Genomic DNA, 457,473 nt, shown 5'->3' on the forward strand with positions numbered 1-457,473 from the left:
GTCCTGGATGGTGCGTTCGCCGCGGGAATAGACCTTGACCAAGGCTTGCTCGATGAAGGCGTCAGAATACACTTTGCTCATGTTGTCTCCTAAAAATGTGAGGTGACAACTAGCGTGACACAGGGGGCATCCGGACAAAAGGCTGGGGTCAGGTCTGACATTCGGACATTTTTCGGCGTTGGCCCTACCGCTGTGGAAATGTTCATGCCCACACAACATTCAAATTATTCACGCAATAGTGATTGTCGCGCCTCTTCTCATGAAAATGTCCGAATGTCAGACCTGACCCCGGCAAAATGTCCGAATGTCAGACCTGACCCTAGCAAAATGTCCGAATGTCAGACCTGACCCCAGCAATTTGGTGTCAACATATGTTGACGCTCGATTGCTTGTCAACTATCATTGACGCATGTCCGACCTTGAATCGCTCCCGTCACCTGATGGCCCCGCCGAAGCGCTCGCTTCAGTGGTGGCGCTACGCCTGCTCGCAGACCGGCTGGAACGGCGCGCGGTATCGAACGCAATCCAACAGGGCTGGTCCTGGGCCCAGGTTGCCGAGGCACTTGGCGTTTCCAGGCAAGCAGCGCACAAGCGCCTGGCGAACGCTCTTCACGCACCCGATTTGCCCGACTAGCAGGTCCTTTGCTTCGTCGTTTCATGCAGCGTTTCAGTGATATGCGTACCATCAAGGCCATGTGCCTGGGTGCTGAAAGGCACGCAAACGCCGAGGGCCAGAAAGAACCGGGACTGGAGCACTTCGTGCTGGCGGCCCTGGAGATGCCCGACGGCACCGCGCGCAAGGCATTCGAACGCATCGGCGCAGATCCCGACCGCTTCCAGCAGGCGATTGCGCAGCAATATGCCGATGCCCTGGAGAATATCGGCGTGCAATCCCCGTCTCTCGATTCAATGCGTCTCGATGCCGCTCGCATTGCCCCAAACGATGGTCCTTACAAAGCGAAGCCGGCAGTGCAGGCGCTCATGCAGCAGTTGGCGAGCCGGCACAAGGCATACCCGGGCGAGCCGTTGCTCGGGGCCCACTGGCTGGCGGTGATCGCGACGGTCCGGCATGGCGTGGCGGCCCGGGCAATGAAAAAGCTGGGGGTTGACCTTGAGCGGCTGGTCACCGCCACACGCGCGGAAATCAATGCTGCGCCTCGCGGCTGACACCACATGCGCTAGCGGCGCACCTGCATCTTGCGCCCGGCAGCCACGACCGCGATCACCGCGAATGCAAACACGAAGTTCGACAGCTCCAGCGGCTCGTCGAGAAAAATTGCGGCGCCGACCAGGGTCAGGAACGGCTGCACCAGCTGCACCTGGCCGACCCGCGCAATGCCGCCGACCGCCATGCCGCGATACCAGAAGAAGAAGCCGATGAACATCGAGAACACTGACACGTAGGCAAAGCCGAGCCAGGCGCCGGCGCCGGCGCTGGCGCTGGCGAAGGAGCCGAAGTGCGGCCATGACAACCACAGGACCAGCGGCAACACCAGCGGCGCCGACAGCAACAGCGCCCAGCAGATCACCTGCTCGCCGCCCATCGTGCGCGCCAGGCGTCCGCCCTCGGCGTAGCCAAGCGCAGCGAGCGCGACTGCGGCGAACATCAGCAGGTCGGCCAGGTGAAAGCTGCCGCCGCTCTGGCGCAAGGCGAAGGCGATCACCAGGCCGGTGCCCAGCAGCGCCATCGCCCAGAAGCCAGGCGATGGTTTTTCGTTGCCGCGCAGCGCAGAGAACACGGCGGTGGCGAGCGGCAGGATGCCGACCAGCACCGCGCCGTGCGAGGCGGGCAGGGTGCGCAGCGCGATCGACGTCAGCCACGGGAAGCCGATCACGCAGCCGAGCGACACCATCGCCAGCGGCAACAGCGCCGAGCGTGGCGGCGGCGGCGCGCGCTTCCAGCGCAGCCAGATGGCGGCGAGCGCGGCGGCAACCAGCGCGCGCCCAAGCGCCACAAAGGCGGGGTCGAGCCCGGTCACGGCCATGCGCGTAAAGGGTAGCGTCAGGCTGAATATCGCCACGCCGGCCAGGCCAAGCAGCATGCCGCGCGTTTCGTCCGATGTCGCCGGTAGGCCGGCGTGTATTCCAATAATTTTTGTCATGAGGTATGCTAGTCGACAAAGCCAGTACAGTACCAATACACTTCTTTAGTTAATTTTTCATACTGTGACGGTAAAATGACCAATACACCGGTGACGGCCTTGCTGTCGCGCGACAGCGGAGAGACGCTGATCGACCAGATTGCCCGCTCGGTCGCCGCCCGCATCGACGACAAGCTGCTGCGCGGCGGCGCCCGCATGCCGTCGATCCGCCAGTTCGCCGCCGCCCACTCGGTGTCGGCGTTCACGGTGGTGGCCAGCTACGACAAGCTGGTCGCGCGCGGCTACCTCGAGTCGCGCCGCGGCGCCGGCTTTTTCGTGCGCGAGCGTTCGCCATTAAACACCGGCGAGCGTTCGGCGGCGCCGGCCGCCGGCGCTAGCACCAGCGAAGAGGCTGCCGATGGTCCGGGCCGGCCGCTCGACGTGGTCTGGCTGATCCGTCACATGTTCAACGCTTCGCCGACGCAGAAGGCGCCCGGCTCCGGCGTGCTGCCGGCCGACTGGCTCGATGGTCCCGGCATCGCCAGCGCGCTGCGCGCAATCGGTCGCCAGCACGCCAGCCTGCTGCTCAACTACGGCACGCCGCAAGGCTTCCTGCCGCTGCGCCAGCAGCTGCAGCGAAAACTGGCCGAACTCGAAATCGAGGCCGCGCCCGGCCAGATCGTCACCACCGTCGGTGTGACGCAGGCGCTGGACCTGGTGGCGCGCGAATTCACCCGCCCCGGCGACACGATCTTCGTCGACGACCCGGCCTGGTACTTGATGTTCGGCTCCTTCGCCGCGCTCGGCGCGCGCGTGATCGGCATTCCGCGTCGGGCCGACGGCCCGGACATGGTCCAGCTGGCGCAGCTGGCGGCGCTGCACAAGCCGAAGCTCTACATCATCAACTCGGTGCTGCACAATCCGACGTCGACGTCGCTGTCGGCGGCAAAGGCGTTCCAGGTGCTGCGCTTGGCCGAGGAACACGGCTTCACGATCGTCGAGGACGACGTCTACTGCGACCTGCATCCGGGACCGGCGGTGCAGCCGGCCACCCGCATTGCCGCGCTCGACCAGCTGCAGCGGGTGATCTACCTGGGCGGCTTTTCGAAGTCGATGGCGGCCAACCTGCGCGTCGGCTTCATCGCCACCTCGCCCGAATGGGCGCAGCGGCTGGCCGACCGCAAGATGCTGGCCACGCTGACGAGCAGCGACATCGCCGAGCGGGTGGTCTACAAGATCCTGTCCGAAGGCCTGTACCGCAAGCAGGTGGACCGCATCCGCGCGCGGCTCGACACGGTACGCGCCAGGACCGTGCGGCAGATGGAGAAGGTGGGGCTGAAGGTCGGCGTGGCGCCGACGGCCGGCATGTTCGTCTGGGCCGACGCCGGGGTCGATACCAGCGTGTTGACCGAGCGGGCGATGGCCGCCGGACTGCTGCTGGCGCCGGGCAGCCTGTTTTCGCCGAACCAGCTGCCGTCGACGAGGATGCGGCTAAATGTCGCTGCCATGCAGGAACCGACCGTCTGGGAGTTCTTGGGACGCGAAATCGGCAAGGGTTAGCCCTTGAAATTGCTTTTTCAACCCCAATCTTGCCACAATCCGTTCGTTTAAACCGTTTCACAAGAGGAAAAATAATGGCCATCGCCGAAAAAGAAACCCTTGGCTTTCAAGCTGAAGTAAAGCAGCTGCTGCAGTTGATGATTCACTCGCTGTACTCGAACAAGGAGATTTTCCTGCGCGAGCTGATCTCGAACGCGTCCGACGCCGCCGACAAGCTGCGCTTCGAGGCGATCAATAACGATGCGCTGTATGGCAACGACCATGAGCTCAAGATCATCGTCTCGTTCGACAAGGACGCCAAGACCATCACCATCTCCGACAACGGCATCGGCATGAGCCGTGACGAAGTCATCTCGCACCTCGGCACGATCGCCAAGTCGGGCACCAAGGAGTTCTTCGGCAAGCTGTCCGGCGACCAGCAGGCCGACGCGGCCCTGATCGGCCAGTTCGGCGTCGGCTTCTATTCGGGCTTCATCGTCGCCGAGCGCATCATCGTCAACACGCGCCGCGCCGGCGCCTTCGCCTCCGAAGGCGTGCGCTGGGAATCGTGCGGCGAGGGCGACTACTCGGTCGAGCCGATCGAGAAGACCAACCGCGGCACCGACGTCATCCTGCACTTGCGCGACGGCGAAGAGGAGCTGCTGTCGAGCTGGAAGCTCAAGTCGGTCATCCGCAAGTACTCCGACCACATCTCGCTGCCGATCCAGATGCGCAAGGAGGAGTGGGACGCCGAAAAGAACGAGCAGGTGATCAAGGACGAATTCGAGACCATCAACCAGGCCAGCGCGCTGTGGGCGCGCAACAAGTCGGACGTCACCCAGGAGCAGTACGATGAATTCTACAAGCATGTCTCGCACGACTTCCAGGCGCCGCTGACCTTGACGCACAACCGCGTCGAGGGCCGCAGCGAATACACTCAGCTGCTGTACGTGCCGAGCCACGCGCCGTTCGACCTGTGGGACCGCAACAAGCGCGGCGGCATCAAGCTGTACGTCAAGCGCGTGTTCATCATGGACGACGCCGAGCAGCTGATGCCGGCCTACCTGCGCTTCATCAAGGGCGTGATCGATTCGAACGACCTGCCGCTGAACGTCTCGCGCGAGATTTTGCAGGAGTCGCGCGACGTCAAGGTGATCCGCGAAGGCTCGACCAAGCGCGTGCTGGGCATGCTGGAAGAACTGGCCAACGCCGACGAGCAGGAAAAGAAGGACAAGTACACCACCTTCTGGAAGGAATTCGGCCAGGTACTGAAGGAAGGCATCGGCGAAGACGCCACCAACAAGGACCGCATTGCCAAGCTGCTGCGTTTTGCTTCGACGGCCAACGACAGCGGCGAGCAGACCACGTCGCTGGCCGAGTATGTATCGCGCATGAAGGAAGGCCAGACGAAGATCTACTACGTCGCCGGCGACAATTTCATCGCGGCCAAGAACAGCCCGCACCTCGAGATCTTCCGCAAGAAGGGCGTCGAAGTGCTGCTGCTGACGGACCGCGTCGACGAGTGGATGCTGTCGTTCCTGACCGAGTTCGAAGGCAAGGAGCTGGTGTCGGTGGCCAAGGGCGACCTTGACCTGGGCGCGCTCGAGGACGAAGCCGAGAAGAAGGAGCACGAGGAAACCGAGACGTCCTACAAGGACCTGGTCGAGAAGATGAAGACGGCGCTGGGCGAAAAGGCCAAAGACGTGCGCATCACGTTCCGCCTGACCGATTCGCCGGCCTGCCTGGTCGCCGACGAGAACGAACTGTCCGGCAACCTGCTGCGCATGCTGAAGGCGGCCGGCCAGAACGCACCAGAGTCGAAGCCTATCCTGGAGATCAATCCGAACCACCCGCTGGTGGCGCGCTTGAAGAACGAGGAAGGCGACAGCGAGAAGTTCTCGTCGTGGGCGCATATCCTGTTCGACCAGGCATTGCTGGCCGAAGGCGGTTCGCTGTCCGATCCTGCCACCTTCGTCAAGCGCCTTAACGAGATGCTGCTGTCGAAGTAAGCGTTTAGCACCGCTAACCTGAAAACCGTCGTTCCAGCAATGGCTGGAATGACGGTTTTTCGTATTGGGCGCTAGATGCCCGCCTGCGCGGTTTTTCGGGCCGGGGTGGTTTGCTACTTCGATAGTTCGGCGCAGAAGTCGGCGAGCAGCTTTTCGCCTTCAGGCCACTCGCCATGACCGGTATCGCCATTGATATGGCCGGCGGCGCCGATCTCGACGAAGCGGCTGCCCCACGCCTGCGCGAACTGGCGCGCACGCTCGATCGACACGTACGGGTCGTCCGAGCTGGCCACCACAATGCTTGGAAACGGCAGCTTCGCAAGCGGCATCGGCTTGAAGCTGTCGGCGTCGGCCGGATACGACGGCGCCTCGACGTCGCTCGGCGCAACCAGGAAGGCGCCGATTACCTTCAGCGGCGAGCCGGACGCGGCCCAGTGCGCCACCGTCACGCAGCCCAGGCTGTGCGCCACCAGAATCGGCGGGCCTTCGGCCGCGGCGATCGCGCCATCGAGCTCGCTGACCCACTCATGGCAATCGGGATTGAACCAGTCGCGGTGCGTCACCCGCCGCCAGTCGGGATGCTTGTGCTCCCACAGCGTCTGCCAGTGCTGCGGTCCTGAATTCCACAGTCCGGCCAGTACCAATACGTTGCATTCCATTGCAGCTCCTTTCGTTACAGCGCGGTTCGCAGCGAGAACAGCTCCGGGAACAGTACCACGTCGAGCATCTTGCGCAGGTAGCTCACGCCAGCGGTGCCGCCGGTGCCGGTCTTGAAGCCGATGATGCGCTCCACCGTCGTGACGTGGCGGAAGCGCCAGAAGCGGAACGCCGTCTCGAGGTCGACCAGTTTTTCGGCCAGCTCGTACAGCGCCCAGTGCTTGTCCGGATCCTGGTAGACGCCCAGCCACGCCGCCTTGACCGAGTCGTCGTGCGCGGTCGGCAGCGTCCAGTCGGCGGCCAGGCGCTGCGGCGCAATGGCAAAGCCGGCGCACGAGAGCAGCATCACCGCTTCGTCGTACACCGACGGCGCGTGCAGCTCGCGTTCGAGGATTTCCTGCGCGGCCGGCGCGGTGCTGTGGACCGACAGCAGCGCGGCGTTCTTGTTCCCTAATATGAACTCGAGTTCGCGGTACTGGTGCGACTGGAAGCCGGACGAGGCGCCCAGGAAGGGGCGGATCGCGGTGTACTCCGGCGGCGTCATCGTCGCCAGCACGTCCCACGCGTGCACCAGCTGGTCCATGATGCGCGCCACCCGCGCCAGCATCTTGAAGGCCGGCGCCAGTTCGCCGGCGCGCAGGTTGACGCGCACCGCCTGCAACTCGTGCAGCATCAGCTTGAGCCACAGTTCGCTGGTCTGGTGCTGGACGATGAACAGCATCTCGTTGTGATTCGGCGAGCGCGGATGCTGGGCGTTGAGGATCTGCTCGAGGCCCAGGTAGTCGCCGTAGCTCATCGCGCTGCTGAAGTCCATCTTGGCGCCGTGCCATTCGGCCGGGCATTTGGTGTCGTCGCTCATAGGTTCTCTGTCAGGTGACCGCGCCGCGGCTGGCGGCGATGTCGTAGGCTTGTTCGTCGAGGACGGCGCGCAGGATCTCGACCGCATCCCAGACGTCGGCAAAGCTGGTGTACAGCGGCGTGAAGCCGAAGCGCATGATGGCCGGCTCGCGATAGTCGCCGATGACGCCGCGCTCGATCAGCGCGGCCATCACCGCGTAGCCGTGCGGATGGGTGAAGCTGACCTGGCTGCCGCGGCGCTCATGCTCGCGCGGGGTGACCAGACCGAGCGGATGCTCGCCGCAGCGCGCTTCCACCAGGTCGATGAACAGGTCGGTGAGCGCGAGCGACTTGGCGCGGATCGCCGCCATGTCGGTCTCCTCGAACACTTCGAGGCCGCATTCGACCAGCGCGAGCGAGACCACCGGCTGGGTGCCGCACAGCGCGCGGCCGATGCCGTCGGCGGGCGCGAAGGCCGGCGCCATTGCAAACGGCGCCGCGTGGCTCCACCAGCCCGACAGCGGCTGGTGAAACGACGCCTGGTGCCGCTCGGGCACCCAGATGAAGGCCGGCGCGCCCGGTCCGCCGTTGAGGTACTTGTACGTACAGCCAACGGCGAGGTCCGCATCGGCCGCGTTCAGGTCGACCGGCACCGCGCCGGCGGAATGGGCCAGGTCCCACAGCATCAGCGCGCCCTGGGCGTGAACATGGCTGCCGACGGCCGCCATGTCGTGCTGGTAGCCGGTGCGGTAGTTGACGTGGGTGAGCATGACGACGGCGCAGTCGGCGTCGATCGCCCCCGGCAGTTCCTCCACCGAGTCGACCAGCCGCACGGTGTAGCCGCGCGCCAGCCAGCTGGCCAGACCCTGCGCCATGTAAATATCGGTCGGGAAGTTGGCGCGCTCGGTGACGATCACGCGGCGCGGCGCGCCCGGATGGTCCGCCTGCATCTCGAGCGCGGCGGCCAGCGCCTTGAACAGGTTCAGCGAGGTGCTGTCGGTGATGACCACTTCGCCGGCGCGCGCGCCGATCAATGGCGCCAGGCGGTCGCCGAGGCGCTTGGGCAGGTCGAACCAGCCGGCCGTGTTCCAGCTGCGGATCAGCCCTTCGCCCCATTCGCGCGCGATCACTTCGGTGGCGCGCGCCAGCGCCGTCTTCGGCCGCGCGCCGAGCGAATTGCCGTCGAGGTAAATCACGCCGGGCGGCAGGTCGAAGCGCGCGCGCAGCGGCGCCAGCGGGTCCTGTGCGTCGAGCGCCAGGCAGACGGTTCGTGTCGTCATGCGAAAGCTTTACTACTAGAGAGGGGAGACTGCATGTGGAACCCTTCAGCAATACGTGAAAGCCGTCTATACAGGCCAAAAGTGACAGTCTAACAAAGAACGGCCGCACCGCATCCGTTCAAAAATAATTCGCAACAGCCCTAAAGTTCCAGAAACCAGGGTCGTAATAGACTCCATGGAAGCAATTTAAAAGTATTTTGGATTTATTTCAAAAAAACCCTAAAGTTCCTGAAAAGTTTGACGTAACCGAAATAAGACGACAGAAGAAGCGCGTCGAAGTTTCCAGGTTTTGCAGTTTCCGCAAGTCAATTCGCCCTGTTCTCATAGGGCGCGACCACGATCACGTTGTGTTTGTCAGACAAACACTGACGGGTCGATCTCGTCATTCGCCGACGAAAAATACATCCTCCGTCCTATTTCGTAAAAGTTTCCACACAGTCAGAATGTATCCCATCGGCAATACAACTTCTTGCCGAATTTCAACGGATTCAAGGAGACGGAAATGACTGCGAACGACATGATGGCGGAAATTCGTGATGCTAATCTGAGCTACCTGATGCTCGCTCAGCAAATGATCCGTGCAGACAAGGTAACCGCGATCTTCCGTCTCGGCATCGCCGCCGACATTGCTGAACTGATCGAAGGCATGAGCAACGCCCAGATCCTCAAACTGGCAGGCGGCAACATGATGTTGGCCCGATTTCGATTTGACGACAGCGCCATCCTCTCCATGCTGACCAACTACAACAAGGACCGCAGCTTGGCCCAGTCGCACGCCGCCATCCTGATGGCCGGCCAGGCCGTCGAAGAAATCGCTTAAGTTCACACCGATTCTATCAAGCAGAGCAGTTTTGGCGTAGCAGACACGGAGTTTTACAATGAGCAAGAAAAGCGTCGTCACGGAAGCCCAGGAAATTCAGCTGGCAATTGAACTGATCCAGCTTGGCGCCCGCCTGCAATTGCTCGAAACCGAAGTCACGCTGTCGCGCGAACGCCTGCTCAAGCTGTACAAGGAACTGCGCGGAATGTCGCCGCCGAAGGGCATGCTGCCGTTTTCGACCGACTGGTTCCTGACCTGGCAGCCGAACATCCACTCGTCGCTGTTCATCAACATCCACAAATTCCTCGTCGAGCACGCCGGCGCCACCGGCATCGAAGCGGTAATGAAGGCTTACAAGCTGTACCTCGAACAAATGCCGCCTGAGCCGGGCGAAGAGCCGCTGCTGTCGCTGACGCGCGCCTGGACCCTGGTTCGTTTCTTCCAGAGCAAGATGCTGTCGATGGCCGCGTGCAAATGCTGCCAGGGCAAGTTTGTCGTCAATCAGCTCGACCTGAACGACGGTTACCAGTGCGGCCTGTGCCACATGCCTTCGCGCGCCGGCAAGACCAAGAAATCGAAGGACGCCGCGGCGGCGCTGCTAGCCGCGTGACCTCCCGCATTACCGCATTCCCATCGAGGGGCAGGGCGTGAGCCTTGCCCTTCGTCGCATCTGGCGCGCGCCGGCGGTGCAGGCGCTGCTGCTGCAGCTGGCCGCCGCGCCGCTGACGGTGGTGGCGGCGTTTCTGCTGCTGCGCGCGGGGGCGCCGGTCAGCCTGGCCGGCGCCGCCTTGCTGCAGGGCATCTTCGCCGCCGCCCTGAGCGGCTGGCGCCGGCTGGCGCCGTGGTGGCTGGCGATCCAGCTGCTGTTCCCGCTGGCGCTGCTGGCCGGGGTCGCGCTGCAGTTGCCGCCCATGCTGTTCCTCGGCGGCTTCCTGATCCTGCTATTAATATACTGGTCGACCTTCCGCACCCAGGTGCCGTATTACCCGTCGGGGCGGCGCGCCTGGGACGCGGTGGCCGCCGTGCTGCCGCCGGACCGGCCGCTGTTTTTCATCGACATCGGCAGCGGCCTCGGCGGCCTGGTTCTCGACCTGGCGCGGCGCCGGCCCGAATCGACTTTCGTCGGCATCGAGCTGGCGCCGCTGCCGTGGCTGGCGAGCGCGCTGCGCGCCCGGCTGGCCGGCGGCAGCGCGCGTTTCGTGCGCGGCGACTACGAACATCTCGACCTCGGCGCCTACGACGCCGTGTTTGCCTACCTGTCGCCGGCGGCCATGGATGGCCTGTGGCGCAAGGCGAGCACGGAGATGCGGCCGGGTTCGCTGTTACTCAGTTATGAGTTCAATATCGGTGCAAAGCCGCCGGACATTAACATAATGCCTACAGGTGCCGGCCCGGCGCTTTATGGTTGGCACTTTTAGGCGACACAGCGTCATAAACGGGGCGGTTTTACTTGCCCGGTGGCCATTCTCACGCTATTGTAGTTCCCTAGGACAATTTTTTGCTCGATCGCCACGTGATTCGGTCGACACCCATTGTCACTATTTCCACTCAGTTGTTTGAACATTCATGCCGGGCCCGGGCCCGATCATTTTCCACCTTGGGAGTCAGCGCTCTTGTTAGTCATCATTGGATATATCGTCGTCTGCGCCTCGGTGTTCGGCGGCTTCGCCCTCAGCGGCGGCCACCTGGCTTCGCTGTTCCAGCCGCTCGAGCTGCTGATGATCGGCGGCGCCGCGGTGGGTGCTTTCCTTGTTGGCAACAATGGCAAGTCGATCAAGGCGACCATCCAGGCGCTGCCGTCGGTGCTGAAGGGTTCGCGCCACACCAAGGAACTGTACATGGAGATGATGTCGCTGCTGTTCGACATCCTGTCCAAGGTGCGCAAGGAAGGCCTGATGTCGATCGAAGGCGATATCGACAAGCCGGAAGACAGCCCGCTGTTTTCCAAGTACCCGGGCGTGCTGGCCGACCACCACATCGTCGAATTCATGACCGATTACCTGCGTTTGATGGTGTCGGGCAACATGGATGCGTTCCAGATCGAAAACCTGATGGACAACGAAATCGAGACCCATCACCACGAAGGCGCGGTGCCGGCCCATTGCATCGCCAAGCTCGGCGACGGCCTGCCGGCGTTCGGCATCGTCGCCGCGGTGATGGGCGTGGTGCATACGATGGAGTCGGTCGGCATTCCGCCGGCCGAGCTGGGCATCCTGATCGCCAAGGCGCTGGTCGGCACCTTCCTCGGCATCTTGCTGGCGTACGCCTTCGTCACGCCGCTGTCGAGCCTGCTCGAACAGAAGCTGGAAGAGTCGACCAAGATGTTCCAGTGCGTCAAAGTCACCTTGCTGGCCAGCCTGAACGGCTACGCGCCGGCGCTGGCGGTGGAATTTGGCCGCAAGGTACTGTTTTCGACAGAACGGCCGACGTTCGGCGAACTCGAAGACCACATCAAGAAATCGAAGACCAAGTAAGCCGCTCGATGTCAATTATCTATTCACACGCAGAGTTCCTGTCCCGGAGCGCATATGGCCGATGAGGGCTTACGACCGATCATCGTCAAGCGCATCAAGAAGACGGCGGCCGGCCATCACGGCGGCGCCTGGAAAATTGCGTACGCCGACTTCGTGACGGCGATGATGGCGTTCTTCTTGCTGATGTGGCTGCTCGGCTCGACCACCAAGGGCGACCTGAACGGCATCTCGGAGTTCTTCAAGACGCCGCTGAAGGTTGCCATGTCGGGCGGCTCGGGCAGCGGCGACAGCTCGTCGGTGATCCAGGGCGGCGGGCGCGACCTGACCCGGCGCGACGGCCAGGTCAAGAAAGGCGACGTCGAGTCGGTGAAAAAATCGTACGACCTGAAGGCGGCCAAGGCCGCGCTCGAGCGCGAGGAGGGCGTCCGCCTGCAGCAGCTGAAGGCGAAGATCGAAGCGACCATCGAAGCCAATCCGCTGCTGAAGAAATACAAGAATCAGCTGCTGCTCGACATCACCAGCGAAGGCTTGCGCATCCAGATCGTCGACGAGCAGAACCGGCCGATGTTTGCGCTGGCAAAAGCGACCGTGCAGCCGTACACCGCCGATATCTTGCGCGTGATCGGCATTGTCCTCAACGAAGTGCCGAACCGCATCGGCCTGTCCGGCCACACCGATTCGACGCCGTACTTTTCCGATGTCGGCTACAGCAACTGGGAACTGTCGAGCGATCGGGCGAACGCGTCGCGGCGCGAACTGATCATCGGCGGCATGAACGAGAACAAGATCTTGCGCGTCGTCGGACTCGGTTCGGCAGCGAACCTGGACCGCGAGGACCCGTTCAATCCGATCAACCGGCGTATCAGCATCATCGTGATGAACAAGAAAACGGAAGAAACGGTCATGCGCGACAACGCGTCGCTGCAGGTGCCGGAGATCAACGGGACAAGCCCGGCGGCTGCCCCGGCGGCGCTGGCGCAGCCGCCCGCCGCCGCGGCAGCGGCGAAGGCGGCACCATGATGGCGCGCGCGCGAATTGGAGGCGTCGTATGACGAGAAAAAAAATACTGGGTTCGCACGTGAAGCGGCTGCTGTCGGGCGTGTCCGACCACGGCAAGAAACACCTGTCGGAAGTTGAAACCGACCTGCGCCAGACCGAATTGCTGCTCGAAGAGGCGGTCGACAAGCTCACCAGCAGCTTCATGGCGATCCACCACGTGGTCGGCGCGCGCCAGGACGGCATCAACCTGCTGCTCGCCGGCGGCACCCCGAGCGCCGACGAAATCGACCGCATGAAAGGCATGTCCGGCGAAATCGGCCAGCACGTCAATTCGGCCATCACCAGCATGCAGTTCCAGGACATGACGAGCCAGTTGATCGACCGCACGCTCAAGCGCGTCACCGGCCTGCGCGCCTTTCTCGGCACGCTCGGCACGCACGGTGCAGGTGTTGCCGCCGAAGCGGACAGCGAGGAAATCGTCGAGCTGCTGGGCAAGGTCAGCATGGCGCTGGCGATCCAGTCGCTCGAATTGCGCAGTGTATTAAGAAAAGCAGTGAACCAGCAGCACCTTGAAAGCGGCGACATCGAACTGTTCTAAGCGTCGCTTTCACCATGGATTTAATCAGACTAACCACGAAAACAAAAGCAGGAGCAGGAAATGGCTAAAACAATTCTCGCAGTCGACGATTCAAGCTCATTGCGCCAGATGGTGGCGTTCAGCCTGAAGGCGGCTGGCTACCTGGTGGTCGAGGCGGTCGACGGACAGGACGGCCTCGAGAAAGCCAAGCTGCAGACCGTCGACCTGGTGCTGACGGACCAGAACATGCCGCGCATGGACGGCCTGGCGCTGATCAAGCTGCTGCGCGGCCTGCCGGCCTACCAGAAGGTGCCGATCCTGATGCTGACGACCGAGTCGTCCGACGAGATGAAGTCGAAGGGCCGCGCCGCCGGCGCCAATGGCTGGCTGGTCAAGCCGTTCGACCCGCAGCGGCTGATCGAAGTCGTGAAAAAAGTCATCGGCTGATGCGTCGTAGCAAGTGGAAGAAAGTACCAGTATGATGCATCGCGAAATTGACGGAGTGCCCTCATGACCATCGACATAAGCCAGTTTTTCCAGGTCTTTTTCGATGAGGCGGAGGAACTGCTGGCGGAAAAAGAACGGCTGCTGCTGGCGGTCGACATCGCCGCGCCGGACGCCGAGGACCTGAACGCCATTTTCCGCACCGCCCACTCGATCAAGGGCGGCGCCTCGACGTTCGGGCTGAACGACATGTCGGATGTCACCCACATCCTCGAGTCGCTGCTCGACCGCATCCGCAAGGGTGAAATGGCGCTCACGGCCGAACACGTCGACGCCTTTTTGGCCGCCAAGGACATCCTCAAGATGCAGCTCGACGGCCACCGTAACGGCGCCCATGTCGACCAGGACGCCGTCGCCGACGTGCGCATGATGCTGCAGGAACTGTCGCAGGATGCGCCGGCGCCGGCGCGCCCGGTGGCGCCGGCCTTTGTGCAAACTGAAGTCAAGCCGAACCTGGGCGTCGGCGGGCGCCGCTACAAGGTCGAGCTGCCGCATTGCGAGCAGCGCGACGTCAACGCGCTGGCCGCCGAACTGGGCCTGCTTGGCCGCATCACCGTCGCGCCGCTCGACGGCGGCCGCCACGCGCTGACCCTGACCACCCACGAAAGCCTGGACGACATCATCGCCATCTGCTCGTTCGTGCTCGATCCGGACGACTTGAAGATTTTCGAGGCGCCGGCCCTGACGCCGGCCCAGCGCGCGATCGAGGACGCCGAACGCGCCCGCGTCGAAAAGTCGCTCGGCTACGGCTTTTTCGATCCGATCGAGGCCGACGACGCCGGCGCCGACGTGCAGCAGCCGGAGCAGTCAGACGAGGAACGCGGCTACGGCTTTTTCCAGCCCATCGAACAGATCCGCGCGGCCGCCGCCAGCGCCGCCGCCGCGGTGGCGCCGGCCAAGGCGCTGCCGTCAAGCACCCGGATCGAGGCGCTGGAAATTTCCGAAGTGGCGGCCGAGAAAAAAGCGGCCGCCCGCAAGGACGACAAGAGCGGCGGCCCCGGCGCCGAATCGTCGTCGATCCGCGTGTCGATCGAAAAGGTCGACCAGCTGATCAACCTGATCGGCGAACTGGTCATCACCCAGGCGATGATCGAGCAGCGCAGCGACGGGCTCGACCCGATGCTGCACGAGCGCCTGCTCAACAGCGTCAGCCAGCTGACGCGCAACACGCGCGACTTGCAGGAAGCGGTGATGTCGATCCGCATGATGCCGATGGACTTCGTGTTCTCGCGCTTTCCGCGCATGGTGCGCGATCTCGCCGCCAAGCTCGGCAAGAAGGTCGACTTCATCACCAACGGCGCCGCTACCGAACTGGACAAGGGCCTGATCGAGCGCATCGTCGATCCGCTGACGCACCTGGTGCGCAACAGCATCGACCATGGCATCGAGATGCCGGCCGCGCGGGTTGCCGCCGGCAAGACCGAAACCGGGCGATTGTTCCTGTCGGCCGGCCACCAGGGCGGCAACATCGTCATCGAAGTGTCCGACGACGGCGGCGGCCTGAACCGCGAGCGGATCCTTGAAAAGGCGGCCCAGAACGGTTTGCCCGTCAGCGACAACATGCCCGACGCCGACGTGTGGCAACTCATTTTCGCGCCCGGCTTTTCGACCGCCGAAATCGTCACCGACGTGTCCGGCCGCGGCGTCGGCATGGATGTGGTCAAGCGCAACATCGCGGCGATGGGCGGCTCGATCGACATCCGCTCGGCGAAAGGCTTCGGCACCACCATTTCGATCTCGCTGCCGCTGACGTTGGCCATTCTCGACGGCATGTCGATCCGCGTCGGCGAGGAAGTCTATATCCTGCCGCTCGGCTTCGTCGTCGAGTCGCTGCAGCCGGCGCCGGAAGACATCAAGGAAATCGCCAACCGCGGCCGGGTCATCAAGGTGCGCGGCGAATACTTGCCGTTGATTCCGCTGTACCAGATGTTCGAGATCGAACCGCGCTTTACCAACCCGTGCGAAGGCATCGTCGTGATCCTCGAGGCCGACGGCCGCAAGGCCGGGCTGTTCGTCGACGATCTTGTCGGCCAGCAGCAGGTGGTGGTCAAGAACCTCGAGTCGAACTACCGCAAGGTGACCGGCATTTCGGGCGCCACCATCCTCGGCGACGGCGGCGTGTCGCTCATTCTCGATGTCGCAGCACTGATGCGCTCGTCGCGCCAGCTGGCCGACGACACCGTGTTTTCATAATCGTTCCAGCCATTCCATTTACTTCAACTTTTTTTGCACTAAACCAGGATAGGAAACCACCATGTCGATGACATCCACCACCACCAAGGCCGGCGACGCGCACGACGGCGCAGGCAGCGAATTTCTCGCCTTCACGCTCGGCTCCGAGGAGTACGGCATCGATATCCTGAAGGTGCAGGAGATCCGCGGCTACGAAGCGGTCACCCGCATCGCCAACGCGCCCGAGTTCATCAAGGGCGTGATCAATCTGCGCGGCATCATCATTCCCGTAGTCGACATGCGCATCAAGTTCAACCTCGGCACGCCGGTGTACGACCAGTTCACCGTCGTCATCATCCTCAACATCGGCGGGCGCATCATGGGCATGGTCGTCGACAGCGTCTCCGACGTCACCACGCTCACACCCGACCAGGTCAAGCCGGCGCCGGAAATGGGCACCGCCTTCAATTCCGACTACCTCATTGGCCTTGGCACCATCGACGAGCGCATGCTGATCCTGGTCGACATCGACAAGCTGATGTCGTCGGGCGAAATGGGCCTGATCGAAAAGATCGCCGCGTAAAAGTTGCAGGCTGTAAGCGGCCACGCGCCTGGCGCGGCCGCATGTGCTCCGAGCCATATTCAAGCAGGTCCTTAGAGCAGAAGGTGAAGCATCGTGTCGCAAATTAAAGTGGAATCCGGCAAGGAATTCAATTTCACCAAGAGTGATTTTGAAAGAGTCCGTGCGCTGATCTACAAACGGGCAGGTATTTCACTGGCCGACAGCAAGCAGGAAATGGTCTATAGCCGCATCGCGCGGCGCCTGCGGGCGACCGGCATCGTCTCGTTTTCCACCTACCTCGACGACCTCGAGGCGGGCAAACTCAGCGGCGACGAGTGGGAGTCGTTTACCAACGCCTTGACCACCAACCTGACGTCGTTCTTTCGCGAGTCGCATCACTTCCCGCTGTTGGCCGAACACCTCAAGCGCCTGCCGCCCGGGCCGATCACGATCTGGTGTTCGGCCAGTTCGACCGGCGAAGAGCCGTATTCGATCGCGATGACCGCGTGCGAGGCGTTCAATACCTTGAGCCCGCCGGTGCAGATCATCGCCACCGACATCGACACCAACGTGCTGGCCGCCGGCGCCCACGGCGTCTACGGCATCGAACGGCTCGACAAGATGTCGGCCGAGCGCTCGAAGCGGTTTTTCCTGCGCGGCAAGGGCGACCAGGAAGGCATGGTGCGCGTGCGCCCGGAACTGCGCCAGCTGGTCACCTTCAAGCCGCTCAACCTGCTCGGCGACAGCTGGCCGCTGACGGGCCAGTTCGACGTCATCTTCTGCCGCAACGTCATGATCTATTTTGACAAGGCCACCCAGCGCAAGATCCTGGCGCGCTTTGTACCGCTGATGAAGCCGCACGCACTGCTGTTTGCCGGCCACTCCGAAAACTTTCTGTACGTCTCTGATTCGCTGAAACTGCGCGGCAAGACGGTGTATGAACTCGAACAAGGTCGCTCCGGCAACCACTAGCCGCTGCGAAAGAAGCAATCATGGACTCAAAAGAACAATTTGCCACCAACGTCTATTTCGATCGGACGTTCGATTGCGAAGCGGCCAAGATCCTGCCTGGCGAGTATTACCACACCAACAAGGACATGCTGATCGTGACTGTGCTCGGCTCGTGCGTGTCGGCGTGCATCCGCGACCGCGTTAGTGGCCTGGGCGGCATGAACCACTTCATGTTGCCCGACGGCGGCAGCGACGCCAACAGTCCCGTGTCGGCGTCGATGCGCTACGGCACCTATGCGATGGAGGTATTGATCAATGAACTGCTCAAGTCGGGCGCGCGCCGCGACAACCTCGAAGCGAAGGTGTTCGGCGGCGGTGCCGTGCTGAAGGGTTTTACCGCCATCAACGTCGGCGAACGCAATGCCGCATTCGTCATCAGCTACCTGAAGATGGAAAAGATCCGCGTGCTGGCCGAAGACCTCAACGACATCTATCCGCGCAAGGTGTATTTCTTCCCGCGCACCGGCAAGGTGCTGGTCAAGAAACTGATGCAAACCCACAACGACACGCTGGCGCAACGCGAGCGCGACTACGCCAGCCGCCTGAAGGTCGCGCCTGTTGGCGGCGAGATCGACCTGTTCTGACGAGAAAGCGATGACTATGAAGATCAAGGTATTGATCGTGGACGACTCGGCGCTGATCCGCAGCGTCATGCGCGAAATCATTTCCAGTCAGCCCGACATGGAAGTGGTCGGCGTGGCGCCCGATCCGCTCGTCGCGCGCGAGCTGATCAAGCAGACCAATCCCGACGTGCTCACCCTCGACGTCGAGATGCCGAAAATGGACGGCCTCGACTTCCTCGAAAAGCTGATGCGCCTGCGACCGATGCCGGTGCTGATGGTGTCGTCGCTGACCGAGCGCGGCTCGGAAATCACCATGCGCGCGCTGGAACTGGGCGCGGTCGACTTCGTCACCAAGCCGAAAATTTCGATCCAGGCCGGCATGCGCGAATACACCGAGCTGATTGCCGACAAGATCCGCGCCGCCGCCAAGGCGCGCGTCAAGGCGCGCACCTTGGCGCCGGCCAGGGCCGAAGGCGCGCTGCCGCCGATGCGCAACCCGCTGCTGTCGTCCGAAAAACTGATCATCATCGGCGCCTCCACCGGCGGCACCGAGGCGATCCGCGAATTTCTGATGCGCATGCCGTCCGACTGCCCCGGCATCCTGATCGCCCAGCACATGCCGGAAGGCTTCACCACCTCGTTCGCGCGCCGCCTCGATTCGCTGTGCAAGATCAGCGTGCGCGAAGCGGCCGGCGACGAGCGGGTGCTGCCTGGCCACGCCTACATCGCGCCGGGCCACTCGCACCTGATGCTGGCGCGCTCGGGTGCGAACTACGTCACCCGCATCGACCAGGCCGATCCGGTCAACCGCCACCGGCCGTCGGTCGACGTGCTGTTCCGCTCGGCGGCCGTGGCGGCCGGCAAGAACGCGGTCGGCGTAATCCTCACCGGCATGGGCAAGGACGGCGCCCTCGGCATGCTGGAAATGAAAAATGCCGGCGCCCACAATTTCGCCCAGGACGAGGCCTCTTGTGTCGTGTTCGGCATGCCGCGCGAAGCGATCGCCATCGGCGCCACCCACGAAGTGGGGCCGCTGACCGAGCTGCCCGGCATGGTTCTTACCCATCTTGCAACACAAGGTGGACGATCGTTGCGCGTGTGACCCTTTATAACGTCTTTACTTGTGAGTTTTATCGCCGTGCGGCAACAAAACTGCTATCCTTCAGGCTGCTTCTCCGTGTGAAGAAGTGTGTCGATAACCGAATCAAAAGAATCAACGGAGTAATTCATGGCTGACCCAAAAATGCGCTTTTTAGTTGTTGACGACTTCTCGACGATGCGCCGCATTGTCCGGAATTTGTTGAAGGAACTGGGATACGCGAACGTCGACGAAGCCGAAGATGGCGTCATGGCGCTGGCCAAGCTGCGCAGCGAGACGTTCGATTTCGTGGTGTCGGACTGGAACATGCCGAACATGGACGGCCTGACCATGTTGCAAAACATCCGCGCCGACCCCGCGCTGGCCAAGCTGCCGGTGCTGATGGTGACGGCCGAAGCGAAGAAGGAAAACATCATCGCCGCGGCCCAGGCCGGCGCCAACGGCTACGTGGTCAAGCCGTTTACCGCTGCCACGCTGGACGAAAAATTGAACAAGATTTTCGAGAAGCTCGAAAAAGCCGGAGCCTGAAATGGGTGAGATTATCGTCGGTGGCGCCACCGCCACCGGAAGTCCGGTGGACCATGCCGACGAGTTCCTGAGCCGGATCGGCCACATGACGCGGGCGCTGCACGACAGCCTGCGCGGCCTCGGCCTCGACAAACTGATCGAAAAAGCGGCCAGCGACATTCCCGATGCGCGCGACCGCCTCGACTACGTCGCCCGCCTGTCCGAGCAGGCAGCGCAGAAGGTGCTCAATGCCACCGACGCCGCCAGCCCGCTGCAGGACAAGATCGACAGCGACGCCCAGCAATTGTCGGCGGCGTGGAACGGCTTGCTCGAAGCGCCCGGCACCACCGACGCCCAATGGCGCGCACTGGCCGAGTCGACCATCCTGCGGCTCGACGCCACGCGCGGCGCCACCGTCGACACCAAGGCCTACCTGATGGACATCATGATGGCCCAGGATTTCCAGGACCTGACCGGCCAGGTGATCACCAAGGTGACGGCGATCGCCCAGAACCTCGAGCAGCAGCTGGTGCAGATGCTGGTCGATTTCGCGCCGCCGGAGGTCAAGCGGGAATTCGACAACGGCTTGCTCAACGGGCCGCAGATCAACCCGACCGGCAACAGCGACGTCGTGTCGAACCAGGGCCAGGTCGACGACCTGCTCGACAGCCTCGGTTTCTGAGTTCCCTTTGTTCTAGCAACACCGAAGCGATTTCACATGCACCAAACAAATTTCATCGTTCGTGAACCGTTGCTCGATCCAAAGCAGCGCGTGATCGGCTACGAGCTGTCCTGGAAACACGATGAAGACCAGCCCGTCACCGACGCCGATCTCGAGTCGCTGATCGGCTTCGTCGCCGAAAATGTCAACGACGAAGAGACCGGCTGGCTGCTGCGCGACAAGATTCTGTTTCTCGACGCGGTGCCCGACATGCTGTCGACCGACGCACTGTATTCGATGCCGCCGGAACGCACGGTGCTGACCCTGAAGGCGGCCGACATGGCCGACCCGGACACGCTGGCCGCGGTGCAGGGCTTGCGCGCCGGCGGCGTCGGCATCTCGGTGCGCGACGGCGACCTCGCGCACCTCGGCAAGAACCTCGGCATCAGTGCCTCCTACATCGAAGTGCGCTTTTCCGGCGCCGACGTCGCCGCCCAGGCACGCACTTACGCCGCGGTCAAGCAGTCGACCGTGCGGATGGTCGGCCGGCCAGTGACGACCTGGGCCGATTTCGATGCCTGCGCCGCGCTCGGCCTGGACGCCTTCGTCGGCAAGCTGCACCTGACGCCGCGCCCTGGCACCCCGGTCAAGGGCATGAACCCGGCCCAGACCATCATCTTGCAACTGATGCAGATGGTCACGGCCAACGAAGACATTCCGAAGATCGAAAGCGTACTCAAGCGCGATCCGGCGCTGTCGTACAAGCTGCTGCGCTTCATCAACTCGGCCGGCTTCGGCAGCGGCCGCGAAATCCAGTCGCTGCGCCAGGCCATCACCTTGCTCGGTTACGCGCCGCTGTACCGCTGGCTGACCTTGCTGCTGGCCACCGCCAGCACCAGCGGCTATTCGCCCGTGCTGATGGAAACGGCGGTGGTGCGCGGCCGCCTCGCCGAGCTGCTCGGCGCCAAGGCGCTTGACCGCGGCGAGGGCGAGAACCTGTTCGTTGCCGGCATGTTCTCGCTGCTCGACCGCCTGCTCGGCTTGCCGATGCGCGACGTGCTCGACACCATCCAGTTGCCCGACGAAGTGGTGCGCGCGCTGCTCACGCGCGGCGGCATGTACGGGCCGTACCTGGCGCTGGCCGAAGCGTGCGAGCTGAACTCGAACCTGGTGGCGGGGCTGGCCAAGTCGCTCGGCATCAGCCCGCTCGAAGTCAACAAGGCGCACCTGTCGGCACTGGCATGGGCGCAGAACGTCACGACCTGATCGGATAAAATCGTCAACGCAAAAAAAACCGGGCTTGCCCGGTTTTTTTGTTGTCCGTAGCAGGAATTTCCGATCTTGCGAACATGTGCTTTCTGTGCAATTGTCTTAGGGCGCCGCCGGCCGCCAGAAGCGAGAAAAGAAATGATCGACGCCTACAAAAACCTGTTCCCCCACACTAGCGCCAACCTCATCAGAAATTTTCTCTGGAAGGTAGGCTTTCCGCTGGTTGTGATCGCCGAAACCGGCTACGGACTGGCCGCATCCTTTCACGTTCATCCGGGCCTCGCGTTGTTCGTCGTGGTGCTGGTGGCCGCGCTGTGTTTTTTTTCGAAGCGCTTGCGCACGGCGATGGCCGATTTCTTCACCAGCGCACCGAGGGTGCTGCTCATGATCGGGAAAAAATGGTCGCGCTTTTTTACCGGCGTTGCCGCCGGCCTGATCGAGCGCCGCAATCCCGTAGCCCAGGTGAAACGATCGGTCGCGGCGATGTTCGGGTTCACGGCCGTTTGCGCCGTGCCTGCCCTGTATGCAATATGGTGGCTGATACAGTATTCGCAGAATTACATGAAGAGCCAGGCGTACCTGGCGATCGTGACGGTGACCGCGCTGGCGTTCGCGATCGTGGTTTCCATTGTTGCATGCGCGGTCGATTTCTTCACCGAGGAGGTGGGGCTCGGGGTGCCAGGCCACTTCAGGCTCAAGACTATCGATTTCAAGGAGTCTCCGGCTGTGCCAAAGAATCGATACCTCGGTACGTTGGTGCACTTTTCCGATCTACACGTGCCGGGCGAGTCGGGCAGGCTGACGGAGGAAGGGGTGTGGGATGTTTTATTCCTGACTACGCTGGCGAAGCGCATGAATAAAAATCAAGAATACGCATCTCGATGCACTGTTCGTCGTTTCCGGCGACATCACGGATACCGGCGAGCCCACTGCGTGGCAAGCAGTGTGCGATGCGATGCATGAATTCCATGATCACATCGTGATCGCCCCCGGCAATCACGACCTCAATATCGTCGGTTACGGCGCCTGGAGCCTTGCCTTCGTAGGCGACAAACCTGACTGGAGCGGGCGCTGGAACCGTATGGCCGAATATATGAACGCTGCGTGCTGCCTGATGGGCGCACGGTCGACGGTGTGGTGCAAAGGCGGCATGGTCGACCTGGCGACGGCATGGGGCGCCATCGCGAGCGCGGATGGCAGCAATAATGCGAAGTTCAGGGAGACCGAATCGCTGTTTCCTTTGATTGTTTCGGCGCCCGACATGGAAGGGGCGCAGTTTGTCGTTTGGAATACAGTGCGCTCCTCATCGCTCGCCTTCAACAACTCGTTCGGAGAAGTTGGGGATCGGCAGTTGAACAACTTCATGGCAATCCGGAAATCGCAACAGCATGCCTCCACTCGATTCATCCATATCATGCATCACAAGCTGGCACTCCCGGAACATCGTTTGATCATGAATAGCGACGGGAGCGGGTGGCCGCGGATCCGCGATGCTGTGAAGTCCGCCGTGCAGCGGGTCGGAATGGTTATGCATGACGCCAATAAGGTCGTCGCCGCCCTCCGTGGCGAAATCGATTCCCTCGTACTGCATGGCCACCACCATGCCGCTTTTTGGGGCGAGATCGACAGTGCCAGCGGTGCCGGCGGCGTCATGCAGGTGGTGTCGGCGCCATCGACCAGCCTCGGGGTGGAATTTTTTACGGCAAGTCCAGCGATGAGCAACGTAACGCAAGCGGGCCCGCGCACGTGCTCGTATGAAATCTTGACGATTGAGGCCACTGCGCTTGGGCTGCGACTGGCGGCGCCACCGGCGCGCTTCCCCCTGCCGTGAGCGAAAGGCGCGGCCTCGCGCACGGTCGCCAACAAAATGAGCGAAGGCAGGAAGCGCCAGATCTACCTGGAGGCTGGCCCGGGCAATATTGTCGAGGGAAAGCTCCGGGAGTCCGCCAAATGGGGCATCATTGAAAATATCGACCTCACGCAGCTATCATGAATCCAGTAACCCAACAGGATGTCCTCGCACACCAGGCAGTGGTGCCGTGGCCGTCCGTCATACAGGTTGAGCAGGATTTGCTGCTGTGCCTGGCGATGGTCGCGATTTTTTCGCATTCGCCGATTGCGAAGCAGGTCGCGATGCGCGGCGGAACCGTGCTTCACAAAATACACCTGGAGCCGGCATCGCGCTACTCAGAGGATATCGATCTTGTCGTGATCGACCGGCAAGTTTCCGAAGAGGAGATCAAGACGGGCATCGAAGACGCCCTGCTGGTAGTGTTTGGCAAGGCGCAGCAGCATTTCTGGGAAAACCTGAAACTGTCTGTTCGCAATGTTGCGCGTCCGTCGAGGGTGCTGCGGTTCATTTACGATATTCCATCTGTTATGCAGCCGCCGCGCACGCTGCGCGTGGAGGTGGAAGTCAATGTGACTGAACGTGTACCTTTTCTTCCCGTGGTGTACCTGCCGTTTTCGGTCTCCTTTCAAGAGGACGAGCAGCGTGCGGACATTGCGTCGTTCGATATCCATGAAATGCTTGGTACGAAGATGCGCGCGCTATTTCAGCGAAGTAAAGGTCGCGACCTGTTCGACCTTTTCTGGGCGTTCAATGAAAGTAAGCGCGAGATCAGCGTTTCTGAAGTAATCCGCTGTTTTCAGCACTACATGCTGCAAGAACAGACCAAAGTCGGCCGCCATGAATTCACGGCGCACCTGGCTGACGTCGTCAAAGCCGGCCACTTCGTCGAGGCCGTACTACTGGTCGAGCTTGAAGCGTAGCGGCACTGCCACTTAGATCTCGAGGTTATCGATCAGCCGCGTCGTCCCCAGCTTGGCCGCGGCCAGCACCACCAGCGGCGCCCCTTGCGCCAGGTCGCCCGCCGACGGCACCTGCAGATCCGACTGCCTGCGCACCGAAATGTAATCCGGATTCCAGCCGCGCTTGGCCAGGCTGTCCATCGCCTGGTGCTCGAGCTGGAAAATGTCGAGGTGGCCGTTGCGCATTTCCGCCGCCACTGCATTGAGCGCCTTGAACAAGGCCGGCGCTTCCTGGCGCTCCGATTCGCTCAAATACATATTGCGCGACGACAGCGCCAGGCCATCGTCGGCGCGCCACGTCTCGGCGGCGATGATTTCGGTCGGCAGCGCAAACTGGCGGCTCATGTTCCGGATGATCATCAGCTGCTGGTAATCCTTCTTGCCGAACACCGCCACCCGCGGGCGCACGCATGAAAACAGCTTCAGCACCACCGTCGTCACGCCGCTGAAAAAGCCCGGACGAAACTCGCCTTCCAGCGTATTGCCCAGGTCGTCGGGCGGGCGCACGCGAAACTCCTGCGGCTCCGGGTACAGATCCTTTTCGGTCGGCGCGAACAGGATGTACACGCCTTCCTTTTCGAGCTTTTCGACGTCGCTCTGGAACGTGCGCGGATATTTCTCGAAGTCTTCGTTCGGCCCGAACTGCAGGCGGTTGACGAAGATGGAGGCGACCACCGGGTCGCCATGCTTGCGGGCCAGGCGCATCAGCGACAGGTGGCCTTCGTGCAAATTGCCCATGGTCGGCACGAACGCAGTGCGCAATTGCCCGCTGAGGTGGTCGCGCAGTTCTTCGATGGAAGAGATAATTTTCATGGGTCGGTCAGTCTAGGGAAGAGGGGGCCGGCATCACGCCGGCGAATAGGCCAGCCGCACGTAGATCGGCGCAAATGGCTCGGCCTGGGTAATCTCGATCAGGGTTTCTTTGGCCAGCTCCAGCATGGCGACGAAGTGCACCACAACGATCGGCACGCCGTTCTGGCCGTGAAACAAGTCGGCGAATTCGACGAAGCGCGCCGACTGCAGTTGCCGCAGAATCGCCGACATGTGTTCGCGCACCGAAAGTTCCTGGCGGCTGATCCGGTGGTGCTGGGTCAGGGTGGCGCGCTTGAGTACGTCGAGCCAGGCGCGCTGCAGGTCGCTGGCGTCCACTTCCGGCCAGTTCGGCACGTTGCTTTGCTCGACGAACAGCTGCGGCCGGGTAAAGTCGCGGTCCAGTTGCGGCATTGCGTTCAGGTCGTACGCTGCCAGCTTGATCTGCTCGTATTCGAGCAGGCGGCGCACCAGCTCGGCGCGCGGGTCGCCAGCCTCGTCGTCGTTGTCGCACTTTCGCTGCGGCAGCAGCATGCGCGACTTGATCTCGATGAGCATCGCCGCCATCAGCAGGTACTCGGCGGCCAGCTCCAGGTTGTGCAGGCGGATCTGGTCAACGTACTTCAGGTACTGCAACGTGACCTGCGCCATCGGGATGTCGAGGATGTTGAAGTTTTGCTTGCGGATCAGGTACAGCAGCAGGTCGAGCGGACCTTCGAAGGCGTCGAGAAAGATTTCCAGCGCGTCCGGCGGGATGTACAGGTCGGTCGGCATGCGCAGCAGCGGCTCGCCGTACAGGCGCACTGTCGCCGCAATGTCGGGCACGGCGCTCGCCGCGGCTGCATCGGCGGGCGCAACCACAGTGCCCACCGCCTCATCTGGCAACATGGTCTCGACCTGGAATGCTTACAGTTTGTTCTGGTACACGTACGCTTGTTGCTTGACGCGCGATTCGGACGTACGGTCCTGCTCGGTCAAGGTGATCGGCGCCTTGTCCCACAGCAGCGCACGGCCTTCGCGCTGGCCTTCCTCGATCGCCGGATTGGCCGCCTTCAGCGCCTTGATGAACAAGGTGTGGTCGGATTCGTACAGCTGGTGTTGTTTGGTCAGTTTCATGTTGGTCGATGGTGTTGCGGACAGGGTATTTTACCCGAGCGGGGAGGGGCCGGGGAAAACCCCCGGCGCATCGCCCCGCGGCGTGGTCTCGATCAGCTGTGCAGGGCGTTCAGTTCGCGCGCGATAATGTCGTGGTTGAGCCACAGCACGGGACCAATCTTCTCGGCGGCGCCATGGAACATCAGCGGGCCGGCGCCTTCGAGCACCAGCGCGCTGAGGTGGTCGGTGATCAGCGCCTTGCGGTCCTTGTGCAGCTTGGTGATCTCGTCGGACGTGCCGATCATCACTTCAGCCAGCTCGGGCGTATTGTCCATCGGCCAGGCGCCAAAGTTGCGGAACGTGGTGCTGGTCGGATCCTGGTTGTAGGCCTCGATCTTGGCCAGCAGCGAGTCGAGCGAGACGCCGTCTTCCAGCAGAGCCTGGCAGATCGCCCACTGCTCGTCGACCCAGGCGCCGCCGCCTTCCCTCTTCAGTGCCTGCAGCAGCGGAAACAGCGACAGCTCGACGCCGACGAAAATGTCGGATGAATTGGTACGGATTTCCGGGCAGTTGAACACGGTAGCGCTGATGCCTTGCGCCCACGCCGCCTCGGCCACGCTTTCCAGGCGCATCTTGGCGTAGCCCTGGGTGTAATTGGTGTAGGTCTGCCAGCGGTATTCGCCGCCGATCAAGATTTCGGTGCCGTGGTAGCCGTAGGCGCTGTAGCGCACCTGGCCGCCGGTCCTGGCCACGCGCTCGCGGATGGCGCTGCTGGCGTGAATCAGGTGCTGCAGCGTGTTGGCGGTCACTTCGTCGAAGTTCATCAGGATCAGCTTGCCCAGGTCGCTCTCGAGCAGTGCGCGCGAGGACATGAAGCGCTCGCCGCGGCCCTTGTAGATGCGGTTGGCAATGGCCAGGAACGCTTTCACTTTCGGGATGCCGCCGGCCATCGTGTGGGCGAAGAACACGTTGGCGCCATCGGGCACCAGCTTGTCGATCTCGGCCATGACGATGGCGGCCGACGCGGTGAAGCGCTGCACGCCGGTCTGGCGGCAACGCTCGACCTTGTCCCAGTCGAGCTTGTCGTCCTGCCAGCTCTTGAGCGTCAGGCCGGCCAGCATTTCGGTCGGATTCTGTTCGCCCTCAGGCGCGTCGAGGTCGAAACCGGCCATCATCGGCACATTGATGATGCGTCCGCCCAGCTTCGTTTCGGCTTCGGCCAGTTCGTCGGCGTCGAGCGCGCGCAGGGCGTTGTTCTCGTCGCGTCGGCCGACCGTGATGCCGACGATCGTCATGCCGGCATTGCGCGCCTCATCGATCAGGCCATTGACGTAGCCGCGGCCGAACAGTTCGCCGAACAGCACGAACACGTCGCCTTTGCGAAACAGGTTGGCCTGGGGGATGTGCCTCAAGGAAGTGGGTGCGGTCATAGAAAGTGGTGTCGCTTTTTAAAAATGTGGGCGCGTCATGGCGCGGATTTCTCATCAAGACTGCGCATTATAAACCGGTGCAAGGTCAACAAACCAGTTCACGCAGGCCCAGTTCACTTAGAATTGACCCGCAAAATATTGTATAAAAAGACAACATGTTACGGTCGCCCAGCTTACGCTACATTGCATTTCTCTTCCTGGTGTCCGGTTTTTCGGCACTGATCTACCAGGTCGTCTGGCAGCGCACCCTGTTTGCCACCTTCGGCATCGACAGTGAGTCGGTCACTGTGATCGTGTCGCTCTTCATGTTCGGGCTCGGCATCGGCGCGCTGGCCGGCGGCTACCTGCAGCAGCGTTTCCCGCGCCATCTGCTGCGCTTGTTCCTCTTGCTCGAAGTGGGCATCGGGGCGTTCGGCCTGGTCAGCCTTGAGCTGATCTGGCTGGTCAGCGCTGCGGCCGGCGACACAACGACGCGCGAACTTGTGCTGTGGGTCTACCTGATACTGGCGATTCCGACCCTGATGATGGGCGCCACCTTGCCGATCCTGGTGGCCTGGCTGCAGGGCTACCTGCGCAACATCGGCCAATCGGTCGGCCTGCTGTATGCCGTCAACACGATCGGTTCGGCGATCGCCGCCTGGTGCACGGTCGAGCTGCTGTTCGTCTATCTGGGCCAGCAGGCAACGGTGCTGGTCGCCGCCGCCTGCAACTTTGCCACCGCCGCGCTGATTGTGCACGCCAGCCGCCGGCTGGTGCGTGAGGATCTGGCGGCAGTCGAAGTGGCGCCGCTCGCTGTCCGGACCGCGCCGCTGCTGCCGTATCCGCTGGTGGCCGCCACCTTGCTGGCGATCGGTTACATCTCGCTGAGCCAGGAAATCCTGTGGTTCCGCATGCTCGGCTTCATGACCGCCAACCGGCCCGACGTGTTCGGCCTGATGCTGGCCGCCTTCCTGGTCGGCATCGCCGGCGGCGCCTTGCATTCGCGCAGGGCGTGCGCGCCCGACGGCAAGCCGGTGGACTACCTGGTGCGCGCGCTGTTTCTCGCCATCGCCGTGTTCTACCTGGCGCTGCCTGTCGTGGCGGCGACCTCGGCCCACCTCGACAAGGATGTAAGCACGGTGGTGGCCTACATCGCCATTGCCGCGCTGGCGTTCTTCACCGGCGGCATCCTGCCGATGCTGATGCACCTCGGCATTGCCGAACACGGCAAGGATGCAGCGCGGGCGATGTCGTGGCTGTATTTCGCCAACATCGCCGGCGCCACGCTGGGGCCGCTGGTGACCGGTTTCATCCTGCTCGACCTGTTTTCCCTTGAAGCCAACATCGCCATCCTCAGCGCGCTCACCGCGCTGTTGCTGCTGGCCCTGCTGGCGGCGTTGCCGAAGGAGCGCGCCTACAAGTTGCGCGCGGTCGCGCTGATGGCGCTAATGGCGGCTGGCGCCTGGGCACTGCATGGCGGCCTGTACGCCGGCCACCTCGAACGGCTGCAGTTTGGCAAGCCGGACCACCCCCGATTTGCCTACACCCACCAAAATCGCAGCGGCATCATTACCGTCGAGACCGATCCGCGCGGCGACATCATGTATGGCAACGGCATCTACGACGGCCGCTACAACCTCGATCTGCTGCGCAATTCGAACCGCATCGATCGCACCTACATGATCGCCAGCCTGCACCGCAAACCGGCGCGGGTGCTCGAAATTGGCCTTAGCACCGGATCCTGGGCCAAGGTCATCGCCGATCACCGGGCAGTCGAGTCCTTGACCATCGTCGAGATCAACAGGGGATATGTGGACGCGATGCAGCGCTACCCCGAGATTGCCGGCGTGCTCAAGGATCCGAAGGTCAGGCTGCACATTGACGACGGCCGCCGCTGGCTGCGCGACCATCCTGCCGAAAAGTTCGACTTGATCGTCATGAACACGACGTATTACTGGCGCAGCAACGCAACCAATTTGCTATCGGTGGAATTTTTGGAGTTGGCCAGGCAGCGCCTGAAGCCGGGCGGGGTGATCTATTACAATGCGACTGGTTCGCGCGACGTCGTCCACACCGCGGCCCACGTGTTCAAACACGTCACCTTGTTCTCCAATTTCGTTGCGGCCGGCGATGCGCCGTTTGACCTCAGCTACGAGGAGCGGCGAACTAACTTGATGCAGTTTGGGCTAGTCCAGGATGCGCGGCATCGCGCCGAGCTCGAGCGGCTGGCGTCAGTACCGCTGCTGGAGGTGCACGATTCGATATCAAGACGGCGGGAGTTGTGGAAGATCACCGACGACAACATGGCCGTCGAGTTCAAGGTGCGCTAAGCGCACGGGGGCGGTCGACGGCTACTCGGTAGGGGGACCCGCGCAGGCGGGTACCCCTGCCATTTATGACTTGAGTTAGCCGATGCGCATGCCCGGCTTCGCGCCTGGCCATGGCTCCAGCACGTAGAGACCCGGATCGGCCTTCTCGTCAGCGGCCGATGCGCACAGCACCATGCCCTCGGAGACGCCGAACTTCATCTTGCGCGGCGCCAGGTTGGCCACCAGCACGGTCAGCTTGCCGATCAGCTGCTCCGGCCGATACGCCGACTTGATGCCCGAGAACACGTTGCGCAGCCGGCCTTCGCCGACGTCGAGCGTCAGCCGCAGCAGCTTGGAGGACCCCTCGACCTGTTCGCAATTGACAATCCTGGCAATGCGCAGGTCGATCTTGGTGAAGTCGTCGATCGTGATTTCTGGCGCCAGCTCCTCGATGCCTTCCGAGGCGGCAGCCTCGGCCACAGGCGCGGCAACGGCAGCGACGGGAGCAGAAACAGCGGCCGCAGCCGGCCGATCGAACAACGCTTCGACCATCTTGGCATCGACGCGCTGCATCAGGTGGCTGTAGGTGAAAATGGTGCGGCCGAGCATTGACTCGTACACCGTCGCGCCACTGGTATCGCGCCACGAATACTCGGCGTCGCCCAGGAACTCGGCCACGCGGGCGGCAATCTGCGGCAACACCGGCGACAGCAAGATGGTCAGCTGGCGGAACAGGATCAGCGCCGTCGTGCAGACGTCGTGCAGTTCGGCATTCTTCTCCGGATCCTTGGCCAGGATCCACGGCTTGTTCTCGTCGACATACTGATTGGTGATGTCGGCGATCTCCATGATCTCGCGCAGCGCCTTGCCGTACTCGCGGCTCTCGAAATTGGCGCCGATGTTGGCCTGGCGCTCGGCGCCGTTGACCGTCAGCGCGCGGCCGATCCATTGCTGCGCCTTTGGCGTCAGCGTCTCGGCCAGCTTGCCGTCGAACTTCTTGGCGATGAAACCGGCGCAGCGGCTGGCGATGTTGATGTACTTGCCGATCAGGTCGCTGTTGACGCGCGCCACGAAGTCCTCGCCATTGAAGTCGAGGTCTTCGACCTTCGAGTTCAGCTTGAAGGCGATGTAATAGCGCAGCCATTCGGGATTCATCTTCAAATCGAGGTAGCGCAGCGGCGAAATGCCGGTGCCGCGCGACTTCGACATCTTTTCGTTATTCACCGTCAGGTGGCCGTGCACGTTGACCTTCAGCTTGTCGATGATCGGGTGCTGGGCGAAATTGAGCATCGCCGGCCAGAACAGCAGGTGGAACGAGACGATGTCCTTGCCGATGAAGTGCACCTGCTCGGCATCCGGATCTTGCAGGAAGGCGTCGTAATCCATGCCTTGCTTGCCGAAGTAGTTCTTCAGGCTGGCCAGGTAGCCGACCGGCGCGTCCAGCCACACGTAGAAAAACTTGCCCGGCGCATCAGGGATCGGGATGCCGAAGTAGGGCGCATCGCGCGAAATGTCCCAGTCGGCCAGCTTTTCGCCGGCGTCGCCGAGCCACTCGGACACCTTGTTGACCATCTCCGGCTGCAGGCGGCCTGGCGTATTCAGCCATTCCTTCAGGAAGGTATAGCAGCGCGGGTCCGACAGCGCGAAGAAATATTGCTCGGATGGCTTCAGGATCGGCGTCGAACCGGTAAATACCGAGAACGGATTGACCAGGTCGGTCGGCTGGTAGGCCGAGCCGCACACTTCGCAGTTGTCGCCGTACTGGTCCTTGGCGCCGCAATTCGGGCACTCGCCCTTGATGTTGCGGTCGGCCAGGAACATGCCCTTGACCGGGTCGAAGAAGCGGTCGACCGTCTTGGTGACGATCAGGCCGGCGTCGCGCAGCTTGCGGTAGATGCCCTGCGACAGCTCGACGTTCTCCGGCGAATCGGTCGAATACCAGTTGTCAAAGCCGATGTGGAAGCCGTCCAGGTACTGCTGGCGTCCGGCGGCGATCTTCGCCACGAACTCCTGCGGCGTGATGCCTTCCTTCTCGGCGGCGATCATGATCGGCGTGCCGTGGGTATCGTCGGCGCAGACGAAATGGACCTCGCGTTTGCCCGCCGCGTCCTGTTGCATTCGCTGGAAACGCACCCAGATATCAGCCTGGATGTACTCCATCATGTGGCCGATGTGAAAGGCTGCGTTAGCGTAGGGCAGGGCGGTAGTGACGAACAGCTTGCGGGTCATGGTCGAAATGCGCTTATCGTTAGATGAAAATAAGCATTTTACCAGCGCTTGCCGCCAATCGGCGCGGAGCAGGGGCCCACTTTGCCATTCCGGCAAGGTCGGCGTTGTCATTTTGCGCTAAACTTCGCCATCCCAACCGAAAGGCTTCCAATGAGCATCACCGCAGAAGACGTCAAGGCCGCATTGGCGGCGGTCATCGATCCGAATACCCAAAAAGACTACGTTTCGTCCAAATCGGTCAAGAACATCAAGGTCGGCGACGCCGGCATCAGCCTCGACATCGAGCTCGGCTACCCGGCCCGCAGCCAGCTGGCCGCGATCCGCGCCGACATCACGCGCGCGCTGTCGGCGCTGCCGGGCGCCGGCACGGTCGACGTCAACGTCACCTCGAAGATCATCTCGCACACGGTGCAGCGCGGTCTCAAGCTGATGCCGAACGTGAAAAACATCATCGCCGTCGCCTCCGGCAAGGGCGGCGTCGGCAAGTCGACCACCGCGGTCAACCTGGCGCTGGCGCTGGCGGCCGAAGGCGCCGCGGTCGGCATCCTCGACGCCGACATCTACGGCCCGTCGCTGCCGATGATGCTGGGCATTAGCGGTCGCCCGGAAACGACCGACGGCAAGACCATGGAGCCGCTCGAAAACCACGGCCTGCAAGTGTCGTCGATCGGCTTCATGATCGATCCGGACGAGCCGATGGTGTGGCGCGGCCCGATGGTCACGCAGGCGCTGCAGCAGTTGCTCGACCAGACCAACTGGCGCGACCTCGACTACCTGATCGTCGACATGCCGCCTGGCACCGGCGACATCCAGCTGACCTTGTCGCAGAAAGTGCCCGTCACCGGCGCCGTCATCGTCACCACGCCGCAGGACATCGCGCTGCTCGACGCGCGCAAGGGCTTGAAAATGTTCGAGAAAGTCGGCATTCCGATTCTCGGCGTGGTCGAGAACATGAGCACCCACACCTGTTCGAACTGCGGCCACACCGAAGCCATTTTCGGCCACGGCGGCGGCGAGAAGATGTGCGCCGACTTCGGCGTCGAATTCCTCGGCGCCTTGCCGCTGACGATGGCGATCCGCGAACAGACCGACTCCGGGCGCCCGACCGTGGTGGCCGAGCCGGACGGACCGGTCGCGCGTGTCTACAAGGACATCGCCCGCAAGGTCGCCATCAAGATTGCCGAGAAGGCGAAGGATATGACGAGCAAGTTTCCAAGCATCGTCATCAAGAACGACTAAGTGCAGCTGGACGTCATCCGCCAGCGCCTGCGTGCGCTGGGCGCCATGCCGCTGCATGAGCAGCGCGTGTTGCGCGACTGGGTGCAATGCCAGCCGCACGACCAGGGCCGGCGCCGCCCCAGCGATTTCTTGCCGAAACCGGTGCGCGAAGCGTTGCCGGCGCTCGACGCTGAACTGCACGGCATGGCGCGCCTGATCAGCACGCATCCGGCTGACGACGGTTCGGCGCGCTTGCTGGTGGGCCTGATTGACGGCCAGGCCGTGGAAACGGTGCTGTTGCCGCGCGACGGCGTGTGCGTGTCGAGCCAGGTCGGCTGCGCCGTCGGCTGCCAGTTCTGCATGACCGGGCGCGACGGCCTGATCCGGCAAGTGACGAGCGGCGAGATCGTCGCCCAGGTGGTGTTGGCGCGCGCCCAGCGGCCGGTCAAGAAAGTCGTCTTCATGGGCATGGGCGAGCCGGCCCACAACCTCGACAACGTCATCGACGCCATCGCGCTGCTCGGCACCGAAGGTAACATCGGCCACAAGAATCTGGTGTTCTCGACCGTTGGCGACGTGCGCGCGTTCGAGCGCCTGGCCGCCGGCGTCGTCAAGCCGGCGTTGGCCTTGTCGCTGCACACCACCAAGCCTGCGCTGCGCGAACGGCTGCTGCCGCGTGCGCCAAAGCTGACTCCGCGTGAACTGGTCGAGCATGGCGAACGCTACGCCCGCCTGACCGGCTACCCGGTGCAATTCCAGTGGACATTGCTGGAAGGCGTCAACGACGGCGCCGACGAAATGGACGGCATCGTCGAACTGCTCAAAGGTAAGCACGCCGTGCTGAACATGATCCCCTACAACACCATCCCTGACCTGGCGTTCAAGCGCCCGAGCTGGGAAAAGGCGAGGGCGATTGCCGCGGTGCTGCACCAGCGAGGCGTGCTGACCAAGCTGCGCGACTCGGCCGGACAGGATGTCGACGGCGGCTGCGGCCAGCTGCGCGCCCGCGCCGCCAATCCGCGCACGATCCCGATCCGAACAATAGCGGCCGATCAATAGGGGTCTGACCCTGATTTTCAGTTGAGGGTCAGACCCCGGTTTCGTTGGCAGCTGCAAGCTTGATCAACAAGCAGCGATGCGACCTGAAACGAACAAACTGTTCAGCCTCTATTTAAAAGTATATCGACCGGTGAGCGCATCTTGGCCGCGTCTCGAATGGCCTTTATACCGCCGAACAAAAGAAATACCGATATCAGGGAAAATAAGTAATCCATCATGTCCAATTCGTCGATGTACACAGTGGCCGTTTCTGGATTGGTTGGGTGGTAGCGAATCTTCAGCAGTGCTCCCGGCCGATAGCGCTCCATGCGGGCAGTGATAACTTCTTTATCGCGGTCACAGGCGGGCGGACCGGCCATTCTGGTAGTAGAAACTCGAGTGGAAAAGAACGTTTTTCCATCAATAACATATCGGTAACGCAGCTTAACGCACCAAAGACTGGATCGGCCGCTGGTGTGGTACATGGCGCTGGAAAATATTTTGCCATACGTTGTGGGCCACGACCTCGATGCCACCTTGTCATACACCCTCGTCGACGTGAAAACCGCGATCAGGATGGCACTTAGAATAAAAAGCCAGCCAAGTATCTTGTTGCCTTGCGGGTCGGGTGGAGGCACGTAATTACTCATCTTTCCCACGGGGATCGGTCCTCTCGGAGTAGTCGTTTTCCCGGGGACAATAACAGATCGCGCCGTCGCGTCTGCCTCCATGCGCCCAGGCTGCCTATCGCACGGCTGACAAATCGGTTCATATATTGGACAATACTGGCTCTTCCCGCTGTTTTCGAGACTCGCCGATGTAGTCGCCTCCCAGCAATTCGCTGCCCTGCACTCTGAGCCCTGCGCTCGCCTTACCATGACCCGCAATGTCCTATGCCACCGACTGATGGCAGTTCGTCTGCGCTCCCGGAGATTTCCTTGTCTAAAATTAGCAATCCACTCGCCCTCAAGACCGACATCTTAAGTGGCATTACCGTCGCCCTGGCCTTGGTCCCCGAGGCAATAGCATTCGCGTTGATCGCCCACGTGAGCCCACTGACCGGCTTGTACGCCGCCTTCTTCATCTGCCTGATCACCGCCCTGTTCGGCGGCCGGCCCGGCATGATTTCCGGCGCCACCGGCGCCCTCGCCGTGGTCATGGTCAGCCTGGTGGTCCAGCACGGCGTGGAATACCTGTTCGCCAGTGTCGTGCTGATGGGCTTGTTTCAGTTGCTGTTCGGCGCCTTCAAGCTTGGCAAGTTCATCCGCATGGTGCCGTTCCCCGTCATGCTCGGTTTCGTCAACGGGTTGGCCATCGTGATTTTCCTGGCGCAGTTCGGCCATTTCAAGACCGGCGGCGCCTGGATGAGTGTGGACCAGTGGCTCGTCATGGGCGGCCTGATCGCGCTCACCGTGGCGATCATCTACCTGCTTCCCAAGCTGACCACCGCGGTGCCGTCGGCGCTGGTGGCCATTCTTGCCGTCGCCGGCATCGTCGCCGCAACCGGCATCGACACCAAGACTGTCGGCGACATGGGCTCGATCGCCGGCGGCCTGCCGGCGTTCCATGTTCCCCAGGTGCCGTTCACGCTCGAAACGTTCTACATCATCGCGCCGTATTCGCTGATCCTGGCGGCTATTGGCCTGATCGAATCGCTGCTGACGCTCAACCTGGTCGACGAAATCACCGGCACCCGCGGCCAGCCGAACAAGGAATCGCTGGCCCAGGGCGCGGCCAACGTGGTGGCTGGCATGTTCGCCACCATGGGCGGCTGCGCCATGATCGGCCAGAGCATGATCAACATCGGCAACGGCGCGCGCCACCGCCTGTCGGGCGTCGTCGCCGCCGTCTTCCTGCTCGGCTTCATCCTGTTCCTGTCGCGCTGGATCGAAATGATTCCGCTGGCCGCGCTGATCGGCCTGATGTTCGTGGTGGCCGCCAAGACGTTCGAGTGGAGCAGCCTGCAGGCCTTGCGCAGGATTCCGCGCCAGGACGCTATCATCGTCGTCGGCGTCACTGTCATTACGGTGCTGACCGACCTGGCGGTTGCCGTTCTCAGCGGAGTCGTCTTCGCCGCGCTGGTGTTCGCCTGGCAGCATGCCAGGCAGATCACGGTGCGCACGCGCATCGACGACGCCGGCTGGAAAGTGTACGAATTGGACGGCAGCCTGTTTTTCGCCTCGGCGGCCAACTTCGCCGACCTGTTCACGCCAAAGGACGACCCGCAGCATGTCGTCATCGAATTCGGCAAGGCCAGGGTCGTCGACCATTCCGCCATCGAGGCCATCGACGCGCTGGCAACCCGCTACCAGCATGCCGGCAAAGTGCTGCACCTGCGGCATCTGAGCCCGGATTGCCTCGAATTGCTCGACAACGCCAAGGCGATCGTGGAGGTCAATGCGTTCGAAGATCCCCACTACCATATCGCCGATAACAAACTCGGTTGAGCGCGCCTGGCGACGATTGACGCACCGCCGCAAACTCAGCCGATCGTTTCCCCCCGCGCACAATCACCCGCGCACGATTGAATCTGCCAATCGGATTTCGCTCGACACTTCTGAAAGTCGGAGTAGACTATTTAGCACGACACCATGAGGAAACTCACATGCAGCTGGGCTCGAAAGGCAGCATCGAACCATCCTGTGCGCGTTCTGCTGGCTTGCCACTGCCGCAGGAGGAGCAGGCGCGGGCGGACCTGTACGGGCTGCTGGCGCGCCTGTTGCTCGCTCCGCCCGATGACGCCCTGTTAGACAGCCTGGCCGGCGCCGATGCGATTCTAGCCTCCGACGCCGAGCAGCCGCTCGAGCGCGCATGGCACGAGCTGTCGCTGGTGGCGCGCCTGCTTCCCTTCGAACTGGTGCGCGACGAATTCAACGAGCTGTTCGTCAGCACCAGCATTCCCCGCGTCAGTCCCTACGGCTCGCTCTACCTGGCCGGCTTCCTGCACGAAAAACCCCTAGCTGCGCTGCGCACCGACTTGGCCAGTCTTGGGCTTGGCCGGCGCACCGGCGCCGGCGAAACCGAAGACCACCTCGGCGCGCTGTGCGAAACCATGCGCCGCCTGATCGTCGGCGGCCATGATGTCAAGCGCCAGCAGCAATTTTTCGACACGCACATCGCGCCATGGACGGCGGCCTGCCTCGAGCACCTGCGCCACGCCGAAGGCGCCCAGTTCTACCAGCGCGTGGCCAACCTGGCCGGCGCGCTCTTCGACATCGAACGCGAAGCCTTCCAGGTAGCCGAAGACTACGCCGACGACTGATCAACCCAACCCTGAGAGCGTGTTCATGGACAAGGAAAAAATCAAGGCGATCAATCCCACCCGGCGCAGCTTCCTGCGCGCGGCCGGCGGCGCCGGCGCGCTCGGGGCGCTCGCCGCGGTAGCGGCCGAAACCGGCGCGGCGCCGGATGTGGTGGCGCCGGTGGCCGCCGCGCCGGCCAAACCGTCGGGCTACCACGAAACTGAGCACATCCGTCAATACTATCGGACCGCAAGATACTGGTAAGGCCAGGCCCACGAACAGGAGCAAATCGCATGCCCGTCGTTAAAAAATCAGCCGATGGCGCCGCGGTGGCGGGCGCCACCTCCGCCTTGCAGCAGGGCCTGGCGCGCGCGGCGGCGGCCACCGTCAAGCGCCGTACCTTCCTGGTGCGCGCGGGGCTCACCGCCGGCGCCGCCGGCCTGGCGCGCTCGCTGCCGTTCAACGTCATCGAACCGGCCCACGCGGCCGACCCGAAGGCGGCGCCGGCGGGCACCGCCGAAATCAAGCACACCGTCTGCACCCATTGTTCGGTTGGCTGCTCGGTCGAGGCGGTCGTCAGCAACGGCGTCTGGATCCGCCAGGAACCGGCCTTCGATTCGCCCTTGAACATGGGCGCCCACTGCGCCAAGGGCGCGTCGGTGCGCGAACACGGCCACGGCGAACACCGCCTGCGCTATCCGATGAAACTCGTCGCCGGCAAATACCAGCGCATCTCGTGGGACCAGGCCATCACCGAGATTGGCGACCGCATGCTGGCGCTGCGCAAGGAGGCCGGTCCCGATGCGATCATGACCATCGGCGGCAGCAAGCACAGCAACGAACAGGCCTACCTGATGCGCAAGTTCGTATCGATGTGGGGCACCAACAACTGCGACCACCAGGCCCGCATCTGCCACTCCACCACGGTGGCCGGCGTGGCCCAGACCTTCGGCTATGGCGCGATGACGAACTCGTTCAACGACCTGCACTTCAGCAAGGCCGTCATGTTCATCGGCTCCAACCCGGCCGAGGCGCACCCGATTTCGATGCTGCACTTCCTGCACGCCAAGGAACTTGGCGCGAAGATGATCGTCATCGACCCGCGCTTTACCCGTACCGCGCGCTTCGCCCACCATTACGTGCGCATCCGCCCGGGCACCGACATCGCCCTGGTGTGGGGCATCTTGTGGCACGTCTTCGGCAACGGCTGGGAAGACAAGGCCTTCATCGAGCAGCGCACCTACGGCATGGACGATGTGCGCAAGGAGGTGGCGAAGTGGACCCCCGACAAGGTCTCCGACGTCACCGGCGTGCCGGAAGCGAGCGTGCGGCTGGCGGCCGAAATGCTGGCCAAGAACAAGCCATCGTCGGTGGTGTGGTGCATGGGCATCACCCAGCACCACGTCGGCACCGCCAACGTGCGCGCCTTGTCGATCCTGCAGCTCGCGCTCGGCAACATCGGCGTGGCCGGCGGCGGCGCCAACATCTACCGCGGCCACGACAACGTGCAAGGCGCCACCGATGTCGGCCCGAACCCCGATTCCTTGCCCGGCTACTACGGCGTGGCCGAAGGCGCCTGGAAGTATTTCGCCACCGCCTGGGGCGTCGACTACGACTGGCTCAGGAGCCGCTTCGCGTCCAAGGAGCTGATGGAAAAGCCCGGCATGGCGGTGTCGCGCTGGTTCGACGGCGTGCTCGAAAAGAACCAGTTCGTCGACCAGCCGGCCAACCTGCGCGCGGTGCTGTTCTGGGGCCACGCGCCAAACAGCCAGACCCGCTTGCCGGACATGAAGGCGGCCATGCAAAAGCTCGACATGCTGGTCGTGATCGACCCGTACCCGACCATGACGGCGGCCATGCACGGCCGCACCGACGGCGTCTACCTGCTGCCGGCGACCACCCAGTTCGAAACGTCCGGTTCGGTGACGGCGTCGAACCGCAGCATTCAGTGGCGCGAAAAAGTCATTCAGCCGCTGTTCGAATGCAAGACCGACCAGGAAATCATGTACCTGTTCGCCCGCAAGTTCGGCTTTGCCGAGCAGCTGTTCAAGAACATCAAGGTGGTCAACAACGAGCCGGTGATCGAGGACATCCTGCGCGAGATTAACCGCACCTGCTGGACCATCGGCTACACCGGCTGCTCGCCCGAGCGGCTCAAGCTGCACATGCAGAACAAGCACACCTTCAATCCGACCACGCTTAAAGCGGATTCGGGCCCGTGCAAGGGCGACTACTACGGCTTGCCGTGGCCGTGCTGGGGCACGCCGGAAATGAAGCACCCGGGCACGCCGATCCTGTACGACCTGTCCAAGCCCGTCGCAGAGGGCGGCCTGCCGTTCCGCGCCAACTGGGGCGTCGAGCACAACGGTGTTACCTTGCTGGCGGCCGACGGCTCGACCACCAATGCGAGCGAGCTCGATACCGGCTACCCGGAGTTCGACCACGTCTTCCTCAAAAAGCTCGGCTGGTGGTCCGAGCTGACGCCGGCCGAAGTGGCCCAGGCCGAGGGCAAGAACTGGAAGACCGACCTGTCCGGCGGCATCATCCGCGTCGCCATCCAGCACGGCTGCGCGCCGTTTGGCAATGCGCGCGCGCGCTGCAACGTCTGGAACTTCCCCGACCCGGTGCCGGTCCACCGCGAGCCGCTGCTGTCGCCGCGGCGCGACCTGGTGGCGCGTTACCCGACCTACGAGGACAAGGCCAGCTTCTGGCGCGTGCCGACCTTGTACAAGTCAGTGCAGCAAGTCGATTTCTCGAAGGAGTATCCGCTGATCATGACGTCCGGCCGGCTGGTCGAGTACGAGGGTGGCGGCGACGAAACGCGTTCCAACCCGTGGCTGGCCGAGCTGCAGCAGAACATGTTCTGCGAAATCAATCCGGCCGACGCGGCGCAGGTGGGGGCTGTGACGGGCCGTTACATCAACGTCGAAACGCCGACCGGTGCGCGCATGAAGATGATGGCCATGGTGACGCCGCGCGTGCCGCCCGGGCTGGTGTGGATGCCGTTCCACTTCGGCGGCTGGTGGAACGGCGAAGACATGGTCGACAAGTATCCGGAAGGCGCCGCGCCGCTGGTGCGCGGTGAGGCCGTCAACAGCGGCTGGACCTACGGCTACGATGCGGTGACGATGATGCAGGAAACCAAGGTGTCGCTGTGCCGCCTGGCGCGCGCCTGACGGCCTGAGGCGAGTGGAACAAAGCGGACACAACAATTATCAGCAAGGAGACGAGTGCCATGCCAGCCCGGATGAAATTCATTTGCGACACCGAACGCTGCATCGACTGCAACGGCTGCGTGACGGCGTGCAAGAGCGAGAACGAGACGCCGTGGGGCGTCAACCGTCGCCGCGTCGTCACCATCGACGACGGCGTGCCGGGCGAACATTCCATCTCGGTCGCCTGCATGCACTGCACCGACGCGCCGTGCCTGGCGGTGTGCCCGACCAACTGCATCTACCATACCGACGACGGCATCGTGTTGCACAACAAGGACCAGTGCATCGGCTGCGGCTACTGCGCTCTGGCCTGTCCGTTCGGTGCGCCGCAGTTCCCCGCCACAGGCATGTTCAACCACCGCGGCAAGATGGACAAGTGCACCTTCTGCGCCGGCGGCCCCGAGCCTGATCTGTCCGAGGCCGAGTTCAAGAAATACGGCCGCAACCGCATCGCCGAGGGCAAGCTGCCGGCCTGCGCCGAACAGTGCGGCACCAAGGCGCTGCTCGGCGGCGACGCCGACATCATCGCCGACATCTACAAGCAGCGCGTCGAAACGCGCGGCTATGGTCCCGAGCTGTGGGGCTGGAACATTGCCTACAACCGGCCCAAGGGCGGCGGCGAGATTCAGGCCAAGGGCAGCGGCCCGCGCGAGAACCAGCTCGACGACGCCCAGAACAAGCCGAAGAGGCAATCGATATGAGCGCGCGGCATGGCGTCGCCGGCGCCGCCATGGCGGTGCTGCTGTCGGGCTGCCTGGAAGTGAAGCAGCATCCCGCCTATATAGACGGCGAGTACGCCGGCAAGGTCGACAATCGCTCGGAGCAGGTAAGGTTTCACGGCGACAAAATGGCCTGGACCGCGGCGGTCAGCAACCGCACGCTGCGGCAGAACGAGTACAACCGGGCCAATCCCTGAAAGGACTGTGTGATGCGCTCATTGACATCCCTGTGGCGTAGCCTGACGCTGTTGCTGGCGCTGATGCTCGCCGGCCACGCACTGGCCGAGGTGCCGCACCGTTCCGCCAAGCCGGCCTACGCCGAAGAACAGACCATCTTGCAGACCGAAAAGGACACTCCCGAATCGGGCTTTTTGTCGACCGCGTCCGGCAAGGTCCACGTCGACCGCCATTACCTCGGCCAGTACGGCAGCACCGAGGGCACCGTCATCTTGCAGCGCGGCGGCAACACCTGGCGCCTGCTGCGCAACGGTCCGATCGCCATGGCCGCCGGCTTCCTGCTGCTGGTCACGCCATTGCTGCTGCTCGGCTTCTACCTCGGCGTCGGCCCGGTGCGCACGACCGAGCAGCCTGCCGGGCGCCGCCTCGAACGCTTCAATCGCTGGCAACGCTGGGTGCACTGGGCCACCGCCTACAGTTTCCTGGCGCTGGCGTTGACCGGCCTGATCATCCTGTTCGGCAAGAACGTCCTGCTGCCCTGGATGGGCCACGGCATCTTCTACTGGGTGGCGATGATCTCGAAGGTGATCCACAACTTCGTCGGGCCGCTGTTCATCCTGTGCTCGATCATCATGTTCGTCACCTTCGTGCGCAATAACATTTTCCGCCGCTGGGACTGGCAATGGATCAAGCAGGGCGGCGGGCTGGTGTCGCACAAGCACATTCCGGCCGGCTATTTCAACGCTGGCGAAAAGCTGTGGTTCTGGGGCGGCGTGGTCTTGCTCGGCCTGATCATGTCGGTCACCGGCCTGGTGCTCGACTTCGTCAATTTCGGCCAGACCCGCTACGTGCAGCAGATCGCCAACTACCTGCACCTGATTGGCGCCACGCTGTACATGGTGGCGGCGATGGGTCATATCTATATCGGCACGGTCGGCACGCCCGGTGCCTACCAGGCGATGAAGGACGGCACGGTCGACGCCAACTGGGCCAAGGCCCATCACGAGTTGTGGTACGACGAGATCACCCACACGACCCCGCCGACCTCGCCGGTTCCGCAACGCAGGAGGCACGAATGATCAGGCACACATGGTTATTGATGGCCGCCGCCGCCGCGCTGCTGGCCGGCGGCTGCACCCGCGGCGAGAAGGCGCCCGATGACGGCATCCGCAAGACCAACTTCCCCGGCGGCGTCACCGCCGGCGGCGGCACCAGCGGCGAAGTGATCGCGCGCTCGCAAAAGCCGGTGACCGACGGCAGCTATGCGGGCGGCACGCCGGGCATTGCCGGCGGCGCCGGCGGCACGACGGGCGGCACCGCCACCGCCGGCGCGGTACGGGAATCCGGCCACGGGCCGTCCGGCACCACGGCGCCGCCGGCTGCCAAGCAGACCCCGAGCGGGCAATAGGAGAGGGCATGCACACCAAACTGTTGATCGCACTGGCGCTGGCGGCCGCGAGCTGCGCGGCGCTGGCCGCACTGCCGCCGCCGACCCCGGCCCAGGTAGAGCAGCAAAAGGCCAAGAAGGCCATCGCCGACGCCCGGGCCGAAAAGGACAAGCAGGTGCTGCTGGCGAAAATGGACGAACTGAGCGCCGGCTGGCGCGGCAAGGCCGGCGCCAAGGGCTGGACGGTGCATCCGCCGACCCCGGTGCAGGCGCCCGTGCAGGCGGTCACCGCGCCGGCCCTGCAGTCGGCGCCGTCGGGGCAGCCGAGCGGCCAGCTGACGGTGACCGGCGCACAGGCGCCGATCACCAGCGAAAAGTCCGGCACCGCCGCGCCGAGCGCCGACACCAAGACGGCGCCGTCACCGCCAGCCTCCACCGTGAAGACAAAGTAATGCAACTTGCCAGCCTGCCGATTGCCGTCATCATGCAGCGCCGCGTAGTCCAACACCGCTGGGCCGACGAGGTCTGGTCGGCGATCGCGGTGCTGACCGACCCGGGCGGGCTGCCGCCAATGCAGCCGCTGCCCTCGGGCGGCGGGCGCGAGGCCTATCTGGTATCCGGCCTCGAGCTGCAACTGTATCCCGACGAGAACGACGGCTACTTCGAGAACTGGATTGCGCCGGAATCGAAAGTGTTCGTCATGTGGCGCATGCAGGAGGGTCGCGCGATGCCGCTGAAGGCCTCGGTCAGCTACGCCGAGGGCACCCGCATGTTCGATTCCGGCGAAGCGGCCGACGGCGTGGCGATGCCGCCGGACATCCACAACTGGCTGGCCGGCTATCTGCGCGAACATTACCAGCCACGCGATCCTGGCGAACGCCACGGCAGGCGCGCGCGCCGCCAGGAGCGATGATGCCGAGCGAAGGATTCCTGCAGCGCTGGTCCAGGCTCAAGGCCGAGCCGGTCGCGCCGGCGCCGGTTGAAGTCGTGCCGGCCCCGCCTGCTGCGCCGGTTGCCGAGCCGCAAGCCGACGTGGCGCTGCCGACCCTGGCCGATGCTGCCGCGCTCGACGCCGCTTCCGACTACTCGGCCTTTGTCGGCCGCGGCGTCGACGCTTCGGTGCGCCGGCTGGCCATGAAAAAGCTGTTTGCCGATCCCCACTTCAACGTCAAGGACGGGCTCGACATCTACATGGGCGACTACAACATTGCCTCGCCGGTCAGTGAAGCGATGCTCGCGTCAATGTCGCACGCGCGCAATATTTTCGCCCGCATCGACGACGCGCTGACGCCTGACGCCGCCGACGCCGCTTCGCCACTCGCCGGGCCACCCGCCGCTGGCGAAATGCCGCCGCTTCCCCCACCCGACGATGACCTGTCGGCCGCATCGCCGGCGCTGCAAGCAGACGATCAAGCTGAAAAATTATCCCTATGAGGCACCCTCACCACGTCGTTCGCGCGCCGGCGGCAAGACGGTTTTAGATCAGCGATGTTCTCACCCGACCAGGAAGCTGCATGAATTCACCAGATCGACTGAGCAGGGAACGGCCGAAAATGACGGCACTGGAAGCGGCCGCCGCGCTGCCCGGCCCCGATCCCGTTCCCACCGTCACCTACCATTCGGCGGGCAAGACCTTGATTATCGGCAGCGCCGCCGACTGCGCGCCGTGGGCCGAAGGCCTGTGCGCCCAGCTCGAACTGACCGTGCTGCTGACCGACGCGCCGCCGGCCGGGACCGCCGAGCCGGCGCGGCTTTACCGGGCGCATCGCGCCCACACCATCGGCCTCGACGGCTGGCTCGGCGCCTTCGAGGCCTCGTGGCAAGAGGACGCCGCGCCGCGCACTGGCCGCTTCGACCTGGTGCTCGATCTGTCGCCGGCGCCGCTGCTCGCCCGGCACCAAAAGCCGGCCGGCTATTTCGCCCCCGGCGCCGATCTGGGCGAACGGGCACGGGCGGTCGAGCAGCTGGCCGACATGATCGGCGAATTCGAAAAGCCGAAATACTTCAGCTACAAGGAACGCATCTGCGCCCACAGCCGCAACCGCCTGATCGGCTGCCACGCCTGCATCGAGATCTGTTCGGCCCAGGCCATCGCCGGCGCGGGCGACCGCATCCGCGTCAATCCAAACCTGTGCGCCGGCTGCGGCGCCTGCACCACGGTGTGCCCGACCGGCGCGCTGACCTACGCCTACCCGAGCCCGGCCTACACCGGCGAACGGCTGCGCACGCTGGTGTTCACCTATCGCGAAGCGGGCGCCGGCGCGCCGGTGCTGCTGTTCCACAGCGGCGAGCACGGCAAGGCGCTGATCGGCGAACTGGAAACGAGCGGGCAGGGCGTGCCGCCCAACGTCATCCCGGTTGAATTGCAGCACACCGCCTCGGTCGGCATCGACGTCTGGCTGGCGGCGATCGCCTACGGCGCCGGCGCCGTCATGCTGTTGATGACGGACGAGGAAGCGCCGCAATACCGCACCGCCGTGGCCGCGCAGATGGACATCGCCAACATCATTCTCAACGGCCTTGGCTACGAAGGAGCGCACTGCACCTTGTTGCAAGCGAACCAGGCGCAGCCGCTCGGCGTGGTGCTGGCGCGCCCGGTCCGGACGACCGGCGTGACCGAGCCTGCCGGCTTCCACGTCATGATGGACAAGCGCAACACGCTCGACCTGGCCTTGTCGCACCTGGCGCGGGTGGCGCCGCTCAAGCCCGCACTGGTGCCGCTGCCGGCCGGCGCGCCGTTCGGCGCCATCAAGGTCGACACGGCCAAATGCAGCCTGTGCATGGCGTGCGTCGGCGCCTGCCCGGCGTCGGCGCTGATGGACAGTCCGACCTTGCCCGAGCTGCGCTTCGTCGAAAAAAATTGCGTCCAGTGCGGCTTGTGCGCGACCACCTGTCCCGAGGACGCGATCGTGCTCGACCCGCGCATGTCGTTCGCCGACACCTGGAACAAGCCGGTGGTGCTGAACGAATCGACGCCGTTCTGCTGCATCCGCTGCACCAAGCCATTCGGCACGCTGCAGATGGTCGAGAACATGCTTGGCAAGCTGGGCGCGCACCCGGCGTTCGCGGGCAGCCTCGACCGGCTGAAGATGTGCGGCGACTGCCGCGTGATCGACATCATGAAAAGTGGCGACAGCGCCCGCATCAGCGGCGGCCACGGCCTGTAGACCGAGCAGGAATCCGCGGGGTCAGAGCCCTGCTGTTCCGACTTCGCGCGCAGGGCGGGGACCCGGCAACGCTGTAAAATAGATTCTTTACCTACGCACATTTATCGCCATGACCGTCGTCCGCACCCGTTTCGCTCCCAGCCCTACCGGCTACCTCCACCTCGGCGGCGCCCGCACCGCGCTGTACTCGTGGGCGTTCGCCCGCCACTTTGGCGGCACCTTCATCTTGCGCATTGAAGACACCGACCTCGAGCGCTCGACGCCGGAAGCGGTGCAGGCGATCATCGACGGCATGCAGTGGCTCGGCCTCGACCACGACGAGGGCCCGTTCTACCAGATGCAGCGGATGGACCGCTACCGCGAAGTGGTCGGCCAGATGCTCGAAGCGGGCACCGCCTACCAGTGCTACTCGTCGCCGGAAGAGGTCGAGGCGATGCGCGAGCGCATGCGCGCGGCCGGCGACAAGCCGCGCTACGACGGCACCTGGCGCCCAGAACCTGGCAAGACGCTGCCGCCAGTGCCGGCCGAGCGCAAGCCGGTGGTGCGCTTCAAAAATCCGCTGGACGGCGAAGTGACCTGGGACGATGTCGTCAAGGGCACCATCACGATCGGCAACAAGGAGCTCGACGACCTGGTCATCGCGCGCCCGGACGGCACGCCGACATACAACTTCTGCGTCGCCGTCGACGACTGGGACATGCAGATCACCCACGTGCTGCGTGGCGACGACCACGTCAACAACACGCCGCGCCAGATCAATATCCTGCGCGCGATCGGCGCGCCGCTGCCGCTGTACGGCCACTTGCCGATGATCCTCGGCGCCGATGGCGAGAAGCTGTCGAAGCGCCACGGCGCCGTCAGCGTGATGGACTACCCGGCCCAGGGCTATCTGCCGGAAGCGATGCTGAACTACCTGGCGCGCCTTGGCTGGAGCCACGGCGATGACGAAGTGTTCTCGATGCAGCAGTTCACCGCGTGGTTCGACCTCAACAACCTGATCCGCTCGCCGGCGCAGTTCAACCCGGAAAAACTGAACTGGATCAACAACCAGTACATCAAGCAGGCCGACAACGAACGGCTCGCCTCGCTGGCGCGCCCGCGCATGCTGGCCGTCGGCGCCGAGTTCAACGGCAACCCGGCGCTGGCGCCGGTGCTGGCGCTGATGAAGGAGCGCGCCAACACCGTCAACGAACTGGCCGATGCCGCGATGCTGTTCTACCGCGATCCCACGCCGGAGCCGGCCTTGCTGGCGCAGCACCTGACCGACGCCGTCAAGCCGGCGCTGGTGCAGTTCGCCGAGCGCTGCGAGACGGTCGAGTGGCACCGGCCGGCGCTGGCGGCGATGGTCAAGGAAGTGCTGGCCGCAAACGGCATCAAGATGCCGCAGCTGGCGATGCCGTTGCGCCTGATTCTGACCGGCCAGCTGCAGACGCCGGCCATCGATGCGGTGCTCGAACTGTTCGACCGCGACGTCATCCTGGCGCGCGTTCGCAAATATCTTCATTAAACTCGCGTCTGGCATTTGCGGAATGCAAGAGAGTAGTCTATAATTTTGCTTCTTCACCGGACGGGGGTATAGCTCAGCTGGGAGAGCGCTTGCATGGCATGCAAGAGGTCAGCGGTTCGATCCCGCTTACCTCCACCACGTTGAAGAGTAGTTGCAGTAAAAATTAGTTCAAGGTCCCCATCGTCTAGAGGCCTAGGACATCACCCTTTCACGGTGAGTACAGGGGTTCGAATCCCCTTGGGGACGCCAGGATTCGATAGTGCGGAAAATGTAGTTGTACAGCTACACAACCCTGACTAGTCAGGGTTTTTTTTGCACTGCCAGTATTGGGGGGTATAGCTCAGCTGGGAGAGCGCTTGCATGGCATGCAAGAGGTCATCGGTTCGATCCCGTTTACCTCCACCAAGTTGTATAGCAGTAGAGTTTGCAGTCCCCATCGTCTAGAGGCCTAGGACATCACCCTTTCACGGTGAGTACAGGGGTTCGAATCCCCTTGGGGACGCCAGGATTGTAGTAGCGTGCACTTACAGGTCAGGGTGGTAAAATACCGCCCAGGACAGATTTCTGTCCCCATCGTCTAGAGGCCTAGGACATCACCCTTTCACGGTGAGTACAGGGGTTCGAATCCCCTTGGGGACGCCAGTTAAAAGCCGGAGCAGACCAACGCGCATGCGTATAGGTGCTTCGGCTTTTTTATGTCCGCGCGGTTCGGCGGAAGCTGAAGCAACTTCCGCTACAATAACGCCGATTCCTCTTCACGGTCGCCCATGCCAATCGCAACCAGCCCAACAACGCTCGCCATTTTCTGCAAGGTCGTCGATAACTATGGCGATATCGGCATCTGCTGGCGCCTGGCGCGCCAGCTGCAGCACGAGCATGGCGTCGCCGTGACGATGTGGGTGGATAATCTGCACAGCTTTCAGCGCATCTGCCCGGCGGTCGAGCCCGATGCCGACGCGCAGCGGGTCGCCGGCGTCGATGTGCGGCACTGGCGCGACCAGGACGGCGCTTTTGCGGCCGCCGACATCGCCGACATCGTCATCGAATTCTTTGGCTGCGACATCCCGCCCGGATACATCGCCGCCATGGCGCAGTGCGAGCCGCGCCCGGTGTGGCTCAACCTGGAAGGGCTCAGCGCGGAGGAGTGGGTCGAAGGCTGTCATACGCTGCCGTCGCCGCATCCGCGCCTGCCGTTGCTGAAGCACTTTTTCTTCCCTGGCTTTACCGCCAAGACCGGCGGGCTGCTGCGCGAAGCGGCGCTCGACGAACAACGCCAGCAGTTTCAGCAGGATCCGGCGGCGATGGCTGCGTTCCTGGCGCCGTTCGGCGTCACCGCCGCCGAGATGGCGTCGATGCGCATCTCCCTGTTTTGCTATCCGCACGCGCCGGTCGCAGAAATGTTCGCCATCTGGCAGGGCGGTGCCAGCGCCATCACCTGCCTGGTGCCGGAAGGCGTCGCTGCCGACGCGGTGCAAGATTTCATCGGCGGCGCGGCCGCTGCCGGCGCCGCCCGCACCCGCGGGTCGCTGACGGTGCGCGTGTTGCCGTTCGTTGCGCAGCCCGACTACGACAAGCTGCTGTGGGCATGCGACCTCAATTTCGTGCGCGGCGAGGATTCCATCGTGCGCGCCCAGTGGGCGGGGCGGCCGTTTGTCTGGCACATTTATCCGCAGGATGAAGACCTGCACCACAAGAAGCTGCGTGCCTTTCTCGGCCGCTACTCCGGCGGCATCGACAGCCTCGACACGTTTTCGCTGCGCTGGAACGGCGCCGGCGTCGACGCGGGCACCGACTGGCCGGCGCTGTGGCATGCTTTTGAGGCCGACTTGCCGGCGATTGCACGCCGCACCGACGCCTGGCATGGCGAAATGCTGGTCCACGGCGACCTGGCCGCCAACCTGCTCGACTTTGCCCGGTCGATGAGGCAGCTGGCGGACTAAACTAGGGTATAATGCCCGGTTAATCCAGACCCTATTTTTATTCGATCAAACGTGAGCTTGCGGCGCTTGGCCGAGAGGCGACAGATGATTTTTATGCAACCCACCTTTTACGTACACTCTCTATGAAACCTGCAAAAGAAATTCGTGTTGGCAACATCATTATGGTCGACGCGAAGCCAATGATCGTGTTGCGTTCCGACGTCAACGGTTCGAGCCGCACGGGCTTCACCTACAAGTGGAAGATGAAAAATCTTCTGACCGACACCCCGATGGAAAACGTCTTCCGCGGTGACGACAAGTTCGACGTCGTCGTGCTCGACAAGAAGCCGGTAACGTATTCGTACTTTGCCGATCCATTGTTCGTCTTCATGGACGCCGACTACAACCAGTACGAAATCGAAGAAGAGAACCTGGGTGAAGCGCTGCACTACCTGAAAGACGGCATGGAATGCGAAGCCGTGTTCTACAACGAAAAAGCGATCTCGGTCGAACTGCCGACCACCATCGCGCGCAAGGTTGCCTACTCGGAGCCGGCGGTCAAGGGCAACACGTCGGGCAACGTCCTGAAAGAAGCCAAGATCGAGAACGCCATCGAAGCGCACCAGCACAGCGTGCAGGTTCCGCTGTTCGTCAGCACCGACGACGTCATCGAAATCGACACCCGCACCAACGAGTACAAGCGCGTCGTTCGCAACTAAGTCGCCACGCTGTCTCGCAAAAAACGCTGCCGCAGTCGGGCGGCGTTTTTTTTCGTCCGGCGTGGTTAGCCAGAGTAGCCAAAGGGGTCTGACCCTGGTTTCTGGGAAATAGTCGAAACGTAGCCAAAGGGGTCTGACCCTGGTTTCTGGGAAATAGTCGAAACGGGGTCTGATCCTGGTTTCCGGGAAACAGTCAAAACGGGGTCTGACCCTGGTTTCTGGGAAAGACCGAAACGGGATTGACCCGTAGTCAAAACGGAGTCTGACCCTAGTTTCTGGGAAAGATCAAAAGGGGACTGACCCGGATTTTGGGCTAAAAAACGGGTCAGACCGCTTTTGTTGCTGGTATGCTATTCAGACCTCATTTCACACATTGGAGATTGCATGGATCGCAGGGATTTTGTTCGACTCGGCATGGCCGCTACCGCCGTCGCCACCGCATCGACCGCCAGCGCAGCGGGCAAGGCTGCCCCGGCCAGCGCGGCCGGCGGCATCCTCGAGGCCGGCGTCCTCGAACAGCAGGCGCTGATGCAGTCCGGTAAGCTCAGCTCGCAGTCGCTGGTCGCCCAGTACCTGGCCCGCATCAATGCCGTCGACAAGCGCGGCCCGCGCCTCAATTCGGTCATCGAACTCAATCCCGACGCCCTCAAGATCGCCGCCGACATGGACCGCGAGCGCGCGGCCAACAAGGTGCGCGGCCCGCTGCACGGCATTCCGGTTCTACTGAAGGACAACATCGCCACCGCCGACAAGATGAGCACCAGCGCCGGCTCGCTGGCGCTGGCCGGCGTGCGCGCCACGCGCGATGCGCACGTCGTCGCCCAGCTGCGCGCCGCCGGCGCCGTCATCATCGGCAAGACCAACCTGTCGGAATGGGCCAACATGCGCTCGACCCGTTCGACCAGCGGCTGGAGCGGCCGCGGCGGCCTGACGCGCAATCCGTATGCGCTCGACCGCAACACCAGCGGCTCGAGCTCCGGCTCCGGCGCGGCGATTGCCGCCAGTCTAGCTACGCTGGCAGTGGGCACCGAGACCGACGGCTCGATCGTCTCGCCGGCGTCGACCTGCGGCCTGGTCGGCATCAAGCCGACTCTGGGCCTGCTCAGCCGCAGCGGCATCGTCCCGATCGCGCATTCGCAGGACACCGCCGGCCCGATGACCCGCACCGTCGCCGATGCCGCCCTGATGCTCGCCGCGATGGCCGGCATCGATGCGACCGACCCGATCACCAGGGACAGCGCCGGCAAGCCGACCGACTACGCCGCCGCGCTGATCAAGGGCGGCCTGAAAGGCATGCGGCTCGGCGTGGCGCGCAATTTCTTCGGCAGCAGCGACGCCGTCGACGCCATCATCGAGCGCGAACTGGCGGTGCTGAAGGCGCGCGGCGCGATCCTGGTCGACGTCAAGGTGCCCAACACCGACAAGTACGGCGAGACCGAAGTCGAGGTGCTGCTGTACGAATTCAAGCCCGGCCTGGAAGCCTACCTGGCCGGCTACGCGCCGCACGCGCCGATCAAGAACATGGCCGACCTGGTCGCCTACAACATCAAGCACAACACGAAGGAAATGCCGTTCTTCGCGCAGGAGCACTTGGTCAAGTCGCAAGCCAAGGCAGGCCTGAAGGAGAAGGCGTACACCGAGGCGCTGGCCAACAACCACCGCTATTCGCGCGCCGAAGGCATCGACCAGGTCATGAAGGAGCACAAGCTCGACGCATTGGTGGCGCCGACCGGCGGGCCGGCGTGGCTGACGGACTTCATCAACGGCGACCATTACGGCGGCAGCTTCTCGTCGCCGGCGGCGGTGGCCGGCTATCCACACATCACCGTGCCGGCGGGGCACACCAACGGCCTGCCGATCGGGATCTCGTTTGTCGGCGCAGCGTTCAGCGAAGCGGCGCTGATTCGCATGGCCTACGATTACGAGCAGGCCACGCTGCACCGGCGCGCGCCGCGCTACCTGGCGTCGGTCAACCTGCCGGCCTGATTCTGGGGAGGGGCTTGACGTCGATGTGACAGATGTCGCATAATTGCTTCGTTTGTCACATCGCGGAGTAGCATCATGTCGGTACCTTCAATGTCTGAACTGAGCCTGCTGAAGGCTCTCTGGAAAGAGCATCCGCTCAGCGCGCGTGAAATTCACGAGCGGGTTGCGCCCGAGCTGAACTGGTCGTTTTCGTCGACCCGCAAAACGCTCGAGCGCATGCTGGAAAAATCGATGGTGGCCCAGCACGCGCGCCACGGCGTGCAGGTCTATGAAGCCCGGCTCGAGAAGGTCGGCACGCTGGCCGCGTTCGCGCACGACTTCGGGACGCGGGTAATGGAGATGGACGGTCCGCTGCCGGTCAACATGTTCACCGGAAGTCAACTGGTCAACCAGCAGGAACTCGAACAGCTGGAGCAGTTGCTGCAGGACTGGCCGAGCGAGAAGGAAGGCAAATGATGGCGCCTGCCGAAATGATGGCGCTGCAGTTCATGCAGGCCAGCGTGGGCTGCCTCGCCGCCGGTGGCAGCGCGTGGGCACTGTTGACGCTGGCCTGTCGGCGCTGGCCGGCGCTGGCAGTATCGCGCTGGGCGTGGGTGCTTGCGCAGGCGCTGACCGTGGCTGCCTTTTTGTTCGTTCTGGTCCCCGAGCGCGCACAATTGAGCGTGATGCCGCCGATCGAATTGGCCGCCGGGCCTCAAGCTGCCGTGGCGCAGGCCGGCGTATTCGAGGCCGCGGTCGACGCGGCGCCGAACGCGGTGGCTGGCACGGCAGGCCGATGGCTGCTGTTCGCCGCGCAGGCATGGCTGGCGCTGTACATCGCCGGCATGTTCGCTGCCGCCATCAGGCTGGCGCGGGCGCAGCGCGCGTTGCGCCGCCTGGTCCGCGGCGCCACTCGTCTGGATGCGCCGCACGATCACGCCGGCTTCGGCGACGTGCCGCCCGGCCTGGCGGTTTTCGAAACGACGCTGGCGGTATCGCCAATGCTGATCGGCGCCTGGCGCCCGGTCCTGCTGCTGCCGTGCCACCTGCGCGACTTCGACGTGCAGCAGCAGCAGATGGTCATCGCGCACGAACTGACCCATCTGCGCCGCGGCGATCCTTTGCTGATGGCCGCCAGCATCGCCGCCCAGACGCTGCTGTGGTTTAATCCGGCGATGCGCAAACTCGGCGAACGCCTGACCTGGGCGCAGGAACTTGGCTGCGACCAGCAGGTGCTGGCCGGCCGCCCGCAGCCGCAGCGCCAGGCGTACGCCGCCGCGCTGGTCGGCCAGCTCAAGCTTCAGCGCGCCGGCTTCGGCGCGGCGCTGGCCTTCGGCGGCATCAGCGCCACTTCCCTCACTGCCCGCATGCTGCTGATCCGGCAGGGCGGTGCGCGGGCGCTAAGTGCGGTGGAACGCTGCGCGGTGCTGGCGGCATGCGCCGCCGCGTTTATCGGGAGCGCGATTCTGCAGCCGGCGTTCGCCTGGCGGATCGACTCCGTGCGTACGCCGGTGCCAGCGGCGCCGATCAAATGGCAAGCGCCGCTCCAGCAGCCGCGGGTGTCGAGCTTTTACGGCGAGGTGTCGCCGCTGCGTTCGCGCGAACACGACGGCATCGACTTCGCCGCCAGGTCCGGCACCCCCGTCCTGGCCAGCGCCGACGGCACAGTCGCCAGCTCGACCGACCTCGATCCGGGCGGAGCAAAATACGGCAAGACCATCCTCGTGACCCATGCCAACGGCCTCAGTTCGTTTTATGCGCACCTCGACCGCCGTCTGGTGGCAGCCGGCGATGCGGTCACGGCGGGCCAGACTATCGGCATGTCCGGCGCCACCGGCAAGGTCACCGGCCCGCACCTGCATTTCGAAGTGCGGCAGGACGGCCGCGCGGTCAATCCCGAAGCCATGCTCGCCGGCCTCGAAGCGAACGCCACGCGACGCGCCTTGCGTGCCCGCGCCGCCTCGCCAAGCGCCAACTGATTCCACCTCGTTTGCCCTGACACCGCGCGCCTGCCGCGCGGTGCGGGGCCCCCTTTTGCCTGTTTAACTGGATCTCCATGCCCACGAATTTCTGCTGGTTTGCCATATTCTCAGTCTCCGCCGGCGCCGCCGCGCAGACGGTCGAAATCACCGCCACGCGCGACCGCGCGCGCCAGCTCGACACCGCCGCCGCCACGATTGTCGGCCGCGACGAACTGCTGCGCTATGGCGACCAGAGCGTGGCGGAGGCGTTGAAGCGGCTGCCCGGAATTACCGTCAGCGGCGCGCCGGGCCGCGGCGGTGACATCCGCATGCGCGGCCTCGGCAACGGCTACACCCAGGTGCTGCTGAACGGACAGCCGGTACCGTCCGGGTTTTCGATCGACTCCGTCGCGCCGGAGCTGATCGAACGGGTCGAGATCATGCGGGTGGCGAGCGCCGAACTGGGCACCCAGGCGATCGCCGGCACCATCAACATCGTGCTGCGCAAAAGCGCGTTGTCCGCGCAGCGCGAGGTCAAGCTGGCCCTTTCGGCGAGCAACGGCGAATACACGCCCGATGTCACCGCGCAGATAAGCGGCAAGGGCGCCGGCTGGACATACACGGTGCCCGTGGTCGCCACCGGCGCGCGCACGCGCACCGACACCGCCGCCGACGAATCGGGCTTCGGCAGTGACGGCGCGCCGACCCTGTTGCGCCGCACCGACGTCGGGCAAATGGACGTCCGCCCCAGCATCAACCTGACCCCGCGCATCAGCTGGACGCTGCCCAACGGCGGCTCGCTCAGCTCCCAGAACTTCATCCGATTGATGACGCTGGACCTCAGGACCGTGTCGAACGACCGCACGACGCTCGGCGCGCCGACGCGTTTCCCCGCTAACGATACGGTTTTTCGCGCCCACGCCGAAACGCTACGCAGCGACCTGCAATGGCTTCATCAGTCGGAAAGCGGCGCACGCTGGGACGTCAAGCTGGGGAGGAACCTGTTCCAGCGCGAAGCCGACAATACCTTCACGGGCGTGCGGGCAGATGGCGGCGGCACCCTGATGCGCGTGGTCGACTCGTCGGCCAGGGAGAATAGCAGCACGTTCGGCGGGAAGGTCACGCGCGCGCTGGACGGCGGCCACACGCTCGTCGCCGGATGGGACGCGGCGCGCGGCCGGCGTACCGAAACGCGCCGCGAGCACCTTCAGCCGGGCGACAGCGTGCCGTCGCTTGGCAACGAGGTCTACTCGTCCCGGCTCGACCGCATTGCGCTGTTCGCCCAGGACGACTGGAGCATCAACGCGGCGTTTTCGTTGTCGGCTGGCCTGCGCTGGGAGGCGCTGCGCACCCGCACCGAAGGCAACGTGCTCGATCAGGTGGAGCGGCGCACGCAGGTCGCAAGCCCGCTGCTGCAGGCGCTGTACAAGCTGTCCGACAAAGGGCAGCTGCGGGCCGGAGTGACCCGTACTTTCAAGATGCCGACGCTGATCAATCTGGCGCAGCGCCGTTACACGATCGATAATAACAACAGCCCGCTGAGCGCGGACATGCAAGGCAATCCATATCTGCTGCCCGAACGTGCGTGGGGTCTGGACCTGGCCTGTGAACGCTACTTCGGCAAGAACGCCATGGCCAGCGCCAGCGGCTACGCGCGGCGCATCGACGACGTCACCATCGACCAGGTTGCGCAGGTCGGCAGCACCTGGATCAGCACCCCTGTCAACGCCGGGCGCGCCCACACCTGGGGTATCGAACTCGAAGCGAAGTTTCCTTTGCAGTCAATCGTGCCGGCCGCACCTGCGCTGGACCTGCGCGCCAATGTGGCACGCAACTGGTCGCGCGTCGACGGCGTGCCACGGCCCGATAACCGCCTCGCCAGCCAGGTGCAGCTCAGCGCCGGCGTGGGCATCGACCTGCGCGTGGCGGCGGCGCCGGTGACCGTCGGCGCCAGCTTCAACTTCCAGGGAGGCGGGCCGGCGCGCCTGTCCGCGCGCAGGTCCAGCTGGAATGGCGTTCAGCGCGAACTGGGGATATATGCGTTGTGGCGCGTGGACGGCAGGAGCCAGTGGCGGATGTCGGCCGCCAACATGCTCGGGCAGGATAACCGGTCGCAGGAAGAGTTCGTGGATCTATCCGGGACTTTGCGAACCAAGGCGACGACGCCGTCCGCGGCCAGCGTGCGGCTGGCGTTCGAGCACAGATTCGACTGAGCAGGAGTGCTACTTGCTCTTTTTGGCTTTGACGAACACCGGTCCCCACAGCGGGTGCCCGTGTTCGCCCGGATCGAGGTCGAACGAAGGATCGAGCTTGAGCGCTTTTTCGAACTGTTGGCGGCACAGCGTCTGGCGCGACGTCACGCAGTAGCTGAAGGCGGTGTATTTCAGCGCTTGCAGTTGCGTCGCCTTCGATCCGCCTGATACATCGGCCGCGCCGAGGCGCTTGATGGCGTCGTTGTAGTCGCCGTTGTTATACATCGCCACGCCTTCCTTCAGGCCTGACTGCACCGGCGCCGCGGCCGCTGCCGGCGGCGCCGCCTCTGGGCGAGCGCCGGCTGCCGGCGTCGCGGGTTTGCCGCCAACGGCGGCCGGCAAGTTGGCGCAACCGGTGACGACGACGGCACCGAACAGGCAGGCGAGGGAAGCGAGGGTGCGAATACTGGTCATGTTGAAGTCCTGTGTTGTCTGTTATTTTTTTGCCGACGCGAAGTCATGCTCGATCGTGCCGGTTTTGCTCTTGCCTGGGTCGAGGTCAATCGAATGATCCGGAAAACTCGGGTTGACGATGCGGACCCTGTGTTTGCCGGCCGGTAGTACCAGTCGCTTCATCGGCGGGCTGACGCCTTTTTCGCGGCCGTTCACGTACACGGTTCCCCACGGCTTGATCGCCAGTTTGTAGGTCACCATCTCGACGACCGGCGCCACCGGCTTCGCTTCCGGCGCTGCCCGCGCAGGTTCGGCCGCCGGCGTCACTTTCGGTTCCTCCGACGCCGCAGCCACAGCCACCAGTGGCGTGGCGGCAGGCGCGGATGCTGCCGGCACCTGATCCTGCGCCAGCGGCGTGACCGGCGCCTCGATGGCGGGCGCGGAGGCAACCGGTGCCGCCGTATGCGGCAGCGCGATCATGATCGTATCGTCGGCGGTGCTTTGCACCAGCGCATACAGGCCGCTGCCGGCCACCAGCACCAGTGCGGCGGCGGCGGCGATCAGTTGCCAGCGCTTTTTGCCGACCAGCGGCACGGTGGCCGTGGCCGGAATCGGCGCGGCGTTCGCCGGCGCCGCTGCCGGCGGGGCCACCGGCATGGCGATCACAGTTTCGTCCGCATCTTGCGCGTCCGGGCGCGCGGCGGGCGCGCCGCGCTGGGTGGCGCCGAGCGCGCGCACCGGCGGCGGCGGCCCGAGCGACACGATGCCGAGCAGGTCGCGAAATTCGTCGATCGTCTGCGGCCGGTCGTGCGACAGCACCGCCAGGCCCTTGTCGATGGCGGCCAGGAATTCGGCACTGTAGCCTTCCGGCGCCAGCACTGCCAGCGGCGTCACCGGATCCTTGATCATGCGCGCGATCGAACTTGGCGGCGCCTGCTTGACGACGGCGAAGTACATCACCGCGGCGAGCGCATAGATGTCAGTGAACTGCCCCTGTTCGAGCGAGGCGTCGCCGGCGTACTGTTCCACCGGCGCGTAGCCGGGCTTGAGGATCACCGTCAGGCCCTTGGTCATGTCGCCGATGATCTGGCGCGCCGAGCCGAAGTCGAGCAGTACGGCGTCGCCATTTTCCTGCACGATGATGTTGTCCGGCGAGACGTCGCGGTGCACGATCTGCATCGTATACAGCATCTCGAGCGCCTGCAGAATCTGGCGCAGGATCTTGCGGCACCAGGCTTCGTCGACGATCTCCGGGCTGGCGGCGACGATGTCCTTGATGGTGCGGCCCTGGTAGTACTGCATCGCCGTGTAGGCGGTACGGTTCTGCTCCCAGAAGCGGTACACCTTGACCAGCGACGGATGGTCGAACTGGGCCAGGAAGCGTGCCTCGTTGATGAAGCTTTTCAGGCCGAGCTTGAACGTGTCCTGGTGCCGTTCGGCGCGCAGCGACACGCCGCGGTCGCCCCCGCGCATCGCCAGCGCGCCCGGCATGTATTCCTTGATCGCCAAGGTGCGCTGCAGCGAATGGTCGTAGGCGATGTAGACGATGCCGAAACCGCCTTCGCCAAGTACCCCGGTAATTTCGAAATCGGACAGGCGAGTGCCGACCGGCAGGCAGTTCTCCGAACCGCTGCCCGCCGTCACGCCGTCCTCGCCGCCTGGCCCTGATGTCGTCATGTCGCTGCTTCCTGCTGGTGCACGCGGATCGCGTACACCGAATAATTATCGCGTACCTTGCCGGCCGCCTTGACGGCGCCGTCGGCGATGGCGCACATCGCCGCCAGCCAGTCTTGGCTGCGCGAGCTCGCTGCCAGGGCTTGTTCCATCTCGTTCTCCTGCACCCATTCCCACAGGCCGTCACTGCAAACGAGCAGCGCGTCGCCGGCTTCGAGCGCGATGGCGTCGTCGCTGACGGCCACCGGAACTTCGCTCTCGGCGCCCACCGCGGCGACCAGGATGTGGCGTTGCGGGTGTAGGCGCAACTGGTCGGCGCTGACGTAGCCGGCCTCGATCAGCTGCTGCGTGAGGCTATGGTCCTTCGTCACCGCCAGCACGCGGCCGGCGCGAAACAGGTAGATGCGGGTGTCGCCGAGGTGGGCCCACACCGCGCTGGCGGCGTGTTCGTCGACCAGCAGAACGGCCACCGTCGAACTCATGTCGGCCAGCTCGGCATCGGCGCCGCGGGCTTCGGCGACGCTGTCGATCGACTTGCCGACATACGCCTGCAGCGCGGCCGCGCCGAACGACGGCGCCGCGCCGAATGCGCCGAGCACGGCGTCGGCGACCAGGCGCGACGCTACTTCGCCGCCATGGTGGCCGCCGGTGCCGTCGGCCACCACGAAGCAGGTCAGCGCGCCGTTGCGCGCCACGCCCATCGCGTCCTGGTTGGTCGCGCGCATGCCGATTTCACCGGCCTGCGCCCACGACAGCTTCACTGCGGCGCCGCTAGTCATGCTGGGCTTGATCGTCGGTGCGCTCGACTTCCTGTTCGTAGGCGGCCAAAAAGGCCGCGCCGAACAGGGTCTTGAACTGGTCTTGCGCTTCGCCGGCGATGGCGCCGTACTCGCGTTCGTACTGCCGCCACAGCGCGGCGGTGCGGCGCGACGGCGCCAGCTTGTCGATCAGGCCAGGCGCCGGCAGCGCCGCCGCCAGCCTGGCCGGGTCGAGCCGGTCCATCACTGCCTGCATGCTGGCGCGGGTGCCGGCGACAACGCCCATCTGGTGGCCGCGCAGGTCGTGCCAGGCGTCGTCGAGCGACTCGAGCGGTTCCATGAAGCCGGGCATTTTCTTGCGCAGCATCTGGGTCAGCACGGTCGGGCTGTCGGGGAAAAACTTCAGGGGATTGTTGTTGCGCACCAACACCATCGTGACGTCGGCCTTCGCTTCCTGCTTCACCAGCGAGCGCAGCGCCAGCAGGTCGATCGCGCCTTGCAGCGACTTGGCCATCAATTTGCCCAGCAGCTCCATCAGTTCCGGCGTCAGTTCGGCCGAGATCGCGTCGGCCGAAATGCCGGCGCCGCGCAGGAAAGCCTGCTTCAGCGCCCGCGCTTCCGACGACTCGAGCCCGGAAACTGGGGCGGCCGGGTCTGGTGCGGCAGGGGTAGGCATTGTCATTATTTTCAGGCGCGAGGACGCCTTATGTTTATCTACAGCAATAATGCCAGATTCGGCCGGATAGTGCACGTGCAAACGTGCACTGCCGGCCGCCTTCGCCGCGCTCTGTTGCGCCCGGTCAGGCCTCGATGAAGCGCATCTTGAAACTGCGGCCCTTGATGTTGCCGAAATCGCGGCCGAGCTTGTTGCCGGCGTTCAGGCGCGCAAATGCCTGTTCGGCGATGTGGCGATCGAGCGCGACATAGGTCTGGAACTCGGTGACATTGATCTTGCCGACCTGTTCCTTGAGCAGGCCGGCGTCGCCGGTCAGGGCGCCGAGCAGGTCGCCCGGGCGCAGCTTGTCCTTCTTGCCGCCCATGATGCACAGCGTGACCATCGGCGCCGGCGCCGCTTCCAGTTCGGCCCCTTCGAGTTCCTTCAGGTCGTGCCAGCTCGCTTTCGCGCCCTGGTAGTCCTCGATCAGGCGCACCCATTTTTTCTCGTTCGGCGCGCACAGCGACAGCGCCAGGCCCGATTCGCCGGCGCGGCCGGTGCGCCCGACGCGGTGGATGTGCACCTCGGTGTCTTTCGAGACGTCGACGTTGATCACCGCGCCAAGGTTGGCGATATCGAGGCCGCGCGCGGCGACGTCGGTGGCGACCAGCACCGAGCAGCTGCGGTTGGCGAACAGCACCAGGATCTCGTCGCGTTCGCGCTGTTCCAGTTCGCCGTACAAGGCCAGCGCCGAGAAACCCTGGCTGCGCAGTTCGGCCGCCAGTTCGCGACAGTGCACCTTGGTGTTACAGAACGCCAGCGTCGACACCGGCTTGAAATGCTTGAGCAGCATGCCGACAGCGGCGTCGCGCTCGTCGAAGCCGACTTCATAGAAGCGCTGCTCGATCTGGCTGGCGTCGTGCTGCGCCTCGACCTTGATCTCGACCGGGTCGCGCAAGAACAATTCGGTGGCGCGGCGGATGTCGTCCGGGTAGGTCGCGGAGAACAGCAAGGTCTGGCGCCGCGCCGGGCAGGCGCTGACGATGCCGGCGATCTCGTCGTAGAAACCCATGTCGGTCATGCGGTCCGCTTCGTCGAGTACCAGCGTCTGCACGTTCGACAGGTTCAAGGTGCCGCGCCCGAGGTGGTCGCGGATGCGGCCCGGCGTGCCGACGACGATGTGGGCGCCGTGTTCGAGCGACGCCATTTGCGGGCGCATCGGCGCGCCGCCGGTCAGCGTCAGGATCTTGATATTGCCTTCGCCGCGGGCGAGCCGGCGCAGTTCATTTGCCACCTGGTCGGCCAGCTCGCGCGTCGGGCACATCACCAGCCCCTGGATGGCGAACCAGGCGGGATTGAGCTTGTGCAGGATGCCGATGCCGAACGCCGCGGTCTTGCCACTGCCGGTCTTGGCCTGCGCGATCAGGTCGCGCCCGTGCAGCACCGGCGGCAGGCTCTGGGCCTGGATCGTCGTCATCTCGGTATAGCCGAGCGTGTCGAGATTGGCCAGCAGGGCGGGCGCGAGCGGCAGCGTGGAAAAGGCGTTGGGATTCATGGACGGGCCGATCGAAAGTTACGGGGAAAAGCGGTGCTGCGACAGCCAGTCTAGCAGGCGGCGGCCCACACCGGCAGCCCGGTCAGGTCGAGCCCTTCGTCGCGGCGCCATACCGGCAGGCCGCTGGCATCGGTATCGTCGAGCAGTTCGAGCTGGTGCTGGCGGATGCCGGTGATGCGGCTGCGTGGGGCGCGTTTGACTGGTGCACTGGCCATGTCCGGGGAGGCCGGCGGCAAATCGGCGTCGAAGCCTACCAGGTCCAACGTCGCGTTGTCTTTTTTGTCTCTCATGGCGCTCGCGTTGCAGCTGCGTTTTCCGCCGCGCGTGTCGTAAAACGCGCCGCAGAAAACAAAAGCCCGGCTGCAAGAGTCGGGCTCGATGTTTAAAACAAGTGTTTGGTTGCGGGGACAGGATTTGAACCTGTGACCTTCGGGTTATGAGCCCGACGAGCTGCCAGACTGCTCCACCCCGCAGGACAGATTATACGGACAATCGGCAGCTTGTGCAATGGGCAGTATTTTCTATCGTGCTGACAGCCGCCACAGCGACGTTACTTCGGCCGCGCGGGCCGTATGCAGCGGATCTGTTGCGTCGCTGGCGCGCGGATGAGTAGGGCGCACGTCATGGCGCTCGCTGACGGCCAGGCCGGCCGCGTCGATCATCGCCATCAACTGGTCGCGTGGGCGCAGGCCCAGGTGCTCGGCCAGGTCCGACAGGATCAGCCAGCCTTCGCCGGCGGGGGCGAGGTGATCTGCCAGGCCGTTGAGGAAGCCCTTCAGCATGCGGCTGTCCGGGTCGTAGATCGCCGCTTCGATCGATGAGCTGGGGCGGCCCGGCAGCCAGGGCGGATTGCAGACGATCAGCGGCGCGCGTCCGTCCGGGAACAGGTCGGCCTGGATCACCTCGACCTGGTCGTCGTAGCCGAGCCGGTGGATGTTTTCGCGCGCGCAGGACAGCGCCCGCTGGTCCATGTCGGTGGCGACGACTTTGGCCACGCCGCGCTTGGCCAGCAGCGCGGCCAGCACGCCGGTGCCGGCGCCGATGTCGAAGGCGAGACTGGCGTCGGCCGGCAGAGGGGCATTGGCGACCAGGTCGACGTACTCGCCGCGGATGGGCGAGAACACGCCGTAGTGCGGGTGGATGCGCGCGTCGAGCGCCGCGATCTCGACGCCGTTCTTGCGCCACTCATGGGCGCCGATCAGGCCAAGCAGCTCGCGCAGCGACGCCACGAACGGCTGGTCCGCCCGTCCGTACGCTTCGTTGCAGGCCTGCTGGACATCCGGGGCGCGGCGCAGCGGGATGGTGTAGTCGGCGTCGAACGGGATCAGCAGCATGGCCAGCGTGCGGGCGCGCTGCGACTGCGCCTGGCGGTGCAGGTGAAACGCTTCGGCCGCGCTGGCCGGCACTTTAGGAGTTTTGGCGCGCCTGCCCTTGTCGCCCTTGTGGTCGGCGCGCCGCGCCAGCGCCTGCAGCAGCTGGCGCGCGTTCTGGAAGTCGCCGCGCCACAGCAGCGCGGTGCCTTCGCAGGCCAGGCGGTAGGCCAGGTCGGCCGGCGTCTGGTCGTTGGCGATCACGACTTTTTTCGGCGCCGGCATGCCGCTTTCGGAGCGCCACAGCGCCGAGCGTTCGACATCGCCCTCGGTCCAGTGGATGCGGGCGGGCGTGCCGGTGGCGGGAAGGTCGGACATGGCGGGGCAATCGAAATGACAATGCCGCCATTATAGGCGCTGCGCCCCGGGCGTGGCCCGGGGTCAGGCTCAGGCGCTGGTGACGGTGGTGCTGGCGGCCGGCTCGCTGTACGAAGCCAGCGCGCGATTGCGCTCGACGGTGGAGGCGAGCGGATTGTCCTGCGGCGCGCGCGGCGCCAGCAGCGCGGCGGTGTTTACCAGGCGGATCAGGCGCAGCGACAGGTTGCCCTTGTTGCCGTCGTTTTTGCCGGAATCGGCCGACACTTCCAGCTCGCGGCCGAGCAGCTTGAACAGGTCTGACAGGCTGCCCGGGAATTTCACCTCGGGCAGCTGCTTGCCGGTCAGCGCGGCCATCGGCTGCGACTCGGCCGGCGCCTGCTCGGCGCTGCGCGTTTGCTGACTGGACGCCGTGATCGATGCCTCGTACCTGACTTCGATGTCGAAATCGAAAACCTGGCCATCGTTGGTGGTGATCTGGCCGCGGCCGATGAACGACGAGCTCTCGTGGAACTGCAGCGAGGCCGTGTTGATGCTGCCGCTGGCGTTCTCGAAGTGTTCGACGGAGGTGCTCAGGCTGGTGTCGGCCGTCATGCTGATGGCGCTGAAATTGAAGGTCGCCCCCTTGGCGGCATCGCCAAACAGGCTCTCCGCGAACTTGCTGAGGAAGTTTTGCGCTACATCAACCGTCCGGTCGCCCAGCTTGGCCACGCGGGCGTCCAGCGCCTCCTGCGACAGGCTCACGTTGTTCGATGACAGCGCCACCGGCTCGACCACTGGCAGGCGGGCGGGCACTTTGCCGCTCGCCAACGCTTGCGGCACCACCGTGCTTTCCTGCTGGGCAGGCTTGAACAGGGGCGATTGGATCGGGCGCGAGCCCAGTGCGGACAGAGTGGACATGATGGTCAGCCTTCATCTCGTTGATGAGCGTATACAGGGTAACGACCGTGGCCCGGTTTACTTTAGCTGCTTATTTGATATTTTTAATGATGATGCATCCATCCATCGTCATTTGCTTGCAGGTAGGACTCGACGGCGGCTTTGTTGCCGGTCGCATGGCGTTTGACTTCGCCGCAGGCGCAGATGCCCTGGTACGGCTGGATATGGGAGCAGGCGGACACCTTCTGCAGGAAGACTTTGACTGCCTTCGAGCAGTTGGCGCACTTGAAAGTGAGGATACGGGCTGGTTTCAACATAAGAGAAAGGGTAAGTAAGGTAGGGCGCCATTTTATCAAACTGGGGTCAGGTCTGACATTCGGACATTTTGCTGGGGTCAGGTCTGACATTCGGACATTTTGCTGGGGTCAGGTCTGACATTCGGACATTTTTGGCGAGCTCGTCCACCAGAATGATCGCGGTTTGCAACGATCCGAGCCCGCAGAGTTCGCTTGCCACCATCCCAAATGTCCGAATGTCAGACCTGACCCCAGCTTTTTGTCCGAATGTCAGACCTGACCCCAGCTTTTTTTTGGGGAGCGGGCGCTATTGCACCGTCACGCTGCTGCTGCCGGCGCCGCCCGGCTGCACCATGATCTTGGTGGCGATGCGTTCCGTCATCTCCTGCACGTGCGAGATGACGCCGACCTTGCGTCCCATCGATTGCAGCCCGTCCAGTGCGTCCATCGCGATGCGCAGCGTATCGCTGTCAAGGCTGCCGAAGCCCTCGTCGATGAACAGCGACTCGACCCGCACCCGGTTCGACGACAGCGACGCCAGGCCAAGCGCCAGCGCCAGCGACACCAGGAACGACTCGCCGCCGGACAGCGAATTGACGCCGCGTACCTCGCCGCCCATGTCCTGGTCGCGCACCATCAGGCCGAGCGATGGGCCGCCATTGCTGACGATCCGCTCCAGCCGGTAGCGCTTGGCCAGCTCCGCCAGGTGGCTGTTGGCGTACCCCAGCAGAACGTCGAGCGTGAACTGCTGCGCGTAGTTGCGGAATTTTTTGCCGTCCTGCGATCCGATCAGCTCGGACAGCTTGCCCCAGCGCCGCTCGGCCACCTGCTGCGTGTCGATTTCGGCCAGCACCGCCGCGCCGATCGCGCGGCGCGCATCGTCCTGCGCCGCCGCCAGCCGCAGGCCGGCCGACAGGTCGTGCGCCGCCTTGCGCTCCGCCAGCGCCGCCGCCAGCGCCGCGGCCACCGGATCGGCGCCCGCTTCGGCGTCGGCCGGCGCCACCAATTGATGCTGCTCGCGCTGGGCGCGGCGCTCGGCCAGCACCGTCGCCGCGCGCGCCACGGCGGCATCGAATGCGTCGATGGCGGCCCGTTCGAGGGCGATGGCGTCCGGCGTCACCGCCAACAGCGCGGCCAGGCTGTCGATCGGGCCGAGCCCCGGATGGCGCGCCGGGAACGCTTCGAGCCATGCGCTCACGCGTGCCGCTGCGGCATCGGCCGAGGCAGCGATCGATTCGCGCCGCTGCGTGTTGTGCGCCAGGGCTTCGCGTACGCGCACCACTTCCTGGCCGGCCCGCACGCCGGCATCCTGCTGCTGCGCCAGCGCGGCGCGCGCCGTGTCGATGGCGCCGGCCAGCGCCAGTTCGATGCCGCGCGCCGGCGCGCCGTCCCACAACTGGCCGCGCTCGCGCCGCATGGCGCCGGTCTCCAGATCGATTTGGGCGAATCCTGCCTGTGCGGCAGCTTCGATGCGGCGCGCCTGCTCCAGCCGCAGGCACGCGGCGTCGTGCTCCGCTGCCAGCGTGCCAATGGCCAGCGCGCGTTTTGCCTGCTGTGCCGATTGTTCGTTCCATTGCTGCGCCTCGGCTTCGCGCGCGGTGCGAAAGCGCGCAGGCGCTGCCTGCCATCGTGCTTGCCAGTCGCCTTCGAACGCGCCGTCGAGTTCCTCCAGCAAAGCTGCCAGCGCAAGCCCTTCTTGATCGCGCCGGTCGGTAAGCGCGTTCATCTCATTGGCCGCGACGACCAGCTGGCTGCGCGCCGCTACCGCCGCCGCCTGCAACCGTGCCTGGCCGGCGGCAGCCTTGTCGCAGCTGGCCTGCGCGCTGTCCTTGGCGCGTGCGGCCTCGCGCGCCGCCTGTTCGCTCACGTCCAACAGCGTCGATTGATCTTTCAGCGCCGCGAGCTGGCCGGCAAACCACTCTACGCGCTCGTCGTCGGGCGGCGCTTCGGCGGCGGCGGGGTGCGCCTCCCAGCGACCGGCCAGCTGCGCCGCGCGCACTGCCAGAGCCGCCGCGTCAAGCGCCTGGGCCGACAGCTGGGTGGCTGCCGAATCGGCGCCGGCGCGCTGCGTGGCCTGCTGCGCCAAATTCTCGCGCAGCAGCTTGTGGCAGCGCTGCACTTCAGCGCGCAGCGTAGCCAGAAGGGCGTGCAGGCGCGCATCCTGGTGCTGGTACGGGTGTTCGGCACTGCCGCACACCGGGCACGGTTCGTCATCGACGAGTTGAGAGCGCAAGTCTTCGACACTGTCGGCACAGGCCAGTTCGGCCGCGCTCAGCGAGCGTTCCGCCTGTTCGGCGGCGGCCGCGCACGGCGCCGCTAGTGCAAGCGCCGCCGCCAGCGCTGTCTCGGCCGCGTCCTTCAGCGCTACGAGCCGCGTGCCTTGTTCGGTGACCTGCTGCAGGCGCTCGCGCGTGGCCGACAGTTCGCTCCAGATCCTTTCGCCGCCGCCGAGCGATTCGCGGCGCGCATCGACCAGGCCACGCTCGGCGCGCATCTGCTCGGCGTCGAAAGTGGCCAGCGTGCCGATGGCTTGCTGGCGCGCGTTTTCCGCCTCGGCCAGCGACGTCGTTGCGCTCTCGGCTTTGGCGCGCGCTTCGGCGTCGGCTGCGCGCGCGCGCTCCGCTGTTTGCTGCGCCGTGGCCAGAGCAGTGGCCAGCGTTGCCTGGTTCGCCGCACCCTGGCCGGCTTGCGCCAGCAGTTTGTCCCAGCGCGGCCACTGGGCGGCAAGCATCTCGAACTGCCGATGCGCCGCCAGCCACGTGTCGCCGGCTTCGCGCGCGACGTGGGACTCGTCAAGCTGCGCTGTCTTCGCTGCCAGCGCCTCCTGTGCCAGCACCGCGTCGCGCTGCGCCGCCTCACGCACGGACATGGCTTGCGCATGCGCCGGCGCCTGCGTGGCGATGGCGGCATCGAGGGCCTTTGCGCGGTCCAACTGCGGCGCGGCAGCGCGTTGCGCCTGCTCGGCGTCGGCGAGCGCGCCGGCAGCGGCGGTGGACGCCAGCGCCGCTTGCTCTTGCACCGCGACGGCGCCCTGCAGGGCGGCTTCGCCCGCCGTCAGCGCCGCTTGCAGCGCTCGCTGTTCGGCCGCCAGCCGCTCGCTGTCGGCCACCAGCGCGCGCGCCGGCTGCACCGCATCGAGCGTGGCCAGCGCGGTTCGCCGCCCGGCTGCCGCAGCCGCGTTGGCGGTCGCTGCACTCAAGTCCACGTCGGCCTGCGCTTCGTGCTGGCGCAGCCGGGCAGCATCCTGGTGCCAGCGCAGGTTGCGCTCGAGTAGCTCCTTGCGCTCGTCGATGGCGGCCAGCGCCAGGTCGGCCGCCGCGCGCTGTTCGTCGAGCGCGCTGCGCTCGTCGGCCGCCAGCGGCGTCTGGTCCTTCAGCCGCGCCGCCAGCTGCGCGCTGAGGCCTTGCTCGATCCGGTAGCGCTCATGCGCGCGCTTCGAGATGTCGCTGTAGATCGCGCTGCCGGTCAAGGTCTCGAGCAGCGCGCCGCGTTCGTTTTCCTCGGTTTTGAGGAAGGCCGAAAATTCGTTCTGCGCCAGCAGCACCGCGCGCGTGAACTGCTCGAACGACAGCCCGATGCGCTGCACGATTTCGGCCTGCACTTCGGTCTTGGTGCCGCCCAGCGCGGCCAGTTCGGGCAGGCGGTGCAGCGTCATGGCCGAGCTTTGCAGCGCGCCGCTGGCCCGCCGGTGCGCGCGTCGCACGCTCCAGTTGGCGCGGTAGCGGCCACCGTCGTTGCCGACGAAGTCGACTTCGGCCTCCGCTTCGGCCGCGCCGCGCCGCAGCAGCGAGCGCGGATCCTGCGCCGTCACCGTCTCGGCGCCGACGTCAGGCAGCTGGCTGCCGACGCCGCGCCTGAGCAAACGCGGCGTGGCGTCGTACAGCGCCAGGCACAGCGCGTCGAGCAGGGTGCTCTTGCCGGCGCCGGTCGGTCCGCTGATGGCGAACAGACCAGATGATGCCAGCGGCTCCTGCTCGAAGTCGACCGCGAACTCGCCGGCCAGCGACGCCAGGTTCTTGCCGCTGATTTTCAGGATCCTCATGACGCGGTCTCGGCGCCGGCTGCCAGCACCAGTTCGGCAAAAGCGCTTTGCTGATCCGACGGCGCATCCTCGCCATACCGTTGCAGGTACAGGCGCCGGAAAATGTCGTCCGGCTCCATCTGCGCCAGCTGGTCGAGCGTCATCGCCGCCGTCTCCGGCGCCACGGTCTGCAGGCGGCGGGTCGGTTCGATCTTGGCGAGGCGCACCGGCTTGCCGGCCAGCGCCGCCTCGATGCGCCCGCGCAGGCCCGGCTCCGGCGCGTCGAGCAGCACCCGCACTTCGATGAACGGCTGCGCCGCCGGCGGCAGGTCGGCATCGAACTGCAGCGCCGCCAGCGCGGCCAGCGCTTCGTCCAGCGGCGCCGGCTGCGGCGGCACGCGCAGCAGCTGCACCGCGCGCGGCACCATCAGCGGCGTCACTTCGCGCGCAACGCCATCGGCGAGGTCGATGCGCAGCACCTGGTGCTGGTAGCCGACTTCGGCGAACGACAGCGGCAGCGGGCTGCCGCAATAGCGGATGTGCTCCTTCTGTCCGACCCGCTGCGCCAGGTGCAGGTGGCCCAGCGCGACGTAGGCGATCGACGCATCGAACATGGTCGCCGGCAGCGCCTCGGTGCCGCCGATGACGATGCGGCGCTCGGACTCGAGCGAGGCCTGGCCGTCCACCATGTGACAGTGGCCCATCGCCAGGATCGCCTGGCCGGGCAGGCGGCGCGCCTGCGCCAGCGCACAGGCCTGCTGATACAGCGTGGCGATGCCATGCGAGTACGGGTCGAGCGGCGCCTCGCCGTCGGCGGCGGCGAAGCGCGGCAGGTCGCCCGGGCGCAGGAAAGGAATCGCCACGCACCACGCGGCCACGGCGCCGTCCTTGTCGTGCAGCGGCACCAGCATGCGCTCGATGTCGATCTCGCCGGCGGCGTGGCGCGTGACGTGGCCGACCACCACCGTGCCGTGCGCTTCCAGTAGCGGCCCTGGCGCCTCCAGCCGTCCGGGCGAATCGTGATTGCCGGCGATGACGACGATGTCGAGCCGCGGCGCGCGGGCGCGTGCCTGCTGCAGGAAGCGGTACAGCTGCTTTTGCGCGCCGGCCGACGGATTGGCGGTGTCGAACACATCGCCGGAGATCAGCAGCGCGTCGGCCTGTTCGGCGACGATGGTGTCGAGCAGCCAGTCGAGGAAGCACTGGTGCTCGTAGCTGCGGTCAAAATTATGGAGGGTCTGGCCGAGGTGCCAGTCGGAGGTGTGCAACAGCCGCATGAGGTCGCTTAAATTCTGAAAACAATCGCTTACTATAACGCAGAGTTCATCGGCCGCGCCGCGGCCGGATCTTCATTAGAATGCATGCATGACCGAACTGACCATGACTCCCGCCGCCGCCCGCGCGCTGCACCTGGCCGCGCAGGGCATGCTGCAGCCGCGCCGCGCGAAGGCGGTAAAAGAAGACGTGATGGCGGCGATCCGCGCGATGGGCGTGCTGCAGATCGACACCATCAGCGTGGTCGCGCGCAGTCCCTACCTGGTGCTGTGGAGCCGGCTTGGTGACTACGACCCGGCCTGGCTCGACCAGCACCTGGCCGAAGGGCGCCTGTTCGAATACTGGGCGCACGAAGCTTGCTTCGTGCCGATCGAGCACTACGGCCTGTATCGCCACCGCATGCTCGATCCTTCGGCGATGGGCTGGAAGTATTCGGCCAGCTGGATGAGCGAGCGCGCCGCCGACGTGGCGGCCGTGCTGGCGCACATCCGCGCCAACGGCCCGACCCGCTCGTCGGACTTCGAGCGCAGCGACGGCAAGTCCGGCGCCTGGTGGGGCTGGAAGAGCGAGAAGCGCTCGCTCGAAGCGCTGTTTACCGCCGGCCAGCTGATGATCGCGCGGCGCCACAACTTCCAGCGCGTGTACGACCTGGCGGAGCGCGTGCACCCGGCATGGCACGACAGCCGCCTGGCGCCGCTGCCCGACACGCGCCGCGAGCTGGTGCTGCAAGCGGTGAAGGCGCTCGGCGTGTGCAAGGCGGCGTGGATTCCCGACTACCACCGCACGCGCCGGCCGCATCCCGACCCGGAGCAGCTGGTCGCCGAAGGCGCGCTGCTGCGCGCCAGCGTGACCGGCTGGGAGGCGCCTGTCTATATACATCCGAATCACGGCGAGCTGGCGCAGCGCGCGGCGGCAGGGGACTTGAGCGCCAGCGTGACGACGCTGTTGTCGCCGTTCGATCCGATCGTCTGGGACCGTCGGCGCGCGCTCGAACTGTTCGGCTTCGATTACCGGCTCGAGTGCTACACGCCGGCGCCCAAGCGCCAGTATGGCTACTTCACGCTGCCGATCCTGCGCCGCGGCGCGCTGGTCGGCCGCGTCGACGCCAAGGCACACCGGCGCGCCGGCGCCTTTGAAATTAAGTCGCTGGTGCTGGAGCCGGGCGTGCGCACCAGCGCCCTGTTCTGCCGCGACATCGCCGCCGCGCTGTTGCGCTGCGCACGCTGGCACGGCTGTCCGCAGGTCACGCTGACGCAGGCGAGCCCGGCCGTTTTCGGCGCACAATTGCAAGCGGTGCTGGCTGAACTCGGTACTTGTTGAAGACATACTTTTCATTGGCATGGCGCAACGGGCTTAACCCTTGTCAAGCCTCCAAGTTTGCGCTAGATCAAACACAGACCTGTCGACCATCTTTACACTCATTCATTCGGGCTGATGACAAAAGCAACTCACTCCAAGCCGGTTCCAACCACGACATTCCTCGCCGAAGCATTGGCTCCCACCTGGCGGGCCGGCGTCGCGCTGGGCAAAAGGAGAACGAATGCTAACTGCAACATACACGCTGGTTGCCCTGTCGGTCGAGCAAGCAAGCGTCCGAGTAAGTCTGCAGTCCCTACAAAAAGTGCTCTATAACAATTTCGTCCAACAGCGCGCGCTGACCCCAGGCCAGGTTGACTACGCGTGCGACGCGCTGCGCCGCCTGTATGACACTTGCCACTGGCGCAAGATCGAAAAATTCCTCATTCCGGCCATCCACCGCGCCACCCACGAAGCGGACCAGTTGCTTGCCGAGCTCGACCATCTCAACAGCACGGCCGCCGAGGCGATGGGCGAAATCGCCGAACGGTTCGCCGGCTTGTCGGTCGACTCCGCCGACCGCGTCGCCGACTTTTGCGCGGCGGTCGACACGTTCTGCAATTCATTGCTGCAGCGCCTGGCGCGCGAAGAACAGGAATTGTTTCCCGTTGCCCGCACCGTCATCTCCGGCGAAGCGTGGTTCTCGATCGCCAACAAGATGCTGGCCCACGAAGCCTACATGCAGGAAACCAAGCCGCGTCCGGGCCCTGTCGCACCGATCGCGCGTGGCCGCCTGGCCAGCCAGCGCGCCAGCCGCGTTACGTTGACGCACTGATTTCTCCGCATCTGTTCTGCGCTGCGCGCCCGGACGGGCGCGTGCCGGCCACGCCTGCCGCCAGATTCCCTGAACGCATCATCTGCCTGCACGGCGGCCGAATCGCCGCTTATCCTGCCTTCTTGCTATCATGGCGGTTTTGAGCGATTGAGCCGACGTCATGTTCGAATTCCTTTTCAAGCGCCCAGGCGAGAAGCCCGGCGAGACGCCTGCTGCGACGGCGCCGCAACCCGATCCTGCTGCCACGCCAGCCGGTTCGTCACGCGCGCTGCAAGCCGAAAAGGTGAAGCAGCTGGCCGGCGACGAGGCCGCCGCGGTCGAGTTCATCCTGCAATCCGAGTTTTCCGAATTGCGGCTGGCGGCGGCAGAGTTTGTCCACACGCCGGCGCAGCTCGAGCGTGTCCACACCGCCATCCGCAATACCGACCGGCGCGTGGCCAAGCTGATGCAGTCGCGGCTGGACGCCATCCGCCACCACCAGGCCGAACTGCAGCGTGGCCAGGCGTGCATCGACCAGGCCGCGCAACTGCTCAAAGACGAAAAGCTCACGCCCAATCACGTCGCCGAACTTGACCGGCGCTGGTCGGTCATCGCCGCGCCCGAGCTGGTGGGCGAATTCGACGCCATCCGCGCCGCGCTGGCGCAGCGCCTCGAAGCCCAGGTCGGGCTGCAGCGTGGCGTCATCGACAGTGTCGCCGCGCTGCGCAAGCTGGCCGCCAGCCCCTTGCCGGCAGCCGACGTCGCCGCCCAGCTCGAACAACTCGCCGCCGCCCACGCCGCCGCGCTGGCAGCGCCGGAGCACGCCTCGCTGCCGCGCAACCTGGTCAACGAATTCGCCGCCGAACATGCCCGCGTCAGCGCCAGCCTTGGCGCCATTGCGCAAGGCGAAGGCGCGCTCGCTGCGCGCGAGGCGCTGCTGGCCGAGTGGCAGGGTGCTACCACGCCGCTCAACGCCGATTCGTTGCGGCGCGAATGGAGCAAGCTGCCGGCGGCGCCGGCCGGCGACGCCGCGGCCGGCCTGCAGCAGCGCTACGACGCGCTGCTGGCAGCGATCCCGCCGGAGCAGCGCAAGCCGAAGGAAGCACGGCCGGCAGGGCAGCCGAAGTCGCCGCCCGCCGGCGCCGACCAGCAATTCCTCGACCACCTGAGTGCGATGGAAGCGGCGCTCGAACACGGCTCGCTCGGCACCGCCGCTGAACACGACAAGGCGCTCAAGGACAGCAAGGGCGTGCGCCTGACGCCGGCGCAGTCGGACCGCCTGGCGCATGCGCGCGGCGAACTCAAACGCCTGTCGGACTGGGCGCGCTGGGGCGGCAACGTCTCGCGCGAAGAGCTGATCAAGTCGGTCGAACAGCTGACCACCCAGTCGCTGGCGATGAGCGAGCTGGCCAAGAAGGTCGGCAGCATGCGCGAACGCTGGAAGGCGCTCGATACCTTGTCCGGCGCCGCGCCGAAAAGCCTGTGGGAGCGCTTCGACGCCGCCTGCAGCGCCGCCTATGCGCCGGCCGCCGCCCACTTCAAGCACCTGGCCGAAGAGCGCCACACCAACGCGGCCAAGGCGCAGGCGATCATCGCCGAAGCGACCGCCGAAGCGGCCAGGCTGGAAATTGCCGACAGCGTCGACTGGAAGCACATGGCAGTCACGGTGCAGCGCCTGCGCCTGGGTTGGAGCCACCTGGGCGCGATCGACCGCAAGGAGAAAAAGCACCTCGACCAGCAGTTCACCGATGCGCTCAACGTGCTGCAAGGCCCGCTCGAGCAGCAGCGCAAGTCGGAAGTGGCGCACCGCGAGGAACTTATCGAGCAGGTCGCCGCCCTCGATCCCGCCGACCGCCACGCGCTCGACGCATTGCGCGCGGCGCAGGAGCGCTGGCAGGAACTGGCGCGCGCGCTGCCGCTCGAACGCAAGGCCGAACAGGCCATGTGGCACCGCTTCCGCGCCGCCTGCGACGCCGTCTTCGCCAAGCGCAAAGAGAGCGCGCACGCCGCCGACGCCGAGCGCCGCTCGCACCAGGCGGCCAAGGACGCCATCTCCGCGCGCCTCGAGGCAGCCGCCGAGACCGGCCTCGATGTGGCAAGCGCGGCGCGCTTGCTGCGCCAAGCTGCCACCGAATGGCATGCGGCCGGACCGGTGCCGCGCGCGGCCGAGACCAAGGTCGACAAGCGCTATCACGCGGCGATCACCGCCGTCCAGCACCAGGCCGACAGCGCGCGCCGCGCCGCCGGCATCGCCCAGGCCAGCGCCTTGCGCGACAAGCTGCGCCTGTGCCAGCTGATCGAAACATCGCTCGCCAACGACAGCGCCGTTGAGCAGGACTGGGCCGCGCGCTGGGCCGCGCTGCCGCCGCTGCAGCCCGACTACGAACGCGCGCTCGGCTTCCGCTTCGAGGCCGCGCTTGCGGCGCTGACGGGCGACCGTGCCGCCTACGTCGCAAAGCTCGAGCAGAACCGCCCCAAGCTGCTGCACGAAGTGCTGCGCCTGGAGATTGCGGCAGGCATCGACAGCGGCAGCGAGTTCGCCCGCGAGCGCCTCAAACTGCAGGTCGAAGTGCTGCAGTCGTCGCTCAAGTCGGGCCAGAAGCCGATGACCCAGGCCGCCCAGTTCCTGCAGCTGTGCGAGATGCCGGCGCTGGCCGACGACCGCACCGTCTCGCGCATCGAGCAGTTGTTCGCCCGCGTCGGCAAGGAAGCGCGGTGAAACAGGTCAGGGTGCAGCAGGGCGACTTCGATCTGTCGACCGAGGTGGCGCGCCTGCGCGCGGACGATCCGCGGGTCGGCGCCGTGGTCAGTTTTGTCGGCGCCGTGCGCGACATGAACGACGGCGCCAGCGTGGCCGAGATGGAGCTCGAACACTATCCCGGCATGACGGAGCAGTCGCTTGTGCGCATCGTCGACCAGGCCTGCGCGCGCTGGCCGCTGTCCGGCGCGCTGGTCATCCACCGCGTCGGGCCGCTCTTGCCGATGGAGCAGATCGTGCTGGTCGCCTGCAGCGCGGCGCACCGCGGCGAAGCGTTTGCCGCCTGCGAATTCATCATCGACTATCTCAAGACCGACGCCCCGTTCTGGAAAAAAGAACAGACGCCGGACGGCGCGCGCTGGGTTGACGCGCGCGTCACCGACGATGCCGCGATGGCCAAGTGGGCCAGCCCTTGAGCTGGCTCGCGGTGGGGCTGGGCGCCGCGCTCGGCGCCTGGCTGCGCTGGGGACTGGCGCTGTGGCTCGGCGGCGTGCACGGCAAGCTCCATCTGGGCACGCTGCTGGCCAACCTGGGCGGTGGCTACCTGGTCGGCATCGCGCTTGGTTTTTTTGCCGCGTCCCCGCACGTGGCGCCGGAGTGGCGCCTGTTCGCCATCACCGGCATCCTCGGCGGGCTGACGACGTTTTCCACCTTCTCCGGAGAATCGGTGCTGATGCTGCAGCGCGGCGACTACGGCTGGGCGCTGGCCCACTCTGCGCTGCACCTGTTCGGCTCGATCGCCTTTTGCATCGCCGGCTTCGCCACGTGGCGCGCGTTGTCTTCTTGACTTGAAAAGCGGGTCGACACCCCAATCTGTTCGGTATCAAGGACAAAATTGGGGAGTTTTACCATGCGGCAAGATAAACTGACGACCAAACTGCAGGAAGCGCTGTCCGACGCGCAGAGCCTGGCGGTCGGCAATGACAACCAATATATCGAACCGGTACACCTGCTGGTGGCCCTGCTGGGACAGGACGACGGCAGCGCGCGCTCGCTGCTGCAGCGCGCCGGAGTCAACGTCGCCAGCTTGCAAACGTCGCTGCGCGGCGCGCTCGAACGCCTGCCGAAAGTGTCAGGCACCGGAGGCGAGACCCAGGTCGGCCGCGAGCTGATGAACGCGCTCAACCTCGCCGACAAGGATGCCCAGAAGCGCGGCGACCAATTCGTCTCGAGCGAGATGGTGCTGCTCGCGCTCAGCGACGACAAGTCCGACGCCGGCAAGCTGGCGCGCGAGGCGGGCCTGACGCGCAAGGCCCTCGAAGCGGCGGTCGATACGGTGCGCGGCGGCGAGTCGGTCAATTCGTCCGATGCCGAAGGCCAGCGCGAGGCGCTCAAGAAATACACGCTCGACGTGACCGAACGCGCGCGCCAGGGCAAGCTCGATCCGGTGATCGGGCGCGACGACGAAATCCGCCGCACCATGCAGATCCTGCAGCGGCGCACCAAGAACAACCCGGTGCTGATCGGCGAGCCGGGCGTGGGCAAGACGGCGATCGCCGAAGGCCTGGCGCAGCGCATCGTCAATGGCGAGGTGCCCGATTCGCTCAAGGGCAAGCGGCTGCTCTCGCTCGACATGGCGGCGCTGGTCGCCGGCGCCAAGTTCCGCGGCGAATTCGAGGAGCGCCTCAAGGCGGTGCTCAAAGAGCTGGCGCAGGACGAAGGCCAGACGATCGTCTTCATCGACGAAATTCACACCATCGTCGGCGCCGGCAAGGCCGAGGGCGCGATGGACGCCGGGAATATGCTCAAGCCTGCGCTGGCGCGCGGTGAACTGCATTGCATCGGCGCCACCACGCTCGACGAGTATCGCAAGTACATCGAGAAGGACGCCGCGCTGGAGCGTCGCTTCCAGAAGGTGCTGGTCGAGGAACCGAGCGTGGAGGCGACCATCGCCATCCTGCGCGGCCTGCAGGACAAGTACGAACTGCACCACAAGGTGGAGATCACCGACGCGGCCATCATCGCCGCGGCCGAACTGTCGCACCGCTATATCACCGACCGCTTCCTGCCCGACAAGGCGATCGACCTGATCGACGAGGCGGCGTCGAAGATCAAGATCGAAATCGACTCCAAGCCGGAGGTGATGGACAAACTCGAACGGCGCATCATCCAGCTCAAGATCGAGCGCGAGGCGGTCAAGAAGGAAAAGGATGAAGCGTCGCAGCGCCGGCTCGGCCTGATCGAAGAAGAGATCGCGCGCCTCGAACGCGAATACAACGACTACGAAGAGATCCTCAAGGCCGAGAAGTCGATGGTGCAGGGGACCACCCACATCAAGGAAGAGATCGAGCGCATCAAGCACCAGATGGAAGAGGCCAAGCGCAGCAGCGACTACGCGCGCATGTCCGAACTCCAGTACGGCAAGCTGCCCGATCTCGAGGCGCAGCTCAAGCATGCCGAGGCTGCGACCGTTACCGCCGACGCGGCGGCGGGCGGCAAGCCGAAGCTGTTGCGCACCCAGGTCGGGTCGGAAGAAATCGCCGAAGTGGTGTCGCGTTCGACCGGCATTCCGGTCTCGCGCATGTTGCAGGGCGAGCGCGAAAAGCTGCTGCACATCGAGGAAAAGCTGCATGAGCGGGTGGTCGGCCAGGACGAAGCGATCCAGGCGGTGTCGGATGCCATTCGCCGTTCGCGCGCCGGCCTGGCGGACCCGAACCGGCCGTATGGCTCGTTCATGTTCCTCGGCCCCACCGGCGTCGGCAAGACGGAACTGTGCAAGGCGCTCGCTTCCTTCCTGTTCGATACCGAGGAATCGATGATCCGCATCGACATGAGCGAATTCATGGAGAAGCATTCGGTGGCGCGGCTGATCGGCGCGCCGCCCGGTTACGTCGGCTACGACGAAGGCGGCTACCTGACCGAGGCGGTGCGGCGCCGGCCGTATTCCGTGATCCTGCTCGATGAAGTCGAGAAGGCGCACCAGGACGTCTTCAACGTGCTGCTGCAGGTGTTAGACGACGGCCGCATGACGGACGGGCAGGGGCGCACGGTCGACTTCAAGAACACGGTGATCGTCATGACGTCCAATCTTGGCTCGCACAAGATCCAGGCGATGGAGAGCGACGATCCGGGCGTGGTGAAGCTGGCCGTGATGGCCGAAGTGCGTAATCATTTCCGGCCCGAGTTCGTCAACCGGATCGACGAGATCGTGGTGTTCCATGCGCTCGACGAGAAGAACATCGGCGCGATCGCCAAGATCCAGCTCAAGCACCTGGAGACGCGTTTGGCGGCGATGGAGATGAAGCTCGAGATGTCGGACGAGGCGCTGCAGAAGATCGCGGAAGCCGGCTACGATCCGGTGTATGGTGCGCGGCCGCTCAAGCGCGCGATCCAGCAGCAGATCGAAAATCCGCTGTCGCGGCTGATCCTGGAAGGGCGCTACGGTCCGAAGGACACGATCCCGATCCGGGTCGACCACGGCCAGCTGGTGTTCGGCGATGGCGCCAAAGCGGTCGAGCTGGAGAAGGCGCCGGCGTGACGATGCGCGATCAATCGCACGCCTGACACGATACAGGGCGGGCGCTGGAGAATCCAGCGCCCGCCTCATCGACGCATCCCCAACGCGCACAAACATTCACGTCGCCATTCGCCCCGATGCGTACCTACGCAGCCAGCATAAACAGAGTCCGCCCAACTCGACCAAAGAATCTGGCTACAATATCTGCTTGACCACAGCAGGATGACCTCATGCAATCGGCTTCACTGCGACAGGACGCGCGCGTCATCGGGCTCGTTGGCCTGGCCCACGGCGTCTCCCACTTTTATCATTTGCTGCTGGCCGCAGTGTTCCCGTGGCTGAAGCCCGCCTTCGACCTGACCTACTCGCAGCTCGGCCTGTTGATGACGGTATTCTTCATCGTCTCCGGTGTTGGCCAGGCACTGGCCGGCTTCGTGGTCGACCGCGTCGGCGCCAGCCGCGTGCTGATGGGCGGGCTGGCGCTGCTCGGCGTCGCCGCGCTGCTGTTGGCCGGCGCCCAGGACTACCCGATGCTGCTGTGCGGCTCGCTCATCGCCGGCATGGGCAACGCGGTGTTCCATCCGGCCGACTACACTATCCTCAACCAGCGCGTGTCGAAAGCGCGCCTGGCGCACGGCTTCTCGGTGCATGGCGTCAGCGGTAGCCTCGGCTGGGCGGCGGCGCCCGTGTTCCTCGGCGGCGTGGCCGCCATGTCCGACTGGCGCACCGCAGTGCTGGCCGCCGCCGCCATCCCGTCCACCATGCTGCTGTTGGTGTTCCTCAACCGCGCCGCCTTGCGCGCCGACCCGCCCGCGCGCGTCAAACCCGGCCAGAAGGAGGAGAGCGCGTTCGCTTTCCTGCGCCTGCCAACCGTGTGGATGTGCTTCAGCTTCTTCTTCCTGTCGTCGATCGCGCTGGCCGGCATCCAGAGTTTTGCTTCCTCCAGCCTGGTGGCGATGTACCACGTGTCGCTGGCCTCGGCCACCACTGCCTACACGGCCTTCATGCTGGCCTCGGCCGGCGGCATGCTGGCCGGCGGTTTCATCGCCGCGCGTGCGCTCAACCACGACCGCATCATCACCATCGCCTTCGCCTTCGCCGCCGCGCTGGCCGTGCTGCTGGCGATGGCGCTCACGCCCGGCTGGATGGTGGTGCCGCTGATGGCGGCCATTGGCTTCGCCTCCGGCGTGGCCGGGCCGTCGCGCGACTTGCTGATCCGCTCCGCCGCGCCGAGCAACGCCACCGGGCGCGTGTTCGGCGTCGTCTACTCGGGCCTCGACACCGGCCTGGCGGTCGGACCGCTGATGTTCGGCGCCATGATGGACGCGGACCGGCCGTCGTGGGTCTTCCTTTGTGTCGGACTCTTTTATGCGCTGTCGATCGCCACCGCGGTTAGCGTTGGCGTCAGCAAGCGCCCGCAAGGGCTTCAAAAAGCCTAGAATCGTCATCAACCATTCTCACTGGACCACTGCCATGGACTTCGCCACCACCGATCTTTGCGACGCACACACCGACCTGCTTGACGACGGCCGGCTGGCCGCGCTGCCGCCGGGGTTTCGCCTGTTCGGGCAGCGCGTCAAGTTCGCCGGGCCGGCGGCCACGCTGGAAGTCTTCGAAGACAATGCGCTGGTGCGCAGCGCGCTCGAGGGCCCCGGCGGCGGGCGCGTGCTGGTGGTCGACGGCGGCGCCAGCATGCGGCGCGCGCTGGTCGGCGGCCAGCTGGCGCTGCTGGCGCAAGACAACGGCTGGAGCGGCATCGTCGTCAACGGCTGCGTGCGCGATTCGGACGAGATCAATAGCTGCGAGATCGGCGTGCGCGCGCTCGCCACCCACCCGCAACGAGCAGCCAGGGCCGGCGTCGGCGCGGTCGATGTCGCCATCCTGATCGGCGGCGTCAAGATTCGTCCAGGTGACTGGATCTACGCCGATGCCGACGGCATCCTGGTGGCGCAACAACAGCTCGCCTGATCACTTCGGCTCGGCTAACCTCCGGTATTTAGTTGCCCGTCGTCAAGTCTGACGAGCGGGCCAACTATTACCATGGGCCTTGCCCGTACGCCTGGGTCACCATCCTTTTTCATGTGGCGGTCGCGTCTTTCCGCATCGTGAAACTACCGGCGGAAGACGGCGGCCCAACTCTCCCATTTTGAGAAATTTTGTATCGCATCGCGAAATGGACACGCCAAGGCTATGAATATGCAGGATATTTTCTAGCTTATATGTCTTATATAAGAGTATGTTTCGTGGCCAGATCAGGTCTACCATGTCTATAACGGATTTCGCGTATTAACTCAGCATCGCATCGAGAAGAACATCATGGCAACGCGTGAACAGCAAGTAGCAGCCCTGCAAAAAGAGTGGGACACCAACCCGCGCTGGAAGGGCGTCACCCGCAAATACACCGCGGATGACGTCGTGCGCCTGCGCGGTTCGCTGCAGGTAGAGCATACGATCGCCGCGCGCGGCGCCGGCAAGATGTGGGAGCTGCTGCATTCGGAACCGTTCGTCGCCACGCTGGGCGCCATGACCGGCAACCAGGCGATGCAGCAAGTCAAGGCCGGGCTGAAGGCGATCTACCTGTCGGGCTGGCAAGTGGCGGGCGACGCCAACGTGGCCGGCGAGATGTATCCCGACCAGTCGCTGTACCCGGCCAATTCGGTGCCGATGGTCGTCAGGCGCATCAACAACACGTTCCAGCGCGCCGACCAGATTCAGTGGTCCGAGGGCAAGGACGACATCGATTACTTCGCGCCCATCATCGCCGATGCGGAGGCCGGCTTCGGCGGCGTGCTGAACGCGTACGAACTGATGAAGTCGATGATCGACGCGGGCGCTGCCGGCGTCCACTTCGAGGATCAGCTGGCGTCGGTCAAGAAATGCGGCCACATGGGCGGCAAGGTGCTCGTGCCGACCCGCGAATTCATCGAAAAACTGACCGCGGCGCGCCTGGCGGCCGACGTGTCGGGCACGCCGACCCTGGTGATTGCCCGCACCGACGCCGAGGCGGCCGACCTGCTGACCTCCGACATCGACCCGAACGACCAGCCGTTCTGCACCGGCGAGCGCACCGTCGAGGGCTTTTTCAAGGTCCGCAACGGCCTCGACCAGTCGATCGCCCGCGCCCTGGCGTATGCGCCGTACGCCGACCTGGTCTGGTGCGAGACCGGCAAGCCCGACCTGGCGTTTGCCAAGAAGTTCGCCGATGCGGTCCATGCCAAATTCCCCGGCAAGCTGCTCGCCTACAATTGCTCGCCATCGTTCAACTGGAAGAAGAACCTGGACGACGCCACCATTGCCAAGTTCCAGGCTGAACTCGGCGCGATGGGCTACAAGTTCCAGTTCATCACGCTGGCCGGTTTCCACGCGCTCAATTACGGCATGTTCAACCTGGCGCACGGATATGCGCGCCGCAACATGACGGCCTTCGTCGAACTGCAGGAGGCCGAATTTGCCGCCGCCGACAAGGGTTTCACGGCGGTCAAGCACCAGCGTGAAGTCGGCACCGGCTACTTCGACGCGGTAACGCAGACGATCCAGCAGAACGAGAGCTCGACGACCGCGCTGCACGGCTCGACCGAAGACGAACAATTTTTCGATGAAAAGAAAGTCGCTTAGGTCGCCAACATGTCGCCGGCACCTGTAGCCATCACTTCCGGGGTCTGACCGGGACGCGCAGTCCTTGAGTCAGACCCCTTTTACCTCCTCGCAAACTGCCGAAATTCTCCACAAAGGCCATTGTGGTGGATAATGGCGACATATTCCGCCGCATGTTTCGTCTGCCGCGCGCCGTTTCATCTAAATTTTTTGGAATTCCCATGCTTAGCTACCGCCACGCCTTTCACGCGGGTAATCACGCCGATGTCCTGAAGCATTTCGTGCAGATCCAGTTGCATGAGTACATGAATCAGAAGGACACCGCCTACACCTACATCGACACCCACTCGGGCGCCGGCGTGTATGCGCTGGACGGCGGTTACGCCGCCAAGAACGCCGAGTACGAGACCGGCATCGGACCGCTGTGGGAGCGGTCCGACATGCCCAAGCAACTGGCCGATTACGTCAGCCTGGTCAAGGGGCTCAATCCAAGCGGCAAGATGCGCTACTACCCCGGGTCGCCATATTGCGCCGACAAGGCGATGCGCGAGCAGGACCGCCTGCGCCTGTTCGAGCTGCATCCGGCGGACGCCAAGATCCTTGCCGACAATTTTCGCAAGGTGGCCGAGCACGCGGCCGCCCAGGGCGAACGCCCGACCGCGCGCGGCAAGCGCGTGCTGGTCGAGCGCGGCGATGGCTTCCACGCGCTCAAAACGCTGCTGCCGCCGCCGTCGCGCCGTGCGCTGGTGCTGATCGACCCGCCGTACGAAGACAAGCAGGATTACCGCAAGGTGCGCGAGGCGCTGGAAGATGCGCTCGGTCGCTTCCCGACCGGCATCTTCGCGATCTGGTATCCGGTGCTGCAGCGCATGGAATCGCGCCAGTTCGCCGACAAGCTCAAGCGCCTGGCTGCCAAGGAATGGCTGAACGTGACGCTGACCGTGTCGACCCCCGGCCCGGACGGTTTCGGCTTGCACAGCAGCGGCATGTTCATTCTCAATCCGCCGTACACGCTGGAGCCGACGCTGCGCCAGGTGATGCCGTACCTGGTGCAAGTGCTGGGCAAGGATGCCGGCGCCACCTTCGTCATTGAATCGGGCACCCAGTTGACCGGCTCGTCGACCTCGCGAGTCGGTGCCAACGGCAGCGCCCGCGTCCCGGTCGGCAATGCACGCCGCGCCAGTCCGACGTCCGGCACCGGCTCGTTGCGCTTGCCTGGCCAGGCGCCGGCCGGCACGCCCGGCGCCGCCGGCGCCATCGGTCCGCGCGCACCGGCCAGCACGTCGTCGCCACGGCGCACCAGCGGCCGTCCGACCGGCCCGAGCAAGCCAGGATCGCGCCGTCCGTGATGGTGTGCAGGTTTCGATGTCGAAATGTAAATTAAATTTGATTTTGTAGTATAGTCAAGGAGAGGGCGCCCCGGCCGCTTAACTGGCTGGGCGATTGTGCGCCCATTTGTTCCTTTGGGGGTACCTGTGCCTATCGATGCAACGGCCCAGTTGTCTTTGCCGTTCGACCAATTCTTCCTCGCGCGTCAGCCCATCCTGGGGCGTGACCAGCGTCTGGTCGCCTTCGAACTGCTGTTCCGCACAGCAGGCTCGACCGAAGCGAACGTCACCGATGACGCCGCCGCCACCGCGGCAGTGATTTCCCACGCGTCGCAACTGGGCATGGAGCACGTGGTCGGCGCGCAACTGGCGTTCGTCAACGTCAGCGCCGAATCACTGATGGGCGACTATGTTCGCTTCCTGCCGGCCGAGAAGGTCATCCTGGAAATCCTCGAAACCGTCAGGGCGACGCCGGAGCTGGTGGCCCGCGTGGCCGAGCTGAAGGCGCTCGGTTTCAAGTTCGCGCTCGACGATGTCGTCGCTGAATCGGACGATGTGCGCGCCTTGTTCAAGCTGGTCGACATCATCAAGATTGACGTCAAAGGTGTCGATCCGGCGCGGCTGCCGGCGCTGGCCGACGCGCTGCGGCGCGACAACAAGAAGCTGCTCGCCGAAAAGGTGGAGACGCAGGAGGAATTCAGCGCCTGCCTGGAACTGGGCTTCGAGTATTTCCAGGGCTTTTATTTTGCCCGCCCGGTCATCCTCAGCGGCAAGAAGATCGCCCCGTCGGAATTGGCGATCCTGCACCTGCTCGAGCTGGTCGACTCGGACGCGGATGATCACACCATCGAGCTGGCGGTCAAGCGCGATGCCCTGATCAGCCTGAACTTGCTGCGTCTGGTCAACACGCCGGCCGCCGGTGTGCGCGGCAAGATCGACACGCTCGGCCAGGCCATCGAAGTGCTCGGCCGCCAGCAGTTGCAGCGCTGGCTGCAGATCTTGCTGTATGCAACGCCCGGCGCCAAGGTCGAGATGAATCTGCCGCTGCTGCAGATGGCGACCTTGCGCGGCAAGATGCTCGAACTGATGACGCTGAGGATCCATCCTGGCCAGCACGCGGCGGCCGATATGGCGTTCACGGTTGGCATCATGTCGCTGACCGAGGCGCTGTTTTCGATGTCGATGCGCGACATCCTCGCCACCGTCGACGTCGCCGACGAAGTCAGTTCGGCGCTACTCGACCGGGAAGGCGAGTATGGCGACATGCTCAACGTCGTCGAAATCCTGGAAAAGGCCAAGTCGGGCAAGGCGCTGACGGCGGCCCTGCGCCTGCTCGACCTGACCATCAAGGACATGCGCGAGATCGAGATGGCCGCGTTCGAGTGGGTCAACGAGCTGGCGCAAGAAGTGCACTAGCTTCTATTCTTGCGCGCCCGCGGTCTGGCCGCATGGGCTCAGACCTGTCACCTTGGCTAGGCCAGCAGCAAAAACACCGTCGGCTTCTTGTGAAAATCGGGCATCTTGCCGCTCGCCAGCAGTCCTTTCCACTTTGCCCCGCTGAGCGTGCGGATCGACTCGGTCGGCAAGCTCAGGTCGGTTGCGACGCAGATCAGCGTCGCCGGCGCGCAGGTGCCCACCAGCGCCTCGAGCATCGCGCCGTTGCGGTAGGGCGTCTCGATCAGCAACTGGGTCTGTTTCTCGCGGCTGGACCGTTGCTCGAGTTCCTTGATGCGCTTGGCGCGCAGTGCCGCATCGGTGGGCAGATAGCCGTTGAAAGCGAAACTCTGTCCGTTCAGTCCGCTGGCCATCACTGCCAGCAGCAGCGACGACGGCCCGACCAGCGGCTTGACGGTGATGCCGTGCTGATGCGCGAGACGCACCAGGTCCGCGCCCGGGTCGGCCACTGCCGGCACGCCTGCCTCCGACACCAGGCCGGCATCGCGTCCGGCCAACAGCGGCGCCAGCAGGCCGGCGAGGGCGGCCGGTGGCGTATTCACGTTCAACTCCGCGATCTCGATTTCCTGCAGCGGTTTCGCCAGCGGATGGTCGATCGCGATCAGTTTTAAAAAGCCGCGCGCGGTCTTGGCGTTTTCGGCGACGAAGTAATCGAGCCGCGCCGTCAGCGCCTGGACGTTGGTCGGAATGATATGGTTCAGCGCGCCGGGCGCCGGCTCGGTGGTGCCGAGCGTGTTAGGAATCAGGTAGAGAGTGCCAAGCATGTTGTTCTATAAAGTAACGTTAAAAAATTGGGGTCAGACCCGTTTCTTAAGCGGGCATTGGCGCCTATCGCCGTCATTTAAACGGGTCTGACCCCAATTTATGTTTGGGGCGAAATCACCGACATAGCAGGTGATCTGACGGGAAAAAAATCGGGGTCAGACCCGTTTGTTGAACGGCGCCGCTGTCGTTTAGCCATCGATTAAACGGGTCTGACCCCAATTGTTTTTGGCTGGCTAAAGGCCGAAAAAGCGGACGCCGGCCTTGCGCAGCATTGCGGTGAGGGCGATCATCGGCAAGCCCGTCAGCGCGGTCGGGTCGCTGCTGTCGATGCGCTCGAGGATGGTGATGCCGAGCCCTTCGTTCTTGGCGCTGCCGGCGCAATCGTAAGGCTGGTCGATGCGCAGGTAGGCATCGAGCTCGGCATCGGGCAGGTCGCGGAACGTGACCACCGTCTGGATGTTTTCGAGCTGCGCCGGCCCGGTCAGCGCGCTGGCGCGGCCGTCCCACACGCACAGCGCAGTGTGGAAGACGACTTTGCGGCCGCGCATTTTCTGCAGCTGGGCAAGCGCACGCGCGTGGTCGCCCGGTTTGCCGATCTGCTCGCCGTCGAGCGTGGCGACCTGGTCCGAACCGATGACGATGCTGCCAGGCGCCCGCTGCGCCACCGCCGCCGCTTTCTCGCGCGCCAGCCGCAGCGCCGTCGCTTCCGGCGCTTCGCCAGGCAACGCTGTTTCGATGATGTCTGGCACCATCACGTCGAACGGCAGGCGCAGGCGCTCGAGCAATTCGCGCCGATACGGCGAACTGGATGCAAGAATCAGGCGGGAAGGGGCAGAACTTGGTATCATGATGGACTCGATGGGGGCGGTTTATGGCTTTCGTGGTGCAAACAACAGGTCTGCAACACGTGTCGCCCGCTGGTGCAAAAAAATGCGCCAAGTCTTTGACTGCATGGCGTTAAGCCTGTTATTATCGCAGGTTTTCTCGGGGTAGTTTCTCAAATGAGCGCTTTTGTCATCGACGCTTTTGAATTTAGTCGAACCAACAGCCACCGCGACGGCGTCACGCCTGTCGCCGAGATGAGCCGGTTAAGTAAGGATTGTGCCGACCAGTCTGGCGAGATCGCCTGGACGGTCGAAGGCGGCGTCACCAGCCACGGCTATCCGTCGATCACCTTGGCGGTGTCCGGCACGGTGCAACTGGTGTGCCAGCGTTGCCTCGCCCCGTTTGCTTACGAGATGGATTCTTCCACCATGCTCGTGCTCGGCAAAGATGACGAGGAAGCCGACCAGATTGAGGAAATCGTCGACGACGAGAGTATCGACGTGATCGTCGGCAGCCGCACCACCGACCTGCGCGATCTGATCGAAGACGAGGCGCTGCTGGCCCTGCCGCAGGTGCCGAAGCACGAGGTGTGCCCCGACAGCAAGCTGATCGACGCGCTGAAGACCGACAAGCCGTCGCCGTTCTCGGTCTTGAAAGACCTGAAACCAGAATAAGCAGTACCGAATAAGCAGTACGTAGAGAACGTGTCAAACGCGTGTAGTAATCGAGTATGGCAGTGTTAGTAGGAAATGCAGCAAAAGCGTTAAACATGTCGGTGAGAATCATTTGCCGCTGGGATACTCGATTCGCATGTATTTGCTAATCGAATGTGTTAGAATTTTAGAACTTATGTATTAGGAGTTATCATGGCAGTTCAGCAAAATAAGAAGTCCCCTTCGAAGCGCGGCATGCACCGTTCGCACGATTTCCTGGTTGCTCCGCAGCTCGGTATCGAGCCTACGACTGGTGAAACGCACCTGCGTCACCATATCAGCCCGAACGGCTTCTACCGTGGCCGTAAAGTTCTCAAGACCAAGAACGACGAGTAATCGACGTTTTAGTTTCGAGTAAGATGAGGGCGGTGCGACGCATTTTTTCTGCGTGGCGCCGCTTTTTCTTTGCCCTCGGCTGCAATCAACACTTGCACACCGTCATTTTGATTTACGCTGACTCTGCCTGGCGCTCGCCCACAGATCGCATCCTGCCGCCTGCCATGTTCGAGCCGCGGTACGCACCTTACAAATGACAATTACACTTTCGATAGACTGCATGGGGGGCGATCATGGCAGCGCCATCACCATTCCCGCAGCCATTTCCTTCCTCGCGCACGAGCCGGAAGCCGCTCTGATTCTGGTCGGCCTCGAAGCCGAACTGCGCGCCGAATTGAAGCGCCTGAAGGCCTACAGCCACCCCCGCATCACCGTGCAGCACGCCGCCGAAGTGGTGGCGATGGACGATCCGCTCGAAGTGGCGCTGCGCCGCAAGAAGGATTCGTCGATGCGGGTGGCGGTCGAGATGGTCAAAGATGGCAAGGCCCAGGCCTGCGTATCCGCCGGCAATACGGCCGCCCTGATGGCGATCTCGCGCTACGTGCTCAAGACCATGCAGGGCGTCGACCGTCCGGCCATCTGCGGCATCATGCCGAACCAGAAGAACGGCCCGACCTACATGCTCGACCTGGGCGCCAACGTCGACTGCGAACCGCATCACCTGCACCAGTTCGCGGTGATGGGCTCGGTCCTGTTCTCGGCGATGGAACGCACCGCGCGCCCGACCATCGGCCTGCTCAACGTCGGTACCGAAGACATCAAGGGCAATGAGGTCGTGAAAGCGACCGGCAAGCTGCTGCAGGAAGACCATGCACGCGGCAAGCTCAACTTCTACGGCAACGTCGAAGGCAACGATATCTTCAAGGGCACGACCGACGTCATCGTCTGCGACGGCTTCGTCGGCAACGTCACGCTGAAAGCGGCAGAAGGCCTCGGCCGCTTCATGAAGGACGTCATGAACACCGAGTTCCGGCGCAACCCGCTGACGATGATCGGCGCGCTGATCGCCGGCGGCGCCCTCAAGCAGATCCGCAATCGCTTCAATCCGTCGCGCTACAACGGTGCCAGCCTGCTCGGCTTGCGTGGCCTGGTGTTCAAGAGCCACGGCAGTGCCGATGCCTACTCGTTCGAGTGGGCACTCAAGCGCGCCTTCGATGCTGCAAAATACAACGTGCAGGAACAGCTATCGGCAATGATTGCCGAGCTGATACCATGCACACCTGACCGCAGCGCGGTGATCGAACCGGCAGTGCCAGGCTCAACAATTTAAGCAGGACGGCTAGCAATGACTCTGTATAGCAAAATTATCGGTACCGGCAGCTACCTGCCGCGGCAACGGGTGACCAACGCCGACCTGACCGCGCAATTGGCGGCCAAGGGCGTCGAAACATCCGACGAATGGATTTTTTCCCGCAGCGGCATCTCGGCGCGCCACTTCGCCGCGCCGGACCAGTTGTCGTCCGACCTGGCAGTGGCGGCGGCAAAACAGGCGCTGGCGATGGCCGACAAGCAGCCGCACGACATCGATCTCGTCATCGTCGCCAGTTCGACGCCGGATTTCTACGGAAGTTTCCCAAGCACGGCGTGCATCGTCCAGCGCAAGCTCGGCATGACCAACCACAGCGCCGCCTTCGACGTCCAGGCTGTCTGTAGCGGCTTCGTCTACGCGGTCTCGGTAGCGGACGCATTCATCAAGGCCGGCGCCCACAAGAACGTGCTGGTGATTGGCGCCGAAGTGTTTTCGCGCATCCTCAATTTCGACGACCGCACCACCTGCGTGCTGTTCGGCGACGGCGCCGGCGCCATCGTGCTGACCGCCTCCGAAGAGCCGGGCATCCTGGCGACCAAGCTGCACGCCGACGGCAGCTACGCCGACATCCTCAGCGTGCCGGGCAACCTGGCCAACGGCGCCATCGCCGGCAGCGGCTTCCTGTACATGGACGGCCCGGCAGTATTCAAGCTGGCCGTTTCGGTGCTCGAGCAGGTCGCCCACGAAGCGCTCGAACACGCCGGCATGACGGCCGAGCAGCTCGACTGGCTGGTGCCGCACCAGGCCAACATCCGCATCATGAAAAGCACCGCCAAAAAGCTGAACTTGCCGATCGAAAAAATGGTCGTCACCGTCGACCAGCACGGCAACACGTCGGCCGCATCGATCCCGCTCGCGCTCGACGCAGCGGTGCGCGATGGCCGCATCAAGCCGGGCCATAATGTTATGATGGAAGGGGTCGGCGGCGGCTTCACGTGGGGCGCGGTTCTGGCGCGGATGTAAGTACGCTTGTTAGAAACCTTATATTTGGAGCACGACGATTCGATGAGTAAATTCGCATTCCTGTTTCCCGGCCAAGGCTCGCAAGCTGTCGGCATGCTCGCCGGGTTCGCCGGCAACGCCGCCGTCGCCGAGACCGTCGCCGAAGCGTCCGACGCGCTCAGTTTCGACATCGGCCGCCTGATCGCCGACGGTCCCAAGGAAGAACTCGATCTGACCACCAACACCCAGCCGGTGATGCTGACCGCGGCGGTGGCGGTGTACCGCGCCTGGCTCGCCGCCGGCGGACCGGCCCCAAGCATGGTGGCCGGCCACAGCCTCGGCGAATACTCGGCCCTGGTCGCTGCCGGCGTGATCAAATTCAAGGATGCGGTGCCGCTGGTGCGTTTCCGCGCCGAAGCGATGCAGGCGGCGGTGCCGGTCGGGCAGGGCGGCATGGCCGTCATCCTCGGCCTTGGCGCCACCGACGTGCGCGCAGTGTGCGTGGAAGCGGCCGCCGCCGCGCCAGGCTCGGTGGTCGAGCCGGTCAACTTCAACGAGCCGACCCAGATCGTCATCGCCGGCCACACGGCCGCCGTCGAGCGCGCCTGCGAACTGGCCAAGGCCAAGGGCGCCAAGCGCGCCATGAAGCTGGCGGTCTCGGCGCCGTTCCACTCGTCGCTGCTACAGCCGGCGTCGGACCGCCTGAACGCCTACATGGCTGGCATCGAGTTCGCCACGCCGTCCATCGCGCTGGTCAACAACGTCGACGTCGCCATTCAGAACAATCCGCAAGCCATCAAGGATGCATTGGTGCGCCAGGCCGCCAGTCCGGTGCGCTGGGTCGAGACGATGGAATACATGGCGGCGCAAGATATTGCCAGCGTGATCGAATGCGCCCCGAGCAAGGTGCTGATCGGCATGGCTAAGCGCATCGATGCGCGCCTGGTCGGCGAAGCGCTGGTGGACCAGGCCGCGCTCGACCGGGTGCTGGCCACGCTGGCCTGATGGCCAAAGCGGCGCCCGCCGTACGCGGGCGCCGCAGCTACTAACTAATAAGGATAACCATGAATCTGGAAAATCAAGTCGCGCTGGTCACCGGCGCATCGCGCGGCATTGGCAAGGCGATCGCCCTCGAACTGGCGCGCCAGGGCGCCAAGGTGGTCGGCACCGCCACCACCGACAGCGGTGCGGCCGCCATTTCGGATTACCTGAAGGAATTCGGCGGCAAGGGCGTGATGCTGAACGTGACCGATGCGCCCGCCTGCGCGGCCACGGTGGCCGATGTCCAGGCCAGCTACGGCAGCCTGTCGATCCTGGTCAACAATGCCGGCATTACGCAGGACCAGTTGGCCATGCGCATGAAGGATGAAGAGTGGGACAACGTCATCTCGACCAACCTGAACGCGGTGGGCCGGCTGGCGCGCGCTGTTCTGCGTGGCATGATGAAAGCCAAACATGGGCGTATTATTAACATCACGTCGGTGGTAGCATCGTCGGGCAATCCGGGGCAGATGAATTACGCCGCGGCGAAAGCCGGCGTGGAAGGCATGAGCCGCGCACTGGCGCGCGAAATCGGCAGCCGCAACATCACGGTCAACTGCGTCGCGCCCGGTTTCATCGATACCGACATGACCAAAGGGCTCGGTGCCGACCAGCACGCAGCCTTGCTGACCCAGATTCCGCTGGCCCGCCTCGGCGCGCCGGCAGACATTGCTCACGCGGTCGCTTTCCTGGCCGGGCCGCAGGCAGCCTACATCACGGGCACCACCTTGCACGTGAATGGCGGCATGTACATGAATTGATGCAGGTTTGTCTGAAGTCGGGCAGAATTGGCGCAGGGCGCCAGGTGTGCGATTCCCGTAAAATCTCATCTTTTAGCAGGGCTTTCGGTCGAGTTAGTGTCAGACACCGAAATTAGTTTCACAACGCGCAAACCTGATAAAATGCGCGCACTTTCCGTTACACACACATTGGAGCCTATAACATGTCGGATATCGAACAACGCGTTAAAAAAATCGTCGCTGAGCAACTCGGTGTTGCAGAAGTAGACATCAAAATCGAGTCCTCGTTCGTTGACGACCTCGGCGCAGATTCCCTCGACACGGTCGAACTGGTGATGGCACTGGAAGACGAATTCGAAATGGAAATCCCGGACGAGCAGGCTGAAAAGATCACGACCGTGAAGCAGGCAATCGACTACGCTACCGCGCACGTCAAGGCCTAAGCTTCATTTAGCATTCCAGGAGAAATCGCTTGAGCCGTTCACGAAACCGTCGTGTGGTCGTTACCGGCCTGGGCTGCGTCTCCCCTATCGGCAACACGATTGCCGAAAGTTGGAGCGCGGCGCTGGCCGGCAAGTCCGGCATTGCCAATATCACCAAGTTCGACGCAGAGCCGTTTTCGACCCGCTTCGCGGGCGAAGTCAAAGGCTTCAATATCGAGGATTACATCTCCGGTAAAGAAGCGCGCCACATGGATACGTTCATCCATTTCGGCATGGCAGCAGGGATCCAGGCGTTGCAGGATTCCGGCCTCGTCGTGACCGAAGAAAATGCCGACCGTATTGGCGTCATCGTCGGTTCCGGCATCGGCGGCCTGCCGATGATCGAAGAGACCAAGGAAGACTACGACAAGCGCGGCCCGCGCCGCATTTCGCCGTTTTTTGTGCCCGCGTCGATCATCAACATGATCTCCGGCGACCTGTCCATCAAGTACGGCCTGCGCGGCCCGAACCTGGCCATTGTCACCGCCTGCACCACCGGTTTGCATTGCATCGGCGCGGCCGGCCGCCTGATCGAATACGGCGACGCCGACGTCATGATTGCCGGCGGCGCCGAGTCGACCATCTCGCCGCTGGGCCTGGGCGGTTTCGCCTCGGCCAAGGCGCTGTCGTCGCGCAACGATGATCCTGCCACCGCATCGCGTCCATGGGACCGCGACCGCGACGGCTTCGTCCTCGGCGAAGGCGCCGGCGTCATGGTGCTCGAAGAGTACGAGCATGCCAAGGCGCGTGGCGCGACCATCTACGCCGAGCTGATCGGCTTCGGCATGAGCGCCGACGCCTATCACATGACGTCGCCGGTCGAAGACGGCGCCGGCGCCAGCCGTTGCATGGTGTCCGCGCTGAACAACGCCGGCATCAACTTCGACCAGGTGCATTACGTCAACGCGCACGGCACCTCGACGCCGCAGGGCGACCTGGCCGAAGTGCAGGGCTTGAAAAAGACCTTTGGCGACCACGCCAAGAAGCTGGTGGTCAACTCGACCAAGTCGATGACCGGCCACCTGCTTGGCGGCGCCGGCGGCATCGAGGCCGTGTTTACCGTGCTGGCGATGCACCACCAGGTGTCACCACCGACGATCAACATTTTCAACCAGGATCCGTCGTGCGATCTGGACTTCTGCGCCAACATCGCGCGGGACATGAAGATCGAGTATGCGGTGAAGAACTCGTTCGGCTTCGGCGGTACCAACGGCTCGCTGGTGTTTGCCAAGGCGCCGTAAGCGCACACCACGGCGGCCGTAAAAAGACGGCCGTTAGCGTGAACCTCAAACGCCCATCCTTGTCGAAAGGATGGGCGTTTGACTTTTCAGCCTTCAGCTTTGCGTGGCCGGCGCTCCGTCGCCGCCCGTTCAACTTCCTTCCTCATGTCGATTGCGGTGTCTGCCGTCATTGTTTCGTCGCGCGTGCTGCGCTGGGCGATGCTGTGCTATGGCCTTGCCAGCGTCGGCGCCGGCATCGCGCTCGCGCTTGCTGGGTCGCGCCTGGCCGGCCTGCAGTGGGCCGCGGCGCTGGCCTGCATGCTCGCCGGCGCAGCTGTGCTGTGCTCGCCAGCACCCGGCCGAAATGTGCGCCGGATTGATATTTCTGGAGTCGGCCAGCTACGGCTGACGGTACAACAAGGGGTGGGCCAGACGGGCGCCCGTGCCAATGGCATGCGACTTTTGCCCGGCTCGACCGTCTGGCCGGGCCTGTTGCTGCTGAGACTGCGCGGCGACGACGGCAGGTATTGCGCACTGGTGCTGTTGCCCGACAGCGTGGCGGCGGGCCAGTTTCGCCGGTTGGCGGTGGCGATTCGCGATGTTGCAGCACGAAAAGAATAAATAATCGGAAACCAACAAAAAACTTTGAACTTATTGCAGCGGGCCAACTCTTATACACAAGGAGTCTACGCCGCTGCAACTCACGGGACATGGTGCAGTGACGACAGAACGAGAGTGTGATCAGTTGCTGGTGGAGCGCGTGCAAGGCGGCGACCGGCAGGCGTTCGACCTGCTGGTAGCGAAGTATCAGCGCAGGCTGATGCGTCTTGTATCGCGCCTGGTGCACGACCCTGCAGAGGCGGAGGATGTTGTTCAGGAAACGTTCATCAAGGCGTATCGGGCCCTGCGGCATTTCCGCGGTGATTCGGCATTTTATACATGGTTGTACAGGATAGGAATAAACACGGCAAAGAATTTTCTCGTGACACAGGGCCGGCGGGCGCCGACGTCAACCGAGGCCGATGCCGAGCGCGCCGAGGCGTTTGACGACGCCGACAGCCTGCGGGACATCAACACCCCGGAGTCGATGTTGGCTAGCAAGCAAATTGCCTATACCGTCAATGCCGCGATGGAAGCATTGCCGCTCGAACTGCGCACCGCCATCGTGCTGCGCGAGATCGAAGGATTGAGCTACGAAGAGATATCGGAAGTGATGGCGTGTCCGATTGGCACGGTGCGCAGTCGGATTTTCCGGGCCCGCGAAGTCATTGCCGAGAAATTGAGGCCTTTACTCGATTTCCCGGTTGACAAGCGGCGTTAGCTGTAGCGATGATGGCAACAGGTCGTGATAATTTGATCACACGGACGGTGATGGAAACCCTGATGGACACACAGAAGAAAATTCGCGAGCATATTTCGGCCTTGAGCGACGGCGAACTGGCAGCGACCGACCTGGAGCTGGCGTTTGCCGCCTTGCGTGCGGCCGACGGCGAGCAGGCCTGGAGCAGCTACCACCGCATCGGCGACGTGCTGCGCGCACAAGCGTCGCCCGAGCTGTCCGACGACTTCAATGTGCGCCTGTCGGCCAAGCTCGCGCTCGAGCCTGCGCTCCCGGTGCGGCGCGCGCCGGCGGCGGCGCAGTCCGAACCGGAGAAGGCGAGCGCCAAGAAGGTGGCGACGACGTCGTGACGGCGCCTGTCCGTGCTCTTGGCGCCGGCATGGCGGCGCGGAGCGGGCCGCGCTGTCGCTGCCGTGGATATGCCCGCCACGCGCCGCGGCGGTAGCAAGACAAGGCGCCCATTTTCGCTTACCATTGCGTCAATAGCCGACTTGACCACAACTCCGATCCCATGCGCAAACAACTTACTGCCTTCCGCCTCGTCCTGCCTGTCCTGATGCTGGCCGGCGCCACCCTGCTGCCTGCCGGCGCCGTCCTCGCCGCCGCGCCGGTCGGCGTGCCGATCGTCACGGGCCTGCCTGACTTCACCGACCTGATCGACAAAGCCGGCCCGGCGGTGGTCAACATCCGCACCACCGAGAAGGTCAAGCTGGGGCAGGGCGCGCCTGGCGACGAGGAAATGCAGGAATTCCTGCGCCGCTTCTTCGGCCAGCCGACGCCGCGTTCGCCATCGCCGCGTGGGCGCCGCGGCGGGCAGCCGCAGGAAGAAGAAGTGCAGCGCGGGGTCGGTTCCGGCTTCATCATCTCCAACGATGGCTACGTGCTGACCAACGCCCACGTCGTCGAAGGCGCCGACGAAGTGCTCGTCACGCTGACCGACCGGCGCGAATTCAAGGCCAAGGTACTGGGCGCCGACAAGCGCTCCGACGTCGCCGTGCTCAAGGTCGAGGCATCGAACCTGCCGTTCCTGCGCACCGGCGACTCGAGCAAGATCCGCGTCGGCGAATGGGTCATCGCGATCGGCTCGCCGTTCAACCTCGAAAACTCGGTTTCGGCCGGCATCATTTCGGCCAAGGCGCGCGACACCGGCGACTACCTGCCGCTGATCCAGACTGACGTCGCCGTCAATCCCGGCAACTCCGGCGGCCCCTTGATCAACATGCGCGGCGAAGTGGTCGGCATCAATTCGCAGATCGCTACCTTGTCCGGCGGCTATAACGGCATTTCGTTCGCCGTGCCGATCGACGAGGCAATCCGTGTTGCCGACCAGCTGCGCAAGACCGGCAAGGTCTCGCGCGGCCGGCTTGGCGTGCAGATCGGCGAAGTGAGCAAGGACGTGGCCGAGTCGCTTGGGCTGGGCAAGGCGCGCGGCGCCGAAGTGTCGCTGGTCGAGCCGGGCGGTCCTGCCGACAAGGCCGGCATCAGGGTCGGCGACATCATCCTGAAGTTTAACGGCAACGCCATCGAGCGCAGCGCCGACCTGCCGCGCCAGGTGGGCGGCACGCCGATCGGCAGCCGCGCCACCGTCACCGTGTGGCGCAAGGGCGTGCAGCAGGATCTGCCCGTCACGATAGCCGCGCTGGAAGAAGAGAAGGCCGCGCCGAAGCCAACGCCGAAAAAGCCGAAAGCCGATGCGGCGCCGAACGCGCTGGGCTTGCACGTGTCCGACCTGACCGAGGCGCAGCGCAAGGAACTGAAGACCGACGCGGTGCTGGTCGACGCCAGTGAAGGCGCGGCGGCGCGTGGCGGCGTGCTGCCGGGCGACCTGGTGCTGCAGATCAATAACACCGACGTCAAGGATTCAAAGCAATTTAACGCCATCGTCGCCAAGCTCGATCCGAGAAAATCGGTGGCGCTGCTGGTGCGCCGCAGCAGCCCGCAGGGCGCCGCGACGACGTTCTACCTCGTCATCCGGCCGCGCCAGTGACGCCGGCGCCGGCCCGCTTCACGCTGTACTCGCGCAGTTACTGCCACCTGTGCGACGACATGCTGACGGCCTTGAACGCGCTGCAGAGCACGGCGCAGCCGTTCACGGTCGACGTCATCGACGTCGACGCCGATCCGGCGCTGGTGGCGCGTTTCGACGAGCTGGTGCCGGTGCTGTACGGCGACCTGGCGGCGCCGGAGCTTTGCCACTACTTCCTCGACGCCGCCGCGGTGCGCGCCTATTTGGCAAGCGACCATCTTTCGCCAGGATGACGTTAATTGCTTCATCGTCACTGTCGTGCGTCGCGATTTCTGTTGTATTTATGAAAATCTTCACCGACATTTTGGCGAGCTTTACCGCGCCAGCCAGCGGCGCGCCCGCATAACACGGGCTTTCTACCCTGAAATCCGGTAAAATGCGACGGTCGGAAAAGCTTCTGTCCTAGCAAACAGCTTCTCTCGCTTGATAAGGCGCTCGTCTGGGGATTGCTACACCCCCACGGAGCGCTTTTTTCATGGCGCCGGCATCGCCCGCGCCGCGAGCCCCGACGTCATCAATCGCCTTTATCATCTTGGTCTTGAATTTGTTAATGAACAACATACGTAACTTCTCCATCATCGCCCACATCGACCACGGCAAATCGACCCTGGCCGACCGTATCATCCAGATCTGCGGCGGCCTGTCCGACCGCGACATGGAAGCCCAGGTACTCGATTCGATGGACCTGGAGCGCGAACGCGGCATTACCATCAAGGCCCAGACCGCCGCGCTGCACTACAAGGCGCGCGACGGCCAGGTCTACAACCTGAACCTGATCGATACGCCGGGCCACGTCGACTTCAGCTATGAAGTGTCGCGTTCGCTGTCGGCCTGCGAAGGCGCGCTGCTGGTGGTCGACGCCTCCCAGGGCGTCGAAGCGCAGACCGTGGCGAACTGCTACACCGCGCTCGACCTCGGCGTCGAAGTGGTGCCTGTGCTCAACAAGATCGACCTGCCGCACGCCGATCCGGCCAATGCGATCAAGGAAATCGAAGACGTCATCGGCATCGACGCCACCGACGCCGTGCAATGCTCGGCCAAGAGCGGCCTCGGCGTCGAGGACGTGCTCGAGTCGCTGATCGCCAAGGTGCCGGCGCCAAAAGGCGACAAGGACGCGCCGCTGCAGGCGCTGATCGTCGACTCCTGGTTCGACAACTATGTCGGCGTCGTCATGCTGGTGCGCGTGATGAACGGCACCTTGAAGCCGAAGGAAAAGATCCTGCTGATGGCGTCTGAATCGACCCAGCTGGTTGAGAGCGTCGGCGTGTTCAGCCCGCGCTCGCAGTCGCTGCCCGAGCTGTCGGCCGGCCAGGTCGGCTTCGTCATCGCCGGCATCAAGGAACTGAAGGCGGCCAAAGTGGGCGACACCGTCACCCACGCCGCCAAGCCGGCCAGGGCGCCGCTGCCAGGCTTCAAGGAAGTGCAGCCGCAAGTGTTCGCCGGCCTGTTCCCGGTCGAGGCGAACCAGTACGACGCGCTGCGCGACTCGCTCGAAAAGCTCAAACTGAACGACGCCGCCTTGATGTATGAGCCGGAAGTATCGCAGGCGCTCGGCTTCGGCTTCCGCTGCGGCTTCCTTGGCCTGTTGCACATGGAAATCGTGCAGGAACGTCTCGAGCGCGAGTTCGACATGGACCTGATCACCACCGCGCCGACCGTCGTCTACGAAGTCGAAATGCGCGACGGCAGCATCGTCAAGGTCGACAACCCGTCGAAGATGCCGGAAACGACCAAGATCCTTGAAGTGCGCGAGCCGATCGTCACGGTCAACCTGTACATGCCGCAAGAATACGTCGGCTCGGTCATCACGCTGTGCGTCGGCAAGCGCGGCGTGCAGCTCGACATGAGCTACCACGGCCGCCAGGTCAAGCTGGTGTACGAAATGCCGATGGCCGAAATCGTCCTCGATTTCTTCGACAAGCTCAAGTCGACTTCGCGCGGCTACGCCTCGATGGACTACGAGTTCAAGGAATACCGCTCGGCCGACGTGGTCAAGGTCGACATGCTGATCAACAGCGAAAAAGTCGACGCGCTGGCCATCATCGTGCACCGCGCCAACGCCACTTACCGCGGCCGCCAGGTCGCCGCCAAGATGCGCGAGCTGATTCCGCGCCAGATGTTCGACGTCGCCATCCAGGCGGCGATCGGCGTGAACGTGATTTCGCGCGAAAACGTCAAGGCGCTGCGCAAGAACGTGCTGGCCAAGTGCTACGGCGGCGACATCAGCCGCAAGAAGAAGCTGCTCGAAAAGCAGAAGGCCGGTAAGAAACGCATGAAGCAGGTGGGCTCGGTGGAAATCCCGCAAGAGGCATTCCTGGCAATTTTACAAGTGGACGGTTAAATGAATCTGCAAGTCATCTTAGGAAATTTCGCATTGATCCTGTTCGTGGCGATGTGCGTCACGGGGGTAATCTGGTTCCTCGATATCTTCTACTTTGCCAAGCAGCGCCGCGCCGCCGCCGATGTCGCGCTGGCCGCCTTCGACGGCCGCAACGCCAAGCTGGCCTCCGAAGGCATCAAGACCGACAACACCAGCCGCCACGCGATCGAAGCGGCGCTGCTGCGCCAGCCGACCTGGATCGAGTACTCGGGCAGCTTTTTCCCGGTCATCGCGCTGGTGTTTTTCCTGCGCTCCTTCCTGTACGAGCCGTTCAAGATTCCATCGTCGTCGATGGTGCCGACCCTCGTCATCGGCGACCTGATCCTGGTGAACAAATTCACCTACGGTATCCGGCTACCGGTGTTGAACAAGAAAATCATCGACGTCGGCGACCCGCAGCGCGGCGACGTCATGGTGTTCAAGTATCCGAAGGACATGTCGCAGGATTACATCAAACGCGTCATCGGCGTGCCAGGTGATAAAATCACCTATGAAAACAAGCGCTTAACGGTCAACGACAAGCCGGTGACTTACACCGCCAAGGGCGACTACCTGGAAGACGAGGGCCTGGAATACCACCAGCTGTTTGATGAAAATTTGGCAAACGTGCAACATCAAATTCTCAATAACAAGAACAAGCGCACTATCGAGCTGGGCCAGGTGGACAATTTCCCGAACCGTGAAGCGTGTGTCTATTCCTACGAGAAATTTACTTGTATCGTACCCGAAGGCAATTACTTTATGATGGGCGATAACCGCGACAACAGCCTCGACAGTCGTTACTGGGGCTTTGTGCCCAACAAGAATATCGTCGGCAAGGCGTTTTTCGTGTGGATGAACCTGGGCAACTGGAAGCGCATCGGTGGCATACACTAAGTCTTGAAGGAATCGGCAATGCAAGAATCGAAACAGTTTTTCCCGCACGCGCAGCGCGGCGTGTCGCTCACCGGACTGATCTTCGTGATGGCGGTCATCGGCGTCGTCGCCGTGTTCGCCATGAAAGTGTTCCCGACCTATCTCGAGTACAAGGCGTCGAAGGATGGCATTATTGCCGCCAAGGCGGCCGGCGGCACCGTCGTCGAGATGCAGCAAAGTTTCGACAAGAACGCCGACATCAACCGCATCGAAGCGATCACCGGCAAGGATCTGGTGATCACCAAGGACACCGGCGAGACGGAAATCAGCTTCGCCTACGAAAAACGCATTCCGATCGCCGGCAACGTCACCTTGCTGATCGACTACGCCGCCACCACCGCCAAGAACGGCGTGGTCGCGCTCAAGCCAGACACGGCAGCCCGTTAATTGATGGAAGACCAACCGACATTTCGCCCATGAATCTTCAGTTATTGCAGTCTCGCTTAGGCTACACGTTCCGGGATGCTGGCCTGTTGCAGCAAGCCTTGACGCACCGTAGCCACAGCAGCCTGCATAACGAGCGCCTCGAGTTCCTTGGCGATTCGATCCTGAACTGCGTCGTTGCCTCGGTGCTCTATGAGCGCTTTGCCAGCATCGACGAGGGCGACCTGTCGCGCCTGCGCGCCAATCTCGTCAAGCAGCAGTCGCTCTACGAAATCGCCCAGAGGCTCGAACTGTCGCAGTTCCTGCGCCTTGGCGAAGGCGAGCTGAAGTCGGGCGGCTTTCGCCGGCCGTCGATCCTGGCCGACACGCTCGAAGCGCTGCTTGGCGCCATTTTCCTCGACGCCGGCTTCAATGCCGCGCGCGACGTCATCCGCGCCTTCTACATTCCGATCCTCGATTCGGTCGACCCGCGCACGCTCGGCAAGGACGCCAAGACCTTGCTGCAGGAGTTTTTGCAGAGTAAGAAGATTTCTCTGCCAACCTACAACGTGGTGGCGACCCATGGGGCAGCGCACAGCCAGGAATTCGAAATTGAATGCCTGGTGCCCAAGCTCGGCATCCAGGTCTACGGCCGCGGCGGCAGCCGCCGTGCCGGCGAGCAGGCCGCCGCCAAGCTGGCGCTCGAGGTGGCCGAACAGGCATTGCTGAAAACGCCGGCCGCCGCGCGCAAGGCCAAGCCGCGCGCCGCCCAGCTCAAGCTGGCCGGCATCGCCACCATCCAGAGCGAGCACGGCGCCGAACCGGCCGAGGTCATTATCGAAGCCAAGGCCGAACCAAAAGTGGACGCCAAGGCCCCCAAACAAACGCAATCAGAAACGAAGTCAGCATGAATACCTCCAGCAGCACCCCAGAAAACTTCCGCTGTGGCTACATCGCCATCGTCGGCCGCCCGAACGTCGGCAAGTCGACGTTGATGAACGTGCTGATCGGCGCCAAAGTATCGATCACGTCGCGCAAGGCGCAGACCACGCGCCACCGCATCACCGGCATCCAGACCGTCGACGACGCCCAGTTCATCTACGTCGACACGCCGGGCTTCCAGACGCGCCACAGCAACGCGCTCAACAAGACGCTCAACAAGACGGTGACCAACACGCTCATTTCGGCCGACGTCATCCTCTACCTGGTCGAGGCAGGCACCTTCGGGCCGGCCGACCAGCAAGTGGTCGACCTGTTGCCGAAAGAAGTGCCGGTGATCCTGGTGATCAACAAGTCGGACCGCGTCAAGGACAAGGCCGCGCTGATGCCGTTCGCCCAGGAAATCGCCGCCAAGCACAACTTCACCGCCATCGTGCCGGTCTCGGCCAAGCTGCGTTTCCAGGTCGACGCGCTCCAAGCGGAGATCAAAAAATACCTGCCGGAAAACGCGCCTATCTTCGGGCCGGACGACATCACCGACCGCAGCGAGAAATTCCTCGCCGCCGAAATCGTCCGCGAGAAAGTGTTCCGCCTGGTCGGCGACGAGTTGCCCTACACCAGTACCGTGCTGATCGAGCAGTTCGAGCAGGAGGGCGACCTGCGCCGCATTTTTGCCGCCGTGCTGGTCGAACGCGACACCCACAAGTCCATGCTGATCGGTAACAAGGGCGCGCGCCTGAAGGAAATCTCGACCCAGTCGCGGCTCGACATGGAGAAGCTGTTCGGCGGCCCCGTGTACCTGGAAATCTGGATCAAGGTCAAGTCCGGCTGGGCCGACAACGAAGCCGGGCTGCGCGCCTACGGCTACGAATAGGGCGCCGTCGCGCCTGCCTGTGCGCATGAATACCCTCGACGCCGACCTCGATGTGCCACAGTCGGCGCCTGCAGCGGCGCCCAGGCGCAGCCGCGCCTTGCCGCGCGACCGCATCAACGGCCAGCCCGGCTTCGTGCTGCACAGCTACCCGTACAAAGAAACCAGCCTGATCGTCGACATGTTCACGCGCGACTTCGGCCGCATTGGCCTGGTGGCCAAGGGCGCCAAGCGGCCGCTGTCGAAGCTGCGCGGCGTGCTGCAGACCTTCCAGCCGCTGTCGACGTCGTGGAGCGGACGCTCCGAACTGCGCACCTTGATCGACGCCGAATGGGTCGGCGGCATGCTGCCGCTCGAACGCACTGCGCTGCTGTGCGGCTTCTACCTCAACGAACTGCTGGTCAAGCTGATCGCACGCGACGACCCGCATCCGGCGTTGTTCGATCAGTACGTGGCAACGCTGAATCAGCTGGCCCACAATGAACCGGCACAAATCGTCTTGAGAAAATTCGAACGGGCCTTACTTAAGGAGACAGGCGTGGCCGCTGATCTGAGCCGCTGCGCCGGTTCGGGCGATCCGGTCGAGCCGGGAGTCGGGTACGTTGTCGATCCCGAACGCGGTCCGCGTCCGGCGCGCGTGTCCGACAGCTGGCCGGCGGTCGACGGCCAGACCTTGCTCGACATGGAGCGGGACGACTATGCCGACCCGCTGACCCAGCTGCAAAGCAAGCAGCTGATGCGTTTCCTGCTGGCCCACCAGCTGGGCGGCGCGCCGCTCAACACGCGCCAGATCCTGATCGATCTGCTGCAGTTGTAATATTCTCAGACCTAACCCTCACAACGGCGACACCATGAGCTTCCTGCACCCATCCGGCCCGGTCATCGACCTGGGCGTCAACATCGACCACGTGGCGACGCTGCGCAATGCGCGCGGCACGACGTATCCCGATCCGTTGCGCGCGGCGCTCATCGCCGAGCAGGCCGGCGCCGACGTCATCACGCTGCACCTGCGCGAAGACCGCCGCCACATCAAGGACGCCGACGTGGTCAACCTACGCCCGCAGCTGATGACGCGCATGAACCTGGAAGCGGCCGTGACGCAGGAGATGATCGACTTCGCCTGCAAGATCGGTCCGCAGGATGTGTGCCTGGTGCCGGAGCGGCGCGAGGAAGTGACCACCGAAGGCGGCCTTGATGTGGTGCGCTACTACAAGCAGGTCGAAGCGGCCATCAGGCAGCTGCAAGGGGAGGGCATCCGCGTGAGCCTCTTCATCGACGCCGATGAGCAGCAGATCGCCGCCGCCGCCGAACTTGGCGCGCCGGTCATCGAGCTGCACACCGGCCGCTACGCCGAAGCCGAAGGCGCCGACCTGGCGCACGAACTCGAACGCATCCGCGCCGGCGCCCGCTTTGGCGTGTCGCGCGGGCTGAAGGTCAACGCCGGCCACGGCCTGCACTACACCAACGTGCAGGCGATCGCCGCGCTGGAAGACATCGGTGAACTCAACATCGGTCACGCCATCGTCGCCCACGCGGTGTTCGCCGGTTTTGAAAACGCGGTGCGCGAGATGAAGGCGATCATGGTCGCCGCCCGCCTCGGCGTTACCCTGGGCCGGCGCGCATGATCTACGGGATCGGTACCGACATCGTGCAGATTTCGCGCATCGAAGGCGCGCTCGGTCGCAACGAGCGCTTCGCCGAAAAGATCCTCGGCCCGGAGGAGCTGGTCAAGTTCCACGCGCGCCGCGCCAAGAACGACGTGCGCGGCCTGCGTTTTCTGGCCACCCGCTTTTCGGCCAAGGAAGCGTTTGCAAAGGCGATTGGCCTGGGCATGCGCATGCCGATGACGTGGCGCTCGGCGCAGATGCTTAACGCGCCCTCCGGCAAGCCGGTAATCGTGTGCAGTGGCGAGCTCGAAGAGTTCATGCGCGATAATAAGCTCAGCGCGCAGGTGACCATCAGCGACGAAGCCGACTACGGTGTCGCTTTTGTAATCGTCACCCAGGACGCGTAAGTTTTACAAGGTAGAGCAATGTCCGAAGTCATTCCAACCGTACCCGCCGAAGCTAAACCGGATCCGCGCGCGCTGGTGCTGGCCACCGTCGCCAAGCTGCCCAACCTGCCGGGCGTGTACCGCTATTTCGACGCTAACGACGCCGTGCTCTACGTCGGCAAGGCGCGCGACCTCAAAAAACGCGTCTCGAGCTACTTCCAGAAGAATCTGGCTAGCCCGCGCATCTCGATCATGGTCGAGCGCATCGCGCGGCTCGAGACCACCGTCACCAACAGCGAAGCCGAAGCGCTGATCCTGGAAAACAACCTGATCAAGGCGCTCAAGCCGCGCTTTAACATCCTGTTTCGCGACGATAAGTCGTACCCGTACCTGAAGATCAGCGGCCAGGACGTGCCGCGCATGGCGTACTACCGCGGTGCGCTCGACAAGAAAAGCCAATATTTCGGCCCGTTCCCGAGCGCGTGGGCGGTGAAGGAATCGATGCAGATCCTGCAGAAGGTGTTCATGCTGCGCACCTGCGAGGACAGCGTGTATTCGAACCGCACGCGTCCCTGCCTGCTGCACCAGATCGGCCGCTGCAGCGCGCCGTGCGTGGCCAACATCACCACGGAAGACTATCGCATCGACGTCGAAAACGCCGGAAAATTTTTGCGCGGGCGCCAGACCGAAGTGATGGCCGACCTCGAGAAGAAGATGCATGGCTATGCCGAGCAGCTCAAGTTCGAGCAGGCCGCCGCGGTGCGCAACCAGATCCAGTCGCTGTCGAAAGTGCTGCACCAGCAAAGCATGGAGACGGCCGGCGACGCCGACGTCGACATCATCGCCGTGGTGGTGCAGGGCGGTAAAGCCTGCGTCAACCTGGCGATGGTGCGCGGCGGGCGCCACCTGGGCGACCGCGCCTATTTTCCGAGCCAAGTGATGGAAGCGATCGCCGAGGCGCCGATCGAGGTGGAGGTGCTGGCCGCATTCCTGGCGCAGCACTACAGCGAAAAATTCATCCCCGGCACGCTGATCCTGAACATCGACTTCGACCAGCCGGCCCTGATGATGGCGCTCGCCGAGCAGTGCGGCCACCGCATCAACCTGATTTTCCAGCCGCAGGAGCCGCGCCGCCAGTGGCTCGAGATGGCGGTCAAGGGCGCCGAACTGTCGCTGGCGCGCCTGCTGTCCGAGCAGGGCTCGCAGCAGTCGCGCACCCGCGCGCTGGCCGAGGCGCTGACGCTCGACCTGGACGACCTCGACGCCTTGCGCGTGGAGTGTTTCGACATCAGCCACACGATGGGCGAAGCGACCCAGGCCTCGTGCGTGGTGTTCCACCACCACGCGATGCAAAACAGCGAGTACCGGCGCTACAACATCAACGGCATCACGCCGGGCGACGATTACGCGGCGATGCGCCAGGTACTGATGCGCCGCTACGAAAAAGTCGTCAATAACGAGGGCGTCATGCCCGATGTGGTGCTGATCGACGGCGGCAAGGGCCAGATCGAGATGGCGCGCCAGGTGTTTGCCGAACTGGGGCTCGACATCAGCCTGATCGTCGGCGTGGCGAAGGGGGAAGCTCGGCGCGTGGGCCTCGAGACGCTGCTGTTTGTCGACGGCCGCGCGGCCCAGGAGCTGGGCAAGGACTCGGCGGCGCTGATGCTGGTGGCCTTGATCCGCGACGAGGCGCACCGCTTCGCCATCACCGGCATGCGCGCCAAGCGCGCCAAGGCGCGCCAGACGTCGCAGCTGGAGGAGATCGAGGGCATCGGCGCCAAGCGGCGCCAGCGCCTGCTGGCGCGCTTTGGCGGCCTGCGCGGCGTCGCCAGCGCCAGCGTCGAAGACCTGAAGTCGGTCGAGGGCATCTCCACCTCGCTGGCCGAAGAAATCTACAAGCAGCTGCATTGAGGCGCGCCGCAGAAATCGCGACGGTAAATACGCGCATAAGCCAATCAACGTCGTTCCCGGGCTCGGCGCCCCCCCTTGGCGGGAATCCACGCTGAGTGCGCTTTTGCTTCAACCTAACTGGTCTATTAAGCAATAGCACGGTAGACTAGCGGCGCACCCATTTCTAACAGTAACCAGCTCACGCGCCCTATGCCTTTTAACATCCCGATTCTTCTGACCTGGTTACGCGTCGCACTGATCCCGCTCGTGGTCGGCGTTTACTACTTGCCGCTGCACTGGCTGCCGCGCTCCGACCAGGACCTGGCCGCCACGATTGTGTTCATCGTCGCCGCCATCACCGACTGGTTCGACGGCTTCCTGGCGCGGCGCTGGAACCAGACCTCGGCGTTCGGCGCCTTCCTCGATCCGGTGGCCGACAAGCTGATGGTGACCGGCGCGCTGCTGGTGCTGGTGCACCTGGACCGGGTCGACCATTTCATCGCCTTCATCATCATCGGCCGCGAGATCGCCATCTCGGCGCTGCGCGAGTGGATGGCGCAGATCGGCGCCTCGCGTTCGGTGGCGGTCAGCTCGCTCGGCAAGATCAAGACGGCGGCGCAGATGACGGCGATCCCGATGCTGCTGTTTCACGACGTGCTGTTCGGCGTCGTCGACACTCAGCTGATGGGCGAAGCGTTCCTCTACATCGCCGCCATCCTGACGGTCTGGTCGATGTTTTACTACATGCGGCTGGCCTGGCCGCTGATCAAGGAAAAGGCCGGCGCGCTCGATTGATAAATCGACAGCGCGTCGCCTTGACAACCGGTCAGGATGATCTATAATGCCTGCCTGTTGTGACACGATGCGGGAGTAGCTCAGTTGGTAGAGCGCAACCTTGCCAAGGTTGAGGTCGAGAGTTCGAGACTCTTCTCCCGCTCCAGAAATGGAAAAATCGTCGTCAGGTTATCCTTGAAAATGAGCACCTTTTCTGCGATAATCGTTGTCTTGCAAATGCGGGAGTAGCTCAGTTGGTAGAGCGCAACCTTGCCAAGGTTGAGGTCGAGAGTTCGAGACTCTTCTCCCGCTCCAGTGCTTCACTGGGGATTGCAGTAGTAGTAAAATGTATGGCTCCAATGCGGGAGTAGCTCAGTTGGTAGAGCGCAACCTTGCCAAGGTTGAGGTCGAGAGTTCGAGACTCTTCTCCCGCTCCAGAATTCTAAAAGGGAAGCCTGGCTTCCCTTTTTTGATGCAGCTCCCAGCAGGGTAGCGGCGCAATCAGTACCCTCTGGCGAGGTAGCAAAGAGGTTATGCAGCGGCCTGCAAAGCCGTTTAGACGGGTTCGATTCCCGTCCTCGCCTCCAGAATTTCATGCTCAAATAATCTATTTTGAGCGGTGACAAGAAAGCCAACTTCTGTTCCGGAAGTTGGCTTTTTTTTGCTCCGATTCGGCAGGGAAGTTGGATCCGGCCGCGCACTAACCGGTTGTCAGCAGCAGGGAACGGCGGCTGCGTCCGGTTTGTCGAAGGGCAGCTCGCCGCCGCAGCCCGGGAACAGGCCGTAATGCCTGCTGAAGTCGCCGATGAAATCGAAATGCGCGCGGAAGCGTGAATCGTGCAGCATGCGAAATGTGTTCCCGCACACCGGGAACACGCGTCCCGTCTCTATGTTGTGATGCTTGTCGAGCACAAAACGGTTGGCGGTTCCGGCAATGCTGCCGCGGTACACGACCGCCTGGCCGTAATCCTCGCACGCACTTTCCAATCCATCCACCTTGAACAACCGGTAGGTCGCCGAGTGAAAACCGATCCCTTTGGCGCGGGCAGCTAGTTCCGGGTTGGTGATGTCGAGCGGGCGGTCCGCGGTCAGGCGCGGGTCGTCAAAGCCATGTTTATTGGCCAGGCGCAGGAAATCATTCCAGTACAGCGCGCCACCCAGGCACTCGCCGTACAGCACCGGGTCGTTTCTGACGTCGTCGGGCACCCGGCGGTCGGCATACACATCGGAAAAATAAAACTCGCCGCCGGTCTTGAGCAGCCGGTTGACGTCGCGCAGTACTGCATCCTTATCGGGCGACAGGTTAACCACGCAGTTGGAAACGATGACGTCGAAGCTGCCTGGCTCCAGGTTAAGTTCGGCAAGCCGCTCGATGTAACCGTGCAAAAACTTCACGTTGTCGTAGCCTACGGTATCACGGTGATACTGCTGGTGGCGGCGCGCGACGGCCAGCTGCTCGTCGGTCATGTCGACTCCGATCACCTCGCCGGTCGGCCCCACCAGTTGCGCGAGCGCATACACGTCGCGCCCGGAACCGCAGCCGAGGTCGAGCACGCGGCATCCTTCGAGCAGGGGCGGGCAGACCAGGCCGCAGCCGTAGTAGCGCTCCAGCACTTCGGGGTGTATCCGCGACAGCAACGGCTTGAGCCATGCCGGCACCTGGCTGATGTCGCAGCATGCGCTGGTTTGCAGGTCCCCGGTACGTTGCAGCGTCTTGCCGTAGTATTCCTGAACGATGTCATGCATATTGCTCTCCTGAGGGTCTTCACGCGCTGTGCTCCGGCGCGCGGTTGTAACGGTTGATGAATGTGCGGTCGAGCGCTTGCTTCCAGCGCCAGACCCATTTTCCCTGGCATGAGAAAGGCCCCCAGGCTGCGACGGCGTGCGCGTCGCCGGTGCCCAGCAATACCAGGTGGCGCCGCTGCGGGGTGAACGTCTGCAGCGCGCCGGCGCGCAGGGCGGCGCGCAGATTATGCGAAAGCACAGGCCCCATGCGCACGGCAAATACGCCCGCTTTCGGCAGCGGCTTCTCGAAGCTGGCGCAGTCGCCCGCGGCAAAAATGTTCGGATGCGACACCGATCGCAGCGTGCCGTCGACCCTGACGAACCCGTCGTCATGCGCCAGCCCGGATGCGGCGGGCCAGCCGTGTGCCCGCGGCCCCGCGGCCCAGAGCACGACGTCGGCGTCCAGCATGCGGCCGTCGCGGCTCCAGACGCCGGCATCGTCGATGCGCTCCGCTGCGAAGTCATGAAGGACGCGCACGCCATGCTGCTGCAGTTGGGCTGCGATCCTGCGGCCGGCGCCGGCCGCCAGCTGCGCCAGCAAGGCGCTTCCCTGGGTCGCCAGGACGTAATCGAATGCGACCCGGGGCGCCCATTTCGCCAGCTGGTGCCGAACCGCGAGCACGCTTTCGGTGCCGGCCGCGCCGCCGCCGATCATCACGACACGGAAGGTCACATCGGCCGGCAGACTGCTGACAGTGGCGCGCAGAACCTCCCAGCGTTCCCTGAGCGCTGCCAGCGGGCGCGTCGGCAGCAGGCGCGCACTGGCGGCGCCGGGCGGCGTCGAGGTTGAGCCGATGTCGAGCGAGAGCACGTCATACGGCAGTGATGCGCCGCTGGCGAGCTGCAAGCGCGACGCTGCGAGGTCGATGCCGGTAGCGCGGTCGATGCGCAGCGTGGCGCCTGCCCGGCGGCACAAGCGAGCGAAGTCGACGCAGCACTGCTCCCATCGGTAATGCCCGGCCATCCATCCCGGCACCATGCCGGAGTAGGGCGCGAGCGGCTCGGGCGACACCAGCGTCACCGCGATGTCGCCCGCCTTGTCGCCGGCCAGCTCGAACAATACCTTTGCGTGGGAGTGGCCAGCGCCGACAAGTAGCAGTCGCTTCATTTGGGGGGGCGCTCGCCGTCTGCGAGGAACTCGATGTCGCCATACCAGGCAAGAGCGCGGCTTGCCGTATTGTCGGTATCGGTGGCGATCGCCAGCGCAACGACGTGCGGCGCCTCTTCGCCGAACGCGGCGCGGAAATCGGCGCGCAGGTCGCGCATTTCCGTCACCCATTGGTTGGCCTGGCCGGCGCCGCTGCGTACCACGACCATGCGCGCCCGGTCCGTATAGGTGTTGGGCTGGATGGTGCCCACCGGATGCCTGTTGTCCCAGACGTAGTTGAGGGCAGCTGCCGGAATCGGCTGGCCATGGAGCGATTCGGCCAGCTTCATTTTGATGCGGGTCGATAGCGGCAAGCGCGAGGCTGGATAGTCGAACATCACGTAGATGCGGGCCGCATAATCGTCGCCGCTCTTTTGCGTCATGTCGGCGCCGGCGACCGGCGCGGCCACTTTCCATCGCCAGCGCAGCAACGGATAGCGCCGGGTATCGACACGGATCGTATGGATCAGTCCTGACATGGACTTGTCGGCGTCGGCCCTGAGCACGGTGTGGTCCGCGTCCCGCACCAGCGTGTACTGCGTAGTGGCGGCTTTCGGCGATGGCTTGAGCACCTTCCAGCCTTCGATCGAGGTGCCTTGCGGCATGCCCGAAAAAGCCGGGACGACAGGCGCCGCGAAGGCCATGCACGGCGCCAGGGCGACGACTGCGGTCGCGCGCCACGTCTTCATGCGAGCCACCCTGCGGGAACGTGGACCAGGTCTTGCGGTTCATCGACATCGTGCAGGGTCGCCAGTTCGCACAGCGTCAGACCAAGCGCACTGGCACGGCAACGCGTCTGCGCCATCACCCTCGAGGTGCTCCAGTCGATATCATCGAATAGCCCAGGCGCCAGGCGCGCCAAGCCGACCAGCGCATAGCCGCCGTCCGCGGCCGGGGCGAAAACGGCGTCATGGCCATTCAGCGCCACGGCTGCCCGCCGCAGGACGGCGGCATCGAGCGCCGGCGCATCGGTGCCGATCAGGATCACGCTGCGGTGGCGCGCAAGCCCGCGGCCAAAGGCGTGCTGCATCCGCCGGCCCAGATCGCCGTCGCCTTGGCGGGTGAGGGAGACGGCAGCGTGACTGGCTGCACGCTGGAATTGGTTATGGGTCGCGTCTGGCGAACAGCACAGCTCGACCTGTCCCAATGCCGATTCCAGCGCGCTTGCGACCGTGTGCTCGAGCATGCGTGACGCCAGCCGCGCAGTGGCGGCATCGCCGAGCGCAGGCGCGAGACGCGTCTTGGCATAACCGGCAACGGGGGCTTTGGCAAATATGATGAGCAGGCATGTGTCGTTCAACGGAGGTACTCCTTTGCAAGGATTTCTGCGCCTGTGCCGCGCCAGTAGCGCCACATCAGGAAAATGGTCGGCCATACGCCGCCGGTGTCCCAACGGCGGCCAGAAGTGACGACACGCTGTTTCAGGCACGAAGGCGCCGATTGGCGCTTGAGGCGCCGCGACAATTCGATGTCTTCCATGAGCGGCTGCGCGGGAAAGCCGCCGGCGGCGAAAAAAGCGTCGCGCCGCACGAAGATGGCCTGGTCCCCCGTGGCAATTCCCGTCAGCCGCGATCGCCAGTTCATCATGAACGCGATCACGGCGAGCATCGGCGAGCGGCCAGCGATCGCCACATCGAACCGGCCCCATGCGTGTTTGCCGCCGTTCAGCGCGTGCAGGACCAGAACATCGGCGTCGGCCGGCAATACCGTATCCGCGTGCAGAAACAACAGGTTTTCGCCATGGGCGGCGGCCGCGCCGGCATTCATTTGCAAGGCGCGCCCGCGTGGGGCGCACACCAACTGGTCGGCCAGCGCGGTTGCCAGCGTCACGCTGGCGTCAGTGCTGCCGCCATCTGCGACGATTATTTCTGCGCCGCGTGCGCACATCGCCTTCAGGGCAGCCAGTGTCGACTCGATGCTGGCCGCTTCGTTCAGCACCGGCACGATGATCGACAACGCGATGGGAGCGTGATCGTCCACGTCAGGCGGTCCTGCGCCAGCGGTGGAAGTGTGCAGCGAACGCCAGCAGCCGCTGCGTGGCATGTGCGCGTTTCCACTCGCCGGCGGCGTACTTGTTCGCTTCGGCCATGGTGGGATAAATGTGGATGGTGCCGAGGATCTTGTTCAGCCCGATGCCGTGTTTCATCGCAAGCACATACTCGGCCAGCATCTCGCCGGCGTGTGCGCTCACGATCACCGCGCCAAGAATTTTGTCGCTGCCTTTTTTGGTGATCACCTTGACGAATCCCTCTGCAAGCTCGTCGGTGATGGCGCGGTCCAGCTCGTCGATGCCATACCTGGTCACTTCGAAGTCGAGTCCCTGCTCGCGCGCCTGGGCTTCGGAGACGCCGACCCGGGCCACCTCTGGCGCGGTAAAAGTGCACCATGGGATGACGCTGTAATCGGCCTGGAACCGCTTCAGGCTGCCGAACAGGCTGTTCACCGCGGCGTACCAGGCCTGGTGGGCGGCAGTATGCGTGAACTGGTACGGGCCGGCGACGTCGCCGCAGGCGTAGATGTTCGGATACAGCGTCTGCAGGTAGGCGTCGGTCTCGATGGTTTTCTGCGGCGCGATCGGGATCCCGAGTTCCTCCAGCCCGAAGCCGGTGGTTCTTGCGACGCGGCCAACCGCGCATAGCAGCGCGTCGAACGGCAGCTCGCTCTCGGCGCCGTCATGGCGTACGATCAGGCGCTTGCCACGCCCGTCGGCTTCGCAGCGCACCGCTTCATGCCCGGTCAGGATGCGGACGCCATCACCTGCCAGCGAGCGCGCCACCAGCTCGGCCACGTCGTCGTCTTCGCGCGGCATCACGCGTGCGCCTTTTTCGACTTGCACCACGTTTGAGCCGAGCCGAGCGAAAGCCTGGGCCAGCTCGCAGCCGATCGGGCCGCCGCCCAGGATCACCAGCCTGTTCGGTAGTGCGCGGATTTCCCACAGCGTGTCGGAGGTGTAATAACCTGCCGCTTCCAGGCCCGGGATGGGCGGCACGAACGCCCGCGCGCCGGTGGCAATCACGATCGCGCGTGTTGTCATGCGCTTGCCGTCGACTTCGACTTCCCAGGGCGATACGATCTTCGCGTTACCAGTGACGACATCGACGCCCAGGCCGGTATAGCGCTCGACCGAATCGTGCGGCGCGATGTTGGCGATCACCCGGTGCACGCGCGCCATGACATCGGCGAAATCAAATTCCGGGTCGGCCTTGCCGATGCCGAGCGATTTCGACTGACGCGCTTGCTTGACGAAGGCAGCGGTGCGGATCAGCGCCTTCGACGGTACGCAGCCGAAATTGAGGCAATCACCACCCATCTTGTTGCCTTCTATCAGCGCGACCTTGGCCTTGGTTGCCGCCGCAATGTACGAGGTTACAAGCCCCGCCGCCCCGGCCCCGATCACTACCAGGTTGTACTCGAAGCGGGGCGGTTTCTGCCACCGCTGGTAGACCTTGCGTGCCTTGACCAAGCCAAGTATTTTTGTCGCTGCCAGCGGCAGCATGCCCAGCACCGCGAACGACGCCAACACCGACGGCGACAGGATGCCGGACAGGCTGTCGATCGCGGCCAGCTGCGTTCCGGCATTGACGAAGGCGATGGTCCCGGCCAGCATGCCGAGCTGGCTGACCCAGTAAAAGGTGCGTACGGGAAGCGCCGTCAGCCCCATCACCAAGTTGACGAGGAAGAACGGAAACAGCGGGACCAGGCGCAGCGTGAACAGGTAGAAGGCGCCATCTTTCCTCACGCCCGCATCGATCGCGTCGGCCTTTGCCTTGAAATGCGAACGCACCCAGTCGCGCAGCAGGTAGCGCGACGTCAGGAAGGCGACGGTGGCGCCGATCGTCGACGCGAATGAAATCAACAGCGTGCCGCCGACCAGGCCGAACAGGGCGCCGCCGGCCAGTGTCAGGATCGCCGCACCAGGCAGCGACAGCGCTGTCACCGTGACGTAGATGGCGAAGAAAATGCCGATCGAGCGGACCGGCCTGGCGTCGTAATACGCCTGGAACGATTGCTGCTGCGCCTTCAGGAAGTCGAGCGTGAAGTATTGGCCAAGGTCGAGCACGAAATAGGCAACGGCCGCCGCCGCAATCAGTGCGAGTCCGGCGAGCCGCGATCTGTTCATGCGAACGCGCCGCCGCAGCTGCTGCCCTGGCCGGCCGTACAGCCGTAGCAGTGATCGGCAATCGCAATCGCAGTACCTTCGATATCTTGCTGCAGCAGGTCGTCGAGGTGAGGGCGCGGACGCTCGCCGATAGGCGCCGTCATGCCCAGCATCTGGTTGAAATCGCAGTCGTACAGGTAGCCTTGCCAGTCGACGCTGACTAGCGTGCGGCACATCACGCTGTCCAGGTTTTTTTCCAGGTGGTTCGCCTTTAGCAGCGCCATGTACCCGGCGAACTGCCCTTTCGAGACGAGCGTCGAGCCGAAGCGCTGTATCGGCATGTTGACGATCACGAACAACTGATTGAAGACGATGCGGAAATGCGCGGCCAGTTCGCGCTTGTAGTCGGCCTCCAGCTGCTGCTGGCCGGGCGGCAGCGCCGCGCCTTGCGGGTTGAACACCAGGTTCAGGACCAGGCCGGTGTCCGGCTTGCCGTATCCGAGCGCATTCAGCGCCTGCAAGGCGGCGATGCTGCGATCGAACACGCCATCGCCGCGCTGCTTGTCGACATTGTCCTGTGAGTAGCATGGCATGGATGCCGTTACCTCGACACCCTCGGCAGCCAGGAACTCGGCCAGGCCTTCGTAGCCCGGTTCGGACAGGATGGTCAGGTTGCAGCGGTCGATGACCCGCACGCCCAGCGCGCGCGCGCTTTGTACGAGGTAGCGGAAGCGCGGGTTCATCTCGGGGGCGCCGCCGGTCAAGTCGAGCGTGGTCAGGCCCTTGTCGGCGAGCACCCGGATCACCGTGTCGATCGTCCGTTCGTCCATCATCTCCTTGCGGTTCGGGCCCGCGTTGACGTGGCAATGGACGCAGGTCTGGTTGCATTTGTAGCCGAGATTAACCTGCAGCGTATCGAGCGCCTTGCGGCGAAGGCTCGGAAAATCGGTTTTGCGCAGCAGGGGGAGGGTGGCGTGCATCTGGAATCCTGGGTTAAGTCGTTGATCGGCGCAGCTTAGCGCAGCAGCACCGCGAACCAGTCGCGTTGTTGATCGGTCAGCGCGGACTGGGGTGTCAGCATTGCGTATTGCAAGGCGGTACGCGTCGCCGTTTCCTCAGCCGGCCGGTCTTCGGCGAGCACGCGCTGCAGCAGCTGCAGTACCTTGTCGAGGCTGCTTTTGTACAAGCCGAAAATTTCGGTTGCCTGCACGTGTCTGTCCGGGTCGTCCATCCAGCAGTCGTAGTCGGTCGCGATGCCGATCGTGGCGTAGCACATCTGCGCTTCGCGCGCGAGGAACGCCTCAGGCACATTGGTCATGCCGACCAGGTGGCAACCGAACTGGCGCAGCAAATGGCTTTCGGCGCGGGTACCCAGGCGCGGCCCTTCGACACAGGCGTAAGTGACACCGGAATGGAGCTTGATGCCGAGTGCCGACGCGTGTCCGGCAACCCAGGACACCAGCGCGCCGCTGACCGGATTGGCCGTCGAGACATGCACTGCAACGCCGTCGCCGAAAAACGTCTGGGCCCGGCGCCCGCGCGTCCAGTCGACATACTGGTCCGGCATGGCCAGGTCGCCAGGGGCGATCGATTCATCGAGACTGCCGACCGCCGAAATGCCCAAGATTTGCGTGGCGCCCAGCGATTTGAGCGCAAAGATGTTGGCACGGTAATTGACTTCGTGCGGCAGGTACTGGTGACGCTGTCCATGTCTGGCCAGGAACAGGATGTCGTGGTTTCCCATTTTGCCGCGGACGATGCCGGCGGAAGGCGCGCCAAACGGCGTGGCCACTTCCACCGTATCGGTCATTTCAAGCCCGTCTAATTGGTAGATCCCGGTACCGCCGATAATTGCAAGCATATTTTTTTCCCTTTTTTGCGGTACGATTGGCCGCGGTGCCTAAGCGCTGACGATGCGTTTTGCCAACAAGTTCGCGAGTGCAGGAAGCTGGTCTGCATCCGTCGTGACAATGCCGAAACCGACACCGCCAATCTCGACCATGCGTGCAACCAGGCCCTCGCCGCGCGCTTCGCCAGGCGACGTGCGTTTTCCGACTGGCGGGAGAATCAGTGTAACCCGGCCGAACTCATGGGTTTCAATCACAATATGGCTGCCACGCCCGCCCGGGACCGGGCAGGGGGAGACGACGCGTATCACGCCGACATCGCCTGTCAAGGTCAGGCCATGAGCTGCCAGTGCCGCGGCCAAGGCCGATGGCGGCAGGGTATCGGTGCTGTGTACCGCTGAGGGTTCCCCGATGACGTGGGCCAGGGCCACTTCGCCCCAGTTGAGGCTTTCCTCTTGCGCTGGCTGCGCCACCCAGATGCCGATCGCAACGAGCAGCGACAGGGCTACGGCAAGCGCGCCGGGCGCGCCTTGCACCAGCCCGGCAAGCCGTTGCCACAGGCGGTACAGACTGAGCGAGCTGCCGCGCGCCAGTTCCGTCTGCAGCAGGATGCGTTCGGTCAGCTGTTCGGGAACCGACACATGCAATGCGCTGCGCAACAGCGCGTCCTCGCGTGCGACAGCAGCAGCGGCTGTACGGCAGGCCGGACAATCAGACAGGTGCTGCAATAGCGCGGCATCCTGCGCATGCGGGTCGGCCAGCAGCGCTGCGCGCGCAGCAAGGCAGTTCATCATTTAATCCTTCCTAGTGTCGTGCCGGCGCTGGCGTCGCCGCCTGTCAGGCGTTGCCGCAGCCATTGCCGCGCGCGGCTCAGTCGTACGGCCATGGCGCCCGGAGTCGATTGGTGGATGACAGCCAGTTCCTCTGCTGTAAATCCCCCCAGCACCTGCATCAGCAGCGGCTCGCGTAAATTGTCCGGGGCGCTGGCCAAGGCCTGACGCAGGGCGTATATCTCGTCCATGCCCAAGGCGTCGGCCGCGAGTTCCAGGCCATCGATATCGATTGTGTGAAGCTGCTTACGCTCGAGACGGCGAAGAAACTCGCGTCGCAAGATGGTGAATAACCATTTTTTCAAAGTGATCGGGTCATTCAGGCTTTCCCAATTTGCCCAGGCGCGCTGAAAGCACTCTTGCACCAGGTCCTCGGCAGCATGCCGATCGCGCGCCAGCCAGAAGGCGAACCGGTACAGCTCTCCCGAGAAGGTCTTCACTGCAAGTTCGAATTCGCGGCTACGTGAACTCATGCAACCACCACGCGTAGGCGAGAACGCAGCCTTGGCAACTCCGGGTTCTGCTGATTTAATAGTGTAGTCATAGAGTGCTAGGCGCCTCCAGCGGGCAGCGGTCGGTGCTTCATTGAGGCGAAATTTGAGTCTGACTTCCATAAGACCGGCAACAGGTCGAAAAACTAACATGTACACTGAAAAATAGTTTGAACCGTGCAAATTCAATCGTATTGCTCCGACCCACGTTGGCTCTGCACCGCAACACCGACAATCTGCCCGCGCCACTGCGGCGCGGCGCGTTTTTACCGGCGTCCAGCCGAACTCTGTCCGGTGCGGCGGAAATTCCGAGCGTCAAGCGCGCATGTTCCGTCCATGTCTTTTCGCGCCCTCGACGCATGTTGGTTAACCAATCTTGCCAATGCTGGGTACCGAACAGACGTTGAAATTGTCTTTGCTAGAATGAACGCCTGTCGCTTGCCTCGTCGTATTCGAAAAATCAGGAGCCAATGTGAAAAGACTATTACTTGCTGCACTTATAGCAACCGCTTGCTGTGGCGCCATCGCCCAAATAAGCATTCCATTGGGCCAGACCGGTTACTACGGGCGCATCGACCTTGGCAATCTCGGCGCACCACCGGTGATCTACCAAGAGCCGATGTTGGTCGAGCGTCCTCGCGACTACCGTCCTGTTGCGCCGATCTATTTGCGGGTGCCGCGCGGGCACGCTACGCAGTGGAGTCGGCATTGCTCTGCTTACAACGCTTGCAACCGCCCGGTCTATTTTGTCCAGGATCGCTGGTATAACAATACCTATGTCAGGCAACATGGCGGAGGCGACGCGGACCGCGAAAACAAGGACTATGACAAAGAGCGCGCCAAGGATCGCCGCGAAAATTTGAAAGAGCGCGAAAAGGATCGCCGCGAATCCGAGAAGGAGCGGGAAAAGGATCGCCGCGAGGCTAGCAAGGAATACGATAAGGACCGGCGTGAGGCGCAGAAGGAGTACGACAAGGACCGTTTGGAGTTCGACAAAGAGCGCCGCAAGGCCGAAAAGGAATACAGCAAGAACCAGGACCGCAAGTAACCGTACAAGGATATTGATTTCGGCGCCTGGCACTACGATAGGATCATGGCGTCCATCAAAAAGCTCCCCTCCGGTTCGTTCCAGCTCAGCGTCAAGAATCGGCATTTGCCGAAGGCGTTGTGGGCGACGTTCGATTCTTTTGAGCAGGCAGATGCCTACGGAAAGCAGCTCGAAGGTTTGCTTGCGCAAGGCATTGTCCCCGCAAGCTTACTGGAGCGTACGACCCCTACCCGTGAGATCTGGACTGTAGCGCGCTGCTTTTGAGGGTGGGCTTGCGGGGCCTCATGATGGCGTGTTCGACTCCAGCAAAAACAAGGCAGGGTACTCTAGGGTTTGTAGTATTTCAACGCTTGGTGTCAATGGTTGAGCTAACCAATCGATTCCCTTCCCCATACGCATCTGCGATATTGCCCCGTACCATGCGCGGTACCACGACAAAGCAAATCCGATAACGACCTTATCTCAAAACAAGGAACCCTAACTGGAGACGCAGCCGCGACATACGCCAGCTGTCGTGGCGTGCGGTGCGGCATGGGCGCTCGAGGTGTCGGCTGTTGGTGCGCCGCTCAGGGCTTTCATTCTTCGACAGCCGGGCCTAGATCGTCGACGCCCATCTTGGCGCCGTGTCCAACGCGTCGCTCGCTGATGGAGAAAGCGGGGTTTCCAGCACCACCTTCGCGGTTTGGCGTGCTGTCGATTTAAATGTCACTATCACCTTGGGAGACGTTCGATAATCGCTCCAGCCGATTTGGACGACCGTCACGTAGAATTGTCGTCGAGCCAAAACTTACTGGAGATTCAACATGAAAGCAGTAGCCTATACCCAGCACGGCCTGCCCATCAGCGACCCCCTATCCTTGCAGGATATCGAGCTGCCGATGCCGCTGGCCGGCCCGCACGACCTGCTGGTCGAAGTGCGCGCGGTGTCGGTCAACCCGGTGGACACCAAGATCCGCCTCGGCGCCCCGGTCACGGAGCCGCGCGTGCTGGGCTGGGACGCGAGCGGCATCGTACGCGCGGTCGGCAGCAGCGTGACCCTGTTCAAGGAAGGCGACGAAGTGTTCTACGCCGGCTCGATCCTGCGCCCGGGCTCGAATGCCCAGTTTCAACTGGTGGACGAGCGCATCGTCGGACGCAAGCCGGCTACGCTCGACTACGTCCAGTCGGCCGCTATGCCGCTGACCTCGATCACGGCCTGGGAATTGCTGTTCGATCGCCTCAAGGTGGCCGAAGGCGGCGGCGCCGGCCGGTCGCTACTGGTGATCGGCGCGGCCGGCGGGGTTGGCTCGATCCTGCTGCAGCTGGCGCGCAGGCTCACCGGTTTGACCGTCATCGGCACCGCTTCGCGCGACGAAACCCGCAACTGGGTGCGCGAACTCGGCGCCCACCACGTCATCGACCATACGCAATCGATGCGCCAGCAGCTCGAGGCGCTTGGCATCGCGGCAGTCGACATCGTCATCAGCCTGACGCACACCGCCAAGCACTACGACGCCATCGTCGACGTGCTGGCACCGCAGGGGCAGTTCGCATTGATCGACGACCCGGACCAGCTTGACGCCGTGCCGCTCAAGCGCAAGTCGATCTCGCTGCACTGGGAGCTGATGTTCACACGCTCGATGTTCGAGACGCCGGATATGGTCAAGCAGCACGAGCTGTTGAATCGCGTTTCGGCCATGATCGACGACGGCACCTTGCGCACCACGCTGGGCGAACACTTCGGCCTGATTTCGGCCGAGAACCTGCGCAAGGCCCATGCCCTTATCCAGAGCGGCCGCGCGGTCGGCAAGATCGTGCTCGAAAATTTTTAAGCTAACCAAAGGAACAGGACAAGATCGATATCCGGTAGCAGCGAAGCGGACGTAAGGGTCGACGAAGGGGCGTTGATTGTGCGTGCGCCCGCAAAGTCCGTGCGCAGCGGTTGGGCCGAGGCGAGTGCAGAACTTGCCCGACACGGCGACGACGCACTCCTCATTGACGACATCGTTCACGACGGCGATCAGGACCTCGTGTGGCAGTGCGCGGGGAGATCTGACTGGTCAATCTCGACCCGACAGTCCGAAGTGAAATCATGAAATCGAAGCCTTGCATCGTGGTGTCGCCGCCCGAGATGCACGATTTCCTGCGCACAGTGATCGTCGCTCCAATAACGACAGGAAGCCGCGCGCGGCTGGCGCGGCACATCCTCACTCTATGTGGCGGACAGTTCGCCCGTACGTTGATCACGAGAAAAATAGCAATCGTCTGGAAAGGATGACTGCCTACGGTATTGTGCTAAGATCGACTCGTCTGCTGCTGAACGCAGCCGCCCCTTGATTTCCCCGCCTTCTATCGTCGCTGTCGCTCTTCCCCGCGACGGCCAGCACAATTCACGACTTGAACCCAGCCAGTGGCGCGACCAGTGTCGCGCGCTAGTAGATGCCCTGCAACAGACAACGAAAGTTTCAGTGAGAAATCTAGGGAATCGGCCGAGGCCAGTGACAGCTCCCGCTCCATGTGCCGAGGCACTCGCATGAGCACCGAAACCACCCTGGACGCCCCCGTCCTGAGCCTGGCGAACTGTGCGGACGAACCGATCCACGTGCCGGGCACGGTGCAGCGCCACGGCGCCATGCTGGTGTTTGACGCCTTCGCGATGCTCGAAGCATGGAGCGCCAATGCGGCGGAGTTGCTGCTGCTGGATGTGAGCAACGGCATGCCGCTGCAATCGGTGGAGCTTCCGCCACCGGTTCGCCAGATGGTCGAAGAATGCATCGCGCTGTCGGCCGGCGACGCGATACCGCTGGTGCTGGCAGTAGAACTGGGTGGACAGGAGTTCGATTGCGTCGCGCACACCCATTGCGGGCGCGTCATCGTCGAGTTCGAGCTGCGTGACGTGTCGCTGCAAACCGTCGGCATCTTCGCGTTGAAAGCGCACAGCGCGCTCGACCGGCTCAAACGCCAGACGACCGTGCGGTCGCTGTTGCAGATGGCAACCGATCAGGTCAGGGACATCACCGGTTTCGACCGCGTGATGGGTTACCGCTTCGGCCCGGACGGCAGTGGCGACGTGATTGCCGAATCGCGCTGCGACAGCCTGGCGCCGTTGCTCGGCATGCGCTATCCGGCCAGCGACATTCCCGAGCAGGCGCGGCGCCTGTACGTATTGAACACCTTGCGGCTGATCCCAGACGTGCGCGCAATGCCGGTGCCCCTGCTGGGGCGCAGTGGCCGCGCGCCCGTCGACATGAGCCATAGCGTGCTGCGCAGCGTGTCGCCGGTACACATCGAATACTTGCGCAACATGGGCGTCGGCGCCTCGATGAGCGTGTCGGTCATCGTCGATGGCCGGCTGTGGGGATTGCTTGCCTGCCACCACATGAACCCGCGCCGCGTGCCGTACGCTATCCGCATGACGGCCGATGTCATCGCCCAGGTGCTGGCCGCGACGGTGCAAACGCTGGAGGCCCAGCGCCGTGCCGAAACGATTGCGCGCGCGGCCGACATGCGCACCGACCTGATGCAAGCGTTGTTGATTGGCGAGGACGGACTGCGTGAAATCGCCTCGCGCGCGGCAGCCATTTGCGCCGCCCTCGATTGCCCGGCATTGATCGTCACCCAGTCCGGCCGTCACGTCGTGCATGGCGAACTCGATGCGGAAACCGCGGCGGTGATCGTGCGCGCCCATCCCGGCGCCGGCGACGTGCTGCTGCAGCGCTTGCGGGCAGACGACTGGCCGGCGGCGGCGCGCGGCCACGTCCTGGCGTGGCCAGGCATGCTGGCGATGTGTTTCGATCCGCCGACCGATGGGTGGATGATTGCGATGCGACCCGAACAGGTCGCCTCGATCCGCTGGGCCGGCAAGCCTGAGAAAAGTGTCAAGGTGGGCCCGATGGGAGCGCGCCTGACACCGCGCGGCTCGTTTGACGAGTGGCTCGAAACGGTGCGCGGACGGGCCGAGAGCTGGTCGCCGACCCACCTGCTGATTGCCCGCCAAATGCAGGAAGAGCTGCACCGGGCCAGCATTGCGCGCCAGAGCGAAACCGACCTGGCGCGCTCGCAACTGATGGCCATGCTCGGACACGACCTGCGCGAGCCGCTGCATGCGATTCAGATGGCCGCCACCCTGTTGCAGAACGGCGGCGCGGCGGCGCCGATGGGACTGCGCATCCAGAATTCAAGCAATCGCATGAGCCGGCTCATCAGCCAGGTCCTCGACGTCAGCAAGATCCAGACCGGTATCGGGCTCGGCTCGCAGATGCAGCGGCTTGACCTGGCAATCGTCGTCGGCGATGTGGTTGGCGAAGCGAGCATCGGCTATCCCGAGGTGGTCTACCGGGTGACCGGGGACAGCTGCGCGATGGTCGACGGCGACGCCGACCGCCTGGCGCAGGTTGCAACCAACCTGTTGAGCAATGCACGCAGCCACGGATTGCGTACCGGATCGATCGACATCTCCCTGAAGGTCGGTGAGCGCAACGTGATTTTTTCAGTCAGCAACCTCGCCGACGCGTTGAACCCGGCCACGGTGAGCAGTCTCTACAAGCCCTTCAAGGCCGCCTCGCTGCACAACGTGCGCAATCGCGGTGGCATGGGCCTGGGCTTGTACATTACTGAACGCATCGTGTCCGAACATGGCGGCAGGCTGACGTATTCCTACGCGCAGGGCAGGGTGATATTCAGCGTGTCACTGCCGCTGTCGGCGGCCTGATACGGCGAGCCCTGGCATGGCTGCCGTCGCCTCACATCAGGCGGCGTATTCGGCGAGCACCCTGTGCAGCGCTGGCATGTCGAGCGGCTTGACCAGGTAGTGGTCGAATCCGGCGGCGCGGGCAAGATCGCGCTGCGGGCCGTCGCTGTAGCCGGTGGTGGCGACGGCGAACGGCGCATCATCAGGGCGGGCCGCCTTCAGTGCGGCGACGACTTCCAGTCCGGTCAGTCCGGGCAGGCCAAGATCGCACAGGACGATGTCGAACTGGCCGGCCAGCGCCACACGCAGGCCGTCGACGCCATCGAAGCTGCTGGTGACCTCGTGCCCTGCCATTTCAAGCAGCATTGCCATCAGTTCGTTGGCGTCGACATTGTCTTCGATGATGAGGATTTTTCGGCGCGCCGCCCCGCCTTTCGTCTGGGCCGGCACCGCTGCCGGCGGCATGGGAGCGATTGGCAGCGTGATCCGGAAGCTGCTGCCGGCGCCGTCGCCGGCGCTGGTCACCGCCGAGGTCCCGCCATGCAGGCGCACAATGGTGCGAACGAGCGACAGCCCGATGCCGAGCCCGCCCGGCGCACGTTCGAGCGTCCGGTGTCCCTGCGTGAACATATCGAAAATATACGGTTGCAGCTCGGCGGGTATGCCGGCGCCGTCATCGCTGACCGTGATTTCCACCAGGTCCCCGTGACAAGCGGCGGCGATGGCAATGCGACCGCCCGTATCGGAGAACTGGCTTGCATTGATCACCAGATTCGAAAACACTTGCCCCAGCCTGATCAAGTCGCCCGATACCGTGACGTCTTCCGGCAAGTCGACCCGCAGCTGTTGTTGGCGCGAATGGACGTAGGGATGGCTGGTCTCGAGCGCCGAATTGATGACATCGCGCAGGCGAACCGGGGCGATCTTCAGGACGATCTTGCCGCTGGCGGCGCGCGAGGCGTCGAGCAGGTCGTCCAGCATGCGCGACATGTGGCCGATCTGCCGGTCCAGCACGGCGTGGGCCTGGACCGCGGCGGCGCTCACTTGCGCCGTGCCTGACAATAGTTGGTTGGCCATCGCCATCGATTGCAGTGGATTGCGCAACTCATGCGCCAGCATGGACAGGAACTCGGCCTGCGGCAAGGTCGCCACGTCCGCAGGATCCGGGAGCCGCTGCGCCGGCGCCGGTCCCGATCCGACGCCGATTTCCTCGAGCAAGCGGACGACGGTGGCGCGCAAGGATACCAGTTCGAGCTCATCGCGAGCGTGCCGCTGGTCGGAAGGCGAAAGCAGCTGAGCGTTGCCTTCAGATAGGGAATCGAGGTCGGTCGGCATGGCGTAGCCCTTCGGGAATTCTTTACGCCCTGCCATCCCGAACGGGGAATAGACACGTACGCCAGCTAGTTTGCTGCACACAGGAAGCTAACACCATACTACCTATTCGCAGCCTGTGGGCGAAACGTGCCGATTTAACGCCGATGCAAACGACGAACGCGCGGCCGGGATCGCCGGCGTGTGATCCTGCGAGGGGTCAATTACGCGGCGGCGGCGGCGGACGAATGCCGGTGTACTGGGCCGATACCATCTTCCATTCGCCGGCGCTCCTGTGCGCCACCAACGTCGCGCGCAGCGACATCTTGCGCGTTTCCCCGCTAGCGGTCATCGTATAGGTCAGCTTGACCGTCTGGATCCCCACATCGCCATACACGCGCGTCAGCTCGTTATCGATAGTCAACGGCGGCGCCTGCGTCTTTTTCTCCGGCGCGTAGAAGCCCAGCATCTTGGCGCGGTCGTCGAGCTCGCCGACCGGCGAGATTTCGACGTAGTTCTCCGCAGTTAACGCGCGTAGGGCTGGCAGGTCGAAACTGCGCTGCGCTTCAAGAAATTTGCCTGTGAGGTCGGTCACCGCGGCGGCATCGTCCCGCGCGAACGCGCTCCCGCCGGCGATCGACAGCGACACGGCAACGACGGCTACACGCACATGCGCAGCAAGCAGTTTCATGGGGGACTCCGGTGAATGGCAGGAATCGAATATACGGCACGAAAAGAATGCCAGTCAACTTTGTGCATACACGCTGACAAGGGGCTGATTCTGCTGGCCGACGTTCGCTTGCGTGGCAAGGAAGGCGGCCGATAGGGCAGCCGGTGACGATCTCAACGGGTTTGAGCAAAATCTGGCAACATCATGCCGAAGTGGAAGCCGTCAGGCAGGCGTCCCGAGCGCGGTTGCACCATTCATCGTTTCATCCAAGGAGAAAAAATGTCCCAGACCTATCAAGTCGCTGTCCTCGTTGGCAGCCTGCGCAAGAAGTCATTCAACCGCATGCTGGCAAAGTCGATCGCCCAGATGGCGCAGCCGGCGCTGTCGCTGAACATCGTTGAAATCGGCGATATGCCGTTCTATAACGAAGAGCTTGAAGAAGACGTGCCGGCTGCCTGGCAGCGCGTGCGCGAGGCCGTCGGCGCCGCCGACGCGGTGCTGTTCGTCAGCCCGGAATACAACCGCTCCGTTCCAGCCGTCCTTAAAAACGCTGTCGACGTTCTGTCGCGGCCGTATGGCAAAGGCGCGCTGGGCGGCAAGCCGGCGGCGGTAGTCACGTCCAGCCCGGGTGCAATCGGCGGCTTCGGCGCCAATCATCACCTGCGTCAGTCGATCGTCGGCCTGGGGGTAATGGTCATGGGCGCGCCCGAGACGTATATCGGCAACATTGGCACCGCGTTCGATGAACAAGGCAATCTGATCAATCCGTCGACCAGGGAATTTCTGGAAAAATTCACGGTGGCCTTTCAAGAATGGATCGCGCTGACGGCTGCGCGCTAAGCAGCATTCCCCGCCATCAGGCGATGATAAGCCAGTTCGTCCGGCGTGCCGTTCGGTAAGGTTTCCTTCAGTGTGCCGGTCGCCAGGTCATGGCTCACCAGCGGCAGTGGCAGAGATGCGAATTTTTGCCAGTTTTTCCGCCAGCGAGGCTTCCGACAGCGGCCCAAGATGCGCATCGACCAGCTGGCCGCGTCCATCGAAGAACAGCGTTGTCGGCATGCCGGCCGAACCGACCGCGCGCGACGTGGCCGATAGCCGGTCGGTCAAGACGTTTTCCATCTGCAAACCTCGAGCCCGCAGGAAAGCTTGCACCTTGTCGGCCGATTCGCCCTGATTGGCGAAGACGTAGTGGACGCCGACATCGCGGCGCTGTGCGGCAGCAAGCACCGGCATTTCGCGGATGCATGGCGGACACCAGCTGGCCCACAGGTTGACGACGGCCGGCTTTCCGCGCACCAGTTCCGGCAGCCGCACAGCGCGGCCGTCGAGTGCGGCGAGGGTCACATCCGGCACCGACTTGCCTGACTGCACCTGGGTCATCGCGGGTCCGCCCGACATGAACCACGCCAGCGCACCCGCCAGCACGCTGCCGATCAGCGGCTGGAGCAGGGCCCGCTGCCGCACCGCGCGCCATGTACCGAAAGCGAGCGCGGCGCCGACGGCTGCGGGCACGTGGAAGCCGCCGTCGCGGATGTCGAGCATCGTCAGCGGCGCCTTGCTGTACTGCTCGAACCAGATGACGACGAAGACCAGGCGGCCCGCGGCGAAGCCTGCGAGCAGCATGTCCGCCAAAACGGGGACGACCTTGACGTTGGCGCGCCGTCCGGCAACCATCCCCACCGCGGCGGCCGGCACCAGGCTGAGCAAAAGCATCAGGTGCGCGCCTAGAATGCTGACTGGTCCGATGTTAAAAGTATTCATGGTTGCATCTTAACGCGCGGCTGGGAAACCTGAACCAGACGCCGCATTTTCAGAGCGCAATGTTCGTCGGCCGAACTACGCCGCTGCCTTGGTCGTTTACAACATTTGTGCCAGGACTGAATGCCTGGCCGTTGGCAACACGGTACGCGTAGCGCGGCCTGCAGGGACGCATCTCGAACAGGCGATGCACTGACCGGGCAGCACCGGCGCGCGGCGTCGCGTTGAATGAACTTAAGCCCGCTCGCCGATGTCGTAACACCATCTTCTTCGCCGCGCCTTCCGCCGTGCGGCGTCAACGTGACAGGATGGTGTATGGCGCATTCGCTTACCTGGTCGGCGCTCAGCAAGTTCGAAATGGCTGAGATGTTCCGGTTGATGGCCGACGAAATCCGGGAAACCGCAATTTTCCTGATGGATACGAACGGGATCATCACGGCGTGGAACGACGGCGCCGCCGAAATGAAGGGCTATACCGCCGAGGAAGCGGTCGGGCAGTTCTTCGGCATCCTCTACACGCAAGAGGACCGGGACGCCGAAGCGCCGCAGCACAACCTGGCTATGGCGGCCCAGCAGGGCTACTTCCGCGAAGAAAGTTGGAGGGAACGAAAGGATGGCACGCTGTTCTGGGCGCGCATCGCCCTGACCGCCTTGCGTGACGAGGACGGCACGATGATCGGCTTTTCCAAGGTCACGCTCGACCTGACGCACCACAAGCGGCTGGAAGAATGCGTCAAGGAAAAGGAGGAAACCCAGCGCATCATGGAAGCGGCCAGCGCCGGCACCTGGTCGTGGACGCCGGCCACGGCGCGCCTCAAAGTGTCCGAGCACCTGGCCGCACTGCTCGGCTACCCCAGCGAAACGTACACGCTGAGCCGCTCGCAGTCGCTGTCGCTGATCCATCCGGACGACGAAGACAAGGTCGCCGCCCAGCTGCGCTACGACGTCGGCGCGGTGCGCCCGGCGCCGGTGATGGCCGAGTTGCGTGTGCGCGGCGTCGACGGCGACTATCAGTGGGTCTACATGCGCGCGCAGTGGCGGCGCGACGAGGCGGACGAATCGCTGGTGCTGCACGGCGTCTGCGTGGCGATCCAGGAACTGAAGAACGCCCAGCGCGAGCGCGAAAACCTGTTTGCGCGGCTGCAGGAAGAGGAGCAGCGCGCCCAGATCACGCTGCGTTCGATCGCCGATGGCGTCATCACCGTCGATGCGGCCGGCGCCGTGGCCCAGCTCAATCCGGCCGCCGAGCGCCTGACCGGCTGGAGCGCCGAGCAGGCGCGCGGCAGGCAGGCCAGCGAGGTGTTCCACGTGAGGGCGCACGAAAAGGGCGATGCCGAACCGCAGGAGGCCGTGCTCAATCCGATCGAACTGGCGCTGCGCGAGAACCGGGTCGTCTCGGCGCCGCGCAACGCCACGCTGATCAGCCGGCACGGCCACCGCCATTCGGTCGCCTACGCCTGCGCGCCGCTGCGCATCATGGACGAGCAGCGTCCGGAAGGCGCGGTGTTGACCATCCACGACGTGACGGAGTCGAAGGGCCTGCTCGACGACCTGACCTACCAGGCCAGCCACGACGCGCTCACTGGCCTGCTCAACCGGCGCGAATTTGCCATCAAGCTGCAGCGCACCCTCGACCGCGTCAAGGCCGAGCACTCGCACGGCGCCGCGCTGCTGTACATGGACCTGGACCAGTTCAAGATCGTCAACGACACCTGCGGCCATTCGGCCGGCGACGACCTGTTGCAGCAGCTTGCCACCGAATACCGCACGCACGTGCGCGAGCGCGACACGCTGGCGCGCCTTGGTGGCGACGAGTTCGCGCTCATCGTCGAGCATTGCTCGATCGAGGAAGCGCTGGTGGTGGCCAACAAGGTGCTGGCGACGACGCACCGCTTCCGCTACACCTGCGCCGGCCAGTCGTTCCAGATCGGCGTCAGCATCGGCCTCATTCCCATCCATCACGGCACCACCAATGTGGAAGAAGCGCTGCGCCTGGCCGACCACGCCTGCTACATCGCCAAGGAGGCGGGGCGCAACCGCGTGTTCGTGCAGCGCTCCGGCGACGTCGACGTGCAGCGCCGGCGCAATGACATGCACTGGGCCGCCAAGCTGGGCGACGCCTTCAGCAACGGCCAGCTGCAGTTGTTCGTCCAGCCGATCCGCGCGGTCGGTAAGGCCCAGCGCGGGCTGCACTACGAAGTGCTGCTGCGCATCCAGGAGGACGACAGTGCGCCGATCGAGCCGGCCATGTTCCTGCCGGCGGCCAACCGCTACGACCTGATGCCCAGCGTCGACCGCTGGGTGCTGAGCCAGACGGTCGCCTGGCTCGAAGGGCACGCCGAGCACGTCGAGGCGCTGGAAATGTGCTCGATGAACGTGTCGCAACGCGCGCTGGCCGACGATGCGTTCCGCGATTTCGCCGTCGAGCTGCTGGGGTCCATGTCGGTGCCGGCGCACAAGCTGTGCTTCGAGATCGCCGAAACGGGCGCCTGCGCCAACTTGCACAAGACGCTCGAGTTCATCGACCGGCTCAAGCAGCTGGGCTGCCGCTTCGCGCTCGACGATTTTGGCACCGGCATGGCGTCGTTTTCGTACCTGAAGCAGATTCCGGTCGACTTCGTCAAGATCGACGGCTCGTTCATCTCCATGATGACGAGCAGCAGGATCGACTATGAAATGGTGCGCTTTACCAATGAAATCAGCCACGTGATGGGACGCCAGACCATCGCCGAGTACGTCGCCGACAGCGCCACCTTGGAGGCGCTGGAGAACATCGGCGTCGACTTCGCCCAGGGCTTCTTGCTGGGCGAACCGCGCCCGATGGCGTTGTCGTTTGCGTGACGCCGCGCCACCTGTCGCCGGATGTAAAGTGAGCGCCGCCCATGCAGCTTCAGGGACTCAAGGATAAGGTGGCGATCGTCACCGGCGCTGCCGGCGGGATCGGCCTGGCCTGCGCGCGGCGCCTGCTCGGCGAGGGTGCGCGCGTGGTGCTGGCCGACCGCGACGAGGCCCGCTTGCAGCAGGCGTGCGAGGCGCTGCGCAAGAGTGCCGCGGCCAGGGTGCTGGCCAGCCGGTGCGATGTCGGCGTCGAGGCCGACGTCGTCGCCACGGTCGAGCTGGCGATCGGCACCTGGGAGCGGCTCGATATCGTCGTCAACAATGCCGGCCTGATGCTGTTCAAGCCGATCGAGCAGCTCACCGAGGACGACTGGCGGCGCGTGCTGCAGGTCGATTTGCTCGGCGCCTTCTTCTTCATTCGCCAGGCGTTCCTGAAGATGGACCGCGGCGGGGCGATCGTCAACGTCTCGAGCGTGCACGCGCTGGAGACGTCGGCCCTGGTGTCGGCGTATGCGGCGGCCAAGGCCGCGCTGCTGTCGCTGACCCGATCGGCGGCCATCGAAGCCAAGCCAAAGGGCATCCGGGTCAACGCCATCCTGCCGGGCGCGGTCGACACGCCGATGTTGTGGTCAAATCCGAACGTCAAGTCGGGCGTCGAAAGAGTGCGGCCGGACGATGTCGGCACGGTCGACGAGATCGCCGCGGCGATCGTCTTCCTCGCCTCCGACGACGCGCTGTTCGTGCATGGCGCGGCGCTGCGGGTCGATGGCGGCCGGCTCGGCGCGCTATGAATGCCGGCGGGCGCCGGCCGGCGTCAGCCGCAGCCGAGCACCTTGATGTCGCCCGGACAGCGCAGGTAGCGCGCGCGGATCTTGCGGTACTCGCCGTCGGCAATCATCGCCTGCAGCGCCTGGTTGAAGGCGGCCACGGTCTGCGGCGAGACGCTGCGCTTGCTGAAGGCGACCATCGCCATGTTGGTCGAGACGATCACGCCGCTCGCCGTCAGCGTGTCGGCCAGCCCGAGCTGCTGCAGTTCCAGCGCGGCGCTCGCCTCGTCGGCGATCATGCCGTCGATGCGGCCCAGTTCCATCATCTTCCACGCGTTGCGCCGCTGCGTGATCGACACCTGGTTTTCCCTGAAGCGCGGATTGGCCTTGAGCTTGTCGAACAGGTCGCCATACGACACGCCGATCTGCACGCCGAGCTGGAAGCGGGTGCCGATGATGTCGTCGAGCTTGTTCAGCTTGTAGGTCGAGCGTGCTTTCGGTCCCAGGTACAGCAGGTTGGGCGACTGCAGCGACGGCTTGGAAAAGTACGCAAACGCGTCGCGTTCGGCACTGCGAAAGCTGCTGGGCAGCACATCGAGCCGTCCTGCTTCGAGTTCGGCCAGCGCGCGCGCCCATGGCATTTCGACGAAAACGGCTTCGCAGCCCATGCGCTTGAGGATCGCGCGCGTCAGGTCTGCATCGAATCCCCGGATCTGGCCGTCCGGCCCGCGGAACGAGTAGGGTGCATCGTCATAACACCGCACAGTTTTGCTGCAAGCGTGGGCGTCGAGCGCCGGCAGCAACGACATCGCCATGACACCCAACATGTTCAGGACCTTCGTCACAACCTTACCTCGCGTCGATCACATTGCATATTTGAACATCGTACGCGCAAAACCGCCGCCTGTGTAGGGCACCGCGTTGGCGGCAGCGGCCAGGCCGGCGTTCATGCCGCGTGGGCTGCGCGCTTGCCAGGGCCGGCAGTGCGAAAGCGGGCGCGAAACTCGTGCGGACCGATGTCGAGGTGGCGCCTGAAAGCGAGCCGCATCGCCTCGGCCGACGCAAAGCCGCAGCGCGCCGCGATGCGCGCGACCGAGTCGGTGCCATCGGTCAGGCCGCGCCGGGCGGCATCGATGCGCATCTTCTCGAGGTACTTTGCCGGCGCGATGTTCATCGCCTCGACGAACCTGCGGGCGAAGTTGCGCGGACTCATGGGGACGGGTTCGGCCAGCCGGTCAATCGACAGGTCGCTTGACCGGCTGTGCTGGATCCATTCGGTCAGCGCGGCGAAGCGATGCGGATCGTCCGCTGCCGCTTCGGCGGCGAGCGGTGCGCTGAACTGGGCCTGGCCGCCGGGACGCTTCAGAAACACCACCAGGTTGCGCGCCACTTCCAGCGCCAGCTGCCGGCCCATGTCCGTTTCCAGGATCGACAGCGAATAGTCGATGCCGGCGCTGATGCCGGCGGAACTGTGCCAAGGGCCATCGTTGATGAACAGGGCATGCGGGTCGAGCCGGACGTCGGGAAACAGGGCGGCGAACTCGTCGAAGTGGCTCCAGTGCGTGGTTGCCCGCAATTGCTTCAGCAAGCCCGTTGCCGCCAGCGGAAACAGGCCGGTGCAGATTGACGCGACGCGGGGAACCCGTCGGCACAGTGCCGTCAAGGCGCCGATCAACGCGCTGTCGCGCACCGCCGCGCGCGCGCCGACGCCGCCAGCGATGAGCACGGTGTCGGCCTGCAGGGCGGGGTCGACAATCGATTCCGACGCCAGCAGCGCAATGCCAGATGTCGTCATGACCGGGCCTGCTTGCGGGGCGGCGACGACAAGCTCGTAAGGCGCCGGCCTGCCGGCACTCCGGCAGCAGGTATTGGCCATGGCGAACACCTCGAGCGGACCGGTGATGTCGAGCATCTGGGCGGGGCCGAAAGCGGCGATGACGATCCGGTGGCGTGGCTGCATGGCTGGCTTCATGGCGTGGCAAATGATGGCAGGAGCTTGCATAGTGAGGCCAAGGCCCGTCCCGGCCAAGCAGAATCGGCGCCGCCGCCGGCGCGGGCGCGGCGCCAGTTGGCAGAAAAGCGGGACCGCTTTGTCCGCAGCGGCGGCAGCGAGCGCGACATCCTCGCAATCTCCCTTTTCCTGAAAGACACCATGAAGCTATCTTTTCGCCTTGCGCTTGCGCTCGTCGCTTGCATTGGCCTGCTGTCCGCCTGTTCGATGTTCAGTGCGACGGCCGACCTCGACCTGCGCCTGACGCGCCCGTCCATCAACGCCCGCTACGTCGTGTCGATGCGTCCGCTGGGCGAGCCGGCGGCCATCAATCAGATCCATGCATGGCAAATCATCGTCACCAGCAGCGCCGGCGCCGGTGGTTGACGCGAAGATCGCCTTTTCGGGCGGAATGCCCCAGCATGGCCATGGCTATCCGACCAGGCCGGCCGTCACCGCCAATCTCGGCGAGGGCCGTTATCGCTTGAGCGGGATGAAGTTCAGCATGAGCGGATGGTGGGAAATGAAGCTCAACATCGGCTCGACGCTCGGCGCCGATCAGGTGGTCTTCAACACGGTCGTCGTTGCCGATGCGCCGCCACAGCTGGCCGCCGCCCGATGAGCCAGGGCCCACGCGGCGGCGTGGCGAACCGGACGCGCGCCCTGGCCGCTTACCTGTGCTGCCTGCTGGCGCAGGCAGCAACCGGCGCCGACGACGTCTGGAGCGCGAGCGAACGTGCCACGCTGGCGTCGCTGCAGCTGTCGCGCATGCCCGCCGCGCGCACCGATCCGTCGAATGCCTGCGAAGGCTCGCCGGCGGCGGCGGCGCTGGGCAAGCGGTTGTTTTTCGACGAGCGCCTGAGCGCCAATCAAAAGGTCGCCTGCGCCACTTGCCACATCCCGGACAAGCAGTTCCAGGACGGCAAGCGCACCGGTGTCGGCGTCGGTGTCGGCATCCGCCGCACCATGCCGGTGGGCGACCTCGGCGGCCAGGCCTGGCTGTTCTGGGACGGCCGCAAGGACAGCCTGTGGGCGCAGGCGCTCGGGCCGCTGGAAGACCCGAACGAGCATGGCGGCAACCGGCTCGCCTTTGCCAAACTGATGCGTCAGCACTATCGAAGCGACTACGAGGCGCTGTTTTCCGCCATGCCGAACCTGGACGGCCTGCCCCAACACGCCGGCCCGAACGGCACGGCGGCCGAACGCGCCGCCTGGAACAAGCTAAGCGAAGCGCAGCGGCGCGACGTGTCGCGCGTGTTTGCCAACATCGGCAAGGCCATCGCCGCATACGAAGCGACCTTGCATCACGGCCCGGCGCCGTTCGACAACTACATCGGCGCGACCTTGCGCGGCGCGCCTGCGGCGCCGGCCATGTTGTCGTCGTCGGAAAAGCGCGGCCTGCGGCTGTTCATCGGCAAGGCCGAATGCATCTCCTGCCATGGCGGGCCACTGCTGACGGACCAGCATTTTCATAACACCGGCGTACCGGCGCGCGATTCGCCAGCCGAACTTGGCCGCGCAAGCGCCGTGGCCGCCATGCTGCGCGACCAGTTCAACTGCCTTGGCGCGTATAGCGACGCGCGGCCCGACGACTGCCAGGAATTGCAGTTTGTCGCGCGTGACGATCCGCACATGGTCGGCGCGTTCAAGACGCCAGGCCTGCGCAATGTCGCGCTGCGAGCGCCGTATATGCATGCCGGACAGATCGCCACGCTGACCGGTGTCGTGCGCCACTACGCCGCGGCGCCGGCGGCCGCAGCGAACGCAAGCCGCTGCGATTGTCCGAACAGGAAATTGCCGACCTGGCCGGCTTTCTGGCGACGTTGTCGGGCCCGATCGTGGAGCGCAAATGACGACGCCTCAACTTTCAAAGAACACCCGATGAGCGCGTTGGCAGGCGTCGGCCTCGCGCTCGTCGTGTTCGCCGGGGCGGCGTCGGCCGGATTCTCGCGCGATCGCAGTTTCTATCCGGCGGTGCTGATCGTTACCGCGTCGTACGGCGTGCTGTTCGCCGTGCAGGAGCAGGCGCATGCAGCACTGCTGCTGGAGACGGCGGCGATGGCGCTGTTCATGGCGCTGGCGGTGGTCGGCTTTCGGACATCGGCCTGGATCGTCGTCGCCGCGCTGGTTCTGCACGGCGCGTTCGACATGGTGCATGCCGCGCTCATCGACAACCCCGGCATGCCCGCCTGGTGGCCGCTGTTTTGCTGGACGTTCGATTTGGCCCTGGGCGCCTGTGTCGCTGTTGCGCTGTTGGTGAAACAGCGCCGCCGCCGCGCGCATGGCGCGGTTGGGCGCCGGCATCCGGGCGGGCACTGCACGTGAGTCGGCCGGTAGGATGACAGCGTTCTTCACCTGTGTTGATGCCGATCAGAGGTTGCTGTTCAAGATACGTAAAACAATCGGGGTCAGACCCGTTTAAACGATCGAAAAATGCGCGGAACGCCATCTATAAAACGGGTCTGACCCCAATTCTTTAGCCCGACCGCGAAGTTACAACCCGCCTCCCACAGGCGGTTCAAATGGACGGTAAAAAAATTGGGGTCAGACCCGTTTTATTGATGCCGAAATCGCCCGAACGCCGTTTATCAAACGGGTCTGACCCCATTTTTTTGAAGATCAGGCCGCGCGGGGCGGCAAGCTCGTCCAGGCCGGCGAAGTCGACCTCCTTTTGCGCCACCCGCAGCAGCACGACCAGCGAGCAGGCGCCGTGCATCTGGTAGAGCGTCATCGGTATTCCATTGACAAGTCGGTAAGCGGGGTAGACTATGCCATCCGGGCACCGCGCCGATTGGTGTCATGCCGGCACCATGGTGCGGCCCGCTGCGCGCTTTGCCGCCGGCCTGAAGCGCGCCTGGACTGGTCGCGCACGCAGGTGCCTCTCAGCACGACATTTACCAGGAACGTACCCGACTCGACATGACGACCTCCATCTTCTCCAAGGCGCCGGCCACAGGCGGCACCGGCGCGCTGTCGGACCTGTACACCTCCGTGACCAAATCGCTGCTGGTGAAAAATCCGGGCATGAAGAACCTCGAAGCGCAACTCACGCGCGACAGTGCGCGCCTGTCGACCATCGGCAAGCTGGCGTTGGCGCTCGACCAGTTCCGCACCGGCGCCGACCGGCTGTCCGGCGCCAAGCTGACGTGGCGGCGCTGAACGCGGCGATCGCGGCGACGCCGGACAAGGTCGCGCAGCTGTTTGGCGCGCCCGGCACGCGCTTGGCGCAGCAGCTGTCGGCGCGCGTGTCGGAGCACATGTCGAACAGCGGCATGCTGGCCACTCAGGCCGTTGCCGCGCAGGGATCGGTCGACCAGCTGGACGCCAAATAAGCCCAGATGACCGAGGCCATCCAGCGCCAGGCAGCACGCTGGTGCAGCAATACGCGCAGGCGGCGAGCGGTGGCAACTCGCCGTTCGGCACCGATGGCGCGAACCAGGCGATGTCGCTGTTCGACATCCTGAGCTGAGTGGCCGCACTAAGTATTCGCTAAGTGTCGCCCTTTATTATTGCTCAGCGGGCAAGCCAGATTGCCGCGCCGTCATGGTCATCAGCAAAAAGGGCTGCACATTGTTTCAAACATTTATCCCCAGAAAAACGGCAATAGCGATCAGCGTGCTGTCCGCGCTCGTGTTGGCGCTCGCTGCGCCGGCCAGCGCGGCGCGGCCGCGAGCGCTGCCGGCCGCCGCTGACCTGGCGGTGGACTTCAAGGCGCTGGCCCGGCAGCGGCCGTGGACCTGCGCCGTCCAGCCGGCCATCGGCGTGCCGCCAGCCGGCTGGGCCGCGGTAGCCGATCAGTGCGCCTGGCAAAACCGCTTGCGCATGCGGCGCTGGAGCGGGCCGGTCGCCGCCAAACCGGGCGCCTGTGTCAGCGCGCAGGCGCAGTGGTGGGCATGGGCGCGCGGCGCCGCGCCGGCCGCCGGAACGCCGGCCGCCGGAACGCCGGCCGCCTGGCGCACGACGTGGGCAACCCAAAGCATCATCGACGAACGCGGCGCGGAAAAGCGTATCGTGATTGCGCGCCGCCTGAAAAATGGCGAGTGGAGCGCCACCGAGTGGCGCTGGAATCCGTCGCCGCGCGCCGCCACCCGGGCCTGGCAGGAGGGCCGCTGGAAATTGCTGGCCGAGCGTGCCGCCCAGCTGCGTGCGCCGGCCGAGGCCGCCCAGGGAGCGCCGCAGGCGCGCATGTTGCGCGCCGTGCTCGAAGCGAACCTGGGCACGCGCGCCGGCGAAATCGGCGAGCGCGGCTGGAGGTGGCAGGGCGACGGCCTGTGCCTGGCCGTCGACGAGGCAGGGCTTGGCCAGCAAATCATGCAACTGCCGTATTCGAGCGACGACAGCCGCCTCGAACAGCGCGCCGCGATGCAGCTGCAACTGGCGCGGCGCTATCCGAGGGCGACCTGGCTGACCAATTTCAGTTTGGTGCCGACGTCGCCGAACGAGCGCGGCGGCGCCAAGTTCTACGCGATCTGGACCGAGCAGGCCACGCTCAAGGGACAGCTGTGGATTCCGACCAGGGGCAACGGTCCGCTGGTGCGGCTGCGCCTGACTGCCGCGCTGCCCGGCGTCGCCGCCGAGGCGCCGGCCGTCGCCCGCGCCGAACAGGCGATGCAGCGCGAACTGATGGCACTGGCATCGCGCTGGGCAGCTCAGCATGAATGACGATTTCGGCGCCATGCCGTTGTGGATGCTGTCGCCGCTGGCGGTGGTCGGCGCCGGCCTGCTGCTGTCGCAGGTGATCGGCGTGCTGATGCAAGCGCGCGGCTGGCCCAGGCTGTATGGCGCGGTCATCGCCGGCCTGATCTTGGGCGTGAGCGGCCTTGGCATGGTCGACGCGGCGCTGCTGACGCAGTTCCAGGAACTGTTCAACGCCGCCTCCGCGCTGGTGCTGTTTGAAGTGGGCCGCAAGATGGACCTGGCCTGGCTGTGGCGCAGCGGGCGCCAGGGCGGGGTGCTGGTGCTCGGCTGCGTGCTGCGCGGCATGGGCGCGTGGGCGCTGCTGGTCGCCTTCGGCCTCGGCTGGGGCGAGGCGGCCTTCATCGCCGCCATCCTGATCGCGGTCAACCCGGTCATCTTCACGTCGATGGTGTCGGACTCGAACGCCAGCGGCGTGGCCACCTACGCCGCCGCCAACACCGTTGGCATCAGCAACCTGATTGCGCTGCTGGCCCTGTCCGGATCGCTGGCATGGATGCGCAGCCACAACATCAACGCCGAACTCGGTTTCTCCGGCGAACTGTTGCGCCAGGCCAGCAAGCTCGCGCTCGGCGCAGGCATCGCCGTCTTCTGCTATGGTTTGTATACGCTGGCCACCCGTATTTCAAAAGCGCAAGCAGGCCTGCGCCCCGGCATCTTGCTCGCCGCGCTGATGATGGACCTGGGCCTGTGCTCGGTGACGGCGTCAAGCGCATTGTTGTCGCTGCTGTTGATGGGATTGCTGCTGCGCAATGTAGAGACGCGAGAAAACGTCTTCCAGGCCCAGGTCAAGACGGCGCAGGACATCGGCTACGCGCTGCTGTTCATGATGTCGGCGGCGCTGGTGCAGGTCCAGCAGCTGTTCGAATGGGTGCCGCTGCTGGCGGCCACTTTGGTGTTCGCCGCGCGCATCGGCCTGACGCGCCTGGCCTTGCTGCCCAGCGGCGCCTGGGGCGGCGACAAGAAGCACGCGATCGCGCTGTCGCTCTGTTCGCTGGTCGGCTTCGGCTCGCTGGTGGTGGACAATTCATTGACCGGCGCGTCGTACATGAGCGACAGCGCGGCGAGCATCATGGCCGCGCTGCTGGCGTTAAATGTGTTGGTAGGGCCCGGTCTCACCTGGTGGGGGCTAAAGCTTGCCGGCGAGACACACGAAGGAGATAAACATGGCTGAAGCGACCCTCGAACAGCAACGTTTCGACGCCGCCCAGGCGCTGGCGGTGACCGGCCAGGGACCGGCGTACCTGCCGCCATTCATGGCCTCGCAACTGGGCACGATGGGCATCGAACTGGAATTGATGGTGCTTGACCGGCTGACGTACGACCTGATGCCGGCCGCGCCGGACATCCTGCGCCTGCTCGACCAGCAAACCAAGAAATGGGTGGCGACCCCCGAGATCACCACGTCGATGCTGGAAGTGGCGACGTCGATCCTGAACGGCTACGACGGCGCCGCCGCCGAGATCGAGGAAATCCGCGCCAGCGTGCAGCGCGCCGCCTTCCAGGTCGGCGCGGCCATCTCCGGCGGCGGCGCCCACCCGTTCCAGAAGTGGAATGAACAGCGCATCTATCCGAAGGAACGCTACCGCGAATCGGCCAAGAAATACGGCTACCTGGCCAAGATGTTCACCGTGTTCGGCATGCACGTGCACATCGGCATCCCCAACGCCGACGAAGCGATCCGCACCTGCGCCTGGCTGACGCAGCGCGCGCCGCTGTTCATCGCGCTGTCGGCCAATTCGCCGTGCTGGCAAGGCGAGGATTCCGGCTTTTGCAGCGCGCGCAGCAATGTGGTCGGGGCTTTCCCGATGAGCGGCACCATGCCGTCGCACATCCGCAGCTGGCACGATTTCCACCAGCACTTCGAGCGCCTGGCGGCGCACGGCATCGTCAACAGCATCAAGGATTTTTATTGGGACGTGCGGCCCAAGCCCGAATACGGCACGGTCGAACTGCGCGTGCTCGACACGCCGCTGCAGCCGGCCCACGCCGCTGCGCTGGCCTGCTACGCGCGTGAACTGTGCGTGGAAGTGGCCGACCAGGAAGGGCGCTGGCCGCACGACGATTCGCGCGAGCTGTATGCGTGGAACCGCTTCAACGCGGCCAAGGAAGGCGTCGCGGCGAACTGGATCAATCCCTGCACCGGCGTGGCGCTACCGGTCAGGCAGGTCGTCATGGACGACCTGGAGCGGCTCGCCGGGCGCACCACCGATCCGGGCTTTTTCGAGGCGTGCCGGATGATTGAAGACCTGATGCGCGGCGGCGGCCAGGCGCGCTGGCTGCGCTCGCACATGGATGCAGGGTCCGGCATGAACGATCTGTCGCGCGTGGCCAGCGAACTGTTCGAGCGGCCGTTCGCCAGCACCGGGCGCGGGCGCGAGCCACTGACCGCGGGAGTGGCGCCATGAGAGTACTGGTGGTGGAAGACGATCCGATGATCGGCAACGTGCTGCAGCAGGAATTGCGCGACGCCAGCTATGCCGCCGACTGGGTCTGCGACGGCCAGGCTGCCCTGAACAGCATTGCCGCGTTGACCTACTCGCTGATTCTGCTCGACCTGGGACTGCCGAAGATGGACGGCATGGATGTGCTGCGCGCCATCCGCCAGGCTGAGAACGATGTGCCGATCCTGGTGCTGACGGCGCGCGACGCGACCGAGGACCGCGTCGCCGGCCTCGACGGCGGCGCCGACGACTACCTGGTCAAGCCGTTTGCGATGAGCGAGTTGCTGGCGCGCATGCGCGCGCTGACGCGCCGCAAGGAGAGCGCGGTCGGGCCGAGGCTGTCGAACGGGGTGGTCAGCCTCGATCCTGCCACCCACGTCGCCAGCGTCGATGGCGCCGAAGTGCGGCTGACCGCGCGCGAATTTTCCCTGTTGCAGTCGCTGCTGCTGCGCCCGGGCGCCATCCTGTCGCGCGCCGAACTGGAAAATCGCCTGTACGGCTGGAACGAAGAAGTCGAGAGCAACGCCGTCGAGTTCCTGATCCATGCATTGCGCAAGAAGCTGGGCGCCGAGATCATCAAGAATATCAGGGGCGTGGGATGGATGGTTTCGAAAGGACAGTAGCTGCCTCGCTCAAGTTCAAGCTGTCGTTTTGGCTGACGCTGGCGATCGTCATCATCGCCGCCGCCGCCGGCGTGGTCTCGTTCGTGTCGGCCACCGCCGAAGCGAACCGGATGCAGGATAATCAGTTGCTGCAAACGGGCTACCTGATCAGCCGGCTCGACGCGGTACCGTCGTCGCCATTGGCGCGCGAGCGCGCCGGCGACGTCGATTTCGATGCCCGCGTCGTCGTCCGCTTCCTGCAGACCGGGCCCGGACTGGCTGCCGCGCCGGCTCCGCGCCCGCCGATGTTTTCCAACCAGCTCGGCGACGGCCTGCAGACGGTCTTCGTCGGCAAGGAGCGCTGGCGGGTGTTCGTCAAGACCAACGCCAAGGGCGTGCGCGTGGCGGTGGGCCAGCAGACGTCGGTGCGCGATGCCGCCGCCAGCGCCAGCGCGCTGCGTACCCTGATGCCGATCCTGATGCTGGTGCCCGTGCTGGTGCTGCTGGTCGGGGTGCTGCTGCGCCAGATGTTCAAGCCGTTCAAGGCGCTGGCCGATGAACTCGGGCGCCGCACCGAGGCCGACCTGGGGCCGCTCGATCACGCCGGCCTGCCGTCGGAAGTGTGGCCGTTCGTCGTGGCGATCAATGCGCTGCTGGTGAGGATGGGGCGCTCGCTCTCCTCGCAGCGCAGGTTCATCGCCGATGCGGCCCATGAACTGCGTTCGCCGCTGACGGCGATGTCGTTGCAGGCCGAACGCCTGGGCGCGGCCAACATGCCGGGCGAGGCGCGCACGCGGCTGCAGGCGCTCATCGCCGGGCTGCAGCGCACCCGCATCCTGCTCGACCAGATGCTGGCGCTGGCCAGGGCGCAGGAGTCGCGCGCGGATGTGACGACCACCATATCGCTGCAGCACGTCATCCGCGACGTGCTCGAGGACCTGGTGCCGATCGCGGAAGCGAAAAACATCGACGTCGGCGTCATCGGCGACGCCGACGGCGAAGTCAATGCCCGCGGCGTCGACCTGAAGGTGCTGGTCAAGAATCTGCTCGATAACGCGATCCGCTACACGCCGAACGGCGGCCGCGTCGATATCACGGTGCACGGCAAGCCGGGCGTGGTGACGCTGCAGGTGGAGGACACCGGTCCCGGCATCGCGCCGGAGGAACGCGAGCGCGTGTTCGACTCGTTTTACCGGGTGCTGGGAAACGGTGAGATCGGCTCCGGCCTGGGGCTGGCGATTACCCGCACCGTCGCCGACAGCATGGCCGCGACCATCGAGCTGTCGGACGCGCGTGCGCCGCACGGCGGACTGCGGGTGGTGGTGACGTTCAGGGCGGCGGCCTGACGGCGCGCCCAAACGGTGGCATCAATCCGGACCGGCTGGACGCAGCGGCGCGAGCAAGTCGACCAGCGGCGACGAATCGATCGGCTTGACCAGGTGGTGATCGAAGCCGGCAGCCAGCGTATTTTCCCGGTCCTGCACGCCGCCGTAGCCGGTCGCGGCGATCAGCAGGGCGCCGGCGGTTTCCGGGTGCTGGCGCAATCGCCTGGCCAGCTCGTTGCCGTCCATGTCCGGCAAACCGATGTCGAGGATGCAGGCGTCCGGCTTGTCGCGCAGCGCCCGTTCCAGGCCCTGCACGCCATTGTGCTCGGGGTGGCTGGGACTACATCGCAGAAAGCATTCGGATGTTCCGCTCCGCTCTCAAGTGTCACCGCGAGCGGAACCACGACTGACCCACCTTTATTCAGCGCTCGCAACCGGGGGCTTTTTTTCGCCTGCTGAGATAATCGCGCCAAAATGCTGTTGGCAGAATGCCATCACATTCCAAGGACCCCGCATGAAGGCCACATTTCCGCAAACCCGATACCGGCTGGCTTTGGTCGCGCTCCCGGTAATCGTCGCCTGGCTTGCAACAGCCTCGGTTAAAACCGAGAACCAGCGGTACGCGCTGAGCGTGGGCCAGTGCGTCGACAAGACGATGTAGATGGCAGATTTACCCTGCCTGGCGAAGGTGGCAACCCGGACAGCCTGTGGTACTGGCACATTTACTACGGGCTGACGAACTGACATGAGCAATCTCGGCTTAACGCCCAAAATACTGGTGGCCAAGGAGCTGCTGGAGCGCGCGCTGCGTCTGTACTATGAGGGCGACTCCTACTTTGCGAGCCTGCACCTAGCGGGCGGAGCCGAGCAAATTCTCGGCACGTACGTGACCCGCGCGGGCGCGGAGAATGCGTTCAAGAGCCTGCAAATGGCTGCGGTGTGCTTCTCGGCACTCGACGATGGAGGGCCTTGCAAATCGGGGGAAATTAAAGCCCTTATGGTCCATGCAAGGAACCGCATCAAGCATCTGGACGAGGAAGACGACGACGAGATTAATTTTGACCCGAGGGAGGAGGCCAAAAATTTGCTTCGCCGGGCGGTTTCGAACTACCACCACTTGATGAACTACTACCCTTTGGGAGAAACCCCGTTGCTCCGGCGCTTTAACGAAGACCGAAGCTAAGCAGCGCCAGCATCCGGGGTATCGTAGAGCCTCAGTTAGCAATAGCGGGAGGCTTCACAAACGTGATAGCTGAGCAATTTGCGACCATAACTGACTGCTTGTACTGTATCAAGCCATCGCCGCCCCGGCTGGTTAGGATCCGAGCTGGTCCTGCCCGGTGTTATCGCGCCAGAACGTATGAATCTCAAGGGTGCTGCCGGGGTAAAGGAGAATAAAAAGCCATCTCCTTCTCGCCAGAGCGCAGCAACTTGACGACGGCGCCTTCTCCTTTAACGGAGTCCGCCTGCTTGGTGGCATCGACGTACAAGATGTCATAGTCTGTGTCGCCGACCTTCCGTAGGGTGAATAATCCTGGCGATATTTTGTCCTTTTCCCACCCTGCAGCCTTGGCGGTCATGAGCCCGCGAAGGGGGAAGTAGGCGTGACGACCGGCTCCCTGCAGGTTGCTAGCTCTTGTGAGAAAGCTGCGCTGCTCATGGCTAGCAGTGCGAATGTCGCGGCAAGATTTTTCATGGCTGGGCTCTCGAATTGTCTGTTTAGCATCGTATCGTAAGTGACCCAGTGCAACTAAACACCCGCACGAGGCGGGCTTCGTACTACAGCAGCTCGAGCTTCGGAGGTTGCCCGGGTCCTTGCGATACCAGCAGCGCCAGCTGCTGCCGGCACGGCGATTATATTTCGAGGGTAAAGTCCGACAGGAAGCTAGCGGTATTTGTCGTAGATGGCGTCGATCTCTCTGCGCTCGCGCAGGTTCTTGATGGCGCGGTTGATCTGCTCGACCGGATACGGGCTGGCCCGCGACACCGCGCAAGAGGCGACGTAGCGGCGCACCACCAGCGGATTTCTGACTTTGACCGCGAGCCCATGGCGGCGCTGCTGGTAGCGCAGGAAGACTTCGCCGGCCAATGCGTGATCGATGCGCCCGGCATCGAGTTTCAACAGGTTGTGGGTGAGGTCGGCGGCATCCTCGCGCATGAAACCGACGCCGAGAATGCGCGTCATGTCCGGGTATTCGAAGCCATGCACCGTCCCGATCCGCACGCCGCGCAATGCGAGCAGCGTGGGCGGGCGCGCAACGCGCGCGCTTGAAAGCAGCAGCAGCGAATTCGGCATGAACGGTTCGGTCCAGTCGAGCTGTCCCGGCATCCACTCCGGCAGGTAATGGCATGACAGATGACCGGCGCCTCGTTCCAGCACGCCGGGAATGCGCTTGCGCGGCATCAGGACAAACGCCGCCTCGGTGTTCAATTCCCTGGCGATCGCGCTGCCAAGGTCGCGGTGGATGCCGCCGACGACCTGTGAATCGGCGATCAGCGCCATCGGCATCGCGGTACTCGCGTCGACCACGATCTTCAGCTGAGGCAAGGCATGCGCCGGCAGCCACCATAACAAGGTAGCCGCACATGCCAACGCTTTCATCGCTACGCGCATTTCGCCTTTGCCTTTTCGCTACGCCGACCGTTACCGTGCTGCCGCGAGCGTCTCGCGCCATGGTCCCGCTCTCGATGCCAGCGCGATGACGCAAAACTGGCTCTTGCCTTTGCGCTTGGAGGCGTACAGCGCGGCATCGGCTTCGTGCGCCAACGAGTCGGCCGTTGCATCGGCGCCGCCGAGCGCCACGCCAATGCTGACCGATACCTGGATCGCTTTGCCGTTAGCCGAAAAAGGCGCTTTCAGCACGTCGAGGATTTTTCGCGCAACCGCTTCGCAGTCTTCGACCGTGCCGACGCCTTCAAGCACGACGGTAAATTCATCGCCGGCCAGGCGCGCGAGGATATCCGATTCGCGCAACGCCGACTTGACGCGCTTGCCGAACTCGATCAGCACCGCATCGCCGGCGCCGTGGCCATGGGTATCGTTAATTTTCTTGAAATTGTCGAGGTCAAGGTACATCAGGCCGAGCCGGGTGCCCTGGCGGCGCGACAGCGCCATCGCTTTTTGCAGGTGGAATTCGTACACGCGGCGGTTCGGCAGGCCGGTCAGCGGATCGGCGTTCGCCAGTGCCAGCAGCTGGCGCTCATGTTCGCGCGACGCGGTCGAATCGGTTGCCAGTACGTAGATGCCGACCACCTCGCCGTCGCGGTGGTGCGGAATGTACGTGGTATTCAAGATGCGCTCGTGTCCTTTGCGCTGTACCTTCGCTTCGAAGTTGGTCATGTGGCCGGCCAGCGCCTGCATCAGGCTGGGCTTTCGATCCTCGTAAAAGGCGGCGCCGAATACAGCTTCCATCGTATTGCCGATCATGTCGGCGTTGCGCTGTCCCAGCCACTCCTTGTAGACCGCATTGGCGAACTGAAAGCGAAATTCGACATCGAGGTAGGAAATCAGGACCGGCACATTATCGGTAATGGTGCGCAGCATCTGCTCGCTGCTGTGAAGCTTGTGCTCGACTTGAGCGCGCTGGCGGATTTCGCGGTTCAGCGCGTCGTTCTTTTCCTGCAGCGCCATGGCACGTTCCTGCACGCGCTTGTCGAGCGACGCGTTGAGCGCGTGCAGGGCGCTTTCGGCGGCGCTTCGCGCGACGATGACGGCGTCGTGATTGAGTTCATGCTCGACCAGTTTGGCCAATGACCGCAACATCGACAATTGCTCATCGGTCAAGTTGCGCGGCTTTGTATCGATGATGCACAGGGTGCCGACAGCGAACCCGTCATGCGATCGGATCGGCTGGCCGGCGTAGAAGCGGATGTGCGGTGTGCCGCGCACCAGTGCGTTGGCGAAAAATCGCGCATCTTGTAGCGCATCCGCGACAACCAGGGTCGCGTCGGCATCGACGGCAAAACTGCAGAACGAGAGCGAGCGGTGCGTTTCGCTGGCTGCCAGGCCGACGCGCGACTTGAACCACTGGCGGTCGCTGTCCACCAGCGAGACCAGTGCGATGGGCACGCCGAATGCCGCTGCGGCGAGCAGGGTGAACTGATCGAAGCGGTGTTCCTCGGGCGTGTCGAGAATGGCCAGGCTGCGCAGCGAGCGCAATCGGTAATGTTCTTTAGATAATGTATTTTCCATCAAGCACCGTAGAGTTGAGGTGCCTCTGGACGAGGCACGCAAAAAAGCATCCGGTGTTTGGCCCGATGGGCAGGATGTATTTTCCGCAGCGGGAAGTTGGCTGGATGCCTATGGTAGCGCGGCACTTGCCATAGGTACAGTTTTATCTGATTTTTGGCAATGAAAGCGCAGTGGCAACGTTGGCAACACGCCACTGCTGTGCTTGTTTTTTGATCTGGCACTAAACCGGTTTGCGCGGTAAGTCTAGTATTGGTTCTGGCGAGGTAGCAAAGAGGTCATGCAGCGGCCTGCAAAGCCGTCCAGACAGGTTCGATTCCTGTCCTCGCCTCCAGGATTCCGGATAGCCCACTTTCGAGTGGGCTATTTTTTTTGGGCGTCAACTACGTGTGAGGCGTCACTTTTTAAACGTATCGCCAAAAAAATCGCCCTTGTTCCACGTCGGCTTCGCGCCGGCGTTGGCAATCTCCAGCGCGATGTTGTAGTTCAGCTGCGCGAAGCGGGCGGCGGCGTCAAAATTGAACGGCAGGTTCAGGTCGTCGCTCGGCTGATGATAGTGTTTGGCGAGAAACTCTCCCCACAGCTTGGCGGCGTCCTCGTTCTTGTTGAACGAATTTTGCCCCGGCACCAGGAAAATCGACGGTACGCCCTGCCTGACAAACATGTAGTGATCGGACCGCGTGAACAGGCCTTGCGCCGGCCACGGATCGGGAATCAGCCCGACGCCCATCTTCTCGGCCGCCCGCGCGACCGAACCCTTCAGGCTGGAATGCTCGGCGCCGAACGCCACCACGTTCTTGAAATCGAAGGTCAACAGCGGCATGTCGAGGTTGACGTTGGCCACCATCGCGCCGGCCGGCACGGTCGAATTGGTGGCGAAATAGTCCGAGCCCAGCAAACCCTTTTCCTCGCCCGTCAGGGCGACGAACAGCACCGAGCGCTTCGGCCGGGTCGCCGACTGGCTGAACAGGCGCGCCGTCTCGATCAGCGTTGCCACGCCGGAGGCGTTGTCCATCGCGCCGTTGTAGATATTGTCGCCGGTCTTTTCCTTGACCTGGCCGATATGGTCGAGGTGGGCGCTGAAGACGACGTACTCGTTTTTCAGGCGCGGATCGCTGCCCTCGATCAGGCCGACCACGTTGCTGCTGCGAACTTCGCTCAGCACGCGCTTGTGCGACATCAGCATCGACATCTTCAGATCCATCTGCGGCACCGGCTTGTTGGTCGCCGCCAGCGCGTAGATGTCGTCGAGCCTGGCGTCGACCTGGGTAAACAGCTTTTTCGACGCGGCCAGGCTGAGCGCGACATCGTCCTGCAGCGCCGGCAGGCTGTGGGCCGGCTTGCCGGCCGCGTCGAGCCAGCTCATGCTGGGAAAGACGTTGCGTTCAAGTACTTTGGCGAACGGCATCGCCTTTTCCGTGTCGGGCGTCCACAGCGTGACCATGCCGACGGCGCCAAGTTGCGCGGCCAGCTTGCGTTTCTCGCGGCCGCTGCCGAAGTGGGCGCCTTCTTCGGTCGGGAAGCGGCTCGGCTTGCCTTGCAGGACGACGACGATCTTGCCCTTGACGTCGATGCCGGCGTAATCGTTGTGGCCGAAGCGGTCGGCGCGGATGCCGTAGCCGACGAACACCAGCGGCGCCGCCGCGGCCGCGCGCGGCTCGAGCACATCGGCGCCGATGACAAAGTCGGTATCGGCCGACAGCGGCTCGACGCCGGCGGCCGAGCGCAGTTCGACCAAGCTCGACCCGGGCACCGCGCGCGAGGCGCGCAGCGGCACGCTTTGCAGGTAGCTGCCCTTGCTGCCCTTCGGCGCCAGGCCGTACTGGGCAAACTGGGCGGCGACATAGTTGGCGGCGATATCGTAGCCGCGGGTGCCGGTGTCGCGCCCTTCAAGCAGGTCGTCGGCCAGAAACGCCAGGTGGGCGCGGATCGCCGCCTTGTCGGCCTTCGGCGCGTGGTCGGCGGCGTGCGCCGCGCTGCCGGCGGCCAGCAGCAGCATCGCAGCGGCCAGAGTGGAACGGTATCGCATTAGTGTGCTTTCTCAGTCGTGGTGCGGAATGGCCGCATGATGTCCTTGGCGATGCTCCAGCGGTGCACCTCGGACGGGCCGTCGTAAATGCGGAAGGCGCGCGCGTCGGCAAAGATGCGCGCGACGATCGTCTCATGGGTGACGCCCTGGCCGCCCAGCACCTGCACGCTGCGGTCGACCACGCGCCAGATCGCTTCCGACGAAATCACCTTCGCCACGCTCGATTCGTGCTTGCCGAGGTGGCCCTGGTCGAGCACCCACGCGCAGTGCCAGATCGACAGGCGCGTCACGTGCAGGTCCATCTCGTTGTCGGCCAGTTGGAAGCCGACCCCTTCGTGCTGGCCGAGCGACTTGCCGAACGCCTGGCGTTGCGCCGCATACCGCACCGCGACATCGTGCGCGCGGCGCGCCTGGCCGAGCCAGCGCATGCAGTGCGTCAGGCGCGCCGGCGACAATCGCACCTGGGCGTAGCGGAAGCCTTCGCCGGCCGCGCCGAGGATGTCGGCCGCAGGCACGCGCAGGTTCTCGAAGCGCACCACGCCGTGGCCGCCGGCAAAGCACGAGTCGAGCGAATCCATCAGGCGCTCGAGCACGATGCCCGGCTGGTCCATGTCGGCCAGGAACATCGTCGCGCTGCCGTCTTCCAGCTTGGCCATGATGATCGCGAACGCGGCGCCCTCGGCGCCGGTGATGAACCACTTGACACCGTTGATGACGTAGTCGTCGCCGTCGCGCACCGCGGTGGTGGCAAGCATGCTCGGGTCGGCGCCGGCGCCGGGCGACGGCTCCGTCATGCAAAAGCACGAGCGGATGTGGCCGGCGGCTAACGGGCGCAGCCAGCGTTCCTGCTGCGCCGGCGTGGCCACTTCTTCGAGCAGGTGCATGTTGCCTTCGTCGGGCGCATGGATGTTCAGCGCGACCGGGCCGAGCGGCGAATAGCCGGCTTCCTCGAACACGATCGCCTTGGCGCGGTGGTCCAGGCCGAGGCCGCCCATCGCCACCGACACGTGGCTCGACAGCAGGCCGGCCGCGCGGCCAAGTTCGACCAGCTCGCGCCGCAAGTCTTCGGTCGGGCCGTGCGGCGTGCAGCGCGGATCGGTTTCGAACGGAATGATCTTGTCGGCGATGAAGCTGCGGGTGCGCTGCTGTAGTTCGAGCAGCGCCGGAGAAAGCGCGAAGTCCATGGTAGTCCCGGTCAGGAGGTTGGGCGGGCCGGCGGATCGCCGCCCCGAAGTTGCTGCAATATTACTTCACTTGGCGGCGGGCCGTGGCTCGGCCAGCTGCGCCAGCACTTGCAGCTCGATGGCCGGCGGCCCCGTTCACAGTCCCAGCATGCCGCGCGCCGATGTACGCTTTAACAAGTTTCACCCGGCTGAGCTGATGCGCTGGCGAGCTCCTCTTTATCGGCGATTGCACGCGCTTTTACAAATGGTTGCGAATGAGTTTTTTTACCCCTTTCGCGTGCGCCCTCGGAGGAAGTAGTCTATTGCCATGCCTTACGTATGCACATTTAACTGAGCGCGCGCACCCTTCGCGCGCGTGGCGGCGCCCCGCTGGCGGCCGAAAGGCCAGCCCCCGGGCGACGCAATCCCAACCCAACAGGAGCCCTCCTTGTCCGACCTCAAAAATCCAAAGCCTGAAACTGTCATCAAAGTCATCGGCGTCGGTGGCGCCGGCGGCAACGCCGTCAATCACATGGCGTCTTCCGGCCTGTCCGACATCGAATTCATTTGTGCCAACACCGATGCGCAGGCGCTGTCGCACACCGGCGACGCCACCCGCATCCAGTTGGGCGAAAGCGGCCTTGGCGCCGGCAGCGACCCAGTCGTCGGGCGCGAGAGCGCCATCCGCGAGCGCACCATCATCGCCGACGCGCTCAAGGGCGCCAACATGGTGTTCATCACCGCCGGCATGGGCGGCGGCACCGGCACCGGCGCCGCGCCGATCGTGGCCGAAGTGGCGCGCGAGATGGGCATCCTGACCGTCGGCGTGGTCTCCAAGCCGTTCGAATTCGAAGGCGCGCGCCGCATGCGCGTGGCCGAAGAAGGCATCGCGCTGCTGTCGAAGTGCGTCGATTCGCTCGTCATCGTTCTCAATAGCCGGCTCGAAGAAGTGCTCGGCGATGACATCACCCAAAAGCAGGCGTTCCGCGCCGCCGACGAGGTGCTCAGCAAGGCCGTTACCGGCATCGCCGAAATCATCAACGTGCCCGGCATGATCAACGTCGATTTCGAGGACGTGCGCACCGTGATGCGCCAGACCGGCACGGCCATGATGGGTTCGGCCGAATACGCCGGCGAGGACCGCGCGGTCAAGGCGGCGGAGGAGGCGATCTCCTGTCCGCTGCTCGACGGCTCGAACCTGCATGCCGCGCGCGGCCTGCTGGTCAACATCGCCGCGTCGGAAGAAACGCTGAAGCTGCGCGAGACCAAGCTGGTGATGAACGTCATCTGCGCGCAGACGAGCGACGACGCGATCATCAAGTTCGGCGCCGTGTTCGACGATTCGCTCGGCGACGCGATGCGCGTGACAGTGGTCGCCACCGGCCTGTCGCGGCCGATGGAGGTGGCGCCGCCGGTGCAGCCGCCGATGTCGCGGCCGATGCCGGGCCAGCCCGGCTTGGGGCCGAACGTGGGCAACGCGGTGCGTGCCGGCGGCATGCGCACGGCCGCGCCGGCGTATGCGGCGAACCGCCAAAGCACGCTGCCTGCCGCTTCGCCGGGTTCGCGCCTGGGCACGGCGCCGCGCCATGCTGCTTCCAACAGCGGCGAGGAGACCGAGCCGACGGCGGCGTCGCAAACCGCGCAGCCGGGCAACCACTAAGGCTGGCACGCCGTCGCCGCGCTGGCCATTGCGCTCACCAGTACACCTGGTGCGACGCCGGCTTGGTCGCGCACAGCCACACCGCGGCGATGCGGTCGACCGTGCGATAGGCCGGGTTATCGAGCTCCTCGCCGAAAATGTCCGGATCGATTTCGTCGTACGTCCAGCGCATGTCGGCCCGCTCCAGGCGCCGCGCCACGTCGGCTCTGAGCGCGTCGACGCCGTCGACGATCGCCGCGGCCGTGTACAGCAGCAGCGAGCCGCCCGGCGCCAGCCTGCCGATCGCCGCGTTGACGATCGCCAGCGACAGCCCCGCGCCAAGGTCGCCGCCGCCGTTGCGGTAGGCACGCGCACCTTCGTCGACCAGGTAAGGCGGGTTGGCGACGATCAGGTCGAAGGTGCCGTCGACGTTGGCCAGCAGGTCGCTGTATTCGGGCAGCACGGCGCGCGTATCGGCCAGCAGGGCGTTGACGCGCGTGAGCGTCAGCGCGGCCGGGTTGATGTCGACCGCGTGCACCGACGCCGCTGGGCACATGCGCGCCAGTTCGATGGCGCCTGCGCCGGCGCCGCAGCCGATGTCGACGCAGCGGGTCACGCGCCGCGCCAGCGCCGGCACGCACGCGCGCAGCTGGCGCGCGAAGCGGTAGGTATCGGGTCCGAAGAACACCGAGTCGGCCGCCTCGGTGGGGAAGGCTGAATGGAAGTACAGCTGCTCGCCGAGCGACGACACGCGCAGCGTACTGCGCAAGCCGCTCGCACACTCTTCGATGACGCCGGCGTCGCGCATGGCGCCGAGGATCGCCTCGGGGATCAGCACCGGATTGAACGGGCGGTTCCAGCCGAACACGTCGGTCAGGCTGCGGGCGCGTGCGTTGCCGCGCCGGGCGTTGACGCGCGCGATGGTGGCCGGCGTCGGCGTGACGAAGTGATAATTGGCGCGGCGCAGCTGCTTGCCGAGTTCGACCAGGGCCATCGTCGCGGAGGGCAAGGCGGCGCTGCGCAAGGATGTCGTTTCTATTACGGGGAAATCAACCATCGGAGACTCCAGCAAAGATCGGGCCGCTACGGTTGGTAGCGAGGAGGATATATCGTAGCGAATTTACCAATCGCTCACCGTGGGTCTACCAGCCACATTCGTGTAGGAGCACTCCGGCACGGCGCGTTGCAATTGCCATGGCGAATTCGGCCTTTCCTACTCGAAACGCGCCTAAATTCCAGCAGTCAATTCAATTGAAATATTATCTCTAAACCATCTTGAGTTATCGAATCGTGCGCATTAACATTCGCCAAATATTGCACTGATGGCAGTGATAAAGCGTGTCGACGTTTTGAAGAAGGACGATGCAATTGGATTCGAAATTGAATAGTGCGGAAATGCATGCCCTGCAGTCTCTGGACACTTACCGCGACGGCGACCTGCCGCAGCGCCTGTTTGCCTACAACCTGGTGATGCGCCAGCCGTCGGGCGCCACCGTGCTGACCAGGCACGGCGAGCGCACCTTGTTTCGCCAGGCTTGCCTGGCAGCATTGCAGGCGCTTGACACCGGTGAGGCCACCGACATGGCGACCGGCGTCACAAAGTGGCTGCTGGCGAGCGGCTTCATCAAGGAAGCCGCCGGCGTCGCGCAGGCGCCATCGATCACGCCGCGCGGCAAACTGTGGCTGGCCTCGTTTGAGGCCGACGACGCCACCGCACAGGAGGAAGCGGTGCTGACGGCATCCGATTTCGCCCGGCGCCGCGCCTGACCGGTGCGCCGCTGGCGTCCGGCGGCAACGCCAATGACTCCCGGTTTTGATCCATATCAAGGAATTTTACAGTTGCCTTGCATAAACTTCGGCAAAGCAAAATTACTTGCTTCGTGGAAATTATGGAGTCATTGTGCGCACCAATCTGCCCGTTAGCGGCATCGAATACGAACTGAAGGACGGCCAGTCGATCGTCTCGACCACCGACATCAAGGGCAGGATCACCTACGTCAATCCGTGCTTCGTCGAGGTCAGCGGCTTTGAGCGCGACGAGCTGATCGGCAAGGCGCACAACCTGGTGCGCCACCCGGACATGCCGCCCGAAGCGTTCGCCGACATGTGGCACTCGCTCAAAGCCGGGGCGCCGTGGACCGGAATGGTCAAGAACCGCCGCAAGAACGGCGACTTTTACTGGGTCGTCGCCAACGTCACCCCGGTGATGGAACAGGGCCGCACGGTCGGCTTCATGTCGGTGCGTACCCGTCCCGACCGCGCCGACGTCCAGGCCGCGGCCGCGCTGTACCTGCGCATGCGGCAGGGCCAGGACCCCGGCATTCGGATTCGCGCCGGCGAGGCGGTGCGCAGGGGCCCGCGCGGCCTGCCTGCGCGCCTGCGCGCGCTGCCGGTCAGCGTGCGCCTGGCCGTGGTGATGGCGCCGCTGGCGCTGCTGATGGCGGCGCTGGCGCTCGCTGCCGCGCATCCGGTCGCGCGTATCGCCGCCATCGCCGGTGTGCTGCTGGCGCTGGCCGGCTGGCGCGATCTGCACCGCACGGTGGTGGCGCCGCTGCGCGCGGCGACCGACGCGATGCGTGCGCTGGCCGGCGGCGACCTGTCGCGCGACGTCGATGCCGGCGGCGCCGGCGACGGCGCCCAGCTGATGCGCGCGCTGCGCCAGCTGACGGTCAATCTGCGCGCCATCATCGGCGACGTGCGCACCAATGTCAGTTCGATCGAGACGGTCACGCGCGAGCTGGCCGACGCCAATGGCGACCTGTCGGAGCGTACCGAATCGCAGGCGGCCAATCTCGAACAGACGGCGGCCAGCATGGAGCAATTCGCGGCGACCGCGCAGCAAAACAGCGCCGGCGCGTTGCAGGCCAACGCGCTGGTCGAAGCGGCGGCCACCCTGGCCGGCCAGGGCGGCACCGCGGTCGCCAGCGTCGGCGCCACGATGGAGCAGATCAGCGCATCGGCGTCGCGCATCGTCGACATCATCAGCCTGATCGACGGCATCGCCTTCCAGACCAACATCCTCGCGCTCAATGCGGCGGTGGAGGCGGCGCGCGCCGGCGAGCAGGGCAGGGGCTTCGCCGTCGTCGCTGGCGAGGTGCGCAGCCTGGCGCAGCGCTCGGCACTGGCGGCCAAGGAAATCAAGACGCTGATCGACGAATCGGCCCGCCAGGTCGGGCACGGCGGCGCGCTGGTCGACGCCGCCGGCGCCACCATGACGCAGGCGGTCGGATCGGTGCGCGACGCCACCGCGCTGATGCACGACATCGCGCGCGCCGGCGTCGAGCAGGCTGGCGCCATCGCCCAGGTCAACGCCGCGATTAGCGAACTCGATGGCATGACGCGCCAGAACGCGGCGCTGGTGCGGCAATCGGCGGCGGCGACTGCCAGCGTCGCCGACGACGCGGCCGGCCTGGCCGAAGCGCTGTCGGTGTTCAAGCTGGAACGGCGCACGCTGTCCCTCGGCGGACGTGCCGTCCACATTCCAACCTCCACCGGGGTCAGTGCCGGCAATCGTACACAGCCTCGGCACTAAGGGGCGCTAATCCACCGGGGTCAGTGCCGGCAATTGAACACAGCCCCAGCACTAAGGGTCGCCTAACGATGGGGTCGTGTGCGATTGCCGGCACTGACCCCGGCGGGCAGACCCCGGCGGGCAAACCAGCTGCAGCGGCGCACGCTGGCTCTGGGCCGGCGTGCCGCTTGAACTTCTTGCCACTATTGCCAAAACCCTTGACGGGCGGTGCCTGCCGTTTTTGATGCATGTCAAGGATTTTGTAGCTCCGGATCAATACACTTGGCGACAATGAGGACATGGCCACGTTTGGGCATGGCCGGCCGCCGGAGTCAATTGATGTCACATGCAACAACCGCTTCCACCGTTCCGACGGTGCAGTTCGATGCCCAGCTGGTGCGCAAACTGAGTAAGCCTGGACCGCGTTACACGTCGTATCCCACCGCCGACCGCTTCAGCGCCGATTTCGGCTACCGCGACTACCTGCAGGCGGTGGCCGGCGTGCGCACGCGCGGCGCCGCCAAGCCGCTCTCGCTCTACCTGCACATCCCGTTCTGCGACACCATCTGCTACTACTGCGCCTGCAACAAGATCGTCACCAAACACCGCGACAAGGCATCGGTCTACCTGAGCTACCTGAAACGCGAAATCGACATGCAGGCGTCGCTGTTTGCCGGCATCAACCAGGTCAGCCAGCTGCACCTGGGCGGCGGCACGCCGACCTACCTGTCCGACGCGCAGATGGACGACCTGATGGCGCACCTGCACCGCCGCTTCCAGTTCGCCCCCGACGCACAGGGCGAATACTCGATCGAGGTCGACCCGCGCACCGTCGACCGCGAGCGCGTGCACAGCCTGCGCCGCCAGGGCTTCAACCGCATCAGCCTGGGCGTGCAGGACTACGACGACCAGGTGCAGCGCGCCGTCAACCGCGTTCAGCCCGAACACCAGACCCAGGCCATCATCGACGCCGCGCGTGACGCCGGTTTTCGCTCGGTCAGCATCGACCTCATTTACGGCCTGCCGAAACAGACCGCGATGAGCATGGCGCAGACCCTGGCGAAAGTGATCAAGGCCGGTCCCGACCGCATCGCCGTCTACAACTACGCCCACCTGCCGCGCCTGTTCAAGCCGCAGCGCCGCATCGCCGAGGCCGACCTGCCGAACGCCGAAAGCCGGCTCGACATGCTCGGCCTGTGCATCCGCCGCCTCTGCGAAGCCGGTTACGTCTACATCGGCATGGACCATTTCGCCAGGCCCGACGACGACCTGGCGGTGGCGCAGCAGCAGGGCCGCCTGCACCGCAACTTCCAGGGCTATTCGACCCATGCCGATGCCGACCTGGTGGCGTGCGGCGTGTCGGCCATCGGCGCGGTCGGCAGCACGTACAGCCAGAACGTCAAGACGCTCGAAGCGTACTACGCGCGCATCGACAGCAACGAGCTGCCGATCGAGCGCGGCATCGCGCTGACGATGGACGACCTGCTGCGGCGCTGCCTGATCCAGATGCTGATGTGTCATTTCGAACTGTCCGTTAGCGCGCTCGAACAGGCCTTTCCGATCGTGTTCGCCGATTACTTTGCGCCCGAAATCGAGCGGCTGCGGGTGCTGGCCGGCGATGGCCTGCTCACCGTCGGCCCGGAGTGGATCAGCGTGACGCTGAAGGGGCGCCTGTTGATCCGCAATATCTGCATGGTGTTCGACCGCTACCTGGCCGGCGAGCCGGCCGCGCCGCGCTTTTCGAGCACGATATAAAGGCGCCGCGATGAGTACCATCAGCCTGGCCCCGGTGTTCCTGGTCGGCCTTCTTGGCAGCGTCCACTGCGCCGGCATGTGCGGCGGCATCGTCAGCGCCTTCTCGATCGCGCCGGCGCGCCGCTTCCCGGTGGCGGTGGTGAGCCTGCGCAGCGCGGCGCCTGGACCGGCACTGGCGCGCGTGCTGGCCTATAACAGCGGCCGCATCGCCAGCTACATGGCGGCCGGCGCGCTGGCCGGCGGCCTGGCCGGCGCCGCGCGCACGCTGTCCGGTCTTGCCGTGATCGAAACGGCCGCCTACTGGCTGGCGAACCTGATGCTGGTGGTGCTCGGCCTGTACCTGATGGACGCCTGGCGCGGCCTCGCGCGCGTCGAGCAGCTTGGTCGCACGCTGTGGCGCCGCATCGAGCCGGCCACCGCGCTGCTGCTGCCGCTCGATTCGCCGGCCAAACTGGTGGCGATGGGCGCGGTGTGGGGCTGGCTGCCGTGCGGGATGGTCTACAGCGTGCTGCTGACGGCCATGCTGAGCGGCTCGGCGCTGTCCGGCGCCGCCGTGATGCTCGCCTTTGGCCTGGGCACCTTGCCGATGCTGCTGTCGATGGGGATGCTCGGCGCGCCGCTGCGCAACGCCATCGCCCGCCCGCTGGTGCGGCGCGCCTGCGGCCTGATGGTGCTCGCCTTCGGCGCCGTCGGCATGCTGCGCGCCGCGCGCGGCGTCGACCACGGCTGGATCGACGCGCTGTGCATCGCCGTGCCGGCTCTGCTGCCATGAGCGCCGTGCTGGCGCCGTGCGCCTGCTTTCACTGCGGCCTGCCGGTGCCGGCCGGCAGCCGCTGGTCGGTCGATGTCGATGGCGCCGCGCGCACGATGTGCTGCCCCGGCTGCGAAGCGGTCGCCGCCAGCATCGTCGCCAGCGGCTGCGCCGACTACTACCTCAATCGCACTGAATTTGCCGCGCCGGCCGACCTGGCCGCGCTGGCGCCGCCCGAACTGGTGCTCTACGACGCCGGCGCCGCGACCGATGACGCCGTCAGCGACGCCGTCTACTCGGTCGACGGCATCCGCTGCGCCGCCTGCGTGTGGCTGATCGAACGGCGCCTGCGTGGCGTGGCCGGCGTGCGCGCGGCCGACATGAACGTCACCACCGGGCGCCTGTCGGTCAGCTGGAACGACGCCGAATGCCGCCCCAGCACGATTCTCGGCACGCTGCGCCAGATCGGCTACGCGGCCTATCCGTTCGACCCGCAGCGCCACGGCGAGCAGCTCGAACGCGAGCGCAAGAAGCTGTTTCGCCAGCTGTTCATCGCCGGCCTGTCGATGATGCAGGTGATGATGTACGCGCTGCCGGTCTACCTGGCCAACGACGGCACCATGGACGCCGACATGACGGCGCTGATGCATTGGGCATCGCTGCTGCTGACGTTGCCGGCGCTGCTGTATTCGGCGCAGCCGTTCTGGCGCGGCGCCTGGATTGGCATCAAGACGCGCATGCCCGGCATGGACGTGCCGGTCGCGCTCGGGATCGCCGCCGCCGCCGGCGGCAGCATCGTCGCGCTGCTGCGCGGCGAGGGCGACGTGTATTTCGATTCGGTGACGATGTTCATCTTCCTGCTGCTTGGCAGCCGCTACCTCGAGCTGTCGGCGCGCCGCGCCGCCGCCGGCGCGCTGGAAAACCTGCGCCACGCGCTGCCCGCGGCGGCCGCGCGCATGGCGCTGTTCCCGGCCTCGCGCCGCACCGAACTGGTGGCCAGCAGCGCGCTGCAGGCCGGCGACGTGATCCTTGTGCGTCCCGGCGAAGCGGTGGCGGCCGACGGCATCATCGTCGAAGGCGACACCGACGTCGACCTGGCGCTGCTGACGGGCGAAAGCCGCGCCCAGCGGCGCGCCGTCGGCGACGAGCTGCCGGGCGGCGCCGTCAACACCGGCCAGCCGGTGCTGCTGCGCGTTACGCGCGCGGCGCGCCAGAGCACGATGGCGCTGCTGGTCGAACTGGTCGAGCGCGCCGGCATGGGCAAGCCGCGCATCGCGCAGTGGGCCGACCGCGTGGCGGCATGGTTCGTCGCAGCGCTGCTGCTGTTCGCCGTAGCGGTGTGGGTCGCCTGGCACCTGATCGATCCGGCGCGCGCCTGGCAGGTGGCGGTGGCGGTGCTGGTGGTGTCGTGCCCGTGCGCGCTGTCGCTGGCCACGCCCACCGCGCTGGCGGCAGCCACCAGCCGCCTGCTGCGCAGCGGCGTGCTGGTGGTGCAGCCGCACGTGCTCGAAACGCTGCACCGCGCCACCCACATCATCTTCGACAAGACCGGCACCCTGACGCGCGGCCAGCCGGCGCTGCGCGCCGTGCGCCTGTTCGGCGCGGCCGCGCGCGCCGACTGCCTGGCGCTCGCCGCCGCGCTGGAAGAATCGAGCACCCATCCGCTCGGCGCGGCGTTGCGCGCCGCCGCCAGCGGTCCGCGCCGCGAAGCGCGCGAACTGCGCCAAACCGCCGGGCAAGGCATCGAGGGCGTCGTCGACGGTGTGCACTACCGGCTTGGCAGCGCCACTTTCGCCGGCGCCGAACACCCAGAAGCCGGCGCGCCTTCCGACGACGCCTCGCTGGTGTTCCTGGCAGGCCCTGCAGGCGTGCTGGCCCGCTTCGAGCTGGCCGACGCGCTGCGCGAAGACGCCGCCGACGTCGTGCGCCAGTTCCAGCGCCGCGGCATGGAAGTGATCCTCCTCAGTGGCGACGCACCGGCGCTGGCCGCGCGCGTGGCCGGCCAGCTTGGCATCGCGCGCGCGCTGGGCGGCCAGATGCCCGAGCAGAAGCTCGCCTTCGTGCAGGCGCTGCAGGCGCAGGGCGCGGTGGTGGCGATGGTCGGCGACGGCGTCAACGACGCCGCGGTGCTGCGCGCGGCCGACGTATCGTTCGCGATGGGCGGCGGCAGCGACCTGGCGCGCATGCACGCCGACTGCGTGCTGATGTCGAACCGGCTGTCCGACCTGGGCGACTGCGCACAAACGGCATCGCGCACGCTGGCGGTGGTGCGCCAGAACCTGGCCTGGGCCACGCTGTACAACACCTGCGCCATTCCGGCCGCGGCGCTGGGCATGCTGAACCCGTGGATGTCGAGCATCGGCATGTCGGTCAGTTCGGCGGTGGTGGTGATCAATGCGCTGCGCCTGCGCGCGAAGGACTGACGATGGAAGCGCTATACCTGCTCATTCCCCTCAGCGTGTGCCTGGTCGCCCTGGCCATCTGGGTGTTCTTCGGCGCCTCCGACAGCGGCCAGTTCGACGACCTCGAGGGACCCGGCATCCGCGTCCTCCACGACGACGACAGCGTCGAATGATTCGCGGTCTGACCTATGGTCAGACCCCAAACCGACGAAGAAGTTTGGCCCTATCTGGGCCGATCTCGGCCAATTTGATTCACATCAAGGATTTTTGAACTGCAGAAATTTACTCTGCGTAGTGTCAACGATGTATTTTCAGGAGAGTAGCAGTGGACACAGGTTTGAACTACAACTACAAGATCGTCAAGCAGTTCACGATCGCCACCGTGGTATGGGGGGTGATCGGCATGCTGGTGGGCGTCGTCATCGCCGCGCAGCTGGCCTGGCCGGCGCTCAATTTCGACGTGCCATGGCTGACGTACGGGCGCCTGCGCCCTTTGCACACCAACGCCGTCATCTTCGCCTTCGGCATCTGCGGTCTGTTCGCCACCTCGTATTACGTGGTGCAGCGCACCTGCCAGGTGCGGCTGTTTTCCGACACGCTGGCCGCCTTCACCTTCTGGGGCTGGCAGGCGGTGCTGGTGCTGGCGACGATCACCTTGCCGATGGGTTTCACGCGCGGCAAGGAGTACGCCGAGCTGGAATGGCCGATCACGATCCTGATCACGGTGGTATGGGTGGTCTACGCGGTCGTCTTCTTCGGCACCATCGTCAAGCGCAAGGTCAAGCACATCTACGTGGCCAACTGGTTTTTCGGCGCCTATATCATCGCCGTGGCGGTGCTGCACGTGGTCAATGGCGCTTCCATGCCGGCATCGGCGATGAAGTCGTACTCGGCCTACTCGGGCGTGCAGGACGCGATGATACAGTGGTGGTACGGCCACAATGCGGTCGGCTTCATTCTCACCGCCGGCTACCTCGGCATGGTGTACTACTTCATCCCGAAACAGGCCGAGCGCCCGGTGTATTCGTACCGGCTGTCGATCGTCCACTTCTGGGCGCTGATCTTCACCTACATGTGGGCAGGACCGCACCACCTGCACTACACCGCGCTGCCTGACTGGACGCAATCGATCGGCATGGTGTTCTCGCTGATCCTGCTGGCGCCGTCTTGGGGCGGGATGATCAACGGGATCATGACCTTGTCGGGCGCCTGGCACAAGCTGCGCACCGATCCGATCCTGAAATTCCTGATCGTGTCGCTGTCGTTCTACGGCATGGCCACCTTCGAAGGCCCGATGATGTCGATCAAGACCATCAACTCGCTGTCGCACTACACCGACTGGGGCATCGCCCACGTCCATGCCGGCGCGCTGGGCTGGGTCGGGTTCATCACGATGGGATCGATCTATTACCTGATCCCGCGCCTGTCGGGCAAGAAGGAAATGTGGAGCGTGCGCCTGATCGACCTGCACTTCTGGGTCGCCACCATCGGCATCGTGCTGTACATCGCCTCGATGTGGATCGCCGGCGTGATGCAGGGCCTGATGTGGCGCGCGGTCAATCCGGACGGCACCTTGACGTACACCTTCGTCGAAGGCGTCAAGGCGACCTATCCGTACTACGTGATTCGCTTCGGCGGCGGCCTGCTGTACTTGTCGGGCATGCTGATGATGGCCTACAACACGCTCATGACGATGCGCGGCACGGTGGCGGTCGACCCGACCATCCCGTCGATCACGCCTAACAAACCGCACAAGACAGGAGCAGGTAATGAAGTTTTCGCATGAATGGATCGAGAAAAACCCGTGGCTGCTGATTGGCCTGGTGCTGCTGGTGATCTCGGTGGGCGGGCTGGTTGAAATCGTGCCGCTGTTCTTCCAGAAGTCGACCACCGAGCCGGTGGCGGGACTGAAACCGTATTCGGCGCTGCGCCTGGTGGGCCGCGACATCTACGTGCGCGAAGGCTGCTACAACTGCCACTCGCAGATGATCCGGCCGTTCCGCGCCGAGACCGAGCGCTATGGCCACTACTCGGTGGCCGGGGAATTCGTCTACGACCGGCCGTTCCAGTGGGGCTCGAAGCGCACCGGTCCGGACCTGGCGCGCGTTGGCGGGCGCTATAGCGACGAGTGGCATCGCACCCACCTCGACAGCCCGCGCGACCTGGTGCCGGAATCGAACATGCCGAACTACCCGTGGCTGGCGAAGGCGCGGCTGGTGCCGGCCGACGTGGTGCCGAAGATGCGCGCGCTGCAGCGATTGTCGGTGCCGTACAGCGAGCAGGAAATCAAGGACGCGCCGGCAACGCTGGAGGGCAAGACCGAGCAGGACGCGCTGGTGGCCTACCTGCAGGGCCTCGGTACGCAGATCAAGACAAGGAACTGACATGGCAATCGAACATATTTTTGACAGCGCGAGCAGCGTGATGACGGTGATCAGCTTCACCACTTTCGTCGGCATCCTGCTGTGGACCTTCGTGCTCAAGCGCGGACAGGATTTTGCGACGGCGGCGGCGCTGCCGTTCGCCGACGACGAGGAGGACAGCGGTCATGGCTGATTTCACCAACGGCTTCTGGGATTACTACATCGCCATCATCACGCTGCTGTCGATCGCCGGCTGCGGCCTGCTGCTGTGGTCCCAATCGAAGCACCGCGTCAAGGAGATCCCGGAAGGTTCGCCCGCAGGTCCCGGCACCACCGGCCACGTATGGGATGAAGACCTGACGGAACTGAACACGCCGATGCCGCGCTGGTGGATGTGGCTGTTCTACCTGACGATCGTGTTCGCGCTGGTGTACCTGGTGCTGTATCCGGGTCTGGGCAGCTACGCCGGCACCTTCGGCTGGAAGTCGTCGGGCGAATACCAGAGCGAACTGAAAAAGGCGGACGCCGAGTACGGCCCGCTGTTCGACCGCTACGCCAAGCTCGATCTGAAGACGGTGGCGGCCGACCCGCAGGCGCAGGCGATCGGCGAGCGGCTGTTCCTGACCTACTGCGCGCAGTGCCACGGCTCCGACGCGCGCGGCAACAAGGGCTTTCCGAACTTGACCGACGGCGATTGGCTGTACGGCGGCGACGCGGCGATGATCAAGACGACCATCATGCACGGGCGCAGCGGCATGATGCCGGCGATGGGCGCGGCGGTGGGCTCCGACAAGGACGTCGAGAACGTCGCCCATTACGTGCGCAGCCTGTCGAACCTGACCACCGATCCGATCAAGGTCGCCTTCGGCAAGCAGAAATTTGCCGCCTGCATCGCCTGCCACGGCGCCGACGGCGGCGGCAACCAGGCGATGGGCGCGCCGAATCTGACCGACAAGGTGTGGCTGTACGGCGGTAACGCCGACACCATCGTCGAGACGATCAACAAGGGCCGCAGCAACATGATGCCCGCGTTCGACGGCTTCCTCGGCGAGCCGAAGGTGCATCTGCTGGCAGCGTACGTGTGGGGCCTGTCGAATCAACCTGCGGCGGTACCGAAAAAATGAACGAGGCAGCGCCGCGCGAGGCAGTCATCAAGATGTACGCCAAGCGCGAGGAAATCTATCCGCGCGAGGCGAAGGGGCCGTATGCGACCCTGCGCTGGGCCTGCGTGTGGCTGACCCAGCTCGTGTTCTACGGCCTGCCGTGGCTGAACTGGAACGGCCGCCAGGCAGTGCTGTTCGACCTCGGCGAGCGCAAGTTCTATATTTTCGGCGTGGTGCTGTGGCCGCAGGACTTCATCTACCTGGCCGCGCTCTTGATCATCTGCGCCTTTGCGCTGTTCTTGGTGACGGCGGTGGCCGGGCGGGTGTGGTGCGGGTTCGCCTGCCCGCAGACGGTGTACACCGAGATTTTCATGTGGATCGAGCGCCAGATCGAAGGTGCGCGCAGCGCGCGCATCCGGCTCGACCGCCAGCCCTGGAGCATCAACAAGGCCGCGCGCAAGGTCGCCAAGCATTCGGCCTGGCTGGCAGTGGCGCTGTTGACGGGCCTGAGCTTTGTCGGCTACTTCGTGCCGGTGGAGCGGCTGGCCAGCGAGTTGTGGAACCTGCAGCTGTCGTCGTGGGAGACGTTCTGGGTGCTGTTCTATGCGCTGGCAACCTACGGCAACGCCGGCTGGCTGCGCGAGCAGGTATGCAAGTACATGTGCCCGTATGCGCGCTTCCAGAGCGCGATGTTCGATCAGGACACCTTGATCGTCACGTATGACGTGGGGCGCGGCGAACCGCGCGGCGCGCAGGCAAAGGCGGCGCCGGAAAAAAGCTTCGCCACGCTCGATCTGCCGAAAGCGGGCGACTGCATCGACTGCAGCCTGTGCGTGCAGGTGTGCCCGACCGGCATCGACATCCGCGACGGCCTGCAGTACGAGTGCATCGGCTGCGCGGCCTGCATCGACGCGTGCAATACGGTGATGGCCAAAGTGGACAAGCCGCCAGGGCTGATCCGCTATTCGACCGGCAATGCGATGGCGGGCGGCTGGAGCATGGCGCGGGTGCGGCGCCAGCTGGTGCGCCCGCGCATCCTGGTGTATTGCGCGCTGCTGGGGGCGATCGTGTTCGCCGTCGGCGCCGCGCTGGCGCTGCGCACGCCGCTCAAGCTCGACGTCATCCGCGACCGCGGCGCCATGGGGCGCGAAGTCGAAGACGGCGTCATCGAAAACGTCTACCGGCTGCAGGTGATGAACACGGCCGAAAAGGCGCACACGTTCCGCGTATCGGTGTCGGGACTCGACTCGATCAGCCTGGCCTCGGAGGAACTGGCGCGGCTCGAAGGGGCCAGCGCGCGCGCCGTGCCGGTGCGGGTGCGGGTGCCGCGCAGCGCCGCCGCGACCGGATCGAACCAGATCGAGTTTGTCCTCACGGCGCTCGACGACCCGGCGCTGAAGGTGACCGAAAAAGCGGTCTTCATCGTTCCGAAACCATGATCAAGGAAAGCTCCATGCCAATCGCATCGACTGTCGCATCCCCGGCCGCCGTGCCGGTCCGTCCGTGGTACAGCCACCGCTGGCCGTGGTTCCTGATGATCGGCCCCGTCTTCGTGCTGGTCGGCGGCGGCGTGGCCGGCTCGCTGGCGCTGTCGCGGCCCGATGCGATGGTGGTCGACGACTACTACAAGCAGGGCAAGGCGATCAACCAGGATTTGCGGCGCGACCGCGCGGCGACGGCGCTGGCGATCGCGTTCGAGGCAAGCTACGACCCGGGCGCCGGGGTGCTCAGCGGCGTGGTCACCAGTGGCGGCGCGCCGCTGCCGGCGCCGCTGCACATCTACCTGGCGCACCCGACCCAGCCGGGCAAGGACCTGCAGCTGCTGGCGCGGCCCGGCAGCGACGGCCGCTTCGCCGTGCCGGTGGCCAAGTTAGAGGCGACCCACTGGCAGGTGGTGGTGGAGGGCGCGCGGCGCGAATGGCGGGTGGCGCGCAGCTGGAGCTGGCCGCGCGAGAGCGCGCTGGCGATCCACGCCGACGCACCGACGGCGTCGGCGCCGTGAGGGGCACCATGCGGCGCCTGGCGATGACGGTGTTGTGGCCATCGTTCGTGGCGGCGGCGCTGGCGGAAGGCTGCGTGTTCTCGGTGTTCGATCCGGCCGACCTGGCTTACCTGGCGGAGTCCGGCATCACGCCGACGGCGGTCTACAGCGTCGGTTTTTTTGCGTTGTGGAGCTTGTGTGCTCTGTCGAGTTTGCTGACGATGTACCTGGTGGTCACGCCGGCCGACCAGAAGGCGCCGTTTTAATGGCGGGCTTTACGCCATTGGACTGCAGCGCTCGGTGCCGGCGGCCATTGCCTTGAGCAGCGCCGGCTGCAGCAGCGTCACTTCGCGCTTGTCGACCTTGAGCAGGCCCTGCTTCTTGAAGCGCGACAGCAGCCGGCTGATGCTCTCGATGGTCAGGCCGAGGTAGTTGCCGATGTCTTCGCGCGACATGCGCAGCTGGAAGGCGCTGGCCGAATAGCCGCGCGCGGCGTAGCGGGCCGACAGGTTGGTGAGGAAAACGGCGAAGCGCTGCTCGGCCTGCATATTACCGAGCAGAAGCATGACGTTTTGCTCGCGCGTAATTTCGGTGCTCATGATGCGGTGGAAATGGCGCAGCAAGGTCGGCACGTGGGCGAACAGGTGCTCGAGGCCTTCGAACGGGATTTCGCAGACCTCGCTGTCTTCGAGGGCGACGGCGTCGCAGTGGTGGCGTTCGCCGCTGATGGCGTCCATGCCGAGCAGTTCGCCGGCCATCTGGAAGCCGGTGATCTGCTCGTCGCCGGCGGCATTGACCTGGTACGTTTTAAAGTGGCCGAAGCGGATCGCGTACAGGCTGCGGAACGGCTGGTCCATCTGGTACAGGCGCTCGTCGCGGGCGATGCGCCGGCGCAGGCCGATCACTTCGTCGAGGCGAACGATTTCTGCAGCATCGAGGCCCATCGGCAGGCACAACTGGTGCATGCTGCAATTGGCACAACTCGCCTTGAGGGCAGTGATGTTCAACTGCGGCAGGGCGGTTAATGGGGAGGAAACTGACATTGGCGGCTCGAGTTGCGGCATGGCCGCGGCGCGGGTGCCTGCCATATTATACGCCCGCGGCAGAGCGTACGAATCGCAGTGGCGCCAATGCGCCGGCGATGTCGTCAATCGGTTGCGATAAACCGCGCACTCGTCGTGCATTCGTTGTGCACTCGTTGTGCACTCGTCAATACATCGGTGAGCTCAGCGCTCCTGCCAGCGTCCCATTGCCGCAAACGACAGCGTGACATGCCGGTTTGCCTGCGACAGAAAGCGGACTTCGGCGCTACTGTCTTGCAAATGCAACAACTGACCGGCCATCACGTCGTACATCGGCAAACTGCCGGTGGGCCGCGCGCACAGGTGGTAGCGGACGATGCCGTGTTCGCCGAGGACGTCGATGTTGACGGCCGAGTCGAGCCGGATGCGGTAGCGGTCGCCCGTGCTGCCCCCGATCACGTGGAAGTAGCCGTGGGCCTGGAATTCGCGGCGCTGCTCGGGGTTGAGCAGGCCGAGCAGGAGCGCCAGCGCCCGTTGCTCGGCATGCGCCCGTTGCAAAGCCTCCTGTCGCAGCTTTTCGCGCGTGCGCCGCGCTGCCTGCCACCATGCGGTGCAGCGCGCGAAAAGCCAGCTTGCCCGATCCAGGACTTGCAACTTAGCCTCCGACGATACGCGGCACCATGACCACTTCTTCCATGGTGGGATCGAACGCCGTGATCGCCCGCTTGGCGTCGGTGCCGCTGCTGGCGCCGAACGCCGCGTATCCCTGCTTGACCAGGCGGTCGAAAGTCTTTTGCGCGGCGGCTACTTCCCTGGAATTGGCCATGTTCCAGTTCATTTGCCGGTGCCCAGATTCGTCCATGATATTCATTGCGCCGATTGGCGATGCGTGTGCGTTATCCATCATTCCTCCTCAAGAGCTGAGACGTTACCGAACCACTACCTGCTGTAGACACCGGCGCAGTGGCCAAAGTCGCCCGTGATCAATCCGGAATTTGATGTAGATCAAAGAAATTTTTGAACAGTCAGCAGAATTGCTCGACAGCATTGGCAATCCTGCGGCCGTAGAGCAAGTACTTTCGGCGCTGCCATTGCTGACCCGAGCTACGGCGGTCGGCGCGGTGCGGGTCCGGCAGATGACCGATGATGGTATTTATTGCAACGTTAATTTTGTGGAATTCTATCCACAGATTCTGTGGGTAAGATGAACACAGAAAAGGCGCACATACCAGTACGGGTGGCCTAATTATCGGCCTGCCTAAAATTTGAGCAGGCGTAAGCACTCAGCATAGAAAAGGGGCGACGGCATCACTGCCGTCGCCCCTTGACCTATGGCGCTGCGATCAGCGCACGACCACGACCTGCACCGTCGAGCTGGCGCGGTTGCCGGCCGCGTCTTTCGCCACGACCTTGATGGCGTGCGGGCCGGTCATCCAGCGGCGTGTCTGCCAGGTGTAGGCGAGCGAGCCGCCCCTGCCATTGCTGACGAGGGCATTGTCGATGTAGATCGACTGCATCAGTGATGCCGTGCCGCGGTTGTCGGTGGCGCTGACGCTGATGGTGACGGCGCCGCTGACGGTGCCCGATACCGGGTTGTCGATTTTTACGGTCGGCGGCGTGGTGTCGGCCGTCGGCGGCGGCACCGCGTTGGCGACGCTGACCGACACCGGGCTCGACGCGGTGGCATTGCCGGCCTTGTCGTAGGCGGTGGCGACCAGCGTGTTCATGCCGTTCGGCACGCCCGCCGAATTCCACGCGAAGCTGAACGGACCGGCGATGTCGGCACCGACGACAGTGCCGTTGGCCTTCAGTTCGACCCGGTCGACGCCGACATTGTCGGTGGCATTGACGGCGACCGTGACGGTGCCGCTGACGCTGGAACTGGCCGCCGGCGAGGTAATCGCGGCGGTCGGCGCCTGGGTGTCGGCGACGACGACCCTGGCCAGCACGGCGCGCACGCCGGCGGCGGCGTCGACGCGGCCGTGGCCGAACAGTGGATCGCGCCCGGCCGCGCCGAGCGGCACGGCGGAGGCAAACAGCGCCTGCTCGATCGCCGCGCCGTCCAGCGACGGGGCGGCGGCCATCATCAGCGCGGCGACGCCGGCGGCAACCGGGCTGGCGAACGAGGTGCCGTTCCAGCCGTCGTAGGCGCCACCTTGCGACGTGGTCCAGATGCCGGCGCCGGGCGCGGCCAGCGACACGAAGCTGCCGTAGCTCGACCAGCCGGCCCTGGCGTCGGCCGAATCCGTCGCCGAGACGGCGATCAGCGTGTTCGAAGGCACGATGTTTTCATCGACGCCATTGTTGCCGGCAGAAACGAACACCAGGCCGCCCTTGTTCTTCATGTACTGCGCGGCGCTCTGGATGGTGGCGCTGCCGGCCAGCGGACCGTAGCTGACGTTGGCGATGCGGGCGCCGTGGTCGGCGGCCCAGGTAATGCCGGCGGCGATCGTGCTGGTGTAGGCGTAGCAACCGCCGCCGGCGTCCTTGTAGGCAACGCGGATCGGCATGATCTTGGCCAGCCCGGCAACCCCGGCCACGCCGGCGCCGTTGTTGGTGCGCGCCGCGGCCGAGCCGGCGACGGCGGTGCCGTGGCCGCAGACGTCGGCGGTGTCGGTGTTGTTGCCGTGCGTGTTGTAGCCCGGCACCAGGTTAGGCAGCAGGTCCGGGTGGCTGCCGTCGACGCCCGAATCGAGGATCGCGATGGTGACGCCGGCGCCCTGGGTGCTGTCCCAGGCGGTGGTGGCGCCGATCTTGCCGAGGTGCCATTCGCTGCCGGCATACGGATCGTTGACCGCCAGCGTGCTTTTGACGCGGCGATCGAGTTCGACGTACTTGAAGGCGGGGTGGCGGCGCAGGCGCTCGACGAGGGCTGCTTCCGAGGCGCCGGCGGGCAGCTCGACGATGTTCAGGTTGCTCTGACCCATCTTGCGGCGCTTGCCGCCACCGTGGGTCTTGAGGATTTTTTCCAGCTCGTCACCGGACAGGCCGGCACGCGCCTCGACCAGGATGCGGCCGCGGGCGTACTGGTGGACGCCATCGCTGAAGTCGGCGGCGGCAGCCGGCGTGACGGCGACCAGGATAGCGGCGGCGGCGCCGATGGCCGCGGCCAGCGGAGGCATCGACGGCGTGACGGAACGTTGGGTGAGACGGGTTTTCAGCATGCGTGGCTTTCCAGTGAGGAGGGCAAGGAGGATGCGGCGGATTGAAACTTGCGGCGATGGTAATGGCCGAGACTGGCAGCCGCAAGCCGCCAAAACGCCCGTGATGAGATCGACAATATCGGCTTGATAAGGCGCACTGACGAATATCGGCACCGGCCAATACTGTTCGGTAACTGTTTGATTACACGCGGCTTATTGAACAGCCGCACGTCTGGATGTTGTTCGCTAGGAAGGCTTAGATGGCGCGGCGAGAAGTGGTATTGCCGGCTTGTCGTTCAGGCAGCACGCGGCGGCGACGCGACCGGGGCGCGGACCGTACAATTGGTAACAAAAATGTTTGGCAACGTCCGAATGGGACAACGCGCGATGGCGCGCATGCGGCTGCGTGCCCCCTGCCGCTCAGGCCGCCAAAACGCAGTTGCGGCCGTTCGCCTTGGCGCGGTACATTGCTTCGTCGGCGCGGTGGATCGCCTGATCGAACCGTTCCAGCGGCAGCGAAGCGGCCACGCCGGCCGAGAACGTGATCCGCACTGACGGATCGATGTCGGCGACTGGCATTGCGGCGATGCGCGCAGCCATCCGCTCGATCACGGCAGTCGCCTCGTCGAGCCGCGTATCGGGCATCAAGAGCAGAAATTCCTCGCCGCCCCAGCGCGCCAGCGTATCGCCTGAGCGCAGCGTGGCGCCGGCTTCGCGGGCGAACGACTTGAGCACGGCGTCGCCGGCGGCGTGGCCGAACTTGTCGTTGATCGCCTTGAAAAAATCGATGTCGATCAGGGCGACGCAGACATGCTGCCGGGAGGCGGCGCGGCGGCTCTGTTCCAGCGCCAGCAAGTCGTTCATGTGGCGCCGGTTGGCCAGCAATGTCAGTTCGTCGGTCGTGGCCAGGGTGCGGATGGTGTCGACCGCCTCGACCAGCTGGCCGCGCAAGCGGTGCAGTTCGCCGGTGATGGCGGTGACCGACACCATGCCGAACGTGGTCAGCGCGAAGTACACGCATTCGTTGTACAGCGGGTAGTGCGCCGGGTTCGACAGCACCAGCGCCGTCATGGTCGCCGCCAAGCCTGCGACGGCGCAAGCGCTCAGCACGACGGTCTGGCGCGGGCGCAGCGAAAATGCGCAGAAGACGATGACCACCGGCAGCCCGATCAGCATGGCGCCACGCAAGGTGTCGAGCACCGCATACAGCACCAGGTCGAAGATGATGGCGAACTGCGCCTGACGCAGGGCCAGCTTCCAGTTCGCTATGTTGAGGCGAGGGGCACAGCGCAGCAGGATGTAAAACACCAGCAGGCTCGCCACGCCGAGCGCGGTGACCAGGTTGGCCTGGCTGGCCGGCACCGCGCCGGCCGCCTGCTCGTGCGCGACGATGGTCAGGCAGAAGCCGTACACCAGCGCCGTCGAGGCCCAGTACGCCATGACGCGGCGCATCTTTGGCGTCGCCCCGAACACGAGCCTGGTGAGGGTTTGGAGCAGTCGCATTGCGTTGCTATTGTTGCTGGTGAGAATTCGTTAGTCTACAAGAGTGCCCATAAGTAGCAAGTAGAAATTGCACGAAATACTGCACGGCGGGTCGGCCACGCCGCCAGGCGATCGCCAGGTGACGGTTACGGCGAGAGCGGCAACGTCGCGCGGCAAACTGGGCGATAATGAAACGACATGCCTCCCTTGTCATATTGCCTACAAACTTGATCGAAAGGTTCGCGATGAGCGATCTGTCCGTATTCCCGATTTCCAGAAAGTGGCCGGCTGCCCACTCCGAACGGCTGCAGCTGTACTCGCTGCCGACGCCGAACGGCGTGAAGGTGTCGATCATGCTGGAAGAAACCGGCTTGCCGTACGAGCCGCACACCGTCAGTTTCGAGACGAACGACCAGATGACGCCCGAGTTCATGTCGCTCAATCCGAACAACAAGATCCCGGCGATCATCGACCCTGACGGGCCGGGCGGCGCGCCGCTGGCGCTGTTCGAGTCCGGTGCGATCCTGATCTACCTGGCCGAGAAGACTGGCCGCTTCATGCCGCAGGACGCGGCCGAACGCTATCAGGCGATCCAGTGGGTCATGTTCCAGGTCGGCGGCATCGGGCCGATGTTCGGCCAACTCGGCTTCTTCCACAAGTTTGCCGGCAAGGATTACGACGACAAGCGGCCGCGCGACCGCTACGCGGCCGAAACGAAGCGGCTGCTTGGCGTGCTCGAAGGCCACCTCGCGGGACGCGACTGGATGGTGGGCAAGGACTACTCCATCGCCGACATTGCCATTTTTCCTTGGGTGCGCAACCTGGTCGGCTTTTATGCCGCCGGCGAGCTGGTCGGCTTCAGCGAATTTCCCAACGTCCAGCGCGTGCTCGACGCGTTCGTCGCGCGGCCGGCGGTGGCACGCGGGCTGGAGATTCCGAGCCGCACGCCGGCGGCCTGACGCCAGTTTGCATCAGGTAATCAACGCGGCCCCTGGCACTCGGGTCCGTTGTTTGCCGCCAGCAGGTAGGCGACCAGGGCGCTGCGTTCGGCACGCCTGGGAACGGCGCCTTCGGTCATGGTGGTGCCGGGAACGGCCTTGCGCGGATCGGTGAGCAGCCGGTCGAGCGTGCGGGCGCTCCAGACAATGTCGGCGCGCTGCATCGCCGCCGAATAGTCGAATCCCGGCATGCTGCCGGCACGCCTGCCGATCAGGCCGCACAGGCGCGGCCCGTTGATGTCGTAGTTCATCGAGTGGCAGCCGGCGCAGCGCGCGAAGGCGGCTTTGCCGAGCTTGAGGTCGGGTGGCGCAGCCAGTGCGTTCGTGGCGCCGGCCAGTGCCAGCGCGATGATCAGCTTAGAAGTGTGCATGCTTCTTGGACGCCGCCGGTGCGCCACCGTTCCCGCGGTATTCAGACGCGGTGTCGCAAGCGCTTGCGAAACGGTCGACTATACTTTCTTGACGAACTCGGTCTTCAGGCTCATCGCGCCGAAGCCGTCGATCTTGCAGTCGATGTCGTGGTCGCTGTCGACCAGCCGGATGTTCTTGACCTTGGTGCCCATCTTGACGGTGCCGCCCGAACCCTTCAACTTCAAGTCCTTGATGACGCTCACGGTATCGCCGTCCTGCAGCACGGTGCCGGACGAATCGCGGTACACGCGCGCGCCTTCCTCGACGCTTTCGACGGCCGCCGTCGCGCTCCACTCGTGGCCGCATTCAGGACACACCAGCTGGGCGCCATCGTTGTAGGTAAATTCGGATTTGCAGTTGGGGCAGGGAGGCAGCGCGCTCATCGAGGTCCTTGTAGAGACAGGCGAAATGCCTGAAAACACACGCAGTATACAGCGCCTGCGCTGACCCGGTCAGTATCGACCGGGCGCCAACGCGCATCTGCAAAGCGTGATAAATTAGTCGAGATGTTCCGCATCTGCGGAATCCCTTCGGAGCAGTCTGATGCTTGGTTTTACAGCGCTGGAACTGGCGCGCATCCAGTTCGCTTTCACGATGTCGTTTCACATCCTTTTCCCCGCCATCACGATCGGACTGGCCAGCTATCTGGCAGTGCTCGAACTGTGCTGGCTGCGCACCGGCCGCCAGGTCTACGTCGACCTGTACCAATACTGGCTCAAGATTTTTTCGGTCAACTTCGGCATGGGCGTCGTCTCCGGTCTCGTCATGGCCTACCAGTTCGGCACCAACTGGAGCGGCTTTTCCGAATTTGCCGGCAGCGTCACCGGACCGCTGCTGGCATATGAAGTGCTCACCGCCTTCTTCCTCGAGGCCGGCTTTCTCGGCGTGATGCTGTTCGGCTGGACGCGCGTCGGCCCCGGCCTGCATTTCCTTTCCACTTGCATGGTCGCGCTCGGCACGCTGATCTCGGCCACCTGGATCCTCGCCTCCAACAGTTGGATGCAAACGCCGCAAGGCCACGCCATCATCAACGGCGCCGTCGTGCCGCAGGACTGGCTGGCGATCATCTTCAACCCGTCGTTTCCGTACCGGCTCGTGCACATGAGCGTGGCCGCTTTCCTGTGCACGGCGCTGTTCGTCGCCGCCGCCGCCGCCTGGCACCTGCTGCGCCGCAACGATACGCCGGCGGTGCGCAAGATGCTGTCGATGGCGATGTGGATGATCGTCATCGTCGCGCCGATCCAGGCAGTCATCGGCGACTTCCATGGCATCAATACGCTCAAGCACCAGCCGGCCAAGATCGCCGCGATGGAAGGCCATTGGGAAAACAAGCCGGGCGAGGGCCTGCCGCTGATCCTGTTCGGCGTCCCCGACATGGAAGCAGAAACGACCAGGTACGCGGTCGAGATACCGCGCCTTGGCAGCCTGATCCTCACGCACAGCCTGGACGGCCAGATCAAGGGCCTGAAGGAGTTTGCCAAGGAAGACAGGCCGCCGGCGCAGATCGTGTTCTGGTCGTTTCGCATCATGGTCGGCCTCGGCTTTGCGATGATCGCCCTTGGCCTGTGGAGCCTGATCGGGCGGCGCGGCAACAAGCTGTACGCGTCGCGCCCGTTCCTGTGGGCCGCGCTGCTGATGGGGCCAAGCGGCCTGGTCGCCATCCTGGCCGGCTGGGTCACCACCGAAGTGGGGCGCCAGCCGTGGGTGGTGTACGGCTTGCTGCGCACCAAGGACGCGGTGTCGGCGCATGCGCCCGAATCGCTGGCGCTGACGCTGGGCCTGTTCATCATCGTCTACCTGTTCGTGTTCGGCACCGGCATCGCCTATGTGCTGCGCCTGGTGCGCGGCGGGCCGACTCACTTTGACGCTTCTGTCCATCCGCCCGAAGGCGGACCGGGCCACGAGCGCACGCCGGCGCGGCCGATGTCGGCGGCGCTGAACGACTCGGAATCGAAAGCGGGGAACTAACTGATGGGCATCGATCTTCCGGTCATCTGGGCCATCATCATTTTCTTCGGCGTCTTCATGTACGTGGTGATGGACGGCTTCGACCTTGGCATCGGCATGCTGTTTCCGTTCGTGCCGGACCGCCACGACCGCGACGTCATGATGAATACCGTCGCGCCTGTGTGGGACGGCAACGAAACCTGGCTGGTGCTGGGCGGCGCGGGCCTGCTGGCGGCATTCCCGCTGGCGTATTCGATCATCCTGTCGGGCCTGTACCTGCCGCTGATCTTCATGCTGCTCGGCCTGATCTTTCGCGGCGTCGCTTTCGAATTTCGCTTCAAGGCGCTCGAGCACGAACGCCACGTGTGGGACAAGGCGTTCATCGGCGGCTCGGTGACGGCGGCATTTTTCCAGGGTGTCGCGCTCGGCGCCTTCTTGCAGGGCATTCCGGTCAACGGGCGCGTCTACGCCGGCGGCCCGCTCGACTGGCTGGCGCCGTTCCCCTTGCTGTCGGGCGTGGGCGTCATGATCGCCTACACGCTGCTCGGCAGCACCTGGCTGATCATGAAGACCGAGGGCGACCTGCAGCAGCGCATGATCCATGTGGCGCGCCCGTTCAGCCTGATGCTGCTTGGCGCCATCGCCGTGGTCAGCGTGTGGACCCCGCTGACCCATCCCGAAGTGGCCGCGCGCTGGTTCAGCTTTCCCAACCTGGTGTATTTCGCGCCGGTGCCGCTGCTGGTCGGCGTCGGCATCTTCTGGCTGCTGCGCTCGCTCAAGGGCGCGCCGCACCGCAGCCCGTTCGTCGCCGCGCTCGGCCTGATCTTCCTCGGCTACACCGGCATGGCGATCAGCATCTGGCCGAACATCGTGCCGCCGTACATCACCATCTGGACTGCGTCGTCGCCGCCGCAAAGCCAGGGCTTCGCGCTGGTCGGCACGCTGTTCATCCTGCCGTTCATCCTCGGCTACACGGTGTGGTCGTACTACGTTTTCCGCGGCAAGGTGCGCGTGGGGGAGGGCTACCATTGAAGCGCAAACGCTGGCTCTCGCGGATCGGCTGGCTGCTCGTCATCTGGGCGGCCAGCGTGGCGGCGCTGGCGCTGGCGGCGGCGCTGATGCGCCTGTTGATGCGCGCGGCCGGCATGTACTGACGGCGCACGCGCGGTCGCGCTGGAACGCGCCCGTCCGTGGCACAATGGACATTCCTTCCCCACGCCCGCACTGGAGACTGCTCGATGAACCCGTACCAACGCTTTGTCGACGCCCGCGACTTCCTGCAACGCCACCGCAACGACTATGACGCCGCCTACAGCGGCTACGTGGCGCCGGCGCTGACGACGTTTAACTGGGCGCTCGATTTTTTCGACGTCCAGGCGCAGGGCAACGACAAGCCGGCGCTGTGGGTGGTCGGCGAGGACGGCAGCGAAGGAAAAGTGTCGTACGCCGAAATGTCGGCGCGCTCGAACCTGGTGGCCAATTACCTGCGCGAGCGCGGCGTCAAGCGCGGCGACCGCGTGCTGCTGATGCTGCCGAACCGGGTGGAGCTATGGGAAATCATGCTGGCCGGGATCAAGCTCGGCGCCGTCCTGGTACCCACCAGCATGCTGGCCGCGCCGGCCGACCTGGCCGACCGCCTGCACCGCGGCGCCGTGCGCCATGTGATCGCGCAGGCGTCCGAGTGCGCCAAGTTCGCCGGCCTGGCGGGCGACTTCACCCGCATCTCGGTGGGCGGCAAGTGCGACGGCTGGTTCGCGCTCGGTCGCAGCGCCGGCCCCGATGCTGCTTTCGAGCCCGATGGGCCGACCATGGCGACCGATCCGCTGCTGCTGTATTTCACTTCCGGCACCACCGCCCAGCCGAAACTGGTGATGCACAGCCACCAGAGCTATCCGGTTGGCCACTTGTCGACGATGTACTGGATCGGCCTGCAGGAGGGCGACGTCCATTGGAACATCAGCTCGCCCGGCTGGTCGAAGCACGCCTGGAGCTGCTTTTTCGCGCCGTGGAACGCCGGCGCCACGGTGTTTGTCTATAACTACGAGCGTTTCAGCGCCAAGGCCGCGTTCGACGTGATCCAGCGCTGCGGCGTGACGTCGCTGTGCGCGCCGCCGACGGTGTGGCGCATGATGATCCAGGAAGACCTGGCGGCGTGGCAGCTGCCGCTGCGCGAACTGGTTGGCGCCGGCGAGCCGCTCAACCCTGAAGTCATCGAGCAGGTCAAGCGCGCCTGGGGCATTCGCATCCGCGACGGCTTCGGCCAGTCGGAGACGACCGCGCAGATCGGCAACTCGCCAGGCCAGCTGCTCAAACCCGGCTCGATGGGGCGGCCGCTGCCCGGCTACAGAATCACCTTGCTCGACGCCGACGAACAGCCGGCCGACGAGGGTGAAATCGCCGTCGACATGACGGCCGACCTGGTTGGCCTGATGCTCGGCTACGAGGGCGAGCTTGACAAGAACGCCGAGGTCATGCGCGACGGCTACTACCATACCGGCGACGTCGCCACGCGCGACGCCGACGGCTATTATTTTTACATTGGCCGCAATGACGATGTTTTCAAGTCGTCCGACTACCGCATCAGCCCGTTCGAACTCGAGAGCGTGCTGATCGAGCACGACGCGGTGCTGGAGGCGGCCATCGTGCCCAGCCCCGACGCCTTGCGCCTGGCGGTGCCGAAGGCGTTCATCACCCTGCGCGCGGGCGTGGAGCCGGGCAACGAGGTGGCGCAATCGATCTTCGCGTTTGCGCGCGCGCGCCTGTCGCCGTACAAGCGGATCCGCCGCATCGAGTTTCGCGAGCTGCCGAAGACAATCTCTGGCAAGATTCGTCGCGTCGAACTGCGCAAGCAGGAAACCGCCGGCGCAGAAGACGCGCGGCCGGCCGCCGAGTACCGCGAAGACAATCCATCGTAACCCCTGCTATTTTCACCATTTACCCATTGTTCCATGACCACTACCAAGAGTTCGAAGTCAACAACCAGCACGCCGCCGTGCAAGGTCCAGCTGTCGCCGGTGCACGGCAACGGCGTGTTTGCCACCCGTAAGATCGAGGCGGGCGAGCGCATCATCGAATACACCGGCGAGCGCATCGACTGGCCGGAGGCGCTGCGGCGCACCGAGGCGAGCGACGGCCCGCTGAACCACACCTTCTATTTCAGCCTCGACGACGGCAACGTCATCGACGGCGGCAGCCGCGGCAACGACGCGCGCTGGATCAACCACGCCTGCGAGCCGAACTGCGAAGCCTACGAGGAAGACGGCCGGGTCTTCATCCACGCCCTGATGGACATCGACGCCGGCCAGGAGCTGAACTACAACTATGCGCTGGTGTACGAACCGCGCCACACCAAGGCCGTCAAGGCGGCGTTCGCATGCCGCTGCGGCGCGCCCGGCTGCCGGGGCACGATGCTGGCGCCGAAAAAGCGCAAGTCGCGCGCCAGGGCTGCCGCGTAGGCTTGGTCCGGTGTTCAGGATTGCGCCTGAATTGTTCGGCCGATATTGGAGGGTGCGGCAGACTGTGTAATACTGGCACGTCGTTACCCAACTGCAACTCTATCCATGGCCGATGTGCGCCCGCTGCCTTCCACGCTGAAGCTTCGGCTGACCGCGGTCGTCGCCGTGCTGGTGCTGGCGGCGACGGGGCTGGTGACGATTCTGGTGCGCGGGATGGCCGAGCGCGACATGAAGGGCGTCATCGGCGCCCAGCAGTTTGCCGTCGTCTCGAGCGCGGCGGCGTTCATCGATGATCGCCTCGAAGCGAAAAAGCAGCTGATGGTGGCGCTGGCAAAGGGCATGCCGCCGGCTGCACGCAGCGACCCGGTGCCAGGTGCAGGCCTTTCTCGACGCGCGCGTCGGCCTGCTTGACGAGTTCCTCAACGTGACCGCACTGGGCCCGGATGGGCGCCTGCTGGCGACGCTGCGTCCGAGCGCGACCGGGAAGCCGTTCAGCGCGCTCGGCAAGCAGTATTTCGACGAAACGTTGGCAAAGAAGCGCGCCATTGTCTCGGCGCCGCTGCGCAACGTTCTGTCGGGCGCCCCGATCGTGCTGGTGACGGCGCCGCTGTACGACGAGCAGGGCAAGCTGTGCTGATGCTTGCCGGCGGCATCGAACTGCAGCGCACCGCCTTCCTGCGCCAGATCGACCTGCTCAAGCCTGGCAAGACCGGCTTCGTGTTCATCATGACCGGCGCCGGCATCCTGGTTGACCATCCCGACCGCACGCGCCTGATGCAGCACATTCACCAGCGCCCCGGCATCAACAACGCCACCAAGATGGCGGGGCGCTCGCTGGCGGAGGTGTTCGGCGCCGAGGCGTGCGTGCTGGCCAAGCCGCACCTGGAGGCGGCGTTCGACGGCCAGGCCGTGACGTACGAAAGCAGGACGGCGCTGGCGGGCCGGGCCAGGATCCTCGAGACGACCTACGTCCCCGACATGCAGGCCGACGGCAACGTGGCCGGCGTGTACGCGCTGGCGCACGACACCACGCGCATGAAGGAGGTCGAGGAAAAGCTGATCCAGCTGACGCGCGTCGACAGCCTGACCGGCATCGCCAACCGGCACATGTTCGTCGAGGCGCTGCACCTGGCGATCGAGCGCGCGCGCCGCAGCGGCGCGCCGATGGCGCTGGCTTACCTCGACATCGATCACTTCAAGGCGATCAACGACACCCACGGCCATGCGCTGGGCGATGACGCGCTCAAGGAGTTCGCGCCGCGCCTGAGCGTCGACGTGCGCGCCACCGATACCGTGGCGCGATTGTCGGGCGACGAATTCGTCATCATCTTCGAAGACCTCAACAGCGAGCAGGAGGTGACGGCGGCGGCGGCCAAGATCATCGACGCGGTGCGGGCGCCGTTCGCGGCGGGCGACGTGCGGCTGGCCGTCACCGCCAGCGTCGGCATCGCGCTGTTTCGCGGCCAGGGCCAGAGCCATGAGGAGCTGCTGGCCAACGCCGACAGCGCGCTGTACACGGCCAAGCGCAACGGCCGCGACGGCGTCAGCGTGCACGGCTGGTAGCCGTGCGCCTTTGCAGAAGTCGCCGCACATCGCGCGTTTCACGGCGAGCCAGCTCTCACAGCCCGACTGGGTAGGTCTCTGGCGCTTCGCCCTTGTCCCAGTGGCTGGTCGGTTCTAGCGGGTGCACCGCGTCGGTCGTGTCGATGTGGATCATCGCGTCGAACTGATGCGGCAGCCGCGCGCTGAAGTAGTGGCTCTGGCGCTCGGTGCGCGGCAGGTACAGCACGCCGATGGCGCGCTGCAGGCGTGCCTCGAGCAGCGCATCGCGCGCCGCGCTGCGTGGACGCAGCGGCAGCATGAAGTTGCCAAGGCCGGTCTGGTGGAACAGGTCTTCATAGCTGCCCGCCAGCGCCGGACGCACCTGCTTGCGCTCGGCCGGGCCGTCCCAGTCGGAGGCGGCGGTGACCCAGCCGTCATAGGTGGAGAAGCCGACCAGGAAGGCGTCGTCGCCGTAGCGCTTGCGCGCCAGTTCGCCCACCGTCCATTCGCCGAGCCGGCCGACTTCGGTGGCGCGGGCATCGCCGACGTGCGAGTTGTGTTCCCACACCACCACCTTGGCCGGCACGCCGCGCGTCTGCGCCAGGTGCTCGGCCAGCGCATCGAGCGTTTCGGCCATGTGGCGGTCGCGCAGGTTCCACGACGACACGCGGCCGCGGAACATCGTGCGGTAGTACTCCTCGGCGTTTTTCACCAGCCGCGCATTTTGCTGCGCGTAAAAGAAAGCGTCGCTGGCGCCGATGCCGTCGCGCTGCATGTCGGCAGCGGCGCGCTGCTGGATCTGTTCGAGTGTGGCGACGACTTCGCGCTGGCACGATTCGGAGCTGCCGAGTCCGGCGGCGTAAGCGTACTGCTGGCTGTCGTCGCCGTAGTGGTCAAAGCAGGCGTAGCGCTTGCGCGCTTCTTCGGCGCCGGCCGGGTCGACCTGCTGCAGGTAGCGCAGCACTTCCTCCATCGACGTAAACAGGCTGTACAGGTCGAGGCCGTAGAAGCCGGTGCGCGCGGCCCCCGGGCGCGCGTCGTTATACGCGCGCAGCCAGTCGATGAAATGCACGACGTCGTCGTTGCGCCACATCCAGCTGGGGAAGCGGCGAAAGCCGCCCAGCGCGCCGACCGCATCGACATCGCCGCCCTCGGCGCGCACGTAGCGGTTGACGCGGTAGGCGTCGGGCCAGTCGGCTTCGACGGCGACGGCGATAAAGCCCTTTTCGCCGATCAGGCGCTCGGTGATGCGCGCGCGCTGTTCGTAAAACTCGTGGGTGCCGTGGGTGGCTTCGCCGAGCAGCACGAAGCGGGCGTCGCCGATCAGGTCGAGCAGGGCGTCGTAGTCGCCGGCGCCGCCGTCGAGCACGTGGGCGCTGTCGGCGATGGCGCGCGTCAGCGCGGCAGTGTCGGTGGCAGAAAATGTGCTTGTCGGCATGGCGATCTCGCTGCTCAGTCAGTTGCGCCGGCACGGAGCGCCTGCCGGCGCCAGGCGAGCGCCAGCAGGTCCTGCACTTCCTCGTCGCCGGTCTGGTCGAAGTGGCGGTACCACTGACTGACGGCGTGAAAGTGCTCCGGCGTGGCAAGGCAAACCATCTCGTCGACTTCGGCGGCCAGCGCTTCGACGCTTTCGGGCGGGCCGACGGGCGCCGCCACCACCAGGCGCGCTACGCCGGCGCGGCGCACTATTTCGATGGCGGCGCGCAAGGTCAAGCCGGTGGCGATGCCGTCATCGACGAGGATGACACAGCGCCCGGCCAGCGCGGGAGCGGGGCGGCCGGCGCGGTAGAGACGGTCGCGGCGGGAAATTTCGGCCAGCGCGCGCTCGCTCGCCTGCTCGACATCGTCGGCGCTGACGATGCCCGATTCGACCAGGCCGGCCTGGAGCACGCGCACGCCGCCGGCGCCGACCGCGCCAATGGCATATTCTTCGTGGCCCGGCATGCCGAGCTTGCGCACCAGCATGACGTCAAGGTCGACGCCAAGCGCTTCGGCAATGGCGAAGCCGACCGGCACGCCGCCGCGCGGCAATGCCAGTACCAGCACGTCGGGCCGGTTGGCGTATGTCGACAGCCGCTGCGCCAGTTGTTTGCCGGCATGGCTGCGGTCCTTGAAACGGTCTGCGCTGGACATCGGGCGCCTCTCGTGGAGCAAATGCATTCGACAACGATGGCGAGGGACAGTTGCAGGAATTTGATGGAAGGGCGCCGCGGCGGCGTGGCCGCGGCGCCCGGATTGGGCGCTTACTGGATCGTCAGCTGCCTGGCTGCGCTGGCCTGCTTCTTCGGCAAGGTCAGCCTCAGCAGGCCGTCTTCGAGCCTGGCTTCGGCGCCGGCGTCGTCGACCTCGGTGGGCAGAACGAAGCTGCGCACGAACCTGCGGGTGATGCGCTCGCGGTGGACAACGCTTTCGCCTTCACGCTGTTCGCCTCTCTGTCCGGCCGCGGCCTCGATGGTCACGCGCGGGCCGTCGACCGAGACCTTGACGTCTTCTTTCTTGACGCCGGGCAGTTCAGCCTCGACGCGGAATGCGTTATCGTCTTCGGCGACGTTGACGCGCGGGCTGGTCTGGCCTTGCTCCGGAAAGCGCCCGGCCGCGGCAGCCTGCGCCACCGGCGCGATGAAGTCCTCGAACATGCTTTCGACCATCCGGCCGAGCTGGTCCTCGATGGAGCTGGGACGATAGCGGGCCAGCGGCGAACCTGTCCTTCTGGTGAGATTCATGGCAACCCCCTCGATATCAAGTGTTGATGGGCGTGACACGACGCGCCGCGCCCGCACTGTCGTTATATGACAGGCGAGCGGGGTTTTCAAGAGGCGCGGGGAGTGCTGCGGCGGCGTCAGCCGAGGTTTTCACGGTGGAAGCGCAGGTGGTCCTCCATGAAGGTGGAGATGAAATAATAGCCGTGGTCGTAGCCGGCGTGGCGGCGCAATTCGAGCCGCTGGCCGGCCAGGGCGCAGGCGCTTTCAAACACCTCGGGTCGCAGCTGGGTGGCGAGGAACTTGTCGCCGAGGCCCTGGTCGATCAGGATGCCTTGCGGGAAGGGCGCCTGCATCATGCGCATCAGCTCGCTTGCGTCGTAGCGGCTCCATGCTTCCGGATCGACGCCGAGATATCCAGCGAACGCTTTTTCGCCCCACGGGCACAGCGTGGGGGCGGCGATCGGCGCGAAGGCCGAGACCGAGCGGAACAGGTCCGGGTTGCGCAGCGCCAGCACCAGCGCGCCGTGGCCGCCCATCGAGTGGCCGAAAATGCCGATGCGCTCGGCGTCGACCGGCAGGGTGCGCAGCACCAGCGCGTGCAGCTCGAGGATGTAACTGTACATGCGGTAATGCTGGCGCCACGGTTCGGTGGTGGCGTCGACGTAGAAGCCGGCGCCCGCGCCGAAGTCCCAGGCGTCCGTTTCCCCGGCCACGCCGGCGTCGCGCGGGCTGGTGTCGGGCGCGATCAGGATCATGCCTTCGCGCGCGGCGTAGCGCTGGGCGCCGCCCTTGGTCGGGAAGGTTTCTTCGTTGCAGGTCAGGCCGGCGAGGTAGAACATGGCCGGCAGCAGGGCGCCTGGCGCCACCCGCGGCAAGAATACCGAGAAGCGCATCGGCAGGCCGATGGCGGTCGAATCGTGGCGATAAAAGCGTTGCACCCCGCCAAAGCAGGCGTGTTCGCTGATGAGTTCTGGCATACGGCATTTCCGGATCGTGGTCGAGTGCGAAGTATGCCTTGCCGGCGCGATCTTTGCCAACCCGCCGCTAAGCGCGCCCGGGCACAGCGAGCTGGCGGGCAACGGCGGCGCGGATGGCGTCGAAGTCGTCGGCGGTGTCTTGCAGTTCGGCCGCCAGCACGGTGTAGCGGGCGCGCATTGCCAGTTCGGCCGGCGTCTGCTGGCCCGGCAGGCGCGGCGCCATCGACGCGAACGTGAAGATGTTGATGGCGTAGTCGCGCGTGGCCAGGCCCCAGGTGCCGATCCGTACGCCCGCGTACAGCAACTTGCTGTCCATCAGCGCGCAGCCGCCGGCGGCACAGGCGAAATAAAACATCGTGTCGGCGTCGTCGCGCAGCACGCCGGGCATCTGGACGGCGAAGTCATGGACGATGGCGGCGCGCCGGTATTTGCCGGTGTACGGGCTGCCGACGGAGCTCCAGAGGGTGCGCGGAATGCTGGCGCCGTTGGTAATGCCGCCCTTCGGCGCATCCCAGCGCCGCCCTTGCGGGTCGGTGTACCAGAACGCTTCGAGCATGCGCATGTTGCTGTCGTCGACCTCGTTAGATAACCATTCGGTCTTGGGATTTCCGGAAAAGCTGCCATACAGCATGGTGAGTCACCTCCCTGGCGCCAGTACAGCACGGCTGGGAGGAAGGCACGATGGGCTGGCGCAAAGGCCGGTGTGTCAGACCAGTTGCAGTGCGCCAAGCACGGCGCCGACGCCGAGCAGCCACAGCAGGTGGATCTTCGTGCGCCAGATGACCAGGCCGCTGGCCACCGCCAGCAGCCACAGCGGCCAGTCGTGGCCGGCATCGCGGCCGGCGGCGCCAAGGATGAAGCTGGTCGACAGCAGCAGCGCGATGACGATCGGCGCCATGCCCTGCTTGAACGCACGCACCGCGCGCAACTCGCGGTTGCGGTGGCCCCACTGCGCCGCGACATAGGTCAGCACCGTCGACGGAATCATGATGCCGAGCATGGTCACGGCCACGCCGAGCAGGGCGGCGGTCATGCTGCCGGCATTCAGGCCGACGTGCCAGCCCATCAGCGCGACGAACAGCACGTTGGGGCCGGGCGCGGCCTGCGCCAGCGCGATCGACTCGTTGAACTGGGCCTGGGTCAGCCACTGGTGCTGCTCGACGAGGAAGCGGTGCATTTCCGGCGTGGTGGAGATGGCGCCGCCGACCGACATCAGCGACAGCATCAGGTAGTGGCCGAACAGATTCGCCCAGTCGGCCCAGCTGAGCACCAGGTGCAGCGGCGCGTTCATGGCTTGAGCCTGCGATAGGTCAGCACACAGCTGACGCCGCCCAGGCCGAACAGCACGTAGATGAGGGGCACTTGCAGCAGCGCCACCAGCACGAAGCCGGTGGCGGCGATGGCCGCGCCCCATGCCAGCGGCATGGGATTGCGCGCCAGAGCGCCGGTGAGCTTGAGGCCGGCGGCGCCGATCAGCCCGGCCGAGACGGCCGCCATGCCGCGCAGTGCGCCGGCGACGTGCGGATCGGACGCGACCTGGGCATGCAGCAAGGCCAGCAGCAGGATCAGCACCAGCGGCACCGCCAGCATGCCGGCCAGCGCCGCCATGGCGCCGGCCAGGCCGAAGTAGCGTCCGCCGATCATCATCGACAGGTTGACCACGTTGGGCCCCGGCATGACCTGTGCTACGGCCCAGTCCTCGATGAATTCGTCCGGCGTCAGCCAGCCCTTGCGCTCGACCAGTTCGCGCTGGACGACGGCGAGCACGCCGCCGAAGCCCTGCAGCGCAAGCCATGTGAAGGAAACGAACAGGTCGGTCAGCGACAGCGGCGCGGGCCGCGGAGGAGAAGGCGCGGGGATCATACGTTCATTATCGCGTGCGTGCGCAGTGCTGTCCATGCCGGTCAGAATCCACTTTGCCGTGGTGGACGTCGCGTACGGCGCCTGCTTTCGGATGGTGTTAGTGTGCACCTCAGGGGCTGATGAGGTCGCTAAAATAAAATGCAAACTCGATGGGAATGTGACATTGACTTTACAATTTATTGTTGGATACTCGGTAGGCAATCCGCGCCCCCGTTTTTACAACTGAAGGAACCGCGATGACTCAAGTCCCCAATCCGATGGCAGGCAATCTTGCCTTGGATGAAACAACTTATGAGCGGCGCGACGTACGTAGTCGCGATATCGTTGACCATGCCATTTCCGTGCAGGAAACGCACAACACCATGTCAGCGCTGGAATACATGAAGTCCCATGATGTTGCCGCAGAGGTCATCGAGCGCGTGCTGCTCGGTCCGGACCGCCGCCGCGCCATCGAAGCGTATTAAGCGCGTTTTTTACGGCGCCGCGCGCGCCCGGCATCATGTGAAAATGATATCGAATTCGGTCCTGTTCAGAACGTCAGGCAGGCGCGGTTATACACAAAAAAGTCCCGCAAGAATTGTCGAGATATTTTTTCGCGTTTTCTCCATTGACTTTGTAAGTCATTGATTTTAATCAGACTATTAAGTGCCTTCCGAACGGGCATTTTGTTGAAACCCGCATCGTTACAGGCTTGCGCGATGTCAAGGGCGGCTTATCCACAAAGTTATGCACAACTGCTGTGGATATCTGAAAAAGTGCTTTAGAAACGGCCACTTACGTGAATCGGCATGGATTGACGGGCGATTGCGGCGGGAACCGGCTGGCGTTTGTGGCGGCGATTTTCTAAAAATACCCGGAATATGCTTGCGCCAGACAACTGGACGGATGTACAGTGGTATTCCTTTCCAGTTTGAATGCTTGCCATGTCCGTCGTCGCTGTGCCTGTCGCTCCCGATGACCCGTACGCCAGCCTGAACCGCGAGCAGCGGGCGGCCGTCGAGCACGATATCGGCGCCCAGGAAGGCGTGTCGCGGCCGTTGCTGGTCATCGCCGGCGCCGGTTCCGGCAAGACCAGCACGCTGGCGCACCGGGTTGCCCGGCTGATCCAGAGCGGCGCCGATCCGCAGCGCATCTTGCTGCTGACGTTTTCCCGGCGCGCCGCCAGCGAAATGACGCATCGCGCCGGCAGCGTGCTGCACCGCGTGCTCGGTTTGCGCGGCAGCCAGGCGCCGACCAGCCTGCCGTGGGCCGGCACCTTCCACAGCATCGGCGCGCGCCTGCTGCGCCAGTATGCCGGCCGCATCGGGCTGGAAGAATCGTTCACCATCCATGACCGCGGCGATTCGGAAGACCTGATGGGAATGGTGCGCCATGACATCGGCCTGACGCAGACGCAGAAACGTTTCCCGCTGAAGGGCACTTGCCTGTCGATCTATTCGCGCGTGGTCAACAGCCGCGACCCGCTGCCGCTGGTGTTGCAGAGCACTTTCCCTTGGTGTAACGAATGGGAAGAGGAATTGAAGACGCTGTTCGGCGCCTACGTCGACGCCAAGCAGGAACAGAACGTGCTCGACTACGACGACCTGCTGCTGTTCTGGTCGGAGATGGCGGCCGATCCGGAGCTTGGCGTCGAACTGGGTGAGCTGTTCGACCACGTGCTGGTCGACGAGTACCAGGATACCAACCGGCTGCAGGCGGCGATCATCACCGGCATGAAGCCCGACGGGCGCGGCGTGATGGTGGTCGGCGACGATGCCCAGTCGATCTATTCGTTTCGCGGCGCCACCGTGCGCAACATCCTCGACTTTCCGAAACAGTTTTCGCAGCCGGCGCAGATGATCACGCTGGACCGCAACTACCGGTCGACGCAGCCTATCCTGGATGCATCGAACGCCGTCATCGATGCGGCGCTGGAGCGGCACGCCAAGAACCTGTGGACCGACAAGGTGTCGACCGCGCTGCCGCAACTGGTGCTGATTCCCGATGAGGCCGAGCAGGCGCGCTGGGTGTGCAACCGTATCCTCGAGCATCGCGAGGCCGGTATCGCGCTGACGGCGCAGGCGGTGTTGTTTCGGGCCGCCAGCCACAGTGCCGCGCTCGAGCTCGAACTCATCCGACGCAATATTCCATTCGTTAAATTTGGCGGCCTGAAGTTTCTGGAGGCGTCGCACATCAAGGACGTGCTGGCGGTGCTGCGCTTTGCGCAAAATCCGAGCGGGCGCCTGGCCGGCTTCCGCGTGGCGCAACTGATTCCCGGCATCGGCCCGGCGAACGCCGCCAAGTTGCTCGACGCGGTCGGCGAAGCGGCCGAGCCGGTGCTGGCGGTGGAGCAGTTTGTCGCGCCGACCAAAAGCAGCGGCGACTGGCAGGAATTTGTCGACCTGTTCCGCGCGCTGCGCACGCCAGGGCTGCGCTGGCCGGCCGACATCGAGCTGGTCAAGAACTGGTACATGCCGCATCTTGAGCGCATGCACGACGACGCGCAGGTGCGTGCGGCCGATGTCGAGCAACTCGCCGCACTTGCCGGCGGCTACGGCACGCGCGAAAACTTCCTCGCCGAAATCACGCTCGATCCGCCGGAAGCGACCAGCGACCGCGCCGGACCGCCGTTGCTCGACGAGGATTACGTGATCCTGTCGACCATTCATTCGTCGAAGGGGCAGGAGTGGAAATCGGTGCACGTACTCAACGTGGTCGATGGTTGCATCCCGTCCGACATGAGCACTGGCAACGCCGATGACATCGAGGAGGAACGACGCCTGTTGTATGTGGCTATGACGCGTGCCAAGGAGCATTTGCACCTGGTGGTGCCGAACCGCTTCTTCATCAAGCAGCAGGCGCAGATGGGCGATCGTCATGTGTACGCCGCGCGCAGCCGCTTCATCAGTCCAGCGATGCTGAAGCATTTCGAGGAGTGCGTGTGGATCACCGCGGATACGCAAAAAAGCCGCAAGCCGATGCCCGACAGCGTGCGCATGCTGGTGCGCGATCGCGCCCGCAAGGCGTGGAAGTAGGGCGGATCAGGCTGGCGGCAGGGGAGTGGCGACGGCAATGTAGTGCTGCGGGGCGCCTTGCGAATTGTTGATGGCCAGCACCGAGCAGTGCAGGCGGCTGGGGCCGGCGGGCAGCGTGGTATCGACGCCGCCGGTCCAGGAACCGTCGCGCGCCAGGGTTTCGCGGATATCGTTGACGATCGTTTCCGGAAATGGCTGGCGATGGACCGCATGCAAGTCGCGGCCGCGCAGTTGCTCAGGGGCGAGGCCGGTGAGCTGGCAGAACAGCGGGTTAGCGTCGAGTATGCGGCCGCTGAGATCGAGCGTGAGCACCATCGCGTGGTGGTCGACCGCGGCCTGGACTTGGCGGGCCCGGTCGAGTTCGGCCAGCGCGTCATCGCGGGCCTGAGCGGCCGCCGCAAGGGTTGCGTAGGCGCGCAGCGAAGCGATAACGGTGGTGAACAATTTGCGCGTCGTGAGATCGGTTTTGCTCCAGAAATCGCTGACGTCGTAATCGACGATGATGCTGTGCTCGAGTGCCTGGCCAGGCTGGCCGGTGCGCAAGACGATACGGACGAGGTCGTTGTGCAAGGTTTCGCGTACCTGGCGCGCGAAGCGCAGGCCAGCGTCGGGCGTTTCCATCATGACGTCGAGCAGGATCAGGGCGACGTCGGGGGTATCACGAAGCTTGGCCAGCGCTTCCTTTGCCGAGTAGGCGTGGAAAAAGCTGAGGCGGCGACCAAGAAAGTTGGTGGTGCTGAGTGCGAATTTGGTGACGACGTGCACATCGACATCATCGTCGACGATCAGGATGCGCCAAGGCGCCGGCTCTGCCGCGTTGACGCCGGCCGACGACGCTTCCTCATCATTGAGGAACATGTCCGGCTCATCTTCATCGACATGATCGGTTGCTCGCATCTGCCAACACTAAGTCAGTGCGGGCGCTTTGTCAAAGCAATTCCCGGTGCATGAAACAGGCTGCTGAGCTGCAATTTTCGGCGACTTATCCCCTGTTGTAGGAATTTGTAGGAATATGCCGCATAAGATGTGGATTGGGAAAACGTTGACGAACGCAAGTCGTTGATTTTGTTGGTTATTAATTTTGCCTTCAGAACGGGCATTTTGTTGAAAACCATGTGAATACGGGGCTTCCGGGACGTCGGAAGTGCCTTATCCACAACGTTATCCACAGTTCGTGTGGATATCCAGAAAAGCTGAATAAAATCCGTGGGTTAGCGGTCGCCGGACTACGCGCGTCCAACTGGCATAGAGGATCGCATTGTGCCTTTATGGCACTTTTCGTTTCCACTGCGTAAATTCCGTGTCAAAATAGCTTGCATCAATTTTCATCACATTTGTCACGATATGAGTAAGTTTGATTGATCGCGACACGTCGCCCGGCAAATTCTACGTCGTTTCGTAGCGGTGCGACTGCTTTGTATTGCCATCTCGAATTGCCTCTCGCATCCACTTGCATCCTGCAAGTCCATAGTAGAAGGTACCTATAGATTCCCATGTTCCCGTGCCTTTTTTCCGCGATATAATTGATCGTCCATCAGGGCTACGGCTGACGATAATAATTTCATTTTTGCCGTCCCCTGTCACATCAAGAAGGAAAGCGTCGCAACGCTCTCCAACATAGACGAGGCAAAGGGGAGCGTCGCCTTTCTCCCAATGTCGAGATGGAATCTGAAGAAAGGACTCGGGCAATTTTGTCGACTTTGGCCATACGGTGAGATTTGCCGCAATGTCTGCGGGCGGCGTCGGCATGAAAGTGAGAACTCCGCGCGCTTTGCTCGTCAGCGCTTCCGCGACTTTGTCATGTAATGGCTTTTCCGTTTGTTCGCTTGACCGGGCTTGCAACTCTTCGAGTACTTCTATGTCGTATCTGGCGGATTCATTTTTTAGATAGTCGACATCGACGTGCTCGATAGTGACCTGGCGTGCGTTGAACCGCGCAAGCTGATGCCGCGCAGCGAGCCTGGCGGGATCCAGTGCCGGTGATAGGGCGAGTATGCTAAGGGCTAGAATGACCAACGCGGTGACGATGTTCACTCGGGGGATGGAGGGTAGCCAGCTGCCACGCTGGAGAGCTGCGCGAGCGTAGCCCAGCGAGTAGCAGGCTGCAATGAACAGGCAGTACGCGACGACTAATCTTCGTACCGTCCAGCCGTGTTGTTCGACACGCATGTAAAGTGCGCAGACGGCCAGAGCTGTTACAGGAACGAGCAGAAGCGAGGCAATGCGCGCGCTGACCTTGATGATCTTTGCGGTGCGCTCGGCGGCGGCCCCGTCCTGGAAGGCGGAGTTAATCAAAACTATCAGCACGGCTGAGGCGAGCAGGAGCATTCGGGCCGCGTTCTGCGTTGACCATAACGCATCCATCCCTATCAATGGCAGGCCGAGAAGGAAGGCGCAAACCATCAACGTCGCCAGAGGGAGGAGCCAGGAGAACAGCATTAGAAACACGGTGCGAGCGCCTTTCACCAACGAAGGGCGCTGGTCGGTGACATGCATTCCGATCGCAAAAGCGAGGGAGAAGATGGTAATGTGCTCTGGCAGCTCCGTCACGAACTCGGCGAACCAGTCGACCGAAACGACTTCAAGAAGCTTGGCTCCAAAATATACGACGAGCCATGCGGCAAAGACGAAAAGAAAGCTGAGAACCAGCTGACAAATCAGTTTCCACGATTGTTCGAAATAGCGTGGGTACGACGCGATCCCACGTCTATCAGTTGCCGCAGCCATACGCAGCGATTGGGCTATAAACAGGCCGGCGGCCATGACCCAGACCATCGCCGTTGACGGCGATGGGGCCAACACTTCGCGTTTCTTTAACATGGCGGTGGCCGCCAGGCTGGGGTAATCGCGCCAAACATCATGTACGGCCAACCCCGCGATGACGGCTGCGCACAGCAGTGCCCATACCGCTGTTGCGGGTGGCTTCATCTGGCCAAGGCTCGAAGCCACGATGGGCGGTACGAAAAACAAGACCAAGGTAAGCGGGCCGGCGACGAATGGCGTGGTCACCGGCCACGCATTACTTGACCATGCGCGGTACATGAGTAGCAAGCACAGCGCTTGCAGCAAAGCGATAGCCATGCGCACGGACCCGAGACGGAAGCGGGCGGCTCCGGGTTCCCGTGGCGCCCCCACAATGCTGGAAGAAACGAAGATGTTCACGCGGTTTCTTTCGTGTAGAGAGCTATGTTTGCGTTGGATCCCATTGCCAAATAGTTTTGCCGTATTCCGAATCAAAATTTGGGGCCCGTTCACCCTGCGTGAGGTGTCTGCGCGGGTTTGCGTGTGCAGGGGTGAAGTAGAATCCAGAGGTTCGACAGATTTCGCCACCTAGCACTTTTTCTAGCATCATGGGTTCGGCATTCATTTCATCCGGCGTAGCGTCGTCAAATTCACCTTCCATCATTTCAACGAAATACCAGTTACATGGGCGGTCCACGAATGCTTCGTCTGCGATAGCCAGGGCCGCAAAATCGCGATGTTCCTCGCCTAACATGTAGACGGTCGGTTCGAATAATTTGGCCCACTTGCTTTTGGTGGCAAATTCGAACATTTTCTCTTCATCGATCCAGAGATCTTTTCGTCCTATTTTTCTAAGCGCATCGAGTCCAATTTCGCTAAACGTTTTGGACGGACGTAGCTTGCCGCCACCATTTCCTACCCATGCGAATTGCAGTGATGCATTTGAGTCGTCTTGTGAGACATAAACGCCTGTCCGACCGGGCGTTTTTCCGCTTTCGCCAGTCACGTCCGTTCTTATACGAAAGCGTGGAAGTCTCGGGTGCTCCAACACGAATTTGGTATAGGCGTGGTGAAACCCGAAATCAGACCAACGACTGTCATAGTAGTCATCAAGCGTTTGGTCGAGCATGATTGCATAGTCGCTGATTTCCCTCACGATTCTCTCAAAAGCGGCTTCTTCTTCAACGGTGGCCCACTGTGTTGAATATTCCGCAATGGCGCGAAAGCAGTCATTTGTGCCAGACTTTTCGTAGCGCTCCAGCGCTCGACCAGACATATCCTTAACGAGCGATGCTTGGAAGTCTTTCAAAAATGGCCAGGCGTTATTTGACCAATTTGCCACAGTGTTGCGAGTTCCCCAACGCGGATCTACTAAGACTGAATCGCGGCCCTGCTGTTTAGCAGCAGACAGCAAGGGGTCGATAAAGCCGTTCACCAAGTTTGACACCATCCCGTGGAGGCCCTTGAGATAATCTAGTGACGCGAAGTGGTACAGCATGGCTGCTTGTTTTTGCTGCCACGTAGTTAGCTTGGGCTGGTGCAGATTCGATACTGAAATGTTCATCTCGCCGCTCCGTTGGTAAGTTGGCCTGGCAAAGCCGGAAGTCCAATTTTCCCCGAAAATCCGGCGCCTTCAAAATCGGTGTATCCCCACCCGGTTTCAAATGGTCCCGATATGCTTGGGTGGTTTATTTTTTCGCGGATCGCCAAGTGTTTTTCAAAGAATAACGTTTTCTGTTGGCTGTTCATGCTAGCTGTGAGAACATCGACCTCTGCTTGTGTTATAGACTTGCCCAACGATTCTTTTTTGGCATTTTTGTTAAAGTAAGCAACTGTGTCGGCGCGAGCATCTCCTTTGGGAAGATTAAATACAATTTGCTCCCAGCCTCCTTCAAGATCGTGTTCAGGCAGTCCCTGTTTTGTTTGGCTAGCAGCCATCCCTGCCCAAGTATTCAGCGTCTCGCCTGCTTTGACATCATAGGTAACAAACTGTCCATTGGCATTCCAGTCTGGCCAGACCCCGAGGTGCCGCCGCCACGCCTCCTTCGGGTCAGGAGCGCTCTGTAGCTTCCGAAAGATTTCTTCCGAGATCCAACAATCGCTCATGCCTCGACTGCTTGGTGAGATGATCCGGTAGAGTCGGGCAGGTCCGTGAATCGCGTTCGCCCTCAAGGTGTGAAATGACGCGATACTCTGATTGTTCAAAGTTGGAAATTGATCGGCCGGTTTTCTAGTGTTTCCTTTCGCGTCTCGAAGGGATGACATTCGATCAACTAACTGTCTGGCATTTGCCGCCTCAACGGGACGATGAAAGCGGTCACCCGCTGAGGATAAGTAGCCAGGTTTTCGCTTGCGCATGAGGGCAATTGCATGGGATTCCGGAATTACACCGCGATAGTGAATGTTGGCCGTATCTACAATTGCATGTTGCTTCGTCAATATTTGAAGCTCTAGTTTTGCTATTACAGCATCGACACGCCGTTGGGTTGGTTGGAGCGCAGCGCCAATGTGTTTGTCTGCCACCTGTCGTACGCTTTTGACTTGCTCTATCGCCGCCTTGGCCTTCGCGCTTATGAAGGGAATAGCATTGACGCGGCTCGAGAGGGTATCGAGCACCTTGATTGCTCGATCGAATGCCGCCATCACGGTTGCTGTATCGATCTTCCCACGCAGCGACTTCAGCTCATCTGCCAGCCATTGGAAAACTTCGTCGACTTGTTTAGACTTCAGGAAAACTTGTACATCTCTCCTCCTAAGGAAAGTGATCACCCAAGTCATCGCGGCATTCAATGCATTCTCAACCGCTAGGCCGCCCTCGCGGCGCATGAAGGCGAAGAAGATTTTTAAGACGCCTTTCGCAAGTGATCCCAGGCTCGGAAACAGACCGATTAAAGTTAGGAGCAACGAGACCCAAGCCCATGAGTCCGCAGGTGCTTTGCCGATCTTTTTGCAGTCAGCAATAAGATCCCTTATGTCGCAAACCTGATCGATGAGCGGAATCATCGATATGCCTGCGTCCACCATAATTTGTCCTGTGGTGCGGTTCTCATTGAAGTCGCCTTCAACAGCCTCCCAGAACCATATAAAGGGATTCGAGCTCGCCTCATGTTTAGGCTCAGGCTCGTTCGTTGCCCACGCGAGGGCATCCCGCAATTGTGTTGTTTGGACGACTTCAGCCATTCGGATCAGCCTCGAGAAGGGTCTTAACGCAGTACAAAATGGGTTAGGTGTTTGCTATTTTTTCAAGCGCTGAGGCGGGATCTTCTTTGACCGGCTTTCTTGGCTTGTAGAGAATTTTTTTGACAGGTTTGTTGAGAACGTTGTCATGGCGCGCCTTGCCGCTGGAGTCGAGAGTGCCGGTGAGCACGCCGCCTTTTTCCATATGAATCTCGTAGTCCGCTCCCCCGACTCCCTCGCCAGTTTCTGGATCGAGGTAGTGCAGTGCGATCCAATGAGATTCGGTTTGCTTTTCGCTCGGAAGATTTGCGAGGTTTGCTCCTTTGCGACCGCCGCGATCAAACAAATGCTCACCGCCCTTGACCGTGAAGTTCCCCGGGCATGCGAAGGTGATGCTGCCGCCCTCGAGAGTGATGGCCGACTGGCCAGCCTGGATTACGATCTTTTCCTTGGCGCGGATCTCGATAGAATCGTTGACCGAGATGACCGTGATGGCCTTGTCGGCGAGGATCTCGAGTTGGTCGGTGTGCGATTGCAGCGACAGCGCGCCATTGCCGGCGAAGGCCTGGATGCCGCCGGAGTGCGTGAAGAAGGATGTTGCGCCTCCTGCGACGGACGCGACCGTATGGCCGGCGGTGTATTGCGTGTCCGACTGGGTTGTCCAGTGGACGTGCTGGCCGGCGTACAACACGGTCGATGCCGGCGTTGCCCAATTGATGGTGCTGGCCGAATCCATGAGGATCAGCGGGGCGCCGAACTTTTCCACCGGCTTGGACGAATCGAGGTCCCTGCTGCCCGGCTTCGCTTTGAAGGCGCCGTCGTGCTTCCCTTTTTGCTGCGGATCGAGCAAGTCGATGAACTTTTTCTGAGCCTCCAGGCCATCTTTGCTGGTCAGCGCATTTTGCTGAACCGCGGCATCCGCCAGCGCCTTGCTCAGCTCGGATGCGCCTTTCATCGCCGAGACGGCTTCGGCCGCATCAAGCTGGGTCGAGCCGGCGCCACCGCCGTTTCCGCTGCGCGCCGCCGTCGAGATCAGCACGCCTTCGCCGCCGCGCAACACACCCCATGCATCGGTGCGGAGTTCGAAGCCGCTGCCGCGGTAGTTGCCGCGCTGGGCGGAGCCGGCCGGCTGCTGGACCAGGTAGCCCAAATTCAGCTGGGTCGCCGCCGTGCTGGACGCCAGGCGCGTGCGCAGTTGCGACTGGGTATCGTCGATCTGCCACTGGTTGTAGCCGCCGCCATCGAAGTTGCTGGTGTGGATGCCAGACAGCACGCCGGCATGATTTGCGCTCGCATCGACACCGGCAGAGTAGGGCGGCTCGTCGTTGCCGGTGTACAGCTGCGACACGATGAGCGGCCGGTCGACATCGCCCTCGACGAAGTCGACCAGCACCTCGATGCCGATGCGGGGCGTGAACTGGGTGCCCCAGTTGGGCCCGGCCAGCGCTTCGGCCACGCGCACCCAGGCGCCGGAGGCATCGTTGCCGGGAGCATTGCCGCTTGGATCGGTGTTGTGCGCGGCGCCGCCAGCATTCGGGCTCGTCCCGCGCTGCCAGGCGAACTGTATCTTCACCTGATGGTCGCGACCGGTTGTCGCTACCGCACCCGGCAGTCCAACCACGAGCGCGGTCTGCGAACCCATCGCGATGCTGCGGCGCGCCCTGATTGCGGCGGGCACGATAGCGGCGGCCTCGCGCACGCAGCCGAAACTGTTGCGATAGATGCCATTTTCAAGCTGATGTTGCGTGGCGCGCGCCAGCGCCGGGTCGAAATTGTTGCGCGCTTCGTGAACTACCCAGAGCACGGTATAACGTTCATCGCCGTAGCGCTCATGCTGGGTCAGCTGGAACGCGTGTCCGGCGGCCATCTGGCGCACGGCGCCGGCGCCTTCGAATTGCTTGTTGTCGAGCTCGTGCGATCGCAGCACCAGTTCGCTATGTGCCTGCGCGGCCATGCCATCGGCGTGGCGCCGCTCGCCGCTGCCGTCGTGCATCGCCAGCACCGGCAATTCGTCCGCATCGAGGCTGGAGGCACGCTCAGCGGCGTGGGCGATCAGCTCGTCGGGATGCCAACTGCTGCTCGTCACCGAATTGGACGCGATCCGGCGCACTGCGGCGAACTGGTCGATCGCATCTTGCGTGTCGGTCGCGCGCACGCCGTGGAAGCGCAAGTCGGGGTCGCCGGGCACGTCCGGAACAACTGCCTTGCTGTCGAAGATGACGAACTTGTGTTTGGCCTGCGAGGTCGAAGAGGTGTCCGACTGCTCATGCTCGAAACGCCAGCTGAGACCCTCGGACGCCAGCACGCGCCGCAGGAAATCGAAGTCGGTCTCGCGGTACTGCGTGCAAATCGGGCGCGGCGCGAGTTGTTGGCCGATGTCGCATTCCAGCCGAACCTGCGGGTAATCGGCCAGCAGCTCGATGGCGATTTCCTGCACGTTCTTGTCCTGGAAGATGTAGTTGTCGCTGCGTTCGCGCAACAGGTGCAGCGCCGGTTCAAGCCGCAGCCGGTAACGCGCCACGCCGCCGTCGGCGCCGACCCAGCCGGCGTCGGTGCAGATGCCGTGCCAGGCGCGGCGGCTGCCATCGGCCTGCAGCAGCTTGATGGTGATCTCTTCGCCGAGGAACTGCTCGAGCTCGAGGTCGGTCGATACGCTGAGCGCGTCGAGGTCGAAGCAAAACAGCTCGTTGACGGCTTCGCGGCCGGTAAAACGTTCGGCCATCAGCGATTCCGGCAGTGTCGAGTCTTGCGCGGTGGCCAGCGTGATCAGCCGGGCGTTCTGGCTCAGGCCGGTGCCAAAAAAGCCGAGTGCGGAGATGAGGGGCGCCGACATCAGGAAGCAACCGCCACCAGTTCGAGCTTCAGGTCGCGCATGCCGGATGGCACATAGACCGCGATCGACTGCGCCTGCAACATGCGTTCGTACATCGGCCCTTTGCTGTCGAGCGTGAAATAGCAGGTGTCGGGGCGCACCGGCACCGCGGCCGGTACTTGCGGGGCATGCTGCAGTCGCACGCCCGGCATGGCGGAGAGCACGAATTTATCCACATCGTCGGGCGCGCCTACCTTGAAGCGCAGCGGCACCACGTCGACCAGTTCGAGCGCCGGCATGTCGGCCGCGACCGCCAGGTAGAAGGCGGTGCGCTCGTCAATCTTGCCGGAGTCGAGCACGCCGTGGTGATACGACGGCCGCGTCTCGGTCAAGGTGATGGCGAAGTATTTCGACGAGATGACGGTATCGAGCAGCTCGCGGATGATCAGGTGCAGCTTGGCAAAAGAGGGTCCGGGATCGGCATGCTGGTAGGCCGGCAAGTCCGACAGTACATAGTTTTTGGAAAACGTCATCAGCGATCCGGCCAGGCCGAGCAGCTGCTGGTACAGCCGTTCAGGGTGAAAGGTCGGATGCTGGAAGTAGTGCGTCAGCGACGCGAACGCCGAGCTTGCCGTGTGCAGCAGCCAAAAGGTCGACATGTCGCCCGAGCGGTATTCGATGACGTTCTTGCTCGGCTCGCGATGGTGGCCATGCAAGGCGCTGACCTTTGCCTGCAGCGCGTCCATCAGGCGGCGCAGTTGCAAAAATAGCAGCGGCGCGCTGCGGATCGACAGGCTCGGCGGGATGAAGGTCGGATCGACCTCGAAGCCGCCGGTGGACACGCGGCGCAGCCGCACCAGCGGAAAGTTGACATAGGAGTCACGCGGTTCGTTTTCCGACACTAGCCGCAAGGTTTTCTTCAGGTACGTCAGCTCGGCCAGCGCCGCCTGGGTGTACAGGTCGGGCGTATCGCTGGTTCCCTGGGCGTAGCGGGCGCTGTTGTTGGTCTGGCCGGCCGGCGTGAAGTTGCCGCCGAAGTGCTTCATCGCCGGCAGGGCGGCGTGGAAGGTGACGGTCTGGCCAGGGCCGAGTTCGCTCAGGTCGACCGCTTCGGGCAGGCCGTCGTTTCCCGGCGCGTTGTAGATTTCGCCATCCGGGAACACCAGCGACAGCTCGAGCACGCGCAAGGTGTTGCTGGCGAGCGCTTCGCGGTCGAACTGGGCGTGGGCGACGCCCCAGGCGTAGGGGTGCAGCGCCTTGATGCTCTCGTGCAGCCGGTGCTCGTGGTACTGGTCTTGTTGCTGGAAATGTTGCGGCCGCAGGAACAGCCCTTCGCCCCACAAGACTTTGCTCGCAGTACTCATCATGATCCTTGGTTCGGGAGGGAGGAGGCGCGTCGGCGCCGCGTTGTGTGTTGATCTAAGAAACCATTTCACCGGGAAATTGCTTGCCTGCTTTTGTTCTCTATCAAACCAAACGAGTTCGGGAGGCAATAAATTCGACATCTGGCGCCGCTGCTGTGGGCGAAAAATGGAGCGGAAACCGTGGAAGAATTGCTGCCCTACTACGAACGTGAACTGGGCTTTTTGCGCCGCTACTCGCGCGAGTTTTCCGAGCGCTATCCGAAAATTGCCGGGCGCCTGCTGATCGCCGGCGAGGTGTGCGAGGATCCGCACATCGAGCGCATGATCGAGTCGTTTGCGCTGCTCAACGCGCGCGTGTCGAAGCGGCTCGACGATGACTACCCGCAATTTACCGAGGCGCTGTTCCAGGTGCTGTACCCGCACTACCTGCGGCCGTTCCCGTCGTGCTCGATCGCGCATTTCGACTGCAGCGGCGGCGCCGTGCAGCTGACCGCGGCCAGCGAAATCCCGCGCGGCACGGAAATGACGACGCGCCCGGTGCAGGGCACGGTCTGCATTTTTCGCACGGCGTCTCCCGTCACGGTCGCCCCGATCGAGCTCAACCGCGCAACGTTTTCGGCGATCCTGGAGGCGCCGGAGGCCGCGCAGGCGCCCGCCGGCGCCAGTTCCAGTCTCAGCCTGACGTTGCAGACCACCACCGACCAGGTGTCGCTGGCCCAGCTCGGCGTGGCGTCGTTGCGCGTGTTCATCGACGGCGAACCGTCGTTTTGCGCGGCAATGCGCGACGCGCTGTTCATGCGTGCTGTGAAAGCCTACGCCGAGGCCGATGGCAGCGGACGCTGGATCGCGCTGCCGGCGATTCCCGTCAAGCCCGCCGGCTTCGCCGAGGAAGACGCGCTGATCAGCTTTTCGGCCCGCTCGCACCCGGCCTACCGGCTGCTGACGGAATACTTCTGCTTTCCCGAAAAGTTCAACTTTTTCGATGTCGATCTGGCCGCCATCTGTGCCGCTCTCCCGGCTGGCACGCGCAAGGTGACCTTGCACCTGGCGCTGGCGGGGCTGCGGACCGACTCGAACACGGCGCGCATGCTCGGTACGCTGTCGGCCAACAACGTGCTGCTCGGCTGCACGCCGGTGATCAACCTGTTCAGCCAGCGCGGCGAGCCGATCCGGCTGACGCACACCTCGGAAAGTTACCCGGTACTGGCCGACGGGCGCCGCGCATTCGCCTACGAAATCCACTCGATCGACTCGGTGCGGCTGGTGCGGCAGACGCCGCAGGGCGAGTCGGTAGTCGAGTTCGGCCCGTTCTATTCCTTGCGGCACGGGCAGACGCCGGAGAAGAATGGTCACTACTGGGTCATGCGGCGCGACGACGTGCTGTCGGAAAAGAGTCCCGGCTTCGAAACCGCGATTTCCATCGTCGACATCGATTTCGACCCGGCCGAAGTGGAAACCGACACGCTCAGCATTGACCTGACGTGCACCAACCGCGACCTGCCGGCGTCGCTGACGTACGGCGTGCGCGGCGGCGACCTGTTCCTGCCGGGCGGCTCGCACATCCGCTCGGTCAGCTTCCTGCGCAAGCCGACCCCGACGTACCGCTTCCCGCGCGGACGCGGCGCCCACTGGCGGCTGATCTCGCACCTGTCGCTGAACCACCTGTCGCTGTCCGGTGGCGGGCTGGAGGCGTTTCGCGAAATGCTGACCTTGTACGATTTGCCGCACTCGCCCATCTCGCAGCGCCAGATCAGCGGCATCGACGCGATTGCCCACAAGTCGGCCAACGCCTGGCTGCCCGGCAATCCCTTCCCGTGCCTGGTGCGCGGCGTCGAGGTGCGGCTGACGATCGACGAGGAGGCCTTTGTCGGCAGCGGCATCCATGCATTCGCCCACATCGTCGAGCGGTTCCTCGGGCTGTACGTGCATGCCAACAGCTTCACCCAGCTGGTGGTCGTATCGAAGAAGAACGGGGAGGAACTGTTGCGATGCTCACCACGAAGCGGCGATTTGAACCTGGTGTAATCGAGCGGCTGTTTGCCGAGCCGCATCGCTTCGAATATTTCCAGGCGGTGCGGATGCTGGAGTTGTGGCTCAAGCGCCATGGCGTGCCGCACGAAGGCGCGGTGGCCAATTTCCTGCGCTTTCAGAATTCGGTCTCGCTCAATTTTCCGCCGAGCCAGATCGAAGCGGTGCAGCCCGAGCCGCGCGAGCTGCCGCGCGACGCCAAGTCCCTCGGCGAGGCGCTGCAGCGCGCCGAACTGAAATACATCCGCGTCACGCCGGCCTTCATGGGCATGCTCGGCATGTCCGGCACCTTGCCTGCGCACTACACCGAACGCATTGCCGCCCACCAGCTGTTCGACAAGGATGAAGGGCCACGTGCCTTTGTCGACACGTTTTCGAACCGGGCCCTGGCGCTGTTTTACGAAGCGTGGAAAAAATATCGGCTTGAACTGAAGTACCAGCTCGACGGCAAGGACCAGTTCCTGCCGCTGCTGCTGGCGCTCGCCGGCGTCGGCCACACGTCCTTGCAGCGGCGCATGGACGACGCCGATGGCGAAGGACTGCGCGACGAGTCGCTCGGCTACTTTTGCGGCTCTCTGCTGCACCGGCCGACGTCGGCCGGCTCGATCGCGCGCGTGATGGCCGAGTATTTCGGCGTGCCGGTCGTCATGGAGCAGTTCGTCGGCAACTGGTACGCGATGCCGCTGTCGCAGCAGAGCACGCTTGGCGGCGCCAACGCCGTGCTGGGCGCCGGCGCGGTGGTCGGCGCACGCGCGTGGCAGCGCGACCTGCGCCTGAGGCTGACGGTCGGGCCGCTCGCGCGCGCCGACTTCGTTGCCTTCCTGCCGGGCGGCAAGGCGGCGCGCGTGCTGGCCAAGATGCTGACGATGTTCACCGGCCTCACCCTGGAGTACGAAGTGGAACTGGTGCTGCGCGCCGCCGACGTGCACGGCGTGGAATTGCATTCTGAGCGCGAAGGCGGCCTGCTCGGCTGGGACACTTTCCTGGGCGACAGCGCCGGCGGCGCCGACCGCCGCGACGTGCGCTACGAGATCAACGCCATCTAGCTGAAAAAGCTGGGGTCAGGTCTGACATTCGGACATTTTCAAAAAGAAATGTCCGAATGTCAGACCTGACCCCAGCTTTTTTGAAGCGTCGATCAGGCGCGCCGGACCAGCAGGGCGCAGCGGTAGTGGCTGTCCGAATTGCTCAGGCACAGGACCTCGCCGCCATTGGCAAGCGCGTCGTGGCCGGCCAGCGCCAGTGCCGCCACCGGGCCGACCGCGCCGACGGTGCCGCAGCAGGCGCCCACGCTCATCATCTGCGTTGCCAGCTCCAGATGGGGCAGCAGGGCGCTGGCCACGCCCATCAGCTCGCCGACGCGGGTCGGACGCAGGTCGGCGTCGGCGCAAATGGCGGTGATCGCGGCGGGCTCGGTCATGCTGTCGTGCAGCGCATGACGGCTCAGGCCGCTGAGCATCTCGGTATTGATGTTTCCGGGAGCATCGGCCGACACGGGACGCTGGCCGTCACAGGCGCCTTGCAACGCGGCCATGCCATCAAGCTCGAGCAGCGGCGCCTGGACGGCGTCGGCCAGCAGCAAGCCGGCCGCGCCTTCGCCCGGCACCTGGCCGCGCGGCGTGCGCCCGGAGAACAGGATGCGCCGCTCGCTCCAGTCGCGCACGCTGTCCTCGCCGACATAGGAGTCGCACGCGACCAGCAACGTCAATCCGGTGGCGCGCACCAGGACGTTCACCAGCGAGAAGGCGGCCTCGTCGCTGGCAGCGAGCTGCAGGCGCTGCGCCGGCCAGCCTTGCTGCTCGACCAGGTGCAGGAACCAGTCGGCGGCGGCCTGGCGCTGGCGCAGTGGCCAGCCGGCCGGCAACACCGCGCGCAGTTGCAGCAGCGGCAAGCCGACGGCGGCGCGCTCGGACGGGCCGGCCGCCAGGTAGTCGGGCAGCAACGGATGCATCAGCGCGTGCTCGGTCAGTTCGGCCACCACCGCGCCGCCCAGCGACAAGGCGCGCCATTGCTCATCGCTAAAGCTCAGTTCGGCCATGCCGCGCAACGCCAGCCACGGCGTCATCACCTCGCGCGCGGAGGGATCGTCGGCCGACTCGATGCGCCCGCTCAGCACCGGATAGCCGGCGTCATCGGTGAGCTCGATGTCCAGCTCGCACGGCGCCGCGTTCGACAACAGCGACTCGGCCAGTTCCTCGAGCGACTCGCCGCCGCGCAGCCGGACCGCGCCGGCGGCGATCGCGGGCAGGGCGGCGCGTGGGGCGCCGGTGTCGGCGACCGCGGGCTGCGCAATGGGTGCCGCGGCCTTGCGGGACCGCATCGCGTTGTTGCCCAGCCACAGCGCCAGCAGGATAGCCACCGGCAATCCCAGCAGCAATTGGCCGATCGCCATGCCCGACGGCGTAGCGCCGGACGAGCGCCAGTAGAGCACCGATGCCGTCCAGCAGCTGGCGAAGACGGCAACGGCAAGCAGGCTGTTGCCTACCCACGACGGCGCGGAGCGCAAGGTTTTTTCCATGGCTAGATGAGGTCCTTGGTGGCTTGCTGGCTGGCGATCAACGTGGCGCCGCACGCGGTCAGGTCGCCGTGGCGGGCCACCGGCTTGCCGTCGACGATCAGGGTGGCGTCGCCGGCGGCGATCGGGTTGGTGCCGTGGCCCGGCAGCGGGCAGACGGTCTTGTCGCCCATGCGCGCGACGGCAATATCGCCCGAGGTCGTGGTCGGCGATGCTTCGATGACGGTACCGCCGTGGGACGTCTTGTCGCCTAAGCGAATGAATGCACCTGGCATGGCCGGCTCCGATGAAGTTTCCGACCTGGAATGGTCGAACATCGTCTATCGTAGCCGTCTCATCGTGCGCGGACTTGAAGATGAGCAATAACTTGATGCGGCGTCGCCGCTGTTAAATACGCGCTTTCAGGCGGTTCAGTTGTTCCAGGAAGCGGTCGCGCGCGAGCCCGGGCGGCCATGGCTCCCACGCCTGGCCGCCGTACACTTCGGTCAGCGGATCATGGTTCAGCGGCGGTACCGTGATCTTTAGTGTGTGCAACACCTCATGCGCGGACCATCCGACCACATGCACCGCTTCGCTCGCCGCGGCGAGCCGGTCGGCGCGCTTGTGGATGGCGTGCTCCTCGGGCGTCCAGGCCGGCAGGCCATAGCGCAAAAACACTGCCCGGTCGAGCCGGGTCGTCAGGTCGCGAAAGCCGTCGCCAAGGAAAGGCTTGAGCACCGAGATGCAGTCGAACCCGAGCAGGCCTTCCTCGGCGTCGTGCAGCAGCTCGCGCAGGTCGGCCAGCGGGCCCAGCGGCGTGGCCGAGGCGGCCCGGCGCAGCAGCATCACCGTGATCGAGTGTTGCGCCACCGACAGCGGCAGCGGCCACGCCGAGTGCCCGCCCCAGCGGTAGGTGCGCGCCAGCCCGAGCGCCAGATCCTCGTCTTCCCAGTCATCCGGGGTTGGATTGAGCAGGTCGAGCCGCTTGCCCGAAGGCATGCGCACCCAGGCACGGGTCTGGGCGGGGGAGCCGGGGGCGTTTGGCAGGCTGGTCATGGCGTAATTTTACACATTGCCGGGCCCGGCGCGATTGGCGGCGCGAATTGAGGCCGACCTTTGCGAAAGCTCGGCGTTGGCCCGGAAGAATGTCATCACGCGCGCCGCTTTTTGGACCACAATGACAGGCGTCGCGGCAAACTGGAGTGGCTGATGGGGGAAACGATGGAACGGATCGATTGCGATGTGCTGGTCGTTGGCGGCGGCATCAACGGCGCCGGCATCGCGCGCGACGCCGCCGGGCGCGGCCTGCGCGTGGTGCTGTGCGAAAAAGACGACCTGGCCGGGCACACCTCGTCGGCCTCCAGCAAGCTCATTCACGGCGGCCTGCGCTACCTCGAACACCGCGAGTTCGGCCTGGTGCGCAAGGCGCTGATCGAGCGCGAACTGCTGCTGCGCAGCGCGCCGCACATCATGTGGCCGCTGCGCTTCGTCATGCCGCACGACGCCCACCAGCGCCCGGCGCTGCTGATCCGCGCCGGCCTGTTCCTCTACGACCGGCTGGCGCGGCGCGAATTTTTGCCCGCCTCGCGCGGCGTTGCGCTGGCGCGCCATGCGGCCGGCCAGGTCCTAAAGGCCGACTTCACGCGCGGCTTCGAATACTCCGACGGCTGGGTCGACGATGCCCGCCTGGTCGTGCTGGCCGCGCTCGACGCGCGCGAGCGCGGCGCCACGGTGCTGACCCAGACCTTGTGCAGCGGCCTGCAGCGCCACCCGCTGCACTGGAGCGCGACCCTGACCGCTATCGACGGCCGCAAGACGAAGGTCAGCGCGCGCTGCCTGGTCAACGCGACCGGGCCGTGGGCCGACCGCTTCATGCAGGACGCCGCCGGCGCCGCGCCTGGCCAGCATCTGCGCCTGGTCAAGGGCAGCCATATCGTGGTGCGCCGCCTGTTCCACCACGCGTACGCCTACATCTTCCAGCATCCGGACGGGCGCATCGTGTTCGCCATTCCGTACGAGCGCGAGTTCACCCTGATCGGCACCACCGACCTAGAATTTACCGGCAGCCTCGATGACGTGGCCATCAGCGCGGGCGAGGTCAAGTACCTGTGCCAGCTGGCCAATCACTACTTCCGCCAGCAGATCAGCGCCGCCGACGTGGTGTGGTCGTACTCGGGCGTGCGGCCGCTGGTGGAAGATGCCGGCGCCAGCGCGCAGTCGGCCAGCCGCGACTTCCGCCTGGCGCACGACAGCAACGGCGCGCCGATGCTGACCGTCCAGGGCGGCAAGATCACCACTTTCCGCAAGCTGGCCGAGGAAGCGGTCGACTGGATCGGGCCTTTGCTGGGCAACCGCAGCGCCGGCTGGACCGCGCGCGCCTGTCTGCCGGGCGGCGATTTGTTCGGCGAGCGGCCGTCCAACCGCGGCGTGCTCGAATTCGACCAGTGGTCAGCGGCCATGCAGCAGCGCTACGGCTGGCTGTCGCCGGCGCTGGTGCGGCGCTACGCGCGCGCCTACGGCACCCGCATCAAGACAATGCTCGACGGCTGCCGCAGCCTGGCCGACCTCGGCCCGGAAATCGTGCCAGGCCTGTACGCGGTCGAAGCCGATTACCTCATCACGCACGAGTGGGCGTGCAGCGCGGCAGACATCCTGTGGCGCCGTTCGAAGCTGGGACTGCACCTGCCGTCGGGCAGTGCGGAAAAGCTCGACGCCTGGATCGCCGGGCGCAAGGCTGACGCGCCGGCAGGACAGCCGGGCGCGCAGGCTAACTAGCGCGCCACGATGCGGTAGCGCAGTTCCAGCGCGTCGTGCACAGTCAGCGCGCCGCCCATCACCGACATCGGCACGATGCCGAAATCGCTCTGGCGCAGCTGCAGCGTGCCGCTGGCGGTGACGGCGCCATTGCCTTCTTCTACAAGCGCTGCCGCATCGACCGTGCGCGTCACACCATGCAGCGTGATCGCCAGCCGCACAGGCTTCCCCACGACAGCGTCGGCGCGCAGCGCCACCAGCGGAAAGCGTTCGGCGTCGAGGACCTTGGCCAGCATGTTGGCGCGGGTGCCTTCGATCGCCGCCGGCGACGGGGTGGTATCGAGGCCGGCTTCCTTGCGCAGCGCCGGCTCGTCCACGCTCATCTGGTCGAGCCGGAAGCTGAAGTCGGCCCGCCCCGCCGCCGGCGCGACGAAGCCCGTCACGTTGCGGCTGGCCACCACGTGATCGTGACCGAGGCGCGCCAGCGGGCCGCCGCGCCGCACCGTGACGGCAATCAGCGACTGCGCCGCATCGATCGCCAGCACCTTCGTGCCTGCCGCTGCGGCGACGCGGTACCAGGATGCGGCGTTGTCGGTGGCCGCCGGCGGCGGGGCCACCGGTGCCCGCGCGCACCCGGCAAGCAGGACGGCCACCAGCAGCGCGCGCGTCGGCTTCATGCTATTTTGCGTTGGCCGTTACCCAAGCGTCGATCGCGGGCAAGCGTTCGGCGCGTACCTTGACGCGGTCACGGATGCCGGCAATCGCGGTGTCGGCGTCGCGCCGTGAACCGGCAGCGAGGTTGGCGCCCGCATAGGCCTCGAGCTTGGCGATGGTTGCCGGGTTCGACGAACCGGCCGCCAGACGCGGGAAAAAGCGGCTGCGCGAGGTGGCGTCGACCCGCTCGTTCACCTTGGCCGCGTTCGCCAGAGCGAAGTCGAATGCCAGCTCAGGATGGCGCTGCGATACCTGCGCCAGCATCGCCGCGCTGTTGGTCACGCCAGGTTCGTCCGTCATCGCCAGGTCCAGCGCGCGCCGCGCCAGCGCCGGGTCGGCGGGCGAAGCGAGCAGCTCGTACAAGCCGTCCTTGATCATCGGCGACTTCTCGGCCTTGGCGGCGCGGTGCAGGTCGTCCCACGCGGCGCTGTCGGCGCGCGTTGCCACCACCGCCAGCACGGTCTTGCGCAGTGCGGCCGGCAGCGCCTGCGGGTCGGACGCTTGCGCCGCATAGCGCCGGCGTGCTTCGGCGATCGTGGCGGCGTCGCCAAGTTCGCTGAGCGTCTGGATCAGGCCCGTGCGCAAGGTGGCGACGGTGGCGTTTTCGCCGGCGCGGGCGTCCCAGCCGACCTGCTTCATGACCGGCGCCAGGCGCTTGACCGCATACGCGTCGAAGCGCTGCTGGCGCTGGCGGTCGCCCGCGTAGTGATCGTGGATGGTCCCGAACACGTCGGCGATCTTGCCCCACACCTGGGGATCGGCGCCCGGCGTGGCGGCGTTGGCCAGCGCGAGGAAGTCGGACGCCGGCTGCAGCCCGGCCACGCCAAGCGACCAGCTGTCGGCCAGCAGGCCCATTTGATCGATGGGGGCCAGGGCGCCAAAGCCGGCGGCGAGCTCGCCGAAATGTTTCGGCGCGTACAGCGTGCGATAGTAGCCGCTCTGGCCGGCGTTCACGATGACCGCGCCGCAGCCAGGCACGCTGACGCTCGCCTTGCCGTTCGATACCAGCGTGCGCACCTGGCGGCTGGTGCCGGCCGCCTGCAATGTCACCGGCACGCGCCAGCGCAGCGGCTTCTTGTCGGGCTGGTCGCGGCTGAATTCCGACTGCGTCAGTTCGACGCGCGTGCTGCTGCCGACGCAGTCGGCGCTCGCCACGCGGATCAGCGGCACGCCCGGCTGCAGCGTGAAGTCGTGGGCGATCGCGGTGACCGGCTTGCCGGCGGCGCGTTCGATCTGGCGCCACAGGTCGCCCGAGACCGTGTTCTTGTAGGCGTGTTCTCGCATGTATGCGCGCACGCCGTTGCGCCAGGCCTGCTCGCCGACGTAGTTCTCCATCATGCGGATCACTGCTTCGCCTTTCAGGTAGGTGATATCGTCGAACGCCTGGCTGGCCTGTTCGACCGTCTCCACGTGCTGCACCACCGGGTGGGTGGTGGCGACCGAATCGCGCTCCATCGCGGCCTCGCGCACGCCGACCGCATTGAGCCTGGTATTCCATTCCGGATGCAGGCGCTCGGACATGCGGCTTTCCATCCATGAGGCGAAGCCCTCGTTAAGCCACAGGTCGTCCCACCACTGCATCGTCACCAGGTTGCCGAACCACTGGTGCGCCATTTCGTGCGCGGCGGTGACGAACACCGCCTGCTTGTCGCCCTGCGTTGAAATCGCCGGGTCGAGCAGGATCGCGTATTCGAACGTAAAGATCGCCCCCCAGTTCTCCATCGCGCTGAAGAACTGGCTGCGGCCCGGCGCGGCGATGTTGTCCAGCTTGGGCAGCGGGTAGTGCACGCCGAAGTAGCGGTTGAATTCGACCAGCAGCGATTTGGACGCGTCGAGCGCGAACGCGGCCTGCGCGGCGCGGCCCTTCGGCGTGACCACGCCCAGTTCTGTACCGTTCACTTTTGCCGTCACGCGGTCGAATTCGCCCAGTCCGAAGAACAGCAGATAGGTCGACATCTTCGGCGTTTGGGCGAACCTGACCAGGCTGCGGCCGTCGGCCAGCGCGGTCGTTTTCGCCACCGGCATATTACTGACCGCCATCTGGCCGGCGGGGATCGCCGCTTCCAGCGTGAAGCTGGCCTTGTAGGCCGGCTCGTCCCAGGAAGGAATCATGCGGCGCGCGTCCGAGTTCTCGAACTGCGTGTAGAGCGCGCGCTTCTTGCCGTCGGCGCCGTCGTAATCGAGCGAGAACAACCCAACGGCTTGCTGCCCGATCAGGCCCGTGTAGTCGAGCGCCAGGCGGTAGCGGCCCGGCGCGATCGGCCTGGCGAAGCGGAACGTCGCGGTCTGCGCGTCGGCATCGACGCTGGTGGTTGCCGTCATCGGCGCGCCGCCTGCGCCGGCGGCCAGCGTAACGCGGCTGAACGCCAGGTCGGCGGCGTTGAGCGTGATCGAGTCGGTCGGCGTCAGCACGTCGAGCGTGATGGTGACCTTGGCGGCGAAAGTGGAGCGGGCGGCGTCGGGCGTGATCGACACGTCGTAGTGGGCAGGGCGCGCGGTGCGCGGCAGCTGGGTGGTGGCGAGCGCGGTCGGCGCCGGCGCGGGCGCCGCCATGAGCGGCTGAGCCGACAGGCCGGCCAGTGCAAGTACTGCTGCTGAAATCAGGCTGCGATGCATGAAGATCCTTTTGCGTATATTGGCCCGGCGCGCCGGGACTCTTATGGAACACTAAGGTGAAACGGCAGGCCTGTCAACGCACGCATGTCGGGCGGGCGGCGCCGGATCGGCTATCATCATGCTCAGCGAAACCGGCCAGTCCCGCGGCGCCTGAACCCCATCCTGGAGAACGCATGAAACTGTACATCAGCACCTTCGCGCCGAACCCGCGCCGCGTCACCATGTTCATCGCCGAGAAGGGCATCGGCGACATCGAGACCGTCATGATCGACCTCAACGCCGGCGAGCACCGCAGCGCTGCGTTTGTCGCCAAGAACCCGCTGGCGCGGGTGCCGGCGCTGGAACTGGACGACGGCCGCGTGCTGTGCGAAACGCGCGCGATCTGTACCTACATCGAGGGGATGCATCCTGAACCGAACCTGATGGGCGAGGGCTTCGAGGAACGCGCCTTCATCGAGATGGCCGACCGCCGCGCCGAGCTGCACCTGTTTGCCGTTATCGCCAACTGCGTGCGGCATTCGCATCCCGGCCTGGCGGTGCTCGAGCAGCCGCAGTTTCCCGAGTTCGGCGCATCGCAAGGCGAGAAGATGCGCGAGGCCGCGCGCTGGCTCGACAGCGAACTGGGCAAGCAACCGTATGTGGCAGGGCAGCGATTCACGGTGGCCGACATTACCGCGTTTTGCGCGCTTGAATTCGCGCGCGGACTGATGAAGTTCAGGCCGGGCGCGGAGGGAATGAACAACTTGCAGGAGTGGCGCGACCGCATCGCGGCGCGGCCGTCGGCGGCCACCAGGGTCTGACCCGTTTCCTCGGACTCGGCGTCCCCGCCAGACCCCAGACGGGGTTTACCCGATGCGCTTGTACCAGTGCTGGTGCGGGAAAACAGGCTGGTAGCTGGCGGCGAGTTCGTCGCCGTCGGCGATCTCGCGGTCCAGTCCCAGCACGCCGAACAGCGACAGGCTGTCGTGGAACAGCCGCATCACGCGCTGGCGCAGCATCGGCCCGAAATCGGGAAGGGCGCGCTGGCAGATGATTAGCTGGAATTCGTTGAACGACGCATCGGTCACCAGGTTGTACTGCGCCCACGTGATGCGGTTGCGCAGCGATGCACGCAAGGTCGCGCGGCCATCCTGGACGTCGAAATAATCGGCCAGCTGCGCCGTGCCGCCGCTTCTGAAATAACTCTCCTGATACTGTTCCATGCGTTCGGCCGGAAAACTGGCCAGGCTGGCGGCCGCCAGCATCTCCTCGTTGGCGACGGTGGCGTAGATTTCGGTGCGAAGGTGCAGCTGCTCTTCGGCCAGCAGAATCGCCAGCGACCACGCCTGCTCCGGCCCTGCGCATTCGGCCAGCCACACCTTCGGTACCGCCGACGCGCGCAGGCTCGCTGCCAGCACGATGCGCAGCTGGCGCGCCTGCTCCGGATCGTCGAACAACGCGGCCGGCTGTACCGACAAGGCGCGCAGCAGCGCGGCGCCGGCGCCGGGGTCGTGCAGCACCCGGTCCTGCAGCGACGAGACGGTGTTCAGTGCCCGCGCCTGCATCACCTGGTGCAGCTTGCGCCGCAGCGTCGGCCGGTCGTAGGACCTGAAATCGTGACCGAAGCGTTGAAACAGCGCTTCGAGCAGCAACTCGATTTCAAGTTCTTCCGTCGCCAGTCCACCTTCCATTGTCAGGTAGCCGGTCAATGCAGCCACACGCGCATCAGCGACAGCAGCTGCGCCACGTCGACCGGCTTGGTGATGTAGTCGGAAGCGCCGGCGGCGATGCACTTGTCGCGGTCGCCCTTCATCGCCTTGGCGGTGAGGGTGATGATCGGCAGCGACTTGAACTTCGGAATACGCCGGATCGCGCGCATCGTGTCGTAGCCGTCCATCTCCGGCATCATGATGTCCATCAGGACGATCTCGATGGTCGGATCCTTCTCCAGCACCTCGATGCCGTCGCGACCGTTTTCGGCGAACGACACCTGCATCTGCTGGCGCTCGAGCAGCGACGAGAGGGCGAAGATGTTGCGCAGGTCATCGTCGACGATCAGCACCTTGCGTCCGGCCAGGCCGCCGTCGGCGGCGTGGATCTCTTCGAGCATGCGGCGCTGCAGTTCCGGCAGCGACGCGTGCGAACGGTGCAGGAACAGCGCCGTTTCGTCGAGCAGGCGTTCGGGCGAGCGCGCATCCTTGATGACGATGGTCTTGGCGTAGCGTTTCAGCTTCGTCACTTCCTTGCGCGACAATTCCTTGGCGGTGTAGATCACGATCGGCAGGTCGCGCAGGTTCGGCTCCTTGCCGATCACGTCGAGCAGGTCGAAGCCGCTGATGTCGGGCAAGGTCAGGTCCAGCACCATGCAGTCGAAGTGCGACGTGCGCAGCGCCTCGAGCGCGTCGGCGCCGTTTTCCACCGCGACGATGCGCAAGTCGGAGTCGCCGATCAGCGAGACGATCGAATCGCGCTGCATTTTCTCGTCGTCGACCACCAGCAGGCTGCGTTTGCCGCCCATCAGGAACTTCTGGATGCGGGTGAATTCCTCCTGCAGCGCTTCACGGTCGACCGGCTTGTTGATGTACGAGATGGCGCCCTGGCGCAGCGCGCGCTCGCGTTCGCGCATGCTTGACATCACGTGCACCGGGATGTGGCGCGTGCTCGGGTCGCGCTTGAGGCGGTCGAGCACCGTGAAGCCGTCGATGTCCGGCAGGTCGAGGTCGAGCAGGATCGCCGACGGCAGGTAGTCGCGCGCCATCGACAGCACCGAGTCGCCCAGGTGGGTGACGATGCCCTTGAAGTTTTTCTCGCGCGCGAATTCGAGCACGATGCCGGCGAAGGCGGCGTCGTCTTCGACGATCAGCACCGATGGATCTCCCGGGGCGATCAGGCCGCGGTCATCGAGCGTGCCGTATTCGACCACCTGCACCATGCCGCCGCCGGACACCTGCAGCGGCGTCACTTCGTTCTCGAGCTGCAGCGTGTTGGCGTACACCACCTGGGCCGGCGGCGGCGCCATGCGCGCGGGCTGCGGCTGGCGCGCCTGGTCGTAGTTGATGAAGCCGGCGCGGTTGTATGGCAGGAACAGGGTGAACGTGGAACCGGAGTTGACCACCGATTCGACCCGGATCTCGCCACCCAGCAGGCGCGCCAGTTCGCGCGAAATCGACAGACCAAGGCCGGTGCCGCCGTACTTGCGGGCAGTGGAGCCGTCGGCCTGCTGGAACGCTTCGAAGATCAGCTGCAGCTTGTCGGAGGCGATGCCGACGCCGGTATCCTTGACCGAGAATGACAGCACCGCATCGGCGTGCACCAGGTTCGGGTGGTCCGACGTCCAGCCGCTGGTAACGAGCGAAATCTGCAGCGCGACCTGGCCGTGGCTGGTGAACTTGAACGCGTTCGACAGCAGGTTTTTCAGCACCTGTTGCAGTCGCGTGGTATCGGTCATCACCGCGGTCGGCAGGGCGTCGGCCAGTTCGACCGTGAAGCCGAGATGCTTGGCTTCGGCCATGTGGCGGAAGGTGCGGTCGACGTAGTTGCGCAGGTTCGAGAAGCGGTACTCGGAGACGTCCAGCGTGACGGTGCCGGACTCGATCTTCGACAGGTCGAGAATGTCGTTAATCAGGGTCAGCAAGTCGGAGCCGGAGCCGTGGATGGTCTTGGCGAATTCGACCTGCTTGCCCGACAGGTTACCCTCCGGGTTATCCGACAGCTGCTGCGCCAGGATCAGCAGCGAATTGAGCGGGGTGCGCAGTTCGTGCGACATATTTGCCAGGAACTCTGACTTGTACTTCGACGACAGCGCCAGCTGGGTCGCCTTTTCTTCCAGCGCCAGCTTGGCCTGCTCCACCTCGCGGTTCTTGCGTTCCACCTCGATGTTCTGCTCGGACAGCAGGCGCGCCTTTTCGGCCAGCTCCTGGTTGGTCTGCTGCAGCTCTTGCGCGAGCGACTGCGACTGCGTCAGCAGCGACTCGGTACGGCTGTTCGCCTCGATCGTGTTGAGCACCACGCCGATCGACTCCATCAGCTGGTCGAGGAAGGAAAGGTGCGTTTCGGTAAAGCGGTCGAGCGATGCGATCTCGATCACCGCCTTGACCTGCTGCTCGAACAGGATCGGCAGCACGACGATGTTGGTCGGCGGCGCCGCGCCCAGGCCCGACGACACCACGATGTAATCGCGCGGCACGTCGGTGAGCCAGATGCGGGTCTTCTCGACCGCGCACTGGCCGACCAGGCCTTCGCCCGGCAGGAACGAGGTGGCCAGCTTGCGGCTGGAGCGGTAGCCGTAACTGGCGATCATGCGCAGGCGCGCGTCGATCTCCTGCGAGTCCATCATGTAGAACACGCCGTGGTGGGCCGACACCAGCGGCGCCAGCTCGGACAGGATCAGCTTCGTCACCGCCTGCAAGTCGCGCTGCCCCTGCAGCAGGCGCGTGAAGCGCGCCAGGTTGGTCTTGAGCCAATCCTGCTGCGCGTTCTTCTGTGTTGTTTCTTTCAGGTTGCGGATCATCTCGTTGATGTTGTCCTTCAGGTAGGACACCTCGCCGCGCGCCTCCACCTGGATCGAGCGACTGAGGTCACCACGGGTGACAGCAGTCGCGACTTCTCCGATGGCGCGCATCTGGTTGGTCAGGTTTGCCGCCAGCTGGTTGACGTTCTCGGTCAAGTCCTTCCAGGTGCCGGCCACGCCGGACACGTTTGCCTGTCCGCCCAGCTTGCCCTCGGTACCGACCTCGCGCGCCACCCGCGTCACTTCCGAGGCGAACGAGGACAACTGGTCGACCATCACGTTGATGGTGTCCTTCAGCTCCAGGATCTCGCCCTTGACGTCCACCGTGATCTTCTTCGACAAGTCGCCGCGCGCCACCGCGGTCGTCACCGCCGCGATGTTTCGCACCTGGCCGGTCAGGTTCGACGCCATGAAGTTGACGTTATCGGTCAAGTCCTTCCAGGTGCCGCCGACGCCCGGCACGTAGGCCTGGCCGCCGAGCTTGCCTTCGGTGCCGACCTCGCGCGCCACCCGCGTTACCTCGGAGGCGAACGAGGACAACTGGTCCACCATCACGTTAATCGTGTTCTTCAGCTCGAGAATCTCGCCCTTGACGTCCACCGTGATCTTCTTCGACAGGTCGCCGTTGGCCACCGCGGTCGTCACGTCGGCGATGTTACGCACCTGGCCGGTCAGGTTACCGGCCATCGAGTTCACGCCGTCGGTCAGGTCTTTCCAGGTGCCGGCCACGCCCGGCACGTTGGCCTGGCCGCCCAGCTTGCCCTCGGTGCCGACCTCGCGCGCAACCCGGGTCACTTCGGAGGCGAACGAGTTCAATTGGTCGACCATCACGTTGATGGTGTTTTTCAGTTCCAGGATCTCGCCCTTGACGTCGACCGTGATCTTCTTCGACAAGTCGCCGTTCGCCACCGCGGTCGTCACGTCGGCGATGTTTCGCACCTGGCCGGTCAGGTTACCGGCCATCGAGTTGACCGAGTCGGTCAAGTCCTTCCACGTACCGGCCACGCCCTTCACCTGCGCCTGGCCACCGAGCTTGCCTTCGGTGCCGACCTCGCGCGCCACGCGCGTTACCTCGGACGCAAACGAGGACAACTGGTCCACCATCACGTTGATCGTGTTTTTCAGTTCGAGAATCTCGCCCTTGACGTCCACCGTGATCTTTTTCGACAGGTCGCCATTCGCCACCGCTGTCGTCACCGCGGCGATGTTACGCACCTGGCCGGTCAGGTTCGACGCCATGAAGTTGACGTTATCGGTCAAGTCCTTCCAGGTGCCGCCAACGCCCGGCACGTAGGCCTGGCCGCCGAGCTTTCCTTCGGTGCCGACCTCGCGCGCCACCCGCGTCACTTCCGACGCGAAGGAGCGCAGCTGGTCCACCATCACGTTGATGGTGTCTTTCAGCTGCAGGATCTCGCCGCGCACGTCGACGGTAATTTTCTTCGACAAGTCGCCGTTCGCCACCGCGGTGGTCACTTCGGCGATGTTACGCACCTGCGACGTCAGGTTACCGGCCATCGAGTTGACCGAGTCGGTCAAGTCCTTCCAGGTGCCGGCCACGCCTTTTACCTGCGCCTGGCCGCCGAGCTTACCTTCGGTACCGACCTCGCGCGCCACGCGCGTCACTTCCGACGAGAACGAGGAGAGCTGTTCGACCATCGTGTTGGCGGTGGTCGCCGCGCGCAGGTACTGGCCCTTGAGCGGATGGCCGTCCACTTCCAGCGCCATCGTCTGCGACAGGTCGCCTTTTGCCACCGCGCCGATCACGCGCGCCATTTCAGTGGTCGGGCGTACCAGGTCGTCGATCAGGGTGTTGACCGAACTGATGATGGTGCCCCAGCCGCCGGCCACGTTCGGCACTGCCGCGCGCTGCGTCAGGCGGCCTTCGCGGCCGACCACGCGCGACACTTCCGTGACCGCCTTGACCATCTTCTCTTTCGTTTCGATGATCTCGTTAAGGGTGTCGGCGATCTTGCCGGCGACGCCGGTCCAGTCGGACGGCATGCGCGCGGTGAAGTCGCCCTTCTTTAACGCCATCAGCGTCGACAGCAGCAGCTTCGCGTCCAGCTCTTCAATGAAGTCGCTCATGTTATTCATCGACATTATCCTCGTTTTTTGGGAGTGGAAAAGGTGGCCGGATGGTGCTTCCGGCTCGTGCGATAGGGGTGTTCTGTAGTGATGCGAACAGCAATGCGGACATCGCCTGCGCCGGCTCCGGCTCGCCCAGCAGCGCGCCCTGGAACTGATCGCAGCCGGCCGCGGCGAGCACCTCGAGCTGCGCTTCGGTGTCGACGCCGAGCGCGCGCACCGACAGGCCGAGCGCGCGCGCCAGGTGGATGATCGCCGCGACCATGTCGGCGCCGCCATCGGCGCCGATGTCGCGCACGAAAGCGCCATCGATCTTGAGGGCGTCGAAAGGCAGGTCGCGCAAGATGGTCAGGGACGCGCCGGCGCTGCCGAAATCGTCGACCGCCAGGCGCACGCCGGCCGCGCGCACCGCGTCGAGCGCCGGCTTGACGTCGCCGGCGCCGACCAGCAGGCGTTCGGCAATCTCAAGTTCGAGCAGTCCAGCATCGATGCGGCATGTGGCCAGGTGCGCGGCGACCCGTTCGGGCAAGTTCGAGTGAATATGCATGGACCCCAGGTTGACCGACATGACCAGCGCCGGCAGCCCCGCCTTGTGCCATAGCGCGGCCTGGGCGCAGGCCGCGCCGATGGTCCAGTCGCCGACCTCGTCGAGCAGCTTGCGGTCGGTCACCCGGTGCAGGAACTGCGGCGCGGCCAGCAGGCCCTCGCGCGGATGGCGCCAGTACAGCAGCGCCTCGACGCCGGACAGCGCGCGGGTGCGCACGTCGGCGTGCGACTGGTACTGCAGCGCCAGTTCACCGTTGTCGAGCGCCTGCCGCAGCTCGGCCGCCCAGCGCGCGTGTTCGACTTCGCGCGCGTTGAGCTCCTCGCGGAAGTATTCGATGCTGCCGCGGCGGTGCTGCTTGGCGTGGTACATGGCCGTGTTTGCATTGCGCAGCACGATGGCGGCGCTGGCGCCGTCCTGCGGATACAGGCCGATGCCGATCGACGACGAGGTGAAGATATGCTGGCCGGCGATCTCGAACGGCTGCGCGTTGGCCTGCTCGATCTTGCGCGCCACCAGGGCCGCGTTGGCGGAGGCGCCGGCGCCCTCGAGCAGCACGACGAATTCGTCGCCGCCGGGCCGCGCCGCCACGTCAGACACCCGCACTGCGGCCTGCAGGCGCCCGGCGAACAGGCGCAGCAGCGCGTCGCCGGCTTCGTGGCCGAGCAGGTCGTTGATGCGCTTGAAGCGGTCGAGGTCGAGGAACAGCACGGCGAACTCGCTGTGATGGCGCTCGGCGTAGGCGACGGCGTGTTCGAGCTGCTGGATCAGCGCGCGGCGGTTGAGCAGGCCGGTGAGGGCGTCGCGGATCGACAGCTCGTGGGCGCGCGTTTCGGCCAGCTTGCGCTCGGCCACCTCGAGCTCGAGTTCGGCGTTGATGCGTTCGAGGTCCTGCAGGCGCTGCACCCGCAGGTCCTGGTACAGCGCCGACAGTTCTTCGGTCTTTGCGACCAGCTCGAGGTTGTTGCGGGTCAGGGCGACGAACACGGCGACCTTGGTTTGCAGGATCTGCGGGATCACCGGGGTAAACAAGTAGTCGACTGCGCCTTTCTGGTAAGCCTGCAGGCGGTGCATTTCGTCGGCGTAGTGGGCGGTGATGAAGATGATCGGCACGGCCGCCGAGCGCGGATGCGAGTGGATCGCGTCGGCGGTTTCAAAACCGTCCATGCCCGGCATGTTCACGTCGAGCAGAATGACGGCGAATTCGTGCATCAGCACCTGGCGCAGCGCCTCGTGGCCTGAAGTGGCGGTGATGAGCTCGTACTGGCCGTCGGGCGCCGGTTGATTCAGCAGGCTCTCTAGCGCGAACAGGCTGGCCGGATCATCGTTGACTAGTAGGACTTTAGGGATCTGCACGTCGGGACAGGTCGGTTGGGGAAATCGTGTGGCGTTAATCGTTATATCGCGGACGACAGAAAAATAATCTTGCTGCCCGTTAGGGTAAGCATTATATTGTCGTTCGGAAACTAAGTGCAATTCTTATGCTAACAAAATAGCAACCCGGGAGCAAAGTTGGGGAAGGTTATCCGAAAAAAACTTTCCCCGGCGCACGGCAGAAACGCGCCCGCCGTCAATTTTTGTGGCATTTAGCGCACAGTCAGACGACCTACCAATTGTCTCATTTTCGAGGCAACCCATGGTAGTTACCGGCGCGATTCCTGCTACTTGGAAAATGGCAAAAAAATAATTTTTCGTTGAAGCATTTGTCGATTGAGTTTTGGTAATTAGTCAACTACGATCACGTATTGATTCAAATTTGCGATGTCGCAGTGAGCGGGCGGGAGCAGCGAAATGATTGAGTTAAGTCAGTTGATGAGGTTGGTCGATGCAACTTCCGAAGTGGCCTGGAGCGGTGCGCTTTTCGATATCGCGCATCAAATGGGCTTTGGCGGTGTCATGTACGCCGCATTGTTGTCAAAGCACGCGAACCTCGAGCATCCATTTCTGTATAGCAATTATCCGAAAGCTTGGCGCGATCACTATGATGCGGCCAAGCTGCACAGCGTCGACCCGACCATTCGCCATTGCATGAACAGCGTGCTGCCGCTGATCTGGGAGCCCGACACCTTCCGCCACGCTGACAATCATAATTTGTACGATGAGTCGCGCCAGTTCGTCAAACGGTCGGGCATCACGTTCCCGATGCACGGTTGCAATGGCGAGATCGGCATGATCAGCTTTGCCACCGAGGAAATGGATGCGGAAGAGTTCAGCGCCCACCTGACCCACTACATGGCCGATTTGTCGCTGGTGCGCGATTACGCGTTCGACTCGTCCCTCAAGTTCATCAAGGCGCGCAGCCACGCTGAACCGGTGCCGCACCTGACCAAGCGCGAACTGGAAGTGATTAAATGGGTGATGGCCGGCAAATCCTCGTGGGAAATCTCACGCATTACCGACTGTGCCGAAGCGACCATCAATTTTCACATTTCGAATATCCGCCAGAAGTTCAACGTCAATACCCGTCAGCAGGCGCTCGTCAAGGCGATCGCCCTCGGCATCATCACTCCAGAAGATCCACATCGCTGACCTTGCCGTTGACGTACAGCTTGACCAGCAGCGCGACCGGAGGGGGAACCCCGAGGCCGGTCTCGAAGCGGCTGCCGCTCGACTGGGTCACGCCGAAGCGGGCCCAGAATGTGGCCTGGCTCTCGCGCTTGCTGATGCGAAATTGCCGCAATCCCATCTGACCCGGCCCGCGCAGCGGTTGGTTGGCCGCATCGTTGGCGGCGAACGACACCGCGTCGCTGACAGCCGGCGCCTGCAGATTAAAGTCCTGGTCCATGTCATCCCCTCCGCAAATCGATGGGTCCAGTATTCCACCTCGCGCCTTGCTTTTGAGCTATCACATCTACTAGTTATGCAGATCACATAAGTAAAGCTCCTGCGGTCATCGGCCGTCTTTTTCGCGCTGTTGATCTTGATTGTCGGACGCTACGGGGTTTTCCGTCGGAAAAAATTGCCGCACGAGATGTGTTTGCCGTCGTCATTAATAGTATATTGACAGCACGGCGGCGCTGCAGTGCCAGTCCGCTTCGGGACAAGGTTTTCGACGATGACGCAAGCGATTTCGGGCAGCATGGGCAGCACGGTGACCGGCGGCGGACCGGCGTGGCTGCGGTTGCGAGCGGCCGGCCTGATTTTCTCGGCGCTGGTCGGTGCCGGGCTGTATACAGTCGCTGCCAACACCGTCGAGGGCGATGCGCGCCAGCGTTTCAACGGCATCGCGCGCATCGCCCAGTCGGCCCTGGCGGCGCGCCTGGCCACCTTCAATGACCTGGTGCGCGGCACCACCGCCTTGTTCGAGGCGTCCGACGATCCGGTCACGCGGCTGCAGTTTCACCGCTACGTCGCCGCGCTCGACGTGCCGCGCAATTTCCCCGAGGTCGACCTGCTGTCGTACGCCGCCAGCGTCGACGACGCCGGGCGCGACGCCTTCGTCGCCCGGGTGCGGGCCGACCGCAGCCTGGCGCCGGGCGGCTATCCGGCGTTCGACATCCTGCCTGCCGGCCGGCGCGAGCGCTACGAAGTGCTCACCTTCGTCGAGCCGGCGCGCCACTTCAGCCGCTACTTCGGCGCCGACATCGCGCAAAACCCGGCGATCGCCGAGGCGCTGGCGCAGTCGCGCGACACCGGGCAGCTCAGTTCCGGCGTGCCGATCATGTTCGACGCGCCGTCGCCGCACATCGGCCTTGGCATCGGCCGGCCGGTGTACCGCAAAGGCGTGCCGCTGACCGATGCCGCGGCCAGGCGCGCCGCCTTCCTCGGCATGGTCGGCGTCGAGTTCAGCGTGCCAGGCCTGGCGCAGGGCGTACTGGGGCAGGTCGGCATGCCCGGCCTGCGCGTGGCGCTGTACGCCGCCGGCAGCGCCGCGGCGGACCAGCGCGCGCTGGCAATTGGCCGCGGCGACCGGCTGCTGTTCGGCGCAGGTCCGCTGCGCGACGCCAGTTTCGAGGCGGTGCTGCCGGTCGACTTCAACGGCAGTCTGTGGAAGGCGCGCTTCACGCTGCCGCGCTCCGACCTGTACAGCCAGTTCGACCGCGCCTTTCCCTTTCTCGCGCTGGCCATCGGGGTGGTGGTGGGCCTGCTGGTGTATGCATTCTTCTTCACCCTGTTCTGGTCGCGTCGGGTGGCGATCGCCCAGCGGCTGCTGCTCGACACGGTGCTCGACAGCGTCGAGGCGCATGTCTACATGAAGGATCGCGAGCGGCGCTTCACCTACATCAACGCGCGCACCGCCGAAGCGATGGGGAAAGCGCCGCAGGAGGTGATCGGCAAGTTCGATCGCGACGTGCTGCCGGCGGCGCTGGCCGACGCCTACTGGGAGCAGGACCGCAGCGTGTTCGACAACGGCGTATCCAGCGCCGGGCAGCACCAGTTCACCCGGCTCGATGGCCAGGTGCGCCAGTTCTGGACTGTGAAAGTGCCGGTGATGGAAGCGGGCGAAGTGGCCGCGGTGATCGGCCTGTCGACCGACGTCACCGAGCTGCATGAACTGAAGGCGCAGGCCGATGCCGCCAGCCTGGCCAAGAGTAACTTCCTGTCGAACATGAGCCATGAGATCCGCACGCCGATGAACAGCATCATCGGCATGACGCACCTGGCGCTCAAGTCGGCCGCCACGCCGAAGCAGCGCGACTACCTCGAAAAGATCTACCACTCCAGCCAGCACCTGCTCGGCATCATCAACGACATCCTCGATTTTTCCAAGATCGAAGCCGGCAAGCTGGATCTGGAAGTGATCGACTTCAGCGTCGCCACGCTGATGGAAAACATTGCGCACCAGCTGGGCGAAGCGGCCAGCTGCCGCCGCCTGGCGCTTGAATTCGAGCTGGCGCCCGGCCTGCCGCGCCAACTGCGCGGCGACCCGCTGCGGCTCGAGCAGGTGCTGCTCAACTTTACCGGCAACGCCATCAAGTTCTCGGAGGATGGCGTGGTGCGCATCCACGCCGTCGCGCTCGAGGACACCGAGCACGATGCGCTGGTGCGCTTCGAGGTGCGCGACAACGGCATCGGCATGACCGGCGCCGAAGTGGGCGAGTTGTTCAAGTCGTTCCACCAGGCCGACCCGTCGACCACCCGCAAGTACGGCGGCACCGGGCTGGGACTGGTGATCAGCAAGCAGCTGGTCGAACTGATGGGCGGCAGCGTCGGCGTCGACAGCGCGCCCGGCGTCGGCAGCACCTTCTGGTTCACCGCGCGCCTTGGCAAGGGCGTCAGGTTCATGCGCGCCGGGCCGGCGCCGGCGCCGCGCGAAGTGCTCGACCAGATCGCCGGCGCGGCCATCCTGCTGGTCGAGGACAACGTCTTCAGCCAGCAGGTCGGCCAGGAGCTGCTGGAAGAAGCCAGCGCCACCGTCGTCGTCGCCTGCAACGGCAAGGAAGCGGTCGACCTGATGCTGCGGCGCTGCTTCGACTGCGTGCTGATGGACCTGCAGATGCCGGTGATGGACGGCTTCGAGACGACCCGCATGATCCGCTCCGATCCGCGCCTGCGCGAGGCGGTGGTGATCGCCCTGACGGCCAACGCCGGCCGCGACGACCGGGCGCGGGCGCTGGCGGCCGGCATGGACGAATTTGTCAGCAAGCCGACTTCGCCGAACCAGCTGTTCGAGGTGATCGCCCGCTGCCTGCGCGCGCACGCTGCGCCGGCCGCCGCGCCCCTTGCGTGCGAGGCGGCGCCGCCGCTGTTCGACATGGCGGCGCTGGCGCTGACCTTCGGCGCCAACCCGCAGAAGATGCGCAAGTACGCCTTCATGTTCCTCGATTCTGCCGGCGACGGCCTGGCCGTCGTCGGCGAGGCGCTGGCGCGCGCCGACATCGAGCGCGCCGCCGATACCGGGCACCGGATGAAATCGGCCGCGCGCGCGGTCGGCGCGATGGAGTTTGCCCAGCTGTGCCAGCAGCTCGAACAGCTGCGCATCGGCGGCTCGGTGGCCGAAGCGAGTCTGTTGCTGGGGCGCATGGTGGCACTGCGCGCGCTGCTCGCCGAGCACATGGCCAGCGAACTGGCCGAACCGGCGTCCGGATGAGCGCGGCCCTACCGCCGGCGCCGTAAAAATAGTATGCTGTGGCGCTGCCGACTCGGCCATTTAACGGAACACCATGGCATCTCCCGTCTCGCCCGGACTCCTGATCCTGCACGGTAACCAGCTCGAACAATTGCGCGCCGCGCTGTTCGGCTGGCTGCGCAATCATCCGCTCGCGCCGCTCGAGTCGGAGATCATCCTGGTGCAGTCGAACGGCGTGGCCGAATGGCTGAAGATCGCGCTGGCCGAGGAAACGGGCGTGTGCGCCGCCACCCGCGTGGCGCTGCCGGCGCGCTTTCTGTGGGAAGCCTACCGCGGCATGCTCGGCGCCGAGCGGGTGCCGAAACGCTCGCCGTTCGACAAGGCGCCCCTGACGTGGCGCCTGATGCGCCTGTTGCCGGCGCTGCTGTCAAACGACGGCTTCGCGCCGCTGCGCCACTTTCTCGGCGACGGCGACCCGGAACGCCGGCTGCAGCTGGCCGAACGCCTGTCCGACCTGTTCGACCAGTACCAGGTGTACCGCGCCGACTGGCTCGACGACTGGGCGGCGGGGCGCGACGTGCTGCGCAACGCGCGCGGTGAGGCGGCGCCGCTGCCGGTCGAACAATTGTGGCAGGCGCAGCTCTGGCGCGCCGTCAACGACAGCCTGCCGGCGCAGCTGCGCCAGTCCGGGCGCGCCACCATCCACAGCGAATTCGTACACGCCAGCGAGAACGGCGCGCTGCCTGCGGCCAGGCTGCCGCGCCGCGTCGTCGTGTTCGGCATCTCGGCGCTGCCGTACCAGACCTTGCAGGCGGTGGCGGCGCTATCGCGCCACTGCCAGGTGCTGCTGGCGGTGCCCAATCCGTGCCAGTTCTACTGGGGCGACATCATCGAAGGGCACGAGCTGCTCAAGGCGCGCCACCGGCGCCAGCAGCCGCGTGGCGGCATCGACCTGTCGCACGTGCCGATCGAAGACATGCACTCGCACAGCCATCCGCTGCTGGCGAGCTGGGGCCGGCAAGGGCGCGACTTTGTCCGCATGCTCGACGAATTCGACAGCGCCGCCGAGGGCCGCTTCGAGAACATGCGGGTCGACCTGTTCAGCGAAGGTGAGGGCGACACCTTGCTCGGCCAGGTGCAGGCCGCGGTGCGCGACCTGCTGCCGCTGGCGGAGCATGCGCGCCTGGCGCCCGATCCAAGCGATCGCTCGATCGAATTTCATGTCACCCACAGCGTGCAGCGCGAAGTCGAGGTGCTGCACGACCAGCTGCTGTCGTGGTTTGCCGCCGGCGACGCGGACGGCGCGCCGGCATTGCGCCCGCGCGACGTGGTCGTGATGGTGCCCGACATCGATACGTTTTCGGCGGCGATCCATGCCGTCTTCGAGCAGCACAAGCGCAGCGACGCGCGCTTCATCCCGTTCGAGATCGGCGACGTCAAGGATCGCAGCGTCAACCCGCTGCTGGTGGCGCTCGAGTGGCTGCTGCGCCTGCCGCAGCAGCGTTGCCGCCAGAGCGAGGTGCGCGACCTGCTCGACGTGCCGGCGCTGGCGGCCCGCTTCGGCCTCGAGGACGAAGACCTGGCCACCCTCGGCCAGTGGATCGAGGGCGCCAGCGTGCGCTGGGGACTGGACCAGCAGCACCGCGATGGCCTGGGCCTCGGTTCGGCCGGCGAGCAGAATGCCTGGATCTTCGGGGTGCGGCGCATGCTGCTCGGTTACGCCAGCGGCGCCGGCGCCAGCTTCGCCGGCATCGAGCCGTACGCCGAAGTGGGCGGGCTCGATGCCGCGCTGGCCGGCTCGCTGGCGCAGCTGATCGAGACGCTGCTGGCGTGGCGCGCCAGCCTGGCGCAGTCGCGCACCCCGACCGAATGGGGCGAGCAGGCGCGCGCTCTGCTGGCGGCGTTTTTCGACGGTTCGGCAGAGGGCGACCGCCTCACGCTGGCGCAACTGCGCGAAGCGCTGCAGAACTGGCTCGAGACGTGCGACAACGCCGAATTTGCCGAACCGGTGCCGCTGGCGGTGCTGCGCGAAGCGTGGCTTGGCGCGCTCGACGAGCCGACCTTGAATCACCAGTTCGTCTCCGGCGGCGTGACCTTCTGCAGCCTGATGCCGATGCGCGCGGTGCCGTTTCGCGTGGTGTGCCTGCTTGGCATGAACGACGGCGACTTTCCGCGCCGCGCGCGCCAGGCCGATTTCGACCTGCTCGCGCTGCCCGGCATGGCGCGACCGGGCGACCGCTCGCGCCGCGACGACGACCGCTACCTGATGCTCGAAGCGCTGCTGGCCGCGCGCGACAAGCTGTACGTCAGCTGGGTCGGGCGCAACGTGCGCGACAACAGCGAGCAGCCGGCCTCGGTGCTGGTGTCGCAGCTGCGCGACTACCTGAAGGCCGGCTGGCAGCTCGACCTCGATGCAATGACCACCGAGCACGCGCTGCAGCCGTTCAGCCGCCGCTATTTTGAACAGGGCGGCTTGCCGACCTACGCCGGCGAATGGCGCGCCGCCCACGCCGCCGCCGCCGCCGGCGACGACGCGCCGTTGCCGCCGTTCGAACTCGATGGCGAATACCGCCTGAAGCTTGCTGAACTGGCCAAGTTCCTCAAGCAGCCGGCGCGCTACTTTTTCCAGCGCCGGCTTGGCGTCTGGTTCGCCGACGCCGATGCGCTGGGACAGGACGAGGAGCCGTTCTCGTTCAATGCGCTGGAGCGCTACCTGCTCGAAGACAGCCTGCTCGACGACGGCGGCGCGCCGGAAGCACTAAGCGAAGTGCGCGCCAGCCTGGCTGCCCGCGCCGAACGGCTCGGACGCGAAGGCGTGCTGCCGATCGGCCTGATCGGCCGCAAGTGGGAAGAGCAGCTGATCGAAGGCCTGGTGCCGGTGCGCACCGCCTGGCTGACCCTGGGCGCGCGTTTTCCGGAGCAGGCGCCCAAGCTCCCCATCAGCCTGCGCTTCGGCGGCATCGAGCTCGATGACTGGATCGACAAGCTGCGCACCAGCGAAGTCGGCGCCGCGTGGCTGATGCAGATCTCCTCGAAGGTGCTCGACAAGAAGGGCGCGGCGCGCGGCGACAAACTGATCGGCGCCTGGCTGCGCCAGCTGGCCGCCGCCGCCGCCGGCCATCCGGTGACCGGCTACCTGGTCGCGCGCGACGCGATCGTCACGATGGCGCCGCTCGATACGGACCACTCGCGCGCGGTGCTGGCCGGCCTGGTTGCGCTGTGGCGCCAGAACCTCGACCAGCCCTTGCCGGTCGCCTGCAAGACGGCGCTGGCCTTGCTGCGCAATGGCGACGCGCGCGCCACCTACGACGGCAGCTTCGAGATCGGCGGCGAAGTGCAGGACCTGTGCCTGGCGCGCCTGTGGCCCGACTTTGCCGCCCTCACTGCTGGCGGCGCGTGGCTGCATACGGCGCAGTCGCTGTATGGCCCGCTGGCCGACTGGCTCGATGCGCACGTCGTCATCGCCCCGCTCGACAAGGAGCAGGCATGAGCGAACTGCTGAAACCCATCGATTTTCCGCTGCACGGCTCGCGCCTGATCGAGGCCAGTGCCGGCACCGGCAAGACCTGGACCATCGCCGCGCTGTACGTGCGCCTGGTGCTGGGGCACGGCGGCGAGAACGGCTTCGGCCGCGCGTTGATGCCGAACGAAATCCTGGTCATGACTTTCACCCGCGCCGCCACGCGCGAACTGTCGAACCGGGTGCGCGAGCGCCTGGTGGAGGCGGCCGCCTTCTTCCGCGCGGAGGAGCCGGGCAAGGATCCCTACCTGGCCGCGCTGGCGGCATCGTATCCCGGCCACGCCGAACGGCAGCAGGCGGCGCACCGCCTGATCATGGCCGCCGAGACGATGGACGAAGCGGCCATCTTCACCATCGACGCCTGGTGCCAGCGCATGCTGCGCGAGCACGCGTTCGACAGCGGCAGCCTGTTCGACGAGGAACTGGTCAGCGACGAACACGCGCTGTTCGAAGACGCGGCGCACGACTACTGGCGCCAGAACGTCTATCCGCTGAACAGCCGCGCGCTGGCCGCGCTGATGGCCTGCTGGCAGGATGTCGGGGTGCTGAAGCAATCGGTGCGCGAACTGGTGCGCCGCGTGCATCTGCTCGGCGCGGTGCAGGACGAGACGCTGGCTGGCCTGATCGCCCGCGTCGAACGGGCGCAGCTGGCCGAACTGGCGCGGCTGAAGGCCGGCTGGGCCGATCGCGCCAACCAGATGGAGCAGTGGATCGCCGGCCAGCGCGCGGTGGTGCCGAAGTGCTTCAACGGCAGCAAGCTGCGCGCCGATTCGCTCGTCAAGTGGTTCGACGCGCTGCGCGCGTGGGCCGACGATCCGGCGCTGGTGTTGCCGGCGATGACCGACACCGCGTGGCACCGGCTAACTCCGGACGGCATCACGGATGCATGCAGCAAGGACTTCAGCGTCGCCGCGCCCGAGTGCTTCGAGCACACTACCGAACTGTGGGAAGCGCTGAAGGCGATCGCGCCGCTGTCGCATGCGCTGTACAGCCACGCCGCGACCAGCATCGCGCAGCGCATGGCGGAGCTGAAAAAGCGCAGCCGCCAGTTCGGCTTTGCCGACATGCTGGACCGGCTGAAGGCCGCACTGGAGGGCGACAACGGCGAGCAGCTGCAAAAGCGCATCGCCGCGCAGTATCCGGTGGCGATGGTCGACGAATTTCAGGACACGTCACCCGACCAGTATGCGATTTTCAACCTGCTGTACCGGGTGGGCGACAATGACCCGTCGCACGGCCTGTTCCTGATCGGCGACCCGAAGCAGTCGATCTACGGCTTTCGCGGCGCCGACATCAACAGCTACCTCGCCGCGCGCGCTTCGACTGCGGGGCGCCATTACAGGCTGGGCACCAACTTCCGTTCCACCAAGGCGGTGGTGGAGGCGGTCAACCAGCTGTTCCTGCACGCTGAGAACGGTTTCGCGGCGGGCGCGTTCAAGTTCAAGAAAGGCGAGGTCAATCCGCTGCCGTTCGACGAAGTTGATGCGAACGGTCGCGACGAGCACCTGGTCGGCGTCGAAGGCCCGTTCCAGGCGCTGGCGGTGTGCAGTTCGGACCGCGAGGACATGCGCGCCGACGACTACCTCGACTTCTTCGCCCATCACTGCGCCGAGCATATCGTCTCGCTGCTGAACGATCCGAAGGCAGGGTTTTGCCATGGCGAGAAGTTCACCCGGCTGGTCCCGGCCGACATCGCCATCCTGGTGCGCAACCGGCGCGAGGCGGCGGCGGTGCGGCACGCGCTGGCGCAGCGCAAGGTGCTCAGCGTCTACCTGTCGGACAAGGATTCGGTGGTCGACAGCGACGAGGCGGCCGACGTGCTGCGCTGGCTGTACGCGGTCGCCAATCCTCTCGACGGCGGCCTGGCGCGGGCGGCGTTCGCCACGCGCACGGCCGGGCTCTCGCTGGCCGCCCTCGCGCGCATGTCGTCGGACGAACTGGCGTGGGAAGAACGGGTCGAACAGTTGAAAGCGCTGCACGTCGTCTGGCAGCGCCAGGGCGTGCTGGCGATGCTGCGCCGCTTCGTGCACGAACTGAACCTGCCGTCGACCTTGCTGCGCGAGGCCGGCGGCGAACGCCGGCTGACCAACCTGCTGCACCTGGCTGAACTGCTGCAGACGGCCAGCAGCGGGCTCGATGGCGAGCAGGCGCTGATCCGCTGGTTTGCCGAGCAGGTGGCCGGCATCGGCGACGGCGGCGACGAGCGTGTGCTGCGCCTCGAGAGCGACGCCGAACTGGTCAAGGTAATCACGGTCCACAAGGCGAAGGGCCTGGAGTACCCGCTGGTGTACCTGCCGTTCGCCGTCACCGCGCGCAAGACCGACCGGCGCAACCGCAGCTTCTTCGAGTTTGTCGGTGAAGACGACAAGCGCACGCTCGACCTCGGGCTGTCCGAGGCCGCGCTCGAGGCGGTCGACCGCGCGCGCATCGAGGAAGACCTGCGACTGCTGTACGTGGCGCTGACGCGCGCGCGCCATTTCCTGTGGCTCGGCGTGGCGGCGGTGGCGGCCAAGAAGGCGGGCGAGAACAAGCTGCACGAGTCGGCGCTCGGCTACCTGCTCGGTGGCGGGGCGGCGATCGCGGCGGCCGACATGAGCGGCCACTGGCAAACCTTAAAAGGCGATTCCACCGCGATCGACCTCAAACCGCTGGCCGCGCCGGAGGGCGTGACGCTGCTGGCGCGCGAGGAAGTGCGCCCGCCGCTGATGGATGCCGCGGTGTTTGCCGGCAGCTTCGAGCGCAACTGGTCGGTCGGTTCCTTCACGTCGCTGACGCGCCAGACCGGCAAGGCGCCGATGCACGCGCAGGAGGAAACGCTGCTGGAAGAAGAACCGAAGCAGGCGCCCGCACGGGCCGACGACGCCCCCTGGCACCGCTTCCCGCGCGGATCGGTGCCGGGTAACTTCCTGCACGAGCAGCTCGAGTGGATGGGGCAGGAGGGTTTTGCCAGCGTGCTCGATCCGAATTTCGATGCGCGCCTCGGCGCCCGCTGCGACCGCGCCGGCTGGGCCAACCGCAAGGAAGATGCGATTGCCTGGCTGCGCGAAGTGGCGACGACGAAGCTGCCGCATCTCGATGCGCCACTGGCGCAACTGGACGGCGTGCTGCCGGAGATGGAATTCTGGTTCCCCAGCCAGCACCTGAAAAGCGCGCAACTCGACCAGCTGTGCGCCGAGCGCATGCTCGGCGGCGTGGCGCGCCCGGTGCTGCCGGAGCGCCAGCTGCACGGCATGCTGAAGGGCTTTGCCGACCTGGTGTTCGAGCATGAAGGGCGCTACTGGGTGCTGGACTACAAATCGAATTCGCTCGGCGCCGGCGACGCCGCCTACAGCCGCACCGCGATGGCGGCCGGGATGGCGGCGCACCGCTACGACATCCAGGGCGCGATCTACATGCTGGCGCTGCACCGCCTGCTGCGCAGCCGGCTGGGCGACGGCTACGACCCGACGCTGCAGCTTGGCGGCGCGCTGTTCATGTTCCTGCGCGGGATCGCCAATCCGACAACCCGTGGCTGCTACCTGCTGGAGCCCGACCTTGAACTGCTCGAAGGCCTCGAACGGCTGCTGGATGACGCAAGATGAAGCCTGACACCGACGTGAATGCATTGTGGGCAGCGGTCGACGCGCTGACCGAAGCGGGTGAATTGCGCCGGCTGTCCGGCGCCTTTGCGCGCTTCATCGGGTCGGTCGGCCACGCCACGCCGGCGCTGATGCTGGCCTGCGTGCTGCTGTCCGAACTTGAAGGACGCGGCCACAGCTGCCTGATGCTCGACGAACTGGTCGACGATCCGTGCACGCTGACCGGCTGGAGCGAAGAGCAGTGGCAGGCGCTGGCCGCGGCCGCCGCGCCACTGCCGAAAAACGTCAAGGCCTGGAGCGCGCTGCTGTCCGGCGCCGAGCAGGTATGGCAGGCGGGCGACCTCAGTTTCGACCAGCCGCTGGTGCTCGATGGCGCGCGCCTTTACCTGCGCCGCTACTGGCGCGACGAGACGCTGGTGGCCGGCAGCATCGGCGCGCGGGCGCGTGAAGTGCGCGCCGTCGATACCGACAAGGTGCGCGAAAAGCTCGACATCCTGTTCGCCTCGCACCGCAAGGCCGAAACGCCGGACTGGCAGAAGATCGCCTGCGCCATCGCGCTGCACGGCTCGGTGGCGATCATCACCGGCGGCCCGGGCACCGGCAAGACCTACACGGTGGCGCGCCTGCTGGCGCTGCTGTTCGCGGTGGCGCCCGACGCCGGCGGCCTGCGCATCGCGCTGGCGGCGCCGACCGGCAAGGCCGCGGCGCGCCTGAAGCAGTCGATCGACAAGGCCTTGAGCGAACTGGCCGACAAGGTGGGCGGCGAGCTGCCGCTGCGCGAACTGGCGGCGCGCATGGGCGCCGCCCGCACCCTTCACAGCCTGCTCGGCGCGCGGCCGGACACGCGCGCTTTCGCCCACCACCAGGGCAACCCGCTCGACGTCGATGTGCTGATCGTCGACGAGGCGTCGATGGTCCACCTCGAGATGATGGCGTCGCTGCTCGATGCGCTGCCGGCCGGCGCCATGCTGGTGCTGTTGGGCGACAAGGACCAGCTGGCATCGGTGGAGGCGGGCGCGGTGCTGGGCGACCTGTGCCAGAACGCGCAGGCCGGCGGCTACGACGCCGCCACGATGGCGTACGCGCTGGAGGCCAGCGGCGAGGCCATTCCCGCCGACTTTGCCGGCGCCGCCGGATCGCTGGCGCAGCAAACGGTGATGCTGCGCCACAGCCGCCGCTTCGGCGGCCCGATCGGCCAGTTGGCACTGGCCGTCAACGCCGGCGAAGTGGCGCGCGCCGAAGCGGTGCTGCGCGGCGGCGACGATGCGGTGCGCTGGATCGAACACGCGCAGCAGCATCACGTGCTGCAACTGGCGGAGGAGGGCTACCGGCCTTACCTGGCGCTGTTGCACGGGTCGGGCGACGCCGGCGACGACGGCTGGGCGAAGGCGGTGCTGCAAAGCTTCGAGGCGTTCCGGCTGCTGTGCGCGGTGCGCGACGGCGAGTGGGGCGTGACGGGACTGAACGCGGCGATCGAACAGAAGCTCGAAGCGGCGCGCCTGATCCGGCGCCGCGGCGAGTGGTACGTCGGACGGCCGGTGATGGTGACGCGAAACGACTACGGCACGCGCGTGTTCAATGGCGACATCGGGCTGACGATGGCCGACCCGGCGCGGCCCGATTCGCTGCGGGTCTATTTCCTCGAAGGCGAAGAGGTGCGCAGCGTGCTGGCCACGCGCCTGCGCCACGTCGAGACGGCATATGCGATGACGGTGCACAAATCGCAGGGCTCCGAGTTCGCGCACACCGCTCTGGTGCTGCCCAAGTCGGGCGGCTCGATGCTGGCGCGGGAGCTCGTGTACACCGGGATCACGCGCGCCAGCAAAGTGTTCACGCTGGTGACGCCGGCCAGCGCGGTGCTGGCAGAGGCAATCGGCCGGCGCACGCGCCGGGCCAGCGGGCTGCGGGACATGCTCGGCGCGTAAGTTCCGTCGTCCCCGCGTTCGCGAGGAGTCGGTCCTGCCAATGGCAGGGACGACGTACGATAGCGGTAATGAAAAAGCCACCGGTGTCGGTGGCTTTCTTGCGACGCGCCGTGTAATTACGCGCGGCGGTGGCGCGCCTTGACGTTCTTGGCGACGCGCGCGCGCATCGAGGCCTTCATGATGCGCGCTTCGGCGCGCGGATGGGCACGCGGCTGGGCGCGCGCCAGCACCGGCGCCGCGTCGCCGGTCATGAAGCGGCGGATCGACAGCGCGTCGACCACCCGCACCGACGATGCCTTGGCGTTGAGCAGCACCAGCGTGGCGTTCTTGCCGGCTGCCTTGATGCGCATGATCAGGCAGCGGCCCGCTTCCTCGGTGTAGCCGGTCTTCGACAGGCCGATGTCCCAGCCCTTGGCGCCGACCAGGCGGTTGGTGTTGCGGTACTCGACGCCGCGGCCGTTGATGTTGATGATGTCCTTCGAGTCGGTGGTGATGCGCGCGATCTCCGGATAGGCCGACGCGGCGACCGCCATCTTGATCATGTCCGCCGCGGTCGATTTGTTGTTCGGCGACAGGCCGGTCGGCTCTTCGATTTTTGTCTGCGTCATGCCGAGCGCGGCGATCTTGGCGTTGACGGCGGCCTTGAACGCAGCCGTGCCGCCCGGGTAGGTGCGCCCCAGCGAGTGGGCGGCGCGGTTATCCGACGACATCAGTGCCAGCTGCAGCACGTCCTGGCGCGAGATGGCGGCGCCGACCGGCACGCGCGAGGTGCTGTGCTTGAGCATGTCGACGTCGCCTTGCTCGATGTAGATCGGCGCGCTCATGTCCTGCTTGGCGTCGATCACGACCATCGCGGTCATCAGCTTGGTCAGGGACGCGATCGGCACGATCGTGTTGGCGTTCTTTTCGATCAGGACCTTGCCGGTGTCGTCTTCGACGACCAGCACCGATTGGGATCCATAAGGACCGGCGACGGCGGCGGCGGCTGAAAAAGTTAACAGGACGGCGGCGAACAGTGTTTTCATGTGGGTGTGTTTTCGTGAATGCGGCAGTTCAAGATCGGGCGCCAGGGGCGAGGGCGCTGCGCGAGATGAAAACAATCTGGCTGTGAAGCAACATTACTCAGTCTCGAAGATATCACCAACCCTGGGGTATGTCTATGGCGCACAAGCATAAAGCAGTCTCATCTTATAACAATGATGAAAAAAGGCCCTGCGTTGCCGCAGAGCCTTTTTAAATTGACAACCCGAACACGCTGGAGTTATTTCGGTTGGTAAATTTTATCGAATTCGCCGCCGTCGTCGAAGTGCTTCTTCTGCGCCTGTTTCCAGCCGCCGAACAGCTCGTCGACGGTAAACAGCGTGATCGGCTTGTAGTTGGCTGCAAACTTCTTGGCCACCGCCGGCGAGCGGACCCGCAGGAAGTGTTTGGCGCCAATTTCCTGTCCTGCTTCCGAATACAGGAAGTTTAGGTAAGCGGTGGCCTGCTTGCGCACCCCGCGCTTGTCGACGACCTTGTCGATGACGGCGACGGGCGACTCGGCCAGGATCGAGTTAGGCGGATACACCACCTCGAAATTGTCGCCAAATTCGCTGCGCACCATCTGCACTTCGTTCTCGAACGTCACTAGCGCATCGCCGATTTCACGCTGGGTGAAGGTGGTGGTGGCGGCGCGCCCGCCGGCGTCGAGCACCGGCACGTTCTTGAAGATGCGCGTGACGAGCTCGCGCGCCTGCGCTTCGTTGCCGCCTTTTTTCAGCACCGAGCCCCACGCGGCGAGGTAGGTGTAGCGGCCGTTGCCGGCCGTTTTAGGATTTGGAATGACGACCTTGACGCCCGGCTTGGCCAGGTCGTCCCAGTTCTTGATTTGCTTCGGGTTACCTTTACGGACCAGAAACACCATGGTCGAGTAATATGGCGCCGCATTGTTGGGGAATTTCTTGGCCCAGTCCTGCGTCACCAGGCCGCGGTCGGCCAGCATGTCGATATCGTTGGCCTGGTTCATCGTCACGACGGACGCCTCGAGGCCGTCGGCCACCGAGCGCGCCTGCTTGCTCGAGCCGCCGTGCGACTGCTTGATGATGATGGTTTCGCCGGTCTTTTTCTTCCAGTCGGCGGCGAACACCGGATTGATGTCCTTGTACAGTTCGCGCGCAACGTCGTACGACACGTTGAGCAGCTCGGCGTCGGCGGCGCGCGCGGCCAGCGGCAGGGTCAGCGCGCCCATCAGCAGGGCGACAATGAGGCGGCGTGACGGCAGCAGCGGTGGTTTGGTCATCTTGTTCTCGCAGTGTGTGGACAGTACCGCATAGTCCGACAATTGATGGTGGTAATGGAAGTACAGTTTCGTCATATGCTTAGACGGCAACGTTGTAGCGATGCAGCAATGGCGCGACGGCATGCGGACCCAACAGGCGAGCGGCGGCGCTTCGGTGTATAGTCTTTTATATGTATCTTGAAGGGTAGCAATACCTTATTCTTTTAATCATTGCTTTAATGTTCACCACCATGGGTATTCAGATTCGCTCGGCAGCACCAGAAGACGCCGTTGCCGCTTGCAGCGTGCTGCGCCGTTCTATCGAGGAATGTTGCGTAGAGGATCACCAGAACAACCGCGAGAAGCTCGCTGCATGGCTGGGCAACAAGACGCCGCAGAATGTGGCCGGCTGGCTGAGCTCGCCGATGAACTACACGCTGGTGGCCGAACGCGACGGCGAAGTTGTCGGTGTCGCGCTACTGACCCAGGCCGGCAAGCTGTCGCTGTGCTATGTGTTGCCGGAAGCGCAGCATGGCGGCGTCGGCAAGGCGCTGCTGGACGGCGTCGAAGCGAAGGCACGCGACTGGGGCATTGGCGTCGTCAAGCTGCACAGCACCAGCGCCGGGCGCGACTTCTACGCCCGCAACGGCTACACCTTCGCCGGCAAGGAAAAAACCTGCTTCGGCATCGACTCCGATTTCTTCTGGAAGCAGCTCGACGCCAGGCCGGATGCCGGCGGCGGCGCCGCCAAACGCTTCTGCAATTGCGGCGTCAAGTAAAACCTCCCGCATTCCCACCCGAATCCGTTGTCGTGCGCGCAGCGCGTGCGTTATAGTGTGCGCCTCCAATTGATGGGTACCATATGGCTTCGCGCAGAGAATTCCTCCAACACGGTTTATGCCTGTCCACGCTCGGCGCGCTGACGGTGCCGCTGATCGGCTGCGCCGCGGCGGCCGGCCCGCCGCCGCCTGCTTCCACGGCCAGGCCCGCTCCCGCCGTGCGCACCGCCAGTCGCACGGCGCCGGCGCCGGCGCCGGCGCGAGCGCTGGTGCAGTCGGCCGGCAATGCCGAGATGGCGCCGCCGCCGGATATCTTCGACGCCCAGGCGCTGGACATGGACTTCTGGCTCAAGCCGCGCACGCTGTCGGTATTTCGCCCGCAGTCCGGCGAAAAGGCGCGGGTGCTGTACTGGCGCGACGGCGAAGTCATCGATTCGGCCTACCAGGAACTGTGCCACATCATGCGCGACGTCGTCGGCAAGGAAACCGCGCCGATCGACCCGAAGCTGTTCGAAACGCTGTGGGGCACCCAGGCGTTCCTGGCGCGTTACGGCATGGAGCAGCCGCTCGAAATCCTGTCGGGCTACCGCACCGCCAAGTCGAACGGCAAGCTGATCGAGCAGGGCGTGCCGGCGGCGCGCCAGTCGCTGCACATCGAAGGCAAGGCGGCCGACATCCGCATCGCCAACCTGAACGCCGAGGTGCTGGGCGGGCTGGTGCGCAGTTTCCGGCAGGGCGGGGTGGGCTACTACTACCGCAACGGCCTGCGTGGCGGCTGGATTCATGCCGATACGGGCCTCAAACGCACCTGGAAAGGCTAGTTACCAAACTTTGCCCGCTATCGCGTTGTCCAAGTCAGTGCCCTTCTCAAATCGGGCGTCAAACTGATACTAGGAGGATAGTAATGGCAACTATGAATATTCCGAACGACCGCCGCCACATCCCTGAGCGCCGCACGTCAGACGGCACGCATCACGGAGCCAAGATGTCGGCGCTCGACTACGTTGCAATGGCACTGCTGATCATCGGCGGTCTGAACTGGGCGATGGTGGGCCTGTTCAGCATCGACGTTGTGGCAACGCTGTTCGGCGTCCAGACGCCGGTGACGCGATTTATCTACGTGGTAGTTGGCCTGGCCGCTCTGTATGCGATCTACCTTATCAGCAAGATGGCGGCGGCGTCGCGACACTGAACGTCGGTAATCGACTGGTGCGGAGGTGCGCCGCACCAGCAATCCGCTTCTCCGGCTTCGCGCAGGTCTGGCTGGGCAAGTCATTCCTGCGCCTTGGCGCCCCGCAGCTACGTTCGCTCAGGCCCGCGGGCCGCCGCTGTCGGACGCCAGCATCGACTTGCGCATGATGTCGAGGAAGGCGTGCAGGATCGGTGACTGGTCGTTTTGCCGGTACAGCACGCACAGTTCGACATCGCGCAGCCATTGCGAGTCGAGCGGCCGGTAAACCACGCCCGGCAGGCGCAGGCTGGTGGCCGATTCGGTGGTAATGCACAGGCCAAAGCGCGCCGATACCAGCGCGATGCCAGTCAGCACGTCCTCAACTTCCTGGCCGACCACCAGTCGCAGGCCGTCGTTGCGAAAGGCGCTCATCACCTCCAGCGCCAGGCCACGCAGCGGCGTGGTAGGGTACAGAATCATCGGTTCGTCTTCCAGGTCGCGCAATGTGATCGCGGCCTTGCCGCACAGCGGATGGCCTTCGTACAGCGCGACGTGGAGCAGCTCGCGGCCGATGACCTCGACAGCAATGTCTGGCTCGTTGGGCACCAGGCGGTTAAAGCCGAGCATGATGCGGCGGTCCCGCAGCGCCTGGATCTGCTCCGTTTTGGTCAGGTTGTACAGGGCAAGCTTGACCAGCGGCCGCTCGCGGTGGAACTGCTCCAGCAATTGTGGAATCAATCGCAAAATGCCCGATCCAAAGATACCGACGTCGAGGCGCCCGAGATAGCCTTTGCCGGCGTACTGGGTTTTCTCCTTGGCCGCCTTCACCATCGCCAGGATATTCGGTACCTCCTGCAACATCACCTCGCCGGCGCCGGTCAGCTCGACCCCGCGCGGCGTGCGTACGAACAGCGTCGTCCCCAGTTCCTCTTCCAGGCCATGTATCTGCCGCGTCAGCGGAGGCTGCGCCATGTGCAGCTGCTCGGACGCCCGGCTGAAACTGCCTTCTTGCGCGAGCGCGAGAAAGTACCGCAATTGCTTTAGATCCATTTGCCGATTATGCCATACCGAATCGGTATAGCGTTGACCCGAAAAGGGTATTGGACGCTCGCGCTGGGTTCGGCAATGATGTGCCCACCAAGATTGCGTTGCAGGAATCAGATGAGTATCTCGACGCCCCAGCTTGGCAGCGACACTAACAAATCGATAAAAACAGCGGTACCCAGGGGACAACAATGAAAAAAATCTTAAGTCGCACGGCGGCAATCTCGCTCGCATGTTTTGCCAACTCCGCCATGGCGCAAATGCCGCCTGACCGCTGGCCGGCGGCTCCGGCCGCCAGCAATGTCACCATCTATGGCCTGGCCGACAGCGGCATCGAGTATTTGACCAATACAAACGCCGCCGGCAAGTCACTGGTGCGGATGCCGACCCTGGCCGGTTCGTTTCCATCGAACATAGGCTTTCGCGGATCGGAAGCCCTCGGCAACGGTTTGCGTGCCGTCTACAACCTCGAAATGGGTTACTCGGTCGACGGCGGCCAGCTGCAAAACGGCGGGCGCCTGTTCGGCCGGTCCGCATGGGTGGGCCTGCAGGGCGATTTCGGCACCCTGATGCTGGGCCGCATGATCAACATGACCTATATTGCCAACCTGCGCTCGAACGTCCTCGGCCCGAGCATCCACAGCTATCCCAACCTCGACGGTTACCTGCCGAATGCGCGCAGCGACAATACGGTCGGTTACCTCGGCAAGTTTGCCAACGTGACCGTCGGCGCCACCTACAGCACCGGCCGCGACGCCACCACCGTTGTGGCCGGCCCGGGTTCGACCGCCTGCGGCGGCGAACTTGCCGCCGACAAGCAAGCCTGCCGCCAGGTGACGGCGATGCTCGGTTACGACACGCCGAAATACGGCATGGCCGTGTCCTACGATGTGCTCAACGGCGGGCCCAATGCCGGATTCGGCCTGAACCGCAGCGATTACGACGATCGCCGCATCGGCGTGAATGGCTACGTGATGGTCGACAAGCTGCGGATCGGCGGCGGCGTCATCGAGCGCGACACCGACGCACTGCTCGATACCGCAACGCGCCTGATGCAGATCGGCGCCAGCTATCCCGTGGCTGCAAACGTCGTGGTGGACGCGCAGGTTGCCAAGCTCGACGTCAAGAACTCGGGCAACGACTCATCGATTGCAGTGGTGCGCGCCACGTACAGTTTTTCGCGCCGCACGGCGACCTATGTGTCGCTCGGCCGGATGAAAAATGAAGGCACGGCGGCCATCTCGGTGTCGGCCGGCGGCACCGTCGGACCGGGCCTGAGCCAGACCGCCATGATGGTCGGCTTGCGCCATTCGTTCTGACCGCCCGCTTGATCAATTGATGCAACCGGCGCCGTCGCCACCTGGCGGCGCCCTAATCTGGAGACACGCAATGAACAAGAAATCATCGATGCAACAGGATCGCCGACGGGTTCTGCTGACCGTTTCCGCGCTCGCCCTCGGCGCGGCCACGCTGGCAGGCGCCGTCCAGGCCCAGACCGTGAACGGTCCGATTCGCATCATCGTGCCGTTTACCCCTGGCACCACGCTCGACAGCGTGTCGCGCGTGATCGGCCCGGTGATCGCCAGGCGCATGGGCCAGAGCGTGATCACCGAAAACAAGCCTGGTGCGTCGGGCATCATCGGCATGGACGCGACGGCCAAGGCGGCGCCAAACGGCCAGACCATCATGGTGTCGACCAATACGTCGCTGACCTTGCCGCTGTTCTACAAGACCGTGCCGTTCGACGTCCTGAAAAGTTTCCAGCCGCTGGGCATGGTCGGCACCAACAATTTCGCCCTGGTCGTGCATCCGTCGGTGCCGGCATCGAATCCGAAGGAACTGATCGCCTACCTGAAGGCCAATCCGACCGTCGGCACCTACGCCTCGCCAGGCAACGGTACGCTGCATCACCTGGCAATGGAAAAATTCATCCATACCACCGGCGTGACCATCAAGCACATCCCCTACAAGGGATCGGCCGGCGCCATTTCGGACGTTCTCGGCGGCCACGTGCAGATGATGGTCATGCCCTTGCACCTGGCCGTTCCGCTGCGTGCCGATGGCAAGCTGAAGATCATCGGCTCGACCCGTGCGCAGCGCGAGCCGCTGTACAAGGATGTTGTTCCGCTGCAGGAAGGCGGCGTGGCCGGCTATGACGAAGACGCATGGGTCGGCGTGTGGGGCCCGAAAGCCATGTCGCCGGCGCTGGTTGCCTCCTACAACGCGGCCATTCGCGAGGCGCTCGCCAGTGCTGAAGTAAAAGAGGCGCTCGCCAAGCAAGGCCTGAGCTTGATGCCGGGCACCCCGGACGACCTGATGCGGGTGGCGAACGCCGAGTACCTGAAGTGGGTCACAGTGGTCAAGAACGCGCAGATCGTGGCCGAGTAAGCTTACAGAAATACGGACGCCGCCGCCTCTTGCCACCGCAGGCGGTTTCGTCCCGCATTATCACTACAAAGGAATCCATCATGACCCCAAACTACGCCCACATCGCCACGGAAGAGGCGTTCGCGCCGACCGACATGCTGCGCATTTACCGCGAGATTCTTGCCGGCCCCAATCCCGATCCGGGCTTCGCCAGCCTGATGGGCTTCTACATCAGCAGCCAGAGCGAGCGTGCCCGCTTCATCATGGAGGGGCTGCAGGACCTGGACCAGCGCCGCCTGCAACACATGGACGAGTCCGGAATCGACCGCGCCGTCATCGCCCTGACCGCGCCCGGCGTGCAGATCATGGACGCCGCCACCGCAGTCTCGTTCGCCCGCACCGCCAACGACGAGTTGTCGGCGGCGGTACGCAAGCACCCGACACGTTTTTCCGGCATGGTCGCGGTGGCGCCGCAAAATCCGGCCGAGGCGGCCAAGGAGATCGAGCGCGGCATCACGCAGCTGGGCCTGACCGGTGTGATCATTAATTCCCACACGCACGGCGAATACTTGTCCGACCCGAAGTTCTGGGAAATTTTCGAGGCGGCCGAGGCGCACGACACGCCGATCTACCTGCACCCGAACACCCCGCCGGCCAACATGATCCAGCCGTTCTTCGAGTGCGGCCTCGATGGCGCCATCTTCGGCTTCGGCGTCGAGACCGGCATGCACGCATTGCGCATCATCACCGCCGGCGTGTTCGACCGCTTCCCGAAACTGCAGATGGTGCTCGGCCACATGGGCGAAGCCTTGCCCTTCTGGGCATACCGGCTTGACTACATGCATGCGGCGACCGTCCGCTCCCAACGTTATGAATCGATGAAGCCGCTCAAGAAAAAGCCAAGCGACTACCTGCGCGAGAACTTTTACATCACCACCAGCGGCATGGCGCATGAGCCCGCGATCAAGTTCACGCAGGAAATGATGGGCGTCGACCGCGTCATGTACGCGGCCGACTATCCATATCAGCATACCGTCGACGAAATTTCCCGCCTCGACGGCATGAGCATCAGCATGGATGACAAGAAGCGCTTCTTCCAGACCAATGCCGAGACAGCGTTCCGCCTGAAATGACAGTGGCGCGGGTCGCTGCCATGACAGTGAATCGCACCAGTACGCTCGCCGGCGTTGCGGCGGGCGCATTCCTGGGGCCATTTACGCAGACGGTCTACACGCCCGCGCTCGGTCAGCTGGAGCAGTACTTCCACGTCAACACCTTGCTGATCAACCTGACCATCTCGCTGTTCACGGCGATCCTGGCGGTCAGCAATTTTGTCATTGGCCCGATTGCCGACCGTTGGGGCCGGCGCGCGATCTTGCTGCCCGGGCTGATCATCTATATCGGCGGCTGCCTGCTCTGCATGGCGGCCGATAGCTACGGCCTGTTCCTGGCCGGGCGGGCGCTGCAGGCCGCCGGCATCAGCGCCGCGGTGCTGATCGCGCCAACCGTGATTGGCGACATTTTTGCGCCGGAAGAGCGCGCCAAAGCGATGAGCACGTACCAGACCGTCAGCTTCATGGGTCCCGTGGTCGGCCCGGTGCTGGGCGGCGCGATCGCCTATTTCTTCCCGTGGCAATGGATCTTTGCCGTGCTCGCCGTCGCCGCGACGGGCGTGCTGCTATATAACTGGGCGCGCCTGAAGGAGACTTTGCCCGCCGATACGGTGCCGGCGCCGATCAGCCTGAAGATGTTCGGCAGCGTGCTGCGCAACCGCTCGGCGGTTTCCATCCTGGTGATCGGCTTCAGCCAGTTTTACGGCTACTACGTGTTTCTCGTGTTCTTGCCGGTGCTGCTACACAAGATGCTGGCACTGCCGGAGAAGGTGTATGGCTTCTTCTTCGTTCCGCTGACCTTGGGCCTGCTGCTTGGCGTGCGCCTGGGTGCGCGCTGGCAGAAACATTGGCCGCGCGCCCGCATCCTCAACGCCGCTTCATTCGGCATGGGCGTCACCGTGGCGCTGTTCTGGATGGCGCTGCACTGGCAGCTGATGAATATTGCGCTGCTGGTGCTGCTGCTTGCCTGCTACGGATTGCTGCTTGGCTGCAGCACGCCGATGCAATCGACCATTCTGGTCAACCTGTTCCAGCAGCAGAAGGGTAGCGCCGTCGGCCTCTACAATTTCTTCCGCTTCTCCGGCGCCGCCATCGGACCGGTCGTGGGCGGCATCTTGGTGATGCGCTATTCCGTCAACGCAGTGTTTCTGCTGCTGGCCGTTCTGTTGATTGCCGCCGCGTTCGTGATCCGGCGTTACTTGTCCGATCCGTATGAGCCCTGATGGCCCAATTGAAAGTGCCCGCGCAAGGCGGGCACTGTTATCTGGTGCGGGGTCCAGGGATCGAACCTGGTTATCAGTCTTTAGGCATAAAACCGAACTCGGACTGGGCTTTACCAATAAGCGAACCTCGCAAATGAATACTACCGCAAAATTCCAAAATGGCAATTAAAATTCGCGTCAATCAATATTAATTCTTTCATGGAATTTAGTCATAGTGATAGGGTTTTACCGGAACGTCATTGTCGTGGCGGGTTTCAAGGTCATTCAAGTCAACCATGTGGTCCCACCAGATGTACCAGCCCTCCGCCTGGCTTTGCTCGACTTCCGGGTGCTGCGCCATGTAATCGTGAATGAATTGATCAAATTCTGATACGTAGCCGCCGGGGCCGCTACGGGACTGCTCAGGTTTCGCGCTCATAGTTCCCTCCAGTGACCCGTGTTTGACCTCTCTCAGCTTGGTGAGTTCTCCATAGGCAGTTCGGCGCCGCCAGTTTGGATATACTGCACGCAGGAAATGCCGTACGATACGCGCCGTCAGCTGCCTATTTTGAAGACGCAATGAATCAAGAGTTACTCAAGGAATCGACTGCCACCGAGGCGGCGCCGCGCTTTCGCCCGGTGCCGTGGACGGCGCTGGAAACGCCGCAGGATGTCGAGTTGTGGATTGACGAGCACAACCGCAGCTTGCAGGAAAATATTGGCCCGCAAGAGACCGGCTACGGCGTCTGCTTCGCGCTCGCCGTCGGCGGCAACATCTTCATGCAGACCAGCGGCGACGCCATCATGCTCGACGTCGAGCCCGACGCTGCGTGGGTGGCGCCGCTGATCATCGCCGCGACCGGCGCCGCCGAGCCGGCCGGGCAGCTGTGGGTGCTGCCCGAAGACAAGCTGGTGCAGCTGATCATCGGCCTTTCGAGCCTGGTTGCCAGCACCACGCTGGTGAGCGGCCACAAGTTTGGCTCGCGCAATCGCAAGATGGCATAGCCGCCTCATTTACCCATTTCGACCGATCGGACCACGTCATGCGCCTGCACGCCACCAACCATTTCCGCCGCCACGCCCTGAAACTGGCGGCGCTGGCGCTTGTCGCCGGCCTCGCGTTGCCGGCCGCCGCTGCCGACCTGCTGACCACCGCCAAGGCGCGCGGCACCTTGCGCATCGCCATGGAAGGCACTTATCCGCCGTTCAACTTCAAGGATCCGAAGACGGGCGAGCTGGCCGGCTACGACGTCGACGTCGCGCGCCTGGTGGCCGCCAAGCTGGGCCTGAAGCCCGAGTTCGTCAGCACCGAGTGGGCGGCGATCCTGGCGGGCCTCGGCGCCGGCAAGTACGACGCCATCGTCAGCCAGGTCGGCATCACGCCCAAGCGCCTCGAGGCCTTCGACTTTTCCGAGCCGTACACCTACTCCAGCCCGCAGCTGATCGTGCGCAAGGACGAGCGCGCCATCTACGCGACGCTGGCGGCGCTGAAAGGCAAGAAGCTGGGCGTGGGGCAGGGCAGCGTGTTCGAGCAGCAGGCCAAGGCGGTGCCCGGCATCGAGGTCAGGAGCTACCCGGCGGCGCCGGAAAATCTGCAGGACCTGGCGGTGGGCCGGATCGATGCCGCGCTCAACGACAGCCTGATGGTGGCCTACCTGCTGAGCAACTCGAAGCTGCCGATCAAGGCCGGCGCGCGCGTCGGCAATGTCGAGCGCATGGGCATTCCGTTTCAAAAAGGTAATCCGCAGTTCAAGGCGGCGGTCAACAAGGCCCTGGCGGACGCGGCGGCCGACGGCAGCCTGAAGAAAATCTCGGTGAAGTGGTTCGGCACCGATGTCAGCCGTCCGGCGCCGTAAGACGTCGCGCCGCTGACTTGATGGACCTGTTCAACCTGCTGCGCGACGCCGCGCCCGTGATGCTGACCGGCGCCGGCTACACGCTCGTGTTCGCCATCGCGTCGATGGTCGGCGGGCTGGCGCTCGGCTTCCCGGCCGCGGTGATGCGCATGTCGCCATACGCACTGCTGCGCTGGCCTGCCACGCTGTACGTCAGCGTGATGCGCGGCACGCCGCTGCTGGTGCAAATATTCGTCATCTATTATGGATTGCCGAGCATCGGCATCGAATTTACGCCCGTCACGGCCGGCGTACTGGCGCTGTCGCTCAACGCCGGCGCCTACCTGTCGGAAAGCTTGCGCGGCGCCATCGACAGCATCGGCGTCGGCCAGTGGCGCGCCAGCTTCAGCCTTGGCCTCGGCTACTGGCAGACGCTGGGTCACATCGTGTTGCCGCAGGCGCTGAGGGTGGCGGTGCCGTCGATGAGCAACACCCTGATCAGCCTGATCAAGGACACGTCGCTGGTGTCGGTGATCACCATGACCGAACTGATGCTCACGACCAAGGAAGTGATCGCCACAACGTTCCGTCCCTTGCCGCTCTACATCGCCGCCGCCGCCATCTACTGGTGCATGAGCCTGGCTTTCGAAGCGGTGCAGCGGCGCGCCGAGCGCCGCCTGAACCGCGCCCATCAGTCAACGTGACAACGGGGTCTGACCCCGTTGTCATTGCGGCGGGCCGCGTCACGCCATCCTGTTACGCCTTCGGCATCTTGCAGGCGGCGACGTAGGCGTCAGGATGCGCCTCGAAGATCTTGCCGGTGGTCTTGTTGACCACGCGGCCCTTGGCGTCCTTCACCACCAGCTGCGAGTAGTAGGTCTGGATCGGGAAGTGGTTGACGTTGAACTTGAAGTCGCCGCGCACCGACTTGAAGTTGGCCGCTTCCAGCGCCTTGCGCAGCGCGACCTTGTCGCCCAGTTTGCCCTTGGTGTCGCGCACCGCCGCGTCAATCAGCAGCGCCGTGTCGTAGCCTTGCGACGCATACACCGACGGCAGGTGCTTGTATTCCTTCTCGAAGGCGGCGACGAACTCCTTGTTCGGCGCGTTATCGAGGTCGGTATTCCAGTGCGCCGCGTGCTGGTTGCCGACGGTGGTCTCGCCCAGCACCGTCAAGGTGTCCTGGTCGAAGTTCCAGCCGGTGGCGTACAGTGGGATCTGGCCCTTCAGGCCGGACTGGTTCCACTGCTTGATGAAGTTGATGCCCGAGCCGCCCGGCAGGAACATGAAGACCGCTTCCGGCTTGGACGCGCGGATCTGCGCCAGTTCGGTGGCGAAATCGAGCTCGCCCATCTTCACGTACGCTTCGTCGGCGACCTTGCCCTTGTAGTAGCGCTTGAAGCCGGCCACCACGTCTTTGCCGCCCGGGTAGTTCGGCGCGATCAGGTAGGCGCTCTTGTGGCCTTTTTCGGTGACCAGCTGGCCGGCCGCTTCGGCGTAGCTGTCGCTGATCCACGAGACGGCGAAGAAGTACGGGTTGCAGCGCTCGCCGGCCAGGTAGGAAGGGCCCGAGTTAGGGCTGATCAGGAAGGTCTGCGAGGCGAACGTCGCCTGGTCGACCGCGGCCATGATGTTCTGGAAGATCACGCCGGTGACGAAATCGACCTTGTCCTTCTTGATGAATTTTTCGCCGATCTGGCGCGCCACGTCCGGCTTGCCCTGGTCGTCCTGCACCAGCACTTCGACCGGCACGCCACCGAGCTTGCCGCCGTTTTTCTTGAGGACCAGGTTAAAGCCGTCCAACACCGCGGTGCCGAGCGCTGCGGCCGGACCGGACAGGGTGCTGACGAAGCCGATCTTGACTTTGTCGTCGGCGTGGGCCGACATCATGGCTCCCGCCACCAGTGCTGCGACTACCGTTTTCTTGAACATGTTCTCTTATTCCTCAAATCAAAGTGTGTGGACGAAGGTACTGCGTTGCTGACAGTTGCGATGCTCTTTGTTGCGGTGCTGCGAAAAAATTCAGGCCTGGCGCTTCTTCATGGCGCGCGTGTCGATGCAGCGCGCGGTCCCCGGTAACTGCTGCGCCCACTCCTTGATCACGCCGCGCTGGATCTTTTGCGACGTCGTCAGTGGCAGCTGGTCGACAAAGGCGACGTAGCCTGGCGCCTTGTAGTAGGCAAGCTGCGTGAGGCAATATGCGGTAATCGACGTGGCGGTGGCGGCCGGGTCGGCCTGTTGGTCGTGCAGCACCACCAGCGCCATCACTTCGTCGCCGCGCACCGGGTCGGGCGTTGCGGCCACCGCCACCGACTGCACCGCCGGATGCTGGCGCAGTACCGACTCCACTTCCACGGCGGCGATGTTTTCACCGCTGCGGCGAATCACGTTCTTCTTGCGGTCGATGAAGTGCAGGTAGCCGTCAAGGTCACGCATGACGATGTCGCCGGTGCGAAACCAGCCGCCTTCCCACGCTTCGGCGCTGGCCTGCGGGTCTTTCAGGTATTCCTTGAAAAAGCCGCGGCGCGGGTCGGCGCCGCTGGCGCGTACCCACAGTTCGCCCGGCTGCGCGCTTGCCGCTTCTTCGCCGGCGTCGTCGACCAGGCGGATCTCGAGGGCCGGCTCGGGCTTGCCGAAGCACGCCGTGCCGATGTGGCGCGGCTCGCGGTTGGCGATGATGACGGCGCCGGCGCCGGTTTCGCTCATCGCCCACGCTTCGATCAGCGGCACGCCGAAGCGCTGCTCGAACGATGCGTGGTGCAGCTTGTCGACGCCGGCGCCAAAACCAAAGCGCACGCTGTGCTGGCGGTCGCGCGCATCGGCCGCCGCGCCCATCAGCATTGCCGGCATCACGCCCAGGTAGTGCATTACCGTCGCGCCGGAGGAGCGCACGCTGTCCCACCAGCTGCGCGGGTGGAAGCGGTCGAGCGGGATGATGCAACCGCCGGCGTAGATCATCGCCATCGTCGAATACGCCATCGCGTTCATGTGCACCATCGGCAGCGGCGTGATCAGCCGCTCTTCGCCCGCCTTGAGCGTGCACAGGCCGCCGATGCCGTTGTACCATGCGCCGGCCAGCAGGAAGTAGTCGTTGGTCAGCACGCATCCTTTCGGTCGGCCGGTGGTGCCCGAGGTGTACAGCAGCGCGCATTCGGTGCCGGTGTCCGGCACGCCTGCAAGCGGCGCGGCGAACGGCGCCGGCTCGATCAGGTCGGGCGCTTCGGCGCCGATGATCACCAGTGCGCGCCCGGCTGCCGCTGCCGCCGCCTGCAGCTCGGCGGCGCGCTCGCGCAGCGTCACCGCCAGGCAGATCTCGCTATGGCCGATCAGGTAATTGAGTTCGGCCGCGCGCATGTCGGTATTGATCGGCACCACCGACACGCCCAGCGCGTTCAGCGCCAGCCAGTGCAGGAAAAAGGCCGGGCGGTTTTCCAGCATCAGGCCGGCCCGGTGGCCGTGCCCGTAGCCGGCGGCGGCATATATCTGTGCCAGCCGTTTGACTTTGCCGAACGCCTCTTCGTACGAGATGGTCTGCGCCTCGATGCCGTAGCAGGCTGCCGTCTCCGGCAGGATGTGCAGGAAAGGACGCGCGCCGTGGCGCGCCGCGGCGTCGGCAAAGCTGGCAAAGACGGTTGTTGAAGTCAAGTCAGTGCTCCTCGATTACATGAACAGCTGGATGGCGGGCAGGCAAGCGTCGCAATTGAGCAGGTCGACGCGTTTCAGCGCGATCTTCAACTGTCGGTCTATCCGCGCCAGCGTATGGAACACCGTGCCGGCGTACATCTGCTGCACATTGCCCTGCGTTTCGGTGTAGATGAACTGCGTGCGGGTGACGTAAATACCGGCCGCTTCGTCGGCCTGTTCCACATCCGGCGCCTGCAGCAGATGATGGCTGCGCGAGGCCGGCTGCTGCGAATATGATCGCACGTTCTTGAGCCGCTCGATGCGCAGCTTGAGCAGCAGCTTGTCCTCGTACATCAGCGACACGTGATTGAGTCCGTCCGGCTGGCCCGGCGTCAGCGGCACCCAGTACATCGCGTCCTCGGTGAACAGCTCGTACCACTCGTCGAAGCGCTTCTCGCCCAGCATGCGCGCTTCGGCGTAGACGAATGCGCGCAGTTCTTGCGCCAGTGTCTCGTTGATCATGTGGCCTCCTGCGGCATCATGTATTTGCGCCAGGCGCGGAACTGGTTGCGCATCGAGATCTCGCTGGTGCCCTTGGTGGTCAGGTCGTCCTGCGTCAGTTCGGACGGCGAATAGTCGCGGTGCAGGCTGACCCACTCGTTGCCGGCGGCGCGCAAACCCTCCTGCATGGCGCGGTAGACGTGCAGGTCGTCGTGGCCGACGACCGACATCGGCGAATTGATCAGGCGACTGTACATCAGGGTGCGCTGCAGCAGCTTGTCGGGCGCGCCCTTCAGGCGGAAGGTCCACGATTCGACCACGGTCTGGTTCGGGCCGAGCGGGCGTACCACGCGGATCGACTGGATCGCGCCCTTGATCGTCAGGCTCGGGTAGTACACCGTATTGTGGCGCGAGGTGCCCAGGATCGAGCGCGCGCGTTCTTCGCCGTAGGTGTCCGCCATCGCCTGTTCGTACTCGGGAATGGCGGCGTAATTCGAATGAATCGAGAAGTTCACGCCCGAGTAGCTGTGGCCATTGGCGAACACGCGCACGCCCATGTCGTCGAAAAATTTGTAGTCCGACATGAAGGGCACGAACTGCTCGATCGGCATCGGCTTCGGCTCGTCGGCCGGTTTGCCTTCCCAGAGCTTTTTGGCGGTGCCGGCCGACGATTCGTGCGCCACCATCGGATGCATGGTGTCGTTCAGATTCTCGATGAACATCTTCCAGTTGCAGTCGTGGACGAAGCGCAGGCAGCCGCCGGCGATTTCCAGTTCGCCTTCCGGCGAGCGGTCGGCCATGTTGTCGATCGAGGAGAGCGACTCGCCGAAGAACTCGAGAAAGCATGGCCCCTCGTTCGACAGGCGCACGAAGACGAAGCCGCGGTAGATCTCCACGTTCGGCACCGTCACCAGGCCCTTGCTGGCATCGCATTCCTTCAGGCGCGTGCCTTCATAGGCGTTCTTGAGCGGGATCGCCAGCAGCGAGCCGTCGGTCTTGTAGGTCCAGGCGTGGTAAGGGCAGCGGAAAAATTTGCCGGTGTTGCCGCACACGTCGGACACCAGCTTGGCGCCCTTGTGCGCGCAGCGGTTCATCATCACGCGCACCGAGCCGTCCGTATGGCGCACCATCATCAGCGGCTGCATTGCCACGTCGGTGGCGTAGTAGTCGCCTTTTTCCGGCACCTGGCTGGCGTGGCCGACGTAGACCCACGTGTTGGACCAGAGCTGGGCCATCTCGAGGTCGAAGATATCCTGGTCGAGATAGACGTCGCGGTGCACCTGGTCGTCCTGCACCAGTGCTGCCACCGCCGCCGGGTCATCCCTGTAATTGTTTGCGGTCCTGTTTTTCATGTCTGTCTCCGAAATACAACTTGGGTCAGGCGTCGAGCACCAGGCAGCTGCCCTTGGCGCGCGAGATGCAGATCTGGATCACGTTGCCGGCCGCGCGTTCCGACGCGGTCAGGCAGTTGTCGCGGTGTTCGATGTCACCCGACAGCACCGGCACCGCGCACACGCCGCATTCGCCGCGCTTGCAGTCGAACATCGGGTCGAGGCCGGCGTCGATCATGGCGTCGAGGATGGTCTGGTCGGCGCCCACCTGCAGCCGCGTGCCGGACTGGGTGAGCTCGACTTCGAAGGCGACGTCGCCCGCTTCGGGCGCGGCGGAGGCGAACAGTTCGTAATGAATATGGTCGATCTGCCAGCCAAGTTCCAGCGCGATGTCGCGCACGGCGTCGATCATGCCTTTCGGGCCGCAGGTGTACAGCGCCTGCGACGGCTTGCTGGCGGCCAGAAGCGCGCGCAGGTCGAGCCGGCATGTGCTGTCGTCGTCGGCATACACGCTCAAGGCGTCGGCGCCGTCGGCGCGCAGTTCCGGTACCAGCGCAAGCTGGTCCATGCTGCGGCCGGTGTAGTGCAGCGCGTAGCGCTTGCCGGCCTGGCGCAGGGCAGTGGCCATCGAAATGAGCGGCGTGATGCCGATGCCGCCGGCGATCAGCAGCACGTCGTCGTGCGCCGGGTCGAGACGGAAGGCGTCGACCGGCATGCCAACCTGGATGCTGTCGCCGGCCTTGAGCTGGTGCATGAACAACGAACCGCCGCGGCCACCTTCCTCGCGCCGTACAGCGATCAGGTACTCGGCCGGATGCTCGTCGGCGCCGGTGCGGATCAGCGAATAGTGGCGCCAGTCGGCCTTGCCGCCGATCTCGACGCCGACCTTGATGTGGGCGCCGGCCTGCCAGGCCGGCAGCGGCGCGCCGTCCGGGTGACGCAGCCGGAACGCGGTGATGTGCGACGTCAGCTGGCGTACTTCGGCCACCGTCAGCTTGAGCAGGTCGTCGTTCATGCGGCCACCCCGCTCATCATCGCTGCCAGCTGCTTGCCGCTGTCGTCGGCCAGTGCGGCTTCGCGCAGTCGGCGCAGCCGGCTGGCGGCGTCGGGACCCTTGCGCAGCGCCGGCAGCGCCGCCATCAGCGTGTCGAAGTTGAGGGTGCCGCGGATGTGGGTGTCGCCGTAACCCTTTACCAGCCGCTGCGATTCGGCCACTTCGAGCGCCAGCGCGTAATCGGCGCCGGCCTGCGTTTGGATATGTCCGAGCCATTCGGCGATTTTTGCGTGCTCCGCCTGGAAGCGCAGCGATTTGCGGCGCATGCCTTTCAGGCTGGCGACGCAATACAGCAGCAGGTAGCCGCGCAGCGACGTGGTCTGGATCACGCGCCCCTTGTGCGCGAAACGATGTACGAGCGAGCGCGCCCAGCCGGTCGCCAGCAGCCAGCGGCCGAGGGCGGCCGGCATCGTGTCGGCGATTTCCTCGACGCGCGGATGCATGAACTCGTTGATCTGCACCACCTGCGCCTTGGCCGCGCCGATTTCCTGCGTGACGCGCTCGAACCGGCTGCGCCGCGTCTTCAGGTCCGCCACCCGGATGGTGTCTTCGTAGCTCATCCACAGCGCCAGGTAGCGCGCCGTTTCGTTCAGCAGGCGGTAGGTGCCGTCGCCATGGCGGCGGTCCAGTTCGCAGATGGCGGCCAGCCGGTCGAGGTAGTCGGTGGCGTATTTCTCGTCCTGGTAGTCGGCCATGCGCAGCACGCCGGCCGTCAGCGTCGGTTCGACCGCGGCCGGAAAATCGCGGCCGATGCGGGTAGCCTGTGGCTGCAGGCGCGCGCCTGGGGCCGCGGCTGCCGGCTCGGCGTGAATGGCGGCACGCGACGGCGCCACTGCCTGCGGGCTGGCGCCGACCGCGAAGCCGGCATTGAATGCGGCCAGGCTGGTGTCGATGCCGACGCCGCCGCGACGGATCGCTTGCTCGAACTGGTCGCGGACGAACGGCAGCTTGCCGCTGCCGGCCAGCGCGCCGAACAGGGCGGCGCTGATCACGCTGCCGTTTTGCTCGGCCAGCCGGGCGAAGTCGGCGTGCACGAAGCGCTGGGCGGCGGCGTAGCCTGCCTCGATCAGGCGCTGGGCGTCGACGCGGCCGTCCGCCATCGCGGTTTTTTCCGTCATCGAATAGACGCGGTGGGTCGACGCGATCAGCAAGGTCTTGTCGACCGTGACCAGGCCGCGTTGCACCGCACGGCCGGCTTCCATCAGTTCGGATGCCAGCACGATGTCGAGCTCGCCCGGCGTGGGCATCATGCCCAGCACCGGCGCCACGCCGGCGCCGACGCCAGCCACCGGCGCGAACATCTCGAGGTAGTAGATGGTGGCGCCGGTGCGCTGGGCCACGCCGGGCACCGACGTGGTCTGTGCGTAGTAGCCGGCTTCCTCGGCCATGTCGACCATCCAGTCGGCCAGCACGCCGCCGCCTTCGCCGCCCATGGCCAGGATGGCGATCTTGATCGCTCTCGGGGCAGGGCGGCTGCGGTCAAAAGATACTTCGGTAGTGTTCATGGCGTGCTTGCCGCTTTCAGTGAATGGATTCGATGCCGGCCAGACGCCGTTCGATGCGATCCTGCAGGAAGCCGATGACGGTCCGCCGCACGCGGTCGCGCAGGCGGTCGAAACGGGTCGGATTGCTGATCGTGGCGGCGCGGTAGAACGATGGGCACAGCACAGCGGCATGCGCCACCTCGCCGCACAGACCGCAGCCGACGCAGCTGTTTTGCACCGTCACCACCGGGTCCTTGCGCAGCGGGTCGGGGTTCGGCTTGATCGTCAGCGACGGGCAGCCCGACAGACGGATGCAGGAGTGGTCGCCCGTGCAGGTGTCGGAATCGACGCCGAAGCGCTCGCGCACCACGCGCTCGCCCGATTTGAGGGCCTTGCGCACCAGCGGCTTTTCGCGCCGCTGCTTGTTGAGCATGCATTCGCTCTGCGCGATGATGACCTTTGGACCGGATTCGGTCGTCGTCAGCGCCTCGCGCATGCTGTCGCGCAGGTCCTCGAGCTTGTAGGTATTGGTGATCTTGCGCACCCACTTGACGCCGACGCCGCGCACCGCGTTTTCGATCGGCACCTGGGTCACGCGCAGCGGGTTGGCTCCCCTGGAGGACAGCAGGTCCTGGCCGCCGGTGGCGGCGCTGTAGTTGTTGTCGACGATGACGAGCAGGTTGTCGCTCTTGTTGAACACCGCGTTGCCGACGCCGCTGGTCAGGCCGTTGTGCCAGAAGCCGCCGTCGCCCATGAAGCTGATGGCGCGCTTCGATGTTTCGCGCGTGTTGAACGCGGCGGCGCCGGCGGCGCCGAGGCCATAGCCCATGGTGGTGGCGCCCAGGTTAAACGGCGGCAGGATTGAAAACAGGTGGCAGCCGATATCGGAACTGACATGGTGCGTGCCCAGTTCGCGCTCGACCAGCTTGAGTGCGGTGAAGATCGGCCGCTCCGGGCAGCCGGTACAGAATGACGGCGGGCGGGCGTGCACTTCCTGGTCGATCACCGGCACCGGGAATGGCTTGGAGCCGGCCGTGACGGGCCTGGCGGCGATCGGCAGCGCTGTCTGGTCGATCAGCTGCGGCGCATATTGCTGCACGAAGCGCAGGATCCCTTTCAGCATCGCCGCGGCGGTGTATTCGCCGGCCATCGGCAGCATGTCCTTGCCGTGCAAGGTGGTTGGTATGCCGGCGCGGCGCAGCAGCGCGTGCAGGTTCTGCTCGATGTAATCGGGCTGGCCTTCTTCGATCATCAGGATCGCGCGCTTGCCGCTGCAGAAGCGGTCGATTTCGCTGTCGACGACCGGGTAGGTGACGTTCATGACGTACAGCGGGATCTTGCTGTTGCCGAAGGCGTCCGACAATCCCAGCAGGACCAGCGCGTTGATGACGGTGTTGTACAGGCCACCTTGCAGCACCAGGCCGAAGTCCTGGGCGCCATCGGCGAAGAACTCGTTGAGCTGGCGCTCTTCGATGAACTTGACCGCGGCCGGCCAGCGCTTGGTAATCTTTTCCTGCTCGTGCACGAAGCTGGCAGGCGGCAGCACGATGCGGCTGACATCACGCACCGGGTTCTCGAGCGCGTCCTTCAGGGTGAAGGCCGGGCGTACATTATCCTTGGCGATGAAGCGGCCGTGCACGTGGCAGGCGCGGATGCGAAGTTCCAGCATCACCGGGGTGTTGCTCGCCTCCGACAGCTCGAAGCCCTGTTCCACCGCATTGACGATCGACGTCAGGTTGGGGCGCGGGTCGAGCAGCCAGATCTGCGATTTCATGGCGAAAGCGTGCGAGCGCTCCTGCATGATGCTCGATCCCTCGCCGTAGTCTTCGCCGACGATGATCAGGGCGCCGCCGGTGACGCCGCCCGAGGACAGGTTGGCCAGCGCGTCGGACGCGACGTTGGTGCCGACGGTGGACTTGAAGGTGATGGCACCGCGCAGCGGATAGTTGACCGAGGCCGCCAGCGTGGCCGCGGCGGTCGCTTCCGAGGCGCTGTGCTCGAAGTGGGCGCCGAGTTCCTCGAGAATGTCGTTGGCGTCCGTCAGGACGTCCATCAGGTGCGAGATTGGCGCGCCCTGGTAACCGGCGACGTACGAAACGCCCGACTGCAGCAGCGCTTTCGTCACCGCGAGAATGCCCTCGCCGTGGAATTCTTCGCCGGCGCCGAGGCGTAGTTTCTCGACTTCGTTCTTGAAGGACCGCTCCGCCACTTTATCTCTCCAGTCGCCGTTTTTGCCGTGCCAGGTTCATGCAAAATGCATGAAAATTCATGCAATCTATTTGACGCCTAAACTAAATCTGAGTCAAGTGTATTTTGTCGATACTGAGGGCGGACGCCGATTTGGCTGGCGTCCGCCCTCGAAGGTTAGACAGCGTTCATCAGAAGAAGTGGCGCACGCCGATCGCCACAGCGCGCGGATCTGCGCCGGCCAGTGCCACCATCGGCGCGCCGCCCGCGCCGGTCACGCCGTAGCGCGCCTTCGCTTCGTTGCGCACCGTCGAAATACCGCCGTACACGGTGGTGCGCTTCGACAGGAAGTAGTCGTAGCGGATGCTGGCGGTGCGCGCATCGGCGTCGTTGGTGACCTTGTTCTGCAGGCCGCCGATGTCGAGCAGCAGGGCGCCGCCGCCCATCGGGATGGTTGCGCTCAGGTCGAAGTAGTCGTTGCGCGTGATGTTGGCGTCGTCGCGCCGCACCTGGTACACCAGGGCTGTCTTGACCACGGTGAAGTCGTAGGAGGCGCCCAGCGCGGTCCATTTGTCGGCATTCGTGTCGGTGGTGGTGCGGTTCATGTGGGACATGTTGACCGACAGTTTGCCGCTGTCGTACTGGCCCGACACGACGCGCACGTTGCCGACCTTGCCGGCGCCTGGCGCCGAATTCTCACCCAGCGCGTACATGGCCTTGAACACGAAGCCTTTGATGTTCGGCGTTGCGTACTGCAGCGCGTTGTTGGCCCGTGCCGACGGCGGCTCGAGGAAGTAATTGGCGGCGTTACCCCAGCCCATGCCGCCACCGAGCGTGTACAGCAGGTTGGTCATGAAGAAGGGCGTGTACTGGCGGCCGACGGTGACGGTGCCGAAGTTACCGGTCAGGCCGACGAATGCCTGGCGGCCGAACAGCAGGCCGCCTTGCGCGGCGGTGCCGTCGTCGACGTTGATGCCGGTTTCAAGCGAAAAGATCGCCTTCACGCCCCCGCCGAGGTCCTCCACGCCGCGAAAGCCGATGCGCGACGGAGTTGCGCCGCCATTTTGCACGCGCGTCACCGTGGCCTGGCCATTGCGGCCCGACTCAAGGTAGGCGTCGAGCGCGCCGTAGATCGTAACGCTGCTTTGGGCCTGCGCCGCACCTGCAGCTGCGCCAAGCACTGCGAGGGTGATGACTATCTTCTTCATGTGTCTTCCAGTTCATGGTGGATTGAAAAAACGGGGAAGTCCCCTTAGCAACCGGTGCGTCGCTATCGTTGTCTCCCGCCGGCATGGGGCCGGCGAGATCTTATTCTTTGGGGCGAAGCGCCGCGCCGGGCGCGCGCAGCAGGTCCAGGTGCCGCAGCATGCCGAGCGAGCGTCCCAGCACGTCGCGCCGGTAAGCGTCGGGATCAACACCGGTGTAGTCGTAGAATCCCTTGCCGGTCTTCAGGCCGATGCGGCCTTCCTCCATGTACTGCTCGACGATGGCCGGCGGCGCGAAACGGGTCGGGTCGATCGCCTGCGCCAGGTAGCGGCTGGCGTAATACAGGATGTCGTTGCCGCCGAAATCGATGAACTCGACCACGCCGATCGAGGCGAAGCGAAAACCGAAGCCGTAGCGCGTCGCCTTGTCGATTTCCTCGGCGGTGGCGATGCCCTGTTCGATCATGCGGGCAGCTTCGTTCATGATCAGCGCCTGCAGCCGCGGCACGATGAAGCCGGGTGCCGCGGCGCAGACCACCGGCACTTTGCCGGCACGCTCGAGCATCGCCTTCATGGCGTCGACCACTTCGGCGCTGGTGCCGGGGTGGGGGCTGAGTTCAACCAGCGGCACGATGTAGGCGGGATTGAGCCAGTGCGCGTTGAGCAGCCGCTCCGGATGCGTGACGAATGCAGCCAGGTCGGTGACGAGAAAGGTGGAGGTGGTCGAAGCGACGATGGCGTCGGCGCGCACGTGCTCGCAAATAAAGGCGAACGCGTCACGCTTGCCATCGAGGACTTCCGGTACGCCTTCGAACACGACATCGGCGCCCTCGAGGGCCGCTGGTGCATCGGCCAGGCCGACGAAACGTACCCGCGCCATGATTGCAGGCAGTTCGCCGGCGTCGAACATGCCCAGATCGGCCAGCATGCGCAGGCTGGAGCCGATTTCGGCCAGGCTCTCGGTTTCAAGTTTGGCGGTCGCCTCAAGCGCGCGCGGCTTGATGTCGATCAGCGCTACCTCGTGTCCCGCGTAGGCAAAGGCGATGGCGATGCCGCGTCCCATGCGGCCGGCGCCGACCGCGGCGATATGCTGCAACGCTGGCGTGCTCATTGAAAGCCGTTCTGCAGCAGGTCGTTCATGGCTGCCTTGCCCAACTGCCCGAGGCCGAGCGCGTCCAGCGTGCGCTCGCCGCGCGCCAGGTCTTCGCCGACGATGGCGCCGGCCATCGCCAGCAGGCCGCTTGCCACCGGCACGTCGATGCCAACCCAGCGCGCCACCGACACGAGGAAAGCCAGTCCCATTGCCGTGTCTTCGCGCATGTAACGGTGCGTGTGCAGGTCGATATGCTCGCGCCAGTCGCCGCTGTCGACCAGCTTCTTGTGGGCGTCGCCGTACATCCACTGGTCGTTGTTATAGTGGTCGGCCAGCGGGAAGTGCGGAGCGCCGTAATCGAGCGCCTCGCGCACGGCCATGCGTTCGCCGTCGAGGCGGTCGGTGACGCTGCGTACCGCCGGCTGCGTGCCTTCGTTGTGGATGTCCCACTCGGGGAAGTGCTGCAGCGGGGCCGCGTTCATCATGATCAAAGGCGGGTGGATCACCGGGCCGGCATTCATCAGCGCGCCGGAAAGGATGTCGCCACAGCGTTCCACCGAAGGATATGCGCGGGCGATCACGGCATGGGCGTGATCGGCGCGGCTGGCCGGGAATACGCCGGTTGGCAGGCGCGTGGCGCGGATGGTGATGGCCACTTCGGCCGGCCCGTGCTTGCGCGCCAGGTAGGGAAGGGTGCCGGTTTCGGCGAACGTGACGGCGGCGTGGTTGCCGCTGTCCCAGACGATCTTCGCCATCAGGTAGCCGCCGAAGGTGCCGGGCGGGAGGAACACGACCTGGCCGTTGGCCAGGTGCGGCGCCATGCTGCGCGCGATGTCGGCCTGCGCCAGCGCCGGTGTCGGCAGCACGATCAGCTCGGCGCCGTCGAGGGCGGCGGCGATATCGCCGGTGGCCAGCGCGATTTTCACATCGCGTTCGCCGTCGGCATCCTTGATGCGGATGCCTCCTTGATCGAGCACCGCCTGAAGCGCCGCGGCGTCGCGCCGCCACAGCCGCACTTCATGTCCCTGTTCGGACAAATCGGCCGCCGCCGCATAGCATCCGTGCCCGCCACCCAGAATCGCAATCTTCAAAGCAGTCTCCCAGTTACATGAAATGTCATACATTTGTCACTAATTTAAGTCTAAACAATTTAACTGTCAATAAATATATTGTGGTTGCGGAAGTGCTGGGCGACGCCGCATGGAAGGGCGCAAAAAGGCTTGATCTTTATATACTTTAGGCTTAAAGTAATAATGCCAAGGGGCTGAAGATGAGGCCTGACTGGGGCGCCTGGCGCCACGCAAAAACCGACTCACCGGAGACCGCATGACCCCGACCGCCCATCTCGATACCTTCGCCAACGACAATCTGCCGCCACGTTCGCTGTGGCCCGAACTGCGGTTCGATCTGGCCGAGCTGTCCTATCCGGACCGCCTCAACTGCGCCGTCGAACTGCTCGACAAGATGGTCGCCGGCGGCCACGCGCAGTCGCCCGCCATTCACGGCGCCGACGCCAGCTGGACCTACCAGCAGCTGCTCGAAAAAGTGGACCGCATCGCCCATGTGCTCAAGGACGATCTCAAGCTCGTGCCGGGCAACCGCGTGCTGCTGCGCGGCGCGAACAACCCGATGATGGCAGCGTGCGTGCTGGCGGTGTGGAAGGCCGGCTGCATCGCGGTGCCGACCATGCCGCTGCTGCGCGCCAAGGAGCTGGCCACCATCATCGACTTGGCGAAGGTCGACGCGGTGCTGTGCGCCGACGACCTGAAAGAAGAAATCGCAGGCGCGATGGCAAAGTCGCCGGTACCGGCCGGCGCGCTGTATTTCAATGCGGCCGGCGCCGATGCGCTGGAGGCGCTGATGGCCGCCAAGCCGGCCAGTTTCGACGCCGTCGACACGTCGGCCGAAGACGTGTGCATCATCGGTTTCACCTCGGGCACCACCGGGCGGCCGAAGGGCACGATGCATTTTCACCGCGATATCATGGTCATCTGCGACTGCTTCCCGCGCTCGATGCTGAAGGTACAGGCCAGCGACATCTTCATCGGCACGCCGCCGCTGGCGTTCACGTTCGGCCTGGGCGGCCTGCTGCTGTTCCCGCTGCGTTACGGCGCTTGCGCGGTGCTGCTCGAGAAGATGACGCCGGCCCTGCTGCTGGCGGCGATTGCCAGGTATCGCGCCACCATCTGCTTCACGGCGCCGACCTTCTACCGCCAGATGGCGCCGCTGGCGCACGAGCATGACCTGTCAAGCCTGACGCGCACCGTGTCGGCCGGCGAAGCGCTGCCGCTGGCCACGCGCATCAGCTGGCAGCAGGCCACGGGCCTGGCCATGATCGACGGAATCGGCGCCACCGAGATGCTGCACATCTTTATTTCCGCGGCCGGCGACGATATTCGCCCGGGCGCCACCGGCAAGCCGATTCCCGGCTACCAGGCCTGCATCATCGACGAAAACGGCGAACAGGCCGGGCCCGGCGTGACGGGGCGGCTGGCGGTGAAGGGGCCAACCGGCTGCCGCTACCTGGCCGACCCGCGCCAGGCCGACTACGTGCACAATGGCTGGAACCTCACCGGCGACGCCTATCAGGTCGACGCCGACGGTTATTACTGGTATCAGGCGCGCACTGACGATATGATCATCTCGGCCGGCTACAACATCGCCGGCCCCGAAGTGGAGGACGCGCTGCTGCTGCATCCGCTGGTGACCGAGTGCGGCGTGGTAGGGTGTCCGGATGAGGAACGTGGCCAAGTCGTGCTGGCGTATGTCGTGCTCAAGGCCGGAACCGAGGGCACGCCCGAACTGGCGAAGGAACTGCAGGACTTCGTCAAGCGCACCGTGGCGCCATACAAGTATCCGCGTAAGATCGAGTTTCGTAGCAGCCTGCCGCGCACGGGCACCGGCAAGCTTCAGCGTTTCGTGCTGCGGCAGGAAGCGACCGGACAGAATTAAGTGAAACAAGAAGGGCAGCGAAAAAGAAGGCCGCAATTGCGGCTCACATGATTGTTCAACCAGGAGTCGACATTGAAATTATTACGCCTTTCCGCAGCAGTTCTCGCGATGACCGCAGCTTGCGCGGCGCATGGCGCCGACAAAGTTAAAGTCGGCATGCTCACCACCTTGTCCGGTGCGGGCGCCGGCCTTGGCGTCGACATCCGCGACGGCTTCTCGCTCGCGCTGACGCACCTGGACAACAAGTTCGGCACCTTGCCGGTCGAAGTGTTCACCAGCGACGACCAGCAAAGCCCGGACGTGGCCAAGCAGATGACCGAGCGGCTGCTAAAAAAGGAAAAGGTCGATTTCATGACCGGTATCGTGTTCTCGAACGTGATGCTGGCAGTGGGCCCTAGCGTGTTCGCCGCCAAGACGCACTTCATCAGCGCCAACGCGGGTCCGTCGCAATACGCCGGCGAACAGTGCAATCCGTATTTCTTCAACGTGGCCTGGCAGAACGATAACCTCGACGAGGCAGTCGGCAAGCAGGTCACCGCGCAAGGCTACAAGAACGTCGTGCTGATCGCGCCTAACTACCCGGGCGGCAAGGATGCACTGACCGGCTTCAAGCGCTACTACAAGGGCAAGGTCGCCGACGAGATCTACACCAAGCTCGGTCAGCTCGATTACGGCGTTGAACTGTCGCAGATCCGCGCTGCCAAGCCGGACGCGGTATTCATCTTCCTGCCGGGCGGTATGGGGATCAACTTCATCAAGCAGTTCGTCGACTCCGGCCTGTCCAAGAGTTCGCAGCTGTTCGGCCCTGGCTTCTCGGCCGACGAGGACATCATCAAGGCGGTTGGCGCGCCGATGCTGGGCATGTTCAATGCGTCGCAGTGGGGCCACGACATGGACAATGCGCAGAACAAGCGCTTTGTCGCCGACTTCCAGAAGAAGTATGGCCGCCTGCCGTCGCTGTATGCGTCGCAGGGCTATGACGCGGCGATGCTGATGGATTCGGCTGTGCGCGGCGTCAAGGGCAAGATTGAGGACAAGGAAGCGCTCGGCAAGGCGCTGAAAGCGGCCAACTTCAAATCGGTGCGGGGCGCCTTCAAGTTCGGCCACAACAACTATCCGGTGCAGGATTACTATGCGCGCGTGATCGGCACCGACAAGCAGGGCCGCGTCACCAACCGCACGCTCGGTCCGATCCTGACCAACCATGGCGACGCCTATTCGGCGTCGTGCAAGATGTAAGAGCGGTAGTCGTATGATGAAAAAAGCCAGGAAATCCTGGCTTTTTTTATGCGCTGCAATGCTGGGGTCAGGTCTGACATTCGGACAAAAAGCTGGGGTCAGGTCTGACATTCGGACAATTTGCGCCATTTTTCTTTGCTCAGCTCGCCATAAAAAAATGCCCATAAACACGATTGGCCGATGAGTCCGCCTGAAAGCGGCCATAAGTGTCCGAATGTCAGACCTGACCCCAGCTTTTTGTCCGAATGTCAGACCTGACCCCAGCTTTTTGTCCGAATGTCAGACCTGAACCCAGCGTTGCCGCTTTACTCCGGATCGTGTTGCTCGAACCAGGTCCTCGGCGATATGCCGCGGTCCGGTCCCAGCACCGAAAAACCGCCATCGACAGGGATGTCGACGCCGGTGATCCACGATGCGGCGCCCGACACCAGGAACGCCACCGCGTTGCCGACTTCGCTGCCCTGGCCGACCCTCCCGAGCGGGTGGAACGGCGCGGCGACGGCATCGGCGCGCTCGCGCGAACCGTGGCTAAGCTGCTCGATCGACGGCGACCAGGTCCACGCTGGCGACACTGCCACCACGCGGATGCCGCGCGGCGCCAGCGTGACCGCAAGGTTCTTCGTCAGCTGCAGCAGCGCCGCCTTGGAGGCGGGGTAGAGCGCACGCCCGGCCGCACCGAATTTGCCGCCGGTGCTGCCAAGGTTGATGATGACGGCGCCTCGCTCCATGTGCGCCACCGCCTTTTGCGCGAAGATCGCAGCCGACACAAGGTTCACGCCGAGCGTACGGTGCCAGGCTTCGCGCGTCGAGTCGAGGCCCGCGTCGGTGTAGATGCAGGCATTGTTGACCAAAATGTCGAGCCGGCCGAAGCGCGCCAAAGTGGCCGCGATGCAGCGGTCGATGTCGTCGTCGTTCTCGATGTCGGCTTCGCAGTACATCGCCTGCGCGCCTGGCCGCTCCAATAGCTCGGCAACGACGGCCGCGCCCGAACTGCGCCCGAGAATGACCACGTGCGCGCCGCACGCCGACAGCACCCGTGCGATGTCGAGCCCCAGGCCCTGGGTGCTGCCGGTGACGATCGCCACCTTGCCGGCGATCGACGTGTCGGGAGTGTATGCGGTGCTCATGCCGGCCACACTGATTCGACGTCGCACACCCGCGCGATCAGGCGCATGCTCTCGAGCGCGGCGGCGTGGGCTGCCGGCACGCCGGCGGTGCAGGCGTCCGCGGCAACCGTCACTTCGTACCCCATGTCGACCGCGTGCCGCACCGTGCTCTCGACAACCGAGTGGGTGGCGACGCCGGCGACGACCAGGCGCCGCGCACCCACCGCGCGCAGCACCGTCTCCAACGACGATTCGTAAAAACCGTTGATGCGCTTGTGGGTGACGACGAATTCGCGTGCATCGCCGTCCAGCGGCGCCAGGCTGTCGTAGAAACCGGCGCCCCAGCTGCCTTCGGCCACCGCGCCGATGGCGGCGACGTTGCGGAAGATCGGCGCATTAGCCAGCAGGTCCGCGTAGTCGGGTCGGAACGCAACGCGCACGTGCACGATTGGCAGCCCATGCTCGCGCGCCTGTTTGAGCAACTGCTCCGCCGCCGCGATCACGCCGGCGCGAAGCGGGCTGTCGGCGGCGATGCCGACCCGGATCTTGCCGTCCGGGTGCAGCACGTCGTTCTGGTAATGCAGCGCGATGACGGCGTCCATCAGATGAACACCTGCAGGCTGTCGTGCACCGCGTCGCAGTTGACCAGGTCGACCCGCTTCAGGTGGATCTTCCAGCTGTCGCCGTGCGGCGCCAGCTTGTGGGTGATACTGCCGGCCATCTGGCGCGGCGTGCCCTGGCGCCATTCGGTCATCTGAAACACCGAGTGCACCACCAGCTTGTCGCTGCCATCGAAGCCGGCCGCGATCACATTGCCGACCAGCCGCGAGGTGCGAGTGACCGGCTGCTGCGACCAGTTGCGCGCGTTCGACAGGCGCTTCATGCGCACCTCGCGCAGCATCTTGTCCTCCCACGCCAGCGAGATATGGTCGTACGGGCTTTGCTGGTCGTGCGCCTGCGGGATCCAGTACATGCCGTCGTCGGTCCACATGGCCAGCCAGTCGGCCACGCGCCGTTCGTCGAGCGCGCGCGCTTCCATGTACAGGAACTGCTGCAGGCGGTGCTGGAGGTCGAGCGATATTTCGGCCGGCCGCAGGCCGTCGGTCGATACGTCGAAATCGAGGTCAAGCAGCATGAACGGCCTCCGTTTTCGTGGCGAGCATGTACTGCTTCCATGCGCGGAACTGGTTACGCATCGGCAGTTCGCTGGTGCCGTTGGTGGAGATCATCCCGCCTGGCACGACGCGGTCGGTGCCGAGGTAGCGGTGAAGGCTGATCCAGTCGCCGCCGTGCGTCAGGTTGCCGTCCTGGCAGCGCTTGTAGACTTCGACGTCGTCGGCCATGACGTTCGACGACGGCGAATTGATCACGTTGGCGTACATGAGGCTGCGTTTGAACACCGCCTCCGGCGCGCCCTTCAGGCGAAACGTCTGGATCTCGATCATGGTGCGGTCCACCGCCACGGGGCGGATCACGCGGAACTGCTGGAACACGGTATGCGGCGAGCCGCTGCCGTAGATGATCGTGTTGTGGCGGTTCATGCCGAGGATCTCGAGCGCGCGCTCCCGGCCCCATGCCTGTTCGAGCACCTCGAAGTGAGCGCGCGTGACCGGGTCGCGTTCGGCCGCGCCCGGGTTGAAGATCCCTTCCATGTAGCCGTGGCCGTTGTCGTAGGCGCACAGGTCGAGCTTTTCCCAGAACGAGTATGGCTCGCCGTTGCCGTCCATGATGTGCAGCTCGAGCGGCATCTCGCCCATTTCCTTCGCCTGGTCGCGCGCGGCGACCACCGACGACTCGTGGGTTACCTGCGCATGCATCGTGTCGTGCAGGTTCTCGTAGAAGACCTTCCAGTTCGAGTTCTGCCACACCTTGAAAACGCCGCCGGCCACTTCCACTTCGCCCACCGGCGAGCGGTCGCACAGGTTGTCGATCGACGTGATGACGCCGCCGAGGAAGGACTTCAGGTCATCGCCCTGGGCGGCCTGGCTGGCGAACACGAAGCCGCGGTAGCTCTCGACCCGCGCCAGCTGGCGCATCGAAAAGTCGGGGTGCTTGGGATCGAAGCAGGTGCCCTCGAAACCTGACTTCATCGGCGCGGCAAGGTGGGCGCCATCGAGCTTGAAGGTCCAGGCGTGATACGGACAGCGGAAGAATTTTCCAGTATTGCCGCAGCCGTCGGGCACTAGCTTCGCGCCCCGGTGCGGGCAGCGGTTGTACAGCACGTAGACCTTTTTGTCGTTGGCGCGCACCATGATGACGTCCTGGTCGCCGATGCGGGTGGCGTAGAAATCGCCCGCGTTCGGCACCTGGCTGTCGTGGCCGACGTAGATCCACGCGTGGCCGTAGATCCGTTCCATCTCCAGCTGGTAGAGATCGGGGTCGGTGTACACCGATTTGTGCACACTGTCGTCGCGCACCAGCGCGTCGATCTGTTCGTTGGTATAGGCCATGGCTTACTTTCGCATCAGCGTGTTGGAGGGCAGCGTCTCGTCGAGAAGCTTCCTGGCCGAGTCGATGCCGGCGACCGGCAGGCCGGCCGCATCGAGCGCGCCGATCTGCACCAGCACCGAGGCCTGGTCCCAGTAGATATGCTCGTGATACAGCTTGTCGCCCCTGAATTTCACGATAGCCACCAGCGGAATCTCCACGTAGCGGCCGGTCGGCGCGACGCCAGGCAGCATCCAGTCCACTTCGCAGGTATGGGTGAAGCAGAACAGCATTTCGTCGACGATCTGGGTGGCGCCGACGGTGCGCGAGATCGGCACCAGGCGGGTGTCGGGCGGATTGCTGTTGACGAAGTGATTGGTGTAGAAGTCGTGCAGCTTGTCGTAGCCGACGCCCCCGGTCATCGTCGGAATGTGATTGACGTAGGGCTGCGGTACCATCGTCGACATCGTGTCGTCGACGTTGCGGGTGCCGAATTCGTATTCGCAGTGCTTGTCCCACAACGCCGACAGATCGAACTGCGGCCCGATCGCCTTGCGGAAGGCGGCCACCGACCGCTCGTGCGCCACCAGCGCCGACGGCTTGTCGTAGTGCTCCGACGGCGGACGCGCAAAGGCGTGATCGACGTTGGGGTAAAGGTACAGCTCCACGTTCGGCCGGCCCTGCAGCGCCGCGAAAATCGCCTCACGCGCCGGTGGCGGGCAAAACTTGTCTTGTTCGGCGAAGTGCAGCACCAGGCGGCCGCGGATATTGTCCGCTTCTTCCAGCTGGTCCTGGATGCCGACACCGTAGTAGCCGACCGCCACGTCGACGTCGCAGCGGCAGGCGGCCAGGTAGGCCAGTTTGCCGCCGAGGCAGAATCCGAGCACGCCTGTCTTGCCTTCGAATTCGGGACGCGCGCGCAGCACCGCCAGCGTGGCGTCGATGTCGGCGATGCCCTTGTCCGGATCGAAGCCCTGGAACAGTCCGAACGCCGCCTGCCAGTCCTCCGGCGTGTAGCCCAGGTCGACGTTCGGCTGCTGGCGCCAGAACAGGTCGGGCGCCAGCACCACGTAGCCCTCTTCGGCATAGTAATCAGCGGTGGCGCGCACGAACTCGTTGATGCCGAAGATCTCCTGCGCCAGCACGATGCCCGGGCCTTTACCCGACTTCGGCACTGCCAGGTAAGCGCGGAATTCGCCGCTGCCGTCGTTCGCTGCGATGGTGACGTAACTGCCCATATTCTCTTCCCCTCAAGGATGCGTGGATGTTCTGCCGATTGTGATCCGCACAAGCGAGTGGCACTATCCGATTTCGGCATCCGCAAGCCGAATCGGGCGTTTAACTGATGTAGAATCGTCGGCAAGGAGGAGTGCATCAGTGGAGACCTGGCTCAAAGGCGAAGTGCAGAACCTGTACGACAAGGCGCCGTTGTTCGCGTCCTCCGATCCGCACGAGACGCGCGCGCAGACTGGCCACGCATTCAAGGAGCACGAGTTGCGCTGGAATGGCGGCAAGGTCGACGCCGCGCTGCACAGAACCGACCTTGGCGCGCTGTCGTTCTTCATCCTGCGCTACGGCGCCGCGGTCCATATCGAGGCAGGGCGGCTGAACGGCTTCATGCTGTTCCAGGTGCCGCTGTCGGGCAGCGCTCAGATCCGCGTCGGCGGGCACTCGGTGGCGGCCTCGCCGCAGACCGGCGCGCTGGTGTCGCCGACCCTGCCGCTGCAGCTGGACTGGAGCGAAGGATGCGAACAGCTGCTGCTGAAGATCCCGCGCGAGCGCGTTGAAGAAACCTGCCGCGACCTGCTTGGCGGCGAACTGAAAAACGGCTCGATCGAATTCGCGCCTGAGATGCCGATGGATTGCGCGATGGGGCGCGCCTGGCAGCACCACCTCGGCGGCCTGCTGGCCAACCGCGGTTTTGCTACCGAGCCGCACGCGCGGCCGATGATCCGCGCCCAGGAACAAACGCTGATTCATCACCTGCTGCTGCGCCAGCCAAGCAATTACAGCGAGCGCCTGTGGCGCCAGAGTCCCGCGGCGCCGCAGCGCAAGCTGCGCGTGGCCGAGGAGTTTATCCGTGCGCACCTGTTCGAGCCGCTCTCGCTCGAGCAGATCGCCGCCGCCAGCGGCGCCAGCCTGCGCAGCCTGTGCGAGGCGTTTCGCGTGCATTACGATTGTTCCCCGATGGGGTATGTGCGTGAGAAGCGGCTTGATGCCGCGCGTGGCGCCCTGCAGACCGCGGCGCCTGGCGCGCAAGTCACCGACATCGCGCTGGCCTGCGGTTTAAGCCACCTCGGGCGCTTCGCGGCGAGCTACCGCGCCCGCTATGGCGAGACGCCGCTGCAAACTTTGAAACGGTGAGCCGCTCGTGTCGGAATATACTCGGCAGTTGCCAATGTCCAGCCACCGACCAAAAGCGGTCGTTCGTGCACGGAGTTTGATATGGAATATTCATGAGTGAAGACGACGTCGTGCGGGCGAATTTCTGGAACGAGTCGACGGGGTACTGCGATTGCTGCGGTAAGCAATCCAAAACTGTCTGGGGAGATTTAGGGGATTCCTCCGGCACCAAGGCGGTCTACTTCGTGCAGTGGACAGTCAACGAACCAAGCCATATGCCAAATTTCGACATTGTGCTGGGACCATGGGGAGATGGAACCGCTCCAAGTGACCGCGTGTTAGTTTCATTGTTGTATCAGCCTCGTTCGGGGGGCGGGGCGTTCATGGTGATTAGCGGTAAAGGCAGGCGCGCGGATGACCGCAGTCTTTGCGGTCGGGCACTTGAGCGATCGGACGTTATTGGAACCCCACTAGCGAATGAAGCGTTCTCGCTAGTCGATTCACTCTGGCTAACAGAACCACGGATTGAAGAAATTCGCGCTTTGGACAACCTTGCCGACTCAAGCAGCTGAATGTCGGCTCCGGGTCGATACCGAACGGTCCGTGATGACTGCTTTCGGCCAGAAGCAGACATAACGGTCATCTAATCAAACCTTCAGGGGAGCCCATGGGCGGAACTATCTTAGTGTCGAAGGGGAATGGCTTTGCTACGAGCACGGTCGATTATGACTACTTTGCCGAGCGAATACGTGCAGAACTAATGTCGAAACACCCAACGGTTCTTACGGCAGCTTATGAGCCGCTCGATGACGGCGGCATGATGTTTATATCTCTCGAAGCGCTTGATGGTGAGTCCTACCGCATCTTTGTGGAAGCAACAAAGCAGGCCGCATTGAAAGCAGCAACCGATGCCTCGTTCTCCACGCGATCCGCGCTGTGGCGTCAGCTCCACGACATGCTCCAGAGAGACGCAAGGCTGAGGGGCTCACGCTGAGCCCTAAGGCGCTTGCTACGTCCGGTTTGGGTCGATTCCGGCCCCTCGCTGCCAGGCCGCAGTGGGTTGGAACCTGCCACCCAGTAAACGGCGTTCTGCATAGATCAACCAATTTATGGTCGCCGGTCAGTCGACTTATCGCTAGTGGGCGTGATGAAATGCGCGCCGCCTAGGCTCAATGCAGGATGATGCCCGCTCATTGGCGCTGGATGCAGATCAATGCGGTCGAGGTCGAACCGTTTTCATTGCAGGTCGCTACAGCTAGGGCGCGTGCAGCGCGATCAGTTTCTTCAGCACCTCGACCAGCACCTTGGCGTTCTTGTCGCCGAGCGGTGCGAGCACGTCGCGCTCATGCTGCTTGGCCACCTGCACCAGCGGCTTGACCACCTGGATGCCTTCTTCGGTGATGCTGACGAGGGTACTGCGGCGATCGGAGATACCCGGTTGGCGCTGCACCAGGCCGAGTTTCTCCATGCGGTCGATGATCTTGCTCATGGTCGGCTGCTTTTCCAGCACGATCTGCGCCAGGTCGGTCACGTGCATGGCGCCGTCGAGCAGCGTGACGAGCACGCGCCAGTGCATCACCGGCACCTGGCGCGTGGCCAGTTCGGCGTTGAATTCTGACGATATGAGGCTGCTGCTGCGGGCCAGAAGGTAGGCCAGGTAGCCGTCCACGAAGCGTTCCGGTTCGCCGGTGTCGGCGGGAACTGCTGCTTTTTTGTCGGCCATGAATCCTTCTGAGTCGTGGTGCTGCTACACCCCTACATATCGGTGCCAGATGTCTGGCTCTGCGCGCAGCTGTTCGCTGCTACCGGACCATACCACGCGACCGCGTTCGATCACCGTGTGCCGGTCCGCCAAGGATAGCAGGCGATCGACGTACTTGTCGATGACCAGGATGGTCTGGCCATGCTCGCGCAAGTGGCGCAGGCAGGTCCAGATTTCTTCGCGCACCAGCGGCGACAGACCTTCAGTGGCCTCGTCGAGGATCAGCAGGTGCGGATTGGTCATCAGCGCGCGGCCGATCGCCAGCATCTGCTGCTCGCCGCCGGACAGCTGGTTGCCCAGGTTGTCGGCGCGCTCTTTCAGGCGCGGAAACAGGCCGTACACGCGCTCAAGGGTCCACGGATCGGTCGTCTTGCTGCGGTTGCCCGCGAACGCCACTAGATTTTCGCGCACCGACAGGTTAGGGAAGATCTGCCGGCCTTCAGGCACGATGGCGATGCCGAGGCGGGCGATTTTGTCGGTCGCCATCGGGTCGATGCGCTGGTCGCGGAAATATACTTCGCCGCGCTTTACCGGCGTCAGGCCCAGGATGGAGCGCAGGGTGGTGGTCTTGCCGACGCCGTTGCGGCCAAGGAGGGTGGCCGTTTCGCCCTGCTTGATGTCCAGGCTGATGCCGAACAAGACCTGGCTGCTGCCGTAGGCGGTTTCGATATTTTCTACACGGAGGATGCTGTTCATGCGATTGCCTCGTCGCCCAAATAGGCCTTCTTGACTTCAGGGTCGTTGCGGATCTGGTCGGGCGTGCCGGTGGCGATGACGCGGCCGGCCACCAGCACCGTGATGCGGTCGGCCAGCTGGAACACCGCATCCATGTCGTGCTCGATGAGCACCACGCCGATCTCGTTGCGCAGGTTGCGGATCAATGGAATTAGCCGCGCCGATTCGTCCGGGCCCATGCCGGCCATCGGCTCGTCGAGCAGCAGCAGTTTCGGCAGCGTCGCCAGCGCCAGGCCCACTTCGAGCTGGCGTTGTTCGCCGTGCGCCAGGTTGCCGGCGATAACGTCGATCCGTGCTTCCAGGCCGACCTGGCCGCCGATGGCGCGCGCTTCGTCGAACAGCGCTTTGTCCGACACAGCCTGCTGCCAGAAGCGCATGCTGCTGCCGCGGCGCGCCTGCACCGCCAGTGCGATGTTGTCGAGTACCGAGTACTCCTTGAAGATGTTGGTGATCTGGTAGGAGCGCGCCAGGCCAAGCTTGACCCGTTCGTGCATCGATACGCCGGTGATGTCGCGGCCGTTGAACAGGATGCTGCCCGAAGTGGGCGCGATGGCGCCCGAAATCTGGTGGATCAGCGTGGTCTTGCCGGCGCCGTTCGGCCCGATGATGGCGTGGATCTCGCCGCGCGTGACGGTCAGGTCGAGATTGTCGGTGGCGAGCAGGCCGCCGTAGCGCTTGACCAGGTGGCGCAGTTCGAGCAGGGTTTCAGTTGATTTGGCGTTCATGCTTTGTCTCCGCGCTTGCGTTGGAACAGGCTGGCCAGGCCGTGCGGCAGCAGCAGCACCACGCCGAGCAGCACGGCGCCGACGATGATCTGCCAGTGGATCGTGTAGGCCGACAGGATCTCTTCGAGCATCAGCATCACCACCGCGCCGATCGCGCCGCCGAAGAAGAAGCCGGTGCCGCCCAGGATCACCATCACCATCAGGCTGCCGGACTGGGTCCAGTGCACCAGGCTCGGGCTGACCATCATGTTCTGGTTCGCCAGCAGCGCGCCGGCCAGGCTGGCCAGCGCGCCGGTAATGACGAAGCACACCAGCTTGTAGCGCACCACCGAGTAGCCGATCGCCTCCATCCGCACTTCGTTCTGCTTGATCGCCTGCAGCACGCGGCCGAAGTGTGAATTGACCAGCCGGTAGACCAGGTACATCGAGATGGCGGTCAGGGCCAGCACCACATAATAGAAGTTGATGTCGGTGGCCAGGTCGAGCACCCCGGTGGCCGAGCGCTGCGGCATCGACAGGCCGTCTTCGCCGCCGTATTCCTTCAGGCCGACAAAGATAAAGTAGATCATCTGCGCAAAGGCGAGGGTGATCATGATGAAGTAGACGCCCTTGGTGCGCAGTGACACCAGGCCGATGAGGAACGCCAGCACGGCGCCCACCAGCACAGCGACCGGCCAGCTGACCCAGGCCGACAGAACGCCATGGTGCATCAGGATGCCGACCGTGTAGGCGCCGGCGCCGAGGTAGGCGGCGTGTCCCATGCTGACCATGCCGCCGAAGCCGAGCAGCAGGTTAAGGCTGGTGGCGGCGAGCGCGAAGATCATCAGACGGCTGACCATGCCGACATAGAACTCCTGGTCGAAGTGGTTTGCCAGCAGCGGGAAAGCGACCAGCGCCACCAGCAGGACGACGCCGGCAGTGCGCGACAATGGATGGTGCATTTGACTGATCATGGATGGTACTCCTTAGCCGCGCGCGGGGAACAGGCCCTGCGGTTTGAAAAACAGGACAGCGGCCATCAGCACATAAATGAGGATGGAGGCCAGGGCAGGGCCGACGCTGGAGGCGAAATCGGCCGGCATGATGGCGCGCAGGACCGCCGGCAGCAGGCTGCGGCTGAGGGTGTCGACGACACCGACCAGCAGGGCGCCGACCAGCGCGCCGCGGATCGAGCCGATGCCGCCGATGACGATGACGACGAACGCGAGGATCAGGATGCTCTCGCCCATGCCCACCTGGACTGCCAGGATCGAGCCAAGCAAGGTGCCGGCCACCGCGCACAATCCGGCGCCGACGGCGAACAGCAGCGTAAACACGCGCTTGATGTCGACCCCCATCGTGACCGCCATCTCGCGGTTCGAGGCGCCGGCGCGCACCAGCATGCCGAGCCGCGTCTTGACGACGATGAAGTACATCAGGACCGCGACGGCCAGGCCGGCGACGATGATAAACAGGCGGAACGACGAATAGAAGAAGCCTTCGAACAGTTCAACCGGCTGCGAGAAGATCGGCGGCGTGTTCAGCGTCAGTGGCTGCACGCCCCAGATCATGCGTACGCCTTCGTTGAAGATCAGGATCAGGGCGAATGTGGCGAGCACCTGCGACATGTGATCGCGCTTGTAAAGTCGTCGCAATATCGTCATCTCGAGCAGCGCGCCGAGGATGGCGGTGGCGCCGACCGACAGCACCAGGCCAAGCCAGAACGAGCCTGTCAGGGCGATGAACGTGGCGGCGAAATACGCGCCCACCATGTACAGTGAACCATGCGCCAGGTTGATGAAGTCCATGATGCCGAACACCAGCGTCAAGCCGGCTGCCAGCAAGAAGAGCATCAGGCCAAACTGCAGCCCGTTGAGCACATTTTCGATTACAAAGGTAAGGTCCAAGCCCATCTCCCAAAAATACTTGACATCTAAAATGTTTAGGTATGTAATAGTACATCAAGTTTAAACCGATGCAAGCCTTGAAAGTGAAATAATTTTGCGATTCAAGGCAGCGGCAAACAGGTTTGACGCAGCACGGATGTACATCACAGATCGGGAGTGGGAATGAAAATTGTCTGCGTAGGAGGCGGCCCGTCCGGCCTGTATTTCGGCCTGCTGATGAAGAAGCAGGATCCATTGCACGAGATCACGGTGATCGAGCGTAACCGGCCTTATGATACCTTCGGCTGGGGCGTGGTGTTCTCCGACCAGACGCTGGGCAATCTGGTCAACGCCGACGAACAGACCGCGCGCACCATCCTGCAGTCGTTCAATCACTGGGATGACATCGACGTGCAGTTCAAGGGCCGCACCGTCACTTCAGGCGGCCACGGGTTTTGCGGCATCGGCCGCAAACGCCTGCTCAACATCCTGCAAGAGCGCTGCGAAGAACTGGGCGTCAAACTGCTGTTCGAAACCGACGTCACCGACGACCAGGTAGTCGCCGCCCAGTACGACGCCGACCTGGTGATCGCTTGCGACGGTTTGAACAGCCGTATCCGCACCCGTTACGCCGACACCTACCAGCCCGACATCGATAACCGCCACTGCCGCTTTGTCTGGCTCGGCACCAAGAAAAAATTCGACGCCTTCACCTTCGCCTTCGAGCAGACCGAACATGGCTGGTTCCAGGCGCACGCCTATCAATACGACGGCGACACCTCGACCTTCATCATCGAGACGCCCGAAGAAGTGTGGCGCAAGGCCGGCCTGGAAGACATGAGCCAGCCGGAGGCAGTGGCCTTCTGCGAGAAGCTGTTCGCCAAATACCTCGACGGCAATCCGCTGCTGAGCAATTCGTCGCACCTGCGCGGCTCGGCCATGTGGATCAAGTTCCCGCGCATCGTCTGCCAGCAGTGGGTCCACTGGAACCAGATCGGCGCCAAGCGCGTGCCGGTCGTGCTGATGGGCGACGCCGTCCACACCGCCCACTTCTCGATCGGCTCGGGCACCAAGCTGGCACTGGAGGACGCGATCGAACTGGCGCGCTGCTTCGAGCTGCACGCCGGCGAAGGCATCGACGCGGTGATGGCGGCCTACCAGGAAGTACGCGCTATCGAAGTGATCAAGATCCAGAGCGCCGCGCGCAACTCGATGGAGTGGTTCGAAAACGTCGAGCGCTACACCGGCATGGAAGCCGAGCAGTTCGCCTATTCGATGCTCACGCGCAGCCAGCGCCTGTCGCACGAGAACCTGCGCGTGCGCGACGCCGGCTATGTCGAACGCTACGAGAACTGGATCGCCGGCCGCGCATTCGAGCAGGCCGGCATGGCGCCGCCGCAAACAAAGCGCAGCATCCCGCCGATGCTCACGCCCTTCAAGCTGCGCGGCACCGTGCTGAAAAACCGCATCGTCGTCTCGCCGATGGCGCAGTATTCGGCCGTCGACGGCATCGCCGGCGACTATCACCTGGTGCACCTCGGCAGCCGCGCGCTGGGCGGCGCCGGACTGGTATTTGCCGAAATGACGTGCACCTCGGCCGATGCGCGCATCACGCCGGGCTGCCCGGGCCTGTACACGCCTGAACACACCGCCGCCTGGAAGCGCATCGTCGACTTTTTCCATCAAAGCACCGACGCCAAGATCGCCATCCAGATCGGCCACGCCGGCGCCAAGGGCTCGACCCGCCGTGCCTGGGACGGCACCGACCTGCCGCTGGAAGAGGGCAACTGGCCGCTGGTGTCGGCCTCGCAGCAGCAGTACCTGAAGGGCGTGTCGCAAATGGCGCGCGCCGCCACCACCGAGGACCTGGCCCGCATCAAGGCCGATTTCGTGCGCGCCACCGAGGCGGCCACCGAAGCTGGTTTCGACTGGCTCGAGCTGCACTGCGCCCACGGCTACTTCCTGTCGAGCTTCATTTCGCCGCTGACCAACCAGCGCACCGACGAATACGGCGGCTCGCTGGAAAACCGCTGCCGCTATCCGCTCGAGGTATTTGCCGCCATCCGCGCCGTCTGGCCGCAGGATAAGCCGATCAGCGTGCGCCTGTCGGCCCACGACTGGGTCGAAGGCGGCATCACGCCTGACGACGCGGTCGCCATCTCGCGCCTGTTCAAGGCGGCCGGCGCCGACATGATCGACTGCTCGTCCGGCCAGGTCAGCAAGCAGGAAAAGCCGGTGTACGGCCGCATGTACCAGACGCCGTTCTCGGACCGCATCCGCAACGAGGTCGGCATCCCGACCATCGCGGTGGGCGCCATTTTCGAAGCCGATCATGCCAACAGCATCATCGCTTCCGGACGCGCCGACCTGTGCGCCGTGGCGCGGCCGCACCTGGCCAACCCGGCGTGGACGCTGAATGAGACAGCCAAAATCGGCTACACCGACATGCCGTGGCCGAAGCAGTACTACGCCGGCAAGAGTCAGCTTGAGCGCAACCTCGAACGCGACCGCCAGATCGCCGCCGCCAGCAGCGGCCTGACGCCGCAGCAGGTCGCGGCCAAACTGCTCGAGGGCTGATATGGATAACGCTCGCCCATTGGCCGGCAAGCACGCGCTGGTTACCGGCGGCGCGCGCGGCATCGGCGCCGCCATCGCCCGTCAACTGCTGGAGGCCGGCGCGCGCGTCAGCCTGGTCGGGCGCAGCGAGAGCGCGCTGGCCGCCGCGGTGGCCGAGTTGCGCGGCTGCGGTGACGTCGACGGTTTTGCCGCCGACGTCGCGCAGGGCGATTCGGTCAAGCGCGCGTTCGACCTGGCGCGCGCGCGCTTCGGCAGCATCGACATCCTGGTCAATAACGCCGGCCAGGCCGCGTCCGCGCCGTTCCTCAAGACCGACGAGGCGATCTGGCAGCAGATGCTGGCGGTGAACCTGACCGGTACATTCCTGTGCACGCGCGAGGCGCTGCCCGACATGCTGGCCGCAAAATGGGGCCGCGTCGTCAACGTCGCCAGCACCGCCGGGCTGACCGGCTACGGCTATGTGGCCGCTTACTGCGCGGCCAAGCATGGCGTCATCGGCCTGACCCGCTCACTGGCGCTGGAAGTGGCGACCAAGGGCATTACCGTCAATGCGGTCTGCCCGGGATACACTGAAACCGACATCGTCAAGGATGCGGTCGCAAATATCGTCGCCAAGACCGGCCGCACCGAGGAACAGGCGCACGCTGAACTGGCGGCCGGCAATCCGCAAAAGCGCCTGGTGCAGCCGATCGAGGTGGCCGGCACCGTCGCCTGGCTATGCATGCCGGCTTCCGGCGCGATGAACGGACAATCGCTGGCGGTGGCCGGCGGCGAAGTAATGTAAGAACCATCAGCACAAAGCAGCATCCAATAACTAGAAGGAGACAAGCATGGCCCGCAAAAACGCAGTCCTTGAAGACAGCGAGAGCGATGCCGGCAGCGAGCAGCTGGCGGTGGCGCCATTCGACATGGAAAGCCGCCTCACCGAGGAGCATCACCAGTCGCTCAAGCTATGGCTGCGGATGCTGTCCTGTACCACCCTGATCGAGGCGGAGATCCGCACGCGCCTGCGCAGCGAATTCGACATCACGCTGCCGCGCTTCGACCTGATGGCGCAGCTCGACCGGCACCCCGATGGCCTGCGCATGGGCGAATTGTCCAAGCGCCTGATGGTCACCGGCGGTAACGTCACCGGCATCACCGACCAGCTCGAGCAGGAAGGCCTGGTGCTGCGCGCGCCGGTGGCCGACGACCGCCGCGCCTACAGCGTCAAGCTGACCGTCGCCGGCCGGCGCGCCTTTACCCGCATGGCGTCAGTGCACGAAGGCTGGATCTCGGAGCTGCTCGGTGGCCTGTCGACCATCGAGAAAAGCACCCTCATCGAGCTGATGTCGAAAATGAAGAGCCACCTCACGACTCAGTCGGAACCCGAACGGAAATAGGAAACCATATGCGCTATCTGCCAGGCGAACCACACCAGCTGCCCCGGGGACGTAACTCCCTGGGCAATTACCAACCCGAGCACTTCCTGTTCACCGTGGAGCAGGGCGTCGCCACGCTGACCCTGAACCGCCCGGAGCGCAAGAATCCGCTGACGTTCGACTCCTACGCCGAGCTGCGCGACCTGTTCCGCGCGCTGGCCTACGCCGACGACGTCAAGACGCTCGTCATCACCGGCGCCGGCGAAAATTTCTGCTCCGGCGGCGACGTGCACGACATCATCGGCCCGCTGACGAAGCTCGACATGCCCGGCCTGCTGGCATTTACCCGCATGACGGGCGACCTGGTAAAATCGATGCGCGCCTGTCCGCAGCCGATCGTCTCCGCCATCGACGGCATCTGCGCCGGCGCCGGCGCCATTGTGGCGATGGCCTCGGACATCCGCTACGGAACCGCGCGCAGCAAGACCGCCTTCCTGTTCACCCGCGTCGGCCTGGCCGGCTGCGACATGGGCGCCTGCGCCTTGCTGCCGCGCCTGATCGGCCAGGGGCGCGCCTCCGAACTGCTGTTCAGCGGCCGCAGCCTCGGTGGCGAAGAAGCCGAGCGCTGGGGATTCCTCAACCGCCTGTGCGCGCCGGAAGCGGTGCTGGCCGATGCGCAGGCGTTCGCCCTGCAGCTGGCGCAGGGCCCGACCTTCGCGCATGGCATCACCAAAAAGATGCTGCAGCAGGAATGGAACATGGGCGTCGACGAAGCGATCGAGGCGGAAGCCCAGGCGCAGGCGATCTGCATGGCCACCAACGACTTCCACCGGGCCTACAACGCCTTCGTGGCCAAGGAAAAACCGGCATTCGAAGGCAACTGAGAGACATCATGGCAGATCAAAACTACCTGAACTGGCCGTTCCTCGAGCCACGCCACCGCGAGCTGGCGTTGTCGCTCGACGCTTGGTCGGCGCAGAACATCGACCAGCAGCATGGCCACGACGTCGACGCGGCCTGCCGCGCGCTGGTGCGCCAGCTGGGCAACGCCGGCTGGCTCAAATACGCCATCGGCGGCACCGCCCACGGCGCCTCGAGCGACGCGATCGACACGCGCGCGGTCTGCCTGATCCGCGAAACGCTGGCGCGCCATTCGGGCCTTGCCGATTTCGCGTTTGCCATGCAGGGCCTCGGGAGCGGCGCCATCACGCTGTTCGGCAGCGAAGCGAACAAAGAGAAGTACCTGACCCGCGTAGGCCGCGGCGACGCCATCTCGGCGTTCGCGCTGTCCGAGCCCGATGCCGGTTCCGACGTGGCGGCAATGCAGTGCGCAGCAGTGCAGGACGGCGACCATTACGTGCTCAATGGCGAAAAGACCTGGATTTCGAACGGCGGCATCGCCGACCTGTACGTGGTGTTCGCCCGCACCGGCGAAGCGCCCGGCGCCCGCGGCATCTCCGCCTTCATTGTCGACGCCGACCTGCCGGGCTTTGAGATCGCCGAACGGATCGACGTCATCGCGCCGCATCCGCTGGCGCGCCTGAAGTTCACCAATTGCCGCGTCCCGGTCGAGAACCGGCTTGGCGAAGCGGGCAAGGGTTTCAAGGTCGCGATGGCCACGCTCGATATCTTCCGCACTTCGGTGGCGGCGGCGGCGCTCGGTTTTGCACGCCGCGCACTCGACGAGGCGCTGGCGCGCGCCACCACGCGCAAGATGTTCGGCAAGACGCTTGCCGACTTCCAGCTGACGCAGGCCAAGCTGGCCCAGATGGCGACCGGCATCGACGCCGCCGCCTTGCTCACCTACCGCGCCGCCTGGCAGCGCGACCAGGGGCAGCGCGTCACCAAAGAGGCCGCGATGGCCAAGCTGACCGCCACCGAAACGGCGCAGCAGGTGGTCGACGCGGCGGTGCAGATGTTCGGCGGCCTTGGCGTCGTCAGCGAGCAGCCGGTCGAACGCCTGTACCGCGAAATCCGTTCGCTGCGCATCTACGAAGGCGCCACCGAAGTGCAGCAGCTGATCATCGCACGCGAAATGCTCAGCGAGATGGCGGTGCCGAATGCCTGACCAACAGCCCATAGCGGCCGGCGCCTTCAGCATGCCGGTGACGGTGCGCTTCGGCGACTGCGACCCCGCCGGCATCGTGTTCTATCCGCGTTACTTCGAGATGTTCAACAATCTGGTCGAGGAGTGGTGTGCGGCTGGTCTCGGCTCGAGCTTTCGCAACTTGGTGATCGAGCGCGGGCTCGGCCTGCCGGCGGTGAGCATCCAGACCGACTTCATCGCCACCAGCACGCTGGGCGACAAGCTGACCGCCCAACTGAGCGTGCTGAAGATCGGCAGCTCCTCGCTGACGCTGGCGGTGCTGTTGATGGGCGAGGGTGGCGACGTGCGCGTGCGCGCCACCATGGTGGTGGTGCTGATCGATATCAAGAAGGCCAGCGCGGTGCGCATTCCCGACCCGATGCGTGAACGGATCGCGCCTTTTTGCGCGCCTCAAGAACAAACTAACGAAGTACGAAACTAACAAAGACGAAAGGCACGACATGGATTTCCTTCAACCTCCTGGCTGGCCGCGCGCGCGCGGTTACTCGAACGGCATCTCTGCACGCGGGCGCACGGTGTGCGTCAGCGGCATGGTTGGCTGGGACGCCCAGTGCGTGTTCCATAGCGACGACTTTGCCGGCCAGGTGCGCCAGGCGCTGCAAAATATCGTCGAGGTGCTGGCCGAAGCGAACGCCGGCCCGCAGCACATCGTCCGCATGACTTGGTATGTGCTCGACAAAAAAGAATACGTCGACGCCTATCCGGCAATCGGCGACGCCTACCGCGACGTCATCGGCCGCCACTACCCGACCATGAGCGCGGTGCAGGTGGCCGGCCTGATCGAGGATCGCGCGCGGGTCGAGATCGAAGTCACCGCCATCGTCGATGACTGATCGCATGCAGACCTCACTTCAAGCGCAGCTGGTGCTGGGCGTCGTTGGCGCCGGCGCCATGGGCCGCGGCATCGCCCAGATCGCGGCGCAGGCCGGCGTGCGGGTGCTGCTGTTCGACGTCGCTCCCGACGCTGCAGCCCAGGCGCGCACCGCCGTCCTGGCGCAGCTCAAACGGATGCAGGACAAGGGCAAGCTGACCGAGGCGGCTGTCGCCGCGGCTGGCGCCGCGCTCGAGCCGGCGCAGGAGCTGGCGCAGTTTGCCGCCTGCGACATCGTCATCGAGGCGATCGTCGAAAAGCTCGACGTCAAGCGCGCGCTGCTGGCGTCGCTCGAGGCCATCGTGCGCGATGACTGCGTGCTGGCCACCAATACGTCGTCCTTGTCGGTGACCGCGATCGCAGCCCAGTGCGCGCATCCGCACCGCGTGGCCGGCTTCCACTTCTTCAATCCGGTGCCGCTGATGAAGGTGGTCGAAGTGATCGCCGGCGCGCTCACCGATGACGCCAGCCTGGCGAGCCTCACCGGGTTCGCCGAGCGGATCGGCCACCGGCCGGTGCGCGCCAGCGATACGCCCGGCTTCATCGTCAACCATGCCGGCCGCGGCTACCTGACCGAGGCGCTGCGCATCGCGCAAGAGAACGTCGCCGCTTTCCCGCAGATCGACGAAGTGCTGCGCGACGCCGCCGGCTTCAAGCTCGGACCGTTTGAGCTGCTCGACCTGACCGGCCTTGACGTCTCGCACCCGGTGATGGAATCGATCTACGAACAGTACTACCAGGAGCCGCGCTACCGGCCAAGCATCATCACGGCGCGCCGCCAAAGCGCCGGCCTGTTGGGCCGCAAGAGCGGGCGTGGCTTCTACCGCTACGACGCCGATGCCACGCCAGCGGTACCAGCGGCGCCTGGCGCCGCCTGGTCGGGTCCCGTCTGGATCGGCGCCGGCAGCGCGCAGACGCGCTCCCAGCTGGTCGAACTGATCGCCCGCTGCGGCGCCGTCGTCGAGGCAGGTGCATTCCCGTCGGCCCAGGCCTTGTGCATCGTCGCGCCGCTTGGCGAAGACGTCTCGACTTGCGTCGAGCGCGAGGCGCTTGATCCGGTCCGCACGCTCGGCATCGACACGCTGCAAGGCTGCGTCGGACGCCTGACCCTGATGCGCAATCCCGCTACCAGCTCCGCTATTGCGGCGCAGGCGCAGGCCTTGCTGGCGCACGGCGGCCAGCCAGTCACGCTGATCGACGACAGCGCCGGCTTCATCGTCCAGCGCGTGCTGGCGACCATCGTCAATATCGGCTGCGACATCGTCCAGCAGGGCATTTGCAGCCCGGCCGACCTGGATGGCGCCGTCGTGCTGGGCCTGGGTTATCCGCGCGGGCCGCTGGCCTGGGGCGACCTGCTGGGCGCCGGCCGCGTGCTGGCCATCCTGCGCAACCTGCAGCGCACCAGCGGCGACCCGCGCTACCGTCCGAGCCCATGGCTTGTGCGGCGCGCGCAGCTTGGCCTGTCGCTGCTGCACGTGTCAAACTAGTCAAACTAATCAAGCAGTCACGCATCTAACCTATATACACCGAGGAGCTACACCATGGCATCACCTAAAGCCGCTTTCCACTGGGACGATCCGCTGCTGCTGTCGGAGCAGTTGACCGACGACGAACGCATGGTGCGCGACGCCGCCCACGCGTACAGCCAGGACAAGCTGCAGCCGCGCGTGCTCGAGGCGTTTCGCCACGAGCGGATGGACACCTCGATCTTCCGCGAGATGGGCGAACTGGGCCTGCTTGGGCCGACGATCCCGACCGAATACGGCGGCTCCGGCCTCAATTACGTCAGCTACGGCCTGATCGCGCGTGAAGTCGAGCGCGTCGATTCCGGCTACCGCTCGATGATGAGCGTGCAGTCCTCGCTGGTGATGGTGCCGATCTTCGAATTCGGCACCGAAGCGCAGCGCCAGAAATACCTGTCCAAGCTGGCCTCCGGCGAATGGATCGGCTGCTTCGGCCTGACCGAGCCGAATCACGGCTCCGACCCCGGCTCGATGATCACCCGCGCCAAGAAAGTCGACGGCGGCTACGCGCTGACGGGCGCCAAGATGTGGATCACCAATTCGCCGGTGGCCGACGTGTTTGTCGTGTGGGCCAAGGACGACGAAGGCGCGATCCGCGGCTTCGTGCTCGAAAAAGGCATGGCCGGCCTGTCGGCGCCGGCAATCCACGGCAAGTTCGGCCTGCGCGCCTCCGTCACCGGCGAGATCGTGATGGACAACGTGTTCTGCCCGGAGGAGAACGCATTCCCCGACGTGCGCGGCCTGAAGGGGCCATTCACGTGCCTCAATTCGGCCCGCTACGGCATCGCCTGGGGCGCGCTCGGCGCCGCCGAGGCGTGCTGGCACATCGCGCGCCAGTACACGATGGACCGTCACCAGTTCGGCCGGCCGCTCGCGGCCAACCAGCTGGTGCAAAAGAAGCTGGCCGACATGCAGACCGAAATCACGCTCGGCCTGCAAGGCTGCCTGCAGCTGGGCCGCATGAAGGACGCCGGCACCGCCGCTGTTGAAATCACGTCGATGATGAAGCGTAACTCGTGCGGCAAGTCGCTCGATATCGCCCGCGTGGCGCGTGACATGCTGGGCGGCAACGGCATCTCCGACGAATTTGGCGTGATCCGCCACATGGTCAACCTCGAGGTGGTCAACACCTACGAAGGCACGCACGACGTTCATGCGCTGATACTGGGGCGCGCCCAGACCGGCATCGCCGCATTCGGCAACTGAGACGTGGCGATATGAGCCGCCGACAGTCATACGAGGGCGTAGCGGTCACGGTGCCTGTCACCGTGCCGTATGAGCGCTACTCGACCCGCGGCGCACACTGGTTCCTGGGGCAGGCGATGCAGGCACTGGTGCGCGAATCGGGCATTCCGAAAGACCAGATCGACGGCCTGACGGTGAGCAGCTTTTCGCTGGTGCCCGATACCGCCGTCGGCGTCACCCAGCATCTCGGGCTGTCGCCGCGCTGGCTCGATCATATTCCGACCGGCGGCGCCTCCGGCGTGATGGCGCTGCGCCGCGCCGCCCGCGCCGTGCAGGCGGGCGACGCCGACGTGGTGGCCTGCATCGCCGGCGACACCAACCATGTCGACTCGTTTCGCGCGACGCTCGGCAGCTTCAGCGATTTCGCCCGTGACGCCAGCTATCCGTACGGCGCCGGCGGGCCGAATTCGATCTTCGCCTTCATCACCTCCAACTACATGCGCACCTACGGCGCCACGCGCGAGGACTTCGGCCGCATCGCGGTAGACCAGCGCAGCAACGCGCTGCTGAACCCGAACGCGCTGTTCAAGAAGCCGCTGACGCTGGAAGAATATATGGCCGCGCGTTCGATCGCCGATCCGATTCACCTGTTCGACTGCGTGATGCCGTGCGCCGGCGCCGAAGGGTTCCTCGTCATGAGCGAAGAGCGCGCGCGCGACCTCGGGCTGCCGCATGTGGTGGTGCGCGGCGCCATCGAGCGCCACAACGCCTTTGCCGCCGATCCGATCATGACGCGCGGCGGCTGGCAGGTCGACCGCGCCGACCTGTACGCGCAGGCCGGCGTGGGACCGCAAGACATCGACCTGATCCAGACCTACGACGATTACCCGGTGATCGTCATGATGCAGTTCGAGGACCTGGGCTTTTGCGAAAAAGGCGAGGGCGCCGATTTCGTGCGGCGCCACGGCATGACGCATGCTGGCAGCTTCCCCAACAACACCAGCGGCGGCCAGCTGTCGGCCGGCCAGGCCGGCGCCGCCGGCGGCTTTATCGGCATGACCGAAACCATCCGCCAGCTGACCGGCCAGGCCGGCGCGCGCGGCGTGGCCGACGCGCAGCTTGGCATGGTGTGCGGGTTCGGCATGGTCACTTACGACCGCTGCCTGTGCACTGGCGCCGTCATCCTCGGGAGATCGCAATGACAGCGCCACTGCCCCGGCCCAAGCGCAAGAATCCGATCATGCGCACGCGCCAGCCGACCTTGCCGCCATACAGCCGCGGGCGCGTTGCCCTCGGCCTGACGGCGGCGGCGACGATCGGCCGCTTCGAGCTGCAGAAATGCGCCGACTGCGGCGCGGTGCAGTATCCGCCGCGCGAAGCATGCCACGTGTGCCTGTCGGCGGCGCTTGAGTGGAAACCGGAAGCCGGGACGGCCACGCTGCTTAGCGAGACCGTACTCCATCACAGTAACGATTTGTTTTTCCGCGAGCGGCTGCCGTGGCGGCTGGGACTGGTGCAACTCGATAGCGGGCCGACCGTCATGGTGCACCTGCTCGATGATGTACCGGCGCCGCCGACGCGCATGCGGGTTGGCGTGCGCCTGGATCGCGCCGGCCAGGCCGTGCTGCTTGGCTTGCCTGAAACGGAGACTGAAAACATGAACGAGGACCGCGTGATGCGTGAAATGAGCTGTGACCCGAAATTTCGCAAGGTGCTGGTCACCGACGGCAAGTCGGAGGTAGGCCAGGCGATGGTGCGCGCGCTGGCCAAGGCCGGCGCCGATTTGATCTGGGTCGGCCATGCCGAGCCGTGGAAAAACCCGCCCGGCTTCGACAGCATTACCGACCTGCCGCAAGTGTCGCTGGTGCCGCTGGACGTGACGAACGCGAAGTCGGTTACCGAGGCGGCCGGCTCGATCGGCGGCAAGGTCGACATCGTGATCAACACCGCTGAAGTGCACCGCACCTTCGGCATCGGCGCGCGGCGCGGCACCGATGTGGCGCGCGCCGAAATGGACGTCAATTATTTCGGCCTGCTGCGCCTGGCCCAGGAGTTCGGGCCGGCGCTGCGCGGGCGCGGCGCCGACGGCCAGTCCAGTGCTGTCGCCTGGGTCAACCTGCTGTCGATCTATGCGCTGTCGAATTTCCCGGCGCACGGCACCTTCTCTGCCTCGAAGGCGGCGGCGCTGTCATTGGCGCAGTGCCTGCGCGCGGAGATGCGTCCGGCCGGCATCCGCGTGGTCAACGTATTCCCCGGTCCGATCGACGACGACTGGAACCAGCTCACGCCGCCGCCGAAAGTGTCGCCGGCGGCGCTGGCGAGCGCCATCGTCAAGGCGCTGCGCGACGGCGTCGAGGACGTGTACCCCGGCGACGTGGCGCAGGAGTGGCTGGAGCGCTGGATGGACAACCCCAAAATACTCGAGCGCGAACTGGCGGCGGGAGGATCATGAGCATGAAACCGAACGACATTTTGCAGGCGCTGGCCGGCGCCCTTGGCAGCGGCCAGATCCGCGTGATCGACCTGACGCAGACGCTGACGCCCGAGTTCCCGCAGATTACCGTGCCGCCCGAATTCGGCCAGTGCTGGCCGTTCCGGGTCGAGGAGGTATCGCGCTACGACGAGCGCGGGCCGGCCTGGTACTGGAATAACTTCTCGTGCGGCGAACACACCGGCACCCACTTCGATGCGCCGATCCACTGGATTTCCGGACGCGACTTGCCCAACAATGCGGTCGACACGATCCCGGTGCAAAATTTCGTGGCGCCGGCGATCGTCATCGATTGCGTGATGCAGACCGAGGCCGACGCCGACTACCTGTTGACGATCGACGACGTGCTGGCGTGGGAAGCGCTGCACGGCCGCGTGCCGGCCGGCTGCTGGGTACTGATGCGCACCGACTGGTCGAAACGCCACCTCGATCCGCAAGCGTTCCAGAACTACGACGAAACCGGGCAGCATACGCCCGGGCCGAGTTCGGAGGTGGCGCGCTTTTTGGTCGAAGAGCGCGACGTGCTGGGCTTCGGTTCGGAGGCAATCGGCACCGACGCGGGGCAGGGCTTTCATCAGCGCCCGCCTTATCCGTGCCACTACTACATGCACGGGGCGAATCGCTACGGCCTGCAATGCCTGACCAACCTGCACCTGCTGCCGGCTACCGGCGCGGTGCTGATTTGCCCGCCGCTTAAAATCCAGAACGGCAGCGGCAGTCCGTTGCGGGTACTGGCGATGGTGGAGGGTGCGCCATGACGACGACCAAACGCTGCGCGGTCGTCACCGGCGGCAGCGCCGGCATCGGCGCCGAGATTTGCCAGCAGCTGCTGGCGGGTGGTTACGAGGTCGTTTCGCTGTCGCGCCGCGCGCCGGCGTTTACGCACGAGCGCCTGCATTCGGTCGAAGTCGACCTGGCCGACCGCGCGGCCACGGCGCTGGCGGCGCGCGAAGTGGCGGAGCGCTTTGCGCCAGATACGCTGGTGCACAACGCCGGCGTGATCCTGCCGGCCAGGCTGGAAGAGGTGAAGCTGGAGGACCTCGACACGCTGGTCGAAATTCACCTGGGGGCGGCGATCCAGCTGGCGCAGGCGATGCTGCCGGCGATGAAGGCCGGCGGCTTCGGGCGCATCGTGCTGCTGTCCTCGCGCGGGGCTCTAGGGCTGGCGGGACGCACTAATTATGGCGCCACCAAGTCGGGCATGTTCGGCATGGCGCGCACGTGGGCGCTGGAGCTGGCGCCGCATGGCGTGACGGTCAATGTGGTGGCGCCTGGGCCGGTGCAGACCGACATGTTCCACGAGATTGTGCCGGTCGGCAGTCCGAAGGTGGCGGCGCTGGCCGCCAGCATTCCGGTCAAGCGACTGGGGCAGCCGAACGACGTGGCGCATGCGGTGAAGTTTTTTACGTCGGCCGAGGCGGGGTTCGTGACCGGGCAGGTGCTGTATGTTTGCGGCGGGACCAGCCTTGGTGGGCTGGTGTTGTAAAGCGGAGTATCGTTAGCCTATAGACGTCGTGCTCGCAAATGGCGAGCACGACGTTTTTGAGGTCGTCGGCAGATGTGCACCGACTGTCGCACCATCAACTACATGTTCGGATAGTTTGGTCCGCCGCCGCCTTCCGGCGTCACCCACACGATGTTCTGCGTCGGATCCTTGATGTCGCAGGTTTTGCAGTGCACGCAGTTCTGCGCATTGATCTGCAGCTTCGGCGTGCCTTCCGCTCCTTCCACGTACTCGTACACGCCGGCCGGGCAGTAGCGCGCTTCCGGACCCGCATACTTGGCCAGGTTGATGTTGACCGGGACGCTGTTGTCCTTCAGCGTCAGGTGGATCGGCTGGTCTTCAGCGTGGTTGGTGTTGGAGATGAACACCGACGACAGGCGGTCGAAGGTCAGCTTGCCATCGGGCTTTGGATAGACGATCGGCTTGTAGTTGGCGGCCGGCTTCAGGCACTCGTGGTCTGCATGGCTATGGTGCAGCGTCCACGGCGCCTTGCCGCGAAAGAGAATCTGGTCGATGCCGGTCATGATGGAGCCGAGGTACAGCCCTTTCGACAGCCACGGCTTGACGTTGCGCGCGACGTGCAGCTCTTCTTTCAGCCACGATTTTTCGAACGCGACCGGATAGCTCGCCAGCTCGTCGTGCTGGCGGTTTTCGCCGAGCGCAGCGAAGGCGGCATCGGCGGCCAGCATGCCGGTCTTGATGGCGGCGTGGCTGCCCTTGATGCGGCTCATGTTGAGGAAGCCGGCGTCGCAGCCGATCAGCGCGCCGCCCGGGAAGATCAGCTTCGGCAGCGACTGCAGGCCGCCGGCGGTAATCGCGCGGGCGCCGTACGAAATGCGCTTGGCGCCTTCGAAGAAGGTGCGGATCGCCGGGTGCGTTTTGTAGCGCTGGAATTCTTCGTACGGCGACAGGTACGGATTCTCGTAATTGAGGCCGACGACGTAGCCGACAGCGACCAGGTTGTCCTCCAGGTGATACAGGAACGAGCCGCCGTAGGTGTCGGCGTCGAGCGGCCAGCCGGTGGTGTGGATCACGAGACCCGGCTTGTGCTTCGACGGGTCGATCTCCCACAGCTCCTTGATGCCGATGCCGTACGATTGCGGATCCTTGCCGGCATTGAGGTCGTATTTGGCCATCAGCTGCTTGCCGAGGTGGCCGCGCGAACCTTCGGCGAACAGCGTGTACTTGGCGTGCAGTTCCATCCCGAGCTGGAAGTCGGGGCCAGGCTGGCCGTCGCGCTTGACGCCCATGTTACCGGTGGCGACACCCTTGACCGAGCCGTTGTCGTTGTACAGGATTTCGGCGGCCGGAAAGCCGGGGAACACTTCGACGCCCATCGCCTCGGCCTGCTGGCCGAGCCAGCGCACGACGTTGGCCAGCGAGACGACGTAGTTGCCATGATTTTCAAAACAGGCCGGCACCATGAAACTCGGCGTGCTGATTGCCTTGTTCTCGGTGAGGAACAAGATGCGGTCTTCGGTCACCGCGGTGTTGAGCGGGGCGCCAAGTTCTTTCCAGTTCGGGATCAGCTCCGTCAGCGCGCGCGGATCCATCACCGCGCCGGACAGGATGTGGGCGCCGAGTTCGCCGCCTTTTTCCAGCACGACGACCGATACTTCCTTGCCCTGTTCGGTGGCAAGCTGCTTGAGGCGGATCGCGGCCGACAGGCCGGCGGGGCCGCCGCCGACGATAACGACGTCATATTCCATCGCTTCGCGCGGGCCGTATTGCTCGAGAATGCTGGTTTGGTCTGTCATGTTTTTTTAGTGGGTAAAAAATATAAGCACGAGTGTGCGGTTTTTTCTTTGGGAATGCAACTTTGACTGGCATTTTACCGGCAATATTAGGTGTAGCCATCTAATACTGGCATTTTGTGTAATGATTGTGCTTCCGCAGAACAGCACAGCACAGGAGTCGAACGTGGGCATTGAAGTCAATTTTGAAGGAAAAATCGCGCTGATCACCGGTGCGTCAAGCGGCCTTGGGGCGCGCTTTGCGAAAGCCCTGGCCGGCGCCGGCGCCCAGGTCGTGCTGGCGTCGCGCCGCACGGACCGCCTGAAGGAACTGCGCGCCGAAATCGAAGCCGATGGCGGCGCCGCCCACGTCGTCTCGCTCGACGTCACCGACATGGCCAGCATCAAATCGGCGATCGCCCATGCGGAAACCGAAGCCGGCCCGATCGACATCCTGGTCAACAACTCCGGCGTGTCGACCACCCAGCGCCTGGTCGACGTCACCGAAGACGACTACTCGTACGTGATGGACACCAACCTGCGCGGCGCCTTTTTCGTCGCGCAGCAGGCGGCCAAGCGGATGATCGCGCGCGCCAAGGGCGACCCGAAAAAGCAGCACCGCATCATCAACATCGCGTCGGTGGCGGGCTTGCGCGTGCTGCCGCAGATCGGCGTGTATTGCATGAGCAAGGCCGGCGTGGTGCAGATGACCAAGGCGATGGCGGTGGAGTGGGGCCGCTACGGCATCAACGTCAACGCCATCTGCCCAGGCTACATCACGACCGAAATCAACGAGGAATATTTCGCCAGCGAGCAAGGCAAGAAGCTGATCGACATGCTGCCGCGCAAGCGTCCGGGCAAGCCGGAAGACCTCGACGGCCTGTTGCTGCTGCTGGCAGCCGAAGAAACCCACTTCATCAACGGCGCCATCATCACGGCCGACGACGGCATGACGGCGCAATGACGGATGTGAAACTTCGGCAGGTCGATGCGATTCGCATGCCGATCCGCTGGGGCGACATGGATGCGATGGGGCACGTCAACAATACCGTGTACTTCCGCTATATCGAGCAGGCGCGCATCTCGTGGTTCGACCGGATCGGCTGCGCGCCCGATCCGAGCGGACACGGGCCGGTGATCGTCAATGCGCACTGTTCGTTCATCAAGCAGCTCAAGTATCCGGGCGAGATCGAGGTGACCACCCTGGTGGGACCGGCGGGACGGTCGAGCTTCGAGATGACCCACGAGATCAGGCTGATCGGCGCTGATGGCATGCCTGGGCCGGTGTATGCGGAGGGTGGCGCGAAAGTGGTGTGGGTGGATTTTCCGTCGGAGAAGTCGACGCCACTGCCAGACCAGCTGCGAGCGCTGCTCGGCTAAGGCAAGCTTCCTCGCAATGAAACGTTACCGGGAGGTGTCGTTTGCTGATCCTGATCGCCGATGAGGCGCCCGGCCTGTGTGTGCGGGCGCGCATCAAGCGCTGGAAATTACTCCCCTTTAGTGGCGCTGCCGCCGGAAGCGCCGCCACTGCCGCTTGCCTGCGCCGAGCCGTTTGCTGCGAGCTGTGGCTTGACATCCATCGAGCGGGCCGCACCGGCGATCTGTCTGGCGTTGCCGGTGGCGTTCAACTGACCGGCGGTACGCTTCGCATTCGCGCCGCTGGCCTGAGCAAACGTGCGGGTGGCTTCAGCCTGAGCCTGTACACGCTGGCGCACTGGCTGCGCTGTATCGCGTGCACCTTGGGCAGTGCTGCCGACGGCGCGCTTGCCACCGCTCATGCCCAGACCAAGGCTGGCGTCTCCGCCACCGGACGCATCGGCGTTGCCGGATGCGTTGCCCGATGAACTACCAGACGCGTTGGCGCTGCCGCCACCGAACAAGTTGCCGAACCCTTGGCCTTGTGCAGTTGCAGCGGCAGGGGCCGTTGCTGCTGTAACTGGCGCGGCCGAAGGTGACGCATTTTTCGCGGAAGGCATCGCCGGCGCAGCAGGTGCGGCGCTCGATAAGCCGCCCAGCAGACCGGCCGAACCGCTGCCGTTAGCTTCACCATTGGCGCTGCCCGATTCACGCAGGTTGCCCCCCTGAACCAGATTACCTGCCGAATTAGCGTTACCAAGCAACCCTGCCGTACCGCTGCCGCCGGCTTCGCCGTTGGCGGCGGCCGATCTGCGCAGGCTCTCGCCGCGGGTGATCTCGGCGGCCGAACTAGCGTTGCCCAACATCGAGCCGCGGCCGCCCATCTGTGTGACATTGCCCAGGTTGCCCATGCCGCCGCCGCCGATCATACCGCCGCCGCCGATCATGCCGCCGCCGCCGATAATGCCGCCGCCGCCGAGCAATTGGGCGTGAGCCGAAAACGCCAGACCGAGGGCGGCGACGATGGTAAGTTGCTTAACGAAGTTGACGGTTTTCATGGTGATTCTCCTTGTTGGCACTGCGGACAATCCGCAGTTGTTACAAGGAAAACGTCCGGGTACGACGGTTTAATCCCAAGATCGCAAAATATTCTTTCAAATCAACGAAAACTGCTCGGATCGACACGGAACGCGACGCCGATGACGCCATAGCCAATCATGTTGCTGACGCCATTTGCCGGCGCGCCGGTGGCCTGCCGGGTCAGCGTGCTGATTGCCTGGCGGGCTGCCAGAGGCTCTGGCATGCCCAGTTGGCCGGCCAGCATCGCCGCGACGATAGGCGAGGCGAACGAGGTGCCGCGCACCACGCGGTAAGGGGGGCTGCCGAGGGCGGCACTGACCATCTGGTTGCCGGGTGCGGCAAACATTACTTGCGGCCCGCGCGCCGCTTCCGGCAACGGGCGCCCGTCGCGGTCGACGCCGCTCACACCGACCACGCCCGGATAGCTCGCCGGGTACAGCGGTGCGGCGGCCGGCCCGTCATTGCCGACCGCGGCGACCAGCAAGTGGCCCCGTCTCACCATCGCGCCAACGGCACGCTCGAGCGTTTGGTTGGGAGGGCCGACCAGGCTGACATTGATCACCGCTACTTGCTGCTTGGCCAGCCAGCCAAGTGCGGCGGCGATGCGCTCGGCTGAGCCCCCGGCCGGCGAGCCGCAATACACATCGGCAGTATATAGTTCAGCGCCAGGTGCGACGCCGCGAAAGCGCGACGAGCGGCCCACCATCAGCGCCGCCACGGCAGTGCCATGCGCGTCAGGGATCAGCTTGCCATCGCAGCCCCAGCGCGTGAGCGCCGCTTCACGAAACACCGGATGGTGGTCGGCCACCCCGCCATCGAGTAGGCCGACCCTCACCGCGCCGCGTGCGGCCCGGGCGGGAGGCGCCGATGATTCGGCCGGCGCTGCCGGTTCCATGGGCCAAGCGGCGCTGGCGGTGTAGACGTGGTTAAAGTCGTACTGGCCGCCTGGATCGAGGGCACGCAATTTTTCCAGCATGGCGGAGGTACTCGTGCCGGTCGGCACCCCCAGCACGACGATGGTCTCGTCGAGGCCGTCGAGGGTGCTCACCTTGATCACCATCAGTCCGGCCGCCTCGGCGGCCCGCAGGCTGGCGGCACTAGGCGACCATGCCAGGATCTGGCTGCGCACGATCGGTTCGCCACGAGGATCCGGCTCCAGCACATCGCGGTGCCGGCGCAGCAGATCGCCTACCTGCAACAGGCGCAGCTCGCCAAGCGCACGCACATCGGCGGTGGCCAGCAGGCGCGTGCCACTGCCGCGCAGGGTCTCGGTATCGATCGCGCCTAGCGACTGCGGCAAAGGGATATTGAGCGACGGCACGCGTAGCTGGGCCTGCGCCGGAACGGCGCCGAGCACGGCGCCCAGCAGCAGCGTGCGGCGCAGCAGGCGGGGGAGGAGGGCGAATGGTTCAGGCTTCATGATGGCTTGATATTATAATGACTTGAAATTTCTAAAGGGTAAACGTGTGGAGCAGGGATTAAAGTCCCGCAGCGAAACGTTTAACATTCAACGATGACATATGCCGCTAAGCCGCTTCATGGCGAAATTGCTGCGCTGCTGCCGAGGCTGCGCCGTTTCGCCCGCAGTATTGTATATAACGGTGAAGACGCCGACGACCTGGTACAGGTCGCCGTAGAGCGGGCACTGAACCGCAGTGCGCAATGGGAGCCGGGCACCCGCCTTGACAGCTGGATGTTCCGCATCATGAAGAATGCCTGGATCGATGAGGTGCGTTCACGCATCCGGCGCGACAATATTTTTGCCCCGGAAGAGGCGGGCGAGCACGTCGGCGACGGCTTTGCCGAAGCCCACCAGCAGCGTCTGGCAATACAAAAGGCGATCAGCCTGCTGTCGGAAGACCACCGGATGGTGGTCGGCCTGGTGCTGGTCGATGGCATGGCGTATCAGGAGGCAGCAGATGTGTTGGAATTACCCGTGGGCACTTTGATGAGCCGCCTGGCGCGTGCGCGTTCGGCCCTGCAAGCGTCTCTATCCGATCAAGCGAGGACAGCATGAGCAGTTTTTCCGACGAAACCCTGATGGCCTATGCCGACGGCGAGCTCGATGACACGACCCGCGCCGCGGTTGCAAGCGCCATCGAGAACGATAGGGAACTTGCCGCCCGTGTACGCGCTCATCAGGCCTTGCGCTCGGACGTGTTCGCCGCCTTCGCACCGATCGCCGCGGAGCCGGTGCCGGCACGGCTGAGCGCTGCCGCGGCCGGGGTCGTCGATCTGCAGGCGGCGCGCGTAGCCAGACTGGAAAGACAAACGCGCCGGCGTTGGGAGTGGCCAGAATGGGGGGCGCTGGCCGCGACGCTGCTCGTCGGCGTACTGGCAGGCGGCATTGGCCACCGCACCTTGAGCGCTGATGCGGCGCTGGCATCGGTCGCCGGTGCGGACGGCGCGCTGGTCGCGCAAGGACCGCTGGCCACCGCGTTATCGGAGCAGCTCGCCGGCGCCGGGCCATCGGCACAGGGAATCCGGATCGGTGTGAGCTTTGTCGGCAGCGACGGTCAATACTGCCGCAGTTTCATCATGGGCCAGGGCGCCGGACTGGCCTGCCGCCAGGGCGAGCGCTGGCAGTTGCCCGTGACGGCGCAAGTTGACAAGACGGCCAGTGGCGCATATCAACAGGCCGGCAGTGCCATGCCGGCCGCTGTCAGCGATGCGATCGACGCCCGCCTCGCTGGCCAGACGCTCGATGGCGAGGCCGAACAGCAGGCGCGGCGCAAGGGCTGGCAACGCTAGCGATTGCGTGTCTTGCATGCGCTGGAGCGTGCGACAGCGAAACCTGATGCATGGTGAAATGTCATGACGGACATCAAACGCGATAGTGCGGCAACGGCCGGCGCAAGCGTTTGATGCGACCTCGAGGACAGGCCCATGGCATATCAGAGCATCAACCCATTTAACGGCAAGACCCTGGCTAGCTTCGACGAACACGGCCGGGATGAATTGGACAACAAACTACAGGCAGCGCAGCGCTGTTTTGACCACGACTGGCGCCAGCGCAGCTACGCCGAGCGGGCCATCGTCGTCAAGCGTGCCGCGGCATTGATGCGCGAGCGTGCCGACGAGCTGGCCAAACTGATCACCCTCGAGATGGGCAAGTTGATCGCGCAGGCGGCCGGCGAAGTGGCGCTCAGCGCGGCCATCCTGGATTATTATGCCGACAACGCCGAACAGTTCCTCGCGCCCGAACAGCTCGACGCCACCGGTAACCGCACCATGGTCGAGAGCAGTCCGCTCGGCGTGCTGCTCGGTATCGAGCCATGGAACTATCCCTACTATCAAATCGCCCGCTTCGCCGCACCTAACCTTATGGCCGGCAACGTGGTGATGGTCAAGCATGCCTCCAACGTGCCGCAATGTGCTCTTGCGTTCGAAAAATGCATGCTCGACGCCGGCGCGCCAGCCGGGGCCTACAGCAACTTGTTCATTTCCAAAGATCAAATCAGCCAACTGATCGACGATCCGCGCATCCGCGGCGTGGCGCTCACCGGCAGCGAAGGCGCCGGAGCGGTGGTGGCGGCGCAGGCAGGCAAGAACCTCAAGAAGTCGACGCTGGAACTCGGCGGCAGCGACGCCTTTATCGTGCTCGAAGACGCTGACCTCGACAAGGCGGTCAAGTGCGCCGTAGCGGGGCGCATGGGCAATAGCGGCCAAGCGTGCACCGCGTCGAAGCGCTTTATCGTGCTCGAATCGGTGGCCGATCGATTCCTCGAAAAATTCCAACAGGCAATGGGCAAGTTTTCACCCGGCGACCCGCTCGACGAAAAGACCACGCTTGCGCCGTTGTCGACCCGGCAGGCGCTCGACGACCTGGTCGACCAGGTCGACCGAGCAGTCGCCGGCGGCGCCAGCGTGCTGATGGGCGGCAGTCGCATTCCAGGCGATGGGGCATTCATGCAGCCGACCATCCTGACCGACGTCGCCGCTGACAATCCCACCTTCAGGGAAGAGTTCTTCGGGCCGGTGGCGATGTTCTTCCGCGTGCCGGACGAAGACGCGGCGGTGGCGCTGGCCAACGATTCGCCGTTCGGCCTGGGCGGCTCGATCATGACCCAGGACATCGAACGCGGCAGGCGGTTGGCGCGGCGTATCGATACCGGAATGGTATTCATTAACAGCGCCGCGGTGTCGAAACCGGAACTGCCCTTTGGCGGCGTGAAGAATTCGGGCTACGGCCGCGAGCTGTCGTCTGCCGGCATCGACGAATTCGTCAACAAGAAACTTATTCGCGTGGCCTGACTGTGTCGTCACCATACGCGATCGTTATTAATTCATCAGGAAGAACAACGTGACCAAGATACGTGCATGGGCAGCCCAGGAGCAGGGCGCCGCGCTGGAAGCTTTTGAATACGATCCCGGACCGCTCGCAGCGGAAGATGTCGAGATCGAAGTCGAGTATTGCGGGGTCTGCCATTCGGACCTGTCGATGCTCGACAACGAATGGGGCATCACGGCGTATCCCTTCGTGCCCGGCCACGAGGCCATCGGCCGCGTCGTCGCACTGGGCGACGTGGCGAAGACCAAGGGGCTGCGCCTCGGCCAGCGGGTCGGGGTGGGCTGGAACGTGCGCAGTTGCCTGTACTGCCCTGCGTGCATCCGTGGCGATGTGCAGCTGTGCGAGCGCATCGAGCCGACCATCGTCGGCCACCACGGCGCTTTTGCCGAGCGGCTGCGTGCGCACTGGATCTGGAGTGTGCCGATGCCCGACTCGCTGGCAGCGGAAAATGCCGGCCCGCTGCTGTGCGGCGGCATTACCGTGTTTGCGCCGCTACTACAGCTGCACGTGGCGCCGACGGCGCGCGTGGGGGTGTTTGGGATTGGCGGTCTCGGCCACATGGCGCTGATGTTTGCCAACGCGTGGGGCTGCGACGTGACGGCGTTTACTTCTTCGCCAGGCAAGATGGAAGAGGCGAAGTCATTCGGCGCCCACCATACGGCGTCCAGCGTCGCGACCGACGACTACGAGCGCCTGGCGGGCAGCTTCGACTTCATCTTTATCACCGCCAATGCCAAGCTCGACTGGGATGCGCTGATCGGGCTGCTGGCGCCGCAAGGCCGCCTGCATTTCCTCGGCGCCGTCCTCGAGCCGGTGCCGGTGCAGGTGATGCACTTGATGATGGGCCAGAAAGCCGTTTCCGCCTCGCCTACCGGCAGCCGCGCGCAGATCGACAGCATGTTGCGTTTTGCTTGTCACCATCAGGTCGCACCGAAGGTCGAGCATTTCCCAATGAGCCGGGTCAACGACGCCATGGACCACCTTCGCGCGGGCAAGGCAAATTACCGGATCGTGCTCGCAGCCGATTTCAAGCACTGAGCAGCGGCGGCCCGAGCAGTGGCTCGGCCTAGTCCCACAATTGCTTCAGCCTGGCGTCGCGGCCGCAGCTGGTGCGGTAATAGGTGTAACGGATCGGGTTCTTCTTGGCGTAATCCTGATGGTACGTCTCGGCCAGGTAGAAAGTGCTCGCAGGGACGATCTCTGTGTAAATTCGTTCAAAGCGCCTGGATTTTTGCAGCGTTTCCAGGCTGGCCTGCGCGGCCTGGCGCTGCTCTTCGTTGAGGTAATAGATACCGCTGCGGTACTGACTGCCGACATCGCAAAATTGGCGATCCTTGACGGTCGGATCGACGTTGCGCCAGAAATGGGCCAGCAGTTGCTGATAGCTGACCTTGGACGGGTCGTACACCACCCGTACCGCCTCGGTGTGACCAGTCGCGCCGGCGCTGACTTGTTCGTACGTGGGATTTTGCACGCGCCCGGAGGTGTAGCCAGATTCGACCTTGACGACGCCTTGCAGTTTTTCGAAATCGCTTTCGGTACACCAGAAACAGCCGCTGGCAAAAATGGCGGTTGCCGACGGCGTGCTTGCTTGCGCGTGCGCCGCCGCGCCGACGCCGAACATGGCAACTCCAGCAAGCCATGCGCATAGTGTTGTCGTGATCTTCATGCCCTCAACTCCGGTAATTTTTCACTCTTCGCTACGAAACGCAAGGCTACCCCGTTATTACAGTAGCGCAGCCCGGTCGGTTTCGGCCCATCGTCGAACACATGGCCCTGGTGGCCGTGACAACGGGTACAGTGGTATTCCTTGCGCGGCCAGACCTGCTTGTAGTCGGTCTTGGTAGCGATCGCCTCGGGCAGGTGAGCGTAGAAGCTCGGCCAGCCGGTCCCGCTTTCGAACTTGGCGCTGCTGTCAAAAAGCGGCTGGTAACAGGCGGCGCAAACATAGGTGCCCGCGCGCTTTTCCGCGTTCAGGGGGCTGGAGCCAGGCGGCTCGGTATCCTCCTCGAACAGGATCCGATAGCTGGCAGCCGGTAGAAGCGCCTTCCACTTCGCCTTTGCGTTCTCGCTCGCCGTAGAAAGAACAGGCAGCAAGGCACTTGCGAACAAGCCAGAACCACCGATGAGAAAATGACGACGCCGCATATTGCTGACCTCCGTATAGGAAAAACAGGTTGCCGGCACTTGCACAGGCAAGCAGTCGGATCTGCCTTCTATCTCGTCGTGCAGGCAAACGGATCACCCGACAATGGTTGACGAGATTGCGTAAATTCAACATGTAGCTTACTACTTCTTCAAGCGGCCGGTCGCCGGGTTGACGAAAGCGCATTCCACGTCCGCGCGATGGGTATCGGCAGTGCCGTTGTGAACGCTTGCCGGCTAGCAGGCGACAGAGGCCAGGTGTTCCAGTGGCGCCGGCTAGCGCGACACGCCGACCAGCTTGTGTACCAGCTCCGAGGACGTCGACGCCGCAAACTTGCGCATCAGCTTGGCGCGGTGCATCTCCACCGTGCGCGGGCTGAGGTCGGTTTCGCGCGCGATCACCTTGCTTGTCTTGCCTTCGACCAGCAGGGCGGCGATCTCGCGCTCGCGCGGGGTCAGCTCGGCCGTCACCGGGCGTTTCTCACTGACATCTTCAAACGTCCACACGCCGGCGCCGAGCGCTTCCTGCGGATCGAGCGCGCGGCCGCTGACGTGGCACCAGAACAGCTCGCCGTTGGCCCGCCGCATGATGCGCTCGTCCGAGTAGCGGCCCTTGACATTCATGATCGGGATAATGCGGTCGCCCGTGCGCAGGAACTCCGCCATGGTCGGGTAGAGCACCTGGAACGACTGGCCTTCCAGCGCGGCGGTGGCGTAGCCGAACATCGACGCCAGCGCTTCGTTGGCAGACTGGATCACCCGGTTGACCGAGATGCACATGCCGACCGGCGCGTACTGGAATATTGTCTCGTAATCTAGCGCGTATGATGCTTTGATTTGGTGCAAATCGGTCGATCCCAGTTGTATGAATGACAGGTAGTTCTACGGTATTGTGCTTTTGGCTGGCGTATTTTATGCTGAGAATCTACTCTGAAGTACAGAAAGAGCGTTTTCAGCTTAACTATAAAAGGGACGGGTATGAATAAAGTTTATCCTGATGCGGCATCGGCATTGGCCGGTATCGTGCAAGACGGCCAGACGATCGCCGTCGGCGGCTTCGGCCTGTGCGGCATTCCGGAGGCGCTGATCCTGGCCCTGCGCGATTCCGGCGTGACCGACCTGACCGCCATTTCGAACAACGCGGGCGTGGACGACTTTGGCCTTGGCCAGCTGCTCGCCACGCGCCAGATCAAGAAGATGATCTCGTCGTATGTCGGCGAAAACAAGGAGTTCGCGCGCCAGTACCTGGCCGGCGAACTGGAAATCGAATTCACTCCGCAAGGCACGCTGGCCGAGAAGCTGCGCGCCGGCGGCGCCGGCATCCCGGCGTTCTACACCAAGACCGGCGTCGGCACCATCGTCGCCGAAGGCAAGCCGCATGCCGAATTCGACGGCGAGCAATATGTGCTCGAGCGCAGCCTGGTGGCCGACGTGTCGCTGGTAAAGGCCTACATGGCCGACCGCGCCGGCAACCTGGTGTTTCGCAAAACGGCGCGCAACTTCAATCCGAACGTGGCGATGGCCGGCAAGATCACCGTCGTCGAAGTCGAGAAACTGGTCGAAGTCGGCGAGATCGATCCCGATCACGTGCACCTGCCGAGCATCTTCGTGCATCGCATCGTCGTCAATGAAACGCCGGAAAAGCGCATCGAACAGCGCACCGTGCGTTCCAACTAAGAACAGAATTCGGAGATCAACATGGCATGGACTCGTGATGAAATGGCTGCCCGCGCAGCCAAGGAATTGAAAGACGGTTTTTACGTCAACCTGGGAATCGGCCTGCCGACCCTGGTGGCGAACTACGTACCGAACGATATCGAAGTGTTCCTGCAGTCGGAAAACGGCTTGCTGGGCATCGGCCCGTTCCCGACCGAGGCGGAAGTCGACGCCGACATCATCAACGCCGGCAAGCAGACCGTCAGCGAATTGCCCGGCTCGGCCTACTTCAGCTCGGCCGATTCGTTCGGCATGATCCGCGGCGGCAAGATCAACCTGGCGATCCTCGGCGCGATGCAAGTGTCGCAGCATGGCGACCTGGCCAACTGGATGATTCCGGGCAAAATGGTCAAGGGCATGGGCGGCGCGATGGACCTGGTGGCCGGCGTCAAGCGCGTCATCGTGGTCATGGAGCACGTTGCCACCGCCAAGGACGGCAGCACCTCGCACAAGATCCTCAAGCAGTGCAACTTGCCGCTGACGGGCGTGCGCGTGGTAGACATGATCATCACCGACATGGGCGTGATCGAAGTGACCGATCAGGGCCTGAAGCTGGTCGAACTGGCGCCGGGAGTGACCAAGGACCAGGTCGTTGCAGCCACCGAAGCGGAGATCGACGTTTCGGCAGTCTGATGTGGTGTAATTTGTAGTGCTGCTGGCGGGCGCAATGCCCGCCAGTGTCGTTTACGGTTACTCCAGCGTCCAGACGTATTGCATCTGCATCCATGCCGCCACCGGCGTGCCGGCCTGGGTGGCCGGCCGGAACATGCATTTCGTGATGCCTTCACGCGCAGCTTCGTCGAGCGCCACGAAGCCGCTCGAGTTTTTCACCTTCGAATCTTCCACCCGGCCATCGGCGCTGATTTTGAAACCGAGCGTGACCGTCCCCGTGTTCTCGTTGCGCAACGATTGCTTGGGCCAAACTGGCTTGGCGCAGGTGCGGAAGTCCGCCACCGGCGCGATCACGGGAGCCGGCGCTTTTTCAGCAGCCGGTAACTGCGCGCAGCCCGCGATGCAGGCCGCCGCCAATCCCAGCACCGGGATCGCCGCTTTCCAGTTCAATGCCTGTGAATCGGGACGGACCAATCGTTTAACGCGCAACATCAAATCTCCTCCGTTGGCCGCTTGCGCCAGGTGGTGGCGCGAAAACTGGATCCGCTCCAGTTCGGACAGGGCGAGCGCCAGGCGGCGCGGTTCGCCCAGGTCGCCGGCGGCGAGGTCGTCGGCGATCTGCTCGCGTTCGGCGCGGATGCGGCCGGAAATCCACCACACCGCAGGATGGTAGAACAGCAGCGTCTCGACCACGTTCTGGCCGAGGTTGACGAGGTAATCGAAACGCTTGACGTGACCCATCTCGTGCGCGAGCAGCGCTTCGAGCAGGTCGGGCGGCATGCCGGACATTAACGACGCCGGCACCAGCACCACCGGACGCCACCAGCCGGCAGTGATCGGGCTGGCCAGATTGTCCACCACGCGCAGACGCACCTCGCGCGTGATGCCGAAGCGCTGCGCCATGCTTGAGAGCCGCGCCTGCCATTGCGGATCGCAGGTGCGGCTGTTGGCGATCCGGCCGATCCACAGCAGGCCCAGGCCCATGCGCAAGGTCAGCGCCGCGCTGCATGCCGCCCAGCACATGACGAGCAAGGGAAGTTGGCCATCCAACCAGCCGAGCAAGCCGGCGTCCGGCACCGGCAGACCGGCGCGCATCTGGCTGGACAGCATGATGCCGGCGTCAGCGCCGCCACCGCTGGACAGGCGCAGCGCCAGTGCCAGCGCCGGCCACGCCAGCACAGCGCCAGGCCGGCACAAGCGACCGCGTAGCGCTGCTGCGGCCGGGCGTTGCGCATCGCGATTAGGGCAAGCGCGGTAGCACAGCCGATCAGCGCGCCTTGCCAGACGAAGTGCAGCAGCGTGACGCCAACGCTGCTGACGAGGGTTGCGGCAGCGATGCTCATTGTTTGTCCTCTTTCAGCAGGTCTTCGATTTCTTTGCGCTCTTTCTTGCTGATGCCGCTGCGCAGCGCCGCCAGCACCAGCGCCTTGGCCGAGCCTGAAAATGCCTTCTGGATCAGGTCCTTGAGCAAGTTGGTCTGCAGGGAATCCTGCGCCTGGGCCGGCGCGTACACGTGGGAACGCTCGCTCTCGTCACGGATCAGCAGGCCCTTGGTGTGCATGATCTGCATCAGGCGCAGCACCGTGGAGTAGGTCACGTCGGGCCGTTCCCTGGTGATTTCCTGGTGTACTTGCTTGGCGGTGGCGGCGCCGAGCGGCCACAGCGTTTGCAGCAGATCGAGTTCGGCGGCCGTGGGCTTTGGAATTTTAGAGGGCGAGGTCATACCACGAGGTTAGCTCATCTAGACCACACTGTCTAACAAAATCTTTATGTTCAAATAACTTGTCACTTTCCGCAAATGGCCATAGCATAGACAACATTGTCTACATTGATCGGAGCCTCGGATGACCTTGCGTGATTTTCGTATTGGCTGGCGCCTGCTGCTCAAGGAGCCCGGGTATTCGATGGCAGTGGTGGGCGGCCTGGCGGTGGCCTTGGCCGTCTGCTTCCTGCTGCTCGGTTTTGTGCGCTACTGCTTCACTTACAACGAGGCGATTGCCGACAGCGAGCAGATTTTCCTGGTGAAGGAACGGCGCAATTTCTTGCCGCGTCCCGACTGGGTCGCCGCGGCGCCGCCGCCGCTGCGCGATGTCGCCACTGCCAGCGGGCCCGGCGTGACTGCCACGTCGGCCAAATCGTTCGAGCTGGCCGCGCGCATCGACAACCGCATGCTGCCGCTGACGGTGCAGGTGGCGGACGCCAACTTTCTCGACTTCTTTGGCATCAACGCCATTGCCGGCGATGCGCGCGCGGCGCTGGCGCGGCCCGACGCGCTGGTGCTCAGCTGGGAGATGGCGGTCACGCTGTTCGGCCAGGCCGATGCGATCGGCAAGCGGCTGCAGATCGACGGCGCCACCTACGAAGTCCACGCCATCCTGGCCGACATGCCGGCCAATACCAGCGTCAGCTTCGATGCGATGCTTGGCGTTGGTGCGCACAGCTGGGACAAGCCGAGCGCGCGCCCCGGCGCCGAATGGTCGCGACGCGCCAGCGTGTATGTGAAGGCGCCGCCGCAGGTGAACGCGGCGGGTCTGGCCGACCTGCTGCAGCAAGCGGTCACGCGCGAGCGCGACGCCAAGTTGCCGGCGGCCTGGCGCAAGACCGCGAATGGACGACCGGTTACCGATATCGGCATCACCCGCCTGTCCGACATCTATTTCGACGACGACCTGCTGGCCGGGCGCAGTGGCGCGCGCTACGGCAGCCGCACCGCGCTGGCTGGACTGGCCGCGCTGGCGGTACTGATCCTGACGCTGGCCGGCGCCAACTACGTCAACCTGGCAAGCGTGCGCATGCTCGGCCGCCAGCGCGAAATCGGCATGCGCAAGGTGCTCGGCGTCAGCGGTGCGCGGCTGGCGTGGCAGTTCGTTGCCGAGGCGCTGGTGGTGTCGATGCTCGCTGCGCTGGCCGGCCTGCTGCTGGCGTGGCTGGCGCTGCCGCTGTTTTCGACCCTGGTCAACCGCACGCTGAGCGGGATGTTCAGCCCGCTAAGCTGCGCCGCCATGCTGTTGCTTGGCGCGGCGGTCGGGCTGCTAGCGGCGCTGTACCCGGCGTGGCTGGCGCTGCGCCAGCCGGTCGCGTCGAGCCTGCAGGGCCGCGGCAACGGCGAAACGGCGCACGGCCTGGCGGTGCGGCGCACGCTGTCGGTATTGCAGTTTGCCGCGGCAATTGGTCTGATCGCGATGACCCTGGCGGTCAGCTGGCAGACGCGGCATGCCAGCGGCGTCGATCCCGGTTTTGACCACGCGCCCTTGCTGGTGCTGAACTTGCCGGAGAAGCGCGCCGCCGGATCAGGCCAGGCGTTCCGCGCGGAAGTGTCGCGCTTGCCGGGCGTGGACGGCGTCACGGCGATGTCGGAGGCGATTGGTCGCGACGGCAACAAGATCATGGCGATGTTGAACCGTCCCGGCCGCGAACCGCTGTCGCTCGAAGTGAAGATGGTCGGCCCCGAGTTCTTCGACGTCTACCGCGTCAAGCCGCTGGCCGGCCGCCTGTTCGATTCCAAAACAGACGGGGCGGGCAGCATGTCGGTGGTGCTCAATGCGCGCGCCGCTATCGCGCTCGGGTTCGCTACGCCGCAGTCTGCGGTTGGGCAGATGTACGACCTGGAGCGGCGTATCGTCGGCATCGCGCCCGACCTGCGCTACCAGACCTTGCGCCAGGCGCCGGCGCCGATGGCATACCGGCTCGACCTCGAGCAAGACGTGCTGACGGTGCGCGCGAATGATGCCATTCCCGCGGTGCGCGCCGGCATCGAGGCGTTGTGGGCGCGGCATTTCCCCAACGATTTGCTGGAGATTGCCGCGGCGGGCGCTGTCTTCGCGGAAAACTATAGCGAGGATGCGCGGCTGGCGAAAATCCTCGCCAGCGCCAGCCTGGTCGCTACGGCGCTGGCGTCGTTCGGCATCTATGTGCTGGCCGCCTACAGCGTCAAGCGCCGTTCGCGCGAGATCGTACTGCGCAAGCTGCACGGCGCCGCCGCCGGCGACATCGGCCGCCTGATGGCGCGCGAGTTCGGTGTGCTGGTCGGCGCCGGCGCGGTGGCCGGCTTGCCGCTGGCGTGGCTGGCGACCGAGCGCTACCTGGCCATCTTCAGCGAGCGCGCGCCGATGGGCGCTTGGCCGCTGCTGTGCGCGCTCGCCTGCGTCGGCGCGGTGGCGCTGGCGGCGACCGCGCGCCACACGCTGGTGGCGGTGCGGATGTCGCCGGCACTTGCCCTCAGAGAATAATTGAACGACACTCAACCACACAACGGAGAACCCATGCTTCAAAAGATCATTGCCATCGCCACGCTCGTGCTCGTTCCATTCGCCGCGTCGGCGGGGCAATTACCCGACTATCCCTTCATTCATGCCAACGGCAGCAGCTGGGCTTACGTGCCGCCGGACGTCGGCGAGATCGACTTCGAGATCTGGGGCGGGCACACCAATCCGGAGGCGGCGCGCCAGCTGGTCGAAGAGCGCATCAATGAAGTACGCGCGCTGCTCGCTGGACTCGGCCTGCCGGCCGCCGATATCGAGATTCGCGACGTGCGCAAGGAAATGCGCAAGGGCGAACCGGTCGGCGGAGCCGCGCAGTACGACATCAAGTGCGGCGTGCACATCAAGGTGGCCGACTTGTCGAAGTGGAAGCCGCTGGTGTCGGGTCTGCTGAACATGGCCAACCTGGACGGCTTCATGACCGGGTTCGATACGAGCCGGCGCGCGCAGGTGGATGCAGAGCTGATCGGCGAGGCGATCAAGGTGGCGCGCGGCAAGGCCGAGGCGGTGGCGGCCGGATTCGGTCGCAAGCTTGGCGCCGTCGGCGGCGTCTCGCCGGGCGAGTTAAAGAACCTGACGCGGGCGATGGGCATGGCCGCGAGCGATCAGAGCCGGTTCACACGCGCGGTCGGCAAGAGCGAATACGACCGCGACGGCCTCTTGATGATCAGCATCATCAAGCTGTCGCAGTCGGTCGACGTCATTTTCAAGATCAAGTAGATGCTCGATTACTGGCACGCTCTGCCGTACCACGTGCGCGAAGTGCTCTGGCGCGCCGCGCTCAACGTGCGCCATACGGCGTGGTATTACCTGATCGTGGTGGCGGTGTTTTTTACGATTTGGCTGTTGCTGCGGCGATGGCCAGGACGGCGTGCCCGCTTGCAGGCAGCGCCGGTCGCGCACCGCCAGATCGGCCGCGAAATGCTCACCAGCATCGGCAGCATCGTCATCATCGCCAACGTGGTGCCGCTGCTGTTCCTGTTCGGGTTCGGCCGCTACACCCAGTTTTACCGCGATATCGACGAGCGCGGCTGGGCCTACCTGGCGGCCAGCGTGGTGCTGATGATCGTGATCCAGGACACCTATTTTTACTGGACCCACCGGCTGATGCACCACCGCCGTCTGTTTCGCTGGTTCCACCGCACCCATCACCGGTCGACCAATCCGAATCCGTGGACGACGTATTCGATCGCGCCGCTCGAAGCCTTCGTCGACAGCCTGGCGGGCGTGCTGATTTTGGTGCTGATGCCGACCACCGGCCTGGCGCTGTTCATCTTCAGCTGGATCAACACGGCGTACGCGGTCTATACCCACCTCGGCTATGAACTGCTGCCTGCCGGCACCGGCAATCACTGGCTGGGGCGGTGGATCAACACGTCGGTCGCGCACAACGACCACCACGCCCGCGCACGGTATAACTTCGGCTGGTATTTCCTGTTCTGGGACCGGCTGATGGGGACGGTGGATCCGAAGTATTCGCAACAGTTTCGCCAACGGGTGACGCTGTCTAAATAGAATTACCATTGGATTGATGGTTTGATCTGGAACAAACAGCGGTAGTGGCGCGGGATTAGTATTTTCCGACAAGCATTTCTCGTCGGTCTCTACTTCGCCAAGGCGCCAGCCCGCTATGATCAATACCCTCGCACGGCAAGTCTTGTCGGCACTCGCCGAATTTTCAAGCCAAAGACGGCTTTACGAACTCACCTTTAAGAACCAGCGCGCCGGCGCCAGCCTGCTCGTCGAAGCATTCGCCGCCGACGAACAGCTGCTGGGCGTAGGCGGCATCGACGTTATTGCGCTGTCGACGCGGTCAAAGATTGCGCATGCTTCGCTGCTGGGGCAGGAAGCGTGCCTCGAGATCAGCTTGGCTGACGGCACCCGCGCTCGTCGTAGTGGCTATGTAAGCAAGATCGCGTCGCTTGGCAGCGACGGCGGCCTGGCGCGCTACCGGCTGCGCTTGTCGCCATGGATCTGGTTGCTAAGCCAGGCGCGCAACAGCCGCGCCTGGCAAGACAAGACCGTTATCGAGATCATCGATTCGGTGTTCGAGCAGTATCAGCCGTATGCGCAGTGGGTGTGGAGCGGCGATGTCAACCTGTTCATGAGCGACGCTGTCGCCCGCAGCTATTGCTGCCAGTACCGCGAATCCGACCTCGACTTCGTCACCCGGTTGCTGACCGAAGAGGGTCTTGGCTGGCGTTTTGAAGAGCACGAGGACGGCAGCCGGATGGTGCTGTTTGCCGACAGCAGCCAGCTGAGTGCGGCGCCAGACGACGCCAGCAGTCAAGCCGGCGGCGGCATCCGCTACCACGCCGCCAGCGCGGTCGAAAAAAGCGACAGCATTCAGTACCTGCAGGCGTTTCGCAAACTCGGCGTTGCCGTGGTGACGGTGCTCAGCTACGACTACAAGACGAAACAGACCGTGTCGGTCAGCGTGCCGACCAAGTATCCTATCGGCGGAAAGAATGCTCAGGCCGTCGAAAGTTTCGATTCGCCCGGGCAGTACGCCTACGCCGACGCACGCCAGGCTCGCCGCTATGCTGGCCTGAAGATGGAAGCGAATGAGGCGCGTGGCTTCATTTGGCAGGGAAGGTCGACCGTGCGCACCTTGCGCCCCGGCACGCGCATCTGCATCACCGACATCCCGATGAAAAAATATCGCTATGACGCGCCTGAGTTTGTGCTGACGCGGGTAGCAAGCGTTGGTGTGAACAATCTGCCGGTCACTGCCAAAAATGGATTGACCGAATTGTTTGGGGCGCTGCCGGAGCTGCTTGAAGAGTCCACCAAGGGAATTCCCCTCGCCGAATTTTACCGGGCAGTAGAGCAGGCTCAGAAGAGCGGCTATGCCAACTGCTTCGAGGCGATTCCCCTCGAAAGGCCATGGCGCCCGAAGATGGAGCTGAAGGTTGCTCCGACTGCAAACGGCAGCCAGACCGCAATCGTTGTGGGACCAGATGGGTCGGACGAACCGAACGGCGCCGATGAAATCTACTGCGACCGGCTCGGCCGCGTGCGCATCCGGTTCCCCTGGCAGGAAAGCGATGCGGCCTGCTGGGTGCGCGTCGGCCAGCGTTCCGCAGGTGCCGGCATGGGCAGCCAATTTCTTCCGCGCATCGGCCAGGAAGTGCTGGTCAAGTTCATCGAAGGCGACATCGACCGCCCCGTGATCGTTGGCGCGCTGTACAACGGGCGAGGCGAGGGCGGTGTGATGCCCACCCCTGGCGGCGTATCGGACCGTGAAAGCAGCAGCGCCGCCTTCGAGCGCGCCCATGATCGCATGCCATCGGGGCAGGTCAACCTGGCAGGCGGCAACAGCCCGGTATGGCACGGCGCATCGGCGGGCAGCGCGGGGCACCGCAACAACTCGGCACAGTGGGGCGTGCGTAGCAAGGAGTTCGGCGGGCGCGGCTACAACCAGTTGCTGTTCGACGACACCGACGGCCAAGGCCGCGTGCAGCTCAAGACCACACATGCCGCGACCGAGCTCAACCTCGGCCACCTGATCCATACCGCCGACAACTATCGCGGCAGCTTCCGCGGCAGTGGCGCGGAGTTGCGCACCGATGCTTACGGCGCCGTACGCGCTGGAGCCGGCTTGCTGATATCGAGTTACCAGATCAGCCATTCTGCTGCGGTTCGTGAAGCCGCCGGGGAGAACGCAGCCGGCAACGCGCTGCTGAAGCAGGCGATGAAGCTTGCCGAGAGTTTTAGCGCGGCCGCCAAGACGCACGAGACGGTCGGTTTCGCAGGCCACCTCGGCGCGACCAAGGCCGCAACCAGCGCGATCGACGACGAAGCAGCGCCGCTGAAGGCGTTGTGGACAGCATCAGCAGGAATGCTCAGCAAAAATAGCATTGACGAGGCGCGCTCCGACGCGGGGTCGAAAAGTATCGACGGCGGCGCCGGCAAGGTGCCCCACACCGGTGCGCCGATGATTGGCATAGCCGCGAAAGCGGGTCTCGGCGTGGTGGCCGGCCAGGATGTCCAGCTATCCACCGGCGAAACAGTGACGATTGCGAGCGGCGCCGACAGCCAGTCCACCGCCGGCGGCCAGATGCGCGTCCACAGCGGCCAGGCCATTGGCGTGCTCGCCGGCGCCGTAACAGCCGGCGAAGGCAACGTCGGCCTACAGCTCATCGCCGGCAAGGGGGCGATCGACTACCAGGCGCAGGCGGATGAACTGAAGGTGCAAGCGCGCGACGACATCAACGTCGTCAGCGCCCATGCCCACATCGACTGGGCTGCCGCAAAAAGCATCAGCCTGTCGATCGCCGGCGGCGCCAACATCACGATCGATGGCGGCAACATTACCGTCCAATGCCCCGGCAAGATTATGGTTCACGCGGGGGTGAAAAAGTTTAACGATCCGCACAAGTTGAGCTTTCCGATGCCTGCGCTGCCCCGAAGCATCTGTGTCGAGTGCCTCAAGAAGTCTCTGGCTGCCGCTCCCGCTTTCACCATGGTGGAATGAATATGCTGATCGATATGTATGACGAGCGTTGGCTCGACCATTTGAACGTTGCTGCTGACGGCGCGACCAAGTACCTGTTGATCGATGGCGTATTTATTCCTGGCATCCACCGTCAGTTCTCTGCGGCATTGACGTCGGCCCAGACTGCGACACTGCTGTTCGAAGCCTTGCCGTCGTGTACGGACAAGACGCGGGACGTATCGCCCTTCATCGCGCCGTATCACGCGTCAAACAAACGTTTGCAAAGCCTGCTGGAGCGGTGCAGCGGCTGGCCAATGATCAGCGCGATCGAGACGGCGGAAAGCCAGGCCGATCTGAGCGCGCGTCTTGCAGCCTGGTGCGTGGTCGACATCGGCGACCAACGCTTCAACTTGCGCTTTCCTGATACGCGCCGGCTGCCGGCCATCTTCGACTCACTGACCATGAAGCAACGATCAGAATTCGCCGGGCCGGCTACGCGCTGGTCATATATAGATCGCAGTGGGCGGTGGGCTGATCTTAATGTCCCCGCCTCATTGAGCGCGATAGCAGACCGTCCAAGTCTGGATGATCAGCAATTTGCTCGTCTGGTAAGCGAAAGCGAAGTGGACGAGGTCATCTCGACACTTCGGGACCGAAGTCGTAAGATGACTCAGAAATACTCGGAAATCTATGCTGTACTTGCAGTCGCGCTGAGGGCGGCGAACCGGCGAAATATCGACATGGCGCTGAAAGTCGAGTGGTGCGAGTCGTGTCTGCGTGGGGCTCTCCTGAATGACATATCGGAGGCTGACGAATGTCTCAGGACCTGGCTCGAAAAAAATGGAAATTTGCCGCCAAGCTAAGGAACTCCTAAATGAATATCCATCCATTAAACTGGTTGAAGTTGCGGGGCGCCATTTGCGCGATTCTATTCATTTCTCCGCTTCTTGCCGCATGCTCGAAACCACTGCCTGTCAGCATCCATGGCGTGAACTACACAGTGGAGCCGTTTAGTTACGTTCTCACTGATCCAAAAGATCCCAAGAACACTGGCGGCGGCGAGTTAATCGATTCGTACGCCGCTGGGGGGACGATGTGCTGCTACGAGTTGCCACGCAAATGGCAGCCCGGGATCAAAGTGTCGGTCCGGATCGCCCATTGGGAGGGCAAGTTGGCCGACGACAGCTTGCACCAGATAGTCTCGACGCATTTGGTAGAAGTCCCGCGCTATGCGAATGGTAAACCAGGCGAACTTTGGGTGCTTCGAACTGCGAACGGCGGAGTTGACTTGGTGTCGAGCGACTTTCAGCCAGATCATGCGCAATGGCCCGGCAAGGTGAAGGGGTGGCCGGTTCCTTCCCTAGCATACCAACGGCAGCGATGGGACCTCTATATCCACCACGAAAAGGGTGGAGTTAAGCTATTTACGCAGATGTTGAAAGAACTGAGTAAGACGCCCGACCTCCGAGCCGCGGACGATTGGAACTATGCAATGCGCGCAGATAAGAAGTCGATAGAAGGTTTTCAGGGGCCAACCGATTTCAGATACCGTGAGAAGCTCAGGCTAGAATTCGAGGAAGGATTGAAGAACAGTCGTGACCGGCTTGAACGCCTCGAAAAGGGCCGGCCATGAGTACCGTTCTGTGCCCCATCGTGCCCACGTCATTTAACAAAGCAGAGGTCTTTGACGATTTCTTCGAGACTTCAGAGGGACGTAAAATCCGCGGATTAGAAGACCGAGAGCAACCAAAGCTAGGCGTGCCAGGCCAGTCGTGCTCAACGAATCTATTTTTTGGCTTTTTTTTCGATGGCACCAAAAATAATTACGTGCTGGCAGAGAAGGGGCTGAACCACTCGAACGTCGCGCGCTTGTACGACTGTTACCCCGGCCTTAGCGTCCCCGGCGTGCTACCGGCAAGCACCGACTGGAAGTATAAACCCTCGAACTATACTCATTTCTTTAAGACGTACATTCCGGGCGTGTCGACACCGTTTAAGGAAATTAACGACAGTGGAGAAGGCTTCGAAGGGCAGCAGGGCGCGGCAATGGGATTCCGTGGCGAGGCGCGGATAGTATGGGCACTCATCCAAGCCATTAATAAGGTGCATCGCTATTTCCACAAATCACCGCTGGTTTCGGCGGCAGAAACGGAAAAGCTGACCATGTCGATGGACTTGACCGCCCGACGGCGTCGTGCATTGGGGAAAAAATCTATTTTTCCCAATGCGCGCGAGAAAGAGGACGGAAAGACGCGCGAAGAGTTTGAAAAAATACTGCGCCGTCTACATGGTGCGGTTTCCCAGCACTGGCCGGACAAGAAGACCGGCCGACCGAGCAAGATAGACCCAGGCATCGTGCAGACGATCCACGTTTCAATATTTGGCTTTTCGCGCGGGGCCACACAAGCTCGTGCCTTCGCAAATTGGTTGACTGAACTGTGCAGACTCGACGCAAATATGGCTCGACGGGGTGATACGGTATCGCTGGGCGGCTTCAAGCTCGAGATTGACTTCCTTGGATTGTTCGACACTGTTGCATCCGTCGGTGCCGGCAACACGTTCGGAAATAGCTGGCTTGGAAGAATGTTCGACGGTCACGGAACCTGGGCCGATAGTGAAGGGAACCTGCGCATTCCGGAGGGTATTCGATGTGTTCATTTGGTAGCAGCACACGAGGTGCGGCGCAGTTTTCCGCTAGACTCGATCTGTGTTGGCAACGTCGCGCCGGCTAATTCTCAAGAAATTGTTTTCCCTGGGGTGCACTCCGACCTTGGTTGCGGATACAGCCCGTGTGAACAAGGTCGCGGCATTGACCGAACAGGTTCCGATATGCTCGCTCGCATTCCGCTACTGTTCATGTACAAGGAAGCCCGGGCGGCCGGCGTGCCGTTGAAACTCGAGTTTGCAAGTGAAGCGGCGAAGGAACGATTTCAGACCACCCCAGCAGCAATTGCTGCGCTAAACGCCTACCTCGCACAATCTCCAACCAAGACAGGCACATTAACAGCGATCATGCGCGAACAAGCACGGCTCCATATTCAGTGGCGCATGGCTCGTCGCGCGACTGGCAAGCAGCCGATTGAATCGACTCGAAGTTTTGCTCGCGCCAGCACATTCGATCAGAATGACCTGCATAGCTCTAATCTAGAGTTTGAAAAGGAGATCGCAGCATTTGAGACTTGGCTAGCACACAAAGGCAAAGGTTTCGTGCCGAAGGAACAAGCAGCTGGGTTCAATAACGAACACGAGAGTGAGTGGGAAGAGATCGCCAGATGGTGGGCTAAAGCACCGCCTCCTTCATCGGCTGTGCTCAACTTCTTCGACGAGTTCGTCCATGATTCGCGCGCATGGTTCAAGCTGATTCCGGGCAACCCCGACAATGAGGCAGCGATGCATAGTTTGCTGAGAAAGCAGGTGGCAACGCTTCAAGCCAACCGCGAACGCAACCTATATCTGGAAACTATGTATCGAGAAAATCATAAGGCGCTGGTTCGACTCGGTATTCGATCGAAGGAGGCTGGCGCACCAAAGTACCAGCCGCAGCCACTTGGTTTTTCTGAGCTGCAAATCCAGGCACTCGATGAATATGCTCGTTCGGCCAAAATTCCACGTATGTTGACAGAAGGGCGCGAACCGTTCGATATCGGCGGCATTGCCGGTCGGGCTGGCTATCTGCGGTTCCGTAAAGTCTACGGTGGGCGCGACAGCGTGCTCATCTCGCAGGCCGGAGAAGCACCTCATCGCAAACAAGTTGCCTGACTTCAGTCGCACGCACCGAAAAAAACGCCGGGGCAAGCCCGGCGTTGTTGACTGCGGCGTGCGCGCACTTTACGCCGCCTCGCGCACCGGGAACATTTCCTTGTCGTCGTCGATGTGGGTCGGATGCTTCAGCTCGCGCTCGAGGCGGTCGTGGTCGAGCTCCTTTTCCCACTTCGACACGACGATGGTCGCCACGCCGTTGCCGATGAAGTTGGTCAGTGCGCGCGCTTCGCTCATGAAGCGGTCGATGCCGAGGATCAGCGCCATGCCCGCTACCGGTACGCCAGGCACCACCGCCAGCGTCGCCGCCAGCGTGACGAAGCCGGCGCCGGTGATGCCGGAGGCGCCTTTCGATGTCAGCATGGCCACGCCGAGAATGGTCAGCTGCTGGCCGAACGTCAGGTCGGTATTGGTTGCCTGCGCGACGAACAGTGCCGCCATCGTCATGTAAATGTTGGTGCCGTCCAGGTTGAACGAATAGCCGGTCGGCACGACCAGGCCGACCACCGACTTCGAACAGCCCAGCTTTTCAAGCTTGCGTATCAAGGCGGGCAACGCGCTTTCCGACGAGCTGGTGCCGAGCACGATCAACAGTTCTTCCTTGATGTACGAAATGAAACGGAAGATCGAGAAGCCGGTGAACCAGGCGATCGTTCCGAGGACGATGAAGATGAACAGCGCGCAGGTCAGGTAGAACGAACCCATCAGCTTGGCCAGCGGCAGCAGCGAGGCGATGCCGAATTTGCCGATGGTAAAGGCCATCGCGCCGAATGCGCCGATCGGGGCAGCTTTCATGATGATGCCGACCACGCCGAAAATCGCATGCGACAGGTCATCGATGAATTTGGTGATCGGCTTGCCGCGGTGGCCGAGGCTCGACAACGCCACGCCGAACAGGATCGCGATCAGCAGCACCTGCAGGATGTCGCCCTTGGCGAACGCGTCGACAAAGGTGTTCGGGATGATGTTGAGCAGGAAGTCGACCGTGCTCTGCGACTGTGCCTTGTTGGTGTATTCGGCAATGGACTTGGTGTCGAGCGTGGCCGGGTCGGCGTTGAAACCGTCGCCCGGACGCACGACGTTGGCGACGACCAGGCCGATTGCCAGCGCGATGGTCGACACGACTTCGAAATACACCAGCGCCTTGCCGCCGACCCGGCCAACCTTCTTCATGTCCTGCATGCCGGCGATGCCCGCCACGACGGTGCAGAAAATGACTGGCGCGATGATCATCTTGATCAGCTTGATGAAGCCGTCGCCGAGCGGCTTCATGGCCACGCCGAGCTGTGGATAAAAAATGCCGAGCAGGATGCCGAGCACGATGGCGAACAGAACCTGAACGTACAGAATTTTATAGAAGGGTTTTTTCATGGCGTCTCGCAAGGCTGATGTCGGGGATGCATGCATGATTGCCGAATCTGCCAGCACCTTCCATTGTGGATTTCCACACCAATCAAAAAGGCAATTTATTCCCATCTCATAGGGCGTGTGAAAAAGCGCCACACGATACGAATAACAGTTGTTATATTTGAATCGGCAAAATATACTCAGCGCTAATAAGTATTAACCATGTGCATCTTTCGCTTTGACACGGAAGGCGCGTGATGCTCTGCTTCCATAAGAACTTGCGAACCGATCTATGACCCGACACCTGCATGAGCCAGCCAACGCGCTGCTGTACCGCGCGCTCGACCTGCCGTCCGACCAACGCCAGCAGTTCATCGCGGATGCATGCGAGGGCGACACCGAGCTGCTCGCGCTGGTCAAAACGCTGCTGGCGCGCATCGAGGAACTCGACGAATTCATCGAGTCGCCGCTAAACGTGCTGGCCGTTTCGCCGGCGATGCAGCCGGCTGCGCCGCAGTTGGCAGAGCCTGCGGCGCCGCTGCAAGCTGAAACGCCGCCGGCTGCGCAGTTCAGCGCGCCGGCCATCACGCCCGACGCTGCACAGAGCGCCATAGATCGTGAGCCGGTCGAGCCTGCAGTCGCCGTGCCTGAGCGCGGCATGTGGCAGCGCCATCCGTTGGGGATGAGCACGGCCGCGGTGTGCGCTTGCGCGCTGGTACTCGTCACGTCCGCCGCGCTGTGGCATGCACGCCAGTCCGACCTGGCGCGCGCGACCGCCGAGCAGCGCGTGCAGACACCTGGCAAACCGATGCGTGGCGCGCAGTTCGACGGCAGCGCCGCGCTCGACAAGATTCCTGTTGCCGCGCGCGAGCGCTTCGTCAACACCGCGCAGGCGTATCAAAGCCAGCTGGCCGAAGTTCGGCGCGCCGGCGGCGACCTCGACGGCGCGCTGCAGGCAGCGCAAGTATCGCTCGGGTTCACCGAGCAGCAGGCGAGGGCGCATCCGGAAGAGGTGCGCTGGCGCGTCCAGCTCGCCGCCGTGCATGGCCAGATCGGCACCATCCTCGTCGAACAGGGCCGCACCGCCGACGGGCTGGCCGAGTTGCGCAAGGCGCTGGCGTTGCGGCAGGAGATTTCCACCAGGGACGCCGGCAACGAACAGCTGGCGCGCGAGGTTGCCGATGCCAACGCGGCGATCGGCAACGCCTTGATGGCGACGATGGACAACGCCGCCGCCGAGCCGGCATTCGCCGCGGCGCGCGCCACCTATGCGGCGCAACTGCGCAACTCGCCGGGCGATGCTACGCTGCAAGCCGGCCTGATCGACCTGGAGCTGGCGCGCGCCAACGTGCAGAACCTGCAGCGCCACGGGCGCGACGCGGTGGCCACGCTGGCCTCGCTAAAGGCGCTGGCGCGCGACGCCAGCAAGGCTGGCGCCGATCCGTTCCTGGCGGTGCGGGTGGCCTTGCTCGACGCCCATATCCAGCCGCGCGGCACGCCGGCCCAGGCGTATGCCGCAGGCCAGCAGGCCTTGTCCGAACTGCTCAAGCAGACCGAGAAGGATCCGCTCGACACGGCGCGACTGCGCGAGAGTGCGATCGCATGGCAGACCACCGGCGAGATTGGCCTGCGCGCCGGCCAGACCGAGTCCGCCTGCCGCTATCTGGGCCTGGCAGTGAAACGCTACGAGGAGCTGGAAAAATCGAAGCGCCTGAATGCGATCGACAAATTGCGGCTGGGGCAGGTACAGGCGCAGCGCAAGGCTTGCGGTTAGCTTCCTTGCGCTTGCTGCTCGTTTCTTTGTACTAAGGTTCGCGGCTGGAGATTGCTGTCACGAGCCATCCCCAGCTGCAAGGCGGTTTCAAGTCGAATGCTGCCATCCGCTTGGTGGACACGTCGACGAACTCCAAAGCGCCATCGATCGCCTCGCTGGTCCGGGCTGTCGTTTTGAGCAGCTGATCGATCATTCCCAACAATGCATCCTCGTCTTCCGGGTGGAATGACTCTGCAGCCGGACGAAGGAATTCACCCATGGACAGGCCTGCATCGTCGGCAAGCTTGGCGATCCTTTCTTTCTCCTGACTGGTGACCAGGACAGGAATCTCTTCTGTTGCGGTTGCCATTTTCATCCCCCCCTTCAAAAGGCGTGCATGCACTTCACACGACCAGTTTACGTGAATCGGAGCGCAGTTCAATCGAGCTTCGACACCGGACGTTGAGATTCCTTAAGCAAGCCTTGTGATCACAGGTGTTGCAGCTTCTCGATCAGCTGGTCGACCAGCATGATCTGGTGGAAGTCGTGCGCTGTCCCCTCGAGCCTGGCGTGGACCTCGGCGGCGCTGGCAAAAGGGGCTGCGATCGCGGCGTAACGCTGCTGCAGCAGCGGCTCGTTGGATATCTCCAGGAAGCGCAAGTGCGTGTACAGGTGAATCAGATCCTTCGTGTGATGGGTGCCGATACTGGTGCCGCCGATGTGATAGACGCTGCCGGCGCCGTCCGCTTCGAGCTGCGTCACGCCGAGTCCGTCCGCGTAGGCGAGCGCCAGCAGCACATGCAGCGTGTCGTAGAACACGTGATAACTCTTCATCGTGGCGCCGTCGCGCAGGCCGATGCCGGCCAGCCGGCTGCGCGCCGGCTCCGGCACCTGCCGGTACGGCTGGGCGCCGACGCCGTATTGCGCCATCAGCCGCTTGAACACGTCGATGCGCAAGTACAGGAAATGCGTCAACGCATAGGTCCAGCGGCCGTCGCTGCTGGCGTCCTTGTACAAACACAGCAGGAAATCGTCGTCGTCGAAACGCAGCTGCTGCAGGATCGCGCGGTCGAACACGTACAGATCGTGGTCGAGCACGCCGAAGTCATGCTCGCTGTGTTGCACCAGCAGGTTGATCATCGCGCCGTGGTTCACGCTCGAGTTCGGCAGGGACGCCACGCGCATTTGCGGCATCGCCGGAAAACGCGCGCGCAGCAAGTCCGCCTCCCAGCGGCGCGCGCCGTTGAGCAGCAGCACCACGCGCAGGTCCGCCGCCACCAGGCGCAGGCACGGCAGCAGGAAGTGCAGCGTCTGCGGCATGACGATAACGTAGAAGATGCCGTCCAGCGAACCCGGCTGGCTGGCGAGGAAACGGCGAAAGCGCGCCGGCGTCACCCAGCGCTGCAGCACGCCGTCGTTGACCGCGTACGCCAGCTTGCGGTACGCGCGCAAACCGACCGCCTGCGGGATGCGCCGCAGCAGCACGTCCCAGTGCGAGTGGCCGCGCTCGCTCAGGCGCTGGTACAGCAGCCGCGCCGCGCGCGCGTTGGCGCGAAGTTGCGTCAGCAAGCCCATTGTTATGGCCGGCGGTAGATGGTTCCGCATTTCATGACGAAGCCGACGTTGCGCACCGCGATGATATCGCCCGCCAGGGCGGGAAATGCAAATTGGGACAGGATCCGCATCGGGGTATTCCAGTAGATTGTAAGGAGGCAATCATATAGGAAGGCGCGCGCGGACGGAGTGTGACTTTTCGCGCATTTTGAGACCGGGCCGCCTGCTAGAATCGGTCTGTTGCCATTTGTCGAAAGAACCACGTGCGTCCACTTCACCACGCCTTGCTCGCCGCCGCCTTCGTTGCCGCTCCAGCGTGCGCGGCCGACCTGACCAGCTACTTCCCCGCTAGCGGCGCGGCGCAGTTTTTGGTGGCCAATTTCGACCTGGCGTCGATTCGCAGTTCGTTCGGCCCGCGTCGAACGCTCGAGCAGCGCACGTTTGCGTCGCTCGGGCTGGTGCCGACCAAGGTGACGCAAGACGAAATCGAGTTCGATGGCGCGGACTGGTTGTACAGCCTGAAGGTGCTGCGCCGCGGCGACCTCAACGGCGACGGCATCGAGGACCTGGAAGTGTGCTTCGTCGACAAGGCGAAGGGAGCGAGCTACAACAGTCAGCAGGCGTTGCTGGTGACGCGCTATTCCGACAGTTCGCTGGCGGTGGCGTTGCGGTTCGCGGTGACCGGCTGCGAAACCTTCGCCAACTAGAAATGCAACGAGCAGCACTCATCAGCCGCCGGACCTGACGCACCCGAAGTGGCCGGCTGCAACACCGCCGCAAATTTTTCTACGTCATCCCAGCATGCGCGAGCATGACGGTTTGGCGGGCGGGGGCGGTTTTTGCGTCGCATAGCCGCGGGCATTTACTACGCTGCCCAGCGGCTTGTGGTTACTGCGCTGCCCAGCCGCCGTCCATGTTCCAGGCCACGCCGCGCACCTGGTTGCCGGCCGGGCTACAGAAAAACACCGCCAGCGCGCCGAGTTCCTCGGGCGTCACGAACTCGCCCGACGGCTGCTTCTCCGCCAGCAAGGCCTTCTTGGCGACGTCGTTACTGGTGCCTTCGCGCGCGGCGCGGTCGTCGACCTGCTTTTGCACCAGCGGCGTCAGCACCCAGCCAGGGCAGATCGCGTTGCACGTCACGCCGGTCTGCGCCGTCTCCAGCGCGGTGACCTTGGTGAAGCCGACCAGGCCGTGCTTGGCGGCGACATACGCCGACTTCTGCGCCGAACCGACCAGCCCGTGCACCGACGCCAGGTTGATGATGCGGCCCCAGTTCTTCTGCTTCATGCCAGGCAGCGCCAGGCGCGTGGTGTGAAACGCCGATGTCAGGTTGATGGCGATGATCGCATCCCACTTTTCAGCAGGGAAGTCTTCGATGTTGGCCACATGCTGGATGCCGGCATTGTTGACCAGCACATCGACGCCGCCGAACTTTTCGGTGGCGAACGCCATCATCGCCGCGATTTCGGCCGGCTTCGACATGTCGGCATTGTGATACGCGGTCTGCACCCCAAAATGCTCGCCGACCTCGGTGTAGAGCTTTTCGATCTGCTGCGCGTCGCCGAAACCGTTGAAGACGATGTTGGCGCCCTGTTCGGCCAGCGAACGGGCAATGCCAAGGCCGATGCCGGAGGTCGATCCGGTGACGAGTGCTGTCTTACCGCTTAACATGCTGCTTTTCATTGTTTCCTCTATGAAAAAATGGAGATGGCGAAGGTGGGCAGCACGACAGGCTACACTTGCCCAAGATTTTAATCGCAACGACCGGTAAAATGTCGGTTGTAGACAAAATTGAAGCATCGCGTTGAATCTGGGAGCCGGCATGACCGCAGCAAGAATCAAATCCGTTCAGTGCATTTCGCCCGCCGGGCTGCACCATATGGCCTACAAGGAGTGGGGGGCGCCCGACAATCCGCGCGTGCTGGTGTGCGTGCACGGCGTCACCCGCGTCGGCGACGACTTCGACGCGCTGGCGCAGGCGCTGTCCGACCATTACCGCGTGGTGTGCCCCGACGTGGTCGGGCGCGGCCGCTCGGGCAAGCTCGGCAACCCGCAGCTGTACCAGATCCCGCAGTACGTCAGCGACATGGTCACGCTGGTCGCGCGCGTCACCGCCCACTCCGACGACCAGGCCCAGGTCGACTGGTTCGGCACCTCGATGGGCGGACTGATCGGCATGGCGCTGGCGTCGCTGCCGGACAATCCAATCGGCAAGCTCGTTCTCAACGACATCGGCCCGACGCTCGACCCGGCGGCGCTGCAGCGCATCGGCGACTATATCGGCCAGGATCTGCGCTTTGCCAGCTTTGACGAAGGCGCCGCCTTCGTGCGCGAGGTGTCGGCGTCGTTCGGCAACCATACCGACGAACAATGGCACAAGCTGGCCGCCGACGTGCTGCGCGAAGGCGGCGACGGCCAGTGGGTGCGCCACTACGACATGGGCCTGGCCGTGCCGCTGCGCGGCGCCACCGCCGACAAGGCCAAGGCCGACGAAGCGGTCCTGTGGGCCGCCTACGACGCGATCCGCTGCCCGACCTTGCTGGTGCGCGGCGCCAATTCGGACCTGCTGTCGCGCGCGACGGCCGAGCAGATGCTCAAGCGCGGACCGCACCCGCAACTGGTCGAAATCGCCGACACCGGCCACGCGCCAACCTTCATCCACGCTGACCAGATTGCGATCGCACGCAAGTTCCTGGTCGGCTAAAACAACAAAGGCTTTTGAATACCATGGAAATTACCCGACTGCACGTAGGCAAGCGATTGTCCGAAGTGGCGATCCACAACGCAACTGTGTACCTGGCCGGCCAGATCGCCGACGACACCACCGCCGACATCGGCGGCCAGACGCGCGAAGTGCTGGCCCACGTCGACCGCTTGCTGGCCGAGGCCGGCAGCGACAAGAGCTGCATCTTGATGTGCCAGATCTACATCGCCGACATGGCCGATTTTCCCGGCATGAACGACGTGTGGGATGAATGGGTGCCAAGCGGCCACACGCCGCCGCGCGCGACAGTCGAAGCGAAGCTGGCCAATCCGGCCTGCCTGGTCGAAATCGTCGTCACCGCGGCATTGCGCTGAATCCCCCATGGTAGCAATTGCCGCGCTGGGCAGCGCAACAGCTGAACTCGTACAGGGCCTCGGACCCGAGGACGCCGCGCGCGTACAGGCGGCGCTGGCCTACGCCAGCGATGCCTACCAGGACAGCGTGTGCAGCTCCGGCCAGGGCGCGCTCGAATTCTCGGTCGGCGTCGCCAGCACCCTGGCGTTTCTGCGCAGCGACGCCGAAACCCGCATTGCCGGCCTGCTGTTCGAGCTGGCGGTGATCGATCCGGCCGCCGCCGGCGGGCTGGAAACGCGCTTCGGCAAGGAAGCGACCGACCTCGTCACCGGCGTGCGGCAACTGATCCGCCTGCGCGACATGACGGTGGGCCACCAGGTCGCCGGCCCGCAGACCGGCCGGCTTGCCAAGGGCGCCGCCCAGCAGGCGGTGGCCCAGGTCGAAACCTTGCGCAAGATGCTGCTGGCCATGGCCACCGACATGCGCGTGGTGCTGGTGCGGCTGGCCTCGTGCGTGACGACCTTGCGCTACTTTGCCGAACTGCGGCTATTTAACGAAATGACCCGCGCCTACGGGCGCGAGACGATGGACCTGTACGCGCCGCTGGCCAACCGGCTCGGCATCTGGCAACTGAAGTGGGAGCTGGAAGACCTGTCGTTTCGCTTCCTGGAGCCGGAAACGTACCGCCGCATTGCCAAGATGCTGGAAGAAAAGCGCATGATGCGCGAAGGCTTCGTGCAGTCGGCCATCACGCGGCTGGAAAACGAACTGGCCGCGGCCGGCATCAAGGCCGAGGTATTCGGCCGGCCCAAGCACATCTACAGTATCTGGAACAAGATGCGCGGCAAGGAGCTCGACTTTACCGAGCTGTACGACGTGCGCGCATTCCGCGTGATTGTCGAGGACGACCGCACCTGCTACGCGGTGCTCGGCCTGGTGCACAACATCTGGACGCCGATCCCGAAAGAATTCGACGACTACATCTCGCGGCCGAAGCCGAACGGCTACCAGTCGCTGCACACGGTGGTTACCGCCGACGACGGCCGGCCGCTCGAGGTGCAGATCCGTACCCAGGAAATGCACAATTTTGCCGAGTACGGCATCGCCGCGCACTGGCGCTACAAGGAAGAGGGCGGCTCTAACTTCAAAGGCCAGAAGTACGACGAGAAGATCGCCTGGCTGCGCCAGCTGCTGGCGTGGAAGACCGACGTGGCCGACGCCGTCGTCGGGCAGGACGAAATCCAGCGCGAGTGGGTCGAAAAGCTCAAGTCGGCGACCCTGGACGACCGCATTTTCGTGCTGACGCCGCAGGCGCGGGTGCTCGAGTTGCCGGTCGGCGCCACGCCGATCGACTTCGCTTATCACCTGCACAGCGAAGTTGGCCATCGCTGCCGCGGCGCCCGCGTCGACGGTGTGATGGTGCCGCTCAACACGGCGCTGCGCAATGGACAGACGGTGGAAATCATCACCGCCAAGGGCGCGCCTGGCAGCGCCGGTCCGTCGCGCGACTGGCTCAGCCCGGAGTACACGGTCAGCACGCGCACGCGCGCCAAGGTGCGCGCCTGGTTCCATGCGATCGACCTCGAAGAAACGCTGGCGCACGGCCGCGCCCTGGTGGAAAAATCGCTGCAGCGCGAAGGCAAGACCGCGGTCAACCTGGAAACGCTGGCGCACAAGCTCGGCTTCTCCAAGGTCGACGATCTGTTCGTGTCGGTCGGCAAGGAAGAATTCAGCCTGCGCCATGTCGAGCAGGCGCTGCACGATACCGGCGAAGTGGTGGTGCCGGACGACGAGGTGGTGCTCGGCAAGAGCCGCGCCTCGAGCGTCGAGTCTGGCGCCAAGTCGGGCGTGCTGGTGGTTGGCACCGAAGGGCTGATGACGGCGCTGGCCAAGTGTTGCCGGCCGGCGCCGCCCGACGGCATCGTCGGCTTCGTCACGCGCGGCAAGGGCGTGTCGATCCACCGCGCCAACTGCAAGAACTTTGCCGAGATGCGCACCAAGGCGCCGGAGCGGGTCATCCACACGGACTGGGGGCGGGCAGGGCAGGATACGGTGTATCCGGTCGACCTGTTCATCCTCGCCGGCGACCGTCAGGGCTTGCTGCGCGATATCTCCGAGGTGTTCTCGCGCGAGAAAATCAACGTGATCGGCGTCAATACGGCGACCACGAAGGGGCAGGCCCGCATGACGTTTACGGCGGAGATAAGTTCCACCGCGCAGCTGCAGAAGGCGCTGCTGGCCATCGGCGAAGTCACCGGCGTGCAGGAAGCGCGCCGGCATTGACCCTCGAACGGCCGGGGTCAGGTCTGACATTCGGGCATTTCAACGACAAAATGTCCGAATGTCAGACCTGACCCCTGGGTTATCATTCGGGCATGCGCGCCAATTCCTTTCTTTATTCCAAACCGAGCCAATGGGGGCGATGGGCCACGCACCTGGCCGCCAGTTGGTGGCGCATGCTGTTTCTCGGCGCCGTCGCCCTGGTGCTGGCGTTCTCGCCGTCGACCTACACGCGCGCGCACCGCGTGGCCACCGCGCGCCAGATCTATCTCGGCGCCTGGCAAGTGCTGCCGTGGTTTACCGCGCTGTCGGCGCTGGTCAGCCTGGTGATCATCCGCATCGTGCTGGTCACCGCGTTCAGCTACGGCCTGTCCGGCTTCGCGCTCGAGATGGTGGTGCGCGTGCTGGTGCTCGAATTGATCCCACTGTCGGCCGCGCTGTTCGTCGCATTGCGCGCCGGCATGGCGTTCAACACGGCCGCGCTCGAACCGCTGGCCGCCGATCAATCGCCCGACGCCGCATGGCGCCTGCGGCGCGACCTGGTGGCCGAAGTGTCCGGCAACGCGTTCGCCGTGTTGACGCTGGCCATGGTCAGCAGCGTCGTCGTGCTGGTGCTGGCCTACCTGAACGTGTACGGCTTGTCGCCGTACGGCCTGGACGACTACACCCGCACCGTCGGCCGCGTGTTCGAACCGGCCGTAACGGTCGGGTTTGCCATCAAGACCGTGCTGTTCGGCCTGGCCGTGGCCGTGATTCCGGCCGCGGCGATCCTCGAAATCCAGCGTTTCGGGCGCGACTCCACTTCGACCATGCAGCCGGGCGCGGTGCGCCTGTTGTTCGTGCTGCTGGTCATCGAGGCCGGCTCGCTGGCCGTCAAATATTTCTGAAAGAATGCAACCCATGACCGTACCCGAGCCTGAATCGCCGCCCAAAGTCGAAATCAAGGCCGTCATCCTGCTGGTGCTGATGGTGTCGCTGGTGACCGGCTTCCTGCTGTACGTGATGTACGCGCGCGGCGTGTTCGAAGTTACCCAGCGCCTGGTGCTGGTGTCGGACGACTCCGAAGGGGTGCGCCCTGGCATGGACATGACCTTCACCGGCTTCCCGATCGGCCGCGTCAGCCAGGTCGAACTGGCGCCGGACGGCAAGGCGCGCATCTTGCTCGACGTGCCGAAGAAAGATGCCAAGTGGCTGCGCATATCGAGTGTCTTCACGCTCGAGCGCGGCCTCGTCGGCGAGACCCGCATCAAGGCTTATAGCGGCATCCTCACCGATCCACCGCTGCCCGACGGTGCCGAGCGCACTGTGCTGCGCGGCGACACTGCCGCCGAAATTCCGCGCCTGGTGGCCACCGCGCGCACCTTGCTGGAAAACCTGGAGTCGATGACGCGCAGCGATTCGAGCATCAACACCAGCCTGGCCAACGTGCAGGCCGCCACCGCGCGCTTTGCCGGCAAGTACGGCTTGCTCGGCGGCGCCCTCGGCAGCGACGAAGAGGCCAAAAAGTTGATGATCACGCTCGACCGCGTCAACGCCTTGCTGGCCAATGCCGACAAGCGCGTGTTCGGCAAGAACGGGGTAATGGACGAAACCCAGGCTGCCGTCATCCAGCTCAATGTCGTGCTCAAAGACGCTAGCGACACGCTGAAGAAAGTCGACGCCGTACTGGTCGAAGCGCAGGCGGTGGGCAAAAATGCGCGCGTGGCCACCGATGACCTCGGCGCGTTGCGTGCCGAGGTGGACAGCAGCCTGCGCAAGGTGACGCGGCTGGTCGACGAAATCAACCGCAAATGGCCTTTTGCCAAGAAGACGGAGCTGAAACTGCCATGAAGAAGACCCTTTACGCGGCCTTGATCGCGCTCGTGCTGGCAGGCTGTGCCGGCAAACCGGTCGAGCCTTCGTGGCGCAGCAACGCCGCCAGCGCGCTCGATAGTTTCCGCGACGCCTACCTGAAGGGCGACACCAGCATTGCCGCCAGCGACTTTGCCCGCGCGCGCTCCGAACTGGCCAGCACCGGCCGCGCCGACATGGTCGCCCACGCCGAGCTGGTGCGCTGCGCCGTCTACACTGCCAGCCTGGTGGTGGGCGAATGCAGCGGTTTCGCCGCGCTGGCGCGCGACGCCACGCCGGCCGAGCGCGCCTACGCCGCCTACCTCGCCGGCCAGTGGCAGGGGTTCGACGTGGCGCTGCTGCCGGCGCAGCACCAGATAATCGCGCGCGGTGGCCCGCTGGCCGGTGTCGCCGATCCGCTGTCGCGGCTGGTTGCCGCCGGCGCCATGCTGCAGGCAGGGCGCACTGCGCCGCCCGACATCGTCATTGCCGTCGACACCGCGTCCAGCCAGGGCTGGCGCCGGCCGCTGCTGATGTGGCTGGGTGTGTCGGAGCAGCGCGCGCGCGCCGCCGGCGACACCGCGGAAGTCGAGCGCATCCAGCGCCGCATCGCGCTGGCGTCGTCAAAGTGAAGTGCAAATGAAGATTTCCAGGATTCTGCACGCCGGCTATGTTTTCGAACACGGCGGTACGACGATTGCGTTTGATCCGATATTCGAGAATCCCTTCAGCCGCAATTGCCACGCTTTTCCCGATGTGCGCTTCGATCTTGAGCAGATCCGTCAATTGAAGCTGGACGCGGTATTTATCTCGCATTTTCATGACGATCATTGCTCGCTCGAGAGTCTCGATCACCTTGATCGCAATACCCCGCTGTATATCTACTGCCTGTTCGACGAACTGTTTGCCATGGTCAGGGAACTGGGCTTTGTCAACGTGCGGCAGTTAAGGGCAAATGTGCCGGTCAGTGTTGGGTCGTTCGATGTGATTCCGCGCGAGGCCCTCGATTCGGATGTCGACTCGATGTTCCAGGTCCGGGCGGGTGGATTGAATGTGCTCAATGTCGTCGATTCGTGGATCGATCCGGATGCCCTGGTGCTGCTCGCGCGCGACGCGCCGTGGGACATGGTGCTGTGGCCATTTCAGACGATGCGCGAAATCGACGTGCTGTCGCCATCGCGCGCTTCGCCCGCGCCCGCTGAACTGTCGGCCGAATGGTTCGAGCAGCTGGGGCTGTTGAACCCGCGCTATGTGGTGCCGAGTTCGTGCCAGTTCCAGCAGGAGCCCTGGTCCTGGTACAACCAGGCGTTCTTCCCGATTACCTATCGCCAGTTCCAACAGGAAGTCGAGGCGGCGCTGCCCGGCGTGCACGTGGTGCGGATGAATCCGTCGGTCTCGATGGAGCTGGACGCCGATACGTTGACGCCATCGGCGCCGCTTGGCTGGGTCGTGCCGGTCGGCGACCAGGACGTCGATTATCACTACGATCCGGGCGCGAAGGCGCCGCCAACTGCGGAAATCGCGCGTCACTTTGCGCCGTTGAGCGAAGCGCAGGCCGAGCGAGTATTCGATTACTGTCGTACCGGCCTGCTCGAAAAATACCGTGCGATGGAACTGCCCGAGGATAGTTTTTTCGAGAAGGCGCGCATCTGGCGCCTATCCGTTTTCACGCACACCGGCGCCGAGTCGCAATTTCATTATCGGCTCGAGGGCGACGCCATCAGTCTGCTGCCTGGCGCGGCGGATCGACTGGCATGGACCACGGAAGTGCCGATTGCAAAATTCTACGCGGCGCTCGAATTGGGCGAGTCGCTGACGTCGATGTATATGCGGATCAACGACGCCGTATTTGCCGGCGATATTGAAGACGATCTGGCGGCGGCCGATATCGTCGACGACCCACTGATTCGCTGCCTGTTCAACGACGTCTTCGGCGCTTACCAGGCCGCGCAGCTGCGCCGGCTGAAGGATCGATCCATCGACATCTAAAGCGGCTTGCAAGGACACAAGTGGCTTCAGGTATTTTTTGGCTCGGGCACGGGAAGCGCCAATGCCGTTGCCGGCACTGCTGCATCTGGCTTGCCGCGGCGCCCGCGGCTCGCGGCCACTACGCCGACGCCCAGCAGCGCCAGGCCGAGCATGGTGCCGACCGACGGCGTTGCCAACCAGCGCAGCGGCTGGCCCGGCACCTCCGATGGCTCCTCCGGCTGCGGATCGGACTGTGGCGGGCGCCGCGTCCTGGTCACTTCCGGCTCGCCGGCGAACAATGGCACCATTTCACGGAGAACTGCGGCAACATCCTGCGGTCCCCGGCTCGAGAGCCAGTTGGCATCGCGCACCACTTCTTCGTTCAGCCAGGTGGCGCCGGCGTTGACCATGTCGTCGCGCACCCCCGGCCAGGACGTCAGCGTGCGGTCCCGCGCCAGTCCGGCCGACACCATCACCAGCGCCGCCTGCGACATGATCACGATGGGTGTGCCCAGGGCGTTCACGGCGCAAATAAAATCACGGGCCGGGGCCGATTGGCGCAGCAGGTCCGGACTGATGTACCCGCCCGGAATGACCAGGCCGTCGTAATCCTCCGCACGCGCTTTGCCGACGGTCTTGTCGACGGCGACCAGCTCAGCGGGCTGATGCACGCTCATGCCGCGGATCCGTCCCGGGTGCAGCGCGACGATGACAACGTCGGCGCCTGCCGCTTTCAACGCCTCGACCGGCGCTGCAAGTTCTTCCTTCTCGAAACCGTCTGCCGCCAGCACGGCAATCCGTTTTCCAGCCAGTTTTTTGAGCGCGCTCATGGCATCCTCCGATCGACACACTTCTCCATACAGAGTTGGCTGGCCACTGTTTAGTTCCTTGACATTCGACTGACGTATGTCGTTGTGATAACGTACGCGAAACTTTATGAGGAAAACCGCCATGCTGAAACGTGCCTTACTTGTCGCTTGTGGAGCGATGTGCCTGTCGATGCAGGCGGCCGCCGCGCAAACTGCACCGGCTGCGGCTGCGGCCGCGCCGGCCTACGACGCGGAGCTGGCCAAGTCGCTAGGTGGCAACGACAACGGCTTGCGCAGCTATGTGCTGGTCATTCTCAAGACCGGGCCGAACAAGGTCGCCGATGCGGAGGAGCGCAAGAAGATGTTCCAGGGCCACTTCGCCAATATGGAGCGCCTGGCGGCGGAGAAGAAACTGGCATTCGCCGGGCCGCTCGACGGGGTTGAAGGCCGCCGCGGCATTTTCATCCTGGCGACGCAAGACATTGAAGTTGCAAAGACCTATGTGGCCACCGATCCGGTGATCATCAGCGGTGAAATGGTCGCTGAATATCACAAGCTGTATGGCTCGGCGGCGTTGATGATGGTCAACGACGCGCACCACAAGATCATCCGCAAGAAGTGACGTGAGTTGGCTGGACTACGAACGGACGGTCGCGATCGTTGCCTGCATGATCGCCACCACTTTCCATTCGGTTCCCGTCAGAGCCCGTACTTCGCCGGTGCACACCGTGAGCAGTTTGCCGGCGTTGACCACTTTGCCGATTGCGAGGAACCGTTCGCCCACTGCCGGCCGCACGAAGTTGACCTTGAATTCGGCGGTGACGACCTCGCATCCAGTCGGCGCCATGCTCAGCGCCGCGTAGCCGCAGGCATTGTCGACGATGGTGGTGACGGCGCCGGCGTGCACGAAACCGTGTTGCTGAGCGACATGGGTCGAGAACGGCAGCGCGATGTGCACCTCGCCTTCGGCAACCGAAACGAGCTCGGCGCCGAGCGTTGCCATCAAACCCTGCGCGTTGAAACTGAGCGAGATTCGCTCGTGCATGTCATTCATGTGAGATAGGCCGGCCGCGGCAGTTGATGTAGGCTGGCCAGTATAGCAACGTCGCTCAGGCCTTGGTCCGCAAGGTCCACGGCAAGGCGTTGTGGATGCGGGTGGCGGCGACCGCGGCCTGGCCGGTGGCGACGCTGATCTGGTTCAGGCCGCGCACGACGTCGCCAACTGCGTACAGGCCGGGAACGCTGGTGGCCTGGAATTCGTCGACCACCACATCGCCGCACTCGGCCGTTTCGGCGCCAAGTACGGCCGCCAGTTCGGAGCGCGCGGTCTCGCCCAGCATCGGATACATGACGTCGAATTCATACGACTTGCCATTGCTGGTGTTCAGCACAGGCTTCATGTCGGCGGTCATGGTGACGCCGCACACGGCCGAGCTGATGTAGCGCACGCCGGCCGCGTCGAGCTGCTGCTGCTCGTCAGGACTGAGGATGGAGCCGTGGCTGCGGTCGAACAGCGTGACGTCGGCGCTGAAGGTGCGCATGAACATGGCATGGCCGGTCGGGTTCGTTTCCGACGACACCACGGCGATGCGCGTGTCCATGACGTCGTAGCCGTCGCACACCGGGCACAGGCGCACCGCGCCGCAGGCCACCGCTGCGCGCCAGCTTTCGACCGGCAAGCCCATGTCCTGGATGCCGGTCGCCAGCAGTACCGTCAGGGCGCGCACTTCGCCGCCGTCGTACTCGCCGACAAAGGCGCCATCGTCGATGCGCAGGCGCACGATCTCGGCGTTTGTCACTGCCCCGCCGTAGCGGGCAAGCTGGCGGCGCAGATTGTTCAGCAGGTCGGTGCCGGCGACGCCATCCGGAAAGCCCGGGTAGTTGTGCGACACCGGAATCCAGCTGAGGCGGCTGTTGCCTTTGTCGAACAGCGCGACGTTACGGGTGAAGCGGCGCAGGTAGATCGCCGCGGTCAGGCCGGCCGGTCCGCCGCCGATGATCAGCGTGTCGTAGACGAGGGGAGGAGATTGAGTAGACATTGTGAAATTATTGCAACATATGCCAGCCTGGTAAATGGCGATTCACGCCGACCGCGGGTAAGACAGAGCTTACATGGCGTGCGGGCGGGCATCTGGGGTTTCAGGTTGCAAGGTCACGTGGTCGATGCCGTGCTTGGCCAGCAGCATGTCTTGCACCGCGCGCAGCACCTGCGGCCAGCGCTCAAGGTCGGCAATCTCGAGGTGGCCGATCAGCGCCGGCTCGCCGGGCGACATCTCCCAGATGTGCAAGTCGTGCACCGACCTGACGCCGTCGAGCGCGGCCAGGTCGGCGCCGACCTGGACGTAGTCGATCTGGTCGGGCACGCCTTTCATCAGGAAGTGGTACGACTCGCGCAGCACGCCGATGGTCGATTTGAGGATCAGCAGCGAAACGAACACCGACAGCAGCGGGTCGATGCGCACCCAGCCCGTGAAATGGATCACCGCGCCGGCCACCACCGCGGCGATCGAGCCGAGCAGGTCGCCCATGACGTTGACCATCGCCGCGCGCGTGTTCATGTTCTGATGGTCGCGCGACAGCATCCAGGCCACCAGCAGGTTGATGACGATGCCGACGGTGGCCACGCCGAGCACGATGGCGCCTTGCACCGGCTGGGGATCGGCGAAGCGGTGCACCGCCTCAAACACGATCCAGCACACCAGGGCCAGCATCGCCAGGCAGTTGACGAAGGCGGCGAGCGCCTCGGCGCGGCCGAAGCCGAACGAATGGCGCGCCGACGGCGGGCGCTTGGCGATCAGCTGCGCCAGCAGCGCCAGGCCGAGCGCGGCGGCGTCGGTCACCATGTGGCCGGCGTCGGAGATGAGCGCCAGCGAATTGGCGATGAAGCCGGTGACCACTTCGACGACGGCGAACAGCAAGGTCAGCACGAGGGCGCCGGCCAGCGCCTTCTGGCTGCGCGCTTCGACGAAATGGGCGTGCTTGGCGTCGCCGGCGCGGTGGGCGTGCAGGTGGGCGGAGGAGGGGGCGTTCGATTCTGCGGTCATGGACGAAGTATATTAGAAATCGGACACTAGCCGCGGGCGCACAAAATACCCCTTGTCATTCCCGAATCGGCTATCTATAATGCTGGTCTTCGGGCGGTTAGTTCAGCTGGTTAGAATACTTGGTCGACATCCAAGGGGTCGGGGATTCGAATTCCTCACCGCCCACCAGAATTCAGTAGTACAGCAATGTAAGAGCGAGAAAGGCACCATGGTTATGACACCGCGAACTACGACGGAGTTGTTCCAGCGACGCTAGGCGGAGCAGGGGTTTCTGGCAGCATGCTGCCAGCCTGCGAAGCGGGTGTCCCGTATTCGGGGCAGCGTCGCCCCTTCAGGGGCCGCGGGGCGAGGTGTTTCTCTGCTCGAAAAGAACAAACGCGGCTAGTCCGCGTTTTTTTTCGTCTGCATTTTTGTTTAGTCTTATCATCAGTAATTATTCGGCGCCTCGCGCCACATGGAGAACAGCATGGTTTCAGTCCGCCTTCCCGATGGTTCAGTCCGCGAATTCGACGGCCCCGTCACCGTCGCCCAGGTCGCCGCCAGTATCGGCACGGGCCTGGCCAAGGCGGCGCTTGCCGGCAAGGTCGACGGCAAGGTGGTCGACACCTCGCACCTGATCGAGCGGGACGCGGAGCTGGCCATCATCACCGACAAGGATCCGGAAGGCCTGGACGTCATCCGGCACTCGACCGCCCACCTGTTGGCGCATGCGGTCAAGGAGCTGTTCCCGGAAGCGCAGGTCACGATCGGCCCGGTCATCGAAAACGGTTTCTTCTACGACTTCTCGTACAAGCGCCCGTTCACGCCGGAAGACCTGGTGGCGATCGAAAAGAAGATGACGGAAATATCGAAGAAGGATGAAAAAGTCTCGCGTTCGGTCATGCCGCGCGATGAGGCAGTCGCCTACTTCAAGTCGATCGGCGAAGCCTACAAGGCCGAGATCATCGCGTCGATTCCGGCCGGCGAAGACGTGTCGCTGTATGGCCAGGGCGGATTCACCGACCTGTGCCGCGGCCCGCACGTGCCGTCGACCGGCAAGCTGAAAGTGTTCAAGCTGATGAAGCTGGCCGGCGCCTACTGGCGCGGCGACTCGAAAAACGAGATGCTGCAGCGGGTCTACGGCACCGCCTGGGCCAAGAAGGAAGACCAGGAGCTGTACCTGCACAACCTGGAAGAGGCGGAAAAGCGCGACCACCGCAAGCTCGGCAAGGCGCTCGACCTGTTCCACTTCCAGGACGAGGCGCCGGGCCTGGTGTTCTGGCATCCGAAAGGCTGGACCATCTGGCAGCAGGTGGAGCAGTACATGCGCCACAAGTACCAGGTCAACGGCTACCAGGAAGTCAAAGCCCCGCAGATCCTCGACCGCACGCTGTGGGAAAAGACCGGCCACTGGGAAAACTATCGCGAGAACATGTTCTCGACCGAGTCGGAAAACCGCTCGTATGCGCTCAAGCCGATGAACTGCCCGGGCCACGTGCAGATCTACAACGCCGGCATGAAGAGCTATCGCGACCTGCCGCTGCGCTTTGGCGAATTCGGCCAGTGCCACCGCAACGAGCCGTCCGGCGCGCTGCACGGCATCATGCGGGTGCGCGGCTTTACCCAGGACGACGGCCACATTTTCTGCACCGAAGAGCAGATCGAGCCGGAAGTTGTCGCTTTCCATGCGCAGGCGATGGAAGTCTACCGCGACTTCGGCTTCGAGAACATCGACGTCAAGCTCGCCTTGCGTCCGGATAACCGGATCGGCTCGGACGAAGTGTGGGATGAGGCGGAAGCGGCATTGCGCGCCGCGCTGTCGGCTTGCGACGTCCAGTGGACCGAATTGCCGGGCGAGGGCGCGTTCTATGGCCCGAAAATCGAATACCACCTCAAGGACAGCCTCGGCCGTCCATGGCAGGTCGGCACGATGCAGGTCGACTTTTCGATGCCGGGCCGCCTCGGCGCCGAGTATGTCGCAGTCGACAACTCGCGCAAGGTGCCGGTCATGCTGCACCGCGCGATCGTCGGTTCGATGGAGCGCTTTATCGGTATCCTGATCGAAAATTTCGCCGGCGCGCTGCCGCTGTGGCTGGCGCCGGTGCAGATTGCCGTTCTGAACATCTCGGACGCGCAGTCCGAATTTACGCAGAATGTCACCGATCAGTTGAGGAAAGCCGGGTTCCGCGTTCACGCTGATTTGCGGAACGAGAAAATAACCTATAAAATACGCGAACATTCCGTGCAAAAATTGCCATATATCCTAGTGATCGGCGATAAAGAGCGGGATGCCAACACTGTGGCCGTGCGAGCACGTGGCAATCTCGATCTGGGCGTAATGTCCGTCGAAGCCCTCGTGGAGCGTCTCAAGCAAGAGATCGCATCCAAAGCTTGAAGCAGCATGGCCGAATACCAGACTTTATAAGGAAACACCATAGCTACTGACAAGTCGCATCGCATCAATGGCGAAATCACTGCCCCCGAAATGCGTTTATCCGGGGTGGAAAACGAGCCGCTCGGCATTGTGAGCCTGGCCGAAGCATTTCGTCTGGCCGAAGAGGCTAACGTCGACCTGGTAGAGATTGCGCCAACCGCGCAGCCACCGGTATGCCGCCTGATGGACTACGGCAAGTTCAAGTATTCGGAGCAGAAAAAGGCCCACGAAGCGAAGCTGAAGCAGAAGATCATCCTCGTCAAGGAAGTCAAATTCCGTCCGGGTACCGATGATGGCGACTACAACATCAAGCTGCGTAATCTGATCAAGTTCCTCGACGAGGGCGACAAGACCAAGATCACGCTGCGTTTCCGTGGTCGCGAAATGGCGCACCAGGATATCGGTTTCCGCATGCTCGAACGCCTAAAGGCCGACCTCGAGCCGTATGGCCAGGTCGAGCAGTTCCCGAAGATGGAAGGCCGCCAGATGATCATGATTCTGTCGCCGAAGAAGAAAAAAGCATAACGCTGGCCGGCCGCTCGGCTGGTGAAACAACAAGGGCGGGTGAGTTTTCTCACCCGCCCTTGGCATTTGCGCGGGGATGTATGTTAAAATCCTCGGCTTCCTTCCCCAGCGGAATGGAAATAATGTGAAAGCAGGCATCTAAGCGCAGCGAGTTGCTGCCACCTGCAATCCTATAATGGAGCTGTCCTACAGGACAGAACTGCTATGCCTAAAATGAAGACCAAAAGCTCTGCGAAAAAACGTTTTCGCGTGCGTCCAGGTGGAACCGTCAAGTCGGGCCACGCTTTCAAGCGTCACATCCTGACCAAGAAAACGACCAAGAGCAAGCGCCAGCTGCGCGGTATCACGAATGTCGATAAGGCAGACGTGAAGTCCGTCTTGCGCATGATGCCATCGGCTTAATCTCACACTCAATTTAAGGAGTTACTATGCCTAGAGTAAAACGTGGGGTTACAGCTCGTGCCCGTCATAAGAAAATTCTTGTCCAAGCTAAAGGCTACCGTGGTCGCCGCAGCAAGGTATACCGTGTTGCCAAGCAAGCAGTCATGCGCGCTGGCCAGTACGCGTACCGTGACCGCCGCAACAAGAAGCGCGTATTCCGCCGCCTGTGGATCGCCCGTATCAACGCCGCTTCCCGTGAGCATGGCGTAACGTACAGCGTATTCATGAACGGCTTGAAAAAAGCATCGATCGAACTGGACCGTAAAGTCCTGGCCGATATGGCAGTGATGGACAAGCCGGCGTTCGCCGCGATTGTCAACGCCGTCAAGGCAAAGATCGCTGCGTAAGCAACGATGTTGCCAAGCGCTGCCTCCGGGCGGCGTTTAAAGAGCGGGGCAGAGGTTCAAACCTGTGCCCCGTTTTTGATTGTGGCGCGACAAGCGCCGCACCCAGACAGGAAACCACACACGCATGAACTCCCTGGAAGAACTCGTCGTTGCCGCGCAGGCTGACTTTATCGCCGCCGAAGACGCTGCCGCACTGGAAAACGCCAAGGCCAAGTACCTTGGCAAGACCGGCCAGATCACCGAACAGATGAAGGGCCTGGGCAAGCTGGACCCGGACCAGAAGAAGGCGCAAGGCGCCTTGATCAACGCGGCCAAGACGCAGATCGAGACCGCGCTGACCGCGCGGCGCGACGCGCTGGCCAACGCCATCCTCGAAGCGCGCCTGAGCCTGGAGGCGATCGACGTCACCTTGCCCGGCCGCGGCCGTTCGATGGGCGGCATCCATCCGGTGATGCGCACCTGGGAGCGGGTCGAGGAAATCTTCCGCTCGATCGGTTTCGACGTGGCAGATGGCCCCGAGATCGAAAACGACTGGACCAATTTTACTGCCCTCAACAGCCCGGAAAACCATCCGGCCCGTTCGATGCAGGACACCTTCTACATCGAAGGCAACGACAGCACCGGCAAGCCTTTGCTGCTGCGCACCCACACCAGCCCGATGCAGGTGCGCTACGCGCGCACGCATACGCCGCCGATCAAGGTGATCGCGCCTGGCCGCACCTATCGCGTCGACAGCGATGCGACCCACTCGCCGATGTTCCACCAGGTCGAAGGCCTGTGGATCGCCGAGGACATCAGCTTCGCCGACCTGAAGGGCGTGTACCTCAATTTCGTCAAGGCCTTCTTCGAGACCGACGACCTGCAGGTGCGCTTCCGCCCATCGTACTTCCCGTTCACCGAGCCGTCCGCCGAGATCGACATCGCGTTCGGCAGCGGTCCGCTGAAGGGCCGCTGGCTGGAAGTGTCGGGCGCCGGCCAGGTGCACCCGACGGTGGTGCAAAACTTCGGACTCGATCCGGAAAAGTTCATCGGCTTCGCGTTCGGCTCCGGCCTCGAGCGCCTGACGATGCTGCGTTATGGAATCAACGACCTGCGCCTGTTTTACGAAGGTGACCTCCGGTTCCTGAAGCAGTTCAACTAATAACAACCTATTCGTCGCAAGGCACGCATATGCAATTTTCCGAAAAATGGCTCCGCACGATGGTCAATCCGGCGATGACGTCGGATGAACTGTCCCACCTGCTCACCATGTCCGGCCTCGAGGTCGAGGAAGTGGAGGCCGTGGCGCCGCCGTTTTCGAACGTGGTCGTCGCGCAAGTGCTGGAAGTGACGCGCCATCCGAATGCCGACCGCCTGAACGTCTGCACCGTCGACGTCGGCACCGGCACCATGCTCAACATCGTCTGCGGGGCGCCGAACGTGCGCGCCGGCATGAAGGCGATCTGCGCGATGGCCGGCGCCGTGCTGCCCCCTGGCGCCGACGGCAAGCCGTTCGAGATCAAGGTCGGCATGCTGCGTGGCGTCGAGTCGCAGGGCATGATGTGCTCGGCGAAGGAGCTGAAGCTGTCGGAAGAGAGCAGCGGCCTGATGGAACTGCCGGCCGACGCGCCGGTCGGCCAGAACATCCGCGACTACCTGGCGCTGAACGACCTGAAATTCACCATCAAGCTGACGCCGAACAAGGCTGACTGCCTGTCGGTGCTGGGCGTGGCGCGCGAAGTGTCGGCACTGACCGGCACCCCGCTGGTGCAGCCGGCCGCGCGCATCGTGCCGGTCAACAGCGACGAAGTGCTGCCGGTTAAAATCAGCGCGCCCGAGCTGTGCGGCCGGTTTTCGGGGCGCGTCATCCGCGGCCTGAACGCGCGTGCGCAAACGCCGGGCTGGATGGTCCAGCGCCTCGAGCGCAGTGGCCAGCGGTCGGTGTCGGCGCTGGTCGACATCTCGAACTACGTCATGCTCGAACTGGGCCGGCCGTCGCACGTGTTTGACCTCGACAAGATCCATGGCGGGCTCGACGTTCGCTGGGGCATCAAGGGCGAGTCGCTGAAACTGTTGAACGGCAATACCGTCGCGGTCGACGACTGGGTCGGCGTCATCGCCGACGACCAGCAGATCGAGTCGCTGGCCGGCATCATGGGCGGCGACGCCACCGCCGTTACCTTGGACACCGCCAACATCTACCTGGAAGCGGCGTTCTGGTGGCCGAACGCGATCCAGGGCCGCGCGCGCCGCTTCAATTTCTCGACCGATGCGGCGCACCGCTTCGAGCGCGGCGTCGACTTCGCCACCACGGTCGAACACATCGAGCGCATCACCGCACTGATCGTCGAAGTCTGCGGCACCGGCGCGACCGTCGTCGGCCCGGTCGACGACCAGGCGGTCAATCTGCCGCAGCGCTCGCCCGTGGTGCTGCGCACCGCGCGCGCCCAGAAGGTCATCGGCGTACCGCTGACCGATGCGCTGATCGCCGACATCTTCACCCGCCTCGGCCTGGCATTCACGCAAGAAGACGGCAAGTTCGCCGTGACCGCGCCGTCGTACCGCTTCGACATCGAGATCGAGGAAGACCTGATCGAGGAAGTGGCGCGCGTGTACGGCTTCGAGAACATTCCGGCGCTGCCGCCGGTGGCGCCGAGCGCGATGATCGTCACGCCCGAGCACATCCGTTCGCTGTTCGCGCTGCGCCACCGCATGGCCGACCTTGGCTACCAGGAGGTGGTCAACATGAGCTTCGTCGAGTCGTCGTGGGAAACGGATTTTTCCGGCAACACCGACCAGATCAAGCTGCAGAACCCGATCGCCAGCCAGATGAGCGTGATGCGCTCGTCGCTGATCGGCAGCCTGGTGGCCAACGTGCGCTACAACCTGAACCGCAAGGCCGGGCGCGTGCGCGTGTTCGAGATCGGCGCCATCTTCCTGCGCAATCCGTACGCGGTCGACGGCGCGCTGTCGATCGCCGGCTTCGACCAGCCGAAACGGCTGGCGGCGATGGCCTACGGGCCGGCGCAAGACGAGCAGTGGGGCGTGCCGTCGCGCCCGGTCGACTACTTTGACGTCAAGGCTGACCTGGAAGCGATGTTCGCGCCGCTGCCGCTGCGGTTTGTCAAGACCGAGCATCCGGCGCTGCACCCGGGGCGCTCAGCCGTCGTCGAGCAGGGCGGAAAGGCGGTCGGCTTCATCGGCGAACTGCACCCGCGCTGGTTGCAGAAGTACGAACTGGCGCAGGCGCCGGTGCTGTTCGAGGTCGACGCGGCCGCCCTGCAGCAGCGTCCGGTGCCACGATACGACGAGATTTCGAAATTCCCGGGCGCCACGCGCGACCTCGCGCTGGTGGTGCCAAGCGCTGTCGCGGCGCAGGATTTGCTCGACGCATTTATTGCAGAGAAGTCGGTAAATCCTGCCGGAAACATCGTGCAAGCCATTGTTTTGTTTGATGAATATCGCGGAAAAGGATTGCAAGCGGATGAAAAAAGTCTTGCATTCCGCTTTAGCTTGCAAGATACTCAATCCACCTTGCAGGACGACGTCGTCGACGCGCTGATGGCGGCGATGGCAGACGCTGCCAAGCAAAAACATAACGCAACCATGCGTACCTAAGTTTCTTCAATGTTTCTCCAAAACATAGCTAGTTAAAAGGCAGGGCTGGAAAATTAATAATAACGACGTTGATTCGGCCGTACTCCAATCGGCATTGGCGGCCGACTTGCATCGCGCGATGCTGGTTGCCAAGGTGCGCCAGGATGCCGAGAAAGACTTGCCGACCCTCACCAAGGCCGAGCTGGCCGAGCTGCTGTTCGAGCAGGTCGGCCTGAACAAGCGCGAAGCGAAAGACATGGTCGAGACGTTCTTCGACGAGATCCGCAATGCGCTCGAACGCGGCGAAGCGGTCAAGCTGTCGGGCTTCGGCAACTTCCAGTTGCGCGACAAGCCGCAGCGGCCGGGACGCAATCCGAAAACCGGCGAAGAGATTCCAATCACCGCGCGCAGGGTCGTCACGTTCCACGCCAGCCAGAAACTCAAAGGCATGGTTGAAGCGACCAGCCCGCTAGCCCGCGCGGCGTAATCATCCATGAACGATCGTCCGAGCAAGACCGATCTCATCGTGCTGCCCGCTATCCCGGCCAAGCGCTACTTCACGATCGGGGAAGTCAGTGAGTTGTGCGGTGTCAAACCGCACGTGCTTCGCTACTGGGAGCAGGAATTTACTCAACTGAAACCTGTCAAACGACGTGGGAATCGGCGTTATTACCAGCACCACGAGGTGTTGTTGATCCGCCGAATTCGCGAGTTGTTGTATGAGCAGGGCTTCACCATCAGCGGCGCGCGCAACAAGCTCGACAGCCGCGGCGGCGAAGTGCCGTTGCCGGCAGGCGAAGATCGCCTGGATCCGGCAGGCGGCCAAGACGGCGGCGCCGGTCGCGCGCCGCATCCTGACAATGCAATGATTCGCGCCGAGCTGTCGGCCATCCTGGCGCTACTGAAACAGGGCGTGTAAGCGTTCTGCCGGACGCGCGGTCAGGGCGCTGGCTGTATGCTGCTGCCAGGTGATAGAATATTGATATTGTAGGGTAGTACCCCCAACGCATGCGCAGTACCGGGCGTGAGGTTCGCCTCGGCTCTTTCCTAGCCAGGAAAATATAAGGAAGACAATGATACGCGTTGCCATTTGTGACGATCACCAAATTGTACGAGCAGGTTTCAAGCAGATTTTTTCGACGTCCGGCGACGACTTTACCGTCGTTGCCGAAGGCGCAACCGGGCGTGAAGCCCTTGACATCGCACGGCGCGAAATTTGCGACGTGCTGTTGCTCGATATCGCCATGCCCGACCAGAGCGGCATCGATATCCTGCGCACTATTCGCCAGGGCCAGCCGAACCTGCCGGTGCTGATTCTGTCCGGCTATCCTGCGCAGCAGTACGCGCTGAACCTGTTCAAGATGGGCGCCAACGGCTACCTGAACAAAGAATGCGAAGCGGACGAGCTGAAAACGGCCGTGCGCACCGTCTTCCAGGGCCGCCGCTACGTGTCGTCGACCGTGGGTGAATTGCTGGCGCAAAGTTTTGACCGCGACCCGAATACGGCGCTGCACACCGAGTTGTCGGACCGCGAGTTCCAGGTATTCCTGCGCCTGGCCAAAGGCGCGACCGTGTCGGACATCGGCGTCGCGCTGTCGCTGTCGATCAAGACAGTGTCGACTTACCGCACCCGCATCATGGAAAAAATGGGCCTGCAGTCGAACAGCGACCTGACCTATTACGCAATGAAAAACAATCTTCTCGACTAAGCGCCCGGCGCCTTGATCCTGGCAGCCTTGCACATTTCACAGTTGTGCTTGGCTGAAACGCTCGGAGTCCCGGTCTATAATGCGGACAGAATGACTCTGCAGTGCGCAAAGGAAACCGAGGATGTATTTCACCACCGACTCCGCGGCCAAACCGGGTCTGCCGTTTTACAAAACCGTGTTGTGCCTGCTGTGCGTCCTGATCCTGGTCGTCAACGGCATCAGCCTGGCGCGCAACCTGCAGTCGCTGCGCAGCGCCAACGAGCTGCAAGCCCAGGGCGCGCGGGTCGGCGACAAAGTCCAATATCTGAACGTGCTGATAATGGATGCCGAAAGCAGCCTGCAGGGCCATTTCCTGTCGGGCGCCGAGTCCTATCTCGGCCCGCTGCGCACCGCCCGCGCCGAGATCAATACCCAATTTGCCGAACTGCAGAAATTGCTGGCCGACAGTCCGTCGCAGCTGAAGAACCTGGCGCAGCTGCGCACGCTGATCTACCGCAAACTGTCGAGCATGGACCAGACCCTGACGGTGTACCGTTCCGGCGGCCTGGACGACGTGGTCAGGATCGCCGAGACGGCCGAAAGCCAGAGTGTGATGGACGAGATCCGCCTGCAGGTCGTGATCATTGCGCGCGAGCAGACCGAGCTGATGACGGCGCGCAGTGCGGCGTTCTACAAGCAATACCAGAGCGCCGTGGTGCTCGGCATCGGCATCAACCTGGCGGCGATCCTCGTCATCGCGCTGTTCTACCGGCTGATACGGAGCAGCTTTTTTTCGCGCCTGGTGGCGCAGCGCGCGCTGCAACATGCCAACGACACGCTTGAATCGATGGTGGTGCTGCGCACCGAGCAGCTGGCGGTGCTGTCGCGCCACCTGATCAGTGTCAGCGAGGAAGAAAAGGCCAAGCTGGCGCGCGAACTGCACGACGAGATGGGCGCCAACCTGACGGCCATCAGCATCGACATCAATGCCGTCACCGAACGGCTGCGCCCGGACCATGCGCCGCTGGCGGCCATGCTCGAGCGCGCGCGCGCAACCCTGGTCGACACGGTGCAGCTAAAGCGCCGCATTGTCGAAAACTTGCGACCCAGCCTGCTCGACAACCTGGGCCTGGCGGCCGCGCTGCACAGCTACTGCGACGAGTTTGGCAAGGTCACCGGCATCGACTGCGAAGCGCTGATTGACGGCGACGTCGATGCGGCCGGGCCGATGCATGCGATTGCGGTGTTTCGCATCGTGCAGGAGGCGCTCAACAACGTCGCCAAATATGCGCGCGCGCGGCACGTCATCGTGCACCTGGCGCGCGAAGGCGACGACCTGGCACTGGAAGTGATCGATGATGGTATCGGCATTGAACTCGACGCGGCGCGCGAACCGAAATCGCACGGTTTGCTTGGCATGCGTGAACGCGCATTGCTGCTGGGCGGCAGCCTGAAAATAAAACGCGGGATCAATGGCATCGGCACGTGTGTCGAAGCATTGATCCCGCTGGTGCAGCAGGGGGCCGCGCAGGACGCCGTTTCGGTGACGATCAGCGCGCCACATCCTCCAGCAGGCGATCATATTCCGTCTTTGCAACCTTGTAGCACTCGCCCGCATACTCCTCAAGACCTTGACGGTCAATTACGGTGATGTTGCCGCGACGGTACTGAATCAGGCCGTCGTCTTGCAGCTTGCCGGCGGCAGCGGTGATGCTTTCGCGGCGCACGCCCAGCATGATCGAGATCAGTTCCTGGGTCACCTTCAGTTCGTTCGATGGCGAGCGGTCGAGGCGGTCGAGCAACCAGCGGCACAGCTTTTGTTCGATCGAGCTGTGACGCCCGCCGACGGCGTTCTGCGCCATCTGAGCAAACAGGGCATTCGTGTAACGCATCAGCAACTGGGGCAGGGCGCCGCCCTGGTTGAAGGCGTCGCGCAGGTATTGCGTCTTGAGGCGGTAGCCGTAGCCGGCGCTTTGCACGACGGCGCTGCACATGGCGCGCTCGCCCATGAACAGGGACATGCCGACGACGCCTTCATGGCCGATCACGGCGATTTCGGTGGTGGCGCCGTCTTCCATCACGTACACCAGGGAGACGATGGCGGTGGTCGGGAAATACACGTTTTCAAGCTTGCTGCCGTACTCGAACAGTTCCTTGCCAGCGGGCAGGGCAACCAGTTCCAGATGGTCGAACAGGGTTTCGAGGTCATGGCGTGGCAGCGCGGCAAGCAATTCGTTCTGCTGGGTGCCGCTATAGCTGACGACGGGTTTGGACGCAACTTTTGATTCCAGCCCATTGCCGGGAATCTGGTTTACCGATGGAGCTTTTTGCGCGGTACCACCAAGTTGAGTGCTGTTCATTTTTATCCTCATTATCTCTACATGACATCGGGAGCGTTGCGGCGTGTTCTGACTGTTGCCGATTCGCGATGTATGAACGATACGGGCTTAGTCTGTTGCCGAACATAAGATTAGCAGTCGCCCCCATGTAGGCTGCGTGCATAGAACCTTGTGGTCCTAGTCCTACTGGGGGGCTCCAGTCATCCCTGCGGGTATTTTGTTGGGATCGAGAACCAAAATGCCCCATAATGGGCGCTCTCCCGCTACCCAAGTCCGCACCCATGCATGTATTACTGGTCGAAGACGACGCCGTGCTCGCCGATGGCCTGTCGCGCATACTGGAAGGGCAGGGCATGGTCGTCGAGGTGCTTGGCGACGGCATGCTGGCCGACCAGTTGCTGCAGCGCCCGGAAGCGGCGGCGATCCATGTCGCCGTGCTCGACATCGGCCTGCCCGGCATTGACGGCTTTGAAGTGGTGCGCCGCCTGCGCGCGCGCGGCAGCGCGCTGCCGGTGCTGCTGCTGACGGCGCGCGATGCCGTCGAAGACCGTGTGCGCGGCCTCGAGACCGGCGCCGACGATTACCTGGTCAAGCCGTTTGCCACCGCCGAGCTGGTCGCGCGCATCAAGGCGCTGGCGCGCCGCAACGCGCCGCCGGCAGCGCTGCTGGCCCTGGGCGAACTGCGGCTCGATACGTCTGCGCGCCGCGCCCGCATCGGCGAGCGCGCCATCGACCTGTCGGTGCGCGAGTGGGCAGTGCTCGAATACCTGCTGCAGCACGGCGGGCGCGTGGTGTCGAAGCAGCAGATCATCGAAGCGATCCTGCCGTGGGGCGACGACCTGACGCTCAATGCGGTGGAAGTCTACATTTCGCGGCTGCGCCTGAAAATTGCCGACGCCGGCGTTGCCATCCGCACCATCCGCGGCTTCGGCTACATGCTCGAAGCATCGCATGACTAGCATCCGGCTGCGCCTGCTGAAGTGGCTGATCGGGCCGATTCTGCTGGTCAATGTGGCCGGCGCGGCGCTGGCGGCGATGCTCGGCTGGACGCCGGCGCAGTTGCGCGCCGAACAGGACCTGTCGGCCACCATCGGCGCTCTGGTGGCGCTGGAAGCGTTGTTCACCCTGGTGCTAGTCGGCCTGATCTGGTTTTCCGTCACCAACGGCTTGCAGCCGCTGGCGCGCCTGTCGGCCCAGCTGCGCACACGCGACGCCGACGACCTGGCGCCGGTCGGCGCGCCCGACGTGCCGGTCGAACTGGCGCCGGTGGTGGCCGCCTTCGACGACCTGCTGGCCAAACTGCAGGCCGGCGCCAGCGCCCAGCACGACTTTCTCGCCAATGTCGCCCATCAGCTGCGCACGCCGCTGGCCGGCGTCAAGCTGCAGCTCGAGTGGCTCGCCGCGCGCCACGGCGCCGATGCCGACAGCGTCCATTCGATCCGCCTGATGCTGCTGTCAAACGAGCGCATGATTCGCCAGACCAACCAGTTGCTCGCGCTCGCGCGGGCCGAGCCGAGCCACTTCGAAAAGACTCGCCTCGAGCCGCTCGACCTGGCCGCGCTGGTGGAAGAGTCGATCCAGCACTTCGTCGACCTGGCGGTGAAGAACCGCATCGACCTCGGCTTCGAGCTGGCGCCGGTGCCGATCGCCGGCGACCGCTTCCTGCTGCGCGACCTGATCGACAACCTGGTCGACAACGCGCTGCGCTACACGCCGGCGCAGGGAACGGTGACGGTCAGCTGTTATCGCGACGGCAAGTATGGCGTGCTGGCGGTGGAGGATTCCGGCCCCGGCATCGCGCTTTCCCAGCGCGAGCGCGTCTTCAACCGCTTCGTGCGGCTCGACGACAGCACCACCGGCAGCGGCCTGGGCCTGGCGATCGTGCGCGATATCGCGCTCGCCCACGGCGCCAGCATCGCCATCGACAGCCGCGCCGCCGGCGAGGGCGCCATCTTTTCTGTGCGTTTCCTTAGTTAAATCTTCCTTAGAAGCATCTTTTTCATCGTTGTCAGGAATTTGTCAGCATTTCCTCAGGGAACTGCAAGCTTGACGCGCTACTATCCACGGTAGAAGATTGCCGTATGGAACTATTGCGTAGCGCGAGGCAAAACAGATGAACAACAAAGCAGATGGTTTTACCCTGGTCGAGCTGATGGTCACGCTGGCGGTGGTCGGCGTGCTGACGTCGATCGCCGCGCCCAGCTTTCGCGGCATGGTGCTCGACACGCGCCTGTCGACCCAGGCCAACGACATGCTGCTGTCGCTCAAGTTCACCCGTTCGGAGGCGGTCAAGCGCAATGCGCGCGTGACGATGTGCCGCAGCAGCAGCGGCACCGGCTGCGCGGCGGCCGCCACTGGCTCGGCCAGCTGGGAGTCGGGCTGGATCGTGTTCGCCGATGGCGGCGTGGTCGGTACCGTCGACGCCACCGACACGGTGCTGCGGGTGCAGGGCGCGCTGCCGACCGCGACGGTGGACGGCGCCGGCGGCGTCGCCGACTTCGTCTCGTACGTCGGCAACGGCCAGACCAGCGCGGCCGCTGGCGGCACCCAGGTCGGCACCTTCAGCCTGTGCGGCCCGGAACTGACGGCGCGCCGCCGCAAGATCGCCCTGACCCCGGGTAGCGGCTGGGTCGGCGTGCAAACCGTCGCCGCCGCCACCACCTGCACCAGCGCCTAGACCGAAAGACGCAGATGAAAAAATTTCCCCAAAAACAACGCGGCTTCTCGCTGCTGGAAGTGATGATCACGATGCTGATCGTCAGCTTCGGCCTGCTCGGCATCGGCGGCATCATCGTCATCAGCCTGAAAAACAACCAGGGGTCCTACGCGCGCGGCCAGGCCACCTTGATGGTCAACGACATGGTCGACCGCATGCGCGCCAACCGCGGCGTGGCCGAAGCGGCGCCGTCGCCGTACAACCTGGCGCTGACGGCGACGCCGGCCGGCACCACCGTCGCCGCCACCGACCTGGCCGAGTGGCGCGCCGCGCTGGCCGCCAGCATCCCGTCCGGCACCGGCGCCGTGCTGGTCAACGACGCCAGCAAGAAAGTGACGATCACGGTGCAGTGGGACGACTCGCGCGGCACCACCGACACCGGCAACAACGTTGGCCTGAGCAACCAGCAACTGGTGGTGGAGACCCGCTTATGAGCCGCTCGACGAGTTACCACATCGTTGCGCGGGCGCGTCGCCAGGCTGGCCTCGGCCTGGCCGAGGTGCTGGTGGCAATGACGATCGGCCTGGTGCTGCTGGGCGCGATCGGGTATCTGCTGATCGGCAGCAAGCAGATGAGCAGCACGCAGGAAGACGTCGCGCGGATGCAGGAAAGTTCGCGCAACGCCATGGAGATGCTCGGCAAGGCGGTGCGCCAGGCCGGCTTCCAGCTCGACGTCGACCGCGACCACTCGGGCGAATCGGTCGCCGGCACCGACTACGGCGGCACCGGGCCAACCGCGCAGGCCGATACGCTGACGGTGCGCCACGACCCGGCCTGGATGGCCGACAGCACCATTCCGCCGAATCCCTACCACGGCCAGGAAATCAACTGCGAAGGTAACCTGATCACTTCCAACAACGTCGTCGACACGACGACCGGCGTGCGCCCGCCCAATTCGAACCTGGTCGAATATGCGTTTTCGGTGGCCGGCAACCGGCTGCTGTGCAAGGCCGACGCCAGCAATCCGGCCGTCGGCGGCGTGGTGGTGGCGGACAACATTGAAAACATGCAGGTGCTGTACGGTATTGGCAACGGTTCCGAATCGCTGATCGCCTACACCGCCACGCCGAGCGCGACGCAGTGGGCCCAGGTCGCCGCCATTCGCATCAGCCTGCTCGTGCGCGGGCCGACCCCGAACCTGGCGCCGAACAACAGCCAGACCTATACCTACAACGGCGTGACGGCCACCTCGACCGACGGCCGCCTGCGCCAGGTCTACACGTCGACGTTTGCGGTGCGTAACCAGGCAAGGTGGAAATGATGCTGATCAAAAATTTCAAAGGCAGCGCGCAGCAGCGCGGCGCCGTGCTCATCACCGGCATCATTTTCCTGGTGGTGGTGACGATGGTGGTGCTGGCGGTGCTGCGCAGCGGCACGCTGGAAGAGAAGATGGCGCGCAACGCGCGCGACCGCCAGGTGGCGCTGCAGGCGGCCGAATCGGTGCTGCGCGACGCCGAGGCGACCTTTTCCGGCCCGCCGTTCGACCCGTACGACCCGAGCGCGTTTACCAGCGCCTGCACCAACGGCTACTGCTTCAAGCCGACCGCCAGCGCCACCTGGCAAACCATCGACTGGAGCTCGACGGCGCTGACGCGCACCTTTGCCCTTGCCGGCTCGCAGATCACCGGCCTGAATACCCAGCCGCGCTACATCGTCGAAATCATCGTGCCGCCGGTCAAAGGCAGCAGCGTCGGCCAGTGTGAAAACGGCCTGGCCAAGGTCACCGCGCGCGGCGTCGGCAACGGCAACGCCGCCAGCCTGGTGCAATCGACGGTCCGCTTCAAGGTGTTTACCAACATCTGCGATTTTTAAGGCAAGCCCCGGAACAGTATCGGAGAATGACCATGCAAATGAATAAAAAATATTACCTGCGCGCCGGCGTCGCCGTGCTCGCTCTGGCCGGCCTTGCCAAAGTTCTGGCGGCGATCAGCTTCAACCCGCACGCGCAGCCGATCGGCTACGTCGGCCAGCCGGTGGTGTCGAATTCGAACGTGGCCAGCGGCACTGCCAAGATCTATTCGATCGATTACAACTCGAACGACTGGAGCGGCAACCTGCACTCGTATCCGGTCACCAGCGCCGGCGCCATCGACAACGTCGACGATTGGGGCACCGGCGGCGCCTCGGCCCAGGTCAAGGCCCAGAGCGTGGCCGGCACCCGCTACATCGTGACGATGAAAGACGGCCTCGGCATCCCGTTCCAGTGGGCCGACCTGTCCACCGCCCAGCGCAGCCTGCTCGATCCGGCCAAGACGACGCCGGCCACCACCGCCTCGCCGCTGGTCGACTACGTGCGCGGCAGCGCCAGCAACGAAGGCACCGGGGCGGGCGAGTTCCGCCCGCGCGCCTACGGCCTGGGCGACATGATCCACTCGACGCCGGTCTACTGGAACGACGGCGTCAACCGCACCGTGTTCGTCGGCGCCAATGACGGCATGCTGCATGCGATCGACGCCGCCACCGGCCAGGAACGCTTCGCCTACATTCCGTCGGTGCTGATCGGCCGCCTCGGCGCGCTGGCCAGCCAGCCCTACGTGCACCAGTACTATGTTGATGGCCGCATGGACGTCAAGAAGTTCACTACCGGCAGCGGCGCCAGCGCCACCAGCCGCACCATCCTGACCGGCACGCTCGGCGCAGGCGGCAAGGCGCTGTTCGGCCTGGACGTGACGAACGCGGCGGCGGCCTCCGAAGCGCTCGCCGCCGCCAAGGTGCTGTGGGAAATCACGCCGGCCAGCACGGGCTTTGGCGACCTTGGCGACACCTACTCGGCGCCGACCCTGCTGACCATGCCGGATGCGACCAACACGCCGGCGCTGGTGGTCGGCAACGGCTACAACAACACCGGTACCACCGGCCACGCCGTGCTGTACCTGGTCAATGCCACCACCGGCGCCCTGATCCACGCCTTCGACACCGGTTCGGGCAGCATCGCCAGCCCGAACGGCCTGTCGTCGCCAAGCCTGTGGGACACCAACAACGACGGCAAGAAAGACACTGCCTACGCCGGCGACATCGACGGCCACGTGTGGAAATTCACGCTCACCGCGCCCTACACCGCCAGCTCGGTCACGCGGGTCTACACCAACACCGCCGGCGCCCAGCATGCCATTACCATGGCCCCTGGCCTGTCGGCCCACCCGCTCGGCGGCGTAATGGTGACGTTCGTGACCGGCCGCATGTTCACCGCCGCCGACGCCACCAACACCGAACGGCATTTCGCCTACGGCATCTGGGATGGCGCACCGGCGGCCAACGACACGCTGCTGACACAGACCCTGGTCGAGGCGACCTACACCGGCGTGACGCCGAATATACGGGTGCGCGTTGCCACCACCGACGCGCCCAACTGGACCCCCGGCGTCGGTCACCACAAGGGCTGGAAGACCGAGTTGCCGGCCGGCGGCGAGCGCGTCGTCGGCGATGGCGCGTTCGTCACCGGCAGCGTGTTCCAGTTCATGAGCACCAATCCGACCATCAATCCGAACCTGGTGCCGCCCGGCGAAAACTGGTGGATGCAGCTCAACGTGCTGACCGGCGGCGACACCGGCGTGACCCAGTTCGACCTTAACAACGACCGCGAATTCACCTCCGACGACGAAGTGGCGCTGGCTCCGAGCGTGGTCGGGCGCGATCCGGTCGGCCGCCACATGGGCGGCGGCGTGCGCTCGCAGCTGATCGCCATTTCCGCCGACGGCGTCGACGTGTTCCAGTCCAACTACGACAAGAACAGCGCGCCGGTGACGACGCCACCCGTCACCGAAACGACGACGGTGGTGACGGGCGACCGCGGCGTCTCGGGCGGCCACTTCGACTTTGATGTCTACTGCTACACCAACTGCGGCGACGGCAAGGGCACCACCCGCGGCGATGGGTATTTCTACATCGGCCGCAACAGCGAGGCGCAGACCAACAACCTGTATTACACCCACGTTCACGAATACGACGACATCTACGACGTTACCGGCGTCAACATGCTCGCGCCGAGCCAGGGTTTGTTCAAGCTGCAGCGCATCAAGCACGGGGCGGCCGCCACCGCCGGCGCCCCCGCGCACTTGCCGGATACGCCGCGCCTGGAAGCCGACGAAGAGATGCCGGCGACGGGCGTGACGGCGCTGACGACCACCGACCCGACCGTGAAAACGGCCAGGAACCTGCCGAGCAAAACGTTCAGCTACGAGCACACGACCCCGGTGCAGATGGCCGGCTTCCCGACGACGACGTCGAACGGCACGGTCATCACGACCAACGACAAGACGACCTATCACACCACGCTTACCACGGTCGAGCCCGTAACGACCGGACCGAGGAGCGGCAACAAGTGGCCGTACAGAATGAAAAAGGTCGTCAGCCAGTGGGATACCGTGGTTACCCAGACCTCGACCGTCCCGGTGCTGCGCTTCAAGGTGCTGGTGGCGAACCAAGCTTATTCGCCGGCCGTTACGCTGTCGCTGGTCGATACGACCAGTACCTACGACGCCAAGGCGTGGCAGTTCCAGAACAGCGCCGGGCTGACCGCCGCGTCGCTGCACACCTTTCGTACCGGGCCGGCGTCGGACCTGGGGGCGATCGCCAAGATGATGGTTAACATGCCGCTCGACGCCTTCAAGTCGAAGGACTGGGGCAACGGCACCACCCGCGCCGGCCTGCACCCGACCAATGCCATATGTGTCTTTTACAACCCGCGCCTGGGACCCCTGGGTGAATGGCGCAACGGCGCGCTGACGATCCAGATCGTCGACCCGAACGTCACCGACAGCGACATCCAGCTCAACGTTGCGGACCGGCCGGAGCTGGGCTACCGCATCAAGGCGTCGCGGATGGCCACGCGCCTCATCGCCGAGTACACCTTGTTCTGGCACCAGCCGAACAACAAGTGCATGGGCGACACCGGCTATACCATCACCCCGCCGCAGGACAACGAACCGTCCGACGCTGTTGCCGGCGTCAAGGCCGAGAATGGCGACCCTGCCGGCGTATTCGGCGGCGAGGGTTCCGGCGGCAATGGCACCAATCCGGTGCTCACCCCAGGCACCGTGACCACCACCGTCAACAATGCCGACGGCACCCGCACCACCACCACCGTGGTCACCACAGCAAACACCAGCGGCGGCTACACCATCACCACCACGGTGACCACCGAACCGGCCGTGTCGACCAACGTCGGCATCGTCACCGGCGGCGCGGTGGGTTCAACCGGCAATATCGACACCGGCGGCATCGACAAGAATGCCGCTACCCTGGGACGCATCACATGGCGGGAGCTGCAGCAATGAACGACATTTCACACCAGCGGGCCGGCGCCGCGCGCCAGGCCGGCGTCACCCTGATCGAACTGATGGTGGTGCTCGTCATCATCGGCATCATCTCGGCGATCGCCTATCCGTCCTACACCCGGCACGTGCTCAAATCGAACCGCAGCAATGCCCAGGCGATGCTGATGGAAAACGCCCAGTTTCTCGAGCGTTATTACACAGTCAACAACACCTACGCCGGCGCCGCGGTGGTGTCGGCGGTGGTGCCGAAGGGCGCCACCGGCAGCGCCATCAAGTACAACGTCAGTTTCTCGGTAAGCCCGAGCGCGACCGTCTACACGGTGCAGGCGGTGCCGGCCAACAGCCAGGCCGGCGACGCCTGCGGCACCTTGACACTGGCGCACACCGGCGCCCAGACGCCGGCGACCGGTTGCTGGTAAGCCGCCTGGACGGCCGCGGCAGCGCCCGGCGGCGCAAATGAGTTCACACGGGTGGCCGCGGAATCGGTAAAATTATCGGTTTTCTTGCATGGGCCATCCGATGGGCTCCAATATGGCCACCGATTCCGAACTGACTTCCGCTGACACCTCCGAAACCATTGCCGCCAAGCCGGCCGCAGTGATCGCCCGCGAGGTGGCGCGCCGCCGCACCTTCGGCATCATCTCCCACCCCGACGCCGGCAAGACGACGCTGACCGAAAAGCTGCTGCTGTTCTCCGGCGCGATCCAGATGGCCGGCACCGTCAAGGCCAGAAAGAGCGGGCGCCATGCCACCTCCGACTGGATGGAGATCGAAAAGCAGCGCGGCATTTCGGTTGCCTCGTCGGTGATGCAGTTCGAGCACCGCGACCACGTCATCAATCTGCTCGACACCCCCGGCCACCAGGACTTTTCGGAAGACACCTACCGCGTGCTGACGGCGGTCGACTCGGCGCTGATGGTGATCGACGCGGCCAAGGGCGTCGAGGCGCAGACCATCAAGCTGCTGGCGGTATGCCGCATGCGCAGCACGCCGATCGTCACCTTCATGAACAAGATGGACCGCGAAACGCGCGATCCGCTCGAACTGCTCGACGAACTCGAATCGGTGCTGAAGATCGAATGCGCGCCGGTGACCTGGCCGATCGGCATGGGCAAGAACTTCCGCGGCGTGTACCACCTGTTGCGCGACGAGATCATGCTGTTCAAGGCCGGCGAGGAAAAGGCCGACGGCGCCTTCGAGATCATCAAGGGCATCGACAATCCGCGCCTGACCGACATGTTCCCGCTCGAGATCGAGCAGCTCAAGACCGAAGTGGAGCTGGTGCACGGCGCCTCGCATCCGTTCGACCTCGAACGCTTCCTGGCAGGTATCCAGACGCCGGTGTTCTTCGGCTCGGCGATCAACAACTTCGGCGTGCGCGAGATCCTGTCGGCGCTGGTCGACTGGGCGCCGGCGCCGCGCGAGCGCGATGCCACGGTGCGCGTGGTGGCCCCTTCCGAGCAGCCGTTCACCGGCTTTGTCTTCAAGATTCAGGCCAACATGGACCCGGCCCACCGCGACCGCATCGCCTTCTTGCGCGTCTGCTCCGGGCGCTTCGAGCGCGGCATGAAGGTCAAGCACCTGCGCCTCGGGCGCGAAATCAAGGTGTCGTCGGTGGTGACGTTCATGGCGTCCTCGCGCGAACAAGTCGAAGAAGCCTACGCCGGCGACATCATCGGCCTGCCGAACCACGGCAACATGCAGATCGGCGACAGCTTCTCGGAAGGCGAGATGCTCACCTTTACCGGCATCCCGTACTTTGCACCCGACTTCTTCCGCTCGGTGCGGATCCGCAATCCGCTGAAGATCAAGCAGCTCCACAAGGGCCTGCAGCAGCTCGGCGAAGAAGGCGCGGTGCAGGTGTTCAAGCCGGTGCAGGGCGGCGAACTGGTACTTGGCGCGGTCGGCGTGCTGCAGTTTGAAGTCGTCGCCAGCCGCCTGCTCAACGAGTACGGCGTCGACGCCGTCTTCGAAGGCACCAGCATCAGCAGCGCGCGCTGGGTCAGCGGCGACGACAAGCGCGTGCTGGCCGACTTCGAGGCGGCCCTCGGCCACAACGTCGCCTACGACGCCGCCGGCAACCTGGCCTACCTGGCCACCTCCAACGTCAACCTGCGCCTGACCGAGGAGCGCTGGCCGAAGCTGACGTTCCACGCCACGCGCGAGCACGCGGCAAAGCTGGTGTAAGCGCGTCTTGACCGGCGCTGTCCGGCAGGTCCTACCTGGCGGCGCGCGCCAGCAGGTAGGCGTCGACGATGGCGCCGATCCAGCACACCAGCATCACGCCGGCCGCCACTGTCCCGACGGTGGAGGCGCCGCCGCTTTGCTCGAGGCGGGCGGCAATCGCCACCGGATCGGGCGCCACCGTGCCGGCCATGATCTGCCCGGCGATCTCGGTTGCCTGGCCGAACGCCTGGCCGAGAAACACCACCACCGCCGCCAGCGTCGGCAGCAAAAACAGCAGGGCGCGCCCACCGCGCTTGAGGTAGAGGTGGCCCGCTCCCGGGAACACCAGTGCCGATATCAAAGCGGCAATCACCGGACGGCTCATTCGACTCCTTTTTCTTCGCGTTGCACGCGTACTTGATTGGCGGAACTGTTTGCGCGGGCGCAAACCGGGGCTGCGCCGAGGGGGTAGATTTACCCATGCGTTTAAGCAAGAGAAACGCATGCCCTAGACCGGCCCCAGCCATCATACCTGCCCGCGCCAGCGACGGTGTGCACGTTGACCGAACCGGAGGACCCACCTTGAACGTGCTCTCGAAACTGAAGATCGGCCCCAAGCTGCTGCTCGCCCCCGGCGTGGTGCTGCTGCTGCTGGTCGTGCTCTCTAGCGGCGCCTACTACGCGATGCTGCGCCAGAACGCCTCGCTCGAAACGATCGTCGAGCAGCGCGCGGCGCGCATGCGCGACGCCGCCGAACTGGTCGCCGCCGCCCAGCACGCGCACACCGAAATGTACCAGCTGCTGACGTGGATGAGCGCGAGCTTTTCGACCGCCCGCGTCGATGCGCTGATCCGCGACATCCACCAGCGCCACAATGCTCTGCAGCGGCGCTTCGCCAACCTGACGCGGGTGACCGCGGCCGGCGGCGCCGAACGCCGCTTCGTCGAGCAGGCCGAAGGCGCGCACGCCACCTACGTGCGGGCCATCCGCGACGTCATCGAGCTGTCGCAGCAGGACCATTCGATGAGCGCCAGCGCGATGTCGAAGGCCGAGCGCGCGTTCGACCTGGTGGCGCTGCGCCTGGGCGAGCTGTCGCGCCTCGAGCGCGAACTGAGCGAACAGGCCTCGACCAGCGCGAAGGACGATTTTCGCGCCATCTCGACCTTGATGCCGATCGTGATCGTGCTGTCGATCGTGCTGTCGCTGGCGATCACGATGGCGGTGCGCAAGGCGCTGCTAAAGGAGGTGACCGAGATCGGCGAAGCCGCGCTGGGGCTGGCCAACGGTAACCTGATGGTCGCGCCGCGCAGCTACGGCAAGGATGAAATTTCCGACACCAGTCGCGTGCTCGACACCAGCATCCGCAACCTGAACGCGACCTTGAAGGGTATCCTCGAGTCGGCGCGCTCGATCGACACCGCCTCGCGCGAGATGGCGATCGGGAACGCCGACCTGTCGAACCGCACCGAGGCGCAAGCCTGTTCGCTGCTGCAGACTGCCTGCTCGATGGAGGAGCTGACCGCGGTCATCAGCCAGACCGCCAGCAAAACGCAGGCGGCCAACCGGCTGGCGGAAAATGCCACCAGCGTGGCCAGCAAAGGCAGCGACGTGGTCGGCCGCCTGCTGGCGACGATGGCGTCGATCCGCGCCAGTTCGGCCAAGGTGGTCGACATCGCCGCGGCGATCGACGCGATCGCCAGCCACACCGGTATGCTGGCGCTGAAGGCGGCGGTCGAAGCCGGGCACGCCGGCGAAGATGGGCGCCGTTTCGCGGCGGTGGCGTCGGACATGCGCGCGCTGTCGCGGCAAAGCGCCGGCGCGGCGCGCGACATCCGCGACCTGATCGCCCAGTCGGTGGCCGAGATCGACGGCGGCTGTGCGTCGGTGCTGGAGGCGGGCCACAGCATGGCCGACCTGGCCACGTCGGTGCAGCAGGTGGGCGACATCATCAACGAGATCAGCCACGCCAGCGCCGAGCAGGCCACCGGCATCTTCGAGGTGAGCCAGGCGATCGTGCAGATGGACCAGATGACGCAGAAGAATTCGGCGCTGGTGACGGAGGCGGCGGCCGCCGCCGAGAGCCTGCAGCAGCAGGCCGTCAGTCTGGCGCGGGCGGTGGCCGGCTTCAACCTCGACGAGGCGGCGCTGCTGCCGCTGCCGTCGCCGCCGCGGCACGGCGTCAACGGCCGCAAGAGCCACCTGCGGCTTGCCTCCAAGCGCGCCTGACCTGACCCCAGCGTTGCAGGCGAAAAAAATGGGCCCGAAGGCCCGTTTCTCATTGGCGACGCCGAGATCTACTTCTACTCGTAGTCGCTGACCGGCGCGCAGCCGCAGAACAGGTTGCGGTCGCCGTAGGCATTGTCGGCGCGGCCGACCGGCGGCCAGTACTTCTGGCGCCGCAGCGACGCCACCGGGAACGCCGCCACTTCGCGGCTGTACTTGTGCTGCCAGTCGTCGGCCATCACCACTTCGGCGGTGTGCGGGGCGCCTTTCAGCGGATTGTCCTCGCGCTCGTACTCGCCGCGCTGGACCTTGACGATCTCGGCGTGGATGGCGATCATCGCATCGATGAAGCGGTCGATCTCGATCTTCGATTCGCTCTCGGTCGGTTCGATCATCAGGGTGCCAGGCACCGGGAAGCTCATCGTCGGCGCATGGAAGCCGAAGTCCATCAGGCGCTTGGCGACGTCTTCGTTGCTGATGCCGGTGGCGTCAGTCAGCGGGCGCAGGTCGAGGATGCATTCGTGCGCCACCAGGCCGTCGTGGCCCGAGTACAGCACCGGATAGTGGGGCGCGAGCCGGCGCGCGATGTAGTTGGCGTTCAGGATCGCCACTTCGGTCGCCGCGGTCAGGCCTTCGCCGCCCATCATCGCGATGTACATCCACGAAATCGGCAGGATCGAGGCCGAGCCATACGGCGCCGCGCTGACCGCGCCGATACCCGCTTCGTCGCGCGTGTAGCCGGTCGAGCGCTGGTTCGGCAGGAACTTCGCCAGGTGCGCGCCGACGCCGATCGGACCGACGCCAGGACCGCCGCCGCCGTGCGGGATGCAGAACGTCTTGTGCAGGTTCAGGTGGCTGACGTCGCCGCCGAAGGCGCCCGGCGCCGCCACGCCGACCAGCGCGTTCATGTTGGCGCCGTCAATGTAGACCTGGCCGCCGTGCGAGTGGATCACCTCGCACAGTTCGTCGATGCCTTCCTCGAACACGCCGTGGGTGGACGGATAGGTCACCATCACGCACGCCAGGTTCTTGCTGTGCTGCTCGGCCTTGGCCTTCAGGTCATCGAGGTCGACGTTGCCGCGCGCGTCGCACGCGGTGACGACCACCTTCATGCCGACCATGTTGGCCGACGCCGGATTGGTGCCGTGCGCCGACTGCGGGATCAGGCAGATGTTGCGGTGGCCTTCGCCGCGCGACTCGTGGTACGCCTTGATCACCAAGAGGCCCGCGTATTCACCCTGGGAGCCGGCGTTCGGCTGCAGCGACACCGCGGCGTAGCCGGTCAGCGCGCACAGCATGTCTTCGAGCTGGCCGATCATTTCGCGGTAGCCGACCGTCTGCGCATCCGGCGCGAACGGGTGGATGTTGGAAAACTCGGGCCAGGTCACCGGAATCATCTCGGACGTCGCGTTCAGCTTCATCGTGCACGAACCGAGCGGGATCATGGTGCGGTCGAGCGCCAGGTCCTTGTCGGCCAGGCTGCGCAGGTAGCGCAGCATCTCGTGTTCGGCGTGGTAGCGGTGGAAGGTCGGGTGGGTCAGGTAGGTGCTGGTGCGCGCCAGCTGTTGCGGGAAGGCGTCGTCGCCGAGCGCGTCGAAGTCCGCTTCGCCGGCGCCAAAGATTTTGCACAGCAGCGCGACGTCTTCGCGGGTGGTGGTTTCGTCGAGCGAGACGCCGACGTGCCCTGCATCGACCTTGCGCAGGTTGACGCCGTGTTCGACCGCGGCAGCGTGCAGCGCGTCGGCGCGGTCGGTGGCGATGGTGATCGTATCGAACCAGGTCTGGTTGGCCAGCGCGAAGCCGGCCTGTTGCAGGGCGCCGGCCAGGATGGTGGTGAAACGGTGCGTGCGGTTGGCGATCTGCGCCAGGCCCGCAGGACCGTGATAGACCGCGTACATCGACGCCATCACCGCCAGCAGCACCTGCGCGGTGCAGATGTTGGAGGTGGCCTTCTCGCGGCGGATGTGCTGCTCGCGCGTTTGCAGCGCCAGGCGGTACGCCTTGTTGCCCTGGGCGTCGATGGTCACGCCTACCAGGCGGCCGGCCATGCTGCGCTTGAATTCGTCGCGCGTGGCCAGGTAGCCGGCGTGCGGGCCGCCGAAGCCGAGCGGCACGCCGAAGCGCTGGCTGTTACCGACGACGACGTCGGCGCCCCATTCGCCCGGAGGCGTGAGCAAGGTCAGCGCCAGCAGGTCGGCCGCCACGACGACCATCGCGCCGGAGGCGTGCAGCTTCTCGCAGGCGGCGCGGTAGTCGCGCACGTCGCCATTGACGCCAGGGTACTGCAGCAGCACGCCGAAGCAGGCATCGGTGATCGACTCGACCTCGCCGGCGGCGACGCTGCGCACTTCGATGCCGATCGGCCGGGCGCGCGTTTCGATCACTTCGCGCGTTTGCGGCAGCACGTCGTCGGCAACGTAGAATACGTTCGAGGCGGACTTGCCGACGCGCTGGATCAGCGTCATCGCTTCGGCCGCGGCGGTGCCTTCGTCGAGCATCGACGAGTTGGCGATGCCCATGCCGGTCAGGTCGGTGACGACCTGCTGGAAGTTCAGGATCGCCTCCAGGCGCCCCTGCGAAATCTCCGGCTGGTACGGCGTGTACGCGGTGTACCAGGCCGGGTTTTCGAAGATATTGCGCAGCACGACGGGCGGGGTGATGGTGTTGGCGTAGCCCTGGCCGATCATCGACTTCATGACCTTGTTCTGGCCCGCCAGGCCTTTCAGTTTGGCCAGTGCCGCATGCTCCGGCATCGGGTCGTAGAACTGGCCCAGTTCGAGCCGGCTCTTGTTGCGGATGTTCGGCGGCACGATGGCGTCGATCAGCGCGGCGCGCGATGCGTAGCCGAGGGTCGACAGCATCGACGCCTGCTCCGATTCGGTAGGGCCGATATGGCGCGGGATGAACGCGTCGCGTGCTTCAAGTTGGGTCAGGCTGGAACGGGTCATTTGTAAGGGCCAAAGTATATTTGCCCGCGGCGCGTGGGCGCCGTGGGCCGGGGTCAGGGGAGGGGACTGGCGGTCAGTCCGCGGTGTTCTTGCCGTAGGTGTCGGCGTCGAGCAGGCCGTTGATCGCGTTCGGGTCGCTCGGCTTGAGTTTGAACAGCCATGCCGAGTAGGCGTCCGCATTGATCGACTCCGGCCCCGCGGCAACGGCGTCGTTGACGGCGGTGACGGTGCCGCTGACCGGCGCGTAGATGTCGCTGGCCGCTTTCACCGACTCGACCACGGCGGCGTCGTCGCCGGCGGTGTACGACTTGCCCACTGTCGGCAATTCGACGAACACGATATCGCCCAGCGCGTCCTGCGCGTACTCGGTGATGCCGACGGTAACGGTGCCGTCGGCTTCGGCGCGCACCCACTCATGGGACTCGGTGTATTTCAGGTCGGCTGGGATGTTCATGTATGGCTCCAAGGTAGGTAAGTTCTAATTAGTGTTAGGGACGATTCAGGCAACGAGGATTTTACCGTTTCGGACAAACGGCAGCTTGACGACGGTGGCGGCGAGCTGCTTGTCGCGAATTTCAACCTTGACGGTGTCGCCGATCGCCACGCTCATCGGCACGCGCGCCAGCGCGATCGCCTGCTGCATGCTCGGGCTGAAGGTGCCGCTGGTGATTTCGCCGGCCGAACCGTCGGAGCCGATGACTTTCTGGTGCGCGCGCAGCACGCCGCCTTTCTCGCGCAGGATCAGGCCGAGGAACTGGAAGCGCTGGCCCATGCTCTTCAATGCGTCCTTGCCGATGAAGTCGCGCTCGGACACCAGGTCGATGGTCCAGGCCAGGCCGGCGTCGAGCGGGTTGACCGTCTCGTCCATGTCCTGGCCGTACAGGTTCATGCCCGCTTCCAGGCGCAGCGTGTCGCGCGCGCCGAGACCAGCCGGCTTGACGCCGGCGGCCACCAGCGCATTCCACAGCGCGTCGGCCTGCGACGCCGGGAAGGCCAGTTCGAAACCGTCTTCGCCGGTGTAGCCGGTGCGCGCCACCATCACTTCGCCGAACGCGGTGTCGTTGACGATGACGGCGTTGAACGGCTTGAGCGGTTCCGACGCGGCCTGCGCCGTCGGCAGCACCTGCCACACCTTGGCGCGCGCGTTCGGCCCTTGCACGGCGACGAGCGCCATCGCGTTGTCGCCATCGCGGCGCTGGGTGACCGTCACGGCGCTGCCGGTGGCGGCGTTTTGCGCGGCGATCCAGGCGATGTCCTTTTCGGCGGTGCCGGCGTTGACCACCAGGCGGAACCAGGTCTCGCTGAAGAAGTAGACGATCAGGTCGTCGATGACGAAGCCTTGCGGGTTCAGCATGCACGAGTAAAGCGCCTTGCCGGCCACTTGCAGCTTGTCGACGTTATTGGCCAGCAGGCCGCGCAGGAAAGGGCGGGCGTTGGCGCCTTCGATGTCGACGACGCACATGTGCGAGACGTCGAACATGCCGACATCGGTGCGCACGGCGTGGTGTTCCTCGATCTGCGAGCCGTAATTGACGGGCATGTCCCAGCCGCCGAAATCGACCATCTTGGCGCCGGCGGCGCGGTGGGCGGAATTGAGCGGGGTCGTTTTGAGCGTCATGGAGTCCTCGAGGCAGGGTAAACAAAAGGGTCGCCAACCAGCGCGGACAAGCGTTTCCGCCGCCGACCTCTGATCGCGCCCCTCTGTCCTTGATACCTGAGAGATAGCGGAAAACATTCCGCCTGCCCCTTCGGTGGGCCGCCGGCTGTTCGCCGCGGCCGCTCTCCAGAGTTTGATGCAGCGGCACTTGTGCCGCCGACCCTTGACCGGTCCTTTTGCCTGAGAGTTTTTGGGTGATGCCCCTTCGGCGGCAGCGCGTGGCTGCCCTCTCCCGATCAAGAGTGTGGAGGATATGCCAGCGGGGCCTTGGTGTCAACCTGTCGGGGCCGGCGGCGACGGGAAACATTGCGCATTAAGCAATCTATTTCTCATGCAAAACAAGTAACCGGCAGGCCGCTTGATGATGGTTAAATTGCCCCGTATGGCGAAACACAGTTTGCCGTGCGCGATCAAAGTGAGTACCGGCGAAAACCGTTATCCCTTGAATGCTGGCAACGCGCGCACGAATGCAGGGAGCGCGAGGCTTTCTCCAGCTCTATTTGTTAAAATGAGGCATCCACCATGCGGGCAAAAACATCATGACCGAAGAATCGACAAGACATCCAAAAGAAGCGTGGTTCACCCTCTCCGGTGACGTCAACAGCGATATGGTCCACCGCGTGTTCGAAGCGGTATCGACCATGACGGAGGAGGGCATCGACACTGCCCACGTCCTGCTGCAGTCAAATGGCGGCTACGTCAGCGATGGCTTGTGCCTGTACAACTTCATGGCGCGCGCGCCGATCAATTTCGTCATGTACAACGGCGGCGCGGTGGCGTCGATCGCCGTCATCCTGTTCCTGTCGGGCACCAGGCGCTACGCCAGTGAAACTGCCCGCTTCATGGTGCACAAGTCGCACGCCACCGCTTCGCCTGGCGCGCGGCCGGACGCGCTCAACATCATCGTCGAAGGATTGCGCGCCGACGATGCCCGCACCGAGGCGATCCTGCGCAAGCATATCGAACTGGCGCCGGAACAGTGGGCAATCCACCAATACTCGGACCTGCACCTGACGTCGCGCGACGCCAAGATTGCCGGCATGATTACCGATGTCGGCGACTTCGCCCCGCCGAAGGGCGCGCACCTGCGCAATATTTAGCCTCACCGCGCATCCGCCCACCCGGCGCCGGCAGCTGCATCCACAACGCAAAAGAGCCTGTCAACGGCTTGGCCGCTGCAGACTCTTTCGTTGTTCCTGTGTTGCGACCGGTGGCAGGGCCCGGAAACCCGGCCCTGATTAGCGCTTGTCGTCGTTCTTGTGGCTTTGACGGCCGGCTGCTGCGTGCTGCTCCGGTGTTCCGCCGCGCGTGCCCGCCGACCCGGAAGCTTTTTGCTTGCTGTCCGACCCGGAACCCGACTGCTTGCTGCCGCCGCTGTTGCTGGCGTCGTTCTTGTGGCTTTGACGGCCGGCCTCCACGTGTTGCTCGTGGGTGCCGCCCTGGCCGCCGGAACGCGAGCCCGAGCCCGACGAACCGCTGCCCGAACCTTGTGAACCGGACTGCTGATTCCCGCTGGAACTGTCGCTTTGCTTGCTCGATTTCGAGCCGGCGCTTTGTTTACTGCTGCCCTGGTCTTTCTGGTTCGACTTCATGTTCATTCCTTTGCAAAGTTTGAAATGTCGTACGCCGGTCGCTAACGAAAAAAATGATTTTCGTTAGCATTTCCGTAGACACAATCATGCAATTGACATCCATGCATCGGTATCAGAAAACTGCTTGGTCGCGTGTAGGAGATAGACCTATAGGATTGAAATATTCGGCAGGCGCCATCTCCAAACAACACCGGGGTCAGACCACATGGCCTGACCCCGGTTGGCTTTGGAGGAAAGCCGGAAACGCCAGATTAAAACTCTTCCCAGTCAACGTCCGGCTTGGCAACGGTGTTGCGCTTTGGCGCGGCGGCGGCGGCGCGCACCGGCGGCGCACTGCGGGCGCGCCGCGGCGTCTCGGCCTTCGCGGCGGCCGGCTTGGCCGGATTGCTGGCGATCAGGTGGATCTGCGCGGCCGGGCGTGAGTGCTCGGCGCCCAGCACGAACGTGCCAAGCACCCGGGTCAGGCTGCCTGCATGGTCTCGCATCGACGCCGCCGCCGCTGCCGCTTCTTCGACCAGCGCGGCATTTTGCTGGGTGGCCTGGTCCATTGCCGCGATCGCCTGGTTGACCTGCTCGATGCCGGTGGTCTGCTCGGCGCTGGCGTCGGCGATCTCGCCGATGATGCTGGTCACCCGCTTGACGCTGGTGACGACCTCGTTCATGGTATTGCCGGCCTTGTCGGCCAGCAAGGTGCCGGCGTTGACTTTCTCGACCGAATCGTCGATCAGCGCCTTGATTTCCTTGGCCGCCGCCGCCGAGCGCTGCGCCAGGTTGCGCACTTCAGAGGCGACAACGGCGAAACCGCGTCCCTGCTCGCCGGCGCGCGCCGCTTCGACCGCGGCGTTCAGCGCCAGGATATTGGTCTGGAAAGCGATGCCGTCGATCACGCCGATGATTTCGGCGATCCGCTTGGACGAGTCGTTAATCGACGCCATCGTGCCGACCACTTCCGACACCACTTCGCCGCCCTTGACCGCCACTTCCGATGCCGACACTGCCAGCTTGCTGGCCTGGTGGGCGTGGTCGGCATTCTGCTTGACGGTGACGGTGAGCTGCTCCATCGACGACGCCGTCTCTTCGAGCGACGCCGCCTGCTGCTCGGTGCGCGCCGACAGGTCGATGCTGCCGGTGGAAATCTCGCCGGCGCCGCAGGTGATCGATTCGGTGCCGGAGCGCACCTGCACGATCATGCCGACCAGCTTGTCGTTCATTTCCTGCATGGTGCGCAGCAGCAAGCCGGCTTCGCCGCGCGCCGAGCTGTCGATCTTGGTGCTGAGGTCGCCCGCGGCGACGCGTCGCGCCACCAGCACCGCTTCGTGGATCGGGCGCGCCACTTCGGCCGCCAGCCAGATGCACAGCACCACGGCCGCCACCAGGTCCAGCGCCAGCAACAGCATGCACCAGCTGCGCACGGCGCCAAATTCGGCCCGCGCTTGCGCGCCCTTGGCGCCAGCCTGCGCCGCCAGTTCGCTCATCTGCGCCATCTGTCCCAGCAGCCACACCGAGGTCATTACGCCAAGCAAGAGAACGATGGCGAAGCACGCAAACAGCTTGGTGCTGGTTTCCAGCTGGCGAATCGATTTCATGGAGCATCCTTTGCGGAGACGGGGGGCGGGGTTCTTTATGTTAGGGAAACTGTATGGCAACACTATTGCGTAAAATCAAGTTTGCAGGCGAGTGCGGGAACGGCCCGGCGGCCAGTTTTATGTGGCGAAAATCATGAGAAAGCGAAAAAACTGCTGAAAATAGCTTTTTAACTATTGCCTTGTGGAAATAATCTGCCAAAATAGGAAAGCGCATAGAAAGTTGCGATCAAGGCAAACAGACCCATGGCGATTACCACTCCAGCACCGCAGCCGACACCGAGGACGACAGTCGTGTCCCCGCACGCGCAATTGGATGCGCTTGTTGTGCTCGCCACGGGCCAGCTCAACGAGCAGCTGATGCCGATGATCACCCGGCTGGTCGGCGTGATGCTCGACATCACCGACCCGGCGCTCGACGCCCATAGCGTCTACCACCGCGTCAAGTCCGGCAACCTGCTCAAGAATAACGCCTACGCCTACTTTCACCTGGCCTGCACCGAGATCGAGCGTAGCCTGCGCAAGGAAATTGCGCTGCTGGCGCCGCCGCGCAAGAAAGCCAGCGCCGCGGCCGCAGCGCTGACCCTGGTGCCGCTGGCCGACATGGACCGCAGCGTCGCCTTCGGCGGCATCAGCCGCCCATTCGAAGCTGCCTGCGCCGAACAGCTCGCCACCCTCAACGTGCGCCTCGGCTACCTGCTCGGGCGCGACACGCTGCGCATCGGCCAGAACCCGTTCCGGCCCGACCTGATCCTGATGGGGCTGCACCAGGCCTGGACCGAATTCGAGCCCGACGCCGAGGCCCACGCCTTGCTCGCGCCGCTGCTGCGCCCGGCCGTGCTGTTCGATTTCGCCCCCGTCTACGAGGCCTTGAACCAGTCGCTGATGGATGGCGGCGGCCAGGCCGACGCGCTGCGCATCCGCAAGACCGATAACGCTGCCCGCGCCAAGGCCCAGCGCGCCACCGGCCAGGCCGCGCTGGCCGAACAGCTGCGCCAGTTCTTTTCCGGCACCGACGCCAGCCTGGCGGACGAGTCGGGCATCCCGCTGATTCCCGACTTGCCGTCGATGCCGTCCGGCGCCGGCGGCTGGCGCCCGAGCGGCGCCGAAGCGTTCCGCGGCGCCATTGCCGCCCAGCCGGCCGCTGAGCCCGGCGCGGCCGGCCCGAAGCTGGCCAGCACCCATGACGGCCGCGCGCCCCAGGTCGCGCAGTTCCCCGGCGCCCCGGGCCAGGCGGGCGTGGCGCAGTTTCTCGGCGCACCAGGCCAGCCGGGCGCGGCGTACCCGGGATTTGCCATGCAGCCGGGCGCCCATCATGGCGCCCAGCAAGCGCTACAGTTACCCTCCGGCGACAGCCATCCCGGCCTGCTCGAGATGCTTGCCAAGCTCCAGTTGCATGTGCCTGAACAAGCTGGCGGCAGCCGTGGCGTTCATGGTCCTGCGGCCGCCGGCGCGCCCGGCAACGTGTTCTACTTGCCACGGCTCAAAGAAAGCCTGCCGAAGGGCAGCCTGACGCGCGGCGACGAGAGCACCATCGACTTGCTGACGCGCATCTTCGAGACGGTCTACGTCGACGAGAACATTCCGCAGGAAACGCGCGAACTGATCCAGTACCTGCAGGCGCCGGTGCTGAAGGCGGCTCTGCAGGACAAGAATTTCTTCTTCCAGGACGCGCACCCGGCGCGCCGCATGATCGACCTGATGTCGCGCATGGGCTGGGAGCAGCGCCACGGCGCCGACGATCCGCTGTTCCAGGCGATGCAGCGCGGCGTCGACCGCGTCGGGCGCGACTTCGATGCCGAGGTCGGCGTGTTCGCCGATGCCGTCGCCGAGCTCGAGGCGAGCATCGCCGCCGAAGACAGCGTTGCCGCGGCCGAGATCTCCGCGCCGATCGCCGCCGCGCTGAAGCAGGAAAAAGTCACCGCCGCCAACAAGTCGGCCAAGACGGCGGTCGCGATGCGCGTGGGCACCGGCGACGTCGTTGCCGTGGTCGAAACCTTCCTCGAGAAGAAATGGACGTCGGTACTGACGATCGCCTACAGCGTCGAGCCGGACAAGCCGGGCGCGGTCGGCAGCGCCACCCGCACCATGGACGACCTGATCTGGAGCGTCAAGCCGAAGATCACGCAGGAACAGCGCAAGCAGCTCATCGGCAAGTTGCCCGGCCTGCTCGCCACGCTCAACAAGTGGCTCGATATCATCAAGTGGCAGGATGCCGAGCGGCTGCAGTTCTTTGCCGAACTGGCCGAATGCCACGCCTCGATCGTGCGCGCGCCGATCGAGCTCTCGCCCGAGCGCCAGGTGGAAATCGCGATCGAGGTCGCGCAGCAGGACGCCCAGCGGCGCCTCGAGAAGGAGCAGGCGCTGGCGGCGGCCGAGCAAGCCGAGGCGCAGCAGGCCGAGGCCGATCCGGCGGTCGTCACCGTCGACGGGTTGGAACGCGGCATGTGGCTCGAATTTACCCAGCCCGACGGCAGCGCGCAGACCGTCAAGCTGGCGTGGATCAGTCCGCTGCGCACACTGTTCATCTTCTCGACCGGCGCGCGCAAGGAAGCGTTTTCGCTAACGGTCGAAAAGCTGGCCGAGGCGTACCGCGACGACACGGTGCGCATGGTGCGCCAGGACGGAGTGGTCGCCCGCGCGCTGGCCGAGGCGATGGGGCCGGCCGTCAACGACGTCAACGTCGCCGCTACCGCCTGATCTGAAGCCCTGCTGAGCACGCTCCACTACATCTGCTTGAACTGTTCCACATAATTACGGCTCACAACAAGCTGCTCGCTGCGCCCCTTCAGCTTGACCATCAGCCGCCCGCGAAAATCCGTGTGGGTGGCCTCGATAAACTTCGCCGCCACGATCATGCCGCGATGAATCTGCCAGAACTGCGCCTCCGACAACTGCTCGCGCAAATGCCGCAGCGGCGTGCGGATCAGGCTCTCGCCGTCCTGCAGGAACACGCTGGTGTACTTGTCGTTGCTCTGAAAATACACCACCTCGTCGATCGAGATCAGCCTGGTCTCGCCCCCGTGCGCGGCGCGGATCCACTGCAGCGGCGCCACCGCCGGCGCTGGCGCCGGCGCCACCCCCAGTTGGCGCAGCAGCGCGCGCAAGGCGTCGACTTCGCCCGCCGGCTTGTCGCGCAGCACCGCCTTCAGCTTGCCGACGGTGCGCGCCAGGCGTTCCAGGCTGGCCGGCTTCAACAGGTAGTCGCAGGCCGAATGCTCGAACGCGTCGACCGCGTAATGGTCGTGCGCGGTAATGAAGACGATGTGCGGCCCGCTCGCGCCCCCGGCCAGCCGCGCCGCCACGTCGAGGCCGGTCATGCCGGGCATCTGAATGTCAAGAAACGCGATGTCGGGCGCCAGTTCGTCGATCAGCCGCATCGCGTCGATGCCGTTGGCCGCCTTGGCGACCACGTGCAGTTCCGGCCACACGCTGGCCAGCTGGGTTTCCAGATAGTCGCGCAGGTGCGCTTCGTCGTCTGCGATCAGGGCGGTGGGTTGGTCGATGGCGACACCATTTCCATAGGCAGCAGCACGCGCACGGTCATGCCGAATAGTTGATTTTCAAGTAATTGCAGCTGTGCGCCGGCGCCGTACAGGCTGCGCAAGCGCGCGCGCAGGTTGGCCAGGCCGACGCCGCCGCCGGCGCGCGGCGGCGCCGCACTCAGCCCGGCGCCGGTGTCGGCCACCTCGATGCGCAAGTGTTCGCCGTCGAACAGGGCGCGCAGCACGATCTCGCCGCCGTCGACTTTCGGCTCGAGCCCATGCATGACGGCGTTTTCGACGATCGGCTGCAGCAACATCGGCGCGATCGTGGCAGCGCGCGCGGCGCCGTCGGCCTCGATCCGGTAGCGCAGCCGCTCGCCCATGCGCACCGTCAACACGTCGAGATAGGCGGCCGCCAGGTCGAGCTCGGCGCCCAGCGTGGCGTGCGCGGCGCGGCTGGCGGTCAGGCTGGCGCGCAGGAAATCGATGAAGCGCTCGAGCATGTGGCGCGCCTTGGCCGGCTGCGTGTCGATCAGGCTGAGCACGTTGGCCAGCGTGTTGTACAGGAAGTGCGGCTCGATTTGCGCCTGCAGCCCGCGCAGCCGCGCTTCGGCCAGCAATTGCGCGGCGGCGGCAATCTGCTCGCTCTGGCGCGCCGCCAGCGTTTCGTTGGCGATGCGGCGCTCGCTCAAGGCCAGCACCGTGAAGATGAACAAGGCCATCAGTAACGCAAACGGCACCAGCGGCGCCATCGCCGTGGCGCGCTCCAAATAGTGAAACGGATGAAAGCCTTTCAACAGGGCATTGCCGATGCCGATGCCAATCAGCACGCAACTGGCGATCACCGCCACGTGATACAGCGCCGCCGCCAGGCCCTTGATGCGCGATGGCCAGCCGCGCAACAGGTACTCCAGCACCGTCAGCGTGCCGTGTACCATATAGCCGATCAGGTTCGAGATCAGCCACACCGGCACGAAGTGGGTCAGGAAGCCGCCGCCGCGCCGGTCGAACATCAAGCCGGCGCCGGTCAGGAACACGGCGATGAGCGTATTCCACACGCCGGTGTAGACCAGGTTGCGAAAGTGCGAGCGCGGCCAGCGCCGGAACAGCGGAATCAGGTCCAGCGGGTGGGAGCCGCACGATGCGGTGCTGTAAGCCATGGTGAGAATCCAAATACGTTAAGCCGGCAAGAAGTTACCATGAAAACATATCGGCGTCCGATATCCCAGCCGCGCCAGTGCCAGCGGGCCGTCGGCCACGTGCGCCGCATCGAATACGCTCAGCAAGGTTTCGCTGCGCCGCGCGTCTTGCACCACGCCGAGCAGATAGCCGTCTGTTTCCGAGCGGGCATTTCGGCGCGGCACCAGCACGTGCTCCTCGGCCAGCCAGCCGGCGTCGAAGCGGAAGCTGTCGGCCTTGCCGGTGTCGGTGTCGACCAGGTTGACAGTATCGAGGATGTGTTCGCGGTTGCGCGCCGCACTGCTCAGCACAGCGAGCTTGCGGTGGCGCCGTCCGACCGTTTGTGGCATCACGCGCGGAAACTCGCTGTTGCCAAACAGGCGCGCCTGGTGCGCCTTGCCGCTCGCATAGTCAAGCCTGATCTGCGCCGTAAAACTGTGCGCCGCCAGATTCGGCGCGCGCTCGCCGCGCATCAGCGCGCCGAACGACGCCAGCGCGCCGGCGCCGTGCAGCACCGCATCGAACCGCGTGGTCTGGCCATCGTCGAACGCATTACCGAAGTGAAAGACCATGTGCGGGTCGAGGTCGAACACCTGGCGCAGCTGCAGCGTCGCCTTCGACACCACCACCGCCCGCATCGGCCGCGCCGCCGGTCCGCTGCCGGCCCAGGCGTGGCGCTCGGCAAAACTTAGCGCCGTGTCGGCCAGCAGATCGTACGGCGGCACCAGGAAAATCAGGTGCTGCCCGCTGATGACGAAGTCGTGCACCATCGCCAGTTGCGGCACCTCCACCACGCCGGCCGCCAGCAGCGGGCCGTCGGGGCCGACGTGGTACAGCGCCAGGCGGCCGCCGCCGGGCAGGGCGCCGAAATTCCACATGCTGCCGTCCTGGTCGATCTTCGGATGGGCCGAAAACGGCATCGACTTCAGGTCGTCGCGCCAGGTGCGAATGCCGACCGTGGCCAGCGTGCGCGGATCGAGCTCGGTGGCCGAGCCGCCTTCCCACAGCGCGTACAGCCGCCCACCGAACGGCAGCAGATTGGTGTTGGCCGCGTTCATCGTGTCGTTGCCTCTGATGCCGCGGCGCGTGATCTGGGTGCCGAAGGCCGGATACAGGAACTGGCCGGCCTCGGACTCGTCGATGAATTTCTGGGTGGCGACGAATGCACCGCGATGGCTGACCTTGCCCTGCGAAATCTGCCAGCGCTGGGCGTAGCCGTCGCCGTCGAACCAGTGGTGATAGCGTTCGCCGCCCAGCTCGAAGCGGCCTGGGCCGTTGCGGAAGAACACGCCGTCGAGGTCGGCCGGAATGCGGCCCTTGACGACGGCGTCGCCGGCGCGCTCGCCGACCATGTTGGCCAGCACCGCCAGCGTCGGGTCGCGCTCGCGCGCGGCGTGAAATTGTTTAAAGGTGTCGGTATTGGGAAAGGCGGTGGCGGGCAGCAGGCCGAGGGCGGCGCCCGAAGCGAGCAGTTGGCGGCGGTTCATCAAGTTCTCCTGGTTAGCGAAGGCTGACGCGCACCGTGGCGCCGGCGGCGGGCAGCGTGAAGCGGGCGCTGTCGTAGGTTGGCGGCCCCATCTTGCCGAGCGCGTTGTTGCTGAAAGCGTAGTCTTCTGTCGGGATGCCGAACTTGTCGAGCTTCTCGTTCGAGTTGGCGTCGTGGAACAGCGCGAACGCATACTCGCCTGCCGGCAAATCCTTGAACACGACCATGTTGGCCTGGCCGGTCGCCGCCGTCTTGCCGAGGCCGGCCACGGTTTTCATGAAGGTGTCCGCGGAATTGTAGAGCGCGACCTGGATCGTGCCGCCGGCCGCCTTGACGTCGTCGACATGGATGGTCAGGTCGGCGGCGCCGGCAGGGGCAGCGGCCAGCAGTGCGGCGCAGAAGGACAGGGTGCCAAGTGGTGTCATGCTCGTCTCCGTTGTGTTGCGACGGAGACCACTGTATCTGGCGGTTAGCCGGCCTGGTGGCCGATGCGACCAGGCGCCGCGGTGCGGCGCGAGTTGCGTTTGGCGGGCGCGAAATGCCGCGGCGCGCTCGCCACGCTTAGCTGCGCGCCCACGCCGTGAGTCGGCTGAGAACCGATCTTCGCGCCGGCTTTGCCTGCACGCGCGCACTGGCGCTGGCCACCAGCGGCGCCCATTGCTGTGAAAGTTGCGAACAGGTGCCGCGCAATACCGGCGGCAAGCCAGGCATGGTCGACAGAGCCCTGAAATGGCGTTCGATCGCAACCGACAGATTCGCCCCGGATCCGGCGTTGTCGATGTCCGCAACGTAGTGCGACATCAGGTGCAGCACCGACGCAATCAGCATTTCCGGTGTCGGCGTCGTGGCGGTGAGCCGTTCATCGTCAGCCATTGCAGGTCCTCGAGGTGGTTAGCTAAGGAAAATCCGCAGATGCGAATGATTCGCATTTAATATAGCGCCGATGGACTTTGAATGCAACCACTGTTTGCGCGCCGGCCCACAAGACACGCCGAGGTTACGTTCTTGTGAACAACCATTGCCGTTAATCTTCATGCTATATTTCCAAAATGAAAGTTTCGCCGTCGGCTAGGGTAGCTATGACCGAACGGCAATTCGCCACCCCTGCCGCTGAGGTTTCATGCATCTCTTCAAGTTTGTGTTGCTGGCGGCTTTTGCCGCGCCGACCGCGATCGCCGCGCAGCCGGCCCAGCCGAAGTCCGTCGCCGTTGCTGACCCGACCTTCAGGCGGGCGGCGCCGATGCCCAGGTGGGCGCAGGCGCTGGCTGAGATTCCTCCCACCGAGCGCACCGATCCTGTGGTGACCCGCCTGGCAGAGGTGCAGTCGAAAGTCGGCGCCAGTCCGTCGATGCTGGTCAACCAGGCAATCCAGGTTAACGATCCTGCCTCGCTTGGCGAAATCGGCCAGGTCTCCCTGAGCTATTTCCCCAGCTATCAGAAGCTGCTGCTGCACCGCGTCGCCATCGTCCGCGCCGGCCAGGTGACGGACCGCACCGCGACAGTCAATGTGCGCTTGCTCGAACGTGAAGCCGGCATCGACGTCGGCATTTACGGCGGCGAGAAATCGGTCCAGCTGCTGCTCGACGACGTGCGTGCCGGCGACACCTTGTGGATCACCTATACGGTCGATGGCCGCAATCCCGTGTTCGGCAAGCGCTGGGCCGAGGACTACAGCTGGGACCGCCATACGCCGGTCGAATTGCGCCGCGTCACGGTGCTGCACCCGCCGGGCCAGCCGATCCACTGGCGCCAGCTCGGCGACGTCAAGGCCGACCCGATCGTGCCCGTCATTGACAGCGTCGGCGGCATGGCGCGCATGCGCTTCGAAGGCAGGGCGCTCGATGCGGTCCAGGCGGAGCCGTCGATACCGCCCGATTTCTTGCCCTACCGGCGGCTCCAGCTGAGCGAGTATCCGGACTGGCACTCGGTCGCCCTTTGGGCCGACGGCCTGTTCCCGCGCGCCGCTTCGTCGCCGGCCTTGAAGCAGCTGGCGGCGCGGTTCGCCACCGAGAGGACGCGCCTCGCGCAAGCGAGCGCGGCGCTGCACTGGGTGCAGGACGAGATCCGCTATTTCAGCGTGTCGATCGGCGAAAACTCGCACCGCCCGCAAGTGCCCGACACGGTGCTGGCGCGCCGCTACGGCGATTGCAAGGACAAGACCTACTTGCTGGTGAGCCTGTTGCAGCAGCTCGGCATCAACGCCACTCCGGTGCTGGTCAACGCATCGGCGCCAAAGACGCCGGCCAAGGTGATGCCGTCGCCGACCGGGTTCGATCACGTGATCGTCCGCGTCGAGCTCGACGGCGACACCTATTATGTCGACCCGACCCGCAGCGGCCAGCGCGGGCTGCTGACGGTGCTGCCGGCGGCCTTGCCCGGCGCTGCGGGGCTGCCGGCAACTGCCGCCGCGACCGCACTGGTGGCCTTGCCGGACGACAGCGATCAGTCTCCATGGCTCGAATATATCGAGAACATTGCCATCGTCAGCTTCGACGGCGACGCTACGCTCGAGGCGCGGCTGGTGTACCGCGGCAACTACGCCGAGTGGGCGCGCCGCCGCTTTCCGTCGATGGGCGCCGCCGTACTGAAGCAACAGCTGCTGGCAAGCTATGAAAAGCGCTATTCCGGGGTCACCATGGTGGCGCCGCCAACGCTGCTCGACGATGCCGGCGGCGGTCGCTACGAGGTAATAGCGCGCTACAAACTGCCCAAGCCGGTCACGCTCGACAGCGGCCGCTACGCCATCGAGTATGACAGCCAGATCATGGACGATACGATGGTCGTGCCCGCCAAGATCGTCCGCAGTTATCCCTTCCGGCCGCCGCAGGGAAAGTTTCGCGGCCGCTATCGCCTCAACTTGCTGTGGCCGGCGCTGGTGCGCAGCAGCGACACACCGGTCATGAAGACGCTCGACACGCCGTTTTTCTTCGCCAGCGAGGAATTCACGCTGCGTGGCAACCTGCTCAGTTACATGCTCGACTACCGCGTCAAGACGGACGAGGTGGCGCCCGAAGCGATGCTGGAACTGAGCAAGCAGGCCAGGAACCTCAACCCCTTCGCCGCGGGACGCTGGATGATCGCCGAGAGCACGCTGGCGTACCCGGGTACTGGAAGCCTGCCGTACCGCGAATTCGAGTTGACATCCGACATACACGCCGTGGCGGACGGCGCTGAGCGGATGCAAAAGGGCAAGGAGATAAGCATGACGCATGAACAGGCATGCGAGGTCGGCTTGCGCATGGCCAGGGTCGCCGAGGCTGCCGAAGCCTTTGTTGAGGCGGCGGTAGCAGGCTTTCCGGCCAAGCTGGTACAGGGGCTGGCACACCCGGCGCCGCGCCGCTGCCTGGCACAGTTCCTGTTCAAAAAAGGGCGCTATGCGGAAAGTATCGCGCTGTACCCTGGCGCGAATGGCTTGAAGGACGACGACACGCTGTGGCCGGTGCTGGCATGGGAACGGTTCCATGGCGGCGACGCCAAGGCGGCACTGGCCGAGATGACACGCTACCGGGCCGCGCGCGACAAGGCCGGCGAGCTCGACGGCTTCGACATTGCCAACCATATCGCACTGCTGCAACGGATGGGCGCGCCCGTGCCGGCCCAGCTGCTCGCATACGGCACCGACGTGCCCGACGGACCATGGCCGCGCCCGCTGGTGGCGATGCAGGCCGGCGTGCTCAGTGAGGACGTCTTGCTGGTGCGCGCGGCAGCATTGCCGGCCGATGCGCGCGACCTCGCATTCGGCGAAGCGTGGTTTTTCATCGGCCAGCGCCGCCTGGCGGCGGGCGACACCGCTGGCGCCCAGACGGCGTTTCGCTGGCTGCTCGGCAACGGCGTGCGCAGCAGCCGCGAGTATTCGCTGGCCAAGCTCGAGCTGACTCGCCTGGCGCCAGCCGACGCGGGCAGGCTGATCGCAGCGGCCGCTGACGCGGGCGACGTCGCCGCCATGGCGGAACTGGGCCGGATCCTGCTGCGCGGCAGCGGTGTACCTGTCGACAAGCAGCTCGGCTTGGCCTGGCTGGAAAAGGCGGCCCAGCAGGGTCATGCGTACGCGCAGTACCTGCTGGGCCTGGCCTACCGTGATGGCGACGGTGTGGCAGGCGACCCCGCCAAGGCCATCGCATGGCTGGAAAAGTCCGCTGCCAATGGCTTTGTGTACGCCTACGCCGTACTCGGCGAGAGCCTTGTCATCGGCAAGGGCATGCCGGTTGACCGGGTGCGTGCGGTCGGCTTGTATCGCCAGGGCGCGATCCAGGGAGATGCAGCGTCGCAGCAGTTGCTCGGCATGTCCCTGCAGTTCGGCCGCGGCGTCACGCAGGATTACGTCCAGGCCGCCGAGTGGTACCGCAAGGCCGGCGAGCAGCGCATGGCGATCGCGCGCAACAACCTCGGTGACCTGTATGAGAACGGTTTTGGCGTGCCGAAGGATTACGCCCGCGCCATCGCCCTGTACCGGCAGGCAGCTGCCGCCGGCGCATCGATCGGCTTCATCAGTCTCGCCACGATATATGAGCAGGGTTGGGGCGTGCCCGCTAATGCGCAGCTCGCTTATACGTATATGCAGCTGGGCGTGAACGGCGGCGGCGTCATCATCAAGGATCCGGACACCTTGGCAAGAGGCAAGAGACTGGCGTCATTGCTAAGCGCCCAGCAGCGCGCCGAGGCGGACGCCATCGCCGCCGCCTGGACCACCGGAGATCCGCTGCCGGGCGACACCGTCCGCTAGTCGCCTGGGCCGTCGCCTGGCATGGTGTCGGCCATCAGGCGCAGTTCTTCCTGGCTCAATTCCGGTTCTGCCGCGTCGTCGGGCTTCTGTTCGTCCGCGGCCCCCTGGGGGTCGGCAGGCTTGGCCTGGTCCCCCTGCTCGTTACCCGTGTCGGATGTCTGCGAGTGAGGAAACGGCACCGCGCCTTTGTCTTGCGACGTAGGGAAGTGGATGTGGGAATCTGGCTTCTTGTTCATGATAATTCTCGCTTGATATGGTGAAACCGTGTTTGACCACCCGGTATGGGCGCAGTTCACCCTGCCAAGCAATGCGACTAGTTACCAAGTTGCAACATTCTCTCTGCGAGGGCCAAAGCAACCAATGGTATGATCACCGCTTTCCGGTTTTCGACCTCGCCATAGGGTAGTCCAAGCAACGTGCGCCTCTCTTCCATCAAGTTGTCGGGATTTAAGTCATTCGTCGATCCCACCAATTTCCAGGTGCCGGGTCAGCTCGTTGGCGTGGTCGGTCCGAATGGCTGCGGCAAGTCGAACATCATCGACGCCGTGCGCTGGGTGCTGGGCGAATCGAAGGCATCCGAACTGCGCGGCGAGTCGATGCAGGACGTCATCTTCAACGGCTCGACCCACAGGAAGCCGGCCGGGCGCGCGTCGGTCGAACTGGTGTTCGACAATAACGACGGCAAGGCCGCCGGCCAGTGGGGCCAGTATGCCGAGATCGCCGTCAAGCGCACCCTCACGCGCGACGGCACCTCAACCTATTACATCAACGGCCAGCCGGTGCGCCGGCGCGACATCCAGGACATCTTCCTCGGCACTGGCCTCGGGCCGCGCGCCTACGCCATCATCGGCCAGGGCATGATCTCGCGCATCATCGAGTCGCGCCCCGAGGAGCTGCGCGTGTTCCTCGAAGAAGCCGCCGGCGTCTCCAAGTACAAGGAGCGCCGCCGCGAGACCGAGAACCGCCTCAACGACACGCGCGAAAACCTTCTGCGCGTCGAAGACATCCTGCGCGAACTGAACGCCAACCTCGAAAAACTCGAAGCGCAGGCAGTGGTGGCGAACCGCTTCCACGCGCTGCAGGGCGACCAGGAAGAAAAGCAGAAGCTGCTTTGGCTGCTGCGCAAGAACGAAGCGCACGCCGAGCAGACCAGGTACTTCCGCGAGATGGAGCAGGCGCAGACCGACCTCGAAGAGCAGACGGCCAAGCTGCGCCACGTCGAACTCGAACTCGAACATATGCGCCAGGCGCACTTCGCCGTCGGCGACCGCCTGCACACGGCGCAAGGCCACCTGTACCAGACCAACTCCGAGATCGGCAGCCTGGAGGCGCAGATCAAGTTCGTCATCGAGTCGCGCAGCCGGCTGCAAAACCAGCTCGCCACCCTCGGCGCCCAGCGCAACCAGTGGCAGGCGCAGGGCCAGGACTACACCGAGCAGTTGAACGAAGCCGAGTTCACGCTGGAAGAACTGGGCGCGCGCGTGGAGCAGTCGCAGATGGCGGCCGAACAGCACACCGAAAGCCTGCCGGCGCTGGACGCTGCCTGGCGCGAGGCGCAGCACAAGACGACCGAATCGCGCTCGCGCATCATGCAGGCGCAGCAGCAGATCGAACTGTCGTCGGCGCACCAGCGCAACGCCTCGAACATCCTGGCGGGTCTGGCGACGCGGCGCGAGCGCCTGCAGCAAGAAAAAAATGGACTGAACCTGCCCGACAGCGCGCACCTGTCGAACCTGCGCATGCAGCTCGAGGAAAAGCAGCAGGCGCTCGAAGAGCAGACCATGGTGCTGGAAGAAGCCGTCGAACAGCAGGAACGCCTGGAGCAGGAACGCGCCACCGCGCAGGCCCAGGTCAACGCCGAGACCAGCGCCAACGCGCAGCTCGAAGCGCGCCTGGCCGCGCTCAAGCAGATGCAGGAGCGCGTGCAGACAGAGGGCAAGGTGCAGCCGTGGCTGAAAAAGCACGAACTCGAATCGCTACCGCGCCTGTGGCAGAAGCTGCACATCGAGCAGGGCTGGGAAACCGCGCTTGAAGCGGTGCTGCGCGAGCGCACCGCGGCGCTCGAGATGTCCAACATCGAGTGGGCCAAGGCCTTCTTCGCCGATGCGCCGCCGGCCAAGCTGGCGCTGTACGCGCCGTCGCTGGCCAACGCGCAGTCGGCCGACATTCCGGGGTTCAGGCCGTTCGCCAGCCTCCTCAACATCAACGAAGCGGGGTTGCGCGGCGTGCTGCACGACTGGCTGCACAACGTCTTCGTCGCCGACGACACCGCCAGCGCATTCGCGGCGCGCGCGTCGCTGCCGGCGGGCGGCTCGTTCATCACGCGCCAGGGCCACGTGGTGACCGCGTCGAGCGTGCGCTTTTATGCCGCCGACTCGGAGCAGGACGGCATGCTCGGGCGCCAGCAGGAAATCGACAACATCGGCAAGCAGCTGCGCGCGCAGGCGCTGCTGGCCGACGAGGCGCGCGCGCGCTCGGTGCGCGCCGACGCCGCCGTGTCCGACCTGGCGCGCCGGCTGCAGGACGCGCGCCTTCGCATCGGCACCTTGACGCAATCGGTGCACACGCTGCAGATCGAGGTCGTCAAGCAGTCCGAGGTCGAGGCGCGCTTCAACCAGCGCAGCACGCAGATCGACGCCGACCTGGCCGAAATCGCGATGCAGGAAGAAGAGCAGCAGCAGGTGCGCATGGACTCGGAAGAAAAATTCGAGCAGCTCGACATGGAGCTGGCCGAACTGCAGGGCGCCCACGAGGACGGCCAGACCGCCTTCCTCGAGCGCGAGCAGGCGCTGGCCGACGCGCGCGACAAGCTGCGCGAACTCGAACGGGCGGCGCAGGAAGCGCAGTTCGCCGAGAAGTCACAGCGCAGCAAGATCGAGGAACTGCGCCGCAATATCGCCACCGCCACGCAGCAGGCGTCGCAGGTCGGCGAAAGCCTGGAGCTCGGCCAGCAGGAACTCGAGTCGCTCGAAACGGGCGCCGCCAACGATGGCCTGCAGGACCTGCTCGATCGCCGCACCACGCAGGAACGGGCGCTGTCGGACGCGCGCCATGAGCTCGACCAGATCACCCAGCAGCTGCGCCACGCCGAGGAGTCGCGCATGGCGGCCGAACGCAGCCTGCAGCCGCAGCGCGACAAGATCTCCGAGATGCAGCTGAAGGAACAGGCCGCGCGCCTGAACCAGGAGCAATTCGCCGAAGCTTTGAGGGCAGTCGCCGCGGACGAAGCGGCGCTGTCGCAAAAGCTGCTGCCGGAGATGAAGGCGCAGTACCTGCAAAGCGAAGTGACGCGCCTGACCAACTCGATCGCGGCCCTTGGCGCCGTCAACCTGGCCGCGCTCGACGAACTGGCGCAGGCGTCCGAGCGCAAGAACTTCCTCGACGCCCAGAACCAGGACCTGACCGAGGCGATCAACACGCTGCAGGACGCGATCCACAAGATCGACAAGGAAACGCGCGACCTGCTGCAGGACACCTTCGACAAGGTCAACCTGCATTTCTCCGAGCTGTTCCCGATCCTGTTCGGCGGCGGCAACGCGCGCCTGGTGATGACCGGCGACGAGATCCTCGACTCCGGCGTGCAGGTGATGGCGCAGCCGCCCGGCAAAAAGAACGCCACCATCCACCTGCTGTCGGGCGGCGAAAAGGCGCTGACGGCCACCGCGCTGGTGTTCTCGATGTTCCGCCTGAACCCGGCGCCATTCTGCCTGCTCGACGAGGTCGACGCGCCGCTCGACGACGCCAACACCGAGCGCTTCTGCCGCATGGTCAAGCGCATGTCGGAGCACACCCAGTTCCTCTTCATCTCGCACAACAAGATCGCGATGGAGATGGCGCACCAGTTGATCGGCGTGACGATGCAGGAGCAGGGCGTCTCGCGTATCGTCGCGGTCGACATGGAGGCGGCGGCCGGCTTCGCCGCCGAAGCGCAGGCGGCATAATTTCTGTCGTAAAACTTTACATTACTCTCGGAAACAAGTCCAACAGGAAACGTAAGTTGTTGATGTTTAACGAATAGTGCTTGTTGGCACGGACATTGCTTAGAGGTGGGTACCTACCTAACTTCGGAAATGCCATGACTAAATCGTACCTCGCCGTCGCTGTTGCCCTCGCCGCCTGCTTCGCTCCGCTCGCCAACGCGACGGTTATTGTCGGTGCAACCGGACTGGCAACCTACGATCAGTTCGTCAGCTTCTCCACGCCCGCGGTTGCCACTGGCGGGATCGTGACGAACCAGTTTGCGGCGCAGGGCCTGACCTTTGCCGCGCTCAGCGGCGGGGCAGTCCGGATGAACTCTTGTGGCCCCGGCGGCCGTACCGGTCAACCTGGATTTGCTGGCAACTATCTGAACACGTACGGCGCAGGCTGCTCCACCAACACGGTCGACGACAGCTTTTCGATGATGTTTGCGTCCGACGTCTCCGCAGCATCGTTCTCATTCCGGAGCCACAGCGGGATCGTGGGCAACAGTATCGCCGCCTACAATAACGGCGTCATGGTGGAGCAGTACAATTTTTTGGCGGCTAACCAAGTCTCCCAGATCATGACGTTTTCCAATTTGGTGTTTGACGAAATTCGCTTCACCGAGAAGGCCAGCGGTGGAAATTTCTACGAACTCGACAGCGTCGCCTTTGTCAACGCGAACGCCGTGCCCGAGCCAGCCTCGCTGGCCCTGTTCGGCCTCGGTCTTGCCGGCCTTGCCGGCCTGCGCCGCAAGCAAGCCTGATTCAAGCATATTTGCCGATCGAAGGCCCGCCACGCGCGGGCTTTTTTACGCCTGCCGGTCGCTGGGCACGCGCGGGCCTGCGGTACATGGCATATCACCCTTGTTATTGGTATCATGGTGGCGATTTTGCCACCTGCGGCGTGTTACCCTCGCAGGGTGTGGCGGAAATTCGCTATTTATGAGCTACCACCGAATAATTAAAGGGCCTTGCACATGCTGGGAAATCTTAACGTTGCAGCAGACATCGCGTTCGCCGCGAATTTCGCTAGCGGGGCACACACAGCATGACCGATCTTCAAATGAGCCTGATTGGCGGTGCCGTCGTCTTTGTCGGCGCCGTATTCGTCTATAACAAGTGGCAGGAGCACAAGGCGCGTAAAAGCGTCGAGCGCGCCTTTTCGTCCGAGCACGACGACGTGCTGATGCGCACCGGCGAAGCGCCGGCGCCTGCAGTGGCGCGCCAGGAGCCGAGCTTTGACCTCGGCAGCGGCGGGCGCGGCGGCGACAGCGGCGACGCCGAGCAGCGCTACGAGCCGGTCGTGCCCGACACCGTCATCGGCGCCGACGATGGCGTCGCGCCGGCCACCGAGCAAGCCACCAGCCTGGTCGACCCGCTGATCGACTGCCTGATCCCGCTGGCGCTGGAGATCGCCGTCCGCGGCGACAAGATCCTGCCGGTGCTGCACACGCTGCGCCACGTCGGCAACAAGCCAATCCACTATATTGGCCTGGCCGTCTCCGGCGAGTGGGAGCCGATCGCCCACGGCGGCGTCTACACCAAGCTGCAGGCCGGCGTGCAGCTGGCCAGCCGCACCACGGCGCTCAATGAACTCGAATACTCCGAACTGGTCACGCGATTGCGCACGGTGGCCGACGAAATCGGCGCCGAAGCCGAAATCCCCGACATGATCGAAGTGATGGCCGAAGCGAAAACGCTGCACCGCTTTGTCGCCGGCCACGACGCCCAGCTGGGCGTGAACCTGATGTCGAATGGCGCCCCGTGGGCGATGTCGACCCTGATCGGCGCGCTGGAAAAGCAGGGCTTCGACGTGCGCCCGGATGGCCGCTTCGCCATGCCCGACGGCGACGGCGGCGTGCTGTTTACGCTGTCGACCAACGTCACGCTCGGCGCCGACACCACCTCGCACCTGACCTTGCTGCTCGACGTACCGGTGGTGGCGCCGGCGCGCGACGGCTTCGGCAGCATGGTGGCCTGCGCGCGCGCGATGGTGGCGCGGCTCGACGCGACCATCGTCGACGACAGCAACCAGCCGCTGATGGACGAGGCGCTGGCCGAGATCAACGGCCAGGTGCTCGAGTTCTACCAGGAGATGGAAGCGGCCGACATCCCGGCCGGCTCGATCCGCGCGCTGCGCCTGTTTAGCTAGACGCAAGGCGATCGTGACGAAAGAGGCAAGCATGGAATCGGCATTTCGCGAGCGGATGGCGTGGCTGACGACTGAACTCAATCGCCACATCTACGCCTACCACGTGCTCGACGCGCCGACCATTCCGGACGCCGAATACGACAGCATGTTCCGCGAACTGCAGAAGCTCGAAGCGGCCCATCCCGAATCGATGACGCAGGACTCTCCGACCTTTCGCGTCGGCGCGGCGCCAATCCCCGAGTTCAAGCAGGTCACCCACACGGTGCCGATGCTCTCACTCAGTAACGGCTTTTCAGAGGAAGACGTCGACAACTTCGACCGCCGCGTGCGCGAAGGGCTCGGCGCCGACCAGGTCGAGTACTGCGGCGAACTCAAATTCGACGGCCTGGCCATCAGCCTGCGGTATGAAAACGGCGTGTTCGTGCAGGCCGCCACGCGCGGCGACGGCGCCACTGGCGAAGACGTCACCACCAACATGCGCACCGTGCGCGCCATTCCGCTGCGCCTGCACGGCGACGACGTCCCCAGCGTGCTCGAAGTGCGCGGCGAAGCGCTGATGTTCAAGGCCGATTTCGCAAGGCTCAATGAACGCCAGCGCGAGGCCGGCCTGAAAGAGTACATGAACCCGCGCAACGCCGCCGCCGGCAGCTTGCGCCAGCTCGATTCGCGCATCACCGCCGCGCGCAACCTGCGTTTTTTCAGCTACGGCATCGGCGCGCTGGAAGGCGCCGCCATGCCCGAATCGCATTCGAAGCTGCTCGACTGGCTGGGCCAGCTCGGCCTGCCGGTATCGAAAGAGCGCGCCGTGGTGGTGGGCGCCGCCGGCATGCTCGGCTACTTCACCGACATCGGCCAGCGCCGCGCCAACCTGGTGTACGAAATCGACGGCGTCGTCTACAAGGTCGACCGGCTGGAAGACCAGCGCAAGCTCGGCTTCGTGTCGCGCGCGCCGCGCTTTGCGATGGCGCACAAGTTCCCGGCCGAGGAAGCGCTCACGCAGGTCAAGGATATCGGCGTGCAGGTCGGCCGCACCGGCGCCATCACCCCGGTGGCGCGCCTGGCGCCGGTGTTTGTCGGCGGCGTCACGGTCGAAAACGCCACCTTGCACAACGAGAGCGAAGTGCGCCGCAAGGACATCCGCATCGGTGACACCGTCATCGTGCGCCGCGCCGGCGACGTGATCCCCGAAGTGGTCGCATACGTGCCCGAAAAGCGGCCGGCCGACGCGCGCGAATTCGTCATGCCGACCGACTGCCCGGTGTGCGGCTCGCCGATCGTGCGCCTCGAGGACGAAGCGGTGGCGCGCTGCTCCGGCGGCTGGACCCATTGCAGCGCGCAGAAAAAGGGCGGCCTGATGCACTTCGTGTCGCGCCGCGCGATCGACGTCGAGGGCCTCGGCGACCAGCTGATCGAGCAGCTGGTCGACAAGGGCGTGATCCACACCGCCGCCGACCTATACCTGCTCGACCAGGACAGCCTGTGCGCGCTCGACCGCATGGCCACCAGGTCGGCGCAGAACGTGCTCGCCGCGCTCGAAAAATCGAAGGACACCACGCTGGCGCGCTTCATCTTCGGGCTTGGCATCCGCAACGTCGGCGAGTCCACCGCCAAGGCGCTGGCCCAGCACTTCGGCAACCTCGACGCGCTGCTGCACGCGGCCAGCTTCGAAGGCGGCCTGCAGCTGCTGGAAGTGGCCGACGTCGGCCCGGTGGTGGCGCGCTCGATCGCCGAGTTCCTCACCGATCCTGAAAACATCCAGCTGGTGCAGCAACTGCGTTCGCACCTGCGCTGGAAAGAGGGCGCCCACGTGCTGAAAAATACCGGCGCACTGGCCGGCAAGACGTTCGTGCTGACCGGGACCCTGCCCACCCTCAGCCGCGACGAAGCGGCCGCGCTGATCGAGGCGGCCGGCGGCAAGGTGGCCGGCTCGGTATCGAAGAAGACGTCGTACGTGGTCGCCGGCGAAGAGGCCGGCAGCAAGCTGGTCAAGGCACAGGAACTTGGCATCGCCATCCTCGACGAGGCCGCGCTGCAGGAACTGCTCGCCCCCCCATCACCAACTGAAGAATTACCATGAAAAAAATCACCAAGGCTGTCTTTCCGGTCGCCGGGCTAGGCAGCCGTTTCCTGCCCGCGACCAAGGCGCAGCCGAAGGAGATGCTGCCGATCGTCGACAAGCCGCTGATCCAGTACGCGGTGGAGGAGGCGGTGGCGGCCGGCATCAACGAAATGATCTTCATCACCGGCCGTAACAAGCGCGCCATCGAAGACCATTTCGACAAGGCCTACGAGCTCGAAAGCGAGCTCGAAGCGGCCGGCAAGGAACAGCTGCTCGAATTCGTGCGCAACGTCATCCCGAAGAACATCACCTGCATTTATATCCGCCAGTCGGCGCCGCTGGGCCTCGGCCACGCGGTGCTGTGCGCGCGCCCGGTGGTCGGCAACGAGCCGTTCGCGGTGCTGCTGGCCGACGACTTCATGGACACCGCGCCTGGCCAGAAGCCGGTGCTGGCGCAGATGACCGACATCTACGGCTACGAGAAGTGCAGCATCCTGGCGGTGCAGGACGTGCCGCGCGCGGACACCGGCCAGTACGGCATCGTCAGCGCCTCGTCGTACCGCGCCGACCTCGAACTGGTCTCGGCCATCGTCGAGAAGCCGCAGCCGGATGTGGCGCCGTCGACGCTGGCCGTAGTCGGCCGCTACGTGCTGTCGCCGAAGATCTTCGATTACCTGCAGAACCTCGGCAGCGGCGCCGGCGGCGAGATCCAGCTGACCGACGGCATTGCCGCCCTGATGGCCGCCGAACGCGTGCTGGCCTACCGCTACGCCGGCCAGCGCTACGACTGCGGCTCCAAGCTCGGTTACCTGAAGGCGATGACGGCGATGGGCCTGAAGCACCCGGAAACCGGCGAGGGTTACCGCGCTTTTCTCGAACAGATGCACCTGGGAGTCGAAGCGAAATGACAGTACGTGAAATCCTCAAGATGGGCGATCCGCGCCTGCTGCGCGTGGCCGAGCCGGTACGCGAATTCAACACGCCAGAAATGGACGCGCTGATCGCCGACATGTTCGACACCATGCACGCCGCCAATGGCGCCGGCCTGGCGGCGCCGCAGATCGGCGTCAACCTGCAGCTGGTGATCTACGGCTTCAAGGACAACCAGCGCTACCCGGACGCGCCGCCGGTGCCCGAAACGGTGCTGATCAACCCGGTGCTGACACCTTTGTCGGACGAGATGGACGAGCAGTTCGAAGGCTGCCTGTCGGTGCCGGGCCTGCGCGGCGTGGTGTCGCGCTACACGAACCTGCATTACGAAGGCGTCGACCAGAACGGCCAGGCCATCGTGCGCGACGCCGAAGGCTTCCATGCGCGCGTCGTGCAGCACGAGGTCGACCACCTGCTCGGCATCCTGTACCCGATGCGGATCACCGACTTTTCGCAGTTCGGCTACACCAGCGTGATGTTCCCCGACCTCGATCCGGACGACGACGAATGAAGCCGTTGCTGCTGGCGCTGGCGTTGCTTTGCCCGCCAGTGCAGGGCAGCGACTACTTCACGCGCATCGAGCCGAAACCGCTCGCCGAGTTATGGCTCGCCAGCGGCTTCGGCACGCTGCACTTCAAGCGCGACAACGACCTCAATGGCGCCAACGTCGGCATCGGCGCCGAATACCGGCTACGTGGCGATATGACGCTGACGGCAGGTCGCTTCAGCAACAGCGACCGCGAAAATTCCACCTACCTCGGCGCGATCTGGCAGCCGTACGCGATCGGCCCGCTGCGGCTGGGCGTGGTAGTGGCGGCGTTCAACGGCTACCCGCGCATGCGCGGCGGCGGCTGGTTCCCGGCGGCCCTTCCGGTGGCGACGCTGGAGTACCAGCGCTTCGGCGTCAACTTTGGCTTCGTACCGTCGTACAAGGAGCGCCTGTACGGCGGCTTATCGGTCCAGCTCAAATTGAGGCTGATTGACTGATTTTTAGCGCGCATTTTACCCGCGCGGAACTCACATCCTGTAGCGGCAGTGCGCTCGGCGGCTTGCCGGTCCAGCGCAAGCACGCGTAGCCTTTAGCGCTTGACCTTGCCCAGCGGGTCATCGCGCTTCCAGGCCGGCATCGCCGGCGCATTCGCCACCGCGTAGCCGAGGTTCAGCGTGAACTGCGCCTGCTGCACCATGCCCGACAAGTCCCAGTCCGGGTTGTACTGGTCGCTGACCTGGTGGTAGTCCTGCTTGAACGCGACCATGCGCGCGCGCGAGGCGTCCGGATGGGTCGCGAACTCGAACGAGCCGTCGCCGGAAAACACCGCCGAGCCGACGTTAAATGCCGGCACACCGGCCTTGGCGAACATGAAGTGGTCGGCGCGGAAGTAGGCGCCGCCGAGATCCGGCACCGTCGGCGCCAGGCGCAGGCCCATGCGCCTGGCCACTTGCGCGGCGCTGGCGTGCAGGCTGCTGCGTTCACTGCCGGCCACGCCCATGTCGCGCGTCTTGCCGACAAAATTCATGCTGTCGAGGTTCAGGTCCGCCGCCGTCTTCGCCAGTGGCCATAGCGGGCTGCGCACGTACGCGAGTGCGCCGAGCAGGCCTTGCTCCTCGGCGCAAGGCCACAGGAAGATTTGCGTGCGCCGTGCCGGCTTGGCCAGCGCCGCTTGCGCCATCGCCAGCAGCGCTGCCGAGCCGGACGCGTTGTCGATCGCGCCGTTCCAGATGTGGTCCGGTTTGCCGTCCGCCGTGCCGATCCCGAGGTGATCCCAATGCGCAGAATAGATCACCGCCTGGTCCTTCAGCGCCGGATCCGTGCCCGGCACCAGGCCGGCGACGTTGAACTGCTCGACCTGCCGGATCGTGCTGTCGACCGCGGCGCGCGCCTGGACCCCAAGCTCGACTGGCTTGAAGCCGCGCATCTCGGCCTGCGCGCGCAGCGTGTCGAGGTCTTTGCCGGCGGCGGCGAACAAGGCGCGGGCGGCGTCTTCATGAATCCATCCCTGCAGCGCGTTGCCGGCGCCGGCCAGCTGGAAGCGCTCGTGGCTGAAACTGGTGGCCGGCACGCTCCACGGATACGATGCCGATTCGGTCGTGTGGATCAGCAGGATGCCGGCCGCGCCCTGGCGCACCGCCTCTTCGTACTTGTACATCCAGCGGCCGTAATAAGTCAGCGATTTGCCGCCGAAACGGGTCGGCTCGCCGGCGGTCGGGCGCGGATCGTTGACCATCACGATCAACAGTTTGCCCTTGACGTCGACGCCGCTGAAGTCATTCCACCGCTCGTCGGCGCCATCGATGCCGTAGCCGGCGAAGACCACCGGCGCGTCGAAGCGCACCGCGGCCGTGCCCTTGGCGTTACCGAGCAGGATGTCGCGTCCCAGCACCGGCGCCAGCACCTTGCCGCCTGCCTCGAAACGCACCGCGCTGGTCGGCAGCGTCGTCGTCCCTACCAATTGCACCGATTGCCGGTAACCCTTGCCGGCCGCGGGCTTCAGGCCGATCGCCGCCGCCTGCGTTTCCAGGTAGCGCACGGCCAGTTCGCCGCCGCGCTGGCCGGTGCCGCGTCCTTCCAGCAGGTCGTCGGCGAGGAACGAAAGGTGGGCGCGCAGCGTGGCCTCGGCGACCACCGGCTGCGCCAGTGCATTCAGGCTCGCCAGCGCAAGGCAGGCGGCAATCAAAGGGAAACGGTGCATCGATGCTCCAGGTGAAAGCGCGTCGTTCGGGCGCCCGTGATTTGTCGTGACCAACGCAGCGGCGCCGCTGTCGGTTTGAAACGCTGGTGTCAGGTCTGACATTCGGACATTTCTAAACAAAATGTACGAATGTCAGACCTGACACCAGAACTGCTTGAACTAAATGTACGAATGTCAGACCTGACACCGGAACTGCGACTTAGAACTGTTCGTCGGGCCGCAGGTAGCGCCATTGCCCGACCGGCAAATCGCCCAGCTTGACCTTGCCGATGCGGACGCGCTTGAGGCCAATGACCTTCAGCCCGACCATGTCGCACATGCGGCGGATCTGGCGCTTCTTCCCCTCGCGCAGCGTGAAGCTGAGCTGGTCGTCGTTCTGCCAGCGCACCTTCGCCGGCAGCAGCGCCTTGCCGTCCATCCAAAGGCCGAAGCACAGCTTCTTCAGGTCCGAATCGGGCAGGGTGCCCGGCTTGGTGTACTGGACGCGCACCAGGTATTCCTTCTCGATCGCGGTGTCCTGGCCGATCAAGGTCTTGGCCACGCGGCCGTCCTGGGTCAGCACCAAGAGGCCCACCGAATCGATGTCGAGCCGACCGGCCGGCACCAGCGAGCGCAATTGGGTCGGGTGGAACTGCTCCGGCGACGGGTCGTCCGGCCAGCGGTTCTCGGCCTTGATCAGCGCGATCGCCGGCGTGTAGCCGTCTTCGGCCTGGCCGCTGACGTAGCCCATCGGCTTGTTGATCAATACCGTGACGCGCTTGGACTGCTCGGCGGCGGCCTGGCGCTCGACCGTGATCTTCTGATCGGGCATGACCTTGCTGCCCAGTTCGGACACCACCTGGCCGTCAACCCGCACCCAGCCGCGGGCGATCCATTCATCGGCTTCGCGGCGCGAGCACAGCCCGAGTTCGGACATGCGTTTGGAGAGGCGTAACAGTTCACTCATTGGTTCGGTCGTCTTTTCTTAAACTTAAACTTTAAACTTTTAATGCGTCCAGCAGCGCCGTTTCGAGCTGGATCTGGTTGCGTTGGCTGGAGAGCACGGCGCCGTCGACCAAAAACACGTCCTCGACGCGCTCGCCGAGCGTCATGATCTTGGCGGTGTGCAGGTTGATGCGGTAGCGCGTCAGTACATTGGCGATCGAGTACAGCAGGCCGGTGCGGTCGTTGGCCGAAATCGACAGCAGGTAGTGCTGGCCGCGCTCGTCGGGCCGCAGGTCGACCGTCGGCGTGATCGGGAAGGTGCGCGACAGGCGCGACAAGCGCCCGTGCGATGGCGCCGGCAGCGGCCCCTGCGACGTCAGCAGCTCGCAGATTTCGTGCTCGATCAGGTTGATGATGTCGCGGTAGCTCTTGGCGAAATTCTGCTCGGTGACCATGAAGGTGTCGAGCGCGTAGCCGTTGCGCGTGGTGTGGATCTTGGCGTCGAGGATGCTGAAGTTCTTGCGGTCGAAATAGCTGCAGATGCGCGCGAACAGGTCCGGCTGGTCCTTGATGTAGACGGCCACCTGCAGGCCTTCGCCGATCGGCGCCAGGCGACACTTGATGACGGGCTTTTGCGCGTCGATGCGGTCGTACAGCGCGCGCGTCTGCCAGGCGATGTCGGCGGCGTCGTGGCGCAGGAACCAGGCCACGTCGAGCTGGTTCCACAGCGCTTCGTGCGCGTTCTCGGGCAGGCCCCACAGCCGCAGCATCGCGCGCGCCTCGTCCTGGCGGTTCTTCAGTTCGCGGTCGGCCGAATGCGGCTCGCCGCCCAATACCCGCAAGGTCACTCGGTACAGGTCTTCGAGCAGCTTGGCCTTCCACGCATTCCACACCTTCGGGCTGGTGCCGCGAATGTCGGCCACCGTCAGCAGGTACAGCGCCGTCAGGTGGCGCTCGTCGCCGACCACTCTGGCGAACGCGGAGATGACGTCCGGGTCGGACAAGTCCTGCTTTTGCGCCACCTGCGACATCGTCAGGTGCTGCTCGACCATGAAGGTCACCAGTTCGGTGTCTTCTTCCTTGATGCCGTGTTCTTCGCAGAACTGGCGCGCGTCGGCGATGCCGAGCTTGGAATGATCGCCGCCACGCCCCTTGGCGATATCGTGGAACAGCGCCGCCACGTACAACAGCCACGGGTCGCGGAAGTTGGCAATCAGCTGGCTGCAGAACGGGTATTCGTGCGCGTGCTCGCTCATCGTGAAGCGGCGCATGTTACGCACCACCATCATGATGTGCTGGTCGACGGTATAGACGTGGAACAGGTCGTGCTGCATCTGGCCGACAATGCGGCGAAACACCGGCAGGTAGCGACCGAGGATGCTCATGTCGTTCATGCGCCGCAGCGCGTGCACCAGCCCGACCGGCGCCTGCAGGATGCGTAAAAACAGCGCGCGGTTGACCGGGTCGGCGCGAAAGGCCGCGTCGATGCGGTCGCGCGCGTGCCACAGCGCGCGGATGGTGCGCGCCGTCATGCCCTTGATGTCGGGGCGCTCGGTCATGACGACGAAGATCGCCAGCATCGACGACGGATGCTTTTCGAACGTGTCGTCGTCGCGGATGTCGATGAAGCTGCTGACGGCGTTGAAGTAGTCGTCGATGATGACCGCTTCGGACGGCTGCGGAAACAGCTGCGCCTCGATGTTTTGCAGCAGGATCGTGTTGAGCTGGGTGACCGCCTTGGCAGCCCAGTAGTAGCGCTGCATCAGGAATTCGCTGGCGCGGCGCGCGTTCGGCCCGGCGCCGCTGTCCTTCAGCCCGAGCGAGCGGGCGATCGCGTCCTGCACGTCGAACACCAGCCGGTCTTCGCGCCGGTTGGTATGCAGGTGCAATCGCACGCGGATGTCCTTGAAGGCGCGCTCCTTTTCCATCAGCGCGCGCGCTTCGGTCTGGGTGATCAGGCCGCGCGTGGCGAGCTGGCCGAACGAGCTGGCAAGACCTGCCGCCTTGGCCACCCACAGGATCACCTGCAGGTCGCGCAGGCCGCCCGGGCTCTCCTTGCAGTTCGGCTCGAGCGAGAAAGCGGTGTCCTCGTACTTGGCGTGGCGCAGGCGCATCTCGGCCGTCTTGGCCTGGAAAAAAGCCTGCGGATCCATCGCTGCCTGGTAGCGCTCGTGCAACTGGTCGAACACGGCGCTGTCGCCGGCCACCAGGCGCGCTTCGAGCAGGCTTGTTTGCACCGTGATGTCGGCCTGCGACTCGGTCATGCATTCGTCGACGGTGCGGATGCTGCTGCCGATCTCCAGGCCCAGGTCCCACAGCAGCTGCACCAGTTCTTCGAGCTTGCCGCGGGTGATGGCGTCGGCCGGCTCGGACAGCAAGATGAGCAGGTCAACGTCGGAGTAGGGGAACAGTTCGCCGCGCCCGTAGCCGCCGACGCCGACCAGCGCGCTGGTGGCCGGCAGGCCGGCCTCGCTCCACGCCACGGTGAGCACCGCGTCTACGCTCTGGCGCAACCCGCGCAGCAGCTTTTCCGGCTTGCCGTCTTCATGGAAGGCGGCCGTCAGCAGCGCGCGGTCGGCCTTGAGCTGCTGCTTGAGCTGGTCGCGCGTGTGGGCTTTGCGTTCGGCGGCCGGCATTGGCTTACGCCGCTACCGCGGGCGCCTGCTTGGCAACGATGGCCGGCGGCGGCGGGGTGCCGGCCGAGGTGGTCAGCACTTCATAGCCGGTTTCGGTCACCAGCACGGTGTGCTCCCATTGCGCCGACAGGCTGCGGTCCTTGGTCTTGATGGTCCAGCCGTCGCCCATTTCGCGAATGTCGCGCCGGCCGGCGTTGATCATCGGCTCGATCGTGAAGATCATGCCCGCTTCCAGACGTTCGAGCGTGCCCGGTTTGCCGTAGTGGAGAACCTGCGGCTCTTCGTGGAACACGGTGCCGATGCCGTGGCCGCAAAATTCGCGTACCACGCTGTAGCCGTGCTTTTCGGCGTGCTGCTGGATCACGTGGCCGATGTCGCCAAGATGGGCGCCCGGCTTGACCTTGGAGATGCCGAGCCACATGCATTCGTAGGTCACTTCCGACAGGCGGCGCGAGAGGATCGACGGCTCGCCGATGAAGAACATGCGGCTGTTGTCGCCATGGAAGCCATCCTTGATGACGGTGATGTCGAGGTTGACGACGTCGCCGTTCTTCAGCACCTTGTCGCCCGGAATGCCGTGGCAGATGACGTCGTTGACCGACGTGCAGATCGCTTTCGGGTAAGGCGTGTAGCCGGGCGGGCAATAGTTCAGCGGCGCCGGGATCGAGCCTTGCACGTTGGTCATGTATTCGTGGCACAGGCGGTCGAGTTCGCCAGTGGTGACGCCAGGCTTGACGAACGGAGTGATGTAGTCGAGCACTTCGGCGCCGAGCCGGCCCGCCACGCGCATGCCGGCGATTTCTTCGGGGGTCTTGATGGAGATGGAGGACATAGATTTCACAATCGACAAATGAGTATGTGCGCATCGCGGAACATTTATGACGCGCGCGGATAGTTCTCATTATAAGGGATGTCGATATCTTCCGATGATGGGTGTCCGTAAAACTAAGTTCCCAGGCTTCGCCAAGCTAGTAGAGGGTGCTATTCTGGCATGCTTGCCTTTTTGCTCAGCCGTAGGATGGGAATTGGAATGTACGCTCAAGTTACCGTCACGGCAGCCTACGACCAGGCAGTGCGTCGCCGGGCGTTGCGCGCGCAAATGGGCGCTAATGAGGTTGCGCCGATGTTCGCCTTGATGCGCACCCGTTTCGCCAAGAAAGCCGAGGAGATGGCGGCGACTGTTGTTGCGGCGCAGGCGTTACGGGACGCCGCTGTAATTCTGTACTTCTTCGACGGGCCCGATACGATCACCATATATATTAGTGCGCCCGCGATGGCAGAACTGAAGACGCAATCGCGCCGAGTGATCCGCCAGTTGCTGCCTTTGCTAAAAAGAGGAAAAGGTCGTCAAGGTGAATATTCTGGCGGAAGGCGAGCTTGGTATCGATAGTCTTATCTTGAATGGGTCAAGAGTTTCCCTGCTTCGCCAGCTCATCAGCGTTGCGGGTGAGAAATGGATCAGTAAGCTGCTGGTGCCGACAATAATTTTTGGCCTGACTTCCAAGCTGCTCGCGGGAACTGCTGCGGTGAATTCGGCGCTCTACGGGTTTGTTGCGGCGTTCATCTCGTTTCTCGTGGAAGTGGCACTTTTCATCTATCATGGAGATGAGTGGAAGTGGGAGGAGGCGCCATGAATGATTTTACTCATCCGGACTCGGCACGCTGGGCCGGCCGGTTGCTTACCAGGTCCGAGCGCGATTTGGTCGCGACACTGTCTGAGGTGCTTCCCGCCCCATTTGTCTGGGCGGGGGAGCCGGACGTGATAAGCGTCGTTTCTCCTGGTCAAGACGATCTCTTCAAATATCGTCCAGCGTTTCTCATCCGCAACCAGCAAACCGGTCGTGTCCTCGCTATCGAACTCAGCACCCCCCCCGGGGATGTCGCGGGCCAACCTGATGAAGTTGAAAATGATCAGCGATGCCTATCGAACATCGGGTGATCAATTCCTGTTGATCTTGAATGGCGAGCGTGACGCTCATCCTGCGCGAATCCTGAGTTGCGATGGGGTTCGTACGGCCTGGGTTGGCGACGGCAGCAACACCACGCCGATTTCGGCGATTCGAGACGCCCTTACAGCGGAGTCTTGAATTAAGGTGCCAAATGGGTTAGAATCTCGGGTTGCTTGATCTGGTTTTTCGAGCAAAGAAGTAAATCAACAGCAAATTATTGTTAAATCGCGAGTCCGGTCGCAAAGGGTGCCTGAATGGTGACTGACCGGATTCCAGACCCAACCCTGGAGAAATACATGTCCGTAACAATGCGTGAAATGCTGGAAGCCGGTGTCCACTTCGGTCACCAAACCCGTTTTTGGAACCCAAAAATGGCGCCGTTCATCTTCGGCCACCGCAACAAGATCCACATCATCAACCTCGAAAAGACGATGGCGATGTATCAGGAAGCAATGAAGACCGTCAAGCAGGTTGCCAGCTCGCGCGGCACCATCCTGATGGTCGGCACCAAGCGCCAGGCGCGCGACATCATCGCCGCTGAAGCCCAGCGCGCCGGTGTCCCTTACGTCGACCAGCGCTGGCTCGGCGGCATGCTGACCAACTTCAAGACCATCAAGACCTCGATCAAGCGCCTGAAGGACATGGAAGCCCAGATCGAAGACGGTTCGGTCGAGAAGCTGTCGAAAAAAGAAGGCCTGATGTTTGAACGCGAAATGATCAAGCTGCAAAAGTCCATCGGCGGCATCAAGGACATGGGCGGCGTTCCTGACGCAATCTTCGTCGTCGACGTCGGCTACCACAAGGGCGCCATCACCGAAGCGGGCAAGCTGGGCATCCCGGTCATCGGCATCGTCGATACCAACCACTCGCCAGAAGGCGTCACCCACATCATCCCGGGTAACGACGACTCGTCGAAAGCGATCATGCTGTACGCCCGCGGCGTCGCTGATGCAATCATCGAAGGCCGCGCCAGCGCGACCAACGAAGTGGCCGACATGGTCAAAGCTTCCGGCGGCGACGAATTCGTCGAAGTGTCCGAGCAGGCGTAATAATGACAGCGGCGCTGCTAGCGCCGCATCATCGAAAAAAGGGTGGCATCGAGCTCACCCTTTTTTTTAAACAGAATATGCATCACGCGCGGCGCCCGAGCGGCGCCCCACTCGAATTGACTAATTAGGAGAAACACATGGCAGCGATTACAGCAGCGATGGTAGGCGAACTGCGCGGCAAGACCGACGCACCGATGATGGAATGCAAAAAAGCACTGACCGAAGCCGACGGCGACATGGGTCGTGCGGAAGAAATCCTGCGCGTCAAGCTTGGCGGCAAGGCCTCGAAGGCGTCGTCGCGCATCACCGCCGAAGGCGTGGTCGTGGCTTACATCGCCGGCAACATCGGCGCGCTGCTGGAAATTAACAGCGAAACCGACTTCGTCGCCAAGAACGACGATTTCCTGGCGCTGGCCAACAACGCCGCCAAGCTGGTCGCGGAAAACAACCCGGCCGATGTCGCCGCGCTGCTGGCCCTGCCGCTCGACGGCAAGACGCTCGACGACGTGCGCGCCGCACTGATCGGCAAAATCGGGGAGAATATGTCGATCCGCCGTTTCCAGCGTTTCGAAACCACCGGCAAGCTCGCTTCGTACCTGCATAACTCGCGCATCGGCGTGATCGTCGAATTCGACGGCGCCGACGAGCAGATCGGCAAGGACATCGCCATGCACATCGCCGCAATGAAGCCAGTGTCGCTGTCGTCGGACCAGGTGCCTGCCGAAATGATCGAGAAAGAGCGTTCGGTCGCCGCCCTGAAAGCACAGGAAGATGCCGACAAGGCTGCCGCTGAAGGCAAGCCGGCGCAGTCGCCGGAAATCCTGGCCAAGCGCCTCGAAGGTTCGGTCCAGAAGTACCTGAAGGAAGTGTCGCTGCTGAACCAGCCGTTCGTCAAGAACGACAAGCAGTCGGTCGAGCAGACCCTGAAGGCGGCCAACACCACCGTCAAGTCGTTCACGATGTATGTGGTCGGCGAAGGCATCGAGAAGAAGCAGGACGACTTCGCCGCTGAAGTTGCAGCGCAAATGGCTGCCTCGAAGCAGTAAGTTGACAAGCGGGCCGGAAGGCCCGTTTTCTTAACTGAAGTAAAATTCTCCACCGGCCCGCGCGCGGGGCGGTGCGACTGCCGGGCGGCCCACCAGGCTGCCACGGGCAAGTCAGAACCGAATAAACCGTCACTCAGGAGCCTCTACATGACCAAACCAGCCTACAAACGCGTACTCCTCAAATTGTCTGGCGAAGCACTGATGGGCGATGATCCTTACGGTATCAACCGCGCCACCATCGAGCGCATGGTCGCCGATGTGGCGGAAGTGGCGAAGGCGGGCGTGGAACTGGCGGTCGTCATCGGCGGTGGCAACATCTTCCGCGGCGTCGCGCCCGGCGCCCAGGGCATGGACCGCGCCACCGCCGACTACATGGGCATGCTGGCCACCGTGATGAACGCGCTGGCCCTGGCCGACGCCATGCGCCACGCCGGCATTACCGCGCGCGTGATGTCGGCGATCGGCATCGACCAGGTCGTCGAGCCGTACGTGCGGCCGAAGGCGCTGCAGTACCTGGAAGAGGGCAAGGTCGTCGTGTTTGCCGCCGGCACCGGCAACCCGTTCTTTACCACCGATACCGCGGCCGCGCTGCGCGGCGCCGAAATGAGCGCCGAGATCGTGCTCAAGGCAACCAAGGTCGATGGCGTATATACTGCCGATCCACAGAAGGACCCGCACGCCACGCGCTACGAATCGATCACGTTCGATGAGGCAATCTCGAAGCACCTGCAGGTGATGGACGCCACCGCGTTCGCCCTGTGCCGCGACCAGAAACTGCCGATCAAGGTGTTCTCCATCGTCAAGCCGGGCGCGCTGATGCGCGTCATCATGGGCGAGGATGAAGGAACGCTGGTTCACGTGTAAAATAACGCAATACTTAAAAGCAACAATTCCAAAAGATACAGGAGAGCAGCATGACAATCGCTGACATCAAGAAAAACGCGCAAGAGCGCATGAGCAAATCGATCGAAACCTTGCGCGCCGACCTGGCCAAGGTCCGCACCGGCCGCGCCCACACCGGCATTCTCGACCACATCACCGTCGATTACTACGGTTCGCCGACGGCGCTCAGCCAGGTCGCCAACATCACCCTGATCGACGCCCGCACCATTGGCGTGGCGCCGTTCGAAAAGAAGATGGCCGCCGCCATCGAGCGCGCCATCCGCGACTCGGACCTGGGCCTGAATCCGTCGTCCCAAGGCGAGCAGATCCGCGTGCCGACGCCGATGCTGACCGAAGAGCGCCGCAAGGAAATGGTCAAGCTGGTCAAGAACGAGGCGGAAGACGCCAAGATCGCGATCCGCAACATCCGCCGCGACGGCAACGAGCAAGTCAAGAAGCTGGTCAAGGACAAGCTGGCGTCGGAAGACGACGAGCGCCGCGCCACCGACGAGATCCAGAAGCTGACCGACAAGTTCATCAGCGACGTCGACCGCATGGTTGTCGACAAGGAAAAAGAAGTGCTGACGGTATAGATCGACGGTATTGATGCTCAACTACAGTCTGGATTTATGATCTTTAAGAGTTCGACGACAGCGGTACCCGAAGTTGCCGCGGTACCGCGCCATGTCGCCATCATCATGGACGGCAACGGCCGCTGGGCCACCAAGCGACTGTTGCCGCGTGTTGCCGGCCACGTCAAGGGCGTCGAGGCGGTGCGCGGCTGCGTCGAGTCGTGCGTTGAGCGCGGCATCGAATACCTGACCCTGTTCGCCTTTTCGTCCGAAAACTGGCGCCGCCCCGAAGAAGAAGTGTCGCTGCTGATGCGCCTGTTCGTCACCGCGCTCGAGCGCGAAGTGTCGAAGATGCACGCCAACGACATCCGCCTGAAGGTGGTCGGCGACCTGTCGCGCTTCGACGTCAAGCTGCGCGACATGATCGCCAACGCCGAGCGGCGCACCGCCAACAACAGCCGCCTGACGCTGACCATCTGCGCCAACTATGGCGGGCGCTGGGACATCATGCAGGCGACCAACAAGATGGTGGCGGCCAACCCGGGCGTGACTGAATTTACCGAAGCGCAGCTGGCCGCGCACCTGGCGATGGCCTACGCGCCGGAGCCGGACCTGTTCATCCGCACCGGCGGCGAAGAGCGCATCTCGAACTTCCTGCTGTGGCAGCTGGCCTACTCGGAACTGTATTTCACCGACACGTTCTGGCCCGACTTTTCAATCGAATCGCTCGACATGGCGATCGCCTCTTATCAGAGCCGGGAACGGCGCTTTGGCCGCACCGGCGACCAACTCGCCGAAAAGAAGACCTAATGCTCAAAACCCGGATCATCACCGCAATCGTCCTGCTGGCGGTATTGCTGCCGGTGCTGTACTTTAATAATGCTATCGCCTTTGCCGTCCTCGTCACGCTGTTTTTCGGCGCCGCGATCTGGGAAGGCTTCCGCCTGTTCAACCCGGCCTCGAAAAACGCGCTGGTCATCAGCATGTTCTGGGCGGCGGCGTTCTGCTACACCTTCTTTTACGCCGAGCAGCGCCAGGCCACGTTCTGGTTCGTCATCAGCGTCATGGTCTGGCTGCTGCGGCTGGTGCCGTCGCTGAAGATCGGCCTGCCGGCGATTGACAGCGGCGGCAACACCTTGCTGAGCATGACATACGCGGTCGCCATCGTCGCCTGCTTTGCCGCCATCGTGGTGCTGTACCGCCATTCGCCTTTGTTCCTGCTGTCGGTGATGGTGCTGGTGTGGATTGCCGACATCGGCGCCTACGCCGCCGGCCGCACGTTCGGCAAGCGCAAGCTGGCGCCGACCATTTCGCCGGGCAAGTCGTGGGAAGGCGCCATCGGCGGCGCCATCGCTGTCGTGCTGCTGGCGAGCTTGTCGGTGCTGTTCGGCGGCGCGGCGCTGGCCGACACCTTCGCCGTGCGCGTGCAGGCGAGCCTTGGCTGGGCCGCGCTGACGGCTATACTGCTGTTGATCGCTGCCGCCAGCGTCGTCGGCGACCTGTTCGAATCGCAACTGAAGCGCCGCGCCGGCGCCAAGGACAGCAGCAAGCTGCTGCCTGGCCATGGCGGGGTGCTCGACCGGATCGACGCCCTGATTCCCGTATTGCCGCTGGCTGCCCTGATCGACACCTGGCTTTGAGAGAGTTTCATGCAATTTATTACCATCCTAGGCGCCACCGGTTCGATCGGTGTGTCGACCCTCGACGTCCTCGCGCGCCACCCCGATAAATACCAGGTCTACGCGCTGACGGCGCACAGCAAGGTCGACGAACTGGCCGCGCAGTGCGCGCAGTTCCGCCCGCAGCGCGCCGTGGTCGGCAGCGCCGCAGCGGCAGAGCAGCTCGCCACGCTGCTGCGCGCGCGAGATGTGCGCGTCGACGTCAGCTGGGGCGAACAGGCGCTGTGCGACGTCGCCGCCGCCGCCGGCACCGACACCGTGATGGCCGCCATCGTCGGCGCCGCCGGTCTGGCGCCGGTGCTGGCCGCCGCCCACGCCGGCAAGAAGATCCTGCTGGCCAACAAGGAAGCGCTGGTGATGTCCGGCCAGCTGTTCATGGATGCGGTGCACCAGCACGGCGCCACCTTGCTGCCGATCGACAGCGAGCACAATGCCATCTTCCAGTCGCTGCCGCAGTCGTACGCGCGCTCGCCGCAAGGCGCCGGCGTGGCCAAGATTTTGCTGACCGCGTCCGGCGGGCCGTTTCTCACGCGCGCCGTCGATACGCTCGAAGGCGTCACCCCGGAGCAGGCCTGCAAGCACCCGAACTGGGTCATGGGCCGCAAGATATCGGTCGATTCGGCCACCATGATGAACAAGGGCCTCGAAGTGATCGAGGCGCACTGGCTGTTCGGCGCCCCGGCCGCGCAGATCGAGGTGGTGATCCACCCGCAAAGCGTGATCCACTCGATGGTGTCGTACGTCGACGGCTCGGTGCTGGCGCAATTGGGCAACCCCGACATGCGCACGCCCATTGCCCACGCGCTGGCGTACCCGGAGCGAATCGACTCCGGCGTCGCCCAGCTCGACCTGACCACCATCGGCACGCTGCAGTTCGAGAAGCCCGATTTCGCCCGCTTTCCGTGCCTGGCGCTGGCGTTCGAGGCGCTTGAAGCCGGCGGCACCGCGCCGGCGCTGCTCAATGCCGCCAACGAAGTGGCGGTCGACGCTTTCCTCGACAAGCGCATCGGCTTTCGCGATATCGACCGCGTGATCGCCCGCGTGATGCACGAAAACGCGCACGGCGCGGCCAGCAGCATCGAGGCGGTGATGGCGCAGGACGCGCTGGCGCGCAGCGCCGCCGGCGCCATCGTGGCGGGACTGGCGCGATGAACTTCATCACCACCGTGCTGGCCTTCCTGCTCGCGCTCGGGCCGCTGATCATCTTCCACGAGCTTGGCCACTATGCGGTGGCGCGCCTGTGCGGCGTGAAGGTGCTGCGCTTTTCGGTCGGCATGGGCAAGGTCGTGTGGTCGCGCCGTTTCGGCCCCGACCAGACCGAATGGGCGGTGTCGGCGCTGCCGCTGGGCGGCTACGTCAAGATGCTCGACGCGCGCGAAACGCCCGGCGTCGAGATCGACCCGGCCGACCTGAAACGCGAATTTACTAGCCAGAGCGTATGGCGCCGCATCGCCATCGTCGCCGCCGGCCCGCTGGCCAACTTCATCCTCGCGATCGCATTGCTGGCGGCGCTGGCGATGGCCGGCACCAGCGAGCCGTCGACCCGCGTGCGCGCCGCCGCCGAAACGAGCGCTGCTTACCAGGCGGGCCTTCGCGGCGGCGAGAAAGTCGTCGCCGTCAACGGCACGCCGGTGGCCAGCTGGCCCGAGATGCGCTGGGAGATCCTGCAGGCGATCGTCGACAAGCGCGACGCGCGCCTCGACGTCGCCCAGCCGCAGGGCGGCCAGTTCGCCGCCATCTTGCCGGCCTCCAAACTGGCGGCCCTGAACGTCGAGAGCGACGTGATGGCCGCGCTGGGGCTCGAAATGGCGCTGACGCGCCCGGTCATCGAGCAGGTCATCGCCGGCGGCCCGGGCGAGCGCGCCGGCCTGCAGACGGGCGACGTCATCGCCACCGTCGACGGCAAGCCGGTCGCCGACGGCATGGCCCTGATCGCCGCGGTGCGCGCCTCGCAGGGGCGGCCACTGGCGCTGGCCGGCGAGCGCGGCGCCGGCGGCTTCGCCGTCACGGTGGCGCCGGTGTTCGACCAGAAAGCGAAAGTGTGGGCGATCCGCGTGGCCACCAGCATGATCGAGCGGGTGACCATTACCGCCGGCCCGCTCGAAGCGGTCGCGAAGGGCGCGCGCAAGACCTGGGACACCAGTGTGCTGAGCCTGAAAATGATCGGCAAGATGATCACCGGCGAAGTGTCGCTCAAAAACGTGACCGGCCCGATCACCATCGCCGACTATGCCGGCCAGACCGCGCGCCTGGGTCCCGAGGTGTTTTTGGGCTTTATCGCCTTCGTCAGCATCAGTCTTGGCGTGATGAATCTGTTACCAATTCCGATGCTGGATGGCGGCCATTTGCTGTATTATTCGCTGGAAGTTTTGACCGGCCGTCCCTTGCCCGAGCGGATCGGGGCATATGCACAGCGCGCCGGCATGGGCCTGCTGGCCTTGCTGATGGCGCTCGCGGTATTCAACGACCTCGCCCGGCTCCTGTAGTTACGGTCGTTCCCGACCATGATTTTGTCCATGATTGAACATTGATTTAGCCAATGAAATTACACTCAGATCGTTTTGCCCTGCCTTTCTTTCGCCGCAGCCTGATCGGCGCCGCCGCCCTGGCCATGTGCGCCGGCCATGCATATGCAGTCGCTCCATTCGTGGTCAAGGACATTCGCGTCGAAGGCATCCAGCGCACCGAAGCCGGCACCGTGTTTAGCTACCTGCCGGTGCGGGTCGGCGAGACGTTCGACGACGAGAAGAGCATCACCGCCATCAAGGCGCTGTACGCCACCGGTTTTTTCAAGGACGTTCGCCTCGAAGTCGATAACGGCGTGCTGGTGGTGATGGTCGAAGAGCGGCCTGCCATCTCCACGGTCGACTTCACCGGCACCAAGGAATTTGAAAAGGACGTGCTGGTCAAGGCGCTGAGAGAAATCGGCGTCGGCGAGACCAAGACGTTCGACAAGTCGTCGGTCGACCGCGCCGAGCAGGAGCTCAAGCGCCAGTACCTGTCGCACGGCCTGTACGGCGTCAAGATCACCACCACCGTCACGCCGATCGAGCGTAACCGCGTCACCGTCGTCTTCAACGTCGACGAGGGCGACATCGCCCGCATCAAGGGCATCAACATCGTCGGCAACAACTCGTTCTCCGACAAGGAACTGCGCGCAATCATGGCGCTGAACACGAGCGGCTGGTTCACCTGGTATTCGAAGGCCGACCAGTACTCGAAGACCAAGCTGACCGGCGACATCGAGTCGCTCAAGTCGTTCTACCTGAACCGCGGCTACCTCGAGGTCAATATCGAATCGACCCAGGTGTCAATCACGCCCGACAAGAAGGACATCTTCCTGACGGTGAATATCTCCGAAGGCGTCAAGTACACCGTCGCCGACGTCAAGCTCGAAGGCGAGATGTTTGGCCGCGAAGATGAACTCAAGTCGCTGATCGTGCTCAAACCCGGCGCGACCTATTCGGGCGAGCTGCTCACCCTCAGCAACAAGCGCATCTCGGACCGCCTCGGCACCTTCGGCTACGCTTTTGCCAACGTCAACGCCAATCCTGAGCTGAACCGGGAAAAGCGCGAAGTGCGCTTCACCTTCTTCATCGATCCGGGCAAGCGCGCCTACGTGCGCCACATGAACATCGCCGGCAACACCACCACGCGCGACGAAGTGATCCGCCGCGAGTTCCGCCAGTTCGAGTCGTCCTGGTACGACGGCAACAAGATCAAGGCATCGCGCGACCGCGTCGACCGACTGGGCTTCTTCAAGGACGTCACCATCGACACGCCGGAAGCGCAGGGTACGTCCGACCAGGTCGACGTCAACCTGACGGTAGTCGAGAAGCCGACCGGTAACTTCATGATCGGCGGCGCGTTCTCGCAGTCGGAAAAGTTCACCTTCACCGCGGCGATCCAGCAGGCCAACTTCGCCGGCAGCGGCAACACCGTCGGCATCGAGCTCAATACCAGCCGCTACCAGCGCACGATCGCGTTCTCGCACACCAATCCTTATTTTACCGACGACGGCGTGTCGCGCTCGTTCGAGATCTACCACCGCACCACCCAGCCGCCGGCGCTCAACACCGGCAGCTTCACGGTCAAGCAGACCGGTGGCCGGATGAGCTTCGGCGTGCCATTTTCGGAAACCGACACCGTCTTCTTCGGCGCCGGCCTCGAGCGCACCAGCATCACCACCGACGAGTCGAGCCCGACCCGCTACAAGGATTACGTGAAATCGTTTACCGGCATCGCCAGCGGCATCGGCACGGCCGACACGAATGCGTTCCCGCTGACGGCTGCCTGGCAGCGCGACAGCCGCGACAGCGCGATCACGCCGACGACCGGGCGCTTCCAGCGCGCCAACCTCGAGCTCGATCTGTTCGGCAACTCGAAATACTACCGCGCCGTCTACGAGCAGCAGTGGTACCGTCCGCTGTCGCGCCTGGTCACGTTGGCGCTGAAGGGCGAGATCGACTACGGCCACGGCCTGCGCGGCACCAACTATCCGGTCTTCAAGAACTTCTACGGCGGCGGCATCGGTTCGGTGCGCGGCTACCTCAGTTCCTCGCTCGGCGTGGTCGACCCGTTCTCGGGCGACGCGCTCGGCGGCGCCAAGCGGATCATCGGCAATGCCGAACTGCAGCTGCCGTTCCCGGGCGGCGGACCTGACCGCAGCCTGCGCTGGTTTGGCTTCCTCGACGGCGGTCAGGTCTACCAGGAGGGCCAGAAGATCCGCGCCAACGAGCTGCGCTTTTCGGCCGGCCTGGGCGTGTCCTGGATTTCGCCGGTGGGCCCGCTGAAGTTGAGTTATGCTAAGCCCCTGAACGCGAAGCCGGGCGACCGCCTGGAGCGCTTCCAGTTCCAGATGGGTACCGGTTTCTGATCGATGTGCCTGAACACTGTCCAGAATGCGGAGAATTAATTTGAAAAAGCTGACTGCCTCGCTGCCCAAGCTGCTGGCCATCGCGGCGCTATGCGCCGGCGCGACGGCGCAGGCGCAAACCACGCCGGGCGCGCCGAGCCGGATCGGGTTCGTCTTCACCGAGCGCCTGATGACCGAGTCGAAGCTGGCCAAGGCCGCCGACGCCAAGATCGAAGCCGAGTTTTCCAAGCGCCAGAAGGCGATCAAGGACATGCTGTCGCGCCTGAAAACGCTGTCGGAGAAGTTCGACGCCGACAACGCCAGCCTCGTCGAGCCGGAACGCACGCGCCGCTACCGCGAACTGGGCGAGCTGGAAAAAGACGTTCAGCGCACCCAGCGCGAGTACAACGAAGACCTGTTGCAGCGCAAGAGCGAAGAGCGCGCCAACATCGCGCAGAAGGCCTACAAGCTGATCGAACAGATCGCCGAGCAGGAACAGCTCGACGTGGTGCTGCAGGAGTCGGCCTGGTCCAGCCCGCGCATCGACATTACCGACAAGATCATCAAACTGCTGGACAAGTAGAACGGTGAGCATGCTTAACCAGCGCTGCGCCGCACTGGCGCTCTCACTTGGCTTGCTGGCGGCAGGCGCGGCCCAGGCGCAGGGCGGCCCGGGCCGCATCGCCGTCGTCACCACCGAGCGGCTGTACACCGATTCGAAGATGGCCAAGGCGGCCGACGCCCGCATCGCGGCCGAGTTTTCCAGTCGCGACAAGGCGAACCAGGAAATGCTGGCGCGGCTGAAGAAGCTGACCGGCAAATTCGAACTCGACGCGCCGGCGCTCTCCGACGTCGAGCGCACCCGCCGCGTGCGCGAAGTGCTCGACCTCGAAAAGGAAGTGCAGCGCAAGCAGTTCGCCTTCCGCGACGACCTGGAACACCGCCGCACCGAAGAGCGCGCGCGCATCGCCGATCGGGCCGCGGTCCTGATCAGCCAGGTCGCGCAGCGGGAAAAAATCGATATCGTGCTGATCCGCGACGTACTGTGGACACGGCCGGGCAACGACATCACCGACAAAATCATCAGGCAGCTCGACAAGTAGCGCCTGAACACAGCGAACGGACAACCAGAATGGGCACGCGACTAGGTGAATTGGTCGAACGCTTGGGCGGCCAGCTGGTGGGAGATCCGAACCTGGAAGTGACCGGGATCGCACCATTGGCCGACGCCACAGGCGCCGACATCAGCTTTCTGAGCAATAGCAAACTGCGCGCGCAGGCCGCGCACAGCGGCGCGGCCGCGCTGATCGTCTCGCCGGCCGACGACGACACGGTCGCCGCGACCTACCGCGGCGCGCGCATCGTCACCCCCAACCCGTACGTGTATTTCGCCCGCGCCGCGCAGTTCTTCGCCGCGCTCGTCGAGGTGCTGCCGGCGGCCGGCATCGATGCGTCGGCCAGCGTCGCCGCCGGCGCCAAGGTCGACCCGAGCGCGCACATCGGCCCGCAGGTGACAATCGAAGACGGCGCCGTCATCCACGCCGGCGCCATTGTCGGGGCCGGCAGCTTTGTCGGCCGCGGCGCCGTCATCGGCGAAGGCACGCGCCTGTTCGCCAACGCCACGTTCCATGCGCGCTGCCAGATCGGCAAGCGCGGCATCATCCATTCGGGCGCGGTGATCGGCACCGACGGCTTCGGCTTCGCCAACGAGAACGGCGTCTACATCAAGATTCCGCAGACCGGCCGCGTGATGATCGGCGACGACGTCGATATAGGCGCGAACACCTGCATCGACCGCGGCGCGCTGGCCGACACGATCATCGAAGACGGCGTCAAGCTCGACAACCAGATCCAGATCGGCCACAACTGCCACATCGGCGCGCACACGGCGATGGCCGGCTGCGTCGGCGTGGCCGGCAGCGCGAAGATCGGCAAATACTGCACCTTCGGCGGCGCGGCCATGGTGCTGGGCCACCTGACGATTGCCGACAAGGTGCATATCTCGTCGGGCAGCATGGTATCGCGCTCGATCCACGAGCCGGGCCAGTACACGGGATTTTATCCATTGGCGAAAAACGCCGACTGGGAAAAAAGTGCGGCAATCGTTCGCAATCTGGACGCCATGCGGGATAAAATCCGGGCGCTGGAAAAAACACTTAAAACGCTGACAGAACAAAAATGACCACTACCGAAAACAAGACCCTCGACATCTGCGCCATCAAGAAGCTGCTGCCGCACCGCTATCCCATGCTGCTGGTAGACCGCGTGCTGACGTGGGAAGCGAACAAGTCGATCACGGCGATCAAGAACGTCACCGCCAACGAGGAGTTCTTCAACGGCCACTTCCCGCACAAACCGGTGATGCCGGGCGTGTTGATGATCGAAGCGCTGGCGCAGACGGCGGCGATCCTGTCGTTCCTGACGATGGGCGTGACCCCCGACGAGAATTCGGTCGTCTACTTCGTCGGCATCGACAACGCCCGCTTCAAGCGCCCGGTCGGCCCCGGCGACCAGCTGAAGATGGATGTCGAGATCGTGCGCGTCTCGCGCGGCATCTGGAAGTACAAGGCGGTCGGCACGGTCGACGGCGCCGTCGCGCTTGAAGCGGACCTGATGTGCACCATCCGCTCCACCGACGACGCCAGCAAGGCGGCGGGGCAGTAGCATGGCACTGATCCATCCAAGCGCGATCGTCGACCCCAAGGCGCAGCTCGACAGTACGGTGGAAATCGGCGCCTATTCGATCGTCGGCGCCGACGTCAAGATCGGCGCGCGCACCGTCATCGGGCCGCACGTGGTGATCGAAGGACACACGACCATCGGCGAGGACAACAAGTTCTTCCAGTTCTCGTCGATCGGCGCCGCGCCGCAGGACAAGAAGTGGGCGGGCGAACCGACCCGGCTCGAAGTGGGCGACCGCAACACGGTGCGCGAATTTTGCACCTTCAACCTCGGCACCGCGCAGGACGCCGGCGTCACGCACCTGGGCAACGACAACTGGATCTCGGCCTACGTGCACCTGGCGCACGACTGCCAGGTCGGCAGCAACACCATCTTCTCCAACAACGCCCAGTTGGCCGGGCACGTGATCGTCGGCGACTGGGCGATCCTGTCCGGCTACGCCGGCGTGCACCAGTTCTGCAAGATCGGCGCGCACGCCTTCATCGGCATGTACACCAGCCTGACGCAGGACGTGCCGCCGTTCGTGCTGGTGTCCGGTAACCCGGCCGGAGCGCGCGGCGTCAACATCGAGGGCATCAAGCGGCGCGGCTTCACCCGGGCGCAGATCGACGCCATCCGCGCCGCCTACAAGCTGGTGTACCGCAGCGGCCTGACGCTGGAAGAAGCGAAAACCGCACTGGCCGAAGCGGAAGCGGCCGGCGGAGAAGAATCGGCGCCGCAGTTGCGCGTCTTCCGCGAGTTCCTCGGGACCGCGAGCCGTGGCATCGTCCGCTGACATTTCGGTCGCCGTCGTCGCCGGCGAGGTATCCGGCGACATGCTTGCCGGTCGCCTGCTGGCGGGCCTGCGCGCGCAGCTGCCGAACGCCCGCTTTCATGGCATCGGCGGACCGCGGATGGCCGAGCAAGGCTTCGTGTCGGACCTGCCGATGGACACACTGACCGTGCGCGGCCTGTTCGAAGTGATTCCGCGCTACCGCGAGATCAAGCGCATCCAGAACACCCTGCGCGACCGCCTGCTGGCCGAACGCCCGGCGGTATTCATCGGCGCCGACTATCCCGGCTTTAACCTGGGCCTGGAGATGCAGCTCAAAGCGGCCGGCATCCCGACGGTGCACTTCGTCAGCCCGCAGATCTGGGCCTGGCGCGGCGGGCGTATCAAGAAAATCCAGAAGGCGGTCTCGCACATGCTGGTGATTTTCCCGTTCGAGGAAGAGATCTACCGGAAGGCCGGTGTGCCGGTCACCTACATCGGCCATCCGCTGGCCGAAATGATTCCGCTGCAGCCCGACCAGGACCAGGCGCGCAGCGCGCTCGGCATCGCCGTTGATGCGCGCGTGGTGACGGTGATGCCCGGCAGCCGCATGGGCGAACTGAAATACCTGGCCGAGCCGTTTGTCGGCGCCGTCAAGCTGCTCGCCGCGCGCGACCCCGGCCTGCGCTTCGTGGTGCCGATGGCGGGTGACAAACAGCGCGCCTACTTCAATGAACTGGTGGCGCGCGCGGGCCTGTCCGACGTCGACATCCTGCTCGTCGACGGCCAGTCGCACAGCGCGATCGGCGCCGCCGACGCGGTGCTGGTGGCGTCCGGCACCGCCACGCTGGAAGTGGCGCTGTTCAAGAAGCCGATGGTGATCGCCTACAAGGTCATGGCCGCGTCCTGGCACATCATGCGCCACATGGGCTACCAGCCTTGGATCGGCCTGCCGAACATCCTGGCGCGCGAATTTCTCGTCCCCGAACTGCTGCAGCACGCCGCCACGCCGCAGGCGCTGGCCGACGCCGTATGGCAGCAGCTGACCGACGCGCCTGGCCGCCTGCGCCTGGTGCAGCGCTTCACCGACATGCATCACAGCCTGCTGCGCAACAGCGCGCAGGAAAGCGCCGCTGCCGTCATGCGCATCATCGAATCGCCGTCATCATGACCAAAAAGAAAATCAATTTTTACCCTGGGCTGAAGAAGTCCCAGTATCCGTTCACCGCCGACGACATCGTCTGCGGCGTCGATGAAGCCGGCCGCGGGCCGCTGGCCGGCCCGGTATTTGCCGCCGCCGTGATCCTCGACCCGCGCCGCCCGATCGACGGCCTGCGCGACTCGAAGAAGCTGACCGCCGAACGGCGCGACGAACTGGCGCCGCAGATCAAGCAGTACGCGCTGGCGTGGGCGATCGCCGAATGCTCGCACGAAGAGATCGACGCCATCAACATCCTGCAGGCGACCATGCTGGCGATGCGCCGCGCCGTGGAGGCGTTGCACATGCTGCCGACGATCGCCCTGATCGACGGCAACCGCAGCCCGGTGATGTCGGTGCGCTGCCACCCGATCATCGAGGGCGACGACAAGGTCCATTCGATCTCGGCCGCCTCGATCCTGGCCAAGACGGCGCGCGACGCCGCGCTGGTGACCTTGCACCAGCAGTATCCGCAGTACGGCTTCGACCAGCACAAGGGCTACAGCACGCGCATGCACATGGAGCGCCTGCGTGAACACGGCGCCTGCCCGGTGCACCGCCGTTCGTTCGCGCCGGTGCGCCTGGTGCTGGCCGGCGAGATCAACCTCGACACGCTACCGCTCGACTTCGACCTGGAAGACGAACAATGAAGACCATCACCTCGCGCGACAATCCGCTGTACAAGGAACTCAAGCTGCTGGCGGCCAGTTCGCAGGCGCGCCGCAAGGCCGGCCGCACCTTGCTCGACGGCGTGCACCTGTGCCAGGGCTACCTGCAGCTGCGCGGCGCGCCGCTGCAGTGCATCGTCAGCGAAGTCGCGCTGGCGAACCCTGAAGTAGCCGACATCGTCCAGCGCTGCGAGGAGGCGCGCGCCCACGTCACGGCGCTGCCCGATGCGCTCTACAACGCCGTCAGCCAGGTCGAGCATGGCGTCGGCCTGATGTTCCTGGTCGATACGCCGGCGCGCGAGGTGGCCGGCCCGCTGGCCGTGTCGGCCGTCCTGCTCGACAACCTGCAGGACCCCGGCAATGTCGGCTCGATTTTGCGCAGCGCCGCGGCGGCCGGCATCACCCAGGTCTACTGCAGCGCCGGCACCGCGTTCTGCTGGTCGCCAAAGGTGCTGCGGGCGGCGATGGGCGCCCACTTCGTGCTCGAGATTTACGAGAACGTCGACCTGGCCGACCTGGTGAAAAACGCCACCGTCGCGGTGCTCGCCACCAGCGGCTACGCCGAGCAGCGCCTGTACGACGTCGACCTGCGCCGGCCGGTGGCATGGCTGCTGGGACACGAAGGGCAGGGCGTGGCCGACGACCTGCTGGCCCTGGCCACCCACCAGGTCGTCATTCCCCACCTCGGCCAGATCGAGTCGCTCAATGTCGCCGCCTGCGCCGCGGTGTGTTTTTTTGAGCAGTTGCGCCAAAATCAGGCGTAGACGCCTTGGTTGCTCTAGGTTAATCTTTGAGCTTGAAGCTTAAGGAGTAGAGATGGATATCGGGCATTTGCATTTTTTGGTGGCGGAAGCGGACCCTTCGCAGCGCCTGACGCTCGTCGAGCTGCTTGGCACCCTTGGCGCCAGCCAGGTCACCGAGGTGCCCGATGGCCATACGGCGCTGCGCTGTTTCCAGGATTCGTTCACACCGACCGTCAACGTGGCGATCATCGACCTGGCGCTGCCCGGCATGGACGGGCTCGAGCTGATCCGCCAGCTGGCCGCGATGAACTGCCGCGCGCGCCTGATCGTCGTCGGCTCGCAGCCGAGCAACCTGATGTTCTCGGTCGAGACGATGGCCCAGGCGTACGGCTTCGAGCTGCTCGGCGCCATCAGCAAGCCGCTATCGGCCGCCAGGCTGCAGGCGCTGCTCGACAACTACGTCCCGCCGCGGCTCGCGTCGAGCGAAGCGAAGGGCCCGAGCTTCACCTTTTCGGACGTCGGCATCGGCATGCAGGCCGGCCAGTTCGAGCCGTTTTTCCAGCCGAAGATCGAACTCGAGACCGGCCAGGTCAAGGGGCTGGAGGCGTTCGCGCGCTGGCGCCACCCGGAACACGGCATGCTCGGTCCCGGCTCCTTCATCGACGCGCTGGAACAGAACAACCGCATCGACTTCCTCGACTGGAGCATGATCGAAAAGTCGGTGAAGGCCTGCCGCCGCTTCCACGACCAGGGCGTGCCGATCTCGATCTCGATCAACCTGGCGCCGGAGACCTTGGCCCATCCGGCCTTCATGCAGCAGATCTCGGCGTGCGTCGGCCGGCACCGCGTCATGCCCGATTACATCACCTTCGAGATGCCCGAGTCGTCCGTGCTGACGACCGACCCGAGCTTCCTCGAGCGACTGGTGCGCCTGCGCATGGCAGGCTACGGGCTCGCCATCGACGATTACGGCACCGGGCGCTCGAACCTGCAACTGCTGGCGCGCATCCCGTTTTCGGAGCTGAAGATCGACCGCAGTTTTGTCGACGGCGCCTCGAAGAAGCGCGCGCTCGGCACCGTGCTCAGTTCCTGCCTGGGCCTGGCGCGCAGCCTGGACCGGATGTCGGTGGCGGTTGGCGTCGAGACCAAGCAGGACTGGGATTTCCTGCAGGGGTTAGGCTGCACTTACGCGCAGGGATATCACATCGCCAGCCCGATGGAAGCCGATGCGTTTCCAGGCTGGCTCGAGGACTGGCGCCAGTTTTTCTGATGGCGGGGTGCATACCCTTTCTGAAAGGGCTGCTATTCCATATCTAGACGACCGCGATGCCACGCCGGCACGGCTTGTCGACCCCGCCGCGGGCGAACTTCCGCATGACCTGGTGCTTGCCCTGGCCGGGCTATATCAGCAGGCCGGCGTGGCGGCGACGTGTGGCCCGCAACGCGAAAACGAAAGCGGCGAATATGGCGCCTGCCGCCTTGAAGTGAACGGGCGAGTCGCGCTATTTCGCGTGGCCAAGACCACGCCGACCAAGATCGGTCAATTCGTCACCATCTGGAAGCGGCCGGCGCCCGGCGACGATATTGCGCCGTTCGACAGCGGCGATGGCGTCGATTTCGTCATCGTCAGCGTGGCCGACGAAGTGCACTGCGGCCAGTTCGTGTTCGACCAGGCGGCGCTGCTCAAGTACGGTGTGATGTCGCGCGACGGGCAGGGCGGCAAGCGCGCCATCCGCGTGTATCCCCCATGGAGCACGCCGGCGGCGAAGCAGGCAATCAGGACGCAGCAATGGCAGTTGCGCTATTTCGTCGCGCTGGAGCCGCAGGACGCCGGCAAGGTGGCGCGACTGCGACAGCTGTTCAAGCAAGTACGAGGGGGCCGACCTGGATTTCTTCCGACGCCTGAATTGCTTGCGCCGGGGAATCCGGAGTCTGACCCAAAAACCGGGTCCGACCCCTGCTGACTGTGCAGGGGCCCGATGGAAGCCGATGCGTTTCCACGCTGGCTCGAGGACTGGCGCCTGTTTTCTGACCGCACGGACTGCATTTGACCGGGCCGTGCGTTGGGACTAGGATTGGATGATGGCCTCCGACCTTGCCGAACTCGAATCCGATATTGCCGCTATGAAAATAGACATCGCGGTGATCAAAGCGAATGGAGCGACCAAGTCAGATATTGCCGAACTGCGAACTGAAATTGCTCAGACAAGAACGATGATTGCGGAGGCAAAGTCAGCCGTTATCATGTGGGTAGTTAGCGCGATATTTCTGGCGCAATTACTTCCGGTAGTCGCCAAAATGCTGATCAGGTAATACTCCGCGACAAACTCAGGACTAGGCGTTGCAAACACCTTCGGGGTCAGACCCGAGGTCAAACCCCGGATTCGCCGGCGCTAACTACTCCGGGGTATGAGCCAAAAACCGGGTCAAACCCCTGCGGCCTAGTATTCCCGGCGGTTCGGCTTGATCTCCTGCAGGATTGTCGTCGCGATCTCTTCGATCGACTTGGTCGTCGACGACAGCCAGCGGATCCCTTCGCGTTTCATCATCAGCTCGGCCTCGTTGACCTCATAGCGGCAGTTCTCGATCGACGCGTACTTGCTGCCCGCGCGGCGCTCGTGGCGGATCTCCGACAGGCGCTCGGGCGTGATGCTCAGGCCAAAAATCTTCTCCTTGAACTCGGGCAGCGACGACGGCAGCTTGCCGCGCTCGAAGTCGTCGGGAATGAGCGGGTAGTTGGCCGCCTTGATCCCGTACTGCATCGCCAGGTACAGGCTCGTTGGCGTCTTGCCGGAGCGCGATACGCCCACCAGGATCACGTCGGCCGACGACAGGTTCTTGTGCGACTGGCCGTCGTCGTGCGCCAGCGAGAAGTTGATCGCCTCGATGCGCGCCTTGTATTCCTGGCTGTCGACGATGTTGTGCGAGCGCCCGATGGTGTGGGTCGACATCACGCCGAGCTCCTGCTCGAGCGGGGCGACGAAGGTCTGGATCAGGTCCATGTGCATGCCGCCGGCAGTGCGGATCACCGCCGACAGGTCGGGCTTGACCAGGGTCGAAAACACGATCGGGCGCTGGCCGTCGGCGGCGAACGCCTCGTTGATCTTGCGGGCTGCCTCGCGCGCCTTGTCGATGGTGTCGATGAAGGGCAGGCGCACCTGGCGAAAGCGCATCTCGAACTGCGACAGCACCGCGTGGCCGAACGTCTCCGCGGTGATGCCGGTGCCGTCCGAGACGAAAAACACCGTGTGCTGCGAGGCGGGCATGGGAGGGCGGGGTTCAATACTCATAGGATGTGGTCGTTAAGATAACGTTCATTCAAGATTGTGCGGTGTAAATTGGGAGGGTCCGGGGTAAAATGCTCGGCAATGGATTCAATTGTGCTGCACGGGGACAAGAATAACAAGAAAACCCTCCGCCGGCCTCCCGCGACGATTTCTATCATCAGTAAGGTGTTTATTATGACCAGCATGACTAACGCAGCAACAAAGGAGCCCGACGTGGCCGCCGGCGCAGAAGCAGTCTACGTCGCCTCGTTCGAACACTTGCGCATGACCGATGTCGAATCGGTCGGCGGCAAGAACGCTTCGCTCGGCGAAATGATCAGCCAGCTCGCCGAAGCTGGCGTGCGCGTGCCGGGCGGCTTTGCCACCACGGCGCAGGCGTTCCGCGACTTCCTCGATCATGCCATCGACGGCGGCGCTTCGCTCGGCGACCGCATCGCCACCCGCCTCGAAGGCCTGAACATCGACGACGTGCGCTCGCTCGCCGTCGCCGGCGCCGAGATCCGCAAGTGGATCGTCGAGACGCCGTTCCAGCCACGCCTGCAAAAGGAAATCGAAGTATTCTACGACCGCCTGGTTGCCGATTCCGAGACCGAAATGTCGTTCGCCGTGCGCTCGTCGGCCACCGCCGAAGACCTGCCCGATGCGTCGTTCGCCGGCCAGCAGGAGTCGTTCCTGAACGTCGTCGGCATCGACAACGTGCTGGAAGCGATGAAGCACGTGTTCGCGTCGCTGTACAACGACCGCGCCATTTCCTACCGCGTGCACAAGGGCTTCACCCACGCTGAAGTAGCCTTGTCGGCCGGCGTGCAGCGCATGGTGCGCTCGGACCTGGGTGCGGCCGGCGTGATGTTCACCATCGACACCGAGTCCGGCTTCAAGGACGTCGTCTTCGTCACCTCGAGCTACGGCCTGGGCGAGACGGTGGTGCAGGGCGCCGTCAATCCGGACGAGTTCTACGTCCACAAGCCGATGCTCAAGCTGGGCAAGTCGCCGGTCATCCGCCGCAATATCGGCTCGAAGCTGATCAAGATGGAATTTACCGCCGAGGCGAAAGCCGGCCGCTCGGTCAAGACCGTCGACGTGCCGATCGAAATGCGCAACCGCTATTCGCTGACCGACGCTGAAGTAGTCGAACTGGCCAAGTACGCCGTCATCATCGAAGACCACTACGCTCGTCCGATGGACATCGAGTGGGGCAAGGACGGCCGCGACGGCAAGCTGTACATCCTGCAGGCGCGCCCGGAGACGGTCAAGTCGCAGCAGAAGTCGACCGATGCGCAGCAGCGCTTCAAGCTCAAGGGCAGCGGCACCGTGCTGACCTCCGGCCGCGCGATCGGCCAGAAGATCGGCGCAGGTCCCGTGCGCGTCATCAACGACCCGTCCGAGATGGACCGCGTCCAGCCAGGCGACGTGCTGGTGGCCGACATGACCGACCCTAACTGGGAGCCGGTGATGAAGCGTGCTTCGGCGATCGTCACCAACCGCGGCGGGCGTACCTGCCACGCTGCGATCATCGCGCGCGAACTGGGCGTGCCGGCAGTCGTCGGCTGCGGCAACGCCACCGAAGTGCTCAAAGACGGCACGTTCGTCACCGTCGTCTGCGCCGAAGGCGACGAAGGCAAGATCTACGACGGCCTGCTCGAGACGGAAGTGTCGGAAGTGGCGCGCGGCGAACTGCCGCCGATCGACGTCAAGATCACCATGAACGTCGGTAACCCGCAGCTCGCGTTCGACTTCCAGTCGATCCCGAACCACGGCGTCGGGCTGGCGCGCCTCGAGTTCATCATCAACAACAACATCGGCGTGCACCCGAAGGCGATCCTCGAGTACCCGAACATCGACGGCGACCTGAAAAAGGCGGTCGAATCGGTCGCCCGTGGCCACGCTTCGCCGCGCGCGTTCTACGTCGACAAGCTGGCCGAAGGCATCGCCACCATTGGCGCCGCGTTCTGGCCGAAGCCGGTCATCGTGCGCCTGTCCGACTTCAAGTCGAACGAGTACAAGAAGCTGATCGGCGGTTCGCGCTACGAGCCGGACGAAGAGAACCCGATGCTCGGCTTCCGCGGCGCGGCGCGCTACCTGGCGGCCGACTTTGCCGGCGCCTTCGAGATGGAATGCGCGGCGATGAAGCGCGTGCGTAACGACATGGGCCTGACCAACGTCGAGATCATGGTGCCGTTCGTGCGCACGCTGGCCCAGGCCGAGAAGGTCATCAACCTGCTCGCCAAGAATGGCCTCGAGCGCGGCAAGGACGGCCTGCGCATCATCATGATGTGCGAAGTGCCGTCGAACGCCATCCTGGCCAAGGAGTTCTTGAAGTTCTTCGACGGCTTCTCGATCGGCTCGAACGACCTGACCCAGCTCACGCTTGGCCTGGACCGCGATTCGGGCATGGCGCTGCTGGCGGCCGACTTCGACGAACGCGACCCGGCCGTCAAGGCGCTGCTGTCGATGGCGATCAAGGCCTGCCGCGAAGAAGGCAAGTACGTCGGCATCTGCGGCCAGGGTCCGTCCGACCATCCCGACTTCGCCGCCTGGCTGGTCGAGCAGGGCATCGGCTCGATGTCGCTCAACCCGGACTCGGTGATCGATACGTGGCAGAAGCTGGCCGCGCTCAAATCGTAACCGGCCTGCCGGCGACTTAAAAAAACCCGCTGCCGGCAAAGGCAGCGGGTTTTTTTTTGACCTGAGAATAAGCGCGGCGCCTAGAACTCGGTGCTGGCAGAAACGACCAGGGTGCGCGGCGCGCCCAGCACCAGGTAGCCGGCGCCCGGATAACCGCCGGCCGACGCCCAGTAGTTCTTGTCGGCGGCGTTGTCGAGGCGCGCGCGCAGGGTGACTGCGCGCCCGGCCAGGCGGGTGGCGTAGCTCGCGCCAAGATCGAGCCGGGTCCACGACGGCAGCTTTTGCAGGTTCGCGCCATCGGCGAACTGGCCGGAGGTGTACAGCGTGCGCGCGGTCAGGGTCAGGCCCGGAACGGCGGCGATATCGAATTCGGCGCCCAGGTTCAGCTGGATGTCGGGCACGCCGATCACGTCCTTGCCCTGGTTGACGGCGCCGGCGGTGACGCGCTGCTCGGCGTCGAGCAGGGTCAACCCGCCGAGCACGCGGATGCCGCGCAGCGGCGTGCCGAAGGCGGACAGTTCGAGGCCGCGGTTGCGCTGTTCGCCGAACACGCCAAAACGCCGGTTCAGCACGTACGCCGACGGCTGGGTGGTGGTAAACAGCGCTGCGCTCATGCCGACCTTGCCGGCATCGTACTTGACGCCGATTTCCTTCTGGCGCGAGGTGTAGGGGGCGAACGTTTCGCCGGTATTGACGATGTCGCTGCCTGATGCGACCGCCCCTTGCTGCAGGCCTTCGCTGTAGTTGGCGTACACCGACACGCCGGGCATCGGCTTGACCACCAGGCCGGCCACCGGCGTGACGGCATCGCTGTCGTAGCGCGAATTATCGGCGCCGCTGGTGTAGTCGTAGCCGAAGTCCTTGATGCGCTGGTGGCGCGCGCCCACCGTCAGCAGCACCTTGTCGCCGGCAAACGAGAGCGTGTCGGCCACCGCGTAACTGGACAGGATGGTGTTGCGGGTCACCAGCGGCGCACGCAAGCTGCCGCCGCTGAAGAAATCGGCGGCCGGCGCGGCGACGTCGACCGGCGCGTAGATATTGGTGCGAAAGCCAGTAATGAAGTCGCTCATCGCATACGCGTTGCGGGACTTTTGCGAGAAGCCGGAGACGGTGGCGCTCAGGGTGTGCTTGACCGCGCCGGTCCTGGCGCTGCCGCGGATGCCGACTTCGCCGGTGCGCACCTGGTCTTCGCGCACGTTGTCGAAGCGGTACATGATGGCGTCGCCATTCACGCCCGACATGGTGGGCGCGGCCAGGATGTTGGACTCGTCGCCCGAGCGCGTGCCCAGTGCGGCCCACGCCACCGTGTCGCGGCCCAGGTCAAGTTCGCCGCGCAGCGTGGCGAACGTATCGCGCTCGTCCGAGCGGGTCCAGCGCTGCGCCCAGGTGCTGCCGGCGTCCGGCGCGGCGGGCAGCGCCAATGCGGCGCCGGGCGTCACGCTCGGGCGCGGCTTGTCCAGCTGGTGGTCCTGGTAGCCGATATCGGCCGACAGGCGGTAGTTGCGGCCGCGGTGATCGAGCCCGAAAGAGAAAACGTTCAGGCCGCGCTGTTCGCGATCGACGCCGGTGTCGCCGCTGCGCCGCACCGCGTTGATGCGTACGCCGTTTTGGTCATTCGGCCCGAAGCGGCGGCCGATGTCGGCGGCGGCGTACACCTGGCCGCCGGTTTCGGTCCCCAGCGTGAATTGGGTCAGCGGCGTGTTCGCCGCACGCTTCGGCACCAGGTTGATGGTGCCGCCGATGCCGCCGCCGCCCGGCGCCGCGCCGTTCAGGAAGCTGCTGGCACCGCGCAGCACCTCGACCCGTTCGATCAGTTCGGAGGCGACGAACTGGCGCGGCAGCAGGCCGTACAGGCCGTTGTAGGCAAGGTCGTCTGAGTTGACCGGAAAGCCGCGGATCACGTACAGCTCCTGGTAGTTGCCGAAGCCGCGCGCCACCCGTACCGACGGGTCGTTCTGCAGCACGTCGGCCACGCTGCGCGCCTGCTGGTCCTGGATCAGCGCCTGGGTGTAGTTGGTGCTGTTGAACGGCATGTCCATCACGTCGACATTGCCGAGCAGGCCGAGGCGGCCGCCGCGCGCCACCTGGCCGCCGGCGTAGGCCCTCGGCAAGCCTTGCGCGGAGGCGTCCGCCGAAGCGCTGATGACGACGGTGGCGATCTGGCCGGATTGTTCGGTGACGACCTGGGCCTGGGCGGCGGCGCTGGCAAGCAGCACGGCGGCCAGCGCCAGCGGGGAAAGGGGGAAGCGGGCAGGGTGCATGATGGGTCTTGGTGAGATGAGAATGATTATCATTATGGCCTTCGGCCTTGCGTTTGTAAATGAGAACCATTATTATTCGCGTCTTCGATCCTTGTTCCGGCACTTTCACAACATGACTCCCGTTACCGTCCGCCGCTGGGCCTGGATCCACAAGTGGAGCAGCCTGGTCTGTACGCTGTTCATGCTGCTGCTGTGCCTGACCGGCCTGCCGCTGATCTACCACCACGAGATCAGCCACTTGCTGGGCAACGACGTCGAAGCGCCCGTCATGGCGCCAGGGTCGCCGAAGGCCGACCTCGACCGCGTGATCGCCGCCGGCCGGGCGATGTATCCCGACAAGATGATGATGTACATGTCGCAGGAAGCCGACGCGCCCGACATCTGGAACCTGACCTTGGGCGACAACCCGACGGATGAAAACTACAAGCCGATCGCCGTCGACGCGCGCACCGCGCAGGTGCTCGCCGAGCCGGCCTTCGAAGGCGGCGGCTTCATGTCGATGATGTTCCACCTGCACGTCGACCTGTACGCCGGCATCTGGGGCAAGCTGTTCCTCGGCGCGATGGGCCTGCTGCTGATCGTCGCCATCGTCTCCGGCGTGGTGCTGTACGCGCCGTTCATGCGCAAGCTTGAATTTGGCACCGTGCGGCGCGCGCGCACCACGCGCCTGAAGTGGCTCGACCTGCACAACCTGCTCGGCATCGTCACCTTGGTGTGGGCGCTGGTGGTGGGCGCCACCGGCATGATCAACACCTGGGCCGAACTGCTGCTCGACGTGTGGAAGACGACCGAACTGGCGGAGATGGTCAAGCCGTACGAGGGCGCGCCGGCGGCGGCGGCCAGCGCGCCGCTGCAGCAGGCGGTGGCGCGCGCCGAAGCGGCCGAACCGGGCATGAAGGTCGCCTTCGTCGCCTTTCCCGGCACGCCGTTCACCAGCACCCACCACTACGGCGTGTTCATGCGCGGCGAGTCGGCGCTGACCTCGCGCCTGTACCAGCCGGTGCTGGTCGACGCGCAAACCGGGCAGGTGACCGACCAGCGCCGCCTGCCGTGGTACCTGAGCGCGCTGTTCATTTCGCAGCCGCTGCACTTCGGCGACTACGGCGGCGCATGGATGAAGTTCTTGTGGGCGCTGCTCGACATCGCCACCATCATCGTGCTCGGCAGCGGCTTGTACTTGTGGCTGCGGCGCGGCGCCGCAGCCCGGCAGGCTGCGCGCGCGCCGGCCGGCGCCGGCATGGAGGCGCTGTGAAGGGCCGCTTCATCGCGGTGTGGGGCATCCCGCTGCTGCTCGGTGTCCTGACTGCGATCGGCCTCGTGTCGGCGCTGCTCGGCGACGGCATCTGGGACACCGTCTCGGCGCTGGCGCTGGGCGCGCCGGTGCTGGCAGGGGCCTGGTTCGCGCTGCGCCGCCAGCCGGCATAGTCGGCCGATGGGGTTGACTCTTTGCTAAAACCCGCTAGACTGCTGCTATCACACAGAAGGGCTGAACAGCCATAGCTACTTACCTCATCGCCGCACAAACCCTCGTTGTCCATCGTGGACCTCGGGGGTTTTTGTTTTCTGAATTACTGAAGTCGACTACTCGTGCAAGGAACTGATATGGCGGACTGGATTTACTGGCTGGTGGCAGCGGGCGTGCTGGTGGTGTTCGAACTGTTTACCGGCACGTTCTACCTGCTGATGATCGCCATCGGCGTGGGCTTCGGCGCGCTTGCCGCGCTGATGGGATTGAGCCTGCCGGCGCAGACCATCGTCGCCGCCGTGGTCGGCCTGGTGGCCACCGGGCTGCTGCACCGCAGCCGCTTCGGCCGGCCGGCGCGTGGCGACCCGGCGCGCGACCGCAACGTCAACATCGACATCGGCCAGCACCTCACGGTCGAGGCCTGGCGCGACGGCAAGGCGCGGGTGATGTACCGCGGCGCCTTGTGGGACGTGGAACTGGCACATGGCGCGCAGTCGCATGCCGGTGTTTTCAAGATCGTCGAAGTGCAGGGCAGCCGGCTGATCGTCACCGGCGTTTAAGAACCATCCTCAAACAAAAAGGCTCAACATGGAATTCAATTTCGGTACTGTGGCGCTGGTGCTGTTCGTCGTCGCGATGGTGTTCGTCTTCAAGACCATCAACGTGGTGCCGCAGCAGCACGCCTGGGTGGTCGAGCGGCTCGGCAAATACCATGCGACCCTGGCCCCTGGCCTGAACATCGTGGTGCCGTTCATCGACCGCGTGGCGTACAAGCATATTCTCAAGGAGATCCCGCTCGACGTGCCGCCCCAGGTCTGCATCACCAAGGACAATACGCAGCTGCAGGTCGACGGCATCCTGTACTTCCAGGTGACGGACGCGATGCGCGCCTCGTACGGTTCGTCGAACTACATCGCCGCGATATCGCAGCTGGCGCAGACCACGCTGCGTTCGGTGATCGGCAAGATGGAGCTCGACAAGACGTTCGAGGAGCGCGATCACATCAACACCACGATCGTCAACGCGATCGACGAGTCGGCCGCCAACTGGGGCGTCAAGGTGCTGCGCTACGAGATCAAGGACCTGACGCCGCCGAAGGAGATCCTGCATGCGATGCAGGCGCAGATCACCGCCGAACGCGAGAAGCGCGCGCTGATCGCCGCCTCGGAAGGACGCAAGCAGGAGCAGATCAACATCGCCGACGGCGAGCGTGCCGCGCAGATCGCCCGCTCCGAAGGCGAAAAGCAGGCGCAGATCAACCGCGCCCAGGGCCAGGCGTCTGCCATCATCGCGCTGGCCGACGCCAGCGCCACCGCGCTGCGCCAGATCGGCGCGGCCATCAGCGAGCCGGGAGGACAGGAAGCGGTCAACCTGCGCGTGGCGGAGAAGTATGTCGACGCGTTCGCCAACCTGGCCAAGACCAACAACTCGATCATCGTCCCGGCCAACCTGGGCGAGATGAGCGGGCTCATTGCCAGCGCCATGCAGATCGTCAAAGCGCAAAAATGACGGAGCTGCGGGTGGTGATCATCACCGGCAGCTCCGACGGCATCGGCGCCGAGATCGCGCGCCAGCTCGCCGCCGGCGGCGGCGCCGGGGTTGCACTGGTGCTGGCCGCGCGCAACCGCGCCGCGCTGGAAACGGTGGCCGGCGCATGCAGCGCGCTCGGCGCGCAGACGCTGGTGGTGCCGACCGACGTCGGCGTGCAGCAGCAATGCCGCGACCTGGTGGCGCAGGCGGTGGCGCGCTTCGGGCGCATCGATGCCTTGATCAACAACGCCGGCCGTTCGGCGCACGCGCTGTTCGAGGACGTGCAGGACCTGGCGTGGTACGAAGAACTCATGCGCATCAATCTGTGGGGCAGCGTGTGGTGCACGCACGCCGCGCTGCCGCACCTGAAGGCGTCGCGCGGCAGCATCGTCGCGGTGTCGTCGCTGGCCGGGCTGGTCGGCGTGCCGGGACGCACCGCCTACGGCGCCACCAAGTTCGCCATGACCGGTTTTTTCGAAGCGCTGCGCGTGGAATTGAAGGACGCCGGCGTCAGCGTGACGACGGCGTATCCGGGCGTGGTGGCGACGATGATTCGCCACCACGGCTTCAATGCCGCCGGCGCACAGGCCGGCGTCAGCTCGCTCAAGGAGGAGGGGGCGATGTCGGTCGAGGAGTGCGCGCGCCTGATCGTCGACGGCATGAACCGGCGCCGGCGCGATGTGGTGATGACGGCCAAGGGCAAGATCGGCCGCTTCCTCAAGTTGCTGGCGCCGGGGCTGGTCGACAGGTTGGCGCTGGCCGCGGTCAAGGACGAAGCAAAGCCAGCTCGGTGATTTAAGCTTGGCTAAAGGAAACAAGCCTATAACGTAATTACACCAACTGCCGGGAGATGGGACATGCAACGATTCATTCGCGCCAACAAGGGCTTTCTGATGTTCCTGTTCCTGTTCGGAATTTTCCGCACCGCCGTGGCGGACTGGAATCCGATCCCATCCGGCTCGATGCGGCCCAATCTGCTCGAGGGCGACGTGGTGCTGGTAAACCGCCTCGCGTTCGACCTCAAGGTGCCGCTCACCGACATCATCGTCACGCACCTGGGCGACCCGCAGCGCGGCGATGTCGTCACCTTCAGTTCGCCGACAGACGGCACGCGCCTGATCAAGCGCGTCATCGCTCTGCCGGGCGACGTGGTGGCAATGCGCGACGAGCAGCTGACCATCAACGGCCAGCCGGCCACCTACTCGCAGCCGATTGAGGCAACCGAGCCGCTCGCCGGCAGCGTTGTTCGCGCGCTGCAGCTGACCGAGACGGTTGGCGGCGTGCAGCGCCGCATCCAGGTCATGCCGCAAGTGGCGGCGATGCGCAATTTCGCTGCGCGGACGATCCCGCCGGGCGAGTACCTGATGCTCGGCGACAACCGCGACAACAGCGCCGACTCGCGCGTGATCGGCCTGGTGCCGCGCGCGCTATTGATCGGCCGCGCCGAGCGCGTGCTGGTATCGGCCGACATGCTGGGCAACTGGATGCCGCGCACGGAGCGGTTCGGCATGTCGCTGGCGCGCTGAGCCGGCCTCAGCGGGGCGAGGGCCGATACGGTAAAATTCGCGTCCGGTTTCGCATGTGCGTCGCCAATTTCATCTTGAGGCACTGACGCATGCAGCGAATGTTGACCGTAATTCTTGCTTTTCTAGGGATGGTGGGCGCGCTCGCGATCGACACCTACCTGCCATCGATGCCGGCGATCGGCCGCGAATTCAATGTCGGGCCAGTGGCGGTCCAGCAGACGCTGTCGATCTTCTTGTTCGCCTTCGCCTTCATGATGCTGTTCTACGGCACGCTGTCCGATTCGTTCGGCCGCCGCCCGGTGATCATGGTCGCGCTGGTGGTCTACACGCTGGCGTCGGTTGGCGCGGCGCTGGCGCCGAGCTTCGGCTGGCTGCTGGTGTGCCGCGCGCTGCAGGGCCTGTCGGCCGGTTCCGGTTCTGTCATCGGCGCGGCCATCGTGCAAGACCGCTTCTCCGGCCCGCAGGCGCAAAAGATGATGTCGCACATCATGATGGTGTTCGGCCTGGCGCCGGCCATCGCGCCGGTGCTCGGCGGCTGGCTGCACGTGCACTTCGGCTGGCGCTCGACATTCTGGTTCCTGGCCGGCTTCGGCGCGCTGATGGTGCTGCTGGCCTGGCGCGCATTGCCGGAAAGCTTGCCGAAGGAAAAGCGGCACGCGTTCCATCCGGGCGCCATCGCCGCCAATTACCTGATGGTGCTGCGCAACCCGCGCTTCCTGCTGCTGTCGCTGGCGGTCGGCATGGCGTTCGGCGGCTTGTCGCTGTACATCGGCTCGGCCGCCAACTTCGTCATGGAAATCTTGCACTTGCCCGAGACGGCGTTCGGCTGGATGTTCATTCCGCTCATCGGCGGCATGGTGCTGGGCTCGGCGTGGGGCGGCAAGGCGGCCGCCAGGATTGCGCCCAAGCGCATGAAGTGGATCGGCTTCGCCGTCATGGCGCTCGGCGCCGGCATGGGCGTGGTCTACAACCTGCTGTTCGTGGCGCAGGTGCCGTGGGCGGTGTTGCCGCTGGCCGTGTTCACGTTCGGCCTGGCCGCCGCGATGCCGCCGATTCAGCTGAGCGCGTTTGCGCTGTTTCCCGATAACCGCGGCCTGACGTCGTCGATGCTGTCGTTCATCCAGATGCTCAGCTTTGCGATCGTCTCGGGCGTGGTGGCGCCGCTGCTGTTCGATAGCGCGCTGAACTTGTCGCTGGGGATGATGGGCGGGCTGGTGCTCAGCTTCATCTGCTGGCGGCTGAGTGGGCTGGAGCGGTTCGCGGCCAAGGAATTTGTCGCGGCCTGATGTGCGTGGCAGGGGCCCGCGCAAGCGGGAGTTCCTGCCACTTCAGAACAGTCGAAAGGATTTAGCGGACGTTGGTCTTCATCGCCGCGGCGACTTCGCGCTTGCCGTCGCGTTCTTTCTCGGTGGCGCGTTTGTCGTGCTGTTTCTTGCCCTTCGCCAGGCCGATTTCGCACTTGATGCGGCCGCCCTTGAAGTGCAGGTTCAGCGGCACCAGCGTGAAGCCGGAACGCTCCACTTTGCCGATCAGCTTGTCCATCTCGGCGCGGTGCAGCAGCAGCTTGCGGGTGCGCACCGCGTCCGGGTGGGTGAACGCCGACGCTGTCGCCAGAGCGCTGATGTGGGCGCCGAACAGGAACAGCTCGTCGCCGCGCACGACCACGTAGGCTTCCTTGATCTGCACGCGCGATTCGCGGATCGCCTTCACTTCCCATCCCTCGAGCACGATACCGGCTTCGTACCTGTCCTCGATGAAATAGTCGTGAAAGGCTTTTTTGTTGTCTGCAATACTCATGAATTAGCTAAAATGCGCGGGTCGGTTAAACTACTGTGTCGCGCTGCGAACGCGGGACTGATGCAACATATCCAACATCATAGCAAACGGCAGACTCATGGCAGTAGTGCACAAGACAGTTTTTATCGGTTATAGCGCGGAACAGATGTTCGATCTGGTCGCCAAGGTCGAAGATTATCCTAAATTTCTGCCCTGGTGCGGTGGCGTCAAGGTCCTCGAACGCGGTGACGACCGGCTGACGGCGAGTCTGGCGATCAATTTCCACGGCGTCAAACAGAGCTTTACGACCGCCAATGTCAACCACCGTCCGACCCAGATGACGATGAAACTGGTCGACGGCCCGTTCAAGGTGATGGACGGGGTGTGGACGTTCAAGGCGCTGCGCGCCGACGCCTGCAAGATCGAGTTGGACATGCGTTACGAGTTTTCCAGCATGATCCTCGAACAACTCATTGGGCCGGTCTTCGGCATGATCGCCAATAATATGGTCGACTCGTTCTGCAAGCGCGCCGAAACCGTGTATGGCTGACATGCTGCCGGTAGCCGTGTGCTACGCCACGCCGACGATGGAGTTGCTGCGCGAGTTCGAGGTGGCGCCCGGCACCACCATCGGCGAGGCGCTGACGCAAAGTGGCGTGCTGGACGAGCTAGGGATCGGCATCGACAGTTGCCCCGTTGGCATTTTTGCCAAGAAGAAGCCGCTCGACACCGTGCTGCGCGCGCAAGACCGCATTGAAATCTACCGGCCACTGGTGGCCGACCCGAAGGACAGCCGGCGCCGCCGCGCGGTCAAGAAGCAAGGCTGAGGCCTGACCGAGGCGTGACGCGCTACTTGCAGCCGGCCAGGTTTTTGTCGATTTTGGCCGACTCGATCGCGCGCTGCTCGTCCGTCATGTAGCCGCGGTCGCCGTTTTTTTGCTGCACGCCGATGCGTTCGCCCGACTCGAACGTGCGCTTCGACAAGCGCAGCGCGTCGCAATGTTCCGCCTTTGCCAGCTTCACGTCGCGCTCTTCCTTTTCCTTCAGCTCGAAATCGGCCTTTTCCTTCTGGCGCCGGTTGAAGTCGGTATTGCGGTCGGCCATCGTCGGCGCCGCTTTGGCCTTGACGGCGATCGGCGCGGCAACGGCAGGCGCGGCGGCTACGTCGCTCGGCACCAGCACCGGCGGCGCTGTCAATACGCCAGGCGGCGCTTTCAGGATGTTCTTCAGCGGAATCGACGGCGGCGGGGCGCGGTCGGAAAATTGCTTGATGCCTTTTTCGTCGATCCACATGTATTGTGCCTGCGCCAGGGTGACAAACGCCATCAGGGCGGAGGCCGCCAACAGGCGCGCGCGGGAAGTAGTAGTCATTGCAGGTCCAGATCAGTTGCCGTGCGTCACTACACCCTGATTCGGCACAGCTGTCAATCCGTATCGTCGGGTTTTCGAGGCAAAAAGCGGCCCCGCCCGGACGGTGGGCGCGAACTTCTGTATAATTCGCTTTTGCGCCAATAGGAAAATGCTATGCGTCTACTTCAGAAAGCACTCACGTTCGATGATGTGCTGCTCGTTCCGGCTTATTCAAACGTTCTTCCCGCCGACACCTCCCTCAAGACCCGCCTGACCCGCAACATTTCGCTGAATATCCCGCTGCTGTCGGCCGCGATGGATACCGTCACCGAAGCGCGCCTGGCGATTGCAATGGCGCAAGAGGGCGGCATCGGCATTATCCACAAGAACCTGACGCCGAAGGAGCAGGCGCGCGAAGTGGCGCGCGTCAAGCGTTTCGAGGCCGGCGTGCTGCGCGACCCGATCACGATTCCGCCGGACATGAAGATTCGCGACGTCATCAAGCTCACCGAACAGTACGGCATCAGCGGCTTTCCTGTTGTCGAGGGCAAGACGGTGGTCGGCATCATCACCAACCGCGACTTGCGCTTCGAAGAAGAACTCGACGCCGAAGCGCGCGCCAAGATGACGCCGCGCGAGAAGCTGGTGTACGTCAAGGAAGACGCCGACACCGCCGAAGCGAAGCGCCTGATGAACAAGCACCGCCTCGAGCGCGTGCTGGTCGTCAATGACGAGTTCGAGCTGCGCGGTCTGATTACCGTCAAAGACATCCAGAAGTCGCACGAGCACCCGTTCGCATCGAAAGATGCGCAGGGCAAGCTGCTGGTCGGCGCCGCCGTTGGCGTCAGCGAGCGCGACGAAGAGCGTATCGACCTCTTGGTCGCCGCCGGCGTCGACGTGCTCGTGGTCGACACTGCCCACGGCCACTCGCAAGGCATTCTCGACCGCGTACGCTGGATCAAGACGCGCCATCCGCAAGTGGACGTCATCGGCGGCAACATTGCCACCGCGGCGGCCGCGCTGGCGCTGGTCGAATACGGCGCCGATGCGGTCAAGGTCGGCATCGGCCCGGGCTCGATCTGCACCACCCGCATCGTCGCCGGCGTCGGCGTGCCGCAGATCACCGCCATCTCGAACGTTGCTGACGCCCTCAAGGGCACCGGCGTGCCGTGCATCGCCGACGGCGGCATCCGCTTCTCGGGCGACATCTCGAAAGCGCTGGCAGCGGGCGCCTCGACCGTCATGATGGGCTCGATGTTCGCCGGCACCGAAGAGGCGCCGGGCGAAGTGATCCTGTACCAGGGCCGCAGCTACAAGTCGTATCGCGGCATGGGCAGCCTGGGCGCGATGGCGGACGGCTCGGCCGATCGCTACTTCCAGGACGCCAATGCCAAGGCCGAGAAGTTCGTGCCTGAAGGCATCGAGGGACGCGTTGCCTACAAGGGCAGCGTGCTGGCGATCCTGTACCAGATGGTCGGCGGCGTGCGCCAGTCGATGGGCTACTGCGGTTGCTCGACAATCGACGAGCTGCGCGAGAAGGCCGAGTTTGTCGAGATCACCTCGGCCGGCATGCGCGAATCGCACGTCCATGACGTGCAGATCACGAAGGAAGCTCCGAACTACCGTTCCGAGTAACTCCAGGACGACGCGGCGACCACTTCGCCGCGTTTGCTTTTCAAGCCTCATATTTGCCATGACAGACATTTCCCCCATGCATTCAAAAATCCTCATCCTCGATTTCGGTTCCCAAGTCACCCAGCTGATCGCCCGCCGCGTGCGCGACTCCGGCGTTTTCTCGGAAGTGTTTCCGTACGACGTCAGCGACGAGTTCGTGCGTAACTACGGCGCCGCCGGCGTGATCCTGTCGGGCAGCCACAGTTCCACGCTGGAAGGCGAGTCGCCGCGCGCGCCGCAGGCCGTGTTCGAGCTGGGCGTGCCGGTGCTGGGCATCTGCTACGGCATGCAGACGATGGCCGCGCAGCTGGGCGGCAAGGTCGAAAATGGCCTGGTGCGCGAGTTCGGCTACGCCGAGGTGCGCGCCCGCGGCCATACGGCGCTGCTGAACGGCATCAACGACTTCGTCACCGACGAAGGCCACGGCATGCTGAAAGTATGGATGAGCCACGGCGACAAGGTGCTCGACATGCCGCCCGGCTTCAAGCTGATGGGCAACACGCCTAGCTGCCCGATCGCCGCGATGGCCGATGAAGAGCGGCATTTTTACGGCCTGCAGTTCCATCCGGAAGTGACGCACACGGTGCAGGGCAAAGCCGTGCTGGGCCGCTTTGTGCATGAAATCTGCGGCTGCAAGTCCGACTGGAACATGCCGGATTACATCACCGAAGCGGTCGACAAGATCCGCGAGCAGGTCGGCGCCGATGAGGTGATCCTCGGCCTGTCGGGCGGCGTCGATTCGAGTGTTGCCGCGGCGCTGATCCACCGCGCCATCGGCGACCAGCTCACGTGCGTGTTCGTCGACCACGGCCTGCTGCGCCTGGACGAAGGCAAGATGGTGATGGACATGTTTGCCAAGAACCTCGGCGTCAAGGTCATCCGCGTCGATGCCGAAGCGCAGTTCCTCGGCCACCTCGAAGGCGTGTCCGATCCCGAGGCCAAGCGCAAGATCATCGGCCGCGAATTCGTCGAAGTTTTCCAGGCCGAAGCGGCCAAGCTGCCGAACGCGCGCTGGCTGGCGCAAGGCACGATCTACCCGGACGTCATCGAAAGCGCCGGCAAGGGCAAAAAGGGCCAGACCATCAAGAGCCACCACAACGTCGGCGGCCTGCCGGAAACGCTGAACCTGAAGCTGCTGGAACCCTTGCGCGAACTGTTCAAGGACGAAGTGCGCAAGCTCGGCGTCGCGCTTGGCCTGCCGCACGACATGGTGTATCGCCATCCGTTCCCGGGTCCGGGCCTGGGCGTGCGCATTCTCGGCGAAGTCAAGAAAGACTACGCCGACCTGCTGCGCCGCGCGGATGCGATTTTTATCGAGGAATTGCGCAACACCGTGTTCGAGGCGCCGCCGATCGTCGGCATCGATGCGGGCGACCTGCCGCGCAACTGGTACGAAGCGACAAGCCAGGCGTTCGCGGTATTTCTGCCTGTGAAGTCGGTTGGGGTGATGGGCGACGGACGCACCTACGAGTGGGTGGTGGCGCTGCGCGCGGTGCAGACGCTCGACTTCATGACGGCGCAGTGGGCGCATTTGCCGCACGACCTGCTCGGTAGGGTGTCGAACCGCATCATTAACGAAGTGCGCGGCATCAATCGCGTGGTGTATGACATCTCGGGCAAGCCGCCGGCGACCATCGAGTGGGAGTAAGATTTCCTCCGGGAGGATCGCATGAGCCTACAACCGTTCAACAGCGCCCAGTTGGTGGAGGCGCTGAACGACGTCGCCTTGTAGCTCATACTCCCGCTGCAGGAAGTGTCCTTCTAACTCGACGAACGCCACGGCGCCCATATTTGGTCGTAAAGCACTCGCGTTGTCTCATTTGATCTGTACTTTAATATCGAAAGAGATGCCATGTCAAAGCCCAAACCGATGTCACAGCCGACGGCAACGCGTCGCGCCGCGATAACCGTCAGAGGAGCGGCGAAAAGCTCTGGCGTCCAAGTGAAAAAGAACGCCTCTACCGCCCGCCAAGGTGCAAATATCGACGAAGGTGCGAAGATTTACGGTATCTACCCGCATGTACGCATTGCCATGATACGGCAGGGGATACCGGCATCGACAATCGGTAATCTTTCGTCGCGTATGGGGATGAGTAAGGAGAGTCTGCTGTCGAGCCTTGGCTTGTCACGTGCCACGATCAGCAGCAAGGAAAAGGACGCCACTGCGTTGTCCAAGGGTGAGTCGGAACGGGTGCGCGGTGTCCCAGCGCTGATCGGCATGGTGCAAACCATGGTCGAGCAGTCAGGGGATCCGGCCGGTTTCAATGCGGCGCGCTGGGTTTCGGAGTGGCTATTCAAGCCATTGCGGGCGCTAGGCGGCGAGACGCCGGCGAGCTACATGGATACGTTTGAAGGCCAGAAACTCGTATCCGAACTGCTATCGATGAGCCAGAGCGGAGCATACGCTTGACCGTGTCGGTCTGGCGGATTGCGGTCGAGGCGCCAACTTACTCAGCAAACGATCTAAGCGGTACAGGCGCGAAGATGACGGGTGGACGATGGAACAACAAGGGAACTCCTGTCGTGTACAGCGCGTCGAATATCGGATCGCGGCGGGCGCAACGGCTCTATTGTTGGTGCCGTCAGTGATCGTGCCAAACGAATACGATGTACTGATCAAACCGCAGCACGGCGACACTTCCGCGATCGTTGCTACCACCCTCAAGCGATGGATCTACGATCCACGGTTTTTCCCGTGAGGAGGTTATTCTTCTGTTGTTCGCTCAGCAAGGCATGCGGAAGAGGGCGGCGAGAGGAGAGAAGGCCAGCAACGTCACCCAGAGGCGACGGCCCTGCGCGACGGAAAATCGAGGCCTGCTATTTGCGTGGGAGTGAGCCCTCAGCGGTAATACGGTTTTGACGGCCCGGTTGCAAGAGCGACCGGGGCGTTGTCCATCAGCGTCGCGCCCGCAACAGCACCAGGCCCGTATTGGCGCGCGCGACGATCTAGCCGGTGTCCGAAATCGCCAGCCCGTACAGCACGCGCACTCCGGCCGGCGGATTGTGCAGTCGAGTATTGAGGTCGACTAATCCGCCTTCGCGCGTCCACAGCATGGCGCGCGGGTCAGGTGCGGAGTACCATCCCACCACTTGGCCGCCGGCGTTGACCGCCGCCGTCTCGGTGTTGTCGCCCAAAGGATGCATCGTCGTGCCGTCGTAGAAGAAACCGCGGCGCACGCTGTCCGGCCCGAGCGCGTTGACGGCGACCTGGCCGCTTGCGTTGATGTCGATCGCTTCGGAGGTGGTGGTGGCGTCGAAGGTGCCCAGCTCCCGTAGCGTTCCGCCCGAGTAGATGATGGCGTGCAGCACGCCGGCCGGGATAAATGACCAGCCCACTACCGTTCCCGCATCGTTGATCGCCCGCGGTATCGTGTTGCCTCCCAGCGTGCCCAGGTCCTGCAGCGGCGTTCTGGCCTTGCTGTCATAAATAAAGCGCCGAAGCTGCCGTCGGCGCGCTCGGCGGTGCCGGTAATGAGGCCGCTGGCGTTGATGTCCACCGGCGCGGATGACGTCCCGCCCGGGAAGGTGCCGACCGGACGCACGGTGCCGTCGTACACGAAACCGCTGCCGACAATGGGGGCGCCGATGCCGGCGATGTGTCCGCAGTCGTTGATCGCAATTCCCACGCCTGGCCCAAGGTCGCGCAGAGTGCCGTTGTACAGGAAGGCATGGCTCGTCCCGTCCCCTGTCTGTGCAGAGCCGGTCGCTTGCCCACAACGGTTGATTGCGGTGGCCGCCGAGAACGGTCCGCCGAACGTGCCAAGCTCGAACAGGCGGGTGCCGTCGTACATGAAGGCGCGCGTTCCCTCGGGCCCGGCGCCGATGTTATTCGAGCCGACTACCTGGCCGTTGGCATTGATGCCGTTGCGGCCCACGGAGCCGAATATCTCGCCGCGCGGATTGAGGGCGATAACGTCGTAGGTGACGCCTGGCGTTGGCGCAATCGGCGTTATGACAGGCGGCGTTGGCGCATCCTTGGTTGGCGTGTTCGATCCGCCGCCGCAGGCAGCGAGCAGGCCGGCGAGGGCGAGCCCAACCCTGTCGACAGCAAGGGGCGCAGATGGGGTATGACGAAAGGCGCGTTCATGGAATCCTCCATAGTCAGGGTGCGTGACCCAATCTACTTCGCTCGTCCGTGGCTAAATCCGAAAGAATGAGTCCGCTTGCTCGCTATCAACTTTGCCGGTGAAATTCGTCAGCCTTCTGTGCGGATCTGGCCTGGATACGTGGAATTTGTAGCCCGCGACGCGGATAGGCGAACCTGGACAAACGCAGGCAGGCTCCCAGTTCCGGCTGAAACAACGGATAATGGTCGCCACATCATTTTGAGCATGCATTGGAAATTTATTATGGAAATTAAAGTCAACTTTCTCGACAAGTTGCGTCTTGAAGCCAAGTTCGATGATTTCACGGTGATCGCCGATCAGCCCATCCGGTACAAGGGTGATGGCTCGGCGCCTGGTCCCTTCGACTACTTCCTCGCTTCGTCGGCCTTGTGCGCGGCGTACTTCGTCAAGCTGTACTGCGACACCCGTAATATCTCGACCGAAAATATCCGCCTGTCGCAGAACAATATCGTCGACCCGGAAAACCGTTACCAGCAGATTTTCAAGATCCAGGTCGAGCTGCCGGCGGATATATCCGACAAGGATCGGCAGGGAATTCTGCGCTCGATCGACCGCTGCACGGTTAAAAAAGTGGTGCAGGCAGGCCCGGAATTCGTAATTGAAGAAGTTGAGAACCTGGATGCCGACGCACAGGCCTTGCTGACCTTGCGGCCTGATGCCGAGTCGAGCACCTACATTGTTGGCAAGGATCTGCCTTTGGAGCAGACCATCGCCAATATGTCGGGGATGTTGGCGGACTGGGGCATCAAGATCGAGATCGCCTCGTGGCGCAACATTGTTCCTAATGTCTGGTCGCTGCATGTGCGCGATGCGCATTCGCCTATGTGTTTCACAAACGGCAAGGGCGCGACCAAGGAAAGCGCGTTGGCGTCGGCCTTGGGCGAGTATATCGAGCGCCTGAACTGCAATCACTTCTACGCCGGTGTGTTCTGGGGTGAAGACATCGCCAACGCGGCGTTTGTCCACTACCCGGATGAGCGCTGGTTCAAGCCCGGCGCCAATGATTCGCTGCCAGCCGGCATTCTCGATGAATACAGCCTGGAGATTTACAATCCCGACGGCGAGTTGCGCGGCTCGCATCTGGTCGACACCAATTCCGGCAATGCAGAGCGCGGAATCGTGTCGCTGCCATACGTTCGGCATTCGGATGGCGAGACGGTCTATTTCCCATCCAACCTGATCGAAAACCTCTACGCCAGCAATGGCATGAGCGCCGGCAATACCCTGGCCGAAGCGCAGGTCCAGTGTCTGTCAGAGATTTTCGAGCGCGCAGTCAAGCGTGAAATCATCGAAAGCGAAATGGCGCTGCCCGATGTGCCGCAGGAAGTACTGGCGAAATACCCTGGCATCCTGGCCGGCATCAAGGCGTTGGAAGAGCAGGGTTTTCCGGTGCTGGTCAAGGATGCATCGCTGGGCGGACTCTACCCGGTCATGTGCGTCACCTTGATGAACCCGCGCACTGGCGGCGTCTTTGCCTCGTTTGGCGCGCATCCTAGTTTTGAGGTGGCGCTGGAGCGCAGCCTGACCGAATTGCTGCAGGGGCGCAGTTTCGAAGGCCTGAACGATTTACCTCAGCCGACCTTCGCCAGTAACGCCGTCACCGAACCAAATAACTTCGTCGAGCACTTCATCGATTCGAGCGGCGTGGTGTCGTGGCGCTTCTTCAGCGCCAAAGCCGATGTCGATTTTGTCGAGTGGGATTTTACCGCCCAGGGCCAGAACGCCAATGCCGAAGAAGTCGCTACCTTGCTCGGCATTCTCGAAGACATGGGCAAAGAGGTCTACATGGCCGTGTACAACCAATTGGGCGCCGTGGCTTGCCGAATCCTGGTGCCTGGATATTCCGAAATCTACCCGGTCGAGGACCTTATCTGGGATAACACCAACAAGGCGCTATTGTTCCGCGCCGATATTTTGAACCTGCATCGCCTGGACGATGACGCACTGGCAGCGCTTCTTGAGCGGCTGGATAACAACGAGCTCGATGAGTACTCGGACATTGCCACCTTGATCGGCGTCGAGTTCGACGAGAATACGGACTGGGGGCAGCTGACAGTGCTCGAGTTGAAGCTGCTGATCCACCTCGCCCTGCAGCAGCTCGAAGACGCGCACGACCTGGTCGGCGCCTTCCTGCAATACAACGACAATACGGTCGAGCGCAAGTTGTTCTATCAGGCGTTGAACGTGGTGCTGGAAGTGACTGTCGACGACGACCTGGAACTGGTCGATTATGTTGTCAATTTCCGCCGCATGTATGGCAACTCGCGGATGGACGCTGTGCTGGGTTCAGTGGACGGCAGCGTGCGCTTCTTCGGGTTGGCGCCAACGAGCATGAACCTGGAGGGGCTCGATCGCCACCACCGCCTGATCGACAGCTACAAAAAGCTGCACAAGGCGCGTGCCAATGTCGCGCTTGCGTGCCGTTAAGTAGATCCTCCGCCCGTGGCCGGCCGGCTGGCTGGCCGACTCTGGCTACACCCGCGCGCAACTACTGCTGCGCTCCTGCTGGGAATCTTCTCGTTCGGGTTGCCGCTGCTGGCGCCGGGCAGCTCCACGTTCGCCCTCGCCATGCCGGTGGCCGCGTCGATCGTGCTGGACATGGGCGTGGCGGCGAACCTGGTGCTGGGTCAGCGCGCGATCTTCGCGCTCGGCGCCATGCGCAGCCGGCTCAATGGCCTGTTCTTCGCGTTGTTCTTCGCCGGCGGGGCGCTCGGTTCGGCGCTGGCGGCTGGGTGTATGCTGGCTACGGCTGGGAAGCAACGCTGGCGCTGGGTGCCGCGCTGCCGACGCTGGCACTGCTGTATCAGGCGGGCGAATATCTCGGCCGGTCGAGAGTCACCGGCGTGGCGCGTTCACTGTAATTCCGCCCGGGGTCGAATTTAGTTGACCGACGTAACTCCAACGGCCGACACGTTGCCAAACGCGATCGGTTGGAATGGCATGATTCGGGTTGGCAGCATGCGCAGGTCAGGATACGGCGCTTCTCCGCCAGTGTCGGCCGAGGCCGTTGCGGGCACAAGCGTATATGCTCCAGTCATGCTGTCGGCGGCATCGGTGCTGACCGGATGCGGCGACAGGTCCGACGGCGCGACGGCGGCAGGCAGGTTTGGCGCTTGCGCAGCGACGGCGGCAGGCGTCGGGGCAGCGGCAGGCGAGGCCGGCATTGCCGCAGCCACTGGAGCGGGCGTCGTGCTGTCGCCGCCACCGCCACCGCAGGCGGACAGCAGCACAACGATCGCACAACTGGCAATATGAGTGAAGCGGGAAGAGAGCAATGAAGTCATGATTGGATACGCGTAACTGGTTGATGAGATGATTGCCGCACGGTAACAGATATTTCTTTGCGAAAGATTTCCGACAGCGCCAAATATTGTTGGTCGGACACAACACCAATAGCTGACAGGACGCATGGCCACAAACCCTTACCTCAAACTCATCGTTTCGATCGCCGCCGCAACCCACCTGGCGGTGTTCGCGGCAGCGCCGCCGGCCGACCTGGTCTACCGCAACGGCTATATCTACACCGTCGATCACCGCGACAGCGTGCAGCAGGCACTGGCGGTGCGCGACGGGCGCATCATCTACGTCGGCAACAATGCCGGCGCCGCCAGGTTCATCGGCAAGGGCACCACAGCGATCGACTTGCACGGCCGCATGCTGATGCCCGGCTTGGTTGACGGCCACATGCATCCGCAATCGGGCGGCAGCCGCCTGCTCAACTGCAGTCTCGATTACCAGCCGCTGACGGTGCTGCAATTCCAGGCCCGCATCCAGGCCTGCATCGACAAGGACAAGCACAAGGGCGTTGACGAGCACCGTTGGCTGCTCGTCGTCAACTGGTTCCAGCAAGGCATGCAGCCGGACGGCGCCGGCACCACGTCAGCGACGCTCGATGCGCTAAAGACAAGCCGACCTGTTATCGTGCGCTCGTCGTTCGGCCATTCCGTGCAGCTCAACTCGCGCGCCATAGCGCTGGCAGGAATCAAGCGCGATACGCTCAATCCGAGCGGCGGCATCATCGTGCGCGACGCCAGCGGCGCCGCCACCGGCCTGCTCGAAGACGCCGCGCAAGACGTGGCAATGAACTTGCTGCCGGCCCTGACCGAGGCGGAAAACCTGGCCGCATCAACCCATGCGCTCGACGCGATGCGCCGGCAAGGCATCACCAGCTTTCTCGACGCCTACACCGATCCCGCGACGATGTCCGCGTTCGCTGTGTTGCAACGCCAGGGCAAGCTGACTGCGCGGGCGCACTTCGCCGTGCTGATCGACCTCGACAAGGGCGGCACGCCATTCAGCACTGTCGCCCAATTGTTGAAACAGCAAAAGCAATTCGATCAGGGGCCGACCAGGAAGGCGCCGTCAATGCAGGTGCGCCACGCCAAGCTGTTCATGGATGGCGTGATATCAGCGCCTGCCTTCACCGGCGCCATGCTGGAGCCTTACCTGGTCAACCAGGGCACGGCAGCCAGGCCGGACTGGCGGCCCGGGCCGAGCAAGGGCCCGGCCGGCTATTTCTCGGTGGATGCGCTGAAGGCCACGCTGACCGAGCTGGGCAGAGGTGGCATCGACGCGCACATCCACGCCGATGGTGACCGCGCGGTGCGCGAGTCGCTCGACGCCATCGAAGCCCATCGCGCCACGCCTGGAGGCAAGCGCATGCGTGCGGTGCTGGCGCACGATGAAATCGTCGCCCCGGCTGACTATCCGCGTTTCGCCAGGCTTGACGTGACGCCGGTGCTGTCGTTCCAGTGGGCCAAGCCGGCGGCCGACACCGTCGGCGCGCTGAAGGATTACCTGGGTCCGGCACGCTACGACACGGTCGAGCCGCAGGCAGTGCTGCTTGGCGCCGGAGCGCGGGTGGCTTACGGCAGCGACTGGCCGGTCGACCCGCTCGATGTGTGGTTTGCGCTGAAAGTCGGCGTGACGCGCACCGCGGCGCCGAACGCGGGCAAGGAGTACGCCGGCCGGCTGACGTCCCAGCCCGGGATGCCGCGCGCCGCGGCGCTGCGCGCGATCACGATGAATGCAGCCTATACGCTGCGCCAGGAAACGATGACCGGCTCGCTCGAGGTGGGCAAGCTGGCCGACCTCGTAGTACTCGACCGCAATTTCTTCACGATCGCCGAGGAAGACATCACCAACATCAAGGTGCTGCAGACGGTCGTTGGCGGCAAGGTGGTGTATCAGGCGAAGGGAATGCACTAACTTAAGGCGCGCACGGCGGTCGCGCAATCGTCGCCTGCAGTCAATTAAGAAACGCTTAAGTTTCCCAGTTCACAATGTATATCGACGAGATCTGCAAGGTAGGTGGGTGCACTAGGGCTCCCATCACCCGGCAGCGTCAGATCGCATGGAACGCTGTCCGCGTCCATTTACAGGCAAGGAGCCTCACTATGAACTCGAACCTACAATCAACTTACGAACAGTCTGGCAGCGCCCCGTTAGTTCGGCATCGCGTCTTGCGCAATACCTACTGGCTGCTCGCGCTATCGATGATTCCTACCGTGCTCGGAGCGTTCGTCGGTGTGCAGACCCAGCTTTCGTTGCCTGGTGGCTTTTTCGGAATGATGATCTTCCTGGCCGTCGCGTTTGGTTTTATTTTCGCTATTGAGAAGACAAAGAACTCAGGCGTCGGCGTTGCCGTACTGATGGGCTTCACCTTCTTCATGGGATTGATGCTGACCCCAATCTTGACCCGAACCCTCGGCTTTGCCAATGGTGGTTCCCTCATCATGACTGCCTTTGGCGGAACGGCTGCGATTCTGGCCGTGATGGCCAGCGTGGCAACGGTGACCAAGCGCGATTTCTCGGGAATGGGCAAGTGGTTACTCGCTGGCGTTGTGGTACTGCTTCTGGCGTCAGTGGCAAATATCTTTCTGGGCATGTCGGTCTTGTCGATTGTCATATCGGTCATGGCGATCGCGATTTTTTCTGCTTTCATTCTTTATGACGTGCAGCGGATCGTCAATGGCGGGGAAACCAACTACATCACCGCGACACTCAGCATTTACCTGAGCGTCTACAATATTTTCGCCAACTTGTTGGCACTGCTTGGCATCGGGGGCGGTAGTCGCGAGTAAGCTGTCGTCACGCTTATCAACCGGTGCGGGCTAGCTCAGCCGCTACCGGTTCCACGATGCGCTACATGGCGCTCGCACCTCTGCTGTCAAACGATGAAACCTGCTAAATGAGTGCCGTTGGTGATGGGCTAGCACTATCCCAACTTCTGCGTAAGCTTGCCGACGATACGACTCGAGATCGCATCGCCGTGGGTGATCTACTGGAAGCGCTTGGCGACCGCGCCATCGGCGCGCTATTGTTCATTTTCGCTTTCCCCAATATTCTGCCAGTTCCCCCAGGCACATCAGCCGTCCTAGGCGCGCCCCTGGTGTTCCTTGCAGCCCAGTTGGCCTTTGGCATGCGACCGTGGTTACCTGGGCTAATCAGCCGCCGTTCCATGTCGCGTTCGGATTTTGAGGGGATGATTCGACGCGTCGTCCCTTGGCTGGAGCGTGCGGAAAAATTACTTCGTCCCCGCATCAGTGTTTTGGCACTCCCACCATGTGAGTACGTTGTGGGCGTTGTCTGTCTTCTGCTAGCCACTGTTTTGGTTCTTCCTATCCCACTCGGAAACATGTTGCCTGCTTTGGCTATCAGCCTGCTTGCACTTGGTCTTCTAGAGCGTGATGGGTACGCCATTGCGACGGGGCTTATTGCGGCCACAATCTCAGCCGTTGTCGTGTCAGGCGTAATATGGGGTGTGATAAAGGGCATAGTTTTTATGTTCACCGAGGTCTCCGTGTAACCCGCGAAACGGACTAACCAACGCAGCAGCACACCTCATCAACTTGACAGGCGATTTAAAATGGAATGGTTCTTCGACCCAAATATCTGGGTAGGCTTACTGACACTGGTAGTTCTTGAGATTGTTTTGGGCATCGACAATCTCATCTTCATTGCCATCCTGGCCGAGAAGGTCCCCCCTCACCAGCGCGACAAAGCAAGGCTGATCGGTCTCTCCCTCGCCATGATCATGCGGCTTGGCTTGTTGACGATGATTTCATGGATGGTCACCCTGACCGCTCCACTTTTTTCGTTGATGAACCACGCCGTCTCCGGCCGCGACTTGATCTTGCTGCTGGGCGGTGTGTTCCTGTTGTTCAAGGCAACAATGGAGCTGCACGAACGGGTTGAGGGGAAAACGCACGTCCACAGCGGCCCGCGCGTCTATGCGAGCTTGGGAGCTGTCATCGCACAAATCATCGTGCTCGACGCAGTCTTTTCGCTCGACGCTGTCATTACAGCTGTTGGCATGGTCGATGAACTAGGCGTGATGATGGCAGCCGTGGTCATTTCGATGGCAGTGATGATTTTTGCCTCGAAGCCGCTGACCCGCTTCGTCAATGCCCACCCGACAGTAGTGGTGCTTTGCTTGAGTTTTCTGCTGATGATTGGCTTGAGCCTGGTCGCTGAAGGACTCGGGTTCAAGATTCCTAAAGGTTATCTGTACGCGGCGATCGGCTTCTCCATCGTCATCGAGTTCTTTAACCAACTCGCCCGGAAAAACTTCGCCAAAAAAGACGCGCACGTGCCATTACGCGAACGTACGGCAGATGCCGTGCTGCGCTTGCTGGGAAACCGGACGAGGGCGGAGGTGAGCCAGGAATCGGCAAGCGCAGCCGAGCCTGCCGAAGAGTTCGCCTTTGATCGTGAAGAACGCAACATGGTCAGCGGCGTCTTGAGTCTTTCCCAACGTTCGGTCAGATCCATCATGACGATCAGGTCGGACATGACCTGGGTCGATCTCAACGCCAGTGCGGCGACTGTCCGCCAACAGATATTGGATACGCCCCACAGCTTCTTTCCCGTCTGCCGAGGGCAACTCGATGACATCGTCGGGGTTGCCAGGGCAAAAGACCTGATTGCCGATCTGGCGGTCCACGGCAAGATCGAGCCCGCCAGCGTGCGCGAACCTATCGTCATGCCGGACTCTGTCGGCGTCTTGAAGGTGATGGACACTTTGAAGCGGTCACATGGGCAACTGGTCCTTATCGCTAATGAGTACGGTACGATCCAGGGATTGGTGACGCCAATTGACATCCTGGAGGCGATCGCCGGTGAATTCCCCGATGAGGACGAGCAACCTGTCATCCAGGCGCTGGGCGACGACCAATGGAAAGTTAATGGCGCGGCGGATTTGCTGTATCTCCAGCAGGTTCTGCACAGCGACGCCCTGGTTTCGGACGACGACGAATACACCTCACTGGCGGGATTCATGCTGGAACGGTTTAATACACTGCCGGAAATCGGTGAGAAGATGGCGGTTGACGGCCTCGAGTTTGAAGTATTGGAAGTGATCGAGCGCCGCATCGCCACTGTTCTTGTAACGCGACTGGCTTCGGATCATGTGTCGGCAGAGAAATGATTCCGCAGTTTTTGCGTGATTAGTTTTGGGCGCTGCGCCCATTACGGCGACGGTTGCCGCGGAGCTGCGGTGATCTCGGCCGTCCCTTCGGCGGCAGAGCCTGATTTGTCATCTGTGGCCGGCAAGGCAAGCGTGGCAGCCCGTTGATGGTGTTGGATCACGAGCTCGACGCGCGCCTGTGGCGAAATGCCCGTCTCAGCTTGCAGCTGCAAAGAGGCCGGTATGATCGCGATGCCCGCGCCGGCAATCGACACCAGTATCGCCGCCGACAAGTGGAGGCCTCCCAACAGCTTCAGCCGCGGCGAATTGGAATTTCAATTGTCGATCGCTACGCGAATGTATGGCCACATTAATGCCGCAACCAGTCCTAGCGGGTAGCAGCCGAATGCGGACGAATAGGCGAACCGCCCAAAGTGGCGATCGTGCCGACAAACGCTCCCAAACAAAACATTCCAAGATAATCCATGGTCGGCCTCTCCAGCGAATGCTATCTCGAAGCTGCCCCTCGGTTTCAGGTGCTGCCGCGTTCGACCAGTTCAAACCCCGTGTTCGTCAACGTCGGCGCGCTTGTCGCACTCGGCGCCTGCGTCAGGCGATCCAGGATCGCCTGCGCCGCAAGGGCGCCGATCGCGGTGCCATCGACGCGCACGCTCGACAGTGGCGGGTACGTGAAGGCGGCGAAATTGAGGTCGCCAAAACCGAGGATGGCGATATCGTCCGGGACGCGCAAGCCGCGGCTCGCCGCCTCGGTCAGCGCGCCGTGCGCCAGGGTGTCGGAACTGCATACGATCAGTTCGATGTCGGGATGCGCCGCAAGCAGGCGCGCGCAGCCGTCGCGCCCGAGTTGCAGGCTCGCCGGTGTTGGCACCACGTCGGACGCCACCAGGCTTACTCCCTGCCGCGCCAACGTTGCCTGCAAGCCCTGGTTGCGCCGGCCGGCGCGCGGGTCGTCGGCGGTCAGCAGGGCAAAGCGCCGATATCCTTTTTCCAGCATGCGCGCGGCGACGGTCTTGCCGACCTCTTCGTGCGAAAAGCCCACCAGCATATCGATGGGAGATGCGGTCAGGTCCCATGTCTCCACGACAGGGATGCGCGCCGTTTCAAGGCGCTGTCGCGTGTTATCGGAGTGCAGCGTGCCGGTAAGGATGATGCCGTCCGGGCGCCGGCTCAAAACTGTCTCGACCAGGATTTCTTCGCGCCACAGCTCGTATCCTGCCAAGCCCAGCAGCAACTGGTAGCCGGCTTCTGTGAGCTTGTCGCTCGCGGCCTGGACCATGTCCGCAAAGATCGGGTTGGCGACGGTCGGCAGGATCAAGGCAACGAGCCTGCTGCCGGCTGCGTTCGCAACATTTTTGGCATAGCCCGTTTCGCGCACGGCGGCGCGGATCTTCGCCAGTGTGCCGGGGCGCACTAGTTGCGGCTGGTTCAGCGCGCGCGAGACCGTAATCGGCGAGACGCCCGCGACCCGGGCAACATCATTCAATGTCGCGCTGGTGATATTGGTCTGACCCACCTTGCCGGGCGTCAATGCTTCCATATGAATCCTTTGATCGAAAGCGTGTTGTTCGTGGACGAACCGATGCCATGGCTCGACGGTTTTAACAGTAGTAGTGTACATTTAGGCGCTACGTCAACGCGCGAGGACACCATGGCCATCTCGAATCTCTTCAAAGCGCACGACAAGGATTTGGGCGGTGGCTTCTTCGTGCGCCGCGTGCTGCCGGCCGCGGCCAAGCAGGCCGTCGGCCCGTTCCTGTTCTTCGACCATTTCGGGCCGGTCGATGCGCCGCCCGATGCCAATCACGACGTGCGCCCGCATCCCCACATCGGCCTGGCCACCGTCACTTATCTGTACGAGGGCGCCATCCTGCACCGCGACAGCCTCGGCTCGGTGCAGCGCATCGAGCCTGGCGCGATCAACTGGATGACGGCCGGTAGCGGCATCGTCCACTCCGAACGGGTGCCGCCCGACCTGGTCGGCAAGCCGCGCCGCAGCCATGGCCTGCAGCTGTGGGCAGCGCTGCCGCGCGAGCATGAAGAGGTCGACCCGGCCTTCATCCACACGCCGGCCGAGGCGATTCCGGTGGCGTCGTTTGCCGGCGGCGAGGCGCGCGTGCTGATCGGCAGCGCCTTCGGCCTGACGTCACCCGTGGCCACCTACATGGAGACCTTGTATCTCGATATCCGGCTCGACGAAGGCGCCGAACTGATCCTCGCCGATTTGCCGGAAGAGGCCGCCATCTACCCGGTCAGCGGCGAACTGTCGATCGATGGAGAGCCTTTGGCGCCGGGCACCATGGCCTATCTGGAACCTGGCACCGGTGCGTCCGTCCGCGCCGCGACGGGAGTACAATTTGTCGTGATTGGCGGCGCCCCGCTCGACGGTCATCGCTTTGTTTTCTGGAATTTTGTGTCGTCGAGCAAGGAGCGCCTGAAGCAGGCGGCGGAAGACTGGGAACAGCAGCGCTACGCCGCCGTGCCAGGCGAAACCGAATGGATTCCGCTGCCACGGCCGCTGCGCTGATTCATTGCCAAAGCGCAGTGCTACTCGACTGGCTAAGCTGGAAAGGAAGCATCGTGAAAATCCCTGAAGGAATCAAGATCCCCCTGATTGTCTTTTCGCTTGAAGCTGCGCTGCTGGCCGGCGCCGGCCTGGTCTTCCTGGTGCTGATACCGCACTAGTGCATCAGGCTTTTTTCTTGCGCGAGGTGCTCTTCGACGTGGCGAGCACTGCCTCGTAGCGCTCGATGTAGCGCTGCGCCGGGATGCGCTTGACCGATTCGCCGATGACGTCGAGCGCGGCGTCGTCCTGATGCTTGAAGCGCACGCACGCCTTTCCCATGTCCAGCTTCTTCTTGCCGGACGCGGCCCAGGCGTCGCGGAACCATTGCACGTCGGCGTTTTCCTCGTCGCCGATGCAGCCGACATACAGGCCCATCAAATACACCGACACATAATTCTTCTGCGACGCGATGGCGGCGAACGGCAGCGGCATTTTCGGATTGCAGTGGTAGCCGGCCGGATACACGCTGTGGGGGATCGAGTAGCCGATCATGCCGTACGCCATCGTCTCGACGTAATCGTCGTCCAGGTTGTCGAGGATGACTTTGCGTACCGCCTCGATGGTGTCGCGGCGTTCTTCAGGCAGTTCGGCGAGGTAGGCGTCGACGGTGGTGGCGCTCGATTGCATTCGTATTCCTTCGGCGAGGGGGCGAATGCTGATTCTATGTGTCATGCGTGCAATACGCAATCACGGTATTAGGCGGTATGCATGTCCTGCGACAGGGCCTGTTGCAACTGGCCGGCGCGGCTGCGGATGATCCAGCATTCGGGATACGGATCGCTGGCAAAGCGGGTGTGGCGCGGGAACTGGCACAGCTTTTCCAGCGCGGATGACGGCGTCAACGCCGTCTCGACGCCGGTGACCGGGTCCAGATGCCAGAAACCGTCATGCTGGTGGAACAGCAGCGGCATGACGGCGGCGCGCGGCTCGCGCGGGAACGCCGGCAGCGGGAAGCCCGGATGGCGGCCCGGCTCGAGGAAATAGAAACACTCGGCAAATTCACCCTGATCAATGCGGTGCAGGATGACGCCGTGCGGCAGCAGCGCGGTCACGGCAAGCACGACGATGCCCTTGATGCTGGCCGACAGCTCGATGCGCATGCCAAGGCGCAGCGGCACCGGCTTGTTCTTTCCTGGCCACACGCCGTCGAGCAGCACGCCGTAGCGCGATACGTCTTCAATTTCAAAGCCGCGGCTGCCGCGGCGGATGACGGCGTGGCGGCCGGACAGGCGACGCGTCAGGCCGCTGCGGTCCTGGCCGTCGTCGCCGAAGTGGGCCAGCAGCACGTCGCTTTCCGGATCGTATTGTTCCCAGCGGCCCAGTACGCATTCGCCGAGCGCGAACAGACGCACCTGGCGCTGGGCGCCGGCTTCCGGCGCCGCGTTGACCAGGCAGGCGCTGCTGCTCGGATGCGGGTGCGGTTCGGCCTGCGCCGGCACGTCGATCTCGATCAGGTCTTCGTCCCACGCAATGGTCGAAAAGCCCATGTCGACCTTGCCGGCGCCGTCGAGGTTCAGGTGCGTGATCGAGGCATTGCGTGCCGTCACGTCGATGTCTAGGCGGCCGCCGCCTGTGTGCGCATTGACCCTGGCGATCGAGGCGTCGTCGGCCATCACGCGCACGTTCTTGTGCGTCGACAGGAACGTCTGGTGGATTTCGGTCAGGGTGGCGTCGGCGCGCGGCACCAGGATGACCATTGTGCAGGCCCAGCGGCTGGCGGGGCGGCCGTCGGCCTCGCTGTCGAGCTCGACATCGATCTGGTATTGGCCGTGTTCTTTTTCGCGCGACGAAAATTCGATGTACACCGGGCGCCAGTCGCCGCGCAAGGTGCGCGCGAACGAGTGGCGCGAGCCGCCCTGGGCGATCAGCGCCGAGCGCAGCTGCATTTTTACCAGCGGCGCGGCGCCGGCCGGCATGCCGCGCAACTCCACCTTGATGGCCTGGCGCCCGCCGGCCGCGCGCGGATCGAAGCCGCTGACGTGCAGGTGAGGGCGCAGCAGCATCGGCGCAACTTGCGGCTGCATCGGGTGGGCATGGCTATCCGCCGTCCCGCTCGGTGCGGGACGGGCGCTTCGCCGCGCGCTGATCAAGTCGAAACTTGTCGGCTGCAGTGCTCGCTGCGCATGTCCACTAGCGCAAGATGTGGCCCCGTCCATCACCCATAGCGTGCAGTGTGGATGGTCGGGGTTGCTACATTTTTTCATCGTATGATTGAAGTAACGAGAATCCGAAGCTTACCCCTGTTTATATTTATTCCGGCAATGCAATTTGCTGCAGAGTGTAACATTTTTGCCGCGAGGAAATCTAAATTGTTCGTAGGTCAAGCATATGTATCGTCGGCGACATCTTGTTCGGCACTCGGGCGCAGCACAATTGCCGTCAGATTGTCGATGTGCAGCGCCGGCGGCGGCCGGGTCGTCATTTCTTCGAACAGCAGGTCGGCCATTGCGCGCGCGTTGTTGCCACCGGCCAGCAGGGCCGGCCAGCGGCTGATCCAAAGTTGCGGCTGAGCGCACGCCCAGAAGCCGTCCGTCGCTAATATATACACCGCGTCTGGCCGCAGCGTGATCGCGCGGCGGTCGGGCAGGTGGCGCAGGAAAGGCGGCAGCGTGTGTGCGGAAAGTTCGAACAGCGGGTCGCTCAGCCTGGAAGAATCGGCGAACGCGTTGCCAAGAATGAAAGCTTGCGCGATCTGCGAGCGGTGTTCGCCGTGCACCTGCTGCCACCATTCTTGCTGGTCGAGCACGCCTGCCACGGCAAACGCGGTCGCCGGCACATGGTCGACCGTCATCGGCAACACGTGTTCGGCGGTGACTTCATACAGGCGCGAATCGCCGACGTGGTAAAGCAGCGGCGCCTGGCTGGGTGCAATTTCCAGCAGGGTCAGCGTGGTGCCGGGGCGCTTGGTAGCGTCGCCGCCGGCAAACTCGACTTGCAGGCGCGCGTGCAGGGCGTCCAGATGGGCGGCAAGTGCCGCGATATCGGTGCAGGGAGGAATCGTGAGCAGGCCGGCAACGACGGCTTCGGCCGCCTCGCGCCCGTGGCCGTGGCCGCCCATGCCGTCGAGCACTGCCAGCCGTACATGCCCGCTACTCCAGCCGGCAACGTTTTGTTGTTGCGGTTGCTGATCGCGCATGAAGGCGGCGCGGCCGTCGCCGTCGATCATCAGGAAATTATCCTGGTTCTCGAGGTGCAGGGCCGGGTTGGCGCCTGCGCTGGTGCGCGCCGCGATATCGAGGTGGGGGCCGAACTGCTGGCGGTCGAGCACTGGATTCATCGGACAAGGAAACAGTCAGAGTAGCAATCCAGACAGCTTACAGGGAAGCGCTGTTTCCGAAGCGACGATTAGAGCGGTTTTTCCCGCTTGCCCGTCACCAGTGCGATGGCGTTGACAATGACGCAAGAGCCGGCGACCGCGAACGCCGCCTGGACGCCGAACTGGTCGGCCAGCCGGCCCCACACCAGGCTGCCGACGGTGTAGCCGGCGGCCATCACGAACAGATAGATCGACAAGGTGCGCGCGCGTATGTGCGACGGGAACGACAACTGCGCCGCCGCGTTCAGGGTGGAAACAGTGGCCGACCACGCCATGCCGCCCAACATGATCAGCGGCACCAGCACCAGCAGCGAGCGGGCGAACGACATGACGACCAGCATCGCGCCGTACACCAGCAGGGCGCCGGCCAGCAGGCGCGTCTTGTCGAAACGGGTGCGCAGGCTCGGCAGGATGAAGGCGGCGATCACGGCGCCGGCGCCAAGGCTGCCCATCAGCGTGCCGAACACGCTCGAGTTCATGCGCAGCACGTCGCGCACGAAGATCGGCAACAGCGCGGCGAAGGCGATGGTGGCGAAAAACACGGTGCAGACATTGACCAGTATGTTGCGGTAGCGGCTGCAGCCGAGTGCGCACGAAACGCCGGCTTTCAGGCTGTCGATGAAGCTGGTGTTGGTGACCGTGCTCGGCAGGCGCTCCTGCCACCACGCCCAGTAGACGCCGAGCAAGGCGACGAAGGAAATCGCGTTGACCAGGAACAGCGCGCCGGCGCCGATCCAGTTGAACAGCACGCCGCCCAGCGCCGGCCCGACAATCGCGGCGACGTTGTAGCTGAGGTTGTTGAGCGTGGCCGCCGCCTCGACCTCATCGGGGTCGACCAGGCCCGACATCGACGCCTGCCAGGCCGGCCACATGAAGGCCGAGCCGGCGCCGAGGCAGAAGGTAATTGCCAGCACCGGTCTTGCCGACGCGTGGCCGGTGATCACCAGGGCGGCCAGCGTGCAGGCGCACAGGGCCATGAACAGGTTGCAGAAAAACAGGAACTTCGGCCGGTTCACCGCATCGGCGACGACGCCGGCAAACAGCGCGAACAGGAAAATTGGCACATACGTGGCGGTCTGGACCAGCGTGGTGGTGGACGCCGAATGCGCAAGCGATGCGATCAGCCAGGCCGACGCAAAGGTCTGCGTCCAGGTGCCAAGATTTGAGATGAGGTTGGCTGTCCACAGACGCCGATAGCGTGCGTGTCGAAGCGGCTTCGACAATGGCACCTTCTGGCGCAAGGGTTGCGCCGGCAGCGGGAGGGACTTGGACATGGTGAAACTAGTCTACGGGCCATAAGTGCCCAGCGTCAACAAACTGGTCAGCATTCGCCTGGGAGATATGCTATTTTCGTGGTATTGCCAACGTGACGAAGTGACAAACCAGGTGACAACCATGCAGATCAGGCCGATTGAGGAGAGCGACGTGGAGCAGGCAGGGCGCCTGCTGCGGGAGTTGTCGACCGAATTCATCCTGCACGAATCGACGACGGAAGGCGCGGCGACCTTCCTGCGCGAGAACGACGAGGCGGCTATCCGGCGCTATATCGACATCGGCCATGTGTATCACGTCGCCGAGATCGATGGCGAGATCGCAGGCTTCATCGCGGTGCGCGACCGTTCGCACCTGTTCCACATGTTCGTCGGCGTCAAATGGCAGGGACAGGGCCTGGCGCGCAAGCTGTGGAACATGGCGCGGGGGAGTGCGATCGCCGATGGCGGCAGCGGCGTCTTCACGGTTAACTCGTCGAATTACGCGCTGCCAGTGTACGAGGCGCTCGGCTTTGTGCGCACCGCGCCGATGCAGTGCTTGAAGGGCCTGTACTTCAACCCGATGAAACTGGAGCCCGATGAACGAGAAAGGTAACCCTGAATTGCTGTGTTGTTGCCTCTAGTGTTTGACAGGTGTCCCCACCGGTGCAACCTCGCAAGAACTATCGCCCGCGGCATTCAACGATCTTCAGGTGCTGCCTTTTCCCTCTTTCAAATAACGTGTATGTGGCAACGCACGAATGCACGGTTGGCTTGAGCTTAATCACGAGCAGCGCTGTCGTCCCGGAATATGAGCATCCAAGCCAATAGCTTTCGGTAGAGGGCGATGGAATTTCCAGGTCACGCGTTCGTCGCCTCCGTTTTTTCGTATGGCGTCCGGTACCTGAGCGCCATACTCGGAGCCGATTCCGAGGTAGACCCCGGCTTGGGATAGTGGGCGTTCGCCGGCATTGGCGACGACGCCCAGGCGGACGAAGGCGACGCCGCTGTCGGAGTTTCCGTAATAGAACGCGGACAATGAATTGTCGCCGCTCGTACAGTCGCCGATGCCGTGCACAGGCAAGTGATTGCAAGCGCGGCTAACCTGACCTGTATCCCGCCTGCGCTATTCGATGACATGGAAAGTCTCGCCATCGTTACTGCGGCGGGTTCCTTTTGGACGTTTAAACGCGATCGGCCGCTCCTTCACTTCACCTTGGTCGTTCCATTGCACGAGTAGGTGCCAGGTGCTCCTGTTGACTGACGAACGAACTCGACGCATTCGGCCCTTCCCTTGCTATTGACGAATTTGCCTTTTTCGAACACGTCGTGTTCTGGAATTCTCAGCCGGTAGCTCATGATGAATTTTCTTTTCATTCATAGGTTTGGACCATACCCATGTTAGGATTTCCTTGATTCTATGTAACTAGCAACTCTGACGGGCCGCCAAAAAGTTCATCGCGCGTACGCCCAAGGTCAATCCGACATTGGGACACGGCCCCATCAGTTACCGCGGCGCGCCTCATCCGACCGGCGCAACCAGAGGCTGCTGACCCATCCGCTGAACTGCTTGCCGCCGATCTTTGTTCGCACTTCCCACCAGTCGCCTTCGCGCACGCCGGTTGGCGTCACAGACGCACCGACCGGCACCACCGCAACGCGCCGAGCGCTGGTGCCGCTTCCTGCGCGCAGGTTCAAGTCTTCGAACACCTGGTAGCTGCGCTCTGCCGAAAGCGCGACCGGGCGGATCGCCGCGATGCCCGCAACAACGGGAGTCGCTGCCATCGCCGGCTTCGGCGCCAGCCAAAGCAGCATGCTGCCGATGCCCCAGGTGCCGATCACCAGGACCGCCAGCGCCCGCACATTCGGCCGCTGCCACCAGCGCGCCGGCGTCAGAAACGCCGCCAGCACCAGCGTCACCAACAGCCCGATGACGAATGCCCCGATCATGATCGCCATGCCGGTGTCCATCAGGCGTCGAAGCGCAGCACGTAGTGGCCGGCTACCAGGTGGTGCCCCGGCGGCAGCGTGTACGGCTGCTCCGCGCCGGCCTCGCCGATGCTGGCGACAAACTGCATCTGCTCGTCGAGGTGGAACAGCGCCTGAGTCGCCGACAGCCGTCCGATCTGGTAGCCGCCGCCGGCAGCTTCAAAGCTGAAGGCGTTGCGCGACAGGCCGATGCGGTCCGCGCTGGCGCTGTCGAAGCCGTCGGCGCGTTGCAGGAAACGGGCCGAGTCGAGCACGCGCAACGCCGCCAGCATCGGCGCGCTGCGGCCGAACACGAAGCGCGCGCCACTGGCGACCGGCACGCTGACCGGCACCGGAAGGCACAGCATGGCGCAGTAGCGATCGGCCATGTCGGGCGCAACCGCCGCCAGCTTCACCGCGCCCGCATCGACCGGCGTGAAGCTGGCCGGCGCAGTGATGCGTTCGCGGCCCGCGCTGGTAATTGCATGCAGCTCGTCGCCGGCGTCGACCGCGAAGCTGATCACCGCGTCATGCGGATTGGCGGCCAGCCCAAGCGAACGGTCGAGGCCAATTTCGAGCGCCAGCGCGCCGGTCTCACGATAGCGCGACAAGCGCGGCATCGCCAGCGCAACCAGGCTGACGCGCTGCTGCGCTATCGGCGCGTAGGTGGCATCGCCTTCGACGCCTGGCGTCATCGCCGGGCGATGACTGAGCGGCACCGCGGTCTGCTCCATCTCGTTGCTCGGCCGGGCGCGCGTTTTCCACACGGTGGCTGGCCTTACCTGGATCGGCGCCGCTTCGGCCGGTTTGGGGGCAGCCACCGGTGTGCTGGCCGCGCGCGTGATCTTCATCAACAGTCTGGTGGCGGCGCCGGCTTCTTTCGACTTGATCGTGTAGTAGCCGTTGACCGGGTCGTAGTTGCAATCGAACGCGCCTTTCGGCCGCACCTGCACTTCGATTGGCGCGTCGGGGCCGTCGTTAATCAGCAAGATGGCGCCGTCGCCGCCGAACGGCCATGCCGGCACCGCGTGGCTGGCCGATTCGTGGTCATGGCCGATCAGCGCCAGGCGCTGGTTCGGGTACATCGCGCAGACCGGCTTCCAGATGGCGCTGTCGCGCGAGGTGGTCACGGTGTAGAGGACCTTTTCGTCCGGCCCGGGCAGGTAGACGGCGTGGCCGAACTTGACTTCCACCTGGCCCGATTCGAGCGCGTCGGCGCCGACGACGTCGTAGCGCACTTCATCGGCCCCGAGCAGGTCGCCGAAATCCTTCTGGTGCAGCGCCGCCAGCGACTGCGCCAGGTCGCGCACGCGGGCGCCGCGGGTGAGGTGGCGGTCGTCGTCGACGTCGTCCTGCGGCAGCATCAGCGTCACATGCGAGAAGCAGCGCGTGGCGGCGCGGCCGCGATGCTCGCGCGGCGAGCGTTCGAGCAGGTCGCGCAGCAGCGGCTTGCGCGAAAACAGCGCCAGGCCGGGCGCCTGCCACAGCGCCTCCGCGTTGAATACATCAGGCACCTTGCCTAGCACTTCGTGTTGGACATAGACCGGCATGATTGAATCTCCTCTAATGATTGGGCACTGATCGCACTGAACGCTAGCAGGGGGCAGATGAAAAACAGCAGGTGGCTGCCGCCGGCCGACAGAAAACTCATCGGCTGGCCCATGATCGGGAAAATCGCCAGGTTGGTGCCCCACGACAGCAGGAAGTGACCGAGCACGAAGGCGGCGCCGCCGCACAGCGCGAAGCAGCGGAACCTGCCCATCCACGCCTGGCGGAAGTCGCGCGCCTGGCGGCTGGCCGCGTACGAACGCACCGCCGTCTGCAGCACCCCGACCAGGAACAGCGCCTGCAGCGCCCACAGCGCCAGGGCGCCGAGCAGACCGTGGCGGTTCATGAAGAACGACGGCGCAAAATCATCCTGCACCGCCGGAATCTGCAGCGCGCCGCCCGCGGCCTGGCCCATGGTCGACAGGCCGAGCAGCTGGTCCGATCCCCACCAGGCGCCTTCGGCGATGGCGCGCGCACCCAGCAGCAGCTGCTGGCCGGTGTGCGGATGGCTGGCCGGATCGAGCCAGACGAGGAAGCGGTCGGCATAAAAGCTCCATTGCGCCACTTCGCCGGCGCCGGCGCTGCGCAGGTAGGCCACCGCGCCCGCCGCAAGGCAGGCCAGCGCGACGATGCTGGCGGTGGCCGCGTGCCGGCCGGCCGCGATCGAACAGGCGAACGCCATCGCCATGCTCCAGACGGCCAACAGGATCAGCGGCGAATAGTCGTCCACCTGCACCAGGGCCAGTCCGAGCAGGGCGACGAACAGCACCGCGGGGGCGGCCAGGCGGAACCAGCGCACGGCCGGGCGGGTGTGGTCAAGCATGGCGGCATCCCAGCCAAGGCCGATGGCGATGCAGTGGGCGGTCAGCGCCGTCAGCGCCAGCTTGGCAAATTCCACCGGCTGCAAATCGAATACGCCGGTTTCGTCGCCCAGCAAGACCTGCAGCAGCAAGGCGACCAGCGCGCAACCGGCCAGCAGCGCGAGCATCCATTCGAGGCGGGTCTGCGGCATCAAGCCGCCGCGTCCGCGCAGCCGCAGCCGCAGGTGTGCGCCGATGCCGAGGCCGATGGCCAGCAGCGCCGTGGTCTTCTGGTAGTGGCGCAGCCATGACGACTCCATCGCGCCCAGGCCCAGTTCGAGCTGCGCCAGCAGCCCGACCGCCAGCAGCAGCGTGCCGGCGGCGGTCACCAAGGTGAGCCGGCCAGGCAGCAGCAGGCAGCACCACAGCGCCGCGCCGGCAAGCAGGATCGACCAGCCGATGCCGGGCGGCGTGGCGCTGCGCTGCAGGATGAGGGCGGCGGCGCCGGCAATAGCCAGCAGCGCAGTGGCGAAGCTGGCCGCGCGGATGGCAGCGCCGGCGTCGCGCACGAACGGCCAGTGGCCGCGCTGCCAGGCCAGGGCGCCGGCCGCGCTCAGCGCGCCGCACAGGCCGAGGGCGATCCACCACGCCGGCCCACCAGGCAGCGCCCACGCCTGGCGCTGGCGCCACTCCCATTGCACGTGCGGCGGCAGCACGTTGCGCGCGTCGGCAAACAGTGCGACGTGGCTCAGTGGACGCAGTTCGAGCAGGTTGCCTTGCAAGCGCGTGGCGAAACGCGTGCGGCCGGCGACCAGTGCCGTGACGCTATCGAGCGGTTCCTCGCGCTGCGCCAGGTTGTACGCGCCTGCCGCGGACGACATCGACAGCGGCGTGCCATTTGAATTCGACAGCAGCAGCTGGCCTTTGACGCGCGAGAGCAGGGCGCTGCCGTAGCCGACGTATTCAATGCCCAGCCGGTTGCCGCAATACAGATTTCCGCCGAAAGTGAGCGGACGCGCGAGGGTCAGCGCGTGCGGCGCCAGCCGGTTCCAGTCGGCTGCCAGGCGCGAAGAAATGCGGGCATCGGGACAAGCCGGCTGCGCGCTGCCATCGCGCCGCAACGTGGCGCCATCGTAGCGCCAGTGCCGCCCGCCTTCGGAAAACGACACCGACCGGGCGTCGGCGGCGTTGACGCTGAACAGCGCCGCACCGAGGCGGAACTGCTGGCCCTGGACCAGGGAGATGGTGCCGGTGCGCCGGTCAGTGCCATCGCGCTGCAGCACCAGTTGTCTGGCGCCGCTGATGTTGCGGGCGAACCAGCGGCCGCCCGTGTCGCGCCGCAGCGCGATATGGGTGGCGTCGGCCTGGGGCGCGGCTAGCTCGTGCTGGCCCAGCGTGACCGACTCGCCAGGCGTGATGCTGACGGCGATGACCGCCGGCGACCACGCCGCCGGCGAGCGCCACAGCGCAAACAACTGCAACACGCACAACGCGCCGAGCAGGCTGGCGGTCAGCGCAAAGGCGCTGAATCGGCCGATCACGCCAGGCTCCATGCCGGCGCGCGCATCGCCGAGCGTACGTCGCCAATCATCCGGCTGATCGCAAGGGCGTGAGGTGGCCGGCCGCTGGGTTCGACGCAGAGCAGGGCGCGCAGCAGCGTCACCGCTTCGGTGGCGCCGGGCGCGTCGATGCGCTGTGCGAACAGGGCTGCTTCATCGTCGTGCAACGTTGGCGGCACCGTGCCGGCGTGGCGCGCCAGCAGCTGCGCTGCGCCGCCGGCCTGGTGGTCGCGATACGCCTGGCCACAATCGCGGCAGAAGCGCAGCGGCAGGCCGCCAGTGACGAGGTAATAGAACATGGCGCCGAGGGCGAAATAGTCGCTGCGCGCATCGGTCAGGTAGGAGTTGCCCGCAGAGGGAAAGAACTGTTCCGGCGCCTGCCAGTTGGCCGTGCCGGCGTAACTGTGCGGATCGCGGTCGCCAAGCAGGCGATTGGTGCCGAAATCGGCCAGCTTGACGCTACCGCGGCGCGCGTCGAGCAGCACATTCGATGGCTTCAGGTCGAGGTAGCGCCAGCCGTACTGGTGAACCTTGGCGATCGCCTGGTTGATCTGCGCCAGCCAGTCGAGCGCCTGGGCGAAACCGATGGCGCGGCCGGCCGCGCGTTCGCGCGCGATATGCCTGGCCAGGTCGCCGTCGAGCAGTTCGAGCGCCATCACCGGCAGGGTGTCGTGCATGCCGCTGTCGAGCAGGCGCACGATGTGGCGCTCGTCCCACGGTTCGAGCGAGCGCAGGAAGGCGATTTCTTTTTGGGCGCTGGCGATCCAGCGGTCGCGCTGTTCCGGGTGGGCGCGCGCCATCTGCTGCTGGTTGATCAGCTTGATGGCAACTTGGCGGCCGGCCGGCAGGGTGTCGGCGATCCACACGACGCCATACGCGGAGCCGGCCAGTGGCTCGTGCAGGCGGTAGTTACCCGCTTCGAGTGTGATGACCGCGCCCGCTTCCAGCATGCTTCCCCCAATGGTTGTGACGGCAGGTGCCGTCACACAGGGTTAGCAGGGGGAGGGGGGAAGTAAAAAAAACGCCGGCCGGTTGCCCGGGCGGCGTTTCTTGATGACGTGGCGTCGCTATTAACGGCGGCCGTAACCGTCGTGACGGTGACCGCGGCGGTGGCCGCCGTAGCCGTTGTAGTAACCGCGGCTCGAACCGACATACACGACCGCCGCGGGAGGGCTGTAGTAACGCGGCGCCGGGGCGTAATACACCGGAGCCGATTGAACGTACACTGGCGCCGCCTCATAGTAGCCGCCGCGATTGTCGTAGTACGACGAGCGGGTGTCGACGTAGCCACTGCGGTTGTCGTAGTAGCCGTTACGGTTGTCGTAATAGCCGTTACGGTTGTCGTGATAACCGTTGTTGTAATTGCGGTTGTCGGAGCTGACCGCGTTACCCAGCGCCGCGCCGATTACGCCGCCCACGATGGCGCCATCGCGACCGCCGCTGTTATGACCGATTGCAGCACCGAGAACGGCGCCGACAGCTGTATTTACGCCGCGATCTTGAGCCATTGCCGTGGAGGTGATGGCCGTAGCGGCCAGAATCACCGCACCCAAGCATTTTTTATTCAACATGGCGTTTCCTTTTGCCTCGAGCTGGATCAGGATGATCGCGTAACGTGCTGGGCATGTGTTCACTATATATTGTGCACAATCGCGCGCCATCGTTAATACAGACTCTTACATCTCATGCAGCGGCTATAACATGTGCTGTATTGACGCTTGAAGATCGCGCCGCGCGCCCCATCTGATGAAGGTTATTCATCCACACCGGATTGTCCATGCCCCGTCGCGCCTTGCTCACTGTCGCGACCTTGCTCGCGCTGCTGCATCTGTACATTGGCTTGCGCCTGATCCCGCCGATGGGTCTCGGCGCGGCTGGTACAAGCGCAGGCATCGCGCTGCTGGCCGCCTCTGCGCTGCTGGTGCTCACCGGCCTGTTTTCTTCGGTGCTCAAGCGCGTGCCCTTCAGCGAACAGCTCACCTGGGCAGGCCTGCTGTCGATGGGCTTTTTCTCGTCGCTGCTGGTGCTGACGGTGCTGCGCGACGTTGCACTGCTGGTAGCGGTTGTCTTCAGCGCCGGCACGCCGGCGATCGAGCGCGCCAGCGCCATCGGCGTGCCGCTGCTGGCGTTTGTCGTCACGCTGATCGGCTTTGTCAATGCGCGCCGTGTAGCGCGCGTGGTTGATGTCGAGGTGCCGATCGACGGCTTGCCGGCGCAGTTCGACGGCTACTCCATCGTGCAGATTTCGGACATTCACGTCGGCCCCACCATCAAGCGCGGCTACCTGAACGCGATCGTCACCAAGGTCAACGGGCTCAAGCCGGATGCCATCGCCGTCACCGGCGACCTGGTCGACGGTTCCGTCAAGCGCCTCGGCATGCATACGGCGCCGCTTGAACGCCTGGCCGCGCCGGACGGCGCGTTTTTCGTCACCGGCAACCACGAATACTATTCCGGCGCGGCCGAGTGGATCGTCGAGATGCGGCGCCTGGGTCTGACCGTGCTGCTCAACGAGCACGTCGTGGTCGAGCGCGCGGGCCAGGCGCTGATGATCGCCGGCGTGACCGACTTCATGGCGCACCACTTCGACGAGTCGCACCGCAGCGATCCGCATGCGGCGGCAAGGGGAGCGCCCGGCCACGTGAAGGTGCGGGTGCTGCTGGCGCACCAGCCGCGCAGCGCCGAAGCGGCGGCCGATGCCGGCTTTCACTTGCAGCTGTCGGGCCACACGCATGGCGGCCAGTTCTTCCCGTGGAACCTGTTCGTTCCGCTGCAGCAGCCATTCACCGCCGGCCTCAATCGACTGCGCTCGCTATGGGTCTACACCAGCCGCGGCACCGGTTACTGGGGGCCGCCAAAACGCTTTGGCGCGCCGTCCGAGATCACCCGCGTGCGCCTGGTGCGGGCGAAGGGCGTGTGATTACGTCGTCATAAAGCCGTGCACAACTGGACCAAAATGCGATATTGTGCGAATCCTCACTGAACAGTAATCGAAGGATTCGCTGCATGAACCGCACACTGCGTCACACCTCCGCGCTCACCATCCTCGCCGCCAGCATGCTGGCCGCAAGCGCCTTCGCCGCCCCCCCCGGCAACGACCCCGCCGCTCTTGGGCAGATCCGCAATGCCGCGCTGAAAAGCGACTGGGCGCTCGAGCGCCTGGCCGACATGACGGACCTGATCGGACCGCGCCTGTCCGGATCGGCCGGCGCGGCAGCGGCGGTGACGCAGGTGGCCGACGCGATGCGCAAGCTGGGCGCCACCGTCACGCTGCAGCCGGTGAAGGTGCCGCATTGGGTGCGCGGCGCGGAGACCGCATCGCTGGTCGAGTACGCCGGCCGTCCCGCCGGCGTCACGCAGCGCGTGGTGCTCACGGCGCTGGGCGGATCGGGCGCCACGCCGCAAGCCGGATTGATAGCGCCGGTGATCGTGGTTCGTGATTTTGAAGAACTGAAGGCGCGCGCGGCAGAGGTAAAAGGGCGCATCGTGCTGTTCGACGTCGCTTTCGACCAGCAGATGGCCGAACGCGGACAGGCCGGCACGGCCTACGGCCAGGCGGTGATCTACCGTGGCGTGGGCACGCGCCTGGCAGCGCAGATGGGCGCGGCGGCGGTGCTGGTGCGCTCGGCCGGCGGCGCCGATTACCGCCTGCCGCACACTGGCGCCAGCGGGCTGCAGGACGGCGCGCGCATTCCGGCGGCGGCAGTATCGGCGGAAGACGCCATGCTGATGACGCGCCTGGCCGCGCGCGGCCCGCTCAGCATGCAGCTGATCTTGACGCCGCAGGTGCTGCCGGACGCCGACAGCTTCAACGTCATCGCCGATTTCCCCGGCACCGACAAGGCCGATGAAATCGTCATCGTCTCGGGCCACCTCGATTCGTGGGACCTCGGCACCGGCGCCAACGACGACGCCACCGGCGTTGTCACCGCGATGGCGGTGATCGACACGCTCAAGAAGCTCGACTTCCGGCCGCGCCGCACGATCCGCATGATCGCCTGGATGAACGAGGAAAACGGCGGCCGCGGGGGCGCCACCTACCTCGAGGCCAACAAGGCAAACGCCGCCAAGCACATCGCCGCGATCGAAAGCGACGAGGGCTCGGGCCGTGTGTTCGGCATGCGCACCAGTGTGGGCAACGAAGCGATGAAGCACTTTGCGCCGTTGAAGGCGGCGCTGCTGCCGATGCAGGCCGGGGCACTGCAGCGCGCCGATGCGCTGGGCATGGGCGACCTGCATGGACTGGAAGCGGCCGGCGTGCCGAGTTTCGCGCCGCTGATCGACGAGTCGACCTACTTCAACTATCACCACACGCCGGCCGACACGTTCGACAAGGTCAAGCCGGAAGACCTGCGCCGCCATGTCGCCGTGATGGCGGTGACGACCTGGTACCTGGCCAACATGGAGCAGCCGATCGGCCGCGCCAACGTGCCGCCACGCCAGTAAGTTGAGAACTTTCCACGGTCTTGAAGCTACGTCATATCTTTGGCACAAAAAAACCCGGCGCATGGCCGGGTTTTTTCTTCTGCGCCCAACCGGTTACTACAGGTTCAGTTTTGGCAGGTAGCCGCCTGGGATGATGCCGAATACCGACAGCACGATCAGGATCAGCAAGATGATGAAGAGCACACGGACGATCTGGGCAACCGGAGCCGGCAGTGGCAGCAGGCTGACCAGCCACCAGATGAGCCCGAAGATGACGAGATAGACGATGAGGCTGATTAGTATGTTCATATTTTTTTCCCCTACAGCTGTGGATGACGAATTGTCGAGCGACAGGTGGACAATATCGCAAACCCGATTTCTCGACTGTTCGGTAGGGCACATAGACTGCGGGCAACCGAACGCCCGCGGCAAAATGAACCGCTATTCGTCGGCGACCCGACGGATTGCGCGGGCGCGCCCATGGAAAGGGCGGCCATACATGGTCTGGATGCCGCTGGTGAAGTTCTGCCCCCACACCAGTTGCGAGCGCGCTTCGGACGGTTCGGAAGACCAGTACCAGACGCGGTGAAACTGCTCCCTCAGGTTGGCGAACAGCAGCGACAGTTCGCGCCGGGTCGGCAGCTCGCCGCCGCTGAAGGCGGCCCATTCGCGCGCGGCGGCCCAGGTGACGTCCTGGGCGTCGCCCGGCAGCAACACGACGTGATGATCCGGCGCGCCGTTTTTCCCGAGGATCATCCCCGCGTAATGCTCTCCGTCCTTCAAGCTTGCCCTGACTGGATCGTACCTGCTCATTCGCCCTCCCTGGAAGCTCGCACCTAGCAGTTAAGACCCGCGCGCGAAGGCTAAGTTGCCGTGTTTCTGACGGCGCGAGCGAAAAAGGCGTTGCACCGCGATCGGCTGGCTTTCGCCTTATAATTTCATCCCTTTCCGAAATTATGGAAGTTGCAATGGTCCCCGTCGGCGGCCTCGTCACTCCAACCGCCGAATGATCACTGCACTCGCCATATTTATCGCCACGCTGGTCCTCGTCATCTGGCAGCCGCGCGGACTCGGCATTGGCTGCAGCGCCTCGCTCGGCGCGATCGCCGCCTTGCTGGCCGGCGTCATCGAGGTGTCCGACATTGCCGTCGTGTGGCACATCGTGTGGAACGCCACCGCCACCTTCATCGCCATCATCATTACCAGCCTGCTGCTTGACCAGGCCGGCTTCTTCCAGTGGGCCGCGCTGCACATGGCCCGCTTGGGCGGCGGCAGCGGCCGCAAGCTGTTCGTGCTGATGGTGCTGCTCGGCGCGGCGGTGTCGGCGCTGTTCGCCAACGATGGCGCGGCGCTGATCCTCACGCCGATCGTCATCGCCATGCTGATCGAGCTGCGTTTTTCGGCGAAGGCGACGCTGGCCTTCGTCATGGCCGCCGGCTTCATTGCCGACACCGCCAGCCTGCCGCTGGTGGTGTCGAACCTGGTCAATATCGTCTCGGCCGACTATTTCGGTGTCAGCTTTGGCCGCTACGCCGCGGTGATGGCGCCGGTGAACGTGGTGTCGGTGGCCGCCACGCTGGCCGTGCTGCTGCTGTTCTTCCGCCACGACATCCCGAAAGACTACGACGTCAAGCAGATCAAGCAGCCGCGCCTGGCGATTCGCGACCAGGCCACCTTCACCGCCGGTTGGTGGGTGCTGGGCCTGCTGCTGGTCGGTTTTTTCGGGCTCGAACCGCGCGGCGTGCCGATCAGCGCCACCGCCGCCGCCGGCGCCGCCGTGCTGTTCGTCATCGCCGCGCGCGGCCAAGTGATCGCCACGCGCGAGGTGATCCGGCACGCGCCGTGGCAAATCGTCGTGTTCTCGCTCGGCATGTACATGGTGGTGTACGGGTTGCGCAACGCCGGCCTGACTGCCGCGCTGACGCAGCTGCTCGATGCTTGCGCGCAGTACGGCGTGTGGGGCGCGGCGATGGGCACCGGCATCATCACGGCGCTGCTGTCGTCGATCATGAACAACCTGCCGACCGTGCTGATCGGCGCGCTGTCGATCGATGCCACCGCCACCAGCGGCGCGGTGCGCGAAGCGATGATATTCGCCAACGTCATCGGCAGCGACCTCGGCCCGAAGATCACGCCGATCGGCAGCCTGGCCACCTTGCTATGGCTGCACGTGTTGTCGAGCAAGGGCATCACGATCACCTGGGGTTATTACTTCCGCGTCGGCATCGTGCTGACCTTGCCGGTGCTGCTCCTGACACTCGCGGCGCTGGCGCTGCGGCTACAATAGGGCGCATCGCGCAGGAGGCTCGCAGTGGATACCCATCTCGTCTGTACCATCGGCCATTCGACCCGTCCGATCGACGAGTTCATCGGCCTGCTTCAGCTGCACGACGTGCAGTGCGTGCTCGACGTTCGCACGGTGCCGAAGTCGCGCCACAACCCGCAATTTAACCGCGATAACTTGCCGGGCTCGCTGGCGGCGGCCGGCATCGGCTACCGCCACATCGCCGGCCTTGGCGGGCTGCGCCATGCGCGCGCCGACTCGCCCAACAGCGGCTGGCGCAACGCGTCGTTTCGCGGCTACGCCGATTACATGCAGACGGTGGACTTTGACGACAACATTGATGCGCTGATTGAGCTGGCGCGTGCATCGCGTTGCGTGCTGATGTGCGCCGAAGCGGTACCGTGGCGTTGCCATCGCTCGATGGTGGCGGATGCGCTGGTGGTGCGCGGCGTGCCGGTCGAGCACATCATTACAGGCGCGAAACGCAAGCCGCATGTGTTGACCCCGTTCGCGGTGGTAGAGGGAACCCGGATCACCTATCCGCCGCAGCCGCAGGGGGCAACCGCAGGGGTCTGACCCGGTTTTGCTGTCAGGGCCAGACCCCGGAGTCGGCGGCGCCAAGACTGTGCGGCGGCAAGCGGACGAGCAAATAAACCTGTCTGCTCTGGTTGCATGCCGATCCTTGCTTGCCTATGCTGGTTCCTGCATGTTAATCACTGGATGGAGGATGTCATGGGCCTCAGGAGCACCGTCCTCGCGACGGCTTTTGTATTCATGGGCGGTTGCGCCCAGACCGGCAGCGTCAGGCCGCCGCCGCAGGCAGATGAAATCTACGCGCCCGATGCTGGGGTAACTTCGAGCGGTGCATCGACGTCAGGCCAGACGAACGCCGGCAGCGGCGAGCGCTCCCGCGAGGAAGTGCACGCCGAGGCGGTGGAGGCGGTCAGGAATCACAAGTCGACGCTGATGGATGAACTGGAGTGGTTCAATCCGTTCGTCAAGGGACGTTGAAAAAAAAGCGTCACGATCGCTCGTGACGCTTTGGACGCGACCAGGTGTTCGCGCTTTTAAGGCTTCTCAGCCTTCAGGTGTTTGTCGAGAAATGCTTCCACTTTGCGCGCGAAGTCGACTTGCGTGCTGACCTGGCGGAAGCCGTGCGCCTCGTTGGAATAGGTAACCCATTCCGGCGGGTGTCCAGCTTTGATCAGCGCAGAACGAAGTCGCTCGCCGTGCTCGATCGGCACGCGCATGTCGCTTTCTCCGAATGCCAGCAACAGCGGCGCCTTGATGTCCCAGGCGCGCATCAGTGGCGAATTATCCGCGAGCATTTTAGCGTCCTTGTCGACATCGCCGATCAGCTGCGGCAGCATGTAGCGGCGGCTGCCATCGTCGAGATCGTCGATGACGTTCCAGGCACCCTTCAGCAGCAAGGAAGGATCGGTGACGGCCAGCCAGGCCACCCCGCACTTGTAGAGCTCGGGGTGACGGACCAGTCCCATCAAGGTGCTGTAACCGCCGTAACTTGCGCCGGCGATACAAGCCTTGTTGCTGGCCAGCCCTTGCTTTTGCGCCCAAAGCAGCGCATCGGCCACATCGTCTTGCATCGCCTGGCCCCATTGCTTCCAGCCGGCGCGGTAATGGGCATAGCCATAGCCGGTACTGCCGCGGAATTCCGGGCTGATCACCAAATAGCCGCGCGAGGCGAGAAACTGCTGCATGCCTTCCCATTCCCAGTCGCCCTCGCGGATCCACGGTCCCCCGTGCACCAGCACGACGGTAGGCGCCGGCTGACCGGCCTTCACTCCCGCCGGTTGGGTTACCCAGACAGGCAGATCACGCCCATCGCGCGCCTTGATGCGGTGCATCGAGACACGGCTCATGCGCTGCGGGTCGATCTCGTCCTGAACAGCGCCGACCAGATTCCATTTCTTGCTGACGGACTCATAATGGAACAGCTTGCCCGGATCGCGGTCCGAGAAAGAGCGAACCAGCAACACCGCTTCATCGGCGCCGCAACGGCGGCAACTGATGCGATTGACGCGGCCGGGCAACTGGGCGTCGACCATCGCCTGTGCGCGCTTCATGCCTTCGTCGTACCAGATTGTTTGCTCGGCATCGGTGATCAAGCGTACGCCGAGCGGACCAGCGCCGGGGCGTCCCTCGACCAGTGAACCGCGGAAGTCAAAACCCGGCGTCTCGAGCAATGGCGTAGCGCTCGGCTTGCCAGTTTTGAAGTCGAACTTGCTCAACACGGAATAGCCGGACTGGTCGGTATGGGTCACATACAGATTGCCGATATCGTCGACTCCCACGGGCGTGAACTTCGCCTCCAGCACCTTGTCTTGCGTCAGTTCGCTCCATTTCTTCTCGCCGGGGCCACGCCAGCTTGTCGCTTCCACGCCATTATGGCTGGTGTATGCAACGCGCGGCTCCGCCGCGGTGTCGAAGTCCCAGGCGACAACGTGGCTGATCGGCTCCACGTCCATGATGCGGGTGCGTCCGGTGCGGACATTAATCCATTTTGGCCAAACGCTTGTCATCGATTTGTGATCGAAATACATTTCGCCGATGACGACTTCATCGGGCCTGATGCCGGGTTGCTGCTCAGGTACCGCCAACAAAGTGTGATTCCACTTCAGCAGGCGACCGTCTAATGAGTTGGTGCTGCCGTCGCGGCTGACCAATGTGCGCGGCTGAGTGCCGTCCGCGTTTACCGAGAACAAGCCACGGGCAAAATATCTGTCTTCGCCGCTGCCGTCCTGCAAGTCAACGGCGCTATACACCAGGCGGTCGTCGCCGACCCATTCAAACTGGGTGATATCTGCATCGGAAAACGTAGCGGCGCGGTTCGCCTTCGGGGTGCCGCCGGCCAGGTCGATCACCACCAGCCCGACGCGCTTATCGCCGCGGGAAGTCGATATGGCGATCTTGGTGCCGGACGGCGACAGCTTGGCGCTCAGCACGGCAGGGCGCTGAAAGAAGTGTTCGACCGGGGTCTGCTCTGGCGCAGACTGCGCGTGGGCCGCCAAGGGGGGAATTGCGAGCAGCGCCGCACACGCTGCCGCGAACGGCAAGCGAACACTCAACTTGTGAAGCATATGGATCAGCCCTTCTGTTTGATGTTAAAAACTGGCATCCATCTGCTTATCGTCGCATCTAGATTAGCGGCCTCACGTTGAAAACCGAATTCTTCCGCAAGCGTTCAATATCGCATTCAATCGTATTATTTATGCAAAATTACGTTTACGCAAGCATTGCTTATCGTTGTATCTTTTGCGCAGCAGCGCGCATGGCCAGGGCGTGAATCGCCAATGCGGAGGATGGTTAAGGTGACCGAATTTTTAGGGGCGGTGAGACGTTTCGAGCCAGACGCGGCTTGACGTGGTGGGCCAGGAGGGGTCATTCGATGGCGTAAGCCAAGTTTGCTGAGGTTTGGTGCCCGGGACCGGAATCGAACCGGTACGCCATTTCTGACACGAGATTTTAAGTCTCGGGTGTCTACCAGTTTCACCACCCGGGCAACGGGCGAGATTCTAGCACAGGGAGCGGGTTCGCTGGCTTCGACATGGTGCATCTTTGATCCGATAAATGGCGTCCCCCGCGTGCTCGGGGAAGACGGTCTCCGGGCTAACAGCCCAGGCGCCGCCGCCGTCGCGCTAACCGCCTTCCCGGGTGTCACCCCAACTTGCTTTGGCCGTCGCCACGGATGGTGTAGCATTCGTGGCGGCGTGCCGGCGGTCCCGGTGCGCCTGTACATCCAAGGACAAGAATTGAATATCACTATTAACGAAGAACTGCGTTCGTTTATCGACCCGCTCACCGCCAATGAATCCGCCGCGCTCGAACGCAGCCTGCTGGCCGAAGGCTGCCGCGATGCGCTCGTGCTGTGGGGCGAAACGCTGATCGATGGTCACAACCGCTACGACATCTGTACCCGCCACGGCATCGAATTTCGCACCGTTCAGAACACCACTTTCAGTTCGCTCGACGACGTCATGCTGTGGATGATCGACAACCACCTGGCGCGCCGCAGCGTGTCGGACTACCAGCGTGGCGTGCTTGCGCTGCGCAAGAAGGACATCGTCACCGCGCGCGTGGCGCAGCGCGCTGCGGCGGAGCCGGAAGCCGACGCCGCCCCAGAGGCGGCACCGCAGTCGCCGCCGTGGAATACGCGCGAAGACGTCGCCAAGGCGGCGCGCGTGTCGAGCAATACCATCAGCCAGATCGAACGGATCCAGAAGGCGGCCACGCCGCAGCTGGTGGAAGCGGTGCGCGCCGGGACGATCTCGATCAACGCCGCCGCCAACGTCGCCTCGCTGCCGCCTTCCGAACAGATCGTCGCGGTGGCCGGCGGACGCAAGGAGCTGCAGCTGGCCGCGCGCCAGGTGCGCGAACAGAAGGCCGGCAGCCGCCCGCCAAAAGAGACGCCCGCCGATGAAGCGGCCGACCTTCGCGCGCAGGTCGCCGCGCTGCGCGACAAGGTCGACGCACTCCAACTCGAAAACGCCGCGCTGAAACAACAGCTGGGCCTCTAGGCCACACCCCACACCAGGAGTAAAGTCCGCATGCTTTCACAACGCCTCGTCTTCAGCGCGCTGCTCGGTTGCGCTTCCTTGTTTGCAGCGCTGCCGGCACAAGCGCAGCAGCCGTTCAAAGCCGGCAAGCCCAGCGCCGAGCAGGCGCGCTGGCAGGCGACGGCGCAACGCGTGACCATCATGCGCGACAAGTGGGGCATCCCCCACGTGTTCGGCAAGACCGATGCCGACGCGGTATTCGGCCTGCTGTACGCGCAGGCGGAGGACGACTTCAATCGCGTCGAACTCAATTACATCAACGCGCTGGGGCGCCTGGCCGAAGTCGAGGGAGAAAAGGAGCTGTGGCGCGACCTGCGCATGAAGATGTTCATCAGGCCGCAGGACATGCAGGCCAAGTACGCGGCCAGCCCGGCGTGGCTGAAAAAGCTGATGGTGGCCTTTGCCGATGGCCTTAACTTCTACCTGCACACGCATCCGGAAGTGAAACCGAAGCTGATCTCGCACTTCGAGCCATGGATGGCGCTGGCCTTCAGCGAAGGCAGCATCGGCGGCGACATCGAATCGATCGACCTGAAGCAGCTCGAGAAAATGTACGGCAGCGGCGCTGCGGTCAAGCTGGCCGACGCCGGCAGCGGCTTCGGCCCGGAGCCGCGCGGCTCGAACGGCTTTGCGATCGCGCCGAAACGCAGCGCATCCGGCCACGCGCTGCTGCTGATTAATCCGCACACGTCGTTCTACTTCCGCCCTGAAGTGCACATGGTCAGCGAAGAAGGCCTGAACGCGTATGGCGCCGTGACCTGGGGCCAGTTCTTCGTCTACCAGGGTTTCAACGAGCGGGCAGGGTGGATGCACACCTCCGGCGGCGGCGACGTCATCGACGAGTATCTCGAAACGGTGGTCGAAAAGGACGGCAAATTCTTCTACAAGTACGGCGCCGAACAGCGGCCGATGCGCGCGGTGCCGATTACGCTGCCGTACAAGACCGCTGCCGGCATGGCCAGCAAAACCGTCACCGCGTACTTCACCCACCACGGCCCGGTGGTGCGCGAGGCCGGCGGCAAATGGGTGTCGGTCAAGCTGATGGAAGAACCCCTGAAGGCGCTGACGCAGTCGTACACCCGCACCAAGGCGACCAGCTACAAGCAGTTCCATAAATCGATGGAGCTGCGCACCAACTCGTCGAACAACACCGTGTACGCCGATGCCGATGGCACCATCGCTTACTTCCACGGCAATTTCGTGCCGAAGCGCGATCCGTCGTTCGACTGGGCGCATCCGGTCGACGGCAGCAATCCGGCCACCGAGTGGCGCGGCCTGCACGATGTCAAGGACACCATCACGCTGAAAAATCCGGCCAGCGGCTACATCCTCAACACCAACAACTGGCCGTTCGCCGCGGCCGGCGCCAACAGCCCGCGCCAGAAGGACTACGCCGCCTACATGTGGACGCTGCCGGAAAACGCGCGCGGCCTGCACGCGATCAAGGTGCTGAAGGACGCGCAAGGATTCACCCTCGACAGCCTGGTCGCCGCGGCCTACGATAGCTACCTGTCTGCGTTCGAGCCGCTGGTGCCGGCGCTGGTGAAGGACTGGGAGGCGCTGCCGGCGAACGATCCGCAAAAGGCGCAACTGGCCGCGCAGGTGGCGGCGTTGCGCGCCTGGGACCTGCGCTTCTCGGTGACGTCGGTGCCGACGTCGCTGGCGGTGTACTGGGGCCAGCAGATGGTGGCCGCCGCATCGGCAGCGGCGCGCGCCAAGGAGATACCGGTGGTCGACTACATCGGCGCCAGCATCACCGCGCAAGAGCGCCTGCAGGCGCTGGCGCGCGCATCGGACAAGCTGGCGGCGGACTTCGGCACCTGGCAAACGCCATGGGGCGAGATCAACCGCTTCCAGCGCATCAGCGGCGCGGTCGACCAGCAGTACGACGACAGCAAGCCGAGTTATCCGGTGGCGTTCACGTCGGCCAACTGGGGTTCGCTGGCGTCGTTCGGCATGGTGGCGAAGCAGAAGACCAGGCGCATCTACGGCGACCGCGGCAACAGCTTCGTGGCGGTGGTCGAATTTGGCCCGCGCCTGCGCGCAAAAAGCATCCTCGCCGGCGGCCAGAGCGCCGATCCGGCATCGAAGCACTTCAGCGACCAGGCAGAGATGTACAGCAAGGGCCAGTTCAAGGACGTGTTGTTCTATAAGGCCGACATC

The 457,473-nt window shown here is 64.3% G+C and carries 420 protein-coding genes, 14 tRNA genes, 2 pseudogenes and 2 riboswitches (1 of these 438 only partly in view); of the genes and pseudogenes, 279 read left to right on the forward strand and 157 right to left on the reverse strand.

From position 1 onward, the window contains the following. Nucleotides 1-409: 409 nt before the first annotated feature. Both CR105_RS29460 and CR105_RS05595 read left to right on the forward strand, forming a co-directional pair. On the forward strand, nt 410-634 hold the full coding sequence (locus CR105_RS29460; protein ID WP_099787473.1) for a helix-turn-helix domain-containing protein: 225 nt from the start codon (nt 410-412) through the stop codon (nt 632-634). An 8-nt stretch (nt 635-642) separates the two neighbouring features. Beyond that, nucleotides 643-1,167: a Clp protease N-terminal domain-containing protein gene (locus CR105_RS05595; protein ID WP_229413658.1), complete on the forward strand. Its 525-nt coding sequence runs from the start codon at nt 643-645 to the stop codon at nt 1,165-1,167. 11 nt (nt 1,168-1,178) lie between these two features. Here the strand turns inward: CR105_RS05595 and CR105_RS05600 are convergent, their stop codons facing one another. Then, nucleotides 1,179-2,102 carry a DMT family transporter gene (locus CR105_RS05600; RefSeq protein ID WP_229413659.1) on the reverse strand — a complete coding sequence of 308 codons (924 nt, stop codon included), beginning with the start codon at nt 2,100-2,102 and terminating at the stop codon, nt 1,179-1,181. Between the two features lie 75 nt (nt 2,103-2,177). On the opposite strand from CR105_RS05600, the gene CR105_RS05605 reads away from it, so the two are divergent. Together CR105_RS05605 and htpG are read left to right on the forward strand one after the other, a co-directional pair. Then, nucleotides 2,178-3,641 (forward strand): aminotransferase-like domain-containing protein, encoded by a 1,464-nt coding sequence (locus tag CR105_RS05605; protein WP_099787476.1) that lies wholly within the window; start codon nt 2,178-2,180, stop codon nt 3,639-3,641. Between the two features lie 74 nt (nt 3,642-3,715). Further along, the gene (gene htpG, locus CR105_RS05610) at nt 3,716-5,629 is read left to right on the forward strand and encodes a molecular chaperone HtpG (RefSeq protein ID WP_099787477.1); all 1,914 of its coding nucleotides are present in this window, start codon (nt 3,716-3,718) and stop codon (nt 5,627-5,629) included. A gap of 113 nt (nt 5,630-5,742) precedes the next feature. Here the strand turns inward: htpG and CR105_RS05615 are convergent, their stop codons facing one another. From CR105_RS05615 to kynU, 3 genes are read right to left on the reverse strand one after another with little or no spacing between them, the layout of a single operon-like run. After that, a complete protein-coding gene (locus CR105_RS05615) occupies nt 5,743-6,288 on the reverse strand; it encodes an RBBP9/YdeN family alpha/beta hydrolase (protein WP_099787478.1) in 546 nt (181 codons plus the stop codon). A 14-nt stretch (nt 6,289-6,302) separates the two neighbouring features. Then, complete coding sequence (gene kynA / locus CR105_RS05620; RefSeq protein ID WP_370660672.1) at nt 6,303-7,232, reverse strand: tryptophan 2,3-dioxygenase; 930 nt, start codon at nt 7,230-7,232, stop codon at nt 6,303-6,305. Continuing rightward, nucleotides 7,156-8,403, reverse strand: a complete 1,248-nt coding sequence (kynU, locus tag CR105_RS05625; protein WP_099787480.1) for a kynureninase — start codon at nt 8,401-8,403, stop codon at nt 7,156-7,158. The genes kynA and kynU overlap by 77 nt, the downstream gene beginning before the upstream one ends. Nucleotides 8,404-8,905: 502 nt before the next feature. Between kynU and flhD the strand changes: the two genes are divergently transcribed. The 18 genes from flhD (at nt 8,906) to CR105_RS05715 (ending at nt 24,393) form a co-directional block, all read left to right on the forward strand. Further along, complete coding sequence (flhD, locus tag CR105_RS05630; RefSeq protein WP_099787901.1) at nt 8,906-9,223, forward strand: flagellar transcriptional regulator FlhD; 318 nt, start codon at nt 8,906-8,908, stop codon at nt 9,221-9,223. A 58-nt stretch (nt 9,224-9,281) separates the two neighbouring features. Beyond that, nucleotides 9,282-9,833 carry a flagellar transcriptional regulator FlhC gene (gene flhC / locus CR105_RS05635; protein WP_099787481.1) on the forward strand — a complete coding sequence of 184 codons (552 nt, stop codon included), beginning with the start codon at nt 9,282-9,284 and terminating at the stop codon, nt 9,831-9,833. A 37-nt stretch (nt 9,834-9,870) separates the two neighbouring features. Next, nucleotides 9,871-10,641: a class I SAM-dependent methyltransferase gene (locus tag CR105_RS05640; RefSeq protein WP_099787482.1), complete on the forward strand. Its 771-nt coding sequence runs from the start codon at nt 9,871-9,873 to the stop codon at nt 10,639-10,641. Nucleotides 10,642-10,836: 195 nt separating this feature from the next. Then, a complete protein-coding gene (motA, locus tag CR105_RS05645) occupies nt 10,837-11,697 on the forward strand; it encodes a flagellar motor stator protein MotA (protein ID WP_099787483.1) in 861 nt (286 codons plus the stop codon). A 54-nt stretch (nt 11,698-11,751) separates the two neighbouring features. Next, nucleotides 11,752-12,717 carry a flagellar motor protein MotB gene (motB, locus tag CR105_RS05650; RefSeq protein ID WP_099787484.1) on the forward strand — a complete coding sequence of 322 codons (966 nt, stop codon included), beginning with the start codon at nt 11,752-11,754 and terminating at the stop codon, nt 12,715-12,717. Nucleotides 12,718-12,745: 28 nt separating this feature from the next. After that, the gene (locus tag CR105_RS05655) at nt 12,746-13,294 is read left to right on the forward strand and encodes a chemotaxis protein (RefSeq protein WP_099787485.1); all 549 of its coding nucleotides are present in this window, start codon (nt 12,746-12,748) and stop codon (nt 13,292-13,294) included. Nucleotides 13,295-13,354: 60 nt separating this feature from the next. Further along, nucleotides 13,355-13,720: a response regulator gene (locus CR105_RS05660; RefSeq protein ID WP_099787486.1), complete on the forward strand. Its 366-nt coding sequence runs from the start codon at nt 13,355-13,357 to the stop codon at nt 13,718-13,720. A gap of 63 nt (nt 13,721-13,783) precedes the next feature. Next, a complete protein-coding gene (gene cheA / locus CR105_RS05665) occupies nt 13,784-15,970 on the forward strand; it encodes a chemotaxis protein CheA (RefSeq protein ID WP_099787487.1) in 2,187 nt (728 codons plus the stop codon). A gap of 61 nt (nt 15,971-16,031) precedes the next feature. Next, nucleotides 16,032-16,532 carry a chemotaxis protein CheW gene (locus tag CR105_RS05670; RefSeq protein ID WP_099787488.1) on the forward strand — a complete coding sequence of 167 codons (501 nt, stop codon included), beginning with the start codon at nt 16,032-16,034 and terminating at the stop codon, nt 16,530-16,532. 93 nt (nt 16,533-16,625) lie between these two features. After that, entirely contained in the window at nt 16,626-17,483 is an 858-nt protein-coding gene (locus CR105_RS05675) for a CheR family methyltransferase (RefSeq protein WP_099787489.1), read from the forward strand. A 20-nt stretch (nt 17,484-17,503) separates the two neighbouring features. Next, on the forward strand, nt 17,504-18,106 hold the full coding sequence (gene cheD / locus CR105_RS05680; protein ID WP_099787490.1) for a chemoreceptor glutamine deamidase CheD: 603 nt from the start codon (nt 17,504-17,506) through the stop codon (nt 18,104-18,106). A 16-nt stretch (nt 18,107-18,122) separates the two neighbouring features. Then, on the forward strand, nt 18,123-19,187 hold the full coding sequence (locus tag CR105_RS05685; protein WP_099787491.1) for a protein-glutamate methylesterase/protein-glutamine glutaminase: 1,065 nt from the start codon (nt 18,123-18,125) through the stop codon (nt 19,185-19,187). Nucleotides 19,188-19,313: 126 nt separating this feature from the next. Beyond that, nucleotides 19,314-19,712, forward strand: coding sequence for a chemotaxis response regulator CheY (gene cheY / locus CR105_RS05690; RefSeq protein WP_099787492.1), 399 nt, complete (start codon nt 19,314-19,316; stop codon nt 19,710-19,712). Nucleotide 19,713: 1 nt separating this feature from the next. Beyond that, complete coding sequence (gene cheZ / locus CR105_RS05695; RefSeq protein WP_099787493.1) at nt 19,714-20,373, forward strand: protein phosphatase CheZ; 660 nt, start codon at nt 19,714-19,716, stop codon at nt 20,371-20,373. Nucleotides 20,374-20,409: 36 nt separating this feature from the next. Beyond that, nucleotides 20,410-21,618, forward strand: a complete 1,209-nt coding sequence (locus CR105_RS05700) for an EAL and HDOD domain-containing protein (RefSeq protein ID WP_099787494.1) — start codon at nt 20,410-20,412, stop codon at nt 21,616-21,618. A gap of 141 nt (nt 21,619-21,759) precedes the next feature. Next, nucleotides 21,760-22,584 carry a hypothetical protein gene (locus tag CR105_RS05705; protein WP_099787495.1) on the forward strand — a complete coding sequence of 275 codons (825 nt, stop codon included), beginning with the start codon at nt 21,760-21,762 and terminating at the stop codon, nt 22,582-22,584. Beyond that, the gene (locus tag CR105_RS05710; RefSeq protein ID WP_229413660.1) at nt 22,565-23,452 is read left to right on the forward strand and encodes a hypothetical protein; all 888 of its coding nucleotides are present in this window, start codon (nt 22,565-22,567) and stop codon (nt 23,450-23,452) included. The genes CR105_RS05705 and CR105_RS05710 overlap by 20 nt, the downstream gene beginning before the upstream one ends. Before the next feature lie 158 nt (nt 23,453-23,610). Further along, nucleotides 23,611-24,393: a nucleotidyl transferase AbiEii/AbiGii toxin family protein gene (locus CR105_RS05715; RefSeq protein WP_099787497.1), complete on the forward strand. Its 783-nt coding sequence runs from the start codon at nt 23,611-23,613 to the stop codon at nt 24,391-24,393. Between the two features lie 12 nt (nt 24,394-24,405). Here CR105_RS05715 and panC read toward each other — a convergent pair whose 3' ends face one another. From panC to CR105_RS05735, 4 genes are all read right to left on the reverse strand, one after another. Continuing rightward, entirely contained in the window at nt 24,406-25,245 is an 840-nt protein-coding gene (gene panC / locus CR105_RS05720; RefSeq protein WP_099787498.1) for a pantoate--beta-alanine ligase, read from the reverse strand. Nucleotides 25,246-25,278: 33 nt separating this feature from the next. Continuing rightward, complete coding sequence (locus CR105_RS05725; RefSeq protein ID WP_229413663.1) at nt 25,279-26,130, reverse strand: segregation and condensation protein A; 852 nt, start codon at nt 26,128-26,130, stop codon at nt 25,279-25,281. Between the two features lie 18 nt (nt 26,131-26,148). After that, nucleotides 26,149-26,358: a DUF3460 family protein gene (locus tag CR105_RS05730; RefSeq protein ID WP_099787499.1), complete on the reverse strand. Its 210-nt coding sequence runs from the start codon at nt 26,356-26,358 to the stop codon at nt 26,149-26,151. Nucleotides 26,359-26,450: 92 nt separating this feature from the next. Then, nucleotides 26,451-27,749: an enoyl ACP reductase FabMG family protein gene (locus CR105_RS05735; RefSeq protein ID WP_229413665.1), complete on the reverse strand. Its 1,299-nt coding sequence runs from the start codon at nt 27,747-27,749 to the stop codon at nt 26,451-26,453. A gap of 173 nt (nt 27,750-27,922) precedes the next feature. On the opposite strand from CR105_RS05735, the gene CR105_RS05740 reads away from it, so the two are divergent. Next, a complete protein-coding gene (locus tag CR105_RS05740) occupies nt 27,923-30,076 on the forward strand; it encodes a spermine/spermidine synthase domain-containing protein (protein ID WP_099787501.1) in 2,154 nt (717 codons plus the stop codon). 75 nt (nt 30,077-30,151) lie between these two features. Here CR105_RS05740 and metG read toward each other — a convergent pair whose 3' ends face one another. Continuing rightward, nucleotides 30,152-32,284 carry a methionine--tRNA ligase gene (gene metG / locus CR105_RS05745; RefSeq protein WP_099787502.1) on the reverse strand — a complete coding sequence of 711 codons (2,133 nt, stop codon included), beginning with the start codon at nt 32,282-32,284 and terminating at the stop codon, nt 30,152-30,154. A gap of 150 nt (nt 32,285-32,434) precedes the next feature. On the opposite strand from metG, the gene apbC reads away from it, so the two are divergent. Further along, nucleotides 32,435-33,523 (forward strand): iron-sulfur cluster carrier protein ApbC, encoded by a 1,089-nt coding sequence (gene apbC, locus CR105_RS05750; protein ID WP_099787503.1) that lies wholly within the window; start codon nt 32,435-32,437, stop codon nt 33,521-33,523. Continuing rightward, the gene (locus tag CR105_RS05755) at nt 33,524-34,561 is read left to right on the forward strand and encodes an RNA methyltransferase (protein WP_099787504.1); all 1,038 of its coding nucleotides are present in this window, start codon (nt 33,524-33,526) and stop codon (nt 34,559-34,561) included. It begins immediately after the preceding gene. Nucleotides 34,562-34,662: 101 nt separating this feature from the next. On the opposite strand, the gene CR105_RS05760 is transcribed toward CR105_RS05755, so the two are convergent. After that, nucleotides 34,663-35,190, reverse strand: a complete 528-nt coding sequence (locus CR105_RS05760; RefSeq protein WP_229413728.1) for a DUF3592 domain-containing protein — start codon at nt 35,188-35,190, stop codon at nt 34,663-34,665. Nucleotides 35,191-35,433: 243 nt separating this feature from the next. Here CR105_RS05760 and CR105_RS05765 point away from each other — a divergent pair, with 243 nt between their 5' ends. The 24 genes from CR105_RS05765 (at nt 35,434) to CR105_RS05880 (ending at nt 56,731) form a co-directional block, all read left to right on the forward strand. Further along, a complete protein-coding gene (locus CR105_RS05765; RefSeq protein WP_099787506.1) occupies nt 35,434-36,987 on the forward strand; it encodes a SulP family inorganic anion transporter in 1,554 nt (517 codons plus the stop codon). Between the two features lie 158 nt (nt 36,988-37,145). Next, nucleotides 37,146-37,802, forward strand: a complete 657-nt coding sequence (locus tag CR105_RS05770) for a TorD/DmsD family molecular chaperone (protein ID WP_099787507.1) — start codon at nt 37,146-37,148, stop codon at nt 37,800-37,802. Nucleotides 37,803-37,827: 25 nt separating this feature from the next. After that, nucleotides 37,828-38,046 carry a twin-arginine translocation signal domain-containing protein gene (locus tag CR105_RS05775; RefSeq protein WP_099787508.1) on the forward strand — a complete coding sequence of 73 codons (219 nt, stop codon included), beginning with the start codon at nt 37,828-37,830 and terminating at the stop codon, nt 38,044-38,046. A 29-nt stretch (nt 38,047-38,075) separates the two neighbouring features. Beyond that, complete coding sequence (locus CR105_RS05780; RefSeq protein ID WP_099787509.1) at nt 38,076-40,958, forward strand: molybdopterin-dependent oxidoreductase; 2,883 nt, start codon at nt 38,076-38,078, stop codon at nt 40,956-40,958. A 59-nt stretch (nt 40,959-41,017) separates the two neighbouring features. Beyond that, complete coding sequence (gene fdh3B, locus CR105_RS05785; RefSeq protein WP_099787510.1) at nt 41,018-41,698, forward strand: formate dehydrogenase FDH3 subunit beta; 681 nt, start codon at nt 41,018-41,020, stop codon at nt 41,696-41,698. Next, on the forward strand, nt 41,695-41,913 hold the full coding sequence (locus tag CR105_RS05790) for a hypothetical protein (protein WP_099787511.1): 219 nt from the start codon (nt 41,695-41,697) through the stop codon (nt 41,911-41,913). Before fdh3B ends, CR105_RS05790 begins: the two co-directional genes overlap by 4 nt. Before the next feature lie 12 nt (nt 41,914-41,925). Continuing rightward, the gene (locus tag CR105_RS05795) at nt 41,926-42,972 is read left to right on the forward strand and encodes a formate dehydrogenase subunit gamma (RefSeq protein ID WP_099787512.1); all 1,047 of its coding nucleotides are present in this window, start codon (nt 41,926-41,928) and stop codon (nt 42,970-42,972) included. Next, a complete protein-coding gene (locus CR105_RS05800) occupies nt 42,969-43,301 on the forward strand; it encodes a hypothetical protein (RefSeq protein ID WP_131021638.1) in 333 nt (110 codons plus the stop codon). The genes CR105_RS05795 and CR105_RS05800 overlap by 4 nt, the downstream gene beginning before the upstream one ends. Before the next feature lie 8 nt (nt 43,302-43,309). Beyond that, nucleotides 43,310-43,732 carry a hypothetical protein gene (locus CR105_RS05805; RefSeq protein ID WP_099787514.1) on the forward strand — a complete coding sequence of 141 codons (423 nt, stop codon included), beginning with the start codon at nt 43,310-43,312 and terminating at the stop codon, nt 43,730-43,732. After that, entirely contained in the window at nt 43,732-44,193 is a 462-nt protein-coding gene (locus CR105_RS05810) for a DUF3305 domain-containing protein (RefSeq protein WP_099787515.1), read from the forward strand. The genes CR105_RS05805 and CR105_RS05810 overlap by 1 nt, the downstream gene beginning before the upstream one ends. Continuing rightward, on the forward strand, nt 44,193-44,714 hold the full coding sequence (locus CR105_RS05815) for a DUF3306 domain-containing protein (RefSeq protein ID WP_180288103.1): 522 nt from the start codon (nt 44,193-44,195) through the stop codon (nt 44,712-44,714). The genes CR105_RS05810 and CR105_RS05815 overlap by 1 nt, the downstream gene beginning before the upstream one ends. Nucleotides 44,715-44,794: 80 nt before the next feature. Further along, nucleotides 44,795-46,447, forward strand: coding sequence for a 4Fe-4S binding protein (locus CR105_RS05820; RefSeq protein WP_099787517.1), 1,653 nt, complete (start codon nt 44,795-44,797; stop codon nt 46,445-46,447). A gap of 109 nt (nt 46,448-46,556) precedes the next feature. Beyond that, complete coding sequence (gene gltX, locus CR105_RS05825; RefSeq protein WP_099787518.1) at nt 46,557-47,954, forward strand: glutamate--tRNA ligase; 1,398 nt, start codon at nt 46,557-46,559, stop codon at nt 47,952-47,954. Between the two features lie 62 nt (nt 47,955-48,016). After that, nucleotides 48,017-48,092: transfer RNA gene (locus tag CR105_RS05830), tRNA-Ala, on the forward strand. 35 nt (nt 48,093-48,127) lie between these two features. Continuing rightward, nucleotides 48,128-48,203 (forward strand) — tRNA-Glu (locus CR105_RS05835). 80 nt (nt 48,204-48,283) lie between these two features. Beyond that, nucleotides 48,284-48,359 (forward strand) — tRNA-Ala (locus CR105_RS05840). 24 nt (nt 48,360-48,383) lie between these two features. Further along, nucleotides 48,384-48,459, forward strand: a tRNA-Glu gene (locus tag CR105_RS05845). A gap of 61 nt (nt 48,460-48,520) precedes the next feature. Then, nucleotides 48,521-48,596: transfer RNA gene (locus tag CR105_RS05850), tRNA-Glu, on the forward strand. Nucleotides 48,597-48,721: 125 nt separating this feature from the next. Then, nucleotides 48,722-49,894 carry an elongation factor P maturation arginine rhamnosyltransferase EarP gene (gene earP, locus CR105_RS05855; protein WP_099787519.1) on the forward strand — a complete coding sequence of 391 codons (1,173 nt, stop codon included), beginning with the start codon at nt 48,722-48,724 and terminating at the stop codon, nt 49,892-49,894. Nucleotides 49,895-50,016: 122 nt separating this feature from the next. Next, nucleotides 50,017-50,592, forward strand: a complete 576-nt coding sequence (locus tag CR105_RS05860; RefSeq protein ID WP_099787520.1) for an elongation factor P — start codon at nt 50,017-50,019, stop codon at nt 50,590-50,592. A 384-nt stretch (nt 50,593-50,976) separates the two neighbouring features. Continuing rightward, nucleotides 50,977-52,578, forward strand: coding sequence for an amidase (locus CR105_RS05865; protein WP_099787521.1), 1,602 nt, complete (start codon nt 50,977-50,979; stop codon nt 52,576-52,578). 75 nt (nt 52,579-52,653) lie between these two features. Beyond that, complete coding sequence (locus CR105_RS05870) at nt 52,654-53,034, forward strand: BlaI/MecI/CopY family transcriptional regulator (protein WP_099787522.1); 381 nt, start codon at nt 52,654-52,656, stop codon at nt 53,032-53,034. After that, on the forward strand, nt 53,031-54,536 hold the full coding sequence (locus CR105_RS05875; protein ID WP_099787523.1) for a peptidoglycan DD-metalloendopeptidase family protein: 1,506 nt from the start codon (nt 53,031-53,033) through the stop codon (nt 54,534-54,536). Before CR105_RS05870 ends, CR105_RS05875 begins: the two co-directional genes overlap by 4 nt. A 77-nt stretch (nt 54,537-54,613) precedes the next feature. Next, nucleotides 54,614-56,731 carry a TonB-dependent receptor plug domain-containing protein gene (locus tag CR105_RS05880; protein ID WP_099787524.1) on the forward strand — a complete coding sequence of 706 codons (2,118 nt, stop codon included), beginning with the start codon at nt 54,614-54,616 and terminating at the stop codon, nt 56,729-56,731. Between the two features lie 9 nt (nt 56,732-56,740). Here CR105_RS05880 and CR105_RS05885 read toward each other — a convergent pair whose 3' ends face one another. The 12 genes from CR105_RS05885 to CR105_RS05940 form a co-directional block, all read right to left on the reverse strand. Next, nucleotides 56,741-57,184, reverse strand: coding sequence for a TssQ family T6SS-associated lipoprotein (locus tag CR105_RS05885; protein ID WP_099787525.1), 444 nt, complete (start codon nt 57,182-57,184; stop codon nt 56,741-56,743). A 21-nt stretch (nt 57,185-57,205) separates the two neighbouring features. Continuing rightward, nucleotides 57,206-58,840, reverse strand: a complete 1,635-nt coding sequence (locus CR105_RS05890; RefSeq protein ID WP_099787526.1) for a serine/threonine-protein kinase — start codon at nt 58,838-58,840, stop codon at nt 57,206-57,208. Beyond that, nucleotides 58,837-59,616 carry a PP2C family protein-serine/threonine phosphatase gene (locus CR105_RS05895; RefSeq protein WP_099787527.1) on the reverse strand — a complete coding sequence of 260 codons (780 nt, stop codon included), beginning with the start codon at nt 59,614-59,616 and terminating at the stop codon, nt 58,837-58,839. Before CR105_RS05895 ends, CR105_RS05890 begins: the two co-directional genes overlap by 4 nt. Beyond that, complete coding sequence (gene tagH, locus CR105_RS05900; RefSeq protein ID WP_267873888.1) at nt 59,609-60,346, reverse strand: type VI secretion system-associated FHA domain protein TagH; 738 nt, start codon at nt 60,344-60,346, stop codon at nt 59,609-59,611. Before tagH ends, CR105_RS05895 begins: the two co-directional genes overlap by 8 nt. Nucleotides 60,347-60,395: 49 nt before the next feature. Beyond that, nucleotides 60,396-61,805 (reverse strand): ATP-dependent RNA helicase DbpA, encoded by a 1,410-nt coding sequence (gene dbpA / locus CR105_RS05905; RefSeq protein WP_099787529.1) that lies wholly within the window; start codon nt 61,803-61,805, stop codon nt 60,396-60,398. Nucleotides 61,806-61,855: 50 nt separating this feature from the next. Continuing rightward, a complete protein-coding gene (locus CR105_RS05910; RefSeq protein WP_099787530.1) occupies nt 61,856-62,095 on the reverse strand; it encodes a hypothetical protein in 240 nt (79 codons plus the stop codon). Nucleotides 62,096-62,201: 106 nt separating this feature from the next. Next, nucleotides 62,202-62,278, reverse strand: a tRNA-Met gene (locus tag CR105_RS05915). A gap of 48 nt (nt 62,279-62,326) precedes the next feature. Then, nucleotides 62,327-63,493 carry a methyltransferase gene (locus tag CR105_RS05920; RefSeq protein ID WP_099787531.1) on the reverse strand — a complete coding sequence of 389 codons (1,167 nt, stop codon included), beginning with the start codon at nt 63,491-63,493 and terminating at the stop codon, nt 62,327-62,329. Between the two features lie 69 nt (nt 63,494-63,562). Continuing rightward, a complete protein-coding gene (locus CR105_RS05925; RefSeq protein WP_099787532.1) occupies nt 63,563-64,390 on the reverse strand; it encodes a hypothetical protein in 828 nt (275 codons plus the stop codon). Between the two features lie 83 nt (nt 64,391-64,473). After that, nucleotides 64,474-64,686 (reverse strand): hypothetical protein, encoded by a 213-nt coding sequence (locus tag CR105_RS28810; protein WP_099787533.1) that lies wholly within the window; start codon nt 64,684-64,686, stop codon nt 64,474-64,476. A 286-nt stretch (nt 64,687-64,972) separates the two neighbouring features. Then, nucleotides 64,973-68,707: an AAA family ATPase gene (locus tag CR105_RS05935; RefSeq protein WP_099787534.1), complete on the reverse strand. Its 3,735-nt coding sequence runs from the start codon at nt 68,705-68,707 to the stop codon at nt 64,973-64,975. Next, nucleotides 68,704-69,963, reverse strand: a complete 1,260-nt coding sequence (locus CR105_RS05940; RefSeq protein ID WP_099787535.1) for an exonuclease SbcCD subunit D C-terminal domain-containing protein — start codon at nt 69,961-69,963, stop codon at nt 68,704-68,706. Before CR105_RS05940 ends, CR105_RS05935 begins: the two co-directional genes overlap by 4 nt. Nucleotides 69,964-70,051: 88 nt before the next feature. Here CR105_RS05940 and CR105_RS05945 point away from each other — a divergent pair, with 88 nt between their 5' ends. From CR105_RS05945 to CR105_RS05995, 11 genes are all read left to right on the forward strand, one after another. After that, nucleotides 70,052-71,281 (forward strand): winged helix-turn-helix domain-containing protein, encoded by a 1,230-nt coding sequence (locus CR105_RS05945; protein WP_099787536.1) that lies wholly within the window; start codon nt 70,052-70,054, stop codon nt 71,279-71,281. A gap of 220 nt (nt 71,282-71,501) precedes the next feature. Next, the gene (locus tag CR105_RS05950; protein WP_131021639.1) at nt 71,502-72,092 is read left to right on the forward strand and encodes a hemerythrin domain-containing protein; all 591 of its coding nucleotides are present in this window, start codon (nt 71,502-71,504) and stop codon (nt 72,090-72,092) included. Between the two features lie 160 nt (nt 72,093-72,252). Further along, a complete protein-coding gene (locus tag CR105_RS05955) occupies nt 72,253-74,790 on the forward strand; it encodes a DUF349 domain-containing protein (RefSeq protein ID WP_099787538.1) in 2,538 nt (845 codons plus the stop codon). Further along, nucleotides 74,787-75,245, forward strand: a complete 459-nt coding sequence (locus CR105_RS05960; RefSeq protein WP_099787539.1) for a molybdenum cofactor biosynthesis protein MoaE — start codon at nt 74,787-74,789, stop codon at nt 75,243-75,245. Before CR105_RS05955 ends, CR105_RS05960 begins: the two co-directional genes overlap by 4 nt. Then, nucleotides 75,242-75,616 carry a fluoride efflux transporter CrcB gene (gene crcB / locus CR105_RS05965; protein ID WP_099787903.1) on the forward strand — a complete coding sequence of 125 codons (375 nt, stop codon included), beginning with the start codon at nt 75,242-75,244 and terminating at the stop codon, nt 75,614-75,616. The genes CR105_RS05960 and crcB overlap by 4 nt, the downstream gene beginning before the upstream one ends. A gap of 63 nt (nt 75,617-75,679) precedes the next feature. Further along, nucleotides 75,680-78,307: an ATP-dependent chaperone ClpB gene (clpB, locus tag CR105_RS05970; protein ID WP_099787540.1), complete on the forward strand. Its 2,628-nt coding sequence runs from the start codon at nt 75,680-75,682 to the stop codon at nt 78,305-78,307. A 209-nt stretch (nt 78,308-78,516) separates the two neighbouring features. After that, entirely contained in the window at nt 78,517-79,725 is a 1,209-nt protein-coding gene (locus CR105_RS05975; RefSeq protein ID WP_099787541.1) for an MFS transporter, read from the forward strand. Nucleotides 79,726-79,759: 34 nt separating this feature from the next. Next, on the forward strand, nt 79,760-80,254 hold the full coding sequence (gene rraA, locus CR105_RS05980; RefSeq protein WP_099787542.1) for a ribonuclease E activity regulator RraA: 495 nt from the start codon (nt 79,760-79,762) through the stop codon (nt 80,252-80,254). A gap of 348 nt (nt 80,255-80,602) precedes the next feature. Next, nucleotides 80,603-81,901, forward strand: coding sequence for an isocitrate lyase (gene aceA, locus CR105_RS05985; RefSeq protein WP_099787543.1), 1,299 nt, complete (start codon nt 80,603-80,605; stop codon nt 81,899-81,901). A gap of 200 nt (nt 81,902-82,101) precedes the next feature. Further along, nucleotides 82,102-83,229 (forward strand): 23S rRNA (adenine(2030)-N(6))-methyltransferase RlmJ, encoded by a 1,128-nt coding sequence (locus CR105_RS05990; protein ID WP_099787544.1) that lies wholly within the window; start codon nt 82,102-82,104, stop codon nt 83,227-83,229. A gap of 126 nt (nt 83,230-83,355) precedes the next feature. Next, the gene (locus CR105_RS05995) at nt 83,356-84,624 is read left to right on the forward strand and encodes an EAL and HDOD domain-containing protein (RefSeq protein WP_099787545.1); all 1,269 of its coding nucleotides are present in this window, start codon (nt 83,356-83,358) and stop codon (nt 84,622-84,624) included. 56 nt (nt 84,625-84,680) lie between these two features. On the opposite strand, the gene CR105_RS06000 is transcribed toward CR105_RS05995, so the two are convergent. Next, entirely contained in the window at nt 84,681-85,427 is a 747-nt protein-coding gene (locus tag CR105_RS06000; RefSeq protein WP_099787546.1) for an SAM-dependent methyltransferase, read from the reverse strand. Between the two features lie 234 nt (nt 85,428-85,661). Beyond that, on the reverse strand, nt 85,662-86,276 hold the full coding sequence (locus tag CR105_RS06005) for a Maf family nucleotide pyrophosphatase (RefSeq protein WP_099787547.1): 615 nt from the start codon (nt 86,274-86,276) through the stop codon (nt 85,662-85,664). Between the two features lie 153 nt (nt 86,277-86,429). Between CR105_RS06005 and CR105_RS06010 the strand changes: the two genes are divergently transcribed. From CR105_RS06010 to CR105_RS06140, 27 genes are all read left to right on the forward strand, one after another. Beyond that, nucleotides 86,430-86,927: a YceD family protein gene (locus CR105_RS06010; RefSeq protein ID WP_099787548.1), complete on the forward strand. Its 498-nt coding sequence runs from the start codon at nt 86,430-86,432 to the stop codon at nt 86,925-86,927. 192 nt (nt 86,928-87,119) lie between these two features. Then, on the forward strand, nt 87,120-87,302 hold the full coding sequence (gene rpmF / locus CR105_RS06015; RefSeq protein WP_008449924.1) for a 50S ribosomal protein L32: 183 nt from the start codon (nt 87,120-87,122) through the stop codon (nt 87,300-87,302). Between the two features lie 193 nt (nt 87,303-87,495). Further along, nucleotides 87,496-88,572 carry a phosphate acyltransferase PlsX gene (gene plsX, locus CR105_RS06020; protein ID WP_099787549.1) on the forward strand — a complete coding sequence of 359 codons (1,077 nt, stop codon included), beginning with the start codon at nt 87,496-87,498 and terminating at the stop codon, nt 88,570-88,572. Nucleotides 88,573-88,587: 15 nt separating this feature from the next. Then, nucleotides 88,588-89,574, forward strand: a complete 987-nt coding sequence (locus tag CR105_RS06025; protein ID WP_099787550.1) for a beta-ketoacyl-ACP synthase III — start codon at nt 88,588-88,590, stop codon at nt 89,572-89,574. Between the two features lie 42 nt (nt 89,575-89,616). After that, a complete protein-coding gene (fabD, locus tag CR105_RS06030) occupies nt 89,617-90,558 on the forward strand; it encodes an ACP S-malonyltransferase (protein ID WP_099787551.1) in 942 nt (313 codons plus the stop codon). Between the two features lie 59 nt (nt 90,559-90,617). Continuing rightward, nucleotides 90,618-91,355, forward strand: a complete 738-nt coding sequence (fabG, locus tag CR105_RS06035; RefSeq protein ID WP_099787552.1) for a 3-oxoacyl-ACP reductase FabG — start codon at nt 90,618-90,620, stop codon at nt 91,353-91,355. A gap of 182 nt (nt 91,356-91,537) precedes the next feature. After that, nucleotides 91,538-91,777: an acyl carrier protein gene (gene acpP, locus CR105_RS06040; protein ID WP_018059410.1), complete on the forward strand. Its 240-nt coding sequence runs from the start codon at nt 91,538-91,540 to the stop codon at nt 91,775-91,777. 29 nt (nt 91,778-91,806) lie between these two features. Continuing rightward, nucleotides 91,807-93,057 carry a beta-ketoacyl-ACP synthase II gene (gene fabF, locus CR105_RS06045; RefSeq protein WP_099787553.1) on the forward strand — a complete coding sequence of 417 codons (1,251 nt, stop codon included), beginning with the start codon at nt 91,807-91,809 and terminating at the stop codon, nt 93,055-93,057. A gap of 78 nt (nt 93,058-93,135) precedes the next feature. Next, entirely contained in the window at nt 93,136-93,657 is a 522-nt protein-coding gene (locus tag CR105_RS06050; RefSeq protein WP_131021640.1) for a protein YgfX, read from the forward strand. 97 nt (nt 93,658-93,754) lie between these two features. Further along, the gene (rpoE, locus tag CR105_RS06055; RefSeq protein ID WP_099787555.1) at nt 93,755-94,357 is read left to right on the forward strand and encodes an RNA polymerase sigma factor RpoE; all 603 of its coding nucleotides are present in this window, start codon (nt 93,755-93,757) and stop codon (nt 94,355-94,357) included. A 62-nt stretch (nt 94,358-94,419) separates the two neighbouring features. Beyond that, complete coding sequence (locus tag CR105_RS06060) at nt 94,420-94,725, forward strand: RseA family anti-sigma factor (RefSeq protein WP_099787904.1); 306 nt, start codon at nt 94,420-94,422, stop codon at nt 94,723-94,725. Nucleotides 94,726-94,886: 161 nt separating this feature from the next. Further along, the gene (locus tag CR105_RS06065; RefSeq protein WP_229413669.1) at nt 94,887-96,362 is read left to right on the forward strand and encodes a DegQ family serine endoprotease; all 1,476 of its coding nucleotides are present in this window, start codon (nt 94,887-94,889) and stop codon (nt 96,360-96,362) included. Next, entirely contained in the window at nt 96,359-96,634 is a 276-nt protein-coding gene (locus CR105_RS06070; protein WP_267873885.1) for a glutaredoxin family protein, read from the forward strand. Before CR105_RS06065 ends, CR105_RS06070 begins: the two co-directional genes overlap by 4 nt. 317 nt (nt 96,635-96,951) lie before the next feature. After that, nucleotides 96,952-98,742, forward strand: coding sequence for a translation elongation factor 4 (lepA, locus tag CR105_RS06075; RefSeq protein WP_099787556.1), 1,791 nt, complete (start codon nt 96,952-96,954; stop codon nt 98,740-98,742). Continuing rightward, complete coding sequence (gene lepB, locus CR105_RS06080; RefSeq protein ID WP_099787557.1) at nt 98,743-99,657, forward strand: signal peptidase I; 915 nt, start codon at nt 98,743-98,745, stop codon at nt 99,655-99,657. It abuts the gene before it with no gap. An 18-nt stretch (nt 99,658-99,675) separates the two neighbouring features. Continuing rightward, complete coding sequence (locus CR105_RS06085) at nt 99,676-100,083, forward strand: DUF4845 domain-containing protein (protein ID WP_099787558.1); 408 nt, start codon at nt 99,676-99,678, stop codon at nt 100,081-100,083. 29 nt (nt 100,084-100,112) lie between these two features. Then, on the forward strand, nt 100,113-100,970 hold the full coding sequence (rnc, locus tag CR105_RS06090; RefSeq protein WP_229413672.1) for a ribonuclease III: 858 nt from the start codon (nt 100,113-100,115) through the stop codon (nt 100,968-100,970). After that, a complete protein-coding gene (gene era, locus CR105_RS06095) occupies nt 100,967-101,872 on the forward strand; it encodes a GTPase Era (protein ID WP_099787559.1) in 906 nt (301 codons plus the stop codon). The genes rnc and era overlap by 4 nt, the downstream gene beginning before the upstream one ends. Nucleotides 101,873-101,897: 25 nt before the next feature. Further along, nucleotides 101,898-102,686: a DNA repair protein RecO gene (gene recO, locus CR105_RS06100; protein WP_099787560.1), complete on the forward strand. Its 789-nt coding sequence runs from the start codon at nt 101,898-101,900 to the stop codon at nt 102,684-102,686. 34 nt (nt 102,687-102,720) lie between these two features. Next, nucleotides 102,721-103,494, forward strand: a complete 774-nt coding sequence (gene pdxJ, locus CR105_RS06105) for a pyridoxine 5'-phosphate synthase (protein WP_099787561.1) — start codon at nt 102,721-102,723, stop codon at nt 103,492-103,494. Next, nucleotides 103,491-103,883: a holo-ACP synthase gene (gene acpS / locus CR105_RS06110; RefSeq protein ID WP_099787562.1), complete on the forward strand. Its 393-nt coding sequence runs from the start codon at nt 103,491-103,493 to the stop codon at nt 103,881-103,883. Before pdxJ ends, acpS begins: the two co-directional genes overlap by 4 nt. 18 nt (nt 103,884-103,901) lie before the next feature. Beyond that, nucleotides 103,902-105,773 (forward strand): excinuclease ABC subunit UvrC, encoded by a 1,872-nt coding sequence (uvrC, locus tag CR105_RS06115; protein WP_099787563.1) that lies wholly within the window; start codon nt 103,902-103,904, stop codon nt 105,771-105,773. Between the two features lie 189 nt (nt 105,774-105,962). Further along, a complete protein-coding gene (gene pgsA / locus CR105_RS06120; RefSeq protein ID WP_099787564.1) occupies nt 105,963-106,547 on the forward strand; it encodes a CDP-diacylglycerol--glycerol-3-phosphate 3-phosphatidyltransferase in 585 nt (194 codons plus the stop codon). A 69-nt stretch (nt 106,548-106,616) separates the two neighbouring features. After that, nucleotides 106,617-106,692: transfer RNA gene (locus CR105_RS06125), tRNA-Gly, on the forward strand. A gap of 73 nt (nt 106,693-106,765) precedes the next feature. Continuing rightward, a tRNA-Gly gene (locus tag CR105_RS06130) sits at nt 106,766-106,841 on the forward strand. A 46-nt stretch (nt 106,842-106,887) separates the two neighbouring features. After that, nucleotides 106,888-106,963: transfer RNA gene (locus CR105_RS06135), tRNA-Gly, on the forward strand. A gap of 76 nt (nt 106,964-107,039) precedes the next feature. Further along, nucleotides 107,040-107,113 (forward strand) — tRNA-Cys (locus CR105_RS06140). A gap of 124 nt (nt 107,114-107,237) precedes the next feature. Here CR105_RS06140 and CR105_RS06145 read toward each other — a convergent pair. Genes CR105_RS06145 through CR105_RS06190 form a run of 10 tightly spaced genes read right to left on the reverse strand, consistent with a single transcriptional unit; the run spans nt 107,238 to nt 116,707 of the window. After that, nucleotides 107,238-108,272 carry a methyltransferase domain-containing protein gene (locus CR105_RS06145; protein ID WP_099787565.1) on the reverse strand — a complete coding sequence of 345 codons (1,035 nt, stop codon included), beginning with the start codon at nt 108,270-108,272 and terminating at the stop codon, nt 107,238-107,240. Between the two features lie 19 nt (nt 108,273-108,291). Further along, entirely contained in the window at nt 108,292-109,419 is a 1,128-nt protein-coding gene (locus CR105_RS06150; RefSeq protein WP_099787566.1) for an FAD-dependent oxidoreductase, read from the reverse strand. Further along, entirely contained in the window at nt 109,416-110,147 is a 732-nt protein-coding gene (locus CR105_RS06155; RefSeq protein WP_099787567.1) for a DUF3047 domain-containing protein, read from the reverse strand. Before CR105_RS06155 ends, CR105_RS06150 begins: the two co-directional genes overlap by 4 nt. Further along, a complete protein-coding gene (locus CR105_RS06160) occupies nt 110,144-110,758 on the reverse strand; it encodes a TIGR04282 family arsenosugar biosynthesis glycosyltransferase (RefSeq protein ID WP_099787568.1) in 615 nt (204 codons plus the stop codon). The genes CR105_RS06155 and CR105_RS06160 overlap by 4 nt, the downstream gene beginning before the upstream one ends. Continuing rightward, nucleotides 110,755-111,438, reverse strand: a complete 684-nt coding sequence (locus CR105_RS06165) for a TIGR04283 family arsenosugar biosynthesis glycosyltransferase (protein ID WP_229413674.1) — start codon at nt 111,436-111,438, stop codon at nt 110,755-110,757. The genes CR105_RS06160 and CR105_RS06165 overlap by 4 nt, the downstream gene beginning before the upstream one ends. A gap of 1 nt (nt 111,439) precedes the next feature. Then, nucleotides 111,440-113,578, reverse strand: a complete 2,139-nt coding sequence (locus CR105_RS06170) for a dihydrolipoyl dehydrogenase family protein (protein ID WP_099787570.1) — start codon at nt 113,576-113,578, stop codon at nt 111,440-111,442. Further along, complete coding sequence (arsS, locus tag CR105_RS06175) at nt 113,575-114,537, reverse strand: arsenosugar biosynthesis radical SAM (seleno)protein ArsS (RefSeq protein WP_099787571.1); 963 nt, start codon at nt 114,535-114,537, stop codon at nt 113,575-113,577. The genes CR105_RS06170 and arsS overlap by 4 nt, the downstream gene beginning before the upstream one ends. Nucleotides 114,538-114,572: 35 nt before the next feature. Continuing rightward, nucleotides 114,573-115,418 carry an S-methyl-5'-thioadenosine phosphorylase gene (gene mtnP / locus CR105_RS06180; protein ID WP_099787572.1) on the reverse strand — a complete coding sequence of 282 codons (846 nt, stop codon included), beginning with the start codon at nt 115,416-115,418 and terminating at the stop codon, nt 114,573-114,575. A gap of 39 nt (nt 115,419-115,457) precedes the next feature. After that, a complete protein-coding gene (locus CR105_RS06185) occupies nt 115,458-116,198 on the reverse strand; it encodes a DUF3379 family protein (RefSeq protein ID WP_099787573.1) in 741 nt (246 codons plus the stop codon). Continuing rightward, nucleotides 116,195-116,707 (reverse strand): sigma-70 family RNA polymerase sigma factor, encoded by a 513-nt coding sequence (locus CR105_RS06190; protein ID WP_099787574.1) that lies wholly within the window; start codon nt 116,705-116,707, stop codon nt 116,195-116,197. Before CR105_RS06190 ends, CR105_RS06185 begins: the two co-directional genes overlap by 4 nt. 490 nt (nt 116,708-117,197) lie before the next feature. Here CR105_RS06190 and CR105_RS06195 point away from each other — a divergent pair, with 490 nt between their 5' ends. From CR105_RS06195 to CR105_RS06215, 5 genes and pseudogenes are all read left to right on the forward strand, one after another. Beyond that, the gene (locus CR105_RS06195) at nt 117,198-117,773 is read left to right on the forward strand and encodes a hypothetical protein (RefSeq protein WP_131021641.1); all 576 of its coding nucleotides are present in this window, start codon (nt 117,198-117,200) and stop codon (nt 117,771-117,773) included. Between the two features lie 45 nt (nt 117,774-117,818). Next, complete coding sequence (locus CR105_RS06200; RefSeq protein ID WP_099787576.1) at nt 117,819-118,037, forward strand: hypothetical protein; 219 nt, start codon at nt 117,819-117,821, stop codon at nt 118,035-118,037. A gap of 539 nt (nt 118,038-118,576) precedes the next feature. Next, nucleotides 118,577-119,584, forward strand: a complete 1,008-nt coding sequence (locus CR105_RS06205) for a zinc-binding alcohol dehydrogenase family protein (RefSeq protein WP_099787577.1) — start codon at nt 118,577-118,579, stop codon at nt 119,582-119,584. Between the two features lie 224 nt (nt 119,585-119,808). Further along, nucleotides 119,809-119,937 (forward strand): annotated as a pseudogene (locus tag CR105_RS28815) (type II toxin-antitoxin system PemK/MazF family toxin); the annotation flags it as partial. 348 nt (nt 119,938-120,285) lie between these two features. Next, nucleotides 120,286-122,463 carry an ATP-binding protein gene (locus CR105_RS06215; protein ID WP_099787578.1) on the forward strand — a complete coding sequence of 726 codons (2,178 nt, stop codon included), beginning with the start codon at nt 120,286-120,288 and terminating at the stop codon, nt 122,461-122,463. Nucleotides 122,464-122,499: 36 nt separating this feature from the next. Here CR105_RS06215 and CR105_RS06220 read toward each other — a convergent pair whose 3' ends face one another. Further along, complete coding sequence (locus CR105_RS06220; RefSeq protein ID WP_099787579.1) at nt 122,500-123,813, reverse strand: hybrid sensor histidine kinase/response regulator; 1,314 nt, start codon at nt 123,811-123,813, stop codon at nt 122,500-122,502. A 160-nt stretch (nt 123,814-123,973) separates the two neighbouring features. Then, the gene (locus CR105_RS06225) at nt 123,974-124,444 is read right to left on the reverse strand and encodes a nuclear transport factor 2 family protein (protein ID WP_099787580.1); all 471 of its coding nucleotides are present in this window, start codon (nt 124,442-124,444) and stop codon (nt 123,974-123,976) included. Between the two features lie 258 nt (nt 124,445-124,702). Between CR105_RS06225 and CR105_RS06230 the strand changes: the two genes are divergently transcribed. Further along, entirely contained in the window at nt 124,703-125,263 is a 561-nt protein-coding gene (locus CR105_RS06230; RefSeq protein ID WP_099787581.1) for an NADPH-dependent FMN reductase, read from the forward strand. Nucleotides 125,264-125,350: 87 nt separating this feature from the next. Here CR105_RS06230 and CR105_RS06235 read toward each other — a convergent pair whose 3' ends face one another. Further along, a complete protein-coding gene (locus CR105_RS06235; RefSeq protein ID WP_099787582.1) occupies nt 125,351-126,184 on the reverse strand; it encodes a TlpA disulfide reductase family protein in 834 nt (277 codons plus the stop codon). Nucleotides 126,185-126,496: 312 nt separating this feature from the next. Here CR105_RS06235 and CR105_RS06240 point away from each other — a divergent pair, with 312 nt between their 5' ends. Both CR105_RS06240 and CR105_RS06245 read left to right on the forward strand, forming a co-directional pair. Further along, complete coding sequence (locus tag CR105_RS06240) at nt 126,497-129,022, forward strand: EAL domain-containing protein (protein ID WP_180288105.1); 2,526 nt, start codon at nt 126,497-126,499, stop codon at nt 129,020-129,022. Between the two features lie 41 nt (nt 129,023-129,063). Then, nucleotides 129,064-129,810, forward strand: coding sequence for an SDR family NAD(P)-dependent oxidoreductase (locus CR105_RS06245; RefSeq protein WP_099787584.1), 747 nt, complete (start codon nt 129,064-129,066; stop codon nt 129,808-129,810). A gap of 23 nt (nt 129,811-129,833) precedes the next feature. Here the strand turns inward: CR105_RS06245 and CR105_RS06250 are convergent, their stop codons facing one another. After that, nucleotides 129,834-130,631 (reverse strand): substrate-binding periplasmic protein, encoded by a 798-nt coding sequence (locus tag CR105_RS06250; protein WP_099787585.1) that lies wholly within the window; start codon nt 130,629-130,631, stop codon nt 129,834-129,836. A gap of 101 nt (nt 130,632-130,732) precedes the next feature. Next, nucleotides 130,733-131,746 (reverse strand): GlxA family transcriptional regulator, encoded by a 1,014-nt coding sequence (locus CR105_RS06255; RefSeq protein WP_180288106.1) that lies wholly within the window; start codon nt 131,744-131,746, stop codon nt 130,733-130,735. Here CR105_RS06255 and CR105_RS06260 point away from each other — a divergent pair. From CR105_RS06260 to CR105_RS06270, 3 genes are read left to right on the forward strand one after another with little or no spacing between them, the layout of a single operon-like run. Further along, nucleotides 131,732-132,163 carry a hypothetical protein gene (locus CR105_RS06260; RefSeq protein ID WP_180288107.1) on the forward strand — a complete coding sequence of 144 codons (432 nt, stop codon included), beginning with the start codon at nt 131,732-131,734 and terminating at the stop codon, nt 132,161-132,163. The two genes, CR105_RS06255 and CR105_RS06260, sit on opposite strands and share 15 nt — an antisense overlap. Beyond that, nucleotides 132,156-132,398 carry a FixH family protein gene (locus CR105_RS06265; RefSeq protein WP_180288108.1) on the forward strand — a complete coding sequence of 81 codons (243 nt, stop codon included), beginning with the start codon at nt 132,156-132,158 and terminating at the stop codon, nt 132,396-132,398. Before CR105_RS06260 ends, CR105_RS06265 begins: the two co-directional genes overlap by 8 nt. Continuing rightward, nucleotides 132,395-134,101 (forward strand): cytochrome-c peroxidase, encoded by a 1,707-nt coding sequence (locus CR105_RS06270; RefSeq protein ID WP_229413675.1) that lies wholly within the window; start codon nt 132,395-132,397, stop codon nt 134,099-134,101. Before CR105_RS06265 ends, CR105_RS06270 begins: the two co-directional genes overlap by 4 nt. 193 nt (nt 134,102-134,294) lie before the next feature. Here CR105_RS06270 and CR105_RS06280 read toward each other — a convergent pair whose 3' ends face one another. Then, nucleotides 134,295-134,507, reverse strand: a complete 213-nt coding sequence (locus CR105_RS06280; protein WP_099787589.1) for a hypothetical protein — start codon at nt 134,505-134,507, stop codon at nt 134,295-134,297. Nucleotides 134,508-134,695: 188 nt separating this feature from the next. On the opposite strand from CR105_RS06280, the gene CR105_RS06285 reads away from it, so the two are divergent. The 7 genes from CR105_RS06285 to CR105_RS06315 all read left to right on the forward strand — a co-directional run bounded on the left by CR105_RS06285 (nt 134,696) and on the right by CR105_RS06315 (nt 140,863). Beyond that, nucleotides 134,696-134,935, forward strand: coding sequence for a hypothetical protein (locus CR105_RS06285; protein ID WP_099787590.1), 240 nt, complete (start codon nt 134,696-134,698; stop codon nt 134,933-134,935). Continuing rightward, nucleotides 134,923-135,108, forward strand: a complete 186-nt coding sequence (locus tag CR105_RS06290; protein WP_099787591.1) for a hypothetical protein — start codon at nt 134,923-134,925, stop codon at nt 135,106-135,108. Before CR105_RS06285 ends, CR105_RS06290 begins: the two co-directional genes overlap by 13 nt. A 283-nt stretch (nt 135,109-135,391) precedes the next feature. Continuing rightward, a complete protein-coding gene (locus CR105_RS06295) occupies nt 135,392-136,438 on the forward strand; it encodes a hypothetical protein (RefSeq protein ID WP_099787592.1) in 1,047 nt (348 codons plus the stop codon). After that, on the forward strand, nt 136,431-137,645 hold the full coding sequence (locus CR105_RS06300) for a cation:proton antiporter domain-containing protein (RefSeq protein ID WP_099787593.1): 1,215 nt from the start codon (nt 136,431-136,433) through the stop codon (nt 137,643-137,645). Before CR105_RS06295 ends, CR105_RS06300 begins: the two co-directional genes overlap by 8 nt. Beyond that, nucleotides 137,638-138,879: a YbdK family carboxylate-amine ligase gene (locus CR105_RS06305; protein WP_099787594.1), complete on the forward strand. Its 1,242-nt coding sequence runs from the start codon at nt 137,638-137,640 to the stop codon at nt 138,877-138,879. Before CR105_RS06300 ends, CR105_RS06305 begins: the two co-directional genes overlap by 8 nt. Beyond that, on the forward strand, nt 138,876-139,538 hold the full coding sequence (locus CR105_RS06310) for a response regulator (RefSeq protein WP_099787595.1): 663 nt from the start codon (nt 138,876-138,878) through the stop codon (nt 139,536-139,538). The genes CR105_RS06305 and CR105_RS06310 overlap by 4 nt, the downstream gene beginning before the upstream one ends. Continuing rightward, a complete protein-coding gene (locus CR105_RS06315) occupies nt 139,514-140,863 on the forward strand; it encodes a sensor histidine kinase (protein ID WP_099787596.1) in 1,350 nt (449 codons plus the stop codon). Before CR105_RS06310 ends, CR105_RS06315 begins: the two co-directional genes overlap by 25 nt. Nucleotides 140,864-140,884: 21 nt before the next feature. Here CR105_RS06315 and CR105_RS06320 read toward each other — a convergent pair whose 3' ends face one another. Continuing rightward, on the reverse strand, nt 140,885-141,157 hold the full coding sequence (locus CR105_RS06320) for a response regulator (protein ID WP_307189609.1): 273 nt from the start codon (nt 141,155-141,157) through the stop codon (nt 140,885-140,887). 199 nt (nt 141,158-141,356) lie between these two features. Between CR105_RS06320 and CR105_RS28230 the strand changes: the two genes are divergently transcribed. Together CR105_RS28230 and CR105_RS06325 are read left to right on the forward strand one after the other, a co-directional pair. Then, a complete protein-coding gene (locus CR105_RS28230) occupies nt 141,357-141,503 on the forward strand; it encodes a hypothetical protein (protein ID WP_180288110.1) in 147 nt (48 codons plus the stop codon). A gap of 84 nt (nt 141,504-141,587) precedes the next feature. Continuing rightward, nucleotides 141,588-142,025 carry a hypothetical protein gene (locus CR105_RS06325; RefSeq protein ID WP_099787598.1) on the forward strand — a complete coding sequence of 146 codons (438 nt, stop codon included), beginning with the start codon at nt 141,588-141,590 and terminating at the stop codon, nt 142,023-142,025. Between the two features lie 184 nt (nt 142,026-142,209). Here the strand turns inward: CR105_RS06325 and CR105_RS06330 are convergent, their stop codons facing one another. From CR105_RS06330 to CR105_RS06340, 3 genes are all read right to left on the reverse strand, one after another. Then, complete coding sequence (locus CR105_RS06330; RefSeq protein WP_099787599.1) at nt 142,210-142,422, reverse strand: hypothetical protein; 213 nt, start codon at nt 142,420-142,422, stop codon at nt 142,210-142,212. Between the two features lie 305 nt (nt 142,423-142,727). Continuing rightward, nucleotides 142,728-143,390: a substrate-binding periplasmic protein gene (locus tag CR105_RS06335; RefSeq protein ID WP_180288111.1), complete on the reverse strand. Its 663-nt coding sequence runs from the start codon at nt 143,388-143,390 to the stop codon at nt 142,728-142,730. Nucleotides 143,391-143,486: 96 nt separating this feature from the next. Further along, nucleotides 143,487-145,034, reverse strand: coding sequence for a diguanylate cyclase domain-containing protein (locus tag CR105_RS06340; RefSeq protein WP_099787601.1), 1,548 nt, complete (start codon nt 145,032-145,034; stop codon nt 143,487-143,489). Between the two features lie 257 nt (nt 145,035-145,291). Between CR105_RS06340 and CR105_RS06345 the strand changes: the two genes are divergently transcribed. Then, nucleotides 145,292-145,365 (forward strand) — tRNA-Cys (locus CR105_RS06345). A 63-nt stretch (nt 145,366-145,428) separates the two neighbouring features. Here CR105_RS06345 and CR105_RS06350 read toward each other — a convergent pair. Beyond that, a complete protein-coding gene (locus CR105_RS06350; RefSeq protein WP_099787602.1) occupies nt 145,429-147,060 on the reverse strand; it encodes a M28 family metallopeptidase in 1,632 nt (543 codons plus the stop codon). Continuing rightward, entirely contained in the window at nt 147,060-148,244 is a 1,185-nt protein-coding gene (locus CR105_RS06355) for an acyl-CoA dehydrogenase family protein (protein ID WP_099787603.1), read from the reverse strand. The genes CR105_RS06350 and CR105_RS06355 overlap by 1 nt, the downstream gene beginning before the upstream one ends. A 427-nt stretch (nt 148,245-148,671) precedes the next feature. Between CR105_RS06355 and ftsZ the strand changes: the two genes are divergently transcribed. Continuing rightward, nucleotides 148,672-149,883: a cell division protein FtsZ gene (ftsZ, locus tag CR105_RS06360; protein ID WP_099787604.1), complete on the forward strand. Its 1,212-nt coding sequence runs from the start codon at nt 148,672-148,674 to the stop codon at nt 149,881-149,883. A gap of 34 nt (nt 149,884-149,917) precedes the next feature. Here the strand turns inward: ftsZ and CR105_RS06365 are convergent, their stop codons facing one another. Next, entirely contained in the window at nt 149,918-150,919 is a 1,002-nt protein-coding gene (locus tag CR105_RS06365; protein ID WP_229413676.1) for a methyltransferase, read from the reverse strand. A gap of 323 nt (nt 150,920-151,242) precedes the next feature. Between CR105_RS06365 and CR105_RS06370 the strand changes: the two genes are divergently transcribed. From CR105_RS06370 to CR105_RS06430, 13 genes are all read left to right on the forward strand, one after another. Continuing rightward, on the forward strand, nt 151,243-151,629 hold the full coding sequence (locus CR105_RS06370; protein ID WP_131021643.1) for a hypothetical protein: 387 nt from the start codon (nt 151,243-151,245) through the stop codon (nt 151,627-151,629). A gap of 133 nt (nt 151,630-151,762) precedes the next feature. Then, entirely contained in the window at nt 151,763-153,394 is a 1,632-nt protein-coding gene (locus CR105_RS06375) for a methyl-accepting chemotaxis protein (protein WP_099787607.1), read from the forward strand. Nucleotides 153,395-153,712: 318 nt separating this feature from the next. Then, complete coding sequence (gene hemN / locus CR105_RS06380) at nt 153,713-155,128, forward strand: oxygen-independent coproporphyrinogen III oxidase (protein WP_099787608.1); 1,416 nt, start codon at nt 153,713-153,715, stop codon at nt 155,126-155,128. Between the two features lie 10 nt (nt 155,129-155,138). Further along, the gene (locus CR105_RS06385) at nt 155,139-155,900 is read left to right on the forward strand and encodes a sulfite exporter TauE/SafE family protein (RefSeq protein WP_099787609.1); all 762 of its coding nucleotides are present in this window, start codon (nt 155,139-155,141) and stop codon (nt 155,898-155,900) included. Next, entirely contained in the window at nt 155,897-158,302 is a 2,406-nt protein-coding gene (locus CR105_RS06390; protein WP_099787610.1) for a heavy metal translocating P-type ATPase, read from the forward strand. Before CR105_RS06385 ends, CR105_RS06390 begins: the two co-directional genes overlap by 4 nt. 2 nt (nt 158,303-158,304) lie before the next feature. Further along, nucleotides 158,305-158,454: a cbb3-type cytochrome oxidase assembly protein CcoS gene (gene ccoS, locus CR105_RS06395; protein ID WP_099787611.1), complete on the forward strand. Its 150-nt coding sequence runs from the start codon at nt 158,305-158,307 to the stop codon at nt 158,452-158,454. Nucleotides 158,455-158,606: 152 nt separating this feature from the next. Continuing rightward, the gene (ccoN, locus tag CR105_RS06400; RefSeq protein WP_099787612.1) at nt 158,607-160,067 is read left to right on the forward strand and encodes a cytochrome-c oxidase, cbb3-type subunit I; all 1,461 of its coding nucleotides are present in this window, start codon (nt 158,607-158,609) and stop codon (nt 160,065-160,067) included. Next, nucleotides 160,051-160,665: a cytochrome-c oxidase, cbb3-type subunit II gene (ccoO, locus tag CR105_RS06405; RefSeq protein ID WP_099787613.1), complete on the forward strand. Its 615-nt coding sequence runs from the start codon at nt 160,051-160,053 to the stop codon at nt 160,663-160,665. Before ccoN ends, ccoO begins: the two co-directional genes overlap by 17 nt. Nucleotide 160,666: 1 nt before the next feature. Then, the gene (locus tag CR105_RS06410; protein WP_099787614.1) at nt 160,667-160,837 is read left to right on the forward strand and encodes a cbb3-type cytochrome oxidase subunit 3; all 171 of its coding nucleotides are present in this window, start codon (nt 160,667-160,669) and stop codon (nt 160,835-160,837) included. After that, the gene (gene ccoP, locus CR105_RS06415) at nt 160,830-161,768 is read left to right on the forward strand and encodes a cytochrome-c oxidase, cbb3-type subunit III (RefSeq protein WP_099787615.1); all 939 of its coding nucleotides are present in this window, start codon (nt 160,830-160,832) and stop codon (nt 161,766-161,768) included. Before CR105_RS06410 ends, ccoP begins: the two co-directional genes overlap by 8 nt. Continuing rightward, a complete protein-coding gene (gene ccoG / locus CR105_RS06420; protein ID WP_099787616.1) occupies nt 161,765-163,186 on the forward strand; it encodes a cytochrome c oxidase accessory protein CcoG in 1,422 nt (473 codons plus the stop codon). Before ccoP ends, ccoG begins: the two co-directional genes overlap by 4 nt. Nucleotides 163,187-163,200: 14 nt before the next feature. Beyond that, nucleotides 163,201-163,749 (forward strand): FixH family protein, encoded by a 549-nt coding sequence (locus CR105_RS06425; RefSeq protein WP_099787907.1) that lies wholly within the window; start codon nt 163,201-163,203, stop codon nt 163,747-163,749. After that, nucleotides 163,746-163,994, forward strand: coding sequence for a hypothetical protein (locus CR105_RS06430; RefSeq protein ID WP_229413679.1), 249 nt, complete (start codon nt 163,746-163,748; stop codon nt 163,992-163,994). Before CR105_RS06425 ends, CR105_RS06430 begins: the two co-directional genes overlap by 4 nt. 9 nt (nt 163,995-164,003) lie before the next feature. On the opposite strand, the gene fnr is transcribed toward CR105_RS06430, so the two are convergent. From fnr to CR105_RS06455, 5 genes are all read right to left on the reverse strand, one after another. Next, nucleotides 164,004-164,771, reverse strand: a complete 768-nt coding sequence (fnr, locus tag CR105_RS06435; protein WP_099787908.1) for a fumarate/nitrate reduction transcriptional regulator Fnr — start codon at nt 164,769-164,771, stop codon at nt 164,004-164,006. Nucleotides 164,772-164,954: 183 nt separating this feature from the next. Then, nucleotides 164,955-165,404: a hypothetical protein gene (locus CR105_RS06440; protein WP_099787618.1), complete on the reverse strand. Its 450-nt coding sequence runs from the start codon at nt 165,402-165,404 to the stop codon at nt 164,955-164,957. A 1-nt stretch (nt 165,405) separates the two neighbouring features. Then, nucleotides 165,406-165,576, reverse strand: coding sequence for a hypothetical protein (locus CR105_RS28235; RefSeq protein ID WP_180288112.1), 171 nt, complete (start codon nt 165,574-165,576; stop codon nt 165,406-165,408). A 517-nt stretch (nt 165,577-166,093) separates the two neighbouring features. Further along, the gene (locus CR105_RS06450) at nt 166,094-167,914 is read right to left on the reverse strand and encodes a S8 family serine peptidase (RefSeq protein WP_229413681.1); all 1,821 of its coding nucleotides are present in this window, start codon (nt 167,912-167,914) and stop codon (nt 166,094-166,096) included. 399 nt (nt 167,915-168,313) lie between these two features. Further along, complete coding sequence (locus CR105_RS06455; protein WP_099787621.1) at nt 168,314-169,396, reverse strand: GGDEF domain-containing protein; 1,083 nt, start codon at nt 169,394-169,396, stop codon at nt 168,314-168,316. A gap of 224 nt (nt 169,397-169,620) precedes the next feature. Here CR105_RS06455 and CR105_RS06460 point away from each other — a divergent pair, with 224 nt between their 5' ends. Further along, a complete protein-coding gene (locus CR105_RS06460; RefSeq protein WP_099787909.1) occupies nt 169,621-170,334 on the forward strand; it encodes a glutathione binding-like protein in 714 nt (237 codons plus the stop codon). Nucleotides 170,335-170,354: 20 nt separating this feature from the next. On the opposite strand, the gene CR105_RS06465 is transcribed toward CR105_RS06460, so the two are convergent. Together CR105_RS06465 and CR105_RS06470 are read right to left on the reverse strand one after the other, a co-directional pair. Beyond that, a complete protein-coding gene (locus tag CR105_RS06465) occupies nt 170,355-170,744 on the reverse strand; it encodes a c-type cytochrome (RefSeq protein WP_099787622.1) in 390 nt (129 codons plus the stop codon). A 78-nt stretch (nt 170,745-170,822) separates the two neighbouring features. Next, the gene (locus CR105_RS06470) at nt 170,823-171,167 is read right to left on the reverse strand and encodes a zinc ribbon domain-containing protein YjdM (protein WP_099787623.1); all 345 of its coding nucleotides are present in this window, start codon (nt 171,165-171,167) and stop codon (nt 170,823-170,825) included. A gap of 160 nt (nt 171,168-171,327) precedes the next feature. Here CR105_RS06470 and CR105_RS06475 point away from each other — a divergent pair, with 160 nt between their 5' ends. From CR105_RS06475 to CR105_RS06510, 8 genes are all read left to right on the forward strand, one after another. Further along, nucleotides 171,328-172,752: a cytochrome ubiquinol oxidase subunit I gene (locus CR105_RS06475; RefSeq protein ID WP_099787624.1), complete on the forward strand. Its 1,425-nt coding sequence runs from the start codon at nt 171,328-171,330 to the stop codon at nt 172,750-172,752. 3 nt (nt 172,753-172,755) lie between these two features. After that, complete coding sequence (cydB, locus tag CR105_RS06480; RefSeq protein WP_099787625.1) at nt 172,756-173,763, forward strand: cytochrome d ubiquinol oxidase subunit II; 1,008 nt, start codon at nt 172,756-172,758, stop codon at nt 173,761-173,763. Then, a complete protein-coding gene (locus tag CR105_RS06485) occupies nt 173,760-173,885 on the forward strand; it encodes a DUF2474 family protein (RefSeq protein ID WP_099787626.1) in 126 nt (41 codons plus the stop codon). The genes cydB and CR105_RS06485 overlap by 4 nt, the downstream gene beginning before the upstream one ends. A gap of 84 nt (nt 173,886-173,969) precedes the next feature. Then, nucleotides 173,970-175,646 carry an AMP-binding protein gene (locus CR105_RS06490; RefSeq protein ID WP_099787627.1) on the forward strand — a complete coding sequence of 559 codons (1,677 nt, stop codon included), beginning with the start codon at nt 173,970-173,972 and terminating at the stop codon, nt 175,644-175,646. 33 nt (nt 175,647-175,679) lie between these two features. Further along, nucleotides 175,680-176,186, forward strand: a complete 507-nt coding sequence (locus tag CR105_RS06495) for an SET domain-containing protein (RefSeq protein ID WP_099787628.1) — start codon at nt 175,680-175,682, stop codon at nt 176,184-176,186. Nucleotides 176,187-176,291: 105 nt separating this feature from the next. Further along, a complete protein-coding gene (locus tag CR105_RS06500; RefSeq protein WP_099787629.1) occupies nt 176,292-176,597 on the forward strand; it encodes a hypothetical protein in 306 nt (101 codons plus the stop codon). After that, nucleotides 176,560-176,823, forward strand: coding sequence for a PDC sensor domain-containing protein (locus tag CR105_RS06505; protein WP_099787630.1), 264 nt, complete (start codon nt 176,560-176,562; stop codon nt 176,821-176,823). The genes CR105_RS06500 and CR105_RS06505 overlap by 38 nt, the downstream gene beginning before the upstream one ends. Continuing rightward, nucleotides 176,823-177,749, forward strand: a complete 927-nt coding sequence (locus CR105_RS06510; protein ID WP_229413730.1) for a diguanylate cyclase domain-containing protein — start codon at nt 176,823-176,825, stop codon at nt 177,747-177,749. Before CR105_RS06505 ends, CR105_RS06510 begins: the two co-directional genes overlap by 1 nt. A gap of 55 nt (nt 177,750-177,804) precedes the next feature. Here CR105_RS06510 and CR105_RS06515 read toward each other — a convergent pair whose 3' ends face one another. The 7 genes from CR105_RS06515 to CR105_RS06545 form a co-directional block, all read right to left on the reverse strand. After that, entirely contained in the window at nt 177,805-179,166 is a 1,362-nt protein-coding gene (locus CR105_RS06515; protein WP_099787632.1) for an erythromycin esterase family protein, read from the reverse strand. A gap of 14 nt (nt 179,167-179,180) precedes the next feature. Then, nucleotides 179,181-179,861 carry a phosphoribosyltransferase gene (locus CR105_RS06520; RefSeq protein ID WP_099787633.1) on the reverse strand — a complete coding sequence of 227 codons (681 nt, stop codon included), beginning with the start codon at nt 179,859-179,861 and terminating at the stop codon, nt 179,181-179,183. Between the two features lie 110 nt (nt 179,862-179,971). Continuing rightward, a complete protein-coding gene (locus CR105_RS06525) occupies nt 179,972-180,451 on the reverse strand; it encodes an Hsp20/alpha crystallin family protein (protein WP_099787634.1) in 480 nt (159 codons plus the stop codon). A 116-nt stretch (nt 180,452-180,567) separates the two neighbouring features. Then, nucleotides 180,568-181,407, reverse strand: coding sequence for an S-formylglutathione hydrolase (gene fghA, locus CR105_RS06530; protein ID WP_099787635.1), 840 nt, complete (start codon nt 181,405-181,407; stop codon nt 180,568-180,570). 67 nt (nt 181,408-181,474) lie between these two features. Then, a complete protein-coding gene (locus tag CR105_RS06535) occupies nt 181,475-182,038 on the reverse strand; it encodes a DUF1353 domain-containing protein (protein WP_099787636.1) in 564 nt (187 codons plus the stop codon). Nucleotides 182,039-182,113: 75 nt separating this feature from the next. Beyond that, nucleotides 182,114-182,698, reverse strand: a complete 585-nt coding sequence (locus CR105_RS06540) for a chromate transporter (RefSeq protein WP_099787637.1) — start codon at nt 182,696-182,698, stop codon at nt 182,114-182,116. Beyond that, nucleotides 182,695-183,270 (reverse strand): chromate transporter, encoded by a 576-nt coding sequence (locus CR105_RS06545; RefSeq protein WP_099787910.1) that lies wholly within the window; start codon nt 183,268-183,270, stop codon nt 182,695-182,697. Before CR105_RS06545 ends, CR105_RS06540 begins: the two co-directional genes overlap by 4 nt. Before the next feature lie 236 nt (nt 183,271-183,506). Between CR105_RS06545 and CR105_RS06550 the strand changes: the two genes are divergently transcribed. Beyond that, complete coding sequence (locus CR105_RS06550) at nt 183,507-183,734, forward strand: hypothetical protein (protein WP_229413683.1); 228 nt, start codon at nt 183,507-183,509, stop codon at nt 183,732-183,734. Between the two features lie 459 nt (nt 183,735-184,193). Further along, nucleotides 184,194-186,284 carry an ATP-dependent helicase gene (locus CR105_RS06555; RefSeq protein ID WP_099787638.1) on the forward strand — a complete coding sequence of 697 codons (2,091 nt, stop codon included), beginning with the start codon at nt 184,194-184,196 and terminating at the stop codon, nt 186,282-186,284. A 6-nt stretch (nt 186,285-186,290) separates the two neighbouring features. Here CR105_RS06555 and CR105_RS06560 read toward each other — a convergent pair whose 3' ends face one another. The 6 genes from CR105_RS06560 to tssK all read right to left on the reverse strand — a co-directional run bounded on the left by CR105_RS06560 (nt 186,291) and on the right by tssK (nt 196,379). Next, complete coding sequence (locus CR105_RS06560) at nt 186,291-187,142, reverse strand: PAS domain-containing protein (RefSeq protein WP_099787639.1); 852 nt, start codon at nt 187,140-187,142, stop codon at nt 186,291-186,293. 528 nt (nt 187,143-187,670) lie between these two features. Beyond that, nucleotides 187,671-189,446: a DUF4153 domain-containing protein gene (locus tag CR105_RS06565; RefSeq protein ID WP_131021645.1), complete on the reverse strand. Its 1,776-nt coding sequence runs from the start codon at nt 189,444-189,446 to the stop codon at nt 187,671-187,673. Nucleotides 189,447-189,468: 22 nt separating this feature from the next. After that, nucleotides 189,469-190,590: a hypothetical protein gene (locus tag CR105_RS06570; protein WP_099787641.1), complete on the reverse strand. Its 1,122-nt coding sequence runs from the start codon at nt 190,588-190,590 to the stop codon at nt 189,469-189,471. Then, complete coding sequence (locus CR105_RS06575; protein WP_180288113.1) at nt 190,587-192,206, reverse strand: hypothetical protein; 1,620 nt, start codon at nt 192,204-192,206, stop codon at nt 190,587-190,589. Before CR105_RS06575 ends, CR105_RS06570 begins: the two co-directional genes overlap by 4 nt. A 43-nt stretch (nt 192,207-192,249) precedes the next feature. Next, on the reverse strand, nt 192,250-195,036 hold the full coding sequence (locus CR105_RS06580) for a type VI secretion system Vgr family protein (RefSeq protein ID WP_099787642.1): 2,787 nt from the start codon (nt 195,034-195,036) through the stop codon (nt 192,250-192,252). After that, a complete protein-coding gene (tssK, locus tag CR105_RS06585; protein ID WP_099787912.1) occupies nt 195,036-196,379 on the reverse strand; it encodes a type VI secretion system baseplate subunit TssK in 1,344 nt (447 codons plus the stop codon). The genes CR105_RS06580 and tssK overlap by 1 nt, the downstream gene beginning before the upstream one ends. Before the next feature lie 180 nt (nt 196,380-196,559). On the opposite strand from tssK, the gene tssF reads away from it, so the two are divergent. Continuing rightward, nucleotides 196,560-198,404: a type VI secretion system baseplate subunit TssF gene (gene tssF, locus CR105_RS06590; protein ID WP_099787643.1), complete on the forward strand. Its 1,845-nt coding sequence runs from the start codon at nt 196,560-196,562 to the stop codon at nt 198,402-198,404. Then, nucleotides 198,368-199,453, forward strand: a complete 1,086-nt coding sequence (tssG, locus tag CR105_RS06595) for a type VI secretion system baseplate subunit TssG (RefSeq protein ID WP_099787913.1) — start codon at nt 198,368-198,370, stop codon at nt 199,451-199,453. Before tssF ends, tssG begins: the two co-directional genes overlap by 37 nt. 92 nt (nt 199,454-199,545) lie before the next feature. Here tssG and CR105_RS06600 read toward each other — a convergent pair whose 3' ends face one another. The 3 genes from CR105_RS06600 to CR105_RS06610 form a co-directional block, all read right to left on the reverse strand. Then, nucleotides 199,546-200,925, reverse strand: a complete 1,380-nt coding sequence (locus CR105_RS06600) for a hypothetical protein (RefSeq protein ID WP_099787644.1) — start codon at nt 200,923-200,925, stop codon at nt 199,546-199,548. Nucleotides 200,926-200,927: 2 nt separating this feature from the next. Further along, on the reverse strand, nt 200,928-201,197 hold the full coding sequence (locus CR105_RS06605; protein WP_099787645.1) for a PAAR domain-containing protein: 270 nt from the start codon (nt 201,195-201,197) through the stop codon (nt 200,928-200,930). Between the two features lie 112 nt (nt 201,198-201,309). After that, complete coding sequence (locus CR105_RS06610) at nt 201,310-201,957, reverse strand: phosphohydrolase (protein ID WP_229413685.1); 648 nt, start codon at nt 201,955-201,957, stop codon at nt 201,310-201,312. 153 nt (nt 201,958-202,110) lie between these two features. Between CR105_RS06610 and glpD the strand changes: the two genes are divergently transcribed. After that, nucleotides 202,111-203,676: a glycerol-3-phosphate dehydrogenase gene (gene glpD, locus CR105_RS06615; RefSeq protein ID WP_099787646.1), complete on the forward strand. Its 1,566-nt coding sequence runs from the start codon at nt 202,111-202,113 to the stop codon at nt 203,674-203,676. Here glpD and CR105_RS06620 read toward each other — a convergent pair. After that, on the reverse strand, nt 203,673-204,332 hold the full coding sequence (locus tag CR105_RS06620) for a YceI family protein (RefSeq protein WP_099787647.1): 660 nt from the start codon (nt 204,330-204,332) through the stop codon (nt 203,673-203,675). The two genes, glpD and CR105_RS06620, sit on opposite strands and share 4 nt — an antisense overlap. A gap of 1 nt (nt 204,333) precedes the next feature. Beyond that, complete coding sequence (locus tag CR105_RS06625) at nt 204,334-206,985, reverse strand: M1 family metallopeptidase (protein ID WP_099787648.1); 2,652 nt, start codon at nt 206,983-206,985, stop codon at nt 204,334-204,336. Nucleotides 206,986-207,158: 173 nt separating this feature from the next. Between CR105_RS06625 and CR105_RS06630 the strand changes: the two genes are divergently transcribed. After that, complete coding sequence (locus CR105_RS06630) at nt 207,159-207,785, forward strand: glutathione S-transferase family protein (protein ID WP_099787649.1); 627 nt, start codon at nt 207,159-207,161, stop codon at nt 207,783-207,785. 45 nt (nt 207,786-207,830) lie between these two features. On the opposite strand, the gene CR105_RS06635 is transcribed toward CR105_RS06630, so the two are convergent. The 3 genes from CR105_RS06635 to CR105_RS06645 are packed head-to-tail and all read right to left on the reverse strand — an operon-like array spanning nt 207,831 to nt 215,459. Continuing rightward, nucleotides 207,831-208,682, reverse strand: a complete 852-nt coding sequence (locus CR105_RS06635) for a CheR family methyltransferase (protein WP_229413687.1) — start codon at nt 208,680-208,682, stop codon at nt 207,831-207,833. Beyond that, nucleotides 208,670-213,568, reverse strand: coding sequence for a response regulator (locus CR105_RS06640; protein ID WP_099787915.1), 4,899 nt, complete (start codon nt 213,566-213,568; stop codon nt 208,670-208,672). Before CR105_RS06640 ends, CR105_RS06635 begins: the two co-directional genes overlap by 13 nt. Then, entirely contained in the window at nt 213,561-215,459 is a 1,899-nt protein-coding gene (locus tag CR105_RS06645; RefSeq protein WP_099787650.1) for a putative bifunctional diguanylate cyclase/phosphodiesterase, read from the reverse strand. The genes CR105_RS06640 and CR105_RS06645 overlap by 8 nt, the downstream gene beginning before the upstream one ends. 435 nt (nt 215,460-215,894) lie before the next feature. Between CR105_RS06645 and CR105_RS06650 the strand changes: the two genes are divergently transcribed. Beyond that, nucleotides 215,895-216,632, forward strand: coding sequence for a helix-turn-helix transcriptional regulator (locus CR105_RS06650; protein WP_218968668.1), 738 nt, complete (start codon nt 215,895-215,897; stop codon nt 216,630-216,632). Here CR105_RS06650 and CR105_RS06655 read toward each other — a convergent pair. Further along, nucleotides 216,607-216,888, reverse strand: coding sequence for a helix-turn-helix domain-containing protein (locus CR105_RS06655; protein ID WP_099787652.1), 282 nt, complete (start codon nt 216,886-216,888; stop codon nt 216,607-216,609). The genes CR105_RS06650 and CR105_RS06655 overlap by 26 nt on opposite strands. A 270-nt stretch (nt 216,889-217,158) precedes the next feature. On the opposite strand from CR105_RS06655, the gene CR105_RS06660 reads away from it, so the two are divergent. The 4 genes from CR105_RS06660 to recD all read left to right on the forward strand — a co-directional run bounded on the left by CR105_RS06660 (nt 217,159) and on the right by recD (nt 229,136). Next, nucleotides 217,159-220,134: a CHASE domain-containing hybrid sensor histidine kinase/response regulator family protein gene (locus CR105_RS06660; protein WP_229413692.1), complete on the forward strand. Its 2,976-nt coding sequence runs from the start codon at nt 217,159-217,161 to the stop codon at nt 220,132-220,134. A gap of 73 nt (nt 220,135-220,207) precedes the next feature. Next, a complete protein-coding gene (gene recC, locus CR105_RS06665; RefSeq protein ID WP_099787653.1) occupies nt 220,208-223,603 on the forward strand; it encodes an exodeoxyribonuclease V subunit gamma in 3,396 nt (1,131 codons plus the stop codon). Next, nucleotides 223,600-227,214, forward strand: coding sequence for an exodeoxyribonuclease V subunit beta (recB, locus tag CR105_RS06670; RefSeq protein WP_099787654.1), 3,615 nt, complete (start codon nt 223,600-223,602; stop codon nt 227,212-227,214). Before recC ends, recB begins: the two co-directional genes overlap by 4 nt. Beyond that, nucleotides 227,211-229,136, forward strand: coding sequence for an exodeoxyribonuclease V subunit alpha (recD, locus tag CR105_RS06675; protein WP_099787655.1), 1,926 nt, complete (start codon nt 227,211-227,213; stop codon nt 229,134-229,136). The genes recB and recD overlap by 4 nt, the downstream gene beginning before the upstream one ends. Before the next feature lie 116 nt (nt 229,137-229,252). Here the strand turns inward: recD and CR105_RS06680 are convergent, their stop codons facing one another. Further along, nucleotides 229,253-230,161, reverse strand: a complete 909-nt coding sequence (locus tag CR105_RS06680; protein WP_099787656.1) for a serine hydrolase — start codon at nt 230,159-230,161, stop codon at nt 229,253-229,255. Between the two features lie 236 nt (nt 230,162-230,397). Further along, complete coding sequence (locus CR105_RS06685) at nt 230,398-231,414, reverse strand: sulfate ABC transporter substrate-binding protein (protein ID WP_099787918.1); 1,017 nt, start codon at nt 231,412-231,414, stop codon at nt 230,398-230,400. A 230-nt stretch (nt 231,415-231,644) separates the two neighbouring features. Between CR105_RS06685 and CR105_RS06690 the strand changes: the two genes are divergently transcribed. The 3 genes from CR105_RS06690 (at nt 231,645) to CR105_RS06700 (ending at nt 233,364) form a co-directional block, all read left to right on the forward strand. Further along, on the forward strand, nt 231,645-232,172 hold the full coding sequence (locus CR105_RS06690) for a GNAT family N-acetyltransferase (RefSeq protein ID WP_099787919.1): 528 nt from the start codon (nt 231,645-231,647) through the stop codon (nt 232,170-232,172). Nucleotides 232,173-232,255: 83 nt separating this feature from the next. Next, a complete protein-coding gene (locus CR105_RS06695; RefSeq protein ID WP_307189610.1) occupies nt 232,256-232,993 on the forward strand; it encodes a YcbK family protein in 738 nt (245 codons plus the stop codon). Nucleotides 232,994-233,076: 83 nt separating this feature from the next. Beyond that, on the forward strand, nt 233,077-233,364 hold the full coding sequence (locus CR105_RS06700) for a DUF378 domain-containing protein (RefSeq protein WP_099787657.1): 288 nt from the start codon (nt 233,077-233,079) through the stop codon (nt 233,362-233,364). 117 nt (nt 233,365-233,481) lie between these two features. Here the strand turns inward: CR105_RS06700 and CR105_RS06705 are convergent, their stop codons facing one another. Next, nucleotides 233,482-234,393, reverse strand: a complete 912-nt coding sequence (locus CR105_RS06705; protein WP_099787658.1) for a LysR family transcriptional regulator — start codon at nt 234,391-234,393, stop codon at nt 233,482-233,484. 185 nt (nt 234,394-234,578) lie between these two features. Here CR105_RS06705 and CR105_RS06710 point away from each other — a divergent pair, with 185 nt between their 5' ends. From CR105_RS06710 to CR105_RS06725, 4 genes are all read left to right on the forward strand, one after another. After that, nucleotides 234,579-235,706 (forward strand): porin, encoded by a 1,128-nt coding sequence (locus tag CR105_RS06710; RefSeq protein ID WP_099787659.1) that lies wholly within the window; start codon nt 234,579-234,581, stop codon nt 235,704-235,706. Between the two features lie 70 nt (nt 235,707-235,776). Beyond that, nucleotides 235,777-236,775, forward strand: a complete 999-nt coding sequence (locus tag CR105_RS06715) for a Bug family tripartite tricarboxylate transporter substrate binding protein (protein ID WP_180288114.1) — start codon at nt 235,777-235,779, stop codon at nt 236,773-236,775. A gap of 80 nt (nt 236,776-236,855) precedes the next feature. Further along, nucleotides 236,856-237,887: an amidohydrolase family protein gene (locus tag CR105_RS06720; protein ID WP_099787661.1), complete on the forward strand. Its 1,032-nt coding sequence runs from the start codon at nt 236,856-236,858 to the stop codon at nt 237,885-237,887. Nucleotides 237,888-237,907: 20 nt separating this feature from the next. Next, nucleotides 237,908-239,089 (forward strand): MFS transporter, encoded by a 1,182-nt coding sequence (locus CR105_RS06725; protein ID WP_180288115.1) that lies wholly within the window; start codon nt 237,908-237,910, stop codon nt 239,087-239,089. Between the two features lie 42 nt (nt 239,090-239,131). Here CR105_RS06725 and CR105_RS28240 read toward each other — a convergent pair. Beyond that, nucleotides 239,132-239,220: transfer RNA gene (locus tag CR105_RS28240), tRNA-OTHER, on the reverse strand. Between the two features lie 74 nt (nt 239,221-239,294). After that, complete coding sequence (locus CR105_RS06730) at nt 239,295-239,507, reverse strand: DUF3460 family protein (protein WP_099787663.1); 213 nt, start codon at nt 239,505-239,507, stop codon at nt 239,295-239,297. A 140-nt stretch (nt 239,508-239,647) separates the two neighbouring features. On the opposite strand from CR105_RS06730, the gene CR105_RS06735 reads away from it, so the two are divergent. From CR105_RS06735 to CR105_RS06745, 3 genes are read left to right on the forward strand one after another with little or no spacing between them, the layout of a single operon-like run. Next, complete coding sequence (locus tag CR105_RS06735) at nt 239,648-240,073, forward strand: hypothetical protein (RefSeq protein WP_099787664.1); 426 nt, start codon at nt 239,648-239,650, stop codon at nt 240,071-240,073. Nucleotides 240,074-240,111: 38 nt separating this feature from the next. Beyond that, nucleotides 240,112-240,924 carry a transporter substrate-binding domain-containing protein gene (locus CR105_RS06740; RefSeq protein ID WP_099787665.1) on the forward strand — a complete coding sequence of 271 codons (813 nt, stop codon included), beginning with the start codon at nt 240,112-240,114 and terminating at the stop codon, nt 240,922-240,924. A gap of 20 nt (nt 240,925-240,944) precedes the next feature. After that, complete coding sequence (locus CR105_RS06745; RefSeq protein WP_099787666.1) at nt 240,945-241,607, forward strand: amino acid ABC transporter permease; 663 nt, start codon at nt 240,945-240,947, stop codon at nt 241,605-241,607. A gap of 52 nt (nt 241,608-241,659) precedes the next feature. Here CR105_RS06745 and CR105_RS06750 read toward each other — a convergent pair whose 3' ends face one another. The 10 genes from CR105_RS06750 to CR105_RS06795 form a co-directional block, all read right to left on the reverse strand. Beyond that, complete coding sequence (locus tag CR105_RS06750) at nt 241,660-242,832, reverse strand: ABC transporter substrate-binding protein (protein ID WP_099787667.1); 1,173 nt, start codon at nt 242,830-242,832, stop codon at nt 241,660-241,662. 90 nt (nt 242,833-242,922) lie between these two features. After that, nucleotides 242,923-244,545: an AMP-binding protein gene (locus CR105_RS06755; RefSeq protein ID WP_099787668.1), complete on the reverse strand. Its 1,623-nt coding sequence runs from the start codon at nt 244,543-244,545 to the stop codon at nt 242,923-242,925. Nucleotides 244,546-244,560: 15 nt separating this feature from the next. After that, nucleotides 244,561-245,046: an aromatic-ring-hydroxylating dioxygenase subunit beta gene (locus CR105_RS06760; protein ID WP_099787669.1), complete on the reverse strand. Its 486-nt coding sequence runs from the start codon at nt 245,044-245,046 to the stop codon at nt 244,561-244,563. Next, nucleotides 245,043-246,377, reverse strand: a complete 1,335-nt coding sequence (locus CR105_RS06765) for an aromatic ring-hydroxylating dioxygenase subunit alpha (protein WP_099787670.1) — start codon at nt 246,375-246,377, stop codon at nt 245,043-245,045. Before CR105_RS06765 ends, CR105_RS06760 begins: the two co-directional genes overlap by 4 nt. A gap of 25 nt (nt 246,378-246,402) precedes the next feature. Then, nucleotides 246,403-247,371, reverse strand: coding sequence for a PDR/VanB family oxidoreductase (locus CR105_RS06770; protein WP_099787671.1), 969 nt, complete (start codon nt 247,369-247,371; stop codon nt 246,403-246,405). Continuing rightward, the gene (locus tag CR105_RS06775) at nt 247,368-248,915 is read right to left on the reverse strand and encodes an indolepyruvate oxidoreductase subunit beta family protein (protein ID WP_099787672.1); all 1,548 of its coding nucleotides are present in this window, start codon (nt 248,913-248,915) and stop codon (nt 247,368-247,370) included. Before CR105_RS06775 ends, CR105_RS06770 begins: the two co-directional genes overlap by 4 nt. A 16-nt stretch (nt 248,916-248,931) precedes the next feature. Further along, nucleotides 248,932-251,103 carry a thiamine pyrophosphate-dependent enzyme gene (locus tag CR105_RS06780; RefSeq protein ID WP_099787673.1) on the reverse strand — a complete coding sequence of 724 codons (2,172 nt, stop codon included), beginning with the start codon at nt 251,101-251,103 and terminating at the stop codon, nt 248,932-248,934. A gap of 169 nt (nt 251,104-251,272) precedes the next feature. After that, the gene (locus CR105_RS06785) at nt 251,273-252,289 is read right to left on the reverse strand and encodes a porin (protein ID WP_099787674.1); all 1,017 of its coding nucleotides are present in this window, start codon (nt 252,287-252,289) and stop codon (nt 251,273-251,275) included. A 100-nt stretch (nt 252,290-252,389) separates the two neighbouring features. Continuing rightward, nucleotides 252,390-253,397 carry a 3-hydroxybutyryl-CoA dehydrogenase gene (locus CR105_RS06790; protein ID WP_099787675.1) on the reverse strand — a complete coding sequence of 336 codons (1,008 nt, stop codon included), beginning with the start codon at nt 253,395-253,397 and terminating at the stop codon, nt 252,390-252,392. Continuing rightward, complete coding sequence (locus tag CR105_RS06795) at nt 253,394-254,470, reverse strand: NAD/NADP-dependent octopine/nopaline dehydrogenase family protein (protein ID WP_099787676.1); 1,077 nt, start codon at nt 254,468-254,470, stop codon at nt 253,394-253,396. Before CR105_RS06795 ends, CR105_RS06790 begins: the two co-directional genes overlap by 4 nt. Nucleotides 254,471-254,705: 235 nt before the next feature. On the opposite strand from CR105_RS06795, the gene CR105_RS06800 reads away from it, so the two are divergent. Beyond that, complete coding sequence (locus tag CR105_RS06800; RefSeq protein ID WP_099787677.1) at nt 254,706-256,331, forward strand: AMP-binding protein; 1,626 nt, start codon at nt 254,706-254,708, stop codon at nt 256,329-256,331. A 108-nt stretch (nt 256,332-256,439) separates the two neighbouring features. Then, a complete protein-coding gene (locus tag CR105_RS06805) occupies nt 256,440-257,570 on the forward strand; it encodes an ABC transporter substrate-binding protein (RefSeq protein WP_099787678.1) in 1,131 nt (376 codons plus the stop codon). A 305-nt stretch (nt 257,571-257,875) separates the two neighbouring features. Here the strand turns inward: CR105_RS06805 and CR105_RS06810 are convergent, their stop codons facing one another. From CR105_RS06810 to CR105_RS06830, 5 genes are read right to left on the reverse strand one after another with little or no spacing between them, the layout of a single operon-like run. Further along, the gene (locus CR105_RS06810) at nt 257,876-258,697 is read right to left on the reverse strand and encodes an SDR family oxidoreductase (protein ID WP_099787921.1); all 822 of its coding nucleotides are present in this window, start codon (nt 258,695-258,697) and stop codon (nt 257,876-257,878) included. Next, complete coding sequence (locus CR105_RS06815; protein ID WP_099787679.1) at nt 258,694-259,278, reverse strand: cysteine hydrolase family protein; 585 nt, start codon at nt 259,276-259,278, stop codon at nt 258,694-258,696. The genes CR105_RS06810 and CR105_RS06815 overlap by 4 nt, the downstream gene beginning before the upstream one ends. Then, nucleotides 259,278-259,811 (reverse strand): aromatic-ring-hydroxylating dioxygenase subunit beta, encoded by a 534-nt coding sequence (locus CR105_RS06820; RefSeq protein WP_099787680.1) that lies wholly within the window; start codon nt 259,809-259,811, stop codon nt 259,278-259,280. Before CR105_RS06820 ends, CR105_RS06815 begins: the two co-directional genes overlap by 1 nt. After that, entirely contained in the window at nt 259,801-261,126 is a 1,326-nt protein-coding gene (locus CR105_RS06825; protein ID WP_099787681.1) for an aromatic ring-hydroxylating dioxygenase subunit alpha, read from the reverse strand. The genes CR105_RS06820 and CR105_RS06825 overlap by 11 nt, the downstream gene beginning before the upstream one ends. A 3-nt stretch (nt 261,127-261,129) precedes the next feature. After that, nucleotides 261,130-262,341, reverse strand: coding sequence for a dienelactone hydrolase family protein (locus tag CR105_RS06830; protein ID WP_099787682.1), 1,212 nt, complete (start codon nt 262,339-262,341; stop codon nt 261,130-261,132). 139 nt (nt 262,342-262,480) lie between these two features. On the opposite strand from CR105_RS06830, the gene CR105_RS06835 reads away from it, so the two are divergent. From CR105_RS06835 to CR105_RS06840, 3 genes are all read left to right on the forward strand, one after another. Next, complete coding sequence (locus CR105_RS06835) at nt 262,481-263,467, forward strand: AraC family transcriptional regulator (RefSeq protein WP_099787683.1); 987 nt, start codon at nt 262,481-262,483, stop codon at nt 263,465-263,467. Between the two features lie 92 nt (nt 263,468-263,559). Next, complete coding sequence (locus CR105_RS27730; RefSeq protein WP_131021646.1) at nt 263,560-264,018, forward strand: hypothetical protein; 459 nt, start codon at nt 263,560-263,562, stop codon at nt 264,016-264,018. Between the two features lie 95 nt (nt 264,019-264,113). Then, a complete protein-coding gene (locus CR105_RS06840) occupies nt 264,114-264,440 on the forward strand; it encodes a hypothetical protein (RefSeq protein ID WP_099787684.1) in 327 nt (108 codons plus the stop codon). A gap of 261 nt (nt 264,441-264,701) precedes the next feature. Here CR105_RS06840 and CR105_RS06845 read toward each other — a convergent pair whose 3' ends face one another. Genes CR105_RS06845 through CR105_RS06865 form a run of 5 tightly spaced genes read right to left on the reverse strand, consistent with a single transcriptional unit; the run spans nt 264,702 to nt 268,554 of the window. Continuing rightward, a complete protein-coding gene (locus CR105_RS06845; protein WP_099787685.1) occupies nt 264,702-265,169 on the reverse strand; it encodes a MarR family winged helix-turn-helix transcriptional regulator in 468 nt (155 codons plus the stop codon). Nucleotides 265,170-265,193: 24 nt separating this feature from the next. Next, nucleotides 265,194-265,904 carry an ABC transporter ATP-binding protein gene (locus tag CR105_RS06850; RefSeq protein ID WP_099787686.1) on the reverse strand — a complete coding sequence of 237 codons (711 nt, stop codon included), beginning with the start codon at nt 265,902-265,904 and terminating at the stop codon, nt 265,194-265,196. Beyond that, nucleotides 265,901-266,668 (reverse strand): ABC transporter ATP-binding protein, encoded by a 768-nt coding sequence (locus CR105_RS06855; RefSeq protein WP_099787687.1) that lies wholly within the window; start codon nt 266,666-266,668, stop codon nt 265,901-265,903. Before CR105_RS06855 ends, CR105_RS06850 begins: the two co-directional genes overlap by 4 nt. Continuing rightward, nucleotides 266,665-267,621: a branched-chain amino acid ABC transporter permease gene (locus tag CR105_RS06860; protein WP_099787688.1), complete on the reverse strand. Its 957-nt coding sequence runs from the start codon at nt 267,619-267,621 to the stop codon at nt 266,665-266,667. The genes CR105_RS06855 and CR105_RS06860 overlap by 4 nt, the downstream gene beginning before the upstream one ends. Before the next feature lie 12 nt (nt 267,622-267,633). After that, nucleotides 267,634-268,554, reverse strand: coding sequence for a branched-chain amino acid ABC transporter permease (locus CR105_RS06865; protein ID WP_218968669.1), 921 nt, complete (start codon nt 268,552-268,554; stop codon nt 267,634-267,636). A 162-nt stretch (nt 268,555-268,716) separates the two neighbouring features. Between CR105_RS06865 and CR105_RS06870 the strand changes: the two genes are divergently transcribed. The 13 genes from CR105_RS06870 to CR105_RS06930 all read left to right on the forward strand — a co-directional run bounded on the left by CR105_RS06870 (nt 268,717) and on the right by CR105_RS06930 (nt 282,134). Then, complete coding sequence (locus tag CR105_RS06870) at nt 268,717-271,110, forward strand: bifunctional salicylyl-CoA 5-hydroxylase/oxidoreductase (RefSeq protein ID WP_099787690.1); 2,394 nt, start codon at nt 268,717-268,719, stop codon at nt 271,108-271,110. Between the two features lies 1 nt (nt 271,111). Next, entirely contained in the window at nt 271,112-271,894 is a 783-nt protein-coding gene (locus CR105_RS06875) for an SDR family NAD(P)-dependent oxidoreductase (RefSeq protein WP_099787691.1), read from the forward strand. Nucleotides 271,895-272,018: 124 nt separating this feature from the next. After that, on the forward strand, nt 272,019-272,492 hold the full coding sequence (locus CR105_RS06880) for a MarR family winged helix-turn-helix transcriptional regulator (protein ID WP_229413731.1): 474 nt from the start codon (nt 272,019-272,021) through the stop codon (nt 272,490-272,492). A gap of 8 nt (nt 272,493-272,500) precedes the next feature. Next, nucleotides 272,501-273,355, forward strand: coding sequence for an enoyl-CoA hydratase family protein (locus CR105_RS06885; protein ID WP_099787693.1), 855 nt, complete (start codon nt 272,501-272,503; stop codon nt 273,353-273,355). Between the two features lie 8 nt (nt 273,356-273,363). Further along, nucleotides 273,364-274,539, forward strand: a complete 1,176-nt coding sequence (locus CR105_RS06890) for an acyl-CoA dehydrogenase family protein (RefSeq protein ID WP_099787694.1) — start codon at nt 273,364-273,366, stop codon at nt 274,537-274,539. Then, nucleotides 274,532-274,999, forward strand: a complete 468-nt coding sequence (locus CR105_RS06895) for an acyl-CoA thioesterase (protein ID WP_099787695.1) — start codon at nt 274,532-274,534, stop codon at nt 274,997-274,999. The genes CR105_RS06890 and CR105_RS06895 overlap by 8 nt, the downstream gene beginning before the upstream one ends. Nucleotides 275,000-275,018: 19 nt before the next feature. Continuing rightward, the gene (locus CR105_RS06900; protein WP_099787696.1) at nt 275,019-275,411 is read left to right on the forward strand and encodes a RidA family protein; all 393 of its coding nucleotides are present in this window, start codon (nt 275,019-275,021) and stop codon (nt 275,409-275,411) included. A gap of 4 nt (nt 275,412-275,415) precedes the next feature. Further along, a complete protein-coding gene (locus CR105_RS06905; protein ID WP_099787697.1) occupies nt 275,416-276,936 on the forward strand; it encodes a 3-hydroxyacyl-CoA dehydrogenase in 1,521 nt (506 codons plus the stop codon). 54 nt (nt 276,937-276,990) lie between these two features. Continuing rightward, nucleotides 276,991-278,178 (forward strand): acyl-CoA dehydrogenase, encoded by a 1,188-nt coding sequence (locus CR105_RS06910; protein ID WP_099787698.1) that lies wholly within the window; start codon nt 276,991-276,993, stop codon nt 278,176-278,178. A gap of 11 nt (nt 278,179-278,189) precedes the next feature. After that, entirely contained in the window at nt 278,190-279,359 is a 1,170-nt protein-coding gene (locus tag CR105_RS06915) for a thiolase family protein (protein WP_099787699.1), read from the forward strand. Further along, nucleotides 279,356-280,609, forward strand: a complete 1,254-nt coding sequence (locus tag CR105_RS06920; protein ID WP_099787700.1) for an SDR family NAD(P)-dependent oxidoreductase — start codon at nt 279,356-279,358, stop codon at nt 280,607-280,609. Before CR105_RS06915 ends, CR105_RS06920 begins: the two co-directional genes overlap by 4 nt. A gap of 2 nt (nt 280,610-280,611) precedes the next feature. Then, nucleotides 280,612-281,406 (forward strand): cyclase family protein, encoded by a 795-nt coding sequence (locus CR105_RS06925; RefSeq protein ID WP_229413693.1) that lies wholly within the window; start codon nt 280,612-280,614, stop codon nt 281,404-281,406. Continuing rightward, nucleotides 281,403-282,134 carry an SDR family oxidoreductase gene (locus CR105_RS06930; protein ID WP_099787702.1) on the forward strand — a complete coding sequence of 244 codons (732 nt, stop codon included), beginning with the start codon at nt 281,403-281,405 and terminating at the stop codon, nt 282,132-282,134. The genes CR105_RS06925 and CR105_RS06930 overlap by 4 nt, the downstream gene beginning before the upstream one ends. Before the next feature lie 98 nt (nt 282,135-282,232). Here the strand turns inward: CR105_RS06930 and CR105_RS06935 are convergent, their stop codons facing one another. Then, nucleotides 282,233-283,909: an electron transfer flavoprotein-ubiquinone oxidoreductase gene (locus CR105_RS06935; protein ID WP_180288116.1), complete on the reverse strand. Its 1,677-nt coding sequence runs from the start codon at nt 283,907-283,909 to the stop codon at nt 282,233-282,235. A 163-nt stretch (nt 283,910-284,072) separates the two neighbouring features. On the opposite strand from CR105_RS06935, the gene CR105_RS06940 reads away from it, so the two are divergent. After that, nucleotides 284,073-284,849, forward strand: coding sequence for an SDR family oxidoreductase (locus CR105_RS06940; RefSeq protein ID WP_099787923.1), 777 nt, complete (start codon nt 284,073-284,075; stop codon nt 284,847-284,849). Next, nucleotides 284,846-285,265 (forward strand): acyl-CoA thioesterase, encoded by a 420-nt coding sequence (locus CR105_RS06945; RefSeq protein ID WP_229413695.1) that lies wholly within the window; start codon nt 284,846-284,848, stop codon nt 285,263-285,265. The genes CR105_RS06940 and CR105_RS06945 overlap by 4 nt, the downstream gene beginning before the upstream one ends. Nucleotides 285,266-285,372: 107 nt before the next feature. Here the strand turns inward: CR105_RS06945 and CR105_RS06950 are convergent, their stop codons facing one another. Both CR105_RS06950 and CR105_RS06955 read right to left on the reverse strand, forming a co-directional pair. Further along, nucleotides 285,373-286,299, reverse strand: a complete 927-nt coding sequence (locus CR105_RS06950) for a hypothetical protein (protein ID WP_099787703.1) — start codon at nt 286,297-286,299, stop codon at nt 285,373-285,375. A gap of 101 nt (nt 286,300-286,400) precedes the next feature. Then, complete coding sequence (locus tag CR105_RS06955; RefSeq protein ID WP_099787704.1) at nt 286,401-287,741, reverse strand: S8 family serine peptidase; 1,341 nt, start codon at nt 287,739-287,741, stop codon at nt 286,401-286,403. A gap of 93 nt (nt 287,742-287,834) precedes the next feature. Here CR105_RS06955 and CR105_RS06960 point away from each other — a divergent pair, with 93 nt between their 5' ends. From CR105_RS06960 to ahr, 4 genes are all read left to right on the forward strand, one after another. Continuing rightward, complete coding sequence (locus CR105_RS06960) at nt 287,835-288,338, forward strand: sigma-70 family RNA polymerase sigma factor (protein WP_099787705.1); 504 nt, start codon at nt 287,835-287,837, stop codon at nt 288,336-288,338. Then, entirely contained in the window at nt 288,335-289,072 is a 738-nt protein-coding gene (locus CR105_RS06965; RefSeq protein WP_099787706.1) for an anti-sigma factor family protein, read from the forward strand. The genes CR105_RS06960 and CR105_RS06965 overlap by 4 nt, the downstream gene beginning before the upstream one ends. Before the next feature lie 135 nt (nt 289,073-289,207). Further along, a complete protein-coding gene (locus tag CR105_RS06970; RefSeq protein ID WP_099787707.1) occupies nt 289,208-290,575 on the forward strand; it encodes an NAD-dependent succinate-semialdehyde dehydrogenase in 1,368 nt (455 codons plus the stop codon). A gap of 49 nt (nt 290,576-290,624) precedes the next feature. After that, on the forward strand, nt 290,625-291,650 hold the full coding sequence (ahr, locus tag CR105_RS06975; RefSeq protein WP_099787708.1) for an NADPH-dependent aldehyde reductase Ahr: 1,026 nt from the start codon (nt 290,625-290,627) through the stop codon (nt 291,648-291,650). Nucleotides 291,651-291,678: 28 nt separating this feature from the next. On the opposite strand, the gene msrA is transcribed toward ahr, so the two are convergent. From msrA to CR105_RS06990, 3 genes are all read right to left on the reverse strand, one after another. Continuing rightward, nucleotides 291,679-292,236, reverse strand: coding sequence for a peptide-methionine (S)-S-oxide reductase MsrA (msrA, locus tag CR105_RS06980; protein ID WP_218968670.1), 558 nt, complete (start codon nt 292,234-292,236; stop codon nt 291,679-291,681). Nucleotides 292,237-292,277: 41 nt separating this feature from the next. Continuing rightward, entirely contained in the window at nt 292,278-292,760 is a 483-nt protein-coding gene (gene msrB / locus CR105_RS06985; protein WP_099787710.1) for a peptide-methionine (R)-S-oxide reductase MsrB, read from the reverse strand. Nucleotides 292,761-293,033: 273 nt separating this feature from the next. Then, nucleotides 293,034-293,594: a LuxR C-terminal-related transcriptional regulator gene (locus CR105_RS06990; RefSeq protein WP_099787925.1), complete on the reverse strand. Its 561-nt coding sequence runs from the start codon at nt 293,592-293,594 to the stop codon at nt 293,034-293,036. Between the two features lie 141 nt (nt 293,595-293,735). Between CR105_RS06990 and CR105_RS06995 the strand changes: the two genes are divergently transcribed. Together CR105_RS06995 and CR105_RS07000 are read left to right on the forward strand one after the other, a co-directional pair. Next, a complete protein-coding gene (locus tag CR105_RS06995) occupies nt 293,736-294,434 on the forward strand; it encodes a CoA transferase subunit A (protein ID WP_099787711.1) in 699 nt (232 codons plus the stop codon). Nucleotides 294,435-294,455: 21 nt separating this feature from the next. Beyond that, a complete protein-coding gene (locus CR105_RS07000) occupies nt 294,456-295,106 on the forward strand; it encodes a CoA transferase subunit B (RefSeq protein WP_099787712.1) in 651 nt (216 codons plus the stop codon). A gap of 57 nt (nt 295,107-295,163) precedes the next feature. Here the strand turns inward: CR105_RS07000 and CR105_RS07005 are convergent, their stop codons facing one another. Both CR105_RS07005 and CR105_RS07010 read right to left on the reverse strand, forming a co-directional pair. After that, the gene (locus tag CR105_RS07005) at nt 295,164-296,264 is read right to left on the reverse strand and encodes a M56 family metallopeptidase (protein WP_229413697.1); all 1,101 of its coding nucleotides are present in this window, start codon (nt 296,262-296,264) and stop codon (nt 295,164-295,166) included. 160 nt (nt 296,265-296,424) lie between these two features. Continuing rightward, nucleotides 296,425-296,808, reverse strand: coding sequence for a BlaI/MecI/CopY family transcriptional regulator (locus tag CR105_RS07010; protein WP_099787713.1), 384 nt, complete (start codon nt 296,806-296,808; stop codon nt 296,425-296,427). A 121-nt stretch (nt 296,809-296,929) separates the two neighbouring features. Between CR105_RS07010 and CR105_RS07015 the strand changes: the two genes are divergently transcribed. The 7 genes from CR105_RS07015 to CR105_RS07045 all read left to right on the forward strand — a co-directional run bounded on the left by CR105_RS07015 (nt 296,930) and on the right by CR105_RS07045 (nt 307,541). Next, nucleotides 296,930-299,314 carry an ABC transporter permease gene (locus CR105_RS07015; protein WP_099787714.1) on the forward strand — a complete coding sequence of 795 codons (2,385 nt, stop codon included), beginning with the start codon at nt 296,930-296,932 and terminating at the stop codon, nt 299,312-299,314. A 33-nt stretch (nt 299,315-299,347) separates the two neighbouring features. After that, on the forward strand, nt 299,348-300,064 hold the full coding sequence (locus CR105_RS07020) for an SIMPL domain-containing protein (RefSeq protein ID WP_099787715.1): 717 nt from the start codon (nt 299,348-299,350) through the stop codon (nt 300,062-300,064). After that, entirely contained in the window at nt 300,065-300,859 is a 795-nt protein-coding gene (locus CR105_RS07025) for a sterol desaturase family protein (RefSeq protein WP_099787716.1), read from the forward strand. It abuts the gene before it with no gap. Nucleotides 300,860-300,974: 115 nt separating this feature from the next. After that, entirely contained in the window at nt 300,975-303,821 is a 2,847-nt protein-coding gene (locus CR105_RS07030; RefSeq protein ID WP_099787717.1) for a type VI secretion system Vgr family protein, read from the forward strand. A 2-nt stretch (nt 303,822-303,823) separates the two neighbouring features. Continuing rightward, the gene (locus tag CR105_RS07035) at nt 303,824-304,645 is read left to right on the forward strand and encodes a DUF4123 domain-containing protein (protein ID WP_180288117.1); all 822 of its coding nucleotides are present in this window, start codon (nt 303,824-303,826) and stop codon (nt 304,643-304,645) included. An 11-nt stretch (nt 304,646-304,656) separates the two neighbouring features. Then, nucleotides 304,657-305,415, forward strand: a complete 759-nt coding sequence (locus CR105_RS07040; RefSeq protein WP_099787719.1) for a DUF3304 domain-containing protein — start codon at nt 304,657-304,659, stop codon at nt 305,413-305,415. Next, entirely contained in the window at nt 305,412-307,541 is a 2,130-nt protein-coding gene (locus tag CR105_RS07045; protein WP_099787720.1) for a T6SS phospholipase effector Tle1-like catalytic domain-containing protein, read from the forward strand. Before CR105_RS07040 ends, CR105_RS07045 begins: the two co-directional genes overlap by 4 nt. A 69-nt stretch (nt 307,542-307,610) precedes the next feature. On the opposite strand, the gene CR105_RS07050 is transcribed toward CR105_RS07045, so the two are convergent. Next, on the reverse strand, nt 307,611-308,912 hold the full coding sequence (locus CR105_RS07050; RefSeq protein ID WP_099787721.1) for a dicarboxylate/amino acid:cation symporter: 1,302 nt from the start codon (nt 308,910-308,912) through the stop codon (nt 307,611-307,613). A 268-nt stretch (nt 308,913-309,180) separates the two neighbouring features. On the opposite strand from CR105_RS07050, the gene CR105_RS07055 reads away from it, so the two are divergent. Next, on the forward strand, nt 309,181-310,662 hold the full coding sequence (locus CR105_RS07055; protein WP_099787722.1) for a hypothetical protein: 1,482 nt from the start codon (nt 309,181-309,183) through the stop codon (nt 310,660-310,662). 31 nt (nt 310,663-310,693) lie between these two features. On the opposite strand, the gene CR105_RS07060 is transcribed toward CR105_RS07055, so the two are convergent. Further along, a complete protein-coding gene (locus CR105_RS07060) occupies nt 310,694-311,017 on the reverse strand; it encodes a hypothetical protein (RefSeq protein ID WP_218968671.1) in 324 nt (107 codons plus the stop codon). A gap of 113 nt (nt 311,018-311,130) precedes the next feature. Continuing rightward, nucleotides 311,131-312,210, reverse strand: a complete 1,080-nt coding sequence (locus tag CR105_RS07065) for a hypothetical protein (protein ID WP_131021647.1) — start codon at nt 312,208-312,210, stop codon at nt 311,131-311,133. Nucleotides 312,211-312,458: 248 nt separating this feature from the next. On the opposite strand from CR105_RS07065, the gene CR105_RS07070 reads away from it, so the two are divergent. Next, nucleotides 312,459-312,902, forward strand: coding sequence for a hypothetical protein (locus CR105_RS07070; protein ID WP_131021648.1), 444 nt, complete (start codon nt 312,459-312,461; stop codon nt 312,900-312,902). A 181-nt stretch (nt 312,903-313,083) separates the two neighbouring features. Here CR105_RS07070 and CR105_RS07075 read toward each other — a convergent pair whose 3' ends face one another. After that, the gene (locus tag CR105_RS07075; RefSeq protein ID WP_229413698.1) at nt 313,084-313,866 is read right to left on the reverse strand and encodes a 3-hydroxybutyrate dehydrogenase; all 783 of its coding nucleotides are present in this window, start codon (nt 313,864-313,866) and stop codon (nt 313,084-313,086) included. Nucleotides 313,867-314,017: 151 nt separating this feature from the next. On the opposite strand from CR105_RS07075, the gene CR105_RS07080 reads away from it, so the two are divergent. From CR105_RS07080 to CR105_RS07110, 7 genes are all read left to right on the forward strand, one after another. Next, entirely contained in the window at nt 314,018-314,899 is an 882-nt protein-coding gene (locus tag CR105_RS07080; RefSeq protein WP_099787726.1) for an alpha/beta fold hydrolase, read from the forward strand. Between the two features lie 23 nt (nt 314,900-314,922). Then, on the forward strand, nt 314,923-315,273 hold the full coding sequence (locus tag CR105_RS07085) for a RidA family protein (protein ID WP_099787727.1): 351 nt from the start codon (nt 314,923-314,925) through the stop codon (nt 315,271-315,273). Between the two features lie 7 nt (nt 315,274-315,280). After that, nucleotides 315,281-317,536 (forward strand): RelA/SpoT family protein, encoded by a 2,256-nt coding sequence (locus CR105_RS07090; RefSeq protein ID WP_099787728.1) that lies wholly within the window; start codon nt 315,281-315,283, stop codon nt 317,534-317,536. Nucleotides 317,537-317,709: 173 nt separating this feature from the next. Further along, nucleotides 317,710-318,420 carry an ABC transporter permease gene (locus CR105_RS07095; RefSeq protein WP_229413699.1) on the forward strand — a complete coding sequence of 237 codons (711 nt, stop codon included), beginning with the start codon at nt 317,710-317,712 and terminating at the stop codon, nt 318,418-318,420. Nucleotides 318,421-318,433: 13 nt separating this feature from the next. Then, the gene (locus CR105_RS07100; protein WP_099787730.1) at nt 318,434-319,363 is read left to right on the forward strand and encodes an MlaD family protein; all 930 of its coding nucleotides are present in this window, start codon (nt 318,434-318,436) and stop codon (nt 319,361-319,363) included. Then, on the forward strand, nt 319,360-319,995 hold the full coding sequence (locus tag CR105_RS07105; RefSeq protein ID WP_099787731.1) for a lipoprotein: 636 nt from the start codon (nt 319,360-319,362) through the stop codon (nt 319,993-319,995). Before CR105_RS07100 ends, CR105_RS07105 begins: the two co-directional genes overlap by 4 nt. A 1-nt stretch (nt 319,996) precedes the next feature. Next, nucleotides 319,997-321,352 carry an MBL fold metallo-hydrolase gene (locus CR105_RS07110; protein ID WP_370660673.1) on the forward strand — a complete coding sequence of 452 codons (1,356 nt, stop codon included), beginning with the start codon at nt 319,997-319,999 and terminating at the stop codon, nt 321,350-321,352. 26 nt (nt 321,353-321,378) lie between these two features. On the opposite strand, the gene CR105_RS07115 is transcribed toward CR105_RS07110, so the two are convergent. Beyond that, a complete protein-coding gene (locus CR105_RS07115) occupies nt 321,379-322,161 on the reverse strand; it encodes a DJ-1/PfpI family protein (RefSeq protein WP_099787733.1) in 783 nt (260 codons plus the stop codon). A gap of 169 nt (nt 322,162-322,330) precedes the next feature. On the opposite strand from CR105_RS07115, the gene CR105_RS07120 reads away from it, so the two are divergent. Next, nucleotides 322,331-322,762, forward strand: a complete 432-nt coding sequence (locus CR105_RS07120) for a YciI family protein (protein WP_180288119.1) — start codon at nt 322,331-322,333, stop codon at nt 322,760-322,762. A gap of 15 nt (nt 322,763-322,777) precedes the next feature. Here the strand turns inward: CR105_RS07120 and CR105_RS07125 are convergent, their stop codons facing one another. From CR105_RS07125 to CR105_RS07135, 3 genes are all read right to left on the reverse strand, one after another. Next, on the reverse strand, nt 322,778-323,194 hold the full coding sequence (locus CR105_RS07125) for a PaaI family thioesterase (RefSeq protein WP_099787735.1): 417 nt from the start codon (nt 323,192-323,194) through the stop codon (nt 322,778-322,780). Nucleotides 323,195-323,249: 55 nt separating this feature from the next. Next, nucleotides 323,250-324,179: an NAD(P)/FAD-dependent oxidoreductase gene (locus tag CR105_RS07130; protein ID WP_099787736.1), complete on the reverse strand. Its 930-nt coding sequence runs from the start codon at nt 324,177-324,179 to the stop codon at nt 323,250-323,252. A gap of 69 nt (nt 324,180-324,248) precedes the next feature. Further along, complete coding sequence (locus CR105_RS07135; RefSeq protein WP_099787737.1) at nt 324,249-325,184, reverse strand: cation diffusion facilitator family transporter; 936 nt, start codon at nt 325,182-325,184, stop codon at nt 324,249-324,251. Between the two features lie 91 nt (nt 325,185-325,275). Here CR105_RS07135 and CR105_RS07140 point away from each other — a divergent pair. The 11 genes from CR105_RS07140 to CR105_RS07190 all read left to right on the forward strand — a co-directional run bounded on the left by CR105_RS07140 (nt 325,276) and on the right by CR105_RS07190 (nt 335,825). Beyond that, a tRNA-Val gene (locus tag CR105_RS07140) sits at nt 325,276-325,352 on the forward strand. A gap of 298 nt (nt 325,353-325,650) precedes the next feature. Further along, complete coding sequence (thrS, locus tag CR105_RS07145; protein WP_099787928.1) at nt 325,651-327,558, forward strand: threonine--tRNA ligase; 1,908 nt, start codon at nt 325,651-325,653, stop codon at nt 327,556-327,558. 39 nt (nt 327,559-327,597) lie between these two features. After that, a complete protein-coding gene (gene infC, locus CR105_RS07150) occupies nt 327,598-328,122 on the forward strand; it encodes a translation initiation factor IF-3 (protein ID WP_099787738.1) in 525 nt (174 codons plus the stop codon). 204 nt (nt 328,123-328,326) lie between these two features. Next, nucleotides 328,327-328,524 carry a 50S ribosomal protein L35 gene (gene rpmI, locus CR105_RS07155; protein ID WP_099787739.1) on the forward strand — a complete coding sequence of 66 codons (198 nt, stop codon included), beginning with the start codon at nt 328,327-328,329 and terminating at the stop codon, nt 328,522-328,524. Between the two features lie 26 nt (nt 328,525-328,550). Beyond that, on the forward strand, nt 328,551-328,910 hold the full coding sequence (gene rplT, locus CR105_RS07160) for a 50S ribosomal protein L20 (RefSeq protein ID WP_038493023.1): 360 nt from the start codon (nt 328,551-328,553) through the stop codon (nt 328,908-328,910). Between the two features lie 124 nt (nt 328,911-329,034). Then, nucleotides 329,035-330,051 carry a phenylalanine--tRNA ligase subunit alpha gene (gene pheS, locus CR105_RS07165; protein ID WP_099787740.1) on the forward strand — a complete coding sequence of 339 codons (1,017 nt, stop codon included), beginning with the start codon at nt 329,035-329,037 and terminating at the stop codon, nt 330,049-330,051. A gap of 29 nt (nt 330,052-330,080) precedes the next feature. Next, nucleotides 330,081-332,507, forward strand: a complete 2,427-nt coding sequence (gene pheT / locus CR105_RS07170; protein WP_099787741.1) for a phenylalanine--tRNA ligase subunit beta — start codon at nt 330,081-330,083, stop codon at nt 332,505-332,507. 118 nt (nt 332,508-332,625) lie between these two features. After that, nucleotides 332,626-332,973 carry an integration host factor subunit alpha gene (locus tag CR105_RS07175; protein ID WP_099787929.1) on the forward strand — a complete coding sequence of 116 codons (348 nt, stop codon included), beginning with the start codon at nt 332,626-332,628 and terminating at the stop codon, nt 332,971-332,973. Between the two features lie 6 nt (nt 332,974-332,979). Next, the gene (locus CR105_RS07180) at nt 332,980-333,405 is read left to right on the forward strand and encodes a MerR family transcriptional regulator (RefSeq protein WP_099787742.1); all 426 of its coding nucleotides are present in this window, start codon (nt 332,980-332,982) and stop codon (nt 333,403-333,405) included. A gap of 154 nt (nt 333,406-333,559) precedes the next feature. After that, a complete protein-coding gene (locus tag CR105_RS07185) occupies nt 333,560-334,195 on the forward strand; it encodes a response regulator (RefSeq protein ID WP_099787743.1) in 636 nt (211 codons plus the stop codon). 121 nt (nt 334,196-334,316) lie between these two features. After that, entirely contained in the window at nt 334,317-335,825 is a 1,509-nt protein-coding gene (locus tag CR105_RS07190) for a CHASE3 domain-containing protein (RefSeq protein ID WP_099787744.1), read from the forward strand. Here the strand turns inward: CR105_RS07190 and CR105_RS07195 are convergent. Continuing rightward, nucleotides 335,725-336,534, reverse strand: a complete 810-nt coding sequence (locus tag CR105_RS07195; protein ID WP_099787745.1) for a Crp/Fnr family transcriptional regulator — start codon at nt 336,532-336,534, stop codon at nt 335,725-335,727. The genes CR105_RS07190 and CR105_RS07195 overlap by 101 nt on opposite strands. Before the next feature lie 260 nt (nt 336,535-336,794). On the opposite strand from CR105_RS07195, the gene CR105_RS07200 reads away from it, so the two are divergent. The 9 genes from CR105_RS07200 (at nt 336,795) to CR105_RS07240 (ending at nt 346,692) form a co-directional block, all read left to right on the forward strand. After that, entirely contained in the window at nt 336,795-337,472 is a 678-nt protein-coding gene (locus CR105_RS07200) for a response regulator transcription factor (RefSeq protein ID WP_099787746.1), read from the forward strand. Then, nucleotides 337,465-338,490 carry a sensor histidine kinase gene (locus CR105_RS07205; RefSeq protein ID WP_099787747.1) on the forward strand — a complete coding sequence of 342 codons (1,026 nt, stop codon included), beginning with the start codon at nt 337,465-337,467 and terminating at the stop codon, nt 338,488-338,490. The genes CR105_RS07200 and CR105_RS07205 overlap by 8 nt, the downstream gene beginning before the upstream one ends. A gap of 136 nt (nt 338,491-338,626) precedes the next feature. After that, on the forward strand, nt 338,627-339,190 hold the full coding sequence (locus tag CR105_RS07210) for a GspH/FimT family pseudopilin (RefSeq protein WP_099787930.1): 564 nt from the start codon (nt 338,627-338,629) through the stop codon (nt 339,188-339,190). Between the two features lie 14 nt (nt 339,191-339,204). Next, complete coding sequence (gene pilV, locus CR105_RS07215; RefSeq protein WP_099787748.1) at nt 339,205-339,663, forward strand: type IV pilus modification protein PilV; 459 nt, start codon at nt 339,205-339,207, stop codon at nt 339,661-339,663. Then, nucleotides 339,660-340,490, forward strand: a complete 831-nt coding sequence (locus tag CR105_RS07220) for a PilW family protein (RefSeq protein WP_099787749.1) — start codon at nt 339,660-339,662, stop codon at nt 340,488-340,490. The genes pilV and CR105_RS07220 overlap by 4 nt, the downstream gene beginning before the upstream one ends. Continuing rightward, the gene (locus CR105_RS07225; protein ID WP_099787750.1) at nt 340,487-341,041 is read left to right on the forward strand and encodes a pilus assembly PilX family protein; all 555 of its coding nucleotides are present in this window, start codon (nt 340,487-340,489) and stop codon (nt 341,039-341,041) included. Before CR105_RS07220 ends, CR105_RS07225 begins: the two co-directional genes overlap by 4 nt. 32 nt (nt 341,042-341,073) lie before the next feature. Beyond that, a complete protein-coding gene (locus CR105_RS07230; RefSeq protein ID WP_180288120.1) occupies nt 341,074-344,505 on the forward strand; it encodes a pilus assembly protein in 3,432 nt (1,143 codons plus the stop codon). Continuing rightward, entirely contained in the window at nt 344,502-344,924 is a 423-nt protein-coding gene (locus CR105_RS07235) for a type IV pilin protein (protein WP_099787752.1), read from the forward strand. The genes CR105_RS07230 and CR105_RS07235 overlap by 4 nt, the downstream gene beginning before the upstream one ends. Before the next feature lie 112 nt (nt 344,925-345,036). Further along, entirely contained in the window at nt 345,037-346,692 is a 1,656-nt protein-coding gene (locus CR105_RS07240) for a peptide chain release factor 3 (protein ID WP_099787931.1), read from the forward strand. A gap of 31 nt (nt 346,693-346,723) precedes the next feature. On the opposite strand, the gene CR105_RS07245 is transcribed toward CR105_RS07240, so the two are convergent. Further along, entirely contained in the window at nt 346,724-347,056 is a 333-nt protein-coding gene (locus CR105_RS07245) for a DUF6677 family protein (protein ID WP_099787753.1), read from the reverse strand. 203 nt (nt 347,057-347,259) lie between these two features. Between CR105_RS07245 and CR105_RS07250 the strand changes: the two genes are divergently transcribed. After that, nucleotides 347,260-348,897, forward strand: coding sequence for a methyl-accepting chemotaxis protein (locus CR105_RS07250; protein WP_099787932.1), 1,638 nt, complete (start codon nt 347,260-347,262; stop codon nt 348,895-348,897). Nucleotides 348,898-348,971: 74 nt separating this feature from the next. Here CR105_RS07250 and gcvP read toward each other — a convergent pair whose 3' ends face one another. From gcvP to gcvT, 3 genes are all read right to left on the reverse strand, one after another. Continuing rightward, nucleotides 348,972-351,842, reverse strand: coding sequence for an aminomethyl-transferring glycine dehydrogenase (gcvP, locus tag CR105_RS07255; protein ID WP_099787754.1), 2,871 nt, complete (start codon nt 351,840-351,842; stop codon nt 348,972-348,974). Between the two features lie 73 nt (nt 351,843-351,915). Continuing rightward, nucleotides 351,916-352,296, reverse strand: a complete 381-nt coding sequence (gene gcvH / locus CR105_RS07260; protein WP_099787755.1) for a glycine cleavage system protein GcvH — start codon at nt 352,294-352,296, stop codon at nt 351,916-351,918. 45 nt (nt 352,297-352,341) lie between these two features. Next, nucleotides 352,342-353,460, reverse strand: a complete 1,119-nt coding sequence (gcvT, locus tag CR105_RS07265) for a glycine cleavage system aminomethyltransferase GcvT (protein WP_099787756.1) — start codon at nt 353,458-353,460, stop codon at nt 352,342-352,344. Between the two features lie 73 nt (nt 353,461-353,533). Beyond that, a riboswitch (glycine riboswitch) is annotated at nt 353,534-353,639 on the reverse strand. An 18-nt stretch (nt 353,640-353,657) separates the two neighbouring features. Then, a riboswitch (glycine riboswitch) is annotated at nt 353,658-353,744 on the reverse strand. A gap of 294 nt (nt 353,745-354,038) precedes the next feature. Here gcvT and CR105_RS07270 point away from each other — a divergent pair. Beyond that, the gene (locus tag CR105_RS07270) at nt 354,039-354,599 is read left to right on the forward strand and encodes an ATP-dependent Clp protease proteolytic subunit (protein WP_099787757.1); all 561 of its coding nucleotides are present in this window, start codon (nt 354,039-354,041) and stop codon (nt 354,597-354,599) included. 138 nt (nt 354,600-354,737) lie between these two features. Here CR105_RS07270 and CR105_RS07275 read toward each other — a convergent pair whose 3' ends face one another. Together CR105_RS07275 and CR105_RS07280 are read right to left on the reverse strand one after the other, a co-directional pair. Further along, a complete protein-coding gene (locus tag CR105_RS07275) occupies nt 354,738-355,091 on the reverse strand; it encodes a hypothetical protein (protein ID WP_099787933.1) in 354 nt (117 codons plus the stop codon). A gap of 251 nt (nt 355,092-355,342) precedes the next feature. Continuing rightward, nucleotides 355,343-356,677 carry a methyl-accepting chemotaxis protein gene (locus tag CR105_RS07280; RefSeq protein WP_099787758.1) on the reverse strand — a complete coding sequence of 445 codons (1,335 nt, stop codon included), beginning with the start codon at nt 356,675-356,677 and terminating at the stop codon, nt 355,343-355,345. Between the two features lie 309 nt (nt 356,678-356,986). On the opposite strand from CR105_RS07280, the gene CR105_RS07285 reads away from it, so the two are divergent. Next, the gene (locus tag CR105_RS07285) at nt 356,987-359,374 is read left to right on the forward strand and encodes a DUF1631 family protein (RefSeq protein WP_229413704.1); all 2,388 of its coding nucleotides are present in this window, start codon (nt 356,987-356,989) and stop codon (nt 359,372-359,374) included. Nucleotides 359,375-359,400: 26 nt separating this feature from the next. Here CR105_RS07285 and CR105_RS07290 read toward each other — a convergent pair whose 3' ends face one another. The 5 genes from CR105_RS07290 to CR105_RS07310 all read right to left on the reverse strand — a co-directional run bounded on the left by CR105_RS07290 (nt 359,401) and on the right by CR105_RS07310 (nt 363,697). Further along, nucleotides 359,401-360,105 carry a LytR/AlgR family response regulator transcription factor gene (locus CR105_RS07290; protein WP_307189612.1) on the reverse strand — a complete coding sequence of 235 codons (705 nt, stop codon included), beginning with the start codon at nt 360,103-360,105 and terminating at the stop codon, nt 359,401-359,403. A 53-nt stretch (nt 360,106-360,158) separates the two neighbouring features. Next, a complete protein-coding gene (locus tag CR105_RS07295) occupies nt 360,159-361,319 on the reverse strand; it encodes a sensor histidine kinase (RefSeq protein WP_099787761.1) in 1,161 nt (386 codons plus the stop codon). Between the two features lie 18 nt (nt 361,320-361,337). After that, nucleotides 361,338-362,825: a carotenoid oxygenase family protein gene (locus CR105_RS07300; RefSeq protein ID WP_099787762.1), complete on the reverse strand. Its 1,488-nt coding sequence runs from the start codon at nt 362,823-362,825 to the stop codon at nt 361,338-361,340. 13 nt (nt 362,826-362,838) lie between these two features. Continuing rightward, nucleotides 362,839-363,249: a DUF2141 domain-containing protein gene (locus CR105_RS07305; RefSeq protein WP_099787763.1), complete on the reverse strand. Its 411-nt coding sequence runs from the start codon at nt 363,247-363,249 to the stop codon at nt 362,839-362,841. Between the two features lie 136 nt (nt 363,250-363,385). Then, the gene (locus CR105_RS07310; RefSeq protein WP_099787764.1) at nt 363,386-363,697 is read right to left on the reverse strand and encodes a hypothetical protein; all 312 of its coding nucleotides are present in this window, start codon (nt 363,695-363,697) and stop codon (nt 363,386-363,388) included. Between the two features lie 247 nt (nt 363,698-363,944). Between CR105_RS07310 and CR105_RS07315 the strand changes: the two genes are divergently transcribed. After that, complete coding sequence (locus tag CR105_RS07315; protein ID WP_099787765.1) at nt 363,945-367,547, forward strand: DUF3857 domain-containing protein; 3,603 nt, start codon at nt 363,945-363,947, stop codon at nt 367,545-367,547. Here CR105_RS07315 and CR105_RS07320 read toward each other — a convergent pair. Further along, the gene (locus tag CR105_RS07320) at nt 367,544-367,783 is read right to left on the reverse strand and encodes a hypothetical protein (RefSeq protein WP_099787766.1); all 240 of its coding nucleotides are present in this window, start codon (nt 367,781-367,783) and stop codon (nt 367,544-367,546) included. The genes CR105_RS07315 and CR105_RS07320 overlap by 4 nt on opposite strands. A gap of 180 nt (nt 367,784-367,963) precedes the next feature. On the opposite strand from CR105_RS07320, the gene smc reads away from it, so the two are divergent. The 7 genes from smc (at nt 367,964) to CR105_RS07355 (ending at nt 377,637) form a co-directional block, all read left to right on the forward strand. Then, nucleotides 367,964-371,488 carry a chromosome segregation protein SMC gene (gene smc, locus CR105_RS07325; protein ID WP_099787767.1) on the forward strand — a complete coding sequence of 1,175 codons (3,525 nt, stop codon included), beginning with the start codon at nt 367,964-367,966 and terminating at the stop codon, nt 371,486-371,488. Between the two features lie 134 nt (nt 371,489-371,622). Then, nucleotides 371,623-372,273, forward strand: coding sequence for a PEP-CTERM sorting domain-containing protein (locus tag CR105_RS28655; protein WP_218968672.1), 651 nt, complete (start codon nt 371,623-371,625; stop codon nt 372,271-372,273). 284 nt (nt 372,274-372,557) lie between these two features. Next, the gene (locus CR105_RS07335) at nt 372,558-373,661 is read left to right on the forward strand and encodes a cell division protein ZipA C-terminal FtsZ-binding domain-containing protein (protein ID WP_099787768.1); all 1,104 of its coding nucleotides are present in this window, start codon (nt 372,558-372,560) and stop codon (nt 373,659-373,661) included. A gap of 31 nt (nt 373,662-373,692) precedes the next feature. Then, nucleotides 373,693-375,738: an NAD-dependent DNA ligase LigA gene (gene ligA / locus CR105_RS07340; RefSeq protein WP_099787769.1), complete on the forward strand. Its 2,046-nt coding sequence runs from the start codon at nt 373,693-373,695 to the stop codon at nt 375,736-375,738. Beyond that, nucleotides 375,735-376,628: a UTP--glucose-1-phosphate uridylyltransferase GalU gene (gene galU, locus CR105_RS07345; RefSeq protein ID WP_099787770.1), complete on the forward strand. Its 894-nt coding sequence runs from the start codon at nt 375,735-375,737 to the stop codon at nt 376,626-376,628. Before ligA ends, galU begins: the two co-directional genes overlap by 4 nt. Beyond that, nucleotides 376,625-377,161, forward strand: coding sequence for a peptide deformylase (gene def / locus CR105_RS07350; protein WP_099787771.1), 537 nt, complete (start codon nt 376,625-376,627; stop codon nt 377,159-377,161). Before galU ends, def begins: the two co-directional genes overlap by 4 nt. Next, a complete protein-coding gene (locus tag CR105_RS07355; protein WP_099787772.1) occupies nt 377,158-377,637 on the forward strand; it encodes a hypothetical protein in 480 nt (159 codons plus the stop codon). Before def ends, CR105_RS07355 begins: the two co-directional genes overlap by 4 nt. Before the next feature lie 92 nt (nt 377,638-377,729). On the opposite strand, the gene CR105_RS07360 is transcribed toward CR105_RS07355, so the two are convergent. The 4 genes from CR105_RS07360 to map all read right to left on the reverse strand — a co-directional run bounded on the left by CR105_RS07360 (nt 377,730) and on the right by map (nt 383,732). Further along, on the reverse strand, nt 377,730-379,340 hold the full coding sequence (locus CR105_RS07360) for a M28 family peptidase (protein WP_099787773.1): 1,611 nt from the start codon (nt 379,338-379,340) through the stop codon (nt 377,730-377,732). 199 nt (nt 379,341-379,539) lie between these two features. After that, nucleotides 379,540-380,286 carry a pseudouridine synthase gene (locus CR105_RS07365; protein ID WP_099787774.1) on the reverse strand — a complete coding sequence of 249 codons (747 nt, stop codon included), beginning with the start codon at nt 380,284-380,286 and terminating at the stop codon, nt 379,540-379,542. Between the two features lie 31 nt (nt 380,287-380,317). Further along, the gene (locus CR105_RS07370; protein WP_099787775.1) at nt 380,318-382,900 is read right to left on the reverse strand and encodes a [protein-PII] uridylyltransferase; all 2,583 of its coding nucleotides are present in this window, start codon (nt 382,898-382,900) and stop codon (nt 380,318-380,320) included. Nucleotides 382,901-382,904: 4 nt separating this feature from the next. After that, the gene (gene map, locus CR105_RS07375; RefSeq protein WP_099787776.1) at nt 382,905-383,732 is read right to left on the reverse strand and encodes a type I methionyl aminopeptidase; all 828 of its coding nucleotides are present in this window, start codon (nt 383,730-383,732) and stop codon (nt 382,905-382,907) included. Nucleotides 383,733-383,930: 198 nt separating this feature from the next. On the opposite strand from map, the gene CR105_RS07380 reads away from it, so the two are divergent. From CR105_RS07380 to CR105_RS07490, 23 genes are all read left to right on the forward strand, one after another. Further along, nucleotides 383,931-384,290, forward strand: a complete 360-nt coding sequence (locus tag CR105_RS07380) for a hypothetical protein (protein ID WP_099787777.1) — start codon at nt 383,931-383,933, stop codon at nt 384,288-384,290. Next, entirely contained in the window at nt 384,253-384,534 is a 282-nt protein-coding gene (locus tag CR105_RS07385; RefSeq protein WP_131021650.1) for a hypothetical protein, read from the forward strand. Before CR105_RS07380 ends, CR105_RS07385 begins: the two co-directional genes overlap by 38 nt. Further along, a complete protein-coding gene (locus tag CR105_RS07390; protein ID WP_099787779.1) occupies nt 384,531-384,839 on the forward strand; it encodes a hypothetical protein in 309 nt (102 codons plus the stop codon). The genes CR105_RS07385 and CR105_RS07390 overlap by 4 nt, the downstream gene beginning before the upstream one ends. A gap of 306 nt (nt 384,840-385,145) precedes the next feature. Further along, a complete protein-coding gene (gene rpsB, locus CR105_RS07395; protein WP_099787780.1) occupies nt 385,146-385,898 on the forward strand; it encodes a 30S ribosomal protein S2 in 753 nt (250 codons plus the stop codon). A 137-nt stretch (nt 385,899-386,035) separates the two neighbouring features. After that, nucleotides 386,036-386,944, forward strand: coding sequence for a translation elongation factor Ts (tsf, locus tag CR105_RS07400; RefSeq protein ID WP_099787781.1), 909 nt, complete (start codon nt 386,036-386,038; stop codon nt 386,942-386,944). A gap of 147 nt (nt 386,945-387,091) precedes the next feature. Next, the gene (pyrH, locus tag CR105_RS07405) at nt 387,092-387,808 is read left to right on the forward strand and encodes a UMP kinase (protein ID WP_099787782.1); all 717 of its coding nucleotides are present in this window, start codon (nt 387,092-387,094) and stop codon (nt 387,806-387,808) included. Nucleotides 387,809-387,858: 50 nt separating this feature from the next. Then, the gene (gene frr / locus CR105_RS07410) at nt 387,859-388,419 is read left to right on the forward strand and encodes a ribosome recycling factor (protein WP_099787783.1); all 561 of its coding nucleotides are present in this window, start codon (nt 387,859-387,861) and stop codon (nt 388,417-388,419) included. A 36-nt stretch (nt 388,420-388,455) separates the two neighbouring features. Next, complete coding sequence (gene uppS, locus CR105_RS07415; RefSeq protein ID WP_099787784.1) at nt 388,456-389,208, forward strand: polyprenyl diphosphate synthase; 753 nt, start codon at nt 388,456-388,458, stop codon at nt 389,206-389,208. Then, the gene (locus CR105_RS07420) at nt 389,208-390,038 is read left to right on the forward strand and encodes a phosphatidate cytidylyltransferase (RefSeq protein ID WP_099787785.1); all 831 of its coding nucleotides are present in this window, start codon (nt 389,208-389,210) and stop codon (nt 390,036-390,038) included. Before uppS ends, CR105_RS07420 begins: the two co-directional genes overlap by 1 nt. 9 nt (nt 390,039-390,047) lie before the next feature. Next, nucleotides 390,048-391,229, forward strand: coding sequence for a 1-deoxy-D-xylulose-5-phosphate reductoisomerase (gene ispC, locus CR105_RS07425; RefSeq protein ID WP_099787786.1), 1,182 nt, complete (start codon nt 390,048-390,050; stop codon nt 391,227-391,229). Next, entirely contained in the window at nt 391,226-392,563 is a 1,338-nt protein-coding gene (rseP, locus tag CR105_RS07430) for an RIP metalloprotease RseP (protein ID WP_099787787.1), read from the forward strand. The genes ispC and rseP overlap by 4 nt, the downstream gene beginning before the upstream one ends. Before the next feature lie 53 nt (nt 392,564-392,616). Then, nucleotides 392,617-394,953: an outer membrane protein assembly factor BamA gene (gene bamA, locus CR105_RS07435; protein WP_099787788.1), complete on the forward strand. Its 2,337-nt coding sequence runs from the start codon at nt 392,617-392,619 to the stop codon at nt 394,951-394,953. A gap of 40 nt (nt 394,954-394,993) precedes the next feature. Then, nucleotides 394,994-395,515 carry an OmpH/Skp family outer membrane protein gene (locus tag CR105_RS07440; protein WP_229413705.1) on the forward strand — a complete coding sequence of 174 codons (522 nt, stop codon included), beginning with the start codon at nt 394,994-394,996 and terminating at the stop codon, nt 395,513-395,515. 10 nt (nt 395,516-395,525) lie between these two features. Continuing rightward, the gene (locus CR105_RS07445; RefSeq protein WP_099787790.1) at nt 395,526-396,035 is read left to right on the forward strand and encodes an OmpH/Skp family outer membrane protein; all 510 of its coding nucleotides are present in this window, start codon (nt 395,526-395,528) and stop codon (nt 396,033-396,035) included. Nucleotides 396,036-396,064: 29 nt separating this feature from the next. Beyond that, nucleotides 396,065-397,114 carry a UDP-3-O-(3-hydroxymyristoyl)glucosamine N-acyltransferase gene (gene lpxD, locus CR105_RS07450; protein WP_099787791.1) on the forward strand — a complete coding sequence of 350 codons (1,050 nt, stop codon included), beginning with the start codon at nt 396,065-396,067 and terminating at the stop codon, nt 397,112-397,114. Further along, nucleotides 397,111-397,596: a 3-hydroxyacyl-ACP dehydratase FabZ gene (fabZ, locus tag CR105_RS07455; RefSeq protein WP_099787792.1), complete on the forward strand. Its 486-nt coding sequence runs from the start codon at nt 397,111-397,113 to the stop codon at nt 397,594-397,596. The genes lpxD and fabZ overlap by 4 nt, the downstream gene beginning before the upstream one ends. A 1-nt stretch (nt 397,597) precedes the next feature. After that, a complete protein-coding gene (gene lpxA / locus CR105_RS07460; RefSeq protein ID WP_099787793.1) occupies nt 397,598-398,389 on the forward strand; it encodes an acyl-ACP--UDP-N-acetylglucosamine O-acyltransferase in 792 nt (263 codons plus the stop codon). Next, on the forward strand, nt 398,373-399,536 hold the full coding sequence (gene lpxB / locus CR105_RS07465; RefSeq protein WP_099787794.1) for a lipid-A-disaccharide synthase: 1,164 nt from the start codon (nt 398,373-398,375) through the stop codon (nt 399,534-399,536). Before lpxA ends, lpxB begins: the two co-directional genes overlap by 17 nt. Beyond that, the gene (gene rnhB / locus CR105_RS07470) at nt 399,533-400,213 is read left to right on the forward strand and encodes a ribonuclease HII (RefSeq protein WP_099787795.1); all 681 of its coding nucleotides are present in this window, start codon (nt 399,533-399,535) and stop codon (nt 400,211-400,213) included. Before lpxB ends, rnhB begins: the two co-directional genes overlap by 4 nt. Next, nucleotides 400,210-400,995 carry a TrmH family RNA methyltransferase gene (locus CR105_RS07475; protein WP_099787796.1) on the forward strand — a complete coding sequence of 262 codons (786 nt, stop codon included), beginning with the start codon at nt 400,210-400,212 and terminating at the stop codon, nt 400,993-400,995. Before rnhB ends, CR105_RS07475 begins: the two co-directional genes overlap by 4 nt. A gap of 52 nt (nt 400,996-401,047) precedes the next feature. Then, nucleotides 401,048-402,244 carry an EAL domain-containing protein gene (locus CR105_RS07480; RefSeq protein ID WP_099787797.1) on the forward strand — a complete coding sequence of 399 codons (1,197 nt, stop codon included), beginning with the start codon at nt 401,048-401,050 and terminating at the stop codon, nt 402,242-402,244. Between the two features lie 7 nt (nt 402,245-402,251). Continuing rightward, on the forward strand, nt 402,252-402,938 hold the full coding sequence (locus tag CR105_RS07485) for a MepB family protein (RefSeq protein ID WP_229413707.1): 687 nt from the start codon (nt 402,252-402,254) through the stop codon (nt 402,936-402,938). A 115-nt stretch (nt 402,939-403,053) separates the two neighbouring features. Next, nucleotides 403,054-403,287 (forward strand): hypothetical protein, encoded by a 234-nt coding sequence (locus CR105_RS07490; RefSeq protein WP_099787799.1) that lies wholly within the window; start codon nt 403,054-403,056, stop codon nt 403,285-403,287. Nucleotides 403,288-403,415: 128 nt separating this feature from the next. Here the strand turns inward: CR105_RS07490 and ppsR are convergent, their stop codons facing one another. Then, complete coding sequence (ppsR, locus tag CR105_RS07495; protein ID WP_099787800.1) at nt 403,416-404,264, reverse strand: posphoenolpyruvate synthetase regulatory kinase/phosphorylase PpsR; 849 nt, start codon at nt 404,262-404,264, stop codon at nt 403,416-403,418. Between the two features lie 180 nt (nt 404,265-404,444). Here ppsR and ppsA point away from each other — a divergent pair, with 180 nt between their 5' ends. Then, the gene (gene ppsA / locus CR105_RS07500) at nt 404,445-406,886 is read left to right on the forward strand and encodes a phosphoenolpyruvate synthase (protein WP_099787934.1); all 2,442 of its coding nucleotides are present in this window, start codon (nt 404,445-404,447) and stop codon (nt 406,884-406,886) included. Nucleotides 406,887-406,966: 80 nt separating this feature from the next. Here ppsA and CR105_RS07505 read toward each other — a convergent pair whose 3' ends face one another. Continuing rightward, a complete protein-coding gene (locus tag CR105_RS07505; RefSeq protein WP_099787801.1) occupies nt 406,967-409,147 on the reverse strand; it encodes a TonB-dependent receptor in 2,181 nt (726 codons plus the stop codon). Between the two features lie 112 nt (nt 409,148-409,259). Between CR105_RS07505 and CR105_RS07510 the strand changes: the two genes are divergently transcribed. The 7 genes from CR105_RS07510 to CR105_RS07535 all read left to right on the forward strand — a co-directional run bounded on the left by CR105_RS07510 (nt 409,260) and on the right by CR105_RS07535 (nt 414,954). Further along, nucleotides 409,260-410,399, forward strand: a complete 1,140-nt coding sequence (locus tag CR105_RS07510) for a PepSY-associated TM helix domain-containing protein (protein ID WP_099787802.1) — start codon at nt 409,260-409,262, stop codon at nt 410,397-410,399. After that, nucleotides 410,396-410,572, forward strand: coding sequence for a hypothetical protein (locus CR105_RS28245; RefSeq protein ID WP_180288121.1), 177 nt, complete (start codon nt 410,396-410,398; stop codon nt 410,570-410,572). The genes CR105_RS07510 and CR105_RS28245 overlap by 4 nt, the downstream gene beginning before the upstream one ends. Before the next feature lie 177 nt (nt 410,573-410,749). Further along, on the forward strand, nt 410,750-411,172 hold the full coding sequence (locus tag CR105_RS07515) for an NfeD family protein (protein ID WP_099787803.1): 423 nt from the start codon (nt 410,750-410,752) through the stop codon (nt 411,170-411,172). Between the two features lie 28 nt (nt 411,173-411,200). After that, a complete protein-coding gene (locus tag CR105_RS07520; protein WP_099787804.1) occupies nt 411,201-412,121 on the forward strand; it encodes an SPFH domain-containing protein in 921 nt (306 codons plus the stop codon). After that, entirely contained in the window at nt 412,118-412,936 is an 819-nt protein-coding gene (locus CR105_RS07525) for an SDR family oxidoreductase (protein WP_370660674.1), read from the forward strand. Before CR105_RS07520 ends, CR105_RS07525 begins: the two co-directional genes overlap by 4 nt. A 63-nt stretch (nt 412,937-412,999) precedes the next feature. Next, nucleotides 413,000-413,668 (forward strand): signal peptidase I, encoded by a 669-nt coding sequence (gene lepB, locus CR105_RS07530; RefSeq protein WP_099787805.1) that lies wholly within the window; start codon nt 413,000-413,002, stop codon nt 413,666-413,668. A gap of 89 nt (nt 413,669-413,757) precedes the next feature. Next, nucleotides 413,758-414,954 (forward strand): multidrug effflux MFS transporter, encoded by a 1,197-nt coding sequence (locus CR105_RS07535; RefSeq protein ID WP_099787806.1) that lies wholly within the window; start codon nt 413,758-413,760, stop codon nt 414,952-414,954. 61 nt (nt 414,955-415,015) lie between these two features. On the opposite strand, the gene smpB is transcribed toward CR105_RS07535, so the two are convergent. Further along, a complete protein-coding gene (gene smpB / locus CR105_RS07540) occupies nt 415,016-415,465 on the reverse strand; it encodes an SsrA-binding protein SmpB (protein ID WP_099787807.1) in 450 nt (149 codons plus the stop codon). Nucleotides 415,466-415,562: 97 nt separating this feature from the next. On the opposite strand from smpB, the gene CR105_RS07545 reads away from it, so the two are divergent. Both CR105_RS07545 and CR105_RS07550 read left to right on the forward strand, forming a co-directional pair. Beyond that, nucleotides 415,563-415,994 carry a type II toxin-antitoxin system RatA family toxin gene (locus CR105_RS07545; protein ID WP_099787808.1) on the forward strand — a complete coding sequence of 144 codons (432 nt, stop codon included), beginning with the start codon at nt 415,563-415,565 and terminating at the stop codon, nt 415,992-415,994. Further along, nucleotides 415,987-416,271, forward strand: a complete 285-nt coding sequence (locus tag CR105_RS07550) for an RnfH family protein (RefSeq protein WP_099787809.1) — start codon at nt 415,987-415,989, stop codon at nt 416,269-416,271. Before CR105_RS07545 ends, CR105_RS07550 begins: the two co-directional genes overlap by 8 nt. A gap of 22 nt (nt 416,272-416,293) precedes the next feature. Here CR105_RS07550 and CR105_RS07555 read toward each other — a convergent pair whose 3' ends face one another. After that, nucleotides 416,294-416,815, reverse strand: a complete 522-nt coding sequence (locus CR105_RS07555) for a DUF4124 domain-containing protein (RefSeq protein ID WP_131021651.1) — start codon at nt 416,813-416,815, stop codon at nt 416,294-416,296. Nucleotides 416,816-416,968: 153 nt separating this feature from the next. On the opposite strand from CR105_RS07555, the gene guaB reads away from it, so the two are divergent. The 5 genes and pseudogenes from guaB (at nt 416,969) to CR105_RS07575 (ending at nt 421,167) form a co-directional block, all read left to right on the forward strand. Continuing rightward, nucleotides 416,969-418,429: an IMP dehydrogenase gene (gene guaB, locus CR105_RS07560; protein ID WP_099787811.1), complete on the forward strand. Its 1,461-nt coding sequence runs from the start codon at nt 416,969-416,971 to the stop codon at nt 418,427-418,429. A 76-nt stretch (nt 418,430-418,505) separates the two neighbouring features. Beyond that, nucleotides 418,506-420,116: a glutamine-hydrolyzing GMP synthase gene (gene guaA / locus CR105_RS07565; protein ID WP_099787812.1), complete on the forward strand. Its 1,611-nt coding sequence runs from the start codon at nt 418,506-418,508 to the stop codon at nt 420,114-420,116. Between the two features lie 204 nt (nt 420,117-420,320). Next, nucleotides 420,321-420,878, forward strand: a complete 558-nt coding sequence (locus CR105_RS28820) for an antitoxin Xre-like helix-turn-helix domain-containing protein (RefSeq protein ID WP_229413708.1) — start codon at nt 420,321-420,323, stop codon at nt 420,876-420,878. A gap of 2 nt (nt 420,879-420,880) precedes the next feature. Further along, a pseudogene (locus CR105_RS29465) lies at nt 420,881-420,955 on the forward strand (RES family NAD+ phosphorylase); the annotation flags it as partial. A gap of 11 nt (nt 420,956-420,966) precedes the next feature. Further along, nucleotides 420,967-421,167, forward strand: coding sequence for a hypothetical protein (locus tag CR105_RS07575; RefSeq protein ID WP_370660676.1), 201 nt, complete (start codon nt 420,967-420,969; stop codon nt 421,165-421,167). 247 nt (nt 421,168-421,414) lie between these two features. Here CR105_RS07575 and CR105_RS07580 read toward each other — a convergent pair whose 3' ends face one another. Together CR105_RS07580 and CR105_RS07585 are read right to left on the reverse strand one after the other, a co-directional pair. Continuing rightward, nucleotides 421,415-421,804 (reverse strand): hypothetical protein, encoded by a 390-nt coding sequence (locus CR105_RS07580; RefSeq protein WP_180288122.1) that lies wholly within the window; start codon nt 421,802-421,804, stop codon nt 421,415-421,417. Then, a complete protein-coding gene (locus tag CR105_RS07585; RefSeq protein ID WP_099787813.1) occupies nt 421,804-422,343 on the reverse strand; it encodes a hypothetical protein in 540 nt (179 codons plus the stop codon). Before CR105_RS07585 ends, CR105_RS07580 begins: the two co-directional genes overlap by 1 nt. Before the next feature lie 474 nt (nt 422,344-422,817). On the opposite strand from CR105_RS07585, the gene CR105_RS07590 reads away from it, so the two are divergent. Further along, entirely contained in the window at nt 422,818-425,022 is a 2,205-nt protein-coding gene (locus CR105_RS07590; protein WP_099787814.1) for an OsmC domain/YcaO domain-containing protein, read from the forward strand. A 15-nt stretch (nt 425,023-425,037) separates the two neighbouring features. Further along, nucleotides 425,038-425,478, forward strand: coding sequence for an MFS transporter (locus CR105_RS07595; protein ID WP_307189613.1), 441 nt, complete (start codon nt 425,038-425,040; stop codon nt 425,476-425,478). Here the strand turns inward: CR105_RS07595 and CR105_RS07600 are convergent. Then, nucleotides 425,475-425,879: a hypothetical protein gene (locus CR105_RS07600; protein WP_131021652.1), complete on the reverse strand. Its 405-nt coding sequence runs from the start codon at nt 425,877-425,879 to the stop codon at nt 425,475-425,477. The genes CR105_RS07595 and CR105_RS07600 overlap by 4 nt on opposite strands. A 124-nt stretch (nt 425,880-426,003) precedes the next feature. On the opposite strand from CR105_RS07600, the gene CR105_RS07605 reads away from it, so the two are divergent. The 4 genes from CR105_RS07605 (at nt 426,004) to CR105_RS07620 (ending at nt 431,023) form a co-directional block, all read left to right on the forward strand. Continuing rightward, entirely contained in the window at nt 426,004-427,803 is a 1,800-nt protein-coding gene (locus tag CR105_RS07605) for an amidohydrolase (RefSeq protein WP_099787816.1), read from the forward strand. Nucleotides 427,804-427,991: 188 nt separating this feature from the next. Then, on the forward strand, nt 427,992-428,678 hold the full coding sequence (locus CR105_RS07610) for a Bax inhibitor-1 family protein (RefSeq protein WP_099787938.1): 687 nt from the start codon (nt 427,992-427,994) through the stop codon (nt 428,676-428,678). Between the two features lie 107 nt (nt 428,679-428,785). Further along, a complete protein-coding gene (locus tag CR105_RS07615) occupies nt 428,786-429,403 on the forward strand; it encodes an exopolysaccharide biosynthesis protein (protein WP_099787817.1) in 618 nt (205 codons plus the stop codon). 60 nt (nt 429,404-429,463) lie between these two features. Beyond that, entirely contained in the window at nt 429,464-431,023 is a 1,560-nt protein-coding gene (locus CR105_RS07620) for a TerC family protein (protein ID WP_099787818.1), read from the forward strand. Between the two features lie 41 nt (nt 431,024-431,064). Here CR105_RS07620 and CR105_RS07625 read toward each other — a convergent pair whose 3' ends face one another. Together CR105_RS07625 and CR105_RS07630 are read right to left on the reverse strand one after the other, a co-directional pair. Then, nucleotides 431,065-431,277, reverse strand: a complete 213-nt coding sequence (locus CR105_RS07625) for a hypothetical protein (protein ID WP_131021653.1) — start codon at nt 431,275-431,277, stop codon at nt 431,065-431,067. Between the two features lie 257 nt (nt 431,278-431,534). Further along, a complete protein-coding gene (locus tag CR105_RS07630) occupies nt 431,535-432,560 on the reverse strand; it encodes a LacI family DNA-binding transcriptional regulator (RefSeq protein WP_099787820.1) in 1,026 nt (341 codons plus the stop codon). A gap of 111 nt (nt 432,561-432,671) precedes the next feature. Here CR105_RS07630 and CR105_RS07635 point away from each other — a divergent pair, with 111 nt between their 5' ends. Then, a complete protein-coding gene (locus CR105_RS07635; protein ID WP_099787821.1) occupies nt 432,672-433,547 on the forward strand; it encodes a pirin family protein in 876 nt (291 codons plus the stop codon). A 162-nt stretch (nt 433,548-433,709) separates the two neighbouring features. On the opposite strand, the gene CR105_RS07645 is transcribed toward CR105_RS07635, so the two are convergent. From CR105_RS07645 to CR105_RS07660, 4 genes are all read right to left on the reverse strand, one after another. Further along, nucleotides 433,710-434,213: a DUF1801 domain-containing protein gene (locus CR105_RS07645; protein WP_099787823.1), complete on the reverse strand. Its 504-nt coding sequence runs from the start codon at nt 434,211-434,213 to the stop codon at nt 433,710-433,712. Between the two features lie 68 nt (nt 434,214-434,281). After that, a complete protein-coding gene (locus CR105_RS07650) occupies nt 434,282-435,610 on the reverse strand; it encodes an FHA domain-containing protein (protein WP_307189614.1) in 1,329 nt (442 codons plus the stop codon). A 296-nt stretch (nt 435,611-435,906) separates the two neighbouring features. Beyond that, a complete protein-coding gene (locus CR105_RS07655; protein ID WP_099787825.1) occupies nt 435,907-436,863 on the reverse strand; it encodes a PP2C family protein-serine/threonine phosphatase in 957 nt (318 codons plus the stop codon). 68 nt (nt 436,864-436,931) lie between these two features. Next, nucleotides 436,932-438,176: an MFS transporter gene (locus CR105_RS07660; RefSeq protein WP_099787826.1), complete on the reverse strand. Its 1,245-nt coding sequence runs from the start codon at nt 438,174-438,176 to the stop codon at nt 436,932-436,934. A 121-nt stretch (nt 438,177-438,297) separates the two neighbouring features. On the opposite strand from CR105_RS07660, the gene CR105_RS07665 reads away from it, so the two are divergent. Next, complete coding sequence (locus CR105_RS07665) at nt 438,298-438,768, forward strand: GNAT family N-acetyltransferase (RefSeq protein WP_099787939.1); 471 nt, start codon at nt 438,298-438,300, stop codon at nt 438,766-438,768. 67 nt (nt 438,769-438,835) lie between these two features. Here the strand turns inward: CR105_RS07665 and CR105_RS29470 are convergent, their stop codons facing one another. From CR105_RS29470 to CR105_RS07690, 6 genes are all read right to left on the reverse strand, one after another. After that, a complete protein-coding gene (locus CR105_RS29470) occupies nt 438,836-439,246 on the reverse strand; it encodes an STY0301 family protein (RefSeq protein WP_370660675.1) in 411 nt (136 codons plus the stop codon). Between the two features lie 409 nt (nt 439,247-439,655). Further along, on the reverse strand, nt 439,656-440,111 hold the full coding sequence (locus tag CR105_RS07670; protein ID WP_229413709.1) for an SH3 domain-containing protein: 456 nt from the start codon (nt 440,109-440,111) through the stop codon (nt 439,656-439,658). An 11-nt stretch (nt 440,112-440,122) separates the two neighbouring features. Then, the gene (locus CR105_RS07675; RefSeq protein WP_099787828.1) at nt 440,123-441,670 is read right to left on the reverse strand and encodes a hypothetical protein; all 1,548 of its coding nucleotides are present in this window, start codon (nt 441,668-441,670) and stop codon (nt 440,123-440,125) included. After that, nucleotides 441,640-444,009, reverse strand: a complete 2,370-nt coding sequence (locus tag CR105_RS07680) for an FtsW/RodA/SpoVE family cell cycle protein (protein ID WP_229413712.1) — start codon at nt 444,007-444,009, stop codon at nt 441,640-441,642. Before CR105_RS07680 ends, CR105_RS07675 begins: the two co-directional genes overlap by 31 nt. Beyond that, entirely contained in the window at nt 444,006-444,977 is a 972-nt protein-coding gene (locus tag CR105_RS07685) for a serine/threonine-protein kinase (protein ID WP_099787830.1), read from the reverse strand. The genes CR105_RS07680 and CR105_RS07685 overlap by 4 nt, the downstream gene beginning before the upstream one ends. A gap of 120 nt (nt 444,978-445,097) precedes the next feature. Then, nucleotides 445,098-445,598: a glycine zipper domain-containing protein gene (locus tag CR105_RS07690; RefSeq protein WP_099787831.1), complete on the reverse strand. Its 501-nt coding sequence runs from the start codon at nt 445,596-445,598 to the stop codon at nt 445,098-445,100. A 206-nt stretch (nt 445,599-445,804) separates the two neighbouring features. Here CR105_RS07690 and CR105_RS07695 point away from each other — a divergent pair, with 206 nt between their 5' ends. Both CR105_RS07695 and CR105_RS07700 read left to right on the forward strand, forming a co-directional pair. Continuing rightward, nucleotides 445,805-446,947, forward strand: coding sequence for a metallophosphoesterase (locus CR105_RS07695; RefSeq protein WP_099787832.1), 1,143 nt, complete (start codon nt 445,805-445,807; stop codon nt 446,945-446,947). 86 nt (nt 446,948-447,033) lie between these two features. Next, nucleotides 447,034-448,473, forward strand: a complete 1,440-nt coding sequence (locus CR105_RS07700; RefSeq protein WP_099787833.1) for a M20/M25/M40 family metallo-hydrolase — start codon at nt 447,034-447,036, stop codon at nt 448,471-448,473. Nucleotides 448,474-448,569: 96 nt separating this feature from the next. Here CR105_RS07700 and CR105_RS07705 read toward each other — a convergent pair whose 3' ends face one another. Beyond that, the gene (locus CR105_RS07705) at nt 448,570-448,761 is read right to left on the reverse strand and encodes a Thivi_2564 family membrane protein (protein ID WP_099787834.1); all 192 of its coding nucleotides are present in this window, start codon (nt 448,759-448,761) and stop codon (nt 448,570-448,572) included. A 132-nt stretch (nt 448,762-448,893) separates the two neighbouring features. Further along, entirely contained in the window at nt 448,894-449,208 is a 315-nt protein-coding gene (locus CR105_RS07710; protein ID WP_229413713.1) for an Lcl C-terminal domain-containing protein, read from the reverse strand. A 250-nt stretch (nt 449,209-449,458) separates the two neighbouring features. Between CR105_RS07710 and CR105_RS07715 the strand changes: the two genes are divergently transcribed. From CR105_RS07715 to CR105_RS07725, 3 genes are all read left to right on the forward strand, one after another. Beyond that, nucleotides 449,459-450,739: an arsenic transporter gene (locus CR105_RS07715; RefSeq protein WP_099787836.1), complete on the forward strand. Its 1,281-nt coding sequence runs from the start codon at nt 449,459-449,461 to the stop codon at nt 450,737-450,739. A gap of 24 nt (nt 450,740-450,763) precedes the next feature. Further along, a complete protein-coding gene (locus CR105_RS07720; protein WP_099787837.1) occupies nt 450,764-451,312 on the forward strand; it encodes a DUF488 domain-containing protein in 549 nt (182 codons plus the stop codon). A 156-nt stretch (nt 451,313-451,468) separates the two neighbouring features. After that, complete coding sequence (locus tag CR105_RS07725; protein ID WP_131021654.1) at nt 451,469-451,747, forward strand: hypothetical protein; 279 nt, start codon at nt 451,469-451,471, stop codon at nt 451,745-451,747. 56 nt (nt 451,748-451,803) lie between these two features. On the opposite strand, the gene CR105_RS07730 is transcribed toward CR105_RS07725, so the two are convergent. Then, nucleotides 451,804-453,834, reverse strand: a complete 2,031-nt coding sequence (locus CR105_RS07730; protein WP_099787839.1) for a S9 family peptidase — start codon at nt 453,832-453,834, stop codon at nt 451,804-451,806. 335 nt (nt 453,835-454,169) lie between these two features. Continuing rightward, nucleotides 454,170-454,256: transfer RNA gene (locus tag CR105_RS07735), tRNA-Leu, on the reverse strand. 250 nt (nt 454,257-454,506) lie between these two features. Here CR105_RS07735 and CR105_RS07740 point away from each other — a divergent pair. Together CR105_RS07740 and CR105_RS07745 are read left to right on the forward strand one after the other, a co-directional pair. Further along, nucleotides 454,507-455,271, forward strand: coding sequence for a hypothetical protein (locus CR105_RS07740; RefSeq protein WP_099787940.1), 765 nt, complete (start codon nt 454,507-454,509; stop codon nt 455,269-455,271). A 30-nt stretch (nt 455,272-455,301) separates the two neighbouring features. Next, nucleotides 455,302-457,473: the 5' portion of a penicillin acylase family protein gene (locus CR105_RS07745; protein ID WP_099787840.1), read on the forward strand. Its footprint extends 39 nt past the window's final position; only the first 2,172 of its 2,211 coding nucleotides appear in the window; the start codon lies at nt 455,302-455,304; its stop codon lies off the right edge, out of view.

This window comes from Massilia eurypsychrophila (genome assembly GCF_002760655.1).
Classification (GTDB): Bacteria; Pseudomonadota; Gammaproteobacteria; order Burkholderiales; family Burkholderiaceae_D; genus JAFCUW01.

Bases quoted from the DNA above. Each gene is read 5' to 3' on its own strand.
- CR105_RS07650 (WP_307189614.1), bottom strand. From the start codon at position 435,610: ATGCAGCCGCAAGTTGCGCCGATGCTGCTGCGCCCTCACCTGCACGTC.
- fabZ (WP_099787792.1), top strand. From the start codon at position 397,111: ATGACCACTACCGAAAACAAGACCCTCGACATCTGCGCCATCAAGAAG.
- CR105_RS06880 (WP_229413731.1), top strand. From the start codon at position 272,019: ATGGAAAGCCGCCTCACCGAGGAGCATCACCAGTCGCTCAAGCTATGG.
- CR105_RS07575 (WP_370660676.1), top strand. From the start codon at position 420,967: ATGGAACAACAAGGGAACTCCTGTCGTGTACAGCGCGTCGAATATCGG.
- CR105_RS06945 (WP_229413695.1), top strand. From the start codon at position 284,846: ATGACGGATGTGAAACTTCGGCAGGTCGATGCGATTCGCATGCCGATC.
- CR105_RS06470 (WP_099787623.1), bottom strand. From the start codon at position 171,167: ATGAGCGCGCTGCCTCCCTGCCCCAACTGCAAATCCGAATTTACCTAC.
- CR105_RS05895 (WP_099787527.1), bottom strand. From the start codon at position 59,616: ATGACTAGCGGCGCCGCAGTGAAGCTGTCGTGGGCGCAGGCCGGTGAA.
- fghA (WP_099787635.1), bottom strand. From the start codon at position 181,407: ATGCCAGAACTCATCAGCGAACACGCCTGCTTTGGCGGGGTGCAACGC.
- tssK (WP_099787912.1), bottom strand. From the start codon at position 196,379: ATGAGTACTGCGAGCAAAGTCTTGTGGGGCGAAGGGCTGTTCCTGCGG.
- CR105_RS07315 (WP_099787765.1), top strand. From the start codon at position 363,945: ATGCATCTCTTCAAGTTTGTGTTGCTGGCGGCTTTTGCCGCGCCGACC.
- CR105_RS06960 (WP_099787705.1), top strand. From the start codon at position 287,835: ATGACATATGCCGCTAAGCCGCTTCATGGCGAAATTGCTGCGCTGCTG.
- CR105_RS05770 (WP_099787507.1), top strand. From the start codon at position 37,146: ATGCAGCTGGGCTCGAAAGGCAGCATCGAACCATCCTGTGCGCGTTCT.
- ccoG (WP_099787616.1), top strand. From the start codon at position 161,765: ATGAACGAGGCAGCGCCGCGCGAGGCAGTCATCAAGATGTACGCCAAG.
- recD (WP_099787655.1), top strand. From the start codon at position 227,211: ATGAAGCCTGACACCGACGTGAATGCATTGTGGGCAGCGGTCGACGCG.
- CR105_RS07615 (WP_099787817.1), top strand. From the start codon at position 428,786: ATGAGTGCCGTTGGTGATGGGCTAGCACTATCCCAACTTCTGCGTAAG.
- fnr (WP_099787908.1), bottom strand. From the start codon at position 164,771: ATGTCAGTTTCCTCCCCATTAACCGCCCTGCCGCAGTTGAACATCACT.
- CR105_RS06300 (WP_099787593.1), top strand. From the start codon at position 136,431: ATGAATGACGATTTCGGCGCCATGCCGTTGTGGATGCTGTCGCCGCTG.
- CR105_RS06715 (WP_180288114.1), top strand. From the start codon at position 235,777: ATGAACAAGAAATCATCGATGCAACAGGATCGCCGACGGGTTCTGCTG.
- metG (WP_099787502.1), bottom strand. From the start codon at position 32,284: ATGACCCGCAAGCTGTTCGTCACTACCGCCCTGCCCTACGCTAACGCA.
- CR105_RS06455 (WP_099787621.1), bottom strand. From the start codon at position 169,396: ATGCGACTGCTCCAAACCCTCACCAGGCTCGTGTTCGGGGCGACGCCA.
- CR105_RS07225 (WP_099787750.1), top strand. From the start codon at position 340,487: ATGATGCTGATCAAAAATTTCAAAGGCAGCGCGCAGCAGCGCGGCGCC.
- cheY (WP_099787492.1), top strand. From the start codon at position 19,314: ATGGCTGACCCAAAAATGCGCTTTTTAGTTGTTGACGACTTCTCGACG.
- CR105_RS07645 (WP_099787823.1), bottom strand. From the start codon at position 434,213: ATGCAATCGAGCGCCACCACCGTCGACGCCTACCTCGCCGAACTGCCT.
- lepB (WP_099787557.1), top strand. From the start codon at position 98,743: ATGAATCTGCAAGTCATCTTAGGAAATTTCGCATTGATCCTGTTCGTG.
- CR105_RS06620 (WP_099787647.1), bottom strand. From the start codon at position 204,332: ATGAAGCCGACGCGCGCGCTGCTGGTGGCCGTCCTGCTTGCCGGGTGC.
- panC (WP_099787498.1), bottom strand. From the start codon at position 25,245: ATGAAAATTATCTCTTCCATCGAAGAACTGCGCGACCACCTCAGCGGG.
- CR105_RS06650 (WP_218968668.1), top strand. From the start codon at position 215,895: ATGATTGAGTTAAGTCAGTTGATGAGGTTGGTCGATGCAACTTCCGAA.
- CR105_RS07210 (WP_099787930.1), top strand. From the start codon at position 338,627: ATGAACAACAAAGCAGATGGTTTTACCCTGGTCGAGCTGATGGTCACG.
- CR105_RS06685 (WP_099787918.1), bottom strand. From the start codon at position 231,414: ATGACCAAACCACCGCTGCTGCCGTCACGCCGCCTCATTGTCGCCCTG.
- bamA (WP_099787788.1), top strand. From the start codon at position 392,617: ATGAAATTACACTCAGATCGTTTTGCCCTGCCTTTCTTTCGCCGCAGC.
- CR105_RS06845 (WP_099787685.1), bottom strand. From the start codon at position 265,169: ATGGCCGACAAAAAAGCAGCAGTTCCCGCCGACACCGGCGAACCGGAA.
- plsX (WP_099787549.1), top strand. From the start codon at position 87,496: ATGACAATTACACTTTCGATAGACTGCATGGGGGGCGATCATGGCAGC.
- CR105_RS06815 (WP_099787679.1), bottom strand. From the start codon at position 259,278: ATGGACGCCGTCATCGCGCTGCATTACCAGAACGACGTGCTGCACCCG.
- CR105_RS06775 (WP_099787672.1), bottom strand. From the start codon at position 248,915: ATGAACACTACCGAAGTATCTTTTGACCGCAGCCGCCCTGCCCCGAGA.
- CR105_RS07355 (WP_099787772.1), top strand. From the start codon at position 377,158: ATGAAGCCGTTGCTGCTGGCGCTGGCGTTGCTTTGCCCGCCAGTGCAG.
- CR105_RS06255 (WP_180288106.1), bottom strand. From the start codon at position 131,746: ATGCAGCCACGCCACCGGATCGTCATCGCCGCTTTCGGCCCCGCCCAG.
- gltX (WP_099787518.1), top strand. From the start codon at position 46,557: ATGACCGTCGTCCGCACCCGTTTCGCTCCCAGCCCTACCGGCTACCTC.
- CR105_RS06570 (WP_099787641.1), bottom strand. From the start codon at position 190,590: ATGAACATTTCAGTATCGAATCTGCACCAGCCCAAGCTAACTACGTGG.
- CR105_RS05805 (WP_099787514.1), top strand. From the start codon at position 43,310: ATGCACACCAAACTGTTGATCGCACTGGCGCTGGCGGCCGCGAGCTGC.
- CR105_RS07100 (WP_099787730.1), top strand. From the start codon at position 318,434: ATGACCGTACCCGAGCCTGAATCGCCGCCCAAAGTCGAAATCAAGGCC.
- CR105_RS06855 (WP_099787687.1), bottom strand. From the start codon at position 266,668: ATGAACGCCAAATCAACTGAAACCCTGCTCGAACTGCGCCACCTGGTC.
- guaA (WP_099787812.1), top strand. From the start codon at position 418,506: ATGCATTCAAAAATCCTCATCCTCGATTTCGGTTCCCAAGTCACCCAG.
- CR105_RS07505 (WP_099787801.1), bottom strand. From the start codon at position 409,147: ATGCACCCTGCCCGCTTCCCCCTTTCCCCGCTGGCGCTGGCCGCCGTG.
- smpB (WP_099787807.1), bottom strand. From the start codon at position 415,465: ATGAGTATTGCAGACAACAAAAAAGCCTTTCACGACTATTTCATCGAG.
- CR105_RS05715 (WP_099787497.1), top strand. From the start codon at position 23,611: ATGAATCCAGTAACCCAACAGGATGTCCTCGCACACCAGGCAGTGGTG.
- ligA (WP_099787769.1), top strand. From the start codon at position 373,693: ATGGAATCGGCATTTCGCGAGCGGATGGCGTGGCTGACGACTGAACTC.
- CR105_RS06905 (WP_099787697.1), top strand. From the start codon at position 275,416: ATGCAGACCTCACTTCAAGCGCAGCTGGTGCTGGGCGTCGTTGGCGCC.
- CR105_RS06950 (WP_099787703.1), bottom strand. From the start codon at position 286,299: ATGAAAACCGTCAACTTCGTTAAGCAACTTACCATCGTCGCCGCCCTC.
- rraA (WP_099787542.1), top strand. From the start codon at position 79,760: ATGGACTTCGCCACCACCGATCTTTGCGACGCACACACCGACCTGCTT.
- CR105_RS06025 (WP_099787550.1), top strand. From the start codon at position 88,588: ATGACTCTGTATAGCAAAATTATCGGTACCGGCAGCTACCTGCCGCGG.
- CR105_RS06525 (WP_099787634.1), bottom strand. From the start codon at position 180,451: ATGAATCTCACCAGAAGGACAGGTTCGCCGCTGGCCCGCTATCGTCCC.
- map (WP_099787776.1), bottom strand. From the start codon at position 383,732: ATGTCCTCCATCTCCATCAAGACCCCCGAAGAAATCGCCGGCATGCGC.
- CR105_RS07320 (WP_099787766.1), bottom strand. From the start codon at position 367,783: ATGAACAAGAAGCCAGATTCCCACATCCACTTCCCTACGTCGCAAGAC.
- CR105_RS07020 (WP_099787715.1), top strand. From the start codon at position 299,348: ATGCTTCAAAAGATCATTGCCATCGCCACGCTCGTGCTCGTTCCATTC.
- CR105_RS05865 (WP_099787521.1), top strand. From the start codon at position 50,977: ATGGATCGCAGGGATTTTGTTCGACTCGGCATGGCCGCTACCGCCGTC.
- CR105_RS06535 (WP_099787636.1), bottom strand. From the start codon at position 182,038: ATGCTGTATGGCAGCTTTTCCGGAAATCCCAAGACCGAATGGTTATCT.
- CR105_RS06085 (WP_099787558.1), top strand. From the start codon at position 99,676: ATGCAAGAATCGAAACAGTTTTTCCCGCACGCGCAGCGCGGCGTGTCG.
- def (WP_099787771.1), top strand. From the start codon at position 376,625: ATGACAGTACGTGAAATCCTCAAGATGGGCGATCCGCGCCTGCTGCGC.
- CR105_RS07685 (WP_099787830.1), bottom strand. From the start codon at position 444,977: ATGCTGGAAGCGGGCGCGGTCATCACACTCGAAGCGGGTAACTACCGC.
- CR105_RS05945 (WP_099787536.1), top strand. From the start codon at position 70,052: ATGACCGAACTGACCATGACTCCCGCCGCCGCCCGCGCGCTGCACCTG.
- tssG (WP_099787913.1), top strand. From the start codon at position 198,368: ATGCTCACCACGAAGCGGCGATTTGAACCTGGTGTAATCGAGCGGCTG.
- CR105_RS07525 (WP_370660674.1), top strand. From the start codon at position 412,118: ATGACGGAGCTGCGGGTGGTGATCATCACCGGCAGCTCCGACGGCATC.
- cheA (WP_099787487.1), top strand. From the start codon at position 13,784: ATGACCATCGACATAAGCCAGTTTTTCCAGGTCTTTTTCGATGAGGCG.
- CR105_RS05790 (WP_099787511.1), top strand. From the start codon at position 41,695: ATGAGCGCGCGGCATGGCGTCGCCGGCGCCGCCATGGCGGTGCTGCTG.
- CR105_RS06220 (WP_099787579.1), bottom strand. From the start codon at position 123,813: ATGGCAGGGCGTAAAGAATTCCCGAAGGGCTACGCCATGCCGACCGAC.
- earP (WP_099787519.1), top strand. From the start codon at position 48,722: ATGCCAATCGCAACCAGCCCAACAACGCTCGCCATTTTCTGCAAGGTC.
- CR105_RS07490 (WP_099787799.1), top strand. From the start codon at position 403,054: ATGATGGCCTCCGACCTTGCCGAACTCGAATCCGATATTGCCGCTATG.
- CR105_RS06805 (WP_099787678.1), top strand. From the start codon at position 256,440: ATGACCGCAGCTTGCGCGGCGCATGGCGCCGACAAAGTTAAAGTCGGC.
- CR105_RS06330 (WP_099787599.1), bottom strand. From the start codon at position 142,422: ATGACCGCCAAGGCTGCAGGGTGGGAAAAGGACAAAATATCGCCAGGA.
- arsS (WP_099787571.1), bottom strand. From the start codon at position 114,537: ATGCACGCCACCCTCCCCCTGCTGCGCAAAACCGATTTTCCGAGCCTT.
- uvrC (WP_099787563.1), top strand. From the start codon at position 103,902: ATGTCCGAAGTCATTCCAACCGTACCCGCCGAAGCTAAACCGGATCCG.
- rseP (WP_099787787.1), top strand. From the start codon at position 391,226: ATGAACTTCATCACCACCGTGCTGGCCTTCCTGCTCGCGCTCGGGCCG.
- CR105_RS06680 (WP_099787656.1), bottom strand. From the start codon at position 230,161: ATGAAAACACTGTTCGCCGCCGTCCTGTTAACTTTTTCAGCCGCCGCC.
- CR105_RS07205 (WP_099787747.1), top strand. From the start codon at position 337,465: ATGACTAGCATCCGGCTGCGCCTGCTGAAGTGGCTGATCGGGCCGATT.
- ppsR (WP_099787800.1), bottom strand. From the start codon at position 404,264: ATGAGTATTGAACCCCGCCCTCCCATGCCCGCCTCGCAGCACACGGTG.
- CR105_RS06725 (WP_180288115.1), top strand. From the start codon at position 237,908: ATGACAGTGAATCGCACCAGTACGCTCGCCGGCGTTGCGGCGGGCGCA.
- CR105_RS07025 (WP_099787716.1), top strand. From the start codon at position 300,065: ATGCTCGATTACTGGCACGCTCTGCCGTACCACGTGCGCGAAGTGCTC.
- CR105_RS06915 (WP_099787699.1), top strand. From the start codon at position 278,190: ATGAGCCGCCGACAGTCATACGAGGGCGTAGCGGTCACGGTGCCTGTC.
- CR105_RS05920 (WP_099787531.1), bottom strand. From the start codon at position 63,493: ATGTCCGACCTTCCCGCCACCGGCACGCCCGCCCGCATCCACTGGACC.
- CR105_RS06235 (WP_099787582.1), bottom strand. From the start codon at position 126,184: ATGAATACTTTTAACATCGGACCAGTCAGCATTCTAGGCGCGCACCTG.
- msrB (WP_099787710.1), bottom strand. From the start codon at position 292,760: ATGCGGCGTCGTCATTTTCTCATCGGTGGTTCTGGCTTGTTCGCAAGT.
- CR105_RS06240 (WP_180288105.1), top strand. From the start codon at position 126,497: ATGGCGCATTCGCTTACCTGGTCGGCGCTCAGCAAGTTCGAAATGGCT.
- CR105_RS06600 (WP_099787644.1), bottom strand. From the start codon at position 200,925: ATGGAAAAAACCTTGCGCTCCGCGCCGTCGTGGGTAGGCAACAGCCTG.
- CR105_RS07555 (WP_131021651.1), bottom strand. From the start codon at position 416,815: ATGACTACTACTTCCCGCGCGCGCCTGTTGGCGGCCTCCGCCCTGATG.
- fabD (WP_099787551.1), top strand. From the start codon at position 89,617: ATGAGTAAATTCGCATTCCTGTTTCCCGGCCAAGGCTCGCAAGCTGTC.
- CR105_RS06850 (WP_099787686.1), bottom strand. From the start codon at position 265,904: ATGAACAGCATCCTCCGTGTAGAAAATATCGAAACCGCCTACGGCAGC.
- CR105_RS28820 (WP_229413708.1), top strand. From the start codon at position 420,321: ATGTCAAAGCCCAAACCGATGTCACAGCCGACGGCAACGCGTCGCGCC.
- CR105_RS28810 (WP_099787533.1), bottom strand. From the start codon at position 64,686: ATGTTGAAACCAGCCCGTATCCTCACTTTCAAGTGCGCCAACTGCTCG.
- CR105_RS07655 (WP_099787825.1), bottom strand. From the start codon at position 436,863: ATGAATCCAGTGCTCGACCGCCAGCAGTTCGGCCCCCACCTCGATATC.
- CR105_RS06355 (WP_099787603.1), bottom strand. From the start codon at position 148,244: ATGGACTTCGCGCTTTCTCCGGCGCTGCTCGAACTACAGCAGCGCACC.
- CR105_RS05775 (WP_099787508.1), top strand. From the start codon at position 37,828: ATGGACAAGGAAAAAATCAAGGCGATCAATCCCACCCGGCGCAGCTTC.
- CR105_RS06450 (WP_229413681.1), bottom strand. From the start codon at position 167,914: ATGCTGAAAACCCGTCTCACCCAACGTTCCGTCACGCCGTCGATGCCT.
- CR105_RS06500 (WP_099787629.1), top strand. From the start codon at position 176,292: ATGGCCGATGTGCGCCCGCTGCCTTCCACGCTGAAGCTTCGGCTGACC.
- CR105_RS06155 (WP_099787567.1), bottom strand. From the start codon at position 110,147: ATGAAGACGTGGCGCGCGACCGCAGTCGTCGCCCTGGCGCCGTGCATG.
- CR105_RS05600 (WP_229413659.1), bottom strand. From the start codon at position 2,102: ATGACAAAAATTATTGGAATACACGCCGGCCTACCGGCGACATCGGAC.
- flhC (WP_099787481.1), top strand. From the start codon at position 9,282: ATGAGCAAGAAAAGCGTCGTCACGGAAGCCCAGGAAATTCAGCTGGCA.
- CR105_RS06340 (WP_099787601.1), bottom strand. From the start codon at position 145,034: ATGGAAAATACATTATCTAAAGAACATTACCGATTGCGCTCGCTGCGC.
- CR105_RS06310 (WP_099787595.1), top strand. From the start codon at position 138,876: ATGAGAGTACTGGTGGTGGAAGACGATCCGATGATCGGCAACGTGCTG.
- CR105_RS06660 (WP_229413692.1), top strand. From the start codon at position 217,159: ATGACGCAAGCGATTTCGGGCAGCATGGGCAGCACGGTGACCGGCGGC.
- rnhB (WP_099787795.1), top strand. From the start codon at position 399,533: ATGACCAAAAAGAAAATCAATTTTTACCCTGGGCTGAAGAAGTCCCAG.
- CR105_RS07040 (WP_099787719.1), top strand. From the start codon at position 304,657: ATGAATATCCATCCATTAAACTGGTTGAAGTTGCGGGGCGCCATTTGC.
- CR105_RS05975 (WP_099787541.1), top strand. From the start codon at position 78,517: ATGCAATCGGCTTCACTGCGACAGGACGCGCGCGTCATCGGGCTCGTT.
- CR105_RS06065 (WP_229413669.1), top strand. From the start codon at position 94,887: ATGCGCAAACAACTTACTGCCTTCCGCCTCGTCCTGCCTGTCCTGATG.
- CR105_RS06000 (WP_099787546.1), bottom strand. From the start codon at position 85,427: ATGCTTGGCACTCTCTACCTGATTCCTAACACGCTCGGCACCACCGAG.
- CR105_RS06465 (WP_099787622.1), bottom strand. From the start codon at position 170,744: ATGCACACTTCTAAGCTGATCATCGCGCTGGCACTGGCCGGCGCCACG.
- CR105_RS06200 (WP_099787576.1), top strand. From the start codon at position 117,819: ATGGCGTCCATCAAAAAGCTCCCCTCCGGTTCGTTCCAGCTCAGCGTC.
- CR105_RS07275 (WP_099787933.1), bottom strand. From the start codon at position 355,091: ATGAAGTCGAACCAGAAAGACCAGGGCAGCAGTAAACAAAGCGCCGGC.
- CR105_RS06630 (WP_099787649.1), top strand. From the start codon at position 207,159: ATGAAACTGTACATCAGCACCTTCGCGCCGAACCCGCGCCGCGTCACC.
- CR105_RS05910 (WP_099787530.1), bottom strand. From the start codon at position 62,095: ATGAGAGACAAAAAAGACAACGCGACGTTGGACCTGGTAGGCTTCGAC.
- lpxD (WP_099787791.1), top strand. From the start codon at position 396,065: ATGGGCACGCGACTAGGTGAATTGGTCGAACGCTTGGGCGGCCAGCTG.
- CR105_RS07235 (WP_099787752.1), top strand. From the start codon at position 344,502: ATGAACGACATTTCACACCAGCGGGCCGGCGCCGCGCGCCAGGCCGGC.
- tsf (WP_099787781.1), top strand. From the start codon at position 386,036: ATGGCAGCGATTACAGCAGCGATGGTAGGCGAACTGCGCGGCAAGACC.
- CR105_RS06060 (WP_099787904.1), top strand. From the start codon at position 94,420: ATGGACACACAGAAGAAAATTCGCGAGCATATTTCGGCCTTGAGCGAC.
- CR105_RS06475 (WP_099787624.1), top strand. From the start codon at position 171,328: ATGCTTGGTTTTACAGCGCTGGAACTGGCGCGCATCCAGTTCGCTTTC.
- CR105_RS05615 (WP_099787478.1), bottom strand. From the start codon at position 6,288: ATGGAATGCAACGTATTGGTACTGGCCGGACTGTGGAATTCAGGACCG.
- CR105_RS06840 (WP_099787684.1), top strand. From the start codon at position 264,114: ATGGGCGGAACTATCTTAGTGTCGAAGGGGAATGGCTTTGCTACGAGC.
- CR105_RS06550 (WP_229413683.1), top strand. From the start codon at position 183,507: ATGACTCAAGTCCCCAATCCGATGGCAGGCAATCTTGCCTTGGATGAA.
- CR105_RS07270 (WP_099787757.1), top strand. From the start codon at position 354,039: ATGACCGAAGAATCGACAAGACATCCAAAAGAAGCGTGGTTCACCCTC.
- CR105_RS05730 (WP_099787499.1), bottom strand. From the start codon at position 26,358: ATGAAACTGACCAAACAACACCAGCTGTACGAATCCGACCACACCTTG.
- ispC (WP_099787786.1), top strand. From the start codon at position 390,048: ATGCAATTTATTACCATCCTAGGCGCCACCGGTTCGATCGGTGTGTCG.
- cydB (WP_099787625.1), top strand. From the start codon at position 172,756: ATGGGCATCGATCTTCCGGTCATCTGGGCCATCATCATTTTCTTCGGC.
- CR105_RS06655 (WP_099787652.1), bottom strand. From the start codon at position 216,888: ATGGACCAGGACTTTAATCTGCAGGCGCCGGCTGTCAGCGACGCGGTG.
- cheZ (WP_099787493.1), top strand. From the start codon at position 19,714: ATGGGTGAGATTATCGTCGGTGGCGCCACCGCCACCGGAAGTCCGGTG.
- CR105_RS07180 (WP_099787742.1), top strand. From the start codon at position 332,980: ATGAACGATCGTCCGAGCAAGACCGATCTCATCGTGCTGCCCGCTATC.
- msrA (WP_218968670.1), bottom strand. From the start codon at position 292,236: ATGTTCGGCGTCGGCGCGGCGGCGCACGCGCAAGCAAGCACGCCGTCG.
- CR105_RS07590 (WP_099787814.1), top strand. From the start codon at position 422,818: ATGGAAATTAAAGTCAACTTTCTCGACAAGTTGCGTCTTGAAGCCAAG.
- CR105_RS07000 (WP_099787712.1), top strand. From the start codon at position 294,456: ATGGCATGGACTCGTGATGAAATGGCTGCCCGCGCAGCCAAGGAATTG.
- CR105_RS07695 (WP_099787832.1), top strand. From the start codon at position 445,805: ATGCCCCGTCGCGCCTTGCTCACTGTCGCGACCTTGCTCGCGCTGCTG.
- CR105_RS06690 (WP_099787919.1), top strand. From the start codon at position 231,645: ATGGGTATTCAGATTCGCTCGGCAGCACCAGAAGACGCCGTTGCCGCT.
- CR105_RS06830 (WP_099787682.1), bottom strand. From the start codon at position 262,341: ATGGGCAGTTACGTCACCATCGCAGCGAACGACGGCAGCGGCGAATTC.
- CR105_RS06305 (WP_099787594.1), top strand. From the start codon at position 137,638: ATGGCTGAAGCGACCCTCGAACAGCAACGTTTCGACGCCGCCCAGGCG.
- CR105_RS06390 (WP_099787610.1), top strand. From the start codon at position 155,897: ATGAGCGCCGTGCTGGCGCCGTGCGCCTGCTTTCACTGCGGCCTGCCG.
- CR105_RS07670 (WP_229413709.1), bottom strand. From the start codon at position 440,111: ATGGCGATCATGATCGGGGCATTCGTCATCGGGCTGTTGGTGACGCTG.
- CR105_RS06610 (WP_229413685.1), bottom strand. From the start codon at position 201,957: ATGACCAGCCTGCCAAACGCCCCCGGCTCCCCCGCCCAGACCCGTGCC.
- CR105_RS05780 (WP_099787509.1), top strand. From the start codon at position 38,076: ATGCCCGTCGTTAAAAAATCAGCCGATGGCGCCGCGGTGGCGGGCGCC.
- CR105_RS07050 (WP_099787721.1), bottom strand. From the start codon at position 308,912: ATGAAAAAACCCTTCTATAAAATTCTGTACGTTCAGGTTCTGTTCGCC.
- CR105_RS07120 (WP_180288119.1), top strand. From the start codon at position 322,331: ATGCAGGCGGCCGCCGCGCAAACTGCACCGGCTGCGGCTGCGGCCGCG.
- CR105_RS07520 (WP_099787804.1), top strand. From the start codon at position 411,201: ATGGAATTCAATTTCGGTACTGTGGCGCTGGTGCTGTTCGTCGTCGCG.
- ccoP (WP_099787615.1), top strand. From the start codon at position 160,830: ATGGCTGATTTCACCAACGGCTTCTGGGATTACTACATCGCCATCATC.
- CR105_RS06965 (WP_099787706.1), top strand. From the start codon at position 288,335: ATGAGCAGTTTTTCCGACGAAACCCTGATGGCCTATGCCGACGGCGAG.
- CR105_RS28235 (WP_180288112.1), bottom strand. From the start codon at position 165,576: ATGGCCAATTCCAGGGAAGTAGCCGCCGCGCAAAAGACTTTCGACCGC.
- CR105_RS06270 (WP_229413675.1), top strand. From the start codon at position 132,395: ATGAGCCAGGGCCCACGCGGCGGCGTGGCGAACCGGACGCGCGCCCTG.
- CR105_RS07480 (WP_099787797.1), top strand. From the start codon at position 401,048: ATGGATATCGGGCATTTGCATTTTTTGGTGGCGGAAGCGGACCCTTCG.
- CR105_RS06365 (WP_229413676.1), bottom strand. From the start codon at position 150,919: ATGGTTGATTTCCCCGTAATAGAAACGACATCCTTGCGCAGCGCCGCC.
- fabG (WP_099787552.1), top strand. From the start codon at position 90,618: ATGAATCTGGAAAATCAAGTCGCGCTGGTCACCGGCGCATCGCGCGGC.
- CR105_RS07610 (WP_099787938.1), top strand. From the start codon at position 427,992: ATGAACTCGAACCTACAATCAACTTACGAACAGTCTGGCAGCGCCCCG.
- CR105_RS07190 (WP_099787744.1), top strand. From the start codon at position 334,317: ATGTATTTCACCACCGACTCCGCGGCCAAACCGGGTCTGCCGTTTTAC.
- CR105_RS06970 (WP_099787707.1), top strand. From the start codon at position 289,208: ATGGCATATCAGAGCATCAACCCATTTAACGGCAAGACCCTGGCTAGC.
- CR105_RS06750 (WP_099787667.1), bottom strand. From the start codon at position 242,832: ATGTTCAAGAAAACGGTAGTCGCAGCACTGGTGGCGGGAGCCATGATG.
- CR105_RS06825 (WP_099787681.1), bottom strand. From the start codon at position 261,126: ATGGCCTATACCAACGAACAGATCGACGCGCTGGTGCGCGACGACAGT.
- CR105_RS06745 (WP_099787666.1), top strand. From the start codon at position 240,945: ATGGACCTGTTCAACCTGCTGCGCGACGCCGCGCCCGTGATGCTGACC.
- era (WP_099787559.1), top strand. From the start codon at position 100,967: ATGAATACCTCCAGCAGCACCCCAGAAAACTTCCGCTGTGGCTACATC.
- CR105_RS06730 (WP_099787663.1), bottom strand. From the start codon at position 239,507: ATGAGCGCGAAACCTGAGCAGTCCCGTAGCGGCCCCGGCGGCTACGTA.
- CR105_RS07665 (WP_099787939.1), top strand. From the start codon at position 438,298: ATGCAGATCAGGCCGATTGAGGAGAGCGACGTGGAGCAGGCAGGGCGC.
- CR105_RS07380 (WP_099787777.1), top strand. From the start codon at position 383,931: ATGTACGCTCAAGTTACCGTCACGGCAGCCTACGACCAGGCAGTGCGT.
- CR105_RS06280 (WP_099787589.1), bottom strand. From the start codon at position 134,507: ATGACGCTCTACCAGATGCACGGCGCCTGCTCGCTGGTCGTGCTGCTG.
- CR105_RS06640 (WP_099787915.1), bottom strand. From the start codon at position 213,568: ATGAATAACATGAGCGACTTCATTGAAGAGCTGGACGCGAAGCTGCTG.
- thrS (WP_099787928.1), top strand. From the start codon at position 325,651: ATGGTTTCAGTCCGCCTTCCCGATGGTTCAGTCCGCGAATTCGACGGC.
- CR105_RS05870 (WP_099787522.1), top strand. From the start codon at position 52,654: ATGTCGGTACCTTCAATGTCTGAACTGAGCCTGCTGAAGGCTCTCTGG.
- CR105_RS05885 (WP_099787525.1), bottom strand. From the start codon at position 57,184: ATGACCAGTATTCGCACCCTCGCTTCCCTCGCCTGCCTGTTCGGTGCC.
- CR105_RS06225 (WP_099787580.1), bottom strand. From the start codon at position 124,444: ATGAAACTGCTTGCTGCGCATGTGCGTGTAGCCGTCGTTGCCGTGTCG.
- pyrH (WP_099787782.1), top strand. From the start codon at position 387,092: ATGACCAAACCAGCCTACAAACGCGTACTCCTCAAATTGTCTGGCGAA.
- CR105_RS06005 (WP_099787547.1), bottom strand. From the start codon at position 86,276: ATGATACCAAGTTCTGCCCCTTCCCGCCTGATTCTTGCATCCAGTTCG.
- CR105_RS06925 (WP_229413693.1), top strand. From the start codon at position 280,612: ATGAAACCGAACGACATTTTGCAGGCGCTGGCCGGCGCCCTTGGCAGC.
- gcvP (WP_099787754.1), bottom strand. From the start codon at position 351,842: ATGACCCGTTCCAGCCTGACCCAACTTGAAGCACGCGACGCGTTCATC.
- CR105_RS07105 (WP_099787731.1), top strand. From the start codon at position 319,360: ATGAAGAAGACCCTTTACGCGGCCTTGATCGCGCTCGTGCTGGCAGGC.
- CR105_RS07115 (WP_099787733.1), bottom strand. From the start codon at position 322,161: ATGAGCGCGCTCAAAAAACTGGCTGGAAAACGGATTGCCGTGCTGGCG.
- CR105_RS06205 (WP_099787577.1), top strand. From the start codon at position 118,577: ATGAAAGCAGTAGCCTATACCCAGCACGGCCTGCCCATCAGCGACCCC.
- CR105_RS07095 (WP_229413699.1), top strand. From the start codon at position 317,710: ATGCTGTTTCTCGGCGCCGTCGCCCTGGTGCTGGCGTTCTCGCCGTCG.
- CR105_RS06315 (WP_099787596.1), top strand. From the start codon at position 139,514: ATGGATGGTTTCGAAAGGACAGTAGCTGCCTCGCTCAAGTTCAAGCTG.
- CR105_RS05660 (WP_099787486.1), top strand. From the start codon at position 13,355: ATGGCTAAAACAATTCTCGCAGTCGACGATTCAAGCTCATTGCGCCAG.
- CR105_RS06215 (WP_099787578.1), top strand. From the start codon at position 120,286: ATGAGCACCGAAACCACCCTGGACGCCCCCGTCCTGAGCCTGGCGAAC.
- CR105_RS05740 (WP_099787501.1), top strand. From the start codon at position 27,923: ATGTTACGGTCGCCCAGCTTACGCTACATTGCATTTCTCTTCCTGGTG.
- CR105_RS07220 (WP_099787749.1), top strand. From the start codon at position 339,660: ATGAGCCGCTCGACGAGTTACCACATCGTTGCGCGGGCGCGTCGCCAG.
- pilV (WP_099787748.1), top strand. From the start codon at position 339,205: ATGAAAAAATTTCCCCAAAAACAACGCGGCTTCTCGCTGCTGGAAGTG.
- CR105_RS06800 (WP_099787677.1), top strand. From the start codon at position 254,706: ATGACCCCGACCGCCCATCTCGATACCTTCGCCAACGACAATCTGCCG.
- clpB (WP_099787540.1), top strand. From the start codon at position 75,680: ATGCGGCAAGATAAACTGACGACCAAACTGCAGGAAGCGCTGTCCGAC.
- CR105_RS28655 (WP_218968672.1), top strand. From the start codon at position 371,623: ATGACTAAATCGTACCTCGCCGTCGCTGTTGCCCTCGCCGCCTGCTTC.
- CR105_RS07660 (WP_099787826.1), bottom strand. From the start codon at position 438,176: ATGTCCAAGTCCCTCCCGCTGCCGGCGCAACCCTTGCGCCAGAAGGTG.
- CR105_RS06555 (WP_099787638.1), top strand. From the start codon at position 184,194: ATGTCCGTCGTCGCTGTGCCTGTCGCTCCCGATGACCCGTACGCCAGC.
- CR105_RS07200 (WP_099787746.1), top strand. From the start codon at position 336,795: ATGCATGTATTACTGGTCGAAGACGACGCCGTGCTCGCCGATGGCCTG.
- CR105_RS07600 (WP_131021652.1), bottom strand. From the start codon at position 425,879: ATGACTTCATTGCTCTCTTCCCGCTTCACTCATATTGCCAGTTGTGCG.
- CR105_RS07715 (WP_099787836.1), top strand. From the start codon at position 449,459: ATGATCACTGCACTCGCCATATTTATCGCCACGCTGGTCCTCGTCATC.
- CR105_RS06425 (WP_099787907.1), top strand. From the start codon at position 163,201: ATGCCAATCGCATCGACTGTCGCATCCCCGGCCGCCGTGCCGGTCCGT.
- CR105_RS05820 (WP_099787517.1), top strand. From the start codon at position 44,795: ATGAATTCACCAGATCGACTGAGCAGGGAACGGCCGAAAATGACGGCA.
- CR105_RS06190 (WP_099787574.1), bottom strand. From the start codon at position 116,707: ATGAGTTCACGTAGCCGCGAATTCGAACTTGCAGTGAAGACCTTCTCG.
- CR105_RS07280 (WP_099787758.1), bottom strand. From the start codon at position 356,677: ATGAAATCGATTCGCCAGCTGGAAACCAGCACCAAGCTGTTTGCGTGC.
- CR105_RS05890 (WP_099787526.1), bottom strand. From the start codon at position 58,840: ATGACGACATCAGGGCCAGGCGGCGAGGACGGCGTGACGGCGGGCAGC.
- CR105_RS05925 (WP_099787532.1), bottom strand. From the start codon at position 64,390: ATGTCCACTCTGTCCGCACTGGGCTCGCGCCCGATCCAATCGCCCCTG.
- CR105_RS07550 (WP_099787809.1), top strand. From the start codon at position 415,987: ATGGCTGACATGCTGCCGGTAGCCGTGTGCTACGCCACGCCGACGATG.
- CR105_RS06695 (WP_307189610.1), top strand. From the start codon at position 232,256: ATGGCTTCGCGCAGAGAATTCCTCCAACACGGTTTATGCCTGTCCACG.
- CR105_RS07195 (WP_099787745.1), bottom strand. From the start codon at position 336,534: ATGAACAGCACTCAACTTGGTGGTACCGCGCAAAAAGCTCCATCGGTA.
- CR105_RS06520 (WP_099787633.1), bottom strand. From the start codon at position 179,861: ATGTCCAGCGCAGACCGTTTCAAGGACCGCAGCCATGCCGGCAAACAA.
- CR105_RS06580 (WP_099787642.1), bottom strand. From the start codon at position 195,036: ATGTCGGCGCCCCTCATCTCCGCACTCGGCTTTTTTGGCACCGGCCTG.
- CR105_RS07730 (WP_099787839.1), bottom strand. From the start codon at position 453,834: ATGCTTCACAAGTTGAGTGTTCGCTTGCCGTTCGCGGCAGCGTGTGCG.
- hemN (WP_099787608.1), top strand. From the start codon at position 153,713: ATGTCACATGCAACAACCGCTTCCACCGTTCCGACGGTGCAGTTCGAT.
- CR105_RS06285 (WP_099787590.1), top strand. From the start codon at position 134,696: ATGACGACCTCCATCTTCTCCAAGGCGCCGGCCACAGGCGGCACCGGC.
- CR105_RS07705 (WP_099787834.1), bottom strand. From the start codon at position 448,761: ATGAACATACTAATCAGCCTCATCGTCTATCTCGTCATCTTCGGGCTC.
- CR105_RS27730 (WP_131021646.1), top strand. From the start codon at position 263,560: ATGAGTGAAGACGACGTCGTGCGGGCGAATTTCTGGAACGAGTCGACG.
- CR105_RS06870 (WP_099787690.1), top strand. From the start codon at position 268,717: ATGAAAATTGTCTGCGTAGGAGGCGGCCCGTCCGGCCTGTATTTCGGC.
- CR105_RS07080 (WP_099787726.1), top strand. From the start codon at position 314,018: ATGACCGCAGCAAGAATCAAATCCGTTCAGTGCATTTCGCCCGCCGGG.
- CR105_RS28230 (WP_180288110.1), top strand. From the start codon at position 141,357: ATGAAGGCCACATTTCCGCAAACCCGATACCGGCTGGCTTTGGTCGCG.
- CR105_RS07245 (WP_099787753.1), bottom strand. From the start codon at position 347,056: ATGAGCCGTCCGGTGATTGCCGCTTTGATATCGGCACTGGTGTTCCCG.
- CR105_RS07365 (WP_099787774.1), bottom strand. From the start codon at position 380,286: ATGAGTGAACTGTTACGCCTCTCCAAACGCATGTCCGAACTCGGGCTG.
- CR105_RS07035 (WP_180288117.1), top strand. From the start codon at position 303,824: ATGCTGATCGATATGTATGACGAGCGTTGGCTCGACCATTTGAACGTT.
- CR105_RS07300 (WP_099787762.1), bottom strand. From the start codon at position 362,825: ATGAACCGCCGCCAACTGCTCGCTTCGGGCGCCGCCCTCGGCCTGCTG.
- CR105_RS06735 (WP_099787664.1), top strand. From the start codon at position 239,648: ATGAATCAAGAGTTACTCAAGGAATCGACTGCCACCGAGGCGGCGCCG.
- gcvH (WP_099787755.1), bottom strand. From the start codon at position 352,296: ATGAACATCCCAGCCGACCTGAAATACACCGAGTCCCATGAGTGGGTG.
- acpP (WP_018059410.1), top strand. From the start codon at position 91,538: ATGTCGGATATCGAACAACGCGTTAAAAAAATCGTCGCTGAGCAACTC.
- CR105_RS07030 (WP_099787717.1), top strand. From the start codon at position 300,975: ATGATCAATACCCTCGCACGGCAAGTCTTGTCGGCACTCGCCGAATTT.
- CR105_RS07710 (WP_229413713.1), bottom strand. From the start codon at position 449,208: ATGATCCTCGGGAAAAACGGCGCGCCGGATCATCACGTCGTGTTGCTG.
- CR105_RS07085 (WP_099787727.1), top strand. From the start codon at position 314,923: ATGGAAATTACCCGACTGCACGTAGGCAAGCGATTGTCCGAAGTGGCG.
- CR105_RS07630 (WP_099787820.1), bottom strand. From the start codon at position 432,560: ATGGAAGCATTGACGCCCGGCAAGGTGGGTCAGACCAATATCACCAGC.
- CR105_RS06510 (WP_229413730.1), top strand. From the start codon at position 176,823: ATGCTTGCCGGCGGCATCGAACTGCAGCGCACCGCCTTCCTGCGCCAG.
- rnc (WP_229413672.1), top strand. From the start codon at position 100,113: ATGAATCTTCAGTTATTGCAGTCTCGCTTAGGCTACACGTTCCGGGAT.
- CR105_RS05760 (WP_229413728.1), bottom strand. From the start codon at position 35,190: ATGAGTAATTACGTGCCTCCACCCGACCCGCAAGGCAACAAGATACTT.
- CR105_RS06490 (WP_099787627.1), top strand. From the start codon at position 173,970: ATGAACCCGTACCAACGCTTTGTCGACGCCCGCGACTTCCTGCAACGC.
- CR105_RS07515 (WP_099787803.1), top strand. From the start codon at position 410,750: ATGGCGGACTGGATTTACTGGCTGGTGGCAGCGGGCGTGCTGGTGGTG.
- rpmI (WP_099787739.1), top strand. From the start codon at position 328,327: ATGCCTAAAATGAAGACCAAAAGCTCTGCGAAAAAACGTTTTCGCGTG.
- CR105_RS05685 (WP_099787491.1), top strand. From the start codon at position 18,123: ATGAAGATCAAGGTATTGATCGTGGACGACTCGGCGCTGATCCGCAGC.
- CR105_RS06895 (WP_099787695.1), top strand. From the start codon at position 274,532: ATGCCTGACCAACAGCCCATAGCGGCCGGCGCCTTCAGCATGCCGGTG.
- CR105_RS07090 (WP_099787728.1), top strand. From the start codon at position 315,281: ATGGTAGCAATTGCCGCGCTGGGCAGCGCAACAGCTGAACTCGTACAG.
- ccoO (WP_099787613.1), top strand. From the start codon at position 160,051: ATGAAGTTTTCGCATGAATGGATCGAGAAAAACCCGTGGCTGCTGATT.
- CR105_RS07360 (WP_099787773.1), bottom strand. From the start codon at position 379,340: ATGCACCGTTTCCCTTTGATTGCCGCCTGCCTTGCGCTGGCGAGCCTG.
- CR105_RS06515 (WP_099787632.1), bottom strand. From the start codon at position 179,166: ATGCCGACAAGCACATTTTCTGCCACCGACACTGCCGCGCTGACGCGC.
- frr (WP_099787783.1), top strand. From the start codon at position 387,859: ATGACAATCGCTGACATCAAGAAAAACGCGCAAGAGCGCATGAGCAAA.
- CR105_RS06790 (WP_099787675.1), bottom strand. From the start codon at position 253,397: ATGAGCACGCCAGCGTTGCAGCATATCGCCGCGGTCGGCGCCGGCCGC.
- pdxJ (WP_099787561.1), top strand. From the start codon at position 102,721: ATGAGCTTCCTGCACCCATCCGGCCCGGTCATCGACCTGGGCGTCAAC.
- lpxA (WP_099787793.1), top strand. From the start codon at position 397,598: ATGGCACTGATCCATCCAAGCGCGATCGTCGACCCCAAGGCGCAGCTC.
- guaB (WP_099787811.1), top strand. From the start codon at position 416,969: ATGCGTCTACTTCAGAAAGCACTCACGTTCGATGATGTGCTGCTCGTT.
- CR105_RS06890 (WP_099787694.1), top strand. From the start codon at position 273,364: ATGGCAGATCAAAACTACCTGAACTGGCCGTTCCTCGAGCCACGCCAC.
- CR105_RS06010 (WP_099787548.1), top strand. From the start codon at position 86,430: ATGAGCGCTTTTGTCATCGACGCTTTTGAATTTAGTCGAACCAACAGC.
- CR105_RS05860 (WP_099787520.1), top strand. From the start codon at position 50,017: ATGAAACCTGCAAAAGAAATTCGTGTTGGCAACATCATTATGGTCGAC.
- CR105_RS07725 (WP_131021654.1), top strand. From the start codon at position 451,469: ATGGGCCTCAGGAGCACCGTCCTCGCGACGGCTTTTGTATTCATGGGC.
- CR105_RS05765 (WP_099787506.1), top strand. From the start codon at position 35,434: ATGCCACCGACTGATGGCAGTTCGTCTGCGCTCCCGGAGATTTCCTTG.
- htpG (WP_099787477.1), top strand. From the start codon at position 3,716: ATGGCCATCGCCGAAAAAGAAACCCTTGGCTTTCAAGCTGAAGTAAAG.
- CR105_RS07535 (WP_099787806.1), top strand. From the start codon at position 413,758: ATGCAGCGAATGTTGACCGTAATTCTTGCTTTTCTAGGGATGGTGGGC.
- CR105_RS06575 (WP_180288113.1), bottom strand. From the start codon at position 192,206: ATGGCTGAAGTCGTCCAAACAACACAATTGCGGGATGCCCTCGCGTGG.
- glpD (WP_099787646.1), top strand. From the start codon at position 202,111: ATGGGGGAAACGATGGAACGGATCGATTGCGATGTGCTGGTCGTTGGC.
- CR105_RS07230 (WP_180288120.1), top strand. From the start codon at position 341,074: ATGCAAATGAATAAAAAATATTACCTGCGCGCCGGCGTCGCCGTGCTC.
- CR105_RS07620 (WP_099787818.1), top strand. From the start codon at position 429,464: ATGGAATGGTTCTTCGACCCAAATATCTGGGTAGGCTTACTGACACTG.
- kynA (WP_370660672.1), bottom strand. From the start codon at position 7,232: ATGCGGTCGAGATCCTGCGCGCCGTCCTCGACGAACAAGCCTACGACA.
- pheT (WP_099787741.1), top strand. From the start codon at position 330,081: ATGCAATTTTCCGAAAAATGGCTCCGCACGATGGTCAATCCGGCGATG.
- CR105_RS05950 (WP_131021639.1), top strand. From the start codon at position 71,502: ATGCTAACTGCAACATACACGCTGGTTGCCCTGTCGGTCGAGCAAGCA.
- pgsA (WP_099787564.1), top strand. From the start codon at position 105,963: ATGCCTTTTAACATCCCGATTCTTCTGACCTGGTTACGCGTCGCACTG.
- mtnP (WP_099787572.1), bottom strand. From the start codon at position 115,418: ATGCTTGCAATTATCGGCGGTACCGGGATCTACCAATTAGACGGGCTT.
- CR105_RS07175 (WP_099787929.1), top strand. From the start codon at position 332,626: ATGCTGGTTGCCAAGGTGCGCCAGGATGCCGAGAAAGACTTGCCGACC.
- fdh3B (WP_099787510.1), top strand. From the start codon at position 41,018: ATGCCAGCCCGGATGAAATTCATTTGCGACACCGAACGCTGCATCGAC.
- CR105_RS05605 (WP_099787476.1), top strand. From the start codon at position 2,178: ATGACCAATACACCGGTGACGGCCTTGCTGTCGCGCGACAGCGGAGAG.
- flhD (WP_099787901.1), top strand. From the start codon at position 8,906: ATGACTGCGAACGACATGATGGCGGAAATTCGTGATGCTAATCTGAGC.
- CR105_RS06820 (WP_099787680.1), bottom strand. From the start codon at position 259,811: ATGCTGCTTGACCTCGATTTCGACGTATCGACCGACGGCCTGCGGCCG.
- CR105_RS07370 (WP_099787775.1), bottom strand. From the start codon at position 382,900: ATGCCGGCCGCCGAACGCAAAGCCCACACGCGCGACCAGCTCAAGCAG.
- CR105_RS06875 (WP_099787691.1), top strand. From the start codon at position 271,112: ATGGATAACGCTCGCCCATTGGCCGGCAAGCACGCGCTGGTTACCGGC.
- CR105_RS06930 (WP_099787702.1), top strand. From the start codon at position 281,403: ATGACGACGACCAAACGCTGCGCGGTCGTCACCGGCGGCAGCGCCGGC.
- CR105_RS06230 (WP_099787581.1), top strand. From the start codon at position 124,703: ATGTCCCAGACCTATCAAGTCGCTGTCCTCGTTGGCAGCCTGCGCAAG.
- CR105_RS06720 (WP_099787661.1), top strand. From the start codon at position 236,856: ATGACCCCAAACTACGCCCACATCGCCACGGAAGAGGCGTTCGCGCCG.
- recO (WP_099787560.1), top strand. From the start codon at position 101,898: ATGAATACCCTCGACGCCGACCTCGATGTGCCACAGTCGGCGCCTGCA.
- CR105_RS06245 (WP_099787584.1), top strand. From the start codon at position 129,064: ATGCAGCTTCAGGGACTCAAGGATAAGGTGGCGATCGTCACCGGCGCT.
- lepA (WP_099787556.1), top strand. From the start codon at position 96,952: ATGAACAACATACGTAACTTCTCCATCATCGCCCACATCGACCACGGC.
- aceA (WP_099787543.1), top strand. From the start codon at position 80,603: ATGGCAACGCGTGAACAGCAAGTAGCAGCCCTGCAAAAAGAGTGGGAC.
- CR105_RS05815 (WP_180288103.1), top strand. From the start codon at position 44,193: ATGCCGAGCGAAGGATTCCTGCAGCGCTGGTCCAGGCTCAAGGCCGAG.
- CR105_RS07475 (WP_099787796.1), top strand. From the start codon at position 400,210: ATGAAGACCATCACCTCGCGCGACAATCCGCTGTACAAGGAACTCAAG.
- CR105_RS06150 (WP_099787566.1), bottom strand. From the start codon at position 109,419: ATGAAGCGACTGCTACTTGTCGGCGCTGGCCACTCCCACGCAAAGGTA.
- CR105_RS07510 (WP_099787802.1), top strand. From the start codon at position 409,260: ATGACTCCCGTTACCGTCCGCCGCTGGGCCTGGATCCACAAGTGGAGC.
- CR105_RS06495 (WP_099787628.1), top strand. From the start codon at position 175,680: ATGACCACTACCAAGAGTTCGAAGTCAACAACCAGCACGCCGCCGTGC.
- CR105_RS07125 (WP_099787735.1), bottom strand. From the start codon at position 323,194: ATGAATGACATGCACGAGCGAATCTCGCTCAGTTTCAACGCGCAGGGT.
- CR105_RS05705 (WP_099787495.1), top strand. From the start codon at position 21,760: ATGATCGACGCCTACAAAAACCTGTTCCCCCACACTAGCGCCAACCTC.
- CR105_RS07635 (WP_099787821.1), top strand. From the start codon at position 432,672: ATGGCCATCTCGAATCTCTTCAAAGCGCACGACAAGGATTTGGGCGGT.
- recC (WP_099787653.1), top strand. From the start codon at position 220,208: ATGGCATCTCCCGTCTCGCCCGGACTCCTGATCCTGCACGGTAACCAG.
- cheD (WP_099787490.1), top strand. From the start codon at position 17,504: ATGGACTCAAAAGAACAATTTGCCACCAACGTCTATTTCGATCGGACG.
- CR105_RS07185 (WP_099787743.1), top strand. From the start codon at position 333,560: ATGATACGCGTTGCCATTTGTGACGATCACCAAATTGTACGAGCAGGT.
- CR105_RS07045 (WP_099787720.1), top strand. From the start codon at position 305,412: ATGAGTACCGTTCTGTGCCCCATCGTGCCCACGTCATTTAACAAAGCA.
- CR105_RS07055 (WP_099787722.1), top strand. From the start codon at position 309,181: ATGACCCGACACCTGCATGAGCCAGCCAACGCGCTGCTGTACCGCGCG.
- CR105_RS06785 (WP_099787674.1), bottom strand. From the start codon at position 252,289: ATGAAGAAGATAGTCATCACCCTCGCAGTGCTTGGCGCAGCTGCAGGT.
- CR105_RS06325 (WP_099787598.1), top strand. From the start codon at position 141,588: ATGAGCAATCTCGGCTTAACGCCCAAAATACTGGTGGCCAAGGAGCTG.
- gcvT (WP_099787756.1), bottom strand. From the start codon at position 353,460: ATGACGCTCAAAACGACCCCGCTCAATTCCGCCCACCGCGCCGCCGGC.
- CR105_RS06900 (WP_099787696.1), top strand. From the start codon at position 275,019: ATGGATTTCCTTCAACCTCCTGGCTGGCCGCGCGCGCGCGGTTACTCG.
- CR105_RS07305 (WP_099787763.1), bottom strand. From the start codon at position 363,249: ATGACACCACTTGGCACCCTGTCCTTCTGCGCCGCACTGCTGGCCGCT.
- CR105_RS05725 (WP_229413663.1), bottom strand. From the start codon at position 26,130: ATGTTGCCAGATGAGGCGGTGGGCACTGTGGTTGCGCCCGCCGATGCA.
- CR105_RS06605 (WP_099787645.1), bottom strand. From the start codon at position 201,197: ATGCCAGGTGCATTCATTCGCTTAGGCGACAAGACGTCCCACGGCGGT.
- CR105_RS07310 (WP_099787764.1), bottom strand. From the start codon at position 363,697: ATGGCTGACGATGAACGGCTCACCGCCACGACGCCGACACCGGAAATG.
- CR105_RS07010 (WP_099787713.1), bottom strand. From the start codon at position 296,808: ATGACCTCGCCCTCTAAAATTCCAAAGCCCACGGCCGCCGAACTCGAT.
- CR105_RS06145 (WP_099787565.1), bottom strand. From the start codon at position 108,272: ATGCATGACATCGTTCAGGAATACTACGGCAAGACGCTGCAACGTACC.
- uppS (WP_099787784.1), top strand. From the start codon at position 388,456: ATGATCTTTAAGAGTTCGACGACAGCGGTACCCGAAGTTGCCGCGGTA.
- rpsB (WP_099787780.1), top strand. From the start codon at position 385,146: ATGTCCGTAACAATGCGTGAAATGCTGGAAGCCGGTGTCCACTTCGGT.
- CR105_RS06935 (WP_180288116.1), bottom strand. From the start codon at position 283,909: ATGACAGACCAAACCAGCATTCTCGAGCAATACGGCCCGCGCGAAGCG.
- CR105_RS06460 (WP_099787909.1), top strand. From the start codon at position 169,621: ATGAGCGATCTGTCCGTATTCCCGATTTCCAGAAAGTGGCCGGCTGCC.
- CR105_RS05800 (WP_131021638.1), top strand. From the start codon at position 42,969: ATGATCAGGCACACATGGTTATTGATGGCCGCCGCCGCCGCGCTGCTG.
- CR105_RS06770 (WP_099787671.1), bottom strand. From the start codon at position 247,371: ATGAACGACGACCTGCTCAAGCTGACGGTGGCCGAAGTACGCCAGCTG.
- CR105_RS07060 (WP_218968671.1), bottom strand. From the start codon at position 311,017: ATGAAAATGGCAACCGCAACAGAAGAGATTCCTGTCCTGGTCACCAGT.
- CR105_RS06170 (WP_099787570.1), bottom strand. From the start codon at position 113,578: ATGAACAGATCGCGGCTCGCCGGACTCGCACTGATTGCGGCGGCGGCC.
- apbC (WP_099787503.1), top strand. From the start codon at position 32,435: ATGAGCATCACCGCAGAAGACGTCAAGGCCGCATTGGCGGCGGTCATC.
- CR105_RS06350 (WP_099787602.1), bottom strand. From the start codon at position 147,060: ATGCGATACCGTTCCACTCTGGCCGCTGCGATGCTGCTGCTGGCCGCC.
- CR105_RS06540 (WP_099787637.1), bottom strand. From the start codon at position 182,698: ATGAACGCGCCGCTGCACCTGGTGCTCAGCTGGGCCGACTGGGCGAAT.
- galU (WP_099787770.1), top strand. From the start codon at position 375,735: ATGAAAAAAATCACCAAGGCTGTCTTTCCGGTCGCCGGGCTAGGCAGC.
- CR105_RS29460 (WP_099787473.1), top strand. From the start codon at position 410: ATGTCCGACCTTGAATCGCTCCCGTCACCTGATGGCCCCGCCGAAGCG.
- CR105_RS07015 (WP_099787714.1), top strand. From the start codon at position 296,930: ATGACCTTGCGTGATTTTCGTATTGGCTGGCGCCTGCTGCTCAAGGAG.
- CR105_RS05955 (WP_099787538.1), top strand. From the start codon at position 72,253: ATGTTCGAATTCCTTTTCAAGCGCCCAGGCGAGAAGCCCGGCGAGACG.
- motB (WP_099787484.1), top strand. From the start codon at position 11,752: ATGGCCGATGAGGGCTTACGACCGATCATCGTCAAGCGCATCAAGAAG.
- CR105_RS06995 (WP_099787711.1), top strand. From the start codon at position 293,736: ATGAATAAAGTTTATCCTGATGCGGCATCGGCATTGGCCGGTATCGTG.
- CR105_RS07420 (WP_099787785.1), top strand. From the start codon at position 389,208: ATGCTCAAAACCCGGATCATCACCGCAATCGTCCTGCTGGCGGTATTG.
- CR105_RS07545 (WP_099787808.1), top strand. From the start codon at position 415,563: ATGGCAGTAGTGCACAAGACAGTTTTTATCGGTTATAGCGCGGAACAG.
- CR105_RS07295 (WP_099787761.1), bottom strand. From the start codon at position 361,319: ATGGCTTACAGCACCGCATCGTGCGGCTCCCACCCGCTGGACCTGATT.
- CR105_RS05875 (WP_099787523.1), top strand. From the start codon at position 53,031: ATGATGGCGCCTGCCGAAATGATGGCGCTGCAGTTCATGCAGGCCAGC.
- CR105_RS07390 (WP_099787779.1), top strand. From the start codon at position 384,531: ATGAATGATTTTACTCATCCGGACTCGGCACGCTGGGCCGGCCGGTTG.
- CR105_RS06410 (WP_099787614.1), top strand. From the start codon at position 160,667: ATGGCAATCGAACATATTTTTGACAGCGCGAGCAGCGTGATGACGGTG.
- CR105_RS06185 (WP_099787573.1), bottom strand. From the start codon at position 116,198: ATGATGAACTGCCTTGCTGCGCGCGCAGCGCTGCTGGCCGACCCGCAT.
- CR105_RS07690 (WP_099787831.1), bottom strand. From the start codon at position 445,598: ATGTTGAATAAAAAATGCTTGGGTGCGGTGATTCTGGCCGCTACGGCC.
- CR105_RS06385 (WP_099787609.1), top strand. From the start codon at position 155,139: ATGAGTACCATCAGCCTGGCCCCGGTGTTCCTGGTCGGCCTTCTTGGC.
- CR105_RS05795 (WP_099787512.1), top strand. From the start codon at position 41,926: ATGCGCTCATTGACATCCCTGTGGCGTAGCCTGACGCTGTTGCTGGCG.
- CR105_RS07675 (WP_099787828.1), bottom strand. From the start codon at position 441,670: ATGCCGGTCTATGTCCAACACGAAGTGCTAGGCAAGGTGCCTGATGTA.
- CR105_RS06705 (WP_099787658.1), bottom strand. From the start codon at position 234,393: ATGGATCTAAAGCAATTGCGGTACTTTCTCGCGCTCGCGCAAGAAGGC.
- CR105_RS07700 (WP_099787833.1), top strand. From the start codon at position 447,034: ATGAACCGCACACTGCGTCACACCTCCGCGCTCACCATCCTCGCCGCC.
- CR105_RS05990 (WP_099787544.1), top strand. From the start codon at position 82,102: ATGCTTAGCTACCGCCACGCCTTTCACGCGGGTAATCACGCCGATGTC.
- CR105_RS06860 (WP_099787688.1), bottom strand. From the start codon at position 267,621: ATGATCAGTCAAATGCACCATCCATTGTCGCGCACTGCCGGCGTCGTC.
- CR105_RS06760 (WP_099787669.1), bottom strand. From the start codon at position 245,046: ATGATCAACGAGACACTGGCGCAAGAACTGCGCGCATTCGTCTACGCC.
- CR105_RS06710 (WP_099787659.1), top strand. From the start codon at position 234,579: ATGAAAAAAATCTTAAGTCGCACGGCGGCAATCTCGCTCGCATGTTTT.
- CR105_RS05935 (WP_099787534.1), bottom strand. From the start codon at position 68,707: ATGAGGATCCTGAAAATCAGCGGCAAGAACCTGGCGTCGCTGGCCGGC.
- CR105_RS06765 (WP_099787670.1), bottom strand. From the start codon at position 246,377: ATGAAAAACAGGACCGCAAACAATTACAGGGATGACCCGGCGGCGGTG.
- acpS (WP_099787562.1), top strand. From the start codon at position 103,491: ATGATCTACGGGATCGGTACCGACATCGTGCAGATTTCGCGCATCGAA.
- pheS (WP_099787740.1), top strand. From the start codon at position 329,035: ATGAACTCCCTGGAAGAACTCGTCGTTGCCGCGCAGGCTGACTTTATC.
- lepB (WP_099787805.1), top strand. From the start codon at position 413,000: ATGCAACGATTCATTCGCGCCAACAAGGGCTTTCTGATGTTCCTGTTC.
- CR105_RS05810 (WP_099787515.1), top strand. From the start codon at position 43,732: ATGCAACTTGCCAGCCTGCCGATTGCCGTCATCATGCAGCGCCGCGTA.
- CR105_RS07605 (WP_099787816.1), top strand. From the start codon at position 426,004: ATGGCCACAAACCCTTACCTCAAACTCATCGTTTCGATCGCCGCCGCA.
- CR105_RS05700 (WP_099787494.1), top strand. From the start codon at position 20,410: ATGCACCAAACAAATTTCATCGTTCGTGAACCGTTGCTCGATCCAAAG.
- CR105_RS06955 (WP_099787704.1), bottom strand. From the start codon at position 287,741: ATGAAGCCTGAACCATTCGCCCTCCTCCCCCGCCTGCTGCGCCGCACG.
- CR105_RS06625 (WP_099787648.1), bottom strand. From the start codon at position 206,985: ATGCATCGCAGCCTGATTTCAGCAGCAGTACTTGCACTGGCCGGCCTG.
- CR105_RS07075 (WP_229413698.1), bottom strand. From the start codon at position 313,866: ATGTTAAGCGGTAAGACAGCACTCGTCACCGGATCGACCTCCGGCATC.
- rpmF (WP_008449924.1), top strand. From the start codon at position 87,120: ATGGCAGTTCAGCAAAATAAGAAGTCCCCTTCGAAGCGCGGCATGCAC.
- CR105_RS07240 (WP_099787931.1), top strand. From the start codon at position 345,037: ATGGCCACCGATTCCGAACTGACTTCCGCTGACACCTCCGAAACCATT.
- CR105_RS05670 (WP_099787488.1), top strand. From the start codon at position 16,032: ATGTCGATGACATCCACCACCACCAAGGCCGGCGACGCGCACGACGGC.
- CR105_RS05940 (WP_099787535.1), bottom strand. From the start codon at position 69,963: ATGCGGCTGTTGCACACCTCCGACTGGCACCTCGGCCAGACCCTCCAT.
- CR105_RS06810 (WP_099787921.1), bottom strand. From the start codon at position 258,697: ATGAGCACCGCATACACTCCCGACACGTCGATCGCCGGCAAGGTGGCG.
- rplT (WP_038493023.1), top strand. From the start codon at position 328,551: ATGCCTAGAGTAAAACGTGGGGTTACAGCTCGTGCCCGTCATAAGAAA.
- ccoS (WP_099787611.1), top strand. From the start codon at position 158,305: ATGGAAGCGCTATACCTGCTCATTCCCCTCAGCGTGTGCCTGGTCGCC.
- kynU (WP_099787480.1), bottom strand. From the start codon at position 8,403: ATGACGACACGAACCGTCTGCCTGGCGCTCGACGCACAGGACCCGCTG.
- CR105_RS06910 (WP_099787698.1), top strand. From the start codon at position 276,991: ATGGCATCACCTAAAGCCGCTTTCCACTGGGACGATCCGCTGCTGCTG.
- CR105_RS07135 (WP_099787737.1), bottom strand. From the start codon at position 325,184: ATGACCGCAGAATCGAACGCCCCCTCCTCCGCCCACCTGCACGCCCAC.
- dbpA (WP_099787529.1), bottom strand. From the start codon at position 61,805: ATGAATCCCAACGCCTTTTCCACGCTGCCGCTCGCGCCCGCCCTGCTG.
- recB (WP_099787654.1), top strand. From the start codon at position 223,600: ATGAGCGAACTGCTGAAACCCATCGATTTTCCGCTGCACGGCTCGCGC.
- ppsA (WP_099787934.1), top strand. From the start codon at position 404,445: ATGACTAACGCAGCAACAAAGGAGCCCGACGTGGCCGCCGGCGCAGAA.
- CR105_RS06545 (WP_099787910.1), bottom strand. From the start codon at position 183,270: ATGATCCCCGCGCCTTCTCCTCCGCGGCCCGCGCCGCTGTCGCTGACC.
- CR105_RS07335 (WP_099787768.1), top strand. From the start codon at position 372,558: ATGACCGATCTTCAAATGAGCCTGATTGGCGGTGCCGTCGTCTTTGTC.
- CR105_RS06920 (WP_099787700.1), top strand. From the start codon at position 279,356: ATGACAGCGCCACTGCCCCGGCCCAAGCGCAAGAATCCGATCATGCGC.
- CR105_RS06700 (WP_099787657.1), top strand. From the start codon at position 233,077: ATGGCAACTATGAATATTCCGAACGACCGCCGCCACATCCCTGAGCGC.
- CR105_RS07445 (WP_099787790.1), top strand. From the start codon at position 395,526: ATGCTTAACCAGCGCTGCGCCGCACTGGCGCTCTCACTTGGCTTGCTG.
- CR105_RS06560 (WP_099787639.1), bottom strand. From the start codon at position 187,142: ATGTTCCTCAATGATGAGGAAGCGTCGTCGGCCGGCGTCAACGCGGCA.
- CR105_RS06885 (WP_099787693.1), top strand. From the start codon at position 272,501: ATGCGCTATCTGCCAGGCGAACCACACCAGCTGCCCCGGGGACGTAAC.
- CR105_RS06740 (WP_099787665.1), top strand. From the start codon at position 240,112: ATGCGCCTGCACGCCACCAACCATTTCCGCCGCCACGCCCTGAAACTG.
- CR105_RS07130 (WP_099787736.1), bottom strand. From the start codon at position 324,179: ATGTCTACTCAATCTCCTCCCCTCGTCTACGACACGCTGATCATCGGC.
- CR105_RS05655 (WP_099787485.1), top strand. From the start codon at position 12,746: ATGACGAGAAAAAAAATACTGGGTTCGCACGTGAAGCGGCTGCTGTCG.
- CR105_RS05880 (WP_099787524.1), top strand. From the start codon at position 54,614: ATGCCCACGAATTTCTGCTGGTTTGCCATATTCTCAGTCTCCGCCGGC.